At 61.6% G+C, this 454296-nt stretch carries 433 protein-coding genes, 3 tRNA genes, 6 pseudogenes and 2 riboswitches (2 of these 444 only partly in view); of the genes and pseudogenes, 226 read left to right on the top strand and 216 right to left on the bottom strand.

Features of this window, described 5'->3' with window-relative positions:
* The 4 genes from lipA to NE851_RS20250 form a co-directional block, all read left to right on the top strand.
* Positions 1-403 carry the 3' portion of a lipoyl synthase gene (lipA, locus tag NE851_RS20235; RefSeq protein WP_063475516.1) on the top strand. The gene continues 569 nt to the left of window position 1, outside the view, so 403 of the gene's 972 nt are visible here — the last part of the coding sequence; its start codon lies off the left edge, out of view; its stop codon occupies positions 401-403.
* Positions 404-471: 68 nt separating this feature from the next.
* A complete protein-coding gene (locus NE851_RS20240; RefSeq protein WP_097623120.1) occupies positions 472-1038 on the top strand; it encodes an AAA family ATPase in 567 nt (188 codons plus the stop codon).
* Complete coding sequence (locus tag NE851_RS20245; RefSeq protein WP_097544397.1) at positions 1035-1631, top strand: P-loop NTPase family protein; 597 nt, start codon at positions 1035-1037, stop codon at positions 1629-1631. The genes NE851_RS20240 and NE851_RS20245 overlap by 4 nt, the downstream gene beginning before the upstream one ends.
* 9 nt (positions 1632-1640) lie before the next feature.
* Entirely contained in the window at positions 1641-2093 is a 453-nt protein-coding gene (locus tag NE851_RS20250; protein WP_047614994.1) for a type II toxin-antitoxin system RatA family toxin, read from the top strand.
* 16 nt (positions 2094-2109) lie between these two features.
* Here NE851_RS20250 and NE851_RS20255 read toward each other — a convergent pair whose 3' ends face one another.
* Positions 2110-2610 (bottom strand): CinA family protein, encoded by a 501-nt coding sequence (locus NE851_RS20255; protein ID WP_097623121.1) that lies wholly within the window; start codon positions 2608-2610, stop codon positions 2110-2112.
* Positions 2610-3827 carry a bifunctional 2-C-methyl-D-erythritol 4-phosphate cytidylyltransferase/2-C-methyl-D-erythritol 2,4-cyclodiphosphate synthase gene (locus NE851_RS20260; RefSeq protein WP_047614998.1) on the bottom strand — a complete coding sequence of 406 codons (1218 nt, stop codon included), beginning with the start codon at positions 3825-3827 and terminating at the stop codon, positions 2610-2612. The genes NE851_RS20255 and NE851_RS20260 overlap by 1 nt, the downstream gene beginning before the upstream one ends.
* A 144-nt stretch (positions 3828-3971) precedes the next feature.
* Here NE851_RS20260 and dusB point away from each other — a divergent pair, with 144 nt between their 5' ends.
* The 3 genes from dusB to ntrC are packed head-to-tail and all read left to right on the top strand — an operon-like array spanning position 3972 to position 7590.
* Complete coding sequence (gene dusB, locus NE851_RS20265) at positions 3972-4988, top strand: tRNA dihydrouridine synthase DusB (protein ID WP_176707382.1); 1017 nt, start codon at positions 3972-3974, stop codon at positions 4986-4988.
* Positions 4985-6142: a two-component system sensor histidine kinase NtrB gene (locus NE851_RS20270; protein WP_047615002.1), complete on the top strand. Its 1158-nt coding sequence runs from the start codon at positions 4985-4987 to the stop codon at positions 6140-6142. Before dusB ends, NE851_RS20270 begins: the two co-directional genes overlap by 4 nt.
* Positions 6139-7590 carry a nitrogen regulation protein NR(I) gene (gene ntrC / locus NE851_RS20275; protein WP_047615004.1) on the top strand — a complete coding sequence of 484 codons (1452 nt, stop codon included), beginning with the start codon at positions 6139-6141 and terminating at the stop codon, positions 7588-7590. The genes NE851_RS20270 and ntrC overlap by 4 nt, the downstream gene beginning before the upstream one ends.
* Before the next feature lie 124 nt (positions 7591-7714).
* On the opposite strand, the gene NE851_RS20280 is transcribed toward ntrC, so the two are convergent.
* The gene (locus NE851_RS20280; protein ID WP_097544400.1) at positions 7715-8065 is read right to left on the bottom strand and encodes a TraR/DksA family transcriptional regulator; all 351 of its coding nucleotides are present in this window, start codon (positions 8063-8065) and stop codon (positions 7715-7717) included.
* On the opposite strand from NE851_RS20280, the gene NE851_RS20285 reads away from it, so the two are divergent.
* Entirely contained in the window at positions 8054-8338 is a 285-nt protein-coding gene (locus NE851_RS20285) for a hypothetical protein (protein WP_254962420.1), read from the top strand. The two genes, NE851_RS20280 and NE851_RS20285, sit on opposite strands and share 12 nt — an antisense overlap.
* Here the strand turns inward: NE851_RS20285 and NE851_RS20290 are convergent.
* Positions 8325-9209 carry a universal stress protein gene (locus NE851_RS20290; protein ID WP_097544401.1) on the bottom strand — a complete coding sequence of 295 codons (885 nt, stop codon included), beginning with the start codon at positions 9207-9209 and terminating at the stop codon, positions 8325-8327. The two genes, NE851_RS20285 and NE851_RS20290, sit on opposite strands and share 14 nt — an antisense overlap.
* 167 nt (positions 9210-9376) lie before the next feature.
* Here NE851_RS20290 and NE851_RS20295 point away from each other — a divergent pair, with 167 nt between their 5' ends.
* Complete coding sequence (locus NE851_RS20295; protein ID WP_097544402.1) at positions 9377-10072, top strand: VIT1/CCC1 transporter family protein; 696 nt, start codon at positions 9377-9379, stop codon at positions 10070-10072.
* 110 nt (positions 10073-10182) lie between these two features.
* Here the strand turns inward: NE851_RS20295 and NE851_RS20300 are convergent, their stop codons facing one another.
* The 6 genes from NE851_RS20300 to NE851_RS20325 all read right to left on the bottom strand — a co-directional run bounded on the left by NE851_RS20300 (position 10183) and on the right by NE851_RS20325 (position 15134).
* Positions 10183-10572 (bottom strand): DUF302 domain-containing protein, encoded by a 390-nt coding sequence (locus tag NE851_RS20300; RefSeq protein ID WP_174824519.1) that lies wholly within the window; start codon positions 10570-10572, stop codon positions 10183-10185.
* Positions 10573-10631: 59 nt separating this feature from the next.
* Positions 10632-11012 carry a membrane protein gene (locus NE851_RS20305; RefSeq protein WP_047615014.1) on the bottom strand — a complete coding sequence of 127 codons (381 nt, stop codon included), beginning with the start codon at positions 11010-11012 and terminating at the stop codon, positions 10632-10634.
* Positions 11013-11170: 158 nt separating this feature from the next.
* Positions 11171-12091: an FAD:protein FMN transferase gene (locus NE851_RS20310; RefSeq protein ID WP_097623123.1), complete on the bottom strand. Its 921-nt coding sequence runs from the start codon at positions 12089-12091 to the stop codon at positions 11171-11173.
* A 1-nt stretch (position 12092) separates the two neighbouring features.
* Entirely contained in the window at positions 12093-14291 is a 2199-nt protein-coding gene (locus NE851_RS20315) for a PepSY domain-containing protein (protein WP_097623124.1), read from the bottom strand.
* A gap of 17 nt (positions 14292-14308) precedes the next feature.
* Positions 14309-14779, bottom strand: coding sequence for a DUF2271 domain-containing protein (locus NE851_RS20320; protein WP_047615764.1), 471 nt, complete (start codon positions 14777-14779; stop codon positions 14309-14311).
* Positions 14780-14813: 34 nt separating this feature from the next.
* Positions 14814-15134 (bottom strand): hypothetical protein, encoded by a 321-nt coding sequence (locus tag NE851_RS20325; RefSeq protein WP_063475526.1) that lies wholly within the window; start codon positions 15132-15134, stop codon positions 14814-14816.
* 199 nt (positions 15135-15333) lie between these two features.
* On the opposite strand from NE851_RS20325, the gene NE851_RS20330 reads away from it, so the two are divergent.
* Both NE851_RS20330 and NE851_RS20335 read left to right on the top strand, forming a co-directional pair.
* The gene (locus tag NE851_RS20330; RefSeq protein WP_097623125.1) at positions 15334-15993 is read left to right on the top strand and encodes a response regulator transcription factor; all 660 of its coding nucleotides are present in this window, start codon (positions 15334-15336) and stop codon (positions 15991-15993) included.
* 14 nt (positions 15994-16007) lie between these two features.
* Positions 16008-17360, top strand: coding sequence for a sensor histidine kinase (locus NE851_RS20335; protein ID WP_254962422.1), 1353 nt, complete (start codon positions 16008-16010; stop codon positions 17358-17360).
* A gap of 89 nt (positions 17361-17449) precedes the next feature.
* On the opposite strand, the gene NE851_RS20340 is transcribed toward NE851_RS20335, so the two are convergent.
* The gene (locus NE851_RS20340) at positions 17450-18268 is read right to left on the bottom strand and encodes a DUF1206 domain-containing protein (RefSeq protein ID WP_254962423.1); all 819 of its coding nucleotides are present in this window, start codon (positions 18266-18268) and stop codon (positions 17450-17452) included.
* A gap of 350 nt (positions 18269-18618) precedes the next feature.
* Here NE851_RS20340 and NE851_RS20345 point away from each other — a divergent pair, with 350 nt between their 5' ends.
* From NE851_RS20345 to hflX, 5 genes are all read left to right on the top strand, one after another.
* Positions 18619-20889: a sensor histidine kinase NtrY-like gene (locus NE851_RS20345; protein ID WP_097623127.1), complete on the top strand. Its 2271-nt coding sequence runs from the start codon at positions 18619-18621 to the stop codon at positions 20887-20889.
* On the top strand, positions 20879-22243 hold the full coding sequence (ntrX, locus tag NE851_RS20350) for a nitrogen assimilation response regulator NtrX (RefSeq protein ID WP_047615027.1): 1365 nt from the start codon (positions 20879-20881) through the stop codon (positions 22241-22243). Before NE851_RS20345 ends, ntrX begins: the two co-directional genes overlap by 11 nt.
* A 69-nt stretch (positions 22244-22312) precedes the next feature.
* Entirely contained in the window at positions 22313-23176 is an 864-nt protein-coding gene (locus tag NE851_RS20355; protein WP_097623128.1) for a D-amino-acid transaminase, read from the top strand.
* Between the two features lie 111 nt (positions 23177-23287).
* Complete coding sequence (hfq, locus tag NE851_RS20360; RefSeq protein WP_003539403.1) at positions 23288-23530, top strand: RNA chaperone Hfq; 243 nt, start codon at positions 23288-23290, stop codon at positions 23528-23530.
* Positions 23531-23607: 77 nt separating this feature from the next.
* Entirely contained in the window at positions 23608-24933 is a 1326-nt protein-coding gene (gene hflX / locus NE851_RS20365; protein WP_097623129.1) for a GTPase HflX, read from the top strand.
* A 120-nt stretch (positions 24934-25053) separates the two neighbouring features.
* Here the strand turns inward: hflX and mazG are convergent, their stop codons facing one another.
* Together mazG and NE851_RS20375 are read right to left on the bottom strand one after the other, a co-directional pair.
* Positions 25054-25893, bottom strand: a complete 840-nt coding sequence (gene mazG / locus NE851_RS20370) for a nucleoside triphosphate pyrophosphohydrolase (protein WP_047615033.1) — start codon at positions 25891-25893, stop codon at positions 25054-25056.
* Between the two features lie 6 nt (positions 25894-25899).
* Positions 25900-26487 carry a deaminase gene (locus NE851_RS20375; protein ID WP_097623130.1) on the bottom strand — a complete coding sequence of 196 codons (588 nt, stop codon included), beginning with the start codon at positions 26485-26487 and terminating at the stop codon, positions 25900-25902.
* Positions 26488-26755: 268 nt separating this feature from the next.
* Here NE851_RS20375 and cysG point away from each other — a divergent pair, with 268 nt between their 5' ends.
* Genes cysG through NE851_RS20400 form a run of 5 tightly spaced genes read left to right on the top strand, consistent with a single transcriptional unit; the run spans position 26756 to position 31961 of the window.
* Entirely contained in the window at positions 26756-28192 is a 1437-nt protein-coding gene (cysG, locus tag NE851_RS20380; RefSeq protein WP_097623179.1) for a siroheme synthase CysG, read from the top strand.
* A 2-nt stretch (positions 28193-28194) separates the two neighbouring features.
* Positions 28195-28509, top strand: a complete 315-nt coding sequence (locus NE851_RS20385; RefSeq protein ID WP_011651871.1) for a DUF2849 domain-containing protein — start codon at positions 28195-28197, stop codon at positions 28507-28509.
* 8 nt (positions 28510-28517) lie between these two features.
* Positions 28518-30188, top strand: a complete 1671-nt coding sequence (locus NE851_RS20390; RefSeq protein WP_047615036.1) for a nitrite/sulfite reductase — start codon at positions 28518-28520, stop codon at positions 30186-30188.
* 10 nt (positions 30189-30198) lie between these two features.
* Positions 30199-30711: a DUF934 domain-containing protein gene (locus NE851_RS20395; RefSeq protein WP_047615398.1), complete on the top strand. Its 513-nt coding sequence runs from the start codon at positions 30199-30201 to the stop codon at positions 30709-30711.
* A 38-nt stretch (positions 30712-30749) separates the two neighbouring features.
* Positions 30750-31961 (top strand): UbiH/UbiF family hydroxylase, encoded by a 1212-nt coding sequence (locus NE851_RS20400; protein WP_063475533.1) that lies wholly within the window; start codon positions 30750-30752, stop codon positions 31959-31961.
* On the opposite strand, the gene NE851_RS20405 is transcribed toward NE851_RS20400, so the two are convergent.
* From NE851_RS20405 to NE851_RS20425, 5 genes are all read right to left on the bottom strand, one after another.
* Positions 31929-32891, bottom strand: coding sequence for an AEC family transporter (locus NE851_RS20405; RefSeq protein ID WP_097623131.1), 963 nt, complete (start codon positions 32889-32891; stop codon positions 31929-31931). The two genes, NE851_RS20400 and NE851_RS20405, sit on opposite strands and share 33 nt — an antisense overlap.
* 212 nt (positions 32892-33103) lie before the next feature.
* Positions 33104-34039 carry an MBL fold metallo-hydrolase gene (locus NE851_RS20410; protein WP_097623132.1) on the bottom strand — a complete coding sequence of 312 codons (936 nt, stop codon included), beginning with the start codon at positions 34037-34039 and terminating at the stop codon, positions 33104-33106.
* 262 nt (positions 34040-34301) lie between these two features.
* The gene (locus tag NE851_RS20415; protein ID WP_097623133.1) at positions 34302-35096 is read right to left on the bottom strand and encodes a potassium channel family protein; all 795 of its coding nucleotides are present in this window, start codon (positions 35094-35096) and stop codon (positions 34302-34304) included.
* Positions 35097-35207: 111 nt separating this feature from the next.
* Complete coding sequence (locus NE851_RS20420; protein WP_097623180.1) at positions 35208-35978, bottom strand: SDR family NAD(P)-dependent oxidoreductase; 771 nt, start codon at positions 35976-35978, stop codon at positions 35208-35210.
* Between the two features lie 266 nt (positions 35979-36244).
* The gene (locus tag NE851_RS20425; protein WP_097623134.1) at positions 36245-36994 is read right to left on the bottom strand and encodes a cytochrome c biogenesis CcdA family protein; all 750 of its coding nucleotides are present in this window, start codon (positions 36992-36994) and stop codon (positions 36245-36247) included.
* 230 nt (positions 36995-37224) lie between these two features.
* Between NE851_RS20425 and NE851_RS20430 the strand changes: the two genes are divergently transcribed.
* The 5 genes from NE851_RS20430 to NE851_RS20455 all read left to right on the top strand — a co-directional run bounded on the left by NE851_RS20430 (position 37225) and on the right by NE851_RS20455 (position 39915).
* Positions 37225-37300, top strand: a tRNA-Lys gene (locus tag NE851_RS20430).
* 735 nt (positions 37301-38035) lie between these two features.
* Positions 38036-38581 (top strand): hypothetical protein, encoded by a 546-nt coding sequence (locus NE851_RS20435; protein WP_097544420.1) that lies wholly within the window; start codon positions 38036-38038, stop codon positions 38579-38581.
* A 120-nt stretch (positions 38582-38701) separates the two neighbouring features.
* Entirely contained in the window at positions 38702-38977 is a 276-nt protein-coding gene (locus NE851_RS20445) for a hypothetical protein (RefSeq protein ID WP_165932245.1), read from the top strand.
* 82 nt (positions 38978-39059) lie between these two features.
* Positions 39060-39548, top strand: a complete 489-nt coding sequence (locus NE851_RS20450) for a hypothetical protein (RefSeq protein WP_254962425.1) — start codon at positions 39060-39062, stop codon at positions 39546-39548.
* Between the two features lie 163 nt (positions 39549-39711).
* Entirely contained in the window at positions 39712-39915 is a 204-nt protein-coding gene (locus NE851_RS20455) for a CsbD family protein (RefSeq protein ID WP_003559213.1), read from the top strand.
* 71 nt (positions 39916-39986) lie between these two features.
* On the opposite strand, the gene NE851_RS20460 is transcribed toward NE851_RS20455, so the two are convergent.
* Positions 39987-40214, bottom strand: coding sequence for a hypothetical protein (locus NE851_RS20460; protein ID WP_063475538.1), 228 nt, complete (start codon positions 40212-40214; stop codon positions 39987-39989).
* Between the two features lie 166 nt (positions 40215-40380).
* On the opposite strand from NE851_RS20460, the gene NE851_RS20465 reads away from it, so the two are divergent.
* Complete coding sequence (locus NE851_RS20465; protein WP_165932244.1) at positions 40381-40551, top strand: hypothetical protein; 171 nt, start codon at positions 40381-40383, stop codon at positions 40549-40551.
* A 329-nt stretch (positions 40552-40880) separates the two neighbouring features.
* On the top strand, positions 40881-42374 hold the full coding sequence (locus NE851_RS20470; RefSeq protein ID WP_097623135.1) for an FAD-dependent monooxygenase: 1494 nt from the start codon (positions 40881-40883) through the stop codon (positions 42372-42374).
* Between the two features lie 26 nt (positions 42375-42400).
* Here NE851_RS20470 and NE851_RS20475 read toward each other — a convergent pair whose 3' ends face one another.
* Complete coding sequence (locus tag NE851_RS20475) at positions 42401-43138, bottom strand: hypothetical protein (RefSeq protein WP_097623136.1); 738 nt, start codon at positions 43136-43138, stop codon at positions 42401-42403.
* A gap of 529 nt (positions 43139-43667) precedes the next feature.
* Complete coding sequence (locus NE851_RS20480; protein ID WP_080759892.1) at positions 43668-43850, bottom strand: hypothetical protein; 183 nt, start codon at positions 43848-43850, stop codon at positions 43668-43670.
* 317 nt (positions 43851-44167) lie between these two features.
* Here NE851_RS20480 and NE851_RS20485 point away from each other — a divergent pair, with 317 nt between their 5' ends.
* A complete protein-coding gene (locus tag NE851_RS20485; RefSeq protein WP_047615776.1) occupies positions 44168-44461 on the top strand; it encodes a DUF982 domain-containing protein in 294 nt (97 codons plus the stop codon).
* A 172-nt stretch (positions 44462-44633) separates the two neighbouring features.
* Here the strand turns inward: NE851_RS20485 and NE851_RS20490 are convergent, their stop codons facing one another.
* Positions 44634-45461 carry a nickel-binding protein gene (locus NE851_RS20490; RefSeq protein ID WP_028758097.1) on the bottom strand — a complete coding sequence of 276 codons (828 nt, stop codon included), beginning with the start codon at positions 45459-45461 and terminating at the stop codon, positions 44634-44636.
* Between the two features lie 462 nt (positions 45462-45923).
* Between NE851_RS20490 and NE851_RS20495 the strand changes: the two genes are divergently transcribed.
* The 3 genes from NE851_RS20495 to NE851_RS20505 all read left to right on the top strand — a co-directional run bounded on the left by NE851_RS20495 (position 45924) and on the right by NE851_RS20505 (position 46754).
* Positions 45924-46181: a DUF982 domain-containing protein gene (locus NE851_RS20495; RefSeq protein ID WP_028758098.1), complete on the top strand. Its 258-nt coding sequence runs from the start codon at positions 45924-45926 to the stop codon at positions 46179-46181.
* Between the two features lie 121 nt (positions 46182-46302).
* Positions 46303-46473: a hypothetical protein gene (locus NE851_RS20500; protein WP_164735986.1), complete on the top strand. Its 171-nt coding sequence runs from the start codon at positions 46303-46305 to the stop codon at positions 46471-46473.
* Positions 46473-46754: a hypothetical protein gene (locus NE851_RS20505; protein ID WP_028758099.1), complete on the top strand. Its 282-nt coding sequence runs from the start codon at positions 46473-46475 to the stop codon at positions 46752-46754. The genes NE851_RS20500 and NE851_RS20505 overlap by 1 nt, the downstream gene beginning before the upstream one ends.
* 173 nt (positions 46755-46927) lie before the next feature.
* Here the strand turns inward: NE851_RS20505 and NE851_RS20510 are convergent, their stop codons facing one another.
* Positions 46928-48421, bottom strand: coding sequence for an FAD-dependent oxidoreductase (locus NE851_RS20510; protein WP_097623137.1), 1494 nt, complete (start codon positions 48419-48421; stop codon positions 46928-46930).
* A gap of 44 nt (positions 48422-48465) precedes the next feature.
* Between NE851_RS20510 and NE851_RS20515 the strand changes: the two genes are divergently transcribed.
* Positions 48466-48990 (top strand): MarR family winged helix-turn-helix transcriptional regulator, encoded by a 525-nt coding sequence (locus tag NE851_RS20515; protein WP_097544424.1) that lies wholly within the window; start codon positions 48466-48468, stop codon positions 48988-48990.
* A gap of 110 nt (positions 48991-49100) precedes the next feature.
* Positions 49101-49577: a DUF2938 domain-containing protein gene (locus tag NE851_RS20520; RefSeq protein ID WP_063475544.1), complete on the top strand. Its 477-nt coding sequence runs from the start codon at positions 49101-49103 to the stop codon at positions 49575-49577.
* Positions 49578-49806: 229 nt separating this feature from the next.
* On the opposite strand, the gene NE851_RS20525 is transcribed toward NE851_RS20520, so the two are convergent.
* From NE851_RS20525 to NE851_RS20535, 3 genes are read right to left on the bottom strand one after another with little or no spacing between them, the layout of a single operon-like run.
* Entirely contained in the window at positions 49807-50448 is a 642-nt protein-coding gene (locus NE851_RS20525) for a ThuA domain-containing protein (protein WP_028758103.1), read from the bottom strand.
* An 18-nt stretch (positions 50449-50466) separates the two neighbouring features.
* Positions 50467-51567: a Gfo/Idh/MocA family protein gene (locus NE851_RS20530; protein WP_097623138.1), complete on the bottom strand. Its 1101-nt coding sequence runs from the start codon at positions 51565-51567 to the stop codon at positions 50467-50469.
* Between the two features lie 34 nt (positions 51568-51601).
* On the bottom strand, positions 51602-52801 hold the full coding sequence (locus tag NE851_RS20535; RefSeq protein WP_028758105.1) for an ROK family transcriptional regulator: 1200 nt from the start codon (positions 52799-52801) through the stop codon (positions 51602-51604).
* 202 nt (positions 52802-53003) lie between these two features.
* Between NE851_RS20535 and NE851_RS20540 the strand changes: the two genes are divergently transcribed.
* The 4 genes from NE851_RS20540 to NE851_RS20555 all read left to right on the top strand — a co-directional run bounded on the left by NE851_RS20540 (position 53004) and on the right by NE851_RS20555 (position 57271).
* A complete protein-coding gene (locus tag NE851_RS20540; protein WP_028758106.1) occupies positions 53004-54308 on the top strand; it encodes an ABC transporter substrate-binding protein in 1305 nt (434 codons plus the stop codon).
* Between the two features lie 83 nt (positions 54309-54391).
* Entirely contained in the window at positions 54392-55330 is a 939-nt protein-coding gene (locus NE851_RS20545; RefSeq protein ID WP_047615059.1) for a carbohydrate ABC transporter permease, read from the top strand.
* A complete protein-coding gene (locus NE851_RS20550) occupies positions 55323-56171 on the top strand; it encodes a carbohydrate ABC transporter permease (protein ID WP_003539503.1) in 849 nt (282 codons plus the stop codon). The genes NE851_RS20545 and NE851_RS20550 overlap by 8 nt, the downstream gene beginning before the upstream one ends.
* A gap of 26 nt (positions 56172-56197) precedes the next feature.
* Positions 56198-57271, top strand: coding sequence for an ABC transporter ATP-binding protein (locus NE851_RS20555; RefSeq protein WP_097623139.1), 1074 nt, complete (start codon positions 56198-56200; stop codon positions 57269-57271).
* Between the two features lie 149 nt (positions 57272-57420).
* On the opposite strand, the gene kdgD is transcribed toward NE851_RS20555, so the two are convergent.
* The 3 genes from kdgD to NE851_RS20570 all read right to left on the bottom strand — a co-directional run bounded on the left by kdgD (position 57421) and on the right by NE851_RS20570 (position 60128).
* The gene (kdgD, locus tag NE851_RS20560) at positions 57421-58347 is read right to left on the bottom strand and encodes a 5-dehydro-4-deoxyglucarate dehydratase (RefSeq protein WP_028758110.1); all 927 of its coding nucleotides are present in this window, start codon (positions 58345-58347) and stop codon (positions 57421-57423) included.
* A 30-nt stretch (positions 58348-58377) separates the two neighbouring features.
* A complete protein-coding gene (locus NE851_RS20565; protein WP_028758111.1) occupies positions 58378-59352 on the bottom strand; it encodes a mannonate dehydratase in 975 nt (324 codons plus the stop codon).
* A gap of 65 nt (positions 59353-59417) precedes the next feature.
* Positions 59418-60128 carry a FadR/GntR family transcriptional regulator gene (locus tag NE851_RS20570; protein ID WP_097623140.1) on the bottom strand — a complete coding sequence of 237 codons (711 nt, stop codon included), beginning with the start codon at positions 60126-60128 and terminating at the stop codon, positions 59418-59420.
* Between the two features lie 132 nt (positions 60129-60260).
* On the opposite strand from NE851_RS20570, the gene NE851_RS20575 reads away from it, so the two are divergent.
* The 5 genes from NE851_RS20575 to NE851_RS20595 are packed head-to-tail and all read left to right on the top strand — an operon-like array spanning position 60261 to position 65376.
* Entirely contained in the window at positions 60261-61856 is a 1596-nt protein-coding gene (locus NE851_RS20575; RefSeq protein WP_028758113.1) for an ABC transporter substrate-binding protein, read from the top strand.
* A 20-nt stretch (positions 61857-61876) separates the two neighbouring features.
* Positions 61877-62905 carry an ABC transporter permease gene (locus NE851_RS20580; RefSeq protein ID WP_028758114.1) on the top strand — a complete coding sequence of 343 codons (1029 nt, stop codon included), beginning with the start codon at positions 61877-61879 and terminating at the stop codon, positions 62903-62905.
* Positions 62902-63804: an ABC transporter permease gene (locus NE851_RS20585; RefSeq protein WP_028758115.1), complete on the top strand. Its 903-nt coding sequence runs from the start codon at positions 62902-62904 to the stop codon at positions 63802-63804. Before NE851_RS20580 ends, NE851_RS20585 begins: the two co-directional genes overlap by 4 nt.
* Positions 63791-64636, top strand: coding sequence for an ABC transporter ATP-binding protein (locus NE851_RS20590; protein ID WP_028758116.1), 846 nt, complete (start codon positions 63791-63793; stop codon positions 64634-64636). Before NE851_RS20585 ends, NE851_RS20590 begins: the two co-directional genes overlap by 14 nt.
* Positions 64633-65376: an ABC transporter ATP-binding protein gene (locus NE851_RS20595; RefSeq protein ID WP_047615069.1), complete on the top strand. Its 744-nt coding sequence runs from the start codon at positions 64633-64635 to the stop codon at positions 65374-65376. Before NE851_RS20590 ends, NE851_RS20595 begins: the two co-directional genes overlap by 4 nt.
* Positions 65377-65398: 22 nt before the next feature.
* Here the strand turns inward: NE851_RS20595 and NE851_RS20600 are convergent, their stop codons facing one another.
* Positions 65399-66454 carry a LacI family DNA-binding transcriptional regulator gene (locus NE851_RS20600; protein WP_097623141.1) on the bottom strand — a complete coding sequence of 352 codons (1056 nt, stop codon included), beginning with the start codon at positions 66452-66454 and terminating at the stop codon, positions 65399-65401.
* Positions 66455-66642: 188 nt separating this feature from the next.
* Here NE851_RS20600 and NE851_RS20605 point away from each other — a divergent pair, with 188 nt between their 5' ends.
* The 5 genes from NE851_RS20605 (at position 66643) to NE851_RS20625 (ending at position 73687) form a co-directional block, all read left to right on the top strand.
* The gene (locus NE851_RS20605) at positions 66643-69165 is read left to right on the top strand and encodes a hypothetical protein (protein WP_097623142.1); all 2523 of its coding nucleotides are present in this window, start codon (positions 66643-66645) and stop codon (positions 69163-69165) included.
* A gap of 64 nt (positions 69166-69229) precedes the next feature.
* Entirely contained in the window at positions 69230-70489 is a 1260-nt protein-coding gene (locus NE851_RS20610) for an ABC transporter substrate-binding protein (RefSeq protein WP_254957205.1), read from the top strand.
* 11 nt (positions 70490-70500) lie between these two features.
* On the top strand, positions 70501-71541 hold the full coding sequence (locus tag NE851_RS20615) for a carbohydrate ABC transporter permease (RefSeq protein WP_097623143.1): 1041 nt from the start codon (positions 70501-70503) through the stop codon (positions 71539-71541).
* Positions 71538-72587 (top strand): carbohydrate ABC transporter permease, encoded by a 1050-nt coding sequence (locus tag NE851_RS20620; protein ID WP_254957206.1) that lies wholly within the window; start codon positions 71538-71540, stop codon positions 72585-72587. Before NE851_RS20615 ends, NE851_RS20620 begins: the two co-directional genes overlap by 4 nt.
* Before the next feature lie 17 nt (positions 72588-72604).
* A complete protein-coding gene (locus NE851_RS20625; protein ID WP_254957208.1) occupies positions 72605-73687 on the top strand; it encodes an ABC transporter ATP-binding protein in 1083 nt (360 codons plus the stop codon).
* Between the two features lie 19 nt (positions 73688-73706).
* Here the strand turns inward: NE851_RS20625 and NE851_RS20630 are convergent, their stop codons facing one another.
* From NE851_RS20630 to NE851_RS20655, 6 genes are all read right to left on the bottom strand, one after another.
* Positions 73707-74798 carry an amidohydrolase family protein gene (locus NE851_RS20630; RefSeq protein ID WP_254957210.1) on the bottom strand — a complete coding sequence of 364 codons (1092 nt, stop codon included), beginning with the start codon at positions 74796-74798 and terminating at the stop codon, positions 73707-73709.
* Positions 74771-75187, bottom strand: a complete 417-nt coding sequence (locus tag NE851_RS20635; protein ID WP_097623147.1) for a lipocalin-like domain-containing protein — start codon at positions 75185-75187, stop codon at positions 74771-74773. Before NE851_RS20635 ends, NE851_RS20630 begins: the two co-directional genes overlap by 28 nt.
* A gap of 106 nt (positions 75188-75293) precedes the next feature.
* Positions 75294-75983 carry a type 1 glutamine amidotransferase domain-containing protein gene (locus NE851_RS20640; protein WP_097594537.1) on the bottom strand — a complete coding sequence of 230 codons (690 nt, stop codon included), beginning with the start codon at positions 75981-75983 and terminating at the stop codon, positions 75294-75296.
* 12 nt (positions 75984-75995) lie between these two features.
* On the bottom strand, positions 75996-77045 hold the full coding sequence (locus tag NE851_RS20645) for an NAD(P)-dependent alcohol dehydrogenase (protein ID WP_063475666.1): 1050 nt from the start codon (positions 77043-77045) through the stop codon (positions 75996-75998).
* Between the two features lie 109 nt (positions 77046-77154).
* Complete coding sequence (locus NE851_RS20650; protein ID WP_028757621.1) at positions 77155-77454, bottom strand: hypothetical protein; 300 nt, start codon at positions 77452-77454, stop codon at positions 77155-77157.
* Positions 77455-77482: 28 nt separating this feature from the next.
* The gene (locus tag NE851_RS20655) at positions 77483-78052 is read right to left on the bottom strand and encodes a flavodoxin family protein (RefSeq protein WP_097594678.1); all 570 of its coding nucleotides are present in this window, start codon (positions 78050-78052) and stop codon (positions 77483-77485) included.
* A gap of 212 nt (positions 78053-78264) precedes the next feature.
* On the opposite strand from NE851_RS20655, the gene NE851_RS20660 reads away from it, so the two are divergent.
* Positions 78265-79170 (top strand): LysR family transcriptional regulator, encoded by a 906-nt coding sequence (locus NE851_RS20660; RefSeq protein ID WP_028757619.1) that lies wholly within the window; start codon positions 78265-78267, stop codon positions 79168-79170.
* A 109-nt stretch (positions 79171-79279) separates the two neighbouring features.
* Here NE851_RS20660 and NE851_RS20665 read toward each other — a convergent pair whose 3' ends face one another.
* The 4 genes from NE851_RS20665 to NE851_RS20680 form a co-directional block, all read right to left on the bottom strand.
* Entirely contained in the window at positions 79280-80173 is an 894-nt protein-coding gene (locus tag NE851_RS20665) for a LysR family transcriptional regulator (RefSeq protein ID WP_097623148.1), read from the bottom strand.
* Positions 80174-80304: 131 nt separating this feature from the next.
* The gene (locus NE851_RS20670) at positions 80305-81099 is read right to left on the bottom strand and encodes a carboxymuconolactone decarboxylase family protein (RefSeq protein WP_028757301.1); all 795 of its coding nucleotides are present in this window, start codon (positions 81097-81099) and stop codon (positions 80305-80307) included.
* Between the two features lie 73 nt (positions 81100-81172).
* Complete coding sequence (locus NE851_RS20675; protein WP_028757300.1) at positions 81173-82156, bottom strand: aldo/keto reductase; 984 nt, start codon at positions 82154-82156, stop codon at positions 81173-81175.
* 87 nt (positions 82157-82243) lie between these two features.
* Positions 82244-82624, bottom strand: coding sequence for a DUF2255 family protein (locus NE851_RS20680; RefSeq protein ID WP_028757299.1), 381 nt, complete (start codon positions 82622-82624; stop codon positions 82244-82246).
* 314 nt (positions 82625-82938) lie between these two features.
* Here NE851_RS20680 and NE851_RS20685 point away from each other — a divergent pair, with 314 nt between their 5' ends.
* From NE851_RS20685 to NE851_RS20730, 10 genes are all read left to right on the top strand, one after another.
* Positions 82939-83307, top strand: a complete 369-nt coding sequence (locus NE851_RS20685; protein WP_028757298.1) for an antibiotic biosynthesis monooxygenase family protein — start codon at positions 82939-82941, stop codon at positions 83305-83307.
* 20 nt (positions 83308-83327) lie between these two features.
* On the top strand, positions 83328-84260 hold the full coding sequence (locus NE851_RS20690; RefSeq protein ID WP_254957216.1) for an NAD(P)-dependent alcohol dehydrogenase: 933 nt from the start codon (positions 83328-83330) through the stop codon (positions 84258-84260).
* Positions 84261-84292: 32 nt separating this feature from the next.
* Positions 84293-84973: a helix-turn-helix transcriptional regulator gene (locus tag NE851_RS20695; protein ID WP_049813456.1), complete on the top strand. Its 681-nt coding sequence runs from the start codon at positions 84293-84295 to the stop codon at positions 84971-84973.
* Between the two features lie 73 nt (positions 84974-85046).
* On the top strand, positions 85047-85673 hold the full coding sequence (locus NE851_RS20700) for a methyltransferase family protein (RefSeq protein ID WP_028757295.1): 627 nt from the start codon (positions 85047-85049) through the stop codon (positions 85671-85673).
* Between the two features lie 356 nt (positions 85674-86029).
* Complete coding sequence (locus NE851_RS20705; RefSeq protein ID WP_003539563.1) at positions 86030-86239, top strand: hypothetical protein; 210 nt, start codon at positions 86030-86032, stop codon at positions 86237-86239.
* Between the two features lie 9 nt (positions 86240-86248).
* A complete protein-coding gene (locus NE851_RS20710; protein ID WP_028757294.1) occupies positions 86249-86623 on the top strand; it encodes a GFA family protein in 375 nt (124 codons plus the stop codon).
* A 255-nt stretch (positions 86624-86878) separates the two neighbouring features.
* Positions 86879-88171 (top strand): efflux RND transporter periplasmic adaptor subunit, encoded by a 1293-nt coding sequence (locus NE851_RS20715; protein WP_028757293.1) that lies wholly within the window; start codon positions 86879-86881, stop codon positions 88169-88171.
* Between the two features lie 12 nt (positions 88172-88183).
* Complete coding sequence (locus NE851_RS20720; protein ID WP_028757292.1) at positions 88184-88900, top strand: ABC transporter ATP-binding protein; 717 nt, start codon at positions 88184-88186, stop codon at positions 88898-88900.
* Positions 88890-90092, top strand: coding sequence for an ABC transporter permease (locus NE851_RS20725; protein ID WP_028757291.1), 1203 nt, complete (start codon positions 88890-88892; stop codon positions 90090-90092). The genes NE851_RS20720 and NE851_RS20725 overlap by 11 nt, the downstream gene beginning before the upstream one ends.
* Positions 90093-90283: 191 nt before the next feature.
* Complete coding sequence (locus tag NE851_RS20730) at positions 90284-90898, top strand: GntR family transcriptional regulator (protein WP_028757290.1); 615 nt, start codon at positions 90284-90286, stop codon at positions 90896-90898.
* A gap of 51 nt (positions 90899-90949) precedes the next feature.
* On the opposite strand, the gene NE851_RS20735 is transcribed toward NE851_RS20730, so the two are convergent.
* Complete coding sequence (locus NE851_RS20735) at positions 90950-91762, bottom strand: ferredoxin--NADP reductase (protein ID WP_028757433.1); 813 nt, start codon at positions 91760-91762, stop codon at positions 90950-90952.
* A gap of 366 nt (positions 91763-92128) precedes the next feature.
* On the opposite strand from NE851_RS20735, the gene pcsA reads away from it, so the two are divergent.
* The 14 genes from pcsA to NE851_RS20805 all read left to right on the top strand — a co-directional run bounded on the left by pcsA (position 92129) and on the right by NE851_RS20805 (position 108462).
* Positions 92129-92857, top strand: coding sequence for a phosphatidylcholine synthase (gene pcsA, locus NE851_RS20740; protein WP_028757434.1), 729 nt, complete (start codon positions 92129-92131; stop codon positions 92855-92857).
* Between the two features lie 9 nt (positions 92858-92866).
* Positions 92867-93847, top strand: coding sequence for a quinone oxidoreductase family protein (locus tag NE851_RS20745; RefSeq protein ID WP_097623150.1), 981 nt, complete (start codon positions 92867-92869; stop codon positions 93845-93847).
* Between the two features lie 39 nt (positions 93848-93886).
* Positions 93887-95455 carry an ABC transporter ATP-binding protein gene (locus NE851_RS20750; protein WP_254957225.1) on the top strand — a complete coding sequence of 523 codons (1569 nt, stop codon included), beginning with the start codon at positions 93887-93889 and terminating at the stop codon, positions 95453-95455.
* Positions 95445-96530 carry an ABC transporter permease gene (locus tag NE851_RS20755; RefSeq protein WP_028757437.1) on the top strand — a complete coding sequence of 362 codons (1086 nt, stop codon included), beginning with the start codon at positions 95445-95447 and terminating at the stop codon, positions 96528-96530. The genes NE851_RS20750 and NE851_RS20755 overlap by 11 nt, the downstream gene beginning before the upstream one ends.
* Positions 96527-97447, top strand: a complete 921-nt coding sequence (locus NE851_RS20760) for an ABC transporter permease (RefSeq protein ID WP_028757438.1) — start codon at positions 96527-96529, stop codon at positions 97445-97447. Before NE851_RS20755 ends, NE851_RS20760 begins: the two co-directional genes overlap by 4 nt.
* A gap of 53 nt (positions 97448-97500) precedes the next feature.
* On the top strand, positions 97501-98577 hold the full coding sequence (locus NE851_RS20765; RefSeq protein ID WP_047615813.1) for a BMP family ABC transporter substrate-binding protein: 1077 nt from the start codon (positions 97501-97503) through the stop codon (positions 98575-98577).
* A 144-nt stretch (positions 98578-98721) separates the two neighbouring features.
* Positions 98722-99684, top strand: a complete 963-nt coding sequence (gene ytfQ, locus NE851_RS20770; protein WP_063475569.1) for a galactofuranose ABC transporter, galactofuranose-binding protein YtfQ — start codon at positions 98722-98724, stop codon at positions 99682-99684.
* 118 nt (positions 99685-99802) lie between these two features.
* Complete coding sequence (gene ytfR, locus NE851_RS20775) at positions 99803-101326, top strand: galactofuranose ABC transporter, ATP-binding protein YtfR (RefSeq protein WP_097544443.1); 1524 nt, start codon at positions 99803-99805, stop codon at positions 101324-101326.
* Positions 101323-102336, top strand: coding sequence for an ABC transporter permease (locus tag NE851_RS20780; protein WP_047615108.1), 1014 nt, complete (start codon positions 101323-101325; stop codon positions 102334-102336). The genes ytfR and NE851_RS20780 overlap by 4 nt, the downstream gene beginning before the upstream one ends.
* A complete protein-coding gene (gene yjfF / locus NE851_RS20785) occupies positions 102333-103301 on the top strand; it encodes a galactofuranose ABC transporter, permease protein YjfF (RefSeq protein WP_047615110.1) in 969 nt (322 codons plus the stop codon). Before NE851_RS20780 ends, yjfF begins: the two co-directional genes overlap by 4 nt.
* A 16-nt stretch (positions 103302-103317) precedes the next feature.
* Positions 103318-104103, top strand: a complete 786-nt coding sequence (locus NE851_RS20790) for a FadR/GntR family transcriptional regulator (RefSeq protein WP_047615420.1) — start codon at positions 103318-103320, stop codon at positions 104101-104103.
* Positions 104104-104267: 164 nt separating this feature from the next.
* Positions 104268-105629 carry a bifunctional UDP-N-acetylglucosamine diphosphorylase/glucosamine-1-phosphate N-acetyltransferase GlmU gene (glmU, locus tag NE851_RS20795; RefSeq protein WP_097630824.1) on the top strand — a complete coding sequence of 454 codons (1362 nt, stop codon included), beginning with the start codon at positions 104268-104270 and terminating at the stop codon, positions 105627-105629.
* Positions 105630-105792: 163 nt separating this feature from the next.
* Positions 105793-107619: a glutamine--fructose-6-phosphate transaminase (isomerizing) gene (glmS, locus tag NE851_RS20800; protein WP_047615111.1), complete on the top strand. Its 1827-nt coding sequence runs from the start codon at positions 105793-105795 to the stop codon at positions 107617-107619.
* Between the two features lie 135 nt (positions 107620-107754).
* Positions 107755-108462 carry a DUF502 domain-containing protein gene (locus NE851_RS20805; RefSeq protein WP_047615113.1) on the top strand — a complete coding sequence of 236 codons (708 nt, stop codon included), beginning with the start codon at positions 107755-107757 and terminating at the stop codon, positions 108460-108462.
* A gap of 31 nt (positions 108463-108493) precedes the next feature.
* On the opposite strand, the gene recG is transcribed toward NE851_RS20805, so the two are convergent.
* Positions 108494-110599, bottom strand: coding sequence for an ATP-dependent DNA helicase RecG (recG, locus tag NE851_RS20810; protein WP_254957237.1), 2106 nt, complete (start codon positions 110597-110599; stop codon positions 108494-108496).
* Positions 110600-110691: 92 nt separating this feature from the next.
* On the opposite strand from recG, the gene NE851_RS20815 reads away from it, so the two are divergent.
* The 3 genes from NE851_RS20815 to NE851_RS20825 are packed head-to-tail and all read left to right on the top strand — an operon-like array spanning position 110692 to position 114981.
* Positions 110692-110997, top strand: a complete 306-nt coding sequence (locus NE851_RS20815) for an FAD assembly factor SdhE (RefSeq protein ID WP_017960426.1) — start codon at positions 110692-110694, stop codon at positions 110995-110997.
* The gene (gene mfd, locus NE851_RS20820; RefSeq protein WP_047615823.1) at positions 110994-114497 is read left to right on the top strand and encodes a transcription-repair coupling factor; all 3504 of its coding nucleotides are present in this window, start codon (positions 110994-110996) and stop codon (positions 114495-114497) included. Before NE851_RS20815 ends, mfd begins: the two co-directional genes overlap by 4 nt.
* A 16-nt stretch (positions 114498-114513) precedes the next feature.
* The gene (locus NE851_RS20825; protein ID WP_254957242.1) at positions 114514-114981 is read left to right on the top strand and encodes an OsmC family protein; all 468 of its coding nucleotides are present in this window, start codon (positions 114514-114516) and stop codon (positions 114979-114981) included.
* A gap of 15 nt (positions 114982-114996) precedes the next feature.
* Here NE851_RS20825 and NE851_RS20830 read toward each other — a convergent pair.
* The 3 genes and pseudogenes from NE851_RS20830 to NE851_RS20840 form a co-directional block, all read right to left on the bottom strand.
* A pseudogene (locus tag NE851_RS20830) lies at positions 114997-115551 on the bottom strand (GrpB family protein).
* Positions 115552-115559: 8 nt separating this feature from the next.
* Positions 115560-116231, bottom strand: coding sequence for a DsbA family oxidoreductase (locus NE851_RS20835; RefSeq protein WP_254957243.1), 672 nt, complete (start codon positions 116229-116231; stop codon positions 115560-115562).
* 64 nt (positions 116232-116295) lie between these two features.
* Complete coding sequence (locus tag NE851_RS20840) at positions 116296-118098, bottom strand: extracellular solute-binding protein (protein ID WP_254957245.1); 1803 nt, start codon at positions 118096-118098, stop codon at positions 116296-116298.
* 288 nt (positions 118099-118386) lie between these two features.
* On the opposite strand from NE851_RS20840, the gene NE851_RS20845 reads away from it, so the two are divergent.
* Positions 118387-119046, top strand: coding sequence for an invasion associated locus B family protein (locus NE851_RS20845; RefSeq protein ID WP_047615121.1), 660 nt, complete (start codon positions 118387-118389; stop codon positions 119044-119046).
* A gap of 116 nt (positions 119047-119162) precedes the next feature.
* On the opposite strand, the gene hspQ is transcribed toward NE851_RS20845, so the two are convergent.
* The 3 genes from hspQ to NE851_RS20860 form a co-directional block, all read right to left on the bottom strand.
* Positions 119163-119492, bottom strand: coding sequence for a heat shock protein HspQ (gene hspQ / locus NE851_RS20850; RefSeq protein WP_063475575.1), 330 nt, complete (start codon positions 119490-119492; stop codon positions 119163-119165).
* A 259-nt stretch (positions 119493-119751) separates the two neighbouring features.
* Complete coding sequence (gene glnA / locus NE851_RS20855; RefSeq protein ID WP_028756888.1) at positions 119752-121161, bottom strand: type I glutamate--ammonia ligase; 1410 nt, start codon at positions 121159-121161, stop codon at positions 119752-119754.
* Between the two features lie 78 nt (positions 121162-121239).
* Complete coding sequence (locus tag NE851_RS20860) at positions 121240-121578, bottom strand: P-II family nitrogen regulator (protein ID WP_003539626.1); 339 nt, start codon at positions 121576-121578, stop codon at positions 121240-121242.
* 343 nt (positions 121579-121921) lie between these two features.
* Here NE851_RS20860 and NE851_RS20865 point away from each other — a divergent pair, with 343 nt between their 5' ends.
* On the top strand, positions 121922-123394 hold the full coding sequence (locus NE851_RS20865; RefSeq protein ID WP_063475576.1) for a bifunctional ADP-dependent NAD(P)H-hydrate dehydratase/NAD(P)H-hydrate epimerase: 1473 nt from the start codon (positions 121922-121924) through the stop codon (positions 123392-123394).
* Positions 123395-123457: 63 nt separating this feature from the next.
* On the opposite strand, the gene NE851_RS20870 is transcribed toward NE851_RS20865, so the two are convergent.
* Genes NE851_RS20870 through uvrA form a run of 3 tightly spaced genes read right to left on the bottom strand, consistent with a single transcriptional unit; the run spans position 123458 to position 127668 of the window.
* Positions 123458-124264, bottom strand: coding sequence for a DUF72 domain-containing protein (locus tag NE851_RS20870; RefSeq protein ID WP_028756886.1), 807 nt, complete (start codon positions 124262-124264; stop codon positions 123458-123460).
* Between the two features lie 24 nt (positions 124265-124288).
* The gene (locus tag NE851_RS20875) at positions 124289-124750 is read right to left on the bottom strand and encodes a GNAT family N-acetyltransferase (RefSeq protein WP_028756885.1); all 462 of its coding nucleotides are present in this window, start codon (positions 124748-124750) and stop codon (positions 124289-124291) included.
* Positions 124747-127668, bottom strand: coding sequence for an excinuclease ABC subunit UvrA (gene uvrA, locus NE851_RS20880; protein WP_063475577.1), 2922 nt, complete (start codon positions 127666-127668; stop codon positions 124747-124749). The genes NE851_RS20875 and uvrA overlap by 4 nt, the downstream gene beginning before the upstream one ends.
* 283 nt (positions 127669-127951) lie before the next feature.
* Between uvrA and NE851_RS20885 the strand changes: the two genes are divergently transcribed.
* The gene (locus tag NE851_RS20885; protein ID WP_047615135.1) at positions 127952-128470 is read left to right on the top strand and encodes a single-stranded DNA-binding protein; all 519 of its coding nucleotides are present in this window, start codon (positions 127952-127954) and stop codon (positions 128468-128470) included.
* An 87-nt stretch (positions 128471-128557) separates the two neighbouring features.
* Here the strand turns inward: NE851_RS20885 and NE851_RS20890 are convergent, their stop codons facing one another.
* Positions 128558-129205, bottom strand: a complete 648-nt coding sequence (locus NE851_RS20890; protein ID WP_018242015.1) for a MarC family protein — start codon at positions 129203-129205, stop codon at positions 128558-128560.
* Positions 129206-129442: 237 nt separating this feature from the next.
* On the opposite strand from NE851_RS20890, the gene gyrA reads away from it, so the two are divergent.
* Positions 129443-132265 (top strand): DNA gyrase subunit A, encoded by a 2823-nt coding sequence (gene gyrA / locus NE851_RS20895; RefSeq protein ID WP_028756877.1) that lies wholly within the window; start codon positions 129443-129445, stop codon positions 132263-132265.
* A gap of 185 nt (positions 132266-132450) precedes the next feature.
* On the opposite strand, the gene NE851_RS20900 is transcribed toward gyrA, so the two are convergent.
* From NE851_RS20900 to NE851_RS20910, 3 genes are all read right to left on the bottom strand, one after another.
* Positions 132451-132585 carry a hypothetical protein gene (locus tag NE851_RS20900; protein ID WP_018445350.1) on the bottom strand — a complete coding sequence of 45 codons (135 nt, stop codon included), beginning with the start codon at positions 132583-132585 and terminating at the stop codon, positions 132451-132453.
* A 36-nt stretch (positions 132586-132621) separates the two neighbouring features.
* The gene (locus tag NE851_RS20905) at positions 132622-132777 is read right to left on the bottom strand and encodes a hypothetical protein (protein ID WP_164735989.1); all 156 of its coding nucleotides are present in this window, start codon (positions 132775-132777) and stop codon (positions 132622-132624) included.
* 142 nt (positions 132778-132919) lie between these two features.
* The gene (locus NE851_RS20910; protein ID WP_244604870.1) at positions 132920-133090 is read right to left on the bottom strand and encodes a hypothetical protein; all 171 of its coding nucleotides are present in this window, start codon (positions 133088-133090) and stop codon (positions 132920-132922) included.
* Positions 133091-133343: 253 nt separating this feature from the next.
* Between NE851_RS20910 and coaD the strand changes: the two genes are divergently transcribed.
* From coaD to tgt, 5 genes are all read left to right on the top strand, one after another.
* Positions 133344-133838, top strand: a complete 495-nt coding sequence (coaD, locus tag NE851_RS20915; RefSeq protein WP_003539657.1) for a pantetheine-phosphate adenylyltransferase — start codon at positions 133344-133346, stop codon at positions 133836-133838.
* Between the two features lie 58 nt (positions 133839-133896).
* Positions 133897-134469: a peptidylprolyl isomerase gene (locus NE851_RS20920; protein WP_097544255.1), complete on the top strand. Its 573-nt coding sequence runs from the start codon at positions 133897-133899 to the stop codon at positions 134467-134469.
* Between the two features lie 28 nt (positions 134470-134497).
* Complete coding sequence (locus NE851_RS20925) at positions 134498-135007, top strand: peptidylprolyl isomerase (protein ID WP_028756879.1); 510 nt, start codon at positions 134498-134500, stop codon at positions 135005-135007.
* 72 nt (positions 135008-135079) lie between these two features.
* Positions 135080-136159: a tRNA preQ1(34) S-adenosylmethionine ribosyltransferase-isomerase QueA gene (gene queA, locus NE851_RS20930; RefSeq protein WP_097544256.1), complete on the top strand. Its 1080-nt coding sequence runs from the start codon at positions 135080-135082 to the stop codon at positions 136157-136159.
* On the top strand, positions 136160-137290 hold the full coding sequence (gene tgt, locus NE851_RS20935; protein ID WP_097544257.1) for a tRNA guanosine(34) transglycosylase Tgt: 1131 nt from the start codon (positions 136160-136162) through the stop codon (positions 137288-137290).
* 70 nt (positions 137291-137360) lie between these two features.
* Here tgt and NE851_RS20940 read toward each other — a convergent pair whose 3' ends face one another.
* The 5 genes from NE851_RS20940 to NE851_RS20960 form a co-directional block, all read right to left on the bottom strand.
* Positions 137361-137789 (bottom strand): DUF4864 domain-containing protein, encoded by a 429-nt coding sequence (locus NE851_RS20940; RefSeq protein ID WP_047615141.1) that lies wholly within the window; start codon positions 137787-137789, stop codon positions 137361-137363.
* A 179-nt stretch (positions 137790-137968) separates the two neighbouring features.
* Entirely contained in the window at positions 137969-139234 is a 1266-nt protein-coding gene (gene fabF, locus NE851_RS20945; protein WP_047615144.1) for a beta-ketoacyl-ACP synthase II, read from the bottom strand.
* A gap of 12 nt (positions 139235-139246) precedes the next feature.
* Positions 139247-139753, bottom strand: coding sequence for a winged helix-turn-helix transcriptional regulator (locus NE851_RS20950; protein ID WP_047615147.1), 507 nt, complete (start codon positions 139751-139753; stop codon positions 139247-139249).
* Positions 139754-139793: 40 nt separating this feature from the next.
* Positions 139794-140087: a hypothetical protein gene (locus tag NE851_RS20955; RefSeq protein ID WP_097544259.1), complete on the bottom strand. Its 294-nt coding sequence runs from the start codon at positions 140085-140087 to the stop codon at positions 139794-139796.
* A gap of 231 nt (positions 140088-140318) precedes the next feature.
* On the bottom strand, positions 140319-142442 hold the full coding sequence (locus NE851_RS20960) for a calcium-binding protein (RefSeq protein ID WP_047615148.1): 2124 nt from the start codon (positions 142440-142442) through the stop codon (positions 140319-140321).
* A gap of 261 nt (positions 142443-142703) precedes the next feature.
* Between NE851_RS20960 and NE851_RS20965 the strand changes: the two genes are divergently transcribed.
* On the top strand, positions 142704-145076 hold the full coding sequence (locus NE851_RS20965; RefSeq protein ID WP_097544318.1) for an alpha-amylase family glycosyl hydrolase: 2373 nt from the start codon (positions 142704-142706) through the stop codon (positions 145074-145076).
* A gap of 20 nt (positions 145077-145096) precedes the next feature.
* On the opposite strand, the gene NE851_RS20970 is transcribed toward NE851_RS20965, so the two are convergent.
* The gene (locus tag NE851_RS20970; RefSeq protein ID WP_047615152.1) at positions 145097-145285 is read right to left on the bottom strand and encodes a hypothetical protein; all 189 of its coding nucleotides are present in this window, start codon (positions 145283-145285) and stop codon (positions 145097-145099) included.
* Between the two features lie 199 nt (positions 145286-145484).
* Between NE851_RS20970 and NE851_RS20975 the strand changes: the two genes are divergently transcribed.
* From NE851_RS20975 to NE851_RS21000, 6 genes are all read left to right on the top strand, one after another.
* On the top strand, positions 145485-145880 hold the full coding sequence (locus NE851_RS20975; protein WP_097544261.1) for a hypothetical protein: 396 nt from the start codon (positions 145485-145487) through the stop codon (positions 145878-145880).
* Between the two features lie 215 nt (positions 145881-146095).
* Positions 146096-146926, top strand: a complete 831-nt coding sequence (locus NE851_RS20980) for a metallophosphoesterase family protein (RefSeq protein ID WP_097544262.1) — start codon at positions 146096-146098, stop codon at positions 146924-146926.
* Positions 146923-148170: an ABC transporter ATP-binding protein gene (locus tag NE851_RS20985; RefSeq protein ID WP_097544263.1), complete on the top strand. Its 1248-nt coding sequence runs from the start codon at positions 146923-146925 to the stop codon at positions 148168-148170. Before NE851_RS20980 ends, NE851_RS20985 begins: the two co-directional genes overlap by 4 nt.
* Before the next feature lie 10 nt (positions 148171-148180).
* Positions 148181-149086 (top strand): carbohydrate ABC transporter permease, encoded by a 906-nt coding sequence (locus tag NE851_RS20990; RefSeq protein WP_373289175.1) that lies wholly within the window; start codon positions 148181-148183, stop codon positions 149084-149086.
* Positions 149083-149919, top strand: coding sequence for a carbohydrate ABC transporter permease (locus NE851_RS20995; RefSeq protein WP_063475586.1), 837 nt, complete (start codon positions 149083-149085; stop codon positions 149917-149919). Before NE851_RS20990 ends, NE851_RS20995 begins: the two co-directional genes overlap by 4 nt.
* Before the next feature lie 26 nt (positions 149920-149945).
* Entirely contained in the window at positions 149946-151211 is a 1266-nt protein-coding gene (locus tag NE851_RS21000; RefSeq protein WP_063475587.1) for an ABC transporter substrate-binding protein, read from the top strand.
* Between the two features lie 74 nt (positions 151212-151285).
* On the opposite strand, the gene NE851_RS21005 is transcribed toward NE851_RS21000, so the two are convergent.
* Positions 151286-152254, bottom strand: a complete 969-nt coding sequence (locus tag NE851_RS21005) for a substrate-binding domain-containing protein (RefSeq protein ID WP_127431589.1) — start codon at positions 152252-152254, stop codon at positions 151286-151288.
* A gap of 116 nt (positions 152255-152370) precedes the next feature.
* Between NE851_RS21005 and NE851_RS21010 the strand changes: the two genes are divergently transcribed.
* Entirely contained in the window at positions 152371-155289 is a 2919-nt protein-coding gene (locus NE851_RS21010; RefSeq protein WP_254957352.1) for a M16 family metallopeptidase, read from the top strand.
* Between the two features lie 14 nt (positions 155290-155303).
* Here the strand turns inward: NE851_RS21010 and NE851_RS21015 are convergent, their stop codons facing one another.
* The 3 genes from NE851_RS21015 to NE851_RS21025 form a co-directional block, all read right to left on the bottom strand.
* Entirely contained in the window at positions 155304-155984 is a 681-nt protein-coding gene (locus NE851_RS21015; protein ID WP_063475589.1) for a GNAT family N-acetyltransferase, read from the bottom strand.
* Complete coding sequence (locus NE851_RS21020; protein ID WP_063475590.1) at positions 155981-156472, bottom strand: MarR family winged helix-turn-helix transcriptional regulator; 492 nt, start codon at positions 156470-156472, stop codon at positions 155981-155983. The genes NE851_RS21015 and NE851_RS21020 overlap by 4 nt, the downstream gene beginning before the upstream one ends.
* Positions 156473-156614: 142 nt before the next feature.
* Complete coding sequence (locus tag NE851_RS21025; RefSeq protein WP_063475591.1) at positions 156615-157781, bottom strand: MFS transporter; 1167 nt, start codon at positions 157779-157781, stop codon at positions 156615-156617.
* Between the two features lie 218 nt (positions 157782-157999).
* Here NE851_RS21025 and NE851_RS21030 point away from each other — a divergent pair, with 218 nt between their 5' ends.
* Positions 158000-158911 (top strand): agmatinase, encoded by a 912-nt coding sequence (locus NE851_RS21030; protein ID WP_097544268.1) that lies wholly within the window; start codon positions 158000-158002, stop codon positions 158909-158911.
* 49 nt (positions 158912-158960) lie between these two features.
* Here the strand turns inward: NE851_RS21030 and plsY are convergent, their stop codons facing one another.
* On the bottom strand, positions 158961-159620 hold the full coding sequence (plsY, locus tag NE851_RS21035) for a glycerol-3-phosphate 1-O-acyltransferase PlsY (protein ID WP_097544269.1): 660 nt from the start codon (positions 159618-159620) through the stop codon (positions 158961-158963).
* A 142-nt stretch (positions 159621-159762) separates the two neighbouring features.
* Between plsY and NE851_RS21040 the strand changes: the two genes are divergently transcribed.
* Both NE851_RS21040 and NE851_RS21045 read left to right on the top strand, forming a co-directional pair.
* Complete coding sequence (locus tag NE851_RS21040; RefSeq protein WP_097544270.1) at positions 159763-161274, top strand: winged helix-turn-helix domain-containing tetratricopeptide repeat protein; 1512 nt, start codon at positions 159763-159765, stop codon at positions 161272-161274.
* A gap of 98 nt (positions 161275-161372) precedes the next feature.
* Positions 161373-161741: a hypothetical protein gene (locus NE851_RS21045; protein WP_097544271.1), complete on the top strand. Its 369-nt coding sequence runs from the start codon at positions 161373-161375 to the stop codon at positions 161739-161741.
* 35 nt (positions 161742-161776) lie between these two features.
* Here NE851_RS21045 and NE851_RS21050 read toward each other — a convergent pair whose 3' ends face one another.
* The 9 genes from NE851_RS21050 to NE851_RS21090 form a co-directional block, all read right to left on the bottom strand.
* Positions 161777-162238: a DUF411 domain-containing protein gene (locus NE851_RS21050; protein WP_097544272.1), complete on the bottom strand. Its 462-nt coding sequence runs from the start codon at positions 162236-162238 to the stop codon at positions 161777-161779.
* 56 nt (positions 162239-162294) lie between these two features.
* A complete protein-coding gene (locus tag NE851_RS21055) occupies positions 162295-162582 on the bottom strand; it encodes a copper-binding protein (protein ID WP_062940207.1) in 288 nt (95 codons plus the stop codon).
* A gap of 21 nt (positions 162583-162603) precedes the next feature.
* Entirely contained in the window at positions 162604-163083 is a 480-nt protein-coding gene (locus tag NE851_RS21060) for a cupredoxin domain-containing protein (protein WP_097544273.1), read from the bottom strand.
* 34 nt (positions 163084-163117) lie between these two features.
* On the bottom strand, positions 163118-164464 hold the full coding sequence (locus tag NE851_RS21065) for a multicopper oxidase family protein (RefSeq protein ID WP_097544274.1): 1347 nt from the start codon (positions 164462-164464) through the stop codon (positions 163118-163120).
* Between the two features lie 14 nt (positions 164465-164478).
* Complete coding sequence (locus NE851_RS21070) at positions 164479-165945, bottom strand: TolC family protein (protein ID WP_127431591.1); 1467 nt, start codon at positions 165943-165945, stop codon at positions 164479-164481.
* Complete coding sequence (locus NE851_RS21075) at positions 165942-166169, bottom strand: hypothetical protein (protein ID WP_047615196.1); 228 nt, start codon at positions 166167-166169, stop codon at positions 165942-165944. The genes NE851_RS21070 and NE851_RS21075 overlap by 4 nt, the downstream gene beginning before the upstream one ends.
* Positions 166170-166258: 89 nt before the next feature.
* Complete coding sequence (locus NE851_RS21080) at positions 166259-166657, bottom strand: hypothetical protein (protein ID WP_097544319.1); 399 nt, start codon at positions 166655-166657, stop codon at positions 166259-166261.
* 197 nt (positions 166658-166854) lie between these two features.
* Positions 166855-167358, bottom strand: a complete 504-nt coding sequence (locus NE851_RS21085) for a cytochrome b (RefSeq protein ID WP_097544277.1) — start codon at positions 167356-167358, stop codon at positions 166855-166857.
* Positions 167359-167385: 27 nt separating this feature from the next.
* A complete protein-coding gene (locus tag NE851_RS21090) occupies positions 167386-167598 on the bottom strand; it encodes a hypothetical protein (RefSeq protein WP_164735987.1) in 213 nt (70 codons plus the stop codon).
* Here NE851_RS21090 and NE851_RS21095 point away from each other — a divergent pair.
* A complete protein-coding gene (locus NE851_RS21095; protein ID WP_373289173.1) occupies positions 167588-168088 on the top strand; it encodes a c-type cytochrome in 501 nt (166 codons plus the stop codon). The genes NE851_RS21090 and NE851_RS21095 overlap by 11 nt on opposite strands.
* Before the next feature lie 72 nt (positions 168089-168160).
* Here NE851_RS21095 and NE851_RS21100 read toward each other — a convergent pair whose 3' ends face one another.
* The 6 genes from NE851_RS21100 to NE851_RS21125 form a co-directional block, all read right to left on the bottom strand.
* A complete protein-coding gene (locus tag NE851_RS21100) occupies positions 168161-168841 on the bottom strand; it encodes a peroxiredoxin-like family protein (RefSeq protein WP_097544279.1) in 681 nt (226 codons plus the stop codon).
* A gap of 74 nt (positions 168842-168915) precedes the next feature.
* Positions 168916-172176 carry an adenylate/guanylate cyclase domain-containing protein gene (locus NE851_RS21105; RefSeq protein WP_097544280.1) on the bottom strand — a complete coding sequence of 1087 codons (3261 nt, stop codon included), beginning with the start codon at positions 172174-172176 and terminating at the stop codon, positions 168916-168918.
* A gap of 165 nt (positions 172177-172341) precedes the next feature.
* Positions 172342-172875, bottom strand: coding sequence for a YidB family protein (locus NE851_RS21110; RefSeq protein ID WP_047615838.1), 534 nt, complete (start codon positions 172873-172875; stop codon positions 172342-172344).
* Between the two features lie 172 nt (positions 172876-173047).
* The gene (locus NE851_RS21115; protein ID WP_097544281.1) at positions 173048-173386 is read right to left on the bottom strand and encodes a hypothetical protein; all 339 of its coding nucleotides are present in this window, start codon (positions 173384-173386) and stop codon (positions 173048-173050) included.
* Between the two features lie 544 nt (positions 173387-173930).
* Positions 173931-176081: a mechanosensitive ion channel family protein gene (locus NE851_RS21120; protein WP_097544282.1), complete on the bottom strand. Its 2151-nt coding sequence runs from the start codon at positions 176079-176081 to the stop codon at positions 173931-173933.
* 240 nt (positions 176082-176321) lie between these two features.
* A complete protein-coding gene (locus NE851_RS21125; RefSeq protein ID WP_097544283.1) occupies positions 176322-177632 on the bottom strand; it encodes an epoxide hydrolase family protein in 1311 nt (436 codons plus the stop codon).
* Between the two features lie 413 nt (positions 177633-178045).
* On the opposite strand from NE851_RS21125, the gene NE851_RS21130 reads away from it, so the two are divergent.
* Complete coding sequence (locus NE851_RS21130) at positions 178046-178996, top strand: alpha/beta fold hydrolase (protein WP_097544284.1); 951 nt, start codon at positions 178046-178048, stop codon at positions 178994-178996.
* Here the strand turns inward: NE851_RS21130 and NE851_RS21135 are convergent.
* On the bottom strand, positions 178985-179899 hold the full coding sequence (locus NE851_RS21135) for a LysR family transcriptional regulator (RefSeq protein WP_097544285.1): 915 nt from the start codon (positions 179897-179899) through the stop codon (positions 178985-178987). The two genes, NE851_RS21130 and NE851_RS21135, sit on opposite strands and share 12 nt — an antisense overlap.
* A gap of 112 nt (positions 179900-180011) precedes the next feature.
* Complete coding sequence (locus NE851_RS21140; RefSeq protein WP_127431798.1) at positions 180012-180701, bottom strand: DUF599 domain-containing protein; 690 nt, start codon at positions 180699-180701, stop codon at positions 180012-180014.
* 350 nt (positions 180702-181051) lie between these two features.
* Between NE851_RS21140 and NE851_RS21145 the strand changes: the two genes are divergently transcribed.
* Entirely contained in the window at positions 181052-181588 is a 537-nt protein-coding gene (locus tag NE851_RS21145; RefSeq protein WP_063475610.1) for a PAS domain-containing protein, read from the top strand.
* 143 nt (positions 181589-181731) lie between these two features.
* Here NE851_RS21145 and NE851_RS21150 read toward each other — a convergent pair.
* The 6 genes and pseudogenes from NE851_RS21150 to NE851_RS21175 all read right to left on the bottom strand — a co-directional run.
* A pseudogene (locus NE851_RS21150) lies at positions 181732-182150 on the bottom strand (universal stress protein); the annotation flags it as partial.
* A 55-nt stretch (positions 182151-182205) separates the two neighbouring features.
* Positions 182206-183054, bottom strand: a complete 849-nt coding sequence (locus tag NE851_RS21155) for a fumarylacetoacetate hydrolase family protein (protein WP_097544286.1) — start codon at positions 183052-183054, stop codon at positions 182206-182208.
* Positions 183055-183096: 42 nt separating this feature from the next.
* Positions 183097-184407, bottom strand: coding sequence for an MFS transporter (locus tag NE851_RS21160; protein ID WP_127431762.1), 1311 nt, complete (start codon positions 184405-184407; stop codon positions 183097-183099).
* Positions 184408-184458: 51 nt separating this feature from the next.
* Entirely contained in the window at positions 184459-186036 is a 1578-nt protein-coding gene (locus NE851_RS21165) for a bifunctional 3-(3-hydroxy-phenyl)propionate/3-hydroxycinnamic acid hydroxylase (RefSeq protein ID WP_127431763.1), read from the bottom strand.
* 30 nt (positions 186037-186066) lie between these two features.
* Positions 186067-186960 (bottom strand): VOC family protein, encoded by an 894-nt coding sequence (locus NE851_RS21170; protein ID WP_127431764.1) that lies wholly within the window; start codon positions 186958-186960, stop codon positions 186067-186069.
* A 4-nt stretch (positions 186961-186964) separates the two neighbouring features.
* Entirely contained in the window at positions 186965-188014 is a 1050-nt protein-coding gene (locus NE851_RS21175) for an amidohydrolase family protein (RefSeq protein WP_254957397.1), read from the bottom strand.
* Positions 188015-188137: 123 nt separating this feature from the next.
* Between NE851_RS21175 and NE851_RS21180 the strand changes: the two genes are divergently transcribed.
* From NE851_RS21180 to NE851_RS21205, 6 genes are all read left to right on the top strand, one after another.
* Positions 188138-188854, top strand: coding sequence for a GntR family transcriptional regulator (locus tag NE851_RS21180; RefSeq protein ID WP_127431799.1), 717 nt, complete (start codon positions 188138-188140; stop codon positions 188852-188854).
* A gap of 143 nt (positions 188855-188997) precedes the next feature.
* Complete coding sequence (locus NE851_RS21185) at positions 188998-190233, top strand: ABC transporter substrate-binding protein (RefSeq protein WP_127431766.1); 1236 nt, start codon at positions 188998-189000, stop codon at positions 190231-190233.
* A 70-nt stretch (positions 190234-190303) separates the two neighbouring features.
* The gene (locus NE851_RS21190) at positions 190304-191191 is read left to right on the top strand and encodes a carbohydrate ABC transporter permease (RefSeq protein ID WP_063475617.1); all 888 of its coding nucleotides are present in this window, start codon (positions 190304-190306) and stop codon (positions 191189-191191) included.
* Positions 191188-192081: a carbohydrate ABC transporter permease gene (locus NE851_RS21195; RefSeq protein WP_127431767.1), complete on the top strand. Its 894-nt coding sequence runs from the start codon at positions 191188-191190 to the stop codon at positions 192079-192081. Before NE851_RS21190 ends, NE851_RS21195 begins: the two co-directional genes overlap by 4 nt.
* 2 nt (positions 192082-192083) lie before the next feature.
* The gene (locus NE851_RS21200; protein ID WP_063475619.1) at positions 192084-193151 is read left to right on the top strand and encodes an ABC transporter ATP-binding protein; all 1068 of its coding nucleotides are present in this window, start codon (positions 192084-192086) and stop codon (positions 193149-193151) included.
* The gene (locus tag NE851_RS21205; RefSeq protein WP_097623429.1) at positions 193151-194836 is read left to right on the top strand and encodes a glycoside hydrolase family 3 protein; all 1686 of its coding nucleotides are present in this window, start codon (positions 193151-193153) and stop codon (positions 194834-194836) included. The genes NE851_RS21200 and NE851_RS21205 overlap by 1 nt, the downstream gene beginning before the upstream one ends.
* 25 nt (positions 194837-194861) lie before the next feature.
* Here the strand turns inward: NE851_RS21205 and NE851_RS21210 are convergent, their stop codons facing one another.
* Genes NE851_RS21210 through NE851_RS21235 form a run of 6 tightly spaced genes read right to left on the bottom strand, consistent with a single transcriptional unit; the run spans position 194862 to position 200387 of the window.
* Complete coding sequence (locus NE851_RS21210; protein WP_049813423.1) at positions 194862-195296, bottom strand: GlcG/HbpS family heme-binding protein; 435 nt, start codon at positions 195294-195296, stop codon at positions 194862-194864.
* A gap of 30 nt (positions 195297-195326) precedes the next feature.
* A complete protein-coding gene (locus NE851_RS21215) occupies positions 195327-196094 on the bottom strand; it encodes an ABC transporter permease (RefSeq protein ID WP_049813421.1) in 768 nt (255 codons plus the stop codon).
* The gene (locus tag NE851_RS21220; RefSeq protein WP_127431768.1) at positions 196091-196867 is read right to left on the bottom strand and encodes an ABC transporter permease; all 777 of its coding nucleotides are present in this window, start codon (positions 196865-196867) and stop codon (positions 196091-196093) included. Before NE851_RS21220 ends, NE851_RS21215 begins: the two co-directional genes overlap by 4 nt.
* Positions 196864-197685 carry an ABC transporter ATP-binding protein gene (locus NE851_RS21225; protein WP_127431769.1) on the bottom strand — a complete coding sequence of 274 codons (822 nt, stop codon included), beginning with the start codon at positions 197683-197685 and terminating at the stop codon, positions 196864-196866. Before NE851_RS21225 ends, NE851_RS21220 begins: the two co-directional genes overlap by 4 nt.
* 1 nt (position 197686) lies before the next feature.
* Positions 197687-199429 (bottom strand): thiamine pyrophosphate-binding protein, encoded by a 1743-nt coding sequence (locus NE851_RS21230; protein ID WP_028756749.1) that lies wholly within the window; start codon positions 199427-199429, stop codon positions 197687-197689.
* A 31-nt stretch (positions 199430-199460) separates the two neighbouring features.
* Positions 199461-200387, bottom strand: a complete 927-nt coding sequence (locus tag NE851_RS21235) for an ABC transporter substrate-binding protein (protein WP_127431770.1) — start codon at positions 200385-200387, stop codon at positions 199461-199463.
* Positions 200388-200518: 131 nt separating this feature from the next.
* On the opposite strand from NE851_RS21235, the gene NE851_RS21240 reads away from it, so the two are divergent.
* Positions 200519-201445, top strand: a complete 927-nt coding sequence (locus NE851_RS21240) for a LysR family transcriptional regulator (protein WP_063475623.1) — start codon at positions 200519-200521, stop codon at positions 201443-201445.
* 123 nt (positions 201446-201568) lie between these two features.
* Here the strand turns inward: NE851_RS21240 and NE851_RS21245 are convergent, their stop codons facing one another.
* From NE851_RS21245 to NE851_RS21260, 4 genes are all read right to left on the bottom strand, one after another.
* Positions 201569-203815, bottom strand: a complete 2247-nt coding sequence (locus tag NE851_RS21245) for a methyl-accepting chemotaxis protein (RefSeq protein WP_127431771.1) — start codon at positions 203813-203815, stop codon at positions 201569-201571.
* A gap of 242 nt (positions 203816-204057) precedes the next feature.
* The gene (locus NE851_RS21250; protein ID WP_244604881.1) at positions 204058-205056 is read right to left on the bottom strand and encodes an AraC family transcriptional regulator; all 999 of its coding nucleotides are present in this window, start codon (positions 205054-205056) and stop codon (positions 204058-204060) included.
* 202 nt (positions 205057-205258) lie between these two features.
* The gene (locus NE851_RS21255; protein ID WP_025554542.1) at positions 205259-205621 is read right to left on the bottom strand and encodes an antibiotic biosynthesis monooxygenase family protein; all 363 of its coding nucleotides are present in this window, start codon (positions 205619-205621) and stop codon (positions 205259-205261) included.
* Positions 205622-205633: 12 nt separating this feature from the next.
* A complete protein-coding gene (locus NE851_RS21260; RefSeq protein WP_244604883.1) occupies positions 205634-206635 on the bottom strand; it encodes a nuclear transport factor 2 family protein in 1002 nt (333 codons plus the stop codon).
* Positions 206636-206699: 64 nt separating this feature from the next.
* Between NE851_RS21260 and NE851_RS21265 the strand changes: the two genes are divergently transcribed.
* Together NE851_RS21265 and NE851_RS21270 are read left to right on the top strand one after the other, a co-directional pair.
* On the top strand, positions 206700-207581 hold the full coding sequence (locus tag NE851_RS21265; protein WP_025554537.1) for a LysR family transcriptional regulator: 882 nt from the start codon (positions 206700-206702) through the stop codon (positions 207579-207581).
* Positions 207582-207707: 126 nt separating this feature from the next.
* A complete protein-coding gene (locus NE851_RS21270; RefSeq protein WP_025554536.1) occupies positions 207708-208670 on the top strand; it encodes a LysR family transcriptional regulator in 963 nt (320 codons plus the stop codon).
* Positions 208671-208746: 76 nt separating this feature from the next.
* Here the strand turns inward: NE851_RS21270 and NE851_RS21275 are convergent, their stop codons facing one another.
* Both NE851_RS21275 and NE851_RS21280 read right to left on the bottom strand, forming a co-directional pair.
* Positions 208747-209160: a hypothetical protein gene (locus tag NE851_RS21275; RefSeq protein ID WP_052213385.1), complete on the bottom strand. Its 414-nt coding sequence runs from the start codon at positions 209158-209160 to the stop codon at positions 208747-208749.
* Between the two features lie 79 nt (positions 209161-209239).
* Positions 209240-209923, bottom strand: a complete 684-nt coding sequence (locus NE851_RS21280) for a hypothetical protein (RefSeq protein WP_063475627.1) — start codon at positions 209921-209923, stop codon at positions 209240-209242.
* A 244-nt stretch (positions 209924-210167) separates the two neighbouring features.
* Between NE851_RS21280 and NE851_RS21285 the strand changes: the two genes are divergently transcribed.
* Positions 210168-210794 (top strand): TerC family protein, encoded by a 627-nt coding sequence (locus tag NE851_RS21285; protein WP_028758505.1) that lies wholly within the window; start codon positions 210168-210170, stop codon positions 210792-210794.
* 1 nt (position 210795) lies between these two features.
* Here NE851_RS21285 and NE851_RS21290 read toward each other — a convergent pair whose 3' ends face one another.
* The 3 genes from NE851_RS21290 to metG are packed head-to-tail and all read right to left on the bottom strand — an operon-like array spanning position 210796 to position 213956.
* Positions 210796-211614 (bottom strand): MBL fold metallo-hydrolase, encoded by an 819-nt coding sequence (locus NE851_RS21290; protein WP_028757355.1) that lies wholly within the window; start codon positions 211612-211614, stop codon positions 210796-210798.
* Positions 211615-211618: 4 nt separating this feature from the next.
* On the bottom strand, positions 211619-212401 hold the full coding sequence (locus NE851_RS21295) for a TatD family hydrolase (protein WP_097544300.1): 783 nt from the start codon (positions 212399-212401) through the stop codon (positions 211619-211621).
* Positions 212402-212405: 4 nt separating this feature from the next.
* The gene (gene metG / locus NE851_RS21300) at positions 212406-213956 is read right to left on the bottom strand and encodes a methionine--tRNA ligase (RefSeq protein WP_028757353.1); all 1551 of its coding nucleotides are present in this window, start codon (positions 213954-213956) and stop codon (positions 212406-212408) included.
* Positions 213957-214189: 233 nt separating this feature from the next.
* Here metG and NE851_RS21305 point away from each other — a divergent pair, with 233 nt between their 5' ends.
* Positions 214190-214975 carry a sulfite exporter TauE/SafE family protein gene (locus NE851_RS21305; protein ID WP_028758508.1) on the top strand — a complete coding sequence of 262 codons (786 nt, stop codon included), beginning with the start codon at positions 214190-214192 and terminating at the stop codon, positions 214973-214975.
* 121 nt (positions 214976-215096) lie between these two features.
* On the opposite strand, the gene NE851_RS21310 is transcribed toward NE851_RS21305, so the two are convergent.
* From NE851_RS21310 to NE851_RS21325, 4 genes are all read right to left on the bottom strand, one after another.
* On the bottom strand, positions 215097-216122 hold the full coding sequence (locus tag NE851_RS21310) for a DNA polymerase III subunit delta' (RefSeq protein ID WP_127431773.1): 1026 nt from the start codon (positions 216120-216122) through the stop codon (positions 215097-215099).
* Between the two features lie 8 nt (positions 216123-216130).
* Positions 216131-216811, bottom strand: coding sequence for a dTMP kinase (gene tmk, locus NE851_RS21315; RefSeq protein ID WP_028757350.1), 681 nt, complete (start codon positions 216809-216811; stop codon positions 216131-216133).
* A 132-nt stretch (positions 216812-216943) separates the two neighbouring features.
* Positions 216944-218137, bottom strand: coding sequence for a D-alanyl-D-alanine carboxypeptidase family protein (locus NE851_RS21320; protein WP_127431774.1), 1194 nt, complete (start codon positions 218135-218137; stop codon positions 216944-216946).
* 73 nt (positions 218138-218210) lie between these two features.
* Positions 218211-219317 (bottom strand): septal ring lytic transglycosylase RlpA family protein, encoded by a 1107-nt coding sequence (locus tag NE851_RS21325; RefSeq protein ID WP_127431775.1) that lies wholly within the window; start codon positions 219315-219317, stop codon positions 218211-218213.
* A 428-nt stretch (positions 219318-219745) separates the two neighbouring features.
* Here NE851_RS21325 and NE851_RS21330 point away from each other — a divergent pair, with 428 nt between their 5' ends.
* Complete coding sequence (locus NE851_RS21330; RefSeq protein ID WP_244604882.1) at positions 219746-220219, top strand: hypothetical protein; 474 nt, start codon at positions 219746-219748, stop codon at positions 220217-220219.
* 76 nt (positions 220220-220295) lie between these two features.
* Positions 220296-220499, top strand: a complete 204-nt coding sequence (locus tag NE851_RS21335) for a hypothetical protein (protein ID WP_127431776.1) — start codon at positions 220296-220298, stop codon at positions 220497-220499.
* 86 nt (positions 220500-220585) lie between these two features.
* Here NE851_RS21335 and NE851_RS21340 read toward each other — a convergent pair whose 3' ends face one another.
* Positions 220586-221509, bottom strand: a complete 924-nt coding sequence (locus NE851_RS21340; protein ID WP_254957427.1) for a LysR substrate-binding domain-containing protein — start codon at positions 221507-221509, stop codon at positions 220586-220588.
* A gap of 299 nt (positions 221510-221808) precedes the next feature.
* Here NE851_RS21340 and NE851_RS21345 point away from each other — a divergent pair, with 299 nt between their 5' ends.
* Together NE851_RS21345 and NE851_RS21350 are read left to right on the top strand one after the other, a co-directional pair.
* The gene (locus NE851_RS21345) at positions 221809-223848 is read left to right on the top strand and encodes an NADH:flavin oxidoreductase (RefSeq protein WP_168333042.1); all 2040 of its coding nucleotides are present in this window, start codon (positions 221809-221811) and stop codon (positions 223846-223848) included.
* 275 nt (positions 223849-224123) lie between these two features.
* Positions 224124-224975, top strand: a complete 852-nt coding sequence (locus NE851_RS21350) for a glycine betaine ABC transporter substrate-binding protein (protein ID WP_254957431.1) — start codon at positions 224124-224126, stop codon at positions 224973-224975.
* 93 nt (positions 224976-225068) lie between these two features.
* Here the strand turns inward: NE851_RS21350 and NE851_RS21355 are convergent, their stop codons facing one another.
* Positions 225069-225395 carry a GYD domain-containing protein gene (locus NE851_RS21355; RefSeq protein WP_028758516.1) on the bottom strand — a complete coding sequence of 109 codons (327 nt, stop codon included), beginning with the start codon at positions 225393-225395 and terminating at the stop codon, positions 225069-225071.
* A gap of 215 nt (positions 225396-225610) precedes the next feature.
* On the opposite strand from NE851_RS21355, the gene NE851_RS21360 reads away from it, so the two are divergent.
* The 3 genes from NE851_RS21360 to NE851_RS21370 all read left to right on the top strand — a co-directional run bounded on the left by NE851_RS21360 (position 225611) and on the right by NE851_RS21370 (position 227537).
* The gene (locus NE851_RS21360) at positions 225611-226786 is read left to right on the top strand and encodes a GGDEF domain-containing protein (RefSeq protein ID WP_047615229.1); all 1176 of its coding nucleotides are present in this window, start codon (positions 225611-225613) and stop codon (positions 226784-226786) included.
* A gap of 198 nt (positions 226787-226984) precedes the next feature.
* A tRNA-Ser gene (locus NE851_RS21365) sits at positions 226985-227074 on the top strand.
* Between the two features lie 274 nt (positions 227075-227348).
* Positions 227349-227537 carry a hypothetical protein gene (locus tag NE851_RS21370; protein ID WP_028758518.1) on the top strand — a complete coding sequence of 63 codons (189 nt, stop codon included), beginning with the start codon at positions 227349-227351 and terminating at the stop codon, positions 227535-227537.
* A 569-nt stretch (positions 227538-228106) separates the two neighbouring features.
* Here the strand turns inward: NE851_RS21370 and NE851_RS21375 are convergent.
* Complete coding sequence (locus NE851_RS21375) at positions 228107-229534, bottom strand: MFS transporter (protein WP_254957436.1); 1428 nt, start codon at positions 229532-229534, stop codon at positions 228107-228109.
* 138 nt (positions 229535-229672) lie between these two features.
* Here NE851_RS21375 and NE851_RS21380 point away from each other — a divergent pair, with 138 nt between their 5' ends.
* Together NE851_RS21380 and NE851_RS21385 are read left to right on the top strand one after the other, a co-directional pair.
* Positions 229673-230566, top strand: coding sequence for a LysR family transcriptional regulator (locus tag NE851_RS21380; RefSeq protein WP_254957438.1), 894 nt, complete (start codon positions 229673-229675; stop codon positions 230564-230566).
* A 72-nt stretch (positions 230567-230638) separates the two neighbouring features.
* Positions 230639-230863 carry an alkylphosphonate utilization protein gene (locus tag NE851_RS21385; RefSeq protein WP_003559525.1) on the top strand — a complete coding sequence of 75 codons (225 nt, stop codon included), beginning with the start codon at positions 230639-230641 and terminating at the stop codon, positions 230861-230863.
* 18 nt (positions 230864-230881) lie between these two features.
* On the opposite strand, the gene NE851_RS21390 is transcribed toward NE851_RS21385, so the two are convergent.
* The 3 genes from NE851_RS21390 to NE851_RS21400 form a co-directional block, all read right to left on the bottom strand.
* On the bottom strand, positions 230882-231709 hold the full coding sequence (locus NE851_RS21390) for a transglutaminase-like domain-containing protein (RefSeq protein ID WP_028759138.1): 828 nt from the start codon (positions 231707-231709) through the stop codon (positions 230882-230884).
* Between the two features lie 172 nt (positions 231710-231881).
* Entirely contained in the window at positions 231882-232754 is an 873-nt protein-coding gene (locus tag NE851_RS21395; RefSeq protein WP_028759137.1) for a transglutaminase family protein, read from the bottom strand.
* A gap of 475 nt (positions 232755-233229) precedes the next feature.
* Positions 233230-233385: a hypothetical protein gene (locus NE851_RS21400; protein ID WP_018495827.1), complete on the bottom strand. Its 156-nt coding sequence runs from the start codon at positions 233383-233385 to the stop codon at positions 233230-233232.
* A 713-nt stretch (positions 233386-234098) separates the two neighbouring features.
* On the opposite strand from NE851_RS21400, the gene NE851_RS21405 reads away from it, so the two are divergent.
* Positions 234099-234353, top strand: a complete 255-nt coding sequence (locus NE851_RS21405; protein WP_047615234.1) for a GlsB/YeaQ/YmgE family stress response membrane protein — start codon at positions 234099-234101, stop codon at positions 234351-234353.
* A gap of 90 nt (positions 234354-234443) precedes the next feature.
* Here the strand turns inward: NE851_RS21405 and NE851_RS21410 are convergent, their stop codons facing one another.
* Entirely contained in the window at positions 234444-234725 is a 282-nt protein-coding gene (locus NE851_RS21410) for a hypothetical protein (RefSeq protein WP_047615451.1), read from the bottom strand.
* Positions 234726-234944: 219 nt separating this feature from the next.
* Here NE851_RS21410 and NE851_RS21415 point away from each other — a divergent pair, with 219 nt between their 5' ends.
* Genes NE851_RS21415 through NE851_RS21435 form a run of 5 tightly spaced genes read left to right on the top strand, consistent with a single transcriptional unit; the run spans position 234945 to position 240409 of the window.
* Entirely contained in the window at positions 234945-236837 is a 1893-nt protein-coding gene (locus tag NE851_RS21415; RefSeq protein ID WP_063473960.1) for a peptidylprolyl isomerase, read from the top strand.
* An 8-nt stretch (positions 236838-236845) separates the two neighbouring features.
* Positions 236846-237862, top strand: a complete 1017-nt coding sequence (gene trpD / locus NE851_RS21420) for an anthranilate phosphoribosyltransferase (RefSeq protein ID WP_047615237.1) — start codon at positions 236846-236848, stop codon at positions 237860-237862.
* Between the two features lie 9 nt (positions 237863-237871).
* On the top strand, positions 237872-238684 hold the full coding sequence (trpC, locus tag NE851_RS21425; RefSeq protein ID WP_254957463.1) for an indole-3-glycerol phosphate synthase TrpC: 813 nt from the start codon (positions 237872-237874) through the stop codon (positions 238682-238684).
* 1 nt (position 238685) lies between these two features.
* Positions 238686-239186 (top strand): cyclic pyranopterin monophosphate synthase MoaC, encoded by a 501-nt coding sequence (gene moaC / locus NE851_RS21430; protein ID WP_047615240.1) that lies wholly within the window; start codon positions 238686-238688, stop codon positions 239184-239186.
* The gene (locus NE851_RS21435) at positions 239183-240409 is read left to right on the top strand and encodes a molybdopterin molybdotransferase MoeA (RefSeq protein ID WP_097544306.1); all 1227 of its coding nucleotides are present in this window, start codon (positions 239183-239185) and stop codon (positions 240407-240409) included. The genes moaC and NE851_RS21435 overlap by 4 nt, the downstream gene beginning before the upstream one ends.
* On the opposite strand, the gene NE851_RS21440 is transcribed toward NE851_RS21435, so the two are convergent.
* The 6 genes and pseudogenes from NE851_RS21440 to NE851_RS21465 all read right to left on the bottom strand — a co-directional run bounded on the left by NE851_RS21440 (position 240378) and on the right by NE851_RS21465 (position 247341).
* A complete protein-coding gene (locus tag NE851_RS21440; protein ID WP_097544307.1) occupies positions 240378-241082 on the bottom strand; it encodes a class I SAM-dependent methyltransferase in 705 nt (234 codons plus the stop codon). The two genes, NE851_RS21435 and NE851_RS21440, sit on opposite strands and share 32 nt — an antisense overlap.
* Before the next feature lie 30 nt (positions 241083-241112).
* A pseudogene (locus tag NE851_RS21445) lies at positions 241113-241522 on the bottom strand (GNAT family N-acetyltransferase).
* Positions 241523-241622: 100 nt separating this feature from the next.
* On the bottom strand, positions 241623-243590 hold the full coding sequence (locus NE851_RS21450) for a DEAD/DEAH box helicase (RefSeq protein ID WP_254957469.1): 1968 nt from the start codon (positions 243588-243590) through the stop codon (positions 241623-241625).
* Positions 243591-243689: 99 nt separating this feature from the next.
* Entirely contained in the window at positions 243690-245546 is a 1857-nt protein-coding gene (locus tag NE851_RS21455; protein ID WP_254957471.1) for a CHASE2 domain-containing protein, read from the bottom strand.
* A gap of 5 nt (positions 245547-245551) precedes the next feature.
* Positions 245552-246070 carry a FecR domain-containing protein gene (locus NE851_RS21460; RefSeq protein WP_254957473.1) on the bottom strand — a complete coding sequence of 173 codons (519 nt, stop codon included), beginning with the start codon at positions 246068-246070 and terminating at the stop codon, positions 245552-245554.
* A 125-nt stretch (positions 246071-246195) separates the two neighbouring features.
* A complete protein-coding gene (locus tag NE851_RS21465; RefSeq protein WP_254957474.1) occupies positions 246196-247341 on the bottom strand; it encodes a citrate synthase in 1146 nt (381 codons plus the stop codon).
* 84 nt (positions 247342-247425) lie between these two features.
* Here NE851_RS21465 and NE851_RS21470 point away from each other — a divergent pair, with 84 nt between their 5' ends.
* The gene (locus NE851_RS21470; protein ID WP_254957475.1) at positions 247426-248514 is read left to right on the top strand and encodes a citrate synthase/methylcitrate synthase; all 1089 of its coding nucleotides are present in this window, start codon (positions 247426-247428) and stop codon (positions 248512-248514) included.
* 70 nt (positions 248515-248584) lie between these two features.
* On the opposite strand, the gene pyrG is transcribed toward NE851_RS21470, so the two are convergent.
* The 4 genes from pyrG to NE851_RS21490 all read right to left on the bottom strand — a co-directional run bounded on the left by pyrG (position 248585) and on the right by NE851_RS21490 (position 252793).
* A complete protein-coding gene (pyrG, locus tag NE851_RS21475) occupies positions 248585-250213 on the bottom strand; it encodes a CTP synthase (protein ID WP_047615254.1) in 1629 nt (542 codons plus the stop codon).
* 143 nt (positions 250214-250356) lie between these two features.
* Positions 250357-250860 carry a preprotein translocase subunit SecG gene (gene secG, locus NE851_RS21480; RefSeq protein ID WP_097594461.1) on the bottom strand — a complete coding sequence of 168 codons (504 nt, stop codon included), beginning with the start codon at positions 250858-250860 and terminating at the stop codon, positions 250357-250359.
* 139 nt (positions 250861-250999) lie between these two features.
* The gene (gene tpiA, locus NE851_RS21485) at positions 251000-251770 is read right to left on the bottom strand and encodes a triose-phosphate isomerase (RefSeq protein ID WP_097544314.1); all 771 of its coding nucleotides are present in this window, start codon (positions 251768-251770) and stop codon (positions 251000-251002) included.
* Between the two features lie 126 nt (positions 251771-251896).
* Entirely contained in the window at positions 251897-252793 is an 897-nt protein-coding gene (locus NE851_RS21490) for an alpha/beta hydrolase (RefSeq protein WP_254957476.1), read from the bottom strand.
* Between the two features lie 208 nt (positions 252794-253001).
* Between NE851_RS21490 and parE the strand changes: the two genes are divergently transcribed.
* Positions 253002-255104 (top strand): DNA topoisomerase IV subunit B, encoded by a 2103-nt coding sequence (gene parE, locus NE851_RS21495; protein WP_097544316.1) that lies wholly within the window; start codon positions 253002-253004, stop codon positions 255102-255104.
* A 96-nt stretch (positions 255105-255200) separates the two neighbouring features.
* On the opposite strand, the gene NE851_RS21500 is transcribed toward parE, so the two are convergent.
* Positions 255201-256367 (bottom strand): acyltransferase family protein, encoded by a 1167-nt coding sequence (locus NE851_RS21500; RefSeq protein ID WP_254957478.1) that lies wholly within the window; start codon positions 256365-256367, stop codon positions 255201-255203.
* 563 nt (positions 256368-256930) lie between these two features.
* Here NE851_RS21500 and NE851_RS21505 point away from each other — a divergent pair.
* The 4 genes and pseudogenes from NE851_RS21505 to NE851_RS21520 all read left to right on the top strand — a co-directional run.
* Positions 256931-258067 carry an esterase-like activity of phytase family protein gene (locus NE851_RS21505; protein ID WP_254957480.1) on the top strand — a complete coding sequence of 379 codons (1137 nt, stop codon included), beginning with the start codon at positions 256931-256933 and terminating at the stop codon, positions 258065-258067.
* Between the two features lie 119 nt (positions 258068-258186).
* Positions 258187-259404, top strand: a complete 1218-nt coding sequence (locus tag NE851_RS21510) for an AI-2E family transporter (protein WP_047615262.1) — start codon at positions 258187-258189, stop codon at positions 259402-259404.
* Positions 259405-259482: 78 nt separating this feature from the next.
* A pseudogene (locus tag NE851_RS21515) lies at positions 259483-260178 on the top strand (IS5 family transposase); the annotation flags it as partial.
* Positions 260179-260396: pseudogene (locus tag NE851_RS21520) on the top strand (ATP-binding protein); the annotation flags it as partial.
* A gap of 189 nt (positions 260397-260585) precedes the next feature.
* Here the strand turns inward: NE851_RS21520 and NE851_RS21525 are convergent.
* Both NE851_RS21525 and NE851_RS21535 read right to left on the bottom strand, forming a co-directional pair.
* On the bottom strand, positions 260586-262835 hold the full coding sequence (locus NE851_RS21525; RefSeq protein WP_097623420.1) for a M10 family metallopeptidase C-terminal domain-containing protein: 2250 nt from the start codon (positions 262833-262835) through the stop codon (positions 260586-260588).
* A 702-nt stretch (positions 262836-263537) separates the two neighbouring features.
* Positions 263538-263996, bottom strand: a complete 459-nt coding sequence (locus tag NE851_RS21535) for a GNAT family N-acetyltransferase (RefSeq protein ID WP_254957483.1) — start codon at positions 263994-263996, stop codon at positions 263538-263540.
* Positions 263997-264124: 128 nt separating this feature from the next.
* Between NE851_RS21535 and NE851_RS21540 the strand changes: the two genes are divergently transcribed.
* Positions 264125-264535 carry a hypothetical protein gene (locus tag NE851_RS21540; protein WP_047615269.1) on the top strand — a complete coding sequence of 137 codons (411 nt, stop codon included), beginning with the start codon at positions 264125-264127 and terminating at the stop codon, positions 264533-264535.
* Positions 264536-264633: 98 nt separating this feature from the next.
* On the opposite strand, the gene NE851_RS21545 is transcribed toward NE851_RS21540, so the two are convergent.
* The 3 genes from NE851_RS21545 to NE851_RS21555 form a co-directional block, all read right to left on the bottom strand.
* On the bottom strand, positions 264634-265776 hold the full coding sequence (locus tag NE851_RS21545; RefSeq protein WP_254957487.1) for a DUF2336 domain-containing protein: 1143 nt from the start codon (positions 265774-265776) through the stop codon (positions 264634-264636).
* Positions 265777-265875: 99 nt separating this feature from the next.
* The gene (locus NE851_RS21550; protein WP_097544326.1) at positions 265876-266493 is read right to left on the bottom strand and encodes a flavin reductase family protein; all 618 of its coding nucleotides are present in this window, start codon (positions 266491-266493) and stop codon (positions 265876-265878) included.
* Positions 266493-267077 (bottom strand): nitroreductase family protein, encoded by a 585-nt coding sequence (locus tag NE851_RS21555; RefSeq protein WP_063473941.1) that lies wholly within the window; start codon positions 267075-267077, stop codon positions 266493-266495. The genes NE851_RS21550 and NE851_RS21555 overlap by 1 nt, the downstream gene beginning before the upstream one ends.
* 113 nt (positions 267078-267190) lie before the next feature.
* Between NE851_RS21555 and NE851_RS21560 the strand changes: the two genes are divergently transcribed.
* A complete protein-coding gene (locus NE851_RS21560; RefSeq protein WP_097544327.1) occupies positions 267191-268288 on the top strand; it encodes an RgsD C-terminal domain-containing protein in 1098 nt (365 codons plus the stop codon).
* A 142-nt stretch (positions 268289-268430) separates the two neighbouring features.
* Here NE851_RS21560 and thrS read toward each other — a convergent pair whose 3' ends face one another.
* From thrS to NE851_RS21585, 5 genes are all read right to left on the bottom strand, one after another.
* Positions 268431-270437: a threonine--tRNA ligase gene (thrS, locus tag NE851_RS21565; protein WP_254957493.1), complete on the bottom strand. Its 2007-nt coding sequence runs from the start codon at positions 270435-270437 to the stop codon at positions 268431-268433.
* Between the two features lie 121 nt (positions 270438-270558).
* Entirely contained in the window at positions 270559-271086 is a 528-nt protein-coding gene (locus NE851_RS21570; RefSeq protein WP_047615277.1) for a DUF1697 domain-containing protein, read from the bottom strand.
* Positions 271083-271502 carry a DUF2267 domain-containing protein gene (locus NE851_RS21575; protein WP_097544342.1) on the bottom strand — a complete coding sequence of 140 codons (420 nt, stop codon included), beginning with the start codon at positions 271500-271502 and terminating at the stop codon, positions 271083-271085. Before NE851_RS21575 ends, NE851_RS21570 begins: the two co-directional genes overlap by 4 nt.
* A 5-nt stretch (positions 271503-271507) precedes the next feature.
* On the bottom strand, positions 271508-271912 hold the full coding sequence (gene yidD, locus NE851_RS21580; protein ID WP_097544330.1) for a membrane protein insertion efficiency factor YidD: 405 nt from the start codon (positions 271910-271912) through the stop codon (positions 271508-271510).
* Positions 271913-271917: 5 nt separating this feature from the next.
* Positions 271918-272364, bottom strand: a complete 447-nt coding sequence (locus NE851_RS21585) for an iron-sulfur cluster assembly scaffold protein (RefSeq protein ID WP_097544331.1) — start codon at positions 272362-272364, stop codon at positions 271918-271920.
* A gap of 309 nt (positions 272365-272673) precedes the next feature.
* Between NE851_RS21585 and folE the strand changes: the two genes are divergently transcribed.
* From folE to NE851_RS21600, 3 genes are all read left to right on the top strand, one after another.
* Positions 272674-273288: a GTP cyclohydrolase I FolE gene (folE, locus tag NE851_RS21590; protein ID WP_047615284.1), complete on the top strand. Its 615-nt coding sequence runs from the start codon at positions 272674-272676 to the stop codon at positions 273286-273288.
* Between the two features lie 25 nt (positions 273289-273313).
* The gene (hisI, locus tag NE851_RS21595) at positions 273314-273766 is read left to right on the top strand and encodes a phosphoribosyl-AMP cyclohydrolase (RefSeq protein WP_063473934.1); all 453 of its coding nucleotides are present in this window, start codon (positions 273314-273316) and stop codon (positions 273764-273766) included.
* A gap of 117 nt (positions 273767-273883) precedes the next feature.
* Positions 273884-274846 (top strand): patatin-like phospholipase family protein, encoded by a 963-nt coding sequence (locus NE851_RS21600; protein ID WP_047615287.1) that lies wholly within the window; start codon positions 273884-273886, stop codon positions 274844-274846.
* Between the two features lie 67 nt (positions 274847-274913).
* Here the strand turns inward: NE851_RS21600 and NE851_RS21605 are convergent, their stop codons facing one another.
* Both NE851_RS21605 and NE851_RS21610 read right to left on the bottom strand, forming a co-directional pair.
* A complete protein-coding gene (locus NE851_RS21605) occupies positions 274914-275348 on the bottom strand; it encodes a CBS domain-containing protein (RefSeq protein ID WP_011652090.1) in 435 nt (144 codons plus the stop codon).
* A 91-nt stretch (positions 275349-275439) separates the two neighbouring features.
* A complete protein-coding gene (locus NE851_RS21610; protein ID WP_097623416.1) occupies positions 275440-276231 on the bottom strand; it encodes a rhomboid family intramembrane serine protease in 792 nt (263 codons plus the stop codon).
* A 263-nt stretch (positions 276232-276494) separates the two neighbouring features.
* Between NE851_RS21610 and NE851_RS21615 the strand changes: the two genes are divergently transcribed.
* The 7 genes from NE851_RS21615 (at position 276495) to NE851_RS21645 (ending at position 283324) form a co-directional block, all read left to right on the top strand.
* On the top strand, positions 276495-277142 hold the full coding sequence (locus tag NE851_RS21615; RefSeq protein WP_174824517.1) for a PAS domain-containing protein: 648 nt from the start codon (positions 276495-276497) through the stop codon (positions 277140-277142).
* A 123-nt stretch (positions 277143-277265) separates the two neighbouring features.
* Positions 277266-277877: a PilZ domain-containing protein gene (locus NE851_RS21620; protein WP_047615292.1), complete on the top strand. Its 612-nt coding sequence runs from the start codon at positions 277266-277268 to the stop codon at positions 277875-277877.
* Positions 277878-278251: 374 nt separating this feature from the next.
* On the top strand, positions 278252-279226 hold the full coding sequence (gene pip, locus NE851_RS21625) for a prolyl aminopeptidase (protein ID WP_127431648.1): 975 nt from the start codon (positions 278252-278254) through the stop codon (positions 279224-279226).
* A gap of 375 nt (positions 279227-279601) precedes the next feature.
* Positions 279602-280207 carry a transglutaminase-like cysteine peptidase gene (locus NE851_RS21630; RefSeq protein WP_047615296.1) on the top strand — a complete coding sequence of 202 codons (606 nt, stop codon included), beginning with the start codon at positions 279602-279604 and terminating at the stop codon, positions 280205-280207.
* A 203-nt stretch (positions 280208-280410) separates the two neighbouring features.
* Positions 280411-281196, top strand: coding sequence for a hypothetical protein (locus tag NE851_RS21635; protein ID WP_097623414.1), 786 nt, complete (start codon positions 280411-280413; stop codon positions 281194-281196).
* A gap of 137 nt (positions 281197-281333) precedes the next feature.
* Complete coding sequence (locus tag NE851_RS21640) at positions 281334-282935, top strand: D-alanyl-D-alanine carboxypeptidase (protein WP_127431649.1); 1602 nt, start codon at positions 281334-281336, stop codon at positions 282933-282935.
* Positions 282936-283048: 113 nt separating this feature from the next.
* On the top strand, positions 283049-283324 hold the full coding sequence (locus tag NE851_RS21645; protein ID WP_047615302.1) for a hypothetical protein: 276 nt from the start codon (positions 283049-283051) through the stop codon (positions 283322-283324).
* Between the two features lie 80 nt (positions 283325-283404).
* On the opposite strand, the gene NE851_RS21650 is transcribed toward NE851_RS21645, so the two are convergent.
* Together NE851_RS21650 and NE851_RS21655 are read right to left on the bottom strand one after the other, a co-directional pair.
* Entirely contained in the window at positions 283405-283842 is a 438-nt protein-coding gene (locus tag NE851_RS21650) for a DUF1489 family protein (protein ID WP_047615304.1), read from the bottom strand.
* A gap of 60 nt (positions 283843-283902) precedes the next feature.
* Entirely contained in the window at positions 283903-285306 is a 1404-nt protein-coding gene (locus NE851_RS21655; protein ID WP_127431650.1) for an L-serine ammonia-lyase, read from the bottom strand.
* A gap of 299 nt (positions 285307-285605) precedes the next feature.
* Between NE851_RS21655 and NE851_RS21660 the strand changes: the two genes are divergently transcribed.
* A complete protein-coding gene (locus NE851_RS21660; protein ID WP_254957537.1) occupies positions 285606-286043 on the top strand; it encodes a VOC family protein in 438 nt (145 codons plus the stop codon).
* Positions 286044-286046: 3 nt separating this feature from the next.
* On the opposite strand, the gene NE851_RS21665 is transcribed toward NE851_RS21660, so the two are convergent.
* Positions 286047-287210 carry an acyltransferase family protein gene (locus tag NE851_RS21665; protein ID WP_254957539.1) on the bottom strand — a complete coding sequence of 388 codons (1164 nt, stop codon included), beginning with the start codon at positions 287208-287210 and terminating at the stop codon, positions 286047-286049.
* Positions 287211-287516: 306 nt separating this feature from the next.
* Here NE851_RS21665 and NE851_RS21670 point away from each other — a divergent pair, with 306 nt between their 5' ends.
* Positions 287517-288281 carry a DUF599 domain-containing protein gene (locus NE851_RS21670; protein ID WP_097623437.1) on the top strand — a complete coding sequence of 255 codons (765 nt, stop codon included), beginning with the start codon at positions 287517-287519 and terminating at the stop codon, positions 288279-288281.
* The gene (locus NE851_RS21675; protein ID WP_097623410.1) at positions 288281-289270 is read left to right on the top strand and encodes a heparan-alpha-glucosaminide N-acetyltransferase; all 990 of its coding nucleotides are present in this window, start codon (positions 288281-288283) and stop codon (positions 289268-289270) included. The genes NE851_RS21670 and NE851_RS21675 overlap by 1 nt, the downstream gene beginning before the upstream one ends.
* Before the next feature lie 24 nt (positions 289271-289294).
* On the opposite strand, the gene NE851_RS21680 is transcribed toward NE851_RS21675, so the two are convergent.
* Positions 289295-289687 (bottom strand): MerR family transcriptional regulator, encoded by a 393-nt coding sequence (locus NE851_RS21680; protein WP_018242133.1) that lies wholly within the window; start codon positions 289685-289687, stop codon positions 289295-289297.
* Between the two features lie 63 nt (positions 289688-289750).
* Entirely contained in the window at positions 289751-291166 is a 1416-nt protein-coding gene (gene mgtE / locus NE851_RS21685) for a magnesium transporter (protein WP_047615313.1), read from the bottom strand.
* Between the two features lie 254 nt (positions 291167-291420).
* Here mgtE and NE851_RS21690 point away from each other — a divergent pair, with 254 nt between their 5' ends.
* The 3 genes from NE851_RS21690 to NE851_RS21700 all read left to right on the top strand — a co-directional run bounded on the left by NE851_RS21690 (position 291421) and on the right by NE851_RS21700 (position 293182).
* Entirely contained in the window at positions 291421-291915 is a 495-nt protein-coding gene (locus NE851_RS21690) for a peptide deformylase (protein ID WP_097623409.1), read from the top strand.
* Positions 291916-291996: 81 nt separating this feature from the next.
* Complete coding sequence (locus NE851_RS21695; RefSeq protein ID WP_097623408.1) at positions 291997-292506, top strand: BON domain-containing protein; 510 nt, start codon at positions 291997-291999, stop codon at positions 292504-292506.
* A gap of 310 nt (positions 292507-292816) precedes the next feature.
* The gene (locus NE851_RS21700; protein WP_047615317.1) at positions 292817-293182 is read left to right on the top strand and encodes a hypothetical protein; all 366 of its coding nucleotides are present in this window, start codon (positions 292817-292819) and stop codon (positions 293180-293182) included.
* A 60-nt stretch (positions 293183-293242) separates the two neighbouring features.
* Here NE851_RS21700 and NE851_RS21705 read toward each other — a convergent pair whose 3' ends face one another.
* Together NE851_RS21705 and lipB are read right to left on the bottom strand one after the other, a co-directional pair.
* Complete coding sequence (locus tag NE851_RS21705; RefSeq protein ID WP_047615318.1) at positions 293243-293887, bottom strand: methyltransferase family protein; 645 nt, start codon at positions 293885-293887, stop codon at positions 293243-293245.
* 250 nt (positions 293888-294137) lie between these two features.
* On the bottom strand, positions 294138-294857 hold the full coding sequence (lipB, locus tag NE851_RS21710; protein WP_047615320.1) for a lipoyl(octanoyl) transferase LipB: 720 nt from the start codon (positions 294855-294857) through the stop codon (positions 294138-294140).
* 182 nt (positions 294858-295039) lie between these two features.
* On the opposite strand from lipB, the gene NE851_RS21715 reads away from it, so the two are divergent.
* From NE851_RS21715 to NE851_RS21750, 8 genes are all read left to right on the top strand, one after another.
* Positions 295040-295124: transfer RNA gene (locus NE851_RS21715), tRNA-Leu, on the top strand.
* A 97-nt stretch (positions 295125-295221) separates the two neighbouring features.
* Positions 295222-296172 carry a DMT family transporter gene (locus tag NE851_RS21720; RefSeq protein WP_254957578.1) on the top strand — a complete coding sequence of 317 codons (951 nt, stop codon included), beginning with the start codon at positions 295222-295224 and terminating at the stop codon, positions 296170-296172.
* Between the two features lie 97 nt (positions 296173-296269).
* A complete protein-coding gene (locus NE851_RS21725) occupies positions 296270-296974 on the top strand; it encodes a hypothetical protein (RefSeq protein ID WP_097623406.1) in 705 nt (234 codons plus the stop codon).
* Between the two features lie 75 nt (positions 296975-297049).
* Entirely contained in the window at positions 297050-299059 is a 2010-nt protein-coding gene (locus NE851_RS21730; protein WP_097623405.1) for an acetyl-CoA carboxylase biotin carboxylase subunit, read from the top strand.
* Between the two features lie 114 nt (positions 299060-299173).
* Positions 299174-300301 carry an S-(hydroxymethyl)glutathione dehydrogenase/class III alcohol dehydrogenase gene (locus NE851_RS21735; RefSeq protein WP_254957579.1) on the top strand — a complete coding sequence of 376 codons (1128 nt, stop codon included), beginning with the start codon at positions 299174-299176 and terminating at the stop codon, positions 300299-300301.
* Positions 300301-300774, top strand: coding sequence for a GNAT family N-acetyltransferase (locus tag NE851_RS21740; RefSeq protein ID WP_127430887.1), 474 nt, complete (start codon positions 300301-300303; stop codon positions 300772-300774). The genes NE851_RS21735 and NE851_RS21740 overlap by 1 nt, the downstream gene beginning before the upstream one ends.
* 10 nt (positions 300775-300784) lie before the next feature.
* On the top strand, positions 300785-301252 hold the full coding sequence (locus tag NE851_RS21745) for a YaiI/YqxD family protein (protein ID WP_047609910.1): 468 nt from the start codon (positions 300785-300787) through the stop codon (positions 301250-301252).
* 178 nt (positions 301253-301430) lie between these two features.
* Entirely contained in the window at positions 301431-301745 is a 315-nt protein-coding gene (locus tag NE851_RS21750; protein WP_127430888.1) for a DMT family transporter, read from the top strand.
* Positions 301746-301787: 42 nt separating this feature from the next.
* On the opposite strand, the gene NE851_RS21755 is transcribed toward NE851_RS21750, so the two are convergent.
* From NE851_RS21755 to crcB, 7 genes are all read right to left on the bottom strand, one after another.
* Positions 301788-302180: a DoxX family protein gene (locus NE851_RS21755; protein WP_047609914.1), complete on the bottom strand. Its 393-nt coding sequence runs from the start codon at positions 302178-302180 to the stop codon at positions 301788-301790.
* Positions 302181-302318: 138 nt separating this feature from the next.
* Positions 302319-303851: an acyl-CoA carboxylase subunit beta gene (locus NE851_RS21760; RefSeq protein ID WP_047609916.1), complete on the bottom strand. Its 1533-nt coding sequence runs from the start codon at positions 303849-303851 to the stop codon at positions 302319-302321.
* A gap of 47 nt (positions 303852-303898) precedes the next feature.
* Positions 303899-304357, bottom strand: a complete 459-nt coding sequence (locus NE851_RS21765) for a calponin homology domain-containing protein (protein ID WP_047613903.1) — start codon at positions 304355-304357, stop codon at positions 303899-303901.
* 67 nt (positions 304358-304424) lie between these two features.
* Positions 304425-305210: an ATP12 family chaperone protein gene (locus NE851_RS21770; protein WP_047609920.1), complete on the bottom strand. Its 786-nt coding sequence runs from the start codon at positions 305208-305210 to the stop codon at positions 304425-304427.
* Positions 305211-305219: 9 nt separating this feature from the next.
* The gene (locus NE851_RS21775; protein ID WP_097543629.1) at positions 305220-305873 is read right to left on the bottom strand and encodes an HAD-IA family hydrolase; all 654 of its coding nucleotides are present in this window, start codon (positions 305871-305873) and stop codon (positions 305220-305222) included.
* Positions 305870-306862: an RluA family pseudouridine synthase gene (locus NE851_RS21780; RefSeq protein WP_127430889.1), complete on the bottom strand. Its 993-nt coding sequence runs from the start codon at positions 306860-306862 to the stop codon at positions 305870-305872. The genes NE851_RS21775 and NE851_RS21780 overlap by 4 nt, the downstream gene beginning before the upstream one ends.
* Before the next feature lie 94 nt (positions 306863-306956).
* Positions 306957-307334, bottom strand: a complete 378-nt coding sequence (gene crcB / locus NE851_RS21785; RefSeq protein ID WP_127430890.1) for a fluoride efflux transporter CrcB — start codon at positions 307332-307334, stop codon at positions 306957-306959.
* A 121-nt stretch (positions 307335-307455) separates the two neighbouring features.
* On the opposite strand from crcB, the gene NE851_RS21790 reads away from it, so the two are divergent.
* Entirely contained in the window at positions 307456-307722 is a 267-nt protein-coding gene (locus NE851_RS21790; RefSeq protein WP_127430891.1) for a hypothetical protein, read from the top strand.
* A gap of 78 nt (positions 307723-307800) precedes the next feature.
* Here the strand turns inward: NE851_RS21790 and NE851_RS21795 are convergent, their stop codons facing one another.
* Both NE851_RS21795 and NE851_RS21800 read right to left on the bottom strand, forming a co-directional pair.
* Entirely contained in the window at positions 307801-308850 is a 1050-nt protein-coding gene (locus tag NE851_RS21795) for a DUF1775 domain-containing protein (protein ID WP_254957592.1), read from the bottom strand.
* 72 nt (positions 308851-308922) lie between these two features.
* Positions 308923-309303, bottom strand: coding sequence for a hypothetical protein (locus tag NE851_RS21800; RefSeq protein WP_063475246.1), 381 nt, complete (start codon positions 309301-309303; stop codon positions 308923-308925).
* A 158-nt stretch (positions 309304-309461) separates the two neighbouring features.
* Positions 309462-309554: riboswitch (glycine riboswitch) on the top strand.
* A gap of 157 nt (positions 309555-309711) precedes the next feature.
* Between NE851_RS21800 and gcvT the strand changes: the two genes are divergently transcribed.
* From gcvT to NE851_RS21820, 4 genes are all read left to right on the top strand, one after another.
* Complete coding sequence (gcvT, locus tag NE851_RS21805; protein WP_097622396.1) at positions 309712-310848, top strand: glycine cleavage system aminomethyltransferase GcvT; 1137 nt, start codon at positions 309712-309714, stop codon at positions 310846-310848.
* 22 nt (positions 310849-310870) lie between these two features.
* Positions 310871-311233 carry a glycine cleavage system protein GcvH gene (gcvH, locus tag NE851_RS21810; protein WP_047609939.1) on the top strand — a complete coding sequence of 121 codons (363 nt, stop codon included), beginning with the start codon at positions 310871-310873 and terminating at the stop codon, positions 311231-311233.
* Positions 311233-314097 carry an aminomethyl-transferring glycine dehydrogenase gene (gcvP, locus tag NE851_RS21815; protein WP_127430893.1) on the top strand — a complete coding sequence of 955 codons (2865 nt, stop codon included), beginning with the start codon at positions 311233-311235 and terminating at the stop codon, positions 314095-314097. The genes gcvH and gcvP overlap by 1 nt, the downstream gene beginning before the upstream one ends.
* A 131-nt stretch (positions 314098-314228) precedes the next feature.
* Positions 314229-314474, top strand: coding sequence for a DUF982 domain-containing protein (locus NE851_RS21820; protein WP_047609943.1), 246 nt, complete (start codon positions 314229-314231; stop codon positions 314472-314474).
* Between the two features lie 143 nt (positions 314475-314617).
* On the opposite strand, the gene NE851_RS21825 is transcribed toward NE851_RS21820, so the two are convergent.
* Positions 314618-315586, bottom strand: coding sequence for an SDR family NAD(P)-dependent oxidoreductase (locus tag NE851_RS21825; RefSeq protein WP_254957599.1), 969 nt, complete (start codon positions 315584-315586; stop codon positions 314618-314620).
* Positions 315587-315680: 94 nt separating this feature from the next.
* Here NE851_RS21825 and NE851_RS21830 point away from each other — a divergent pair, with 94 nt between their 5' ends.
* The 3 genes from NE851_RS21830 to NE851_RS21840 all read left to right on the top strand — a co-directional run bounded on the left by NE851_RS21830 (position 315681) and on the right by NE851_RS21840 (position 318000).
* On the top strand, positions 315681-316304 hold the full coding sequence (locus NE851_RS21830) for a TetR/AcrR family transcriptional regulator (protein ID WP_254962441.1): 624 nt from the start codon (positions 315681-315683) through the stop codon (positions 316302-316304).
* 176 nt (positions 316305-316480) lie between these two features.
* Entirely contained in the window at positions 316481-317527 is a 1047-nt protein-coding gene (locus NE851_RS21835) for a glycoside hydrolase family 25 protein (RefSeq protein WP_047609950.1), read from the top strand.
* A gap of 167 nt (positions 317528-317694) precedes the next feature.
* Positions 317695-318000: a flagellar basal body protein gene (locus tag NE851_RS21840; protein WP_254957603.1), complete on the top strand. Its 306-nt coding sequence runs from the start codon at positions 317695-317697 to the stop codon at positions 317998-318000.
* Between the two features lie 56 nt (positions 318001-318056).
* Here the strand turns inward: NE851_RS21840 and sufA are convergent, their stop codons facing one another.
* From sufA to NE851_RS21875, 7 genes are all read right to left on the bottom strand, one after another.
* Entirely contained in the window at positions 318057-318449 is a 393-nt protein-coding gene (sufA, locus tag NE851_RS21845) for a Fe-S cluster assembly scaffold SufA (protein WP_047609955.1), read from the bottom strand.
* A gap of 96 nt (positions 318450-318545) precedes the next feature.
* Complete coding sequence (locus NE851_RS21850; RefSeq protein ID WP_016554095.1) at positions 318546-318926, bottom strand: SUF system Fe-S cluster assembly protein; 381 nt, start codon at positions 318924-318926, stop codon at positions 318546-318548.
* A gap of 12 nt (positions 318927-318938) precedes the next feature.
* Positions 318939-320180 carry a cysteine desulfurase gene (locus tag NE851_RS21855; RefSeq protein ID WP_097594396.1) on the bottom strand — a complete coding sequence of 414 codons (1242 nt, stop codon included), beginning with the start codon at positions 320178-320180 and terminating at the stop codon, positions 318939-318941.
* Positions 320181-320192: 12 nt separating this feature from the next.
* Positions 320193-321467 carry a Fe-S cluster assembly protein SufD gene (sufD, locus tag NE851_RS21860; RefSeq protein WP_254957609.1) on the bottom strand — a complete coding sequence of 425 codons (1275 nt, stop codon included), beginning with the start codon at positions 321465-321467 and terminating at the stop codon, positions 320193-320195.
* Positions 321468-321491: 24 nt separating this feature from the next.
* Positions 321492-322247 (bottom strand): Fe-S cluster assembly ATPase SufC, encoded by a 756-nt coding sequence (gene sufC, locus NE851_RS21865; RefSeq protein WP_018445225.1) that lies wholly within the window; start codon positions 322245-322247, stop codon positions 321492-321494.
* Between the two features lie 189 nt (positions 322248-322436).
* Positions 322437-323906 carry a Fe-S cluster assembly protein SufB gene (gene sufB / locus NE851_RS21870; RefSeq protein WP_047609963.1) on the bottom strand — a complete coding sequence of 490 codons (1470 nt, stop codon included), beginning with the start codon at positions 323904-323906 and terminating at the stop codon, positions 322437-322439.
* A gap of 168 nt (positions 323907-324074) precedes the next feature.
* A complete protein-coding gene (locus tag NE851_RS21875) occupies positions 324075-325241 on the bottom strand; it encodes a cysteine desulfurase family protein (protein WP_254957631.1) in 1167 nt (388 codons plus the stop codon).
* Between the two features lie 218 nt (positions 325242-325459).
* On the opposite strand from NE851_RS21875, the gene NE851_RS21880 reads away from it, so the two are divergent.
* Entirely contained in the window at positions 325460-326137 is a 678-nt protein-coding gene (locus NE851_RS21880) for an alpha/beta hydrolase (protein ID WP_003559715.1), read from the top strand.
* A 144-nt stretch (positions 326138-326281) separates the two neighbouring features.
* On the top strand, positions 326282-327460 hold the full coding sequence (locus NE851_RS21885) for an acyltransferase family protein (RefSeq protein ID WP_063475239.1): 1179 nt from the start codon (positions 326282-326284) through the stop codon (positions 327458-327460).
* A 1-nt stretch (position 327461) separates the two neighbouring features.
* Here NE851_RS21885 and NE851_RS21890 read toward each other — a convergent pair whose 3' ends face one another.
* On the bottom strand, positions 327462-327989 hold the full coding sequence (locus tag NE851_RS21890; RefSeq protein WP_254957653.1) for a GNAT family N-acetyltransferase: 528 nt from the start codon (positions 327987-327989) through the stop codon (positions 327462-327464).
* Complete coding sequence (locus tag NE851_RS21895; RefSeq protein WP_254957655.1) at positions 327986-329104, bottom strand: anhydro-N-acetylmuramic acid kinase; 1119 nt, start codon at positions 329102-329104, stop codon at positions 327986-327988. The genes NE851_RS21890 and NE851_RS21895 overlap by 4 nt, the downstream gene beginning before the upstream one ends.
* A gap of 131 nt (positions 329105-329235) precedes the next feature.
* Between NE851_RS21895 and tyrS the strand changes: the two genes are divergently transcribed.
* Positions 329236-330513: a tyrosine--tRNA ligase gene (tyrS, locus tag NE851_RS21900; protein ID WP_254957657.1), complete on the top strand. Its 1278-nt coding sequence runs from the start codon at positions 329236-329238 to the stop codon at positions 330511-330513.
* A gap of 113 nt (positions 330514-330626) precedes the next feature.
* Here the strand turns inward: tyrS and NE851_RS21905 are convergent, their stop codons facing one another.
* Positions 330627-330911 carry a hypothetical protein gene (locus NE851_RS21905; RefSeq protein ID WP_028758365.1) on the bottom strand — a complete coding sequence of 95 codons (285 nt, stop codon included), beginning with the start codon at positions 330909-330911 and terminating at the stop codon, positions 330627-330629.
* A 218-nt stretch (positions 330912-331129) separates the two neighbouring features.
* Positions 331130-334528 carry a YhdP family protein gene (locus tag NE851_RS21910; protein WP_127430895.1) on the bottom strand — a complete coding sequence of 1133 codons (3399 nt, stop codon included), beginning with the start codon at positions 334526-334528 and terminating at the stop codon, positions 331130-331132.
* A gap of 124 nt (positions 334529-334652) precedes the next feature.
* On the opposite strand from NE851_RS21910, the gene NE851_RS21915 reads away from it, so the two are divergent.
* The 5 genes from NE851_RS21915 to NE851_RS21935 all read left to right on the top strand — a co-directional run bounded on the left by NE851_RS21915 (position 334653) and on the right by NE851_RS21935 (position 339482).
* Positions 334653-335126 carry a peroxiredoxin gene (locus NE851_RS21915; protein WP_063475236.1) on the top strand — a complete coding sequence of 158 codons (474 nt, stop codon included), beginning with the start codon at positions 334653-334655 and terminating at the stop codon, positions 335124-335126.
* A complete protein-coding gene (locus NE851_RS21920; protein ID WP_063475235.1) occupies positions 335123-335950 on the top strand; it encodes a ferritin-like domain-containing protein in 828 nt (275 codons plus the stop codon). The genes NE851_RS21915 and NE851_RS21920 overlap by 4 nt, the downstream gene beginning before the upstream one ends.
* 106 nt (positions 335951-336056) lie before the next feature.
* Positions 336057-337376, top strand: coding sequence for a peptidoglycan DD-metalloendopeptidase family protein (locus NE851_RS21925; RefSeq protein ID WP_097543637.1), 1320 nt, complete (start codon positions 336057-336059; stop codon positions 337374-337376).
* A 157-nt stretch (positions 337377-337533) separates the two neighbouring features.
* On the top strand, positions 337534-339051 hold the full coding sequence (locus tag NE851_RS21930) for a DEAD/DEAH box helicase (RefSeq protein WP_047609983.1): 1518 nt from the start codon (positions 337534-337536) through the stop codon (positions 339049-339051).
* 8 nt (positions 339052-339059) lie between these two features.
* Entirely contained in the window at positions 339060-339482 is a 423-nt protein-coding gene (locus NE851_RS21935; RefSeq protein ID WP_047609985.1) for an NUDIX domain-containing protein, read from the top strand.
* On the opposite strand, the gene NE851_RS21940 is transcribed toward NE851_RS21935, so the two are convergent.
* Positions 339483-339800 (bottom strand): TfoX/Sxy family protein, encoded by a 318-nt coding sequence (locus NE851_RS21940; RefSeq protein ID WP_047609986.1) that lies wholly within the window; start codon positions 339798-339800, stop codon positions 339483-339485.
* Between the two features lie 37 nt (positions 339801-339837).
* The gene (locus NE851_RS21945; protein ID WP_028758357.1) at positions 339838-340332 is read right to left on the bottom strand and encodes a flavin reductase; all 495 of its coding nucleotides are present in this window, start codon (positions 340330-340332) and stop codon (positions 339838-339840) included.
* A gap of 180 nt (positions 340333-340512) precedes the next feature.
* Here NE851_RS21945 and NE851_RS21950 point away from each other — a divergent pair, with 180 nt between their 5' ends.
* The 5 genes from NE851_RS21950 to purB all read left to right on the top strand — a co-directional run bounded on the left by NE851_RS21950 (position 340513) and on the right by purB (position 344956).
* A complete protein-coding gene (locus NE851_RS21950) occupies positions 340513-341595 on the top strand; it encodes an ABC transporter substrate-binding protein (protein WP_047609987.1) in 1083 nt (360 codons plus the stop codon).
* A gap of 66 nt (positions 341596-341661) precedes the next feature.
* On the top strand, positions 341662-342339 hold the full coding sequence (gene rpe / locus NE851_RS21955; protein ID WP_047609989.1) for a ribulose-phosphate 3-epimerase: 678 nt from the start codon (positions 341662-341664) through the stop codon (positions 342337-342339).
* Positions 342336-343061: a DUF2259 domain-containing protein gene (locus NE851_RS21960; RefSeq protein ID WP_254957675.1), complete on the top strand. Its 726-nt coding sequence runs from the start codon at positions 342336-342338 to the stop codon at positions 343059-343061. The genes rpe and NE851_RS21960 overlap by 4 nt, the downstream gene beginning before the upstream one ends.
* Positions 343062-343093: 32 nt before the next feature.
* Entirely contained in the window at positions 343094-343579 is a 486-nt protein-coding gene (locus tag NE851_RS21965) for a hypothetical protein (protein ID WP_088930350.1), read from the top strand.
* Positions 343580-343648: 69 nt separating this feature from the next.
* On the top strand, positions 343649-344956 hold the full coding sequence (purB, locus tag NE851_RS21970) for an adenylosuccinate lyase (RefSeq protein WP_028758352.1): 1308 nt from the start codon (positions 343649-343651) through the stop codon (positions 344954-344956).
* Positions 344957-345046: 90 nt separating this feature from the next.
* Here purB and NE851_RS21975 read toward each other — a convergent pair whose 3' ends face one another.
* Positions 345047-345526 (bottom strand): low affinity iron permease family protein, encoded by a 480-nt coding sequence (locus tag NE851_RS21975; protein ID WP_063475255.1) that lies wholly within the window; start codon positions 345524-345526, stop codon positions 345047-345049.
* A 129-nt stretch (positions 345527-345655) separates the two neighbouring features.
* Positions 345656-346462: a DUF2189 domain-containing protein gene (locus tag NE851_RS21980; protein WP_254957679.1), complete on the bottom strand. Its 807-nt coding sequence runs from the start codon at positions 346460-346462 to the stop codon at positions 345656-345658.
* 175 nt (positions 346463-346637) lie between these two features.
* On the opposite strand from NE851_RS21980, the gene NE851_RS21985 reads away from it, so the two are divergent.
* From NE851_RS21985 to NE851_RS22015, 7 genes are all read left to right on the top strand, one after another.
* Positions 346638-347195, top strand: a complete 558-nt coding sequence (locus NE851_RS21985) for an RBBP9/YdeN family alpha/beta hydrolase (RefSeq protein WP_254957681.1) — start codon at positions 346638-346640, stop codon at positions 347193-347195.
* A 92-nt stretch (positions 347196-347287) separates the two neighbouring features.
* Positions 347288-349585: a putative bifunctional diguanylate cyclase/phosphodiesterase gene (locus NE851_RS21990; RefSeq protein ID WP_254957683.1), complete on the top strand. Its 2298-nt coding sequence runs from the start codon at positions 347288-347290 to the stop codon at positions 349583-349585.
* Positions 349586-349835: 250 nt separating this feature from the next.
* A complete protein-coding gene (gene purC, locus NE851_RS21995) occupies positions 349836-350600 on the top strand; it encodes a phosphoribosylaminoimidazolesuccinocarboxamide synthase (protein ID WP_003568927.1) in 765 nt (254 codons plus the stop codon).
* 15 nt (positions 350601-350615) lie between these two features.
* Positions 350616-350858, top strand: coding sequence for a phosphoribosylformylglycinamidine synthase subunit PurS (purS, locus tag NE851_RS22000; RefSeq protein WP_012757626.1), 243 nt, complete (start codon positions 350616-350618; stop codon positions 350856-350858).
* A gap of 44 nt (positions 350859-350902) precedes the next feature.
* Positions 350903-351457 carry an RNA 2'-phosphotransferase gene (locus NE851_RS22005; RefSeq protein ID WP_254957695.1) on the top strand — a complete coding sequence of 185 codons (555 nt, stop codon included), beginning with the start codon at positions 350903-350905 and terminating at the stop codon, positions 351455-351457.
* On the top strand, positions 351454-352125 hold the full coding sequence (gene purQ / locus NE851_RS22010; protein ID WP_028758346.1) for a phosphoribosylformylglycinamidine synthase subunit PurQ: 672 nt from the start codon (positions 351454-351456) through the stop codon (positions 352123-352125). Before NE851_RS22005 ends, purQ begins: the two co-directional genes overlap by 4 nt.
* A gap of 84 nt (positions 352126-352209) precedes the next feature.
* Entirely contained in the window at positions 352210-352602 is a 393-nt protein-coding gene (locus NE851_RS22015) for a hypothetical protein (protein WP_028758057.1), read from the top strand.
* A gap of 315 nt (positions 352603-352917) precedes the next feature.
* On the opposite strand, the gene NE851_RS22020 is transcribed toward NE851_RS22015, so the two are convergent.
* Positions 352918-353175 (bottom strand): DUF1127 domain-containing protein, encoded by a 258-nt coding sequence (locus NE851_RS22020; RefSeq protein ID WP_028758058.1) that lies wholly within the window; start codon positions 353173-353175, stop codon positions 352918-352920.
* A gap of 81 nt (positions 353176-353256) precedes the next feature.
* On the opposite strand from NE851_RS22020, the gene NE851_RS22025 reads away from it, so the two are divergent.
* From NE851_RS22025 to NE851_RS22040, 4 genes are all read left to right on the top strand, one after another.
* Positions 353257-354675, top strand: coding sequence for an aminotransferase-like domain-containing protein (locus tag NE851_RS22025; RefSeq protein WP_047609998.1), 1419 nt, complete (start codon positions 353257-353259; stop codon positions 354673-354675).
* A gap of 122 nt (positions 354676-354797) precedes the next feature.
* On the top strand, positions 354798-355361 hold the full coding sequence (locus tag NE851_RS22030; RefSeq protein ID WP_097543645.1) for an acyloxyacyl hydrolase: 564 nt from the start codon (positions 354798-354800) through the stop codon (positions 355359-355361).
* 122 nt (positions 355362-355483) lie between these two features.
* The gene (gene purL / locus NE851_RS22035; protein WP_254957701.1) at positions 355484-357715 is read left to right on the top strand and encodes a phosphoribosylformylglycinamidine synthase subunit PurL; all 2232 of its coding nucleotides are present in this window, start codon (positions 355484-355486) and stop codon (positions 357713-357715) included.
* Between the two features lie 19 nt (positions 357716-357734).
* Positions 357735-357968, top strand: a complete 234-nt coding sequence (locus NE851_RS22040; protein WP_003579540.1) for a BolA/IbaG family iron-sulfur metabolism protein — start codon at positions 357735-357737, stop codon at positions 357966-357968.
* A 35-nt stretch (positions 357969-358003) separates the two neighbouring features.
* Here NE851_RS22040 and NE851_RS22045 read toward each other — a convergent pair whose 3' ends face one another.
* Entirely contained in the window at positions 358004-359194 is a 1191-nt protein-coding gene (locus NE851_RS22045) for a hypothetical protein (protein ID WP_028758062.1), read from the bottom strand.
* 164 nt (positions 359195-359358) lie between these two features.
* Here NE851_RS22045 and NE851_RS22050 point away from each other — a divergent pair, with 164 nt between their 5' ends.
* From NE851_RS22050 to NE851_RS22080, 7 genes are all read left to right on the top strand, one after another.
* Entirely contained in the window at positions 359359-359589 is a 231-nt protein-coding gene (locus NE851_RS22050) for a hypothetical protein (protein ID WP_028758063.1), read from the top strand.
* Positions 359590-359648: 59 nt separating this feature from the next.
* On the top strand, positions 359649-360470 hold the full coding sequence (locus NE851_RS22055) for a c-type cytochrome (protein WP_097543647.1): 822 nt from the start codon (positions 359649-359651) through the stop codon (positions 360468-360470).
* A 144-nt stretch (positions 360471-360614) separates the two neighbouring features.
* Positions 360615-360950, top strand: coding sequence for a Grx4 family monothiol glutaredoxin (gene grxD / locus NE851_RS22060; RefSeq protein WP_003586231.1), 336 nt, complete (start codon positions 360615-360617; stop codon positions 360948-360950).
* Between the two features lie 137 nt (positions 360951-361087).
* Positions 361088-362293 (top strand): multidrug effflux MFS transporter, encoded by a 1206-nt coding sequence (locus NE851_RS22065; RefSeq protein WP_047611586.1) that lies wholly within the window; start codon positions 361088-361090, stop codon positions 362291-362293.
* A gap of 35 nt (positions 362294-362328) precedes the next feature.
* Positions 362329-363609, top strand: coding sequence for a multidrug effflux MFS transporter (locus NE851_RS22070; RefSeq protein ID WP_028758066.1), 1281 nt, complete (start codon positions 362329-362331; stop codon positions 363607-363609).
* Between the two features lie 101 nt (positions 363610-363710).
* Positions 363711-364550, top strand: coding sequence for an acyl-CoA thioester hydrolase/BAAT C-terminal domain-containing protein (locus NE851_RS22075; RefSeq protein WP_097543648.1), 840 nt, complete (start codon positions 363711-363713; stop codon positions 364548-364550).
* Between the two features lie 73 nt (positions 364551-364623).
* Positions 364624-365097 (top strand): GNAT family N-acetyltransferase, encoded by a 474-nt coding sequence (locus tag NE851_RS22080; RefSeq protein WP_063475254.1) that lies wholly within the window; start codon positions 364624-364626, stop codon positions 365095-365097.
* Positions 365098-365119: 22 nt separating this feature from the next.
* Here NE851_RS22080 and NE851_RS22085 read toward each other — a convergent pair whose 3' ends face one another.
* The 10 genes from NE851_RS22085 to NE851_RS22130 all read right to left on the bottom strand — a co-directional run bounded on the left by NE851_RS22085 (position 365120) and on the right by NE851_RS22130 (position 375660).
* Positions 365120-365944, bottom strand: coding sequence for an inositol monophosphatase family protein (locus NE851_RS22085; RefSeq protein WP_063475223.1), 825 nt, complete (start codon positions 365942-365944; stop codon positions 365120-365122).
* Between the two features lie 41 nt (positions 365945-365985).
* Positions 365986-366813 (bottom strand): inositol monophosphatase family protein, encoded by an 828-nt coding sequence (locus tag NE851_RS22090; protein WP_028756384.1) that lies wholly within the window; start codon positions 366811-366813, stop codon positions 365986-365988.
* 46 nt (positions 366814-366859) lie between these two features.
* Positions 366860-367729: a tRNA 2-thiocytidine(32) synthetase TtcA gene (gene ttcA / locus NE851_RS22095; protein WP_254957720.1), complete on the bottom strand. Its 870-nt coding sequence runs from the start codon at positions 367727-367729 to the stop codon at positions 366860-366862.
* A 60-nt stretch (positions 367730-367789) separates the two neighbouring features.
* Positions 367790-368719: a glutaminase gene (locus tag NE851_RS22100; protein WP_028758072.1), complete on the bottom strand. Its 930-nt coding sequence runs from the start codon at positions 368717-368719 to the stop codon at positions 367790-367792.
* 102 nt (positions 368720-368821) lie between these two features.
* The gene (gene rpsD, locus NE851_RS22105; protein WP_004676212.1) at positions 368822-369439 is read right to left on the bottom strand and encodes a 30S ribosomal protein S4; all 618 of its coding nucleotides are present in this window, start codon (positions 369437-369439) and stop codon (positions 368822-368824) included.
* A gap of 224 nt (positions 369440-369663) precedes the next feature.
* On the bottom strand, positions 369664-371178 hold the full coding sequence (locus tag NE851_RS22110; protein ID WP_254957743.1) for a helicase HerA domain-containing protein: 1515 nt from the start codon (positions 371176-371178) through the stop codon (positions 369664-369666).
* Positions 371179-371357: 179 nt separating this feature from the next.
* Positions 371358-372158 carry a glutamate racemase gene (murI, locus tag NE851_RS22115; RefSeq protein ID WP_028756201.1) on the bottom strand — a complete coding sequence of 267 codons (801 nt, stop codon included), beginning with the start codon at positions 372156-372158 and terminating at the stop codon, positions 371358-371360.
* Positions 372139-372969 carry an RNA methyltransferase gene (locus NE851_RS22120; protein ID WP_028756200.1) on the bottom strand — a complete coding sequence of 277 codons (831 nt, stop codon included), beginning with the start codon at positions 372967-372969 and terminating at the stop codon, positions 372139-372141. Before NE851_RS22120 ends, murI begins: the two co-directional genes overlap by 20 nt.
* A gap of 4 nt (positions 372970-372973) precedes the next feature.
* Positions 372974-375013, bottom strand: a complete 2040-nt coding sequence (locus NE851_RS22125; protein WP_254957746.1) for an FUSC family protein — start codon at positions 375011-375013, stop codon at positions 372974-372976.
* A gap of 119 nt (positions 375014-375132) precedes the next feature.
* The gene (locus tag NE851_RS22130) at positions 375133-375660 is read right to left on the bottom strand and encodes a hypothetical protein (protein ID WP_254957748.1); all 528 of its coding nucleotides are present in this window, start codon (positions 375658-375660) and stop codon (positions 375133-375135) included.
* A 187-nt stretch (positions 375661-375847) separates the two neighbouring features.
* Between NE851_RS22130 and NE851_RS22135 the strand changes: the two genes are divergently transcribed.
* From NE851_RS22135 to NE851_RS22145, 3 genes are all read left to right on the top strand, one after another.
* Positions 375848-377059 (top strand): NADP-dependent isocitrate dehydrogenase, encoded by a 1212-nt coding sequence (locus NE851_RS22135; protein ID WP_028756198.1) that lies wholly within the window; start codon positions 375848-375850, stop codon positions 377057-377059.
* A 69-nt stretch (positions 377060-377128) separates the two neighbouring features.
* Positions 377129-377575 carry a GNAT family N-acetyltransferase gene (locus NE851_RS22140; protein ID WP_028758075.1) on the top strand — a complete coding sequence of 149 codons (447 nt, stop codon included), beginning with the start codon at positions 377129-377131 and terminating at the stop codon, positions 377573-377575.
* A gap of 88 nt (positions 377576-377663) precedes the next feature.
* Positions 377664-378290: a glutathione S-transferase family protein gene (locus NE851_RS22145; protein ID WP_028756196.1), complete on the top strand. Its 627-nt coding sequence runs from the start codon at positions 377664-377666 to the stop codon at positions 378288-378290.
* A gap of 51 nt (positions 378291-378341) precedes the next feature.
* Here the strand turns inward: NE851_RS22145 and NE851_RS22150 are convergent, their stop codons facing one another.
* The gene (locus NE851_RS22150) at positions 378342-379193 is read right to left on the bottom strand and encodes an AraC family transcriptional regulator (RefSeq protein WP_028758076.1); all 852 of its coding nucleotides are present in this window, start codon (positions 379191-379193) and stop codon (positions 378342-378344) included.
* A gap of 127 nt (positions 379194-379320) precedes the next feature.
* On the opposite strand from NE851_RS22150, the gene NE851_RS22155 reads away from it, so the two are divergent.
* Positions 379321-379953 (top strand): LysE family translocator, encoded by a 633-nt coding sequence (locus NE851_RS22155; RefSeq protein WP_254957749.1) that lies wholly within the window; start codon positions 379321-379323, stop codon positions 379951-379953.
* Between the two features lie 88 nt (positions 379954-380041).
* Here the strand turns inward: NE851_RS22155 and alaS are convergent, their stop codons facing one another.
* Positions 380042-382696, bottom strand: a complete 2655-nt coding sequence (gene alaS, locus NE851_RS22160; RefSeq protein WP_254957750.1) for an alanine--tRNA ligase — start codon at positions 382694-382696, stop codon at positions 380042-380044.
* 154 nt (positions 382697-382850) lie between these two features.
* Entirely contained in the window at positions 382851-383945 is a 1095-nt protein-coding gene (gene recA, locus NE851_RS22165; protein ID WP_003540131.1) for a recombinase RecA, read from the bottom strand.
* A 229-nt stretch (positions 383946-384174) separates the two neighbouring features.
* Here recA and NE851_RS22170 point away from each other — a divergent pair, with 229 nt between their 5' ends.
* Positions 384175-385119 (top strand): carbohydrate kinase family protein, encoded by a 945-nt coding sequence (locus NE851_RS22170; protein ID WP_254957785.1) that lies wholly within the window; start codon positions 384175-384177, stop codon positions 385117-385119.
* A gap of 88 nt (positions 385120-385207) precedes the next feature.
* Complete coding sequence (locus NE851_RS22175) at positions 385208-386140, top strand: pseudouridine-5'-phosphate glycosidase (RefSeq protein ID WP_063475220.1); 933 nt, start codon at positions 385208-385210, stop codon at positions 386138-386140.
* 132 nt (positions 386141-386272) lie between these two features.
* On the opposite strand, the gene cckA is transcribed toward NE851_RS22175, so the two are convergent.
* Entirely contained in the window at positions 386273-388876 is a 2604-nt protein-coding gene (cckA, locus tag NE851_RS22180) for a cell cycle histidine kinase CckA (RefSeq protein WP_047610036.1), read from the bottom strand.
* A gap of 301 nt (positions 388877-389177) precedes the next feature.
* Here cckA and NE851_RS22185 point away from each other — a divergent pair, with 301 nt between their 5' ends.
* Positions 389178-390251 (top strand): flagellar biosynthetic protein FliO, encoded by a 1074-nt coding sequence (locus NE851_RS22185; protein WP_097622381.1) that lies wholly within the window; start codon positions 389178-389180, stop codon positions 390249-390251.
* Between the two features lie 388 nt (positions 390252-390639).
* Positions 390640-391275, top strand: a complete 636-nt coding sequence (locus tag NE851_RS22190) for a DUF1062 domain-containing protein (protein WP_047611592.1) — start codon at positions 390640-390642, stop codon at positions 391273-391275.
* Between the two features lie 110 nt (positions 391276-391385).
* Here the strand turns inward: NE851_RS22190 and dksA are convergent, their stop codons facing one another.
* Positions 391386-391805, bottom strand: a complete 420-nt coding sequence (gene dksA, locus NE851_RS22195) for an RNA polymerase-binding protein DksA (RefSeq protein ID WP_017964517.1) — start codon at positions 391803-391805, stop codon at positions 391386-391388.
* 277 nt (positions 391806-392082) lie between these two features.
* Here dksA and NE851_RS22200 point away from each other — a divergent pair, with 277 nt between their 5' ends.
* From NE851_RS22200 to NE851_RS22215, 4 genes are all read left to right on the top strand, one after another.
* Positions 392083-392577, top strand: a complete 495-nt coding sequence (locus NE851_RS22200; protein WP_047610040.1) for a SixA phosphatase family protein — start codon at positions 392083-392085, stop codon at positions 392575-392577.
* A 78-nt stretch (positions 392578-392655) separates the two neighbouring features.
* Positions 392656-394131: a YcjX family GTP-binding protein gene (locus tag NE851_RS22205; protein ID WP_047610042.1), complete on the top strand. Its 1476-nt coding sequence runs from the start codon at positions 392656-392658 to the stop codon at positions 394129-394131.
* Positions 394128-395207 (top strand): YcjF family protein, encoded by a 1080-nt coding sequence (locus tag NE851_RS22210; protein WP_047613949.1) that lies wholly within the window; start codon positions 394128-394130, stop codon positions 395205-395207. Before NE851_RS22205 ends, NE851_RS22210 begins: the two co-directional genes overlap by 4 nt.
* Positions 395208-395417: 210 nt before the next feature.
* Positions 395418-395969 carry a hypothetical protein gene (locus tag NE851_RS22215; RefSeq protein WP_027667695.1) on the top strand — a complete coding sequence of 184 codons (552 nt, stop codon included), beginning with the start codon at positions 395418-395420 and terminating at the stop codon, positions 395967-395969.
* Positions 395970-396037: 68 nt separating this feature from the next.
* Here NE851_RS22215 and folK read toward each other — a convergent pair whose 3' ends face one another.
* From folK to folP, 3 genes are read right to left on the bottom strand one after another with little or no spacing between them, the layout of a single operon-like run.
* Positions 396038-396556: a 2-amino-4-hydroxy-6-hydroxymethyldihydropteridine diphosphokinase gene (folK, locus tag NE851_RS22220; RefSeq protein ID WP_047610048.1), complete on the bottom strand. Its 519-nt coding sequence runs from the start codon at positions 396554-396556 to the stop codon at positions 396038-396040.
* A complete protein-coding gene (folB, locus tag NE851_RS22225; RefSeq protein ID WP_027667693.1) occupies positions 396549-396914 on the bottom strand; it encodes a dihydroneopterin aldolase in 366 nt (121 codons plus the stop codon). Before folB ends, folK begins: the two co-directional genes overlap by 8 nt.
* Positions 396911-397780: a dihydropteroate synthase gene (gene folP, locus NE851_RS22230; protein WP_063473357.1), complete on the bottom strand. Its 870-nt coding sequence runs from the start codon at positions 397778-397780 to the stop codon at positions 396911-396913. Before folP ends, folB begins: the two co-directional genes overlap by 4 nt.
* A 101-nt stretch (positions 397781-397881) precedes the next feature.
* Between folP and NE851_RS22235 the strand changes: the two genes are divergently transcribed.
* The gene (locus NE851_RS22235; RefSeq protein ID WP_047610052.1) at positions 397882-398508 is read left to right on the top strand and encodes a DUF922 domain-containing Zn-dependent protease; all 627 of its coding nucleotides are present in this window, start codon (positions 397882-397884) and stop codon (positions 398506-398508) included.
* Between the two features lie 327 nt (positions 398509-398835).
* Here the strand turns inward: NE851_RS22235 and NE851_RS22240 are convergent, their stop codons facing one another.
* Both NE851_RS22240 and NE851_RS22245 read right to left on the bottom strand, forming a co-directional pair.
* Complete coding sequence (locus tag NE851_RS22240; RefSeq protein WP_047610054.1) at positions 398836-399156, bottom strand: 2Fe-2S iron-sulfur cluster-binding protein; 321 nt, start codon at positions 399154-399156, stop codon at positions 398836-398838.
* A 264-nt stretch (positions 399157-399420) separates the two neighbouring features.
* A complete protein-coding gene (locus NE851_RS22245) occupies positions 399421-399804 on the bottom strand; it encodes an Hpt domain-containing protein (protein WP_080759826.1) in 384 nt (127 codons plus the stop codon).
* 462 nt (positions 399805-400266) lie between these two features.
* On the opposite strand from NE851_RS22245, the gene NE851_RS22250 reads away from it, so the two are divergent.
* Positions 400267-407142, top strand: a complete 6876-nt coding sequence (locus NE851_RS22250; protein WP_254957809.1) for an apolipoprotein A-IV repeat region-like domain-containing protein — start codon at positions 400267-400269, stop codon at positions 407140-407142.
* A 72-nt stretch (positions 407143-407214) separates the two neighbouring features.
* Here NE851_RS22250 and NE851_RS22255 read toward each other — a convergent pair whose 3' ends face one another.
* Positions 407215-407964 (bottom strand): aminoacyl--tRNA ligase-related protein, encoded by a 750-nt coding sequence (locus NE851_RS22255; protein ID WP_097594353.1) that lies wholly within the window; start codon positions 407962-407964, stop codon positions 407215-407217.
* A 370-nt stretch (positions 407965-408334) separates the two neighbouring features.
* Between NE851_RS22255 and NE851_RS22260 the strand changes: the two genes are divergently transcribed.
* Positions 408335-409210, top strand: coding sequence for a D-alanyl-D-alanine carboxypeptidase family protein (locus tag NE851_RS22260; RefSeq protein ID WP_254957810.1), 876 nt, complete (start codon positions 408335-408337; stop codon positions 409208-409210).
* A gap of 24 nt (positions 409211-409234) precedes the next feature.
* Here the strand turns inward: NE851_RS22260 and NE851_RS22265 are convergent, their stop codons facing one another.
* From NE851_RS22265 to NE851_RS22285, 5 genes are all read right to left on the bottom strand, one after another.
* Complete coding sequence (locus NE851_RS22265; protein ID WP_063475197.1) at positions 409235-410488, bottom strand: sensor domain-containing diguanylate cyclase; 1254 nt, start codon at positions 410486-410488, stop codon at positions 409235-409237.
* A 147-nt stretch (positions 410489-410635) separates the two neighbouring features.
* A complete protein-coding gene (locus tag NE851_RS22270) occupies positions 410636-411247 on the bottom strand; it encodes an ABC-type transport auxiliary lipoprotein family protein (protein ID WP_047610060.1) in 612 nt (203 codons plus the stop codon).
* A 24-nt stretch (positions 411248-411271) separates the two neighbouring features.
* The gene (locus NE851_RS22275) at positions 411272-412642 is read right to left on the bottom strand and encodes an MlaD family protein (protein WP_047613957.1); all 1371 of its coding nucleotides are present in this window, start codon (positions 412640-412642) and stop codon (positions 411272-411274) included.
* Between the two features lie 9 nt (positions 412643-412651).
* Entirely contained in the window at positions 412652-413491 is an 840-nt protein-coding gene (locus NE851_RS22280) for an ABC transporter ATP-binding protein (RefSeq protein ID WP_132571933.1), read from the bottom strand.
* Between the two features lies 1 nt (position 413492).
* Positions 413493-414662, bottom strand: a complete 1170-nt coding sequence (locus tag NE851_RS22285; RefSeq protein WP_174824470.1) for an ABC transporter permease — start codon at positions 414660-414662, stop codon at positions 413493-413495.
* 102 nt (positions 414663-414764) lie between these two features.
* On the opposite strand from NE851_RS22285, the gene dgcA reads away from it, so the two are divergent.
* On the top strand, positions 414765-415748 hold the full coding sequence (gene dgcA, locus NE851_RS22290) for an N-acetyl-D-Glu racemase DgcA (protein ID WP_047610067.1): 984 nt from the start codon (positions 414765-414767) through the stop codon (positions 415746-415748).
* Here dgcA and NE851_RS22295 read toward each other — a convergent pair.
* Both NE851_RS22295 and NE851_RS22300 read right to left on the bottom strand, forming a co-directional pair.
* A complete protein-coding gene (locus NE851_RS22295; RefSeq protein ID WP_063474987.1) occupies positions 415700-416920 on the bottom strand; it encodes an MFS transporter in 1221 nt (406 codons plus the stop codon). The two genes, dgcA and NE851_RS22295, sit on opposite strands and share 49 nt — an antisense overlap.
* A gap of 179 nt (positions 416921-417099) precedes the next feature.
* A complete protein-coding gene (locus NE851_RS22300; RefSeq protein WP_063474988.1) occupies positions 417100-417912 on the bottom strand; it encodes a UDP-2,3-diacylglucosamine diphosphatase in 813 nt (270 codons plus the stop codon).
* A gap of 218 nt (positions 417913-418130) precedes the next feature.
* Between NE851_RS22300 and NE851_RS22305 the strand changes: the two genes are divergently transcribed.
* Complete coding sequence (locus tag NE851_RS22305; protein WP_047610072.1) at positions 418131-418880, top strand: histidine phosphatase family protein; 750 nt, start codon at positions 418131-418133, stop codon at positions 418878-418880.
* 95 nt (positions 418881-418975) lie between these two features.
* Here NE851_RS22305 and NE851_RS22310 read toward each other — a convergent pair whose 3' ends face one another.
* Both NE851_RS22310 and NE851_RS22315 read right to left on the bottom strand, forming a co-directional pair.
* The gene (locus NE851_RS22310; protein WP_063474991.1) at positions 418976-422128 is read right to left on the bottom strand and encodes a multidrug efflux RND transporter permease subunit; all 3153 of its coding nucleotides are present in this window, start codon (positions 422126-422128) and stop codon (positions 418976-418978) included.
* A gap of 5 nt (positions 422129-422133) precedes the next feature.
* Positions 422134-423313 (bottom strand): annotated as a pseudogene (locus NE851_RS22315) (efflux RND transporter periplasmic adaptor subunit).
* A gap of 232 nt (positions 423314-423545) precedes the next feature.
* Here NE851_RS22315 and NE851_RS22320 point away from each other — a divergent pair.
* Positions 423546-424106 carry a TetR/AcrR family transcriptional regulator gene (locus NE851_RS22320; protein ID WP_184389147.1) on the top strand — a complete coding sequence of 187 codons (561 nt, stop codon included), beginning with the start codon at positions 423546-423548 and terminating at the stop codon, positions 424104-424106.
* 119 nt (positions 424107-424225) lie between these two features.
* On the opposite strand, the gene NE851_RS22325 is transcribed toward NE851_RS22320, so the two are convergent.
* Positions 424226-425665, bottom strand: a complete 1440-nt coding sequence (locus NE851_RS22325; RefSeq protein ID WP_254957824.1) for an FAD-binding oxidoreductase — start codon at positions 425663-425665, stop codon at positions 424226-424228.
* Positions 425666-425888: 223 nt separating this feature from the next.
* Here NE851_RS22325 and NE851_RS22330 point away from each other — a divergent pair, with 223 nt between their 5' ends.
* On the top strand, positions 425889-428201 hold the full coding sequence (locus NE851_RS22330; protein ID WP_063474992.1) for an NADP-dependent malic enzyme: 2313 nt from the start codon (positions 425889-425891) through the stop codon (positions 428199-428201).
* 66 nt (positions 428202-428267) lie between these two features.
* Here the strand turns inward: NE851_RS22330 and NE851_RS22335 are convergent, their stop codons facing one another.
* Positions 428268-428804: a ribonuclease H family protein gene (locus NE851_RS22335; RefSeq protein ID WP_097543657.1), complete on the bottom strand. Its 537-nt coding sequence runs from the start codon at positions 428802-428804 to the stop codon at positions 428268-428270.
* A 339-nt stretch (positions 428805-429143) separates the two neighbouring features.
* On the opposite strand from NE851_RS22335, the gene NE851_RS22340 reads away from it, so the two are divergent.
* On the top strand, positions 429144-430235 hold the full coding sequence (locus tag NE851_RS22340; protein ID WP_097631000.1) for a DUF2865 domain-containing protein: 1092 nt from the start codon (positions 429144-429146) through the stop codon (positions 430233-430235).
* Between the two features lie 3 nt (positions 430236-430238).
* Here the strand turns inward: NE851_RS22340 and bluB are convergent, their stop codons facing one another.
* Positions 430239-430928, bottom strand: a complete 690-nt coding sequence (gene bluB / locus NE851_RS22345; RefSeq protein ID WP_028758681.1) for a 5,6-dimethylbenzimidazole synthase — start codon at positions 430926-430928, stop codon at positions 430239-430241.
* Between the two features lie 41 nt (positions 430929-430969).
* Positions 430970-431157: riboswitch (cobalamin riboswitch) on the bottom strand.
* Between the two features lie 197 nt (positions 431158-431354).
* Here bluB and NE851_RS22350 point away from each other — a divergent pair.
* The 4 genes from NE851_RS22350 to NE851_RS22365 all read left to right on the top strand — a co-directional run bounded on the left by NE851_RS22350 (position 431355) and on the right by NE851_RS22365 (position 436897).
* Positions 431355-432758, top strand: a complete 1404-nt coding sequence (locus NE851_RS22350) for an MFS transporter (protein WP_097630980.1) — start codon at positions 431355-431357, stop codon at positions 432756-432758.
* Between the two features lie 231 nt (positions 432759-432989).
* Positions 432990-434864, top strand: a complete 1875-nt coding sequence (locus NE851_RS22355) for a methyl-accepting chemotaxis protein (protein WP_097543659.1) — start codon at positions 432990-432992, stop codon at positions 434862-434864.
* Positions 434865-434924: 60 nt separating this feature from the next.
* A complete protein-coding gene (locus NE851_RS22360) occupies positions 434925-435506 on the top strand; it encodes a hypothetical protein (protein WP_028758678.1) in 582 nt (193 codons plus the stop codon).
* A gap of 326 nt (positions 435507-435832) precedes the next feature.
* Entirely contained in the window at positions 435833-436897 is a 1065-nt protein-coding gene (locus tag NE851_RS22365; RefSeq protein WP_047610087.1) for a 3-deoxy-7-phosphoheptulonate synthase, read from the top strand.
* Here the strand turns inward: NE851_RS22365 and NE851_RS22370 are convergent.
* Both NE851_RS22370 and NE851_RS22375 read right to left on the bottom strand, forming a co-directional pair.
* The gene (locus NE851_RS22370; RefSeq protein WP_097543660.1) at positions 436894-437721 is read right to left on the bottom strand and encodes a TolB family protein; all 828 of its coding nucleotides are present in this window, start codon (positions 437719-437721) and stop codon (positions 436894-436896) included. The genes NE851_RS22365 and NE851_RS22370 overlap by 4 nt on opposite strands.
* 98 nt (positions 437722-437819) lie before the next feature.
* Positions 437820-439499: an NAD+ synthase gene (locus tag NE851_RS22375; RefSeq protein ID WP_097543661.1), complete on the bottom strand. Its 1680-nt coding sequence runs from the start codon at positions 439497-439499 to the stop codon at positions 437820-437822.
* Between the two features lie 192 nt (positions 439500-439691).
* On the opposite strand from NE851_RS22375, the gene NE851_RS22380 reads away from it, so the two are divergent.
* Positions 439692-440222, top strand: a complete 531-nt coding sequence (locus NE851_RS22380; RefSeq protein WP_028758558.1) for a DUF1003 domain-containing protein — start codon at positions 439692-439694, stop codon at positions 440220-440222.
* 22 nt (positions 440223-440244) lie between these two features.
* On the opposite strand, the gene NE851_RS22385 is transcribed toward NE851_RS22380, so the two are convergent.
* Together NE851_RS22385 and NE851_RS22390 are read right to left on the bottom strand one after the other, a co-directional pair.
* Positions 440245-440892: a VOC family protein gene (locus NE851_RS22385; protein ID WP_047610092.1), complete on the bottom strand. Its 648-nt coding sequence runs from the start codon at positions 440890-440892 to the stop codon at positions 440245-440247.
* A 101-nt stretch (positions 440893-440993) separates the two neighbouring features.
* Positions 440994-441416 (bottom strand): GFA family protein, encoded by a 423-nt coding sequence (locus tag NE851_RS22390; RefSeq protein ID WP_132571950.1) that lies wholly within the window; start codon positions 441414-441416, stop codon positions 440994-440996.
* 295 nt (positions 441417-441711) lie between these two features.
* On the opposite strand from NE851_RS22390, the gene NE851_RS22395 reads away from it, so the two are divergent.
* Positions 441712-443550 carry an ABC transporter ATP-binding protein gene (locus NE851_RS22395; RefSeq protein ID WP_254957835.1) on the top strand — a complete coding sequence of 613 codons (1839 nt, stop codon included), beginning with the start codon at positions 441712-441714 and terminating at the stop codon, positions 443548-443550.
* A gap of 74 nt (positions 443551-443624) precedes the next feature.
* Here the strand turns inward: NE851_RS22395 and NE851_RS22400 are convergent, their stop codons facing one another.
* The gene (locus NE851_RS22400; RefSeq protein WP_097543663.1) at positions 443625-444998 is read right to left on the bottom strand and encodes a class II 3-deoxy-7-phosphoheptulonate synthase; all 1374 of its coding nucleotides are present in this window, start codon (positions 444996-444998) and stop codon (positions 443625-443627) included.
* A 218-nt stretch (positions 444999-445216) separates the two neighbouring features.
* Between NE851_RS22400 and NE851_RS22405 the strand changes: the two genes are divergently transcribed.
* A complete protein-coding gene (locus tag NE851_RS22405; protein ID WP_063475001.1) occupies positions 445217-446500 on the top strand; it encodes a pilus assembly protein TadG-related protein in 1284 nt (427 codons plus the stop codon).
* A 67-nt stretch (positions 446501-446567) separates the two neighbouring features.
* On the opposite strand, the gene gor is transcribed toward NE851_RS22405, so the two are convergent.
* Positions 446568-447956, bottom strand: a complete 1389-nt coding sequence (gene gor, locus NE851_RS22410; protein ID WP_132571955.1) for a glutathione-disulfide reductase — start codon at positions 447954-447956, stop codon at positions 446568-446570.
* Between the two features lie 270 nt (positions 447957-448226).
* On the opposite strand from gor, the gene NE851_RS22415 reads away from it, so the two are divergent.
* Entirely contained in the window at positions 448227-448445 is a 219-nt protein-coding gene (locus tag NE851_RS22415; protein ID WP_047611608.1) for a hypothetical protein, read from the top strand.
* Between the two features lie 34 nt (positions 448446-448479).
* On the opposite strand, the gene NE851_RS22420 is transcribed toward NE851_RS22415, so the two are convergent.
* From NE851_RS22420 to rpiA, 3 genes are all read right to left on the bottom strand, one after another.
* A complete protein-coding gene (locus NE851_RS22420) occupies positions 448480-448764 on the bottom strand; it encodes an acylphosphatase (RefSeq protein ID WP_028758549.1) in 285 nt (94 codons plus the stop codon).
* 95 nt (positions 448765-448859) lie between these two features.
* Positions 448860-449423, bottom strand: a complete 564-nt coding sequence (locus NE851_RS22425) for a DUF2059 domain-containing protein (protein ID WP_028758548.1) — start codon at positions 449421-449423, stop codon at positions 448860-448862.
* Positions 449424-449438: 15 nt separating this feature from the next.
* A complete protein-coding gene (gene rpiA / locus NE851_RS22430; protein ID WP_028758547.1) occupies positions 449439-450137 on the bottom strand; it encodes a ribose-5-phosphate isomerase RpiA in 699 nt (232 codons plus the stop codon).
* A gap of 246 nt (positions 450138-450383) precedes the next feature.
* On the opposite strand from rpiA, the gene NE851_RS22435 reads away from it, so the two are divergent.
* Positions 450384-451100 carry an HAD family hydrolase gene (locus tag NE851_RS22435; protein WP_254957841.1) on the top strand — a complete coding sequence of 239 codons (717 nt, stop codon included), beginning with the start codon at positions 450384-450386 and terminating at the stop codon, positions 451098-451100.
* A 143-nt stretch (positions 451101-451243) separates the two neighbouring features.
* Here NE851_RS22435 and NE851_RS22440 read toward each other — a convergent pair whose 3' ends face one another.
* Both NE851_RS22440 and NE851_RS22445 read right to left on the bottom strand, forming a co-directional pair.
* Positions 451244-453154 carry a L,D-transpeptidase family protein gene (locus NE851_RS22440; RefSeq protein ID WP_254957843.1) on the bottom strand — a complete coding sequence of 637 codons (1911 nt, stop codon included), beginning with the start codon at positions 453152-453154 and terminating at the stop codon, positions 451244-451246.
* Positions 453155-453226: 72 nt separating this feature from the next.
* Positions 453227-453463 carry a hypothetical protein gene (locus NE851_RS22445; RefSeq protein ID WP_179867829.1) on the bottom strand — a complete coding sequence of 79 codons (237 nt, stop codon included), beginning with the start codon at positions 453461-453463 and terminating at the stop codon, positions 453227-453229.
* A gap of 91 nt (positions 453464-453554) precedes the next feature.
* Between NE851_RS22445 and fumC the strand changes: the two genes are divergently transcribed.
* Positions 453555-454296: the 5' portion of a class II fumarate hydratase gene (gene fumC / locus NE851_RS22450; RefSeq protein WP_254957846.1), read on the top strand. Its footprint extends 650 nt past the window's final position; the window shows 742 of its 1392 coding nt (coding positions 1-742); it begins with the start codon at positions 453555-453557; the stop codon falls past the right edge of the window.

A 454296-nucleotide genomic window follows, 5' to 3' on the forward strand; every position in this document is an offset into this window, starting at 1 on the left:
GCCCGGCAATTATCTGACGGTTCGCCCCGGCGCCCGCTACTTCCATTCCATTCGCCTGCTGCAGCGGGTGAAGGAACTCGATCCCACCATGTTCACCAAATCAGGCATCATGGTCGGCCTCGGCGAAGAACGAAACGAAGTCCTCCAGCTGATGGACGATCTGCGCACCGCCGACGTCGATTTCCTGACGATCGGCCAGTACCTGCAGCCGACCCGCAAGCACCACAAGGTCATGAGCTTCGTCACGCCCGACGAGTTCAAGTCCTACGAGACCGTCGCCTACAGCAAGGGTTTCCTGATGGTCGCCTCGAGCCCCCTGACCCGCTCCTCGCACCATGCCGGCGACGACTTCGCGCGATTGCGGGCGGCACGGGAGAAGAAGCTGCTGATGGCCGCCGAGTAAGATCCGGTACTTGCTTTTTGAATGAACCGCGGCGATTTTTGCCGCGGTTTTTCTTTGAGCAATCGACGATGAACGGCACATCCGGATTGAAATCGACGCTGGTCGAAGCCGACCGTATCCTGGTGATCGGCTGTCCCGGCAGCGGTAAGAGCACGCTGGCAAAGCGGCTGTCGCAAGCGCTCGGCCTTGATTACATCTCGATGGATCGCGACTTCTACTGGCTACCTGGCTGGCGAAAGAGGCAGCGCGACGAGATCGACAGTCTGATCGCCAAGGCGGTGGCGGAAGAACGCTGGATCATGGATGGCACCGGGCTCAGCTCCTTCCATTTGCGCCTTCCGCGTGCCGAAACCGTCATTTGGCTTCGGTTGCCCAGATCTGCCTGCCTGTACGGAGCAATATCGAGAGGCTTGCGCTATTTCGGGCGCAACCGTCCCGAGCTGCCTGCCGGCTGTCCCGAACACCTCTCGCTGGGCTTGCTTGCCTATATCTGGAATTTCGAGCGGGATGCCGCCCCCTTGATCGAAGCAGCACTTCGGGATTATCGGCTTCTCAATTCCACTGTCATCATAAGATCGCGAAAGGCAGCTCGCCGCTTCGCCGTTCTCGCGTATGGGCTCAAGGGAGTTGCATGATGGACCTGAGGGCAGAGCTGCCACCGCGACAGCAGATCGCCGATCTCAGACTGGCTGCGCAGCATATCGGTACAGCACGCCGCATCCTCGTCATGGGCTGCTCGGGCGGCGGTAAATCCACTCTGTCGTTGAAGATCGCCACACGCTTCCGGCTTTCCTATATTTCGCTCGACCGCGACGTCTTTTGGCTTCCCGGCTGGGTGACGCGCGACAGGGGCGAGCAGAGAAATATCATCGCCAGCCGGATACTCGAAGAACGTTGGATAATGGACGGCACGAACCCATCCTCCTTAGACATTCGGCTACCGCGCACCGATTTCGTCATCTGGGTGCGCATGCCGCGGCTTCTCTGCATCTGGGGCGTGGTCAGTCGGTGGGTGAGATGGATCGGCCGCACCCGGCCGGAAATGGCGGCGGGTTGCATTGAGAAGATCGATTGGGAGTTTGTCCGCTTCATCTGGACCTTCGAAGACAAGTTCGTGCCTCGCATTATCTCCGGCATCGCCGAGCACGGTCCTGATGTGCCCGTTCTCCAGCTAAAATCCCGCCGTGAGGTGCGCGAGCTTCTTGATCTTCTCCACGCGCCCGCTTAATTGCCGCCTATGCCGCAATTCGAAACGCACCGTCCCGTCCCGCACACGCCCGAACAGATGTTCGATCTCGTCGCCGATGTCGAGCGCTATCCGGAATTCCTGCCGCTCTGCGAAGCGCTGACCATTCGAAGCCGCAAGGAGCGCGACGGCAAGATCCTGCTCGTCGCCGATATGACGGTCGGCTACAAGGCGATCCGCGAGACCTTCACCACACAGGTGCTTCTGAACCGGGCCGAGCAGGTCATCGAGGTCAAATATATCGATGGCCCCTTCAAATATCTCGACAATCGCTGGCACTTCTCGGAGATGCCGACTGGCGGCTGCACCGTCGATTTCTTCATCGATTACGAGTTCAAGAGCCGCATTCTCGGCGCGTTGATGGGTTCGATGTTCGACCGCGCCTTCCGCATGTTCACCGAAGCCTTCGAGACCAGGGCAAACAGGATCTACGCTGCGGCCTGACGGGACGATTACCCTTTCAGCCGGCGAAGAGCGAATGCACCATCTCCAGCGCCGTCCTGACGGTTGCCAGCCGAACCTCGCCGCGGCCGATTTCGCCATAGAGCATCTTTCGGTGGATGAGCGCGCCGGCGCGCGATTTGGCGGCGAGATGCACGAGGCCGACCGGTTTTTCCGCCGATCCACCGCCGGGGCCGGCAATACCGGTGACGGCAACGGCGATCTCGGCGCGCGAGCGGAAGAGGGCGCCATGCACCATCTGCCACGCCGTTTCCTCGGAGACCGCCCCGAAGCGCTGCAGCGTTTCCGCCTGCACGCCGAGCATGTCCACCTTGGCGCTATTCGTATAGGTGACGAAGCCGCGATCGACGACGGCGGAGGAGCCCGATATCTCAGTCAGCGCCCCGGCGATCAGCCCGCCGGTGCAGGATTCGGCTGTGGACAGCATCAGCCCGGCGGCCGTGAACTCACGGATGATCGTCTCCGCCGTCGAAATGATATCCGGAGGAAACAGGCTCATCACTTTCTCCCGCGATAGACGACGGTTGCCGTCGCAATCGCCGCAATGCCTTCGCGCCGGCCGACGAAGCCGATCGTCTCGTTGGTCGTCGCCTTGACCGAGCAGCGCTCGATATCGATGCCGAGATAATCCGACAGTTTCGCCCGCATGGCGTCGCGATGCGGGCCGACTCGCGGCGCTTCGGCGATCAGCGAGACATCGGCATTCATGATCGTGCCGCCGCGCTCGCGCACAATCCGGGCAGCGTGTTCGATGAAGATCTTTGAGGGCGCGCCCTTCCATTGCGGATCGGACGGTGGGAAATGATCGCCGATATCGCCGGCACCGCAGGTGGCAAGCAGCGCATCCGTCAGCGCATGCAGCGCGACGTCGGCATCGGAGTGGCCTTTGAGCTTCTGGTCATGCGGAATGAACACGCCGCAGAGTGTGACACCATCGCCGGCTTCGAGCTGGTGCACGTCGTAGCCGTTGCCGGTGCGCACGTCCGGAAGCAGCGAAGCCGACAGCTTACCGTCGGCCATGGCGATATCGTCCTTGACCGTCAGCTTGACGTTATCGGCCGTGCCCTCGACGATCGTCACCGGAATGCCCAGCCATTCGGCGATCGAAGCATCGTCGGTGAAATCGCTTCGTCCGCTGGCGGCCGCCTTCTCATGCGCATCGAGGATCGTTTCGAAGGCGAAGGATTGCGGCGTCTGCGCCGCATAGAGGTGCTCGCGCGAAACCGTCGCCAGCACGGTGCCGGTGCTGTCGGCGCGTTTCAGCGTATCGGTGACCGGGATCGCCGGCAACACCGCCTGCGCGCCGTTGCCAAGGCTGTCGGCAATACGATCCAGAAGCTCATGGTCGAAGAACGGCCGCACGGCATCATGGATCAGCACGTGGCTGATCTGCTTGTCCTTGAGGTATCTGAGGCCGGCCAGCACGGATTGCTGCCGGGTCGCGCCGCCATGCACCGTTTCGATCGGCGTTGCCGAGATGATGTGGCGGAAAGCTCTTGCAAACAGCGCCTCGTCATCGGGATGAATGACGACGACGATCTGCTTTGCCGCTTCCCATGTCATGAAGTTTTCAAGCGTATGGACGATAACCGGCTTGCCGCCGATCATGCGATACTGCTTGGGGCCTTCCTTGGAGGATCCTGCGCGCTCGCCGCGGCCGGCGGCGACGATGACAATTCCAGCCGATATCGGTTGCTTAGAAGGCATTTGCAGCATAAATCCCCTAATTATGCGGAATTGACCCGAGTGCTCTAACGTCTTGCTTTGGCGTTTTCCAGCATCTGCCCGAAAAATATCAATTCCCATCCCAGCCCCCTTGGCAAGCTAGGGAATAGTGGCTAAAAATAATGCAGTTCTATTGTGTGCCCGAAAGATAATCATTTGATTTCCAAGGACCTCGCAGCGCCTTTCCGAATCGGACCTGTGTCCGTGCGGAACCGCGTTGTGCTGGCGCCGATGTCCGGCGTCACGGATATGCCCTTCCGCGAGCTTGCCTGGCGCTTCGGCGCCGGCCTCGTCGTCACCGAAATGGTGGCGAGCCGCGAATTGGTCAATGACACGGCCGAATCATGGTCGCGGCTGCGGGCTGCGGGCTTCCGGCCGCATATGGTGCAGCTTGCCGGACGCGAGGCGCACTGGATGGCGGAAGCCGCCAAGATCGCCGCCGATCATGGTGCCGATATCATCGACATCAATATGGGCTGCCCGGCCAAGAAAGTGATCGGCGGTTATTCCGGTTCGGCGCTGATGCGCGATCCCGATCACGCGCTCGGCCTCATCGAGGCGACGGTCAAGGCCGTCGACATTCCGGTGACGCTGAAGATGCGCCTCGGCTGGGATGAGAATTCGATCAATGCGCCCGACATCGCGCGCCGCGCCGAGGCGGCCGGTATCCAGCTTGTGACCATTCACGGGCGTACCCGCATGCAATTCTACGAAGGCCGTGCCGATTGGGACGCGATCCGCGCTGTCCGCGAGGTGATCTCCATACCGCTGATCGCCAATGGCGATGTCGAAACCGCAGGCGACGCGCAGGAAATATTGCGCCGCTCCGGCGCCGATGCCGTCATGATCGGCAGGGGCTGCCAGGGCAGACCGTGGCATGCCGGCGTCATATCAGGTGCGGCCGAGCCGCTGTCGCTTGAAATCGCCGATATCGCCGTCGAGCACTATCGGATGATGCTGGATTTTTACGGCGAAGCGGTGGCGATCCGCCATGCCCGCAAACACCTGGGCTGGTATCTCCAGCGTTTCGCCCCGGATCTCGCCGGCGGCGAAAAGGCTGCGATCATGACCTCGCGCAATCCCAGCGAGGTGGCTGCACGGCTTTACGATGCATTGGCGGCAGGTGTTGTCGACAGCCGGGAGGCGGCATGACGAAGGATATGACATCTCCGACCGATCAGGCCGGCGGAACCACCGTCGCCATGGCCGTGCTGAACGCCATCCAGAACCCCGTTATCATGGTCGACGAATCCGGCTTCGTCGTTTTCGCCAATTGGGAAGCGGAGGCCTTCTTCGGCGCCAGCGCCTCGCATCTGGCGCGGTACCGGATTTCGACCTTCATTCCCTTCGGCAGCCCGTTGCTGGCCTTGATCGATCAGGTGCGCGAGCGCAAGGCGCCGGTCAACGAATATCGCGTCGACCTGAGTTCGCCGCGCCTTGGCCAGGACAAGCTCGTCGATCTCTACGTCGCCCCGGTGCTCAGCGAACCCGGCGCCGTCGTCATCGTCTTTCAGGAACGCTCGATGGCCGATAAGATCGACCGGCAACTGACGCATCGCGCTGCTGCCCGCTCGGTGACCGGCCTCGCCTCGATGCTGGCGCACGAGATCAAGAACCCGCTTTCCGGCATACGCGGCGCTGCCCAGCTGCTCGAGCAGTCTGCGATCGACGACGACCGGGCGCTGACCCGGCTGATCTGCGACGAGACCGATCGCATCGTCTCGCTGGTCGATCGCATGGAAGTCTTTTCCGACGAACGTCCCGTCGACCGAATGCCGGTCAATATCCATTCCGTGCTCGATCATGTGAAGGCGGTCGCCAAGGCGGGTTTTGCCCGCAACATCCGCGTCACCGAGAGCTATGACCCGTCGCTGCCGGCCGTTTATGCCAATCGCGACCAGCTCGTGCAGGTCTTCCTCAATCTGGTGAAGAACGCCGCCGAAGCGGTCGGCGATCGGCCGGACGGCGAGATCATGCTGACGACGGCCTATCGCCCCGGCATCCGTCTGTCGGTCGCCGGCACCCGCGAAAAGATCTCGCTGCCGCTGGAATTCTGCGTCCACGACAATGGTCCCGGCGTTCCCTCCGATCTGTTGCCGCATCTCTTCGACCCGTTCATTACCACCAAGCCGAACGGCAGCGGCCTCGGCCTGGCGCTGGTCGCCAAGATCATCGGCGATCATGGCGGCATTATCGAATGCGACAGCCAGAACAGCCGCACGACATTCCGCGTTCTCATGCCGGCGTCGAAGGACGCCTCGCTCGAAGACGCCACTACCGCAAGCTCGACAGGACCTTCTCGATGACAGCCACGATCCTTGTTGCAGATGATGATGCGGCCATCCGGACCGTGCTCAACCAGGCTTTGAGCCGCGCCGGCTATGACGTCCGCATCACCTCCAACGCCGCTACCCTCTGGCGCTGGATTTCCGCCGGCGAGGGCGATCTTGTTGTCACCGACGTGGTGATGCCCGACGAGAACGCCTTCGACCTGCTGCCGCGTATCAAGAAGGCGCGTCCCGACCTGCCGGTTCTCGTCATGAGCGCGCAAAACACCTTCATGACCGCCATCAAGGCCTCCGAGAAGGGCGCCTACGACTATCTGCCGAAGCCCTTCGACCTGACCGAGTTGATCGGCATTATCGGCCGTGCGCTCGCCGAGCCGAAGCGCAAGCCCGCCAAGCTCGAAGAGGACATGCAGGACGGCATGCCGCTCGTCGGCCGGTCGGCGGCGATGCAGGAAATCTACCGCGTGCTCGCCCGCCTGATGCAGACGGACCTGACGCTGATGATCACCGGCGAATCCGGCACCGGCAAGGAGCTCGTCGCCCGCGCGCTGCATGACTATGGCAAGCGCCGCAACGGTCCCTTCGTCGCCATCAACATGGCGGCGATCCCGCGCGACCTGATCGAATCGGAACTCTTCGGCCACGAGAAGGGCGCCTTTACCGGCGCGCAGACCCGCTCGACCGGCCGCTTCGAGCAGGCCGAAGGCGGCACGCTCTTCCTCGACGAAATCGGCGACATGCCGATGGACGCCCAGACGCGGCTCTTACGCGTCCTGCAGCAGGGCGAATACACCACTGTCGGCGGCCGCACGCCGATCCGCACCGATGTGCGCATCGTCGCCGCCACCAACAAGGACCTGAAGCAGGCGATCAACCAGGGCCTGTTCCGCGAGGATCTCTATTACCGGCTCAATGTCGTGCCGCTGCGCCTGCCGCCGCTGCGCGACCGCGCCGAGGATATTCCCGATCTCGTGCGCCATTTCATCCAGCAGGCCGAAAAGGAAGGCCTCGGCTCCAAGCGCTTCGATCAGGAAGCCCTGGAACTGATGAAGGCCTATGCCTGGCCTGGCAACGTCCGCGAGCTGGAAAACCTCATCCGCCGTCTGATGGCGCTCTATCCGCAGGATGTCATCACCCGCGAGATCATCGACGCCGAGCTGCGCTCCGACGTGCCCGACAGCCCGATCGACAAGGGGCCGATCCGCAGCGGCTCGATGACGATCGCGCAAGCCGTCGAGGAGAATATGCGCACCTACTTCGCCAGCTTCGGCGAAAACCTGCCGCCGCCCGGCCTCTACGACCGCGTGCTGACCGAACTGGAATATCCGCTGATCCTCGCCGCCCTGACGGCGACGCGCGGCAACCAGATCAAGGCCGCCGATCTCCTTGGTCTCAATCGAAATACCTTGCGCAAGAAGATCAGGGAACTTGGCGTGTCGGTCTATAGGAGCTCCCGCACCGCCTGAGCGGGCTCTGGCCGGGCTCCGGGTCGCGAGGACGTTTATGAATGGCTCATCGGCGCACGCTCCGACTGAGTTGGCCTGATGTCGGACATCGCTTCACCAGCATGGTGACCCTGCAACTCAGGCTTCAGATCGACTGCGCGCAAGACTGGCAGAAAGGTGTGTGAGGAACGGCGTCAAGCCTCCTCTCGCTGATCGGCCTGCCGCACTTTACACAAGTGCCAAAGGTTCCGGCTTGTATCCGGTCCAGTGCCGCCTGTACGGCCAGGAGTTCCTTCTGTCCAGCCTCGCCGAGCTCTTCCAGGACTTCATCGTTATTGCGCTCTGTGGCGCGATCATCGTCATCAGGATTGCGAGGCTGCACGAAATCATGTTCGATCGCTTGCAGGCGGGTTTGTAGCTCGCGCCGGCGTTGGTCAAGGATCGCCTTGTGCTTTTCGAGATGCTGCCTCGTTTGCGAGGAGGAATGCTTCTGCATGGACGTTCTCCGGCCGGCCTCATATTCGCGACCGACACCTTGGTTTACTGGGAAGTCTTGCCCTTGACGGGAGCCGCAAACCTAGGCGTGTTGGGCGTGCGTCGCATTGATCCGCATCAAGCTGGCTTGCGGTTGGCCAGTGTCGAGATTTCCTCGGGCGAAGGCCAGCTTGCAGGTGCTGTTTCAGTTTGGCTTTTCGCCGACGGCGTTGAATCGGAAACGGCAGAAGCAGGTCATGGATCCATCCGGACAGTTTCCGTCAATGCGACATGAGCACTGGCAGCAAAGGCTTTTCCAGGACGCCATCGGTTGCCCCGCCCAGGACGAAATCTCGCAACCTCGAGTGTCCAAATCCTCCCATGACCAGCATATCGGCGCTCAGTTCCAGTGCCGTTTGCTGAATGCTCTGACCGATCGACGGCGAAGTAACGCGAGCGGCCGTTGCGCTTGCATTGACGCCGCTCGAAACCAGGATCTCAACAAGGTGCGCTCCGCTTGTCTCCGGCAGCGGCTTTTCGCCCGTCAGCGATAGGACCGTAACCCGCTTGGCCTTGCGAATGAATGGGTTTGCATCGCTGACGGCCCGAGCGGCGGTTCGGCTTCCGTCCCAGGCGATGACCAGATGGTCGATCGGACCCGCCAGGGTCTTGTTGGGGATGATGACGGCCGGCCGGCCGGAGCCGAATATGACCGCTTCGGCGACAATACGAGTGTCCGGAACATCCGCGACACATTCGAGAATGGCCAGATCGAAAAAACGTGCTTCGGTGGCTGAGGTCTCGTGCAGCAGCGGCACGGTGGTTTTGACCGTTCGGCAAGATAGTTCGACCTTGGCGTTCGCTGCGAGGTTGGTCGCTGCTGCAATAAGCGTTTCGGCGCGCTCACGGCTCAGGGTCTCGGCATGCTCGATCATCTTTGGAGTATCGAGCAGTAGCGATGACCAGGCGTTTGGAATGTGCGGAATCCCGACCCTCAGCGCGCAGGCATGAAGACTGGCACCGTAGTGCCCGGCAAACGCTACAGCGTTTGAAATGATCAGTCCCGAACTTGAATCGGGATATGTTGATAGCGGGAGAAAATATTGTGCCGTCATGTCCTGCTCCATCTCTCGCGAACCGCCACGATTGCAATCATCTATCTCCATTCGTCGCCATTCGGCATTGATGTAACGCAATTGCACCGGCCAAGTTGATCGTTGTCAAATCCTTGTTGGCCGAGGACCGATATGAAATTGGCTGTGTGATCGCGCGTGCGGCGTTGCTCATGTTCGATGTTGCTGCCCTTCGTTAATGTCGCATCCTGGAGACCGTCATGAGCAGATTGCATTCGGAAAATCACCTCGTCTCCCGCATCGGCTGGCTCCGGGCCGCCGTCCTCGGCGCAAACGATGGGATCGTCTCGACGGCGAGCTTGATCATGGGCGTCGCCACCGCATCCGCCGGAACCTCGCAGATACTTGTCGCGGGCGCGGCTGGTCTGGTTGCGGGCGCGATGTCCATGGCAGCCGGTGAATACGTGTCGGTGAGCTCGCAGGCCGATACCGAGGAAGCCGATCTCGCGCGGGAACGGACGGAGTTGGAGACGCAGCCCGATGCTGAACTCGATGAGTTGACGCAAATCTACGTCAAACGCGGCCTCAGCCACGATCTGGCCAGGCAGGTCGCGGTCCAACTGACGGCCAATAACGTTCTCGACGCGCATTCGCGTGACGAACTCGGTATCGTTGATCACATGGCAGCCCGGCCCATTGAGGCCGCCTTGACGTCGGCCGTCACCTTCGCGGTGGGAGCTGCATTACCCCTGATGATGGTTGTCCTTTCACCCGCCTCGATGCTGGTCTATGGCGTTGCAGGCGCGTCTTTGGCTTTCCTCGCGCTGCTGGGCGCGATCGGTGCGCAAGCGGGTGGCGCAAATGTCCTGAGAGCCACGACTCGCGTCACCTTCTGGGGCGCCTTCGCGATGGCGCTGACGGCCGGAATCGGAGCGCTGGTTGGCACCGCAGTCTGACCGGACGGGTCAGATGCGAGGATTGGTCGATTTCTCTGCCGCGGCCGTCACCGTGTTCTCCGATCCACATGCAAAACGGATTCTGTAGCCGGCTCTCCGTTGGGTGGGTTTCAAACGTCCGTCACAACATCCGCAAGCATCGAGCGGACCTTGCCTGCCAAAGTGGTCAGCATTTCGTTGTCGATTGCCTGCATCGACGCGACCGGATCGATGGCGCTGACCATGACATTGCCGCCGTCGACGGCGCGCAGGATGACATTGCACGGCAGCATCGCCCCCACCTTCGGTTCCAGTTTCAGCGCCTCGAACGCCATGCGAGGATTGCAGGCTCCGAGGATGAGGTAATCGTCGATGTCGGCATCGATCCTTTTCTTCATGGTCGCCTTGACATCGATCTCCGTCAGAACCCCGAAACCGTGCTTGATGAGAGCGGATCTCGTTCTGCCGACCGCATCGTCGAAACTGATCGCCCAGAGGGTTCTATCGAGCGTATAGGTCATGAGAAGTCTCCTTTCGGCGGTTGCTTCCCTGCAACGGCCGGCAAATGCCGAGTCTCCGATCACATGTCCTGCATAAAGGCCTGCATTTCCTCAGGCGTAACCTTACCGTCATTGTTCGCGTCGACCGCGTCGAAGACGCGCTTGTGGATGGCGGTCAACTCTTCGAAAGAAACCCCGCCGTCCCCGTCGCTATCTGTGATGGCGAACATGATCTTCATCATATGACCGCGCATTGGTCCCATCATGCGCATTCTTTCGTACATGCCCGGTGTCATGTTGCGGCCCATCATGCCTGGCATCATTTCCGTTTCATCGGCCCCAGGCTTATCCTCCGACGAGGCCGGGTCTGGACTTTTCGTCTGGGCGGATGCGGTGCCGAAAGCGCCGACCACACCGAGCAAGGCCAGCAGAGTGATCGTTGGCAGTCTGACCATGGACATACTTCGTCTCCTCTTTGAGCATTATCCTCCACGAACTGGAGAGGCGATTGAGAGTAGGATGCATCCCGGCTTCACACATTGCGCTGGATCAAACCACTTGGATGGTTGGTCTAAAGCCGCGTGGCAGATGACCTTTGATCTGGCCGTTCGGAAGGTGATCACCGCGCAAACAGGCCGCATCCGATTCCTGTCGGCTGGTCATGCTTGAGGAAGAGAACGGAGAGACCAAGCTTTTCGGCGAGGGCAAGACCGCACGCTTCGCCGAGAACCATCATTGCCGTCGCCCAGGCGTCGGCGCTCATGCAATCGCAGGCGAGCACGGTCGCTGAGGCAGGCGGATCTCTAAGCGGCATGCCGAGCTGCGGGTCCATAGTGTGCGACAGACGATAGCCGGCGACGTCGATCCAGTGTCGATAGTCGCCGGACGTTGCCACGGCGCAATCCTGTAGCTCGAGCATGGAATGCGCGGCGCGCACTTCCGGGTTTGGCATCTCGACGGCGACGCTCCAGCCGCGACCGTTGGGCTGAGCGCCGAGCGCTCGCACTTCGCCGTCGATGGCGAAGAGGCCGGCTTCGATACCGTGCTGACGCGCAGCCTTCGACAGCTGATCGGCGCCATAGCCCTTGGCGATGCCATTGAGATCGAAGCACATCTCGGAGTGCTTGCGGGCGCGGCCGGCGGCCCTGTCCAGCTCCAGAACATCATGAGCCGGGCTGCGTTTCGCAAGGCGGGCGGTCCTGATCCGGTCCTCGCTTGCCTCCGCCGGACCGAAACCCCATGCGGCGGTGGCATCACCCATGCCGATATCGAAGGCGCCGCCTGAAATGTGGCCGATGGCAAGACCAGTTCCCAGCACGGTGAGCAGCCCGTCGGGGAGGGCAACCCATCCACCGGGCCGGGCGGCGTTCAAGCGGTTCAGGTCGCTTTCAGGCCTCCAATTGGACATTTGTTTGTCGACTTCCGTCACGGCGTCGATCATCGCCCTGCGGGCGGAAGAGACATCGAAATCCGATGGCATGTGAAAGACGGCGGACCAGCGCGCACCCATGGTCGGACCGTTGATCGCGTAGCGCTTCATCTTAGTAGACGTCCTCGGCATAGCGGCCGTCGGCTTTCAGGCGTGTGAGGTTGAAGCCCTGCGCCGCCAATATGTCGGCGAGCACGGCGGCGACGGCCGCCGCCATATCCCGACTGCCGCAGATGAGAACCTGACCGCCTGCGGCGATCAGTTTGCCGATGCGCTCGGCGTCCTTGCGCAGAATATCCTGCACGTAGGCCGGGCTCGCAGTTCGCGAAAAGGCGGTCGATACCGAGGTCAGCCGGCCATCCTTTTTCCAGTGGGAAAGCTCCTCGGCGTAAAACGCGTCGCTGGTTGGATGGCGAGTTCCGAAATAGAGGTGCATGGCGCGGCCCGCCCGGTTTCGGCGGGCGAAGCCGGCAAGAGGACCGATTCCGGCGCCGGCGCCGATGAGAATGACGGGTTTGCCTCCCCGGGCCGGGCGGAACGAGGGGTTTGGCCTCACGAAGGCCGCAATGGTATCACCGGGTTTCAATGCGATGAGTTGGCTCGAGCAAAGCCCTCCCACTTGCTCGCGGACGCAGATTTCGAGAAAGCCATCCTTGAGACCGGAAGCAAGCGAGTAGAAGCGCGGCAGATCCGAGCCCTGCGGCACGATGCCGACCAGATCTCCCGCCTCGAACCGCGGGAATGCCTTGCCCGCCAGACGCTGCCAGAGCGAAGTCTTCGGCAGGGCAAAGCGGAGGATGGCGGTGGTGGCCTGTATGCTTGCGCCATAGTCGCGGCGGGATATGAGCGGCAATCTCCAGGTCTTCGGAACAGTCGGTTGGTGGTTCAGTTCGAAATCGAGACCAAGCGTCTCGGCCAGGCGCCGTCCCCAGCGGGCGAAATCCTGTGGCGATTGGCGATCTACCGTGTCGAAAGGTATAAGGGAGGCCCAGCCCTTGTCCTTGGCAATTCTCGCAACCTCGGCGGCGAACCCGCAGAAGGCCGGGAAGCTGCGATCGCCGAAACCGAGTACCGCGAGCGGCAGGCCGGCGCTTGCATGCGCTCCCCCGAAGCGCTCGATGAAGCCTTTGGCGGAGGCGGGTGCTGTACCATCGCCATAGGTCGCGGCTAACAGAATCACACGCCGAGCCTTCAACCAGCGGCCCGGCTCGAATTTGGACATCGGGCCGACGTAGACGCGAACGCCCTGTGCGGAAAGAGCGGTCTGCAGCGTATTGGCGAAACCCCAGGTCGTGCCGCTCTCGCTACCGACAAGCAGGATTGTATCGGCCTCGCCAGCGGCAGCCGAGGCGAGCTTCGGGTCGCGGCGTCCCCTGAGCCAGACCCATAGGCCTGTCCAGCCGAGGACGGGTACCGCAAGCGCGGAGAACCCGAGGATGAGCCCGAGCCAAGCCAGCCCGTGCCCCGTGTGCAGCATCGTGATGAGGCGCGTGACCGTGTCGACCCAACCGGCGTCCGACCAGGCCAGCAGCGCACCGCTGCCTTGGTCGATATAAGCTTCTCCCCTTGCAGTCTTGAGTGTGAAAACATCGGTCGCGTCGCCCGTAGCGGGGAAATTCAACGAGAGCAGATCATCGACCGGCGTCTCTCGAAACAGAGGGACAGAGGTGAGCGCCACGCCGGTATTGCCGCTGACGTCGGCAGGGAAGGCCGGTGCACCGGCGCCTTCCGGCAATACCCCGAAAACAGCAGCCGTCATCCAGAGCGCAGTGAGCGCGGAGAGGAAGAGGCCAGGCAGGGCAAGGCGCGAGACCACGGCATGTAATCGTCCATCACCTGTGCCGCGAACGGATTTCAGAACGAAGCGCCAGCCGCCGGCGCGCCTTGCCGTCAGGAACAGTCCGGAAATTGCAAGGGCAAGCATTGTGGCCGCACCGCCAGCCGCTATGAGCCTTCCGGTATCGTCAAGGAAAAGCGATCGATGGAGATTGATCAACCAGCGCTCCAGCGCCGAGGTTTCGCCACTACCGACCGGCATGCCGGTGGCAGAGTCGATGACGGCGGAGGCGGGTTGGTCGCCTTCGTAGTAATAGGCGGTGATCTGCCCGGACGGCGCCCGTCTGATCTGTTCCACCGTAGGCTCTGCCGCCCGGACTCGCGCGGCGAGTTCCGCGACGCTGACGCGTTGCGCGGCAGGCATGGTGAGCGCCTCTGCGGCAGGGAAGATAGAGAGTAGGGCGCCGCTCAGCGCGAGGACGGTGAGAAGCGCCGCGGCGATCAGCCCGAACCAGCGGTGGAGCGAGCGGTTCATAACCGGCGGCCTCCTGCTCAACGCGCATAGGTGAAGGCGGCGATGTAGCGCGTACCCTTCACCTTTTGGCCTGAGCCTGCCGATGTCAGCGGCACCACGATCTCGTTCGGGCTGTCGCGCATGTCTTCCACGGCGGAATCGATATGAAGCTGATAGCCGGCATCGAACAGTGTATCGGCAAGATCGACCGTGACCTTGAGTGAGCGGCCTGCACCAACGCTGGCGCCGGTGATACCGTTGATCTGGGTGGTATCGCCGCCGGTGGCGCGGTACCAGCCGCTGAGATGCTCGTAATACCTGGTCTTGCCCCCTGCCATCCAGAGGCTGCCGACATATTTGTTCTGCGCATCGGTCACGTAATATGCGAGATAGGCGCCATCCCCGCCATAGTTGCGCATGCTGGTGGTGAGGGTCACTTCACGCGCCATGGCAAGGCCGGGAACGGTAAGGGCCGTGGTGACTGCAAGCATGGCAAGAAAGGATTTCATTCTCATCGATATTCTCCTTGGCAGGACTGGCGCTTCAGTTCGTCTGGGCTTGCGGCCTGGAACCAGGTGTGAATAGGCCGTTGTTTGGCGGAGTGGCGTTCAGTTGCTGCGCCGCGCTGCCCCGACCGCAGGCCTCGACATCCTCGTCTTCGCAGTCATCGGCGGCATAACGGCCGTCGTCGTCATGCCGGCGCTGCAGTTCCTTCTGGTGATCATCGTCGTCGCTTTCTTGGTAACCGGCCAATACCGTGCCGGCGCTCGTCGTCAGTGGGGGGAAGGGCATGGCTTGACTGCCAAAGGCGGCGAAGAAGCCGATGCTGGCGTATGCGGCCAGAAGAATTTTGCGGTACATCATATGTGATCTCCGGTTGGGCATCTTGCTCGGGAGAGGGGCAGCGATCCGCGCAGCGTTCATCGAGCGGGACGACCTTCCTCTCGTTTCGAGCGGATCAATCGCGTCCTAAACTGACCGGTACCTGACAAGCGGCGCGACATTGCTTCAGCTTCCCGTAAGCTGGCCGGTGGACTAGGAGATGAGAGAAACGGAAAAAGCGATGCGGGTTCTGCTAATCGAGGACGATACGGCGCTGGGCGCGGCTATTCGCGACCAGATCGCCGCCGACGGACATTCCGTCGATTGGGTTAACCGGCTCGACCAGGCAAACGATGCGATCGTTGCCGCTGCCTACGATCTGGTGCTGCTCGATCTGATGCTGCCCGATGGGCTTGGCATTCCCTTCCTGAAGGCGTTGCGCGGGCGGGGTGACGTCACACCTGTCATGATCCTGACCGCGCTCGATCAGGTCTCCGACCGTATTGCCGGATTGAACGCCGGCGCCGACGATTACATGGTGAAGCCCTTCGATCTCGCGGAGCTTTCGGCGCGGATCGGGTCGGTGGCGCGCCGTTATGCCGGCAATCCCAATCCCAACATCACGCTCGGCCCGCTTGCCATCGACCTCGCCGCCAGAAGCATCACGGTGAATGGCAAGGCTGTGGTTCTGACGGCGCGAGAATGGGTCTTGTTTGAGGCCTTCCTGCAACGTCCCGCCCAGCTTCTTTCGAAGGCGCAACTCGAAGAGCGGCTCTATTCCTTCGATAGGGAAATCGACAGCAACGCCATCGAGGTCCACGTCAGCCGGTTGCGCAAGAAGCTCGGCACGCATGTGATCGAGACCGAGCGCGGGCTCGGCTATCGTCTGGGGCGGCCATGAGAATCGGCGCTTCGTTGCAGACGCGCCTGGCGCTCGCCCTCGGCCTTTCGGTGACGCTGCTGTGGCTTGCGGCGGCAGCCGTGACGGCGCACCGCCTAGGCGGGCAGATGGAAGAGGTGTTCGACGATGGGCTGAAGGCCACAGCGCAGCGCATTTTGCCGATTGCCCGGCACGACCTGCGCGAAGGCCATCAAAACCGCGATGCGACTGACCACGACGACAATGTTGAGGACGACGACGGTGATGCACGCCTCGGCCGAGAGGCACGCTACGGCGAAGACGTAAGCTTCATCGTGCGTGATCAAAACGGGCAGGTGCTGCTCGGTTCGAAGGGTGCTGATGCCTCAAGCTTCCCGCCGTTCACGAAGCGAGGCTTTCTTCGAACCGAAACGCACCAGCTCTATTACGATGCGAGCTTCGACGGCAACCTGACAATTGCCGTTGCCGAACCGCTCGACCATCGCACGGAATTGTCACGCAAGATGCTGCTGGGTCTCGTCCTGCCGCTGATCGTCGTGATCCCTCTCAGCCTGCTCGCAATCTATTTCGCGGTGCGCCGCTCCTTGCGCCCGGTGCGCGCACTCAGGCAGGAACTGGCCAATCGCGGCGCGCAGGATTTGTCGCCCGTCACCGACAGTGGCCTGCCAACCGAGCTTCTTCCGATTTCGGCAGGTGTCAACCAGCTTCTCGACCGCCTGACAGCGGCGTTCCACGCCGAGCGCGCATTTGCTGCGAATGCCGCGCACGAGCTTCGTACGCCGGTGGCCGGCGCAATCGCGCAGGCGCAACGCATTCGCTCTGAAACCAAGGAAAAGCTGACGAGCCAGCGGGCGACGGAGATCGAGACTACGCTGAAGCGGTTGATGCGCATATCGGAAAAACTGATGCAGCTTGCTCGTGCCGAGGGTGGACGTCTGCAAAGTGACGAGCCTTCCGATCTCAGAACCGTCCTGCAGATGGTCCTTCAGGATTTTGCCCGGGCCGGAGAGGGACGAGTCTCGTTGACAGTGCCGATGGTGCCGGTGCTTTCGATGCTGGATCCGGACGCAGTCGGCATTCTCTGCCGCAATCTGGTTGAGAACGCGCTGAAACACGGAGCGCAAGATGGAAAGGTCGAGGTTTCACTTCAGCGGGGCGGCCTGCTGATCGTTGCCAATGACGGCCCGACGCTGTCCCCCGATGCCATAAACAGACTGATGCAGCGCTTTGAGCGGGGGAATGTCAAAATCGGGGGAAGCGGTGTAGGGCTTGCCATTGTCACGGCCATCGCCGATCGCATCGGAGCCGATGTGAAGATGGTGTCTCCGCGAGTCGCGCGGAGCGAAGGTGTTCAGGTTGAAATAAACCTGCCTGTGGCTCACCCCTGACGCCGGTATGTCCCGCCCTCGCCATTGCGGACGCAGTATCTGCCGGCTCAACCTCGGTATATCGGCACCTTGCCGCTGGCAAAGCGACGTTAACCCGCCACCGAGATCGAACGCTTCGCCTCGGCTATCGATGGACTCCGGACGATGCGGTACCGTGCCTCTACAAGATTGTAGATTCCGAAAGCCGCCAAGCCAACGGCGACGGCGATGTACAGAAATGACCCGAGCGGAAGCTGGTGGAGCCATTCCAGAGCATCGCCCATACTGCCGGCCTGTCTGGGATCCACCCGGAAACCTGCATAGGCGAAAAGTATTCCTGTAACCGCGAAGACTACGCCGCGGGCGACCAGGCCGTAAATGCATACGAACGTCACGATACCCTTGTTGTCAGGGACCCGAAGGTAGCGCTCGAACTTCCTGGTGATGCCCTTCACAGCTGTCACGACGCCGCCGATGACAAAACCTACGCCTACGGCGATCGCAAGGTAGGAACCGAACGGCTGCGACATGATCCATCCCGCCAGGCCCTTCTCACCCGAACCCTCGCTGGCGCCCCCCGGGAAAAGAGCATTTCCAAGGGCATAGCCGGCAACTCCGAGGTAAGTGATGGCACTGCCGAAGAGGGCGGCCCGAATCGCCAATGCTTTTGCGTCCCTCCCGTGGCCGTCTGTATCCGCCAGCGATTGGGCAGGCCTCCAGGCAACAAATCCGAGAAGGCCGAGGCCGATCACTCCGACCCAGACGCGGCCGAGCGGCTGCCCAAGGAGCGTCGAAAGCGCCGATTTCGTCTCGGGCCGGCCGCCTGTCACGCCGGAGAAGAGGGCAAGCCCCGCTACAAGCAGAAAGACGATGCCGCGCGCCGCGTAGCCGCCTTTGGCAAGCATATCAAATCGAGATCCTTTGATCATCTGCGGTCCCTGTCTGTCGAAATGCGCGATGTTAACGCGCCAATCTCCCGAAAGTTTGCTGGGGCTGGCAAAGCTTTGCTGGATTGCAGACAACGGCACATCACTGGAATGGACCGGGCGCTCGCGGCCGGGCGTCAGACTGGACGTGGATACCGTCGCAGAACGAGGTGGCGCGGCTTGACAATGTGACGGGGTGCGTTGCATTTTCGCCACAATGCGTTGCTTAAAGGTCACGCAAGGGTTTAGGTATTTCGCTCCCGATCGAGTCGTTGCGCGCTGGCTTTCTGAGCCGGCGTTGCTTGGTTTCGATCGATGGCGAGGGCGGCAGGTGCCGCCTGAAGAGAGGCCGAATGACGCAGGATGGGGTATCGCCGGCGGCGGCGAGCGAGACGGTGACGACGGTGACCGATCGCCGCGCCCTTTTCGCCGTGCCCGGCCTGGTGCTTGCCGGCGGCGCGCTGCTCTGCGCGACGGCGACACTTTTCGTGCTGCTCGGCTTCACGCCGATCGCGCCGACTTCGCATGTCGTTATCACCTCGGTGATCGTCAATTCCTTCTTCGTCCTGACGCTGCTCGCCCTGATCGGCCGCGAGGTGGCACGGTTGCTCAAGGCGCGTACCCGCGGCCGGGCTGCCGCGCGCCTGCATATCCGCATCGTCGTGCTTTTTTCGATCGTCGCCATCACGCCGGCGATCCTCGTCGCCATCTTCGCCAGTATCACGCTGAATGCCGGCCTCGACCGCTGGTTCGCGCTGCGCACCCAGTCGATCGTCAGCTCGTCGCGCAATATCGGCCAGGCCTACATGATGGAGAACGCCAGCTACCTGCAGGGGCAGACGGTTTCCATGGCCAACGACCTGGAGCGCAACCGCGCGCTCTACAGCCTCGACAGGACGGGTTTCGCCGAATTGATGACGCGCCAGGCGAGGGGACGCGGCCTGCTCGGCGCCTTCCTCGTCGAGCGCGACGGTTCCGTGAACGTCCAGGCCGACATCGCCACCGAAAAGCCGCTGCCGGCCATTCCGCAGGATGCGCTGGAAAAGGCCGCTGCCGGCCAGCCGACGCTGATTCCGCCCGGCGTCACCAATCTCGTCGGCGCCATCATCAAGCTCGATGCCATCCAGGGCACCTTTCTCTATACCGTGCGCGCCGTCGATCCCAAGGTCATGGGCGCCATGCGCATGATGGAGGAGAACGCCACCGAATACCGCTCGATGGAGGCCAACCGCTTCTCGCTGCAGGTCGCCTTTGCCGTGCTTTACATCGGCTTTGCGCTGATCGTGCTTCTGGCGGCGATCTGGACTGCGATCGCCGTCGCCGACCGCATCGTCCGGCCGATCCGCCTGCTGATCACGGCGGCCGACAGCGTTGCATCGGGCAATATGGATATCGTCGTGCCGGTGCACGCGGTCGATGGCGATGTCGCCAATCTCTCGCGCACCTTCAACAAGATGATTTCGGAAATCCGCACCCAGCGCGATGAGATCCTCGAAGCCAAGGACGAGGTCGACGACCGCCGCCGCTTCATCGAAGCGGTGCTGTCGGGCGTCACCGCCGCCGTCATCGGCGTCGAGCAGGACCGCCGCATCGCCATCGTCAACAGTTCGGCCGAGACGCTGATGTCGCTGTCGGCCGACGAGATGCTCGGAAAGCAGCTGGCCGACATCGCGCCCGAGGTCGATCAGGTGCTGAGCGAGGCGGCGGCGCGCCATCGCGGCGATTTCCGCAAGCAGATCGCACTCGTGCGCGGCGGCACCGTGCGGACGTTGAGCGTGCAGGTCACCCGCGAGGAAGTGCGCGATATGAGCGAATCCTACGTGATCACGCTCGACGACATCACCGATCTCGTCATCGCCCAGCGCTCCACCGCCTGGGGCGACGTGGCAAGGCGCATCGCCCATGAGATCAAGAACCCGCTGACGCCGATCCAGCTGTCGGCCGAGCGCATCCAGCGCCGCTACGGCAAGCAGATCGACCAGGGCGACCGGGCCGTCTTCGACCAGTGCACCGATACGATCATCCGCCAGGTCGGCGACATCGGCCGCATGGTCGACGAATTCTCCGCCTTCGCCCGCATGCCGAAGCCGACCAAGGAGCCGGGCGACCTGCGCGATATTCTGCGCGACGCGATCTTCCTGCGCGAGATGGGCAATCATCACGTCACCTTTGCGCAGGATTTCGGCGACCAGCCGCTGGAGGGCCTGTTCGACAGCCGTATGCTCGGCCAGGCTTTCGGCAATCTCATCAAGAATGCCGTCGAAGCAATCGAGGCCGTGCCGAGCGACGAACGGGACGAACGCAAGATTCTCGTCCGCGCCGCACTCGATACCAGCCGCGACCGCTTTACCGTCGACGTGATCGACAATGGTCGCGGCCTGCCGGTGGAGAACCGTCACAGCATTCTGGAGCCCTATATGACGATGCGCGAGAAGGGCACTGGCCTCGGCCTCGCCATCGTCAAGAAGATCATCGAGGAACATGGCGGGCAGCTCGAGCTGCATGATGCGCCCGCCGATTTTGACCGGGGAAGAGGGGCCATGATCCGCGTGCATCTGCCACGCCTGGATCCGTCGCCTGCTGCTCCCGCAGCCAATGACAAGGAAAGCGTTTATGGCCTCTGATATTCTCGTCGTCGATGACGAGCACGATATTCGCGAGATCGTTTCCGGCATTCTCTCGGACGAGGGGCACGAGACGCGCACCGCCCACGACAGCGACAGTGCGCTGGCGGCGATATCAGATCGCGTGCCGCGGCTGATCTTCCTTGATATCTGGATGCAGGGCAGCAAGCTCGACGGCCTGTCGCTGCTCGACGAGATTAAGACCCGCCATCCGGAACTGCCGGTCGTGATGATCTCGGGCCATGGCAACATCGAGACCGCCGTCTCGGCGATCAAGCGCGGCGCCTTCGATTTCATCGAGAAGCCCTTCAAGGCCGACCGGCTGATCCTGATCGCCGAACGCGCGCTGGAGAATTCCAAGCTGAAGCGCGAGGTCTCCGAGCTGAAGCGCCGCACCGGCGATGCGCTGGAGCTGATCGGCACCTCGGTCGCCGTTTCGCAGCTTCGCCAGACGATCGAGAAGGTGTCGCCGACCAACAGCCGCATCATGATCCTCGGCGCCTCGGGCTCCGGCAAGGAGTTGGTGGCGCGGATGATCCACAAGAAGTCGACCCGCGCTAACGGCCCCTTCGTTGCGCTGAACGCTGCCAACATCACGCCCGAACGCATGGAGGTGGCGCTGTTCGGCACCGAGGGCACGCCTGGCCAGGCGCGCAAGATCGGCGCGCTCGAGGAAGCCCATCGCGGCATCCTCTATCTCGACGAAGTCGGCGAAATGCCGCGCGAGACGCAGAACAAGATCCTGCGCGTGCTGGTCGATCAGCAGTTCGAGCGCGTCGGCGGCTCCAAGCGCGTCAAGGTCGATGTCCGCATCATCTCTTCGACCGCCTACAACCTCGAAAGCCGCATCGCCGAAGGCTGGTTCCGCGAGGATCTCTATCATCGCCTCGCCGTCGTGCCGGTGCGGGTGCCGGCGCTTGCCGAGCGGCGCGAGGACATTCCCTTCCTTGTCGACCAGCTGATGCGCCAGATCTCAGAGCAGGCCGGCATTCGTCCGCGCCGCATCGGCGACGACGCCATGGCGGTGCTGCAGGCGCATGATTGGCCGGGCAACATCCGTCAGCTGCGCAACAATATCGAGCGGCTGATGATCCTTGCCCGCACCGACGGGCCGGATGCGCCGATCACCGCCGACATGCTGCCGACCGATCTCGGCGACATGCTGCCGAAGGTTTCCGCCAAGAACGACTATCACATCATGACGCTGCCGTTGCGCGAAGCCCGCGAGATGTTCGAGAAGGATTATCTGATCGCCCAGATCAACCGTTTCGGCGGCAATATCTCGCGCACCGCGGAATTCGTCGGCATGGAGCGTTCGGCGCTGCATCGCAAGCTGAAGTCGCTCGGCGTCTAATCATGCTAAGGCGCGGCGTATGCCGCGCCGCATCCTTCCCATCCTGATTCTTAGAAGACCAGGTTTCCCATGCCGAGAATTGCCTATGTGAATGGCCGCTACGTCAAGCATTCCGATGCCAGCGTCCATATCGAGGACCGCGGTTATCAGTTCTCCGACGGCGTCTACGAGGTCTGCGAGGTCCGACACGGCTACATCGTCGACCTGACGCGCCATCTGAACCGTCTCGACCGGTCGCTCGGCGAATTGCGCATCGCCTGGCCGATGGGCCGGGCGGCGCTGACCCAGGTCATTCGTCAGACGCTGCGCCGCAACCATGTCCGCAACGGGCTTTTCTACATGCAGGTGACGCGCGGTGTCGCCCGCCGCGATCATGTCTTCCCGGCCGAGGGCACGCCGCCGTCGCTTGTCATCACTGCCAAGAGCACAGATCCCAAAATCATTGCTGCCAAGAACGCCAACGGCATCAAGGCGATCACCCTTGCCGACAATCGCTGGGACCGCGTCGACATCAAATCCGTCGGCCTGTTGCCGAATGCCATGGCCCGTCAGCAAGCCAAGGAAGCCGGCGCCCAGGAGGCGATCTATGTCGATGGCGACGGCATGGTGAAGGAAGGGGCGGCGACCAATGTCTGGATCGTCGACCGGGACGGGACGCTGGTGACGCGGCCTGCCGAACACGGAATTCTGCGCGGCATTACCCGCACCACATTGATGGATGTTGCAGCCAAGCTCGGGTTGAAGATCACGGAGCGGAATTTCTCCGTTTCCGAGATGCTCGCAGCCCGCGAGGTCTTCCTGACTGCAGCCACAAGCATTTGTTTTCCGGTCGTTTCCGTCGATGGCCAGCCTATCGCCAACGGTCATCCGGGCAGTGTTTCGCAGAAAGTCCGCGAAGCCTTTTTCGACGTTGCGGAAAAGATTGCGATTTGATACCAAGATTTGCTGGACGGGTGGAATGAGGGTGCTGCCGGTCTTGCATGGTGAGGTTGATTGATATTCTACCGACCAGATCAGGTCGGCAATAAAGAAAGAAGCGGCGCGATGGCGGAACGTTCTCAGAATCTGCAGGACTTATTTCTCAATACTGTTCGCAAGCAAAAGATTTCCCTGACAATCTTTTTGATCAACGGCGTGAAACTCACGGGCGTTGTTACGTCTTTTGACAATTTCTGTGTTCTTCTTCGCCGTGACGGCCATTCGCAGCTCGTGTATAAACATGCGATCTCGACGATCATGCCGGGCCAGCCCATGCAGATGTTCGAGAGCGAAGAAGCAGCGTCCTAACAGGATCAGCCGTCATTTCGACACGCGATACCAAGAACGATTCGATCATCCCTGAAGCCGCCAAGCACAGGGACGACATGCGCGCGACTGTCGTCGTGCCGGTTCTGAAATCGCGCAGTCGCGGCGGCCAGTCCGAATCGGCCTCGACCCGCACGCCGGAAAGCCGGCTCGAAGAGGCGACGGGTCTTGCCCAGGCGATCGACCTCGATGTCGTCAACGGCTCGATCGTCCCGGTCAACGACCCGAGACCGGCCACATTGCTCGGCACCGGCAAGATCGAGGAGATCAAGGCGCTGCTCGACGAGCGCGATTCCGGTCTCGTCATCGTCGATCATCCGCTGACGCCGGTGCAGCAGCGCAATCTCGAGAAGGAATGGAACGCCAAGGTCATCGACCGGACGGGCCTCATCCTCGAAATCTTCGGCCGCCGCGCCTCCACCAAGGAAGGCACGCTGCAGGTCGACCTCGCCCATCTGAACTATCAAAAAGGCCGTCTGGTCCGAAGCTGGACCCACCTTGAACGCCAGCGCGGCGGCGGCGGCTTCATGGGCGGCCCCGGCGAAACCCAGATCGAAGCCGACCGGCGGCTGCTGCAGGATCGCATCATCAAGCTCGAACGCGAGCTGGAACAGGTCGTGCGCACCCGCCAGCTCCACCGCGCCAAGCGCCGCAAGGTGCCGCACCCGATCGTAGCGCTCGTCGGTTATACCAATGCCGGCAAGTCGACGCTGTTCAACCGCATCACCGGCGCTGGCGTGCTGGCCGAAGACATGCTCTTTGCCACGCTCGACCCGACGCTGCGCCGCATGAAGCTGCCGCACGGCCGCACCGTCATCCTGTCCGACACCGTCGGCTTCATCTCCGACCTGCCGACCCATCTCGTCGCCGCCTTCCGGGCGACCTTGGAAGAGGTGCTGGAAGCCGATCTCATCCTGCATGTTCGCGACATGTCCGATGCCGACAACCAGGCGCAGAGCTCCGATGTGATGCGCATCCTGAACGACCTCGGCATCGACGAGGCCGAATCGGCCAAGCGGCTGATCGAGGTCTGGAACAAGATCGACCGGCTGGAGCCCGAGGTCCACGATACCATGGTGCAGAAAGCCGCCGGCGCCAGCAACGTCGTCGCGGTTTCGGCCGTCAGCGGCGAGGGCGTCGATACGCTGATGGAAGAAATCAGCCGCAGACTGTCAGGCGTGATGACCGAGGCAACGATCCGCCTTCCGGTCGACAAGCTGGCGTTGCTGCCCTGGCTTTACGATCATGCCATCGTCGACGGTCGTGAGGACAATGAGGACGGCTCGATCACCCTCGACCTGCGCCTCTCCGAAACCGAGGCAACCGAACTCGAGCGCCGCATCGGCAACGGACCGAAGCCTGATAAGGAAGATTGGGAGCGGTGAGCGAAATCAAGACTTCCTTCGGCCCCACTGCGGAGAAGGAAGATTTGGCAATGTTTCGCCTCCGCAGGCCGGCTGGTCGGCGACAAGGCCAGCCGCACCCTCCGTCATGCTCGATCCAACCTACCCAATCAAAACAGCCCGTTCGATTGCCTTCGCCGCCTGCCAGATCTCCTCCATCCGCTCCAGCGTCGCGTCTTCCAACGTTTCGCCTTCTGCTTCAAGAACATGCTCTATATGACTGAAACGACGACGGAATTTCGTATTGGTTCCGCGCACAGCCTGTTCCGGATCCGCCTTCACGTGCCGGCCGATATTGACGACGGCGAAGATCAGATCGCCGAGTTCGTCGCTGACCTTGGCCTGGTCGCCTTCCCGAAGTGCCGCCCGCAATTCGCCGATCTCCTCCTCGATCTTGTCGAGGATCGGTTCGGGCGCCGACCAGTCGAAACCGACCTTGGCGGCGCGTTCCTGCAGCTTCAGCGCTTCCGTCAAAGCCGGGAAGCTGCGCTGCACCGAACCGAGGAAGCCGCTCTTGAAGTCCTCGGTGATACCGCGCCGTGACCGGCGCTCGGCGCGCTCGCGTTTCTCCGCCTGCTTGATCTCGTCCCACTGCTTCTTCACTGCATCAGGCGTATCTGCCGCCGAGCGGGCAAAGACGTGCGGGTGGCGGCGGATCATCTTGGCGGTGATGGCGTTGACGACGTCGCCGAAGGAAAATTCGCCCGCCTCTTCGGCCATCCGCGCGTGGAAGACCACCTGAAGCAGCAGGTCGCCCAACTCGTCGCAGAGATCGTCCATATCACCGCGCTCGATCGCATCGGAGACCTCATAGGCCTCTTCGATCGTATAGGGCTTGATGGTCTCGAAGTTCTGCTCGATGTCCCAGGGGCAGCCGGTTTCGGGATGGCGCAGCGCCGCCATGATCTCGATCAGCCGCGAAATATCTTTGGAAGGTTCCATGTTGCCTCAGTTGAGCGGAATGTCGTTGGCGCTCTTCGACGACTGGTAGGAGTTGGACAGCGCGTCATAGCGCGCCTTGATGCGGGCGGTCTGCGCCTTCAGCGCGTTTCTCAGCTGAGCCTCTTCGGTTTCGACGAGATCGGCGATGGCAAAGCTGTTCCAGAAGGCGTTTTGCCTGCGGTAACCGCCGGGTTCAAGCCCGAAGACCTCCTTCAGGATCTTCAGGTCGTGCGGAATCGCGAAGGCATCGCGGGAATCCTCATGGCTGAAGAAATAGTAGAAATTGTCGAAGCCCGCCCAGGTGATCGCCGACATGCACATGGTGCAAGGTTCGTGTGTCGACAGGAAGATCAAATCCTTGGTTGGTGGCTTGTCGCCAAGCTCGTAGAAGCGCTTCAGCGTGTGCACCTCGCCATGCCAGAGCGGGTTCTCCAGCTCGTTGTTGGTCTCGGCGACGACAAGCGAAAGATCGGATTTCCTTAAGATCGCCGCACCGAACACCTTATTGCCAAGCGAAACGCCACGCTCCGTCAGCGGCAGGATATCGTCTTCCATGACCGAAAGCAGGCGGGAGGCAATGGTCGTATCAGGCATGAGGGCCCTCCAGTTTTCCTCAGTCTATCGCCTTGGCGGCGCGAGTGAAATGCGTCAAGCACCGGTGGACGTCTTTTGTCACAGGCTTTATACTGCACTGCAGCAAGCGGGCTTGAGATATGCGGCTTTTTGGCAGCACGGGTGACTTTTCTCAAATCATTGACGGCACGAGCAAAAGAATACCTGCTTGCTTGGGCTTTCGAATTTCTGTTCCTTCAATCCCTTGTCGATCAAGGGCATATTCCGGCAACTTCGAAGTGGATTGATGATGCCTCCCAAGACTGAACAGCTTTCGGTATTTCCCGCCTTCTTTCGCGTGGAAGGCCAGAAGACGGCTGTCTTCGGCAATGGCGACGAAGCTTTCGCCAAGGTGCGGCTGCTGCTCAACACACGGGCGCGGATTGTCGCCTATGCCGAGCGGCCGGAAGCCGATTACCACGCCTTCCTGATCGCCAACCGTATCGAAACCGTGCGCGCTGCCTTTTCCGCCGACCAGGTCGAGGGTTCGGCACTCGTCTTCGCCGCAACCGGCAATGACGCTGACGACCGCGATATCGTCGATGCTGCGCGTGCCGCCAGAATTCCGGCCAATGCCGTCGATCAGCCCGATTACTGCGATTTCTTCACGCCGGCGCTGGTCAATCGCGCCCCCGTTGCCGTCGCGATCGGCACCGAAGGGGCAGGGCCGGTTCTGGCGCAGATGATCCGTGCGCAGATCGATCAGCTTCTGTCGCCCTCGCTCGGCCGCCTCGCAGCATTGGCGACCAGCTATCGCAAGGCCGTTGAACAGCGGGTGCCCCGCGGCGTCTCCCGCCGTGTCTTCTGGCGCCGCTTCTTTTCAGGCCCCGTTGCCGATGCTGTCGCCAATGGCAACCTGCCGCAGGCGCATCACGCGGCCGATGGGCTGTTGGGCGCGGTGGACAAGGTCGCAGGCCACGTCTGGCTGGTCGGCGCCGGTCCGGGTGCCGAGGATCTGCTGACGCTGCGTGCCCAGCGCGTGATGATGGAAGCCGATGTCATCGTTTATGACGCCCTCGTGCCGCAAGCGATCGTCGATATGGGGCGCCGCGATGCCGAGCGGCTTTCCGTCGGCAAACGCAAGGGCTGCCACTCGAAATCGCAAGAAGAAATCAACGACTTGCTGGTCGATCTCGGCAGCCAGGGCAAGCGCGTCGTCCGCCTGAAATCCGGCGATCCCCTGGTCTATGGCCGGGCAGGGGAAGAGATGGCCGCGCTGCGCGCTGCCGGCATCACCTATGAGGTCGTGCCCGGCATCACCTCGGCTTTCGCCGCCGCTGCCGATTTCGAGCTGCCGCTGACGCTGCGCGGCGTCGCCTCCTCGCTGGTCTTCACGACCGGCCATGATTTGACCGGCGACGTGCTGCCCGATTGGGCAAGCCTTGCCGTGTCAGGCGCGACGATTGCCGTCTATATGGGCCGCACGGTTGCAGCCTCCGTTGCTGAGCGGCTGATGCAGGCGGGCATTCCCGCTGAGACCACCGTTGCCGTCATCGAAAATGCCAGCCGCGCCGATCGCCGCCTGCTGCATGGCACGCTCGCTGATCTGCCCGATCTGCAGCACCGCGACGAATTGACAGGACCTGTCATGGTCATTATCGGCGATGCGGTCGCCGGCGCCAATTTCGAACTGTCCGAGCCCCTGGTGCGCGCAAACGCCCGGCTCGAGGAACTTGCAAGGAGCTGAATATGGGTGACAAGGTTCTGACCGCCAACCGGCTGACGGACGGCATTGCCGTCTGGCTGGATGCGAACGGGAAGTGGTCCACCTCGCTGCAGGAGGCGCTCGTTGCCCGTCACGCCGAAGCCGTTGCGGCGCTGGAGGCGATCGGCAAGAAATCCTATGCCGACAACGAGGTCGTTGACGTCGCCGTCGTCGACGTCCAGGAAACCAACGGCATTTTATGGCCGCTTCGCCTTCGCGAGCGCATCCGTGCTCAAGGGCCGACCATGGAATATGCCCCGGGCTACGCTCCGGCCGATCCCGAATTCATTGCAGTCTGAGGAAGACGATGTACCGTTACGACGAATTTGACCATGCCTTTGTCAGCGAGCGCGTCGAGCAGTTTCGCGATCAGGTCCAGCGCCGCCTGTCCGGCGAGCTCGCCGAGGACGCGTTCAAGCCGCTGCGTCTGATGAACGGCGTCTACCTGCAGCTCCACGCCTATATGCTGCGCATCGCCATTCCCTATGGCACGCTGAGCGCGCGCCAGCTGCGCATGCTCGCCCATATCGCCCGCACCTATGACCGCGGTTATGGCCACTTCACCACGCGCCAGAACCTGCAGTTCAACTGGCCGAAGCTGTCCGACATTCCCGATGCGCTCGCCGATCTTGCCAGCGTCGAGATGCATGCGCTGCAGACCTCGGGCAATTGCATCAGAAACGTCACGGCCGATCATTTCGCCGGTGCCGCCGCCGATGAGATCGCCGATCCGCGCCCCTACGCCGAGATCCTGCGCCAGTGGTCGTCGGTCCACCCGGAATTCTCCTTCCTGCCGCGCAAGTTCAAGATCGCCGTCACCGGCGCCGAGCGCGACCGCGCCGCGATCCAGGTCCATGATATCGGCCTGCACGTGAAGAAGAACGACAAGGGCGAGATCGGCTTTGCCGTCTATGTCGGCGGCGGCCAGGGCCGTACGCCGATGATCGCCAAGCTGATCCGCGACTTCCTGCCCGAGGAAGACCTGCTCTCCTACACCACGGCTATCGTGCGCGTGTACAATCTGCACGGCCGCCGCGACAACAAGTACAAGGCCCGTATCAAGATCCTCGTGCACGAGACCGGCGCCGAGGAACTGACGCGTCAGGTTGAGGCCGAATTCGCCGCGCTGAAAGATAGCGAGCTCAAGCTGCCGGAAAAGGATGTCCAGGCAATCGCTGCCTATTTCGCGCCACCTACACTGCCGGTGCGCGCCGAAGGCTGGGAAAACCTTGCTCGCTGGAAGAAGGCCGATGCCGGCTTCGCCCGTTGGGTGCAGCAGAACGTGCAGCCGCACAAGAACCCCGATTACGGCATGGTGACGATCTCGCTGAAGCCGATCGGCGGCATTCCGGGCGACGCCTCCGATGCGCAGATGGATGCGATCGCCGATCTCGCCGAGGAATATGGCTTCGACGAAATCCGCGTCAGCCATGAGCAGAACCTGATCCTGCCGCATGTGGCGCTGGCCGATCTCGAAGCCGTCTATCGCGGCCTCGTCGCCATCAATCTGGCGGAAGCCAATGCCGGTCTGATCACCGATATCATTGCCTGTCCCGGGCTGGACTACTGCGCGCTCGCCAATGCGCGCTCCATTCCGCTCGCGCAGGAAATCTCCCGCCGCTTCGGCAATGCCGAGCGCCAGGCGGAGATCGGCGAGCTGAAGATCAAGATCTCCGGCTGCATCAATGCCTGCGGCCATCACCATGTCGGCCATATCGGCCTGCTCGGTGTCGAGAAGAAGGGCGCCGAACTCTACCAGATCACGCTCGGCGGCTCCGGCGACGAACATACCTCGATCGGCGAGATCATCGGCCGCGGCTTCGAGCCGGACCGGGTGACCGACGCGATCGAGACGATCGTCGACACCTATCTCGGCCTGCGCCTCGATCATTCCGAGAACTTCCTCGCCGCCTATCGCCGCGTCGGACCGCAGCCTTTCAAGACCGCGCTCTACGGCTCGGCCGCCGAAGCGGCATAAGGAGGGGATGATGACGAAGATCTGGAGAGAAACCGGTTTTGTCGAAAACGATCCCTGGGTGATCGAAACCGATGAGGTGAAGGCGACCGAGGAGCAGAAGCCGCTGCTCGGTCTCGACGAATTGATCGCCAAGGCCGACGAAAGCAACGATGTCGGCCTCGGCGTGCTGATCAAGCCGGCCGACGATGTGCGCAGGCTCGAGCCCTATCTCGATCGCCTCGAAATCGTCGCCGTCGCCTTTCCGGCGTTCAACGACGGCCGCGCCTTCAGCCATGCCTCGCTGCTGCGCCAGCGCTTGGGTTATACCAACGAGCTGCGTGCCGTCGGCGACGTGCTGATCGATCAGGTGCCGCTGATGCTGCGCGTCGGCATCGACAGCTTTGCCGTCACCAACGCCACGGCGCTGAAGCGGCTTTCCGAAAACCGTCTTCCCGCCATTCCCCATCATTATCAGCCAGCGGTGCGTGACGCCGACGCCGGCAAGGGCTATAGTTGGCGCCGTCAGGCGAAGCCGGCCGCATAAGCGGACGGTCCGCCTTTTTACGATGGCGGAACAGTAGCATGAAGACATTCGAAGTGGCGGTGATCGGTGGCGGGCTCGCCGGCATGATCGCCGCAATCGCGCTCGCGCGCGGCGGTCGCGATGTGGCGCTTGTCGCTCCTCTCGCTCCGAAGGAAGACCGGCGCACCACGGCGCTGATGGACCAGTCGATCCGCTTCCTCGACCGGCTGACGCTCTGGGAAAAGCTTCGGCCGGCAACCGCTCCTCTCACCAGCATGCGCATCGTCGACGGCACCGACCGGCTGCTGCGCGCGCCGACGACCACCTTCCGCGCCGCCGACGTCGGCCTGAATGCCTTCGGCTACAATTTCCCCAACAAGGCCCTGACCGACATCCTCGAGGCGGCTATATCAGGCGAGGGCAATATCACTCGCTTCTCCGACATGGCCGAATCGATCGAAATATCAAGCGATACAGTCTCGATCACACTTGCCGGCGGCGAGACCTTGTCGGCCGACTTTGCCGTCGGCGCCGATGGCCGCGGCTCGAAGCTGCGCGAAACCGCTGGCATCGGCGTGCGCAACTGGTCCTATCCGCAATCGGCCATGGTGCTGAATTTCGCCCATTCGCTGCCGCACCAGAACATCTCGACCGAATTCCACACCAAGCACGGCCCCTTCACCCAGGTGCCGCTGCCAGGAGGCCGCTCCAGCCTCGTCTGGGTGCAGGATCCCGCAGAAGCGGCAAGCCGCGCGGAATTGCCGCTTGCCGAACTCGGGGCTATTGTCGAGGCGCGCATGCAATCCATGCTCGGCAAGATTGATGTCGAGGAGGGCGTCCAGGTCTGGCCTCTCTCCGGCATGATGGCGCATCGTTTCGGCAAGGGACGTATCGCGCTGATCGGCGAGGCCGCCCATGTCTTCCCGCCGATCGGGGCGCAGGGGCTGAATCTCAGCCTGCGTGATATCATGGCGCTCGCCGATATCCTCTGCGACAGGGCGGAACTGCCGGTGCCGGCCGATGCCGGTGACAGCTTCGACCGCAGGCGCCGCGCCGACATCATGACGCGCACGGCCAGCGTCGATCTCCTCAACCGCTCGCTGCTCTCGGATTTCCTGCCCGTCCAGATGCTGCGCGCCGCCGGCCTGCATATTCTCTCGGCCATTCCGCCGCTGCGCAACATCGTCATGCGCGAAGGCATCGAGCCCGGCCGCGGCTTCCGGGATATTCCGGATGCTCTACGGGAAAAGCTGAAGCGGAAGAAGGCCTGAGCGGATCACGATCAGCCAGAGCGAAACAGTCACCACCGATAGCACTGTCGTGATCAGGATCGTCGCCGAGGCGCGCTCCTGCCAGACGCCGTACTGCTGGCCGATGACGAAGACATTGGTCGCCGTCGGCAGGCAGGCAAGCAGCACGGCCGCCTGGATCCACACCGGCTCGAAACCGCCAACCGCCGTCAGCGCGACGAAAACCGCGATCGGATGCAGGATCAGCTTCGCCGGCACGATATAGGAGATCTCTGCTGGGATCCGCTTCAGCGGCCGGAGCGCCAGAGTCACGCCCATGGCAAAGAGCGCGCAGGGCGCGGCCGCCTGGGCGAGGTAATCGACGAGGCGCTGAAAGGCCAGCGGCTGGTCGATATCAAGGGCGGCCACGGCAAAGCCTGCCGCCGTCGACAGGATGAAGGGATGCAGCGCCACCTTGCGCAGGATATCGGCGGCGAGTTGGCTGGTTGAACGCTTGTCGTCGCCGGCCGCCGCCATCAGCGCCGGCGCCACGATGAAATGCAGCGCGTTCTCGAAGCAGATGATCAGCGCCACCGGCACGGCGGCACCTTCGCCGAGCGCCAGGAGCGCCAGGCCCGGCCCCATATAGCCGATATTGCCGTAAGCGCCGGCAAAGGACTGGATGGTGCAATCGGCGAGCGAATTGCCACGCAGAATGCGGCCGATGGCGAACAGCAGGATGAAGACCGCATAGGTCGCCGCGATATCGGTGACGATGAAATCGACGCGCGTCAGCTCCTCGATCGGCGTGCGTGAGACCAGCTTGAAGAACAGAGCGGGCAGGGCGGCGTAGATGATGAAGGTGTTCAGCCATCCCAACGTTTCGGCTGGCTGTTTGGTCGCCTTGGCTGCGATGTAGCCGATCAGGATCAGGCCGAAGAACGGCAATAGCAGGCTGACGATATCGGCCAAGAGGTCTTCCAGTGCAGGGGACGATCGGCGGGTCAGGTTCTGACTTAAGCAATTCCAGCAAAAGTGTGTAGCGGTTTTGCGTCCGGAATTGCGCAGAAACAAGAGCAATTCCAGCAAAAGTGTGTAGCGGTTTTGCGTCCGGAATTGCGTAAACTAAATCGATAGAGCGTGTACTCATTGAGTACACGCTCTACGACCAACCGAACAACCGATCAGTAGTCCCAGAAGGCCGCTACCCAGCGAAAGGCGTCGCCGTCGACCGCCACCCGGCCGACGGAGGGGAACGGCAGGTGAGTGGCCACCAGTTGCTCGCCGGTCTCCGCCAGTTCCCGCAGAAGGCGGACCCGAACGCGCACCGCTTCCTCGGGGTCGTGTTCGAAGCCGTTGAACCAGTCCGGATGTTCAAACCCGACCGCGAACACGGCGTCGCCGGCAAACATCAGCCGGTCGCCGCTGGACGCCAGGCGGATCACGCTGTGCCCGGGCGTGTGGCCGCCGGTGCGATGGACGACCACGCCCGGCGCCACCTCGTACTCATCATCGAACAGCCTGAGATGGCTACGATACTCCTTCGCGAACCGCTTGGCGGTCGCCCGAAGCGCGTCCGGGAACCCCGGCGGCATGGAGACCCGGGAGAAATCGGGCGCCTCCCAGAACTTGACCTCGGCGGCCGCCACGTGGATCCGCAGGTCCGGACGCAGTTGCTCCTTCACCCCGTCGACGAGCAGTCCGCCAATGTGGTCCATGTGCATGTGGGTCAGGACCACGTCGGTCACCGACGCAAGATCGATGCCGGCGGCCTCCAGTCGCTTGATCAGTTGCCCGGCCCGCGGCAGGTGCAAGTCCGGGTCGAGCCCCAGCCCGGCGTCGAGGAGTATGGTCTGGTCGCCGCTGCGCACCACGACCACGTTCAGCGCCCAATCCAAAGCGTCCGGCGGCAGGAACATGTCTTTCAGCCAGGCCGCTCGGACGGCGGGATCGATGTTGTGTCCTAGCATCGCGGTTGGGAGCGGTAGCACGCCATCGCTGATCACCAGCACCTCAATCTCGCCGACCTGCACCGCGTAGCGCGACGGAACCAATTCGTCGAGCGGAGGTCTGCCGGTGTGTGCGGTGTTTTCCAGGCTCATCTTTGTCTCAAGGTTCATGTTCGTCTCCTTCTGACCGCCGCCTCAAACACGGCATCGACGACGCTACATGGAGGCGTGTTTGCGATCGATTGGGTCGAGGGATAAGGGCGGGTGGGGCCGAGGGACAGGGCAAGCCATACCACCGAATAGGTGCGGGCCTCGCTTCTGACTGCCGGCGGCGTGCTGGACGAGCGCGGAGTCGATCAGATCAGCGAACGCGGCAAGCCTGGGAATGGGCTCGCCACAAATGCCTGCCGTATCGTCTCGCCAGGGGCGACGGTCACGATCCCTCGTCCGGGATGTTCAAGACGTCTCCGCACGCCTTGCAATGAACGGCGTCGGCGTCATGGCGCTGGAGGCCACATCGGTGACAGGCAAAGGTCACCTTGTGAGGCCGCACGACTGCCTGAGCAAGCCTGACGAATAGGGAGATGCCGACGATCATCGTCACCACGGAAGTGAGCTTGCCCAGCGTTCCCGGAAGCGTGATGTCTCCAAATCCCGTCGTCGTCACCGTCGCGACCGTGAAATATAGCGCATCGACGAATCCTTCGCCTCCCTCCCTGTTGTAGAAGAAGGACGTATAGACGAACCCGGTTGCCATGAAGAGGAACACAAGGAAATTGATCACCGCCCGGACGACGTCGAGAAGGTGTAAATAGCCGGCCTTGCGCAGCAAATCCTTGAGCAGCGGACTCGTGCCGATCGCCCAGAACCGCATGATCCGCAGGAATGCGAAATTGAAGAGCAGGTCCGGCAGCAACAGCGTGGCCAGCACCACGAAGTCGATCCAGGTCATTGGCCGCCGAATCCACTCGCGCACGGAGGCTGCGGCGATCGCCCGGCCGACCATCTCGGCGGCGATCCACACTGCTATCGCATAGTCGATAATCAGATAGGACGGACCGGATCGCAGGTACGGGCCGAGCAGGAAGAAGGCGAGAATGGCAACGTCAATGGCAGCAAATACCACCCGAAAGGCGACCGCCTGTCTGCCGTCGGCCCTATCGAGCCTTCGCAGCACCTGGCGGAGCGAATTCTGCTGAGAGCCGTCGCCGGATTCGAAGATTTTCATCCAGGGAATGTAGATCCCTCATCGGCGTCCGCAAGTCGCCGAAGAGATCCTTGTCGGGGGAAATCATTGTTCTCGTCTGGACAAGGTTTGCGCTGCAGGTTCCGCCTCGCCTCAGGTGACGGACCATCCGCCGTCCACCAGCAGGTTCGCGCCGGTGATCAGGCTCGCAGCCGGTGATGCCAGGAAGACGACGGCACCCACCACATCATCGGTTTCGCCGATTCGGCCGAGCGGAATGTGATCGAGCGTCGCCTTGCGATTGTCGGCATCGGACAGAAAAGGTGCTGTGCCATCCGTGTGGATGAACGTTGGCGATACGGTGTTTACGGTGACATTATAGGCTGCCCATTCGGCGGCAAGGCAGCGGGTGAGGTGATTGATTGCCGCCTTGCTCATGCAATAGATTGCCTCGCCGCGCAGTGCCACGGTACCGGCCTGGGAGCTGATGTTGATGATCCGGCCCCCATTGCGCTTGATCATCTGGCGGCCCACAGCCTGCGTCATCAGAAAGGTGCCCTTGATGTTGACATCGAGTATCTCGTCAAGGTCCTTCTCCTCGACGAGTTCTGCGAGATTGCCCGGAGCCACCCCGACATTGTTGACGAGGACGTCGATCCGACCGAACGTAGCAAGCGCCGCGTCGACGGCCTGCGCGATATGGGCCTTGTTGGGAATGTCCAGTTCAACAGGGAGAACTCTTCGTCCCGTGCCTTCGAGTTCGGCAACCAGGCCCGCCGAAGCTGCGACATCGCGGACCCCTAAAACAATATCGGAACCTGCTGCGGCACAGGCAAGTGCGCAAGCTCGACCGATGCCACGGCTCGCTCCCGTCACCAAAGTCACCTTGCCCTCAAGGCTGAAGTCCGGCGCGTTCTTCTGCATCATCATGCCTCCCTCGATGAAATCAATTTATGACAGCGTCGGCGTGCGGATGCCAGATATTCTCAACATGCTGAGGAGCGTCCCCTTGACCAATGGGCGATCCCGCAACGTGGGACACTTTCCCCGATAGGCCCCGGCAAAAATCCGCATTGCCCGTCGGATCCTGCACACGACGACCGACGGCGCGGGAGGAAGCGACGAGGCTGATCTCGCGGCGGCTTCCGATACCGCCACCCACACGACCTGGAAAATCGGTATCCGGTGGCCTAGCCGATCTGCATCAGGATCGGAAAGGTCTGCTGGAACCAGATCGCCACATTGCTGACCCATCCGAACAGGAAGGCGAGGCCGGTAAGCACCAGGAAGAGACCCATCACCTTTTCCACCGTGCCGAGATGGCGGCGGAAGCGCGACAGGAAGCGCATGAAGGCGCCGGAAAAGCCGGCGGCGATCCAGAAGGGGATGGCAAGGCCGAGCGAATAGATGGCGAGCAGCCCGGCGCCGGAGCCGACCGTCTCGCGCGAGGCGGCAACGCCGAGGATGGCGCCGAGCACCGGCCCGATGCAGGGCGTCCAGCCGAAGGCGAAGGCAAGGCCCATGATATAGGCGCCCGTCAGCGTCGCCGGCTTGCCGCCGCCTTGGAAGCGCGCCTCGCGGGTCAGCAGCCCGATTCGGAAGAGGCCGAGAAAGTTCAGCCCCATGACAATGATGATCAGCCCGCCGATCTTCGACAGGAGGTCGAGATGCTGGCGAAGCGCCATGCCGATGCTGGAAGCGCCGGCGCCGAGCGCCACGAAGACGGTGGCAAAGCCGAGCGTGAAGAAGAGTGCGGAGAAGAAAACGCCGCGCCTGACACCGGGCGCGACCACAACCGCACCGCCGCCGCGGAACTGCTCGACGGAGATGCCGGCCATATAGCAGAGATAGGGCGGGACGAGGGGAAGCACGCAGGGCGACAGAAAGGAAAGCGCCCCGGCAATCAGCGCGCTCCACAGGGAAATATCGGCAATCGACACGCATTCTCTCCGGCTGCAATCTGCGTGATGTTCCTAGCTTTGCAGGCCCGGGATTGCCAATCACCTTTTTGCGCGCGCAAGAAATCTGTCTTTGCACGCGAGACATCCGTCTTGCGCCGGCAAGAAATGTGCCGACCGTCGAAAAAAGGCAAATTTTTCGGTTGACCGCAATGGGTCACCTGCCTATGTTCCGCCCACTTCCAGCCGGGGTGGTCACACCCGCGGAGAGGGAGAGCGTAGCTCAGCCGGTAGAGCAACTGACTTTTAATCAGTAGGTCTCGGGTTCGAACCCCGACGCTCTCACCAAAGTCTCCAACAAAGACAAGCACATAAAGTTTCGCATGAGGAACGATCGCTCTGGTAGATCGGCCTGGGGGAAAATTGGCTTCCGGTTTTCCCCGCCTCTGTGGCATCCTCCCGGCATGCCCGGGCCATCCAAGAAATTAAAGCTCACCCTGTCCTCGAGGAGAACCCCTTTCATTCGCGCGCCCATCCGGCCGATGCGACGAACCCTCGCGACGTCGTCGCAATGATAAACGTCCGGGAAAGCGCCATCACGACAATGGCGGCACGGGGCGTTCTCGATCCTGCTCAGGTGGCCGCCGCGACGCGGTTCCGTGCATTATGGGAGGCCATGGGCGGCAAGGGAGCCGGCGCCTTGCCACCGTCGACATGTTCCCGGCCGTAATCAATGGCGCGCGAGCAAAGAGCTGGCCCGGTCGGGCTCTCCTCGGCACCCGGATGTATGGTCTTGTGTCCGCCGTTTGCGGTGAGGGCTACGCGCTTCATGAGGTGGTCGGCGACGGCAAGCGGGAACGGCTCACAGCGGCGGATATGCTCAGGATGGGTCTGGACGATCTCGCTGAACTGTGGCGGCTAGCAATGCGGCCCTGATGCCCCGCTTTGCCGCCTGTGGAGCCCAACAGCGCGCGTCGCGGGTATAACCGGGGAAGGAATAGCGCCTTCGTTTCCAGAGCCTGAGAAGTGACGTTACGTTTACGGTTCCCATGCGAAAGTTGAGCATTTAATGGGGGAACTGCGATGGCAACTCAATTCCAGTCAGCTGCTCGGCGCAGCTATTGGTTCAGCGTTCTTTTCAGCAGCCTTGTCGATTTCGTAGTCGCATTCATCATCGCGCTGTTCTTCGATAACACGGCAGGCCAAGCTTTTATCGTGGCACTTATCGCAATCGCGGCGTTGTACATTTTCCAGTTGCTCTACGCGCTTCTCGGCGTAATCAAGGTTGCGATCTTGTTCTACTGGTTCGACAAGAAGAAGCGCGTCCAGGCAACGGTGGATGAGATGATCGCGCGGAGGATGCCGAAGCCGGTGCGCTTCTATGCCGACGCCAGCGAGTATCTTCTGAGTGTTGTTAAATCGGACACAGCTAACAACGACGCGAAGCTATATGCCGGCGCAGCGCTTGGTAGCATCGATACCTTACGGGCCACCAACCATAGCTATCAGCTGATCAATCTGGGTTTGGTGTTAGAGGAGGCGATCAAGGAATATGGACGCCTTGTTGGTTTCGTCTGGGATGATGGTTTGGATATCGCGCCTGAAGACTTGGCTGAAATCGAACGTTAAACGCAAGTACTGTCAGCCGCATGGCGGTGGGGCGTATTCGCTCCAACCGAAGCGCGCCTTCAAAATAAACTTGATCGCCCGCAGTGCCACATCGTCACTACCGCCGGCGAGGCGGAGCAGATGACCGACAAGAGCGGCTTCAAGCTTGGCGGCGCCGATGTCCAGCTCGTGGCGAAAGTGTTGCCTCAGCGTTTTCGGGTCGATCTCCAGCGCACGGCTGATTTCGCGTTGGGGAATGCCCTCGGCGGCAAGCATCTGGACGAGACGCCGACGCAGTTCCGTGGGCTGATGTGGAGGTCTGCCAGCGTGTTTTTCGGGTTCTTCATTCATAGAGGGGAAAAATCGAAGTCCAACCCACCTGATGTTTCGTCGGCGTCAAAAAAATTCTCCAGATGAGCGGGCACGCGGGTCCATGGAGCCGTGGCCTTGCAACCTTTCACCCGCTCCCTACGGCTATTGGGTGGAAACCCTACGCCAGATGGCGGGATGGAAAATGAACAACCTCTGCGCCAATTTAGATGCCATGAGTATCATTCATTTGCCTGTACGCGCCGTGCTGATCGTCGTCTGCGGTTTCCTTTCAGGCTGCTGGCAATGGGAGTGCGATCCTCCCGTGCCTGCGCTGCTGCGCAATTTACATGCCACGGGAGGCTGGTGGAGCCAAGGATGTCCTCCTCCCGAAGATTTCCTCCGGCACTCCTTGAAGGAACGCGTTTCGCCGGAGCTAACACGACGTTTGCGCGCGCGATTTCCGCCAGAGAGTGACGGGGCGGCTATGGAGCGATATCTGCTGGCGGAGGGGTTCCAGATTTCCTCACCCTGCGGCGAGCGTGCTCCAAGCGTCCGTCAAGCTCAGTTTCACCAAGACGGTTGCCCATACCCGATGAATGTCAAAATAGCCTGGGAAAGAGCGGAGGACGGAAAATTGGCCTGGATCAAAGGTAGCGTCTCTTACAAATATCCCTGACTGCGAATGACCGAGAACACGATTGTTCATTCCTGCTGCCGGCTTTCTCTGGGCATTCCCGTCTTTGCCGCAGGATGGAGCTTCGCGGAAATCTGCTGAGGCACAGGAACCAACTTCCGCTGCGGTCCGTTTTCTTCTCATCAGCAAAGAGGAGAAATCGACCATGGATTGGAATCGGATCGAAGGAAACTGGAAGCAGGCGAAAGGCAAGATCAAGGAGCAGTGGGGCAAACTCACCGACGATGATCTCGACCAGATCGCCGGCAAGCGCGACCAGCTGGAAGGCAAGATCCAGGAGCGGTATGGCATCGAAAAGGACCGTATCAAACGCGACATCGATGACTGGAGCGGCCGCCAGACTTGGTAGTGCCTGAACAAAAACCCGGTGAAAGCCGGGTTTTTGCCGAAGGAGCTACAGCGATCAAGGGCTCTCGGATGTCACGAACCACCGAAAGCCAAGAGAAGTACGCCGATTGCGATAACCGCTAGCGCTGGCCAGTTTTGGGATATCCCGAGGAATCTGAGGCCTTGGCGTCGTGGTTCCAGCGTGGTGCTGCCTTGCGGCAGCATTTGATGCGGATTACTCGGTTTTCGACGAAGCGCCGACGTAAAGAGAAAAAGAAGTCCGCCGATGATGAGAGCGGCTCCGATCAGGATTGCCCACATGGTGACCTCCATAGAAACCAGGGTCTTGGGGTAAACCAGATCCGGACCTGATCGTTCCGTGAGTAGCTCCTCGCGTGAACAACCTCCACGGAAAGATTGAAGCAAGCTCGCCGGAACCAAAAGCGCTCGCAGTGAATTTGACCGCTGAGCAATCTTGGAGATCCTGATGGACCAGACACCGATGACGGCCATCCGCGGAATGATGCTGTACGTCATCGCTCTTCTCGTCTTGGGCATTCTGGCCGGCGCCGCCTACACGATCTATGGCCATCCCGCCGATCCGTCTGAGCGACCGGCAGCCGATACGATTCCGGAAAAAGCCACGGCTCCGCAGTGAGATGCGCCGTACCAGCTCATGGATTGATCGCCGTGGGAATGATGACCGGGAAAGGTGCTTGCCAGATCCGGCGCGCACCCGGTCAGGTCGTGTTGAAAGGCCCGCGCTCCCCGGCAAAAGATCCGCAAGTGGCGACCAACATGGCTTTGGAAAGCAAGCCGGAAATCCTGTCGCAAGTCGTTCCAACCAGTCAGAAGATAACATTATAGGGAGAACAACCTGCGACAGAGAAAATCGGCACCTGGGTGGGATCATTCAGATTGCGAAGAAGCCGCTGTCCGAGGCTTTGAGATATTGCATTGGGACACCAGGCCAAGGGGAGTTTGCGGATGAAAGAACATGTCGTCGTGATATCGGGAGCAGGTCCGACAGGCCTGATGCTGGCAGGCGAGTTGGCCTTGGCAGGCGTCGACGTGGCGATCGTCGAACGCCGTCCCAACCAGGAGCTTGCCGGTATGCGGGCCGGCGGTTTGAGTGCGCGCACGCTCGAGGTTCTCGATCAGCGTGGGATCGTCGACCGCTTCCTCGCCGAAGGCCAGATTGCCCAGGTTACCGGATTTGCGGTCACGCGTCTGGATATCAGCGATTTTCCGACCCGGCACAATTACGGGCTGGCGCTGCGGCAGAAGCATATCGAGCGCATTCTGACCGGCTGGGTCGAGGAGCTGGCGGTGCCGATCTATCGCGGCCGTGACGTGACGGGTTTTGCGGAGGACGATATCGGCGTCACCATCGAACTCTCCGGCGGCGCCTCGCTCAGGGCAGGTTATCTCGTCGGCTGCGATGGTGGCCGCAGTCTGATCCGCAAGATTGCCGGCATAGAATTTCCAGGATGGGATGCGACGACCAGCAACATTCTCGCCGAAGCCGAGATGGAGGAGGAGCCGCCATTGGGTGTCCATCGCACGGCCCTTGGCATGCATGCCTTCGGCCGGGAGGAATATGAAATTCGCGACGGCAAGGTCGTCTTTGCCAGTGAAGGCCCGATCAATGTCATGGTAACGGAAAAGACGGTCGGCGGCACGGGCGAGCCGACGCTCAGCGATCTCAAGGAAGCCCTGATTGCCGCATGCGGGACAGATTATGGCATCCATAGTCTCAAGTGGATTTCCAGATTCACCGACATGTCACGCCAGGCGGCGGCATACCGCAAGGGCAGGGTGTTCCTGGCCGGCGATGCCGCCCATGTGCATTCTCCGGTGGGCGGACAAGGCCTCAATACCGGTGTGCAGGATGCCGTCAATCTCGGTTGGAAGCTGGCCCAGGTGGTGAAAGGAATGTCGCCTGAAGCCCTGCTCGATACTTACCACGCCGAACGGCATCCGGTGGCCGCCCGGGTGTTGCGGGCGACGATGGCGCAGGTCGCGTTGCAACGGACGGACGATCGAACGGAAGCCTTGCGTGAGATGATAACGGAGCTCCTCGGCATGGAGGAGCCTCGCAAAAGGATCGCGGCCGAGATGTCCGGACTGGCGATTCATTACGATCTCGGCAAAGGCCATCCGCTGCTCGGCCGCCGCATGCCTGACCTTGAGCTCACCACGCCGGATGGTCCTTTGCGTCTCTTTACGCTCCTCCATAATGCACGGCCAGCGCTCGTGAATTTCGGCGCACCCGGCAGCGTCGACATCACGCCGTGGTCGGACCGCGTCACGTTGGTCGATGCCCGATGTGATGGTGCATGGGAACTGCCCGCGCTGGGCATTGTTTCCGCGCCGGCCGCGGTGTTGATCCGGCCCGATGGCTACGTGGCGTGGGTGGGTGACGGGACGCAGGATGGTCTGCAAGATGCGATGAATAGCTGGTTCGGACCAGCCGGCTAAGGACCGAGAATTCGTGAGCTGTTGGCCTATGCGGCGAGCGAAATCGAACCGCAATCCAAAATCGTCTCGGGCTCGGGCATCGGTTTGCCGCGGCGTTCCCAGGTGCGACGGCTGATGCCGAAAGCCTCCCAGGGGCGCGCTTGGCTAAGGGCGTTGGCAAGATAGTCAGCTCTGGGCAGCGCGCCTGCCGCACGCCGTCGCTCTTCTTTTCGGGCTCGGTCCCGCTGCCGCCGCCTTTCGTTTTGAAGTTTTGTTCTTTTCCGCTTCGGCACATCGAATGCACCAATGGTGCGAATGTCGAGCGCGCTCCGCTCTGAGTAACTCAGATGCAGGGCATGACCGAGAGCGTCGGCGGACAACGAGGAAAAACGCACCTTTGTCCGCTCGTAGATGATGTCCTCTATATCGGCTTTTCCAGCCCATGGAAGCCAGCGCGCCGACCAGCCAAGCACCACGTCGACGAACTCTTGCCTGAATTCGACGAACGCGAGGCTGGCGATCACCTCGACGTAGATCAATGCGTCATCCGCCTCCGGCACGATGTCGCCGTGACGATGCCTGATCAGTTTTTCGATCTCGCGCACCCGGCCCCGGAAATGGTTCCAGCGGCTGACCCGCATGCGTCGCTGTACGACCTTGTATCCCAGCAGGCAGTCGCCGAGCTTGATGGTCGTAACATCCCGAGCAAGGCCATCCCGTTGATCCGCCCTTGCAGCCCGTTTCTCCGATTGAGCCGCTTCATCTGCGCCAATAAGACGATCCATCGAGTTCCCCTTGCGATCTGCCTCGGAGGCCGAAACGACGGATTGTAAAGGAAGTCGAAGGGGGTGATATGCACTCTTTACTCGGCATTCTGTGGATTGTTGAAGAAACGGCGGCCGTTCGATGACCTCGACGCTTCCTAATTAAATGCAAAAGACATTGCAGTTGCACTCGGCGGAATCGCCGGGCGGAGAAAGCGCGGTCGAGCCGCCATGTTTACATCAGCGACGATCAGCGAAAGCCGAAGAAACTCAAAATCGCGAGTACGATAACGACAGCGCCGACAAGCCAGATCAAATTGTTCATGGGGAACCGTTCTCCTGTTAAATCGAGCCAACCGTGACCCGATGACGTAATGCGGGGCGGGGCTTGCGGTTCCCTAACCATTCCGATTGCTGCAGCGCGCCTTCTCTCGCGACGCAGTCGTTCAACGGCTGTTTTCTTGCAAAGCGGGGTTCAGCAGCTGCTTGCGCCTCGGCGGTTAGACAATCTCAGCAGCGAAGCGTTGAACGAATGTCGGCCGTCTGTGCTTCAATAGCTGCACGAGCGCGCATTGCCGGGTCTGAATCCACCCGCGCAGGCAGGGTTTATCGAGCTATCGCGTTGATATTGAAAATCCTGGTTGTCGGGCCTTGCCGTCGACGTGCAGGCAGAAGTAATCGTGGATGTACCGAGCAGCGCTGCGGCGGCCACAAATGAAAGAAATCGGTTCATTTGAACTTCTCCTTGCGAGATTGTCATGGTCGCAACCTATTATGCCAACACGAGCCTATACGAAAACTTCCGGCCGGCTTGATCACGCTCACTTGATCTGAAGCATTCGTTACATTGATCAATCGATCTCACTTCGTGATGCGTCGAGGCTCGATTGATGTTCAAATCTATTCTTCTTTAATCTAATCGGGCTATTCTGCCATTATGGAAGTAGTTTCAATGGCGTTTTGAGCGTGACGTAACCAATTTTGACTTGAATTAAACACGTTTTTTCAGTAAATTTATAGCATAAAAAGTATTATAAATGGGAGGATACTATGTCTTCAACTCGGTTTGACCCGGTTTTGCTTCATCGCAAGCATTTCATCGATGAAATCACGTGCCTCGATGAAATCCTGGATTTCCTGGACGAATGGCCGGAGGACAAACGAGGTTTGGCATATGACACGCTGTTGAAGGCGTGCAGGGATACGGCCAGCGGCCGTTTCCCGCTGAGCGCCACGCGCGAGAATTTTCGGCGTTTTCTGAAAATGTCGGGCGTGCTGGCAAACGTCGAGGCTGCCCCCAAATTCGAGCGGCTGATGAACGAGCGAACTGTCGGCAATGCTTAGCAAGATATAGGCTCGTCAACGGGCCTATCCCGCAGGCGAGGGCGCGCCGTAACATCAGTTGCGGCGCGTTCTGGTCTCGGTATTTACGGATCTGACCATCGCCTATTTCTTGGCCACAAAGCACCGCGACAAGCACCTGTAAGAGGCAGGCGGTTGTCGGTTCTCAGCAGACTTAGGCCGCGCCCGCACTGGCCCAGTCGCATCGGAAGGCCAGCACAGGCTTCGAAAACCCTTTGAGCCGTCGGCGCGTTGCGTGACCGAAAAGATCGGCGGCGCCGTATTCCCGAAAAATATTCTCCGAGACGAGGATCTGGTCGCTGGAGGCTGCTGCGCAGAGACGCGCGGCAAGTTGCACGGTCGAGCCGAAAAGGTCATTGCTGTCCTCCACTGGTTCGCCGCAATCCAGTCCGATGCGGATATGAATCGGCTCGGCGTTTCCGCCGTTGTAACGATCGAATTCGCGCTGAATCGCCATGGCGCATTCCACCGCTGCAGCCGTCGTGGCAAAGGCCGCCATGATGCCGTCGCCGGTGTGCTTCACTTCCCGGCCTGAATTCTGGCTGAGGCACCGGCGCACGATCGCGTCATGAGCCCGGACCATTTCGGTCGCCATGCGGTCGCCGAGGCGTGATGTCATCGCGGTCGAGCCGACGATATCGGTAAACAGGATTGCCCGGTGGCCGGGATCCACGTCGACAGAGGATTGGCCGGGCGCCGGCTCAGGATCGTGAATGCGGCCGAGGAAAGCCTCGACGGCTGACAAGGCGACCTCGACGATCTCGTTGGCGACGAAGCCGTGCGCCTCGCGATGCACACATTGCGCGGTTTCCGCGTCCGGCGCATCCACCAGGCAAAAGGCGGTTCCGCGCCGCTGATCGAACCAGTAGGTGAGGAACTTGACGCCGTACCGATCCTGAATGTCGAGATCCATGCGATGCGCCCGGGCGACGTCGGCGGCTGACGTTCCCTCAAGATAGTGCCGGTCCATGAAGATAGGCATCGCGCGCTCCTCCCAGATCCGCCGCGTGAGAGATGGACGGCATTGTACGACCTGGAGGCAACTCCGTCCATCTATGGCACAGTCAAGGAATGATCATAAATGCTCTTTCTTCCAGAAAAACATGGCGTTGCTGTAAACCATTTGGAGTATAGAAAGGAGATGTTTGAGTTTTAATCAGTCAACCCTGGATGTGAACCCGATTTTTACCATAATTGATCGATTAGTGGCTGATCGCAGGACTCTGGCGGCCGTTCAGCAGGCTTCAGGCGTTTCATCTTCAAGGACGCCGGGAGATCTGGCGGGCCGGGACACCGCAGGGCCGGGAGACTGAAGGGATGGAGAGACACGTCTGTTCCAACATCAAATCCGTGCAACACGCTTCGGCTGTACCTAGCCTGGCAACGGCACGCAAATTGCATCGCACTCATAAGCTCCACCGAAATTGGGAAAAGCTGTAGCAAAGTGAGACAGACGGCACATTTTCGACCGGTCGGCTTGGCCTCGATGGGGCTCGGTCATTATGCCGTTATCAACTCTGTGTGGGACGCCGCGCGTACGCTTTTGCACGACTGGCCCGTCGATGACGGCGAAGATTATCTCGAGGCCGTCAAGTCATGCCTGGATGCGATCATCGGCGATCTCCCGCCCGACGAAGTGCGGGCGGCATTCATCCGGGCGGCGCAGGAGGCGGGCATCGCCGTTATAGAGGCTGCGGACTGAATGTCTGCCGCGCCCAAGCCGCCAGCTTGATACGCCCGTCCCGAACCCGAAATCACCCCAGCGCTTGACTTCTTCGGCCAAAGTTCTATTTTAGAACAAAACAGGAACATTGGAGATGATCATGACGCATACGGAACAGGTGATCGCCAACGCCCTTGCGCTTGTCGAAGCGTCCCGCGCAGCGCGCGAGCGGGATCAGCTGCGGCGTGCCGCCTGGCAGAAGAAGGTCGAACTCAGCCGGCCGCTGCCGCCTTTGCCGCGTCCGGTTCAATTGCCGCTGGCGCTGAACTGATGCAGCCGGCAACGATCTTGGAACCCAATCGCGCAAGCACGAAACAGGCATTGTCCGACCGAGCTGGGCCTGATCAAGCCTCGTCGGATCAAGCTTGGCCCGATCAGGCTTGGGAAGTCGAAGCCGTGCTTGCCTGGCATGACGACAATGCCAAGGCGGCGATACGCTCGCTGCTCGACGACTGCAAACATCTCCGCCAGCAACTGGCGCTGGCGGAAAGCATGATGAGCCGCGGAATGGCCCGCGGTTGGACGCCGCGATACGAGCGCGACGCCCTCTGAAACGGAGGCGATCCGGAGCGCCAATCGGCCGCGTGACATGCGCCCGTTCCGAAAAACCCGCATAGGCGCACACATCCGGCTCGTCCGCGATCGCGGCGGTTTTCCCGCAGCCGGGGCTCCGCGCCGCCTGTTATCGGATCCGGCGATGACCCCGTGACTCTTTGAATTGGCGCCTATCCCGTCAGGCCGACATTCGCGAGATAGGCCTCCAGCGCCCACACATCCGCGGAGGCGACGATGGCGCCGACATAGCCGTCCGGACGCACGAGCACCCAGTCGCCCGCTGTGGGGGCATAGGCGTCACGGAAGTGCCCGCCGTCGTCCATGAGGTCGCCGCGTCGGCCGATCCGGTGGATGTGCAGGCCTGTACGCGGCGGCAAGGCGACTTGCACTTCATAACCGAGCAGCGTCCAGTGCGCGCCCTTGAACAGCTCGAACAGACGCACCGGCTGGCCGGCGGCGCCACGCATCGGCGCATCCGGCGCACGGTCGCCCGCAAGCAGGCCGCCATGTCGCTCCGGCTTTTCCAGCGCGAAGGAGGATTCGGGGTAGCCGATGTCGAGTTGATGGACCTCGCGGCCGCGCCGCATCTCGCCGCGTTTGAGAGCGTCGAGAAGACTGGTGGCGAGACCGAGCATCGTCGCTGCGACGGGGCGGCGCTCTTCCTCGTAGCTGTCGAGCAGCGCGTCGGGGGCGCCCGCTTCGACCGCCGCCAGTTTCCATCCGAGATTATAGGCGTCCTGAACGCTGGTATTGAGACCCTGTCCGCCGGTCGGCGGATGCGTATGGGCGGCATCGCCGACCAGGAAGACGCGGCCGAGCCGGTAGCGATCGGCAAGCCTTGCATTCATGTTGAAGGCCGAAGCCCATGAGACCGACTGGACCTCGATGTCGTCGCGGCCGCTGCGCTCCTTGACCAGAGCGGACAAGCCTGCCGCGGAAAGATCGACCTCGCCTTCGAGCGGGACGGGTGCCTGGATCTGGAACAGATCCGTTCCGGCGAGCGGGCAAATCGCAATCTGCCGCTGCATGTCACCTTGGCCGAAGCGATGCCATGCGTCGCGATCCAGTCCGGTCAGAAGGACATCGGCGACGATGGCGCGCACGCCGAGCGTCTTGCCGGGAAAGCCGATATCGAGCGCATGGCGCACGAAGCTGCGGCCGCCGTCGGCGCCGACCAGCCAGCGCACGCGGACGGTCTCTTCGCCGGATTGACCGCTGAGCCGCGCAGTCACGCCGGCCTCATCCTGTTCGAAGCCGATGAGTTCGCTGGCGAATTCGGGCCGGCGGCCAAGCTCGAGCAGGCGCCCGCGCATCACGCCTTCGGTGAGGAACTGCGGCACCATCAGCGGAAGATGATAGGGCTCGGCAGGCGTCGGCTCCTCACCCACCACGGCGTCGGATTCGCTGAAGCTGCCGTCATCTCGATATTCCCGCTGCCGGGGATAGGCGCCGCCGAGTGCGACGATCCGGTCGAGAATGCCGAGATCCTCGAAGACTTCCTGGGTTCGAGGCTGGATGCCCTTGCCGCGGGAACCGCGGAACGGGTCGTTCAATTTCTCGATCAGGCGGAAGGATACGCCGCGCCGCGCGAGCTCGATCGCCAGCGTCAGGCCGGCCGCACCGGCGCCCGATATCAGCACGTCGACTGTCGAATTCTCTGTCATTGTTTTCTCCATATGTGTATTATGCACATAATAGGAGAATCGGCATGGCGTCAATAAAGAATGTGCAAAATACACATATAAGCGAGAAGCTGCGCGAGTTGCATGGAGCATTGATCGAGATCGTCAGCGTCATGAACCGCCCGCAGCGCGACGAGCAGATGGTCCGCGAGGCGGGCATTTCGCTCGATCGCGCCCTGTTTCCGCTGCTGGTCACGATAGAGCGGCTCGGTCCCATCGGGGTGGTCGAGCTCGCCGACCGCGCCGGACGCGACTACACCACCGTTAGCCGCCAGGTCGCCAAGCTCGAAAGCCTCGATCTGGTGGAGCGCCGCGGCAGTGCCGCCGACCGGCGCGTGCGCGAGGCGGTCATCAGCCCCAAGGGCAAGGCAATGACCGATCGCATCGATGTCGCCCGCGAGAGGATCGGCCGCGCCATCTTCGAGACCTGGGACGAGCAGGACTTCAATGAACTCGTGCGGCTCATGCGGAAGTTTGCAAAGGATATCAGCGGCGATATCGGCAGCAGCGCGGGGGAAACGCAGGGCGAGGGCGGACCGCAACCGGGTTAACCTCGGAATCCTTGCTTGATCTGGCGGTGAATTCACCGGAGCCATTGCGCCGATGCGTCTGCAATGGTTTTGTAGCCTCCTGCAATCGCAACGCTTTCCGGTGATTCCCAATGTTCGATATTCTGTGGCGCGGCCTGTTGATCGGCGCCGGCGCAACCATCCTCATGGACCTCTGGGCGATCCTGCTCACCCAGTTCGGCCAGGCGGCGCCCAACTGGGCACCGGTCGGCCGATGGTTCTGGCACCTTCGCCGCGGCAAAGTCTTTCACGACAGCATCGCCGATGCCGAGCCCTATGCCAATGAACTGGCGCTCGGCTGGATCAGCCATTACGCCGTCGGCATTCTCTATGGGATGATCTTTGCCATCATCATGGGCTCGGCCTGGTTGGCGGCCCCGACATTTCTTCCCGCCTGGATCTTCGGCATCGTCACCGTCGGGGCAGGGTGGTTCTTGCTGCAACCGGGCCTCGGCATCGGCTGGGCCGCCTCCAAACACCCGACCCCGAACAAGGTCCGCTGCTTCAACCTGCTGGCTCATACGGTGTTTGCATTGGGGCTCTATGGGACTGCGCTGATTATTGGGTGAGCGCGGGGTCGGTTTGGTCCGGCCTAAGGGCTGCCCCTCACCCTAACCCTCTCCCCCTAAAGACGGGGAGAGGGGACGTGCCCTGCGAGAGCGAGGTGGGACGGATAGGTTTCGGCATGTCCCTTCGCCCCGCGAGCGGGGAGAAGGTGCCGGCAGGCGGATAAAGGGCAGGCGGCGATCATGGGGCGACGCAGAGCCCTTGCCAAAGGTCTCCCCAGACAGCCTCGCCTTACCGCGCCGCCCAGTTGGCGCCGCGGCGGAAGATGGTCTTCATCTGGGGCACGTCGAACTCCTTGGCCTGATGGCCGAGCGAGGAATAGAAGACGCGACCCTTGCCGTATTTCCGTTTCCAGACGACCGGCATGACGACGCCGTCGATCCAGTAGGCGTGCTCGCCGGTGAATTTCGTCGTCGCCAGAACCTCGTTCGAGGGGTCGACATGCATATAATATTGCTCTGACGTATAAGGGAAATCGGCGATCCCTTCGACGAGAGGGTCGTCGGGTCGGGTGATGTTGACGGTATAGTCGATGATGTTGCCGGGGTGAGCCACCCACTGGCCGCCGATGATGAACTGATAGTCGACGGAATCGCGGAAGGCATCGCCTGCACCGCCGTGATAGCCGGCAATGCCGACGCCGCTTTCGATTGCCGCGGCGAGGTTCTTCACCTCCTCCTTCTCGATCTTCGACATCGTCATGATCGGCACGACGAGGCTGAGATCATGGACGGAAGGATCGGCAAGCGCCTCGGTGCCGTGTTCGAGATAGACCTTGAAACCGTCTTCCTCGAGCATGGTCTTGATGATTTCGGCGCATTCCTGCGGCTCATGCCCGCTCCAGCCGCCCCAGACGATCAGTGCTTCACGCATAGTCTTTCCTCCTGAAACTTATTTCGCCAGTCGTCCGTCGACGATGGAATCGGACAAGGGGGCAGGGCGCTCCGTTGCCGTGGTGATCGCCACTGTCTGGCCGGTCACGGCTGCGGTATGGAACGCTTCCATGACTTCGAGCACGTGCAGCGCCAGATCGCCATTGGCCCGATGCGGCCGGTTGGAGCGGATCGCATGCGCCATGTCGGCGACGCCGAGCGAGCGATAATTGCCGTCGGCATAAGGTGCTGTGACCGGCTGGTCCTCGAACGAACCACCCTTCTTCAGATATTCCACCGGGCCGGCGAACTTGTTCGGATCGGGCACAAGAAGCGTGCCCTCCGTTCCGTAGATTTCGAGCGGCACATGCTTGTGGCCGGCGACATCGAAGCTCATGGCGATCTGGACGACGGCGCCGTTGGCAAAAGCCATCATGCCGGCAACATGGGTCGGCACATGCACGGGAATGCGCTCGCCATTGCGCGGTTCGCTTGATATCAGCCGTTCCGATCGCGGCGTCGTCGCAAAGCCTGCAACCTGCGCAACAGGTCCGAGAAGATTGACGAGATCGGTGATGTAATAGGGGCCCATGTCGAGCATCGGCCCGCCGCCGACTTCGTAAAAGAAGGCCGGGTTCGGATGCCAGCGCTCATGGCCCGGGCACATGAAGGTGGCCGAGCCGCCGACCGGCTGGCCGATGACGCCCTGGTCGATCAAGGCGCGGGCCGTCTGGTGGCCGCCGCCGAGGAAGGTGTCGGGAGCAGCGCCGATGCGCAGATTCCTGGCCTTGGCGGCCTCCGCCAATTTTTTCCCTTCCGCGAAATTAATCCCGAGCGGCTTTTCCGAATAGGTGTGCTTGCCGGCCTCGAGCGCCTGCAACGCCACCGCAACATGGGCCTTCGGGATCGTCAGGTTGACGATGATCTCGACCTTGGGGTCGGCGAAAAGCTCCTCGACCGATTTGACGGGAATGTTGAATTCCGCAGCTTTTGCTTCCGCCAGCTCCCGGTTGAGATCGGCGACGCCGCGGATATCCAGGATAGGGAAGGATGCCATCGCCGTGAGATAGGCACCCGAAATATTGCCGCATCCGATGATGCCGATACCGACTTTGTCCATGAATTCCTCCATTCAATCTTGATTGTGCTGCCCGTCAGAGCGCCGGCCCTGTCGTGTTCCAGGGCGATTCGTAGAGTTCGTAGAGCGCCACCGCAGCCGCACCTTGCGCCCAGAAATCATCGCTCGAATCGTCGAAGACGAGTTCGCTCACCCCTCGCAGCGACGGTGGAATGGCGAGCGCATAGGCATCGCGCAGGCTGTTGAGGAAGGGTTCGCCGAGCGCCAGGCTCGAGCCCACAAGAATGACCCGCGGCGGCGCAAACAGCGTGACGATATTGGCAATCGTCAATCCGACCGCCTCGCCGGCGCGGATGGCGGCGCTGATCAGCCGGTCGTCATCGGCCTTGATCAGGGCCTGGGCATGGTTCATGCCGCGACCGAGGCGGATCGCTTCGGCAAAACGCCCGTCGGCCTGCTGTTCGCCGAGGATGGCACTTTCGCCGGCCTGGCTGAAAAGCCGCACGACGCCATTCGGCCCCATGCCGAGCACGAGGTCGCCGAGATTGTGGCTGAGACCGCCGGCGCCGCGAAACAGGCTGTTGCCGTGCAACACGCCGAGCCCCAGCGTCTGTTCCAGCGAAATCAGCACCATATCCTCGAGATCGCGTGCCTTGCCGAACCAGTGATGGCCAAGCGTGATGGCATGGGCGTCACTTTCGACAATGGTCGGCGTCGAAAGCCGCGCCGACATCTCGGCGGCGAAATCGACATTGGTGTCGCGAAAGATCGGGCTGCTTCTGATGTAGCCGGTGCGGTGCTCGATGACGCCGGGAAAGCCGAGGCAGACGCTGTCAACATCCTCCAGCGACAGCCCGGCATCGACGACGCAGCGCCTCACTCCATCCTCGACCAGATCGGCGATGACGCCGATCGGCTGCCGGTCGATGCGGATCGGCAGAGCGAGCTTCGACAGCACGTCGCCGCGGAAATTGGTGACGACGAAGACCATCCGGTTGGCGGCGATCTTGGCGCCCACCACGCGGGCTGCATCGGGATTGAGTTCCAGCATCACCCGCGGGCGCCCACGCACCGCCTCGTTGCGGATATCGCCTTCATGACGCGGCAGGATCAGCCCGTCGTCGAGCAGCGAGGCAGTGATGGCGGAAACGGTCGTGGTGGAGAGTTCGGTGCGCTCGCTGATCTCGATACGCGAGATCGGACCATGGCGCCGGACGGTATCGAGCACGTTCAAGCGATTGATCGCGCGCATTAATTCTGGATCTGCGGTCTTCATTGGGTCTAGCCAGGCGATCGTTTCGTTGGGTCGGGACCCAAATATTTGTAACGGGTTACGAAATAAATAGCGGGCAATTCGGCGGCTCTGTCAAGCGCATTTGATAAAAATACAGGCATTGGGTTGACATTGCGTCAAAGCTCCGTTGAATTAATCCGCATAGGGGAAAAATTGTGAGGACAAGCCCCTGGGAGGAAAAATCATGAATTTTATGTTGAAGAGCGCCGGTCTCGGCGGCAGACGCATCGCATCCATGGCCGCGGCCGCCGGCATGTTGCTGGCCGGGGCAGGTGCGGCCTCGGCGACGACGGTGGTCAAGTGGCTGCATCTCGAGCTCGACCCCAAATACGTCGCGGCCTGGGAAGACATCGTCAAGAAATACGAAGCCCAGCATCCCGACGTCGACATCCAGATGCAGTTTCTCGAAAACGAGGCCTTTAAGGCCAAGCTGCCGACCTTGCTGCAGTCCGACGACGTGCCGGATTTCTTCTTCAGCTGGGGCGGCGGCGTCTTGAAGCAGCAATCCGAGACCGGCGCGCTCCAGGATGTGACAGCGGCACTCGATGCCGATGGCGGCAAGCTGCGCAGCGCTTATAGCCCGGCTTCGGTCAGCGGCCTGACATTCGACGGCAAGACCTGGGCCATTCCCTACAAGGTCGGTCTGGTCAGCTTTTTCTACAACAAGGAACTGTTCGCCAAGGCCGGGGTGAAGGCCGAGGACATCAAGAACTGGGCTGATTTTCTGGACACGGTGAAGAAGATCAAGGCGGCGGGCATCGTGCCGATCGCCGGCGGCGGCGGTGAGAAGTGGCCGATCCACTTCTACTGGAGCTATCTCGTCATGCGCGAAGGCGGCCAGAAGGTCTTCGAAGCGGCCAAGACGGGACAGGGAGAAGGTTTCCTCGATCCGGCGATCATCAAGGCTGGTGACGATCTTGCCGAACTCGGAAAGCTCGAACCTTTCCAGCCCGGCTATCTCGGTTCGACCTGGCCGCAGGCGCTCGGCGTTTTCGGTGACGGCAAGGCTGCGATCATCCTCGGCTTTGAAAATACCGAGGCCAATCAGCGCAAGAATGCCGGCGACGGCAAGGGCCTCGCACCCGACAATATCGGCCGTTTCGCCTTCCCGGCGGTCGATGGCGGCGCCGGTAAGCCGACGGATACGCTCGGCGGTCTGAACGGCTGGGCCGTCACCAAGAAGGCCTCCAAGGAAGCGATCGATTTCCTCGCTTTCCTGACGAGTGCGGACAACGAGCGGGCGATGGCCAAGGCCGGCATGTTGCTGCCCGTTGCCGTCGGCGCCGGTGACGGCGTCACCAACCCGCTGCTTGCCGAATCGGCCAAACAGCTTGCCGGCTCGACCTGGCATCAGAACTATTTCGACCAGGATCTCGGCGCGGCCGTTGGCCGTGTCGTCAACGACGTGTCGGTGGAAATCGTCTCCGGTCAGATGAATTCCAAGGACGGCGCCCAGATGATCCAGGACGCTTTCGAACTGGAGCAATAACCAGCGCCTGCAGACCCTTCCTGGCGCTCCGCTAAAATTCGGAGCGCCAGCATTGCTGCCGACGAGATGCGAAAGCAGGAACCATGGCCAATATCTCAGTCCCATCGATAACGACGGCCGCAAGGCCGGCAAGAAAAGCCGCAAACAGCAGGAGCTCGGTCGCCCATGACCGGCTGACGGTGCTTTTGATCTTCCTGCCGCCGGCGCTGCTGCTTTTCACCCTCTTCGTCATCATGCCGATGGGCGAGGCGGCCTGGTACAGCCTCTACAAGTGGAATGGTTACGGCACGCCGACGGAGTTCATCGCGCTCCGCAATTTCCAGGTTCTGTTTCGAAATGCGGCTTTCACCCAGGCGCTGGTCAATAACGGCCTGATCATCGTCATCTCGATCTGCATCCAGGTGCCGCTCGCCATTTGGCTGGCGACCATGCTGGCGCATCGCATTCCGGGCGTCGTCGGCTACCGCCTGATCTTCTTCCTGCCCTACGTGCTGGCAGACGTTGCCGCGGGTCTTATCTGGCGCTTCGTCTATGATGGCGATTACGGCCTGTTTGCCGCCGTTTCCAACTTCTTCGGCTTCGCCAACCCCTATGTGCTCGCCGACAAGGATGTGGCGATCTATGCCGTGCTTGGGGTCATCGTCTGGAAATATTTCGGCTTCCACATGATGCTGTTCATCGCCGGCCTGCAATCGGTCGACAAAAGCGTGCTGGAGGCCGCCGAAATCGACGGCGCCACCGGCTGGCAGAAGTTCCGTTACGTCACGCTGCCGCTGCTCGGCTCGACCTTGCGTCTTTCGATCTTCTTTGCCGTCGTCGGCTCGCTGCAGCTCTTCGACATGATCATGCCGCTGACCGGCGGCGGGCCGTCCAACTCCACCCAGACGATGGTCACCTTCCTCTACACCTATGGCGTCATGCGCATGCAGGTCGGCCTCGGCAGCGCCGTCGGTGTCGTGCTCTTCGTCATCTGCGTGACGCTCGCCTTCGGTTACAAAAGGATTTTCATGCGCCATGACTGATATGAGCTCTTCCATCCGCATGAGCACGTCCACGCGCGTCTATCTCTACGTGTCGCTGAGCCTGATTGCCGCAATCGTGCTGGTGCCGCTGCTGACGACCGCACTCGGCGGCTTCAAGACGCTGGGTGACCTGCGCACCAATCCCTTCGGCCTGCCGACGGAGTGGCAATGGGCGAACTATACCGATATTCTTTTCGGTGAGCGCTACTGGCTGCAGATCGGCAATTCGCTGGTGATCGCGTCGCTCACCGTCCTCCTGACGCTGATCGTCTCGTCGATGGCGGCTTTCGCCTTTGCCCATGTCCGGTTTTTCGGATCGTCGTTCCTGCTCAATTATTTCCTGCTCGGCCTGATGTTTCCCGCGGCGACCGCGATCCTGCCGCTCTTCATCCGCATCCGCGATCTCGGCCTGCTCGATACCTATTGGGGCGTGGTGCTGCCGCAGGTGGCCTTCGGCCTTGGCATGAGCATCCTGCTGTTTCGAAACTATTTCCGCAACCTTCCGGAAGAATTGTTTCAGGCGGCCTTCGTCGACGGTTGCGGCTATCTCCGCTTCTTCTGGCATATCTCGCTGCCGCTTTCCCGGCCGATCGTCGCCACCGTCAGCATCATTTCCTTCGTCGGCAGCTGGAACAGCTACATCCTGCCGCTGATCATGCTGAACTCGGAATCGAAATATCCCTGGCCGCTCGGCATCATGGTCTATCGCGGCGAATACGGCACGGAATGGCAGCTGGTGCTGGCCTTCATCACGCTGACCATCCTTCCCACCATCATCGTCTTTTTCGTCGCCCAGAGACACATCATCGCCGGTCTGACAGCCGGCGCCGTCAAGTCCTGAGCCGAACCACCATTGGAGCTGCAATCATGGCATCCGTTGAACTCACCGATATCAGCAAGACCTATGGCGCCGTCGACGTCATCCACGGCATTTCGCTTCATATCGAGGATGGGGAATTCGTCGCCCTCGTCGGGCCGTCCGGTTGCGGGAAATCGACACTGCTGCGGATGATCGCCGGCCTCGAGGAGATCACCGATGGCGAGATCGCGATCGGCGGCAAGGTCGTCAACGCCATGACGCCGCGCGAACGCAACATCGCCATGGTCTTCCAGTCCTATGCGCTCTATCCGCACATGACCGTGGCTGAAAACATGGGCTTCAATCTGAAGCTCGCCGGCGTTGCCAAACCCCAGATCGAGGCCCGGGTGGCCGAGGCCGCCCGCATGCTGGATCTCGCCGAGCTCCTCGACCGCAAGCCGGCCCAGCTTTCCGGCGGCCAGCGCCAGCGTGTCGCCATGGGCCGCGCCGTCGTGCGTAATCCCGCCGTCTTCCTGTTCGACGAGCCGCTCTCCAACCTCGATGCCAAGCTGCGCGTGCAGATGCGCTCGGAAATCAAGACGCTGCACCAGAAGGTCAGGACGACCTCTATCTACGTCACCCACGACCAGATCGAAGCGATGACGCTGGCCGACCGCATCGTCGTGCTCAATCAGGGCAGGGTGGAGCAACAGGGCACGCCGCTCGAACTTTACAGGAAGCCCGCCAATCTCTTCGTCGCCGCCTTCATCGGATCGCCGGCGATGAACATGCTGGACGGCACGGTCGACGGCGAAAACGGTGAACCCGCCGCCCGTCTCGAGGACGGCACGGCAATCCGCATCGCCCCCGACCGCAAGGTCAGACCCGGCCAGGCCATCACCATCGGCCTGCGCCCCGAGCATCTCGTTCCCGGCATATCAGCCGGCACGCCGCTCGCCGGCCGCACGATGCTGGTGGAACCCACCGGCGCCCAGACCCATGTCGTCTTCGACCTCGCCGGCCAGCAGGTGACCGCCATCGTCGACGGCGAATATCCCGCCCGTTACGGCGCCGTCTTCGAGGCGAGTATTACAAGCGATCAGGTGCATGTCTTCGATCGCGGCACGGGTGTGGCGCTGTAGCGAATCCTCGGCCCAGGAGATCGCCGATAGCAGCCCCTTGCACGTTCAATTTGCGCTGATTGTTGGATGATCGGTGCGCACTCCGGCGGATGGCGATCCACCGGAGTGCGGACGGCCGGGACGTCCCGGCCGCCTGCTGCCGCGATATATTATTCCGCCGCAATCCGTTCGACGCCGTTGGCCTGCACGATCTTCTCCAGCAGCGCGAGCTCGTCCGGGGTGAGATCCGTCAGAGGCGGGCGCACAGGCCCCGGATTCTGCCCGAGCACCCGGAGGCCGGCCTTGATGATCGAGACGGCGTATCCCTTCTTGCGGTTGCGCAAGGCGACGAAGGGGAAGAAGAAGCTCTTCAGGATCTCGTCGACGGTCGCCTGATCGCCGGTGCGCAAGGCGCCGTAAAAGCGTTGGGCCAGTGCAGGCACGAAGTTGAAGACCGCGGACGAATAGGTCGTCACGCCGGCGGCAAAATAGGCTTGGGCATAGACCTCGTGGGTCGGCATGCCGCCGACATAAACGAGACGGTCGCCGAGCAGGGTGGTGATCTCGATCACCTTGTCGACATCGCCGACGCCGTCCTTGAAGCCGATCAGGTTCGGGCATTCCTCCGCCAGGCGCGAAATGCTTTCGGCCGAAAGAATGGCGTTGTCGCGGTTATAGACGATGACGCCGATGCCGACCGACTGGCAGACCGCCTTGACGTGGGCAATCAACCCGGCCTGTTCGGCAAACATCAGATAGGGCGGCAACAGCAGCAATCCGTCCGCGCCGGCCTTCTCGGCCGCCTTTGCGATCTCGATCGCCAGCGACGTGCCGTAGCCGGTTCCCGAGATGATCGGCGTCTTGCCCGCCGACGCCTTGGCGGCCCGGACGACCTGTGGAATCTCGGCGGGATTGAGGGAGAAGAACTCACCGGTGCCGCCGGCGGCAAACAGCGCGGCCGCGTCATATCCAGCAAGCCACTCGACATGACGGCGGTACTTGGCTTCGTCGAACTTGAGTTGATCGTCGAAATGCGTCACCGGAAACGAGAGGAGACCACTGCCGACGGCCTTCTTCAATTCAATCGGGTTCATCATGAATTCCTATTCTTGACCTGTTGAAAATAGTCAGGCGCTTTCGAGCGCTTGCAGAAGTGCCGCGATATAGCCGTAGCAGAAGGCAAAGGCGGTGGCGGAAGGGTCCTTGCCGCTGACGGTCGGCACATGGTCCGGCATCAGCATGTATTTGAAGCCGACTTCCTTGTAGATCCTGACCGAGCGAACCATGTCCATGTCGCCCTCATCCGGGAAGGTCTCCATGAAGGAAAGCTTACCGCCGCGAATGTTGCGGAAGTGAACATTGAAGATCTTGCCGCGCTGGCCGAACCATCGAATGATGTCGTCGATCTCTTCGCCCGGATTTTCGAGCATCTCGCCGACTGAGCCCTGGCAGAAATTGAGACCGTGATATGGGTTTTCCCGCATCAGCACGAATTTCTTCAGGCCTTCCACCGTACCCAGCACCCGCGTGACGCCGCGATAGCCCGGCGGCGTATAGGGATCGTGCGGATGGCAGGCGAGCCTGACGCGATTGCTTTCGGCCACCGGAACGACGCGTTCGAGGAAGTAGTCGATCCGCTCCCAGTTTTCGTCTTCGGAGAGAACGCCGGCAAGGCCGGGCGCGGCCTGCTGGTCCGTCTTCTCCCAGCGGAAGCTGGCGTTCAGCGAGCCGCCGCGTCCCGGTTCGTCCGGCGTGCGCGGAATGCCGATCAGATTGAGATTATATTTGACGGCGGGAATGCCGGCCGCCGCGACATTCTCGATCATCTTGCAGACGGCGTCGATCTGTCGGTCGCGATCAGGTCCGGCGAGCAGGATATCGGGATAGGACGCCTTCTCGATCGGCTGCGAGGGCAGGGGCAACTGGATCATGTCAAGGATCAGGCCGAAGCTCTCGACCTTGTCGCGATGCCGCTCGATGTCGGAAAGTGTCCAGCTGCTCGGCTTTCCCGGCGGGTCGGCACTGATATGCTTCACGCCCAGTTGCGCGAAGATGCGATAATCGTCGTCATCCCGCGCGGCCACCTGTGTTCCCAGATACATTTGAGTCTCTCTCGAAATTGCACAATGTCATATGACATAATATGAATTTCGGAGAGTGTCGAGCCCTATTGCTGTTCGGCGAGCATGCGGTAGCGGCGTTGGCTGGCCATCAGATGCGCGCGCATCGCCTGGCGGGCGCGTTCCGGATCCTGATCGGCGATGGCCGACAGGATTTCGACATGTTCGGCATAAACCTTTTGGAGATAGTCGCGGTCATTGGCCTCGGGCAGCGTCGGAAACTGGCCGCGGGGGATGGCTCGGGGGCCGAAATGGCGCAGCACGTCGACATAGAATCGGTTGTTGGTGGCAGCCGCAATCGCCATGTGGAAGGCGTAATCCGCCTCCACGGTCTGCTGTCCGGTTTCGATGAGTTGCGCCATTTTGCGGTTGGCATCGCGGATCGCTGCCTCCTGCTCGGCCGTGCGGCGATAGGCGGCGATTGCGGCCGCTTCACCCTCAGCCGCCATGCGAAACTCCAGCAATTCCAAGGTTTCCGGGATGCTTTTGATTTCCACCGGCGTCAGTGACAGGACCGAATGCGCCTTCGGATCCGCGACAAAGACGCCTTTGCCCTGGATCGGCTTGACGAAGCCCGCGGCCCTCAGATCGGCAATCGCCTCGCGCACTACGGTGCGGCTGACGCCGAATGTCGATTCGAGCTGCGGCTCGGTCGGCAGCTGGTCGCCGACCCGCAGCTTCCCCGTCTCGATTTGTGCCCGCAGTTGATCGATGACCTGCTGCGCCAGTCTTTGCCGACCACGGCCGAGTGTTGTCATAGTCCGTTCCCCAATCCCTCTGCATCAAGTCTCCCGCTCGGGTCTTGCAAATCATATCAGACTTCGATAAATCATAATACGACATACGGGCGACATAATATGTCTCTTATAGTAGTCTAGGGAGGACTGACAATGAAGCATTTTTCTAAGGGCTTGTTCGTCGGCGCCGTGATCGGCGCCCTGACGATATCAGCACCGCAGCTATACGCCGCCACGCCGAAGGACCAGCTGGTGATCGGGACATCGCTGGCGCAGGTTCTGTCCCTCGACCCGCATCAGGCGACCGAGGGAAAAGCGGTCGAGATCATGTCGAATCTCTACGACCGGCTGGTCAACAGCACGCCGGATGGCAAGATCGTGCCGCAGCTGGCCGAAAGCTGGAAAGTTGACGACAAGGGCATCACCTTCACGTTGCGCCAAGCCAATTTCGCCACCGGCAATCCGGTAACGTCAAAAGATGTCGTCTATTCGCTGGGACGGCTCTTGAAGCTCGACCAGGCAGCCGCCGCCAACCTCAAGCGCATCGGCTATGACAAGGACAATATCGACAAGCTCGTCACGGCAGTCGACGACAAGACGGTCCGCGTCGATTTTTCCGGCCAGGTGACGGCCGAGATGCTGCTCTACCGGCTCACGACCTCGACCACCAGCGTCGTCGATAGCGTCGAAGTGCAGAAGCATGTCGCCGACAATGACTGGGGAAATGCCTGGATGCGCACGCATTCGGCCGGCTCCGGTCCGTTCACGCTCAATCGCTGGTCTCCGAACGAACTTGTTATTCTCGACGCCAACAAGGATTATGTGGCCGGCGCGCCGAAGATGAAGCGCGTCATCGTTCGGCATGTTCCGGAAAGCCAGGTCGAACGGCTGATGCTCGAACGCGGCGATATCGATATCGCCAGCGCGCTGACCGCATCCGATCTCGCGACCTTCAAGGACAAGCAGGGCTTTACGATCCAGCGGATTCCGACAGGCGGATTCTACGTGCTGTCGATGAATGCCGGCAACCAATACCTTTCCAACCCCAAGGTCCGCGAGGCCATTGCCTACGGCATCGACTATAAGGGCATCGAGAAGACGATCATGGGTCCTTACGGGCGGGCGAGAAACGTTCCCGTTCCGGAGAATTTCGAATATGCGATCGCCAATCCCGATTGGCATCTCGACGTCGAAAAGTCCAAGCAACTGTTGGCCGAAGCGGGGTTCAAGGACGGATTCTCGCTGACGCTGAAGACGATCGCGCAGACGCCGCGCATCGATCTTGCCACGGCCATCCAGGCATCGCTTGCCCAGGTCGGCATCAAGATCGATATCCAGCAGGGCAACGGCTCGGAAATCATCGCCGCCCACCGCGCCCGGGATTTCGATCTGCTGATCCCGCAGACGAGCGCCTATATGCCGAACGTGCTCGGCTCGATGGAGCAGTTCTCGTCCAATCCCGACAACTCGAAGGAAGCCAACAATGCCGGCAACTTCGTCTGGCGTTCGGCCTGGGACATTCCCGAACTGACGGCCCTGACCGCCAAGGCATCGATGGAGCCGGACCCGAAGAAGCGCGGCGAACTCTACGTGCAGATGCAGAAGATGTTCGTCGAACAGAAGCCGGCCGTGCTGCCGATGTTCGAGCGCTTCGAGCCGATCGTCCTGTCGAGCAAGGTCCAGGGATATATCGGGCATCCGACCCAGCTGACGCGTCTCGAGAACGTCACGAAGTCTGAAACCCAGTAATACTCCCGAGGCAGCCGATCATGAAGGAACTCTCCGTAGCCGAATTTGGCCGACGCCTGGCGCATTTGCTGGTCAGCCTGTTCATCCTCTTATGTGTGACCTTCGTGATCGGCCGCATCCTGCCCACCGATCCGGTCGGCGCGATCGTCGGCGAGCTCGCCGATCCCGCCGCTTATGCGGCGATGCGGGCGCGTCTCGGTCTCGATCTGCCGATCTACCAGCAGTTTTTCCTCTATCTGAACGGGTTGGCGCATGGTGATTTCGGCACCGCCGTCCTCACCGGCAATCCCGTCTCTTCGGACCTGGCCCAGGCGTTTCCGGCGACATTCGAACTGGCGACGCTGGCGGTAATCATCTCCACTTTCGTCGGCGTCCCGCTCGGACTGGTCGCCGCACTGTTTCGCGACAGCTTCATCGACAAGACGGCCCGCGTGCTTGCGCTCGTCGGTCATTCGATCCCGGTCTTCTGGTTCGGCATCGTCGGGCTCGTCATCTTCTATGCGGGCCTCAATTGGGTCGGCGGGCCGGGCAGGATCGATGTCTTCTACGAAGGCCTCGTGACGCCACAAACCGGGCTGTTGCTGGTCGACAGCCTGCTGCAGGGCGAGACGGAAATCTTCTGGAATGCACTCGGCCATATCATTCTTCCCGCCATCATCCTTGCCTATGCGGCCATGGCCTACATCACCCGCATGACACGCAGCTTCACCCTGGAACAGTTGAGCCAGGATTATGTCATCGCCGCCCGTGCCAAGGGTGTGAGCCCCTTGGGCACGATCTGGCATCACGTCCTGCCGAACATTGCCGTGCAGCTGATCACCATCCTGGCCATTTCCTATGGTGGGCTGCTCGAAGGCGCTGTTGTCACCGAGATCGTCTTCTCCTGGCCCGGCATTGGCCAGTACATGACGAACGCGCTGATGATCGGCGACATGAACGCCGTCGTCGCCGGCACCATTATCGTTGGATTCATTTTCATGCTGTTGAACTTCTTCGCCGACGTCGCTTATGCCGTGTTTGATCCCCGTATGAGGGAGGCGGCCCGATGAGCGACGTTATCCGCAGCGAGATTCAGATCCGCCCTCCCAGTGTGTCGAGCCGCATGGCGGCGTCGCTGGCGCGCGCCGGCCGCAAACTGGCCCACGAGCCGCTTGGCCTTGCGGGGTTCGTCATCCTCGGTCTTCTCTGCTTCATCGCGATCTTCGCGCCGCTTCTGGCGCCTTATGATCCGGCCATACAGGCGCTGGGCGATGCCCTGCAGCCGCCGAGCCTTGCGCATCTCGCAGGCACCGACGAATTCGGTCGCGATATTCTGAGCCGCCTCATCTTCGGCACGCGCATCACCATCCAGACCGTGCTTTCCATCTCCTTGATCGTCGGGCCGATCGGCCTGTTGATCGGCGTCGTTGCCGGTTTCTTCGGCGGACGCGTCGATGCGCTGCTGATGCGCGCCACCGATATCGTTCTCTCTTTCCCGTCGCTGATCCTGGCTCTGGCTTTTGCCGCGGCACTTGGCGCCGGCTTGACCACGGCCATCATCGCGATCTCGCTGACCGCATGGCCGCCGATTGCCAGGCTTGCGCGCGCCGAGGCCCTTGTCGTCAGAAACGCCGACTATGTGGTTGCCGCCCGCCTTTATGGCGCCTCGCCGATCCGCATTCTTTTCCTCTATATCGCGCCGATGTGCGTGCCCTCCGTCATCGTTCGCCTGACGCTCAACATGGCGGGCATCATCCTGACGGCGGCGTCACTCGGCTTCCTCGGTCTTGGCGCCCAGCCGCCGGCCCCGGAATGGGGTGCGATGATCTCCAGCGGCCGCAAGTTCATGCTCGATTATTGGTGGGTCGCCGTCATGCCGGGTATCGCCATCCTGCTCACCAGCCTTGCCTTCAACATCGCCGGAGATGCTCTGCGCGACATTCTGGATCCCCGCCATGCAAGATCGTGATCAAAAGCCCGTTCTTTCCGTCAAGGGGCTGAATGTCCGTTTCGGGCGAGGCGCCGTGCCCGCCGTTTCCAATGTCAGTTTCGACGTCGGCCGTGAGCGTGTCGGCATCGTCGGCGAATCCGGTTCCGGCAAATCGACGACGGGTCGCGCCATCATGCGTCTTCTGCCGCCGGCCGCGGTGGTCTCTGCCGAACGCCTGGATCTTGCCGGCAGTCCTTTGCTGTCAAAGACCGAGCGTCAGATGGGCGCGCTTCGCGGCAAGGATATCGCACTGATCATGCAGGATCCGCGCTATTCGCTGAACCCGGTGCTCTCGATCGGCAAGCAGATCGCCGAAGCCGCACGCCTTCACCTCGGCCTTCACAAGAAACAGGCGTTTGAGGCCGCCCGCGCCATGCTCGAACGCGTGCGCATCAGCGATCCCGATCGGGTGATGGCGCTTTATCCCCACCAGATATCGGGCGGCATGGGCCAGCGGGTGATGATCGCCATGATGTTGCTGGCGCGGCCGAAGCTCGTCATCGCCGACGAACCGACCTCGGCTCTCGATGTCAGCGTCCGCAAGGACGTGCTGCTGCTGCTCGACGAACTGGTGCGCGAGAACAATTCCGGACTGCTGCTGATCAGCCACGACATTCGCATGGTGGCCGCCTTTTGCGAGCGCATCATCGTCATGTATGCCGGCCGGATCGTCGAAACCCTGACCAGCCTTGAGGACGCCCGCCACCCCTATACCCGCGGGCTGATAGCAGCGCTGCCCGACCCGAAGAACCCGGTTCGCCGGCTTGCTGTTCTCGACAGGGCGAAACTCGATCTGGAGACGGCGCAATGATCAATGTGCGTGACCTCGATGTCGTCTTTACTTCCGGCAAATCAAGCAACCATGTCGTCAGGGGCATCAGTTTTCAGGTCGGCCAGGGGGAGACGCTCGGCATTGTCGGTGAATCCGGATGCGGCAAATCGACGGTGCTGCGCTGCCTCGCCGGGATGGAGTCCGGTTGGACCGGTCACATCGAGCTTGGCGGAAAACCGATCGGAAGAAAGCGCTCCCGCGAGGAGCTGAAATTCGCCCAGATGGTCTTTCAGGACCCTTACGGATCCCTACATCCGCGCCATCGCATCGGCACCGCGCTCGCCGAGCCGCTACGCGCCATGGGGCATTCCGATATCTGGTCGAAGGTCGAAAAAGCACTGGTCCAGGTCGGCCTGCCGGCGAGCTTCGCCAATCGTTTTCCGCACGAACTTTCCGGCGGCCAGAGGCAACGCGTGGCGATCGCCCGGGCGCTGATCCTGTCGCCGCCCATCCTGCTGCTCGACGAGCCGACATCGGCGCTCGACGTCTCGATCCAGGCCGAAATCCTCAACCTGCTTGCCGATCAGCGCGAGGAAAAGGAGCTGACTTATCTGCTTGTCAGCCACGACCTCGCGGTCATCGCTCATATGTGCGATCGGGTGCTGATCATGAAGAACGGCTGTTTCGTCGACGAGCTCACCAAAGCCGATCTGCAGGCCGGCGTCACCCATGATGCTTATGCACGGGAACTGTTCGAGGCGAGCTTCATCGAGGCTTGATATCCTTAAACGTGGTGTGAGTTCAGCGATCCTCCGTTGCGACATGGGCGCGGTTGACCGCCGCAACACTGCCCCTTTCCACGAGATGGCAGGCGAGCTCGACGCGGCGGCGTGGCGTCGCAAGGCCGAGCATCATGTCGCGCAGCAGATCGAGCGCGGTGGCGCCGAGTTCACGCATCGGAATATGCACCGTCGAGAGCGGTGGATTGAGAAAGGCTGACTGCGGCAGGTCGTCGATGCCCATGACGGAGATGTCCTTCGGCACGGCATAACCCATCGCCTGCAAGCCGCGCACGGCGCCGTTGGCGAGACTGTCGCCCGCCGTCAGGACGGCGGTGAAGGAGAGACCTTTCTCGCGGACAAGACGGGTAATCGCCTCGGCGCCGAGGTCCGGCAGCCAGTCGTCGACTTCGAGCACCATATCCGCGTCGGCCTTCAGCCCATGAAGCTGCAGGGCATCGCGCCATCCCTCCAGGCGCCGCTCGATCGTCCGCCGTCCCGGCCGCAGCATGAAGAGAATACGTTCATGCCCGGCCTCGATCAGCCGTTCGGCGGCGATGAAGGCGGCCGAGCGGTTGCAGGGCGTAACACTCGAAAGCCGCATATAGGGATCGTCGCTGTTGACGAGCACGACGGGCTTTCCGAGATCGGCGGCTGCCGCCAGCATGTCCTCTTCGTCGACGGTCAGGATCAGCATGCCGCCGAAACTCGGATCATCGCGCATCTCGGCGACGACGCGCGCTTCATCCCCCTTGTCGGCGATCGGGCGCATCGAAAGCTCGATGCCGAGGGCGGCCGCACGCACATTCAACCCTTCGAGCACGTAGAGCGTAAACTGGTTGCGGACATAGTCGATCATTGCCGCACCGGAGGCGACGAGCATGACCTTCTTGCCGGCCACGCTGGCCGGCAAGGCGTAGCTGACCGCACTTGCCGTTTCCAGCACCAGCTTGCGAATGTCAGGCCTGACGCCCTTCTCACCGGCCAGCGCCCGCGACACCGTGCTGATCGACACGCCGCATTTGGCGGCGATGTCGTCGAGGCGCGTACGCCTGGCTTTTTTCGGTTCCCCTGTCATCTCATCTCCTCGCTCCTTCGCCATCATGCAAAAATCTTTCAGATTGCGCAAATGGAATGCCTATGCACAATTACCTGCGAGGAGTCCGCGGCAAGCGGCAGAGCAGGGAGGCTTTGAAGATGCGGCTTGACGGCCAGTCCATGCGTCGGCGGTTTGCCCGGCGTGGCAATGCTCGAGCGGACTGAAGCATGGCCGCCGAGCAGCAATCTTATCTCCGCCGATCAACTGCCAAGTACAGTCCGATCGTCTACTGGCAACTCGCCCAGCTGTGGCAGGAGCGCTACGATGTCGCCGACCGTCCGATGGACGGCAGGATGGATCCGTTCTTCTTCGTCACCAAGACAAAGAACTTCATCCCGCATGAATATCCCTGCCGCACCGAATTCAAGACATCCTTCTCCGGCCGGCGGCCGCAGCCGGCTGGCGAATTCGAGGCCGTCCGCTGGTGGCTTCCCTTTGCCTCTCCGCGAGTCGATCTCTCCGGCTTCTGGTTTCGCCCGACGCGCATCGGCTGCTGGGCACGCACGTTTCTCGATGCACAGTCGGCGGGGCCCGCCACGCTTCGCCTGTCGACCTGTGGCGGCGCGATCCTCTTCGTCAAGGGCCGCGAGCAGGGCTTCATGGCGCCTTACCAGCGCAATCTGGAAGCCCAGCAGCTCTTCGAGATCGAGCTCACGGCCGGCCTCAACGAGATCCGCATCTATTTCGACGATCTCGCCGAGCGCGACGCCCGCTTCTATTTTCAGCTGGATTATCTCGAAGGGCCTGAGGTCGAAACATCGGTCCCTGTTCCCGTCGCCGCCGGTGATGCGGATGCGCTGGAGGAGATCCTCGAAGGCATGCGTTTCGACCGCACCGCCTATCTCGGCGAGGATGTGACGATCCTCTTTCCCTTGCCGCTGCCGGTGGCGCTGACCTGCCATGTCGAGATCGAAGGCGACTTCATGTCGACCGAGCGCTTCGACTATGATTTCGAGCTGAAAGCAGGAGCGACCAAGCTGGAGCTCGGCGCCTCGGCTGATATGCCGGCCGATTTCCGCCATTTCCGCATCACCTTCACAACAGGCGAGCTTTCGCTCGGCCGCACGCTCGGCGTCGAAATCTGTCATCCCGAGCGGCAGGGCGAGGCACCCGCCGCCCTCAATGACCGCGTCGCCGAGGCGCTGGCCGAGGTCGCCGCCCATTCCGAGCCCGACACGGTCTGTGCTTTTGCGCGTCTGGCGCTGGGGCAGGGCGGCCAGGAAACCGAGGCGATGATCGCGGCCATGCTGCCGGTCATCGAGGATTGCCACGACTGCGCCGATTTCGTGCTGGTGCCGCTGCTCTTTGCCTATACCCGCTGGAGCGATCTGCTCTCATCCGAACTGCGCGACAGGATCAAGCAGGCGGTCCTCAATTACCGATACTGGATGGATGAGCCCGGCAACGACGTCCAGTGGTATTTCTCGGAAAACCACGCGCTTCTCTTCCATACCGCCGCCTATCTCGGCGGCAGGCTGTTCCCCGATGCCGTCTTCGCCCGTTCCGGCCGCACCGGCGCCGAGCAGATGCAGATCGGCGAAGAACGTGTCCGCGCCTGGCTCGATCATTTCGAGCGCTGGGAAATGGCCGAGTGGAACTCCGTTCCCTATTTCCCGATCGACCTCAAGGGCCTGACGGCGCTCGCCGCCTGCGCGCCGGATGAGACGATCCGCAGCCGGGCGAGCGCCAGCATGATCCGCCTGATGGAGATCGTCGCCCGTTCGGCCCATCACGGCATGCTGACCGGCAGCCAGGGCCGCTCCTACGAACATACGCTGCGCCCCGGCCGCTCGGTCGAGCTGTCCGCCATCGCCCGCCTGCTCTGGGGCCGTGGCTGGTACGGCCGCCGTGTCCACGCTTTGCCGCAGCTTGCCGTCTGCATCCGCGACCACGGCCTGGACTTTCCGGAACGGCTTGCGGCGATCGCTTTGCATCAGGCCGACGCCGCGCAGGAATGGACCTTTTCCCAGGGCGAGAATCGTTTTGCCGCCCTCTACCACTACAAGACGCGCGACACCGCACTCGGCACCATCGCCCATTATCGCCCCGGCGCCTGGGGTTATCAGGAGACGGTGCTGCACCTACGCTTGGGCCACCGGCCGGAAGCGCAGATCTGGATCAACCATCCCGGCGAAACCATCCAGTTCGGCTATGGCCGGCCGAGCTTCTGGGGTGGTTGTGGAACGCTGCCGCGCGTGCACCAGTATCGCGATCTGGCGATCCTCGATTTCGACATCCACGAGGGTCAGCCGGATTTCACTCACGCCTGGTTCCCGCTCGAGGCCTTCGACGACGCGAGGGTCGACGGCAATCTGGCGGTCGCTCGCTCCGGCAACGGGATTGCGATGCTGATCGGCAACGCGGCGCTGGTGCCGGTGAAACAAGGGCCGACGACGGATATCGAGCTGCGTCTGCCCGGCCGCAAGGGCCGCTGGATCGTCCGTCTCTCCGATATCGAGCGCGAGGCTGGCCTTGACGGCATGCAGGCGCGTTTCGTCGCGCTCTCGGCTCGCCGCGACGACGAGGGCGCATTGGTCGTTATCGATCCGGATTATGGCCGGGTCGTCTTCGAAGAGGACGGCACCGTGCGTGCTGAAGGCCGTATTCTTCGCCCTGCGGACTGGTCGGTACGAGGAGAAGCGGTACATCTCAAGATACCGGGCAGGCAGCCTCGGCGCGCGGCCTCGTAGACGACGTGTCCGGCAGGTGGAGGACCGGCCGGACGCAGCAATTCATCGGTCAGAGGAGGAGAAAATGACCAGAATGAAATCGATCGGCGCGGCCTTTGCTGCGGTTCTCTTGAGTTCCGTTGCCGCACACGCCGGAGACGTGCGCATCATGTGGTATTCCGACGGCGGCGAAGGCGAGGTGATCAAGGACCTGCTCTCCCGCTTCTCGAAAGCCAACCCCGACGTCAACGTCGTCCTCGACGAGGTCTCCTACGACGTTGTCAAGGAACAGCTGCCGGTGCAGCTCGAAGCCGGGCAGGGGCCCGATATTGCCCGGGTCACCAATCTGAAGGCGCCGGCGCAGCACTGGCTCGACCTCCGACCCTACCTCACCGACGCGAAATACTGGGAGGACAATTTCGGCGCCCAGGCCGACTGGATGCGTCCGGACGGTTCGAACGCCATCACCGGCTTCATGACGCAGCTGACACTGACCGGTGGCTTCGCCAACAAGACGCTGTTCGAGCAGGCCGGCGTCGAGATCCCCGGCCCGAAGGCCACCTGGGACGATTGGGCGGCGGCGGCCAAGAAGGTCGCAGACAGCCAGAAGGTCTTCGCCATGGCGATCGACCGCTCCGGCCACCGCGTCTCCGGTCCGAACATTTCCTACGGCGCCAACTATATCGCCGCCGACGGCAAGCCGGCGCCGATCGATCAGGGCGCCAAGGACTTCCTCAGCCGCTTCGTCAAGTGGAATGAGGATGGCACCGTCAACAAGGATGTCTGGGTGAGTGCTGCCGGCACCACCTACCGTTCCGCCGCCGGGGACTTCATCAATGGTGGCCTCGCCTATCTTTATTCCGGCAGCTGGCAGGTGCCGGGCTTCGCTCAGAAGATCGGCGACAGTTTCGACTGGGTGATGGCCGGCAGCCCCTGCGGCACGGTCGCCTGCACCGGTATGCAGGGCGGTGCGGGTCTCGTCGCCGTCAAATACACCAAGAACCCGAAGGACGTCGCCAAGGTGATGGATTACCTGGCAAGTGCCGACGTGCAGAAGGAATTCGCCGAGCGCAGCCTGTTCATCCCGGCGCATAAGGGTGTTGCCGCCGGCCAGATCGACTTCAAGACCGACAATCCGCATGTGCAGGCGGCACTGAAAGCCTTCGTCGAAGCGGCCGGCCAGACTGCCGCACCCGCCATGAAACTGCCGGGCTGGAAGTGGTCGGACGCCTATTACAGCGCCATCGTCGCCCGCATCAGCCAGGTGATCGCCGGCGAATTGAAGCTCGACGACGCCTATGCCCGCATCGACGAGGACATCAAGGCCAAGGTCGCCGGCAACTGACGGAAGAACAGATGACGGCGAAGACGGTTTCTTCAGCACCACCTGTCAAAAAAACCAGTCTGCGGCAGGCGCTCCTTGCGCCTGTCCGGCTGGCGATGGGGCTCATCGATATTCCCATGCGCGCCTGGCAGAAACTGACGGGGCTGAATGGCATGGCGGGCGTCTTCCTGGCGCCCAATATGCTGATTTTCACCGTCTTCGTGCTTCTGCCGCTGGTCATCAATTTCATCTATTCGACGACGAGCGGCAGCGCCATCTTCCTGCAGAACAGGACCTATGTCGGCGCTGACCAGTACCGCATCCTCTTCGATTGCGGCAGCTATCTCGACCCCTCGACATGCGCGGCCGACACCTTCTGGGCGGCCGTGCGCAATACCGCCGTCTTCGTCGTTTTCCAGGTGACGGCCATGTTGATCGCGGCGCTCGCAACGGCACTGATCCTCAACCGCGAACTTTCCAATCGCGGCTTCTGGCGCGCCGTCTTCTTCTTCCCGGTGCTGCTGTCGCCGGTCGTCGTCGGCCTGATCTGGAAATGGATCCTGCAGCGTGAAGGCCTGTTGAATTTTGCGCTGAGCCCCTTCGGCTTCGAACCCTCCTCCTGGCTCAGCGATCGTTTCTGGGCCTTCTTCTTCGCCGTCTTCGTCTCGGTCTGGGCGCATATGGGCTTTTATGCGCTGATCCTCCTCGCCGGCCTGCAGGCGATCCCGCGGGATCTCTACGAGGCGGCGGCGATGGATAGCGCCGGCCCGACCCGCATCTTCCGGCGCATCACCCTGCCGCTGCTGATGCCGAACCTTATTGTCGTCCTGGTCTTGGCGCTGATCCGCGCCGTGCAGATCTTCGACGAGGTCTTCGTGCTGACCGGCGGCGGGCCGGGCACCAGCACCATGTACATCACCCAATATATTTACGAGACCGGCTTTGCGAGTTCGCTGCGCAACCCGGGGCTTGCATCGGCCGCCTCGATCCTGATGGGTATCGTGCTCGTCATCCTGACGCTGATCCAGCTCGGCGTCAGCAGCCGCAACGAGAAGAAGGGAGCACGCCAATGAGCGCTGTCGGCGCCTTTCTGCTCCGCCGCCGCGGCCGAGGCTGGCACTGGACGGATGTGGTGACCTGGATCTGGCTGATATCGGGCGTCTTCCTGATGTTCGGCCCGGCCGTCTGGCTCGTCTTCTCCTCCTTCAAGACGCCGGCGGCGCTTGCCGAATTCCCGCCATCGGTCCTGCCCTATGTCACTGAACAGGCAGTGGTGCCGGGCTACGACAAGCCGTTGCCGCTCTATCAGGTGGCGATGCCGGATGGCAGCACGCGTGTGCTCGCCGAGGTCCGCCGCATCGGCATCATCGCCCAGATGGTCGATCCGAAACAGCCGGGCGAAATCGTCAAGGTGAACATCAAGGACCGCACGCCGGTGCGCAAGGTCGAATTCGCCGGCGGCAATTATACCGAACCTTTCCAGCGCTTCGATTTCTTCCTGTTCCTGCGCAACTCCGTCTTCGTCACCGTGGTCGCGACGGCGATTACGCTGCTCGTCAATTCCATGGCTGCCTTCGCCCTGTCGAAATACCAGTTCCCCGGCCGCACCGCCGTCATGTTGATGATCCTGGCGACGCTGATGGTGCCGCTCTCGGTCATCGTCGTGCCGCTCTATTCCGTCATCGGCACGTTGAACCTCTTCGACAGCCTCTGGGGCGTCATCCTGCCGACGGTCGCCACCCCGACCGGCGTGTTCCTGCTCCGGCAATACATGCTGACCATCCCGGACGAATTGATCGATGCCGCGCGCATGGACAAGGCCAGCGAATGGCAAATCTACTGGCGCATCATCCTGCCGCTGTCGGCGCCCGCACTGGCGGTGCTGGCGATCTTCTCGGTCGTCTGGCGCTGGAACGACTTCCTCTGGCCGCTGATCGTGCTCTCGCGCAAGGAACTCTATACGCTGCAGGTCGGCCTCAACGTCTATGCCGGCGAGCTCAATGTGCAATGGCATTACATCCTCGCCATGACCGTGGTTTCGATGATCCCGGTTGTGCTGATCTTCGTCGTCCTGCAGCGGTTCATCACCACAGGCATCGCCGGCTCGGGGCTGAAATAAATGAAACAGGAGAGTGCATGAGCGGACTCGAGCTCAGGAACATCGTCAAGAATTTCGGCGCCGTCGAGGTCATTCGCGATGTCTCCCTTGCCGTTAACGACGGCGAGTTCGTCGCTTTCGTTGGCCCTTCCGGTTACGGGAAATCGACGCTGCTGCGCCTGATCGCCGGCCTCGATAAGCCCACAGGCGGCAGCATCGCCATCGACGGCAAGGATGTTACCGGCATCAGCGCCGCCGATCGCGGCCTTGCCATGGTCTTCCAGTCCTATGCGCTCTATCCGCATATGAGCGTCAGGGAAAACCTTGCCTTCGGTCTTGAAAATACCAAGGTGGCGAAGGCCGAGATCGAAGCGCGCATCACTGAGGCCGCGCGCATGCTGGAGATCGAGCCTTTCCTGCAGCGCCGTCCGGGCCAGCTCTCCGGCGGCCAGCGCCAGCGCGTCGCGATCGGCCGAGCCATCGTCCGCCGGCCGGATGCCTTCCTGCTCGACGAGCCGCTCTCCAATCTCGATGCCGAACTCAGAGTCACCATGCGTGCCGAACTCGCGGCCCTTCACGCGCGATTGAGGGCGACGATGATCTACGTCACCCATGACCAGGTCGAGGCGATGACGCTTGCCGACCGCATCGTCGTGTTGAGAGGCGGCAGGATCGAGCAGGTGGGAACACCGCTGGAACTGTACAACAAACCGGCCAACCGCTTCGTCGCCGGCTTCATCGGTGCGCCGCACATGAATTTTCTCGAAGGCGCCATTGTCGGTCACGAGGGCAGTTTCGCTGAGGTCGAAACCGTCGGCGGCCATCGTCTTTCCGTGATTGCCAAGGAGGCGCGCCCGACGGGCGAAAGGGTCAGCATCGGCATCCGACCGCAGCATATCACCTTTGCCGACGCAACTGCTGAGAGGAGGCTGGACACCCGCATCATCCTTGTCGAGGAACTCGGCTCGGAGACCGTCGTCCACGCCGACGCGGGGGGTAAGAAGCTGATTGCAGTCTTTGCCGGCCAGCAGCGAATGAAATCCGGCGACAGCCTGCCGCTGCATCTTGATCCCGAAGTTCTGCACCTCTTCGGCGAGGATGGACGGCGTCTGTCCCAATAGGCTGCTGCGAAACGTCTCGTCAGCTTCCAGTCAAGCGCTCCCAATTTCGATGGGCGAACTTCGGTTTGTCGGCATCGTCGAGTTCGAGGCCTTCGACAAATCGGCGCGCTTCGCCTCCGGACCGGTACTGGTACGGGTAGTCTGTGGAGAACAGGATGCGATCCGTCCCGACCGCGTCGATCGCCTGCCGCAGATATGCCGGGCTGAACATGCCGCTAGCGGTCAGATAGAGATTGTTGCGGACGTAGTCTAGGAAGGGGCGCTGCAGTCCGGACACCCGGTCGAGCATGGCCAAACGCTCCAGATAGAAGATCACCAGTTCGCCCCAGTGGCCGAGGATAACCTGAAGGCCTGGATAACGGTCGAACACGCCGGCGAGAACGATGCGGACGAATTGAATGCCGGCCTCAAAATGCCATCCCAGACCGAAGGTCGACAAGGCAAGATCGATCGGCGCTGCGAAGCCCGCATAATAGGCTTCGCGAACGCTCACCTGAGGAATCTGAGGGTGGATGAGCAGCGGAACGCCAAGCTCTGCTGCGTAGGCGAATGTCTGTTCGAAGATCGCGTGGTCGAGGTTTTTCTCGCCGACCCGGCCATAGAGAATGGCGCCCTTGCACCCCAGTTCCCGAACAGCACGCCGAAGTTCTTGGGCGGCGGCATCAGCGTCTACGGACGGCAGGACCGCGAGCGCCTGGAAGCGGGACGGATTGGCAGCCACGGTGTCGGCGAGGAGATCATTGACGCGGCGGGCCAGATCGACGCCGTGACGTCCCAGATTGTTGAGGCCCGGTGTTGTTAGCGACAGGACCTGCACATCGACTCCGGTCTCATCCATCAGCGCCAGCCGCTGTCGCCCCATATCGGCGAGCCGTTTTCCCAGCACACCTGGATTGAGCCCCAGCGTTCCGTCGTCGGCGCCGGGTATTGTGCTCCATGCGTGCTTCACCTGATCGGGAAGGACATGCTCTTCGATTGCAATGATCTTCATCTTTGAAACCCTGGAATCTACGCTTTCTAAAGCGAGTGGCGATCTTTCAGATTCGTTCGTAATGCCGTTATCGAGCGTTCTTGCCGCTTGTGTTAACCGCGACGCCAGATGACACGCCACTTTTCATCATCCCGCGTGGATGTAAGGATGAGCTGATCATTCACGAAGCTGTATGCTCGCGGGAAATCCTGGCCTACCAGCTCGTGAACCAAAGCTCCCTCGACACGATAGAGGAAGATGCTGTTTGCGGAATCCAGCGTGATTTTACCGAAGCTCGCCTCGTATCCACCCCTGCTGTACGCACTGTCGACATGTCCGGGTTCGAGGTTGCGGACCTGGACCGCCATGTGGCCATCGCGCGTAAAGACGAGGAGACCATTCACGCGCGCAGTCTTCACCGCGCCCTTCGCATCGGGCTGCTCGATCTTCACGAGGCGCCAGCCCCCATCCAATTGCGCAATGATCTCGGAATCGGCAGCGGATTGTCCACTCGTACCGGCGGTCGTCATTGGCTGTTCTCCTCTATCTCGATCCTGTCGGGCTCCGGGTCCGACCGGAGACAGCCTCTCACGAGGAGTTGCCTCATCAGGCTGCGGCCGGAGCGCCGGATGTCGTTCAGGACTTCGCGGTAAGCTGATTGGCCACAGCCTTGCCGACGCCATGCGCCGAAGCCGGGTTCTGCCCTGTGATCAGGCGGCCATCGACCACCACGTTCTCCGTCCAGTTCGGTGCCGGCTGGTGCAGCGCGCCACGGTCCTTGAGGGTCGCCGCCAGCAGATAGGGCACGACCTTGGTATACTTGACCTCGGCCTCTTCCTCGTCCGTAAATGAGGCGACCTTCCTGCCAGCGACAAGATGACTGCCGTCCGACAGCGTCGCGTTTACCAGCGCTGCGGGGCCGTGGCAGACCGCCGAGACGATGCCGCCGGCCTCGTAGATTTCGCGGGCGACGTGCTGCACGGCTGGATTGTCGGCGAAATCCCACATGGTGCCATGGCCGCCAGCGAAGAACACCGCCGAATAGCGGGAGGGATCGAGCTCACTCAAAACCAGGGAGTTGGCCAGAGCACCGCGGAACTCGCGGTCCTTCCAGAAGCGGTCATTGACCGGATCGCTAAGATCGAAGAAGTCGATCGGCGGATGGCCTCCCCGAATCGAGGCGATCTCGGTCGGAATCCCGGCCGCGCGGAACACCGCGAGGGGGTGGGTGAGTTCAACCATAGCAAAGCCGGTGGGCTCACCGGTGTCGCCTCTGATCGGGTGGCTGGTGACCACGCAAAGGATGGGCTTGATGTTATCTGCCATTGTCTTGGCTCCTCATGACTTGAGCGAAGCCATGTCGATGACGAAACGATATTTGACATCGCTCTTCAACATGCGCTCATAGGCCTGGTTGATCTGATTGATGGAGATGATTTCAACGTCCGATACGATGCCGTGCTGCCCGCAGAAATCGAGCATTTGCTGTGTCTCTGCGAGACCGCCGATGAACGAACCTGTGATCGCCCTGCGGCCGCGCACGACCCCGCCGGCGTTAACCGCCGTGCCAAGTGGCCCCATATAGCCGACGAGCACGAGCACGCCTTCCAGCGTCAGCGTCGGCATGTACGGATTGACGTCATGGTCATAGGGAACCGTGTCGATGATCACGTCGAAGCGGCCCGCGACCGACGCCATCTGCGCCGGATCGCTCGAGAGCACGACATGATCGGCTCCGAGACGGAATGCGTCTTCCTCCTTGCCGGGGGAGCGCGTGAACAGGGTGACGTCGGCGCCGAGCGCCTTGGCGAGCTTTAGCGCCATATGGCCGAGACCGCCGAGACCGATCACTGCGACCTTGCTTCCTTCGCCGACATTCCAGCGATGAAGCGGCGACCAGGTGGTGATGCCGGCGCATAAGAGCGGTGCGGCCCCAGCCGGATCGAGCCTGTCGGGAAGCGCGAGAACGAACTTCTCCGTCACCACGATCGCGTCGGAATATCCGCCTTGGGTCGGCATGCCGTCGTGCCTGTCGAGGCTGGCATAGGTGAAGGTGGGACCTTCGGCGCAGTCCTGTTCCCATCCAATCAGGCAGGGTTTGCAGTGCTGGCAAGAGTCGACCATGCAGCCGACGCCGACCATGTCTCCGGCCTTGAAGCGGCTGACCTTCTCTCCGACCTGACTAACCCTTCCGATGATCTCGTGGCCCGGAACGATCGGATAGGTCGTGAAGCCGCCGTGGTTGCGAGCCAGATGCAGATCCGTATGACAGACCCCGCAATAGAGGATGTCGATCAAGACATCATCGGGCCGCATCGCGCGCCGTTCAAAGGTGAAAGGCTCGAGAGCGCCGGCGGGCGACGGAGCGGCATAACCGAGTACGTTCATATTCATATTCCTTTCGACCCTGACGCGATCGAAGCGCGTGGCAAACTCACTGCGCCCGTCGAGCCGAGGTCGGGCGCAAAGTCTTCCGTGGTTTCCCGGACGGGAAATCTCAGGCGTTCGCTGGCGCGAACAGCGTTTCCCAGTTCAGGAAGGGGCCAAGCGGGATGACCTCCCAGTCGATAAGCCCGGCCTTGGCCAACGGAAACTCGCGCAGGGCCTGCTTGGCGGCATCGACTGACTCGCATTCGGCGATGATGGCCACACCGGGGCGGTCCTGGCGGAAATAGATGTCGCGGATAACGCCGCCCTTATACATTTGCCAGGCGTGCCGGGCTTCATCCGACATATGCGGCTGGTATTTTTCCAGGTTGGCGCCGGGCTGGGGAATATCGAGGCAAAGCAGTTTCATCGTGAGTTTCCTTGATTGAAAATACGGTTCAAGCGGCCTGAAGCCGGCGCGCAGTCTCGGTAACGCGTCGCCCCAGATAGGCAGCGGTCGCCAGATCGCTCTTGATGGGAGCGATATCCGCCGCCTGATCCGTGTTCGACTGGGTCATGACGCCCAGCCAGCTTCCGAGCCGGTTGAGGTCGTAGACACTGCCGGTGCTGCTGCTGTTTCCCGGCATCAAATCGAGGCCGACCCAGATCATGCCATGCTGGGCTGCAAACAGTGCCATCGACACGAGCGAGTTCAGCTTGTCGCCGTGCTGGGCTCCGGAGTTGGTGAAGCCGGCAGCGATCTTGTTGCGCCACTTCAGCTCTGACCAGGCTGCTTTGGTGGAGTTTTCGAAGAACTGCTTGAGCTTGGCGCTGATCAGGCCGTTGTAGGTCGGCGACCCGAAGATGATGGCGTCGCTTCGCTCAAGGGCTTCCCAGTCCATCGCGCCATCCGCGACGGCGATAAGTCTCGCCTCCGCCCCTTGAACCTCGTGGATGCCGGCGGCAACCGCTTCCGCGACGCGTGCCGTATGGCCATAGCCGCTGTCATATACAATGGATATTAGCAATTGCCGTCCTTTCATTGACGAGTCGCCCGCGAACCGAGCGCCATGGTTGCCCGCTGTTTCGACGACCGCATTGGTCGTCGGCGGCACGAATATCGTTTGCTTGGCCGGCGTTATATCGTAGAATGGACCTAACAATTAGAAATCGTTTTTATCTTCTTTGGTTCCTCGAATTCTCCAATCGCGGAATCGGCCATCCCGGGAGGATTCGCACGGTGCGCGACAGGTTTGATGGTGTACAGGCGTTCGTCGAGGCGGTTGAGACGGGCGGCTTTGCCAAGGCGGCCGATCGACTTTCGTTGACACGTTCCGCGGTCGGCAAGGCGATCGCGCGTCTTGAAGAGCGCCTGGGTGTCCGGTTGTTTCACAGGACCACACGAACGCAGAGCCTGACCGAGGATGGTCAGCAATATTATGAGCGCTGTATCCGTGCCATCGAGGAATTGCGCGCAGGCGAGTCTCTTCTGGAATCCGGCAGGCGTGAGGTCGTCGGCAGGTTGCGCGTGTCTTTGCCTGTTCTGTTCGGCCGCTACTGCGCCGCGCCCATCCTGCGTGCCTACGCGCGCCAGCATGAGAAGCTCGAACTCGAACTCAGCTTCAGTGACCGTCAGATCGATCTGATCGCCGATGGCTTCGACCTGGCGGTGCGCAACGGCGCCCTCGGCAATGGAACCGCACTCCACGCCCGGCGACTGGCCAGCCCCCGCAAGGCGCTATGCGCCTCTCCAGGCTATCTCTCCGCACGAGGGGAACCGCACTCTCTGGCGGATCTGTCCGAACATGAAACGCTCGTATACTGGCGCAATGATCATGGCCTGACCTGGCAGCTTCCTGATGCGACCGGCGCGCTCATCGACCTGTTGGTGACATCCAGACTGCGCTTTGATGATCTCGAAGTGATCGCCGATGCTGCCGTCGACGGCATGGGCCTGGCCTGGCTTCCCTACTGGTTGATCCATGAGCGCGTGCAAGCCGGCGAACTGATTGAACTCTGGGCCGATCGGCCGCGCGCCGCGATGGAATGCTATGCCGTGTGGCCAACCAACCAATATCTGCCGTTGCGGTCGCGACTGGCCATCGATGCGCTCGCCACCGAATTGCCGAAGCGTTTCGAATTCTGAAGCGGGCCGCTACACTTTTTGTCGACCACTTCGCGCTTCCTCTCCTGGCGTTGGCGCCGGTCCCGCGCACCGTTCACAAAGCGGCTTGCCGCTGTCGCCTCGCAGCCGCTCACGTTGAATAACGCAACGCATTCACGAGAAGAGAAAAAGCGGGCGAAGATTGGCGCCGGCTTGGATAGTAGAGATGAAAGCCCTCCCAATAGGGCGAATAATCTTCCAGAAACCGGTGGAGGCGACCGGTCTCGAGATAGCGCTTGGCGATATCCTCCGGGACATAGGCGAAACCGAAGCCGTCGAGAGCCGCTTCGAGAACATTATAAATCGTGTTGAAAACGAGTTGTCCGTCCACCCGAACCTTGATCTCGCGGCCGTTCTCTTCAAATTCCCAGGCATAAAGACCTCCATAGGTTGGCAAGCGCAGATTGATGCACCTGTGCTGCATGAGGTCCTTCGGATGCTTCGGAATATCGCGTGACGCAAAATATGATTCTGCGGCAACGACCGCGAAGCGAACATCGGGCCCGATCCTCGCAGAAATCATGTCCTTGGCGATCTGCTCACCGAAGCGCACGCCAGCGTCATAGCCTTCGCTGACGATGTCCTGCAGACCGTAGTTCACGTCCAATTCGAGCCTGATGTCGGGATACTGGTGGAGAAAGGTTCGAAGCCTCGGCCATATGTAGCACTGGATCTGGTAGTCGCCGGCGGTCAACCGGACGGTGCCCGCCGGCTGGTCTCGAAGTGTGTTGAGCCCATCAAGCGCAGATCCGATCTCGTCGAAAAGCGGACCGATGCTCTGTAGCATCCGTTCGCCGGCCTCGGTCGGCGAGACGCTGCGTGTCGTCCTCGTCAGAAGTCGCACGCCCAGCCGCTCTTCAAGCTGACGGATCGTGTGGCTTAGCGCCGACTGTGAGACGCCGAACTTGGCGGCGGCTTTCGTGAAACTGCGCTCTCTCGCGACGACCAGGAACACCATCAGGTCGTTGATATTCTGGCGCTCCACTGATGATTCCTTTTCATAGACAGGCGCTCATTATAAACGCGTGTCCATGAAATGGTAGCAATGAAGCCTGGAGCAACAAGGAGGCTGGATCACCTTTGCGGACCGGCATGCTTCCGCTGCAGGTTGGAGCCTCACATCGCCCGGCTGCGCAGTACCTCTCCGACAACCGACGACGCAGAGAAGGCGTTCGGCCAGCCGGCGTAGAAGGCCGTATGGGCAACGACCTCGCCGGCTTCTTCGGCGGTAAGGCCGTTATCCATGGCGCGGTTGAGGTGATAGGTAATCTGGGTGCTCTGGCCAGATGCGATCAGCGAACTGACCGTCACAAGGCTACGGTCGCGCGGTGCAAGGCCCGGCCGCTGCCAGAGATCGAGGAACAGTGGATCGGTGGTAAACTGCACCAGCCCCGGAGAGATCGGGCCCACATTCTTCTCAACGCCGGTCGCGCGTTGGCACTCGGTCTCTTCGTTGAGCGGCAGCAGTTGTGGAGAGGCCGCAGGCATCTGATCGGCCGTGATGCCCCGATCTTTGAATACGTCCTTCGTCGCGACGATTGCGAACATCGCGTTCGACCAGCCTGAGTAGAAAGCCAGATGCGTGATGATCTCGGAAACCTCCGTCGGGGTCACCCCGTTATCGAGAGCGACGCCAAGATGGTGCTTCAGATCGACTGCTTGACTTCGGGCGATCAAAACGGCCACCGTGACGATGCTGCGATCGCGGCGTGACAGTTGCGGCCTTTGCCACAGGTTTCCGATCACGTCTTCTTCTGCGTAGCGGCCAAGGGCCGGCGATACGGACTGAATGTCGCTGAGCGACAGTGATGAAGCACTTCTCGGCATGGCTCCGCCGCCAATACTTTCCTGGGCCATGACAGGCTCGCCCATAGTGACCGAGATTGCCGTGGCGGCCAAAAGTCGTTTCATGATGATATCCTTCCAGCTTGGTGGTTCCGGCATCGCCTTGGGCTAACCCTGCAATAGATGCCACAGTGTGCCGCTAGAGACCGGATCGGCGCAGCATTGCGTCGGGGTAACGAGCTCCCTGAATGATGATGTTGGCTTGCGCGATCTCATCCAGATCGACCTTGTCCAAGGTGACGTTCAGCGCCCCGATATTCTCCTCGAACCGCTCGAGCTTGCGTGTGCCGAACAGTGGAACTATCCAGGGCTTCTGGGCCAGCAGCCAGGCTAGCGCGACCTGCGCAGGCGTTGCGCGATGCTTCTCGCCGATTTGGCGGATCAGATCGACCAGCTTCTGGTTGGCGATACGTGCTTCCTCGGAGAAGCGGGGGATTCCCGCTCGGATATCGGAATTGTCGAACGTGGTGTTGACGTCGATCTTGCCGGTCAGAAATCCCTTGCCGAGCGGGCTAAACGGCACAAGCCCGATACCGAGTTCCTCGATCGTCGGGATGACTTCGGCTTCGGGCTCGCGGGTCCACAAGGAATATTCGCTCTGCAACGCTGCCACCGGCTGCACTGCATGCGCTCGCCGTATGGATTGGGCACCCGCCTCAGACATGCCGAACCACCGCACTTTGCCCTCGGCAATCAGTTCCCCGACCGTCCCGGCTACATCTTCCATAGGCACTCCCGGATCGACCCGGTGCTGATAATAGAGGTCGATGTGGTCGATGCGCAGGCGCTTTAGGCTGCCCTCAATGGCGCGGCGGATCTGTGCCGGCTTGCTGTTGACGCCACCACGGTGCTCGCCAGTCTCCTGATCGATATCCCAGCCGAACTTCGTCGCGATCTTCACCTTGTCGCGAACCGGAGCAAGCGCCTGGCCGACCATCTCCTCGTTCGTCCAGGGGCCATAGACTTCGGCGGTGTCGAAGAAGTCCATGCCGTGTTCGACAGCAGTTCGAATCAGGTCGATCATGTCAGCCCGGTCCGGGAGCTCGCGGGCCTTGCCATAGCCCATGGCGCCTAGCGATAAAGCGGATACTTCAAGGCCCTGGCCCAGCGTGCGCTTGATCATTTGCTTCTCCTTCTTTGAAGTTGATTTGAAGAGCTATCGACGACGCGCGCCTCGACGCGATGCCGACCGCATTCGATCCGGCCGCCGTTAGGTATTTTCCTCTCGTGGCGTGATCCTAACGGTTGCCGCGCGTGCTCGGGTGCTGACCATCGGTGGTAGATACTGGCTCTTGCCGTATTTCGCGCGGTAGGCGTCATCGATGCGATCATTGATCGGACCGTCGACCGGCTCGAAGGCGACCATGCGCGTCATGCCGGCCGCAATGATCCGTCCGGCCTTCTGGTGGACCGCGGCCTGATACCAGCGGGACTTCTGACCATGGTAGCCGCGTACGTAGAGCGCGCCATCGACCACGACCTCCCAGATCCAGGTCGGGGTCCCATAGGTGACGCCATCTTCCCGAAACGGTGCGATTTTCAAATCGTCGGCTCGATCGATTTTGCTAAGCTCGTCATTCGACCAGTTCATTGTCGCTCTCCGCTCGTCTCGGCCACAGTCGTCGACCGCTTCCCGATCTCATGCTCTGAATATAAAGCGCGCGCCTAGCTATGATTAGGCGTGGCAAATCGCATGAACTTATGAGCGAGAATCATCAATACGGATGAAGAGTGCCGGTCGTGTATTTTCGGGCAAAGGTGCGTCTTGATTTCGCAAATGAAGTTGAAGGCAAGTCGAGTTCTGAGAAAGCGTGGTGCCGGAAACTGTCACCATGCGGGTGTATACCGCGTCTCAACAGAGCGAGACCTCAGTTTCCTTCATGCGTTGAAAAGGCATTTGAAAACATGTCCAGATTTGAACCACTCGATCCTGCCTATCCCGTCGCGCGTCAGAAAGACCTTGAAGGCGGCCCAATAGTGATGATCAATCTCTTAACTATGGTCCCGGAGGAGGAAGATGCCTTCCTTGCTGCCTGGACCGCTGACTCGCTGTTCATGAAACGCCAACCCGGCTTCATCTCGACGCAGCTACACCGTGCCATCGGCGAGAACCCAACATATCTCAATTACGCTGTCTTCGACAGCGTGAGCGCATGGCGCGAGGCTTTCCAAACTCCCGAATTCCAGGAGAAGCTCAAGGCCCATCCGCCATCAGTCGTCGCGCGGCCTCACCTATTCGCCAAGGTGGCGGTTGCCGATCTGTGCACGGCTTGAGATGGAACTGTGACACGCAGATGAAACGCATTCAATATCACCAGTATGGCGGTCCGCATCTGATGCGGCTCGAAGACTTTAAACTGGCCATGCCTAACAAAGGCGAAGTGGCTGTTAGGGTCAAGTTTGCAGCTATCAATCCCATTGACTGGAAGCTGCGGGCCGGCAGCATGAAGATTGTTACCGGCAAGACCTTCCCCCGTGCGATGGGTATGGACATCTCCGGGACGGTTATTGCCATCGGCCCGGGTGTTGCGCGTTTCAAGATCGGCGACCCGGTGTTCGGCCTTGCCCGCTTCAAGGAAAGTGGTGCGCTAGGGCAGGCCGTTGTCACCAAAGAAATCTTCTTGGCAAAGAAGCCTGAAACAGTTTCGTTTGAGGATGCCGCCTGCCTCGGAACTCCGGGAGCCACCGCTTGGAACGGCCTGGTCGACAAGGCGGAGCTGAAGGCCGGCGAGCGTGTCTTTATCAATGGCTGTACCGGCGGGGTGGGGGAAGCGGCGGTGCAAATCGCGCTCATGCGAGGCGCGACGGTTTCGGGCAGTTGCAGCGCAGGCGCCATGGAGCGGGCACGGTCTCTCGGAGTTCAAACCGTCTTCGACTATCGCACGACTGATTTGTCGACTATTCGCGAGCGCTTCGATGTAGTCTATGACACCGCTGCCACGATGCCGATAGCGGTGGGTACTGGTCTTTTGCGTGAGAAAGGTCGATTTTTGGATATCAATCCCACACCAGCAAAATTCGTTCGTGCGATGTTTAATCGGCGTCTGAAGGTTGTCGTGTGCACGCCGAGAGCCGATATTCTGGATAACCTTGCGCGCGCAGCCAAAGACGGAAAAATTCGCCTTCCAATCGCCGAAATTGTGCCCCTTACCGAGGCGATCCAACTCATCACAGCTCTTGAGGCTGGGCGCCGGCTTGGTGGGAAAGCCCTTGTTGGGATGGATTAATCGTGTCGCGAAGCCACCGATTATTTGACCTCATGCAGGTTCTTCGCCGTCACCGTGGGACGGTGTCCGGCGAGGTATTGGCACGAGAGCTCGGCGTTTCGCTTCGAACGATTCGTCGTGACATGGTTACGCTACAAGCGATGGGTGCAGATATCGATGGGGAGCCAGGCGTCGGCTATCTACTGCGCCCAGGATTTCTTTTACCGCCGCTTTCTCTGACCGAAGAGGAAATTCAGGCGCTTGTAGCCGGGGCGCAATGGGTTAGCCGGCATACTGACGACGCTTTGGCGTGCGCTGTTCAAAACGCGCTCGCAAAAATTGGCGGTGTCCTTCCTCCTGACATGCGGCAAGGCTTGGACGACAATACATTCTTTGTTGGCGGTGCTGAGAAGGGCTCAACGTTGCTTGACCTGGCGCAGGTCAGACGAGCGATGCGCGACCAGCGGAAGATCCACATCACGCACACAGATCAAATAGGCACTGTGTCGGACCGGACCATATGGCCCATCATGCTGGGATTTATCGACTCAAAACGGTCTGTCGCTGGCTGGTGCGAATTGCATAACGAATTTCGCGTTTTTCAGGCCGACCACATTTTGGCGGTCGATTTCTTGGACGATCGCTATCCGCGCAACCGCCGCCAGCTGGTGAGGGAATGGCGCGCGCAAGAGGAGCATCCTTGCAAGAAAAAGAAGGTGGAAGACGGCGGATAACTGCCTTCCTCGCTAAGGAGCGGGCAACCAGAGCCTAAACCATTTCATTGTTTTATAAAGATAGGAACCAGTTATGGTCTATCCAACGTCTGCCAGTCTTCCGTTCAAGCAGAAGCGGCGAATCTTTGTGCTTTGGGCACTCACGGTGGCTTTTGTAACCGTCCAGCTTATTGTGCATCCGATATTCCCTTCGGAAAGCATTATTCCGACGTTACTCGCTCAAGTCGGAACATTGCTGATCGCCTTTGGTGTAATCGGACGAATCTGGTCGACCGTCTATATTGGAGGTCGAAAGAATTCCGAGCTCGTGACTAAGGGACCCTATTCGATCACTCGCAACCCTCTGTACGTCTTTTCGCTGTGCATGATCATCGGCGTCTGCCTGGTGTTTGGAAGCCTGCTCTCTACCGCAATTTTCACATTGCTCGCCTATCTCGTCTTCAGATATACGGCGGAGCGAGAGGCCGTATATTTATCTCACCTGTTCGGCGAGCAATATGCAGAATACTCTCGGCGTACCCCGTTGTTCTGGCCCCATTTCTCGAATTTCGAATGGGGGCAGGTTCCCGTGATTTCCAGCCGGGCTCTGCTGGTTACGTCCAGAGATTCTCTCTTCACTATCGCCACCATCCCCTTTTCTGAACTGGTCGAATACCTTCGAGAAAGCGGCTTTCTAGCCATGGCTATTATTGTCCCTTGATAGTGACCGTGTGAACAGCACGTCGAGGCGAGTCAATAAGCGTGTTAGGCTATCGCGGAACTCTCCGGCTTCATGGTGAAGGGATGGCGTCAACGAGGCGGACCGGGCGGGTAGGGAACTCGTCTGCCATTTCGTTGGCCATCGGGAGAAAGCGGAAAAATCCCGATGTTCTCCGGCACCGCCGCGTCCGCTTGGCGCGGCCCGCAACCTCGGTCCGATAACCCACATATTGGCGAAAAGGTTCCAGGAAAACAACCGCATTCCCCCATGCCGGAAGCCTCGATGCGGCGCGCCGGCTCTTTCCAAATCGACGGGTCGCACTAGCTTAAAGGGGACGTGACGAAAAGGAGAAAACCATGACCGACGCACCGAATACGGCGACCCCGGCGCGGAGAGTGTTGCGTGGCCGCCCCTACAGCATCGGCGAGTTTGCCAGGAAATACCGGTTGGATGACAAGGAGGCAAAGCGCCTCTACGACAAGTTCGGCCCGTCGGCGACCGAACTCGACCTGTTGATGGCGGCGAAGCGGCGCCCGCCGGGCCTGCCGACCAATCTCGACGCCTGACGGCGCTTTATGAGGATCCGAACCGGAGGCTGCCTTTGCGGAGCGGTCGCCTACAGGGTGGAAGGCGAGCCGCTTCGCGTCGGCCTCTGCCACTGCGCCGATTGCCGCAAATCGAGCGGCTCCGCCTTTGTGTTCTTCGCGGTCTGGCCACGTCAGGCTTTTTTCCACAGCGGTGAGATCGCCACGTTCGCCGGCCGCAGCTTCTGCCCTGCTTGCGGCAGCCGGCTTTTCTGCCTCAGAGACGATGAGGCGGAGCTCCGCCTGGGCTCGCTCGACACGCCGCCGACCGACCTTGCGCCCGGCCATGAAGTCTGGATCAAGCGGCGTGAACCCTGGCTGCATCCTTTGCCCGGCGCCGGCCAATTTGTCGAGGATGCGAACTGACGGGCGCTAAAGCGCGTCGCGATCGACATCGCTTGCCGGGCTTTAGGTCTTGGGTCGGCCGCATGTCGGGATCGCAAAACCGCGGCACACATTGCGCGACATGCTCGGCGCACCCAAAACTTGATTTTCCTTACCAATATTTCATTTCACCCATCCGCAATTCCGTGCCACTTCCGCGGCAACGCTAATCGCCGGTTCATCTGCGTTGTGATTATTTCACCGCAGAGGCCGCAAGCGGCACTGATCGAGGACAGCATGAATAAAATCGTAAGCGGCAGCGAAACCGGAGCAAAGGCAGGTGAAGCGTCCGACCTCGCAGCGATCCTTGCCGCGTCGGGACGTCAGGGCAAGCGCAGCCGCTGGCGTGGGCGCCTGCTCATTCTTCTCCTCGTCATCGCCGCCGCCGCAGGCGCCGCTTATGTCTATATGGGCAGAGGGCAGAGCGAAGTGAGCTACGCCACCCAGCCGGCAAAACGCGGCGACCTGACCGTGCTCGTCACCGCCACCGGCTCGGTGCAACCGACCGAGCAGGTGGATATATCGAGCGAGCTTTCCGGCACGGTTCGCGACGTCAATGTCGATTACAACAGCACGGTCAAGTCAGGCGAAGTACTCGCCCTTCTCGACACCAACAAGCTCGAGGCGGATGTGAAAAGCTCGCGGGCCAAGCTCAATTCGGCCAAGGCGAACGTCGTCAAGGCCAATGCCGACATGCAATCGGCAGGCACCTCGCTCGAGCGGTTGAAGAGCCTGGTCAGGAGCAATGTCTCCACCCAGCAGAGCCTGGACGACGCCACCTACAAATATGATTCCGCCGTTGCCGCCAAACAGATCAACGAAGCCGAAGTCCTCGCCGCGGAAGCCGACCTGCAGCTTGCCGAAGTCAATCTCGCCAAGGCGAAGATCATCTCGCCGATCGACGGCGTCATCCTCACCCGCTCGGTCAATCCGGGCGCGACGGTCGCAGCCTCGCTTTCGGCTCCGATCCTTTTCACCATTGCCGGCGACCTGAAGAAGATGGAGCTGCAGGTCGATGTCGACGAAGCCGATGTCGGCCAGATCGCCGTCGGCCAGAAGGCGAAGTTCACGGTCGACGCCTATCCCGACCGGACTTTTCCCGCCGAAATCGAGCAGATCCGCTTCGCCTCCGAGGTGGTCAACAATGTCGTCACCTACAAGGCGGTGCTGTCGGTCGACAATGCCGATCTGCTGCTGCGCCCCGGCATGACGGCGACGGCCGATGTCACCGTCGAGGCCGTCAAGGACACGCTGATGGTGCCGAACGCCGCGCTGCGCTACGCTCCGGCGCAGGCGGAACGGCGCGGCCGCGGCATTTTTGGTATCTTCGGCCCGCCACGCCAGCGCAACAACAATGCCGGTTCGGCGTTGACGGGCACGCAGCGCCGTGTCTGGGTGCTGCGCAACGGCCGCCCGGTACCCGTCATCATCCAGGTCGGCTCATCCGACGGCCAGTTCACCCAGGTCGTCTCCGGCGACATCAAGCAAGACGACGCACTGGTGACCGACGCCACGACGCGTGCGAACTAGGCGGAGAGACGGATGGCAAGCCCGCCGCTCATCGAATTCAGGCAGGTCTCGAAAATCTACGGCGAGGGCGAGGCGGCGATCCGCGCGCTCGACCACGTCGACCTGGCGATCAACGCCCATGAATTCGTCGCGATCATGGGTCCGTCAGGCTCCGGCAAGTCGACGGCGATGAACATTCTCGGCTGCCTCGACGTGCCGACATCAGGCGACTACATCTTCCAAGGCATTCCGACCAGCGGCTTCGACCGCAGCCAGCTGACGCTGCTGCGCCGCCATATGCTCGGTTTCGTCTTCCAGGGCTTCAACCTCCTGTCGCGCACCTCGGCCGTCGAAAATGTCGAATTGCCGCTGATCTATCGCGGCATGGCGGTGCGCGAGCGGCGCGAACGGGCCCGCGAAGCCCTGGCGCTGGTCGGCCTCACCGGCCGCGAACATCACAAGACACAGGAACTGTCAGGCGGCCAGCAGCAGCGCGTCGCCATCGCCCGCGCCATCGTCACCGAGCCGGCACTGCTTCTGGCCGACGAGCCCACCGGCAATCTCGATACGAAGACCAGCGTCGAGATCATGGATTTGATGACGCGGCTGAACCGCGAGCAGGGCATCACCATCGTCATGGTCACCCACGAACCTGATATTGCCGCCTATGCGCAGCGGCTGCTGCGTTTCGTCGATGGAAAGCTGGAGACCGAAGTCGAGCACCGGAGGAGGGCGGATCATGTTCTTTGAGACGCTGAAGCTGGCGCTGCGGGCCATCAGCCGCAACATGCTGCGCTCCTTCCTGACCGTGCTCGGCGTCGTCATCGGCGTTGCCGCCGTCATCGCGCTGGTGACGATCGGCAACGGCACCACCGCGCAGGTCTCGACCGAACTGTCGCGGCTCGGCACCAACATGCTGTTCGTCCGTCCCGGCCAGTTCGGTCCCGGCCGGGCGAGCTCCGAGGCCAAGCGCTTCAGCGTCAAGGACGTCGCGGCGATCCGCGACCAGATTGGCGGCCTGAGGGCTGTCGCGCCGCTCAACCAGTCGACGGCGACGGTGATTTTCGGCGGCCAGAACCATTCGACCAGCGTGTCGGGCACCACCAACGATTATTTCGTCGCCCAGGACTGGAATCTGGCGCTCGGCCGCACTTTCACTCCCGCCGAGGAACGCGGCCAGTCTCGCTGCATCATCGGCGAGACGGTGCGATCGCAGCTCTTCGGCAGCGCCGACCCCACAGGCCAGCAGATCCGCGTCGGCAAGGTCTCATGCCCGGTCATCGGCGTGCTCGCCAAACGCGGCCAGTCCGGCATGGGCAACGACCAGGACGATGTCGTGATCATGCCGGTCAAGGTATTCCAGCGGCGTATCAGCGGCAGCTCCAACGTGCCGCAGATCATCATCTCGGCGCGCGATGGCGTCTCCACGGCCAAGGTGCAGTCCGATGTCGAAAATCTCCTGCGCGAGCGCCGCAAGATCGTGCCCGGCCGCCAGGACGATTTCAACGTCAACGACATGACGCAGATCGCCGAGGCGATGACCGGCACGACGACGCTGCTGACCGGCCTGCTCGGCGCCGTCGCCGCCATCAGCCTGCTCGTCGGCGGCATCGGCATCATGAACATCATGCTGGTCTCCGTCACCGAACGCACCCGCGAGATCGGCATTCGTCTCGCAATCGGCGCCCTGGAAAACCAGGTGCTCACCCAGTTCCTGGTCGAAGCCGTGGCGCTGTCGCTGTTCGGCGGCATCACCGGCATCGTGCTGGGGCTCAGCCTCGGCTTCGGCGCGGTGACGTTGCTGAAAGTGCCCTTCGTCTTCAGCCCGATGATGATCGCCGTCGCCTTCCTGTTCTCCGCGGCAATCGGCATGATCTTCGGCTATTTCCCGGCGAGAAGGGCAGCGCAGCTCAACCCCATCGAGGCGTTGCGGCACGAATAAATGCGTTGTGGGATGATGTGTCTCCACGCTAACGGAGGGTGGGGGAGGCGCTGGTATCGCAACACCATTCACCGAACTTCGCAGGCTCGCTATGTTATCTATCTGTCTCTATTCTGATATATCAGTCTGACTTGCCATCGGTTTTCGAGCGTGCGACTATGTGATATATCAGTAGGGCAACGGAACCAGGCATGCAGACTTCACAAAGCCATCTTGCCTATCTCGCGCTGGAGCATCTGATCGTGACGCTGGCGTTGAAGCCCGGCGCGCTTGTCACCGAAAAGCAGCTGATCGATATGGCGGGCCACGGGCGCACGCCGGTGCGTGAGGCCATCCAGAAGCTCGCCTGGCAGGGGCTGATCCTGGTGAAGCCGCGCGTCGGGCTGCAGGTCGCCAAGATCGCGGCTGGGGATCATCGCAATGTCATGCAGGTGCGCCGCGAGCTGGAGCCGATCGCAGCAGGCTTGGCCGCCGAACATGCGAGCGACGAACAGCGCGCGCGTCTCGTCGACTGTGCCCGCGCCATGGACGAATGCACTGTGACGGGTGATCTCGCCGGATTTTTTGCCGCTGACAAGGCCTTCGACGAAATTCTCGAGGATGCCTGCCCGAACGGTTTCATCATGGCCGCGCTCGGCCCGGTACAGACGCATTCGCGCCGCCTCTGGTATTCCACCGCAAGCCCGGAGCGCATGGATCGCGCCATCGCGCTGCATGTCGCCGTCATCCAGGCCATCCATCAGGGCAGGCCGGACGAGGCGCGCGCCACCATGGCGACGCTGATCAATTATCTCAGCCAGGAATAGAAACGGCCCCGTTTCCGGAGCCGCTGTCTGATCGGATTGTCGGGAAAAATTTCAGCCGACGAAAGCGCGCTCGATGACGAACTCGGCGGGCTTGCTGTTGGCGCCTTCATCGAGGCCGGCCTTTTCGAGCAGTTCCTTGGTGTCCTTCAGCATCGCCGAGGAGCCGCAGATCATGCCGCGGTCGATTGCCGGGTCGAGCGGCGGTACGCCGAGATCGGTAAACAGCTTGCCGGAGGAGATCAGGTCGGTGATGCGGCCGCGATATTCGAAATCCTCGCGTGTGACGGTCGCATAGTGGCGCAGCTTGTCGCCGACGACTTCCTTCAGCAATTCGTCGTTCTGGATTTCGTGCACGAGGTCGAAGCCGTATTTCAGCTCGGCGACATCGCGGGTCGTATGGGTGAGGATGACTTCCTCGAACTTCTCATAGGTCTCGGGATCGCGGATCAGGCTGGCGAAAGGCGCAATGCCCGTTCCCGTCGAGAACATGTAGAGACGACGGCCGGGCGTCAGCGCGTCGAGCACCAGCGTGCCGGTCGGCTTCTTGCGCATCAGCACCTGGTCGCCCGGCTTGATCGCCTGCAGATGCGAGGTCAGCGGGCCGTCCGGCACCTTGATCGAGAAGAATTCAAGCTCTTCGGCCCAAGCTGGGCTGGCGATCGAATAGGCGCGGAAGACCGGCTTGCCCTCGACCATCAGGCCGATCATCGCGAATTCGCCGGAACGGAAACGGAAGCCCTGCGGCCGGGTCATCGTGAAGCGGAAGAGCCGGTCGGTGTAGTGCGTCACAGCGAGCACCGTCTCGGCGTAAACGCCGGCGGGGATGGACGGGGCGAAGTCTTCGGTCTTTGCAGGCGCGTTCATTGCGGTAGAGGATCCCGTTTCGTCGGATGAACTGTCGGATGCGAGGCTGATATTACATATCGGGCCGGAATTAAAGGCATTCCATTCCATGCAGCGCCCATCAGAGGAAATATGCATGTCATTGTCAGGATTCAATGGCCACTAGGGGGCAAGCAGGGGCGGGCGGGGAAAGTCGTATTTCCTGCTGGCGAAGCCCGGCAAAGGATGCATATTAGAGCGGCGCGCCGAAATGGATGCCGGTTTTCGGCAAAAACGGTGCGACAACAAAGACCTACGGCGTCGGAACCCTCAGCAACAGGTCCGGCAATGGTGGCGAAATAAAAAAGATGCTTGCCGGGGCGAGCGCGATAGGGCGGTCGGGGGAATATGAAGATTTTCAACTACAAGCGTGTTCCTTACGCGGAGATGCGCGCCTTTTCCGTCCATATCCTGACGGCATCCGGCTCCTTCCTTGCCTTTCTCGGCGTCGTTGCCGCCGCTGAGCATCGCTTCATCGACATGTTCTGGTGGCTGGGTCTCGCCCTTCTCGTCGACGGCATAGACGGGCCGATCGCCCGCAAGGTGCGCGTCAAGGAAGTGCTGCCCAACTGGTCGGGCGATACGCTCGACAATATCATCGATTACGTCACCTATGTGCTTCTGCCGGCCTTCGCGCTCTATCAGAGCGGCATGATCGGCGAGCCCTGGTCCTTCGTCGCCGCCGGCATGATCGTCGTCTCCAGCGCCATCTACTATGCCGATATGGGCATGAAGACGGATGAGTATTTCTTCTCCGGCTTCCCGGTCGTCTGGAACATGATCGTTTTCACGCTGTTCGTCATCGATGCCAGCGCGACGACCGCGCTTGCCGTCGTCGTTATCTCGGTGGTGCTGACCTTCCTGCCGATCAATTTTCTGCATCCGGTCCGCGTCAAGAGACTGCGCCCGCTCAACCTCGGCGTCTTTTTCCTGTGGTCGGCACTCGGCATTTTTTCGCTGCTGATGCATTTCGACACGCCCGAATGGGCACTCATTCTCTTTATCGTGACCGGGCTCTATCTTTACGTCATCGGCGCGGTGCTGCAATTCTTCCCCGCCCTTGGACGCGAAGCTTAGGATAGGCAGATGACCAAAACGCAGGCTGTTTCATTTTCGAGGACGGGCGGGCCGGAGGTTTTCGACTATGTCGAGATCGATCTCCCGCCGCCCTCGGCGGGCGAAGTGCAGATCAAGCAGGCGGCGGTCGGCCTCAATTTCATCGACGTCTATTTCCGCAACGGCAGCTACAAGGTGCCGCATCTGCCCTTCGTCACCGGCAAGGAGGGCGCCGGCACCGTGACATCGGTCGGCCCCGGCGTCGAGGATTTCAAGGTTGGCGACCGCGTCGCCTATGCCAGCGCCGATGGCGCCTACAGCGCTGAGCGCAATATCGAAACGCGCCATCTGGTGCATGTGCCTGACGGCATTGCGCTCGAAACGGCAGCGGCGATGATGCTGAAGGGCATGACCGCCGAATATCTGTTGAACCGCACCTTCAAGGTCGGGCCCGAGACGGTCCTGCTGTTCCACGCTGCCGCCGGCGGCGTCGGCCTGATCGCCGGCCAATGGGCAAAGGCGCTCGGCGCCACCGTCATCGGCACGGCGGGCTCCGAAGACAAGATCGAGCTGGCGCTTGCCCATGGCTACGACCATGTGATCAACTATAAGAGCGACAATTTCGTCGACCGTGTCCGCGAAATCACCAGCGGCAAGGGCGTCGATGTCGTCTACGATTCGATCGGCCGTGATACTTTTCCACAGTCGCTTGACTGCCTGAAGCCGCGCGGTCTCTTTGCCTCCTTCGGCCAATCCTCGGGTCCGATCGAGAGTTTCACCCTGGCGATGCTGGCGCAGAGGGGTTCGCTCTTTGCGACGCGGCCGACGCTCTTCACCTATATCGCCGCGCGCCGGGAACTGATCGACAGCGCCAAAGCGCTATTTGATATTGTGCAAAGCAACAAAGTGCGTATCAATATCAATCAAACTTATCCGCTGCGTGAGGTTGGGCGGGCTCACGCGGATCTGGAAACAAGAAAAACAACAGGAACGACGCTGCTGATTCCATGAGATCCGAACGGACCGGTTGGCAGAAGAAATGAGGGGAACGTGTCGCCATTGAATGTGCCGGATTCCGGTGCGTTATTATCGGTCCAGAAGCTGACGAAGTTCTTCGGAAGCTTTGCCGCCTGCAATGAAATCGATCTCGATATCGCGCCGGGCGAAATTCACGCGCTTCTCGGCGAAAATGGTGCAGGCAAATCCACTCTGGTGAAGATGCTGTTCGGCGTTCTCGAGCCGACGGGCGGGCATATCCTGTGGCAGGGCCAGCCGGTTGCGATCACCTCGCCGGGCGAAGCCCGCCAGCTCGGCATCGGCATGGTCTTCCAGCATTTTTCGCTGTTCGAGGCGCTGACGGTTGCCGAAAACATCGCGCTGTCGCTCGATGACGCCATCCCGATCGACCGGATCGCCGAGGAGGCGAGGGCGCTGTCGGTCGCCTACGGCCTGCCGCTCGATCCGCATGCCCATGTCGCCGATCTCTCGGTCGGCGAGCGCCAGCGCATCGAGATCGTCCGCGCGCTGCTGCAGAACCCGAAGCTGATCATCCTCGACGAGCCGACCTCGGTGCTGACGCCGCAGGAGGCCGACAAGCTGTTCGAGACGCTGTTCAAGCTGCGTGCCGAAGGGCGTTCTGTTCTTTATATCAGCCATCGCCTGGAAGAGGTGCAGCGCATCTGCGATCGCGCCACTGTGCTGCGCCATGGCCGCGTGACCGGCGCCTGCGATCCCAGGCAGGAAACGCCTGCATCGCTCGCCCGCATGATGGTCGGCAGCGAAGTCGCGACGGTGACCCACCCGGAACGCAGCGACAAAGGCGAGGTACAGCTTGCCGTCGCCAATCTTTCCGTCTCTGCCCGCACCCCCTTCGCCATGCCGCTGCGCGATGTGTCTATGGCGGTGCGCTCGGGTGAAATTCTCGCCATTGCCGGTGTCGCCGGCAACGGCCAGAGCGAACTCTTCGATGCATTGTCCGGTGAATATCCGGTCGCCTCGGCAGAGGCGATCGTCATCCGCAAAAAGCACGTGGGCAATCAGGGCATTACCGCCCGCCGTATTCTCGGCGCCGGCTTCGTACCGGAGGAGCGTCACGGCCATGCCGCCGTCTCCGCCATGAAACTCTCGGATAATCTCGTCCTCGCCCGCAGCCAGTCTGACCGCAAGGCGTTTCTGGGCCTGCTCGGCATCATCCGCCACGCTGCGGTGAAATCTGCCGCACGGCGCATTTCCGAGGCCATGGATGTCCGCAAGAGCGGCGATGATCCTGCCGCCGGCTCCTTATCAGGCGGCAATCTGCAGAAATTCATCGTCGGCCGCGAGCTCGACCGCCAGCCGGCGGTTCTCGTCGTCAACCAGCCGACCTGGGGCGTCGATGCCGGGGCGGCAAGCCGCATCCGCCAGGCCCTGGTCGATCTCGCAAGAAACGGCTCGGCCGTCGTCGTCATCAGCCAGGATCTCGACGAGATTTTCGAAGTGGCGACCGATATCGCTGTCATCTCCGAGGGCCGTCTTTCCCGCCCGTTCCCGGCGGGCGAACTGACGCGTGAAAAGATCGGCCTGCTGATGGGCGGCCTGCACGAGAGCAGCTCTGTACCCGAGGCGCCCCATGCGCATTGAACTTGAAAAACGCCCCGACGTCTCGAAGCTCTACGCTTTCGTCTCGCCGCTTCTGGCCCTTGTCCTGACGCTGGCCTTTGGCGCCATCATGTTCGCCATGCTCGGCAAGGACCCGGTCGAGGCCCTCGACGCCTTCTTCATCGAGCCGCTGCTCGAGGTCTGGTCGCTGCACGAATTGGCGATCAAGGCCGCTCCGCTGATACTGATCGCCGTCGGCCTTGCCGTCTGTTACCGCTCGAACAATTGGAATATCGGCGCCGAAGGCCAGTTCACCATCGGCGCCATCACCGGTTCCTATCTGCCGATCGTCTTCTACGACTGGCATTCGCCGCTGGTGCTGCCGCTGATGCTGATCCTTGGCGCACTCGGCGGTGCGCTCTTCGCTGCCATTCCGGCGCTGCTGAAGGCGCATTTCAACACCAATGAGATCCTGACATCGCTGATGCTGGTCTATATCGCCCAGCTCTTCCTCGACTGGCTGATCCGCGGCGCCTGGCGCGATCCGAAGGGCTTCAATTTTCCGGTCTCGCGTGATTTCGCACCGGAAGCGGTGCTGCCGGCGATCTGGGAAGAATCTGGCCGCGCCCATTGGGCCTTCATCTTCGCCATCATTGCGGCGATCGGCGTCTGGTTCATGCTGCGCTATACGCTGAAAGGTTTCGAAATCGTCGTGCTCGGCCAATCCGAGCGGGCAGGGCGCTTTGCCGGCTTTTCGTCGAAGAAGATGATCTGGTTCAGCTTTCTCTTTTCGGGCGCGCTGGCCGGCCTTGCCGGCATCAGTGAGGTCTCAGGCTCGATCGGCCATCTGCAGCCGGCGATCTCGCCGGGCTACGGCTTCACCGCCATCATCGTCGCCTTCCTCGGCCGCCTCAATCCGCTCGGCATCATCGCATCCGGCCTGGTGCTGGCGCTGACCTATCTCGGCGGCGAGGCAGCACAGCTTTCGCTCGGCGTTTCCGACAAGGTCACCCGCGTCTTCCAGGGTCTGCTGCTCTTCTTCGTGCTCTCCTGCGATACGCTGATCTATTACAAAATCCGCATTGTCTGGTCGCGGTTAAGGGGTGGGGCGGCATGAGCATCTTCGAAGCCATTCTGCTGACCGTCATCACCGCCTCGACGCCGCTCGTCATCGCGGCACTCGGCGAACTCGTGACCGAGCGCTCCGGCGTTCTCAATCTCGGTGTCGAGGGCATGATGATCATGGGCGCGGTCGCCGCATTTGCCGGTGCGCAGAACTCGGGCTCGCCCTATATCGGCATTGTCTGCGGCATTGCGGCGGGTGCGCTGTTTTCTCTCCTGTTCGCCTTCCTGACGCTGACGCTGGTGGCAAACCAGGTGGCGACCGGGCTGGCGCTCACCCTACTCGGCCTCGGCGCATCCGGCATGCTCGGCGAAGCCTATGTCAGCGTGCCCGGCATCCGGCTTGGAGAGATCGTCATTCCCGTCGTGTCGGATATTCCGGTCGTCGGCCACGTTCTCTTCAGCCAGGATCTGATCTTCTACCTGTCGATCGCGCTTGTGGTCGGCGTCAGCTGGTTCCTGTTTCGCAGCCGGACCGGGCTGAAGCTCAGGGCGATCGGCGACAATCATGGTTCGGCCCATGCGCTCGGCATTCACGTCATCCGCACGCGCTACCTGGCGGTGATGTTCGGCGGCGCCTGCGCCGGTCTCGCCGGCGCGCAGCTTTCGCTGGTCTACACACCGCAATGGGCGGAGAACATGTCGGCCGGCCGCGGCTGGATCACTCTGGCGCTGGTGGTCTTCGCCTCTTGGCGGCCATGGCGGGTCTTTGCCGGCGGCTATCTCTTCGGCGCGGTCACCATCCTGCAGCTTCACGCGCAGGCCTTCGGTCTCGGCATTCCCTCGCAATTCCTCTCGATGCTGCCCTATGCCGCGACTATTGTGGTTCTCATCATCATTTCCCATAATCGGCGTACGACGTTGATCAACACGCCCGCGTCGCTCGGAAAAGCCTTCGTACCGGAGCGATAAAGCAACAACACAAGACGGGTTTCCGGAATAACTTCAAACCAACAGGGGTCACCATGAAGAAGTTCGCATTCGCCCTTGCCGCCTCGGCTGCCGCCGTGATTGGCATCTCTTCCGCCGCTCAGGCCGCTGACAAGACGAAGATCTGCTTCGTCTATGTCGGTTCGCATACCGACGGCGGTTATTCGCAGGCCCACGATCTCGGCCGTCAGCAGGTCCAGGCCGAGTTCGGCGACAAGATCGAAACGCCTTACCTCGAAAACGTGCCGGAAGGCCCGGATGCCGAGCGCGCCATCGAGCGCCTTGCCCGTTCCGGCTGCAAGCTGATCTTCACGACGTCCTTCGGCTTCATGGATGCGACGGTTAAGGTCGCCGCCAAGTTCCCTGACGTCAAGTTCGAGCACGGCACCGGCTACAAGTCCGGCCCGAATCTGGCGACCTACAACTCGCGTTTCTATGAGGGCCGCTACATTCTCGGCCAGATCGCCGCGAAGACCTCAAAGAATCACGGGGCGGCCTACATCGCCTCCTTCCCGATTCCTGAAGTCGTGATGGGCATCAACTCCTTCGAGCAAGGCGCCAAGTCGATCGATCCGAGCTTCAAGCTGAAGGTCATCTGGGTCAACACCTGGTTCGACCCCGGCAAGGAAGCCGATGCCGCCAAGGCGATGATCGACCAGGGCGTCGACGTTCTGACCCAGCACACTGATACGACTGCGCCGATGCAGGTTGCCGAAGAACGCGGCATCCACGCCTTCGGTCAGGCGTCGGACATGATCGCAGCCGGCCCGAAGGCACAGCTGACGGCGATCGTCGATACCTGGGGTACCTACTACTCCAAGCGCGTTCACGCGCTTCTGGACGGCACCTGGAAGTCCGAGCAGAGCTGGGATGGCCTGAAGGACGGCATCCTGAAGATGGCGCCGTACACGAACATGCCTGACGACGTGAAGAAGATGGCCGAGGAGACCGAAGCCAAGATCAAGTCGGGCGAACTGCATCCCTTTACCGGCCCGATCAACAAGCAGGACGGCACACCTTGGCTGAAGGCCGGCGAAAAGGCCGACGACGGTACGCTGCTCGGCATGAACTTCTACGTCGAAGGCGTCGACGACAAGCTGCCCGCGCAATAAGCCGCACTCAATTCGCAGTTGCGAAGGGCGCCCCCTGTGGGCGCTCTTTTTTTGCTGCAGCGCATCCCAAGATTCCGATTTACAAAAGTAATACTATATGATTTTTTGACCCTGCGCCGCGAGATGCGGCATTGGGAGGAAATCATGAAATTGAAGACTGCACTTTTGAGTGCCACGATTCTGGCTGCCTGCATGTTCGGTTCGGCTTCGGCCGCCGGCCTCACTGTCGGCTTCTCGCAGATCGGCTCGGAATCGGGCTGGCGTGCGGCTGAAACGACCGTGACCAAGGAGCAGGCCAAGAAGCGCGGCATCGATCTGAAATTTGCCGATGCGCAGCAGAAGCAGGAAAACCAGATCAAGGCTCTGCGTTCCTTCATTGCTCAGGGCGTCGATGCCATTCTCATTGCTCCGGTCGTCGAAACCGGCTGGGACGACGTTCTCAAGGAAGCCAAGGAAGCCAAGATTCCGGTCATCCTTCTCGACCGTACCATCAAGGCTCCCGACGATCTGTACCTGACGGCGGTCACCTCCGACCTGGTCCATGAAGGCAAGGTTGCAGGCGACTTCCTGGTCAAGACCGTCGGCGACAAGAAGTGCAACGTCGTCGAGCTGCAGGGCACCACCGGTTCGTCGCCGGCCATCGCCCGCAAGAAGGGCTTCGAAGAGGCTCTTGCCGGCCACGACAACCTGAAGATCGTTCGTAGCCAGACCGGTGACTTCACCCGCACCAAGGGCAAGGAAGTCATGGAAAGCTTCCTGAAGGCCGAGAACGGCGGCAAGGATATCTGCGCTCTCTACGCCCATAACGACGATATGGCGGTCGGCGCCATCCAGGCGATCAAGGAAGCCGGCCTGAAGCCCGGCAAGGATATCCTCGTCGTCTCCATCGACGCCGTGCCTGACATTTTCAAGGCCATGTCGGAAGGTGAGGCCAATGCCACGGTCGAGCTGACGCCGAATATGGCAGGTCCGGCCTTCGATGCGCTCGATGCCTACCTGAAGGACAAGAAGGCTCCGGCGAAATGGATCCAGACCGAGTCCAAGCTCTACACGCCTGCCGACGACCCGATGAAGGTCTATGAGGAGAAGAAGGGTCAGGGCTACTGATTGAACCTGGAACCGCACCGGCCCATCATGGACCGGTGCGGAACTGCCGGTGCCGGCCGGGCATCATGCCCGGTTTTGGCACAGGCGTAAGGCGCAATATCAGGAAACAGCAGCCCTCATGGTTCACAATTTCGAGAATATTCTCGCAGCCTCCGGCATATCGAAATTCTTCCCCGGCGCCGTCGCACTGGATAAGGTGGATTTCACGCTGCGCCGTGGCGAGGTTCATGCATTGCTCGGCGAAAACGGCGCCGGCAAATCGACGCTGATCAAGTGCATCACCGGCGCCTACCATCGTGACGAAGGCAGCCTGATGCTGGACGGCCAGGAAATCAATCCGGCCAATACGCTCGCCGCCCAGAAGCTCGGCATCGGCACGGTCTACCAGGAGGTCAATCTCCTTTCCAATCTGAGCGTCGCCGAAAATCTCTTTCTCGGACGCCAGCCGAGGCGTTTCGGCATGACCGACGTCAGGGCGATGAACCGCAAGGCGCGCGATCTGCTTGCCGGCTATGGCATCGATATCGACGTCACCGCCGAACTCAGCCGTTTCTCCGTCGCCGTCCAGCAAGTGGTTGCCATCGCCCGTGCCGTTGATCTCTCAGGCAAGGTACTGATCCTCGATGAGCCGACGGCAAGCCTCGACAATCAGGAGGTGGCGCTGCTCTTCCGCATCATCGAGGACCTGAAGCAGCGTGGGCTGGGCATCGTCTTTATCACCCATTTTCTCGAGCAGGTCTATGCGATCAGCGACCGGATCACCGTGCTGCGCAACGGCAAGCTCGTCGGCACCCGTGACGCTGCCGATCTGCCGCGCCAGGGCCTGATCGCCATGATGCTCGGCCGCGAACTGGCGCATGTCGAGGAGGCGGTGAAGGAACGCAGCCACGCGGCAGGCGAAGTCCGATACCGTTTTTCAGGCTACGGCAAACGCGGCAAAGTCAAACCCTTCGACCTTGAGGTGCGGGCCGGAGAGGTGGTCGGCATTGCCGGGCTGCTCGGCTCCGGCCGGACCGAAACCGCCGAACTCCTGTTCGGCATCGAACACGCCGACAGCGGCAGCGCCACGATCGACGGCCAGCCTGTGACGCTTTCGAGCCCGCGCGCCGCAATCGAAAAGGACTTTGGCTTCTGCCCCGAGGACCGCAAGACCGATGGCATCATCGGCGACCTGTCGATCAGGGAAAACATCGCGCTTGCGCTGCAGGCCCGCCGCGGCTGGACCCGGCCGCTCTCGCGCGCCGAACAGAACGCGCTCGCCGACCGCTACATCAAGGCGCTCGATATCCGCACCACCGATCGCGAAAAGCCGATTCGCCTGCTTTCCGGCGGCAATCAGCAGAAGGCGATCCTCGCCCGCTGGTTGGCGACCAATCCGAAGTTTCTGATCCTCGACGAGCCGACCCGCGGCATCGATGTCGGCGCCCATGCCGAGATCATCAAGCTGATCGAAGAGCTCTGTGCCGGCGGCATGTCGCTGATCGTGATTTCCTCGGAACTTGAAGAGCTTGTCGCCTATAGTTCACGTGTCATCGTCCTTCGCGACCGGCAGCATATCGCCGAATTGACAGGCGAACGTATCACGGCCGCCGGCATCGTCGAAGCCATTGCCGCCGCCGAACATAAGATGGAGGAGGCATGAGGTCCTCGCTGAAGGCGCTGGCCTATCGCCTGGCGCCGCAATTGATTGCGCTTGTTGTCATTCTTTTGTTGAATTTCATCACGTCGCCGCAGTTTTTTAATGTCGTGGTTCAAAATGACCGGCTGTATGGCAGCCTGATCGATGTGCTCAACCGCGGCGCGCCGGTGGCGCTGCTGGCGATCGGCATGACGCTGGTGATTGCCACCAAGGGCATCGACCTTTCCGTCGGTGCGGTCATCGCGATCTGCGGCGCTGTCGCCGCATCGTCGATTGTGTCTGGAAATTCAGTTGCTTATACCGTTATCCTAACGCTTTCTATTGGGCTTGCCTGCGGCGTCTGGAACGGTTTTCTGGTGGCTGTCCTGAACATCCAGCCGATCATTGCGACGCTGGTGCTGATGGTGGCCGGCCGCGGCATCGCCCAGCTCATCACCGAAGGCGCCATCCTGACCTTCAACGATGACGGGCTGACCTTCTTCGGCAGCGGTTCGCTGCTGCTTCTGCCGATGCCTGTCGTCACCTGGATTCTCGTCGGCCTGCTCGTCATTTTGCTTGTCCGCCGCACGGCGCTCGGCATGCTGATCGAGGCCGTCGGAATCAATCGCCGCGCCAGCACGCTCTCCGGCATTCAGACGCCGGTACTGCTGATGGCTGTCTATATGCTGAGCGGCCTCTGCGCCTCGATTGCAGGCGTCATCGTCGCCGCCGACATCAAGGGCGCCGATGCCAATAATGCCGGCCTCTGGCTGGAACTCGACGCCATCCTCGCCGTCGTCGTCGGCGGCAATTCTCTGCTCGGCGGCCGTTTCAGCATTCTCGGATCGCTGATCGGCGCGATGATCATCCAGGCGGTGAATACAGGCATCCTGTCTTCCGGCTTCCCGCCCGAATTCAACCTGATCATCAAGGCCGTCATCATTATCGTCATCCTCGTCATCCAGTCGCCGGCGGTGCAATCGCTCGCTATCTTTGCCAGCCGCCGGCAGGGCGGAAGGGAGCAGTCGAAATGAACTCCAAATACCTGCCGCTGCTTGCGACCATCGTCATCTTCGTGCTCGCCTATGCCGGCTGCACGCTGCAATATCCGAACATGCTGTCGACGCGCGTCATCGGCAATCTCCTGACCGACAATGCCTTTCTCGGCATCGCCGCCGTCGGCATGACCTTTGTCATCATCTCCGGCGGCATCGATCTGTCGATCGGTTCGGTCATCGCCTTCACCGGCGTCTTCCTTGCGGTGATCCTGCAGAACACCTCGATCCATCCGCTGCTCGCCTTCGCCCTCGTGCTCGTCATCACCACTGCCTTTGGCGGTATCATGGGCGCGATCATCCACTATCTCGACATGCCGGCCTTCATCGTTACGCTCGCCGGCATGTTCCTGGCGCGCGGCATGGCTTTCGTGCTGTCGATCGACAGCATCCCGATCGATAACGAATATTATTCGACGCTGACGAGCCTCTATTACCGTCTGCCCGGCGGCGGCCGGCTGACGCTGATCGGCGGCATCATGCTTCTGGTCTTTGCCGTCGGCATCTTCATCGCCCAGCGCACCCGCTTCGGCACCAATGTCTATGCCCTCGGCGGCGGTCCGCAGACGGCGCGGCTGATGGGCGTGCCGGTCGGCCGTACGACGATCCAGATCTACGCGCTGTCGGGTTTTCTTGCGGGTCTATCCGGAATCGTTTTTTCGCTATACACCTCTGCTGGATATTCCCTTGCAGCAGTCGGCGTCGAGCTCGATGCGATCGCGGCAGTCGTCATTGGAGGGACGCTGCTGACCGGGGGAGCGGGATTCGTGGCGGGAACCTTGATCGGTATCCTGATCCAGGGGCTCATTCAGACCTACATCACCTTCGACGGCACGCTGTCGAGCTGGTGGACCAAGATCCTGATCGGCCTCCTGCTGTTTGCATTCATTCTGATGCAGAAGGCTATCCTGTTCCTTTCCAGTCTGAACAAGAGGTATGCCTGAGGGGGAGACGGATCGCTTGCGCAACAAATTGGACGAGACACGGAAGACCGGACGCAGAACCCGGACGAGCCATGCGCAGGTGGTCGATGAGCTCGGCAAGGCGATCGTTGCCGGCACCTATCCTGTCGGCTCGATCCTGCCGGGCGATACGGAACTGGCGCAACGCTTCAAAGTGTCCCGCACCGTGTTGCGCGAGACGATGAAGACGCTCGCCGCCAAGGGCATGGTCGTCGCCAAGGCGCGGGTCGGCACACGTGTGACCGAAAAGAACCTCTGGAACATGTTCGACAGCGAGATCATCGCCTGGCACTTCGACAACGGCGTGACGGAAGAATTCCTGCTGCAGCTTTATGATATCCGCCTCGCTGTCGAACCCTTCGCCGCCAGTCTCGTCGCCGAACGGGCGAATGCCGAGGATATCGAGACGCTGCGGGGGCTGGCGCTCGATATGGCGGCAAGCGGCCATACGGCCGACAGCCTGGCGCTCGCCGACCTTCGTTTCCACCTGGCGATCGCCGAAGCCTCGCACAATCCCTTCATGCGCACCTTGGGCAGCCTCATCGAAGCGGCCCTCGTCGGCATGTTCCGGATGAGCACACCGCCAACCGAAAACGGCTTCGCCAATATCGCCGACACCCATATGCGCATCGTCGATGCCATCGTTTCCGGCGATAGCGCTGCCGCGCGCCGCGCAATGGAGGACGTCATCCTGGACGGCCGCCATCATGTGCACGAGGCCTTCGCGGCTCGCGGTTCGGAGGCTGTGACAGGGCCGATTTCGGCGGCAATTTCACCTTTGTGAAGGTTCTGCCTATCGACAGCGCCAGGCCTTTCTTCAGACGCGCAAGGCACGCTGCGGCACTCTGAACTGCTGTGCAATTTTATCCTCAAATCGATTCCGATTTCAGGAATTATGCAGTAAGAGGCAACAAAGCCGCCTCATGGCGCGGATTCGCGGAGCACATCATGGAACGCACTTGTCTTGCCGTCATCCTTGCCGCCGGTGACAGCACGCGGATGAAATCCTCGAAATCGAAGGTGCTGCATCCCGTCGCCGGACGGCCGATGATCGCCCATGTGGTCGATGCGGTCGCCTCCGCCGGCATCTCATCCGTGGCGCTTGTCGTCGGCCGCGATGCCGAGGAGGTGGCAAAGGCTGGAAGCGTTGCCGGCGTCGGCATCCAATCCTATCTGCAGAAGGAACGCCTCGGCACGGGCCACGCGGTGCTGGCGGCGCGCGAAGCGATCGCCAAGGGTTATGACGATATCCTCGTCACCTATGGCGACGTGCCGCTCCAGACCGACGGGCCGCTAAAGGCCGCCCGCCAGGGCCTGGCCGACGGCAGCGACGTCGTCGTCATCGGCTTCCACACCGACCGCCCGACCGGCTATGGCCGCCTGCTCGTCAAGGATGGCGAACTCATCGCCATCCGCGAGGAAAAGGATGCGACCGATGCCGAGCGCACCGTCACCTGGTGCAACAGCGGGCTGATGGCGATCAACGGCCGCAAGGCGCTCGACCTTCTCTCGCGCATCGGCAATGCCAATGCCAAGGGCGAATTCTACCTGACCGATCTCGTCGAGATCGCCAGATCACTCGGCGGACGCGTCACCGCGGTCGATGCCCCCGAGATCGAGATGACCGGCTGCAACACCCGTGCCGAACTCGCCGTTATCGAGCGCTTCTGGCAGGAGCGCCGCCGCCACGAGATGATGCTTTCAGGCGTCACCATGATCGCCCCGGAAACCGTCTTTCTCGCCTACGATACCGTCATCGGCCAGGATGCGCTGATCGAGCCGAATGTTGTCTTCGGTCCCGGCGCGGTGATCGACAGCGGCGCCGTCATTCATGCCTTCTCGCATATCGAAGGCGCCCATGTCAGCCAAGGCGCGACGGTCGGCCCCTTCGCCCGGCTGCGGCCGGGTGCCGACCTCGCCCGCGGCGCCAAGGTCGGCAATTTCTGCGAGGTCAAGAACGGCCGGCTCGGTGAGGGCGCCAAGGTCAATCATCTCACCTATATCGGCGATGCCGTCATCGGCGCCGGCAGCAATATCGGCGCCGGCACGATCACCTGCAACTATGACGGCGTCAACAAGAGCGAGACGGTGATCGGCGAAAACGCTTTCATCGGGTCCAACTCGTCGCTGGTCGCGCCGGTGACGATCGGCGAGGGCGCCTATGTCGGCTCCGGCAGCGTCATCACCGTCGATGTGCCGGCCGATGCGCTGGCGCTAGGACGTGCCCGGCAGGAGATCAAACCCGGCCGCGCGACCCTGTTGCGCGAACGGGCGCTCGCCATCAAGGCGGCGAAGAAAGCGAAGGGCTGACCGGCCTTGCGTAACCGGCGGAAATTGAAAGTGACCGCCGAGGTGATTGAGAAATAAGCAGGAATCGCTAGGACTGGCCTCATTGTCGAAGCCTGAAGCAATTCCAGCAAAAGTGCGCTAGCGGTTTTGCGTCCGGAATTGCGCAGACGAATGAGGATACTATATGTGCGGCATTGTGGGGATCGTCGGAAATCAGCCTGTTGCCGGGCGCCTGGTCGATGCGCTGAAGCGTCTCGAATATCGCGGCTATGATTCCGCCGGCGTCGCCACCATTCATGACGGCGTGATGGATCGCCGCCGCGCCGAGGGTAAGCTGTTCAATCTGGAAAAGCGCCTCGACACCGAACCACTGCCCGGCACCGTCGGAATCGCCCATACACGCTGGGCGACCCACGGCGTTCCCAATGAGACCAATGCCCATCCGCATTTCGTCGAGGGAGTGGCCGTTGTCCATAACGGCATCATCGAGAATTTTTCCGAGCTTCGCGACGAGTTGACGGAAGAGGGTTCGGTCTTCGAAACCCAGACCGACACGGAGGTTGTCGCTCATCTGATGGCGAAATATCTGCGCGAAGGCCTGGAGCCGCGCGCCGCCATGCTGAAGATGCTGAACCGGGTGACCGGCGCCTATGCGCTGGCCGTCATGCTGAAGGCCGATCCCGGCACGATCATGGCCGCCCGTTCCGGCCCGCCGCTTGCCGTCGGCTACGGCCGCGGCGAGATGTTCCTCGGCTCGGATGCGATCGCGCTGTCGCCCTTCACCAACGAGATCAGCTATCTCGTCGACGGCGATTGCGCCGTCCTCACCCGCGACGGCGTGTCGGTGCTCGATTTCGCCGGCAAGCCGGTCAAGCGCGCCCGCCAGATCTCGCAGGCGACCGCCTATGTCGTCGACAAGGGCAACCATCGCCATTTCATGGAAAAGGAAATCTACGAGCAGCCGGAGGTGATTTCCCACGCGCTCAGCCACTATGTCGATTTCGCCGCAAACACCATCGGCGCCAATGCCGCGGCGATCGACTTCAAGGCGACGACCGGCCTGGCGATCTCGGCTTGCGGCACTGCCTATCTCGCCGGTCTCGTCGGCAAATACTGGTTCGAGCGTTATGCCCGCCTGCCTGTTGAAATCGACGTCGCCTCCGAATTCCGCTACCGCGAAATGCCGCTGTCGCCGTCGCAGGCGGCACTCTTCATCTCGCAATCAGGCGAGACCGCCGACACACTGGCATCGCTGCGCTATTGCCGGGACAACGGGCTGAAGATCGGCGCCGTCGTCAATGTCCGCGAATCGACGATCGCGCGCGAATCCGACGCCGTCTTCCCGATCATGGCCGGCCCCGAAATCGGTGTCGCCTCCACCAAGGCCTTCACTTGCCAGCTTGCCGTGCTGGCGTCGCTGGCGATCGGCGCCGGCAAGGCGCGCGGCACGGTGACTGCGGAGGAGGAGAGGGCGCTGGTGCGCCATCTCGCCGAAATGCCGCGCATCATGAGCCGGGTGCTGAACCTGATCCAGCCGCAGATGGAAAGCCTGTCGCGCGAGCTGTCGAAGTGCAAGGACGTACTTTATCTCGGCCGCGGGACCAGCTTCCCGCTCGCCATGGAAGGCGCGCTGAAGCTCAAGGAAATCTCCTATATCCATGCCGAAGGTTATGCCGCCGGTGAGTTGAAGCATGGACCGATCGCGTTGATCGATGAGAACATGCCTGTCATCGTCATCGCCCCCTATGACCGTTTCTTCGAAAAGACCGTCTCGAACATGCAGGAGGTCGCAGCCCGCGGCGGCCGCATTATCTTCATCACGGACGAGGCCGGTGCTAGCGCCTCGAAACTGCCGACCATGGCAACGATCACCCTGCCTGTGGTCGATGAAATCATCGCGCCGATGATCTTCTCGTTGCCGATCCAGCTGCTCGCCTATCACACCGCCGTCTTCATGGGCACCGATGTCGACCAGCCGCGCAACCTGGCGAAATCCGTGACCGTGGAATAAGCCTGCAACGCCGGGATCGTCGCGCCGAAACATATTGTGCGACGTCCCGAATTCTGGCAATTTTGGTGTGCGGACAAGGGGGAAGGGCCGGCGTTCCGGCCTGTCCACGACTGAGATGGAGTTCATCAGGAAACGATGACCGACAACACCCCCAGAATGCCGGTCGCGACCCGGCTGAGGAATAATTTTCTCGCAGGGCTGATCATCTGCGCCCCGATCGCGATCACTATCTGGCTGACCTGGACATTCATCCACTGGTCGGACAGCTGGGTCAGGCCCTATATTCCGGCGCGCTGGAATCCGGAAAGTTATCTCAATTTCGCCATTCCCGGTTTCGGCCTGCTGATCGCCGTCGTGCTGATCACCGTCGTCGGCTTTCTCGGCAAGAACCTGATTGGCCAGAGTATCGTCCGCTTCGGCGAATCGATCGTCCAGCGCATGCCGCTGGTGCGCACAATCTACAGAAGCGTGAAGCAGATTTTCGAAACCGTGCTGAAGGAGCAGGCGAACTCTTTCAAGAAGGTCGGCCTCATCGAATATCCGGGTCCAGGCCTCTGGGCGCTGATCTTCATCGCCACAGACGCCAAGGGCGAAATCGCTTCGAAGTTCGATGCCATGGGCCAGGATATGGTCGCCGTCTTCCTGCCGCCGACGCCGGTGCCGACGGCGGGCTTCCTCATCTTCGTGCCGCGCGAGAAGATCGTCATGCTCGATATGTCGCCGGAAGACGCCGCCAAGTTCCTGATTTCAGGCGGGCTTGTGGCGCCCGAACACAAGCCGGCCGATCCGAAGCAGAAGCATTTGCCGCGGCCAAAGCCGGTGGCGGTTTCCAAGGCGGATTGATGCCTGTCGCCCAACGCTGCGGCGTCGCGTTTCAACCCGCTCTCAAAAACCGGATCGCCTCGTCACGGCGGAAAAGATAGAGCAGGGTGCGGATCGCCTGTCCTCTTTCACCGGTCAGCTCCGGATCGCGCTCGATCAGATAGGCGGCATCCTTGCGGGCGATCTCCAGCAGGTCGGCATGCGCCTCGAGGCTGGCGATGCGGAAACCCGGCGTGCCGGATTGTCTTGTGCCGAGCAATTCGCCTTCGCCGCGCAGCTTCAGGTCCTCCTCGGCGATGCGGAAACCGTCTTCCGTCTCGCGCATGATCGAGAGCCTGGCATGACCGGTCTCGCCGAGCGGCCCCTTATAGAGCAGAATGCAGGTCGAGGCCTCGTCGCCGCGCCCGACCCGGCCGCGCAGCTGGTGCAATTGCGCCAAGCCGAAGCGTTCGGCATGTTCGATCACCATGATCGTTGCATCCGGCACGTCGACGCCGACCTCAACGACTGTCGTGGCGACGAGCAGCCGGGTCTCGCCGTTCTTGAACGCCAACATCGCCGCATCCTTCTCCGGTCCGCTCATCCGGCCATGGATGAGGCCGATATCGGGGCCGAGCGCGGCGGTGAGCGTCGCATGCCGCTCCTCGGCCGACATCAGGTCGAGCTCTTCGGACTCCTCGACCAGCGGGCAGATCCAATAGGCCTTCTTGCCTTCGGCGATCGCGCTTTGCAGCCGCCCGACGATTTCGCCGGTTCGTTCCATCGGCACGGTGATCGTCTGGATCGGCTTGCGGCCGGCCGGTTTCTCTGTGAGCTTGGAGACGTCCATATCGCCGAAGGCGGCGAGCACCAGCGTGCGCGGGATCGGTGTCGCCGTCATGACAAGCATATGCGGCGAGATGCCCTTGGCCGTCAGCCGCAGGCGCTGATGCACGCCGAAACGGTGTTGTTCGTCGACGACGGCAAGCATCAGATTGGCGTAGGTGACGCTGTCCTGGAACAGCGCATGTGTGCCGATGACGATCTGTGCAGCACCCGAGGCGATGCGTTCCTGGATCTCCTCCCGTTCGCGTCCCTTGGTGCGCCCGGTCAGCACCTCGATGCCAAGCCCGGCGGAGGCGGCGAATTTCGAGATCGTCGCATGATGCTGCCGCGCCAGGATTTCGGTCGGCGCCATCAGCACGGCCTGGCCGCCGCTCTCGATCACCGCCGCCATAGCCATCAGCGCCACCAGCGTCTTGCCGGAGCCGACATCGCCCTGCAGCAGTCGCAGCATGCGCTCGTTGCCGGCCATGTCCTTCAAAACCTCGGCGATCGCCTCGTTCTGGCTTGTCGTGAGCGAGAAGGGCAGGGTTTTCAGGATCTTGCCGCTGACGGCACCTGTCGCATGCACCGGCTGGCCCGCCACCTTGCGAAGCCTCTGCCGCACCAGGCTCAGCGACAGCTGGCCGGCGAGGAACTCGTCATAGGCAAGTCGCCGCCGGGCAGGGGCCTGCGGGTCGATATCGGTGGGGTCGCGCGGCTCGTGCAGCATGTGGAAGCTGTCGCGGATCGACGGCAGGCCCTGCTTCTGTGTCAGCGAGAGATCGATCCATTCCGGCAGCTCGGGAAAGCGCGGCAGGCCGGCGTCGATGATCTTGCGCAGCGTCTTCGGCGAGAGCCCCGCCGTCAGCGGATAGATCGGCTCGACCAGCGGCAGGCTCTCCGCCTCGTCGGCCCTGACGATATAATCGGGATGCACCATCGAGGCGCGGCCGTTGAACCAGTCGATCTTGCCGCTGACCGTCACCTCGGCATCGATCGGCAGCTGCTTTTCCAGCCATGCCGCCTGTCCGCGGAAGAAGACCAGCGTCAGCTCGCCGGTTTCGTCATGCAGGAAGACGCGGTAGGGGATATTGCTTTTGCCGCGCGGCGGTACCTGATGCCGGTCGACGCGCGCCGTGATCGTCACGATCGCCCTCTGCGGCGCGCGCGCGATTCCCGGCTGGTTGCGCCGGTCGATCAGCGAAAAGGGTGCGTGGAAGAGGAGGTCGATGACCCGGCAATCCTCCAGCGTCTCGCGCCCGAGCAGCTTCACCAGCAGGTCGGCGATCTTCGGACCGACGCCCGGAAGGCCCGAAATGGGGGAAAACAGAGGATCGAGAATGGCGGGGCGCATGCGGCCAAAATGCGATGAACAATGCGGCCTTGGCAAGGCTGACAAGCCGCTTTCCAGGGTCTATAGAGGCGCATCAACAGGAAGGTAATGCCATGACAGGTGTCACGCTCACGAGTGCCGGTCTCGACCCGCGCCGCCGCAGGATCCTTTTCCGCTGCTGGCATCGCGGCATCCGCGAGATGGATCTGGTCTTCGGCCAGTTCGCCGAAGCCGAGGTCGCGACGCTGTCGGAAGCCGAACTCGATGAGTTCGAGACGATCATGGCGGAAGAGGACAATGATCTCGTCCGCTGGATCATGGGAACATGGCCGGTGCCTGAGCGTTTCCAGACACCGATGTTTGCCCGCATCGCCGCCTATAAGCCCGATTTCGACAAGCCCCTCAGGACGCCGGAATGATCCCTGGTTTCGATGCGAAGAAGCTTGCGGCCATTGCCGAGCCGCTGACGATCGGCAATGTGCCGGCAGGTCTGGAGACGCTGCTGCTCGCCGAGCTCGCCCGAACGGGAGAGCCGGTCGCCTATGTCATGTCGGACGGCCACCGCATGGCCGATCTCGAACAGATGCTGGGCTTCGTCGCCCCCGACATTCCGGTTCTCACCCTGCCGGCCTGGGACTGTCTGCCCTATGACCGCGTCTCGCCGAGCGCCGACACGTCGGCCCGCCGGCTAGCCGCACTTGGCGGCCTGATTGCCCATCGCAAGAAGCCGCATGCCGCAATCGTGCTCGTCACCGCCAATGCCATGCTGCAGAAGGTGGCGCCGCAGGATGTCATCGAGAGCCTCAGCTTTTCGGCCCGTCCCGGCAACCAGCTGCGCATGGACGATCTCGCCGGCCGCCTGGAGCGCAACGGCTTTGAACGCGTCGCGACCGTTCGCGAGGTCGGCGAATATGCCGTGCGGGGCGGCATTCTCGATGTCTTCGTGCCGGGTTCGGAAGAGCCGGTCCGCCTGGATTTCTTCGGCGACACGCTGGAATCGATCCGCAGCTTCGATCCGGCCAGCCAGCGCACGATCGGGCAGGTGCGCTCCCTCGATCTCAATCCGATGAGCGAGGTGACGCTGACGCCGGATACGATCAGTCGCTTCCGCAAGAATTACCTTTCGGCTTTCGGCGCCACCACCCGCGACGACGCGCTCTATCTCGCCGTGTCCGAAGGCCGCCGTTACCCCGGCATGGAGCATTGGCTGCCGCTCTTCTACGAGAAGCTCGATACCGTCTTCGATTATCTCAGCGGCTTCCGTATCGTCATCGACCACACGGTGCGCGAGGCGGCGGAGGAGCGCTCCAAGCTCGTTTTCGACTATTACGATGCCCGCCTGAATTCCGGCCAGCCGGCCAAGGGCCAGGTGAACCAGGGCACGCCCTACAAGCCGGTGACGCCGGGCCAGCTCTATCTCGACAGCAAGCTTTTCGTCAAAACCCTCGACGCGCTCGGCGCAATCCGCATCAGCCCCTTCAACGAGCATGAGGGCGAGGCGAGGCGGGTCGTCAATGTCGATGCCCGCCAGGGCCAGCGTTGGGCCCGTTCGAACGCCGAGGGCGGCGGCGATGCCGAACGCATCAACATCTTCGACGTCGTCGTCAAGCATATTGCCGATCGGCGTGCCGCCGGCGCGAAAGTGCTGGTCACCGCCTGGACCGAAGGTTCGCTGGAACGCCTGCTGCAGGTGCTGAACGAACATGGCCTGGAAAAGGTCAAGCCGGTCGAGGCGCTGAAGGATGTCGGTTCGCTGGCGAGAGGCGAGGCGGCCGCGGCCGTGCTCAGCCTCGAATCCGGCTTCGAGGCCGGCGACCTCGTCGTCATCGGCGAGCAGGATATATTGGGCGACCGCATGGTGCGCCGCTCCAAACGCCGCAAACGCGCCGCCGATTTCATCTCCGAGGTTGCGGGCCTCGATGAGGGCTCGATCGTCGTCCATGCCGAACACGGCATCGGCCGCTTCGTCGGGCTGCGGACCATCGAGGCGGCCGGTGCGCCGCATGCCTGCCTCGAGTTGCAATATGCCGACGAGGCCAAGCTCTTCCTGCCGGTCGAAAACATCGACCTGCTCTCGCGCTACGGCGGCGAGGGCACCGACGCCCAGCTCGACAAGCTCGGCGGCGGCGCTTGGCAGATGCGCAAGGCCAAGCTGAAGAAGCGCCTGCTCGACATGGCCGATGCACTGATCCGCATCGCCGCCGAGCGCCTGACGCGCCACGCGCCGATGCTGACGACGCCGGACGGCCTCTACGACGAATTCGCCGCGCGCTTCCCCTATGACGAGACCGAGGACCAGGATAACGCCATCGAGGCGGTGCGCTCCGATCTCGGTGCCGGCCGGCCGATGGACCGCCTCGTCTGCGGCGACGTCGGCTTCGGCAAGACCGAAGTGGCGCTGCGCGCCGCCTTCGTCGCAGCGATGAATGGCGTCCAGGTCGCCGTCGTCGTGCCGACGACATTGCTCGCCCGCCAGCACTTCAAGACCTTTTCCGAACGTTTCCGTGGCCTGCCGGTGCGTGTCCAGCAGGCCTCGCGCCTCGTCGGGGCCAAGGAGCTGGCGCTGACCAAGAAGGAAGTCGCGGACGGCAAGACCGATATCGTCGTCGGCACCCATGCGCTGCTTGGCGCCGGCATCAAATTCGCCAATCTCGGCCTGCTCGTCATCGACGAAGAGCAGCATTTCGGCGTCAAGCACAAGGAGCGGCTGAAGGAGCTGAAGAGCGACGTGCACGTGCTGACGCTGTCTGCAACCCCGATCCCGCGCACGCTGCAGCTTGCCATGACCGGCGTGCGCGAATTGTCGCTGATCACCACGCCCCCGGTCGACCGCATGGCGGTGCGCACCTTCATCTCGCCGTTCGACAGTCTTGTCATCCGCGAGACGCTGATGCGCGAGCATTATCGCGGCGGCCAGAGCTTCTATGTCTGCCCCAGGCTTGCCGACCTCGAGGATATCAGTGCCTTCCTGCAGTCGGATGTGCCGGAGCTGAAGGTGGCGATCGCCCATGGCCAGATGCCGGCCGGCGAACTCGAAGATATCATGAACGCCTTCTATGAAGGCCGCTACGACGTGCTGTTGTCGACCACCATCGTCGAATCCGGCCTCGACGTGCCCACAGCCAACACGCTGATCGTTCACCGCGCCGATATGTTCGGCTTAGCCCAGCTCTATCAGCTACGGGGCCGCGTCGGCCGCTCGAAGGTGCGCGCCTTTGCGCTCTTCACCCTGCCGGTCAATAAGGTGCTGACGGCAACCGCCGAGCGCCGCCTCAAGGTGCTGCAATCGCTGGATACGCTCGGCGCCGGCTTTCAGCTGGCGAGCCACGACCTAGACATCCGCGGCGCCGGCAACCTGCTTGGCGAGGAGCAGTCCGGTCATATCAAGGAGGTCGGTTTCGAGCTCTATCAGCAGATGCTGGAAGAGGCGGTCGCCGAGGTCAAGGGCGTCGACGAGATCCACGACACCGGTTGGTCGCCGCAGATCTCCGTCGGCACGACGGTGATGATCCCGGAAAATTACGTGCCGGACCTGCATCTGCGTATGGCGCTCTACCGGCGTCTCGGCGAAGTCACCGAGCTCAAGGAGATCGATGGCTTCGGCGCCGAGATGATCGACCGCTTCGGCCCGATGCCGATCGAAGTCCAGCATCTCTTGAAGATCGTCTATATCAAGTCGCTCTGCCGTACCGCCAATGTCGAAAAGCTCGATGCCGGCCCGAAAGGCGTCGTCGTGCAGTTCCGCAACAAGGAATTCCCCAATCCGGCAAACCTCGTCGGTTATATCGGCAAGCAGGGCACGATGGCGAAGATCCGCCCCGATCACAGCCTGTTCCTGACCCGCGACCTGCCGACCCCGGAAAAACGCCTGCAAGGCGCCGCGGTGATCATGACGCAACTGGCCGAGATGGCGAAGTAGGCAGAGGGAGACGAAGATGGCGACATATGGCGCGACGATCCTGTGGCAGCGGAACGGCGAGACTTTCACCGACAACCGCTACAGCCGCGCCCACTGCTGGACCTTCGACGGCGGCATTGAGGTGAGGGCGTCTTCTTCCTCGCATGTCGTCCCATTGCCCTATTCGGCCGAGGACGCGGTGGATCCGGAGGAGGCTTTCGTCGCTTCGCTCTCCAGCTGCCACATGCTCTGGTTCCTGTCGATCGCCGCCAAACAGCGCTTTTGCGTCGACAGCTACACCGATGCCGCCGAGGGCATCATGGAGAAGAATGCCGAAGGCCGTCTTGCCATGACCGTGGTGACGTTGAAACCGCATGTCGTCTTTAGCGGCGAAAAGCAGCCTTCCCTAAGTGAACTCGAAGCCCTGCATCATCGCGCCCACGACGAATGTTTCATCGCCAATTCGGTGAAAACAGAGGTGCGCTGCGTTCCTGTTCTGGGTTGAGTTAAAGCCGAGGCTTCAGTCGCCCGGTGGTTCCGACCAGCCGATCAGCTTTGCCCATTCATTGGCGCCGTCCATGATGATGTCGAACACCGGGTCCTTGATGTCGTAGTAGAAATCTACATCCTCGGGAAAACGGTGGGCGAGCCGCTGCTTGATCAGCGCGTAAGCGTTCGCTGCTACCCGATGGGCGCGCAGGAAGTCTCGGCAGAGCAGGGACTAGCGCTGATTGAAACGGCCTCTTTGCCGGACATGCAGATTGGCGGCGCGTCCTCTGCTGCGATAGAAGGCCTTGCGCAATTCGCCTTCCGCCAGTTCAAGTCCCGGAGGGCAGTGATCGATGGTGATTGGCCGACGCTCGAAACCGGCCTGTTCGAATGCGTCGGCATCGACATCGGCCAGATCGTTCACGGTCAGTTGGAGATCGATGATATCCTTGGCGGGAAGGCCGGCAACGGCTGTCGAGCCGATGTGATGCAGATAGGCTCCGGCCGGTGCTGCGCCCATGATGGCGTTCAGCGCTGCGAAATCCTCGACCCAGCTTTGCCGCGGCTCTTCGATCTCGATTCGCATCGATAGCCTCAGTTCAGCCCCGATCGCGCCTCGGCCTTCGCCTTGGCGATGTCGCGCAGCGCGTTCGCCAGCACGTCGGGCGTCTGCGCGCCGCTGACGGCATATTGCTGGTCGAAAATGAAGAACGGCACGCCGTTGACGCCCATTTCCTGCGCCGCTTTGATCTCGGCGACGATCAGGTCGCGATCGGCGTCGGAGGCGAGCAACGAGGCGATGACCGAGCGGTCGAGGCCGGCCTTTTCGGCGATATCGAGCAACACGGCGTGGTCGCCGACATCGCGGCCTTCCTCGAAATTCGCCTTGAACAGCGCGCCAACGACCTTGTCCTGTTTCTCGCGGCCTTCGATCATCGCCCAATGGATCAGTCGATGCGCATCGAGCGTGTTGGGGCCGATCTTGATCGCCTCGAAATCGAAGGCGATGCCGACGTCGCGGCCGTAATCGGTGAGCATTTTGTGCGCTTGCGCCACGCGCTCCTCGCCGCCGAGCTTCTCAGCCAGCGCCTTCTTCTGGTCGACACCTTCCTTGGGATAGTCGGGGTTGAGCCGGTACGGCCGCCAGTTGATATCGACGCCGATCTCGTCCTGCACCTCGGCGATGGCGAGCTCCAGCCGCGCCTTGCCGAGATAGCACCAAGGGCAGACGACATCCGAGACGACGTCGATGGTGATACGCTCCATGATGATTTTCCTTATTCTCATGCGTCTCCCAAGGGAGACATTTGGCTGGCGGTTCGGCTGATTCTTACTGCACGCTCGTATCCCACCATACCGGCAGCTGATAGCCGTAGAGCGGCACGCTGTCGGGACGGCCGATGCGCTTGCTGCGCGCCACCCATTGCTGGTCGATGTGGTAGAGCGGCAGCACATAGTGGCCTGAAAGCAGCAGCCGGTCGTAGGAGCGCACCGCCGCGGTGAAATCCTCGGCCGAGCGCGCCCGAAGCAGATGGTCGATCAGCGTGTCGATATCGGGGTCGGCGACACCGGCGAAACTGTCGGTGCCTTCGCGGGTTTTGGCGGCTGAAGACCAGCGGCCGAGCTGCTCATTTCCGGGTGACAACGAAGACGTATAGGACTTGAGGATCATATCGTAGTCGAAGCTGTTCGTCCGGCTCTGATACTGCGAATCGTCGACGGTGCGGATTGAAGCGGCGATGCCGATCGTCTGCAGCGAACGCTGATAGGCGACGGCAAGCTTCTCCTGGTCGGCATTCTGCGTCATGATCTCGAAAGCGAGCTGGCGGCCGGAGGCATCGAGCATCTTGCCGCCCTGGATCGTATATCCGCCCTGTTTCAGCAGTTCGACGGCCTGCTTCAGCACATTGCGGTCGCGACCGGAGCCGTCGGTCACCGGCAGCTTGTAGGCGCCGTCGAGAATCTCCGGCGCGATTTTGTCCTTGATCGGCCCGAGCAGGGCAAGCTCGGCTGCATTGGCGGGAACCCCGAAACTCGACAGTTCGGAATTCTGCCAGAAGCTCTGCGTGCGCTTGTAGGCGCCGGAATAGAGGTTTTTGTTCGCCCATTCGAAATCGAACACCAGCGACAGGCCTTCGCGCACCTTGAGATCGGCAAAGATCGGCCGGCGCGTGTTGAACACGAAGCCGAGCATGCCGCTCGGCAGTTTCGGCGTGAATGTGTCCTTGACCACGGCCCCCGAGGTGACGGCGGGGAAATTATAGGCATTGGCCCAATGGCCGGGATTGCCGTCGGGATAGATGTCGACATCGCCCTTCTTGAAGGCCTCGAACAGCGTCGTGTCCTGCAGGAAATACTGGACGGTGATCTGGTCGTAATTGTCGGTGCCGACCTTGGCGGGAATGTCCTTGCCCCAATAATTCGGATCGCGCTCATAGGTGATGCTCTCGCCGGGCTTCACCGTCTTTACCTTGTAGGGACCGGAGCCGACCGGCGGCGTCAAGGACGAACGGTCGAAGGTTTCAGGATCGATCGCATGTTTCGGCAGCACCGGGAAAAGACCGAAGATCAGCGGCGTTTCGCGATCGGCCTTGTCGTTGAAGGTGAAGCGCACGCTGTGTTCGCTGACCTTCTCCATCTTGGCGACGACGTTGAGGCGGTTGGCGAAGGGCACGCGGCCCTTGTCGCGCATCAGTTCGAAGGTGAACATCACGTCTTCGGGCGTTACCGGCTGGCCATCGGCCCATTTCGCCTTCGGATTGAGGTTGAACTGAATGAAGCTTCTGTCGTCGTCCCATTCGACTGTCTCGGCAAGCAGCCCATAGAGCGTGAACGGCTCGTCCCTGGAGCGCTGCATCAGCGATTCGTAGACGAGATTGCCATATTCCGGATCCCACATGCCGCGCGCCGTCGTGCGCATGCTCTTCAGGATGAAGGGGTTGAGGCTGTCGAAGGTGCCGACGACGCCATAGGTGATCTTGCCGCCTTTTTTTACGTCGGGATTGACGTAAGGGAAGTGTTTGTAGTCCGCCGGCAAAGCCGGCTCACCGTGCATCGCGATGCCGTGCAGCGGCTCGGCGGCGACAGCGCCGCACAGCAGCGAGAGGACGAGGGGGACGATAATCCGGAGCATTCGGCAATCCTTGATCCGTGAAAAACGGGGCATGATTCACGCGGGAGATTATCATGGGGTCGAGTGATTCCAACACGCAGCGGCGTTTTCTTTGACGTGGCTGCGAAATTGCCTCTCAAATTGCCAAAGAAATGCTGGATATCTTGAACGCTGCGATGTAACAGGTGAACCCGAAGTTTCGGGGTCATGCATTTGCCTTATTTTTTTAAGAGGTGGAGTGCCGAACGACCCGATGGTTGGGGCGGCAAAGACGCTGCCCCGAACGGATATCAGGAGACGGAATTCGTTATGATGTTCAAGTCTGAAAAGAAAATGCGGGCAGCACTGTCCGTTCTGGCAGTGATGTTCGGCGCCGCTTCGGCTCCGGTCTCCTCCTTTGCCCAGGATGCGGCCGCACCGGCGCCTGCCGATGCGCAGGCCTCCGGTGCGCCGAAGCTCGGCTGGTACAAGACCTGCAGCAAGCAGGAAGACAACGACATCTGTGTTGTCCAGAACCTGATCCTCGCCAATGGCGGCCAGCTCGTCACGGCCGTCGGCCTGATCTCGGTTTCCGGCAAGATCAACCGCAAGCTCCTGCAGGTTTCGGTTCCCACCGCACGCCTGATTCCTCCGGGCATCATCATGCAGATCGACGGCGGCAAGGGCCAGAAGCTCGACTACGCTGTCTGCCTGCCGGATAAGTGCACCGCCGAAATCCCGCTGACCGACGCGATGATCGCCAGCCTCAAGAAGGGCAGCGACGTGATCTTCACCTCGATCAACTTCCGCCGCGCCCCGAACCCGATCAAGATTTCGCTTGAAGGCTTCACCGGCGCTTATGACGGCGAACCCGTTTCGGAATCCAAGCTCGCTGAAAGTCAGCGCAGCCTGCAGGACAGCATGCAGAAGAAGGCCGAGGAAGCTCGCAAGAAGCTGGAAGACGCCCAGAAGGCAGCCAAGGCGCAGTAATCCTGCCATCATCTTTGAACAGAAACCCGGCTTCGCGCCGGGTTTTTTGTTGCGCCACGAAAAAGGCCTCGCCGGGAGTGTGCGAGGCCTTGTTTCCTGCGGTCGGTCAGCCTGATTTAGTGGGCGAAGCTCATCTTGGGTTTGAACTGCCCTGACGGGGCCTGATCGAAAATCTGGTAGATCTGTGGGTTGCGAAGCGGCGCGCCGCTTTCGTCATTCATCAGGTTCTGCTCGGAGACATAAGCGACATATTCGCTTTCATCATTTTCGGCGAGCAGGTGATAAAAGGGTTGGTCCCTGCTCGGGCGCACCTCGGCCGGAATGGAATTCCACCATTCCTCCGTATTCGCGAACTCCGGATCAACGTCGAAGATGACGCCGCGAAACGGAAAAACCTTGTGCCGAACCACTTCGCCAATGCTGAACTTTGCTACTCTTTCTTTCATGGTACGACTTCCTTTCATCACCGAATTTGGTGATTGGTGTCGCGCAAATCAAGATTTGTGCGCGAGTTCGTCACATGAACGTCATATCCTCCTACTGCATAATTCCTTAAATCGGAAAGGATTTAGGGACAAAATTATGCAGCACTCCAAGTGCTACAGCGTCTTTTGCGCGTCTCAAAGCCGCGCGGCGCTGTGGTGGCGTCCATGACCTGGGAGGTGAAAGCCCCGGCGAACCGGGACTTTCGGTCTTCGCAGCCGATCAGGCTGAATAGTACATGTCGTATTCGACCGGATGCGGCGTCATTTCGAAACGCATCACCTCGGCCATCTTCAGCTCGATGAAGGCATCGATCTGGTCGTCGTCGAAAACGCCGCCGGCTGTCAGGAACTTGCGGTCCTTGTCGAGGCTTTCGAGCGCTTCGCGCAGTGAGCCGCAGACAGTCGGAATCTTCTTCAATTCCTTCGGCGGCAGGTCGTAGAGATCCTTGTCCATGGCCTTGCCGGGATGGATCTTGTTCTTGATGCCGTCGAGGCCGGCCATCAGCATAGCGGCGAAGGCGAGATAGGGGTTGGCGGTCGGATCGGGGAAACGGACTTCGACGCGCTTGGCCTTCGGGTTGGAGCCGAACGGAATGCGGCAGGAGGCCGAGCGGTTGCGGGCCGAATAGGCGAGCAGCACCGGTGCTTCGTAACCCGGGACGAGACGCTTGTAGGAGTTCGTCGACGGGTTGGTGAAAGCGTTGATCGCCTTGGCATGCTTGATGATGCCACCGATGTAGAACAGGCAGCTCTCGGAGAGGCCTGCATATTCGTCGCCGGCAAAGGTCGGCTTGCCACCCTTCCAGATCGACTGGTGCACGTGCATGCCCGAGCCGTTGTCGCCGAAGATCGGCTTCGGCATGAAGGTCGCCGTCTTGCCGTAGGCATTGGCCACCTGATGCACGACATATTTGTAGATCTGCATCTTGTCGGCGTTGCGCACCAGCGTATCGAACTTGATGCCGAGTTCGTGCTGGGCGGCAGCGACTTCATGGTGATGCTTTTCGACGACGACGCCCATCTCGGAGAGCACCGTCAGCATTTCCGAACGCATGTCCTGGGCGCTGTCGACCGGAGGAACCGGGAAATAGCCGCCCTTGACGCGCGGGCGATGGCCGAGGTTGCCGGTTTCGTAATCGGTGTCGTCGTTCGACGGCAGTTCGGTCGAATCGAGCTTGAAGCCGGTATTGTAGGGATCGGCCTTGTACTTGACGTCGTCGAAGACGAAGAACTCGGCTTCCGGGCCGACGAAGATCGTGTCGCCGATGCCGGATGCCTTGAGGTAGGCTTCGGCCTTCTTGGCGGTGCCGCGCGGATCGCGGTTATAGGCCTCGCCGGAAACCGGATCGAGGATATCGCACATGATGACCATGGTCGACTGAGCGAAGAACGGGTCCATATGCACCGTCTCGGTATCGGGCATCAGCACCATGTCGGACTCGTTGATGGCCTTCCAGCCGCCGATCGAGGAGCCGTCGAACATCACGCCGTCGGCGAACATGTCCTCATCGACGCAGACGACGTCCATCGTCACATGCTGCAGCTTGCCCTTCGGGTCGGTGAAACGCAGATCGACGAACTTGACGTCGTTTTCCTTGATCTGCTTCAGAATTTCGCTTGCGGTCGCCATTAATTAGTTTCCTCCGATTTGCGATGACGGTGTAGGTCGGCGGTGACGGTAACGGACTTTGCGCAATTGGCAAAGTGGTCAGATGGCATCGATGCCGGTCTCGCCGGTACGGATGCGGATAACCTCTTCGACGTTGGAGACGAAGATCTTTCCGTCGCCGATGCGGCCGGTCTGCGCCGCCTTGCGGATCGCGTCGATGACGGCCTCCGCGTTCTCGTCGGCCAGCACGACCTCGACTTTTACCTTCGGCAGGAAATCGACGACGTATTCGGCTCCGCGGTAGAGTTCCGTGTGGCCCTTCTGACGGCCGAAACCCTTGGCTTCCGTGACTGTGATACCCTGCAGGCCGACTTCCTGAAGGGCTTCCTTCACTTCGTCCAGCTTGAAAGGCTTAATGATCGCTTCGATCTTTTTCATGAGAAAATGTCTCTCCGCTTCTCCCGTTATGGCAGGAATTTTCCCGCTCGCCGGATATGATGCAGATATCGTGCCAGTTTGAAATCCATCTTATCGAAAAAAGGCGTCGATTTTGTCGAAACAGCCGCGTTTGCGGGGAATTTCATGTCGTTTTGGTGACGGAACAGGTGGAAAAACATTGTCTCTGATCAAAAACACATCCGAAACCGAAAAAGTCAGGTATTTTCGCAACTGCGAATACACGGATCTGAAAGATTAAAATATATGCAAATGCCTAAAATGAGTCCTTCACTTTGATGTTTCAGGCGGTTGTTTTTTAGGCGTTTTTCGATTGAATAGGATGATGAGTAAAGATCTGTCCCAGCTCCTCCTGACGCCTGCCGAAATGGCTGCCGTCGATGCCGCTGCTGCCGCATCCGGCATCGATTCCTTCGGCCTGATGGAGAAGGCGGGTGCCGCGGTTGCAGCTGCCGCGCTGCGACGTCATCCCGACGCTTTTCGTTTCGTCGTGCTTTGCGGTCCCGGCAACAATGGCGGCGACGCCTATGTCGCGGCACGACATCTGCAGCAAAGCGGAGCGGCGGTGGCGCTGTTCCATCTGGGTGATCCCGCGAAGCTGAAGGGCGATGCCGCCCGTGCCCGAGCCGGCTGCGCGCTTAAGGGACTGGAACTCGGCATCTACCAACCCGAAACCGGCGATGTCGTTATCGACGGTCTGTTTGGGGCGGGGCTCGGCCGCGAGGTCCCGGTCGAAGTGCGCGCGCTGATCGGACGCGTCACCGCGGCCGGTCGTCCGGTGCTCGCCATCGATCTGCCCTCCGGCCTCGATGGCCGCACCGGCAAGGTGCTGGGGGCTGCCTTCCAGGCCTGCAGCACCGTCACCTTCATGACGCGTAAGCCCGGCCATCTGCTGATGCCGGGCCGGGAGCTTTGTAATGAATTGGAGGTTTTCGATATCGGCATTCCCGCCCGCATCATCCGCGCTGAGGCTGCCGGTCTTATCGCCGAGAACACGCCCGATGCCTGGAAGGGTCTGCTGCCGGCCGAGCAGCTGGAAACCCACAAATACAAGCGCGGTCATCTGGTCGTGTTCTCGGGCGAGGCGGACAAGACGGGTGCTGCGCGCATGTCGGCGACCGCGGGCCTGAAGGCCGGCGCCGGCCTGGTCACGATCGCCGCTCCCCGCGCGGCGATCTCCGCCAATGCGGCGCATCTCACCGCCGTCATGCTGCATGCCATCGACGACGAGGTCGACCTCGGCGGCTGGCTCACCGACAAGCGGCTGCAGACTTTCGTTCTCGGCCCCGGGTTTGGCATCGGCGCCAGGGCGCGCGGCTTCGTCTCCGCTCTTGCCGATCGCCATCTGGTGCTCGATGCCGACGGCATCTCCTCGTTCAAGGACGATCCGCAACAATTGTTTGATCTTTTCCGCGGTGAGCCGCGTCTGGTGCTGACGCCGCACGAGGGTGAATTCGCGCGGCTCTTTCCCGATATCGGCAGCGATGATGCGCTCGGCAAGGTGGACAAGGCTGTCGCTGCTGCCCGCCGCGCCAATGCAGCGATCGTTTACAAGGGGGCCGATACTGTCATCGCCGCGCCGGATGGACGTGCGCTCATCAATACCAATGCCCCGGTCTGGCTTGCCACCGCCGGTTCCGGCGATGTGCTCGCCGGCATCATCGGCGGATTGCTCGCCCAGGGCTTGCCGACCTTCGAGGCCGCGGCGGCCGGCGTCTGGCTGCATGGCGAGGCCGGCCAACGCGCCGGCAAGGGGTTGACGGCGGAGGAGCTTGCCACCCACGTCTTGCCGCTTTAGCCCGCCCGATGCTTCAGCTTCGGGCCGCCGGTGCTTTGAGCCCCGGGCCAAGTCTCACCAAGCTTATTTCGCCAGCGCTTGCTGCAGGGCGATCGCTCCGTGTGGCGCATTGACCTTACCCTCATGGATCATGAAGGCGAAGACGTCGCGCGGCTCGGTCTTCACTTTGCGATCGGCATCGATCAGCGGCAGGTCATCGGGGATCTTGCCTTCGGCCCAGGTCTCCAGTCGCTTTGCCCAGGCCTTCAGCTCCTTGTCCGGATAGCAGGTGGCAATATCGTCCGATCCCTTCTGCAGCCTGGCATAGACGAAATCCGCCGTGACGTCGGCGATCATCGGATATTCGAAATGTTCGGCACAAACAGGCGCCACCCCATATTTCGCCAGCAGGCCCACGAATTCCGGCACCTTGAAGGAATCGTGCCGCACCTCGACCACGTGGCGCAGCGCCAGCCCGTCCTGTTTTGCCGGCAGCAGCTTCAGGAAGGCCTCGAAATCTTCCGGATCGAACTTCTTCGTCGGCGCAAATTGCCAGAGCAGCGGCCCAAGATGATCGCCGAGTTCGCTGATACCCGATGTCAGGAACCGCTCCATCGATTCACCGGCTTCGGCAAGCACCCGCCGATTGGTGACGAAACGCGTCGCCTTCAGCGAAAAGATGAAGCCATCGGGCACGTCTGCCGCCCATTTGGCGAAGACTGCAGGCTTCTGGGTGCTGTAATAGGTGCCGTTGACCTCGATGACCTTCAGCTGGCGGCTGGCATAATTCAACTCGTCTTTCTGTTTCAGGTCATCAGGAAAGAAATGCCCGCGCCAGGGCTCGAAGGTCCAGCCGCCGATGCCGGTGCGGATAGTGCCGGATTTCGTCATGTCGTCCTCCCCGTTGGCAGCCGCTCAGGCCGCATCGATTTCTTTCGTCATGTCGACGAGCGTCCATCCTGGCCGATAAGGGCTCGGCCGACGACCCGTTTCCTGAAAACCGAAGGCGCGATAGAGCGCGATGTTCCGCTCCATCCGCGCATTCGTGTAGAGCCGGATTTCCGGCACTGCCCATTCCCGCGCCTTGCCCTCCAGCCAGCGCAGCATCGCCAACCCGTGCCCGCCGCCCTGAAAGGCCGGCGAGACCGCGATGCTGAACAGCATGAGGTGATCGGAATGCTGCTCGACCACCACCAGGCCGGCCGTTTCGTCGCCGACCTCGCGCAGCCAGACCTCGCCGCGTTCGATGCGCGGCGCGTAATCCTCCGTCACCGGGATCGGCGCAGCGCCGAAGAGTTCGGTATAGGGCCGATAGGCGGCAGCTGTCAGCGTCGCGATCATTTCCAGATCATCGGGCGACGCTGGCCTCATCGTCATTCCGCCGCAACCGCCTTCTTCGCCGGCCGCCGTTCCAGCAATTCCTTCAGGAAGTGTCCGGTATAGGAGCGCTTTTCCTTGACGATCGCTTCCGGCGTGCCGGTCGCGACGATCTCGCCGCCGCCATCGCCGCCTTCGGGGCCGAAATCGAGCACCCAGTCGGCGGTCTTGATGACTTCGAGATTGTGCTCGATCACCACCACCGAATTGCCCTGGTTGACCAGTTCGTGCAGCATTTCGAGCAGCTTGGCCACGTCGTGGAAATGCAGGCCGGTCGTCGGCTCGTCGAGAATGTAGAGCGTGCGTCCCGTCGAGCGTTTCGACAGTTCCTTGGCAAGCTTGACGCGCTGCGCTTCGCCGCCCGAGAGCGTATTGGCCTGCTGGCCGACCTTGATGTAACCGAGGCCGACATCCTTCAGCGATTGCAGCTTGTCGCGCACGGCGGGCACCGCCGCGAAGAAATCGACGCCTTCCTCCACCGTCATGTCGAGCACGTCGGCGATCGACTTGTGCTTGAAGGTGACGTCGAGCGTCTCTCTGTTGTAACGCTTGCCATGGCAGACATCGCAGGTGACGTAGACATCGGGCAGGAAGTGCATCTCGATCTTGATGACGCCGTCGCCCTGGCAGGCCTCGCAGCGTCCGCCCTTGACGTTGAAGGAGAAGCGGCCCGGCTGGTAGCCGCGGGCCTTTGCCTCCGGCAGGCCGGCGAACCAGTCGCGGATCGGCGTGAAGGCGCCGGTATAGGTCGCCGGGTTCGAGCGCGGCGTGCGGCCGATCGGCGACTGGTCGATGTCGATCACCTTGTCGATATGCTCGAAACCGTCGATGCGGTCGTGATCGGCCGGGTTTTCACGTGCGCCCATGACGCGGCGCGCTGCCGACTTATAGAGCGTTTCGATCAGGAAGGTGGACTTGCCGCCGCCGGAAACACCGGTCACCGCCGTGAACACCCCGAGCGGGATCGATGCCGTGACGTTCTTCAGATTGTTGCCGCGCGCGCCGACCACCTTGATCTCGCGGCCCTTTTTCGGCTTGCGGCGTTCATCGGGAACGGGAACGCCGAGTTCGCCCGAGAGATATTTGCCGGTCAGCGAGTTCGGACTGTCCATGATGTCCTGCGGTGTGCCATGGGCGATGACCTGGCCGCCGTGAATGCCGGCAGCCGGGCCGATGTCGACCACGTCGTCGGCCGTCAGGATCGCATCCTCGTCATGTTCGACGACGATGACGGTGTTGCCGATGTCGCGCAGGTGCTTCAGCGTGTCGAGCAGCCGGGCATTGTCTCGCTGATGCAGGCCGATCGACGGCTCGTCGAGCACGTAGAGCACGCCTGTCAGCCCTGAGCCGATCTGCGAGGCAAGCCGGATGCGTTGGCTCTCGCCGCCCGACAGCGTGCCGGAATTGCGCGACAGGCTCAGATATTCCAGGCCGACATCGTTGAGGAAGCGCAGCCGGTCGCGGATTTCCTTGAGGATGCGCACGGCGATCTCGTTCTGCTTGGCATTGAAGCTTGCCGGCAGCGCCTCGAACCAGTCGCGGGCGACGCGGATCGACATCCCGGTCACTTCGCCGATATGCAGCGTGTCGATCTTCACCGCCAAGGCCTCAGGCTTCAGGCGGAATCCGTTGCAGGAAGGGCATGGGGCGGCCGACATGAAGCGCTCGATATCCTCGCGCGCCCAGGCGGAATCGGTCTCCTTCCAGCGGCGCTCGAGATTGGTGATGATGCCCTCGAAATTCTTCTGCGTCGTGTAGGAACGGGCGCCATCGGCATAATGGAATTCGATCTTGTCGTTGGTGCCGTTGAGGATAACGTCCTTGGCCTCGTCGGAAAGCTCGTTCCAGCGGGTGCCGAGCTTGAAGCCGTAATGTTTGCCGAGCGCTTCCAGCGTCTGATTGTAATAGGGCGAGGTCGACTTCGCCCAGGGCGCGATCGCCCCGTCGCGCAGCGTCCGTTCGGGTTCGGGCACGATCAGGTCCGGATCGATTTTCTGCTGGGCGCCGAGGCCGTCGCAGGTCGGGCAGGCGCCGAAGGGATTGTTGAAGGAAAACAGCCGCGGCTCGATCTCGGGAATGGTGAAGCCCGAGACAGGGCAGGCGAACTTCTCCGAAAACAGCACGCGTTCATGCGTCTCGTTCAGCGACTTGTTGGCCGAGCCGCCGGCCGACGTCTCTTCCGGCGGCAGCGGCTTGTCGGCGAATTCGGCGACCGCCAGCCCGTCGGCAAGCTTCAGGCAGGTCTCCAGGCTGTCCGCCAGACGCGCCGAGACATCCGAGCGCACGACGATGCGGTCGACCACCACGTCGATGTCATGCTTGTATTTCTTGTCGAGCACCGGCGCCTCGGCGATCTCGTAGAACTGGCCGTCGACCTTGACGCGCTGGAAGCCCTTCTTCATCAGCTCGGCCAGTTCCTTCTTGTATTCGCCCTTGCGTCCGCGCACGAGCGGCGCAAGAATATAAAGACGGGTGCCCTCGCCGAAATCGAGGATGCGGTCGACCATCTGGCTGACGGTCTGGCTCTCGATCGGCAGACCGGTCGCCGGCGAATAGGGAACGCCGACGCGGGCAAAGAGCAGGCGCATATAGTCGTAGATCTCGGTGACGGTGCCGACCGTCGAGCGCGGATTGCGCGAGGTGGTCTTCTGCTCGATCGAGATCGCCGGCGACAGCCCGTCGATCTGGTCGACGTCGGGCTTCTGCATCATTTCGAGGAACTGCCGGGCATAGGCCGACAGGCTCTCGACATAACGCCGCTGGCCTTCGGCGTAGATCGTGTCGAAGGCGAGCGAGGATTTGCCGGACCCTGAAAGCCCGGTCATGACGATTAGCTTGTTACGCGGCAGATCGAGATCGATGCTCTTGAGATTATGCTCGCGCGCGCCGCGGATGGAGATCGTCTTCAGTTCGCTCATCGTCTCTGCTTTGGTTTTCTGGATAACAGCCCTTATTTAGTGATGCCGACGGGCGAGTCGAGGCTGAATATCCGGGAAGGCTCAAGGTTTTCGATTCTGTTGACAGGATCATACGGATAAACTAGAACAAATAAAGAACAAAATTCCTGATGAATGCATGCGGCTTTCTGATGGATAAACATGTGGATTAAATGCCGCCCATGCGCATCGGCGGTCCGTGATGGTTTAAGGTGCGCCGATCGATTAAACGCCGCCGGGCAGGGCGGCAGGCAGGGTGAGAAGTATGGCTGGTAGCGTGAATAAGGTAATTCTGGTTGGAAACGTGGGTGCAGACCCCGAAATCCGCCGCACTCAGGATGGCCGGCCGATCGCCAATCTTCGTATCGCGACCTCGGAGACCTGGCGCGACCGCAATTCCGGCGAGCGCCGTGAAAAGACCGAATGGCACACTGTCGTCGTCTTCAACGAAGGCCTCTGCAAGGTTGTCGAACAATATGTGAAGAAGGGCGCCAAGCTCTATATCGAAGGCCAGCTGCAGACCCGCAAGTGGCAGGACCAGCAGGGCCAGGACCGCTACAGCACCGAAGTGGTGCTACAGGGCTTCAGTTCGACGCTGACGATGCTCGACGGCCGCGGCGATGGCGGCGGTGCCAGCTCCGGCTTCGGCGGCGGCCGCGGCGGCAGCGGCGGCAACGATTATGGCGACGACTACGGCGCGCCGGCTCCCTCTTCATCCCCGAGCCGCGGCGGCGCTGGCGGCGGCAATTTCTCGCGGGATCTCGACGACGACATCCCGTTCTGATCGCGAGCCTTCCTGGGCTAGTGAAAGACCTGAGAGCATGATGCCTTTGACGGCGTCATGCTCTTTTTCTTTGATTTCTAGCCCTTCTCAGTGCGGCGTCGCGCTGATCAGATTGAGCGCCGATTTCGCGCCATCGACGACGAATTGGGCGGCGAGGGCGGCGAGGATGACGCCGAGAAGCCGTGTCAGGATCGCCCGGCCGGTGACGCCGAGGAAACGGTCCAGCCGTTCGGCGACGAGCAGCATGAGGAAGGTCAGCAGCAGATTGGCAGCAAGAACGCCGATCAGTTGCGCTTTTCCGACGGAGGTGGCGAGCGTTCCAGCAAGCAGGATCGTCGCCGAGATCGCGCCCGGGCCGGCAATCAGCGGCAAGGCGAGGGGAAAGACGGCGATATTTTCGATGTGATCCTTGGTGATTGCCACCTCGGTGGCCTTCTCCTTGCGGTCCTGGCGCTTCTCGAACACCATCTCGAAGGCGATCCAGAACAAGAGCAGCCCGCCGGCGATGCGGAAGGCGCCGATCGAAATCCCCAGCACGCTGAGCACGCCGGCGCCAAACAGCGCGAAGACGGCGAGAATGATGAAGGCGATGGTCGAGCCACGCAGCGCTACCTGTGTGCGCTCACTGCGGCTCATGCCTGTCGTCAGGCCCAGAAAGATCGGTGCGAGACCGGGCGGATCGATGGTGACGAGCAGCGTCGTGAAGGCGTTGATCAATTGGTCGGCGCTTGCCATCGTCTCTCCGGAACCCCATATAGTCACTTGGTTTTTATGATTGTGAAGCGGGGATTCCGATTTGGCAAATTTCCCGCGGCGGCCGGGGGCGGATTTGTCCGGTCCGGCCGCGCAACTTATATGTTTTACCCTCTTTAAGCCGCAAAAGCCTGTTCAAAACGCGCTGTGAAAATTGGCGTGGGAACAGGCTTTCCGCTATAAATCTTCAAGTGATTCTAGAAGAGATCGTGATCTGTTTTGACTGAGCAAACACCCCCCGGCGGCGGGAAGCTCCCGCCAGGCATCGAGCCCATCTCCATCATGGAGGAAATGCAGCGGTCGTATCTCGATTACGCCATGAGCGTCATCGTCAGCCGCGCGCTGCCCGACGTGCGCGACGGCCTGAAGCCCGTGCACCGGCGCATCCTCTACGGCATGTCCGAGCTCGGCATCGACTGGAACAAGAAATACGTCAAATGCGCCCGCGTCACCGGTGACGTGATGGGTAAATACCATCCGCACGGCAATACTGCGATCTATGATGCGCTCGCCCGCATGGCGCAGCCCTGGTCGCTGCGTCTGCCGCTGATCGACGGCCAGGGCAATTTCGGCTCGGTCGATGGCGATCCGCCGGCGGCTGAACGTTACACCGAATGCCGCCTCGAAAAGGCTGCCCATTCGCTGCTCGACGATCTCGACAAGGAAACCGTCGACTTCCGCGACAACTACGACGGCACGCTCTCCGAGCCGGTCGTGGTGCCCGCCAAGTTTCCGAACCTGCTCGTTAACGGCGCCGGTGGCATCGCTGTCGGCATGGCGACGAACATCCCGCCGCACAATCTCTCTGAAGTCATCGACGGCTGCATTGCGTTGATCGACGACCCGGCAATCGAGCTGCCGGAACTGATGCAGATCATCCCTGGCCCCGACTTCCCGACGGGTGCGAAGATCCTCGGCCGTGCCGGCATCCGCTCGGCTTACGAGACCGGCCGCGGCTCCGTCATCATGCGCGGCGTCGCCGCCATCGAGCCGATGCGCGGCGACCGCGAGCAGATCATCATCACCGAGATTCCCTATCAGGTGAACAAGGCGACGATGATCGAGAAGATGGCCGAATTGGTGCGCGACAAGCGCATCGAAGGCATCTCCGATCTGCGCGACGAATCCGACCGCCAGGGTTATCGCGTCGTCGTCGAGCTGAAGCGCGACGCCAATGCCGAGGTCATCCTCAACCAGCTCTATCGTTACACGCCGCTGCAGACGTCCTTCGGCTGCAACATGGTGGCGCTGAACGGCGGCAAGCCCGAGCAGCTGACGCTGCTCGATATGCTGCGCGCTTTCGTCTCCTTCCGCGAAGAAGTCGTTAGCCGGAGAACGAAATTTCTGCTGCGCAAGGCGCGCGACCGCGCCCATGTGTTGGTCGGTCTCGCCATTGCCGTCGCCAATATCGACGAGGTCATCCGCGTCATCCGCCAGGCGCCCGATCCGCAGTCGGCCCGCGAAGAGCTGATGACCCGCCGCTGGCCGGCGGCAGATGTCGAAAGCCTGATCCGTCTGATCGACGATCCACGCCATCGCATCAACGACGACCTGACCTACAATCTCTCCGAGGAACAGGCCCGCGCCATCCTCGAACTGCGCCTTGCCCGCCTGACGGCCCTCGGCCGCGACGAAATCGGCGACGAACTCAACAAGATCGGCGACGAAATCAAGGATTACCTCGATATTCTTTCTTCGCGCGTCCGCATTCAGACCATCGTCAAGGATGAACTCACCGCCGTCCGCGACGAGTTCGGCACGCCGCGCCGCACCGAGATCGTAGATGGCGGCCTCGAAATGGACGACGAGGATCTGATCGCCCGCGAAGACATGGTCGTCACCGTCTCGCATCTCGGTTACATCAAGCGCGTGCCCCTGACCACCTACCGCGCCCAGCGCCGCGGCGGCAAGGGCCGCTCCGGCATGACCACCCGCGACGAGGATTTCGTTAGCCGGCTATTCGTAGTCAATACCCATACGCCGGTCCTGTTCTTCTCTTCGCGGGGCATCGTCTACAAGGAAAAGGTCTGGCGCCTGCCGATCGGCACGCCGACCTCGCGCGGCAAGGCGCTGATCAACATGCTGCCGCTCGCACCCGGCGAGCGCATCACCACCATCCTGCCCTTGCCCGAGGACGAGACGAGCTGGGACAATCTCGACGTCATGTTCTCGACGACGCGCGGCACGGTTCGCCGCAACAAGCTGTCGGACTTCGTCCAGGTCAACCGCAACGGCAAGATCGCCATGAAGCTCGAGGAGGAGGGCGACGAAATCCTCTCCGTCGAGACCTGCACGGATCAGGATGACGTGCTGCTGACGACGGCGCTCGGTCAGTGCATCCGCTTCTCCGTCGACGACGTCCGCGTCTTTGCCGGCCGCAACTCGATCGGTGTGCGCGGCATCAATCTCGGCGATGGCGACCGCATCATCTCGATGACCATCGTCGGTCATGTCGATGCCGAGCCGTGGGAGCGTGCTGCCTATCTCAAGCGTTCCGCCACCGAGCGTCGGGCGACGGGCGTGGATGAAGAGGATATTGCGCTGGTTGGCGAAGAAGTCACCGAAGAGGGGCAGCTTTCCGACGAGCGTTATGAAGAGCTGAAGGCACGCGAGCAGTTCGTGTTGACGGTCTCGGAAAAAGGCTTCGGCAAGCGTTCGTCCTCCTACGATTTCCGCATCTCCGGCCGCGGCGGCAAGGGCATCCGCGCCACCGACACGTCGAAAACCGGCGAGATCGGCGAACAGGTCGCGGCCTTCCCTGTTGATGACGGCGACCAGATCATGCTGGTCTCCGATCGTGGCCAACTGATCCGCGTGCCGGTCGGCGGCATCCGCATCGCCAGCCGCGCCACCAAGGGCGTCACCATCTTCTCCACCGCCAAGGACGAGAAGGTTGTTTCGGTCGAGCGCATCAGCGAGCCGGAGGAAGACGAGACGGAAGAGGCTGTCGAGGTCGCCGAAGGCGCCCCTGCGACCGATGAAGGCGCCACCGATCAAGGCCCGGTTGCCGATGGCGATCCGGCCGCGCCTGCCGGGGAATGATCACATGAAGGGGGCGGCTTCGAGCCGCCCTTTTCTTTTCAAGCCGCCCATTTTTTCTCAAGCCCGGGGATGGCTCAGATCACACCCAAAGAAAAAGCCGGATGCTGGGTGCATCCGGCTTTGAATGGCCCCGGCGACGGAAGGGTGCCGCTCGAGGGTGGGAAGTGGGTGGTCAGAGAGGAAGGTCAGAATGCTCTATGTTTTTCGTTCAGAGCTTTCACCTCTTCGCCTTCACGCCGAAGCGCTGAGATCGTCGAGGCCACGGACACGATGAACATCACGCTGATGAGGGCGGTGAGCACTGTCAAGATCGTGAACATAGGCATTCCTTTCCTGGGGAGTTGCGTTCTCGCCCCTCAGTACTGGCCCAGCACGGCCGTCCGGGCCGAAGCATAGGGACCATAAACCTTGGACGTATCGACCTTCTGATCATAGAGAGCGACAGTTGCGGTCAGCATGCCCGTGACCATTACCATCCAGAGCAGGTTAATCATCGTAATCTTACCGGGCATCTTTAGTCCTTCCTGCCGCGCTGATCGCATCTATGGGGTCGGTTGAATGAACGCATCCGTTTGAAAATGGTTCCGCGGATGTTGAGGGGGTGTTTACCAATGGCGATCTGAAGCCTCCTTGAATGTCTCGTTCATCTGGCGTTCAGATTCGAAGCCCGTTTTCGCGCAGCCGGCCTTGGGCGCGCACGATCGCCGCATGTTCGGCAAGCTCCGGCCGTACCCAGCTCACCTCATATCGATCGGCGAAATAGCCATAGGCCATCTCGGCGGCGAGGGAGGAAACGACGGCAAGTGCAACAAGCACGATCAGCATGGACTTGGTCTTTCAGGAAGCGCCGGATGCCGGAATGGCATCGGCTGAATTTGATGATCCGAGTAAAGCAGATCCTGTCTGAAACGGCCTTGAACGGACCATTCATCCGCCGTTCAACCGCCTGCCAATTCAAAATGATAGAACGTCCTTGGCGTGTCCGGATGGACGCGCGGCACTCTCGCCGGACCTGCCCAAATCACTTGCGGCAGAGCGGCATCCGTGACAAAAGGCGTCAAATCAACGGTCTGGTCACATGACGACAGCTTTCTATCCGGGGTCTTTCGACCCGATCACCAATGGGCATGTGGATGTTCTGGTCCAGGCGCTGAACGTCGCCGAAAAGGTGATCGTCGCGATCGGCATCCATCCCGGCAAGGCGCCGCTCTTCTCCTTCGAAGAGAGAGCCGAGCTGATCCGCCGTTCGCTGGCTGAAGCGCTGCCCGGCAAGACCGGTGACATCACCGTCGTCGCCTTCGACAATCTGGTCGTCGATGCCGCCCGCACCCATGGCGCAACACTGTTGATCCGCGGTCTTCGCGACGGCACCGACCTTGATTACGAAATGCAGATGGCCGGAATGAACCGGACGATGGCGCCCGATATCCAGACCATCTTTTTGCCGGCGGGCACGGCCTCGCGGCCCATAACCGCCACATTGGTCCGCCAGATCGCCGCCATGGGCGGCGATGTCAGCGCTTTCGTGCCGGCCGCCGTCTTGCAAGCCCTCACATCCAAGCGCCCAAACTAGTAAGAACAAAGACTAGCAAGCGCAAAGACCAGGCGGAACCCGCCGCAATGGAGCTCATATGAAACTCTTTTATCTCGCATTTGCCGGCGTGCTTTATCTCGCCTCCTTCGCCGGCGATGCCTTCGCCCAGTCGGCCGATCACTATCTCACCATCCAGCTGACGAACGGCCCCGTCGTCATTCAGTTGATGCCTGAGGTGGCGCCGAAGCATGTCGCCCAGATCGAAGCACTGACAAAGAAGGGCGAATACGACAACGTCGCTTTCCACCGCGTCATCGACGGTTTCATGGCTCAGACCGGCGACGTCAAATACGGCAATATGGAAAAGGGCTTCGATGCGAGCCTCGCCGGCACCGGCTCTTCCGATCTGCCTGACATTCCGGCCGAATTCTCCAAGACCCCGTTCGTGCGCGGCACGGTCGGCATGGCCCGTTCGCAGGATCCGAATTCCGCCAATTCGCAGTTCTTCATTATGTTCGCCGACGGCTCCTTCCTGAACGGCCAGTACACCGTCGTCGGCAAGGTCGTTTCCGGCATGGAGAACGTCGATAAGATCAAGCGCGGTGAAGGCCAGAACGGCGAAGTCAAAAGTCCCGACCGGATGATCAAGGTCACCCTGGGCAAGAAGTAAGTTACGAGAGAAACAAGAGGAGAAGGCAATGGCCGAGATCAAGGATCCCGAAAACACCATCATTCTGGAAACCACCAAGGGCAAGGTTGTCATTCAGCTTTTGCCGCAGGTCGCCCCGGAACATGTCGCCCGCATTAAGGAACTCGCCCGCGAGAAGGCCTATGACGGCGTCGTCTTTCACCGCGTCATCCAGGATTTCATGGCCCAGACGGGCGATGTCGAATTCGGCAAGAAGGGCTCGGAAACCTTCAATCCCAGCCGCGCCGGCATGGGCGGCTCCTCCAAGCCGGATCTGAAGGCAGAATTCTCGGCAACCACCCATACGCGCGGCACCTGCTCGATGGCCCGTTCGCAGAACCCGAACTCGGCCAACTCTCAGTTCTTCATCTGCTTTACCGACGCGCCGTGGCTGAACAAGCAGTATTCCGTCTGGGGCCAGGTCATCGAGGGCATGGACAACGTCGACAAGATCAAGCGCGGCGAGCCGGTTTCCGATCCGGACTCGATCGTCTCCATGCGGGTTGCCGCCGACGTCTGATTGTGATTTCTGCTGAAACCCGCCCTTGCGCGAAAGCGTGGGGCGGGTTTCGCTTTGCCTGAAAGTGCCCTGATGCGCGTAGACCTTTTCGACTTCGACCTGCCCGATGAACGCATCGCGTTGCGGCCCGCCGAGCCGCGCGACAGCGCGCGGCTGCTCGTCGTCGATCCGAATGCGGAAAATATCCGGGATTATCGCGTCGGCGATCTGCCGTCCTTCCTGCAGGCAGGCGATGCGCTCGTCTTTAACGACACCAAGGTCATTCCGGCCCAGCTTGAAGGCATTCGCCATCGCGAGGGTGCGGGCGGCCAGCAGGTATCGGCGACGCTGCACATGCGTATCGGCGCCAACAAATGGAAGGCCTTCGCCAAGCCCGGCAAGCGCATCAAGGAGGGCGACCGCATCGCCTTCGGCCATAGCGGCGAAAGCTGCATGATCGGCTCGCTCGACGCCACCGTCGAGGAAAAGGGCGAGGCAGGCGAAGTGACACTGGCCTTCGATCTCTCCGGCCCCGCACTGGACGAAGCGATTGCCAGCGTCGGTCACATTCCTCTGCCGCCCTATATCGCCGCCAAGCGGCCGGAGGATGAACGCGACCGCGCCGACTATCAGACCATCTATGCGCGGGAGGAGGGCGCTGTCGCAGCCCCCACGGCCGGCCTGCATTTTACACCCGCTTTGTTCGAGGCGCTCGACAAGGCCGGTATCGAACGCCATTTCGTGACGCTGCATGTCGGCGCCGGCACTTTTCTGCCCGTCAAGGCCGATGATACCGCCGATCACAAAATGCATCTCGAAAGCGGCTATGTCGGCGCCGAAACCGCCGCCCGGCTGAACGCCGTCAAGCAAAGAGGGGGACGCATCATTTGCGTCGGCACCACCTCACTGCGGCTGATCGAGAGCGCGACGCAAGATAGTGGCGAAATCCGCGCCTGGAGCGGCGCCACCGGCATTTTCATCACGCCGGGTTACCGCTTCAAGGCCGTCGATATGCTGATGACCAATTTCCACCTGCCGCGCTCGACACTCTTCATGCTGGTCTCGGCCTTTTCAGGCCTCGACACCATGCGCGCCGCCTATGACCACGCCATCCAGACGGGCTACCGCTTCTATTCCTATGGCGATGCCAGCCTTCTCTTCCGGAAAGATTAGATGACCGACCACTTCCAATTCACGCTTGACAAAACCGATGCCGGCGCCCGCCTCGGCAAGATCTCCATGCCGCGCGGCGAAATCCGCACGCCGGCCTTCATGCCGGTCGGCACCGTCGGCACGGTTAAAGCCATGTATCTCGATCAGGTGCGCGAGACCGGCGCCGACATCATCCTCGGCAATACCTATCACCTGATGCTGCGCCCGACGGCCGAGCGTGTCGCCCGCCTTGGCGGCCTGCATAAGCTCATTCGCTGGGAACATCCGATCCTGACGGACTCCGGCGGTTTCCAGGTCATGTCGCTGTCCGGCCTGCGCAAGCTCGACGAACAGGGCGTCACCTTCAAGTCGCATGTAGACGGCAGCCTGCACCATATGTCGCCGGAGCGCTCCATCGAAATCCAGGGGCTGCTCGGCTCCGACATCCAGATGCAGCTTGACGAATGTGTGGCGCTGCCGGCCGAGCCGAAGGAGATCGAGCGCGCCATGGAGATGTCGCTGCGCTGGGCCGAACGCTGCAGGGTGGCCTTCGGCGAGCAACCTGGCAAGGCGATGTTCGGCATCGTTCAAGGCGGCGACATCCCGGCGCTGCGTATCCGTTCGGCCGAGGCATTGAGCCAACTCGACCTCAAGGGCTATGCCATCGGCGGCCTCGCTGTCGGCGAGCCGCAGGATGTCATGCTGCAGATGCTGGAAACGACGCTGCCGGTCCTTCCTCTGGAAAAGCCGCGTTACCTCATGGGTGTCGGCACGCCGGATGATATTCTGAAATCGGTTGCGCGCGGCATCGACATGTTCGACTGCGTCATGCCCACTCGCTCCGGCCGCCATGGCCTGGCCTTTACCCGCCGCGGCAAGGTCAACATCCGCAATGCCCGCCATGCCGAGGATATGCGCCCGCTCGACGAACAGTCGAATTGTCCGGCCTCACGCGATTATTCGCGTGCCTATCTGCACCATCTCGTCCGCTCCAACGAGGCGCTCGGCGGCATGCTGCTCTCCTGGAACAATCTCGCCTATTACCAGGAACTGATGCAGGGCATCCGCAAGGCGATCGCCGAAGGCCGCTTCGCCGATTTCATGGCGGAAACGCAGGAGGAATGGGCAAGAGGCGATCTCCAGCCCGTGTGATCCCGATCAAACCTGTTTGATCCCGATCGAACCTGTTTGATCCAATCCAACGAGGTTGGATCGATCGGGATCAAATACCCTTGCTGTCCGCATCTGGGATGATCTGCACGCCGTTGATCCGGTAGCTGCCATCCGGCTGGCGGGTGATCTGGTAGATCGCCGTCCAGTCTTTGCCATCGCGGCCTGAAATCAGCACTTCGTGATAGATCAGCGCGCCGTTGTCGATCGAGCGGCTGCGGCCGAAGGCGTAGTTGCCGGGATGATAGACCGGCTCGTAGCTCTTCTTCACCATGGCGAAGAACAGATTCTTGTCGGGATACATCGCCCGGATGCCGGGAGCGGCGAAGGAATAGGCGGTCTCGGCATCGTCCTTGAGGAAGGCCTTGATCTGTTCCTCGATCATCGTCCGCGTCGTGTCGATCGGGTCTTCGGCGCGGGCCGAGACGATGGAGAGGAGGGACGCGGCACACAGAATAAGAACTGCGAAGAAGGCGCGCATGGGTTATCTCCAGCTCTATCGGAGAATAATCCCCGATAGAGCAGAAGTGTAGGCGATTTCCAAAGCAATGCCAGCAAAAGTGCGCAGCGGTTTGCGTCCGGAATTGCGTAAAACAAAAAATGAGAGCGGTTCTGTGCTTCCATGAAAACTGAACCGGCCTACCGCAAGCAAAACAGACTTTACGACCAGCGCCGGAAGAGGGCGCTGGCGTTCACTCCACCGAAGCCGAAACCATTGGTGATCGCATAGTCCATGGTGAGCGGCCGCGCCGTCTTGCCGACGATATCGATGCCGTCGGCGGCCGGATCAGCCTCATCCAGGTTGCGGGTCGGCGGCGCGATCTGGTCGCGCAGCGCCAGGATGGTGAAGATCGCCTCCAGCCCGCCGGCAGCCCCGAGCAGGTGGCCGGTCGCCGATTTCGTCGCGCTGACGGCAATGCCGCCATTGCGGCCGAAGACCGTGCCGATCGCGGCGATCTCGCCCCTGTCACCGACGGGTGTCGAGGTCGCATGCGCGTTCAGGTGTTTGACGTCGGAAGCGGAAATCTTCGCTTGGCAGAGCGCCGCCTCCATCGCCCGCCGCGCACCGTCGCCGTCTTCAGGGCCTGAGGTCATATGGTAGGCGTCCGCCGCCGTGCCGTAGCCGACGAGTTCGGCGAGCGGTGTGGCGCCGCGGGCAAGTGCGTGCTCCAACGTTTCGATGACCAGAATGCCGGCGCCTTCGCCCATGATGAAACCGTCGCGCGCCGTGTCGAAGGGCCGCGACGCCAGCTCCGGCGTTTCGTTGAAGCCGGTGGAAAGGGCGCGTGCGGCGGCAAAGCCGCCGAGGCTCACCTTGTCGATACAGGCCTCGGCGCCACCGCAAATCGCCACATCCGCCTCGCCGGAGCGGATCAGCCGCGCCGCATCGCCGATTGCCTGGACGCTGGCGGCGCACGCCGTCACCGGAGCGCCGAGCGGCCCCTTGAAGCCGTAGCGGATGCTGACCTGGCCGGCGGCGAGGTTGACGAGGAAGGAGGGCACGGTGAAGGGCGACAGGCGTCGGACGCCGCGCGTCTCGCCGATCCGTACTGCTTCGGCGATCGCCGGAAAGCCGCCGACGCCCGACGCGATGATGGTCGCGGTGCGTTCACGCTCGCCTTCGTCGGTCGGCATCCAGCCGGCCTGCTTGACCGCTTCCTCCGTCGCCGCCATGGCGAAATGGATGAAGCGGTCCATCTTCTTCTGGTCCTTGGGCGGGATGTATCGGTCGGGATCGAAGCCGGCTTGCGCATCCTCGGTTATGCCGGGAACGATACCGCCGACCTTGGCCGCGAGCTCGCCGACGATGTCTTCCGCCAATACCCGCAGCCCCGAACTGCCGTCGAGAAGGCGTTTCCAGGCGGGCTCGACGCCGGTGCCGAGTGGCGAGACAAGCCCCATGCCGGTGACAACGATGCGGTCCATTCTGTTCTCCTTCTATGCGTCGATGCCGAGATACCAGGCGCGCATGCGGGCGATCCGCGCGTGCACCTCGTCATCGGCGGCGGGGCCTGCAAGCAGGCTGGTATTTTCGGGTGTCACCTGTTCGCCGGTGCGCGCATCGACCAGCACGGTCTCGCGCTCTTTGCCGGAAGCGGCATCGCCCAAGAGAAAGGCGAGGTCCTCCTCCGGAATGTGCCGGCTTCCCCAGGAAAACAGCGTCATCAGGACGGGAAAGAAATCACGGCCCTTTTCCGTCAGCCGATATTCGTAGCGGGCAGGGCGCTGCTGGTAGAGCCGCCGTTCAAACAGGTCCTGATCCGTCAGGTGTTTCAGCCGCCGTGCCAGGATGTTCGGCGCCACGCCGAGGCTCTTCTGGAATTCGTCGAAGCGCGACAGTCCTTGGAAGGCGTCGCGCAGGATCAAGATGCTCCACCAGTCACCGACGCTGTCGAGCGCGCGTGCCGCCGGGCATTTGAAATCGCTGAAGCTTGTTCGCTGCATGGCGATGTCACTACATTAGTGACTATCATAATGCAAGTTACTATCGGGACTCGCGCTCGAAAATCCGGGCGAGCACGATGCCGGTGACGAGCATGCCGACTGCCACGAAGATCGTGTCGCCTAGCGAGCCGATATAAAGCGGCCCGATATTGGCAAAGAGCAGGAAGGCGATGAGGAAATTGACCCAGCCCCAGACGACATTGGCTGTCGGCGAACCGAGCTTTGCGAATGGAGTGCGGAAGGGCCGGCCGCTGACGCCGTTGACGAAATGCGGGATGCCATTGGTCAGAAAGGCCGCGGCGATGAAATGGGCGATATAGGCGATCCAGGGCAAAGGCTTCTCCGGTGCTGCGAGTGGCATTGACGGAGGAATGTGGCCGGGAATGTTATGCCGGCAAGAGGAGGCTAAGCATGTCGCACAAAAGCGTGCAGCGGTTTTTGCGGCAACGACATGCGTAAAAACCAAGAGCTAAAGCGCGAGGCGCGACGTTGAAAGATCGCGACGCGCTTTAGAAACATAAGTGGTGCCGCAGCCCGCCGCCGAATAGCGACGGACCTGGCCGGGTCAGATCAGCATGAAATCCTTGAATTGAAGCGCCGGGGAATTGTCGAGATCGGCCACATGGATTGCCGCACCCGCGGCACTTCCATCCGCATCAAAGGATAGAATGCCGCTGGTCTGGTCGTAGATCAGTCTATCGTCAGCTTCGAGTGCTTTGGTGCCGACGACGAAATTCTCATCCGAAAATCTCGATAGGCTGAGTGCGGCGAAAATCGAATGGTCGAGTAGCAGCTTGTCGCCGGCCGCCGAGGAGAAATCCCGGATCTTGTCGATGCTCACATTGTCGGGCTTAACGTCGAAAACGAAGGAATCGGCCCCTCCGCCGCCGGTCAGAATGTCTGCGCCGGCTTTGCCGATCAGCTTGTCGTTGCCGAGTCCGCCGCTCATCTGGTCGGCCCCCTTGCCGCCGTTGAGACTGTTGCTGCCGTCGTTGCCGGTCAGCACGTTGGACGTGTTGTTGCCCGTCGCGCTGAGATTGGCCGTTCCGGTCAAGGCAAGGTTTTCGATCGTTCCCGATGTATGCGCCTGATCGACCAGGCTGAAGGAGATTGCCGACCGGACGCTGTCCTTGCCGGATCCACTGGCTTCATCGGCAAAGTCGCCTTTATTGTCGATCACATAGGTGTCGTTGCCGCCGTGCCCCGACATGCGGTCGGCACCAGTGCTTCCGTCAAGAATATTGTTGCCGGAATTGCCGGTGAGAACATTCGCCAGGCCATTCCCGGTGCCGTTCAGATTGGCGGTGCCGGTCAGTGTCAGATTCTCGATGTTTCCGATCGTATGCGCCGTATCCTTGAGGCTGAAGCTGATCGACGACATGACGGTATCCGTCCCGCCGCCCCGGCTTTCGTCGACGATTTGAGCAGAGTTGCTGACGGTGAATATGTCGTTGCCGGTGCCGCCATAGATATGGTTGGGTGCCGGCGGCGTGCTGGTGGTGCCGCCTTCGATGTCGATGATTACGGGATGATCGACGACATTAACCGTCAGGGACGAGACGTTGCTGAGGCTTTTGATCGCCGTCGTCCCGGTCAGCGGGTCGAAGACCTTCACGGAGCCGAAGGCGGCGCCGAGATTGACTTTGACGGCTGTATTTGCAGCCTGAATGGCCGTATCGGTGGACTGGTTCCAGATATCGGGCTCGTTCCAGAGGATGATCTGATAGCTTCCGTCCGATTTTTCCGTGAGCAGGCTGCGGGCCGAGGACGGCAGGCCGTCGATCGAATAGTTGAGCGCTCCGGCGCTGAAGCTCGCCTTCTGAGCGCCGTCATCCGCAAGGATTTCGGTCAGATTGTGGATCGCCGTCGCAGCCGGCTTGGCCGAATAGTCGAGATGAAAGAGGCCGAAATGCTTTTCCTGATTGGTGCCCTGCGGATCGGTATAGGCGTCCAGCAATTCGTAGATGAACGTGTTTTTCGATCCGAGTGCCGCGCCGTCCATCAGCGTATTGAGCAGGAGCTTTGCCTGCGTCGCTTCGTTGACGCCTTCCCAGCCGCCATTGGTGTCGGCGGTCAGCGACGTATGGTAACCGGTCTCGGTGATCGCAAGCGGCTTGCCCGGATCGGCAGCGCGCTGAACGCCGGATTCTCGGGAAAGCCATGAATATGGCTGGTCGCCATCCTTCGCATAGGTGTGGATCGTCGTGTAGTCGGACGCGGAAGCGACCGTATATCCGGTAAAGCTGAGGACCGGGATGTCCTTCAGCAACGGATCGGCGTTGACGGCGGCAGACAGGTCCCTCTGATAGGCGACCGCTGCGGCCTGGCCGCTCAGGCCGTGATAGCTGACCGGCCAGTTATTGACTTCGTTCGGGCCTTCGATGCCGACGACCGATCCGGGATGGGCCTGCACGAAATCATGCAGCCGCTGGACCACGGTGGCGGGGTCGACTTCCCGCTGCGCGCTGAAGACGAATTGCACGCCGGCCTTGGCCGCGTCGCCGAGATGCGTTTGGCCGTTGGGATCGGAAGCGGAGTTGGGGGCGTGATCGCGGACTGTATCAAGGCCAAGATAGTCGAGTGCTTTAACAACTTCTCCGACATTGGAATATTTTCCGTCGGTGTAGTCGATATGCGTATCAATTCCAAAGGAGCGAATAATATCGTTTATTCTAACGGCTTGAGCCATAAGTTATTCTCCCGGTTTACGAGGGAATTGGCGATGGGAATGAATCCCCATTTGTTGAAACCAATTCGATTTAATACACGAGGAGGGTCGTGCGGCGATGACTCGTTATCCATGATATATTGTCCCGAATGTGGCTCGCTTCGGATTGTATTTATTATGAAATCTGCGCTTGCATTTTTTCGTCCGGCCGGTTGATCATGCCCGAGTGGGACGGCCCATAGGCAGAGTCCGGTGAAATCCGACATGGTTTTGGAGGATCCGATGACCGTCGATGTTCAATTCCGGTTTCGCAGCGGCTTGCCATCGATGGCGTTCGGCGATGTCCGTCTCTGCGGCAGTTGGGACGAGCAAGGCCGCGTCTCGCATGAGTGGACATCTGTTTCGATGCGGCCTTCCCGTGATGAGGATGGTTATGATGTCTTCGTCGCCGATGTATCGTTTCCCGACGCCGGGATCGGCACGCATTTCCGCTGGGGGGTCGAGCTGGATCGGCCTGATGCTTCCGGCCTATGGGCGATCGCCGCCGAATTGGACGACGAGGTCTCGACGCGTCGCGAACGCTCCTTCGACCTCCACCCGGACCTGGCGCCGCAGACCTATTATCTGACGTGGATCGGCCGTCTGGGGGCGAATCGAACTGAGCGGCGCAACAGTGCCGACGGCATTCGCTTCGCGGTCTGGGCGCCGAACGCCAGGGCGGTTTCGCTTGTCCTGGCCGATCCGGCCATCGGCTACATCGCCGACGACGGCACCGGTGCAGTCGCAACCATCGCGATGCGCAAGACCGTCGACGGCTTCTGGACCGTCGAAACCGGCGATGATGACGGCCTTGCCGATTTCGACGGCATGGTCGCCACCCCCTATATGTACCGCATCACGAAGGATGACGGATCGCTCGTCTACCGCACGGATATCTGGTCGCTCATGCAGATCGGCGCGGGGGACTTCGATCCGGATGGGGCGGTCTATCACGGATCGCCGGCGTCATTGGACGGACCGCAGAGCTGTTCGGTCGTCTGCGACCCGAAGCGGGTGGTACTGCCATCGGGAGAGGAGCTTACCGCCGAGGCCTTCTGGGCCGACGAATTCGCCGGCGGCCAAAAGATTCCCGATCGGCTCGAGGATCTGGTGATCTATGAACTGCATGTCGGCGCCCTCGGTTTCGGCAAGCCCGCGCCCGGTACGCTCGATGATGCCGTCGCCTTCGTCGAACATCTCGCAGCGCTCGGCGTCAACGCGGTGGAACTGCTGCCGATTGCGGAATTCGAGACCCGGGCCAACTGGGGCTACGGCACCTCGCATTTCTTTGCCGCCGATCAAGGGGCCGGCGGCACCGACCGGCTGAAGATGTTCATCAAGACCTGCCACCAGCGCGGCATCGCCGTCATCCTCGATGTCTGTTACAACCACTTCGATCCGGATGGCGAGCGGGCGCAATGGGCCTATGATTCCAACGATCACACCCGCAATATCTACTATTGGTACGAGGGACGGCCCGGCGATTACGCCGATCCCACGGGCGGCTACATCGACAACATCTCGACGGGATGGGCGCCGCGCTTCCATGAGGAAGCCGTGCGCCAGCTTTTCATCTCCAGCGCCGCCTTTTTCGTCTCCGTCTGCCATATCGATGGTTTCCGGCTCGATCAGACGAGTTCGATCCATCAATATCCGGTTCTGCATGCCGATGGCCGGCGCGCCGATCGGGCCGCCGCCTTCGGCGCCAAATTCCTGAAGCAATGGACCCGCACGATGCGGCTCATCAAGCCGCAGCTTTTCCTGACGGCCGAGGATTATTCGGACTGGTCGGCGATGACCGAGCCAAGCCTGACCGGCGACGGGCTCGGCTTCGATGCGACCTGGTATGGTGACTTTCATCACAATCTCGTCGAATATCACGGCGGTGCGCAGGCGCAGCTGTTGAAGAATGCCGGCTTCGGGGACCAGCGGGCGCTGACCATGTCGTCTCTTGCCGGCGCTTTGCAGACAAGCGCGCACTCCAAGGTAGTCTATAACCAGTCGCACGACGATTGCGGCAATCGTGAAGGATCGGCGCGAACCGCTGTGATCGCGGTCAATTTCGCGCCTGTTGTCGGTGAGACCAGGACGTGGGCGGAGGCGAGATCGAGGTTCGCGGCGGCGATGACGCTGCTATCGCCGGGGACGCCGATGTTTTTCATGGGCGAGGAAATCGGTGCCCTGAAGCCCTATCGCTACAATGATTTCCTCGCCAACCGGGAGAATATTCTCGGCGCAGCCGATGGCCACGGGGCAGGGATGATCAGCTGCTATCGCGATCTGATAGCGCTCAGTGTCGGAGAGGCAGCCATTCGCTCGCGCAACATCGCCATTCCCCTGGTTCACGACGAAAATCGGGTGATCGCCTTTCATCGCTGGAACGACGGCGAGGATTTCCTCGTCGTGGGCTCGCTGAACGATGCTCCCTTCGAACACGGCTACCGGTTGCACAGCGACCGCTTGGGAGATGACCTCTGGGAGGAGGTCTTCAACAGCGATTCTCGCAGATATGGCGGCTGGAACGTCGGCAACGGCGGCGGAAGGCTCCGAGCCACGGCGGGAGTGCTCGATCCCGTGCTGCCGGCGTCAGGCGTTCTGGTCTTTCGCAGGCTGTGACAAGTGCACGCCGGCAACGGTCAAGCAAAGCCGAGCGGCAGATTTTCCAGTTTCCTGTCATTGCCGTAGTCGCGCTCATGCGGCGAGCGACGACGGCCGTCGCGGCGAACGGAAAGATCGATCCGGTTTTCGGCGAAGATCCCATCGGGCCAGGTGCCGGTGTCATGGCAATCGGCGTCGATTTTGGGGGCAAGGATTTTCAGGATCATTGGGGTTCCTCCACGGCGCGGCATCAACACTCGGAAAGGCCGCTTCGTTCCATTTATAAAACCCGAATTATTAATAAATTAACCATAATCGCCAGGCGAGAACCAGTCATCGCCTGACGTTGACCTGACGTTGAAATGATTGGCCCATGGAACTCCGGATGTTGATCGCCGTTGATGTCAATGAACACAGGAGGTTCCGATGCAGTTGATCGATACGCGAGTGACACAGGCCGGCGACATCTTCACCGTCGAATTCTTGGGCGAAGGCGGAGAATCGATTTCCGTCAAAATCGACAACTCCCATGGCGAGCTTGATGATGCGACGGCGGTCGACCACGCCAAGGTCATGATGGTTCAGCTGACCAGCTTTGCCGGCAGCGAGCCGGACGGCAGCATCAACCGTTACGATGCCTTGAGCAACGGCAATTTTGACGAAGGCAGCAAGGGTCTGATCGGCCAGCCGAGCGCGCGTTCGGCTGGGGACAGCGAGACGCTGGAGGAGGAGTTGAACGAGGGCCTTGAAGACAGCTTCCCTGCAAGCGACCCTGTCTCGGCAACGGTATCGTCCATCCCAGCCAACGCACCACGGCATTGATTTCACCGCAATCTCAATCCCAAATGCTGGCCAAGGCTGCCCCGGTTCCTGCGGGCAGCTTTTTCTTGCATGACAAATTGATGTCAAAACTGAAAAACAGCTGAAAACAGCAGATGTCTGATTGACATGGGAGCCTTCTAGAGAGGGCCCGAGAAGGAAGCGCGGGTGACGCGCTTCCGACGTCTCGGAGATGCGCCCATGAAGATGATTCAGACATGAAAATCATTCAGATCACCGACACCCATTTCAGTCCCGACAAGCCGCATTTCAACGGCAACTGGGCGCCGCTTCTGAGCTGGATCGAAGAGACCGGCGCCGACCTGATCGTCCATACCGGCGATCTCACCGTCGACGGCGCCGACAAGGACGCCGACATCACCTTCTCGATGGACCTGATGCGCCAGGTGTCGATCCCGATGCTGATCGTCCCCGGTAATCACGATGTCGGCCATCTCCAAGGATCGGACCAGCCGGTCAATGCCGAGCGGCTCGCCCGCTGGCGCAGCCTTGCTGGCCCCGACCGCTGGCTGGAGGATGCGGCCGGCTGGCGTTTCATCGGCTTGAACGCGCTGCTTCTCGGCCATGAGGATGACGAGGAGGAGGCCCAGTTCGAATGGCTCGATCAGGCGCTTTCCGACAGGGCAGGGCGGCGCGTGGCGCTGTTTGCGCACAAGCCGCTGTTCGTCGATGCGCCCGACGAGGGCGATACCGGCTATTGGAGCGTTCGCCCGGTCCAGCGTCGGCGGCTCTATGATCTCATCGCTTCCCATGACGTGGCACTGTTTGCGAGCGGCCATCTCCACTGGGCTTGGCAGGGGCGCTTTAACAACACCCAGCTGACATGGGGTCCGTCGGCCGCCTTCATCATCGACAAGATGGAGCGGGAGATGCCGGGTGAACGTCTGATCGGCGCCGTCATCCATGAGTTCGATACTTCAGTCGAAAGCACGATTGTCGCCGTTCCCGGCATGACCGCCCATGTGCTCGACGACGTCGTGCATGAGGTGTATCCCCAGGCGGTCAAGCAGCGGGAACCGGTCGAATGAGCGCGCTCTCGCTTCGCGGCATCACCAAGGCTTTCGCCGGCAACCAGATCCTCGATGGCGTCAGCCTGGATATTGCGGCCGGCGAATTCATCGCGCTAGTCGGCCCCTCCGGCTGCGGCAAGAGCACGCTGCTGCGCGTTCTGGCCGGCCTCGACCATGCCGACCGCGGCGAGATCCTGATCGGCGGGCGCGACATGTCCGGCGTCGCAGCCGCCGACCGCAACATCGCCATGGTCTTTCAGTCCTACGCGCTCTATCCACATCTGACGGCGTCTGAGAATATCGCCGTGCCTCTGGCGATGCGCCGGCTGTCGAGGATGCAGCGGCTGCCCTTCATCGGCTCGCTGATGCCCGGCCAGCGCGCCACCCGCGTGAAGATCGCCCGCGACGTCAGGGAGATGGCGACGTCGCTGAAGATCGACCACCTTCTCGACCGCAAGCCCGGCCAGATGTCCGGCGGCCAGCGTCAGCGCGTGGCGCTTGCCCGCGCCATGGTGCGCCAGCCGAACATCTTCCTGATGGACGAGCCGCTGTCCAACCTCGACGCCAATCTGCGCGTCCACGCCCGCGGCGAGATCGTCGACCTGCATCGCCGAGCCGGCGTGCCGACGCTCTATGTCACCCACGATCAGGCGGAAGCGCTGTCGATGGCCGACCGTGTCGCTGTGATGATGGGCGGAAAATTGCTGCAGATAGCAAGCCCCGAAGTCATCTACGACGATCCCGCCCATATCGAAGTCGCCCGCTTCATCGGCCAGCCGCGCATCAATCTGCTGCCGGCCTTTGCCGAAGGCGGCGTCATTCTCTGCGGCGGCCTGCGGCTTATGCTCGACAATGCGCCGGACAGGAAGATGCCGGTCACGATCGCCATTCGCCCCGAATTCGTCTTTCTGTCCAGGAGCCGGCATGATGGACTTGCCGCCCGGATCGAACGCGTCGAATTCCTGGGCTCCGAAGTCATCCTCCATTGCCGGCTCGAAGCGATCAGCGAGACCATCATCGCCAAGGTTCAACCGTCCGAAGCCGCAGGCCTTGCCGCCGGTGATGCCGTCGGGCTGCGGCTCTCGCCCGGCCGGACGCTGATCTTTGCCGAGGATGGCAGCCGGCTGGCCGGCAGCGTTGCCACGGGTGATGCCGGGCTCACCGCAGGTGATGCCGGGCTCGGCTCTGCCGATGCCGGGCTCGGCTCCGCCGATGCCGGGCTGATGGCGGGCCACTCTCAATGGGAGAGGGCGCATGGCTAGCGTCGTCTCGATGGCTGCGCCGCATGATTCCGCCGCTGCGCATCGGCGCAGCGAGGCCCAGATCGCCTGGATGCTGGTGCTGCCGGCGATGATCCTGCTGTTCCTCTTCGTGCTCTTGCCGGTTGCATCTGTGATCGTGCTCGGCTTCACCGATTTCGAACTCGGCTTCGGCAAGTTCCGTTTCGTCGGCTTCGAGAATTATGCGCACCTGATCACCGACCGCACCTTTCGCAAGTCGCTGTGGAATACGACGGTCTATACGGCGATCGTCGCCCCCGTCTCGATCCTTCTCGGCCTCGGCATTGCCATGCTGATCGAGAGCGAAACCGCGGCGCGCAGCTTCTTCCGCACCGCCTATTTCCTGCCGGTCGCCTCGCTGATCGTCGCCATGGCGACCGTCTGGCAATATATGTTCCACCCCACAATCGGCCCGATCAATGCGCTGCTGGCCCTTGTCGGGCTTCCCGGTCCGAACTGGTTGGGCAGCTCCGGCACCGTGCTTTACAGCCTCTCGATCATCGGCGTCTGGCAATCGGCCGGCTTCAACATGGTGCTGTTCCTGGCCGGACTGACGGCGATCCCGCGTGAGCTTTACGCCGCCGCCGAAGTGGATGGCGCCAGATCCTCCTTCGACCGCTTCCTGCTGGTGACCTGGCCGATGCTCGGGCCGACGACGCTCTTCGTCATCACCATCAGCATCACCAATGCGGTCAAGGTCTTTGAGACGGTCAAGACCCTGACCGACGGCGGCCCCAATAAGGCGTCGGAAGTGCTGCTCTTTACCATCTACCAGGAAGGCTTCGTCTATCTGCGCGTTGGGTATGCCTCGGCGATGACGGTGGTCTTCCTGCTGATCCTGGTGGTGCTGATGTTCCTGCAGTATCGCGTCCTCGATCGCCGGGTGCATTACACATGATGACCAGCGCTTTTTCCCTCGGCAGGATCATCCGCCTGACCCTGCTCTCACTGGGCGCGATCGTCTTTCTGTCGCCCTACGCCTTCATGATCTCGACGGCTGGCAAGGCACAGAGCGATATCTTCACCTCGTCGCTATCGCTCATCCCGGCGCATCTCACCTATGTCGAGAATTTTGCCAAGGCTTTGAGCCGGGTGCCGATGGCGCGGCTCTTGTGGAACGGCGTCGTCGTCTGCGGGCTGATCTTCTTCTTCCAGGTGCTGGTGGCGATCCCCTGCGCCTACGCCATGGCGAAGCTGCGCTTTGGTGCCGCCCGCGCCATGATGGTGCTGGTCATGCTCGGCCTGCTGGTGCCGATCCATGCGACCGCGCTGCCGCTCTATGTCGCCTTCGACCGCGCTTCGCTGCTCAACAGCTATGCCGCCCTGGTCGCGCCCTTCACCATTTCGGTCTTCGCGATCTTCATGTTCCTGCAGTTCTTCCGCGCCATGCCGGATGATCTCATCCATGCCGCCCGTCTCGACGGCATGTCGGAAATCGGGATCGTTGCCCGCGTCATCGTGCCGAATGCCTGGCCGGCGGTCACCGCCTTTGCCATCTTCTCGGTCGTTGCCCATTGGAACGATCTCTACTGGCCGCTGATCGTCATCAGCAAGCAGGACTACGCCACGCCGCCGCTGGGCCTGATGTATTTCCGCGCCGCAGAGGCCGGCGACGACTACGGCGCACTGATGGCGGCGACCCTCATGATTACCCTTCCCCTCGTCGCCGCCTTCCTGCTTGCGCAGAAGCGTTTCGTCGAGGGCATCACCATGACCGGACTCAAAGGCTGACCGGTTTCAACCCAGGAGAACGAGCGATGAAACATATCACCCAGATTCTCGCCGCAGCGGCCGTATCCTTGGCAATCGCGCTTCCCGCGCATGCCGAGACGACGCTGACGGTTCACTACCCGATGCCGGGCTTCTTCAAGGACGTGATGGACACGATCTCGAAGAAATTCATGGTAGAAAACCCCGATATCAAGATCCAGTTCGCCAGCCCCTCGGCCACCTATGAAGAAGGCATCCAGACGATCCTTCGTCAGGTCGGCACCAGCGAAATGCCCGATATCACCTTCATCGGCCTCAACCGCCTGCGCATGCTTGACGAACGCGACGTCGCCGTCGACCTCGGTCCGCTCGTCAAGAAGGACGGCAACATGGCCGAGCAAGGCTTCTCCGACACGATCCTCAAGCTCGCCCAAGTCAAGGGCAAGCAGGTGGGGCTGGCTTTCGCGACCTCCAACCCGATCATGTATTACAACGCCGATCTCGTGAAGGCGGCTGGCGGTAACCCCGACAATCCGCCGAAGACCTGGGATGAGGTCATCGCGCTCGGCGGCAAGATCAAGGCGCTCGGCAACGGTGTCGACGGCATCGATTTCCGCTGGCAGGGCGACGACTGGATGTTTTCGGCTCTCCTCTTCGGCGCCGGCGGCAAGATGCTGAGCGATGACGAAAGCAAGGTTGCCTTCAACGGTCCGGAAGGTCAGAAGGCCGTCGAAGTCCTGCATCGCTTGGTCACCGAGGGCGGCATGCCTGTCTTCACCAAGCCCGCAGGCGAACAGGCTTTCGCAGCCGGCAAGGTCGGTTTCGAATTCCAGACGACGGGCGCGCTGCGCAACACGATCAAGAATGTCGGCAACAAGTTCGATCTGCGCACTGCCAGGATCCCGCTGATCGATTCGGTGAACGGCCGCCTGCCGACGGGCGGCAACGCCGTCGTCATCCTGACGCATGACGCCGCCAAGCAGGATGCTGCCTGGAAGTTCGCTAAATTCGCCGCCGGCCCCTACGGTGCTTCCGTCGTCGTGCCTGGCACCGGTTATGTTCCGAACAATGAGCTTGCCGCGAAGTCACCCGAATATCTCGGCGATTTCTACAAGCAGAACCCGCTGTTCCAGGCCGGCCTCAGCCAGATGCCGGTGATGATCCCCTGGTATGCCTTCCCCGGCTCGAACGGCGTCAAGGTCACGCAGACGATCGTCGACAACCTGTCGCGCATCGTCGACCAGTCGGCCGAGCCGAAGGAAGCGCTCGACGACGCGGCCGCTGACGTCGAGGACATGCTGCCGCGCAGCTGATCTCCTATCTCACCAGGCATAGGGCAGGGGTCGCCATGCCGAGCGCGTGGCGGCCTCTTCTTTTCCCTAGCTTCTCAGATGGCGCGCACCGTGCCGCCGCGGCGTAGCGTATAGGCGACGTCGAGATGACGGGCAGGGGCGGCATTCTCCGCCATGTCGAGGAGCAGCGAGGCGGCCGTCGCCCCCATGCTGGCATCCGGCATTTCGATCGTCGTCAGCGGCGGATCGATCAGCCGGCCGATGGCGATGCCGTCGAAGCCGGCGACCGAAACATCGCCCGGCACCGAGAGCCCTTCGCGCTTCAGCGCGCCGATGACGCCGAGCGCCAGAAGATCGTTCGAGGCGATGATCGCCGTCGGCGCAAGCGAGTTCATCGACATGCCGAGATCGAGCTGGTCAAAACCGTTGACGAAGGGGATCTGCATCACATCGAGCGCTGTCAGCCCGCTCTCGGCCATGGCGTCGAGATAACCCCGGTAGCGAAGATGTGCGCGGTCGGAGGCAGCGAAATTGCCGGAAAGAAACAGAATGCGGCGATGACCCATGCCGATCAGGAACGCCGTGATCTCGCGGCCGGCGCCGCGATTGTCGGCGGTGACAGCCGCCGGAAATTGCGCCGTCGGCAGGTTGTTGAGCAGCACGGTCGGCGGCAGCCTGGCAAGCAGCGCCTGGCTGGTCGAGGGATCGCAGACGGTGAGGATCAGCCCGGTCGGCCGGTCGTTCAGGAGGGCTGCCACGGCATCGGCCTCGCGCGCCGGATCGTAATTCGACTGGGCGATCAAGACGCCGTGGCCGGCCACCAGCATGCGGTTCTGGATGCTCGACAACGACGAGGCAAAGACCGGATTGGTGATGCTCGGGATCAGCACGCCGACCACGGGCCTGCGGCCAAGCCTGCCGGCGGAGTGATAACCGAGTTCGGCGGCCGCACGGCGCACTTTGCGCACCATCAGGTCGCTCGCCGGTCCGTTGCGGTTGAGAACACGGCTTGCGGTCGCCAGCGAGCAGCCTGCCCGGAATGCGACCTGCTCCAACGTCGCCATGAAAGCGCCTCCTGGTAACCTCATCAAGGCGCAATCCTTTAAGTGGGTTCAATGACATTGGTCTGACGCTCGGCCGGAATTGTCTCCTTCTTATCCATTCGCGCACATGGACGTTGATGCGAAATGCAACCTGTGGAATAGTCGAATCGACGCCATCTACGCTTTTCCTGCTCATCACCTGGACAAGAATGTCTCACAAACAAATGGAATGCTCCACGGCGCGGTGGTTTCTCGCGGCGGTCTGCCTTGCTGCAAACTTCGCGTTGCCAGCCTATGCGGACACCCCATCCGAGCCTTGGCCGCAAACGCAAAGCGACCTGCAAGCCGAGACTGGCGTGCATTTCGGCACGCTCGCCAACGGCATGCGGTTTGCGATCATGCGCAACGTCACGCCGCCCGGACAGGCCGCGATCCGCTTTCGCATCGGCGCCGGCTCGCTCGAGGAAAACGACAACCAGCAGGGTCTGGCGCATTTTCTCGAGCACATGGCCTTCAAGGGTTCGACGCATGTCGCCGAAGGGGAGATGATCCGTATCTTGCCGCGCAAGGGCCTGGCCTTTGGACCGGACACCAACGCCCATACCTCTTATGACGAGACTGTCTATGCGCTCGATCTGCCCGAGGTCGATGCGGACACAGTTTCGACGGGCCTGATGCTGATGCGGGAAACGGCGAGCGAGCTGACCCTCGATGCCGGAGCTTTCGATCGCGAACGCGGCGTCATCCTGTCGGAAGAGCGGCTGCGCGATACACCGCAGTCTCGCGCAGCGCTCGGAATCATGAATTCGTTGCTCGCCGGCCAGCGCGCGACCATGCGCGTGCCGATCGGCAAAGCCGACATCATCAGCAATGCGCCGGTAGACCTCGTCCGTGATTATTACCGGGCCAACTACCGACCCGATCGGGCAACGTTGATCGTAGTGGGCGATATCGACCCGGCCGCCATGGAAACCGAAATCCGGCAGCGCTTCGGCGACTGGAAGGCCGTGGGGCCGGCGCCGGCAAAACCGGATCTTGGCACACTGGCGGCGAAAGGCGAAAGTGCCGAGGTGATCACTGTTCCCGGCGGCATGACGAGCATACAGGTCGCCTGGACGCGTCCCTATGACGCCGCGCCTGATACCTCTGCCAGGCGCCGCGCCGAGCTTATTGAGGATCTCGGGCTGCTGGTGCTCAAACGGCGGGTGAGCGCTATCGCCAGCAAGGCGGATGCCCCTTTCATCAGCGCGGGCGTCGGCTCGCAGGATCTCCTCGATTCCGCGCATGTCGTCCTGGTCTCGGCAAATTCCGAGGCGGACAAATGGCAGGCGGCGCTCACGGCCATCGACCAGGAACAGCGTCGTATCCAAAAATTCGGCGTTGAAAAGGCGGAGATCGATCGCGAAATCCGCGAATATCGCTTGGCTCTGCAAGCTGCCGCAGACGGAGCCGCGACGCGCGCGACCATCGACATCGCCTCGGCGCTGGCTGGCAGCGTCGACGACGATCAAGTCTTCACCTCGCCTGCCGAAGACCTCTCGCTGTTCGAGACGATAACGAAGGGCGTCACGATGGCCGAGGTCAATCAAGCCCTTCAGCGTGCTTTCTCCGGCAACGGTCCGCAGGTCGTGCTGCAGACGCCCCAATCACCGCAGGGCGGAGCCGACACGGTTCGGCAAGTCTATGACGCTTCGAATGCCATTGACGTCTCGGCGCCATCCGGTGCTGCTGACGTCGCCTGGCCCTACACCCATTTCGGCGAGCCGGGCGCAGTGGTCGAACGCCGCGCCGTCGAAGATCTTGGCTTGACCATGGTGCGCTTTTCCAATGGCGTGCGGCTGACCGTCAAGCCAACCAAGCTGCGTGCCAACGAAGTGCTGGTGCGCGAAGATATCGGCCGCGGTCGGCTGGATTTGCCGCGCGACCGTTCCCTCGCGACCTGGGCATCTCCGGCCGTCGTGCTGTCCGGCGTGAAGGCCATGGATTACGAGGATATACAGAAAGCGCTGACCGCCAACATCGTCGGCGTCGACTTCTCGGTCGGCGACAGCTCCTTCAGGTTCGACGGTCGGACACGGACGGAAGATCTTGCGACGCAGCTGCAGCTGATGACCGCCTACACCTCCGATCCAGCCTACCGTCCCGAGGCGTTCAAGCGTGTGCAGCAGGCCTATTTGAGTGGCCTCGATCAGTATGACGCGTCGCCCGGCGGCGTTGTCAGCCGCGCTTTCGCAGGTCTCGTGCATTCCGGCGATCCGCGCTGGACCTTCCCCGACCGCGCGCAATTGTCCGCCGCCAAGCCGGACGATTTCGAGGCGCTGTTCCGGCCGATGGTTTCCAATGGCCCGATCGACATCACCATCGTCGGCGACGTAACGGTGGACGACGCAATCGGGCTGACGGCTGAAACGTTTGGCGCTTTGCCGCCGCGCCCGGAGACGGCGTCGAGCACCGATCGGGACGAGGTGCGTTTTCCGGCGACGACCGTAAAGCCCGTTTTGCAGGCCCATAGCGGCAGGGCAGACAATGCCGCCGCCGTCGTTGGAGCTCCCATCGGCGATCTGCTCTCCGATCTGCCGCGCTCCTTCACCGCCAATGTCGCCGTGCAGATTTTCCAGAACAGGCTGATCGACCAGTTTCGCATTGCAGAAGGCGCAAGCTATGCCGTGCAGGGCGACGTCGACCTGTCAAGGGAAGTCCCTGGCTATGGCTACGCCTATTTCTACGTCGAGACAGGCCCGGAAAAGGTCGCGCGCTTTTACGCCCTTGTCGACGAGATCGCCAATGATCTCAGATCGCAGGAGGTCTCCCCGGACGAGCTTGCGCGCGCCCGGGAACCCATCATTGAGACATTGAAGCATCAGCAGCAGAGCAATGAATATTGGCTCTCATATCTGCACCATGCTCAGACGGATTCGCGTCGTTTAGACCGGATACGCGATAGTCTCGGCGGCTACGACAAGGTCACCGCCGGCGATATCCGCGCGTTTTCCACGGCCTATTTCGGCCCGGAAAAGTTCTGGAAATTCGAAGTGCTGCCGGCGGCGGTACGATAGGAAGGGAACACCGCTCAGGAACGGCGTTTGACCACGCGCATGTTCATCTCCGAGCGAAGAGTAAAACCCTGCGTTTTGTAGAGGGAAATGGCCGAGATATTCGCCGCATAGGCATGCAGATAGGCCGTGTCGCCGCTGGATGCGATTTCGCCGGCAACGAAACGGAAAAGCAGGGTGCCGAAACCGCGCCCCTGGAAATCGGGATGGGTGCAAAGCCCGCTGAGCTCGATGAAGCCGGTCTGCCGCATTCGCTGACCGGCCATCGCCACCAGGCGGCCTTCGCTTCTGATCCCCCAGAAGCTGCCGAGGCTCTGGGCCCGCAGCGTGAACGGCCCGGGTTTGGTCAATGTCGCCAAGGCCAGCATGTCGGCGGCGTCCGCCTCCGTCAGCGGCTCGATGCGAGAATCCGAAATTCGCCCTTGAGGCCGCTCGGCAACCATCTGCACCACCGATGCCTCGGCGACGACGGCTAGCCCCGCTGGGATGACGATCGGTCCGGCTTCAACGAGGATCATGCTCTCCTCCGACGCCGGCAGCGCCTCCAGCGCGTCGAGGCTCTCCGGCCTGTCGTCGGCAGACGCCGCGAAGGGGACGATCGACGGCGGGTATCGCCGCGCATTTTCATTGCCTTCCGCAAGATGGGAGTGCGCGCTCTCCAGCGCGCTCCAGATTGGACGGTCGAGAACATGTTTCATCGTGTTTTCTCCTTGGCGGGGCTCCGCTGTGCCAGCGGCGCCTCTGCAAGCCCGTCCTCGATGGCGGCGAGCTGTTCGAGAATCGGCCCGTCGAGATCGCCGCAGAGATCGGCGACGGCTGCCGCGACACGCGGCCAGACCGATATCTTCGAATAGTCGATGAGTTCCTGGCCCTTGTCGGTCAGCGAGACCAATCGGCGGCGCTGATCATCCGGCGCCGGCTGCATGTCGACGAAACCGAGTTCGAGAAGCTGGCCGGTGGTCCTCGTGGCGCCCGGCTGGGTAATGCCCACTGCCTGCGCCAGCTCGCCGACCGTCAGCGGGCCGGCCCGGTCGATCGCCGCCAGGAATGGGTATTGGCCCGCCTGGATGCCAAGGCCGATCTCGTCGATGATCTGCTGCGTATCTGCCTGCAACCTCTCGCCGATGCGCCTCAGACGGCTGCCCATGCACAGAAACCCGAGCGTTCGGACCACATCCTCGACCATGCCATTCCCCCATTTGTATCGATGGTTATATAACGTGTTATATATTTGCTCAACCTGCTAAATTGAGTGCAGGTGATCCATCGCAAAACCGGGCTGCTTGTGAGACGCCAAGCCCGCATTTGTGTCAAACCCAGTGGCTCGCTCAGCCCCGTCGCCTTTCCGCGATCAGAAGCACCGCCAATATGCAGCTGAGCAGGGCGAGCGACGATGGCAGCCCCTGATGGCCAATCCGTTGCATCGCCAGTCCTGTCGCGGGCGAGCCCACGATGCCGCCGATGCCCCATACCAAGGCGAAGGCGGCGTTACCGGCGATCAAGGCCTGGCCGGTGAAACGCTCGCCGAGCTGGATCAGCGACAGGGTATAGATCCCGAACGAGACGCCGCCCCAGGTGAAAACCAGCGGCCAGATGAGCCACGCATCGAAGACGAGCGGCAGCAAGAGGCAACTGGCCAGGCAAGTCAGGACGCAAAGCAACATGGTCCGTGTCGACCCGAACCGCTCGGCCACGCGCCCGAGCAGGATCTGCAGCGCGGCATTGCCTGCGATGAAGCAGGTGATCAGCGAAGCGATACGCTCCTCGCCGCTGCCCAGGGCGGCGCCATAGACCGCAAACAGCGAAAGCAGGATCTGCTCAAAGGCGGCCGCCGCGAAAACCGCAAACAACAGCAGCGGCGCCAGTGCGAAGAAGCCGCCGACGGATGTTGCCTTGCCTTCCTCAGGCGTGGCGGGCAGGCGCGGGGCGACCGCAAGCACGATCAGGCCGCAGAGGAGGAAGGCGGCGATGCCGATCATGAAGGGCGGCCAACCCTCAGTGCCGGCGAGGCCGAGCGACAGCGGGCCAATGGCGAAGCCACCCGAAACGATCGATGAATAGAGGCCCATGATGCGGCCTCGGCGTGGTGCTGGCGTGATGGAGATCAGCCAGGTTTCGCTGATCACGTAGAGCGGATTGGCGAAGAAGCCGAGCAGGAAGCGCAGCGGTATCCAGGCCCAGACGTCCTGTTTCCAGGCGATCGCGATCAGCGTGAGGGCGGCGAGGATCGAACACAGGATCGCCAGCCGCGCTCCGCCCACGCGCCGCGAAAGCGCCGGAATGAAGGGGGCCGACACAATGAAACCCAGCGGCGTCATCGCCGCCGACAGGCCAATCAGCCCGGATGTCGTTCCCTGTCGCTCCAGGATAAAACTGAGCAGCGGATAGGTCAGTCCCTGGGCCACGGCGAACACCGTGACGGTGGCGATAATGCCCGTCATCGCCGCCCATGGAATGCGGTCCGCGTGCGGTGATGTGATGCTTTCGGCAGTCATGCAGATTATCCTCGTCAGACCATAGGCTTTGAGGCTCCGGGAGCCTCGACGTCAAAGAGGATGAATTCTGCAGGACAGAGGGGAGCGTCGTACTTAAGTTTTTCCAAAAAGTTCTCAAAAACGTCCAAAGGGATTAAACAGGTCAGCCCCCAATTTCATCCCAACCGTAAACCCTCGGCACGACAGTTTCAGCCAGACATCATCAGGACCATCAGGAAATGACAGCTCCGCTTTCCTTTCTCGGCCTTCCCGATCGCCTCCCCAATGGACGTTTGCCCCGTGCGGTGATCTTTGCAGCCGCCCATGGCAGCACCTATCCCGGCAAGAACAGCAGCGGCTACGCCCTGGCCGCTGGTGCCATCCGCGCGGCGAGCCAGGACGATGCACCACTCCTTGAGCACTGGGATTTCGATCTCGGCGGCCCGCTGTTCGACGGCGGGCCGGTCTCATGCATCGATGCCGGCGACATCCAGACCATCCTGCATGACAATCCCGGCAACCGGGGCCGTATCGAGGCGAAGACGCGCGAGGTGCTGGCTTTGCAGGCGGTACCGATCCTGCTCGGTGGCGACTGTTCCGTGACCATTCCCTTCCTTGCCGGCTTTGCCGATCAAGGGCCTGTCTGGGTCCTGCAGATCGATGCCCATATCGACTGGCGCGACGAAGTGCATGGTGAACGCTACGGCTATTCAAGTCCGATGCGTCGGGCAAGCGAGATGCCGCATGTCGCCGGTATGGTGCAGGTCGGCCTGCGCAGCGTCGGCAGTGCGCGCCTCGCCGACATCGAGGCGGCGCAGCGCTATGGCAGCCGCTTCGTGACCGCCCGCGAGATCCAAGCTCGAGGCGTCGAGGCCGCTCTTCAGTATATTCCGGAAGGAGCCCGGGTCGTCGTCACCCTCGATTGTGACAGCATCGATCCCAGTATCATGCCGGGCGTGGCGGCGCGTACCGCTGGCGGCCTCACTTATACGGAGGTGATCGATCTGATTGCCGGCCTCGGCAAGCGGGCTGAGATTGCGGGATTCGACCTTGTCGAACTCTATCCTCCCGCAGACGTTGATGGTCTGTCAGCCCTGACCGCCGCGCGCCTTCTGGTCAATGTCATCGGCGCCATCGTCCGGCAGGATTGAAATCCTGCTTCCTCTAGCAGCAGGCCGTGCATTCGTTGCGTTTTGGATTCTAGGCAACCTTGCCCAGACGCGGTTCCGTCCCCGCCAGCAGTCGCCGAATGTTGGCGCGATGGCGCACAATCACGTAAATGCCGCCTGTGATCACCAGTAGCCGATAAGGCAGCGGCTGCTCCAAGCCGCAGACGAGAGCGATGGCCGTTAATGCCGCCAGCATCGAACTCAGGGAAACAATCCGGAACGCCGTCAACGCAACTCCAAAAACCATCGCAGCACCTAAACCTATGGGCCATGACATCGCCAGCAACACGCCGAGTCCCGTTGCAGCCGACTTGCCCCCTGTTAAATTCAGCCAAACCGAACGGCCATGCCCTAACAACACGGCAAGTCCCGCCAGGCAAACAGCCCAAGGCATCGAGTTTTGCAGATCAAGCGCCGTCGGTGGCGTGTCCGAAGAGACTGTCGAGAACCAAGGATAAAACCAGCGGGCAAAGATAACTGCTCCGACACCTTTCAGCACATCGATCAGGAGCACCGCCAATGCAGGCCATTTGCCGAGCGTTCGCAATACGTTCGTTGCTCCTGTGGATTTGGAGCCATGCTCTCGAATGTCGATGCCCTTGAGCATTTTGCCCGCCAGATAGCCCGTGGGTGTGGAACCAAGGAGATAAGCGATCGCCAATCCAACCGCAGCCGCTATCCAAAAAACCATGGAAGTCACCTCGACGCTCTATTTTTCAGCGAGTTATTGATGGTCGTTATCGTCGTCAGCCCCGGAATACACCGCTCGCGTCCTTGATGCCATGGTGGCTTAAGCGGACGAATAGTTCCATCCAAGCTTTAAAGTCTCTAGGATGCGCCCCATGGGATCGCGCTTTGCCTTTGGTCCGTTCGTGCTTGATCCGGGGGCGGGAACGCTCCTTCGGAGCGACGATCCCGTTGCCGTTGGCCATCGCGGGGTAAAGCTGCTTGCAGCACTTGTCAGGCGGTCCGGCGAAATCTTGGGGAAGGCCGAGTTGATGGACGCGGCTTGGCCGGGCAGGGCGGTCGAGGAAGGCAATCTCACCGTCCAGATCGCGCAGTTGCGCAAGCTGCTCGGCCCGGCCGCCGATGGCGGTGAATGGATCGCCACGGTGCCGCGCGTCGGCTACCGCTTTACAGGCGCCATCAATCATCTCGGCGGCGTGAACCGAACACCTCTGCCGCTGCCCGACAAGCCATCGATCGCCGTGCTGCCCTTCGCCAATATCAGCAACGATCCCGAGCAGGAATCCTTTGCGGATGGGCTGACCGAGGACCTGATCACTGATCTCTCCAGGATGCCAGGCCTGTTCGTCATCGCCCGCAACTCGGCCTTTTCCTATAAGGGAAGGGCGATGGACGTGCGCGCCATCGCCGAGGAACTCGGGGTGCGCTACCTGCTGGAGGGGAGCGCAAGACGCGCCGCAGGGCAGGTGCGGATCAACGCCCAGTTGGTCGACGCGGTCAGTGGCGATCATCTATGGGCGGAACGCTTCGACCGCAGCCTGGACGATATCTTTGCCGTTCAGGACGAGGTCACCGGCAAGATCGTCGAGGCGCTGCTCGGCCGTCTGCGCGCGCCGCCGCGCAACCGACCGAAGAACCTCGAGGCTTACGATCTCTGTGTGCGGGCGCGCAGGCTGATGGATGATTCACCGCAGACGGCGCGGGAAGCGCATCTGATGCTGACGCGTGCGATCTCGCTCGATCCGGACTATGCCGAGGCCTATCGCTGGCTCGCCATCAACCACTGGATGGGAGAGGTCCACAGCGGCGGACCAACGCAACCGACCCGCAGCCTTGCCTTGGAACTGGCGCGCAAGGCTGTCGCAATCGACCCCAACGATGCCGGCTGTCGTTGGATCCTGGCCTATCTGTTGGCCTATGAGCGCAGCTTCGACGAGGCGGATGCGGAGTTCGCCAAGGCGATCGAGCTCGATCCCAACGAGGCCGACACCTTTGCGGCGCTGTCCGATATCGCGGTTCTCGCCGGGCGGATCGGGGAGGGGCGTGAGCACATCGCCAAGGCCTTTCGGCTGAACCCGTTTCCGGCAAGCTGGTATTATCTGACGCTCGGCCAGGCGCAATATGCCGCCGGTGAGTACGAATCTGCCGTCGAGACGCTGCGCCGGGACGAGACCTATCGGACGAGCTCACGCCGTTTCCTGGCGGCAAGCCTTGCCCAGCTCGGCCGGCTCGACGAGGCGCGCGCCGAGGTCGAACTGTTCCTCGTCGCCAACCCGCATTTTTCAACCCGCCACTGGGCGGCGACCGAGCCCTTCCGCGACGCCCGGACGCTTGCACATTTCATCGACGGCTACCGCAAGGCCGGTCTTCCGGAGTGACGCCGCGTGACGCAAACACGGCCGGCCAGCCATGCGAATATTCGCGTGGTCTCCTCGGATATGATAGGATCGAGATGCATTGACCACGGGAGGGGTAAATGCACCGGATGCTTCTGCTTTTGATCCTTTGCACGCAGTCCGCATCGATATCGGCGGCGTCCGAACTTGCGATCTTCCATACTGCTTCGTTCGGCAGCAGCCGGTCGATCAGCCTCAGTCTGGCAGAGGGCAGGCCCGCCCGCGATCCCACCTTCGATTTCGACGTCGTCATTGCGCTTTTGGAGTTCGACGGCGGCGGGACGGTGCTCTATCGGGACGGAGGAAGACACCAGGCGAGCGTGCGCTGCGTTTCGCCCGCCATGGTCCGGATCAATTCCGCCGACTATGCGGTCGACGTGTCGGCGCGGCCGGGGGCCGACTGGAAGCACGATCTCTGGGCGGCGCTCTGCAACAGTCCGGTTTCCTGAGCGGTCGTACGACATGGCTTGGCCGATCGAGTGCGTCAGCCCTTCCGGGGGCGGACCTCCATGAACACGTATGGCGTGGCGGTCCCCGAGGGGATCGCATAGACGTCGAAGGACGCCTGCTGGTCGTCGCCCATTCCCAACGAACCAGGAGGCATGCCGGGCACGGCCAGCCCACGGACCGGCGGCCGTTCCCGCAGCAGACGCTGGACGGCTTCGAGCGGAACGTGTCCTTCGAGGTAGTATTCCTCGACGACGGCAGTGTGGCATCCCTCCAGGTCGACAGGTACGCCCAGCCGCGCCTTGACCGCGGCAAGATCGTCGGTGTCGCGGGCGTCGACCGAAAATCCTGCGGCCGCCATCGCCTTCGACCATTCATGACAGCAGCCGCAGTTCGGATCCTTGTAGACGGTCATCTTCGCCGGCGCGACGGCGAAGGCCCTTCCGCCAGGGAACGCCAGGGCTGATGCCGCCCATGCGATGAAGCTTCTCCTGTGCATCGTTTCCACTCCTCGATGTCCTGCCGCCCGGATCGAGGCCGGGCGGCAGGAGTCCCCTACTTTACTTCGGTGACGGTCAGCTTGCCATTCACGCGTTCGGCAACGAACTCGATGTTCGAACCTTCCTTCAGCTTTTCGAGCAGCGCCGGGTCCTCGACCCGGAAGACCATCGTCATCGCCGGCATGTCGAGGCCCTTCAGGTCCTCATGCTTGATGGTGACTTTCTTCGCCTTGGTGTCGACCTTGTTGACGACGCCCTTGGTGAATTCCTGGGCGAACGCACCGAAGGCTGCGCTGGCCGAAAGCAGGGCGGCAACGCCGATTTTGATCATAACAGTTTTCATGTTTATGGCTCCTTTTGCAGATTACTTGCCAGCGACGGTGACGTCGCCGTGCATCCCGGCTTCGTAGTGGCCGGGGATCAGGCAGGCGAACTTGAACTCGCCGTCGGTGGTGAACTTCCAGACGATCTCGCCGGACTGGCCGGCTGGAAGACGAATCGAGTTCGGATCGTCATGCTCCATCTCCGGGAACTTCTCCATGACGGCCTTGTGCTCGAGAATCTTGTCTTCCTGATCGAGCACAAACTCGTGGTCGACGGTTCCGGCATTCTTGATCGCGATCTTGACCGTCTGTCCCTTGCGGACATTGAAGACGGCCGGAGTAAACAGCATCTTGCCGTCCTCGGTTTCCTTCATCGTGACGCGGATCGTCTGCGTCGCCTTCGCCTTGTCGCCAGGCTCGCCGATGGCCATCTTGTCGCCATGGCCGCCGGCGTGATTGCCGGACGCGAGCGCCGGGGTTGCGAGGGCGACGAGCGCCAGTGCCAATACGCAGTTCTTCATGCATAGATCCTTTCTTGACGTGGGAGATTGGGCCTCAGCCTTTTGTCGGCTTCGGCGTGATTTGCGTCTTTGCGTCTTTGGCCTTGGTCGCGTCCGGCAGCTCGCCGGTCCACTCCCAGGCCTGCGTTCCCGGCGGGTTTTCGTACCAGCCCGGATCGGAGTAGTCGTCCGCCGAGATGCCCTCGCGAACCTTCACGACCGAGAACATGCCGCCCATCTCGATGGGGCCGTGTGGCCCCCAGCCGGTCATCATCGGAACGGTGTTCTCGGGAATTGGCATTTCCATTTCGCCCATATCGGCCATGCCCTTGGTACCCATGGGCATGTAGTCCGGTTGCAGCTTCCTGATCTTCTCGGCGACCTTCGACTTGTCTGCACCGATGAAAGTCGGGATGTCATGACCCATGGCGTTCATCGTGTGATGGGACTTGTGGCAGTGGATCGCCCAGTCGCCGAGGTACTTGGCATCGAACTCGTAGGCGCGCATCGCGCCGACCGGAATGTCGATGCTGACCTCCGGCCACCGCGCCTCCGGCCGGACCCAGCCGCCGTCGGTGCATGTCACCTCGAAATCGTAGCCATGCATATGGATTGGATGGTTCGTCATCGTCAGGTTGCCGACACGCACCCGCACCCTGTCGTTCTTGGAAACGACGAGGGGGCTGATGTCCGGAAACACGCGGCTGTTCCAGCACCACATGTTGAAGTCGGTCATCTCCATGATCCGCGGCACGTAGGAGCCGGGATCGATGTCGTAGGCGTTGAGCAGGAAGACGAAGTCGCGATCGACGCGCATGAACTTCGGATCCTTCGGATGGATGACGAAGAAGCCCATCATGCCCATGGCCATCTGGACCATCTCGTCGGAATGCGGGTGGTACATGAAGGTGCCGGACTTCACGAGATCGAACTCGTAGACGTAGGTTTTGCCGACCGGGATGTGCGGTTGCGTCAGGCCGCCGACGCCGTCCATGCCCGACGGCAGGATCATGCCGTGCCAGTGGATCGTCGTGTGCTCCGGCAGCTTGTTGGTGACGAAGATACGGACGCGGTCGCCTTCCACCGCCTCGATCGTCGGCCCCGGAGACTGGCCGTTATAGCCCCAGAGATAGGCTGTCATGCCGTCGGCCATCTCGCGCTCGACCGGCTCGGCGACGAGGTGGAACTCCTTGACGCCGTTATTCATCCGGTGGGGCAGGGTCCAGCCGTTGAGGGTGACGACCGGCTGGTAGTCTGGACCCGAGGTCGGGTGGAGCGGCGGCTGCATGTCCGCCGATTCCATTGTCGGAGCGTCGGGCAGACCCATCGCCGATGTCTTCGTCCAGGCTCCCGCCGCCAGTATGGCCGCGCTTGCACCGAACAGTTGTCGTCTGTTGAACATGGTAATTTCCTTTCTCAATGGCCGCCGCCACCGCCGCTCCCGGAAGCAGCGGCGACCTCGGTCTCTGCCGAGGCGTTCGTCGCGCCGCCGCCGTAGATGGCAGGCGCGAGATTGGCTTCGGCCAGCCAGAAGTCTCGCTTCGCGTTGACGGAGAGCAGGATGGAGTTGATCTTGTCGCGGGTGTCGGTCAGCAGCTCGAACGTGTTGGTGATCATGCCGTTGTAGGTCAGCAGGGATTCCTCCTCGACCTTGGCGCGCAGCGGAACGACGTTGTTGCGGTAGTGCCGGGCGATGTCGTAGTTCGAGCGGTAGGCCTCGTAGGCGGAGCGCGCTTCCGAGCGCACGTTGACGGCTTTCTCCGCCAGTAAGTTCGCCGCCCGCATGTATGCCACCTCGGCCTTGCGCATCCGGGCCTTGCCGGTGTCGAAGATCGGGATTGCGAACTCCAGTTCGACCTGGGGAGTCGTCCTTGTCTTCTTCTCGTCGTCCTCGATTTCCCGTTCCGTTTCGAAGCCGGTCAGGATCTCGAGGTCGGTGACGTAGCGCGTCGCTTCGGTCAGGCCATAGGACCTGGCTGTGGCTTCGAGTTCGAGCTTCGCGACCTGGAGGTCTATCCGGTTTCGGAGTGCTTCGGCTTCGATGGTGTCGCGTTTTGCGACGGACTTGGGCAGCGGCGGCAGGCTGTTCGGAACCTGATAGTCCAGCTCGGAGCCCCAGAGGCCCATCAGTCGCGTCAGCTCCTCTTTGGCGAGGCGGGCCGCCAGGCGGGCCTTCGCCGTTTCTCCGGCGATTTCGGCGACGAACACATGTTCACGTGCCTGGGCGCCCTTGGTCATCGCACCGGTCTCGCCCAGCTTCGCCGCGAGCTCCGAAGCGGCATCGGCCGTCGCCTGGGCGCGCTGGAGCTGCCCGACGTTCTCCCAGGCCGCGACTGCGCCGATCCAGGCACGCCGCGTGTCGGCGGCAACCTGGAGCGTTCTCACGGCCGCGGTCAACTGCGCCTGCCGGAAGCGTGTGTCGGCGATCGCCACGTCCCTGCTCTTCGTCGCGAGCGCCAGGATGTTCGTTGTGATCATCCCCTCGATCGTCTTGAACGCTTGAAGTTCCGGAGTTCCGATCCCTGTGGTGCCGAAGGAGACTGTCGGGTTGATGAACATCGTCGACTGCCAGGCGTCAGCCGCACGGTAGCCAAGATCGGCATAGGCGGCCTGGAGGCCTTTGTTGTTGAGCAGGGCGATCTGGACGGCCGTCTCGACGTCGAGAGGTTTCGTTCGAGCAAGCAGGCTTTTGACCTGCGCCCCCGCAGAACGGGCCTGGTTCTGGTTCTGGATCCAGACGGTCTCTTTCGCCTCGACACTGGCGGTCTTGTTGGCGACGGAAATGAAGCCCGCCTCATTGCGGGAATAGTCGTCGCCCGTGACGCAACCGCTTAGCGCCAGCGGGAATGCCAGCGCCATGATTATTCTTCTAGGCCCGATCATGAGGCATCTCCATTTGCTGGAGACTGCAGATCGTTCTGTCTGCGCCAAGGCTTGGGGTCGACGGGCTGCCTGGCTTCATAGCCCGAGATCGGCGACCGGTATGTGATGGGGCGCGCGGACGGCTGTTCGACGGCGGCGGAGGATGCCACCACGTCGGGAGGAAGCGTGGATGCGCAGCCGCCGACAAGAAGCGGCAGCCCCACCACGAAAAGCGAGGGTTTCATTATGAAGTTTCCGAACAAGAGATAACCGGTGGGCGCTCGCCTAAAAGGCACGCGACCGACGGGACCCGATCAAGCGGGTGTGTCTCTATTCAGATATTTGGGGGACGGTGGAGGGGCGGCAGTTCGCCAATGGTCGTCCGGTCGTCGACGAACTGCCGGATCGAGGTCACGACGGGTCCGCCGACGTCGGGGCCATCACAAATGATGCCAAGCCCGCCACAGAAGTCCTTGCAGCATTCCTGCTTGACGAGCTTCGACGGGCCATCGCCATCATGAGATACGTCGCCATGCGCGTGGCCATGATGGGCGGCCTCCGTCATGTCGTGGCCTTCATGGGGCGACGTCACGTCGGACACAACGGCTTTGAGATCGGGGAAGGAGGAGCCGTGCATCGCTGCGTTAGCGTTCGACAACGAGTACCCCGCCAGTGATACGACGATCACCAGCCGTATCATCACGAGCAGCTTGCTCATTGCGATTCGGTACATCTTGCCCATTCCCAACGGCCTACATGCAATGCAGCCGGATTTCAATTAAGACCTCTGTATCACGGATGTTCGAGTCCTTTATGTGGCGCGAACATCACGTTGTGCACAAGCTAGAGCTTCCTTTGGCGCTATAATGCTACACGATCCCGGTTTTCGTCGCCAAGGCGGGCCGCTATGTCCTGCTGACGCTCGCCACGTTACAGATTTTTGGCTGACCGCTTCCGGCGCGGCAGCAGTATCCGGTCGACCGTATCGTCACGGACGACGAGCGTATGCCAGATCGCCGCGGCGAGATGCAGCGCGACCATCGCCAGGATGATCCTCGACCCGATAACGTGGTACGGCGCGATCCCGAACCAGACGTAGCTCGCGACCAATCCCATGCAGGCCTGTCCAATGATTGCGGCGTAGAAGGCGTGATGAAGCGCCGTGGCGGCTCGTCCGCTCCATGTGCCGGGCGCGCCGATCTCTGGCGGCTGAAGGATACGAAGAACCAGCCGTGCGCCCATCAGCAGTCCGATCGCCATTCCTGCATAGTTATGGAGCTGGTGCTGAACGACGTCCCAATAAGCCGGCGCCATCCCCATGTGGACGGCATGGTGGGTTCTCTCGATGCTGCCACCCGTCAGATACTGCACCGGCACCATGAGGGCGACCAGCCAGTGAAGCCCTATCTGGGCCAGTGAATAGCCACCTTTCATCGATCCTCTCCTGCCGAGGGGCGCAGACTAATCGGCGGCGGTTAACGCTTCCTGATCGGCTTGGAGCATCGCGAGATGCGGCGTATCGGGGAGGGCGCCCGCCCTTTTATTGCCCCGATGAGAACGGATATCGGTAGTCGCAAGCGGCACGATCTCGAATTCGGAAAGCAGCCTTATGAGACGGACCATATTTGCGAACATCTTCGGATTGCTCTTCGTCGCGGGAGTGATGCCGATCACGGCAGTCTCGTCGCCGGCGACCGAGGATGTCGTAGCGCTTCGGCAGGCCGACATGAAGGCCATGGCCGCGGCGGTTAAGACCATCTCCGGCATGTTCAAGGATCCGGCGAGCTACAAGGCTACCGAGTTCAGCTGGGCTGCCGACACAATCCGCGAAAGGTCGGGTGTCGTTCTCTCCGGACACTTCATGTCCGAGGCCGTGAGTCCACAGTCGAAGGCCAGGCCGAACATCCCCGCGGAGCGCGAGCGGTTCGACCGGATCGCGAACGACCTGCGCGACTACGCGGTCGCGCTGGACGCCGCCGCCCGGAGTAACCCGGGATCGATGTCCGCCAGCATGCGCATGAAGCCCGGCGAGGCCATGGGCGGCGGACCGCTCGGCACTCACGTCCGCAACGAGCAGGATCTCCTGGCAATGCCGGCGGAACACGCGTTCCACCTCATGCTCCAGACCTGCACGACCTGCCACGCCAAATTCAGGGCGGAATGACGGCGAGCACGCGGGTTTGGAATGGCCCGCCTTGCTCCGGCGTTCAACCGGTCAAGAACGGCCTCTTTTGCTTCAAACAGCCATGTTCGACGCTGCCGACATCACTTCGCGAGGGGCAGGGCCGCCGAACATATGACGACCATCCTCCTCGACTTCGGTGAAGCACCAGCGCACGACGCCATCCCGATCGAGCAGGAATTCACCGACAAGCTGGCCGTGGCCGGTGGCGATCATCTGCTTGTCATCTTCGGTGAATTCGTAACCATCGGCCCTGTCGAGAAATTCCACGGCTGCCATCAGGTCCATGGGCGCTGGAAGCTCGTCCGGCATGTCGATGCGCATCGACGTCACCGCATTCATGCTGATTTTATGCGGCCAGTCATTCTCGTCTTCGGTAAATTGAAGGTTCGGCAGGCCGAAGGCCTTGTGCGATACCCGCTCCGGGTCCGAGGCCGCCAGCAGATTGGGAAGCGGATGGTAGCGAAAATAGAGGCGGGCGCGGTCGATCGGTGTGTTGACGACGGTCAGGCTGTCGATGCCCTTCTCCTGCAAGGCATCGGTGAGTTCGGCCATGGCGGCGATCTGGCGGCGGCAGAAGGGGCAATGCAATCCGCGGAACAACCCGACGAGCACCGGCTTCTGGCCGCGAAAATCGTCGATGGCAACTTTCCCCTGGCGGGTGATGGCATCCAGCACCACGTTCGGCGCGCGATCTCCCGGCTGCAATGGCCTTGCGGCGTGGTTCTCCTGCATGTTTCGTTCCTCCCTTTATATTTTTGAATCGACTTGCCAAATCGATCTCCGGCGATCACTGCAACGAGGACGGGTCAGTCGAGAAACGGCAAGACGACGAGCGTGCCTGGATCGAGGTTGTGGCGGATGCACACATCCTGTGCCAGCGTGAAATACCGTTCTGCCGCGTCCATGTCGTCATGCTCGAGGCTGAGTGTCGCCAAGCCATCATAGCACGGAAAGAGCAGTTGCGGTTCATCAATTTCCTTCGCAACCTCAAGGGCTTCCTCGTAATACTTACGAGCTAGCTTCGGCTGCCCGTGGCATTGATGAATCTGGCCGAGCACGATCAGCGGCACGGAGAGATGGTCGCGCTGATCGAGCGCCCGGTCGATTTCGACTGATTTCTCCGCCGCCGGTACGCCCTCGGCGGCGCACCGATCGGTAAAGGTGCAGCAGGCAACGGCGAGATTGGCGAGAAGACGCGCCTGGAAGCCGAGATCGCCAATACGGGTCGCGACCTCCAGTCCTCGCCGGCAGATCTTGATGGCGCTGGCCGGATCGACGATCGTGTAGAGAACGCCAAGATTGGAATAGGCGCGGCAGGCGGCACTTTGCAGATCGGCCTTTTCGGCGACGGAGAGACTGCGCTCCACTTCCTGCACGGCCTCGCGGCTACGTCCGAGTCGCGCAAGGGCTGCACCCTTGGTATTCAGCGCCTCTGCCATCGCCCGCGCCGTCTCCCGTCCGGCCTCGGTCGTGCCGTCGATCGGCAGCGTTTGCAGGCATTGCAGCGCCTGCGTCGCCCACTCGGCAGCGGCAGCCTGATCGCCCATGCGGAAGGCGAGATGGCCGCGCTCTTGCAGGACATGCGCACGTTCGACCGGCGCATCCACGGTTGCGATCGTCGCTTCAGCTTCGGCGCAATGGATCTCCGCCTGATCGCGGCGGCCGGCATCGAGATGCAAACGGCCGATCTTGCGCAATATCCTCGCCGCGGCAATCGGATTGTCTTTGGCGCGGTGGATCGCAAGCGCTCGCTGATAATGGGCCAAGGCGGCGTCGCGCAGGCCGGCAGGACCGCAGAGATCGGCAAGACGCTCCAGCAGTGCCAGTTGCTCCGGTGTCACTTCCGCCTCGTTGGCAAAGGCCGCAAGCGCCTGCCGATAGAGACGCATGGCGTCATCATTGGCGTAGGTCTTGCGCGCCAGATCGCCTGCCGCCATCAGATAGCTGGCGCCCTTGGACTTTTCGGTGGTCAGGCTGAAATGATGGCCAAGTTGCGCCAGATGCTCGGGCCGGTCGGGCGCTGCGCCATACTGACGTTCCAGAGCCCGGCCGATCCGTTGATGAAGCTCCACCCGCCGCTGCAGCAGGAGATTATGGTAGATGACATCGTGCATCAGCGTCTGGCTGAAGCGATAGCCCGGCGATACCACGGCATCGGACCCGCGCAATTCCTCGATGATATTGGCATCGCAGAGGTAATCCAAGGCAGCGTCGATGCCGCTCGGGTCGGTGGCGACGGTGCGGAGCAGGGCGGTATCGAACTTCGGGCCGACCACCGCCGCCTCCTGCGCCAGCCGCCTGATCTCCTGCGGCAGCCGATCGACGCGGGCAAGCAGCAGGGCCTGCAGATTGACCGGGATATCGACATCGGTGTCTTCGGCGGCGACATGCCAGTGCTGGCCGTCGCCATGCTGACCATCATCGTGCAACGTGCCCATGTCGATCAGTCCGCGCAGGATTTCTTCGATGAAAAGCGGATTGCCGCCGGCGCGATCGAGGATGCGCTTGCGCACCGTCACCGGCAACTTGCTATGGCCCTCGCCAAAAAAGGCAGCAAGCAGCTTCTGCCCGTCGGCTGCAAAGAGTGGCTCAAGACGTTGCACGGTGACGCTGACACGATTGGAGTTCAGCGGGTCGGTCTGCGATGTCGGCCGGTAGATCACAAGCAGCATCAGCCGGCTGCGCTCCAGCCGATCCATCATGAAGCGCAGCACCTCAAGCGAGGCGGCGTCCGCCCAATGCAGATCCTCGATGACGAGCAGCAGGGGGCCTTGTCCCAACCGCCGCTCGAAGACGGTGCGGACGGCATAGAAAATCTGCCGCCGCAACTGCTCCGGCTCAATGTGGCGCAACGCGCCATCGGGATCTCCGAGACCAAGGACATGCAAAAAGAGCGGCAAAAGTGCCTCCACGTCCTCCGGCGTCAGATCGAGCGCGGCGAACCCCGTTGCCAGCAATTGCCGCGTCCTGGCAAGATCATCCCGCTCGCCGATGCCGTAGGCGCTGCGCACCACGGCGGCGAGCGTCCCATAGGATTGTTCGCCGAGGGGAGAGCAGGTCGCTTTGCGGATGGCAAGGCCCTGAAAACGGGCAGTATTGCTAGCGATTGCGACGAACTCGTTGACCAGCCGCGACTTGCCGATACCCGCTTCGCCAATCAGGCGGACAAGCTGTGCCGCGCCGCCGCAGGCGAGGTCGAGGCATGTCAGCAAGCCCGACAACTCCCTGTCCCGTCCGATCATTGGCGCCCGCAGGCCGAAACTTTCAAGTCCACGCGCCGTATGCGGCGCTTCCGACAGCCCGGTCAGCCGATGGACCTGCACGTTTCCGCTTTTGCCTCGCAAGGTCTGAGCCCCGAGACTGTCGAAGGCGAAGGCATGGCGGGTGAGGCGGTAGGTCAGCGGCCCAACGAGGATCTCGTTTTCGCCGGCCATGGATTGCAGGCGTTGCGCGGTATTCACCGTATCGCCGGTCACCGAATAGGATTTCGTACTGACTGCACCGAAGCCGCCGGTGACAACAGGGCCGCTATTGATGCCGATATGCAGACGCAACGGCACGCCGGCGCGTGCGTGCCAGCGCTCGCCGACCTCCGTGGCGCGCTTGATCATATTGAGTGCGGCGTTAAGCGCCCGAACCGGATCGTCTTCATGGGCGACCGGCGCGCCGAACAGCGCCAGGAGCGCATCACCGACGAACTTGTCGACAAAGCCGCCATAAGCCTCGACCGCCTGTGCCATCTCTTCGAACAATTCGTTCTGCAGCACCCGCATGACTTCGGGATCGATCTGCTCGCTCAGCGTCGTGAAGCCGCAGAGATCGGCAAAGAGCACGGTCACCGGCCGCCGGTCGGCATCGCTGTCCGGCTTAGGCGCTGTCGCTTCGATGTTGGGCTTCGATGCAGGTTGGACTTTGCCTGATATCGATGCGCCGCATTGCGGGCAGAAGGCAAAATCGGGTTGACAGGGATAGCCGCAGGCGGCGCAGGTGACAGGCTGCCTTGCGCCGCATCGCGGACAGAAAGCAAAACCGCTCTGAATATCGAAACCGCAGCCCGCGCACTCCATCGGACGCATCTCGCGAAAACCCGATGCGTTGCAGCTCATTCAGCCGCAACCAGCGGACGGGACAAGCATGAACCTGCTTCCCCAGGCCTGCAAGTGAAGACTTTGGCAGGCGTTCGTTGACCGAGCACCTGCCCAGTGGTGATAGGCGAGGGCGACGTCCCGATATCAGATGGTGCCGGGCCGCCCGGAGGTGGTTGATTGACTCGCGGATGACAAAAACGCCTCTTCGGCACTGGGCACTTTCCCCTCTGGTGTCAGATCGTCGACAGCCTTGGGAAGGTCGCGGCTCAGCCGGCCCAGAATCTCCTCATGAGAAAGGCCGGTATTGGCGGCGATCTCGTTGAGAACGTCAGGCCCGAGTGCTTCCGCCAGCTGCCCATCATTGATGTCGGCATTCTGACCGGGCTGTACCCAAGACTCGATCTTGTCGCCGTGACCGTTCTGCTGAAATGTCTTCAGTAGATCGCCCAGCCCGCCGCTGACGATGCCGCCGGATGTTAGCCCGCCGAGGAGGCCGCCGAGACCGCCGGAACCGCCCAGTCCGCCGAGGATGCCCCCGAGACCGCCCGGCTGCTGGTTCCCCGCGCCAGCCTGCTGAGGGTTCTGGATGCCCCGCAGGAGTTCCCCGATCTTGTCTCTGTTCTGGTAGCCGGCAACGGCAAGAACGGCGAGAAGCGCCTTCAATTGACCGCTCATCATGATGAATCCTCCTATGGTGCTCCAACGTGCAGACGGCCCAATGCAGGTCGCCGCATGGGCAGCAATGTCCGGAGCGCCCAAAGGTTCCGCGCCGGTGCGCAAACAAGGCTGCACCGGGCGGATTCGTTCCGCAATCGCAAAGGCCGACCGACTTTACAGCTCACGCCGCTACTCAGATTTCCGGGCAGCCTCGCTGGTTTGCAAAGACCATTCGCTCCGGTCCGCGGCGCGTCATGCCCTGGACGACGATGCTGCGGGCAGATATGCGGACGATCTGCGCCCTGCGAAGTCCTTCGCTACGGGCGATGTCGAGAGCATCGTCCGGATCACAACCGCGCCGTCCGCGGTCGCGGCGGTCATAACGGTCATAATCACGATCACGGTCATAAACGCCGACGCCACCAGGGCCGAGCCGCAACTCCAAGTCCTGCGCGGCAACGATCGTCGGCGAGATAGTCAGCCCAGTTATGGCGGCCAAGCCAACCAGGACGAATTGAAGAGATTTCCGCATGAGTTCCTCCCATGGTCTTGTGCTTATCGCAATGACAACCTCGCCATACGAATTTTGTTCCTCATGACAAGCGGAGACGGCGCGGCGCCTGTCTGCCGGAGCCGCATTCGATGGACGTTTTGCGGAGCGCAACATCCAAGAGAACCTCATCCTGGTGCCCCGAAGGGCCTCGAAGGAGGGGGCGGGTGCTCAGGCCAATCGATTATTGTCTTCGTTGCATTTGAAAATGGAATCTGCCCGGCTACAACAATCAATCGCATAAGATAGATTATGGAACATAAGGATGCCGTTTGATTACAAAGGCATACCCTCTTCATCCATCTCATAGGCCCACGCTTTTAAAATCGGCCTGCTCGAATTTGCGTCTTGACGATCCAGCGCATCGACGAGTTCACCGCGAACGTGACTCATAGAACAGCTGATCCGAGCCAATAGACTCTTTTGAAACCCATGTCTCGGACGGACGCGCACTTGGCGGCAACGTGCGGGTCAGAGTGTTGCTCGACGGGATTCGGCGGAAGCTCACCTGATCCGCTCGCCGTTGCTATTCCTCAAGTGTCGAGATGACTTTCGATGGTCTTTGCAGCTCCGAGGCGGCAGCGGTTGCTGCTGCATCGGCGGGGCCGCCGGAAACATGAACGGTCGGCGTTGCAAATTGAATGCCCTTTTCCGCGAATGTCTTCTTGAGCATGGCGAGCGCCTTTCGGCGAACGCCGAACTGTTCGCCGGGCTTCGTCATGAACTTCAGCCGAATCTGCACACCGTAATCCGCCATCTGCTCAATCCCCTGCATTTTTAGGGGTTCGATGATGTTGGGCCCGAGTTCGGCATCTTCGAGAAGCTCAACGCCGATGCGCTTGATGGTCTTGCGGACCTCCTCAAGGTCGCTGTCATAGTTCAGGGTGAGCGTAATGATATCGATGACCCAGTCGCGGCTTAGGTTTTGCACCGCGCCGAGTTCCCCGAAGGGAACGATGGTGACCGGACCGCGATGGTGTCGCAAGCGGATCGATCGCAACGAGAAACCTTCGACAGTCCCTTTATATTTCGCCGCCTGGATATATTCGCCGATGCGAAAGGCATCGTCGAACAGATAGAAGACGCCGGAGATGATGTCCTTGACGAGTGTTTGGGCACCGAAGCCGACGGCTATGCCGACGACACCGGCGCCCGCCAGCAGCGGTCCGATCTGAATGCCTACGGCATCCAGGATCATCAGGAAGCCGACAGCGCCGATCGCCAGGAAGAGTACATTGCGAAGAATGGGAAGGAGGGTATTCAACCGCTGACGCCGGCGCGCGTCGGGTCCCTCCTGATGTCCCGCCTGCACGCTTCGCGACGCCATCGCCATCTGACTGTCGATCAACGTGCTTGCGAGCTTCCAGATAACGTCGGTCACTAGCAGCACGATAACGATGCGAATTCCGGCGCGGATCAAACGCGTGGTCACCGTTTCGGCAGCGGCAAGGTCACTGAGATTGACATTCCATGCGCGGGCAATGAGCAGCGCAGCGACCACGATGAGAGCGTTCCGCAGCGTTTGCATGATAACGACGGACCATCCGACGATGGCCGGATCCTCGACCGCCTGCCCCTCCCCAGATTGAATAATGCGACGAATGATATCATGAGCCACCGAAACGGTCAGCGGCAGAAGCGCGATGACGACCACTGTCCAGAATGCACCGCGGAGACCGGAAACCCATAACAGCCACGAGAGCAGGATGCTCGCGCTGAAGCCAACACAGACCAGCCGGCTCACGGGTGGCCCGTCAGAACGATAGTGCCGCAGCCAGATCATAACGATCAAAGCGATTGAAACGACACCAAGCCATGCTGCGGTAAAGAGGTCGACCAAGATGGGTGAAGCTCGGATCGTCCCGATCACTTCAATGGTGGCCCAGCCAGCCGCCAGCACTGCGACGATTGCGAGGAGCCAGTAGTACCAGAACCAGGCAAGTGAGGTGACAAGCGTCAGAAGCCGCATATGCGGCAGGCGGGCGCCTGGCGCGATGACAATACGGCCCACGAGCACGCCAAGGCGCACCATGAGCGCGGCCGATAGCAGGATGAGCGCAATATCGCGAAACACGGCGGGCCATGGAAAGAGGATAAACGCGCCGAGGCTTCCGATCAGGTAACCGGCCAACGCGAGAAGACCCATTGAAAGCCGGGCTGCGTGGAGCTTGATCCGTTGCCGGACGGTGCCGGCGGGCGCGTTCAGCACAAAATGGAGCAGCCCTCGCCCTGACCACCAGGCCAGGCGCTGCGCAACGAACCCGCCGGCGACGAAGAGTATGACCGCCAAGATCAGGCCGACAGGTTCGATACGATCATCCGTTTGGAAGACCCGGATCGCCGACTGGATCTGCCCGGGAAGAGTTGGAACGGCATCGACGAGTGTGAGCAACCTCTGGCGCAAATCCTGTAGTGACGTCGCAATCGACGTCGGTGCCGCCTCTTGCGAGACTGCTACCGGCTGCGCCGCTTCCTGATTGCCCGGAACGATCCGATTGACCAGCGCTCGTCCGGAATCATCATTCGGCAATTCGATAATAACCCGGATCGGGGCCGAGGAATTGGTCGGCTCAGCCGCCGATGCGAGGTTTGCGCTCGCGAGCAGAAGCGTTGAAAATACCAGCGTCAGGAATGCGCACATTCTGTGGCGGGAATGACGGTCGTCGTTGATGCGCATGTGGCCGTGGTCCCTGCGACGTTGTCGTCACTTTTGCTGGGTTGGTCGAAACTTCGGACTTTGTGAAGCGTTGCACGACCAACGTCAATCGACGAACCGGTCTCGGGGCGCAGACTGCGAACCAACGGCCAGAAGGCGCTAGAGCATTTACGTTTTTCTCCCAATCACGGAAATGCTCTATCTCTTTGTTTTCACGCAATTCCGGAGGCAAAGCCACTACGCACTTTTGCTGGAATTGCTCTAAGATCGCAAGCTTCTGAACCCTGCCCTGATCTCCTGGCTGAAGAGTTCCGGCTCCTCCCAGGCGGCGAAGTGACCGCCCTTGGAGGAGCGGTTGTAGTAGATGAGCGTCGGATAGGCCTTGGACAGCCACTGCCTTGGCGGCTTGTAAACCTCTCCGGGAAACACCGTGACCGCCACCGGCACTTTGACGGGCGTGAGCTTCGCGCCCGACATGGCGTTTTCCCAATAGATGCGGCCGCTGGAGGGGCCGGTGTTCGTCAGCCAGTACAGGGTTATGTTGTCGAGAATGGCATCCTTGCCAAGCGCCTGTTCGGGGTCGCCGGGGGTAAACACCCAGTCGGCGATCTTGTCGTAAAGCCAGGCGGCAAGGCCGACCGGAGAATCCGCAATGCCGTAACCGATCGTCTCCGGCCGTGTACTCATGATCGCTGCGTAGCCAAAACCGTTGTTGAGGAAATCTCGAGCCTCGTCGAAGACGACTTTCTCATCCGCAGACAGGCTATCGGGCGCCGGCCCTCCATTTTTAAGCGCCTGGGCTGCGTCTGATGGGAGGGTCGTGGCACGTTCGACCCTGTTGACGTGGATCGCCAGCAGCCCATCGGGTGCCAGGCGACCCAAAGCGTCGCTGATGATTGCCCCCCAGTCGCCGCCCTGCGAGACATAGCGGTCATAGTTCAGTCGCTTCATCAGTACGTCCCAGGCAGCCGCGATCCGCTGAGGGTTCCAACCGGTTGCAGCAGGCTTTCCGGAGAAGCCGAATCCCGGGATCGACGGGATCACCAGGTGGAAGGCATCTTCCGCCATGCCGCCATGCGCCGTCGGATCCGTGAGCGGCCCGATGACGTCAAGCAGCTCGAAGACCGACCCCGGCCAACCGTGGGTCATGATCATCGGCAGCGCGTTTTCGTGACGGGAACGGACATGGACGAAATGGATATCGAGTCCATCGATATTGGTGAGAAACTGCGGGAAACTGTTCAGCCTGCTCTCCGCCTTCCGCCAGTCGTAGGACGACTGCCAGTAGCGCACCAGTTCCTTCAGCCTGTGGGGTTGGACGCCCTGCGAACGATCCATGACGGTTTCGACGTCGGGCCAGCGCGTCGCGGCAAGACGCCGCCTGAGGTCTGCGAGCGCCGCCTCGGCGACTTCGGCCTTGAACGGTTGGATCTCCCCGGGTGTGGCGGCGACGACATCGGCAGCATCCGATGTGGGTGGAAGGAGAGCGGCAGACATGCCGGCCGCGGCAACCGCTAACAGCAGTGAGCGTCGTGACATATGTCCATGTTTCAAGGCGTGGCTATGCTTCATAGAGGTCAGTGCCATGACACGTGTCCTTTCATGACATCGAGAGCCAACGGAGAGATTTTCGACAAGGACAAGCCCCAGGTGACCACATAGGTCGCCACCTCGGACGCCCTGCCCTCGCCGATCTTTCTTGCTGACGGGCGTTGAACCTTATCGGTTCGCGCTCCTCGTGCTCGTATTCGAGGAGTATCAGTTCTTCCTTATATTGTCGCGGTCGGCTGCCGGCCGGAACCTCGGAAAAGTGAGAGGCACCCTCTCGTTCGAATGTCAGCCTTGGGCAGCCGTTACGGCGCTGCCGCCGTCGAGAGGGTGCCTCTCACTTTCTCCGGCTGCCGCGCGCTGACGCCGTGCTCAATTGTGTCAGGAGACAGCCGGCTCTGGGCTTTGGCTGACCGCCGTTCAGGAAAGGACCTCCTATGTCTAGGGACAAAACCGCAAATACGGCTGCATCGGTCGCAGCAACTCCCACTTCCCGCACGTCTGAAACCGTCGCTTCCCGGGAGGCCGCGCACGACGCCGTCGACTTCATCGAGATCGATGAGATCCTGACGCTGAGAAGGATGATTGTCCGAGCCCCGGCGCCGAAAGGCACCGTGCTTTTCCTGCATGGGTTTCCGGAAACGCTGACGGTCTGGAAGGACATCGCGACGATGCTTGCTCGCGACTACGACGTCCATGCCTTCGATTGGCCGGGCTACGGGCAGTCGTCGCGCCCGGTTCCTGAATTCTTTTCCTACGCGCCGAAGGCGTATGCCCAGGTGTTGAAAGCCTATCTCGAGCGGGCAGGCATCGACCGGTCGAACCTCGTGATCTATGCGACTGACATCGCCGCCCTCCCCGTTCTGTTGCTCGCTCTCGATGAGCCGACGATCGCCAGGCGGATCATCGTCGGAGACTTCGCGCCGTTCGACCGGCCGCAATACATGTGGGAGAACCTGCAGAACCTCAAAGCCGAGCCGACCGCCTCGCCGACGCGCGCCTACATGAACAAGACGAGCGACGAGATCCTTCAGAACGTGCACAGGCGCGGCCTCTCCCCCGCTGAGCAATTCGATCTACCTGTCGACGTCCAGCAAGACATGGCTCGCTCCTGGAGCCTCGACGGCGCGACGGCGGCAGATGCCTTCGCCCACTACTACGCGAATTTCACACGTGACCAGAACTTTCTCGAGGCCAACCTCGACCGGCTGAAGACGCCCGTGAGGGTGATCTGGGGCGAGAAGGACATCTACATCAGAAGCGAAATGGGCATCGAGTTCGCCGCCAAGATCGGTGCAAAAGTCGATACCCTGCCGGGCATCGGTCATTTCCCGCACCTTCAGAATCCGAAACAAACGGTTGAGGAAATCCACGCATCATTCAGATAATATTTGATTATCTTTATGGTTTGTCTGCACCCGCAACCGCGGCAGCGCCCAGTCGACGAAAGCCCGTACCTTCAAGGCGAGAAGCCCCTGGCGCGCGTAGACGATATGGATGGGCTGCGGTGCGCCGTCAAAGTCGCGCAAGATGGGAATGAGCGCGTCGGACGCCAGTTCGTCCGAAACCTGATAGTCGAACAGCCGCGCGATCCCTGCCCCGCCGACAGCCGCCGCAACACAATTCGCCGCGGTATTCACTTCCAGCCGGTTGCGGGGCACGGCCTCCATCGGCGTGCCGTCGACGTCGAATGTCCAGAAGAATGTCCGCTTGTTGAAGATGATCCCGTCGCGATGGATGAGATCGCCGGGACGCTCAGGCATGCCATGCCGCTTGATATAAGTGGGGCTCGCGCAGGTCAGCAGCCGGAACTCCCCGACCTTGGCGGCATGGAGGGAGCTGTCGGCGAGGTCGCCGAGACGGATCGCGATATCCACCTGCTCGGAGACGAGATCCACTGTGCGGTCGAGCGACAGAAGGTTCAGTGACACCTCCGGGTACTTCTCCATGAAGCTCAGCGCGACCGGCAGGACGTATCGGCTACCGTATTCGACCGGCGTCGTGATCGTCAGCACGCCTCGGGGCGTCTGGTATTCCCCGGACGCCCTTCGCTCGGCCTCCTCCAGATCCGCCATGATCTTTCGAGCCGCATCGACATAATCGCGTCCGGCGTCCGTGAGCTGAAGATTGCGGCTGGTGCGGACGATGAGGTTCGCCCCAAGATGTCGTTCGAGCTCGGCCACCTTGCGGCTGACGCTCGGCAGTGGCGCGTTCAGCTTCCTGCTGCCGGCTGAGATGCTCCCGGCGTCGACGACCGCCAGCAATATGCGCATTGCTTCAAGACGATCCATCAGCCGCCGCCCATGAGATACCGCTTCTGTTTATTGTCGTACGAGTGTCGGACGTTCGCAACGTCCTCAACCGCACGCCCGCCAGATTACCACCTTGCGCCGAGCCGCAGGCCTAGTCGAGCAGCTTGCGTATGGCCATGATCCCCTTTGCCGCATCCGACCAGGACTGACGCCAGATCAACACGCCGACACTGAGGATGGTGGCAACAATGAACGGGATTGGCCCGATGAACCAGAACGCGGCTGCGACGGTGAAGTAGTAGGATCGGACGCCGACGCTGAACGATCGAAGCGCAGGGTTCAACACCAAAGTCAGAGCATTCGTCCAGCCGACAATGTCCCTGTCTTCATCGCGAGAGGGGCTCGCCCCGATCGCCGCCAGGCAGTAGTTGATCTGCCGGACCGCCCATATGAAATCGGATAGGCCCCGCAGCAGCGTCGCCATGATCAGGAGGACCTTGCACTGGAAAAACCAGGTGGGGTCCTGAGCCGCAAACATCGCAATCAGGCCACCCGATCCATAGTTCGGTTCCATGAAAAGCGCGCCGCTCAGCCCAACGATGACGATGAGATTGGCCGAGCCGAAGAAGGATGCCGAATTGATCGTGTGCCCGAGGATCGCGGCGTCGCCGATAAAGTTGTTGTCTCGCGTCAGCACCTCCCGCATCCAGGCCGCGCGAATGCGCACCATATCGACGGAAAGACTATCATTCTTCCTCGGCCACCCCACGGCCATCAAAGGCTCGACCGCCACCCAGACAAGTAGGAAGAAAACGATCGCCGCGACGTTCAGAAAATCCATGGTGCCCCCGAACTTTACGTGGATTTTCTGAAACACTACTTCGCGGCAGCGGCAGCTCCAAGCACGTATCGCCGCTCCCGGAGTTCTTTCCGCCGGTTCCGCTGCCCGCCGGACGTGGGCTGCGGGCGATGTGCGTTCAAGCCTGCCATTCATCCGCCACAGATTGACCCCATCAAACATGGATCGCTGCCAAGCAAGGAAACGATGGTCGGCGCTTGGAACCTCCCTGCTGTTGCGTTCGATGGAAACGCGGCTAAGATCTAAGATCGAGGTTGAAGTGGTCGACCGCCCTGTCATTGATCGAGCGTGTCGTGAACTGGCAGCATTGGCGAGCAGACCGGGGATGGCGAATGAACCTTGTCGACGGAGCTTTTGGAACCTCCGAATTTCCTCTCTCTGAAGAGGCTGGCATCTTCACCTGGGTGTTGGCGACCGACACGGTTTATGCGGATACGGCGCTGGCAAATCTCTTTGGCCTTGATCCGGAAGAGACCATCGCGGGGCTGCCGGTCATGCGATATCTCGACCGGATTCACCCGGACGACAAGCCATCCGTGGCCAAGGCGATTTCAGAATCGGTGATCACAGGAAATCCGTACCGCCATGACTATCGGGTGTTTGACCGAAGCGGGCAGATGGTCACCGTGGCCGCCTTCGGCCGGTGCTTCAGGGATGAAGCCGGAAACCCGTCGCAATATGCGGGCATCGTATTCCCGACGAACGACCACATCCACCAAGACCACCAGAAGGACCAATTGTCTGTTCACTGCCGTGAGGCGCTGAAAATTGCGCAGTCATCCGGCCTGCAGGCGACGGCCAATGCGCTTGAAGCAATTCTCAAAGAGCTTGCCAAGCCGATGCCTTCGGACTTCGCGCAGATTCATTGAATCCTCCCCAAGCGTTCGTTGTCGCATCCGACTCTCGGTGATCGCTATGGTTTGTGCGAGCCTTGCTTACCTCCCGTGCAAGGCGCTCTTCTCCAGGAGTGATCGATGTTGCAGTCATCGGCAATGCCTTGCGCGCATTGTAATCAGTGGCAAAGAAGGGCGGGCATTTCGAGGCGGCTCAACAGCGACCGTGTGACCCCTCCGAGATGAATTCGCGCAGTCTCGAATGACCGAATGCGCCCGCGACGAGTAAATCGGCCTTGCGTTCTGGGGCCATCGATTGAATGACGCTGGCTGGCGAGTCTCCCTTCGCTTGCATGGCCACGACGTCGACGGCAAAACCAGCTTTGCCGAATGCCGACGCAAGGTGGTCTCGACTGCGCTCGTCAATCTGCTTGTCGTCGGTGACGGATATCAGGACAACGCGCGAGGCCTGTTCCAGAAGCAATCTGGCGCCTGTCAATGCCCTTGCGGCAGTGGCTCCTCCGTCCCAGACGACGGCGACAGCATCGATGCGGCCGCAGCAATTGTCCGTTGGCTGTAACGCAGCCAACGGGACGCCGACGGACGAGTCAGATGTTCTTCACTGCCGAGGTGTCGCGGCACGCCGACTTTCGTCAGCACGTCTCGTCGACGATTGGATTGCGCAGGCTGCCAAGCCGATCGACCTCGACTTCGACCACGTCTCCCGGCTTCATCCAGAGCGGCGGATTGCGCTTTGCACCGACCCCACCCGGCGTACCGCTGACGATGACGTCGCCGGCTTCGAGCCGGGTGAAGGCGGAGCAATATTCGATCTGGCGCGCAATATCGAAGATCATCTGGCTGAAGGTCGCCTCCTGCACCACCTCGCCGTTCAAGCGCGTCTGCAGCCGCAGCTCGCCAAGCGGGCCGAGTTCATCCGGTGTCATCATCCATGGCCCGAAGGCGCCGGTATCTGGAAAATTCTTGCCCGGGGTGAACTGGTGGGTATGTCGCTGGAAGTCGCGGATGCTGCCGTCATTGTAGCATGCATAACCGGCGACATGGTTCATGGCTTCGGCGTACGGAATGTAGCGGCCGGGTTTGCCGATGATGACGGCCAGTTCGCCTTCAAAATCGAGTTCGGTCGAGACCTTCGGGCGTATGATCGGAGCGAGGTGTCCTGTCTGGCTATTGGCATAGCGGGCGAAGATGGTGGGGTTCTCCACCTCCGAACGGCCGGTCTCCTTGCGATGCATTTCGTAGTTCAGGCCGACGCAGAGGATTTTGTCGGGATTGGGAATGACCGGCAACCATTCGACCGCGTCGACAGGCGTGGCGGCCGCGGCAGCAGCGGCCTCGGCAACGCCGTCAAAGCCAGCAGCGACAGCCGATTTGAGGTCGGCATAGCGGGCCGAGAGCGTGGCGCCGACATCGAGGAAGCGTTCGCCTTCCACGACGCCCCAGGTCGTTCGGCCGGCGATCTTGACGGTGGACAATCTCATGACTTCTTCTCCTGTCTGTGATCAGAATTTCCTGCGCGCCGTTCAGACCCGCTGCATTTGTTCGGTGAAGCGCGTCATCCTGCCGAAGCGCTCGATGGTGCGGTCCGGGAAGATCAGCGCGAAGGCGGAAATTGCACCAATGATGAGGATGCCGGCGGTGAACAGCATGGCGTTCGCATAACCGGCAGCCACATGGTCGGGTCCTGCGGCCTGCACGATCATGCCGGTGACGGCGTTTGACGCGAGTGCGGAGATGGCGTTCGCCGAATAGATCACGACGATCAGCCGGCCGCGTTGGGCGGCGGGCGCCACGCTGCCGAGCGTGATCGGGCCGTAGATCGTCGTCAGGCTCGGCGCGGCAAAGGCGATCGCGATCAGTACCAGTTGCAGCGGGCCGCTCACATGAACGGAGGCGATGAGCGCCACGCCGCTGACAAGCAGCGCATAACCCGAGGCGCTGCCGAGCGTGGCGCGCTTGCTGACGCCCTTCTGCAGCATCCGCTGCGCGATCCATGAACCGACGAGCAGCAACGGAGACTGGAAGATGTAGACGGCCGAGATGACTGAACCGGTCTCAGTCTGCGAATAGCCGAGGCCTTGCTGCAGGAAAGGTGGCAGCCAGGTGGCCGACATGCCGACGATCCAGTAGGACATGGTGGACATGATGATGACGCCGATCACGGTCGGATCGAGCCAGAGCTTGCGGGCCGGAACCGGCGAATCTCCGACAGTGGCGCGAACTTTTTCATTCTCCGTGCCCGCATGCGGCCCCTCGCCGCCGATGAACAGCCAGGCCACGATCCAGACAATGCCGATCAGGCCGCAGAACAGAAAGCCCGAACGCCAGCCGTGGCTGACGATGATATAAGTGAGGATCGGACCGCCGGCGAGCAGGCCGACGCTGATGCCCTGCAGCACGACGGCGCTCGGCACACTGCGCTTTTCCGGACTGAACCAGTTATGGCAGGCATGCAATGCCGTCGGCAGGCCGGGTCCCTCGCCAAGGCCGAGCAGGATGCGGCAGGCGATCAGGACCGTCACCGAACTGGTGAAATAGATCGGGATCTGGGCGATCGACCAGATCGCCGCCAGAATGACGAGGATCCACTTGACCGGCATGCGGCCGATCACGAAAAGGCCGACGAGGACGCCGGAGATCGAAAACAGCAAAAAGAAGCTGCTGCCGATCAGCCCGAACTGCTGTGGCGAAATCCCAAGCTCCTTCATCATCGGCACCGCCGACAGCCCGAAGACGAGCTTGTCGAAAAAGTTCAGCGTCTGGAACAGAAAGAGAAGGGCAAGAACGGCAAAGGGGCGCCATTTGCCTGAGGTAACAGTGGTTGGTTCGGTCATATCTTCCTCCCAGAAACCGATTGAACTTCAATGTGTGACAGGCCCTGCTCTTCAGGCGAGGCGAGCATGCAAATCCGCGATCTGCTGGCGAAGCGCCTGAACGTTCTGGGCAGCGCCGAAAACATAGTGGTCAGGACGCACCAGTGCGGCGATTGCGCCATGCCGGTCGAACCAGGCGGAAAGCACGCCATCCTTCTCGCGAAGGGCCGAGGGATCGACTGTCTCCGCACCTTCAGGGACGACGGTCTTGATCACGATCCCATCGATCTCCCCGGCAAATGCTTCTCCCTCCCCGGCCCCGATCCGGCGGCCGTCGAGAATGAGCCGCCACTCCGGGCCGGTGAAACGATCCAGCAGGCGCGTCGAAGCGCCTTCGACGATGGCAGGCTGCGGAAAGAGCAGCCCCCGCGCCGGCGTTCCCGCCGCGGCAAGCAGACCTTCTTCGATCGGCGGAACGATTTCCTGGCGGGTGATGGTCGGCGGCTTGCCGCCGCCCTCGGCGAGAATGCGGGCATCGCGCGCGGCCGCTGCCGCCGGATCGCGTTCGCAGATCATCTGGCCAATCGCCTTGATCTTGCCGGTCAGGGTCTGCACGTGGCGCTTGCGCTCGACCGTATAGGTATCGAGCAGCGCCTCCGAGGATTGTCCCTTCAGCACGCGATCGAGCCGCCAGACGAGATTGGAAACGTCGCGCAAGCCCTGGCACATGCCCTGGCCGATGAACGGCGGCTGCTGGTGGGCGGCATCGCCGGCGATCAACACCCTGCCGCGGCGCCATTCATCGGCAACCAGCGCATGGAAGCGATAGGCGGCGGCGCGCCAGAGCTCGCCCTCTTCCGACGTGAGCCAGGGCGACAGCAACCGCCAGACGTTTTCGGATCTTTCCATTTCGCGCGGATTTTCGCCGGGCAGCAGCATGATTTCCCAACGGCGATGGTTCTTCGGCCCCATGATATAGCTGGTCGGCCGCGAGGGATCGCAGAATTGCGCCGAGGTCTGCGGCAGCTTGGTGAGTGCGGCATCATGCACTTGCACGTCCACCACCAGCCAGGGCTCGTCGAAGGTAAGATCCTCGAGCGTCATGCCGGACAGTTCGCGAACCCGGCTCGAAGCGCCGTCGCAACCGACCAGGTATTTTGCCGCGACCGTCCGGGACTTGCCGGAGGCGTCCCTCAGCGTTGCAACGACCTGATCGGCCTGCGGATCGAGATCGGTCATCTCGGTTCCGAGTTCGACCGTGACGCAATCGAAGCTTTCGGCATGCCGCCTGAGCACGGCCTCGACCGGAGGCTGGGTGAACACCATGCTTGGCGTGTAGCCGAGCGGATAGGGCGCGGGCACCATGTCGATGCGGCGAATGAGTTGCCCCTGTGCGCCGAAGTGCTGGGAAGCGGTGAAGGGCGCGATATGGGGCAGTACGTCGTCGGCGATGCCCATATTGTCGAAATGGCGCAGGATCTCGTGGTCGATGGCAATGGCGCGGGGCTTGTCATAGATGTCAGTCAGCCGGTCGACGATAAGAGTGGAATGACCGCGCGCGCCCAGCATGCCGGCAGCCACGGCGCCGGCCGGGCCGAAGCCGACCACCAGCACGTCATAACGATGGGAAATGTTGTTCTCGCTATTCAACGGAATGCCTCTGCTATGATGATGGCCGCGTCAGGCGCCGGAAAATCCGATGGAAATCTGTGCCTTCTTGCAGGCGTCGCTCTTGGGGGCGGCGATGCCCCAATGATCGGTGCGGCCCGGCGGCCAGACCCATTCGTCCGGACCCCGCACGCGATAATCATCGTCCACCTCCAGAACCTCAGCGGTGTATTCGACCACGACGCCCTGCGGATCGACGAAGTAAGCAAAGACATTGTCGCCTGGCCCGTGGCGGCCGACGCCCCAGCCGATCGGGTAACCGTGATCGACCACCCGGCCGGAGCCGCGCATGACCGATTCTAGATCGGGCATCAGAAAGGCGATATGGTTCAGGCCGTTCCCCGGCGCTTCCGCCAGCACGACGGCGTGGTGATCGTCATTGCAGCGCAGGAAGGCCATCAGCTTCGACCGGTCGGTCAGGCGGAAGCCCAGGACATCGCGGTAGAAATCCGAAAGGGCCTCGATGTCAACGCTGTTGATATTGACGTGCGCGAGGCGTTCCGGCCGGTTGGCGACGACTGTGCCCGACTTCCTGTCGTCGCCATAGACGAATTCCAGCACCGAACCCTGCGGCTCCCGAACGACGAAGCGCTCCCCGCCGGACGGTGCGTCGGCAGGTCCCGGCTCACGCATCGTGACGCATCCCGCCGCAACGGCCTTTGCAAAAAGCGACTTCAGATCTTCGGCGGAATGGGCGCGGAATGTGATCTTGCGCAGTTCCGAGCGGTCGCTCGGCTTCAGTTCCAGCACATGGAAATCGTCGCCGGTCGCGGCGAGGAAAACCTTGCCGCCGGCTTCGGCGACCACGTCCAGTCCCCAGACCCGGCTATAAAAATCGACGGATGCAGCCAGGTCGGGCGTGCCGAGTTCGACGCTGCGCAGGGCGGTGACGGGAAAGTCGGACATCTGATCAAACCTCATCCAGGGCAAGGAAGGCCTGCGCGTTCCTGAAGGACAGCCGTTCGCGCAGTCCTGTATCGGCGAAAGCGGCCTCGATGCGCGCAACGGGCTGCTGGTCGCGAAAATTGAAGGGGTAGTCCGTGCCGAGCAACACGCGTTCCTCTCCGAAAACTGAAACCAGGCGGCGCAGCGTGTCCGTATCGAAGACGAGAGAGTCGACGTAGAGCCGGCGGGCCTGTGCCGAGGGCGGTTCAGCCATCGTTTCCTTCAGAGCCGGGAAAGCCGCATAGCCCTGCTCCAGCCTCGGCAGAAGCGAGGCGAGCGTGCCACCGCCGTGGCTGAAGGCGATCCGCAGCTTCGGGAATTTCAACAGCAGCCCGCCGGTGATCACCGAGGCCGCTGCCAGCCCCACATCCGTGGGATAGCCGAGCACCTGCTGAAGCGGCGCCGGCCCGACGAGCCGGTCCATGCCGGCCGGTCGCACCGCATGGACGAAGACGGCCGCTCCAAGCTTCTCTGCTTCCGCAAAGAACGGATGGAACCTGGGATCGCCGACCGGAACGCCATTTATATTGCTGCCGATCTCGACGCCGCGAAAGCCGAGGGTGCCGACCGTGCGGCGAAGCTCGGCGATCGCAAGGTCGATATCCTGCAGAGGAACGCCGGCCAGCCCGACGAAACGCTCCTCTCCTTCCGCAACGAGTGCTGCAATCGCGTCGTTGACGTGACGGACGAGGTCGTTCGCCGCGTTGGTTTCGATCCAATAGCCGAAAAGTTCCGGCATTGGCGAAAATGCCTGAAGCCTTATGCCGCAATGGTCCATGTCTTCGAGACGCCGCTCGGCGACCCAGCAGGCGTCGCTGACCGTGCGATAGGGCTTCTCGTCGATGACGACGGTGGCATGGCAATCGTCCGAGGCGACCATAGAAGGAAAGCCGCGCACCGGCGCGCCACTAGCCGGCAGCGGAAAACGTGCCGGCACGACATGGCAGTGAATGTCGATGCCACAGCAGCCGCAACCGCTGTCGAACCGCCCTGCGCTTTGCTTGCCTACGCTCACGCTGTCCTCCTGTGCTGGCTTTCGAATAATATCCATAAACGCTCGTGTAAAGTAAAAATTTATAAATTTTACGAATTGCATGTGGTCGTGTATATGAAAACAGATTTGAACAATGGACTCGATATGGACGCAGATGCGCTGAATAGGGGGGCGGAGAGCCCCGCAACACTGGCAACCAGCATTTACGAACGGCTGAAGGCCGACATCCTGTCCGCGCGCTTGGAACCCGGACGCAAGCTGCAACTGCGTTTCCTGATGGAGCAATACGAAGCGGGGCAAACGCCTTTGCGGGAGGCATTGAACCGCCTGACCACCGAGGATCTGGTCATCGGTAAGGAGCAGCGTGGCTTCTTCGTGAAACCGATCAGCTTGGGGGAATTGGGGGAGCTGACCAAAACCCGCTGCTGGGTGGAAAGTCTGGCTTTGCGGGAGTCGCTCGCAAACAGCACACCGGCATGGGAGGAAGCCCTTCTCGTTGCGCACCACAGGCTGGAGCGCGCACCTCGCTCATTGAACCCGGAGCGGTTCGAGAGCAATCCGGAATGGGAGCGGCTGCATCGCGCCTTCCACGCGCAGCTCATCGGCGGCTGCGGCTCGCGACCGTTGATCGGCTTCTGCGAACAGCTTGCCGACCGGCTTCACCGTTATCGCTCACTTTCCAGCCGCAAGGCGTTTCGCGTGCGCAACGTAGCGCAGGAGCATGCGGATATTCTGAAAGCCGTGCTCGATCGCAATAGCGACGAGGCTGTACGCTTGCTGCAGCAGCACTACGAACAGACCGCCGATTTCATCAGGGCCGACCTCGAAAGCGAACCCCCGGACGCTGCGGCGTCCACCTGACGGTTGAGTTTGAGAAACTATGAACGCTGTCTGAGTGTCGAAAAGATCTATAATTTCTGATTATGGTATTTGCTAAATCCATTATTGGACGAATGATAATGCGCTCCTGAATAATCCGCCGCGGAATTCAGGAGGAGAAGACAGTGATTTCCAAATTGCTTTTTACTGCGACCACTGCAGTCGCGCTTTGCTTCGCAGCCTCTGCGAATGCAGATGAAATCAAGGCTGAGGTAATTCATCAGTGGACCTCCGCCGCCGAGTCGGCCGGCGTCAAGATTCTGGCCCAGAAGTTCACCGAGCTTGGGGGAAGCTGGGTCGACAATGCCATATCAGGCGGACCGAACGCCCGCGCGACGGCCGTCAACCGGGTGGTCGGCGGCAACCCACCCGCCGCCATGCTGTTCAATACCGGTGCCCAGTTTATCGAACTCCAGGAAAACGAACTGCTTCGTGATCTGACGGAGACCGCCACGGCCGACAACTGGCAGGAAAAAATGCCGCAAGCCCTGCTGAATTCGGGCACGGTCGACGGCAAGATCTGGGCGCTTCCGATCTCCGGCAACGGCGCCAACTGGTTCTGGTTCAACAAGCCGATCCTCGACAAAATAGGCGTGTCGACGCCCAAGACCTGGGACGAGGTATTTGCTGCGCTCGACAAGGCCAAGGCGGCTGGCCTCATTCCTTTCGCGCCCTCCGGGGAGCCGCGCTGGGAGCGGCTGATGTTCAATGCCGTCGTGCTCGGCGTTGCAGGGCGCGAAACCTATGATGCGGTTATCTACAAGAGGGATGCGGCAGCGGTGCGGGGCGACAAGTTCAAGGCCGCCGTCAAAGTGTTCGAAAAGCTCAAGGACTATGCCGATGCCGGCTCGCCGGGGCGCTCCTGGCCGGATTCGACCAACCTCGTCATCTCAGGCAAGGCGCTTATGACCCAGGGCGGCACATGGTTGAACGGAGCCTTTGCTGCTGCCGGGAAATCGGCCGGCAGCGACTATGAATGTGCAATCATCGGCGCCGATCAGGGCATGATCATCTCGGGTGACGTGTTCCTGTTCCCCGAACCCGCGGATGATGCGATGGGCAAGGCGCAGGATCTGCTCCTCAAGACCTTCACGGATATTCCGACACAGACCGCCTTTGCGGTTGCCAACGGTACGATCCCTATCCTGAAGGGCGCCGATACGTCCAAGCTCAACAGCTGTATTGCGCAAGCGTCGCATTATTTCAGCGACGCCAAGCTCGCAACGGCGGGCGACCAGATGATGTTCCCGCCGGCCGTTGTCGGTGCCGTTGAGGATGCGATCACCCGCTTCTGGAGCAAGGGCGGCCTGACTGCCGACCAGTTCATCGAGGCCTATGCGAACGGGCTCTCCGCGAGCTGACGCAACCGCTTCGGGGGGAGCGTATTCCGTCGCCTCCCCCGAACGACTGAGATATTCGGAGTCCCCAGCCGTGTTCGCAACGTCGCCTTCAAACAGTCGCCTTCAAGCGACCCTGACACTTGTTCCCGTCGCATTCGTCGTTTTGTCGGTCTATGTCGGAGGCGTTCTATGGGCGGCGGGCATATCCTTCACCCGGTCCTCCATGCTGCCCAATTACAGGTTTGCCGGTTTCACCCAGTACATAAACCTGTTCTCCAACGCCCGGTGGCATGTCTCGCTTACCAATATGGCCCTGTTCGCTGTGATTTTCATCCCGGTCACGCTGTTCATCGGCTATTCGCTCGCCGCCATGATCAACCGCGGCGTCCGCGGTGAGAACGCGCTGCGGACGATCTACCTCTATCCCTTCGCCATGTCCTTCATCGTCACCGGCTTGGTATGGCGCTGGCTATTCGATCCGAATTACGGCATTGCCGACGTTGCTCGCAAGCTCGGCTTCGAGAATGCCTCCTTCGACTGGATCGTCAATGCGGATACGGCGATCTTTACGATCATCTTCGCAGCCGTCTGGCACTCGTCCGGCCTGGTCATGGTCGTTCTCCTCGCCGGGCTACGCGGCGTCGACGACGATCTGTGGAAGGCGATCCGCATCGAGGGCATCCCCGCCTGGAAGGCGCATCTCTATATCATCGTCCCGAGTATCGGCGCGAGCATCACGACTGCGCTGGTCCTGATGTGTCTGACGGTCGTGCGCCTCTTCGACGTCGTGGTTGCCATGACCGGCGGCGGACCGGGCATTGCAACCGATGTGCCGGCCAAGTTCATCATCGATCACATGTTCGAACGCCAGCAGGTGGGCCTTGCATCCGCCGCGGCCACCACGCTGCTGCTTCTCGTCCTGCTGGTCTCCGTGCCGCTTCTCTATCTCAAGAACCGTCGCAAGGGAGCTGTCGAATGACCACTGAAAACGGCCGCGCTCCCGTACACCGCAATGCCTATGCCGCCCCGCTGTCGCGCGCGTTGACCTACGTTTTGCTGATCGCAATCGCGATCGTGGTGCTGATCCCGCTCTACGTGATGATCGTGACGGCCTTCAAGTCGATGGAGGAGATCCGGACGGGTACGCTGCTGTCCCTGCCCCATGCGCTGACCTTCGAATATTGGTCCAAGGCCTGGAATTCTGCCTGTACGGGACTGCGTTGCGAGGGTCTCAAAGTCGGCTTCGTGAATTCCGTGCTGATCACCATTCCGAGCGTCGCCCTTGCCATCGCAGCCGGCGCGGTCACCGGTTATGCGCTGAGCTTCTGGCGGGTGCGCTTTGCCAACGTGCTTTTCACCGTGCTGCTGATCGGCGGCTTCTTTCCCTATCAGGTGCTGATCTATCCGCTCGTGCGCATCACTTCCACCATCGGCCTGTTCAATTCACTGGCCGGCGTGATCGCGGTGCATGTCGTATTCGCTCTGCCCGTCGTGACGCTGCTGTTCCGCAATTATTTCGCAACGATCCCGATCGATCTCTTTAAGGCCGCTCGTGTCGACGGTGCCGGCTACTGGCGCTTCTTCTTCTCCATCCTGTTGCCGATGTCGGTTCCGATGATCGCCGTCGCCGGCATCCTGCAGGTCACCTTCATCTGGAACGACTACATCGTCGGCCTCGTCTTCGGCGGCATCAACTATGCGCCGATGACCGTCCAGCTCAACAATATCGTGCACTCCACCTATGGCGAGCGGGAATACAATGTGGAGATGGCGGCAACGCTGCTCACCTCGATCATCCCGCTTCTCGTTTACTTCACCTCGGGCCGTTGGTTTGTCCGCGGCGTGGCCTCCGGTGCCGTGAAAGGCTAATCATGACAGGCGTTCAACTGCGAAATCTCGGCATCCGCTACGGGCAGGTCGAGGTCCTCAAAGGCATAGATCTCGACATTCCGCCGTCGGAATTCATCGTCCTGCTCGGGCCTTCCGGCTGCGGCAAGTCCACGCTTCTGAATGCGATCGCCGGGCTCCAGGACGTTGCCGAAGGGCAGATCCTGATCGGCAGTCACGACATGACCAATGTCGAGCCGAAGAACCGCGGGATCGCGATGGTTTTCCAGTCTTACGCGCTCTATCCTCGGATGAGCGTGCGGGGAAATCTGAGTTTCGGCCTGAAAGTCGCCGGGACCGCCAAGCCGGAAATCGAAAAGCGCGTCGCCAATGCGGCAAGGATGCTGCAGATCGAACCCTTGCTGGACCGCAAACCGTCGGAACTTTCCGGCGGCCAGCGGCAGCGCGTGGCGATCGGCCGCGCCGTCGTGCGCGACGCGGGCGTGTTTCTCTTCGACGAACCGCTCTCCAACCTCGACGCCCAATTGCGCTCAGACCTACGCGTCGAGATCAAGCGTCTTCATCAGCGGCTCAAGTCGACGATGATCTATGTGACCCACGACCAGATCGAGGCGATGACGCTTGCCGACCGCATCGTCGTCATGAAGGACCGGATCATCCAGCAGCAGGGCACGCCAGACGAGATCTACAACAAGCCGGCGAACACCTTCGTCGCCCGTTTCGTCGGCTCGCCCGCCATGAATTTCCTCGACGCCGCCGTTGAAGGCGGCGATGTGATCATCGACGGCAAGGCGGTGCGCATCACGTCCGCGCTGCAAGCGCCGCTGGCCAACGGCCGAAAGGTGATCGTCGGCATCCGCCCCGAAGACGTCGTGCTCCATGCAGAAGAGGCCGCATCGGGCGTGGCGGTCGAGGTCGACGTCGTCGAGCCGATGGGAGCCGAAAAGCTCGTCTGGTGCAAACGCGGCAGCATTGGCATCTGCGCCAAGACATCAGCCTCCGTCAGCATAAAACCCGGCGACAAGGCGTGGCTCGGCCTGTCCGAGGATCGCCTTCACATATTTGACGCAGACAGCGGAAAGCGGGTTTGATGACCGAGACCATCCTTGAAAAGCTTGCAGGACATCCCTTCCATCTCGATGACACGGCTCTTGCGTGGGTGAGATCCACTTTCGACAGCCTGTCGCTGGACCAAAAGCTCGGGCAGATCATGCTGCCTCTTTGCCGCGACCTCTCGCCGGAAAATCTCTCGGCCCCGCTGCAGCGCCATGTCGGCGGCATTCATCGCATGCCCTCCCGTTCCGAGCAGGAATTGCGCGACAGCGCGCAATTCCTTCAGTCGCAGACGGCGATACCGCTCCTGATGAGCTGCGACATCGAGTTCTCGGAGAAGAGCAGCGTTGCGGCCGGAACGCCCTACCTCAACCAGATGGCCATCGCTGCGACGGGAGACGCCGAGCATGCGCGGCGCATGGGTGTCGTTGCGGCGCGCGAGGGCGGTTTTCTCGGCTTCAATATCTCCTGGACGCCGGTTGCCGATCTTGCGGTCAATTTCCGTTCGAACGTGGTCAACACCCGGTCATTCGGCGCGGATGTCTCGACAGTCATGGCAATGACGACGGCCTATCAGCAAGGCGCCCGCTCGGCGGGTTTCGCAAGCTCGATCAAGCATTGGCCGGGTGACGGCATCGACGACAGGGACCAGCATTTCGCCACCACCCACAATACGATGCCGATGGAAGAGTGGCGCCGGACGTTTGGCAAAATCTATGCCGACGCCTTTGCGAAGGGGGTGCAGGTCGTCATGGCAGGCCACATCACCCTTCCCGCCTACACGGCCGAGCTGGGATCGTCGGCCCTGAGCCCCGCCCATATGCCTGCGTCGCTCAACTTCGACCTCACCACCACCCTTCTCAGAGAAGAGCTGGGCTTCAATGGCCTGGTCGTTTCCGATGCCTCCGGCATGGTCGGCTTCAATGCGCGCGGCGCGCGGCGGGAACTCGTGCCGCTCTGCATCGCCTCGGGCTGCGATATCCTGCTGTTCCCGGCTGATCTCGACAAGGATCTCGGCTATATCAGGGAAGGCCTTCAGAACGGTCTTCTCAAGCAGGAGCGTGTCGATGAAGCGGTCTTGCGTGTGCTTGCGCTCAAAGCATCGATGAAGCTCCACGAGACCGGCGGCCATCCCCCGGAGGCGGAAGATCGCCCGCGGCTGCTCGGCGGCGCCGAGCATGCCGCATGGTCGAAATCGGCCGCGGAGGCCGGGATCACGCTGGTCAAGGACCAGCAGGCTCTGCTGCCGCTTGATCCGAGCCGGCACAAACGTATCCTGCTGGCGCAACTGGAAAGCCGGATGAGCCCTTCCGGCCCACTGCCGCAACTGCGCGTGGCCGATATGCTGCGCGAACGGGGTTTTGACGTCACGCTCTATCGCCGGGGCGATGCTATCGATCCGGCCGCCCACGATATCGGCATGTATCTGATGGCCGAGGAAGGTGTGTCCGCCAAGGAAAACCTGGGGCCGCGCTGGGAGGACCTGCACGGCTTGTTCCCGCTTTCGATGCAAAGACTGTGGGACTATCTTCCCACAGTCTACATCTCGCTCGGCACGCCGTTCCTGCTGTATCACATGCCGGAATGCAGAACCTTCGTGAACGGCTATGCCGCCGTGCCGCCGGTGCAGCAGGCGCTGGTGAAGGCTCTAATCGGTGAAATTCCGTTCGCAGGACAAAGCCCCGTCGATGCAGCTTGCGGTCTGCAGGAGGCTTCCCTTTAAATGAACAGGCGAATTCTTCCAGAAATCAATCTGCAAGTTTTGCGATAGGCCGGAACCCGGCCTTCTCGATGCCGGCAATGGCGCAAAGCTCGTCATTGTCTCCGAGATCGCCGGAAATTCCGACCGCGCCGATGATGTGCCCTTGTCCATTGGCGATCAAGACACCGCCCGGAGAAGGCACCATGCGCCCACCACTGACGGCCGATAGAACCGTGACGAATGTTGGGTTCTTGCCGGCGCGTTCCGTCAATTCGCGCGACCCGAATCCCATGCCGAGCGAGCCCCAGGCTTTTCCGAAGGCGATGTCGAAACGAACGATGCCGGCCCCGTCCTCGCGTTTATACGCGACCAGATGGCCACCGGCGTCGAGGACGGCGACAGCCAGAGGCGCGAGACCACGGGTCCGTCCTTCCGCAAGGGCGGTGTCGATGATGGTTGAGGCATCGGAAAGTTTGAACATGACAAGATCCATCTATTCAAAAGACAAAAATCAGCGGCTGGCGGCCTGCCAGCGCAGGAGGCGTTTTTCCGCAACCGATAGCAACCGGCTTCCGGCGAGGCCAATTGCCCCCAGAATGACGATGCCGGCGAAAAGATCGGGGGAACGGAAACTTCGGCTGGCCGCCAGAATGCTCTGGCCGAGCCCTTCGCGGCTTGCAAGCATTTCGCCGACGACGGCCAGAATGAGTGAGATGGTCAGGCCGAGCCGCAGGCTTGCGAGGATCATCGGCATGGCGCTCGGCAGTGCCAACTTCCAGATCACCTCTGAACGACTGAGGCCAAGCACCTGACTGACCTCATAGAGCCGCGGCTCCATGGCGGCGAAGCCGTGCATCGTGGCGAGCAGCATCGGCCAGAGAGCACCGAAGGCGATGACGACGAGGACCATGTGATCGGAGAAACCGAGAAAGGCGATTGCGATCGGAATCATGGCCGAAGCGGGAAGCGGCCGAAGCAGTTCGAGCGTCGGAGCGATGAATGCGCGAGCCTGTTTCGACACGCCGATAAGCGCGCCGAGAAAGACGCCGACGAACGAAGCAAGCAGCCAGCCGAGTAGCATGCGCTGGATCGTCTCCAGCGTCTGCGTGAGAAGGGCGCCGCCGAAGAGCCCCTTCACCAGCGCGGCATAGGTTCGCTCCGGGCCGGGGAAGAAGATCGGCGAGACAATTTTGGCATCGGTCACCAGCTTCCACGCAAGAACGAAGAGTACCAGCGCCCCAGTGCCGAGCAAAAGCCGTCGCAGGGAAAAATGCCTCATCGCCCCTCTCCCTTGACGAAGGCCGGAAAGAAGGCCCGTTGCGCCGCGTTGAGAAGCAGGCTGATGAGCCAGCCGATCGCGCCGATCCAGATCAGATAGGCAAACATTTCAGCCGGCCTCAGGGCCTGCTGCGCCATCATGATACCATAGCCGAGGCCGAGCGGATTGGCCGTGATCTCCACCGTCACTGCGACCACAAGCGCATAGCCGGCGGCAAGTTTCAGCGACATGAAGAGCTGTGGCAGGATGGCCGGCAGAACGATCTTGCCGAGCCGGGCGGCAAAGCCGAGTTGAAGTACGCTGGATACCTCTATCAGGCGCGGCTCCACCTCCTTGACGGCGGCGCGTGCCAGCAGGACCGAGGGCCACAGCATGCCGAGCGCGATGATGACGATCTCCATTTCCGCCCCGAAGCCGAGCAACATCATCACGACCGGGATGAGCGCCACCACGGGGATCGGCCGCAGCAGCTCGATCGTCAGATCGAGTGCATCGTCTGCAATGCGGGAAAGGCCGAGCACGATGCCGAGAAGCGATCCTGCCCCGACACCGAGAAGGCACCCGGCGGCAGCCGCTTTCAGCGTATCCGCCGTCGCCCGCAGCAGCGAACCGTCTGCGACGACGGAGAAGAAGGCCTTGGCAATATCGAACGGGCTCGCCAGGCTGTCGCTTTCCAGCGCAGTCGCGGTCGCGGCAAGCTGCGCCAGGCCGATGAGGGCGACCGGCAGCAGAGCCGCGCGCCAGCCAGTGCTCAGCAGGCGCTGCGCGGTCATTGGTGATCATCCTTGATGAGATCGTAGAGCTCACGGCGCAGACGCAGAAATTCCGGATCCTCGCGGGTCAGAAGCTGGTCGCGTGGCCGCGACAGCGACACGTCGACGATCCGCCCGACGCGGCCGGGATTCGGCTGCAGGCAGACGATCCGGTCGCCAAGATAGATCGCTTCCTCGAGATCATGCGTGACGAAAACCATGGTGGCCCCGGTTGCGGCAACCAGTCCGAGAACCTCGTCCTGAAGCGCCTGCCGCGTCATGGCATCAAGGGCGCCGAAGGGCTCGTCCATCAGGAGCACCTTCGGCTCCTGCGCCAGACAGCGGGCGATCTGCAGGCGCTGCTGCATGCCCCCGGACATTTCACCCGGATATTTGTCGGCGTGAGCGCCGAGGCCGATCTTCTCGAGGAGATCTCGGATGATCCCAGGCCGGTCGGCGGGGCGGCAGCCGCGTGCTTCCAGCGCCAGCGATACGTTGCCTGCTGCCGTCCGCCAGGGCAGCAGAGCCTTTCCGTAGTCCTGAAAGACGATCGCCACGGAGCGGTTCGGTCCGCCAAGCCCCGCGCCATCGAGTTCGACGCTGCCGGAGGTCGGTTTTGCCAGACCGGCCAGCATGCGCAGCAGCGTGGTCTTGCCGCAGCCGGATGGGCCGATGACGCAGACGGTCTCACCGGCCGCGACATCGAGGCTGATGCCGCCGATGATCTGGAGCGGGCCATAGGAGAGCGTCACGTCGCGGATGCGAATCCGCGTCTCGCCGGAGGCCGGCGCATTGCTTTCACCATGGGGTCGGCGGGTGGAAAATTGCGTCACAACCACATCAAACTCCCTTCACAAGAGCGGCATGCGGGCCGCCTGCCCCCTGCGGGAATCCATAGGCATTCATCTTCGCGAAGTAAGGCATGCTGGGATGCGCCTCGAAACGGACGTGGCAATCTATCACCGCCGGGAGGCCGGAGGCGATAGCCCGCTCGAGAGCCGGCCCGATCTCTTCCACCGTTGTCACCCGCTCTCCATGGCAACCGAAACCGCGTGCGACGTCGGCATAGTCCACACCGTCAAGATCCGTACCGAACGAGAAGTCGTAGGTCTTTCTCTGGCCCATCTTGATGACGCCCCAGGAGGCATTGTTGTGGATGATGTTGATGATCGGCAGACCGTAGCGCCGGGCGGTGTCGAGCTCGGAAAGCGTGAAGCCGAAGGCGCCGTCGCCGCAGATGTTGAAGACCGGCCTGTCTGGATGAAGTAGCTTGAGCGCCACCGCATAGGGCGTGCCGAAGCCGAGCTGGCACATGCCGGGCTCGTGGAAACGGGTGCGTTCGATGGTTGCCGGGGTGAGATCATTGCTCCAGAAGGAGGTGTGGCCACCGTCGTAGGCGATCAGCGCATCGGCGGGTAGAAGCTTGCCGAGCGCGGTGCCGAGACGGGCGGGATGCATGACCGGGCCATTGTCCTCGTTCATGCGTTCGAGCTTGCCGCGATAGCTGGCGTAGATATCGCGCATGCGCGCCAGCCACCGCGACCGATCCGGTATCTGCCGGCTCCTCAGGGCATCAAGCAGATCGGCAAGCGCGCTGGCGGCATCCGCCCATATGCCGAGGGCATGGCGGGCATTCGCGCCAAGGCTCATCGGATCGATGTTGATATTGATGAGGTCGGCACCGCCGCCTGCAAGGGCACCGGTTTCGTTCCAGAGCCAGGAGGAAAACCGGCATCCGACGGCCAGTATGACATCAGCTTCGGCAAGGGCCGAAGAAACCGCGTCGCCGCCAATGATGCCGCCATGGCCGATGAAGAACGGCGAATCCGAAGGAACCGTGCCGATGCCCATCTGCGTGGCGAGCGCCGGGGCCTTCAGAACCTCCAGAAGATTGCGGAACAGCGCGCCCCCTTCCGCGGACACGACGCCGCCGCCGGCAACCAGCACCGGGCGCTCCGCCTGCGCCAGCATGTCGGCGGCGCGGGCGATCTGGGCAGCGGAGGCTCTCGGGCCTTCGACGGTGCGATAGGCCGATGGCGGCAGCGAAAGCGCCGCGTCGTCGAAATCGAACTTGGTCGTAAATACGTCCTGCGGCACATCGAGATGAACCGGGCCGCGCCGCCCGGTCAGCGCTTGGCGGAAGGCGTCGCGGACGAGATCGGGCAGCCGTCGCCCGTCATGCACCACCGCGCTCCATTTGGTCAGCGGCTTCAGGAGCGCATGCGTGTCGAGATCCATGAACATGCCGCGGTGGGGATAGGCGCACGCATGGTGATTGTTTGAGGTGACGAGCACGAGTGGCAAGTTGTTGTTGAAGGCGGTGCCGAGGCCGCCGACCAGATTGGACGAGCCCGGTCCCATTTCACCGAGCGCCACGCAGATCCGTCCGCTCGCTGCGGCAATCGCCGCCCCCATCAGGGGGCCAGATGCCTCATGGCGCACACCGAGATAACGGATCGACGGTTCGCGCGAAATTGCATGCAACAGCGGGTTCAGCTTGCCGCCGGCGACGCCGAAGACAAAGGGAACCGCTTCCCGAACAAGCAAAAGGGTCAGCGCTTCCGCGCCGGTCATCTGGGCCATGATGTCACCTGTGGATATTGACGAAGGGGGCTCAGGGAGCGATCAGGCCAGCGGTATCGATCTCGCCGGTCAGCATGCCGCCTTCCCGCATCGCCTTGTCGAAATAGTCGAGCGCGGCCGTGGTCGGCACGGTCTTGCATTCCGGCAGTTCGATCTTGTTCAGAACCTCAATGGGCAGCTTGGTGTATTTCGAGACGATCTCGCGGGTTCTGGTCTGATTGGCGGCCACCAGGTCTGTCGCCTGAGCGAAGGCGGCGCGGAACGACTTGATGGTCTCGGCATTGTCCTTGGCCCAATCGCGGGTCGCCACGAAGGTCGTATAAGGCAGGCTTTCGGGAAGGTCCGCCATGAAATTGAACGCCACCTTGCCATTCGACTGGCTGACGGCGCGACCGAGTGAAGGCTGTCCGGCGATGATTGCATCGATGGTGCCGCCCTTGAGGACGTCAGCGGTGTTCGGGATCGGCACCTCGATGAAGGTGATGTTCTTCTCCGACACGTTCTTCTGCTTGAGCCATTGGCGGAACAGGATATCCAGGGTGCCGCCGATGCTTGGCGTACCGATCTTCTTGCCCACCAGGTCCTCCGGCTTGGCGATCTCGACACCCTCGCGCACCGCAAGACCGACATTCCTGGCCGTGCGCGCTGCGGTCACGCCGCAATTGGCAACGACCACGAGGTCGATCCCGCTGTCGACCGCCTGCAACAGCACGGTGGGCGAAACGGCGACGATCTGGTGCGAGCCGGCGACCAGCGATGCCACCAGCGTCTGGTTGGAGCCGGTCGGCAGGAACTCGACGTTGAGGCCATTCTTTTCAAACAGGCCCTCATCCTTGGCCACGAAGGCGGCTTCCACTTCGGCGATGGGGGGCGTGCCGATGGCGATCCGGGTTTCGGCCCAGGACTGGGTCCCGCCGGCGATGACGACAGTTGCGATCAGAATTGCGCGCTTGAACATAAAGATCTCCTCGAACACGGGCTCCTCAACCCATTGCGACTATTCCAAGTGCGGCGCCTTTCATCAATAGACAGAACGGCAGTTCAGCTATAACCTTAAATGCATATCGCGGCACGAACGGAGGCGAGGCTGTGAACCTTCGAAAATGGGAATATTTTCTGAAGGCCGCCGAGTTCGGCAATCTGTCGCGCGTGGCCGAAAAGCTCGACATCTCGCAGCCGGCGCTCAGCCGGCAGATCACAGCCTTGGAACAGGAGATCGGCGCGCCACTGTTTCATCGCACGGGTCGAGGCTTGACACTGACGCCGGCCGGCGAAGTGTTCCGGACGCGCGCGGAAGCGGTTCTGGAAGAGATCGCCAGGATTCCGGAGGAAGTCATGCACGCCGCCAACACGCCATCAGGCCGGCTTGCCTTCGGCGCGCCGCCCTTCATGGGACGCGTATTGACCGGCGAACTTGTGGCAAGCTTCGTGGAGACCTACCCGCATGTGCGCCTTCGCGTCCGCGGTGCACATTCGGTCCAGCTTCGCGAGGCGATCTTTTTCCGGGACATCGACATCGGCATTCTGGCTGCACCGTTGACGGAGCCCGATCTGCACACCGTGCCATTGCTTCAGGAGCAGCTTTACCTGGTCGGGCCTGTCGACAGCGGTCTGTCGCCCGATCGGCCGGTCAGCCTCGATGCGGTGGCGGACCGACCGCTGATCCTGACGCCGCGTCCCGACGGCCTGAGAACACTGGTCGAAGCAGAATTCGCCCGTATCGGCCGCCGGGCAAAAGTTGCCGTAGAAACCGAATATGCGCCTATGGACGACCTCATTCGGCGCAAGGTCGGCTTTGCCATCATGCCCTATTGCGGGATGGTCAACTCACCGCTGACCCAGTTCGCCTGGTCGCCGATCGACAACCTCAACGTCACTTGGCTGATCGCCTCGCTTCAAAATACGGAGCGCACGCTTGCAGCGATACGCTTCACTGAAATGCTGCACAAATCAACCGAGGAAAACGTCAGGACGGGCAAGTGGCAGGCACGTTATCTTGGCAAGCAAGGGGCGTGAGGATGGATCAGACAAATCCTGAACTCAAGCAGTTCCGCGCGGTGAAACAGCGTCGAGGAAACGGCCGGGAACGACCCTGCCGTTGTCTTCATGGTTGATATATTCGATGCCAGTTTGCCGGAGTCAGAACTCTTGCCAATCTTCATTTGAGGATTCGAGTGCTAGATTGCCACGGCTCGTTTGAGGCAAGGGGCGTCGAACGCTTCTGAGTTCTGTGGCAGCTCTTTGTATGCGAATGTCCTTCCGCCCGGTCTCGAAGCGGAAATGCTTCAACAGCGTCGCCAAACTCCGGCTCTCCTGTGCAAGACTCGCACCGGCTGCACTCATCTCCGCGACCATGCTGGCATTTTGCTGCGTTGTCTGATCCATGTGATTGACGGCTGTATTGATCTCGTGAAGTCCGGAGGACTGCTCTTGGGACGCCATCGCTATCGCGTCCATGTGAACGTTGACATCAAGCACGAGTTCCTCGATCGTCCTCAGCCCCGAACCGGTTTCACTGACAAGTTTTACCCCCTCCCCGACAGCCGAAGCCGAAGTGTCGATGAGCTTCTTGATTTCCTTCGCCGCGTTGGCAGAGCGTTGAGCGAGTTCACGGACTTCCTGGGCGACGACCGCAAAACCCTTCCCGGCTTCGCCCGCTCGCGCCGCCTCGACACCTGCATTGAGCGCCAAGAGGTTGGTTTGGAAGGCAATCTCGTCGATGACCCCGATGATCTGGCTGATCTGTTGGGAAGAGCCCTGGATACGGTTCATGGCGCCGATCGCGTCACGCACCACACGACCGGATATCTCGGCATGATCTCGCATGCGTTGAACGGCGCCACGGGCTTCCGAAGTCCTTTTGGTGGTGGACATCACATTGGCGGTGATTTCCTCCAACGCTGCCGCAGTCTCTTCAAGCGAGGCGGCCTGCTGCTCCGTGCGTTTCGAGAGATCTTCGGAGGCGGCGGACACGTCGGCGCTGCCGCTGGTCACGCTTTCAACAGAGCGCCCGACCGTCTGGAGCGCGTCCCGCAGTTGCCGTATAGAGGCGTTGAAATCCTCGCGCAGGCTTTCGAATTGCGGAGCGAACGGCTCCTCTAGCTCACAGACCAGGTCGCCATGCGCCAATCGCTTCAAACCTGTCGCGAGCGCCGTGGTCGCCCGCGTAAGCCGGTCTTCCGCCTCGCGCTCGGCGCTTTCCTGGATGTCGAGTTTTTCTTTTTCCGAGCGATCCCGCTCGGATTCTGCCGACGCTTCGAGGTTCTTCTTCTGAATCGCTGCCTCACGGAAGAATTCCAGGCTTCGCGCCATCTCACCGATTTCATCGCGTCGGCTCGTCAACGGCACTTCCGTTGCGGTATCGCCCTCCGCCAGTCCCGTCATGCGTCCGGTCAGCGACCGAATGTAGCGGGAAATCCTGCGAATGACTGTTACGCAGAGCAAAAGGACAATCGTCATGATCGCGAGTGTCAAGCCGGAATAGCCCAGGAAGGATTTCCGAAGTTCGGAGTAGCGTTTGGCGGCCGTCTGGTCGAGCCGTGCGCTGGCGCGTGTGACAAGCTGGCCCAGCAGTTCGGCTCTCCGCCCAGTTGCGGCATTCCAGCGATCAGCTGTATCGGCGGGAAAGGAGACGTTTGGCAGGTTCGCGTAAACCCGATCGCGCACGCTCGCTATGAACCTGCCCTCGGCGCCAGCCTCGAAATCGTCGTAGGGTTTTACCAGGTCCGCTGGCAGAAACTCATGCATCGGCGCGAAATAAAGCTGTCGCAGGCTCTTGGAATACAGAAGCGACGAAAAGAGATCGACCGCCATTGTCGAATTCTTGATATAAGCCCTGCCCGGCCTGATTTCCATGAACCCCGCCTCCCTGAATTGCATTAGGGCGTGGAAGCCGTTGATGAAACGCGCCAGTTCGAGATCGTCGATCGTCGCGCCGGTGCGGCGGATCAGATCCAGACCGGCCGCCGCAGCGGGACGCAGGGCAACACCTCCTTCAGTCTCGCCGGCGGTTCCGGCATCGACACGGCTGCGGAAATTCGCAAGATTGTCGCGCTTCTCGCCAATGATCTGTACGGCATGCTCGATCGCGGGATCGGCAAGACCGGACGCTTTCCAGGCGTCGTAGGCAGACTGAACTTCCGCAAGAGCAGCATCCGATGCGGCCCGGCGCGCCTGACGGTCGTCAGCAGAAGAAAACGCTTCTGCCGGGATGACCTGTGCCAGAACGCCGCCAGCCCTTCCAAGGCGTTGCGTGACGTCCGCCTGCTCGAAAGAAGAATACCCATGGTAGTATTCCAATGCGGTCGACGCACCCATAAGCGCGAAGGCCAGCAGTGGAAATATAGTCAATAACATAAGTAGCAACGTTAGCGGCAATCTCGACATTCCAACCTCATCAGCTCAAATACGCTGCTTGCCGACACAAGATGGATTTCACCGCAGCGAAATTGGTCTGCGAATATCGGCAAAGCATGCACTTCCGAGCGATAAGTGAATGGCGCGCGCTTACCAGAAACTTAAACCGCGAGAGGCCGTACGATTCCGTCTCGGATATCGGACCTTTCCCGCGATATGTGGCTCACGCCGGCATCCTCGATACCCCCGGCGCTGACGAGGGACGCGGCTATTCAGTCGGCCGAACTCGACCCCGAGCTCCGCAATGTTTCTGACGGAAGCACGCCGTAGCGCTTTCTGTAGTCGGCGGAAAATCGACCGCGGTGGACGAAACCCCACTTGAGCGCGACTTGCTTCACCGACAGGTCCGATCCACCTGTCATCAATTCGCGATGAGCCGCCTCCAGCCGCAGGCGCTGGAGAAAGGCAAAGGGAGTCGTATCACGAAAGTCGCGAAATCCCTGCTGCAACGTCCGCGGGCTGACGCCGCTTGCGGCTGCGATGTCGTTCACGGTTATCGGCTCCGAGATATGCGCGCGCATATAGTCGATCGCCCGCTTGACGCTCCTCGGCAGGGGCGGCTCGGCAGTGCGGTACAGCAGGTCGCTCGAATAGCGATGCCGAGCGGCTTCCATCAAGAGTTCGATCGTTGTCTCGGTGAGGTTGCTCAGCGCTATCGGCGATTGAACCAGGCTTCCATCTGCCAAACCGGTGTACATAAGGGCCGACAGCCGCACCAACAGGGATCCTGAGGCCGTCGACAAGTCGATGTCCGGCGCGAAATCGAGATGGCCGCGTATTGACATGTTGAGGCGCAGCGCCAGGCGCCGTATCAGTTCGTCGCGAGGGATCCTGAGGCCGAGGTGTCTTCTTGATCCGATGAAACGCGTCGCGCTTGCGGCCAAACTGTTCACGAAGACGCCACGAGTTCCCTCCGATAACATCTCTTGACCGTTCATGGTAACGACGGAGCGTCCGGAGAGAGGAAGGATAATCACATCGGTCTCCGTCGGACTCCGATGCCGGACCGTCAGATCACCTTCATAAACGCCGGCGATGAGAGAGATTGGTCCGGCCGTGATGGAATGGATATTGTAAGAGACGGCTTCTCTGCTCTCCAGAACGGCTTCGGTTCGCAGGCAGAGGCTGGAAAGAGCGGCCGCAAGCTCATCAACGTTAGAGCCTTTGAGCGACAATTGACGGATTGGGATCGTTGCATGCCGGCGGTTCAATTTCAGCCCCACATTTCGAGAAACGGAACGTCTTAATCCGAGCGGCGCCCTTCATACAGCCCCCATCAGCGTGATGTACACGCGAGATAGCGCATACGATGGCCCAACGATACGACCCGCGTCGGCGACCAAAACATCCATCCGCCGGCAATATCGATGTGTGGGCTCACCCAACAGCATGAGCCCACACGGGTGCAGCCGCTCAGCGGATAACGAGGTCGTAACGCGTCATCGTCATCGTTGAGGCGTCGATCATGCTCATGAACTCTGATGCTGCCGGTGCATCGGCAAAACTGTCCATCGAAGCCTGCGCGGCGGCAGCCGATTTCCAATGCACGATAACAAGCCATTGGCGGCCGTTTATGGCAGTCTCACGCGAAACGAAACCGGGCTGCTTGCTGACGTGCTGATCTTCGAGGGCCTTGTCGACCTTCGCGAAGGCTTCGGCTGATACGCCATCCTTCAAGTTCATCGTCACGATTTCGACGACATGCTTCTCTTGGCCCATCGCTGTACCGGACATGGAAACGAGAAACGCCAGAATGACTGACAGGACGAATTTCATTTCGCGCCTTCCTCAGAACTTTCCGTTGTCGTGGGCCATTTGAGCCGGGATGGTGGAAATCGTATCCCAATGCTCGACAATCTTGCCGCTCTCCACGCGGAAGAGGTCGAAGAAGGCAGTTGGTGTTTCGCCGAACTTCCCTTCCGAGGCCGTGAAGACGAAGTTGCCCTCGGCAACGATCAAATGTGTCTTGGTGTAGGCCATCGGCTGGCCGGCTTCGGCCATCGCCTTCAGCGCGGCGCCCAGGCCGTCCAATCCGTTGCCCACCATCGGGTTGTGCTGGATATAGGTTTCCGTCGAAATATAGTCGGTGATCTTCTGCGGTGCCGTGCCGAGCAATACGTCATGCACGAAGTTCTCGACCAGCGTACGGTTTTCGGCGGTTTTGGCGAGATCTTTGATTTCGGTCGCGCCGTCCGTCATCGAATTGCCACTGGCTGTTTTCGACGCGGGGACGGCAGCCTGTAGATTGTCCCAATGTTCGGCAACCTTGCCGTCTTCGACACGGAACACGTCGAATGCGACCATCGTCTGGCCGCCAAAGGCCTGGGCATTTTCATAGGTCGAATGCAGGACCACCAGATCCCCCTCTGCCAGGACGCGATGAGTTGTCGCCGTCAGGCCGCTTTGCTTGAGCGCAGGCAGAAAGCCGAGGATAGGAGCGGCGCCCGTGGGTACGGCGGGATTGTGCTGAATGTAGTTTTCCTTCAGGAGCTGGCTTGCCGCTTCCGGATCAAAATTGGTGAACAGCGCGACGACAGCGCTCAGCACGATTTCCTTTGGGCTCATTTTTAAAATCCCTTTTACCTGGTTTGCATGAGGCAGCGCGGAACTGCGCTGCAGAACTTGTGAATTTCGCGCCCGACGACCGGTCGGGACCGGGTTGACGGTATCTTCGTCGAACGCGATACGGCACGCCGATTGCTCACCGCCGGAACGCCGCGTGCGATCGAGAGCGGCAGTTCGGAAGCAACCATCTATGTTTCCTGGATCTGCCGGGTTCCGATTTAGCACTGGCAATTAATCGCCAAAATGGCGATTATAGCGTCTCAGTTTCGCCAAAATGGAGACAATCGGTATGGATAAGATTGACGGCATGCGAACCTTTGTCGCCGCGGTCGAGGCGGGATCGTTTGCCGCCGCAAGCGAGCGGCTGGGCATTTCCGGTAAGCTCGTCAGCAAATACATCGCAACACTTGAAGCTGACTTGAGAATGAATCTGCTTCATCGCACCACTCGATCCATGTCGTTGACGCATGACGGTCGGATCTATCTCGAGGGATGCCGACGTGTTCTGAACGAACTCGATCTGCTGGACATGTCCCTCGAGGCATCAAGTGGCTTGAAAGGCACGCTGCGTGTGGCAGCACCTCTGACCTTTGGCGAAACGGTCGTCGCAACCGCAATTCTCGAGTTCATGGATCTCCATCCGGAGGTTACGGTTGAGCTGGAATTGTCCGATGAATACGTCGATCTCGCTGAAGACGGTTTCGATCTGGCCGTGCGCATCGGCACTTTGAAGGACTCGAGCCTCGTGGCACGAAAGCTCGGAGAGGCAAGGCTTCTGGTCGTCGCCGCCCCATCCTACATCGAACGCCATGGCGCACCGGCCCATCCGGACGAATTGTCCAGCCACATTTGCATTCGCGACGCCAACAATCCTGACCCGAACCGTTGGCCCTTCCTGATTGAAGGGAAGCAGATCCAAGTGTCGGTCACCGGCCCCTTCCTCTCCAATAGCCCCCCCGCCTGCCTGATACCTGCGCGCGCGGGAAAAGGTATCTTCATCTGCCCCGACGTTTTTCTGGCTGACGACCTTGCCCAAGGCCGGCTCGTTCAGCTGCTGGCCGGTTTTCCATCGAGAATGATCGCGATCCAGACAGTCCAGTTGCCATCGGCCTTCCGCAAACCCAAGGTCGCAGCATTCATCAACGTTTTAAGAAAGCACATGAAGACATGAATTCGGCAGCCTCATGAAAAGTTGCCGATGGAAATGCGTGGCGTTGGGCGGCGCTGTAGGGCCTCCATTGCGGACGTGCTATTCGACGGAATTCTGAACACACCCACGCCGAAGGTCTGGTGACAAATGGACTTGGATCCCCGACTGCTTCGCTACCTTCTCGCCATCGACCGCGCCGGCTCCTTCCTCAAGGCGGCGGAAGCGCTTCATATTTCCCAGCCGGCACTTTCTGTCAGCGTCGCGCGTCTGGAGGACGTAACGCAGATGCAGCTTGTCGACCGCGGTCGACATGGTGCGATCATGACGGAGGCTGGCAAGATACTGGTGCGCCATGCCGAAAGCATTGAAGCCATTCTGGAGATAGCCGGACGGGAATTGGAAGCGCGTGGCCGCGGTGTTGAAGGCCCGCTCCACATCGGCGGAACGCCGCTCGCGACCGGCAGTTTCGTGCCGCTGGTCGTCGGCCGCATTCTCGAGGAAAATGGCAATGCTGCCATCGAGGTAGTTGAGGGCACGGACGAGCAGTTGATGGAGCGGCTCCTGACCCACAAGCTCGATCTCGTCATTTCCAATGTCGGACAGAGACCGGCACCGGAGAGAGTGGAAGTCATTCCGCTCTTCACGGCCCGATCGGTGATCGTGGTTCGGGCGGGGCATCCATTGGAGGGGCGGCAAGACGTCTCTCTCGCGGAACTCGCCTGCTCGACATGGGTGATGCCCCCGCGCGGCGGCGCTTTCCGCAAACAGATTGAAGCCCTGTTCACGACAAATGGCGTCCCCTTCCCGGTACACCTTGTCGAGGCAGCTCCCTTCAGCGTGCTGAAGGCAATCGTGGAACGCTCGGATGGCGTTAGCATACTGTCCGATGAGTTCCTGCGCGAGGAGATCCGCCGGGGCGTGCTGACAGCGATTCCGCTGCAGGAACACATCGCCTCACGCCAGTTCGCTCTGCAGAAAATTGCAGGCCGGCAACTCAATTCGCTCGGTCAGCGCTTTGTCGACATCGCCATGGAACTGGCATCGGCATCGCAGACGGAAGCGGAACATTCGGTGCGCAGCGGCCAGAGCAATTCCAGGAAAAGTGTGTGAAACGGTTTTCCGTCCGGGATTGCGTATAAACAAAAGGATAGAGCGGTGCTGCGCTTCCGTGAAAAGCTGAACCGCTCTAGACCGATCGTAGCGCGCTCATGCGGCTTCGGATGCCAGGTGTTCTCGCGTCCGTGAGATGACCGGCAAATCCGGCAAGCATGACCCCGAGTGGAAGGCGCCGAACCAGTCTGGCTGCAATGAAGGTTGCGCAGATAGCCGCGGCGAGCTTCAGCCAGGGATAGTCGCCGAGCTGGACATGGGCGCTTGCATCGACCGATGTGGCCTTGGCTTTCAGCGCCGCCTCGGCGTCCTCGCGCAGCGCGCCGATATGGGCCTTCAGCAGCCTTAGCTCCTGCTGCAGGGCGTTGAGATCCTGGTCGGCTTTTTCACGCGCAGTCTCCACGGCGGCATCGGCAAAGGGCGGCTCACCTTCTGCGATCAGTTCGTCGGGGTCTGGAAGGCGGCCGTCGCGATTGATGGATGATTGCATGGACATATCCTCGAATAAACAAGCGGGATGAGATCAAGGCCCGGCATCGCCGCCGGGCCGTGATCCACGTCAGGCGCTATCAGTGATCGCGTCGGAAGCCCTGGCTCTGGTGAGATCCGCCCTGGGATTGCGACTGGGTCTGAGATTGGCCTTGGGATTTCCCATCGGCATCGTCCGATGGTTCGGAACTGCTGCCGGGCAAGGTATAGGCGCGCACCTTGGCGCTTCCATGCGTGGTGTCCCGCATTGCCAGCGGGCGCGCATCGTCGAATGCGCTTTCGGACACGGCGAGGTCTTCCGACGCCTTGCCGCCAGAGGATTGGCCGGCAAAGCCGGTATTTGATGCGCCTTGTTGCCTGTCCTCCAATGACCAGAGGTCCGCCCGTTCATCCATGTCGATGCTGCCCTCGTCGTCCAGAATATCGTGGACGGTCTCGTAGAGCGCGTCATCGATATCATTGACCTGGACGAGGAAGCCGCCTCGCCGCAACCCTTCTGCGTAGACCGCCCGATCTTCGTCAGGGAAGAAGAAGTCCGCCAGCGCGTCGAAGAAGCCGCTGCGGTCGTCGCTCATGGCGCCGGGATTTTTTCCATCCGCCTCATATCCGGGCATCAACCTTATTCTTGAAACCGGCACGCCTGCGTCCTCAAGACGGGAGACGGCGGATTCGGCTTCTGACCGGCTGTCGAAAAATGCGGCAAGGCTGCTGCCGCCTGTCGGGCCTGAGAAAGCCGGGTTGGTATCGTTGTAAATGCTGCTCACGGGGTTCTCCTCTCGATGTCTCGATCCTGCCATCGATCGACGGCAGCTTTCCTGACTTGAAGAACCGGTGGCTGACGTGAATGTTCCAAGGCAATGGCGATGGGAATAGCGATGCCCCGCCGTGTTTCCGCCTTGCATGTCTGATGCACAGAGTCGCGAATTGTGCCGCCTGCGAAATCCGTCAGCGGTTGACGTTAAACCTTCGAGACGCTAGCACGGTTTTGACGCATTGGGGATAATTCATATGGACATCTTTACGGCAGCCGGTCTGACGGCTTTGCTGCAGGTCATTGCTATCGACCTCGTTCTCGCCGGCGACAACGCCGTAGTTATCGGTCTTGCTGCTGCCGGCCTCGAGGCGACGCAACGCCGTAAGGCGATCATCGTCGGCATCGTCGCCGCAACTGTTCTGCGTATTCTCTTTGCCAGCGTCGCGGTCTATCTGTTGGCGATCGTCGGCTTGCTACTGGCCGGCGGCCTGCTGCTCCTGTGGGTCTGCTGGAAGATGTGGCGCGAGCTTCGCGCCGGCCATGGCGAGAACCACGAAGCTACGGGCGCCGAACGCGCGCCGAAGAAGACCTTCTTCCAGGCGGCGACCCAGATCGTCATCGCCGACGTCTCGATGTCGCTCGACAACGTGCTCGCTGTTGCCGGTGCGGCGCGCGAACATCCGAGCGTGTTGGTGATCGGTCTTGCCCTGTCGATTGCGCTGATGGGCATCGCCGCTAACCTGATCGCCCGGTTGCTCAACAACCATCGCTGGATCGCCTATGTCGGTCTGCTGATCATTCTCTACGTCTCGCTCGACATGATCCATCGCGGCGGCGTCGAAGTGTGGCCCTACGTGCAGGCGAGCGGGCTCAAGCTTTAGACTAAATCCTGACCTCGGTCTCGAAGCTCATCTGGTCATACGCCGGCACCACATGGTCCGGCGTCTCTGCCATGACAGCGTCGTAATCAAGCGGCGTGTGCATATGCGTGAGGATCGCCTGTTTCGGCTTCAACCGGCCGATCCAGTCAAGCGACTGTTCCAGCGACAGATGGCTCGGGTGATAGGTATATTGTAGCGCGTCGATGATCAGCACGTCGAGGTTCTGAAGCTTTTCGACGGTCTGCGGCGGGAAATCGCTGATATCGCTGCAATAAGCTACATCGCCGATCCGGAAGCCGAGCGAGTGGATATCCCCGTGCTGCTGGAGATGCGGATGGAAGGCGATCGTGCCGCCCGGGCCGCGAATTTCGACGGGTTCATCCAGGTTTTCGATCACAACGGGCAGTACGATCGGTGGATAATTGCTGCCCGGCGGCGTTTCCAGACAATAGCCGAAGGCTTCCCGCAGCCTGTCCATCGTGAATTGGTCGGCAAAAATCGGCACCCGTCGGCGGGTATTGTGAAAATAGCCGCGCAGATCGTCGATGCCATGAATATGATCTGCGTGCGGATGGCTGTAGAGCACGGCATCGACATGGTCGGCCCCTGCCCTGATCATTTGCTCGCGAAAATCCGGCCCGGTGTCGATAACGACCGTGGTGACACCGCCATCCGGCGCGAATTGCTGCACCATGAAGGCGGCGCGCGTGCGCCGGTTTTTCGGATTGTCGGGATTGCAGGCGCCCCAATCGCCGGTAATGCGCGGCACGCCCGGTGACGACGAACAGCCGAGAATGGTGAAACGCCGCCGGTAGAGCACGCCGCTAGACCCTCGGCATCTTCGAGAACAGACGGAAAGCGTTCTCGGTCGTGATCCGCGCCACCTCTTCGTAGGAAAGGCCGATCGTATCGGCGAGCACCTCGGCCGTGTTGACGACATAGGACGGCTCGTTGCGCTTGCCGCGCCAGCGCTTCGGCGCCAGATACGGCGCGTCCGTTTCAACAAGCAGTCTGTCATGCGGGATCGTCTTAGCGATCTCGCGCAGCTCCTCCGACTTCGGAAAGGTCAGGATGCCCGAGAAGGAGATATAGCCGCCGAGCGCGACGCCGGTCGTGGCAAGCTCCGGGCCTGCGGAGAAGCAGTGGAGGATGAAGGGGAAGGCCCCCTTCCCGGTTTCCTCGGTCAGGATCGCCGCCATGTCCTCGTCGGCGCTGCGGCTGTGGATGACGAGCGGCAGCCGGGTCTCGCGCGCCGCCGCGATATGGCGGCGAAAACCGGTCTGCTGGTCCTCCGGCTTCTGCGTGTCGTAGAAATAGTCGAGACCGGCTTCGCCGATCGCCACCACCTTCTCATGGGCATTGGCGAGACGCACCAGCTCTTCCGTCTGGATATCAAGCTCTTCGTCGGCATTGTTCGGATGGGTGCCGACCGAGCAGAACACCGAGGGATACTTCTCCGTGATGGCAAGCAGCGCGCCGAGTTTGCGCACCCGTGTCGAGATCGTCACCATCTGCGAAACACCGGCCGAATGGGCGCGCGCGACGATCTCGTCCCGCTCCGCCTCGAAGTCGGCGAAATCAAGATGGCAATGCGTGTCGATCAGCACGGCTTCAAGCCTCCGGAGCCACGTAGCGCGGGAAGACCGGGGTCGGCGCTTCGAGAGCCGTTCCGGCAACGAGACGGCCTGCCTCGCCGAGGGCGGCGAAGTCGCGCTTGTCAGCGGGTGCGGCAACCAGGTCGAGCAGCTTGCCCGATGATTCCGGCATGAAGGGCTGCAGCAGGATGGCGATCTGGCGAACGACTTCGGCCGTCACATAGAGCACCGTGCCCATACGCTCCGGATCGGTCTTCTTCAGCGCCCAGGGCGCCTGGCCGGCGAAATAACGGTCGGTCTCGGAGACGACTGCTATGATCGAGGCGAGCGCCCGGTGTATCTGCTGCTTGCCCATGTCCTCGCGCGTCGATGCATGCAGCGCGTCCACTTGGGCCAGCATCGCCTTGTCCTCGTCGCTGAGCGTCCCGCATTCCGGGATCTTGCCGTCGCAGTTCTTGACGATCATCGACAGCGAGCGGCTGGCGAGATTACCGATGCCGTTGGCGAGGTCGGAGTTGATGCGCGTGCCGATCGCCTCTTCGCTGTAGCTGCCGTCTTGGCCGAAGGAGACTTCACGCAGGAAGAAGTAACGCACCTGGTCGAGGCCGAAATGGTTCACCAGATTGACGGGATCGACGACGTTGCCGAGCGACTTCGACATCTTCTCGCCCTTGTTGAGCAAGAAGCCGTGGGCGAAGACGCGCTTCGGCAGCGGCAGCTTCGCCGACATCAGGAAGGCCGGCCAGTAGACGGCGTGGAAGCGGATAATGTCCTTGCCGATGATGTGCACGTCGGCCGGCCAGTATTTCGCCCGCGGGCCGTTCCTGTCTTCTATATAGCCGGTCGCTGTAATGTAGTTGGTCAGCGCGTCGACCCAGACATACATGACGTGGGCAGGATCGTTCGGCACCTTGATGCCCCAGTCGAAGGTCGTGCGCGAGACCGAGAGGTCCTTGAGCCCCGACTTGACGAACGAGATCACCTCGTTGCGGCGTTCGGCCGGACCGATGAAGTCGGGATTCGCCTCGTAATGAGCAAGCAGCTTCTCCTGGTATTCGGAGAGCTTGAAGAAATAGCTTGCCTCTTCCACCCATTCGACGGGCGTGCCCTGCGGCCCGTAGCGCACACCGTCGGCGCGCAGCTCCGTCTCGTTTTCCTGGTAATAGGCCTCGTCGCGCACCGAATACCAGCCGGCATAGCTGTCCTTGTAGATGTCGCCATTGTCGGCCATCAGGTTCCAGATGTTGCGCGACGTCTCGTGATGACGCTCCTGCGTAGTGCGGATGAAATCATCGTTCGAGGCGTTGAGCAGCGTTGCCATCGCCTGGAATTCGCCGGAGTTGCGGTCGGCAAGCGCCTGCGCGGTAATCCCCTCGCCGCGCGCCGTCTGCTGCATCTTCTGGCCATGTTCGTCGGTGCCGGTCAGGAAGAACACATCCTTGCCGTCTAGACGCTGGTAGCGCGCCATCGCATCCGTCGCGATCAGCTCATAGGCATGGCCGATATGCGGCTTGCCGTTGGGATAGGAAATCGCGGTGGTGATGTAGAAGGGTGTCTTGTCTGTCATGGAGGCCAATGTCCGGCTAACTCTATAAAAATGGTCAGCCGCTCTTAGCGCATGTCACCGTCGAGCGAAACCTCAACTTTCCAGCTGTCGATGATTTCCCGGACGCTGGCGTGGTGAACTTGACTCCGCTTCTGCCGCCATCTACCCGTCATGGAAAAGAGGGCGGGACAAAACGAAGTGGCAGTTTTCATCTATCGGAATTGTCGTGGCTGCGCGCTGACAGGGGCGCCTGTTTGACATTCGAGCCGCTCTATTCGCTTTCCGGCCTGTGTGTGGGCGCCCTCGTCGGCATCACCGGCGTTGGCGGCGGTTCGCTGATGACGCCGCTGCTGGTGTTGCTCTTCGGCGTCCATCCGGCCACCGCCGTCGGCACAGATCTTCTCTATGCGGCGATCACCAAGACGGCGGGGACTGCCGTTCACGGCATGCATGGGCGGGTCAACTGGAAGATCGTCGGCAGTCTGGCCGTCGGCAGCGTGCCGGCCGCCCTGCTGATGCTCTGGCTGTTGGCGGGCGTCGACCGCAAAAGCATCGGCGTCACCAATACGATCACCACCGCGCTGGGCTGGCTTCTCGTCATGACCGCCATCATGCTGGTCTTCCGAGGTCCGATACTCCAGCTTGCGCGCCGCGCCATCGGCGACCGCACGCCGCCGCGGCCGGCAACCATCCTCGCCCTTACCGTCATTCTCGGATTCCTGCTCGGCGTCCTCGTCACCCTGACCTCGGTCGGCGCCGGTGCGCTGGGGGTGACGATCCTGCTGATCCTCTATCCCAGGCTCGATGTGCGCGAGATCGTCGGTTCCGATATCGTCCATGCGGTGCCGCTGACCTTGATCGGCGGCACCGGCTATTGGCTGATCGGCGAGATCGACTGGCCAATGCTGTCTGCCCTGCTCATCGGCTCTATCCCCGGCATCATTATCGGCAGCCTTCTGGCGCCGAAGCTGCACGAGCGCACCATCCGCATCGTGCTCGCCGCCACGCTAGCAGTGGTCGCAGGCAAGCTGCTGACCTAGAGCAATTCCAGGAAAAGTGCGAAGCGGTTTTCCCAGGCAAAGCGCGAAGCGGTTTTGCCGGGAATTGCGTCAAAACAAAAGGATAGAGCGGTTCTGCGCTTCCGTTAAACGCTGAACCGCTCTAGAGGCCCGGCTGTTTGATATCGGCGAGAATGCTGATGATCGTCTGCTTGCGGTCGAGATTATAGGCGTCGGAAACGGTCAGCCGCTCGGTAATGTCCGAATAGAGCCGAGCCAGCCGCTCCGCAGCTGTGATCTGCCCCTCGCTTGCTGCCGCCCGCGCGCGGTTCATGATATCGTCGCCGACATGGCTGACGAAGAAATCGAAGATCGTGTCGCTTTCCCTGCCCGAAAGCGCGTCGGCCAGCCGATGCATCGCCTTGCGCGCCGTCGGTCCTTGGGCGGAAAGCATCTCATCATAGGCGGCAATGATCTCGCCGCCACCGTAGTTCAGGAGTTTCAACGCCTCGCCGACGCTGCCCTTGGCGGCCGAAAGTACCGCCCCGCCCTCGCCTGATATGCCGAGATGGTCAAGGGCCGCGACCAGCGCGGCGTCGGCAAGCGGCGCCAGTTTCAGCGGCAGGCAACGAGAGCGGATCGTCGGCAGCAGCCGTCCCGGCGCATGCGAAAGCACCAGGAACAGCGCCCGCTTCGGCGGCTCTTCCAGGATCTTCAGGATGGCGTTGGCGGCATTGCGATTCATGTCGTCGGCCGGATCGATGATGACGATCCGCCAGTTGCCGGTGCCCGAGGTCTGCGAGAAGAACTTGCCGGCGCGGCGCACCTCGTCGACGGTGATCGCCGATTTCACCTTGCCGGTCTTTTCGTCCACCGGCCGGGCAAGATGCAGCAGATTGTGCGAGGCGCCGGAGGCGATCTGCCGGCTGACGGGAGAGGCAGGGTCCGGATCGCCGATCATTTCAGGCGCTCGCTCGGGATCGGGATGCGATAGCACGTGATTGGCAAAGCGGAAAGCGAGCGTCGCCTTGCCGATGCCCTCCGGGCCCTCGATCAGGATGGCGTGGTGGCCCTTGCCGGAGCGGTAAGATTGCGCAAGGAAGGCTTCCGCCTCCTCATGGCCGAACAGCCTGGTATTTTCTCCCGGCCAGATGGCGCCGTCGAGCAGTCCGGGCCTTTCCTCACTCATGATGGGCTTCACTCATGATGGGCGGCTTCCGGCATTCGCAAACGGTCGGCGGGCGACTTGAGTTGTTGGACGATCGCCAGGATCTCGGCAGCGATCGCCTCTTCGCTCTGCATGGCGTTGACCACGTGGCAGCGCTCCGGCTCGCGGGCGGCGATGTCGAGAAAGGCCTCGCGCCGTTTCTCATGCGTTTCGAGCCGCTCCTTCTCGAAGCGGTCGGGACCGTCGGCTGGAGCGCGCTTCTGCGCCCGCTCCAGCCCGATCTTGGCGGGGATGTCGAGGATCACGGTGCAATCCGGCATGACGCCGTTGATGGCGATGCGCTGCAGCGTCTCGATGAAATCCGGCTCGAGATTGCCGGTTATGCCCTGATAGACGCGGGATGAATCCATGAAACGGTCGCAGAGCACGATCTTGCCGGCGGCCAGCGCCGGCCGGATCACCTCTTCGACATGGTCGTTGCGCGCCGCGGCAAAGAGGATCGCCTCCATCCGCGTGCCGAAGGCTTCGGCAGCCCCTGACAAAAGCACGTGGCGCACGGCCTCCGCGCCCGGCGATCCGCCTGGTTCGCGCGTCATCAGCACGTCGTGACCTTCGCCCTTCAACGCTTCGGCGAGGCGGCGGATCTGCGTGGATTTCCCCGCGCCTTCCCCGCCTTCAAACGTAACGAACAATCCCGTACCGGATGACAATGACAACTTCCCGCATTCCAGGCGCCGCACGCGCCGTGCTCCATCTATCTATCCGAAGATGTCAGGGAGGAAAACCTTTCGTCGCGGCGACATATTCACCTTTCCCGGCAAATTGCACCAGAAAGTGGCCGCTCAGCCGGGTGCCGACTTGTCCCAGAGCCAGGAGAAGAACAGCGATTCGCCGAGTTCCAGCATGGCGTCGACCGCCCGGCTGCTGAGCGAGCCCTCGCCGACCGCCTGCATCGTATAAAGCGGCACTTCTCGGAGCAGCCGGCTGCCTGCGAAAATCCTCAGCACCCCTGCCTGGGTATCCGGCTCGACCGGCGCCGTCAGCGGCCAGTGATAGATGATGCGCGCCGACAGCCGATCGGGATTGCTGATCGGAATATAGACGCTGACCGGCGCCTTGGCGACGAGATCGACGGTACGCGCCGTACCGCCATAGACGCTGGCGGCGCCGATCACTTCCTTCTCACCGAAGATCTGCCGGTCCTCAAAGGCCGTCAGTCCCCATTCGAGCACTCGCTTGGCCTCCTCCGTCCGCTCCTTGTCGGAAGCGATGCCGGCAAGCGCCAGAAACAGCCGCCTGCCATCGCGCTGGACTGAGGCGACGATCGAATAACCCTCGCCCTCGGTAAAGCCGGTGGCAAGCCCGTCGGCGCCGAGATCGAGCCCGAGCAGCGGATTGCGGTTGCGCTGGAAAATCTTGTTCCACTCGAAATCCGGCTGGGCGAAATAGGGATAGAGATTGGGATAAGACTGCTGCAGGGCGGCCGCAAGCGTCACCATCTCGCGCGCCGTCACCTTGCTCTTGCCGTCGGGGAGCCCGGTGGAATTGCCGAACTCAGCCTTCTCCATGCCGAGTTCACGGGCGCGGCGTGTCATCGACACGGCAAATTGCTGCTCGCTGCCGGCCATGCCTTCGGCCAGGATGATGCAGCTGTCGTTGGCGCCCTGGATGGCGACGCCCTTGATCAGGTCCTCGACGCGCACGCGCGATTTCAGGCTGGCAAACATCGTTGCCGTCCTCGATGGCGCGCCGCCGGTTCGCCAGGCATATTCGGAAACGGGATATTCGGTATCGAGCGTGATCTGCCCCTTCGTCACCGCCTCGAAGGCGAGATCCATCGTCATCAGCTTGGCGAGCGAAGCCGGCGAAAAGCCCTGGTCCTCGTTCTTGGCGAGAAGCACCGTGCCGGTGGCGGCCTCGATCATATAGGCCTGCGCCGCCTTGGTGGCGAAACCGGCGGTACCGCTATCGGCTGCAAATGCGCCGGTGGAGAGCGGCATGATGCATACAAGCAGACGAAGCAAAGGCTTCAGCATCAAGAATTCCCATCGATCAGGGGGCGTATTTCAGGAGGTTAGAGCGAGAGGAAATTCGATGCAATTGCCGCGCTCAGCGCGCGGCGGATTTTGCCTGATGACGCTTCGTCGCAGCAAGGATCGACTCCTGCGTCAGCCCGTCATTGCGCACCATCACAGCGTCGAAGGCGAGATCGACCGTCACGGTCTTCACATCCTCGTTCTGGTAGCCGAGCGCGAGAGACCCCAGCGGCCGTTCGTAGGGCATGGGGCCGATCTCCGGCAACACGACCATCTGGTCGAAGGACGGAGCGGCATTGGTGGCGGATGGTGCTGATGGCGCTACCAGAACATGGGCGGGCGCTGCCAAAGCGGGTGCTGCGACGGGGGCCGCATTGTAGCGTGCGCTCGGCGTCGACCCGGCATAGGAAGTGGCCGACATCGGTACCGGCACGTTGGCCGGCGTCTCATAATCTTCCGAACTCTGCAACTGATCGCGGGTGATCTTGCGGCTGTTGGAGGCGACCATCACGCCGGTTGCGATCTGGCCTTCCGGATTGACGCCGGGAATGCGGCTGCCCTTCGGCACGTAGGACGCCATCAGATAGGGCATGTCGTGGCCGTCCATGCGGGCGCGGCCGACATATTGCACTCGCACCTTGCCGGTGCCGCTGTGCTGCAGATCCAGCATGTCGGCCGTCTTGTTGGAAAGGTCGATGATGCGGCCTTCGTGATACGGGCCGCGATCGTTGACGCGCACGATGACGGAGGAACCGCTTTCGAGATTGGTGACGCGCGCATAGCTCGGCAGCGGGAAGGTCGGATGCGCGGCGGAAAGATGCATCTGATCGTAGACTTCACCGTTCGCCGTCAGGCGCCCATGAAAGGCCGAGCCATACCAGGAGGCGACGCCGACCTTGTTATAGGCGAAGTCTTCCTTCGGATAATACCACTTGCCCTTCACCTCGTAAGGATTGCCGACGATGTAGCGGCCGCCGCCCTTGGGGATGTTGTTGCCGGTGGCGACGCGCGGACTTGCCTTCACGCCATATTCGGATTCGGAGAAATATTCTTTGCCGTGGAATTTCTTCTTCGGCACCGCCTGTGTCGTGCCGCATGCCGCAACCGTTGCACACATCGCCGAGATCGCCAGCCACCGTGCTGTCGTTGCGAAAGACGCCGCCCCGTATTCCAGTTTCATATGTCCCACGCCGCTCAAAGATCGTTATGGTTAAGGAACCTTGCCCCATCCTGGGCCAATAACGCCTTATCCCCACCCGCCTAACGAGACTTTAATCATGCGAAGTTCGTGGCAAATTTACGAACGATTTCGCAGCGATAGCGACAATTCTAATGATTATGGTTTATAAATCACTAACGCGGACCTCTCCGCCCTGCCCTTCCGCCGCCGCAACAAGGTCCGAAATCCTCGTGTCGATGCGGGGCATATGGTAAACGCAAGCCCGCTTCCGATGCCCGAAAAGCCTGGATTGGCACAGGCGGCGCAAGCTTCCCAAACTACGCGGCGTCACCTTGCCTCATCAGGCGAAAGGACGCTATGCATTCTGTGCGCAGGGTTGGGGGATTGCCGTGGGCGGAATTGTCAAAAGCTTGATTGTGTTGGTCATAATGACCGCCTCATCGGCCGTCGGCGCCGCCGCGGAGGATTTCCCCGGCTATTGGCGCAAGACGATGACCAATGATCCATCGACGAATTTCTATCTTGCCCAGGCCCTGAAGCCCTTACCGAACAAGGATGCCGAAACCATCAGAGTGCTCAGGCTGTCGCTGATCGCCGGCAATTTGTGCCTCGGCGCCAGCATCAATACGAGGACAGGCGAGGCCTTTCTGCAGCAGGCCGGATATGATCGTCTCCGCGGAAAGGCCTGGGACGAAGCCGCCTTCCTCGCGAACGACTGGTTTAAACACTTCAACTACCGCTCTCTCGCCCATCTCTGCGCCGGCATTGACTATATTTTCGGGCCGGAGGGAAAACTGGCGCCCAATCTGGTCAAGCCCGGCAAGGGTGAACCGAAGGGATCCTACGACCCCCTGGACTCCTACTACATGCGGCTTCCGCCCTTGCGCAAACCAAACGGCTAAGTCACGTCACCAATTGCCATAATGGAACGAAATGCCCGCCGGGAGCTTTGAAGGTTTAGACCTTTGGAGGATCACCATGAATAATGAAACCATTCTGCAGCTCGACACGGTCAGCCAACAGTTGCACGCTCGATCTCGCGCGCTTTCCCAGCCAGATAAAGACAACGACATCTCGATCCTGATGTCGGCACTCGCCGTGACGATGGAGGCGGTTCGTTCTCTTTGCGAGGATATGAACCAGCTCAACGGTCCGAAGGGCCTTGGATCCGACGGGCGCTAGCTGCCACTTCCCAAAGCCGTTGGAATTGCGTCTATGCGCAGCATCCCCTCCGGAATCACGCCAAGGGCGGGAACGACACGCGCGCCTCAAAGACCTTCAAAACGGTTCGCCAGCCAGTCCCTGAAAATCAGGGCGACCTTTCTGCGGTTCGGGGCACTTGGCGTTACCGCATAGAAACGCCTCCCTGTCTTCAGGGTGCGGTCAAGAGCAATGACGAGGCGGTTTTCTCGAAGGGGACGATCAATGAGAGGTCGCCAACCGAGCGCGATGCCTTCGCCATTTTCAGCAGCCTTCATCGCGACAAGGGAATCGTTAACCTGCAGCGATGTCGGCAAGGTCGGCGGAGCGCCGACGCCTGTAGCCCGCAACCAGTCGGCCCAACCGATCCTGAAGCGATACGGGTCAACGTAGTGTATAAGCCGATGGCACAGTATATCGCTGGCAAGTGACAGAGGCTTGCTCTTCGCCTGATAAACCGGGCTGCAAACAGGCAATATTTCCTCGTTCCACAGCGGAATGGCATCACAATCCGGCCAGTTTCCATCGCCGAGCCGAATGTGAACATCGATGTTGCTCGTCGTCATCGCTGGATCGCGGTCCAGGCATCGCAGGTCAATCATCAAGTCGGGATGGACTTGGCGAAATTCCGGCAGCAGCGGCATCAGCCATTCTGTTGCCATCACCGTCGAGGCGCTGATGACGAGGGTGTCTCGGCGAGGCATGCCGGCGATATCGTCAAGCATTTCGGCGATCGACGCAAATCCCCCCGATACCGCCGAATAGAGGCGTTGGCCTTGCGTTGTCAGGCTTAACGCCCGCCTTTCCCGGACGAAAAGCGCGTGGCCGAGAGACGACTCGAGTTGTCGGATCCCGTGGCTGACCGCAGGCTGAGTGATGGACAATTCCGCGGCGGCTTTCGAAAAATTCAGATATCTCGCCGCAGCCTCGAACAGGATCAGGCTGTGGAGGGAGGGAATTGTCCGTCGTAACGACTGACTATCATGACTCATGGTTTCGAGTTCTTCGCCGTTCGAAAATTGCAGCGCACGGAATCTCCGTCACACGGTGCAAGACTGCGCACCGGCAAGAAGCGAAACACCTTATCGTTCGCGTGGTCAACAAGCCTGGAGGACGATCACCCACTCACCTGCCGGCCGATCCGGTCTTTATCCATCCTGCCTCATACTTCCATGAATTTATTTGCCCTTTACGGCCTCACGCCCTCGCCGGACATTGTCGTTCACCCGCCAGAACCCGACGTCGGGAGAACAGGCGACTACGACAATAGGCCGTCACGGGAACAATTGAGATGTCAAACGATCCATTGCTCCAGCCTTTCCAACTCAAGCATTTGACACTCCGAAACAGGATGATGTCGACGGCGCACGAGCCGGGATATACTGAGGACGGACTCCCGAAGGAGCGCTATCGTCTCTACCATTCGGAAAAAGCCAAAGGCGGGATAGCAATGACGATGATCGGCGGTTCGTCCGTCGTCGACATCGACAGTCCCCAGGCGTTCGGCAATATCCAGCTCCACAAAGACGAGTCCGTGAAGTGGCTTCGAGAGCTTGCCGACGACGTTCACGACCACGGCGCTGCCGTGATGATTCAGATCACTCACCTGGGAAGCCGAACCAACTGGAACAAAGGCGATTGGCTCCCGATAATCGATGCGTCCCACATCCAGGAGCCCGCGCATCGCGCCTATCCCAAGGCGATGGAGGATTGGGACTTCGAGCGCGTGATCACAGCCTATGCCGACAGTGCGGAGCGGGTCAAAGCGGCAGGGCTTGACGGGATCGAGCTCGAATGCGCCTCGCATCTCATCGCGCATTTTTGGTCTCCGGCAACAAATAAGCGGGAGGATGAATACGGCGGCTCGCTCGAGAACCGGATGCGCCTGGTGAACGATATTCTCACCGCCATCCGTAAGCGCATCGGTCACGAATTCATTGTCGGCGTCCGCATGGTTTGCGATGAGGTTTGGGATAAAGGGCTCTCGCGAGACGAAGGGGTGGAGATTGCCCGTCGATTGAAGGCCGGCGGATTGATCGATTTCGTCAACGTCATTCGCGGCCACGTCTCAGAAGACGAGGCCTTGAGTCATGTGATTCCGAACATGGGAACCGCATCTGCTCCCCATCTCGATTTCGCCGGAGAGGTTCGTCAGAATGTGAAGATACCGACCTTTCATGCGGCAAGAATTCAGGATGTGGCTACCGCGCGACACGCGATTGCGAGCGGCAAGCTTGATATGGTCGCCATGACACGCGCGCACCTTGCCGATCCTCACATCATCCGCAAGGTGATCGAAGGGAAGGAGGATCAAATTCGCCCCTGTGTCGGCATGGGGTTCTGCATCGATTCCATTTACCCCGCTGGCAACGCCACCTGCGTGCACAATGCGGCGACTGGTCGGGAGGGCAGCCTCGCGCATGTGATCAGGAAGACCAACGGGCCAATGCATAAGATTGTGGTCGTCGGAGCGGGACCGGGCGGTCTTGAGGCAGCACGGGTCGCGGCCGAGCGGGGCCACAAGGTCACGGTTTTTGAGGCTGGATCCAAAGCAGGCGGACAAATTCTAATAACCGCGGCACTGAAACGCCGTCGCGAAATCCTTGGGATCGTGGACTGGCGCTTGTCTGAATGCGAGCGCCTCGGCGTCGAATTCCACTACAATCGCTTCGTCGATGAGAGTGACGTTGTGGCGGAAGAACCCGACGTCGTCGTCGTTGCCACGGGCGGACTGCCTAATGTTGACTGTCTTGAGGAAGGACAGGAGCTTGCGACGACCAGTTGGGACATCCTCGGCGGAAGCGTTCAGCCCGCGAAAAATGTGCTGGTCTACGACGACAACGGTTCGCACCCCGCCATGACGATCGCTGAGTTTCTGGCCGACGCGGGCTCGAATCTTGAAGTTGTCACGCCTGCACGAACCCTTGCGCCGGACATCGGGGCAACGAGCTACCCCGCCTATTTCCGTGCCCTCAACAAAGCCGGCGCAAAGATCACCCTGAACCTGCGCATTGAGCGCCTCGAACGTCGCGGCAACCGGATCGCAGTCATACTTTTCGACGAGTATTCCAAGGTCTGCGTCGAAAAAGAGGTGGACCAGGTTGTCGTCGAAAGCGGGACGAAGCCGATGGACGAACTCTATTTCTCGCTCAAGCCGCTCTCCCGGAACCAAGGTGAAATCGATTACCGGGCGTTCATAGCGGGCAAGCCGCAAGTTGTTGCCAATAATCCCGGTGGCAAGTTTCAGCTGTTTCGGATTGGCGATGCGGTCGCAAGCAGGAACATCCACGCGGCCATATACGACGCGCATCGATTCATGGCCGCGGTTTGATCAAGGCCGTAGGGTTGAATTCCCGCCAATCAGTTCGATTTCGGCCAGTCCTCCAGGGATCGATCTTAAAGGCATACGCAAGTCAAGGCATGCCTGAAGTCCCGAAAGATGTGGGCCTCGCCGTCTACAAGGTCGTGGCCATGATGGCTACGAGCGGGACTCGGTGATCTGATTGCAGGAATTGCGCGCAGGGATGACCCCTCGCCGCGCAATCATGAAGGCCAGGCCGACCGCTGGTGTTTCATGAAAAGGGGAACGAAAACTAGGAGCAAAAAATGATGAAGTTGCGGAAAATGCTTTGTGCCGCGGCCATGTTCGGAATGACCATGCTGCCCGCGCACGCGGAAGAAAAGACCATCACCATTGGCACGATGCAGTGGGAAGATCTGGGAGCGATCAGCGGTGTCACCAAGAAGGCGCTGGAAGATTCCGGCTACACCGTCAAGGTCGTGTCGTTCTCCGAATGGGGCATCGCCTATGCCGCTCTCAGCAAGGGCGATATCCAGATTCTCGCCTCGCTGACCGACTACGTCGCACAGGACTATTGGGACAAGAACAAGAAGAAGCTGGAGAAGATATCGCCGGTTTCGTTTGGCCTGTACCAGGCTATTGCGGTTCCGAATTATGTGCCGATCGACTCCATGGAGCAGTTGAACGCTAACGCCGACAAGTTCAGCGGCAAGATCGTCGGTATCGAACCGGGTTCAGGCCTGATGCGCGATGCCGCCAACTCGGTCAAAGCCTACGACCTCAAGCTACAGCTTGTCGAAGGCAGCACGGCTGCGATGACGGCTGAATTGAAGTCGGCCATCGACCGAAAGGAATGGATTGCTGTGACGCTCTGGGAGCCGTCGTGGATGATACAGAAGTACCCGGTCAAGTTTCTGAAGGATCCGAAGGCGATATTCCCGCTGGCGCAGACCTACAACTGGATAGCCAAGAGCGGCTTCTCCACCGAGAACCCGCATGCGCGCGAAGTCATCGCCAGCGTATATCTCCCGCTCGCAGATATCACCGCGATCGCCGGCGCGGTCGCCGACGGCAAGACAATGGACGAGGCGGTTAAGGGCTGGACCGACACCCATGCCGACCTCTTGAAGCGCTGGGAAAACATCAAGTCGAAGTAACGCTTAACGGCCGGGCCACCGAGCAATCGGCGGCCCGGCTCAGACTTTACGCGGAGAGCCGCGGAGGGCTCGCTGGCATTAAGCTCCTGCTTATTACGCGGCCGGTGGACGATATCGAACCGACTTCGCCTTTTCCAACGCTTCGATCGTATCCTCGACGCTGAGGAGGACAGTGGTCTCCATCGCGCTGAGCGCGCCGCCTGCGCCGATAGCCAGTGCGACCGCCGCCATCGCGACGTTATCAGGCGCCTCCCAAAGATTCCAACCATCATGCTCGCCGAAGGCGTACCAGAACCCGTGGAGCTTTCCGCCTACGGATTCAATATAGCTGCGTGCCGCCTCCCGGCGATCCTCGGGGTTTTCGATCATGCGCGCCCATGTCTCGGGCGTGTAGCTGAAGCGCGTGAGATACATGGCCATGGTGTGTGTCCTCCGCCAGAATAGCACAGTAAACGCTCAAGCCGGGGCGAAGGCGAGTCATTTCCAGCGGGAGGAACAGGCCGCTCAACGCTTCCTATCGCCAGTCTGCGGAAGCACCGCGAATACTGACGTCTAAAGGTCACTCCGCGTTCATTGAAAAGTAGATTTTAGCCGTTATTCGGAGCCCGCTTCTCATCTCATATCGGGTTCCGGCAATGGATCTTGCGACTGTCCTTCTTCTACATAAGTCTTCCTTCATCGTCGGAGCAATCTGCTTCTTTTACGTGAGATGGCGCTCCGGAGCGACGCCAGGGCTTGGCGTACTTGCCGGCAGTTTCTCTTTGCTTGCGATCGCATCAACGCTCGCAGGTTTGGATGAGAGCCTTCATATGTCCGACGATGCCAGGACGTTCTGGAGTTTTTCACTCGGCGCCAATGGTTATGGGCTCATGGCGGTTGGGCTTTTCGGCCTCAGCCGGCGTCAAAACTCTCTACGAGACTGGTGGCCGTTACTCCTGCCCGTCGTCCTGACGCTGAGTGCGGTGATAACGCCATGGTATTTGAACAACGGATTGAGAGCATCGGTGTTCAACGGCAGCGCCGCCGTCCTGCTTGCCTTGTCAGGTTTCGTGATCGCCCGCGACTTCTTCCACGAGCGCCTTACCGCGCGGCTCGGTCTTTCCGCATCCATATGGGTGGCGACGTCTCTCTCCGTTTTGGTGGTCGTCGGCTTCGTCTTTCCGAACGATGCGCCCCTTCCTCCGCGCTACGCATTCTTTTTGCTGATCATCTGTCATTTCGCGGTGGCGCTGTTTGTGCTCGTGCTCGTGCAGGAGAGAGCCGAAGAGAAGCTTACCAGACTTGCAAATACCGATATGCTGACCGGCATTCCCAATCGGCAGCATTTCTTCAATTCGCTTCCGAAAAGCCTCGGCCCCGGAGACGCCTTCGTCCTCATCGATATCGACTTTTTCAAGCGTGTGAACGATATGTACGGGCACGACAAAGGCGATGTCGTTCTCATAAATGTTGCTCGGACAATTGCACAGAATGTCCCCCCTTCCTGCGTGTTCGGCCGGCTGGGCGGCGAGGAGTTCAGCCTCTTTCTTCGCGGCCAAACGCAATCTTCCGCTTTTGCGCTCGCTGAGCAGATACGCGAGGCGGTAAACGCCGTCAGCCTTGTCTTCGAAGGAAATCAGGTCACCCCTTCCGTCAGCGCAGGCGTGGCACTTTGGGAAGCGGGTCTGACCGACCAAGACGTCCAGAAACGTGCAGATCAGGCGCTCTACATTGCCAAAAACAACGGTCGTAACAGAGTTGAATTGTTTAGCAGTACCGGGTTGCCCAGCAGCTTCCTTGCGCCGGAACTGGCACAGGCTCGCGCAGGCTGAAGAACGGTTGAAGGTCGGTTCTCTCCCGAGCTATTTGCCCATCATAGCGGAGATGCCGGCAAATGCTGCAGAGCACGTTGACGCTGCGATCAAAGCTGCTAAAAAGCCAGCCATCGAATGATTGGGTCGCAAATCGGCAGCAATGACCGGTTGCTGGAAATCAACGAAATGTCGATTTCTTAACCTTTTCAATCAGATGGAAGAGTGTCCGAGTGGTTTAAGGAACCGGTCTTGAAAACCGGCGTGCGGGAAACCGTACCGTGGGTTCGAATCCCACCTCTTCCGCCATTTCATATTGATTTTGTTATATAATTTCCGATTTCCGCTCGGGAATTGCGCCCTTACCTTAACGGTAGGATGCCGTCTCAGTAGCATCGGCGCGGTATCGCAGGCTTCCGTTTTGCTGTTGCCCCAATGATTCTGCTCGCCCTGACGCTCGCGGGCAATCTCCCAAAAAATCACGATTGTCTTTTGGCGCGATTTCAATCATCTCGACGTTGCTGGGATATTCACTTGCGAACAAGTCAGCGAAACTGCCCAAAGTCATTTGGAGATAATTCGCTTGAAGCTTTTTGCATGGCTTTCCTGGATGAGTTGCTCGACTGAATGGGCGCCTTTCCCTTCCGAAGAAAAAGGAAACCTTGGCGGCATAGTCATGCGACGGCGCGGCGCGAAATTTCCATTGGTTGAAACCCGTATGCCGACGCCGGATGAACAATATGAAGCGCAGCTTTACTTCGCCATACGTTAGGCGGGCAGCTGCGCGTTGCCGTGGTCGCACTGATCCTTTGCGTTGACGATGAGATGATATACAGGCTGCAGCAGGACGCGACTGCCATTAACTTAAGAATGGGGTCGGGCGGCAGATTGACGTCACGTCGCTGCCACGAGATCACGTGGCCGTCCTCTGAGCCGGCGTCGCAAAGACGTTCTCGCTGCAGCCTTGAAGCGAGTTTGGCTTGGTTCAACCTTCCAGCTGAGCGGCATTCTCCGCCAAAATTTTCATCAGACATTCCTTCACGATCAGGCCCCTCGGCGTCCGAGCAGCCCGATCCTCTACGAGGAGCCACAGATCCTGGAATTGCTCTGGTGAGTGCCCTCACGAGAGGTGCGAGTATATCAGGACGCCAACAGAACCCCAGAAGATTACTGGCATAAGTATCATCCCCGCAACAATGATCTTGGTCACAGCAATAGCTCCGCAAACTCCACCAAAGTCCGCAAAACCTATTGCAGCGACCGAAGCTTTGGTATCGGCATGAAGTCCGGGACAGATCGGACCTTGGTCTGAGTTTCGCTCGGCGGCCGATGAGGGTCGGGCTAACTCTCCCCGAGCGCTCGGCGGCTCCGGCAAGTCCCGGTCGCAATGGCGAGCGCAACGACAATCAGCGCTGCCGCGACGGCGAAGGTGATCCGCATGCCTGAGTGAACCGCGTCGGGATGCGCCGCCGCAATATCGTGCGCTCCCGAAGAGAAAGTGAAGACGGCGCCCATGACGGAAGCGCCGGTGATCAGTCCGAGATTGCGCGACAGATTGAGCACGCCGGAGATGACGCCGCGCTGGTCGGGGCTGATGTCGGCCATGACGGTGGTGTTGTTGGCCGCCTGGAACAGTTGATAGCCTGGCGTCAGCATGGCGATGGCAGCGATATAGCCTGTAATGCCGGGAAGCACGGCCACGGCGACGGAGCCCGCCGCCATGGCGACGAGCCCGGCGATAACCACGAATGATGCGTCCAGACGATCGACCAGGCGGCCGGCCGGGATTCCGCTCAAGATGGAGATGACAGGGCCTATCGACATGACGAGCCCAACGAGAGTTTGATCGAGCCCGAGCGCGTGGGAGAGGTAGAACGGCGCGACCACCAGCGTCGCCATCATCACCGTTGCAACGAGCAGGTTCATCGCCAAGCTGGCGCTGAACACCGGGTTGCGGAACACCGCCAAGCGGACCAGCGGCGATGCCGTTCTCGCCTCGGTGAACACGAACAGACCGGCGCCGAAGACGGCCGTGAGCAGCAGGGCAATGTTCAGCGGACCAAAACTGCCGCGCCCGATCGTCATCGCTAACGCATAGGCTGACAGCGTCAGGGCAAGCACCAGCGTGCCCATCGTATCGAAGCTGGTCCGATTCGCCTTCCCCTTGCTGAGATCGGCGGGCAGATAGCGATGGACGAGAACGAAGGTCAGCACGCCGAGCGGCACGTTGACGAGGAAGATTGCCGGCCAGCCGAGCCCGGCGATCAGGAACCCGCCAAGCGAAGGCCCAAGAGCGGTGCCGATCGCCGACATGGTTCCGAGCAACCCCATGGCGCTCCCGGTCTTCGCCTTCGGCACCGTTTCGCTGACGAAGGCCATGGTCAGCGCCATCATGATGGCGGCGCCCAGGCCCTGCACCGCACGCGCGGCAATCATCAGCCAGAGTGTCGGCGCCAGGCCGCAGAGGATTGAGGCCAGCGTGAAGAGCAGTATGCCGATGAGCAGCAGCCGGCGGCGGCCGGTGATGTCGCCGAGCCGTCCGACGCTGACGATCAGGGTGGTGATGGCGAGCAGATAAGCGAGCACGATCCACTGGACATCCTGGAAAGTGGCGTCGAATGCCTGCGCCAAAGTCGGCAGACCGACATTGGCGATGCTGGTGCCGAGCGATGGCAGCAGCATGGATAGGGAAAGGCTGGCAAGCGCCCAGCGGACGGAGGGTATCTGTTCGGCGACCGCCTCGCCTCGCTCTGCAATGACTGGTTTCACAATGGCCTCCTTTTCCGCGGGCTCGAAAGGAGCCGATGAAAAGCTAGTCCGCTGCGTGGCGTGGCGGAAGGCGCACGATATGCATTTCATTCATGCGTCTGACGCCACATCATGATGAAACCATGTTATATCGGATGCATGTCGACACCCGATCTCAACCTGCTCGTCACCCTGAACGTCCTGCTTGCAGAAGGCAGCGTTGCGCGCGCCGCCCGCAGGCTGCGGCTGAGCCCGTCGGCGATGAGTCGGGCGCTGGCCCGATTGCGGGAGACGACGGGTGATCCGCTGCTGGTGCGCGCCGGCCGCGGCCTCGTTCCCACGCCACGGGCGCTCGAACTGCGCGAGCGGGTCGGTCGGGTCGTCGAGGAGGCGCAGGCGGTGCTGCGGCCCTTGGAGGCGCTCGACCTCCAAAGCTTGGTCCGGACGTTTACACTGCGCAGCAGCGAAGGCTTCGCCGAGAATTTCGGTCCCGATCTCATCGCCCGCCTCAGCCGGGAAGCGCCAGGCGTCCGGCTGCGCTTCATGCAGAAGCCGGATAAGGACAGCAGTCCGCTGCGCGACGGTACCGTCGATCTCGAAACCGGCGTCGTCGGCGATACGACCAGTCCGGAGGTGCGGGCGCAGGCCTTGTTCCGGGACCGTTTCATCGGCGTGGTGCGCAGGGGCCATCCGCTCAGCGAAGGCGAGATCACGCCTCCCCGTTACGCGGCCGGCCGGCACATCATTGTCTCCAGGCGCGGGCTCGACAAGGGGCCGATCGATGAAGCCCTGAATGCGCTCGGGTTGGACAGGCAGGTCGCCACGATCGTCGGCGGCTTTTCCACGGCGCTGGCGCTCGCCCGAACCTCCGATCTGATCGCCAGCGTGCCCGAGCGTCACACGGAATCGCTGCGCGCGGGGATGCATAGTTTTCCCCTGCCCGTTCCGACGCCTGAGATCACGATTTCCTTGCTTTGGCACCCCAGGATGGATGCCGATCCCGCCCATCTCTGGCTGCGCGAGTGTGTCCGGGATGTCTGCGCGGCTATGTGATTGAAGGCCGCCTAAGGTTGACTATGCCATGTCGCCGTGATTTCCCGTCTCGCATCAACAAGCGAGGACATCATGGCTGACGACATTATCGTAAAAGACAGCAACGGAAGCCAGCTTCACGACGGCGATTCCGTAACGCTGATCAAGGACCTCAAGGTCAAAGGAACTTCGGAGACGCTGAAGCGCGGAACGCTGGTCAAGGGCATTCGCCTCACCGACAATCCCGGTGAGATCGAATGCAGCACCAAGCAGGTCAAAGGTCTCGTGCTGAAAACCGAGTTTTTGAAGAAGGCATAGGATCTCCGTCGCCCACCATCAATCGTTCCTGGGTGCCTCCTGCGGCACTTCCTCGGTGATCACCTCGAAACGGGAAAGCGTTGCCGGCCCGAAGGCCGTCGACATCGCGACATCCGTGGCGTCGCGGCCGGTTCCCATCAATATTCTGCCGATGCGCGGCGTATTGTGGCGGGCGTCGACCGTATGCCAGTGGCCGCCGAGAAAGACTTCGAACCAGGCGCTGAAATCCATCGGGTTGGGATCGATCGGCACGCCGATATCGCCGAGATAGCCGGTGCAATATCGGGCCGGGATATTCATGCACCGGCACAGCGCGATGGCGAGATGGGCAAAGTCACGGCACACGCCCGCCTTATCGGTGAAGCCGCCATGGGCGGTGCGCAGGAGGTCGGCCTTCTGGTAATCGAAGGTGATATGGTCGTGGACGAAATCGCAGATTGCCTGGACGCGCGTCCAGCCGAGCGACGTCGACGAGAAGGTTGCCCAGGCAAAATCTGCCAGCCTGTCGGTGTCGCAATAGCGGCTGCCGAGCAGGAAAACCAGCACATCGTCCGGCAGGTCATTGATCGCGTGCTGGACCGCATCATCGGGAACAATATCGGGTTGCCCGCTGTCGTAGATCTCGAATTCGGTGGAAATGGTCGTCAGTCCCGGCGGGGCGACGATCCGGCTGCAGGCATTGCCGAACCCGTCGGTATATTCCCAGGCCTCGATCGGCCGGTCGAATGTCAGGACCTGCTCACTCAGCAGATCGGCGCGCCGAGAGGGATGGATGTTGAGGACGAGCAGCATCGGCGTTGGTTGCGTGCATTCGTAGCCCAGATGAAACCCGGCGCGTATCTTCATTGTGGCTTCCCTATCGCGGCTCCGCATGTGCGGAGGTGAGTATGGAACGTTGATCGCGCTACCCGGTTCCCGCAAGGGACAACTGTCACCATACAGAGACTTGGTGGTGATCCGAGATTGCCCCGGAAGATTATCTCGGAGGTAATCCGGATTACCTCGGAGAGAATCGAGATTATCTCGTGGTGACGTTGACCTGCACCGTCATGCTGTCGAAATCCGCCCCGTCGCCATCATAGCTGCCGCTCAACGGGACTGCCTGGCGCGGATCGCGGGCAACCGCGACACGAATGAGATCGCGGTTGCCGACGATCCCGTTGGTCGGATCGAACTCCGCCCAGCCGGCGCCGGGGAGATAGATCTGGCACCATGCATGGGTGGAACCGCCGCCGAGCACCGTGGAGCCGTCCCGGTCGGGAACATAGACATAGCCCGTGACGAAGCGCGCCGCGAGCCCAAGGACGCGGGCGGCCTCCATCATCAAAAGCGCGAAATCCCGGCAGGTGCCGGAGCGAAGCTGCAAGGTCTGCACCGGGGTCTGTGTTCCATGTTCCATCCGGCGCTGATAGACGAAGCTTTCCCGAATGGCGTAACAGAGCGTCATCAGCAGATGCCCGGTTTCCGTCGGACGCCCCTGGCGCACGAACTGCCGTGCCCAGCGTCCGACCTCGTCGTTCGGATCGGGATAATGGCGCTGCATTGCCGGCGTCAGATCGGCAATCTCCTCCTTGTCGTAGGAGAATGGATAAATCAGGGCCGCCTCGTCGACCTTGAGATCCAGGGCGACCTGGGGCGTATGATCGAGGGTGATCCAGGTTTCGAAGCGAAGCTCGGACGCTGGCCTCGAAATATCGATGAGCGCCACGCAATTGCCGAAAACATCGTGGATCCAGCGGACATGACTTTCCTCGGGATAGGTCGTCAACGACGCTTCGATCAGCCGCTGGTCGAAACTGTCGCGCGGCCGGAACATCAGGCGATGCTCGCCGAAATCGACCGCCCTGACGTAACGATAGGACGTTATGTGGCGGACGGAAAAAATCGTCATCGGCCGCCGTCCGGTAATCTGTTCACCTTGCTGCTCCAAGGCGGTGACGCCGCCTCTCCTCTGCGGGAGCGCCCTGCCCGCTTTTCCGCTTATCCCGATTTCTTGTCATATAAGCACATTCGAAAGATTGCTATTGTAGCTTCACCGATCGACGGCAGAGCCGTCCAACCTAAGAGGATAACATGCATATCATCTGGGACGTTCTGACACTTCTGCTGACAATCGGCTCGCTCTATGGCGGTCGCGAATACCGGATTATTCGCGCCCGTGCCCGCGCCCAGAACTGGGGCAACTTCTGATTCGATTCCGAGACATGGTCGCATCGGATCGTTGCCGGTCGCGGCTACGTCGAATGACGTAAAGCCATACGCTTAAGGAAATGCTTTATTAGACGAGACGGCTTCCATCCGTCCATTCTCCCTGTTATTTGAAGCCCGCCTCACCCCAGGCGGGCTTTTTTAGCGATTAATACGCATCACTTCTTGGCGCCGGCCGAAAGCACCCGATGGGTCGCGTTGTCCATTGCGTGGCTCGCTTCCTGTCCATCCTTCTTCAGCCCGTATGCGGTATTGCCGCAGCCGGAAAGGGTGAGCAGGCAGATGCAGGCGATGGCGATTGCAGCTTTTGACATCGAGTGTTTCCCCCGGATCGAATGGCTTCTGGATAAAATGATGCGCTTCGTGGCAAAATCAATCCGTCGGGGCTGGCATGACGGCGAAGTTATTCTGAACTCCGTCCATCACCGGAATTGCTTCATTTGCGCCTGGAAACAAATTTCGCCCCGCCACGGAATTAATCCTGCGTATTTCCAACGGAGCGAACGGCCGACGGGTTGGGTTAATCCCAAAACGCCGTAAAATATTGAAGTGTACTCCCCCGGAGGCATTGCTTGTCATCGCGAGTTTGACCGCAGTCTTTTCAAAGCAAGAATAACATTCACTAGTCATCTATCGCACGACTCGTCGCCAGCTATTCGAGTATTTATTAATCCGTGTCGCAAAAGAACAGGTTGTGTCATTTTGATATCTTAAGTTTTACTCAAATGCAGCGCTTAACTATTTATTAGTAATAATCTTGCGCGTCGTCCGCTTCAGCTTATGCTTTAAGCATAGGGGAGAGGAAAGATGTTTACGAAAAGTCTGATCATGCCTTTGGGATTCGCAATTCTCGCCATATCAGGCCTGCTGTTTCAGATAGCCGCCTACGTGCTGAACTCCCCGGTCACCGTGCTGCAGCCCTGAGTCACATAAGTTGCTGAACCCGCAAGCAATCTCGGTAACTGGGAGTGGAACTTCCTCTCGTTTCGTGCATTCTGTGACTCGTTTTGCCAGGAGGGAGATAACCATGGAAAACGCAGGCGTGGGTTGGATTGCAGCCATCATCATCGGCGGTATCGCCGGATGGCTGGCGGAAAAGGTCATGAGCAGCAACATGGGCTTGCTCATGAACATATTGCTCGGCATCGTCGGCGCCATTGTCGCCAACTGGATCCTGGGTCTGTTACACATCCAGCCGCTTGCCGGTTGGCTGGGCTATCTGATCACCGGTTTTATCGGTGCCTGCATCCTGATTTTCATCGGCCGTCTCATCCGCCGCTGACCCCGGCCGCTGGCCTCAATCTGCGCGTTAGACATATCGAAAGCCGGGCGTTGATGACGTCCGGCTTTTTCTTGAGCTCTGAATTCCCGTTCAGCGGCGGCTGAGCAGGCCGAACACATAGGCAATGCCTGCCGTCACCGCGAGTGCCATGAGCGGTTCTTCGCGCACCTTGTCGCGCAGCCGTTCGGTCATTACCGAAGCCTCGTCCGTCACCGCCGATTTTGCGCCCTGCCCCAGCGCGACCACGCTTTCCGTCAGCCGGGAGAGATCGTTGCGAAGGGCTGCGACCTGCGCCGACAGATCGTCTGCTGCGATATCAGCCTTGACACGCGCGGCGGTGGATTCGGCGGAAGCGGTTTTCAATTCTGCCATGGTCTGCTCCTGTTTCATGGGATGCCGCTTCAACGAAATGGCGGCCCGAAAAGTTCCGCCGCAACCGATCTTTTGTTCGCCGCAAAGCCGCCGCGGCCGGGCAGCCGCCTTGTGCAGCTTTTCGCGCGACAAACCCTTCATTTCCTGTCGGGTTTGTTTTAAGGAACGTCGAATGTCCGCCGGCGCGCGGCTCAATGATACTGCGAGGTTTGCGTTTCCATGTTCCATATCCTGAGAAGAGCTGCTCAGACCTGGGTTGCCAAGCTCCTGCTGCTTTTGCTCGTCGTCTCCTTCGGTGTCTGGGGCGTGTCGCATGAGCTGTTAACGGGCGGCAACAGCACCACGGTCGTGACCGTCGGCGATCAGCATGTGGACGTCAACGAATTCCACCTCGCCTATCAGCGCCAGGTGGCAAGCCTCAGCCAGCAGTTCGGCATGCGCCTCACCCCCGAGCAGGCCCGCGCCTTCGGCATCGAGCAGCAAGTGCTTGCCCAGCTCGTGGCCGGCGCCTCGCTCGATCAGCTCGCCGAAGACATGAACCTCGGCCTGTCGGAGGATCGCCTCGCCCAGCTGATCGCCGACGATCCGGCTTTCAAGGCCGTCAACGGCCAGTTCGACCGTGAGCTCTTTGTCTCGCGCCTGCGCAATGCCAACATCCGCCAGGACGACTACATCAAGGAGCGCAGCAAGGTCGCCGTCCGCAGCCAGGTCGTCGATGCCATCTCGAACGGATTCACCGCGCCGAAGACGCTGGTCGACGCCTTGAAGCTTTATGGCAATGAAAGCCGCAGCGTCGATTACCTGCTGCTCACCAACGCCAATATCGAGCCGATCAAGGCGCCCGCCGACGACGTGCTGGCGACGTGGTTCGAAGGTGTCAAGCAGCGTTATCGGGCGCCAGAATACCGCAAGCTCATTTATCTCAAGCTGCAGCCCGCCGATATTGCCGACGCTGCAACCGTCACCGACGATCAGATCCACGAAACGTTCGACAAGAGCAAGGATATCTACCGCACACCGGAAAGCCGCACCATCGAACAGTTGACCTTCGCCAGCAAGGATCTTGCCGCCGCCGCCGAAACGGCGCTGAAGAGCGGCACCAGCTTCGATCAGTTGGTCTCCGACCAGGGCAAGACGGCAAGCGACGTGCTGCTCGGCGAATTCACCAAGGACAAGGTTCCCGACCAGGCCGTTGCCAATGCAGCCTTCGCGGTTTCGCGCGATGGCGGCACGACGCCTGTGGTCGACGGCTCCTTCGGGGCCGTCATCCTGCGCATCACCAACATCAAGCCGGAAACGGTGAAGAATTTCGACGAGGTGAAGGAGGATATCCGCAAGCAGCTGGCGCTTTCCAACGCCTCTCAGGAGGTGATCAACGTTCATGACCGCATCGAAGACCTGCGCGCCGGAGGTTCCACGCTCGAGGATATCGCCGGTCAGCTGAAGCTCCAGGCCGTCACCGTCGATGCCGTCGACATGACCGGCGCCGACAAGGAAGGCAAAGAGGTCAAGGATCTCCCGGCCAAGCAGCAGTTGCTCGGCGAAGCCTTCAAGACCGAGGTCGGCGTCGATGCGCCGCCGCTGCCGATCGGCAATGACGGCTATGTCTGGTTCAACGTCCTTGAAATCACGCCGGACCGCGATCGCCCGATCGCCGAGGTGCGCGAAAAGGCCGTCGAGGACTGGACCGCCGAACAGCAGAAGGCCGAGCTCGCCAAGAAGGCCGACGCATTGAAGGCCGAGGCGGCGAAGGGCACGGCACTTGCCGATATCGCAACGCCGCTCGGCATCGCCGTCGAAAGCAAGAGCGGTGTCACCCGCTCCACCGACGATCCGGTGCTCGGCCGCGCCGGCGTCACCGCCGCCTTCTCCGGCCCGGTCGATACGGTCGCGAGCGCCGTCGGCGCCGATCCCTCGACGCAGATCCTGATGAAGGTCACCGAGGTCAACAGTGAGCCGACCGGCGACGTCCTGAACAACCGCGATGCCCAGATCACCGCCATGGCCAATGCCGCCGGCGACGACATCCTCGATCAGATGGTCAACCTGCTGCAGACGCAATACGGCGCGCAGATCAACCAGAAGCTCGCCGAACAGGCGACAGTCCGCTAGGAGGCCTTATGACCGATCTGAAGCCGTTCCTGGCCAAGGCCGCAAGCCGCGAGCCGCTGACGCGTGACGAGGCTCGTGCCGCCTTCGACATCCTGATGTCGGGCCAGGCGACGCCCTCGCAGATCGGTGGCTTCCTGATGGCGTTGCGCGTGCGCGGCGAAACCGTCGACGAGATCGTCGGCGCCGTCACCGCGATGCGCGCGAAAATGCTGGCCGTCGAGGCGCCGGCCGATGCGATCGACATCGTCGGCACCGGCGGCGATGCCAGCGGCACCTACAATATCTCGACGCTGGCGGCGCTGATCGTCGCCGGCGCCGGTGTCCCCGTCGCCAAGCACGGCAACCGGGCGCTGAGTTCGAAATCGGGCGCGGCCGACAATCTGGCCGCACTCGGCGTCAAGCTCGATGTCAGCCCCGAGATCATCTCCCGCTGCATCGCGGAGGCCGGCGTCGGCTTCATGTTCGCGCAGATGCATCATTCCGCCATGCGCCATGTCGGCCCCTCCCGGGTCGAACTCGGCACGCGCACGATCTTCAACCTGCTCGGCCCGCTCTCCAATCCGGCCGGCGTCCGACGCCAGCTGCTCGGCGTCTTCTCGCCGCAATGGCTGGTGCCGCTCGCCGAAGTCATGCGCGATCTCGGCTCCGAATGCGTCTGGGTGGTCCATGGCGACGGCCTCGACGAGATCACCACCACCGGCGTCACACAAGTCGCGGCGCTCGAGGACGGCAAGATCCGCACCTTCGAGCTGTCGCCCGCCGATTTCGGCGTCAGCCCTTGCGTGCTCGCCGACATCAAGGGCGGTGACGGTGTTGCCAACGCCGCAGCGCTTCGCGAGGTGCTCGGCGGCGCCAAGAATGCCTATCGCGATGTCTCGCTCGCCAATGCCGCCGCCTCACTGGTCATCGCGGGCAAGGCCGGGACGATCCGCGACGGCATGACGCTTGCCGCGCAGTCGCTGGATAGCGGCGCCACCGCGCTCGCCCTCGACAAACTCATCGCCGTTTCCAACGATATCGACTAGGATTGCCCGATGACCGATATCCTGAAGAAGATCGAACTCTACAAGCGTGAAGAGATTGCCGCCGCAAAGGCGACGGTGTCGCTCGCCGACTTGAAGGCGATGCAGGCCGGTCAATCCGCCCCGCGCGGTTTTCACAAGGCGCTCGTGGCCAAGCGTGATGCCGGCAATTTCGGCCTCATCGCCGAGATCAAGAAGGCGAGCCCCTCGAAGGGTCTCATCCGTCCGGATTTCGATCCGCCGTCGCTGGCGAGCGCCTATGAGGCCGGCGGTGCCGCCTGCCTGTCCGTCCTGACCGACAGGCCGAGCTTCCAGGGCGCGCCGGAATTTCTAACGGCCGCCCGCGCGGCCTGCGCGCTGCCGGCACTGCGCAAGGATTTCATGTTCGAGACCTATCAGGTGCACGAGGCCCGCGCCTGGGGCGCCGACTGCATCTTGCTGATCATGGCTTCGCTGTCGGATGATGAAGTCGAGCGCCTGCAGGACGAAGCCTTCGACCTCGGCATGGACGTTCTGGTCGAGGTCCACGACGCCGAGGAGATGGAGCGGGCGCTGAAGCTCTCTTCGCCGCTCGTCGGCATCAACAATCGCAATCTCCGCACCTTCGAGGTCAGCCTCACCGTCAGCGAAGCGCTTGCATCAATGGTGCCGGACGACCGGCTGCTGGTCGGCGAAAGCGGTGTCTTCACCCATGCCGATTGCAAAAGGCTGGCCGCCAGCGGCATCAACACCTTCCTGGTCGGCGAAAGCCTGATGCGCAAGGACGACGTGGCGGCCGCCACCCGCGCGCTGCTCTTTGGCGAAGCCGTGCTGGCGGCCGAGTGAGATGGGCAGCGAGAAGCCCCGTCTGACCCATATCGGCGCTGCCGGCGAAGCCCATATGGTCGATGTCGGCGACAAGGCGGAAACGGTCCGCATCGCCACCGCCGAGGGCCACGTGCGCATGGCCGAGCAAACCCTGAAGCTGATCCGTGACGGCAACGCCAAGAAGGGCGACGTCATCGCCACCGCCCGCCTTGCCGGCATCATGGCCGCCAAGCAGACCGCCAATCTGATCCCGCTCTGCCATCCGCTGATGCTAACCAAGGTGACGGTCGATATATCAGAGGACGCCGCTCTTCCCGGCCTGCGCGTTACGGCCATGGCCAAGCTGACCGGCAGGACCGGTGTCGAGATGGAAGCGCTGACGGCCGTATCAGTCGCTTGTCTCACCATTTACGACATGGCCAAGGCTGCCGACCGGACGATGGAAATCGGTGGCATCCGGCTGCTGGAAAAATCCGGCGGCAAGTCAGGCGATTTCCGTCATCCGGAGGCCGGTCGATGAGCCTGCTGCCCGTCGCCGAGGCGCAGAACCGCTTGCTGTCGCGCGCCAAACCTGTCGAAACCTCCGAGACGCTCGACCTTGCCGAGGCCGAGGGCCGTGTGCTCGCCCGCGATCTCACGTCAAAGCTCACGCAGCCGCCGTTCAATTCCTCCGCTATGGATGGTTATGCCCTGCGCCGCGACGATGCACCGGAGCCCGGCGCCGTGCTGAGGTTGATCGGCATCTCGGCTGCCGGCCGTGCCTTCGAAGGCGAGGTCGGCAAGGGCGAGACTGTTCGCATCTTCACCGGCGCCCCGGTTCCCTCGGGCGCCGATAGCGTGCTGTTGCAGGAGGATGCCGAACGGCTGGACGACGGCACCATCCGCACGACATTCCCCGTGCGTCAGAACCAGCATGTGCGCCCGCGCGGACAGGATTTCGTCGAGGGCGAAGCCGTGCTGCCGGCAGGCACGATGCTCGATTTCACCCGGCTGACGGTTGCCGCCGGCATGAACAATGCAACGGTGGAGGTACGACGCAAGCCGCTGGTCGCCATCCTTGCGACCGGCGACGAGCTGTTGCCGCCAGGCAGCCAACCCGGCCCGGCGCAGATCATCGCCTCGAACGGTTTCGGCATTGCCGCCCTCGCCCGCAAGGCCGGCGCCGAGGTGCTCGATCTTGGCATTGCGCCTGACGACCAGGCAGCCATCACCGCCGCGATCGGCAAGGCTGAGGCGGCCGGCGCCGATGTGATCGTGACGATCGGCGGCGCCTCCGTCGGTGACCACGATCTGGTGCGGGCGACGCTGACGGCTGCCGGCATGGAACTCGATTTCTGGCAGATCGCCATGCGGCCGGGCAAGCCTCTGATGGTCGGCAGTCTCGGGCCGATCCACGTGCTCGGCCTGCCCGGAAATCCGGTCTCCAGCCTGGTCTGCAGCCTGCTGTTCCTGGAGCCGCTGATCCGCCGGCTCGCATCGCTGCCGCCGGTGCGGCGCGAGGCGACAGCCGAGACAGCCATATCGCTGCGAGCCAACGATCATCGCCAGGATTATCTCCGCGCCAGACTGGCGAAATCGGCCACGGGCGGCTGGATCGCCGAACCATTCGGCAAGCAGGATTCCTCGATGATGAAGGTCTTCGCTGCAGCCGACTGCCTCGTCATCCGCCCCCCGCATGCGGGTGAGTTGCCGGCCGGCGCACCCTGCCCGGTCATGCTGTTGCGGCCTGACCTCCTGGCATAATCCCCGCCTTCAACTGGTGCCGGAGCGTGAAGACCCCTGCCGGCACCGCCCCGCCGCCTGTGCCGGCGCCGAAATCGGCAACGGCATGGGTCGCGATTCGACTCAATTCTCGCTGTGGCAGATAGGGCCGCTCGGGATCGCCAATCAGCACCTCGATGCCGCTTGTCTGACAGCGCCACAGGAAGGCCATGACCCGCAAGGCAAGGGTGGGTTCGTAGAACAGGTCGCCAACCACGAGAAGGTCTGTCTCCGGCGGCGGTTCATCGATGATATCGGCGGCGACGGCCACGATGTTCACATCATTGATCGCCGCGTTGAGGCCGGTTGCGGCAATGGCATTGGCATCGATATCGACCGCCGTCACCGCCACTGCGCCGGCTTTGGCCGCCGCGATGGCGACGAGCCCGGAGCCGGCGCCGAGATCGAGGACACGGCGGCCCCCGACCGTCTCCGGCTGGTCGAGCAGATGGCGGGCAAGCACAGCGCCGCCGGCCCAGGGATAGGCCCAATAAGGCGCCGGATCGGCTTCTCCGCGGCCTGCAAGCCGCCAGAGCCCGCTCGCGGGGCCTGCGGTATGGAGCCGGATCTCGGGAATGCAGGGAACGGCTGATATCGGCAGATTGGCCTTGATGAAGGCGACTGGATCGGGTTGCGAGATGACCGGGCGTTTCATTGTCTCTCCTGCCTGGCTGAGCCCGATGGTTCAGTAGTTCTTCATGGCGAGATGCGGCATGCCACCATCGAGAAATTCCGTGCCATAGGCGACGAAACCAAAACGTTCATAGAGCGGTAGCTTGCCGGCCTGCGCTGTGAGATAGAAGCGGTTGTCGCGCGCGCTGCGATGCAGGTCCATCGCCCGCCCGATCATATCAGCCGCGATGCCGCGACACGGCCGATCTTCACATGTTCCTCGGCGTAAATGACCCGCAGCGTGCCGGAGACTTCGCCCGCCGTGAGGGCGACGAGATGGTGGGCGCTGAGATCGTCGGCATCGAATTCTTCGGCTTCGGGAACCTTTTGCTCATGCACGAAAACGGCACGCCGCAGCCGGAAGGCCTCATTGCAGAGCATACTGAAAACCGGAACGCTGAGGATCGTTGTTTCCACCATCACAGGAGCTCCCCGAGGAATACGACCCAAGGCCCTTCGCCCGAACTGGCGAAGGGGTCCCGCGATTCAAACTGCTGCAGCATCCAGCGCTGTAGCAGCAAGATCAGCCGGGCTTCTTTTTTGAAAATTTGGCCTTCGGTCCGCCGCCCTTGCCCTCATGTCTGGGGGCCTCAGACCTCACGCCTTCGAATTTCGGTTTGTCGAATTTCGGCTTGTCGGATTTCGGGCCATCGAAAGCAGGCTTGCCCGGCTTTTTGCTCCAGGGCTTGCTATCCCGTCTTTCCCCGCCGGCATTGTCAGCCGCAGCATATCCGCCGCCCGGACCCTTGCCGAACTTGTTCTTCGGCCGCTCGTTGCGGAATGAGTCGTCCGGACGCTCGTCACGGGATGGCTTGCCGGCATAGGGTTTCGGCGACGGCGCCCGGCTGAAATCCGGTGTGCCCGAAAGCCGAGTCACGCGGATGCCGCGTTCGAGTGCCTTGTTCGGTCCGATCGCCGCCTGGAAGCTTTCGGCGCTCGCCGCGGCGATCTCCACGAAAGTTTCCTCGGGCTGCATCTTGATCGCGCCGATCTCGCGCTTCGTCACATTGCCGTTGCGGCAGAGCATCGGGATCAGCCAGCGCGGCTCGGCATTCTGCTTGCGCCCGACCGAGATAGAGAACCAGACGCTGGCGCCGAAATCCTCACGCGGTCCCTTCTGCGCAGGCTCGTACGGCTCGGCATTGTCGCGGCGCTTGCGGTTGCGCTCGTCCTGCACGGTAACCTCAATGAGATCCTCCGGCGCCGAATGATTGGTGCGGTATAGACGCAGGAAGGCGGCGGCAAGCTTTTCGGCGCCGTGGCTGGCGAGAAGCTGCTGCACCAGCCCCTGTTCTTCTTCCTGCGGTGTTTCGTTGAAGATCGGGTCGGCAAGCAGACGTTCATCGTCGCGCTCGCTCACCTCCTCGGCCGAAGGCGGCCGCGCCCAGGCAGCCGAAATTCCGGCATTTTCGAGCAGGCGCTCGGCCTTGCGACGTGCGTTCAGCGGCACGATCATGGCGCTGATGCCTTTGCGCCCGGCCCGGCCGGTGCGGCCACTGCGGTGCAGCAGCGTTTCCGGATTGGTCGGCAGGTCGGCATGGATGACGAGATCGAGACCCGGAAGGTCGATGCCGCGGGCGGCGACGTCGGTCGCGATGCAGACGCGGGCACGTCCGTCGCGCATCGCCTGCAGCGCATGGCTGCGCTCGTTCTGCGTCAGCTCACCGGAAAGCGCCACCACGGCGAAATTGCGGTTGTTGAACCGCGCAGTCAGATGGTTGACGGCAGCGCGCGTCGAGCAGAAGACGATGGCGTTGGTCGCCTCATGATAGCGCAGCACGTTGATGATCGCGTTCTCGCGGTCGCTGGGCGCCACCATGAGCGCGCGATATTCGATGTCGACATGCTGCTTTTCCTCGGCCGCGGTGCTGATGCGCACGGCATCGCGCTGGTAGCTCTTGGCAAGCTTGGCGATCGCCGCCGGCACCGTTGCCGAAAACATCAAGGTGCGGCGTTCGTCCGGCGCCGAATCGAGAATGAATTCCAGGTCCTCGCGGAAGCCGAGATCGAGCATCTCGTCGGCCTCGTCGAGCACGGCAGCCTTCAGCTCAGACATATCGAGCGCCCTGCGGCGGATATGGTCGCAGAGCCGGCCGGGCGTGCCGACGACGATATGGGCGCCGCGCTCGAGCGAGCGACGCTCGCTGCGGATGTCCATGCCGCCGACGCAGCTTGATATCACCGCGCCGGTCATTTCGTAGAGCCATTCGAGCTCACGCTTCACCTGCAGGGCAAGCTCGCGCGTCGGGGCGATGACGAGGGCGAGCGGCGCGCCGGCATTGCCGAAGCGCTCTCGGCCTTCGAGCAGCGTCGGCGCCAGCGCCAGGCCGAAGGCGACAGTCTTGCCGGAACCGGTCTGGGCCGAGACCAGCGCATCGGAAGCGGCGAGCGCCGGATCGAGCATCGCCTTTTGCACCGGGGTGAGTTCGGCGTAACCGCGCTTCTGCAACGCCTTGGCGATCGCCGGGACGACGCCGTTGAATTCTGTCATGGGTTCGATCTTTCGGAGCTGTCAGGCGCGTGACTGCGCCATGGCCGGAGCCAGCCGGCGGGGTATTTGCGCCGTTCCTAACCGCTCCCGCGGCGATTGTCAAAGCGTGCGGCTACGCCACAGCCACGCGTCGATGTGGCTCGCCCGACCGCGCAGCGTCGTTTCCAACGGTCCCTCCATCCGGCCGGACTGCGCAAGCACGCTGTCGGGGCCTGCCGCGCGGACGATTTCGGCGCTCAGCGCCAGCTCGACGCCATGGCGGGCGGCCACTTCCATCAGGCGGCTGCCGACATTGATGGTGTCGCCTGCCGCGGTGATCTGCTGCCGGTCGCCGGTACCGAGACGCGAGGCGACGATCGGCCCGCAATGGGCGCCGACCTTGAAGCCGATCTTCTTTTGGGCGAAGCCCGCATGCGCTTGAAGCCAGGCCCGCGTGCGCTCACACAGGCTCACTGCGCAGGCAGCAGCCCGGGCGGCATCGTCATCGGAGGGTTCCGGCAGGCCGAACAGGATCATCGCCCCGTCGCCCATGAAGCTGGTGATGGCGCCGCCATGGGCGCGCGCCTCCTCGTCGATCAGTTCGAAGAAGCCGCTCAGCACCTTGCTCACCGCCACCGGTCCGACGGTTTCGCTGAGGCCGGTAAAGCCCGAGAGATCGATGAAGATGACGGCGGCGTTCTGGCGCACCGGCGTGGCGAGGAAATTCGGATCGCGCGCCAGCCACTCGCCGAGGCCGGGCGCCTCGATGCGCTGCAGGAGCGCGCTCTGTTCGGCATAATGGCGGGCGCGGCCACGGTCGCGCCAGAGTTCGGCCGCGCCGAAGATCAGCGCCGGCGGCAGCGCTGCGGCGATCGGCAGCGCCGCACTCAGCCAGTAGCCATGCGCATAGGCCGACAGATTGAGCATCGCCCAGACGATGAGCGTCAGCACGATGATGACATAGCCTGCCGCACTGCGGCGCCAGGCGACCAGCGAAACGAGCACGACCGTCAGACCGATGGCGGTGGCGGCATCGATCAGCCTTATCCTGTGGTCGCGCACCATGCCGTCGCCGGTGACGAGATGGGTAATCGCCGTCGACATTACCTCGACACCTGGCATGACGGGATCGAACGGCGTCGGAAAGACGTCGCCGCCACCAGTGACCGTCGAACCGATGACGACGATGCGGCCGGCGATCGCATCCGCCGAAAGCTTGCCATCCAATGCATCGGCGGCGCTGAAGGTGGCGATTCTGCCGTGCCCGCCGTAGAAAGTCACCGGCAACCGCTGGCCGATATCGGTGGGAATGCGCAGCTTTCCGAGCATGATGGCGTCGGGTTCGATGGTGGGATTGACGCCGAGCGCCACTGAAGCGACACGCAGCGGAAAAGCCGGATCCAGCCGCTCTGCGGTACGCGAGATCAGCGGAATGAAGCGCGGCGTGCCGGTCTGGTCGGTTGCGACATTGACGATGCCGACCGCGGCTGCCTCGGCGAAACGGGGAAGCGGCAGGAGAAGCTGGTTTGCCTCAGGGATGGCGGCAAGCGGATCGTCGGCGGTATCGCTCACGCGCTGCCGGCTCTGTGCAAAGGTGGCCGCAGCCGCAATCACGCTCGGTCCCTGGCGAAGGGCTGAGGTCAGTGCCGCGTCGCCCTCCTCCGGCCCCGGATCGACCAGCAGAATATCGATGGCCACGGCTTTCGGCTTCAGCGCGGTGATCGCCTCGATGAGGCGCGCAAGCGTCGCCCGATTTAGGGGATAACCATGCGCCCCGGCGGTGCGGTCGTCGATCGCAACGATCGAGACAACAGGAGGCGGTGTCTTCGCCCCGACGATGACGCTGCGGATATCGGCAAGCGAGGCCTCCATCCGGTCGAGAATGCCGCTTCCGGCATTGAGATTGGTATAGCCGAGTGCTGCCGCCCAAAGACCGGCGAGCAGCAGCGCGATCACAGTCTGCAGGCGGTGGTTCATAGGATTTATTGGCCAAGGCGGGCAAGAAGGGCGGCGGCGCGCGGCGCCGGCCAGCGACGCACGACGAGTGGTTCGGTTCCGCCGCTGACATCGACGCCCTCACCCGGCGACAGCACCACCGGCTCGCCGGCCGGCCGGCGGACCGCGACGCTGCCTCTGACGACCAGCACCGAGGTCTTGCCACCCGCGACATCGACAGCCCATTGAGTGCCGCGCACGGCGGCGATCGCCTGCGGCGTCACGACCTGGAACCCGCCGGCATGCTGCGTGCTGTCGACATCGACGAGGATCGCCTTGCGGCGCAACGCCGCCGAATCAGGGCTGCCGTCGCGGTTGCGGTCGACGAGGCTGTAGACCGCGCCGGCCTCCGCCGTTACCGTGACACCACCTGGACAACTGAGCACCTGGCGGGCGCCGGCATCACGCGAGACCGTGCAGCCGGCAGACTGCGCAACGGCCACCACATACGGAATGAGGCCGACAGCGAGTGCGGCGGCAAGCAGGCTACGAAGCGTCCTATTCATGGAAAGTCCCCTTGACCGCGCGGGACAGCTTTTCGAAAGCGCCCCGCCAACCGTCTTCTTCCATGTGCGGCATGATAGCCGAATTCGGATATTTCCCTAGGCAAAAAAGCGAAGCGGCGGAATTCTTAAGTTCTGCGGTCCGTTTCAGGTGCCGGTCCGACATAACGCGCCCGCGGCCGGATCAATTCGCCGCTGTCGATCTGCTCCATCGCATGCGCAAGCCAGCCGGCGGAACGGGCAAGCGAGAAAATGATGATCGGCGCCTCCCTCGGGAGATCGAAAGCGGCTGCCATCGCAGCAAGCGCGAAATCGACATTGACCCTCTCGCCGACCATCTCCTCGCCGGTTTCCCGAACCGCGGCAAACTGCGGCGGCAGGGGAAAGTGCGGCAGCAGCGCCAGAGCCCTGATGTCGCCATCGGGATAGAGCGGATGGCCGAAGGCCGACAGGCGATTGCCCTGGGCAAGCGTGCGGCGGATCGCCTGCTCCGCCCCAAGGGCGGCTGCTGCCTCGATCAAGGCGTCGACGCCCTGCCAGGCGGCCCCATGCAGCGGTCCTGTCAGCGTCGCCAGTCCCGAAAGCACGGCGGCGGAAAGGGCCGCACCCGCCGATGCCGTGACCCGCGCCGCGAAGGTGGAGGCGTTGAGTTCATGATCGGCCATCAGCACCAGCGCGCGGCGCAGGCAATCGGCAGCATCCGGCCGCCGCCAGCTGGCAGCAAGCCGCAGATGCAACGGCTGCTCCGGCGGCCCCGGGGCCAGCGCATCGGCGAGGGTGCAGAGAACCCCGCCTGCTTCACGGCGAAGTGCGGCCTGTGAGCGGCCGAGCGACGGTAGATCGGATGTCACCCGCCCTGCCAACGCCCGGAAGGCCGCCTGAAGCGACGGAGAGGTATTTCCGGTTCTGCTCCCGGAGAGGAAGGCTTCCGCGCCGTTCCAGAGCAGTGCTGCCGTCTGCTCCAGCGTCGCGACGTCAGCGAAATCGGCCGCATCCCGGCCGCGATAGAAAAGCCGTCCGCCTGTGATGGTCGAGATTGCCGAGGGGAGAACCGGATCGCCCCACCTTATCGTCTCGGCCGCAACCGTTTCGGCCTTGCGGCGGCCGGCATGGCGTTCGGCAAGCCTCTGCACGTCGCTGGCCTGGTAAAGGCTGCGGCGCGGATCGGAGGGATCGGGCTTGGCGTGGATGCGCCCGCGGCTGACATTGGCGTAGAGCGTCTGCGGCTTGGTCTTCAGCGCCTGTAGCGCCTCCTCGGCGGTCAGCCACGACATCGGAACCTCATATTGATCATTTACATCAAGATTGACGTCAATGAGACTAGGTCGGATCATCCGTGGCGTAAAGGAGAAAACAACATGACGAATGGCTTGGAAGATGTCATCGCCGCCGAAACGCAGCTCTCGGATGTCGATGGCGAAGCGGGACGGCTGATCATCCGTGGCGTATCGCTGGATCATCTGGTCGCAGACGGTACCTATGAAGGCGTCGCCGCCCTGTTGCTCGACGGGCTGATGGAACGAAGCTTCGATGAAGCCGAATTGCGCGGCTGGCTCGCCAAAGCGCGAACCGGGGTGTTCGACCATATCAAGGCTGCCGATGCCGCACTGCTCGCCCTGCCTCCGGTCGATGCGATGCGAGCGTTGATCGCCCGGCTGCCCGACGGCGAGGATTTCGATACCGCGCTCAGCCTTCTGGCGGCGCCCGCAGTCTTCCTTCCGGCGGTTCTGCGCATGCAGCGCGGCAAAAAACCGATCGCGCCCGACGCTTCACTGCCGCAGGCGGCCGATATCCTGCGCATGCTGACCGGAAAATTGTCGAGCAGAGAGCAGACGGCGGCACTCGACGCCTATCTGGTGACGATATCAGACCATGGCCTCAACGCCTCGACCTTCGCATCGCGCGTCATCGCCTCGACACAGGCCGGCCTCACCTCGTCCGTGCTCGCAGCACTGAGCGCACTGAAAGGACCACTGCATGGCGGCGCGCCCGGTCCCGTGCTCGACATGCTGGATGCAATCGGAACGGCGGAAAACGCTTACCCGTGGCTCGGCGAAGCGCTCGACCGCGGCGAACGGCTGATGGGCTTCGGCCACCGTATCTATCGTGTCCGCGATCCGCGTGCCGATGCGCTGAAGGGCGCACTGAAGCCGCTGATATCAACCGGACAGGTCAACAGGGCTCGCAGCGCGCTGGCGGAAGCGGTGGAGGCTGCTGCATTGTCGATCCTCAAGGCGCGCAAGCCGAACCGGCCGCTCGACGTTAATGTCGAGTTCTATACCGCGCTGCTGCTCGAAGCCCTCGGCTTTCCGCGTCAAGCCTTCACCGGGGTCTTTGCGATCGGCCGCACCGTCGGCTGGCTGGCGCATGCGCGCGAACAAGCGCTCGACGGCCGGTTGATTCGCCCGCGTTCTGTCTATATCGGGCCGTTGCCGGCCGCGGCTTGAAGGTTGATCCGGCAGAGCATCCGGACCTAATCCAGATCGCGCCTAACCGCGCGATCTGGTGCGACTTTCATCAGACGAGACGGCTCTGTTCCGTCGCCGCTTCGATGAAGCTGGCAAACAGCGGATGCGGGTCGAGCGGCCGGCTCTTCAGTTCCGGGTGATACTGCACGCCGATGAACCAGGGATGATCGGGATATTCGATCGTCTCCGGCAGCACGCCGTCCGGCGACATGCCGGAGAAGACGAGGCCGCAGTTCTCCAGCCGGTCCTTGTAGTCGATATTGACCTCATAGCGATGGCGATGACGCTCGGAAATATCGGTCGAGCCATAAATCTCCGAGATCTTCGTGCCCTTCTTCAGCGCCGCCTTGTAGGCGCCAAGGCGCATCGTGCCGCCGAGATCGCCGGCCGCTGTCCGCTTCTGCAGCTCGTTGCCCTTGATCCATTCGGTCATCAGGCCGACCACCGGCTCTTTCGTCGGGCCGAATTCCGTCGAGGATGCGGCCGGCACATCGGCAAGATTGCGCGCCGCCTCGATCACCGCCATCTGCATGCCGAAGCAGATGCCGAAATACGGCACCTTGCGCTCGCGGGCAAAGCGGGCCGCATGGATCTTGCCTTCCGAACCGCGCTCACCGAAGCCGCCCGGCACGAGGATGCCGTGCACCTTTTCGAGATAAGGCGCCGGATCTTCCTTTTCGAAGACCTCGGATTCGATCCATTCGAGCTTGACCTTGACGCGATTGGCGATGCCACCGTGATGCAGCGCCTCGATCAGCGACTTATAGGCATCCTTGAGGCCGGTGTATTTGCCGACGATCGCGATCGTTACCTCGCCTTCCGGCGTGCGGATCCGGTTGCAGACCTCTTCCCACTGGTCGAGGCGCGGCTTCGGCGCCGGCTCGATGCCGAATGCGGCGAGCACTTCGTCGTCGAGACCTTCCCGGTGGTAGGCCATCGGCACGTCATAGATGTTGGCGACGTCGAGCGCCTGGATGACGGCGGACGGACGCACGTTGCAGAACAGCGACAGCTTGCGGCGCTCTGCCTCCGGAATTTCGCGGTCGGCGCGCACCAGCAGGATATCGGGATGAATGCCGAGCGCCTGCAGTTCCTTCACCGAATGCTGGGTCGGCTTGGTCTTGAGCTCGCCGGCCGCCGGAATATAGGGCATGAGCGTCAGGTGGACATAGACAGCGGTGCCGCGCGGCAGGTCGTTGCCGAGCTGGCGGATCGCCTCCATGAACGGCATCGCCTCGATGTCGCCGACCGTACCGCCGATCTCGCAGATGACGAAGTCGTAGTCGTCATTGCCCTCGACAACGAAATCCTTGATCTCGTTGGTGACGTGCGGGATGACTTGCACCGTCGCGCCGAGATAGTCGCCGCGCCGTTCCTTGTCGATGATGTTCTTGTAGATGCGGCCGGTGGTGATGTTGTCGGTCTTGGTCGCCGAACGCCCCGTGAAGCGTTCGTAGTGACCGAGATCGAGATCGGTTTCCGCGCCGTCGTCGGTGACGAAGACCTCGCCGTGCTGGGTCGGGCTCATCGTGCCCGGGTCCACGTTCAGATAGGGATCGAGCTTGCGAAGCCGGACCCGATATCCACGGGCCTGCAGCAACGCTCCGAGAGCCGCGGCCGCGATTCCTTTTCCGAGAGAGGAAACCACGCCGCCAGTGATGAATACGTATCGCGCCATGGGATTCACCGGATACCTTTTCAAAAACGATTCCACCAGCCCAAAAATTCTTTTCCAGAACTTTCGGAGCGTGACGCGGGAATCTGAACAAAAGAAAACCGGCAGACCCGAGGGCCTGCCGGCGGTTTATGTCGAAGACCGGTTTATTGTCCCGTCGGGACACCGGAGGGCTGAGCCGGCGCGGCCGGAACTGCCGGGGTAGTCGTTGCAGGTGCGGTAGCTGCCGGGGCCTGAGTCGCCGGAGCGCCAGTTACAGGAGCTTGAGCGGCGGGAGCCTGCGGTGCGGGCGTCGCAGCCCCGCTGCTCGGAACGCCGTTGCCGGCCGGCTGACTTGCCGGAGCCTGTGCGCCGCCACCGAGCGAATCGAGAATACCGTTGCCCTGGCCGCTTGTTGCCGGAATGCGGTCGAGAATATCGCTCGGGCGGCCTTCGTAACGCGTCAGAATGCCGAGGCCGAGCGAAGTCAGGAAGAACAGGGTCGCAAGGATCGCGGTCGTGCGCGTCAGCGCATTAGCCGTGCCGCGGGCCGACATGAAGCCCGAACCGCCGCCGATGCCGAGGCCGCCGCCTTCCGAGCGCTGGATGAGCACGACGCCGACGAGGGCGAGCACGATCATGAGATGGATGACAATCAATACTGTCTGCATGGGTCCAGTCCTGCCCGCCTGGAGACGGACAAAGTTAAGAATTCTGGCGGCTCTTTACATGAGGCTTTGATCTATTCCAAGCCCTTCGGCCCGGAATACGCCCTGGAATAAACGAATAAACCCAGGAATAAACAATGCCTCAGGCGAGCAGCGCCTCATAGGCCCGGTAGATGGCGAGGAAGTCTGCCGCTTTCAAGCTCGCCCCGCCGATCAGCGCGCCGTCGACATTGGCGATGCCCATCAGCTCCCCGGCATTGGCCGGCTTGACCGAGCCGCCGTAGAGCAGACGCATCTTGCGACCTTCATCGCCGAAGCGGGCCACAAGCTCTGCCCGCATGAAGGCGTGCGCCTTTTCGACATCGCCCGATGTCGGCGTCACACCGGTGCCGATCGCCCAGATCGGCTCGTAGGCGATGACGGTGTTCTCGGCGGTGGCAGCGTCCGGAACCGAGGCGGAAAGCTGGCGTTTGATGACATCGAGCGCCTGGCCGGTCCGGCGTTCATCCGCCGTCTCGCCGATGCAGATGATCGCCGTCAGATCCGCGGCGAAGGCGGCTTCCGCCTTGGCGCGGACCAGATGATCCGTTTCGGCATGGTCGGTGCGCCGCTCGGAATGGCCGACGATGACATAGGTGCCGAAACAATCGGCAATCATCTCGGCCGAAATGTCGCCGGTATGGGCGCCGGATGGCTTCTGATGGCAGTCCTGAGCGCCGATCGCCAGCGGGCTGTCGGTGCAGAGCGCCGTTGCCACATAGAGCAGCGTCGTCGGCGGGCAGATCAGCGCTTCCACCTTGTCGGCCAGCGGCGAACGAACGCCCTCGGCGATCGCCTTGATCTGATCCAGGGAGGCACGCATGCCGTTCATTTTCCAGTTTCCCGCCACAAGCGGGCGCACGTCAGGGGTCATGCCAGCCTTCCAAAATCTGCTTATGCCTTGGGCAATATCAAAAGCGCGCGGCAAAGAAAAGCATCATGCCCTTGACGTAAGGGGAATCTCGGCGATCCCGCGTATATTTCTGCCGAAAACCAGCCGCTAACTGGCAAGAATCCAATTCAACACGATACGCCAGTCGATCATCCGGATCGGCGTCCCGTGATTGCCGGTCTGAAACAGTGTGAAGCGTGTCGGATATTTCGCCTTGTGCAGGTTTTCGAACAGCGCCTGCTGGTTAGCGGCGGCGTAGACCGGGTCGCGGCTGCCATGGGCAAACCACAGCGGCAGCTTCGCCTTGTAAAAGGCGCTCTTTGTGAAATCAGGGTCAGTGACCCCGCTCATGACAAGCATGCCCTTCAGCCGCTTGACGCTGTCAGCGTCGCGCGCAATGCCCCAGCAGACCTGGCTGCCCATCGAGGCGCAGGAAAGGATGATCGGCCGGCCGGGCGATTGCGCGCCGGCATAACGGATCAGGCCGGCAATTGCGGCAACGCCGCTGCTGTCGAAACTCCTGACCGTCGGCGAATAATAAACGCCGCCATTGCCGGCGACGAGGTTCTTCAGCCGGTTGAAATTGCCGCCGAAACTGTAGTCGTTGGCCCCCAGCCGCCGGTCGCCGTCGCGGCCATGGATGAAGATCACCGTGAAGGCGGCATTCCCGGCCGGTCCCACCCTGGTGACATCGAGCTTGGCGCCATCGAGAGACAGCGTCTCGTCCGCTTGGACCTTGCGGATGCCGAGCGCCACATATTTCTGCTGCACCCGTTTTTGTGGGATCTGGTCGCGGCCGTTGATATCGCGCATCTCGTCATAGTCGATGACCTCGAAGGCGCCGTCATCGCCGGTCTGCAGCACGGTCTGCTTCGAAAACAGATCGTCCTTGAAGGGCGGCAGCGCATCGGCTGCCTGCGCAGCACCGGCGGACAGGATGGCTGCGGACAAGAAAAACGCCGCAATTGCGGTGATGATGGTGCAATGACTTGTGGACATTCGCATTCGGATGGTTCCTGAAGCCTGCCGCCGCTTGCCATTCCGCGCCCGGCAACGCAAATCATTTGGGAAAAACCCGCCAAGTCAGGCGGTGTCGCGTATAGAGGTGCTTTCTGGCAAAATCTGCCTGATTCGCAAACGTGGCATGAAATGCGGTGATTTTGGGTCGACGGGAATGCCAGACCTAAGACAGGATGAAGATCTGAACGGCTCCATGGACGATAGCAACGACCTTTTTTCCGGAATGCCCCTCTCTGAAAAACGCGAGGAGGCGCAGAAGCCTGCCGCTCTGGCCGAGCGGCCGTCGGTAACGGCTGCGCCCGCCGTCGCTGCAGCGCCCTCTGCTGGCGGGGCGTCAGCGCGTCCGGCGCCCGCCGCCTCCAACTCGGATGAATACGGTGCCTCGTCGATCCGCGTCCTCGAAGGCCTCGAGCCGGTGCGCATGCGCCCGGGCATGTATATCGGCGGCACCGATGAAAAGGCGCTGCACCACCTGTTTGCCGAAGTCATCGACAATGCGATGGACGAGGCGGTCGCCGGCCACGCCAATTTCATCGAGGTCTATCTTGATCTCGAGGGTTATCTCACCGTCTCCGACAACGGCCGCGGCATCCCGGTCGAGAACCATCCGCAGGTGCCGGGCAAGTCGACTCTCGAAGTCATCATGACCAAGCTGCATGCCGGTGGCAAATTCGACGGCAAGGCCTACGAGACCTCGGGCGGCCTGCACGGCGTCGGCGTCTCCGTCGTCAACGCGCTTTCCGACGACCTCGAGGTCGAAGTGGCGCGCAACCGCAAGCTCTACCGCCAGCGTTTCTCCCGCGGCCTGCCGCAGGGTGGGCTCGAAGAGCTGGGCGACGTCCACAATCGCCGCGGCACCCGCGTGCGCTTCCATCCCGATCCCCAGATCTTTGGGGATCACATGAAGTTCGATGCCGCCCGCGTCTTTCGCATGGCGCGCTCGAAGGCCTATCTGTTCGGCGGCGTCGAAATCCGCTGGAGCTGCGAGCCGGGCGTGCTGCCCGAAGGCTCCGAAGTGCCCGACAAGGCCGTCTTCCACTTCCCCGGCGGCCTGAAGGATTACCTGCAGGCGACGATGGGCAAGGAGTTCACCGTCACCCGCGAGATCTTCGCCGGCAAGACCGAGAAGGTGAGCGGCCACGGCTCGATGGAATGGGCGATCACTTGGTATGGCGGCGATCCGCAGGTGCATTCCTACTGCAACACCATCCCGACCCCCGAAGGCGGCACGCATGAGGCCGGCCTGCGCATCGCGCTGACCAAGGGCCTGAAAGCCTATGCCGAGCTGACGCAGAACAAGCGCGCCGCCCAGATCACCACCGATGACGTCATGATCTCGGCCGTCGGCATGCTGTCGGTGTTCATCCGCGAGCCGGAATTCGTCGGCCAGACCAAGGACAAGCTTGCCACCGTCGAGGCCCAGCGCATCGTCGAGAATGCGCTGCGCGATCCCTTCGACCATTACCTTGCCGACAATCCGAACGAGTCAGCCAAGCTGCTCGACTGGGTGATCGAGCGCGCCGAGGAGCGTCTGCGCCGCCGCAAGGAAAAGGAAGTCAACCGCAAGACGGCGGTGCGTAAATTGCGCCTGCCCGGCAAGCTCGCCGACTGCTCGCAGAACACCGCCGAGGGTGCCGAACTCTTCATCGTCGAGGGCGATTCGGCAGGCGGTTCGGCCAAGCAGGCGCGCAACCGCGCCAACCAGGCCATTCTGCCGCTGCGCGGCAAGATCCTCAACGTGGCCAGCGCCGGCCGCGAAAAACTCGGCGCCAACCAGCAGCTCGCCGATCTCATCCAGGCGCTCGGCTGCGGCACACGCTCGAAATACCGCGACGAAGACCTGCGCTACGAGCGCATCATCGTCATGACCGATGCCGACGTCGACGGCGCCCATATCGCCTCGCTGCTCATCACCTTCTTCTATCAGGAGATGCCGGAACTGGTGCGCGGCGGCCACCTCTTCCTCGCCGTGCCGCCCCTTTACAAGATCACCCAAGGCTCGAAATCCGCCTATGCCCGCGACGACAACCATCGTGCCGAGCTGATGCAGACGGAATTCAAGGGCAAGGCCAAGGTCGAGATCAGCCGCTTCAAAGGTCTCGGCGAGATGATGCCCGCCCAGCTCAAGGAAACCACCATGGACCCGTCCAAGCGCACCCTGCTCAAGGTGCTGATCGACGAGGTGGATTTCGAAGGCACCCGCAGCGCCGTCGACGATCTGATGGGCACAAAACCGGAAGCCCGCTTCCGCTTCATCCAGGAGCGCGCGGCCTTCGCGGAGAACCTCGATATCTAGAGCAGGGCGATACCTGCCAGCTAGTTTGCTTCAATAATCGCGCTCATGGGACCGAGCCGTGTCCAAAAAGCAATGACCGGCTTGAGAGCAATTAAACTAGTTCAAGAGAAACTTGCGGCCCAAGTACGCGCGAAGGGGCGCATCGAAGCAACCGTGCAGAAAATGTGCCACCCCGACAGCGACCAGGAGCGTCCCGCTCACCGTGACCGGCAATGGAATGAAGCCATCGGTGAGGTATTGGAAATGATCGCCGAACTGAATAACAGGCAGATGGACGACATACAGGGGATAAGACAACTGCCCGAGATAGACAGCGAACGGCCGCTCCGCGCCCTGCGGTACTGCTGAAGCTAGCGTGACCACGATCGGAATTAAGACCGCGATGCAAGTGAAATCGTAGACGTCACTCGGGACGGCAAAGGGGAAAAATAGCACGGCGATCAGGACGAAAAGCGGGATCTGAGGTGGAACAGCCCCGACGCGACGATGGATATTCCAGCGGAAGATCAAGACGCCGGCAAGAAACGAAAAGCCGACCCTGACAAATCCTTCGAAGAATGCTCGCCAGTTCGCAAAACCAACCGGCCCGATAGCACCCTCGAACATGACAACTTGGAAAAGCGCTGCGGCCAACAACGCGAAGACCGCTATCTCATGCCAAAAATGTATCCGACGGTGAGCGACTGAGCCGTAAACCACGCTAGCGACCATTTCAAAGCAGATGGACCAGAGTGGGTTGTTGATCGCGAAGGCCTCCTGCCCTACCAAGAGCCCCAGGGGCAATAGGAATAATGCGCCCACAGCAAGAATCGAGACCTCGGCGAGAGCAATATTGGGCGTCAAAGCAAATTGCGACGCGAGGACGCCCAAGGCGACGCCAACCACCATCATGGGATAAAGCCGTACCACGCGCTTCAGCAAGAATGCCCTGCTCCCCAGAGCACCCGCCTTTAGCTTTTGGTCGTATCCATTTGCGAGAACGAAGCCACTCAGGCAAAAGAAGAAATCCACGGCCAAGGAGGGGTGGGAGTTGAGCCGAAAGCTGAAAAGCTGGCTGGCATGCAAGAGAACCACTGATAGCGCAGCCAGTCCTCGAAGCTCATCCAGAAAGATAAAGCGGTCTTTCGCTTGACCTGCACCGTGACCTAGATCCTGCGTATCGCTCGGACCGGGACGCGCAGCCGCAGGGAATACGGAACGGGCTAATGCGTCGGCAGTGGTCAGGAGCCTGTCTTCCCCTGGTCTTTGATCAAAGCGCCGCATCTTTCTTATTCTTCCTTGAGCGCCCGTGCGACCTGATCCATGAACGGCTTCGTCAGATAGGCCAGCAGTCCGCGCCTTGGTCTGTATGAAAGCTTCGACCGGCATGCCGGGTACAGCCGTGACCTCGCCAAGCCTCTGCCATCTACGTCGGAAATCTCGGCTCGGACGTCAGAGTTGCTGAGACCCGAGCGTTGATCTGCCGCCTCGCTGGTCTCTCACGTTGATCACAGATACCATCTGCGAAGTTGCAATTCAGCGCCGATGACCTCAAAAAGAAGACTACAAATTGAATTTGCAATTGCAAGGTAATTTCTGTTTTTCCCGCATTAGGAGAAACAATGTGATAAAAATGCACTCTAGATCGAAAGGGCTGAATGCGCTTGTGGTACGGGTGAAAACGGTTCGGCGCATCGCATTTTAGCATCGACGATTTCACGGAACTGACGAAGAACCGTAACAACTCCTTCAAACAACCGGCGCATGAAGCGGTCGGCGCGCGTTCCCCTTGAGGGAGCGGCGGCGCCGTTTCGAACCGTTTTCAAACCCCTTGCCGGATATTTGTCATGACCAAGCGTTTTCTCGCGGCTGCCGCTTTCGTTTTCCTGTCCAGCACCGTCACCGTCAGCGCCACCGAGATCGGCGCCACCGTCGAGACTGCCTGCCCCTTCGGCGATTGCGCCGCCGGCATTTCGCTCTCCTATCTCGGCGAATTTGTCATCCCCACGGGCCATATGGAAAACGGCGTCGAATTCGGCGGCATATCAGGTCTCGATTTCGATGCCGCCACCGGTCACTACATCGCCATCAGCGACGACCGCTCGGAAAGAGGCCCTGCCCGCTTCTATGAACTCGACGTCGATGTCGACGCATCGGGTCTCAAGAGCGTTTTGGTGGTCAAGCAAGTCACTTTGAAAGATAAGAACGGCGAGCCCTTCGCTGCCAGGACCGTCGATCCGGAATCGATCCGCCTCGGCAAGGACGGCATCTATTGGGGCAGCGAAGGCGACGGCAAGGCGTTGCTTGCACCCTTCGTCCGCGTCGCTTCGCCGGACGGTTCCTTCGTCCGCGAATTCAAGCTGCCGGAGGGCTTTGCGCCGACCGCCGACAAGTCGACCGGCATCCGCGACAACCTCGCCTTCGAGGATCTCGCAGTCGCGCCCTCGGGCGATGTTTTCGTCGGCGTCGAAGCTGCCCTCTACCAGGACGGCCCGAACCCCTCACTGACGTCGGGCAGCCTGTCGCGCATCATCCGTTACGACGGCGCCACCGGTGAGCCGAAGGCTCAGTACGTCTACCCCGTCTCGCCGATCCCGCAGGCCGCCACCAAGGCCGAAGGCGGCAATGACAACGGCATGTCCGAGATGCTTGCCCTCGACGATCATCGGCTGCTCGCCGTCGAGCGCAGCTATGCCCAGGGCTTCGGTAACACCATCAAGATCATGATGATGGATCTGGCCGATGCCACCGACGTATCAGCCATCCCGTCACTCGCCAAAAACGACCAGCGCGTCGTCCCTGCCCACAAGAGCCAGGTCCTTGATCTGAGGGCCATCGGCCTTGTTCCCGACAATATCGAGGCCATGTCGCTGGGCAAGGCCAAGGACGGCGCCGATGTCCTCATTCTCGGCTCTGACAATAATTTCTCGCCCAGCCAAAAGACGCAATTCTACGCCTTCAAGGTCTTGCGCCGTCCGCAGTAGTAAGACGTTCGATTCTGAGAGTCGAATAGCGACGCTTTGTATACGCTTTCACGTTGCGGACCTTGAAACCGTCGGGATCATGGCCCATAACCAGAGTACAAGAATAAGAAGAGGCGCGCGTGGGTGTATTCGACCGTCAGAAAAACAATCATGAACCGCGATGGCTCGGATCGTCGGCGCAAACACGCACGCCGCTGATTCCCTCCATCTCGGCGGCGCGCTGGCTGCTGGTTCTGATCGTCGCCGCCGGCGTTTATTTCTTCTACGGCTTCCTCGTGCCGGTGCTCGCAGCCCTCGTCATCGGCTTTGCCAGCTGGCCACTCTACCGTAAGCTTCTTGCCCGCGTCGGCGGCAACACGACGATCGCCGCCACCATCGCCATCATCATGATCATCACCTTCCTGGTCATCCCGATCGGGCTTGCGGTCACTTATACAACGGGCGAAGTGCGCACCTGGGTCACCTGGGCGATCCACGCCAACCGCGCCGGCGCCCCGACACCGGACTGGATCGTCGCGCTGCCTTTGGCCGGCGCCTATCTCGATGAAGCCTGGACCAAATATATCGGCAGTCCCGGCGCCCTGGGTGAGGTCATTCAGGCGGTCAGCGGCGCCAATATCGGCAATATCTATCGTGCCGTGCTTGCGGCCGGCGGCGGCGCCTTCCATCTGCTGCTGACGCTGCTCTTCATGCTGATCGCGCTGTTCTTCGTCTATCGCGACGGTTTCTCCTTTTCCAAGCAGATCGACATGCTCGGCGAGCGCATCCTGCCGAACCGCTGGGAACGCATTTCCCGGGTCGTGCCGGCGACGATCAGCTCCACCGTCATGGGCATGACGCTGATCGCGATCGGCGAAGGCATCGTGCTCGGGCTCGCCTATTGGATCGCCGGCGTGCCGTCGCCGGTCACCCTCGGCGTGCTGACGGGCGTGATGGCGCTGATACCGGGCGGCGCGCCGCTCTCCTTCACGCTGGTCTCCGTCTATCTGCTGGCCAGCGGCTCGCATGTCGCCGGCATCGGTCTTTTCGTCTGGGGTACGGTCGAACTTTTCATCGTCGACAAGACGCTGCGGCCGAAGCTCGTCGGCGGTCCGATCAAGCTGCCCTTCCTGCCGACCTTCTTCGGCCTCGTCGGCGGCGTCAAGACAATGGGTTTCCTCGGCCTCTTCATCGGCCCGGTGCTGATGGCGCTGATCGTCGCCATCTGGCGCGAATGGATCCACGAGGCCCGCAATGCCGACAAGAGCGAGACGGGGCCGCAGCTCCTCATCGACGAACAGGCCCCGCCGGCAATCCCCGGCTCGTCGAAACCGATCCCGCGCGTTGCCGAAGGCTGAACCTGCCGTAGGTCCAATCGACATTCAGGATTCACGTCAGGCTTCATGTGTGATGCATAGGTCTCCGGATTGATTGATTTGGAGACTTCAGATGGCCAAGCGCCGGCATCTCACTGGCGTCGTATCTGCGATCTTTTGCCGGGCAAGCCCAGAGATCCTAGCCGATTCGGGGCCGATAACCTTTTGTTTGTCAACGCGGTTTTGTGAGTGTTGCGGTCTGGAGCCCATTGGCATGACCTGCCTGAGCGCTACGGCAAGTACAAGACAGTCCACAAGCGCTTCACCGGTGGGCCAAGGCGGGCGTCTGGGAGACGGCGTTCGATCATCTCGTCCAGGATCCCGACAACGACTATGTCGCCCTCGATTCTTCGCTGGTGCGCGCCCACCAGCAGGCGGCCACCGGAAAGGATGGCAGCCAAAAAGGGGACCAGGCTTTGGGACGCTCCCGAGGAGGACTGACCACCAAGTCCACATGGCCACCGATGGCAGAGGGCTGCCCCTCAGGATCATCCTCACTCCCGGCCAGCGCGCCGATGTCACCCAGGCCTCAGCCTTGCTCGAAGGACTCCAAGCTGGCCGCGTTCTCGCCGATAAAGCCTATGATTCTAATGCATTGCGCCAAGTCATCAGCAATCTGGATGCCGAAGCTGTCATCCCATGCAATCCGACGCGTAAGCATTCCATCCCATACGACTTCGACGCGTCGCAACCCGATACGACAAGCTGCTCGTCAACTTCATGAGGTTCGTCAAGCTCGCCGCAATCGCAATATGGCCCGGTGCGGAATTATTGTTCGAACTGATCTCGCAACACCGCGCACGGCTGCCACGTTGATCACCAGCAACCTTCCGTTCGACGAATGGACCGAGACCTTGGGATCTGAGCGCCTGATCGACGCTCTGCTGGACCGCATCACCCACCAAGTCAACATCCGCGAGATGAACGGCGACAGCTATCGCCTCGCGCAAAGCCGCGCCCGAAAGGCCGGCTGACACCCGTCGAAAAATCGCAGCGCGCGGATGGGAACCCCGCTCGGGCTACGCCCTCCCGGTGGACTCATCCGCGCGCCGAGTAACCGATTTTTGCGCGTCGCGTGGCTGGTTATTACTCTGCCATTGACATATTTTCAGATCGCTAGCGCGATTGTTGTGGCGATCGAACGACCGCCACAACGGATATCGTTACAGGAGAAAATCGCCTGCCCCCAGCTGGACGTGGCCATGCAGCTGAACCTGGAAGTCCTGAACACCGTCGCCGTTCAGGTCGCCCTGGACAACGGTAGCATCAGCTTTGTCTTCATAGTGCCAAGTGAGCGCGCCGGCCTTGTGGTCGAAAGAGGCACCCTCCTGCGCCAGGAAATGGAAGGCTCCATTGCCCTGTGCAGAGCCATTCGCATCGATCGCCAGGAGATCGATCTTATCGACGCCGTGCTGGAAGTCGGTGATGACGTCGCGGGTCGAGCCGGACCCGGCTTCCGCCGCTGTTTTGAAGACAAACGTATCCGAGCTGATACCGCCGGTCATGATGTCCTTTCCGGCACCACCGATGAGGACGTCCGTGCCGGCGCCGCCGCTGAGCTTGTCCGCGCCGGCCCCGCCATCGAGAACGTTGCTGCCGCTATTGCCGGTCAGCACGTCGTTGTAGCTGGAGCCAGTCAAGTTTTCGATGCTGACGAACTTGTCACCGGTGGCATACCCACCCGATGCGGCCCCAGTCGCCAAATTGACGTTGACCCCGCCAGAACCCGCATAGCCGGCCGTGTCGTTGTCGGCACCACCATTGAGGACGTCCCCGCCGGCGCCGCCGCTGAGCTTGTCCGCGCCAGCCCCGCCATTGAGAATGTTGCTGCCGCCATTGCCGCCAGTCAGCACGTCGTTGTAGCTGGAGCCAGTCAAGTTTTCGATGCTGGCGATCTTGTCACCGGTGGCTTGCCCGCCCGATGCGGCCTTAGTCGCCAGGTTGACGTTGACCGCGCCGGAGCCTGCATAGCTGGCCGTGTCGGTGCCACTACCACCGTCGAGCACGTCCGCGCCGGCGCCGCCCTTCAACACGTCACTACCGCCGAGACCCTTGAAGGTTTCGTTGCCGCCGTTGGACTGACCGGTGTGTGGCAGGATGTCGTTGCCGTTGGTGCCGACGAATTCCTTTGTCGTCGGCGTAGTTGGCGTGGTTGGCGTGGTCGGGTTCGTCGGTGTAGTTGGCGTCGTCGGATTCGTCGGCGTGGTTGGCGTTCCCGGTGCCGCGCTGGAGCCCGATTCGTAGGCACCCATATCGACAGTTCCAACGACGCGAGCGTGGCCGTCCAGATCGACCGAGCCGACGCCGTACTTGTTGGTTCCGCCGTCGATCGCCGACGAGCCGGAGCCGAGGTGGAAGTCGCCGCTCGCTGCCCCCAGGAATTTCGGGTCGACGCCGAGCTTATTGCCGTTCGCCGTGCTCGGCATCGCGTTGCCGCCGTCAGTCCTGACCGAGGACTGGCCGGCCGTCCCATTGTAGGTGATGTTGTTGGCCCAGACGGTGTTGGCGTTGGTGTAGCCGCCGTACGACGTGTTATCGACCGCAGTGTTGTTCTTGTTCACCGATGGGTCCGCTACGGCGATGTTGTTGACCCAGGTGTTATTGCTCGACTGCGCGTTGCTGAGTTCGCCGCGCCAGGTGCCGTCGTTCAGCGGGTCCTGATTGTTGTGGTATGCGGTGTTGTTTTGCACCGTGACGGAGTCGCTCCAGGCAACCTGGATGCCTTTGCCGCCGTTCTCGTAGACCAGGTTGTTGTCGACCAGGGTCTTAAACGTGTAGTTCGGATGACCGCTCGCCTGCGTGCTCTGGAAATCGTCGATGATGATGCCGTTGCCATCGGTGTGTGCACCCGACTTCGTGACGTTGTCGTGCGAGATGTTGTTCTGCACGATATTCCGGTAGCCGGTCGTCGAGGTATCGCCGGTGATGTTCCGGTTCTCGTAGATCGAGATGCCCGAGTACCAGCCCGACGACGCGTTATTGTAGGTCTCGTTCCCTACGATCTTGACGAAGTCAGAATAGTTGAACTGAATGCCCGACTCCCCGCTGTCGTGGACCTTGTTGTTGAGAATTGAGACGTGATGGACGTTGTTCGCTTCGATGCCGTCGCCGTTGCCGCCCTTGATGTCGAAGCCGTCGATTGTCACGTAGTTGGCGTTGACGCTGATCCCGGTGTACGAGCCCGAGGGCGGACGGATCAGTGCTGCGCCAGGCACTTCCGAGCGCAGCGTGATGTCGCCAGCCGCCGAGCCGTCCTTGTCGATGTTGATGCTCTCGTTGTAGGTCCCCGGCTTCACCACGACCTCGTCGCCGGGTTTAAGGTTTGCAGCCATTGCCTCGCTGATCGTGCGAAAAGGAGACGAGGCACTGCCGTTACCGCCGCTGCCGGTCGTCGCTACGTAGTATGTCGTCATGTTCTTGTTCCTCAACCTTAGCGTTGTCTTTGCCGGTTACTATTTTTAGTTAATCAGGCGTTACGGCGGGAGGTTATAGGGCGACGTTTTGGAGGGCGCAACAGCAACGCGACAGTAAGTGCTTGAGAAGTATAGCCATATTGCTGCCACATTATCTAAATCGATCCGAAGTTACGGTTTGAAATATTTGGTGAATTTCGAGTCGCCCAAAATGTGGCAAAATATATGTCTCGCGTACCGCGAATTATTCTTTCTGCAACTATAGCGAAATGCGTCCATTGAAAACATTAGAAAAAGCTAGTGGGCGTGACTGGATTCCTGCCGTCGAAGGCGGAATCGAAATTTTTTTCTGAATTTAGCTATTTTGGGCAGCTTTTCCCCAAAGATTGGTACTAATCGAGATGATAATGGGGGCTGCCGTGGCAGATTCGACCAAACCGATTGCGCAAGTGAGGACCAGATTCGGCCGCGAATTTGCTCCCGCACACATCGCTCATACCCCCTCCAAAAATGCTCGATTGTCCGTGCGGGAACCGCGCTTGCCTTTGGTTCGACCCGGCACAAAGCCGCTGATACGCTCCCATCGATCATCTCGAAGTGCGTCGCAATCCATCACCGACCTGCAAAAGTCGGTGTGGAATCTGATTTGCTCCAGCCTGGGAATCCCTGACTGTTAAATCGTCACCCCGCCCTAGCGGGTGATCATCCCAGCCGCTTTTCCGTGAACAGGCTGAGCGGATCCGGCAGGTAAGCGCCGAAAGGCTCGATTTCCCGATATCCGTATTTGCGGTAGAGGCTGATCGCCTCGGGCTGGTAGATGCCGGTTTCGAGCCGGATCGCCGTCAGCTGCTTTTCCCCGGCGATCGCTTCCAGCGCATTCACCAGTCCGCTGGCGATCCTCAGCCCCCTCGCCTCTGGATCGACGAACATGCGCTTGATCTCAGCCGTGCCGTCGCCGGCCTCGACCAGCGCGCAGCAGCCGACGATCACATTGTCGCTGCGTGCGACGAGGAAGCTCACCGAAGGTTTCTCCAGCAAGGAGAGGTCGACCAGATGGTTGCTCTGAGGGGGATAGAGCGATTGCGCATAGGCATCGGAAAGATCGAGAAGCCGGATGACACCCGCCTGACGCGGCGGCTCCAGGGCGATGGTGACGGACATGCTGACTCCCTGCTGGCACTGGGACACAATTTTTGCCGACATGACAAAGAGTTAATCCCGTTGCCTTCATTCGGTTGGAATTGCGCCGTCTAAGACGATGACATGCTCAATAGTCAAGGAAGCAGAATATGCAAGCGGTGCTGATCGCGATGACCATTCTCGGCTGCGATGATTCCATCAGCCAGTGCAATTATCTCGCGACGGTCGATAAACGCTGGGAAACCGTTGCCGCCTGCGATGCCGAAGCCGAGCGCCGGCTGAAGACCTATGTGAATGTCAATTATCCCTCGGTAATCGCGGTGTGCGAGGCCCCGAAGACCGTTGCCGCCGCCGAGCCGCCGAAACCGGCGCCCGCTCCGCCGGCTGTTGTTGAAGCGACAGAACAGCGTCCGCAGGGACTGCTTGGTTTTGCCGATAATATTGCCCAGCAGGTGCGCGACCATCTGCCTTCCGGCAAGAGCGTCAAGGACACGCTCACCAAGCCGGTGCATTTTGTCTCCACCAGCTATTCCTGGGTGGTGACACGGCTCGCCGATTAGAGCATGTCGCGCAAAACTGTGCAGCGGTTTTGCGCCAAAAGACGGGCGGAAACAAAGACCTGAAGTCCGGCAAGCGAATTTGAAGATCGCGACGCGCTTTAGGCCGCAGCGAGCGCCGCATAAACACGGGCGGATTGTCGCTGTTCGGTGACGTGGAGTTTTTCCACCATGTCCAGCAGTTCACCGATCGCGCCATGCGCGTCGTGATGGCGGAACTTTTCCAGAAGACGGCCGCAGACATTGCCGAGCACGCTGCCCGGCGCTTTTCTGGCGGCGTCGCGCCACAGCATCGTCGCCTCGACGAAGATGACACTAATATCTCTCGGCAGGCCGGCGGACTCGTAGAGCGCGCGCACCGCATGCATGCGCCCGGTTGCCAGGATCGAGCGCACCCGGCGCTCGCTGCAGCCTGTGAGATCGACGATCGCGCCGGCGAAGAAGTCGACCTTTCCGGCACAGAGCGCATGCATCAGGAAGGATGGCGTCAGCCGGCCGTTGAGTCGCAGATGCTGGACGAGATCGGGTATTTCGCGCGGCGCGATATCGCCGGCGATCGAAACGATGGCAGCCTCGGTCGCCTCGCGGCTGATGCGCTGGAGCCGCTGCAGGCCGATAGCCGCCTGCGCCAGCGGTAGCCCGACCAGCGCATTGCTGACATGTTGGGTCAGCAGCTGGCGGGCATCGGCCGGAAGATCGCTGCGGTCGAGAAGCAGGTTGCGGATATCGCAGCAGTCGCCGAGCCGTTCGGCGATGCGTTTCAACGAAAGGCTGGAGATCACCGCGCCGTCATTCTCGAGCAGGCACAGCAGTTCTTCCTCGTCACCAACCTCGGCAAGCGCGGCGGAAACCGGGCGCGTCACATGCGCTCTGGCGGCGATCAGCATGCGGGTGGCGCCATTGCCGCGGGCGGCGAGATCGACGAGATCGGCATCGCTCAAAAGCGGCGAACAGGTCACTGCGTGGCAGGCGACTTCCGGCTGGTCCTCGGCAAGCGAAAGGATCAGGCTGCGCGGCGCATCGGGCGACCAGGCGATCGCCTCGGCCAGCGCCAGCCGCACGCGCGGCGACGGATCGTCGAGAAGAAAGGTCATCGCCATCTCAGCCGCCGCTCGCTCATCCGCAGACATCTCGGACTGCAGATAGGCTCGCCCGAGCGCGTTTGCGGCCCGGGCCCGGTCACCCGTCTTGGCCGTTTCGATCCAACGAAGGAAAGCTTCTACGATCACGCGACGCCCCAGCACTTGAACGCGATTCCCTCGCGCTCCATTCAATGCTGCGACGGTAGCGGCAAAAGGTTTAAGATTGGTTCACCATGTTTCTTAAGCCTTTGCATGCCTTGATTAGCCATCAATCGGCGGCAATTGCGGCCGGACCATCTCGAAAACATCGCTGCCCTCGCTGTAATCCATATAGCCCATGCGGGCGACAGGGCGGGCGATCGACATGTCGAGGCGGCCGTCCCTGACGATCGCCTCGTCGATGCGGATGCCGACCACTTCGCCGAAGACAAGGACGTTTTCGGACGGTTCACCCGACAGCGTCTTCGGCTCGATGATCTCGGTAACCCTGCATTCGAGCACTGCGAAGGCCTCGCCGACATAGGGCGCATCGATCAGTTCGGCCTGCTTCGGCGTCAGACCGGCGAAGTCGAATTCACTGTTGCCGTAGGGCAGTGCCGCCGAGGAGAGGTTCATCTTCTCGGCAAGATCGCGGCTGACGAAATTGCAGGTGAAGACGCCGGTCTCGGCGGCATTGCGCTGGCTGTGTTTACGCCCGGCGGAAGAAAACATCACCAGCTTCGGCCGGTCGGCAACGGCATTGAAGAAGGAATAGGGCGCGAGATTGATCGAACCGTCCCTGCCCTTGCTGCCGATCCAGCCGATCGGACGCGGCGACACGATCGCCTTGAACGGATCATGCGCGAGCCCGTGCCGGTTCCCGTCGGTGGCGTAGAACATCAGTCTTCTCCACCGACCCAGGTTACGGTATCGGCAAGCTCCGGCCGCGGCCGCTCGATGGCTGGAAATGTGGTCGAGCCGATATGGATGAAGCCCGCCACCTTTTCATCCGGACCGACGCCGAGCAGCGGATAAGCGCGCTGGTCATAGGCGAACCACTCCGTCAGCCAATTGGCGACATAACCACTGGCATTGGCGGCGAGGATGACGTTGAGGCAAAGCGCACCGGCCGACATCAACTGCTCCCATTCCGGGATCTTGATATGCGGCCCCGCCTTGCTGACGACGGCGACGACCACGGGCGCGCGGGTGAAACGGGTGCGCTCGACCTGGATCATCTCTTCGGAAAGGTCGGGCTTTGCCTTGAGCGCCAAGGTCAGAAGCTCCTCACCGAGACGGGCGCGCTGCTCTCCACGATAGACGATGAAGCGCCAGGGCGCGATCTTGCCATGATCGGGAACCCGCGAGGCAAGCCGCAGGATCTCCTCGATTTCGGCCTTCTCAGGGCCTGGTTCACACATCTGGAAAGCGGGGATGGAGCGGCGCACGGCGAGGTAATCAATCAGCTTGATATCGGATTTCATGCGGGAGAAACTCTCATTTTAATGCTGCTGCGAAGGGTGGGTCTTGAATTTGCCATCGCGTTGGTCTTGAAGTGGCCTTTGCGATTTCAGAAGTCAATCGGTTCACGAAACAGATGTTTGGCATTTCGCCTTTTGCACGCATCGGCCTTGCCATTGCCCTGATGATACTGACGCCCTTGGGCGCCGGCGCTCAGGATGCCTTCAAGGAATTCAAACAGCTTGAATCGACGCCGAAGATGCCGAAGCTCGATGCTTTCATCGCGCCTGGCAATGCGCCTGAAGGGGTCAAACTGCGTGACGTCCCGATGGAGGCCAAGCTGACGGCGGACGGCACGCCGGTGGAGGAAGGCCTCTCCTGGTACGTCTTCAGCCCGATCGCCGGAACCGACGGCAAACTGCCGCTGATCGCCAGCGCCAAGGGCGGACCCGCCGCCTTTCAGCTCGCCCCCGGCGATTATTTCGTCAACGTTTCCTTTGGCCGCGCCGGCGTCACCAAGAAGCTGACCGTGCCGGCTGAAGGCGATGTCGACAAGCAGGTGATGGTGCTCGATGCCGGCGGCCTGCTGCTCAATGCCGTCTCCGGCACCGATGCCCGCATCCGCCCCGACCAGTTGAGCTTCTCGATCTATTCCTCGGAAGTGCGCGACGATGGCGAGCGTGGCCTCGTCGTTGCCGATGTCTCGCCGAATACCATCGTCCGCCTCAATGCCGGCACTTATCACATCGTTTCCGAGTACGGCAACGTCAACGCCGTGATCCGCGCCGACATCCAGGTGGAGGCCGGCAAGCTGACCGAGGCGACGATCCAGCATCGCGCCGCGCAGGTCACCTTCAAGCTTGTCTCCGATGCCGGCGGTGAGGCAATCGCCGATACGGCCTGGTCGATCCTGACGGCCGCCGGCGACAGCGTCGGCGAAAGCGTCAGCGCCTTCCCGACCATGGTTCTCGCCGAAGGTGGCTATTCCGCCGTCGCCCGCAACAAGGACAAGATCTACCAGCGCGATTTCACCGTCGTCGCCGGCAGGAATACCGATGTCGAGGTTCTGATGAAGGACCAGCAGCCGCAGCCGCCGGCGAGCGCGGCTCGCACAGTGCAACAGGTGCCGGTTGGCACACCGCCACCGCCGGGCGTCCAGCCGGCTCCGGTCGCTCCGCTGCCCTCCTACGAGCAACTCGCGCCACAAGGCGGCGACGACACCAGCCTCGATTGATTTAACCTCGATCGGCTTGGCCCAGCCGAGACCTTTGGGCAAGGCCGCGCTTCGGCGGGCAGCGTCATCGACAGAGTGCGGCTTTATATCAGATTTCCGACAGCGCCGGGCCAGGGCCCGGCGCTGTCGTAACTCGCTATTTTCAGGCCGCCTTGGCTTTCCGTGCTTCGGCCTTGCGACGAATGTCGGGCGGCGTTGCCTCAAGAGTAAGGCTCTCGACGGCGGCATCGAGCCCCATCGAAACCTGGTCCTGGCTGCCGAGGCGGCGGATGTTGACCGTGCGCTCCTCGGCCTCCTTCCTGCCGCAGACGATGATGACAGGAACCTTGGTGACCGAATGCTCGCGGATCTTGTAGTTGATCTTCTCGTTGCGGAAATCGGTTTCGACGTTGAGACCGGCATCGCGCAACGCCTCGGCCACTTCGAGGCCATAGGCATCGGCTTCCGAAGTGATCGTTGCCACCACCACCTGCAGCGGCGATACCCAGAGCGGCAGATGGCCGGCGAAGTTCTCGATCAGGATGCCGAGGAAGCGTTCCATCGAGCCGCAGATGGCGCGATGGATCATCACCGGCTGCGTCTTTTCGGAATTGCTGTCGATGTAGAAGGCCCCGAAGCGTTCCGGCAGGTTGAAATCGACCTGTGTCGTGCCGCACTGCCATTCACGGCCAATCGCGTCCTTCAGCGTATATTCGAACTTCGGCCCGTAGAAAGCGCCCTCGCCCGGCAGGATGCCGGTCTTGATGCGACCTTCGGACTGAGCCTCGATCGTCTTCAGCACATCGGTCATGACGGCTTCCGCACGATCCCAGAGCGAGTCGGAGCCGACACGCTTTTCCGGACGGGTAGAAAGCTTGACGACGATTTCCTTGAAACCGAAGTCTTCATAGACCGACAGGATCAGGTCGTTGATCTTAAGGCATTCGGCAGCCATCTGCTCGTCGGTGCAGAAGATGTGCGCGTCGTCCTGCGTAAAGCCACGCACGCGCATCAGCCCATGCAGCGCGCCCGAAGGCTCGTAGCGGTGCACCAGGCCGAATTCGGCGAGACGGATCGGCAATTCGCGATAGGACTTCAAGCCATGCTTGAAGATCTGCACATGGCCGGGGCAGTTCATCGGCTTTAGCGCAAAGACGCGGTTATCCGCCTCCTTGTCTTCGGGATGCGTCATTGCATGCGCCGATTTCACGGCGAACATGTTTTCCTGATACCAGCCCCAGTGCCCCGAGGTTTCCCAGAGCGCTGTGTCGAGCACCTGTGGTGCGTTGACCTCTTCATAATCAACGGCGAGCCGGCGACGCATATAGGAGACCAGCGACTGGAAAATGCGCCAGCCCTTGCCGTGCCAGAATACGACACCCGGGCCTTCCTCCTGGAAATGGAACAGGTCCATTTCCCGGCCGAGCTTGCGGTGGTCGCGCTTTTCGGCTTCGGCAAGCATGTGGAGGTAGTTGTCGAGTTCCGACTGCTCGGCGAAAGCCGTGCCATAGATGCGGCTCAGCATCGGATTGTTGCTGTCGCCGCGCCAATAGGCGCCGGCCACCTTCAAGAGCTTGAAGGCGTTGCCGATCTGGCCGGTCGAGGCCATATGCGGGCCGCGGCAGAGGTCGAACCAGTCGCCCTGGTAATAGATCTTGAGATCCTGTCCTGCCGGGATCGCGTCGACGAGCTCGACCTTGTACTGCTCGCCCTTGTCGGCGAATACCTGTTTGGCCTTCTCGCGCGACCAGACCTGCTTGGTGAAGGCGGCGTTGCGGGCGATGATCTCCTTCATCTTGTTTTCGATCTTCGGCAGATCGTCGGGCGTGAAGGGCTCGTTCTTGGCGAAGTCGTAATAGAAGCCGTTTTCGATGACCGGGCCGATCGTCACCTGGGTGCCGGGCCAGAGCTCCTGCACCGCTTCGGCCATGACGTGCGCCGCGTCGTGGCGGATGAGCTCCAGCGCGCGGTCGTCGTTGCGGGTGATGATCTCGATCCTGCCCGTCGTGACGGAATCGGAAAGGTCGCGCACGGTGCCGTCGATTGCGACGGCGACCGCCTTCTTGGCGAGCGATTTGGAAATGGATTCAGCGACATCCCGGCCGGTTGCGCCAGCATCGAAGCTGCGCACGGAACCATCGGGAAATGTCAGGGAAATAGCTTGGGACATCGAAATTCTCCTTGTCCAGTCCCGCCAACGAATGCGGGTGGTTGCAACGGCAGCGCCTCCGTCCTCGGAAACGCTGCCGCCTGATACTCAGATTTCCTACGTGAGTAAAGAAGAAGCCGGCCTAGATGATCATTTCAGTCAGACCGCACACCGTGTTCCAGTTGCGCATCGTACCGACGCCGAGCCGCTTGGTCGTCAGCGCCGAAAGCAGCTTGGATTGGCTCGGCTTGCCGGCGAAATCGATCCAGAGATCGCCGCCGACGACGGCGATGCGTTGTCCCTCGGTCAGCAGCGGTTTCAGCGCCTCCACCTTCTTCGGGTCGACCGGCAGGCGCATTACCCGAACGATGACCTGGTCACCATTACCGTCCTTGAAAGGATTGGTGCTGCAAAGCGCCATCCAGGTGCAGTCGCTGCGCACGATGATATCAACATGTTTGCCGAACTTTTCTTCAAAACCCTCTTCGAGGGCGACTTCAAGTTCGTGCGGCCGCATATCGTCGGCCTCGAAGACGAGATTGCCAGTGGAAACCAGCGTGCGCGGCTCGCGATAGCCGAGCTCTTCGGCAAGTGCGCGCAAATCCTGCATGATAACGCGGCGATCGGGCGTCAGGACAATGCTGTGCAGGAGGGCGATGAAGGTGCTCATGGCCGCCAGAACTCCTCTGCGCCGTCGGGCAATGTCTTCAGCACTCTGTCGAATGCGGCGACGTTGACATGTTTTCGCACAGCCCTTGCCACGTCTCGGATGGCAGTGTCGGGGGCAAAATTATGGTCACCGCGCAGTGACTGCGCCTCCCGCGTCATCGCGGCACGATCCTCAAAGGACCGTTTGGCGTCATGCGGGTTCCAGTCGGAGACGAAGATTGCGCGCAGCACCGGCGGCAGCACATCGGCGAACCGGAGTGCGTCTGCGACATCGAGGCGGCAGCGGAATGTCTGAAAGACCCCTTGGGTCATCGTGTAGACCACATTGCGGCTGTCGATCAGCGCATCGGCTCTCACATCATCGAGATAGCTGTCGAAATCCTCCGATGCACGCCTGTATTCACCGGGCATCGTCATGGCGCTCACCCTCTCTTGCGTCCGAGAGCGAGATAACGCCAAGGGGTCCACCAGCGGAAGCGGTCGCCGAGCCTCTCCGGCACCTGGTCGAGGCCGCTGGTGCCGCCCGGGCCGCAGCGGCCGACGCGAAACAGCGTCATCCAGCCGCCAGCCCACAGGCCATGGCGGGCGATCGACTCGTAGCCATATTCGGAGCAGGTCGGGATGTGCCGACAGGAATTGCCGACAAAGCCGGAAAGCGTAAGCTGATAGAGGCGGATAAGCCCCATGCCGAGCAAGCGGTCGGGGGTCTTGCGGAACGGGCCGTTATAGTTGCGGGAGATACGTGCGGCTTTTTCACGCGGCTTGTCGGAACCGGCGGCACCGCCGTCGTCCTCATCATCAACCTGCCGGACGCACAACTCGCACATGTCAGCTACGCCTCGACAACTTCCGCCCGTTTCGCCTCGATCTGCCCGATCGCATCGACAACGGCATCGAAGGTCAGCATCGTCGAAGCATGGCGAGCCTTGTAGTCACGCACCGGCAGAAGATAACGCATATCTTCGAACCGTCCCTGCGGCCCCGCTCCATCGGCCTTCAGCATGGCAAGCATGTCCAGGCGTGCCTGGCGCAGTTCGCCCGATGTGGCGCCGACCACGTGGCGGGCCATGATCGAGGACGAGGCCTGGCCGAGTGCGCAGGCCTTTACGTCATGGGCAAAACCGCTCACGGTATCGCCATCCATCTTCAGCCAGATCCGCACCTTCGAGCCGCAGAGCTTGGAATGGGCCTGGGCGGTCGCATCGGCATCCGCCAACGTGCCGATCAACGGAATATTGCCTGCGAATTCGAGAATCTTGCTGTTGTAGATGTCATCCATGCTGGATTTCCGCTCCAAAATCGCTGCGGATCGGCCTCTTTGCGGGTGTTATTGTTATTGAAACAAAAAACACACCGTGTCGTCCGAGGATACTTACATATAATGGCCGTCTTCCTATATGTATGTCGTTCGAAGGCCATGAAAATGCAATGGCCTCTTGTAAGTTTGATTGGGAAACCGTGCCGGACGGGCGTTGAATCTGCCCCGAAAGCCCCGGAGCCTGCCAAAGGTGCATGAATTCCCGCATGGGATTGACCAGTGGCGATTCCGACAGATGGGCCCGCGGTGCGGGCCAGGAGACCATTGTTCATGGACGCCATCGTAAAGAACTTTCCGCAGACGAACCGGGACTCCGATCGCCCTTCCCAGCAGGAGGCCGAGGAAGCCGTTCGCGTTCTGCTGCGCTGGGCCGGTGACGACCCGACGCGCGAAGGCCTGCTCGAAACGCCGGCCCGCGTCGTCAAGTCGTATCGCGAGCTTTTTTCCGGTTACGACATGGCGGCGGAAGACGTGCTCGGCCGCACCTTCGAGGAGGTCGCCGGTTACGATGACATGGTCCTCGTCAAGGACATTCCCTTCTTCTCGCACTGCGAACACCACATGGTGCCGATCATCGGCAAGGCCCATGTCGCCTATATGCCGGACGGGCGTGTGCTCGGTCTGTCGAAGATTGCCCGTGTCGTCGAGATCTATGGTCGCCGCCTGCAGACGCAGGAAACGATGACCGCGCAGATCGCCAGGGCCATCGACGATACGCTGAATCCGCGCGGTGTTGCCGTGATGATCGAGGCCGAACATATGTGCATGGCGATGCGCGGCGTTCAGAAGCAGGGCTCGACCACGTTGACGACCACGTTTACGGGAACGTTCAAGACCGAGCCGGCCGATCAGGCCCGTTTCATGACCATGGTGCGGAGCCGCTGATACCGGCTCCCTCAGGAGGGCCGCGATGAGTCAACTGATCTTCAATCAACCATCCGGGGACAAGTCGGCGTTGGAAGACGCCGGCGATTTCACGCCGCGTTTCGACGACCGCGGCCTGATCACCGCGATCGTCACCGACGCCAGGGACGGCGAACTGCTGATGGTGGCGCATATGAATGCTCAGGCGCTGGCGCTGACCATCCAGAGCGGTACGGCCCATTATTTCAGCCGTTCGCGCGGCAAGATCTGGAAGAAGGGCGAGACCTCCGGCAATCTCCAGACGGTGAAGGAAATCCGCACCGATTGCGATCAGGACGCCATCTGGTTGAAGGTCGAGGTCGCCGGCCACGACGCCACCTGTCACACCGGCCGCCGCTCCTGCTTCTACCGCACGATCACGCTTCGAGACGGAAAGCCGATGCTGGATATCGTCGACGACGAGATTCATTTCGATCCACACGATGTCTACGGAAAATAGCCCGAATTTCTCCGGCATTTGCTCCTTATTGCGCCAGAAACCGCTTCTATATACCATTTGGAAACTGATCGGGCACACTATCGGAAACCAAGTGTTCTGCTGGGAGGGGAGAGCGCCATGCTGAGCTGGAGTCTGCATCGTCAAAGCTCTGAAGGCGAAGGTCCTGGTTCCGGAATGTCCACGACGCTGGAGACGATCCCGCCTCCCGCGCCTGTCAAGAAAATCAAGATCGCCTTGGCGCTCGGCGGCGGCGCGGCCCGCGGCTGGGCTCATATCGGCGTGCTGCGCGCGCTCGACGAGGCAAAGGTCGAAATCGGTATGATTGCCGGCACCTCGATCGGCGCGCTGGTCGGCGGCTGCTATCTCGCCGGCAAACTCGATGAACTCGAAAGTTTCGCGCGCTCGCTGACCATGCGCCGGATTGCAAGTCTCCTCGATCTCACCATCGGCGGCAGCGGCCTTTTCGGCGGCATGCGGCTGACCAAGCGCATGCAGGAACATCTCGAAGGCCTGAATGTCGAGGATCTCGATCGGCCCTTCGTCGCGGTCGCGGCCGAGGTCAATACCGGCCATGAGGTCTGGATTGCCAATGGGTCGCTGATTACAGCGCTGCGCGCCTCCTATGCCCTGCCCGGCATCTTCGAGCCGGTGCGCAGCAATCACCGCACGCTGGTCGACGGGGCGCTGGTCAATCCCGTCCCCGTCTCCGTCTGCCGTGCCTACGAGCAGCCGCTCGTCGTCGCCGTCAATCTCAACTACGACCTGTACGGCCGCTCGGCCGTCGTCCGGCACAATGCCAGCCTCTCGCCGCAGGAAGTGCAGAAGCAGGAAGAGGCGCCCTATGCGCGCCTCGGCATGACCGGCGTCATGGTGCAGGCCTTCAACATCATCCAGGATAGGATCGCCCGCGCCCGTCTTGCCGGCGACCCGCCGGATATTTCGCTGCAGCCGCGCCTCAGCTATATCGGCCTTTCCGAATTCCACCGGGCGGGCGAAGCGATCGAACGCGGCTACGAGGAAGCCAGAGCCCGGCTCCCCGAGATCAAGCGCATGCAGGAAGTCTACGCTAGCCAGCCCTGATGCATGCCGTCCGAAAGCGTGTGGCGTTTGGAACGGCGACATCAATCAGGCACGGCCGGCAAAAACCTCAGCCGGCGATATAGGCCTTGATTTCCTCGGCCTCACGCTCGACTTCGGCGATGCGCGATTTCACCACGTCGCCGATAGAGATGATGCCGGCAAGCTTGCCGTTGCTTTCCACCGGCACGTGACGGAAACGGCGGCTGGTCATCAGCTCCATCAGCTCGTTGACGGTCGTCTCCTCATGGCAGCGGTAGACCTTTGCGGTCATGACCTGAGCGAGCGAGTGATCGAGGCCTTCCTTGCCGTGCTTGGCGATCGCATGCACGAGATCGCGCTCGGTGAACATGCCCGAAATCCGGTTTTCCATGCCGACGACGACGATCGCGCCGATCTTCTTCTTGCTGAGGATGGCCGCCGCCTCGGCGACGGTGGTGTTCGGCCCGGCAGTGACGACGTCCCTGCCCTTCAGGTCGAGGATTGCTTTGACTGAACTGGTCATTCGAACCTCCTATGTCCGTGAAACACTTGTCACAGGCATCCGCGGCGGTTTCTCCCCCCAGCGCGGATAAGGCAATCGTGCACTGCCCGGCTCAGGATTGCAACACATCCTTCTCGGTGCCCGCAGGTTCCATCACAGGCGGGCGCGGCGCCCGGTCGAACAGCGAAAACAGGAAGAAGCCGAAGACGAAGCCGCCAATATGCGCGTCCCAGGCAATCGCCTGATCGCTGTCGCCGACGAGCGGGATTCCGACGGCGATCAGGGCGTTACCGACCAGCCAGAGCAGCATGAAGATGATGACGGTGCGGCTCTTCAGCGCCTCGAAGATGGAAAGCCGGGCATTGAGATGCGCCGGCAGCATCGGCCGTCGTTCGGCTGGAAAGGCGAATCGGCAGGCAGCGCCCATCAGCCCGGAGATTACCCCTGACGCGCCGATCAAAAGCGACACGTCCCCCCAGTTCAGGACCGCGTGCAGGGCAGCGGATGCGACGGAGGAAAAGAGCCAGAAGAGTACGAAACGCAGCGTCCCGATACGGCGCACCACGGGCGCGCCGAAGGCCATCAGCCAGAACGCATTAAAGACGATATGCTGAACGCTGCCGTGCAGCAGCGAATAGGTGACTGGCGTCCAGAACAGCTCCGGCCCCTGCTGCGACAGCGGAATCACATAGCGGGCGGGAACGAAGCCGAAGGTGAAGAACAGCCAGTTCAGCGCATCGTCGGAGAGCAAGAGCTCCTGCACCGCGTAGATGGCGGCCAGCAGGCAAAGGCTGAAGAACAGTGCCGGCGGAAGGTTGAAGACCGGTTCGCGCGCTGGCCGTGCCGGCGGCTGGACCTTGGAAGGTTCGGGCGCCTCGTTCGGCTCGGCCGTCTGCTCATTCATCTGCGTATCGCCTCGTTGAGGCCACAGCCATACAGGAGCGACTGTCAAAAAAAAAGCCGTCCGAAGTGCCGGACGGCGTGTCGGGAGTTCGAGGAAAAGACCTCGGCCCGGGCAGGTTGTGCTGAACTTCGAAAGTCGAAGCGATGCGGGACAGTGGCACGACTGGCGCAGCACCTCAACCGAAACCCTTTCTTAACCTTAACCGCCGCGGTTTGGCATGAAATCCGCAAGGTAGAGCCTGTAGGGGCAATGAGTGCCCGAAAATGATCCGGAATGGGACAGGTTGGTGTGAAATGCGTGTGCAAACGACCATCGAAATTTTTGACTACTGGAACCGTATCCGCGGCGCTGCCGATGCGCCGCTGAAATCAGAGGTCGAACCCTCCGCCGTCCCGCATCTGCTGCAAAGTCTCTTCATTCTGGAGGCGCGCGAGGGCGGAGATATTGGTTTCCGGCTCGCCGGCACCCGCATCTGCGATCTCTTTGGCCATGATCTGCGCGGCGAACGTTTTTCATCGCTCTGGGCCCATGGCCAGCACGCCGATATCGAACGCACGGCGATGGGCGTCATGGACCATGCCATGCCCGCCCTGTTCAATGCCACCGGCTACAGCACCGTCGGCCATCAGGCCTCCTTCGAGATTATCATGATGCCGCTGCGCTCACCGAACGGCGCCTGTGATCGGTTGCTCGGCGCCATTGCCCCGACTGCGGCTGCGAGCTGGCTGGAGATCGTACCGCTCGAATTCCTGGCGCTCGACCGCAGCCGTCTGCTGCCCGGAAAGTTCGGCAAGGCAGCACCCGTCGAACTGCGCCCCATCAACGAGATTGTCGCCGGCAGAAGCGCCCGTTTCGGACAGGTCATGCGCCGCATGGTGTCGCAGCTGCTGATGAGTGCGGAGGCGCGCTGAGGGTTTCGTTTCGGGACATCGGGCATACTCGTTTTCGGCTATGTCGGGACGAGACGGAACAACCTTCTGTTAATGGATTGCGGGTAATGATCGGACTCTCAGATTTGATGAAGAAGCCCTTTGATGCACTCGTTCCAGCCAGCTCAGACGCAACGACCTGCGCCGCGCCCTGAACAGGGCGTTTTTCAGCGTGTGCCCATCAACATGCAGGGCCGGCTGATGCTTGCGAACTACGAGGAGTTCGAATGCATGGTGATCGACATGTCGCCCGGCGACATGTACGTCACGTGCTCCGGGCGGCCGCGCGCCAACGAACGCGTCGTCGCCTATATCGATCATCTCGGACGCGTCGAAGGTTATGTCCAGACGCTCGATGGCCGCGGCTTCACCATGTCGATCAACGCCACCGACCGGAAGCGCGAGAAGCTCGCGGCCCAGCTCACCTGGCTCGCCAACAAACATGAACTCGGCCTGCCGGAAGATCGCCGCCACGACCGCCTGACGCCGCGCGACACGAAGACCGAGCTGACGCTCGAAGACGGCACGCGTTATTCCTGCCGCATCATGGACCTTTCGCTGTCTGGTGCTGCCGTCGACGTCGAGATGCGTCCCTCGATCGGGACGGCGGTGCGCCTCGGCAACATGCGCGGCCGCGTTGTGCGCCATTTCGTCGAAGGCGTGGCGATCGAATTCCTGTCGATCCAGTCCCGCGAGACGCTGCGCGAATTCCTGTAACAATGGCTGAAAATGAGGCTGCCCTGCCGAGGGTTCTGTGGCGGGGGCAATTCTTGACGGGCTTCCATCGAACGCGATTGCCGGATCCGGCGCGCACCCGGTCAGGTCGTGTTGAAAAGCCTGCACTTCATGGCAAGAGCTTTGCAAGTGGCAACAAATCCGGCTTTGGAAGGCAAGCGTCTATTCCTGTCGCAAGTCGTTCCATCCAGTCGGTAGATAATATTATGAGTGGAACAAGCTGCGACACCGATCGGCGCCCGATGAGGTCGCCCAGGATTGTGCAGTAATTTGCGTCCGGGAATGCCCCGCCCTCGCCCATCTTCCCTTTGTCAGCGATATGATGGATAAGGTCGGCTTCGACCGCAGGGGCACCGATGTCAGCTCTCTATTCGGAAATCGAACCCTATGATCATGGTCTGCTCGATACGGGTGACGGCAATCTGATCTACTGGGAGGCCTGCGGCAATCCGGCGGGCCAGCCGGCGCTGGTGCTGCATGGCGGACCGGGCTCCGGCTGCTCGACCACGGCGCGGCGCTATTTCGATCCCGGTGCCTACCGAATCATTCTGTTCGATCAGCGCAATTGCGGCCGCAGCCTGCCGAGTGCTGCCGATCCCGAAACCGATCTCTCCCTTAACACCACCTGGCATCTCGTGGCCGACATCGAGCGGCTGCGCACCTGTCTCGGCATCGACACCTGGCTGCTTTTCGGCAATTCCTGGGGTTCGACGCTGGCGCTCGCCTATGCCGAAACCCATCCGGAGCGGGTCGCGGCGATCGTCCTGTCAGGCGTGACCACCACCCGCCGCTCGGAAATCGACTGGCTCTCTCGCGGCATGGCGCCGCTCTTCCCGGAAGAATGGCACCGTTTCCGTCAGGCCATTCCCCCAGGGGTGCCGGGTCGAGAGGAAGACATGGTTGCCGCCTATCATCGTCTCCTCAACGATCCGGACCCGGAGACCCGCCTCAAGGCGGCGCGCGACTGGCATGATTGGGAAGCGGCCTCGATCCTGCTTGCTGATCCCCAAGGCCTGCCGCGCCGCTGGGCTGATCCCGCCTATCTGCTGACGCGCGCCCGCATCATCACTCATTACTTCAGCTATGGCGCATGGCTGGAGGATGGCGAACTGCTGAAGAACGCCACGCGGCTTGCCGGCATTCCCGGTATCCTGCTGCAGGGAAGGTTCGACATCGAGGCGCCGCTCGTCACTGCCTGGGAACTCGCCCGCGCCTGGCCGCAAAGCGAGCTCAGCGTCCTTCCGCGTGCTGCCCATTCCATCGCAAATCCGGACATGAGCGCGGCGATCGTCGCAGCGACCGATCGATTTCGCGATATCCAGCAAAAATAATTTTCCCGCCGGCATCAGGGGTCTGAGCGATATTCCGCTTTTGAACCGACCGAATCGGTCCATTCCGGCGACCTTTCCGGCCGGTCGCACCCCGCCTGAGATCGCCAGCCGGCCACCGAAAATTATCCGGCTCAACGAAAACCCTTAACATGAGGACGGCAACGCAACCTCTTGGCGGGTGAAAGCCTTGTTGCGTGAATTACAATTTTAATCGATTTCGCGACAAATCCGCTTCGAATTTTATGCGCATTCGAATCTGTTTTTAGCCAAGTTTTATCGGCATTTGAATCAACTAAGCCTTTAATTCTATTGCGTAATTTTGCGTGAGGTAAAAACGTCTGTGCCATTGTCACCCTAACTTACGGGGAGACGGCAATGACAACTGCAAATATCCTGAAAGGCGGCCTTCTGGCCGGTGCCATCACCATGGCAATGGCGGGTTCGGGACAGGCGATGCCCGCCAGCATGGCCCTGGCGGGCAATGCCAGCCCGCCGATCGGACACTATGAATTCTGCAAGGCGAATCCAAAGGAATGTGTCGAAGTCGGCGGCGATGCCGGACCGGCCATCCTCACCGAGGATCGCTGGAAGGAAATTCTCAAGGTCAACTACGCCGTCAATTCGACGATCCAGCCGATGACGGATGAGCAGATCTACGGTGTCGAAGAGCGTTGGGCCTATCCAACCACCGTCGGCGACTGCGAGGACTATGCGCTGCTGAAGCGCAAGATGCTGATCGACGACGGCTTCTCGCCGTCCGATACGCTGATAACAGTCGTGCTCCAGCCGAATGGCGAAGGCCATGCCGTGCTGACGGTCCGCACCGATCACGGCGACTTCATCCTCGACAACATGCGCAACAAGGTGCTGCTGTGGTCGGATACCGAATACACCTATCTGAAGCGCCAGTCCGCCGACGATCCGGCCCGCTGGTCGAAGCTTCAGGACGGCCGCGCTGTCGCGGTCGGTAGCGTCAAGTAGGAACAAGCCTGCCGGCCATGTCGGCTGCAGTCTGCGGCCCGGTCAGTCCCCGCATCCCGTCCCCGACCGGCGCCCAAGAGCCGTTCCCGCTGTCCCGGGAACGGCTCGCCCCTTTTTTAAGGCTTGCCTTCAGCCCCTTAGCAAATTGTTAACCATACCGATCCGATCATACCGATGAGATTCATCATCGGTACCGGCGGCTCATGTTCTTCCTGGGGCGGACCGAAACGCGAAGAACCACCATGAGCCATGCCGCGCACAGCGCAACCGACGAGCAACCGCTTCTTTCCATGGGGTTTCTCTTCCGCACGATGGCGGTGATCGCCATTCTGGCGGCCCTGACTATTGCCATCAGCATCGGCGGCCGTTGGTTCGGCAGGCATATCTCGCTCGCCGGCAACACCGACAGCACGGCTGAAATCATGCTGGCCATCGGCCGCGACACCGTCAAATTCCCGGAAAATGCCATCCGCTTCCCCAGTCAAAGGCATGAGGGCGCTGCCGAGCGCGTCGATCTCTACCTCGCCTGGCCCGAAATGCAGGGTTACGGCAAGGAAAATCACCTTCGATTCGACGATGTCGCTCAATCCTCCGGCCTGATCTTCCTGCAGATCACACAGAGCACCATGTCGCGCGACATGTCGGGGCGGCTGGAGCCGATCTATTCGCATCTGCTCGAAGGACCGGCCGAGCCTTTCCGCGACGGACTGACGCTGCATCGTCTTCGCGCCGATGCCGGTTACGGTGACGAAGTGTTGCTGACGGCGCCCCTCAAGGGCAGGCCGGACTACGTCGTGCGCTGCATTTTACCTTCAGCCCCGGACAAGGCGGCGAGCGGAGATTGTCAGCGCGATATCAAGGTCGGCAGGGATCTCAGCGTTCTCTACCGTTTCTCGAGCAGCCATCTCGACGAGTGGGAACATATTGATGCCGCTATCCGCACCTTTGTGGACGCGCGTCTTGTGAACCGTTCTGCGACAGGTCCCTAAAATGCCCCCCGGACAGCGAAATAAACGATTCATCATAAACGGATTGGTAACGCCCAACCGGTAATTTTGAAAGACGAGCTGTGCGGCGGGAGGTGTGCGGTTCCTGCCCCAATATCCGAAATGCCAAATATCTGAAAATGCAAGCGAAGAGTGGAATAGTGTCAAGGTCAGTCTCCTCCGTATCATCGTCCCGATCCGGCAGCTTTTTCGCAAAGCTGCTGGCGATCCTTTCGGTGGCTGTCACGATCGTCCTGGTCGATTCGGTGAATGCCGACGCGGAAGCGGCGAACCCGAAATATGCGGGCATCGTCGTCGACGCCAAGACCGGCAACGTTCTCTACAGCGAGAATGCCGACCGGCTGCAATACCCCGCCTCCCTGACCAAGATGATGACCCTCTACATGACCTTCGAGGCGCTGGAGCAGGGTCGCATCCGTCTCGATACACCGGTTCCCTTCTCCGCCCATGCGGCAGCCCAGGCGCCGACCAAGCTCGGCGTGCGCGCCGGCGGCACGATCACCGTCGAGCAGGGCATTCTCGGCCTCGTCACCCTGTCGGCCAATGATGCAGCAACCGCACTCGGCGAAATGCTAGGCGGCGGCAGTGAGGATCGCTTCGCCCAACTGATGACCGCCAAGGCACATGCGCTCGGCATGACCCGCACCACCTATCGCAACGCCAACGGCCTGCCGAATACGGCGCAGATGACGACAGCCCGCGATCAGGCCCGCCTCGGCATCGCCCTTCGTCAGCATTTCCCGCAATATTACGGCTATTTCTCCACACGCGCCTTCAAGTTCGGCAGCCGCACGATTCGCAGCCACAACCGCCTCGTCGGTTCGGTGCGCGGTGTCGACGGCATCAAGACCGGTTACACCCGCGCTGCCGGCTTCAACCTGGTGAGCTCGGTGCAGGTCGACGGCAAATCGATCGTCGGTGTTGTGCTCGGCGGCGCCTCGACGCCTGCCCGCGATGCCCAGATGCGCAATCTGATCGCCACCTACCTGCCGAAGGCATCGAGCCGCGGTGGATCGTCGGCGCTGATCGCCCAGGCAGCCCCTGCCCCGGCGATGATCGAAACACCTGCTCCGGTCCAGCCGCAGAAGGCCCAGCAGAAAGCTCAGCCGCAAATGGCCCAACAGCAGGTCGCAAAGACGATCACCGCAGCGCAGCCGCCGGTCTCTGCCACCGCTGCCGATCTCAGCCTGCCGCATAAGGGGCCGATGCCGGATGCCCGCTATCAGGTCGCCGAGACCGAAGTCGCTTATGCCGAGACCGCTCAGTCGAAATCCGACAATCCGCTGGTAGCACAGCCGATGCCGGCGCCGACCAAGGTCAAGACCATGACCTTCAAGCAGCAGGCCTCGGTCACGGTACCGACGCCGGCGTCCGCCTCCATGGCGCCGGAACAGGGCGATACCGCTGTCGATAACGTCACGACCGCTTCGACCACTCCCTCCCCGACTCGTGCTGCTTCAATCAGCAACGGCCCGACCGGCTGGGTCGTGCAGGTCGGCGTCTCGCCGAGCCGGCAGATGGCCATGGACCTTCTGGAAAGCGCCAAGAGCAAGGGCGGCAAGGCACTGGCCTCGGCAAAGCCTTTCGCAGTCGCCTACGCCGCTGGAGGTGACCAGCTTTACCGTGCCCGCTTTGGTGGCTTCGACGACCAGCGCGATGCGGTCAACGCCTGCAAGGCCTTGAAGAAGGCCGGCATCAAGTGCTGGGCGGCTGCCCAATGAGCTATTCGATGCTGCCTGCAAGATGGCCGGCGGCATCGGTAACGGCCGGAATCGGTGTTTGCGTTTCCGGCCACAATTCTTGAACTCGATCAGTATTGCGTACGAGGAAAACAATGGCGATCAATGAGAATTTTCCGGGAGTGCCTTCAGACCGCCGCACGGCGACCAAAGGGCGCTCATCTCTGCATCCGCTGCACGAGGCGGCTTTGCGCCTGGCCGAGATCGGCCTGCAGCGGCCGAAGGCGAAATCTCCGAAGACCCGGGATCTCATTAATCTGCTGCTTTGCCATGGCGCGCGCGCCTGGCGCTATTCCCAGCCCGAAGCCCGGATCCACCTGCATGTGACCTCGCCGGACGGCAGCGCGCCGGTGCAGTTGCGCCTGCGCTGAACTGCGGAGAGTGGCAGCGTCTCCGATCGGACGGCTGCCACACGCATAAATCGTTCGGAAATTGTTTCTGATTTACGGGCTTACAGCAGGCCAAGTTCCGTAAGCTCGCGGCGAAGATCCGCGGGCATTTCGGCAATGCCGGCGCCAAGGCTTGTCAGGTCGCGCGGCACGTCGTCCTCAGTGTAATAACGCCAGCCCTGGAAGGGACGCTTCGGCTGCACCGCCGTCTCGATGACCTCCGGGCCGAGCACCAGGCGGCAGCGCGAAATCCCCTCGCCGTCCGTGAAGGTCTCGATGCCGAGCAGCTTCTGCCGTGCCTGCACCTGCCCCTTGATCACCCAATAGAGCGAACCGCCGTCAAGCAGCTCCTCCATGCGTTTCGGCACCATGCGCGTCGTATGCACCGAATGCGGCTCGAGGCCGGCGGCAATGGCGCGCAGCGCGCGTTCCGCCACCCATTCGCGCAGATCGTCTATCGAGTCGGCGCCGACACAGAGTTTGATGAGATGCAATGCCATGCTGCCGTTGAAATCCTTTTGGCAGCGAGCGTCAAGAGCAAGCTTCCAGCGTCCACAAACTCAGCATTCGACGACATTGACGGCGAGTCCCCCGGTCGATGTTTCCTTGTATTTCTCGCTCATGTCGTGGCCGGTCTGGCGCATCGTCTCGATACAGGCATCGAGCGGCACGAAATGCTGGCCGTCGCCCTTGACGGCAAGTGATGCCGCGGTGACCGCCTTGACCGCGCCGAGCGCGTTGCGCTCGATACAGGGAACCTGCACCAGGCCCGCGATCGGATCGCAGGTCATGCCGAGATGGTGTTCGAGCGCGATCTCGGCGGCATTCTCGATCTGCTCCGGCGTACCGCCCATGACCGCGGCAAGGCCCGCGGCCGCCATCGCCGCCGCCGACCCGACCTCGCCCTGACAGCCGACCTCGGCGCCAGAAATCGACGCATTGTGCTTGATGATGCCGCCGATGGCAGCCGCCGTCAGCAGGTAGTCGCGAATACCGTCCTGATCCCAGTCCTCGTGGAAATGTTCGTAATAGCGGATCGTCGCCGGAATGACACCGGCAGCCCCGTTGGTCGGCGCCGTGACGACGCGCCCGCCGGCTGCATTCTCCTCGTTGACGGCCATCGCATAGACGCTGAGCCAGTCGTTAGCGAGCAGCGGGTTGACGCGGTTGCTGCGCCACTCCTCCTCGAGCTTGACGTGAATCCGGCGGGCGCGACGCTTGACGTTGAGGCCGCCGGGCATGATGCCCTCGACCTTGAGGCCGCGCTCGATGCAGGAGCGCATCGCTTCCCAGATGCGGTCGAGGCCCTGATCGAGCTCCTCGCGGCTACGCTGGCTTTCTTCGTTCGCCCGCTTCATCTGCGCGATCGACAGTCCGGAGCGCTCCGCCATCTCAAGCATCTGCTTGGCGGTGGCGAAGGGATAGGGGACGCGCGTTCCGCCGGCCGCGTTCTTCTTCGCCCGCATCTGTTCGAGCTCGGTGTCGGTGACGACGAAGCCGCCGCCGACCGAATAATAGATGCGCTTGAGGAGCAGCCGGCTATCCCTGTCATAGGCCGAGAAGATCATGCCGTTGGCGTGGCCGGGCAACGGCTGTTTCTTGTCGAAGATCAGGTCGGTCTTCGGCTGGAACTGATAGGCGGGATGGCCCGCCGGCGTGATGCGGCCGGTGCGCTCCACAGTATCGATGATGCCGTCCATTTTGTCAGGATCGACGCTGTCGGGCGCCTCGCCCATCAGCCCGAGAATGACCGCCCTGCCCGTGCCGTGGCCGATACCGGTATGGGCGAGCGAGCCGTGCAGGCTGACCTTGATGGCTGCGACCTGTGCGCCCGACGACGGGCGCGGCCATTCACTCGACAGGATCAGGTCGAGAAACCGGTTGGCCGCCGACATCGGACCCATCGTGTGCGAACTCGACGGCCCGACACCGATCTTGAAGACATCGAATACCGAGAGAAACATGGGTGCGCCTTCTGAATACAAGGATGCAAGCATAAGCGGGGCCGGTTTAAAATCCGCGCGGCACACCGACATCGCATGGAGCCGGTGCGACATTCGGTGCACACGAGAGCGTCCCGCGTCCAATGGGACGCTCCAGCACTTTGAGTTTGCGCATAATCCTTTCCGAAAATCGAATCCGATTTTCGGGGTTATGCGCCAAACCAAGCGGTCCGCCTTGTCAGTCACTATAGCATTTCAAATGGGAAGGTTTGCACAACTTGTCCGTTGTTAGACGAGACGACACATTGTAAATTGAACGCATGGCGCTCAAACGGATGGACAACGTAGGAATCGTCGTCGACGACCTCGGAGAGGCGATTGATTTCTTTGGCGAGCTCGGTCTCGAGCTCGAAGGGCGGACCACGATCGAAGGAGAATGGGCCGGACGTGTCACTGGACTGGGCGATCAGCGCGTCGAGATTGCCATGATGCGCACGCCGGACGGTCACAGCCGGCTCGAACTCTCCCGCTTCCTCACGCCACCCACTGTCGCGGATCACCGCAATGCCCCGGTGAACGCTCTGGGCTACCTTCGCGTCATGTTCACGGTCGATGATATCGACGAGACGCTTGAAAGGCTCCGCAGGCGCGGCGCGCAACTCGTGGGCGAAGTCGTGCAGTACAAGGACGCGTATCGGCTCTGCTACATCCGCGGGCTTGGAGGGCTTCTCATCGGACTCGCCCAAGAGCTCAACTGAGCACTATGCGCGAAGCTTCTCGTCGCGACTATCCTGAATGACCGTGCCGTCGGCCCCATCCTGGGTTTCGGGCATAGCGCCGTGCAGCAGGCGCTTTTCGATCTCTTGCAGGTTGACGATCGCGCGATCCATTTGATCGGCCGGAGTTTCGTGCGGAACCATGCGCGTGCGATTATTCTGCCATAGCCTGACCAGCAGCCGACGACCGGGAGCCTCGATCGTCTCGTGGATGAACCATGCCCCGGCTACCGCTACGAAAAGCGTCGCCACGATGAGCGCCGGTTCGGGCATCAAGCCATCAAAAGTCAGACGCGCCAGGAACATTATGGGGACATGGAAAAGGTAAAGTGAAAAGCTGATCTTCCCGAGAAACCGTACTGGTGCAGCTGCCAGGACATCTGCAGCGATCGGGGGTTGTCGAGCGACGAGCCCGACGATGACGGCTGCGGCCACCGCGCTTTGCAGGCTCCAGAATTCAGGGGAAAAGCCCGGGAAGATATGCCTGTAAGTGAAAAACACCGCCAGAAGGAAAAGCGTTGAAATTCCCGTGAGGGTCGATGGAATCCAGCTGCTCCAGTAGGAATGCATCATCCCGGCAAGTGCGCCGAAAAGAAAATAAGGGAGCTTGGAGACGAGCAATATTCCCGGGCCTGGCAATTCAACCAGTCCGTCCACGACGACGACCACGGTCAGGCCCACAATCATGCCGCTATAGCGTTGCGGCTGGGCCAAGCAAAGCCACAGGACGGGAAAGAGCAGATAGAATTGGATCTCAGGTGGTATCGACCAGAAAACACCACTGGAGCCGAGAAGAAAGACATGGCGCACAAAATCCGCGCCGCCCGCGATCGGCTGAACAAAATCCAGATTTTGCACGCTCGACAGCATCGCTACCAGAACGACGGCCGCCAGATAGACCGGGTAGATGCGGGCAAAGCGGCTCACAAGAAAATCCAACACGTTTTCTCTCGTGACCGGCCGTGAGCCGTAGAGATGAGCCATCAGGAAGCCGCTAAGAGCAAAAAACAAACCGACAGCTTCGTCGCCCATCGACACGAGATGCGGAGCTGTGATTGGAAAGATAAAGCCAATATGGGCTCCAACGACCAGAAGCGCAGCGACACCGCGCAGGCCATCGAGACTCGGGATGTAATCCGGCCGGCTCATGGGTCACTTTTGAATCAGCTGTTCAGGTTCAGTCCTGAACAATTGGCCATCACAACTTTACAAGCGGTTAACACGGTGCGCTCTCGTCTGCCGGTTGCCACGCAAGCTCGTTGATAACAGGGATTTCAGCGCGCTCCCTCCGGAAGATGCCGGTCGGTTGTCCACTAAGCCTTGTCGTTTCCCGACGGCTCTATTATGCCGAAGTGCCGCATGGCCAAAAGCCCGCGTATAGCCGCCGAACTCGGCCATACGGCACAATCCGACTTGCGGCATAGTGGCCGCGTTCATGCGGAGACTGAATCACTGATGACGACGGCGGATTATATCGCTCTGGCCTTCTTTGCCTGCGTCTGGATGGGCTATTCCTGGCTGCTGCACGGCCGCACCTTCTTCGGACGCACCAGCCTGACCCATGCGATGACCGAACGGCGCCGGGAATGGATCTACAATTCGCTGCGCCGCGACCTGAAGATGATCGACACGCAGATCATGGCCGGCTTGCAGAACGGCACCGCCTTCTTCGCATCCACCTCGATCTTCGCGATCGGCAGTTGCTTTGCCTTGCTCGGCGCGACCGAGAAGGTCGACGCCGTCTTCGCCGACCTGCCTTTCGTCTTTCATGGCGGCCACGCCGTTTTCGAGATGAAGGTCGGCGGGCTGGCTGCGCTTTTCGGCTACGCCTTCTTCAAATTCGGCTGGTCCTACCGGCTGTTCAACTACTGCACCATCCTATTCGGCTCGATCCCAATGATGCGCGACACCGAGCGCGACGTCATCGCCGCCGAGCGGGCCGCCGAACGCGTCATCCGCATGAACGTCATTGCCGGCAGTAATTTCAACGAGGGCCTCCGGGCGATCTTCCTGTCGATCGGCTATCTCGGCTGGTTCATCAACCCTTATGTCTTCATGCTGACCACGGCGATCGTCATCTTCGTGCTGGCGCGGCGGCAGTTCTTCTCGGAGGCGCGACTGGCGATCATGGATGCCGGCCCGCCATCAAATCTCAACCTTTCTGCTATTCGCCGCGACAGGCCGTCAAGCGGCGGACGTGATTTGCCCGAGGGACTTTGATGACATTGCCGGCAACGGAAACCGATGTGGTGACAAAACCGCCGCGCATCGGTCTATTGGATACGGCGCGCGGCGTCGCGCTGATCGCCATGGCGAGCTACCATTTCAGCTGGGATATGGAGTTCATGGGCTATCTCGCGCCGGGCACGGCCGAGACCGGCTGGCTGAAGATCTATGCCCGGGCGATCGCCACGACCTTTCTCTTCATCGTCGGCATCAGCCTGGTGCTCTCGAGCAAGCCCGAGATTCGCTGGCCCTCCTTTTGGAAGCGCTTCGGCATGATCGCCGCGGCAGCCGCGGCAATCTCGATCGCCACGCGCATCGCGATGCCGGACGAGTGGATCTATTTCGGCATCCTGCATTGTATCGCGGTGCTCACCCTTATCGGCGTTGTTTTTTTGAGACTGCCGCTTGCCTTCACCCTTATCGCCACGCTCGCGCTCTTTGCCGCCTGGATCACCGATAATTTCGGTCCACCCGGCCTGCTTCGCTCGTCCTTCTTCGATCCCCGATATCTCGCCTGGATCGGCCTTGCGGTGATGCCGGAACGATCCAACGACTACGTGCCGCTGTTTCCCTGGGCAACGCCCTTCTTCGCTGGTTTAAGTATTGCCTCGATCGCCATCAGAACCAGACTGCTGCACCGGCTTGCCGCCATCGGCACCGGTTCCTGGTGGCCGGCAAGGCTTGGCCGCCACAGCCTTGCCTTTTACCTCATCCACCAGCCGGTATTGATCGGTATCACCTATGGGCTTTCCCTCGTGGTCCCACCGCAGGCGCCTGATCCGGTTGCGACTTACCTAAGGCAATGCAACGCCTCCTGCGTCATGCAGCAGGGCGAAGCTCTCTGCCGCAGCTTCTGCGAGTGCACGCTGGAGAAATTGCAGGCGCAGGCCCTGTTCACGCCACTTCAGGCGGGCGCGATCGATATACAGAACGACGAGCGGGTCCAGACAATTGCCGCAGAATGCAGCGCCGAGGCTGAATGAATTCGCCGACAATACCGCGCGTGATCAGGTGGTGACGCCGATTTCGGCCAGGCGGCCGAGGCAGGTCTCTTCGATAGCGTCGAGTTCCGCCAGCGTGTCGTCGATATCCTTGCGTTTCTGGCGCAGGTCGTCACGCTTCTCATCGACGCGCTTCATCAGGAGCTTCAGCTGGCCGAGTTCGCCCGGCGGCTCCTTGTAAACCTGGATGATCTCGCGGATTTCGGCGATGGTGAAACCGATGCGCCGGCCGCGGAGAATTTCTGCGATGAGCCGCCGGTCGGCTTGTCGAAACAGGCGGGTGCGCCCACGCCGCTCCGGATGGATCAGTCCCTCGTCCTCGTAGAAGCGGAGCGTGCGCGTCGAGACCCCGAATTCGCGCGTCAGTTCCGTTATGCTATAAAACTTGTTCACCGGCATGTGTTCCCCGTCGTCGGACAGACGATAATATTGACTTTTACGTAATAGTCAATTTTTGGCGGCTCAGATACCGAACCACCAGGTGGCGATACCGAGAAAGGCGAAGAAGCCGGTACAGTCCGTCACCGTCGTGACGAAGACGGAAGAGGCGATCGCCGGGTCGGCCCCCACCTTGTCGAGCAGCAGCGGCAGCAGGATGCCGGCAAGGGCTGCCGCTATCAGATTGATGATCATCGCCGCCGCAATCACGCCGCCAAGCTGGTAGTCGTGGAACCAGGTGCCTGCGATCGCGCCCATGATCGTTGCGAAGACGATTCCGTTCAGGATGCCGACGCCCGCCTCTCTGCGGATGATGCGGCCGGCATTGTAGATGTCGAGATCGCGAGTGGCGAGCGCGCGCACCGTCACCGTCATCGTCTGCGTGCCGGCATTGCCTCCCATCGAGGCGACGATCGGCATCAGCACGGCGAGCGCGATCATCTTCTCGATCGAGGCGTCGAACAGACCGATGACGCTTGCCGACAGCATCGCCGTACCGAGGTTGATTAAAAGCCACAGGAAGCGCGAACGCGCCGTCGAGAGCACATTGTCGGATAGCTCTTCGTCGCCGACGCCGCCGAGGCGCTTGATGTCCTCGTCGGCCTCCTCGTGGATGACGTCGACGACGTCATCGATGGTCAGCACGCCGACCAGTCGGCCGTTCTCGTCGACGACAGCAGCCGAGAGAAGGTCGTACTGCTCGAAAAGCTGAGCAGCCTCCTCCTGGTCCATCTCGGCAGGGACCGGATGGTTGGTCTCGCGCATGATCTGCTCGATCTTCGTCTGCCGCTTGGTGCGCAGGATCTGATCGAGATCGACGGCGCCGAGCAACTTGAAGGTCGGATCGATGACGAAGATCTGCGAGAAGGAATAGGGCAGATCCTCCTCGTCGCGCATGTAATCGATCGTCTGTCCCACCGTCCAGAACGGCGGCACCGCGACGAATTCCGTCTGCATGCGGCGCCCGGCCGAGCTTTCGGGATAGTCGAGCGCCCGGCGCAACCGCACCCGCTCGGTGAACGGCAGCTGGGCAAGGATTTCTTCCCGGTCTTCCTTGTCGAGATCTTCGAGAATGTAGACGGCATCGTCCGAATCGAGCTCGCCGATCGCCGCGGCGATCTGCTCGTTCGGCATCTGGTCGACGATCTCGCGGCGGATCACCTCGTCGACCTCGGTCAGCGCCGTCATGTCGAAATCGTCGCCGAGCAGGCGCACCAGCGCCAGGCGCTGATCCGGCTGGATCGCTTCCAGCAGGTCGCCTATTTCGGATTCATGCAGGCGGGCGACGTTCTGGCGCAGGAACAGCGTGTCGCGGTCGGCGATTGCGGCGCCGACGAGCGCCAGAAAATCGCTGCGGACATTGCCGTCCTCGTCGTAGATATCGGCTTCCTCGCCGTCAGGACGCCTGCGAATGCGGTCTTCCCCGTCGGTGGTCGTCATCTGCCGCCCTCGCACCTGGTTCGAATTTCAACGACTGCCGTGCCGCATTCGCAAATGTCGGCCGAAAACACATTGTCAACAAGCGGATAAGCGAATCCCGCGCGAGGCTCCCGCAGCCGGAATTCTTGGCCCCTGCTAGCCCAAAGCATTCGCGTCGTAAAGCGGCAAACCGTGCTTCGTGATGACAATGCCTGCGGCCGGCGATAGTTTCCTCACCCGTCCAAGCAGAGCCCGTCTAAGAGGAAGCCAGCCCCATGCCCATCCGTCCGATTCTGCGTTATCCGCATCCGGGTCTGAAGACAGTCTGCGCGCCGGTGACGGCATTCGATTCCTCACTCACGGCACTTGCCGACGACCTGCTGGCGACCATGCGGGCCGCGCCCGGCGTCGGCATCACCGCCGCCCATATCGGCGTCTTCAGCCGCGTGACCGTGCTGGAGCTCAACAGGGCCGACGGCGTACGTCTCTACGTCAATCCGGAAATCACCTGGTTTTCGAAGGAGACGATGAGCCATGCCGAAGGCAGCGTCTCCATGCCCGGCGCGACCGACGAGGTCACGCGCCCGCGAGCGATCCGATTCCGCTATCAGGATGCAGAAGGCGCCATGCACGAGGACGCCGCCGAAGATTTCCTCGCCATCTGCATCCAGCACGAGGTCGACCAGCTCGACGGCATTTTCTGGCTGCAGCGCCTCTCGCGGCTGAAACGCGAGCGTCTCGTGAAGAAATGGGAAAAAACGTCGGCCTGACAAATCCCCTCCACACCGAACCATTCGCTGATGCCGGCGTTTCCAGCAAAGGAACCCGGCAAAAAACAAGGAGCGACTGCAATGGCAAGGATCGGTGACAAGACCCAGTTCTCCCGGGAAAAGCCTGAGCTTTCCCGCGAAGAAGATTATCGCGACCTCGAGGAACGCAATCTCGACGCCGGCTGGCCCTATGCCGACGGCACCGGCGCCGACCCCGCCAACCGCCCCTATGGCGAGACCGCAGCCAATTTTGACAGCGATCCCAACAAGGGCTTCCGGGTCGATGGCACGGACGAGGACGGTAACGAGAATCGCCTGAAGGATTCGCTGCGCGCCGATACCATCGACCGCGATGAAAGCGACGACCTCGAAGCGCGGGTCAACGACAATCTCGAAAACATTCCTGAAGTCGACATCGACAGCATCGAGGTTCACGCCGACGGCCACGTCGTCACCCTGGAAGGCTCGGTAGAGACGATCGGCATCGCCCGCAAGGTCGAACTCGCCGCGCTTTCGGTCGATGGCGTCCATCATGTCCGCAATAAACTGCAGCTGACCGGCGTCGACGCGCATATTCCGAACGAGGACTGACACCCAACATACCGATCATAAGCGGGAGGCGCCAAGGCCTCCCCACCCCTCCGCCTACATTACCAAAAGTTAACAATTTAAGATTGCAGGCCGATCCATTTTTGTGAGTGCCGTATTTTGTTATTTTGCTTAGGCGGCTTGCGTAACGAGAACGTCAATTTCGTTGACAACACTGTGATTTCATTTGGACAAAAGGTCGCGGCTACGTCGCCATCTTTTCACAAAATTGCCTGAATTGGGGCGCGAACTCGTGCGTGCCGAGGGTTAGTTTATGTTGTGGAATTCAACAGCAGATTGAGGAGATAGACCCATGCGCATCAAATTTGCCCTTGCCGCGTCCCTGTTCGCCGTCAGCCTTGCAGGCGCTGCCTTCGCCCAGCCGACCTATTCCGACGACTACACCAATGACAGCGACGGTTTTGCACCGAGCCCGGTGTCGAAGCCGGCCCCGGTCCATTACAGCAGCCGCAAGGCCCCGGCCTATTCCAGCGACTACACCAATGACAGCGACGGTTTCGCCCCGAGCGCCATGGCGACCCCTGCCGTCGACAAAACCGCAACGGCGAGCATCGCCCCCCTGCCTCCGTGCCACAGCATGATTGGCCCCAAGGGCTCCCACACCAAGGGTGCCGACAGCGGCGCATCCCGCACCGAAGCATGCCGGGCAACGCATTGATCCGATAAAAGAAAGGGCCGGAAATCGGCCCTTTCTTTTTCGATCTATTTGTCTGTCGTTTCAGAATAGGAATGGAACGAGCCGGTAACGGGTTCTGCCCATGAAGGCCTCGTAAGCAGGATCCTGTTTGAGCAGGCGCTCTTCCGCCAGAAGGCGGAAACACTGCGCGGCAAGGGCGGTCGCATAGATGGCAAAATTCCAAAAGCTCGGATGGGCCAGGAAGAAGCCGATATGCGTCATCAGATAGCCCGCATACATCGGATGGCGGATAATCTTGTAGGGTCCACCGATCTTGACGCCACGATTGGCCGGCACCAAGCCAAAGCTTCGCCGCAATGTCAGCTTTGCCGATATCTGCAGGATGAAACCGAGTGCCATCACCGTCCCGCAGAGTGCGAGCGGCGCGAGAGGCGTGGTCGCGGAGGGTGAGACGAGCAGCGGGAAGAGCGTGCCGATGGCGGTGACCGTCCAGTCAAAAAGGCGCAGCGACGCATTTCTCGTCGGTCGGCGTGTCAGGATCAGGAAGGCCGCAGCGCCCTCCGAAACGATCAGCAGGAAATCGATGATCGCCCGGTTATCCTGCATCTGCGGCAGGACACGCATGACGATCGCGACGAAAAAATACCCGATGAGGACCTTCTCGACAATATCGAGAACGAAATACACATCGAAGATCGACCAGCTTGCCGCTGAGTTTTTTTTCATTGTCCGCAAGACTTCCACATCCACAGCGTTGTGATGTCCTATATATTTGACACCGCTAATTATAGGTTAAGACCTTCACCCACATCTCGCAGTGCAGCGATTTGATTTGCTGATCCTGACCCTAAAATGCGCCAGGGGACGTCGTCCGAAGGGAAATGGGCGCTCAAGAACTGCGCGTCTACCATGTCGCGCGACGCATTGATCCGCGGAAAAATGCAAATTGCCCCGGACAAGTCGCCGTCATGCTGAGTCAGTTCTCGCCCGTCGTTTCGCCGAAAACCGACTCGAAGGCGGTGCGCAGCCGGATATCGACATCGGCCATCATCACGGGCAAGCCAAGATCGACGAGACTGGTCACGCCATAGGCTGATATCCCGCAGGGCACGATCCCGCCGAAATGATCGAGATCCGGATCGACGTTAAGCGACAGTCCGTGGAAGGTCACCCATTTGCGCAGCCTTATGCCGAGGGCGGCGATCTTGTCCTCGGCCATCGTCCCGTCCGCCAGCAATGGCTTTTCCGGCCGACGCACCCAGACGCCGACGCGATCTTCACGTCTCTCGCCACGAACATTCATCATGTCGAGCGTGCGGATGACGACATCCTCAAGGGCGGCGACGAAGGCGCGCACGTCCTGGCGCCGCCTTTTCAGGTCGAGCATGACATAGGCGACGCGCTGGCCGGGTCCATGATAGGTATATTCACCGCCACGCCCCGTCGCAAAGACCGGAAAACGGTCCGGCTGGACGAGATCGCTCGCATTGGCGCTGGTGCCGGCAGTATAGAGCGGCGGATGTTCGACGAGCCAGACGAGCTCGTCTCCGCCATCTGATATCACCGCCACCTCGCGCTCCATCGTCGCCACCGCCTCCTCATAGGCAACGAGGCCATCGGCGATGCGCCAGCGTACCGGGCGGGTGCCGGGTTGGGGAAGCATGGAGAATTCGAGATCGGTGCGAAGCATGGCCATTCCTTGCCGCTCTCCCCGAAATGCCTGCAAAAAAGGGGCGGCAGGACCGCTATATGGACCCGTTTCGGGGCCAATTCAAATGCTGTGAGCGGTTTTCAAAAAAACTGTCATATCGCCCTTGTGCACCCCAGATGCTTTTGCTACATGCTGCCCCGCCGACGCAAATCGGCACCTACCACGATGCGGTCGTGGCGGAATTGGTAGACGCGCAGCGTTGAGGTCGCTGTGGGGCAACCCGTGGAAGTTCGAGTCTTCTCGACCGCACCATTTCCCTTCAGGGGAGCGCTTTCTAAGCGACGATTTCGACATCACCTCGAAGCTATTTGCGGCTGCCTGGCTTGATCGCCCGGCTTTGCCGTGATTGATGGCGTCATCCTCGCAAGAATCAGCAGCCATGTCAGAGCCCCATCAAAATTCCCTGCAGGGCATGGCCATCATGTCCGGCGCCATGCTCATCCTGCCGACCATGGATGCGATCGCCAAATACATGGCGACCTTCGAGGCGATGTCGCCGGGTCAGGTGACCTTCTATCGATTCTTCTTCCAGATCGCCTGCACCCTGCCGATTCTTTTCGCCCTTTTCGGGCTCAAGGCGCTTTCGGCCCGGCGGCCGTGGATGAACCTGCTGCGCGGTGCGCTGCATGGGGGCGCGAGCCTGCTGTTCTTCGTCGCCGTCAAATACATGCCGCTTGCCGATGTCTTCGCCATCTATTTCGTCGAGCCTTTCATGCTGGCCGCCCTGTCGGCGCTGTTTCTCGGAGAGAAGGTCGGCTGGCGGCGCTGGATAGGGATCGTCGTCGGATTCGGTGGCGCGATGATCGTCATTCAGCCAAGCTACGAGATTTTCGGCCTGAAGGCGCTGCTGCCGGTCGCCTGCGCCTTTCTGTTCTCGCTCTATCTCTTCCTCAACCGCGCCATCGGCGAGGCCGATTCGCCGCTGACCATGCAGACGATGGCAGGAATCGGCGGAACGGTGTTCATGGCCGCCGCCCTTCTCGTCGGCAACAGTTCCGGCAATGCCGATTTTGCCGTCTCTCTGCCCTCCTCCGGTCTCGGCCTTGTCCTGTTGCTCGCCCTCGGCACGATCTCCGGATATGCGCATATGCTGGTGGTCCGGGCTTTCCGCCTCGCGCCGCTGTCGCTGCTTGCGCCGTTCCAATACTTCGAGATCATCTCGGCGACCGTTCTCGGCTATGCGCTGTTCAACGATTTCCCGAGCTTTTCCAAATGGATCGGCATCTTCATCATCGTTGCATCAGGCCTCTTCATCATCTGGCGCGAGCGGTTGCAGGCGCAATCGTTAAAATCCTCCTGACCCCGGGAATATCGGGTTAACTCCGCTTCTTGAGGGATCGTCAATTCGCAGACGATAAAACAGTCTCCGGTTTCATGATGAAGCCTGGAGTTAAAACATGAGCGAATTTCGTCTCGCTTTTCCGGCCTGTGTCGTGGCCGGCAAGCATCGGCTGACGGCCGAAGATATTATACTGTTGCGCAAACATGCTTTTCCGCATGGCATTCGGACATCCGACGATGTCGTGGCGATGTTGGCGCTCAATAATTCCTGCCCTGAAAAATGTGCCGCGTGGAACGCTTTCTTCGTCGAACAGCTCGCCGGTTTCATCGTCCATTATACCTATCCGCAAGGCTCGCTTGATGAAATCAACGTCGCCTGGATCATGCGCATGTTCACGACCGATGGTGTCGTCAACTCGGCGCTGGAACTCGAGCTCATTCTCCATGTCATGGAGGTCTCGGCCGATGTCCCGGGTGAATTGAGAGCGCTCGCCCTCGATCAGCTCCGCCTGGCGATCACCGACAATATCGGTGGCTACAAGCTGTCGCGTGCCGTCGATCGCCGGGGCATTACCCGCCAGGACGTCGATTTCGCGATGCGCATCTTCAGAAGCGTCGCCGAAGGCGGCATCATCCCGGTCTCGCCGGTCGAATACGGCGTGCTCCAGCAGATCGAGCAGGCAACACTGGCCGGCGCCAATCATCCGCATTGGGCGGGGATCATGGCCGCCGTCAAGCTGCGCGAATATGCCGAGCCGCGGCGCAGCCGCTGGCTGCGCATCGTCGACGAAGAACCCGTCTCGGAAGCAGCCGTCGCCTGACCCTCCGCAAGCCTGATTGTGCGTTCCGGTGTTTTGTGCGTAAAACTCCGGGATGCATTTCTGGGTGGAGTCTCGATGTTCAAGAAAATCCTGATCGCGAATCGCGGCGAAATCGCCTGCCGCGTGATCAAGACTGCGCGCCGCATGGGCATTCAAACCGTCGCGGTCTATTCGGATGCGGATCGGGACGCGCTGCATGTCGAGATGGCCGACGAGGCCGTGCATATCGGCCCGGCCGCCGCGTCGGAAAGTTATCTGGTTGCCGAAAAGATCATCGCTGCCTGCAAGGCGACTGGCGCCGAGGCGGTGCATCCGGGCTACGGCTTCCTCTCCGAACGCGCCTCCTTCTGCGCCGAGTTGGAAAAGCAGGGAATCGTCTTCATCGGCCCGAAGCCGAAGGCGATCATGGCGATGGGCGACAAGATCGAATCGAAGAAATTCGCCAACGCCGCCGGAGTCTCCACCGTGCCCGGCCATCTCGGCATCATCGAGGATGCCGTCCATGCGGAAGTGATATCAGCCGGGATCGGCTATCCCGTCATGATCAAGGCTTCGGCTGGCGGCGGCGGCAAGGGCATGCGTATTGCCTGGAACGAGGCGGAGGTGCGCGACGGCTTCGAGCGCGCCCGCTCGGAGGCGAAGAGCTCATTCGGCGACGACCGTGTCTTCATCGAGAAATTCGTCGTTGAGCCGCGCCATATCGAGATCCAGGTCCTGGCCGATGCACATGGCAACGTCGTCTACCTCGGCGAACGCGAATGCTCGATCCAGCGGCGGAACCAGAAGGTCGCGGAAGAGGCGCCCTCGCCTTTCCTCGACGAAAAAACCCGCAAGGCGATGGGTGAACAATCGGTCGCCTTGGCGAAAGCCGTCGACTACCAGAGCGCCGGCACCGTCGAGTTCATCGTCGACCGCGACCGCAATTTCTATTTCCTGGAAATGAACACCCGTCTGCAGGTCGAGCACCCGGTGACCGAACTCGTCACCGGCATCGATCTCGTCGAGCAGATGATCCGTGTCGCAGCGGGCGAGCCCCTTCCCTTTGCTCAAGGAGATGTCAGGCTCGACGGCTGGGCGATCGAGAGCCGGCTCTATGCCGAAGATCCCTACCGCAATTTCCTGCCCTCGATCGGCCGCCTGACGCGCTACCGCCCGCCGGCGGAAGGCAGGACCGGCAATGTCGTCATCCGCAACGATACCGGCGTCTTCGAGGGTGCGGAGATCTCGATGTATTACGATCCGATGATCGCCAAGCTCTGCACCTGGGCGCCGACGCGGCTCGAGGCGATCGAGGCCATGGCCCGGGCGCTCGACGGCTTCGTCGTCGACGGCATCGAACATAATGTTCCTTTCCTGGCGGCGCTGATGAAACATCCCCGCTGGCGCGAGGGCCGGCTTTCCACGGGCTTCATCGCCGAGGAATATCCCGATGGTTTCGCGCCGATGAAACCGGAGCCGCAAGAGGAGGCCGTGCTTGCCGCCATCGCGCTTTCCGCATCGCTGATCGAGGCGAACCGCCGCGAACGTTTCGCCGATCGCCTGCGTGCTGCATCGGGCGCGCTGCGCGAGCACTGGGTGGTCAAAATCGGCGACAACCACGTCGCCGCAAGATTGCTCGACGGTCTCGTCACCATCCCTTTCGATATGGACATGGCGATCGAGGGCGAGAACCGGAGTGTTGTCACCGACTGGAGACCGGGAGACCCTGTGTGGAGCGGCAAGGTCGGCGGTCGCGACATCATCGCGCAGGTCCGTCCCGTTCTCAACGGGTTGCGCATCGACTGGCAGGGGCTTTCGGTGAGGGCCAAGGTGTTTTCGCCACGTCATGCCGAACTCGACAGGCTGATGCCGGTGAAGCTGCCGCCCGATACCTCCAAGCTCCTGCTCTGCCCGATGCCCGGCCTCGTCATCGCCATCGCCGTTGCCGAGGGTCAGGAGGTCAAGGCCGGTGAGACGCTTGCGATCGTCGAGGCGATGAAGATGGAAAACGTGCTGCGCGCCGACCGCGATCTCGTCGTCTCCAAGATCAATGCTGCAGCCGGCGAAAGCCTGGCCGTCGATGCCGTGATCATGGAATTCGCCTGAAAGGGAAAGACCGGGCGGCCGGGTGTTTTTGCTTGAGCCGAGTTCGTCGACCATGCCAAGCTCGAGCCCGATAAATCAGCTGGGAAGCAACAAAATCAGCAGGGAGATATGAAGATGGACGTTCGCGCCGCCGTTGCCGTTCAGGCCGGAAAACCGCTCGAAGTGATGACCGTGCAGCTGGAAGGGCCGAAGGCCGGCGAAGTGCTGGTCGAGGTCAAGGCGACGGGCATCTGCCACACCGATGATTTCACTTTGTCGGGCGCCGATCCGGAAGGCCTGTTTCCGGCCATCCTCGGCCATGAGGGCGCCGGCATCGTCGTCGATGTCGGTCCGGGGGTCACCTCGGTGACGAAGGGCGATCACGTCATTCCGCTCTACACGCCTGAATGCCGCGAGTGCTATTCCTGCCTGTCCCGCAAGACCAATCTCTGCACCTCGATCCGCGCGACCCAGGGCCAGGGGCTGATGCCGGATGGCACCAGCCGCTTCTCGATCGGCAAGGACAAGATCCACCACTATATGGGCTGCTCGACCTTTTCGAACTTCACCGTGTTGCCGGAGATCGCCCTTGCCAAGGTCAATCCCGACGCCCCCTTCGACAAGATCTGCTACATCGGCTGCGGCGTCACCACCGGCATCGGCGCGGTCATCAACACCGCCAAGGTCGAGATCGGTTCGACGGCGATCGTCTTCGGTCTCGGCGGCATCGGTCTCAACGTGCTGCAGGGCCTGAAGCTTGCCGGCGCCGACATGATCATCGGTGTCGATATCAACAGTGATCGCAAGGAATGGGGCGAAAAGTTCGGCATGACCCACTTCGTCAATCCGAAGGAGGTCGGTGACGACATCGTGCCCTATCTCGTCAACCTGACCAAACGCAACGGCGACCTGATCGGCGGCGCCGACTACACTTTCGACTGCACCGGCAACACCAAGGTGATGCGCCAGGCGCTGGAAGCCAGCCATCGCGGCTGGGGCAAGTCCATCATCATCGGCGTGGCCGGCGCCGGCCAGGAGATCTCCACCCGTCCGTTCCAGCTGGTCACCGGCCGCAACTGGATGGGCACCGCCTTCGGCGGCGCGCGCGGGCGCACCGACGTGCCGAAGATCGTCGACTGGTACATGCAGGGCAAGATCCAGATCGATCCGATGATCACCCACACCATGCCGCTTGATGACATCAACAAGGGCTTCGAGCTGATGCATGCGGGCAAGTCCATCCGCGGCGTGGTCGTGTACTGATGACTGCAGCCAACTACAGGGTCGATCTCAAGAAGCTCGAAGAGCTCCCCGCGCGGGAGCTCTTCGACCTCATGAGAATGCGCGTCGATGTTTTTATCGTCGAGCAGAACTGCCCGTATCCGGAACTCGACGGCAAGGATATCGATGCTCTGCATTTGCGCCTTCTGGAGGACGCTGAGCTCCTGGGCGCGGCGCGAATCCTGAAACCGTATGAGCCGCGGGATCCATCAAAGATCGGCCGCGTCGTCGTCTCGCCTGCCCATCGCGGCAAGCGGCTGGGCGATGCATTGATGCGCGAAGCGATCACCGCCTGTGAGCGGCTTTACCCGGCAAATCCGATCGCCTTGTCGGCGCAGGCCCATCTGCGCCGTTTCTACGAATCCTTCGGCTTTGTCGGGATATCGCAGGAATATCTGGAAGACGGCATTCCCCATATCGATATGATCAGACAGCCGGCCATTCAGCCGGCATGAGGATATAGCCATGATCTATGTCGACGCCGATGCGTGCCCGGTAAAACCGGAAATCCTCAAGGTGGCCGAACGTCACGGCCTCGAAGTGACCTTCGTCGCCAATTCCGGCCTGCGCCCTTCGCGCGATCCGATGATCCACAACGTCATCGTCTCCAATGCCTTCGACGCCGCCGACAACTGGATCGCCGAACGCGCCGGTGCGGGCGATGTCGTCGTCACCGCCGATGTACCGCTAGCCGTGCGCTGTGTCGCGACCGGCGCCTTCGTCAGCGGCCCGACCGGGCGCGTCTTCGACGAAACCAATATCGGTATGGCAAGCGCCATGCGCGATCTCGGCGCGCATTTGCGTGAAACCGGCGAGAGCAAGGGCTATAACGCCGCCTTCAGCCCGAAAGACCGGTCACGCTTCCTCGAAACCTTCGACCGCCTCTGCCGCCGCGCCAAGAGCCTTTCCGCGCAAGCCGGCGGCCAAGGCTGATCGCATCCCCAACCAGCAAAACAAGTCAGCAACAAACGGGTGGCATGGCAGCCATGCCGATTCCTACCTTGAAGTAAGCCGTCTCCTCACGCATATACGCCCCATCGCAGACGACTGCGGCATCCCTCAGGATGCAACCGTCGCGGGGACGGCCTCGCTCTTGAACAAGGAGAGTCGTATGGCTTGGTTTCTGCTTTTTCTCGCCGGCCTTTTCGAATGTGGCTGGGCGATCGGTCTTAAATATACCGAGGGTTTCACGCGGCCGCTGCCGACCACGCTGACCGTCATATCCATGGTGATCAGCATCGTGCTGCTCGGCCTGGCGGTAAAGCACCTGCCGATCGGCACCGCCTACGCGGTCTGGACCGGCATCGGCACGGTTGGCACCGTACTGCTTGGCATCTGGCTGCTTGGCGATGAGGCAAGTGTCTCCCGTCTTGCCTGCACCATGCTGATCGTCGGCGGTATCGCCGGCCTCAAACTCACTGCCTGAGATTGAGGCTGAGGGGCGTCGGCGACGTCCCTCAGCTACGGTTCAGACTGTCTTGCGGTTGTCGACGGCGAGAGCGCCGGGACCGGAGAAGAACAGGTAGAGGAAGACGAAGCAGAACAGGATCGCGGCGTCGCCCTGGTTGACCGCCGGGAAGAAGCTGCTCGGCGCATGCGCCATGAAATAGGCGACCGCCATTTCGCCGGCGAGCAGGAAAGCGACAGGGCGCGTCAGCAGGCCAATGAGAATGAGGATACCGCCGATGAGCTCGAGAAGAGCCGCGAAAAGCATCAGCGGCGGCAGCGAGCCGGACATCTGCGAAGCCGGGAAGCCGAAAAGCTTCATCGTGCCGTGTTCGATGAACAGCAGTGCGGTGATGATTCTGAGAGCGGCCAGCCCGTAGGGGCGATAGGCAGAAAGACGCTCGAAACTTGACATTAAACCTCTCCATTAAAACAATTACAGCCGAGCGTTAGCCCGTCCTCGTCAGCGATTGAACACACGGATCACTGACGGCCGTTCACATTTTCGACAGCGGGTAAACACCCGATCGCGCAGCTTTATTCGGCGGAAACGTTAAAGCGGAATGTTGTCGTGTTTCTTCCACGGATTGGCGAGATCCTTGTTGCGCAGCATCTTCAGGCCGCGCGCCAGCCGCCTGCGGGTCGAATGCGGCATGATCACCTCGTCGACATAACCGCGCTCGGCGGCGACGAAGGGCGAGAGGAACCGATCCTCGTACATTTTCGTATGTGCGGCGATCTTCTCGGGATCGGCGATATCCTTGCGGAAAATGATCTCGACCGCGCCCTTGGCGCCCATCACGGCGATCTGCGCCGTTGGCCAGGCATAGTTCAGGTCGCCGCGCAGATGCTTCGACGCCATCACGTCATAGGCACCCCCGAAGGCTTTGCGGGTGATGACGGTGAGCTTCGGCACCGTTGCCTCGGCGTAAGCGAAGAGCAGCTTGGCGCCGTGCTTGATGAGGCCGCCATATTCCTGCGCCGTGCCCGGCAGGAAGCCCGGCACGTCGACAAACGTGACGATCGGAATATTGAAGCAGTCGCAAAAGCGCACGAAACGGGCCGCCTTGCGCGAGGCGTCGCTGTCGAGAACCCCGGCCAGCACCATCGGCTGGTTGGCTACGAAGCCGACGGTGGAGCCTTCGACGCGGCCGAAACCGCAGACGATGTTGCCGGCAAAACTCGCCTGGATCTCGAAGAAATCGCCCTCGTCCGCCACCTTCCGGATCAGTTCCTTGATATCGTAAGGCTTGTTGGCGCTCGCCGGCACCAGCGTGTCGAGAGAGGCGTCGATTTCTGTCACCGACTGGTAACATTCGATCTCCGGCAGCGGCGCGGTATTCGACAGCGGCAGGAAATCGATCAGCCGGCGCACCTGCAACAGCGTTTCGACATCATTGTCATAGGCGCCGTCGGCAATCGACGAGCGCACCGTATGGACGACGGCGCCGCCGAGTTCTTCGGCCGTCACTGTCTCGTTGGTCACCGTTTTCACCACATCCGGACCGGTGACGAACATGTAGGAGGTATCGCGCACCATGAAGATGAAATCGGTCATCGCAGGCGAATAGACGTCACCGCCGGCGCAAGGCCCCATGATGACGGAGATTTGCGGGATGACGCCGGAGGCCAGTACATTGCGCTGGAACACCTCGGCATAACCGCCGAGGGCCGCGACACCCTCCTGGATACGGGCGCCGCCGGCATCATAGATGCCGACGATCGGCGCGCGGTTCTTCAGCGCCATGTCCTGTACCTTCATGATCTTCTCGGCATGCGCTTCCGACAGCGAACCGCCGAAGACGGTGAAGTCCTTGGCGAAGACGAACACCGTGCGGCCGTTGACCGTCCCCCAGCCGGTGACGACGCCGTCGCCGGCAACACGGCTCTTGTCCATGCCGAAATCGGTGGAGCGATGTTCGACGAACATGTCGAACTCCTCGAAGGAGCCCTCGTCGAGGAAAAGGTCGATGCGCTCGCGCGCCGTCAGTTTGCCACGCTTGTGCTGGGCGTCGATGCGGGCTTTGCCACCGCCGAGACGGGCGATGTCGCGGCGCCGTTCCAGCTCTTCGAGAATTTCCTTCATGCGATCTCCCTCGCCGCTGCGGGCGGCAATCCGGCGGTAGATTTGTCCTAGCGGCTGCGGCCGCTGAGCGAGAAAACCGAGCGTATCCTTGCTGCAACGTCCTCGGCCAGGATCTCGTCGGCAAGCTTGGGATCGGCAGCGATGCTGGTCACGTCGAAGGCGCTGACGGCGATGACCGAGCCGTCCTCGACCGAGGCGGCGTCGATGCTGATCTTGGCGACGTTGCGGTCCTTCTGAAAGCCGAGGCCCTTTTCGACGGACACCACCCGGATCGTCAGCACCACCCGCGGCAGCACCGTGTTGCGCACCGTGGCGTTGATCGCGGCGTTGACGCGGTCGTTGATGCCGGAAAGCAGCTCGGCCGGCATGTTCGGGCCGGAGAGAACGACGGCGCTGCGCACATCATAGACCGGCGTCTCCGGCTTCGTGCCCGAGAGACTGACGCAGGCCGTGAGCGCGATACAGACGAGTGCGGCCCGGCAAAAACACGACCTCAGCCAATTCATTGCAAAATCCCGCACCACCCCGTTGGAGTCGCAGATTTCGCCATAATGCCTGGGAAGGCAATATGTTTCAGGCGCTTAGGGCGAAAAAAACATCCGTCGCCGCCTTGAACTCGGCAAAGCGCTTGGCCCGCCGCTCCTCAGCTTCCTCGTCGCTGCCCCAATGCTCGATCGTCCAGTCCTCGTCGAGATGGGCAAGCGACCAGGCCTCCTCCATCGTCACCCGGCCCTCGGCGAAGGCGAGCGCCAGGATCGCCGAACCTGTGAGCGTGGTGACCGTGTGGAGTGCTGCAAGCGCCATCGCGCTGTCATATCTGGCGAGCGTGACGGCGAAGGCGGCGGTCGCCTCGCGCGGCTGCTCCTGCGGCATCACCCCTTCGACAAGGATGAAGCGAGCGCCGAGATCGTTTGCCGCCCAGTCGATGACGGGGTCCCAGCGCTCCGCCTGCCGTTCGACCAGCAATTCCGGCCCATCGGCGCGATAGCAGAGCAGGTCGCTGGAGGAAAAACGCAGGATATCCTCGAAAATCGCCTGCGCATTGGCGGTAACGCCGTCGAGCGCGGTGTTGACGAGCCGTGTTACCGGCATGCTCACCGGATTGATTTCCTCGCCCTGCGCCTGCCATTCGGCCGCGACAAGCCGCGCCAGCACCTCTGTCGGAACGGCCAGAACCTGCCGCGCCGGCGTGCGCACCATCTTGCCGTCGAGCGTGATCGCAAAACCGCCCTCGTGCTCGGCAACGGAGACGTCGGTATAGAAACGCTTCGGCAGCGGCTTCTTCATCTGGATCTGCGCGCGGCGGATGGGATCGGGATGGCTCAGGCCTTCGGAAAGGTCGTTCAGCAGATCGCGCATGGGCTCACCTCAGGAAAAATGACGCAATATCTCGTTCGGATGGTAGGCGATGGCATCAGCGCCGTTGGCGATCAGCTCATCCACGCTGGCATAGCCCCAGGCAACACCGATCGCCTTGGCGCCGGCAGCCTTTGCCATCTGCATATCGTAAACGGCATCGCCGATGACAATGGTGTCGGCAGCATTCATGCCGGTTTCATCGCAGCATTCCGTCACCATGGCCGGATGCGGCTTGGAGGGGCAATCGTCAGCGGTCCGTGCGACGATGAAATGCTCGTCGAAGCCATGCGTCTCCATCACCAACTTCAGCCCACGCCTGGATTTGCCGGTCACCGCGCCGATCAGCAGGTCCTCGCGGCCGCTGATCGCATCGATCATCTCGCGAATGCCGGGAAACAGCGGCTCCTTGTAATCAAGATCCTGACGCACGATCGAAAACAGCGATTTGTAATGCGCCGTCATGTCGATGTCTTCCTGTTCCACATGCGGCCTGCCCTGCATACGGGCGATCGCAATATCGAGGGACAGGCCGATGATCGCCTTGGTGTCGTCAAATCGCGGTTCCGGTTTGCCGAACTTATCGAAGGTCCGGCGCATGGTTTCGTGGATCAGACCGGCGCTATCGACCAGCGTGCCATCACAATCGAAAAGCGCCAGTTTCATTCGTCGTCCCTTTCGGCACTGGAGAGATCGAAGCCGAGAAGGTTCCAGGTCTGGACCATGTGCGGCGGCAGCGGCGCGCTGACGCGCAGCCGCCCGCCGGACGGGTGCGGAATGTCGATGTGACGCGCGTGCAGATGCAGCTTCTTCTGGACGCCGCCCGGAAAATCCCAATTCGGATCGTCGTCGAAATATTTCGGATCGCCGATGATCGGGTGGCCGATATGCAGGGCATGGACGCGCAGCTGATGGGTCCGGCCGGTATAGGGCTCCATCTCCAGCCAGGCGAGGTTCTGGGCGGCGGTTTCGAGCACACGGTAGAAGGAGACGGCATGGTCCGCCCCGTCTTCGCCGTGTTTGGCGATCCGCATGCGGTCGCCGTCGGCAGTCGGCTCCTTGACCAGCCAGGTCGAGATCTTGTCCTCATGCTTACGCGGCACGCCCTTGACCAGCGACCAATAGGTCTTCTTGGTGTCGCGCTCGCGGAAGGCCGCCGTCAGCTTCTGCGCGGCGCCACGCGTACGGGCGATCACGAGAACCCCTGACGTGTCGCGGTCGAGGCGATGAACGAGCCGCGGCTTCTCGCCTTTCGGGCTGGTCCAGGCTTCGAGCATCTGGTCGATGTGCCTGGCGACGCCGGAGCCGCCCTGCACCGCAAGACCGGAGGGCTTGTTGAGCACGATCACCTTGTCGTCCTCATGCAGCACCATGCGCGACAGCAGTTCGAAATCGGTCGAATGCTTGAGATCCTTGCCGGCGATCGGTCCGGATTTCAGCTTGGCATCGACATCGAGCGGCGGCACGCGCACCGTCTGGCCGGGCTGCACGCGTGCATCCGATTTGACACGTCCACCGTCGACGCGCACCTGGCCGGAGCGCAGCAGTTTCTGCAGCGGGCCGAAACCGAGCCCCGGAAAGTGCACCTTGAACCAGCGATCGAGCCGCATGCCGGCTTCGTCGGGTTCAACCTTGATATGTTCTATGCCAGCCATGAAAAATCTTTCGGAAATTGCTGCGCGGGCCGAGCCGGCGTTCTTGCCGCTGCCTTTAGAGCATTTTCACGCAAAACGGAAACCGGAAAAGAAATCAGGCCAAAGCGCGCATGACGGCAAGGCCCGCGATGACAGCCGCCATCGAAAGCCCGACGCTCGCAACGATGTAGACGCCGCCGGCAACAGCCTCACCACGCTCGAACAATGAGATGGCATCGAGCGAGAAAGCCGAGAAGGTGGTGAAGCCGCCAAGGAAGCCGGTGATCAGCAGCAGGCGCAGTTCCACCGAGGCGTTGAACTTCCGCGCGATCAGCTCGGCGAAGACGCCGATGACGAAGCAGCCGACGACATTGACGGCGAGCGTGCCCCAGGGAAAGCCTGGCCCCATGAGCCTCAGCGCCCACTGGCCGACATAATATCTGAGGAGGGAACCGATGGCGCCGCCGACGGCGACGAGAAGAGCCTGGATCATGAGCCGGATTTACCGCGTTGCGAAAGTGATTCTAACCGAACCCCTATGAATTCTTACCATTTTGTAAAATGCCAATGATTTTCTTATGATGGCGCCAAGATCATGCCGATACGGTGATGGCATGACCCAGTTGCTGTCGATATCGGCCAACACCGCCGCCGTTGCCTTCGAATCGCTGCGCATCCCGCAGCGTGTCGCGACGAGCACGGCGGCGCGCGACGCACGACGCCTTGCCGACCGGCAAGTGAAGGCTGAGAGCACCGACGAGATCGACGAGCCCTCCAGCATCATCCAGTCGACGGAGGTGGCGCTCGACCTGATGGCCAAAGGCAATCGCCAACCGCAGGCGGGCCTGAAACAGGCGCTGCGATCCTACGAAGATTTCTGAGGCATCCGCCTTCCCCGAACGAAAAGCCCGCGGCTGCAATCGCAACCGCGGGCTTGTCTGTCCTAACTGCCGCTGCTCTTATTTGCCCTGGGCCGACAATACCTGCAGCACCAGATCGACCTTACCGGCCTTTTCGAAGGTCAGCGTCACCGGCACCGTGTCGCCCTGCTTGAACGGCGTCTTCACCTTCTGGAACATCAGATGCAGGTTGCCGGGCTCGAGCTTGACCGTCTCGCCGGCAGCGATGGCGATGCCGTCCTTCAGCTGGCGCATCCGCATGACATTGTCCTTGGTCTCCATCTCGTGGATCTGAACCTCGCCTGATGCAGGCGAGCTCACCGACACCAGCCGATCATCCGTCTGGCCGTTGTTCTTCACCGTGAAGAAACCGCCGCCGACCGGCTGGCCGGGCAGCATCGCCTTGGCGAAGCCGCCGGAGATTTCGAGATCGCCGGCCTTGACCGTTTCGCCGGCGGGCGCCGCAGCACCCAAGCCCGCCATACCGGACATGTCCATGCTGGTTTTACCGGTCATGTCCATGCCGGTTTTACCGGTCATGTCCATGCCGGCCATGTCGTCATGATCGTGGCCGTGACCTTCGCCGGCGACGACCTTCAGGAGCGGCGCCGGGCTTTTCAGCCCATGCGCGTCGTCGCCCTCCTTCGCCACCTGATCCCAGGCCGCGACGGTATCGCCACACATCTGCGTCACCGGAAAGGCGAGCGAGGTGCCGGCTTCGACGCCCGAAACCTTACCCTGGATCACGAAGGTGTCATAGAAATCGTCGGAGAGATTGCCGTTCTTCCAGCGGATCTCGATCGCGCCTGATTTCACCTTGTCGCCGTGATTGTCGTAGGTCTTCTGGTAATCGCCCTTGATCACCTCGAGCTCCCAGCCGGCCTTCGGCTGCGGCTTGGCGAAGACGAAACCTTCCGGCAGCTTGACCCGCACTTCCGTGGTCGCCTTGCCGTCGCAGCCGTGCGGCAGCTGCAATGTGGCGAGAATGGTGCTGTCCTGCTTTGCCTGCTTGTCGAGGAAGGTCACATGCGCCTCGGCGCCGGCAAAAGCGGTGGCGGAAAGAATGGCGGCAAGCCCGAATGTCTTGCCAATTTTTTCGAAAGTTTTCATCGGATATCTCCTCGCCGGCCGCGGACTTCTCTCAAGTGGACCGGCATTACTGATCATGGTTGCGATAACAGATCAGGCGAGGATGGGGGGCGCGCGGGAATTCGCCCGGCTGACGGCGCCTGCGCCGACAACGACAGAGATTTCGACCGGCGCGTTGATCAGCGAGCCGAGCTTGCGCTCGAGCCAGGAGCCCGCATCCGGCGTCGGCAGGATGACCGAGGCCGACAGCCGGCAAGCTTCACAATTCGGTTTGAAGGTAAGGGTCTTGCCGTCGGCGTCCTTTATGGTGACGCAGAGCGAGGCGAAGGTGCCGTCGGGCAGCACATAGGCCGCGGCATCGTAGCCCTCGGCGGCGGCAGCCTGCGGCGCCTGATGGGCAAGGCCGAGCAAAACCAAGCTCAATGCGCAAAGCATGCGCAGGAAGAGCGTCGCTTTCAGTCCGGTCTGCCGCATGAGATCCCCTTCAACAGCATGTCGCGATAGCCGGTTTCCCCGCCGAATGCAAAAGCAGATTTGCCGCAGATTAGGGCTTGGTTGGAATAAGACGACAAAAATTTGCCCGGTCACGACATTTGCCCCTTGCCAAGCGCTGCACCCGCCGGATAATTGCGCCAACCTTGTTGGGAGAATCCGGTGCTTTCGCCACCGGTGCCGAAGGAGCAACCGCCCCGGAAACTCTCAGGCAAAAGGACCAGCAAGGGGCAGACGGAACTCTGGAGAGAAGCGTTCTCGAAACGCTCGCCGAAGGGATAACAATCTCAGGCACTCAGGACAGAGGGGGCTCAGGAGAGAAGTGCGCAACCGCGCCTTCAGATTTGAGCCCGCGCCTTCCTGAGAAGGCGCAAACCCCGGAGGCGTCTTTTGGACGATACTGCTGCCCTGAAGAAAACCCCGCTGCATGCCCTGCATCTTTCGCTCGGCGCCCGCATGGTGCCGTTCGCTGGCTATGACATGCCGGTGCAATATCCTGCAGGTGTCATGAAGGAACATCTTCATACCCGCACCGAAGCCGGCCTCTTCGACGTCTCCCATATGGGCCAGGTGATCGTGAAGGCGAAATCGGGCAGCTACGAAGATGCCGCGCTGGCGCTCGAAAGCCTGGTGCCGGTTGACATACTGGGCCTTGCCGAGGGCCGTCAGCGCTATGGCTTCTTCACCGACGACACCGGCTGCATTCTCGACGACCTGATGATCACCCATCTCGACGATCATCTTTTCGTCGTCGTCAACGCGTCGTGCAAGGAAGCCGACCTCGCCCATCTGCAGACCCATATCGGCGACCAATGCGATATCACCCTTCTCAATCGTGCTCTGATCGCGCTGCAGGGACCGCGTGCCGTCGAGGTTCTCGCCGAGCTCTGGGCCGACGTCGCGGCGATGAAATTCATGGATGTGCGCCACTGCCGCCTGCACGACGTTTCCTGTCTTGTCTCGCGCTCCGGCTATAGCGGCGAGGACGGCTTTGAAATCTCGATTCCATCAGACAAGGCCGAGGATGTCACCATGCGGTTGCTCGAACATCCCGACGTCCAGGCAATCGGGCTTGGTGCCCGCGATTCGCTGCGGCTGGAAGCCGGCCTCTGCCTCTACGGCAATGATATCGACACGACCACCTCACCGGTCGAGGCGGCGCTGGAATGGGCCATGCAGAAGGCAAGGCGCGGCGGTGGTGCACGCGCCGGCGGCTTCCCCGGCTCCGGCCGCATCCTTTCCGAACTCGAAAACGGCGCCGCGCGCCGCCGCGTCGGCCTGAAGCCGGAAGGCAAGGCCCCGGTACGCGGCCATGCCAAGCTCTATGCCGATGCCGAGGGCAAGGTCGAAATCGGCGAAGTCACCTCGGGCGGCTTCGGTCCCAGCGTCGAAGGCCCCGTCGCCATGGGTTACGTGCCAATCTCTTATGCTGCGGCGGGCACACTCGTCTACGCCGAGGTGCGCGGCAAATATCTGCCGATCACCGTCAGCGCCCTGCCCTTCGTCACACCGACCTACAAACGCTAACCTTTTCCAGAGAGGACGAACAATGCTGAAATTTACCGAAGAACACGAATGGCTGAAGATCGAAGGCGGCGTTGCGACGGTCGGCATCACCAACTATGCCGTCGATCAGCTCGGCGACCTGGTTTTCGTCGAACTGCCGGAAGTCGGCGCGACCTTCTCCAAGAACGGCAATGCCGCGACCGTTGAATCCGTCAAGGCTGCTTCCGACGTCTATTGTCCGCTTGATGGCGAGATCACCGAGGTCAATCCGGCCATCGTTGCCGATCCGTCGCTGGTCAATTCCGATCCTCAGGGAGCCGGCTGGTTCTTCAAGCTGAAGCTTGCAAATCCTGCGGACGCCGATGGCCTGCTCGATGAGGCGGCCTACAAGGAGCTCACTGCGTAATGACGACGCCGACGGAATTCCAGTTTACCGACTATCAGCCCTACGATTTCGCCAATCGCCGCCATATCGGCCCCTCGCCGGCTGAGATGACCGACATGCTGAAGGTGATCGGCTATAACAGCCTCGACGGCCTGATCGACGCGACACTGCCGCCCTCGATCCGCCAGAAGGCGCCGCTCGTCTGGGGCGCGCCGATGACCGAGCGTGAGGCGCTCGACAAGTTGCGCGAGACCGCCAACAAGAACAAGGTGCTGGTCTCGCTGATCGGCCAGGGTTACTACGGCACCATCACGCCGCCTGTCATCCAGCGCAACATCCTGGAGAACCCGGCCTGGTATACGGCCTATACGCCTTACCAGCCGGAGATCAGCCAGGGCCGCCTGGAAGCGCTGCTCAACTACCAGACGATGATCTGCGACTTGACCGGCCTCGACGTCGCCAACGCCTCGCTGCTCGACGAGGCGACCGCCGCCGCCGAAGGCATGGCCATCGCCGAGCGCGTCGCCAAGTCGAAGGCAAAAGCCTTCTTCGTCGATGCAGACTGTCATCCGCAGACCATCGCCCTCATCCGCACCCGCGCCGAGCCACTCGGCTGGAGCGTCATCGTCGGCAATCCCTTCACCGATCTCGACCCCGTCGATGTCTTCGGGGCGATCTTCCAGTATCCGGGCACGCATGGTCACGTGCATGATTTTACCGGCCTGATCGCGCGCCTGCACCAGACCGGCGCCATCGCTATCGTCGCCGCCGATATCCTGGCGCTGACGCTGCTGAAATCGCCCGGCGAAATGGGCGCCGATATCGCAATCGGTTCCTCGCAGCGCTTCGGCGTCCCGGTCGGCTATGGCGGCCCGCATGCAGCCTATATGTCGGTCAAGGATGCCATCAAGCGCTCCATGCCCGGCCGTCTCGTCGGCGTTTCCGTCGATGCCCGTGGCAACCGTGCCTATCGCCTGTCGCTGCAGACCCGCGAGCAGCATATCCGCCGCGAGAAGGCGACGTCGAATATCTGCACCGCCCAGGTGCTGCTCGCCGTCATGGCCTCGATGTATGCCGTCTTCCACGGTCCGAAGGGCATCAAGGCGATCGCCCAGCAGGTGCACCAGAAAGCCGTGCTGATGGCCAAGGGCCTGGAAAAGCTCGGCTATAAGGTGGAACCCGACACCTTCTTCGACACGATCACCGTCGATGTCGGCCACATGCAGGGCCTGATCCTGCGCGCCGCCGTTGCCGAAGGCGTCAATCTGCGCAAGGTCGGCGAAACCCGGATCGGCATGAGCCTCGACGAGCGCACCCGCCCTGCGACGCTGGAAGCCGTGTGGCGCGCCTTCGGCGGCAATTTCACCATTGCCGATTTCGAGCCTTCCTATCGCCTGCCGAAGGGCCTGCTTCGGACCAGCGACTACCTCACCCATCCGATCTTCCACATGAACCGCGCCGAAAGCGAGATGACGCGTTACATCCGCCGGCTCTCAGACCGGGATCTGGCGCTCGACCGCTCGATGATCCCGCTCGGCTCCTGCACGATGAAGCTCAATGCGACGGCGGAAATGCTGCCGATCACCTGGCCGGAATTTTCCGACATCCATCCCTTCGTGCCATCAGACCAGGCGCTCGGCTACCGCGAGATGATCGACGACCTGATCGAAAAGCTCTGCGCCGTTACCGGCTACGACGCCTTCTCGATGCAGCCGAATTCCGGCGCGCAGGGCGAATATGCCGGCCTGCTGACGATCCGCAACTATCATATCGCCAACGGCGACGGCCATCGTGACGTCTGCCTGATCCCGACCTCGGCGCATGGCACCAACCCGGCCTCGGCCCAGATGGTCGGCATGAAGGTGGTCGTCGTCAAGGTCCGCGAGAATGGCGATATCGATCTCGACGATTTCCGCGCTAAGGCTGAGCAGCATGCGGCAAATCTCTCCTGCTGCATGATCACCTATCCCTCGACTCACGGCGTCTTCGAGGAAACGGTGAAGGAAATCTGTGATCTGGTGCATGAGCATGGCGGCCAGGTCTATCTCGACGGCGCCAACATGAACGCCATGGTCGGCCTGTCCCGCCCCGGTGACATCGGCTCCGACGTCAGCCATCTGAACCTGCACAAGACTTTCTGCATTCCGCATGGCGGCGGCGGCCCCGGCATGGGCCCGATTGGCGTCAAGGCGCATCTGGCGCCTCACCTGCCGGGCCATCCCGAAACCGACGGCCGTTCGGGTGCGGTCTCGGCCGCCGCCTTCGGCTCCGCCTCGATCCTGCCGATCTCCTGGAGCTATTGCCTGATGATGGGCGGCGAAGGCCTGACGCAGGCGACCAAGGTGGCGATCCTCAACGCCAACTATATCGCCACCCGGCTGAAGGGCGCCTATGACGTGCTCTACAAGTCGAAGACTGGCCGGGTCGCGCATGAATGCATCATCGACACCCGCCCGCTGGTCGACAGCTCGGGCGTCACCGTCGACGACGTCGCCAAGCGTCTGATCGACTGCGGCTTCCATGCGCCGACCATGAGCTGGCCGGTCGCCGGCACGCTGATGATCGAGCCGACGGAAAGCGAGACCAAAGCCGAGCTCGACCGTTTCTGCGAGGCGATGCTGGCGATCCGCGAGGAAGCCCGCGCCATCGAGGATGGCCGCATGGACAAGACCAACAACCCGCTGAAGAACGCCCCGCACACGGTCGAAGACCTCGTCGGCGAATGGGACCGTCCCTACAGCCGGGAACAGGCCTGCTTCCCGCCCGGCGCCTTCCGCGTCGACAAATATTGGTCCCCAGTCAACCGCGTCGACAACGTCTATGGCGACCGCAACCTGATCTGCACCTGCCCGCCGGTGGAAAGCTACGCAGAGGCAGCCGAATAACGGTCACACCTGACGCCGTAGCGAAAGCCGAGCAATCCAAGCCCCTTCCATCATGGGAGGGGCTTTCCTCATTCTGATAGAAATGTGCGAAGGAAGGTCATTCCATGCCCCAGGATCAAAGCGAAGCAAGAATGCAGGCGCCATGGTCGAAACCTGTGCTCGTCGCCCTCGAAGAGTCCGGCAAATACACGAGCATCGATACCACCCAGGCCGCCTCCTGGGCGATGATCGAGGATTGGCCGACCGAGGACGGTGCCGCACTCGACCAGGCGCTGCTGATCTGCGCCGACGTCATCAAGGGTAAGCGCACCGGCGAGGATGCACGCAAAGCATTCATCGCCGCCGCGGTCGAAGCTGGCCTCGATATCAAGACCTGAACGGCGGAGACACGACGCCCCGCGTAGGTTCAACGTAAGAGAAGCGGACCGGTTTGCAGCCGATCCAGCTTCAATACCTCGGCAGGGGCACCCGTTCCCGGTTCCCCTGCTCTCCGTCAGTACCAAAATGTGCGGTTTGCCGCTTAGAAGCGCTCGCCGACCATGTCCTCGCTCTTGGCCCACAATGCCTTGGCCGTCGCGGGATCGAGCGCGTAGCTGCGCACGCCTTCGGAAATCGGGCTGATTTCCGCATCCGTTACTTCGGAGACGTGGCAATTTTCGCAATATCTGCCGCCGACCGCGTCTGCCGGAGCGACGAAACCTGCCCAGACTGAGGTCGCGGCACCTTGCGGGATCGTCTTCCGCTGGAAGGGCGGTTTGCCCTCGGCGGCAAGTGCTGCGTTGATCTCAGCCATCATGCCTTCGATCGCGCCGGCGCCGACATGACGGTCGAGCTCGGTCTGGATGCCGCCGGGATGCAGTGCCGTCGCACGGATACCACGCTTCTCGAGGCGCCGGTCGAGCTCCACCGCGAACAGGATATTTGCGGTTTTCGACTGGGCATAGGCCGCCCAGGGCTCATAGGTCTTGCTCTCGAAATTGAGGTCGTCGAGGCTGAAAGGAGCCATGCGATGGGCCGAGGACGCGACGATCACCACACGGCCGCCCGATTTGACGAGCGATGCGATGCGATTGACCAGCACAAAATGACCGAGATGATTGGTGCCGAACTGCGTTTCGAAACCATCGGCGGTGCGGCCGAAGGGAGCAGCCATCACGCCGGCATTGGCAATGACGACGTCGAAGGGGCGGCCATCCGCGATGAGCGCATCGGCACAGGCCCGCACGCTTGCCAGAGAAGCAAGATCGAGCTCGACGATGTCAAGACTGCCGCCATTGGCTTCACCGGCGCGCACGACTTCCGTTGCCGCTCTTGCCTTTGCAAGGCCACGGGCCGTACCCACCACCTGCGCTCCACGGGCTGCCAGGACACGTGCGGTTTCCACGCCGAGACCGGCCGAAACACCCGTCACCAGAACACGCTTGCCCTTGAGATCGACGCCGGCGAGCACCTCATCGGTGGTCGATGTCGCGCCAAAAAGTCCACTCATGATTATCTCCTTGATCATGGCGCACCGCTCCGGGCTGGAGGACCATTGTCCGCCGGCCTCAAATGAAATAAAAGGAGGATGCCTCCAGATAAATATGGAGGGCGCCTCCGTTTATCAAGAGGACTTCTTGGAAATGGCTGAAAAAAGTGACGGACCCACCGTCCGAAAGCCGCGTGCGGATGCCGAACGCAACCGCCTTCTGCTGATGGAAACGGCAAAGACCGTCTTTGCCGACAAGGGTTCCAGCGCCAGCCTGGAAGAAATTGCCCGCATCGCCGGCGTCGGCATCGGCACACTTTATCGCCATTTCCCGACGCGCGATGCATTGGTTGCCGCCATCTACCGCAACGAGACGACGCAGCTTGCCGCCGCCGCCAAAAGCCTTGCCGAGACACATCCGCCTGTCGAAGCGCTTCGTCTGTGGCTGGTGCAGTTCGTCGATTATGTCGTAACGAAACACGGCATGTCGGAGGTGCTGGATTCTTTGGTCGGCGGCACCTCCGAGCTCTATGCCGATTCGGCCGACTTGATCATAGGCGCCGTCAATCTGCTGGTGGATCGCGCAGTCGCCACCGGCGAAATCCGCCTGGCGATGGACCCGCTCGATATCCTGCGCGCGCTGGCGGGCGGCGCAAGCATCAGCTGCGGCCCCGCCTGGCGGGAGGCGGCAAGACAACTCATCGATATTCTGATTGCGGGGATGAGAGCCAGTCGCTGAGAGGGAGCCAAGTCGCAGTGGCTAAAGGCCCCTCCCATAGGTTGGGAGCGGCTGGATGCTTCTGATGCACAAGGATCAAATTTAACCTTTCTTAGCAAGTCTCTGTTAGCAATTCATAAAGGCGGCTTCCATCAACATGGATCATCGTCGATCCCTTGTTTTGCGTGCAGGTTCTTATGCGTCCATCGGCTGTGCCAGCAATCCTCCTCGCCGCCCTGATTCTCTCGGGATGCTCCGCAAGTTCTGGCGCCGAAGATGTGCTCACCCCTGTACCGTCGCGCGAAACGACCAATGCCATTACCCAGCCGAGCGGCCCGATACCGGCTGCAGCCGTGGGCGATCCTGCTCCGCAGGCAAGCCCGCCGCAGGAGGCATTGAGCTGGACGGGGCAGGTTCCGGAGCCGCAGGCGCTCGTCCCCGCAGACAGGCCGGTCGGCATGCCGATGCCGACGGAAAAACCGGTCGCCATGCTGATGCCGAGCAATCCCGCGGGCAATGCGATGCCCGATCTCGGCGCGAGGCCGCCCTCACGCGGCCAAATTTACGGCCACCGGTTCCGCGATGCCAAGCCGATCAACTTCGGTTCCACCTCGCCGAGAAAGCTTGCCGTGCACGGCGTCGACGTGTCGCGCTGGCAGGGCGAGATCGATTGGGAGACGCTGCGCAGGCAAGGCGCGAACTTCGTCTACATCAAGGCGACAGACGGTGGCGATCACCTCGATCCGATGTTCAAGAAGAACTGGCGCCGGGCCAAGGAAGCCGGGCTGAAACACGGCGCCTATCACTTCTTCTATTGGTGCCGGACAGCCGGCGAGCAGGCCGACTGGTTCATCCGCAACGTACCGAAGGAAGCCAACGCTCTTCCGCCTGTGATCGACGTCGAATGGAACGGCGAATCGAGCTGCAAGAGGCGCATCTCGCCTGAACGTGTCCGGGAAAAGATGCAGGTCTTCATGGACAAGCTGGAGCGCCATTACGGCCAGCGTCCAATCATCTACACCGCGCCGGACTTCTACCGGGATAACCTGAAGGGCCAAATGCTCGACTATCCCTTCTGGCTGCGCTCGGTGGCCGCTCACCCCTCCAAGGTCTATCCGGGCCGCAAGTGGCTCTTCTGGCAGTATTCCGGCTCCGGCCTTTCGGATGGCGTCGACGGCAAGATCGACCTGAACGTCTTCAACGGCAATGAAAGCGACTGGCACGACTGGGTGGCGTCGCGATAGCCAAGCTGTCCATGATTTCCGCGCCTTTCCAACATCGTTCCGTGTCAATCCGGAACAGATGAATGGCAAGACGCACTCAGCTGTAGGTCTTTGCTAACGCAACGCCTTCAGCATTCTCTAAATCCTCGCGTGTACAAGAATTTCATCCAGTTCTGGGGAAACGGCTGATGAGCATATCGGGCATGACGAGCACTGCTCTTTCGGGAATGCGGGCGCAGACGACGCGTGTCAGCGCGATTGCCGACAACATCGCAAACAGCAGCACGCCGGACTATGCCAGGCTGAACACCAGCCTCGCCTCCGTTGAAGCAGGCGGTGTCCAGGCCGTCGTCAGCCCGACGGCGTCGGATGTCGATCCCGCCACCGAATTGACCGGCCTTGTTGAAGCCGAGCAGAGCTACAAGGCAAACGCCGTGGTCTTCGAGACCGGCGCCGATATGTGGGAAATGCTGATGAGCATCAAGCGCGACTGAGCACGCCCGATTTCATGGAGTTGCTGGCGGAGAATTTTCCGTCGGCCTGAAGGCCATCAGGAATGCGCCGGCTCGGCCTGGCGCTGGGCGGCAAGGGCCGCGAGATCGGCAGGCTTCAGCTCGACGGATTCGCCGCAGCCGCAGGCCGACGTCTGGTTCGGATTGGTGAAGGTGAAGCCCGAGCGCAGCGTCGTCGTTTCGAAGCCCATTTCGGTGCCGAGCAGGTAAAGAGCCGCCGACGGCTCGACCCAGACTTTTGCACCATCGCGCTCGATCAGGTCGTCCTTGGCATTGGGCTCGGTCACCAGGTCGATGGTATATTCCATCCCGGCGCAGCCGCCCTTCTTGATGCCGACGCGAATGCCTTTGGCGTCCGGTCCCGAGTTCTCGACGATCGCCTTGACGCGGGCCGCAGCCCCATCCGTCATGCTCATGATTGCAAAGCCCATCGGCTTATTCTCCTTCCGCAACCGGGGTCAAGATCCGGCGCATCGTGACTCGAATGTAGTCGTCCGAGGTAAACGGATCAATACCACGGCACCGTATCAGTACCAGCCGACGGCGACCTGCGCCTCTTCGGACATGCGGTCCGGCGTCCACGGCGGATCGAAGGTCATTTCGACCTCGACGCCCGATACGCCCTCGACGGCGCCGACGGCGTTCTCGACCCAGCCTGGCATCTCGCCGGCCACCGGGCAGCCGGGCGCTGTCAGCGTCATCATGATCTTCACCATCCGGTCGTCTTCGATATCGATCTTGTAGATCAGACCGAGTTCGAAGATGTCGGCCGGAATTTCGGGATCGTAGACGGTCTTCAGGGCGCTGATGACGTCGTCACTCAGCCGCGCCAGTTCATCGGCCGGAATGCTGGAATGCACGATGCCTTCGCGCACGTCGATCTTCTGTTCGCTTTCGTCCAGGCTCATCACGGACACTCCTCAAGCAAAGAACTTGCGCGCATATTCCAGCGCATCGGCCAGGGTATCGACCTCGGCGCGGGTATTATACATGCCGAAGGATGCACGGCATGTGGATGTAACGCCGAAGCGTTTCAAGAGCGGCATGGCGCAATGCGTGCCGGCCCTGACCGCAACACCCTGCCGGTCGATCACCATCGAGACGTCATGGGCATGGATTCCGGCAAGCTCGAAAGAAAAGATACTCCCCTTATCGGGCGCCGTCCCGAAGACCCGCAGCGAATTGACCGATTTCAGCCGCTCGACAGCATAGGCCGCAAGATCGGCCTCATGCCGGGCGATCGCCTCGCGGCCGATCTTCTCCATATAGTCGAGCGCGTAACCGAGCCCGATCGCCTGCACGATCGGCGGTGTGCCGGCCTCGAAGCGATGCGGCGGGTCATTATAGGTGACGACGTCCTCGGCGACTTCAAAGATCATCTCGCCGCCACCCTGGAACGGACGCATCTCCTGCAGCCGTTCCTTCTTGCCGTAAAGCACGCCGATGCCGGATGGGCCGTAGAGCTTGTGGCCGGTCATGACGTACCAGTCGCAATCGATATCCTGCACGTCGACCGGCAGATGCACGGCGCCCTGGCTGCCATCGATCAGCACCGGGATGCCGCGCTCATGCGCGATCCGGCAGACTTCCTTGACAGGAACGATCGTGCCGAGCGCATTCGACATGTGGGTGATGGCGACGAGCTTGGTGCGCTCCGTCAGGCTCTTTTCGAAATCCTCGATATGGAAGGCGCCCTCGTCGTCGACGGGCACCCAGACGAGTTTGGCGCCCTGCCGCTCGCGGATGAAGTGCCAGGGCACGATGTTGGAATGGTGCTCCATGATCGTGAGGACGATCTCGTCGCCTTCGCCAATCTTGGGCATGCCCCAGCCATAGGCGACGGTGTTGATCGCTTCCGTCGAATTCTTGGTGAAGACGATGTCATCAACCGAAGGCGCATTGAGGAAGCGGCGGACTTTTTCGCGCGCGGCCTCATAGGCGTCCGTCGCGGCATTCGAGAGATAGTGCAGGCCGCGATGCACATTGGCATATTCATGCGAATAGGCATGCGAGATGGCGTCGATCACCACCTGCGGCTTCTGTGCCGACGCGCCGTTATCGAGATAGACCAGCGGCTTGCCGTGCACCTTCTCCGCCAGGATCGGAAAATCCCGGCGGATGGCTTCGACGTCGTACTCAGTGGCCGGCACTATCTTGTCCATCGATATATCCGATCAGGCGTGCTTTTCGAGCCAGGCCGAAATCACGCTTTCCAGCGCCTCGACCAGGGCCTCGTCTTCCAGTTCCTCGACGATTTCGGCGACGAAGGCGTTGACCAGCATCGCCCGCGCCATCTTCTCCGGAATACCACGCGCCATCAGGTAATAGAGGTGATTGGCGTCGATATCGGTCACCGTCGCGCCATGGCCGCACTGCACGTCGTCGGCAAAGATCTCAAGCTCGGGCTTGACCGAGAATTCGGCATCGTCGGACATCAGCAGCGTGTTGCAGGCCATCTTGGCATCGGTCTTCTGCGCATCGGGCGCCACCCGGATCATGCCCTGGAACACGCCCTTGGCGCGGTCGAAGACGACGTTGCGGATCACCTCGGTCGAACCGGTGTTCGGCACATCGTGGCCGAGCACCATCGTCACGTCGGTATGGCTGTCAGCGCCCAGCAGGTTGATGCCGCGTAGCGTCAGATCGGCGCCCTCGCCCGTCACCTTGATATGCAGTTCCTGGCGCACCAGCTTGCCGCCGGCATTGATGACGAACAGCCGAAGCTTGGCGTCAGCGCCGAGATCGATGCGGATCTGCCCAAGATGCGTATCGTCGGCTCCCTGCTGCTGCAGGATGATCCAAGTCAGCTCCGTTCCCTCGCCGACCGTAATGTCGCTGACATGGGAGACCAGCGCCGCATCATTTGTCGCCGCAAGGTGACGCTCGATGACGGTCGCCTTGACGCCGGCGCCGAAGGCCACGGGAAGGCGCGTATGCGCTTGCCCGCCGGCATGGATGAACTGGATTTCGAGCGGAGCTTCAAGCTCGGTGCCGGCAGGCACGTCGACGACATAGCCGTCGCGCACGAAGCTGCCATTGATGCGGCCGACGGCGTCGTCGTTGCCGAGCGCATCGAGCCCGTTTGCGGCGGAGCCATCGAGCAGATGGCCGGAATAGGTCGAAATGCCAAGACCGTCGGCGGCAGCCTTCTGGTTGGAATGGCCCTGGATCACCGCCAGCACCGTGGCATCGGCAACGAGCGGCTCCAAAGCTTCGGAGCCCGCATCACCCGCCTGTGGCGGAACGGTGCGCAGAAGATTCTTGAGGTCGGTATAATGCCAGGCCTCGATGCGGCGCGTCGGCAGGCCGGCCTTCTTCAGGTCGTCGAGAAGCCGGTCGCGCAGCGCCGTCACCGCGCCATTGCCGGACAGCTCACCGATCTGCTGGTTGAAGGCCTCGATCAGTGCCGCTTCGGCCGCTGTCAGGCGGCTCGTCGTCTGCATGTTCATGGACGTCGTCCTTTCCACCCGAACTCAGGCCGCCGTGCCGATGATGTCGGCATAGCCATTGGCTTCCAGCTCATGCGCCAGCGTCTTGTCGCCCGACTTGATCACCTGGCCCTTATAGAGCACGTGGACGGTATCGGGCACGATATAGTCGAGCAGGCGTTGGTAATGGGTGATGACCACCACGGCGCGATCCGGCGAACGCAGCGCGTTGACGCCGTCGGCGACGATCTTCAGCGCGTCGATATCGAGGCCGGAATCGGTTTCGTCGAGCACGCAGAGCTTCGGTTCGAGCAGCGCCATCTGCAGGATCTCGGCGCGCTTCTTCTCGCCGCCGGAAAAGCCGACATTCAGCGGCCGCTTCAGCATCTCGGTATTGATCTGCAGCTTGCCGGCGGCATCCTTGACGCGGCGCATGAAATCCGGCGTCGTAAGCTCGTCCTCGCCGCGCGCCTTGCGCTGCTCGTTCATCGCCACCTTCAAGAACTGCATGGTGGCGACACCGGGGATTTCGACCGGATACTGAAAGGCAAGGAAGATGCCCTTGGCGGCGCGCTCGGCCGGATCGAGCTCGAGGATGCTCTCGCCATTATAAAGAATGTCGCCCTCAGTCACTTCGTAGTCGCTGCGGCCGGACAGCACATAGGAGAGTGTCGACTTGCCGGAGCCGTTCGGCCCCATGATCGCGGCAACTTCGCCGGCCTTCACCGTCAGGTTCAGGCCACGGATGATCTCGGTGCCGTCTTCGGCGATACGGGCATGGAGGTTTCTGATTTCAAGCATTTCGTTTTTCCTGTCCATAAAGCGGGTTCAAGTGCCGCCCAATTGACCGTTCTCATCGGCCTCAATCGTCATCCTAGGGCTTGTCCCGAGGATCTAAGCTTTAAATTGTAATCGTCCTAATGTTCCGGCGCGACCTTCCGCATAGGTGCGCAGATCCTCGGGACAAGCCCGAGGATGACGGAGACCTGTTTAGCCCACCGAGCCCTCGAGCGAGATGCTGATCAGCTTCTGCGCCTCGACGGCGAATTCCATCGGCAGTTCCTGCAGGACTTCCTTGACGAAGCCGTTGACGATCAGTGCGATCGCCGCTTCTGTCGGGATACCGCGCTGCAGGCAGTAGAACAGCTGGTCCTCGGAGATCTTCGAGGTCGTGGCTTCATGTTCGAACTGCGCCGTCGAATTCTTCGCCTCGATGTAGGGCACGGTATGAGCGCCGCACTTGTCGCCGATCAGCAGCGAATCGCACTGGGTGAAGTTGCGTGCGTTCGACGCCTTGCGGTGAGCCGAGACCTGGCCGCGATAGGTGTTGTTGGATACGCCGGCGGCGATGCCCTTGGAGACGATGCGGCTCGACGTGTTTTTGCCGAGATGGATCATCTTGGTGCCGCTGTCGATCTGCTGATGGCCGTTGGACACGGCGATCGAGTAGAACTCGCCGCGGCTGTCGTCGCCGCGCAGGATGCAGGACGGATATTTCCAGGTGATCGCCGAGCCGGTTTCGACCTGCGTCCAGGAAATCTTCGAGCGGTCGCCACGGCAATCGCCGCGCTTGGTGACGAAGTTGTAGATGCCGCCCTTGCCTTCCTTGTCACCGGGATACCAGTTCTGGACGGTGGAATACTTGATCTCGGCATCGTCGAGCGCAACCAGCTCGACCACGGCAGCATGCAACTGATTTTCGTCGCGCTGCGGCGCCGTGCAGCCTTCGAGATAGGAGACGTAGGCGCCTTCTTCCGCGATGATCAGGGTGCGCTCGAACTGGCCGGTGCCCTTCTCGTTGATGCGGAAATAGGTGGAAAGCTCCATCGGGCAGCGAACGCCCTTCGGAATGAACACGAAGGAGCCGTCGGTGAAAACAGCCGAATTCAGCGTCGCATAATAGTTATCGCTCGTCGGCACCACGGAGCCGAGGTATTTCTGCACCAGTTCCGGATGCTCGCGGATGGCTTCCGAGATCGACATGAAGATCACGCCGGCCTTCTTCAGCTCTGCCTTGAAGGTGGTGACGACCGAAACGCTGTCGAAAACGGCGTCGACGGCGATCTTCGGCTTCTCGACACCGGCAAGGATCTCCTGCTCGCGCAGCGGGATGCCGAGCTTCTCGTAGACCTTCAACAGCTCCGGATCGACCTCGTCGAGCGACTTCGGACCCGGCGTGCTCTTCGGCGCGGCGTAGTAATAGATGTCGTTGAAATCGATCTTCGGATAATTGACGCGCGCCCAGGTCGGCTCTTCCAGCGTCAGCCAGCGCCGATAGGCTTCAAGGCGCCATTCCAGCATCCACTCCGGCTCCTGCTTCTTGGCCGAAATGAAGCGAATGATGTCCTCGGACAGGCCTTTCGGCGCTTTGTCCATCTCGATGACGGTCTCGAAACCGTATTTGTACTGGTCCACATCGATCAGGCGGACCTGGTCGATTGTTTCCTGCACCGCAGCCATTTCATTCTCCAATCTCGCCGGATACAAGGTCCGGCAGCTTGTAGCGTTCGGGCAATTGTCCTGCCCTGATGTCGGGCAAATGCCTTACCCTGATGTAAGAGGCCAAAAGGGACTTTTCAGCCCGATTGGCAAGCGGAAATTTGCGTTTCCGCAAGTTTATGATGCGGCTTATGCCGCCTCACCCGCCGACCTTCGCCGGCAGGCAATCTTCGCGAAAGCCGCAATCGCCCTGTCGACATCGTCTTCCGTTGTCGAAAAGCCGAGCGAGATGCGCAATGCCCCGAGCTTGGCGTCACGTCCCATCGCCGTCAGCACATGGCTTTCGCCAAGCCGACCGGATGAGCAGGCCGAGCCTGCGGAAAGGGCAACGCCTTCGAGATCGAAGGCGATCTGCCCGGTCTCGGCCTTCAGCCCTGGCAGGGTGAAGAAGATCGTGTTGGCGACACGTTCGCCGCCCTCGCCGTGGATCATTACATCGGCTGCCGCCCGACGCATGCCGGCTTCCAGCCGCTCGCGCAACGCGCCGATCGCCGCATTGCGCCCATCGAGTTCCTCGGCCGCAGCTTCCGCCGCCGCGCCGAAGCCGATCAGCGCCAGTGAATTCTGTGTCCCCGAGCGGTGACCCCGCTCCTGCCCGCCGCCCTGGATCAGCGGCCGCGGCATCAGCGCCTCACCGCGCGCAATGAGCGCGCCGGCACCCTTCGGTCCGCCGATCTTATGCGAGGAGACGATCATGAAATCGGCGCCGATCCGATTGATGTCGAGCGCGAGGCGACCGGCGGCCTGAACGGCGTCGACGACCAGGAGCCCACCATGGGCATGCACGATCTTTGCCGCTGCCTCCACAGGCTGGACGATGCCCGTCTCGTTGTTGACGAGCATGATGGCGACCATCGGCAGGCCGGCAGCCTTGTCGTGAGCATCGAGCAGGGTGCCGAGCGCATCGAGATCGACGATGCCGGCTTCCGTCACCGGGATCTCCATCATCTTCTCTCTGGCGAAGCGGCCGCCTTCGCGCACTGCCGGATGCTCGATCGCCGAAAAATAAAGCTGGCCGAGCCGGAGCGGCGTGCGGCCCATGCGGAAATCCGGTGTCAGCACCAGGTTGGCGGCCTCGGTCGCACCGCTGGTAAAAACCACATTGCCGGCATCGGTGCCGGCAAGTGCCGCCACTTTGCGCCGTGCGCCTTCGATTGCAGCGCGGGCGGCGCGGCCTTCGCCGTGCACGGAATTTGGATTGCCGAAAATGTCGATGGCGCGCATGATCGCCTCGCGTGCTGCGGGGTGCAGCGGCGCTGTGGCATTCCAGTCGAGATAAAGGCGTGGCGGCGCCATGATCTTCAGTCCTGCGCTTGACGAGCTTGCTTCAGCGGCCGCGGTTCATTTTTCTTGAAATTTCCGCCGGGCTTGCCTTATGACACATTCCACGATGCGTGGATCGCCATGCAAGTTTCGAATTGTTCTAAACTGCGTTTTAGAAAAGCTGACAACACTAGTCAAGTCAATGTTGTCGTCCAACGCAGCGCGAACGCGAAATAAAACCCGGAGTACCAATGCCCGAAGTAATTTTCAACGGCCCAGCCGGCCGTCTTGAAGGCCGCTACCAGCCCTCCAAGGAAAAAAGCGCGCCCATCGCCCTGATTCTGCATCCGCATCCGCAGTTCGGCGGCACGATGAACAATCAGATCGTCTATCAGCTCTTCTACATGTTCCAGAAGCGCGGGTTCACGACGCTGCGCTTCAATTTCCGGGGCATCGGCCGCAGCCAGGGCGAATTCGACCACGGCGCCGGCGAACTTTCGGATGCCGCCTCGGCGCTCGACTGGGTGCAGAGCCTGCATCCCGATTCCAAGACCTGTTGGGTCGCCGGTTATTCCTTCGGCTCCTGGATCGGCATGCAGCTGCTGATGCGCCGGCCGGAGATCGAAGGCTTCATGTCGATCGCGCCGCAGCCGAACACCTACGACTTCTCCTTCCTGGCGCCCTGCCCCTCTTCCGGCCTGATCATCAATGGCGAGGCCGACAAGGTAGCGCCGGAAAAGGATGTCAATGGCCTTGTGGAGAAGCTGAAGACCCAGAAGGGCATCCTCATCACCCACCGCACCGTTGCCAACGCCAACCACTTCTTCAACGGCCAGGTGGAAACCCTGATGGGCGAATGCGAAGACTATCTCGACCGCCGCCTCAACGGCGAACTGGTGCCGGAACCGGCCGCCAAGCGGATTCGCTGACACCACAAAATCTCGGCCCCATCGATGCCGTGACGGTCCGGAACCTCACCGGACCGAACGTGTCAGAACAGATCACCTATCGTGTTGCAATGTATGTTGCAGTGCGGTAGGGTCCTCGCGATCCTAACAAAAGCGAGGTCCGCAATGACCAAGTCGTTCGGGGAAGTCCTGGATAAGTATAGGGGAATCGGTCCGGGGTTCGATTTTCTTCGAATAGGGCTCGCCTTTTCCATCGTATTGACCCATTCCTTTTTGTTAACCAGGAACAATGACTTCATCAGGGGGTCGGTATTCTGGTTCACGGAATACGCTCTTGTTCCGATGTTCTTCGCGCTGAGCGGATTTCTGATCGCCGGCAGCGCCCAACGCCTGAGCCTCAGAAATTTCCTGATCAACCGAAGCTTGCGTATCGTCCCGGCGCTTGCCGTCGATATCGTCGTTTGTTCGCTGATCATCGGGCCGCTCGTCACGATCGTCTATCACGCCGAATATTTTACCGATCCGCGGTTTTTCAAATACTTTCTGAATATCGTCGGTTGGATCCATTACGAGCTGCCGGGCGTTTTCCAGGACAATCCGAGCCAACGTGTCAACGGCGCGCTCTGGACGGTTCCCTGGGAGATCTTCTGCTACATCATCATGTCGTTCCTGATGATCACTGCCATCGTCAAGACGCGCTACAAGCTGCTTGCGGTGACGATCGCCTATATCGTCATCGGCCTTGTCGTGCAGAAGATGCCCTATCTGCTGCCAGGCTCGGTCAAGCCGATCGCTCGCTTCCTGTTCATGAGCCGAGGCTCCCAGCTGATAACGGCCTTCATGATGGGCATCGTCGTCTTTCAGTTCAAAGCGGTCATTCCGCATTCCCGCTGGCTGTTCGCCGCCGCCGGCCTGGTTTGCCTCGTCGCCATTCTCACCCTGGACAGCCAAGCGACGGAGTCGGTGATGAACCGGCCCCTGGTCATCACCTCTCTCGTTTATATCACCGTCTTTATCGGCCTGTCGGAGGTACCCATTCCGGCCTTTTTCAGGAAGGGCGACTATTCCTACGGCGTCTATCTCTATCATGACCCGTTTTTGCAGATCTGGATCAGCTCGTTTCCGTCCGTATTTCTCTATCCGAAATATGGTGCGCTGGCGCTCTATCTCGTCGGCCTGCCCTCGGCCCTCGCCGTGGCGGTGCTGTCCTGGCATTTCATCGAGAAGCCGATCCTTGGCCTTCGCAAGAAGTTCTCGTTCATCGCCCAGGTCAGGGGCGTCGAGGATGGCAATCAGGCTGGGCGCGAATCCCACGTCCGGCCGCCGGTTGCCGTAAAGAGTTAAATTAGCACTTTGCCGGCCGCATATCGGCGGTGAGTTCAAAAGCTGGGTCAAGCACTCCATCGATCAGGATCGGCACGCGTTCACGCATGCCGATTTTCCTCAGCACACGCTGCGAGGCGATGTTATCGGGATGCGTGAAGGCGATGAGGCGCTGCGCAAGCTGCCTTTCGAAGAACCAGTCGACCACCGCACCTGCCGCCTCGGTCGCCAGGCCCTTGCCCCACACCTCCTCGCGCAGGGAACAGCCAAGTTCGAATTGCTCGTTCCTGACCTTCGAAATCCCCGCGCGACCGATAAACCGGCCGTCCTCGTCGAGGATCTTGTATTTCGTCGTGCCGTGGCGCGCCTGCTCCTCGAACCAGCCCCGCAGCCGCTCCTCAGCCTTTTCGAGACTCCATGGCCCGTTGCCGGACAGATATCGGGTCGTCGCCATCGTCGAATGCAGTTGCTGCACGAGGGCCGCATCGCCTTCGTCCCACATGACGAAGTTGAGCCGCGGCGTGCTCAATATGACGCTCTGCTCTCTCATGGCGTCGCCAGCACCCCGCCGCTGACGGGGGCGCCGACGCCCGTCGTGCCGGGAAACGTCAACGGCAGCCCGTCCAGCGAGCGGACGGCGAGATAGGCCCAGGCCTCAGCTTCCATCGCATCACCGTCGAAGCCTGCCTCCTCGGCGCTCAACACCCTCGCGCCCAGCCTTCCGGCCATGGCGGAAAACTCCGCCATCACGGTGGCGTTCAGCCGCCCGCCGCCGCAGACGATATAGATCGATGGGCTCTCGGGCAGAAAACCGGCAGATTTGATGATCGAGGCGGCGGCGACATGGGCGAGCGTCCGGGCGCCGTCTTCAAGGCTCGCGTCCTCGGGCCGAAGCGGCGCGAAATCGCCGCGGTCGAGCGAACGGCGAAGATTGCCGCGGAAGAACGGGCTTTGCAGATAACGTTCCGCGAGAGCGGCCACGACCTTGCCGCGCCCACCGATTTCGCCGCCGGGATCATAGGTTCTGCCGGTCTGCATCTCCACCCACTGGTCGATCAGCGTATTGCCCGGCCCACTGTCGAAGGCCGATATCCGGCCATCCGTGCCGATAAAGGTCAAATTGGAGATGCCGCCGATATTGACGAAGCACACCGCCTGTCCAGCCTGCTGGAATTTTCCCGCAAGTGCGGCGTGATAGGCAGGCACCAGCGGCGCGCCCTGCCCGCCATGAACCATGTCGTTGGCGCGCATGTCGTACACCACCGGAATGCCGGTTCGGCGCACCAGTTCCGGACCGTCACCGATCTGGATCGTCAATCCTTCGTCAGGGCGATGCAGTACTGTCTGGCCATGAAAGCCGAGAACATCGACGGCATCGGCAGAAAGCCCGAAACGCTCCAGGAATGCCGTAACGGCAATTGCATGCCGTAAGGTCAGTTCCAGCTCGATGTCGCGAAGCTCAGCGGGCCGTTCGCTCCTGTCGCTGAGCGGACGCGCCAATTCCAGCGCCCGTTTCAGCCGGCCGCGAAAATCGGCGTCATAGGGCACGCCCATGAACGGCCCGTGCTCGATGAAGCCGCGGCCGTCGGTCCTGAGCAGCGCGACATCGATTCCGTCCATCGACGTGCCGCTCATCAGACCGATCGCAGTCCTGATGACATCCATGAGGCTTGCCTCCCATGCGATTCCCGGATGCACTTTGATAAAAACAGTGCTAAACGCGCCGCGACAGATCAACAACAACGAACTTGCGCGAGACCCGCATGGGCGAGCGCAGATATCAAGAGACGAAGGCCATGTCCGAGTTCAAGTCCGATTTCCTCCGCACGCTGAAAGAGCGCGGCTTCATTCATCAGATCTCTGATGAGCGCGGCCTCGACGACATGTTCGCCAAGGAAACCGTGACGGCTTATATCGGCTTCGATCCGACGGCGCCCAGCCTGCACGCCGGCTCGTTGATCCAGATCATGATGCTGCACTGGATGCAGAAGACCGGTCATCGCGCCATCTCGCTGATGGGCGGCGGCACAGGCATGGTCGGCGATCCCTCCTTCAAGGAAGAGGCGCGCCAGCTCATGACCGTGGACACGATCGAAGGCAACATCGCCTCGATCAAGCGCGTCTTCTCCAACTATCTGAACTACGGCGACGGTCCGAAGGACGCGCTGATGATCAACAATGCCGAATGGCTGCGCTCGCTGAACTACCTCGAATTCCTGCGTGATGTCGGCAAGCACTTCTCGGTCAACCGCATGCTGTCCTTCGACAGCGTGAAGACGCGTCTCGACCGCGAACAGTCCCTGTCCTTCCTGGAATTCAACTACATGATCCTCCAGGCCTACGACTTCGTCGAACTCGCCAAGCGCTACGATTGCCGCCTGCAAATGGGTGGTTCCGACCAATGGGGCAATATCGTCAACGGCATCGACCTCGGTCACCGTATGGGGACACCGCAGCTCTATGCGCTGACCTCGCCGCTGCTGACGACATCGTCGGGCGCCAAGATGGGCAAGTCGGCGACGGGCGCTGTCTGGCTGAACGCCGACATGCTCTCGGCCTATGATTTCTGGCAGTACTGGCGCAACACCGAGGACGCCGACGTCTCGCGCTTCCTGAAGCTCTACACGACGCTGCCGATGGATGAAATCGCCCGCCTCTCGGCACTCGGCGGTTCGGAGATCAACGAGGTCAAGAAGATCCTTGCGACCGAGGTCACGGCGATCCTGCACGGCCGCGAAGCCGCCGAACAGGCAGCCGAAACGGCGCGCAAGACCTTCGAGGAAGGCGGTCTTTCGGAAAACCTGCCTTCGGTCGATATCCCGGCCGGCGAACTCGATAGCGGCATCGGCCTGCTGTCGCTGATGGTCCGCGCCGGCCTCGCCGGCTCGAACGGCGAAGCCCGCCGCCACGTCCAGGGCGGCGCTGTCCGCATCAACGACGAGGCGGTCAGCGACGAACGCCGTCTGATCGACAGCAGCGAAATCACCACCGACGGCGTCATCAAGCTCTCGCTCGGCAAGAAGAAGCACATCCTGATCCGCCGCGTAAGCGGCCTCAATTCCGAACAGATATGAAAGCCGGCCTCCGCGCCGGCTTTTTCGATTTCGCTGACGGCGGTGTCGAGGCATTTGCGAAGTTGACGATACAGCCGCGCGTACCGAGAGTTTCGCGGCACTACCGCATACGGTCACTCGACTCCCGGCCGGGATGGCGCATCCGTCCGTTCAGCCTCTCGAAACACATAGCTTGGCGGATTGACGTCTGAAGCAGGTTTGACGCGCGACCACCAGCTGATCGAGAAGACAGGCGGCGTCATCATCGCGTCGAGAGGAACCGTCAGCACATGGGCCGACCGGATGAGCTCCGGCGGCTTCAGTCGCTCGCTCTTTTCGGCGGGATATGCAGCATGGCCGCCGACCGCAGCGGCGATCACCGCGACCGATACGAAAGAGACTGTCCGAGCGCACTGCATGGCATCCTCCGACATCGCAACGGCCGTTGCCAAGGCCGGAGACGCAGCTTACATCAAATTTCCCTAAAATAGCAGGCCAAGCGTCGTTCGCTCGTTTCGACACCGGGCTTCGGATCGATTCTGATCGGGTCGATGCTTGCGCGTTTTGCTGATCCTACTCAGGCGGAAAGGAATTTAGGCGTTCTCGCCACGACCTCTGCCGTCCGGCCTTCACAGCCTCACTGGAACTCGAAGATCTGCCGGAAGACGCCAGGCGCGATAATCGACAGCGGATTGATCTGCAGGTTCGGTTGGTCGAACTTGCCCGTCAGTTTGAAGGTGATGCCGATCAGGCCGCGGTCGCTGCCATTTCCGAGGATGACGCCGATCAGCGGCAGCTCGGCAAAGAGGCGGTTGAGGCCGTAGGCCGGCATGAAGGTGCCGGTCATGTCCATATTGCCCTTGCGGTCGCGCACGACGCCCTGGAAGGTCGCGCCGATCTGGTCGCCGCGCAGCACGCCGTTCTCGATGCCGACCATGCCATTGCGTGAAACGACGCGGGCAAAGCCACGCTGGAAGCGCTGCGACGAGGTATCGATGTCGCGCTTGACCGCCTCGTTGAGGCTGCGCTGTTCACTTCCGACAGGCGTCGAGACGATCGAGCGCAAGCGTTGTTCGTTGACGATCGAGAAGCGGCGCACATCGAGCGAGCCGTCCCAGCCGCCCTCTGCCCCCAGCCGGATCGCCAGATTGAGCAACCCTCCCTGCATGTGCTGGTAGAGATCGGCGAAACGCGATACCGCGCCGGCATCGCCGCTGGTGATGTTGATGACGCCGCCGTCCTTCATCTGGCTGACCACGGCCTCGCCGCTGTCCGTGACGGCGGAAAAGTTGAGCGTCTGCAGCTTGTCGCCGCGCAGTGATATCTGCGCCTGGAAATTGCCGACCTTCTCGTCGTTGAAACCGATGACGTTTTTCAGCCGGGCGCGCACCGATACGCTGGTGTCGCCGCCATCCCCGTCGCCATCGCCGTCCGAGCCCGATTTCAACCGCGCGATAACAGGCCGCGCATCGGCGCTGTCGCCGGAGACCGAGACGTCGAAATTGCCTTTGCTGCGCTTCACCGAGAGAGCGAAATCGTCGAGCGAGGAAAGCTTGACACTGTCGAAATCGGCCGAGGTCAGCCCACCCTTGCCGATATTGAGCGATCCGTTGGCGCCGAAACCGTCGCCTTTCAGCCGGAAGTTCTTGATCTGAGTGTTGTCGGCCGGGCCGGAGGTTTCAAATTCGGCTGTTGCGGCAATGCCGCTGCCCTTCGACCAGCCGATCCAAGGCAATTCGAGCAGCGATTTGGTGAGGTCGAGCTGGACGTCCTGCCGGTCGTTGTCGATCCGCGTCAGCACCATCTTCACGCTGCCGCCGATGATGCCCGAAAGGCCGGGTATCAGCTTGTTGCGCTGGTCCTCGGAAAGCGTCGCGGTGATCACCCGCTGCCGCAACGCACTGTCGGATGCCTCAACCGGTTCGGTAAGATCGATATCGGCCGGAACGCCGTCGATCTGGGCCTTGGCATCGAGCGTGATCTGTTTCGGATTGCCGTTCAGCGTGCCGTCGAGATTGGTGATGGTACGGCCGGAAAATGGCTTGGCGAGATCAATATCGCTGAGCTTCATGGCCGCCGCCCATTCGGCCGGCGGCGGGTTCTGCGAGGAGAGCAGGCCGAAATGCGCCTTCACATTCGCCTCGATCCGGCCCTTGAAATCGTCGGGCGTAAAGCCGGCGCGCTGCAGCACCCGGATCGGCCTGTAGGTTAGAAGCTCGCCGACCGCGTCCGCCGCGCCGGACACCGCGAGATCGATATCGGCCATCAGCGGCTTGTCATAGGCGGATGGTATGACGAATGTCCCCTGCCCGAGACCGACGGACCGGCCGGAGGGGAAATAGGACGTGCCGCTTTTGATCGCGATCGTCGCAACGGGGCCGGTCAGGTCGAAATGTGCCGACGTGTCGCGGATGGGCGGAATGTCGCCGGCGACGTTCATCCGAGCCCCCGCGATGTCGAAACCGATGCGGATCTGGTTGGCGTCGAGCTTCAATCCCTTGCCGCCGGCTGCCTCGTCCAGCCGGCCGAAGGGAATGAAAACGGAAATGGAAGCGTCGGTGACGGTGCCGCCGAAGAGATTGCCGTGCACCCAGTTGCGCACCTTGGGCGCCATCCAGAACGGCCAGAGCTGCTTGATCGCCGTCGTCTGCAGCTGCGACGACTGGCCGGCGAAGCTGATCTCCGGCGATTTGTCGCCGAGCTTGATATCAAGCGATCCGTAGAGCGCGCCGAGCGGGCTGGAAACGGTCATGTTGGGAAACCGGAATTCCCGGCCGGCGACCATGTAGCGCCCGGTCGCCTGGATATCGAAGGCAACAGGCGGCTCGCCGGAACCGCCGGGGGCCGCCGTGCCGCCGCTGACCAGCAGGTCGATGCCGAAGCCCTTGCCGGCCTGCGGGTCGAGCTTGTCGAGATCGATCAGCGCGCCGTTGATCGGCAGCGTGGTCGCGCCGAACCGGGCGTTGGACCGGGCAATCTCGATCGTCTGCTTGGCGAAATCATAAACGAGGTTGATTTGCCCGCCCGACAGCTCCTGCGGATCACCGTCCGCATAGATCAGGCCGGGATCGATATCGACCGTTGCCGCAAGCGCCGGCTGCGCGCCATCGCGCGCCCTGGTGGCCGACACCGTCATGTCGACAAAGGCGCTAAGCCCCTGCCGTATCACACCCTGATCGTTGCGTTTCAGCGCGAACGGCGTGAGGTCGGCATGCTTCAGCGCCGCCACCACCTTCGAGACGTGGCCGTCTTCCTTCTCGGCCAGCACGTCGAGTTCCGCCACCTCGCCGTTGAGCGCCACCTCGCCGGTCAATTGCAGCGAGGACGGGCCGGCATGGGCAAAGACCAGATTGTCGATAACAAGCGACAGCGGGCCATTGGCGGTATCGGCAAGCTTGATGTCGATGCCGGAGATGCGCACCGAATTCGTCGAGCCGCGTGTGGCGATACTGTCGAACATGTCGAACTGCGAGAAGATCCTCTCCATCGCCGCCGGCATGGCGTCGATGCGCAGATCGTCGAGCTTGACGGGATTGCCGGAAGGCAGAAGCGCGGTATCGAGCGCGATATCGTCAGCCTCGATGTCCGTGACGGCGATGCGGCCGCGGAAGAGCTGCAGCGGATCGAGCCCCAGGCGCACCGAACCCGTCGTCGACAGATGCTGGCCGCTCTCCTGATCGATCATGTTGACGTTGCGCGCTTCCAGCGCCAGACGTAAGCCCGAGGTGAAGCGGATGACGGTGGAGCCGACCTCGGCGCGGTAGCGCGGTCCGGCCACGCCGTTCAGCGCCGCCTGCGCCTGCTGCGACAGCGGTTTGTCGAACATGCCGCTCTCGACGGTGAAAACAATGCCGGCCAGAATAACAAGGATCAGTCCCAGAAATCCGCAGGTCAGCTTCGCCGTGCGGCGCATCGGCGAACGCGGCGGCGGGCAATGGACGATGATCGGATCCTCGGCCTGGGCGGACGGCAAGCGGTCCAGCGCAACGATATCCTTCTTGCGAAACGTGACCTTTTCGCCGCGGATGGCTGACATGCGCCCTCGGGCTCTCCCTTTAGTGAAGAATTGAACCCGGCCATGCTGGACGGGTTTCCATCCACTATATAATTCGGGGAGAGAAAGTGTCATCCACAAACCCGGCAAAAGAAAGGTTTTCCCAATGGCGGTTCCCGGCATCGGCGCCACGGCCCCTGATTTCAACCTTCCCCGCGACGGCGGCGGCCGCGTCTCGCTGGCCGAATTCCACGGCAGGCCGCTCGTGCTGTTCTTCTATCCCAAGGACGATACGACCGGCTGCACTGCCGAATCATTGGCTTTCACGGCCTTAGCAGCCGAGTTTGATGCGGCGGGCGCCGCCGTCATCGGCATGTCTCCCGATTCGGCCGCCTGCCATGACAAATTCGTCAAGAAGCACCGTCTTTCGGTGGCGCTCGCCTCGGACGAGGAAAAGACGACGCTGCAGGCCTATGGCGTCTGGAAAGAAAAGAGCATGTATGGCCGCAATTTCATGGGCGTCGAACGCACCACCTTCCTCATCCGCAAGGACGGCATCATCGCCACCATCTGGCAGAAGGTAAAGGTGCAGGGCCATGCCGAAACCGTGCTCGAGGCCGTGCGGAATCTCGCCGCGTGACCGGGCATCTGGCGATAACCTCGCTGCGCGGTGGCGCCATCGATGCGATCTCTTCCGCCGATCTCGACCGCAAGACGGCTCTTGCGCAGGAAAGCGCCACCCGCTGGTTCGCCCGCCGGGTGTCGCTGCGCTCGCCGCTCGATGCCGCCCTGCCGGACAGGCCCGGCCGTCCCGACAAGCCGGAGCTGACGCCGCCGACCCAGGTGAAGAAGCGCTCGCTGCATACGCTCAAGGGGCGAATCGCCCTGCTGCATGCCATTGCCCATATCGAACTCAACGCCGTCGATCTGGCGCTCGATATCGTCGCGCGATTTGCGACAGAGCAGGTGCCGAATTCCTTCTTCGACGGCTGGATGCAAGTCGCTTTCGAGGAGGCGAAGCATTTTCGCATGGTGCGTGCCAGACTCAACGATCTCGGCGCCGATTACGGCGATCTCCCCGCCCATGACGGGCTCTGGCAGGCCGCCCATTCGACGCGCAACGACCTGACGGCAAGGCTCGCCGTCGTGCCGCTGATTCTCGAAGCCCGCGGCCTCGACGTCACGCCGTCGCTGCAGGCGAAGATGCGCGAAACCGGCGATCTCGAAAGTGCAGCGGTCCTCGATGTCATCTACAACGACGAGAAAGGCCATGTCGCCGTCGGCGCCAAATGGTTCCGCTTCCTCTGTGCACGAGAGAAGCGCGACCCGGCAAAGGCCTTCCAGGAACTGGTCCGCGCCAATTTTCGCGGACCGCTGAAGCCACCCTTCAATGATCTCGCCCGCGCCGAGGCGGGGCTGACGCCGTCCTTCTATCGCGCACTGGCATCGATCAGCCACGCTTGAAATGCCTGGTATTTCTGCCGCGGACGGCGGCAATGAAAGCATTCATTAACCATAAGCGTGTCTAATTTTCCGAAAGAGGCGTAGAGCATCAATCGGGAGAGCCTGCGTGAACAGCGGACATCAGCACCGGGTATTCGGCAGGCGGGCACAGGAACATATCCTCATCCTGGCAAGCGGCGACAAGGTCCGCCACATGACGGTCCGGCCGTGGATGGCAGCCCTTGCCTTCTGCTTCATCGGCGTGTTCTCGATCGGCTATCTCCTGGCCACGTCCTATCTCGTGCTGCGCGACGACCTGATCGGCGCTACCATGGCGCGCCAGGCCCGCATGCAGCACGATTATGAAGACCGCATCGCCGCCCTTCGCGCTCAGGTCGACCGCATCACCTCCCGCCAGCTTCTCGACCAGCAGGTGGTCGAGGACAAGGTCGACAAGCTGATGGAGCAGCAGATGGCGCTGACCTCGCGCCATGGCAAGCTCGACAATCTGCTCGATCGGGCCGAAAGTTCCGGCCTGACAGAGAAGGATGGCGCCCCGCCCGCGCCGTCTTCCCCCGTTCAGTCTTATGCCCCCGAGATCAAAGACAAGCGCGCTTCGCTTGACGGCGGCGGTATCCAGGCGATCGAGAAACAGCTGGCAAGCGGCGCCCCCGCCGATGCGACGCCCGACAATTCGACGCTTGCCTATGTGCCGACCGCGGAGACCGTCGGCGACCGCGCCGACCGGATCTTCTCCAAGGTGACGCTGTCGCTGAAGGATGTCGAACAGGACCAGCGCAGCCGGGTCGAACAGCTGACGAGCGATGCCGGCAGTGCCGCCAACGCTATCGAGACCGTGCTGACCCGCTTCAAGATCCCGATGCCCGAGACCGCGGCCAGGAAAGACGATGACGATGCCGTCGGCGGCCCCTATGTCGAGCCTGAAAGCAACGACGACTTCAACAATTCGCTGGTCGCCCTCGACGGCGCGCTGACCCGGCTCGAGGCCGTGCGCAGCACCGCCGAATCCCTGCCCTTCCGCAATCCCGCCGTCGGCAAGGAAGTGACCAGCCCCTTCGGCAATCGCCGCGACCCCTTCCTTGGCCGCCTCGCGCTTCATTCCGGCATCGACTTTCGCTTTTCGCCGGGCGAAAGGATCCGCCCGACGGCGCCTGGCAGGGTGATTTCGGCCGGCTGGACCGGCGGCTACGGCAACATGGTCGAGGTCGATCACGGCAACGGCATTTCGACGCGCTACGGGCATATGTCGGAGGTGCTGGTCAAGGTCGGCGACACGGTCGACCGCAACGACGTCATCGGCCTTGCCGGCAGCACCGGCCGCTCGACAGGCACGCACCTGCATTATGAAGTGCGCCAGGACGGTCACGCGGTCGATCCAGTATATTTCATGAATGCCGGCCTTAAACTCGCCACCTATATCAAGTAATACCCGGCCGGTAACCATCGCTTCACTCTGCACGGGGTGCGGCCTCTCTAATTCTTGACTTGCCGGCCATTCGGGGCTATGTCGCGCTGCATTGCGGCATGCAATCCCGCCGACTCGTTCAGAGCTCGGCCGAACCGGAACGGAAACAGTTTTCCCTTTGACGACATTTGCTGACCTTGGCTTGAGCCAAAAAGTGCTATCCGCTGTTGCCGACGCGGGCTACACGATCCCCACGCCCATTCAGGCGGGAGCTATTCCCTTTGCGCTCGAGCGCCGCGATATTTGCGGCATCGCGCAGACAGGCACCGGCAAGACGGCGTCCTTCGTTCTGCCGATGCTGTCGCTTCTGGAGAAGGGCCGCGCCCGCGCCCGCATGCCCCGCACGCTGATCCTCGAGCCGACGCGCGAACTCGCCGCCCAGGTCGCCGAGAATTTCGAGAAATACGGCAAAAACCACCGCCTCAACGTCGCCCTGCTGATCGGCGGCGTTTCTTTCGAGGACCAGGACCGCAAGCTCGAGCGCGGCGCCGACGTGCTGATCTGCACGCCCGGCCGCCTGCTCGACCATTTCGAGCGCGGCAAGCTCCTGATGAGCGGCGTCGAGATCCTCGTCATCGACGAGGCCGACCGCATGCTCGACATGGGTTTCATCCCGGATATCGAGCGCATCGCCAAGATGATCCCGTTCACCCGTCAGACGCTGTTCTTCTCGGCGACCATGCCGCCGGAAATCCAGAAGCTCGCCGACCGGTTCCTGCAGAATCCCGAGCGCATCGAGGTCGCAAAGCCGGCTTCCGCCGCAAAGACCGTGACGCAGCGCTTCGTCGCCTCGCACAGCAAGGACTACGAAAAGCGTGCGGTTCTGCGCGAACTCGTCCGTGCCCAGACCGAGCTGAAGAACGCCATCATCTTCTGCAACCGCAAGAAGGATGTCGCCGATCTCTTCCGGTCGCTCGAGCGCCACGGTTTCTCCGTCGGCGCCCTGCATGGCGATATGGACCAGCGCTCCCGCACGATGATGCTGCAGAGCTTCCGTGACGGCAATCTCCAGCTGCTGGTCGCCTCCGACGTTGCAGCCCGCGGCCTCGACATTCCCGATGTCAGCCACGTCTTCAATTTCGATGTCCCGATTCACTCCGAGGATTACGTCCACCGCATCGGCCGCACCGGCCGTGCCGGCCGCTCGGGTGCCGCCTTCACCCTGGTCACCAAGCGCGACACCAAATTCGTCGACGCCATCGAGAAGCTGATCGGCGAAAAGGTCGAATGGCAGAACGGTGACCTGAATTCCCTACCGCCGGCAGAAGAAGGCAAGGACAGCGAACGCCCGCGCCGCAACAGCCGCGAGCGTGGCGGTCGGGACGATCGAGGCGAGAAGGATCGCGGCCGCGGCCGCGGCAGTCGTGGCGCCGCGAGTCATAAATCTGACAACGACATACAGGATAATGACGTCCAAGTGATCCAGGCAGCACCAGTAAAGGCCGACATCGTGAAGAACGAGCGCAAAGCAGAGCAGAAGCCGCAGAACAACGCGCGCAACAATCGGCCTTATCCGGCAAATGATGACAGCCGCGACCGCCGCCGCCATCGCGACCACGACGACGGCCCGACCCCGATCGGTTTCGGCGATGATATCCCCGCTTTCATGCTGATCGCCGGCAGCGCCAAGGTCTGAGCATTGCCATGGCCAGACCCGGTATCGATTTTCCGGGTCTCGGCGTCGGGCTGGTGATTCTGCGCGACGCCAGGATCCTTCTCTACAAACGTATGCGCCCACCTGAAGCCGGCTATTGGAACATTGTCGGCGGCAAGGTCGATCACATGGAGCCGGCCGAGGAAGCCGCGCGCCGCGAGGCCGAAGAAGAAACCGGCCTGACGATCGGGCGCATCGAACGAATCGGCATGACCGAGCAGATCATCGATGCCGATCGCCAGCACTGGATTTCAGTTCTCTATCTCGCCCGTGACATCGAAGGCGAACCACAATTGACCGAACCGGACAAGCTTTCGGATTTCGGCTGGTTTCCGCTGACGGACTTGCCCGAGCCGCTGTCGGCCTTCACCAAGGCGGCGATAGCGGCTTTGCCGACTGCCGAACGCAGCTAGTCATTCGGCGCGAAGCGACGCCTCATAGGCTAGCCGCACCCATTTCGCCATCAGATCGGGATCGTCATAGGCCTCGTCGGGGATCGACCAGTAGGGCATCTTCACCGGCTTGCCCTTCTTGCCTTCATAGCTCCACTGCGTGGCGCCGGCAGCCGCAAATTCCGGGGCACTCTTCTCATCGGCCTTCAGCAGCATCTCGTCCCGCACTTCGAGCGCGATGATGCGCCCAAGATGATAGATGCCCTTGCCGCCGAACATGCGCTTGACCGTGACCGGGCCGAGCCCCTGAAACATTTCCTCGATCCCGGCATTGTCCATTCTCTATTCCCTCGAAATCTCGGCCACGGCGCTCTCATCACAGCGCGTGATAATCCCGGTCCATATAGATGAGCGCTGGGTGTTTTTCGCTGAAGCGGACGGCCGCAACTTCGCCGAAGATGACATTGTGCGTCGGCATTTCCTTGATGTCGGTCACCCGGCAATCGAAGGCGGCAAGCGCGTCGGCCAGGACGGGCGCGCCGGTGACGAGCATCTCAAAACGGGCGCTGGCGAAACGGTCGTCATCGGCAAGCGCCGTGCGTCCGGAAAAGGCATCGGCGACGCCCTGATGATGGGCGCCGAGCGTATTCAGGGCGAAGATGCCGCTCCTGAAAAAGATGTCGTTCTTCGGGTTGGTGTTGTTGAGGCAGATCAGCACCGAGGCCGGATTATCCGAGACCGAGCAGGCGGCGGTGATGGTGACGCCGCGGCGCAACTCGCCCATCGCCGTCGTCACGAGCTGCACATGGCCGGCATAACGGCTCATGGCATCGCGATAAAGGCCAGGGTCGATATGCTGCCTGTTCAACACCTGCTTCTCCCGTGCGCGCTTTTGCATTGATCGACTTGTTATCGCGCCAATATGGCGAGCATCGGTTACCTTTTCTACAATAGGACCGGTGAAAAGCGCTGCGTTGCGCTTGTTTTTCTTTGACGATCGCGGCCTTGCGGATAAAAGGGCATGGACGACGGCTAGGGATCTTCGCCTTTCATGATCAACCTGCGTGGCATAGCAGCCTTTCTGACGCTGCTGGGAGCGGCCGTGCCGAGCCATGCGGCAGGCGTGACGATCGGCGTCGTCGCCCCTCAGAACGGCACGCTCGCCCTCCTCGGCGCCCAGATTGCCGCCGGCGCCGGTTTCGAGATTCAACAATCAGGCAATACTCTGGTCGCCATCAACGAGACCTGCGAAGAGAATAGCGGCGCAGCAATTGCCGACGCGCTGATCAATGCCAAGGTGCAGGTCGCGATCGGCTTTCTCTGCAGCGAGACGCTGGAAGGCGCACTGCCGAAGCTGAAGGACGCCAACATTCCCGCGATCACCGTCTCCGTGCGCTCCCGCATCCTGATGGAGGATGCGCTGAAGAACGGCTGGCCGCTCTTCCGGGCAGCGCCCGCCGACGGCGCCGAGGCGGCAAAGATCATCGAAATCATCCTGAAGGACTGGGCCGCCGATCCGATCGCCCTGATCGAAGACGGCACCATCCATGGCCGAGAACTGACGGAAGCAGTGCGCAACGCGCTGGAGCAGAACGGCCTGAAGCCGGTCTTTACCGACACCTATCGGCCGGGACAGGAACAGCAGATTGCCCTCGTGCGCCGCCTGAAACGGGCCGGCGCCACCAGGGTCTTCATCGGCGGCGACCGCAACGACGTTGCCGTCATCGCCCGCGACGCCAAGGCGGAGAACATCCCGCTGTCCATCCTCGGCGGCGATGCCATGCGCGCCGCCGACCAGCCGCTGCCGCTGATTACAGGCGTGCGCGCCGTTGCCCTGCCCGAATATACCGTTCGGCCGGAAAGCGCAGCTGCAGCCGACGCTTTGCGCGCCAAAGGCATCGAGCCGGAAGGTTATGTCCTGCCGTCGCTGGCCGCGGCACTCATTGCCGGCCAGGCGGCGGAAGCCGCCGCTGCAGCGAGCAAACCCCTCCAGGAGATGCTTCTCGGCACGACATTCCAGACGCCGATCGGCACTATGGCCTTCACCGGCGCGCATGAGCTTTCGCAAAACCCCTACCGCCTGCTCGAATGGCGGGGCAACGGCTTTTTTCCACCCGCCGCGCCAACGCAATGAGCGGCGCGCGCCAGCCTTGAATCAGGGCGCCGCAGTCAAATGGCGACCCATATGGAGTAAGATTTGATGACGCTGCCCATTCGCATCGCCCCCTCGATCCTCGCGGCGGATTTCGCCAGGCTCGGCGAGGAGGTGCGCGACGTAACGGCCGCCGGCGCCGACTGGATCCATCTTGACGTGATGGACGGGCATTTCGTGCCGAACATCTCCTTCGGCCCTGATGTCATCAAGTCGCTGCGCTCCTACACATCAGCCACCTTCGACTGCCACCTGATGATCTCGCCGGTCGACGATTATCTCGAAGCCTTCGCCAAGGCCGGCTGCGATCGGATCACTGTCCATGCCGAAGCCGGACCGCATCTGCACCGCTCGCTGCAGACCATCCGCAATCTCGGCAAGAAGGTCGGCGTGACGATCAATCCGGCGACACCGCTCAGCGCCATCGAGAACGTGCTCGACGATGTCGACCTCATCCTGATCATGTCGGTCAATCCCGGCTTCGGCGGACAGAAGTTCATTCCGGCGATGGCGGCCAAGATCGCGGCGGCGAAGTCACTGATCGGTGATCGGCCGATCGAACTCGAGGTCGACGGCGGCGTGACTGTGGAAACGGCGCCGGCAATTGCCCGGGCGGGCGGCAACGTCCTCGTCGCCGGCTCGGCAATTTTCAAGGGCGATACGGTCGAGGCTTACCGTCGGACCATCGCCGATCTGCGTCAGGCAGCCGAAGGGGCACGAACATGAAGAAGCGTCTCATCATTGGCGGCGTGCTTGCCGCCGCACTTGCCGGCCTGCCCGGCATGTCACTTGCCGGAGACATTGCCAATATCCAGCCGATCGGCTTTTCCGCCGACGGCAAGGTCTTCGGATTTCAGGAATTCGGCATCAAGGAGGAGGGCCGCATCCCCTACTCCAACACCTATTTCGTCAATACCGGCAGCGGCCAGTATCTCGAGGGCACGCCGTTTCGCACCGAACTGACCGATAAGGACGCCAATCTTTCCAAGGCGCGGCGGCAGAACCTGACGGCGGCACGCGGCGAGATGGACAAATACGATCTCCTGACCAATCCCGGCCTGATCGCCGCCTTCAATCCGCCGACCGAACTCGGTTCTCCTTCGAAGACGATCCGTTACACGACGCTTGCGACCGACGGTCCGCCAAAATCACCCTATACGCTCTCGCTCGGCGAGATGCCGGTGCCGACGCCGAAGGAGTGCGCTTCGATCGACAAGCGGGTGCTTGGCTTCAGCCTGCAGATGATCGAGAAGGAGGGCGCTCCGAACCGCCAGGCGGCACGCCAGGCCACCGCCGTTCCGGCCGAACGGGTATGTTCGGTCGAATACCGGATCGGCGGCGCGATGGTCTATCAGCCGGAAACCGGAAATCAGGTTCACATCGCCCTCATCCTCGCCTTCGATGCCGAGAGGAACGGACGCTGGATCGCCGTTCCGGTTCATCCCTGAGCATGGATCGCCCCAGGACGGATCGCCCGAGGATGGATCGTCTAAGAGCTGCGCGGCCGCCCTACCCTGATCTGATTGCCGGCGCGCTGCTTTGGGGCATGCAGATGCTCGCCGCCGCCATGCTCGGCCTTTACCTGCGCAACGGCCTGGAGACGAGCCGTCTAGCCGAGGTCGCCACACTCTATTTCCTCGGCGGCCTGCTCGCCTGGCCCTTCGCCCTGCCGGTCGCCCGCTTCCTTGCCTATGACAGGCCGCCGGAAGCACGTTTTGCCGCTTTTTTCGTGACGCTGACAGCAGCGACGATTGCGATGACCGCCTTCCTCTTCGCCATGGAATACCGGATCTTCTATTCGCGCTGGCACGCCCCCTTCGGCAGCATCATCTGGGCTTTCCAGTTCGTCTTCACCAGTATCAGCGCTGTCTACCAGTTCCTGGTGATCGGCCTGCGTCTTTTCCTGCCGCTTGGTCTCGTCTGCCTTGTCGTAAGCAGCTATCATCTTGCCAAACGCATGCGTTGAGATTGCCGCCCGTCTTTGCTACAGGGGCTCCAACTTTGAACAAATCTCTTGAAGTGAAGGCAGCAGCCCATGATCCCGCGTTATTCCCGGCCCGAAATGGTCGCCATCTGGTCTCCCGAAACCAAGTTCCGCATCTGGTTCGAGATCGAGGCGCATGCTTGCGACGCGCTGGCCGAACTGGGCGTCATCCCGAAATCCGCGGCTAAGACAATCTGGGAAAAAGGTGGCGCCGCCACCTTCGACGTTGCCCGCATCGACGAGATCGAGGCCGTCACCAAGCATGACGTCATCGCCTTCCTCACCCATCTTGCCGAAATCGTCGGCCCGGATGCGCGTTTCGTCCACCAGGGTATGACCTCGTCCGACGTGCTCGATACCTGCTTCAACGTCCAGCTGGTCCGCGCCACCGACATCCTCATCGCCGATCTCGATCGCCTGCTCGAAGCGCTAAAAACCCGCGCCTTCGAACACAAGGACACCGTCACCATCGGCCGTTCTCACGGCATTCATGCCGAGCCCACCACCTTCGGCGTCAAGCTGGCGCTCGCCTATGCCGAATTCGAGCGCTGCCGCCAGCGCCTAGTCGCCGCCCGCGAGGAAGTCGCGACCTGCGCCATCTCGGGCGCCGTCGGCACCTTCGCCAATATCGATCCGCGCGTCGAGGAACATGTCGCCGAGGCGCTCGGCCTGAAGGCCGAACCGGTCTCGACGCAGGTCATCCCGCGTGACCGCCACGCCATGTATTTCGCCACCCTCGGCGTCGTCGCCTCGTCGATCGAGCGGCTGGCGACCGAGATCCGCCACCTGCAGCGCACCGAAGTGCTGGAGGCGGAGGAATATTTCTCGCCCGGCCAGAAGGGCTCTTCGGCCATGCCGCACAAGCGCAATCCGGTGCTGACCGAAAACCTGACCGGCCTTGCCCGCATGGTCCGCTCCTATGCCATGCCGGCGATGGAAAACGTCGCCCTCTGGCACGAGCGCGACATCTCCCATTCCTCGGTCGAACGCATGATTGGTCCGGATGCGACCGTGACGCTCGATTTCGCCCTCTCACGCCTCGCCGGCGTCATCGAAAAGCTGCTGGTCTACCCCGAGAATATGGAAAAGAACCTCAACAAGTTCCGAGGTCTCGTCCATTCCCAGCGTGTCCTGCTGGCGCTGACCCAGGCCGGCACCTCCCGCGAGGACGCCTACCGCCTGGTCCAGCGCAACGCCATGAAGGTCTGGGAACAGGGCAAGGATTTTCTGGAAGAACTGCTGGCCGACGCTGAAGTGCGGGCTGCGCTGTCCGAGGAAGACATCCGGGAAAAATTCGACCTCGGCTATCACACCAAACACGTCGACACGATCTTCCGTCGCGTCTTCGGCAACGCCTGAGCGATCTGCAATCAACGATATGGCGGCGCCCTTGCAGGCGCCGCTTTATTTCTGCCTTTGTCTTTCTGCGATGGCAGATCGGATGATGGTTTAGCTTTTCTCAAGCGGCCGTTGTTTCTGCTTGTTTCCTTTGGCGGCAACAGGGCGCTTGCGTGCCGCGGCCTTTTTCAAAGGCGCCGCTTTCGCCGCCTCCTCTGTCCTGCAAGCCTCCGTCTCACCCCTGCCCTTGGCGGCCTTGGCGACCAACTCGTCGAGGCGCTTCAGCTCCTCCTCGTCGAGGTTCTCGATACCGATGAAACGGTTCTCGGCGTGGCTCGTCAGGATGATTTCGTTGAGTTTGGCCTGGATCGCCCGCGTGTCGCGCGTCTGGGCGTTCTGCAATACGAAGACCATCAGGAAGGTGATGATTGTCGTGCCGGTATTGATCACCAGCTGCCAGGTTTCCGAATAATCGAAGAACGGGCCTAGGCAGGCCCAGATGATAACGGCGATGAGCGCCAGGATGAAGATAACGGGCTTGCCCGCCCATTCTGATGTCTTGGTTGCGAAGCGGGCAAACAGATGCTTTATCGCCACCTCTGAAATCCTCCCTCGACGTCTCCAGAGCATGGTCTCGACGACATCATGCTCTGGCAAAAAACTCCGAGGCAGGTTTGAGGTTCCCCAGGGATTCGAGAATTCCCTGGGGGCGAGGCTTGGTTACGCGGCGGCTTCCCGCGCAATCAGCTTGCGATAGAGATGCCAGGTCGCATGGCCGAGGATCGGGATAACCAGCGCAAGCCCGGCAAAGACCGGGATCGTGCCGATCACGAGCAGTGCGGCGACGATCAGGCCCCAGAGCAGCACCGGCACCGGATTGAGAACCATCGCGCGGATCGACGCCGTGACGGCGGCCACCGCCCCGACATCGCGGTCGAGCAGCAACGGAAAAGTGATGACGGTCATCGCCAGCACGACGAGCGCGAAGACGAAGCCGATGAGATTGCCCCAGATGATCAGCTGCATGCCCTGGGACGTGCCGAAGACCTGGCTGAAGAAATCCGCCATGCTGCGCGGGAACACTTCGCCGAGCAGATTGCTGTAGAGCGTCTGCGCCGTCACCAGCCAGACGACAAAGAAAGCGCAGAGCATCAGTCCGACCGCCACGATCGATGGCAGAGCCGGCGAATGGCGCACTTCGAGCGCGTGCGTCCAGGACGTGTCAAGGCCGGCCTCGCGCCGGCGGCTGATTTCGTAGAGGCCGATCGCCGCGATCGGGCCGATCAGCGCGAAACCCGCCATCAGAGGGAAGACCATCGGCAAAAGGTTGGCGCCCGAGGTCCACAGCGTCAGGAAGACGCCGGCGATCGGGTACATCAGGCATAGGAACACATAGTGGGACGGTTTCTCCATGAAATCATCGTACCCGCGCTTCAGCGCGTCGAAGACGTCGGCGATACTGATGCGATTGACGACGGGGCGCACAAAGTTTTCACTTGAACCCGTCATGACATGAAATGCCGCCATGGCTTTCTCCTCCTCAGCCGAGACCTGATCGGCGGCGGACAGCATCGGCGGGCAAGCCGACACGAAATCCGCAACCGGCACTCGAGCAATATAACAAGTTTCAGCCGCCCTGTCGCTCTCTCCCTTGGCATCCCCTCTTGACATCTCGGCCAAGCTTTCTCACATCGGCGGCACTATGAAAGCCTCAGACGCAGATATCCTCATCATCCCCGGCTACACCAACTCGGGCCCGAGCCACTGGCAGAGCCGCTGGGAGGCAAAGCTCAGCACGGCGCGCCGTGTCGAACAGGCCGAATGGACGAAGCCGGTTCGCGAGGACTGGATCGCCCGCATCGCCGAGGAGGTGAACGCCTCGACCCGCCCGGTCATTCTCGTCGCCCATTCGTTGGGCGTGCCCTCGGTGATCCACGCCATCCCGCATTTCCGCAACCGGGTGGCCGGCGCGTTCCTCGTTGCTCCGCCCGATGTCGCCAATCCCGACATCCGCCCGAAGCATTTGATGACCTTCGGCCCCTATCCACGCGATCCGCTGCCCTTCCCGTCGATCACGGTCGCCAGCCGCAACGACCCGTTCGGCAGTTACGACCATGCCGACGATATCGCCAGCAGCTGGGGCTCCTTCCTCGTCGATGCCGGCGAGTCCGGTCACATCAATGCCGATTCCGGTCACGGTCCCTGGCCCGAAGGCACCATGGTCTTTGCCCAGTTCCTCAGCCGGCTCTCCGCTGAGTGAGGAAAACCCGCCTTCTCGCTTGTTGAGCAAGTGCTTTCTAAGTCTTTCTTAATGGAATGACAGCAGACTGCACCGAGGTGAAATAAGCGAGAATGCCCGTGAAGAAAGCCCTTCCAGAGGCTGATGATCCGCATGGCGAAGCCGCAGCGGCTGAGGCAGGCATAGGCAATGGGGCGGCCGACGATTCCGACCTGGCGGAGCGGGAAAGCCGCTGGAACCACGCACTCGTCGGCTCGGGCCTTGGCGTATGGGATCATAACTACCGTCTCGATCGGAAATATTACTCGCAGACGTGGAAAACCATGCGCGGCATGGCGCCCGACGAGGAAGCCGCCGGCGATTACGACGCCTGGCTGCAGCTCGTTCATCCCGACGATCGCGATTTCGTCGTCCATGCCATCGACCGGCAGAACGCCGGCGATCCCAACTACCAGATCTTCGAATATCGCGAGCGCCACAGGGACGGCCACTGGATCTGGATCGAGTGCCGCGGTGCCTGCGTGGAATGGGACGAGAGCGGCGTGCCGACGCGCATCGTCGGCACGGATACCGATATCACCGCCCGCAAGCAGGCCGAGGAGACGCTGGCGCGTTTGTCGCGCCGGCTCGATCTGGCGCTGGAGGTTTCCCGCATCGGCGTCTTCGAAGCCGATATCGAACATGATACCGTCGAATGGGACGAGCGCCTCATTGCCATTTACGGTCTGCAGGGCGCCCCGCGTCAGATCGGCGGCGACGCCTGGGCGAAAAGCCTGCATCCCGACGACCGGGAACGCGTGCTTGGCTTGTCCGACCGCAGCGTCGAAAGCGGAAGTGATTTCCAGCAGGAATACCGCATCATCCGCGGCGACGGCGCCGAACGCGTCATCCGCGCCCGCTCGGCCTTCTTCATCGACGGCAATGGCAACCGCAAACTGATCGGCGCCAACTGGGATGTTACCGAAGAGGCCGCGCTCCGCAACGAGCTGCAGCGCGCCAAGGATCTGGCGGAAGCGCGCAACCGCGAGCTCGAAGCCGCCAAGGAGAGCATCGAGCATCTGGCGCTGCACGATTACCTTACAGGCCTGCCGAACCGCCGCTACCTCGACAAGATGCTGGGCGAGCGCTCGGCCGAATGCCGGGCCAAGGACCTTGCACTGGCGATCCTGCATATCGATCTCGACCGCTTCAAGCAGATCAACGACACGCTCGGCCACCGGGCCGGCGACGCCATGCTGCAGCATGCCGCAAACGTGCTGAGGAATTCCGTCCGAACCGCCGATTTCGTCGCCCGCATCGGCGGCGACGAGTTTGTCATCCTCTGCGCCGTCGATCCAGCATCGAAGAAGATCGCCGGCCTTGCCGAACGTGTCATCCGCGAATTGCGCAAACCCGTCAGATATGAAGGGCACGACTGCCGTTTCGGCGCCAGCATCGGCATCACCGTCGACAGCGGGCCGACGCTCGACGCCAAGCAGATGCTGCTCGACGCCGATATCGCGCTCTATCGGGCCAAGGGCCTGGGCCGCAACCGTTTCGAATTCTTCTCGGCGTCTGACCGCCGCGACACCATCTCCGCCAAGCACCTCGCCGACGAGATACTGATCGGCCTCGAACGCAATGAATTCGTGCCCTTCTATCAGCTGCAGTTCGATGCCCGCACGCTCGATGTCACCGGCGTCGAAACACTAGCGCGCTGGCAGCACCCGGTGCACGGGCTGCTGACGCCCGACCGCTTCCTCGATATCGCCGAGGATCTCGACGTCGTCTCGACCATCGACGCGCTGATCCTGGAACGCGCGCTGGCCGATCGCAGCGCCTGGATCAAGGACGGGTTGTCGATTCCGAAGATATCGGTCAACGTCTCCGCAAGGCGGCTCGCCGATCCCGATCTCGGCAAAAAGCTCCGCGCTCTGAAGATCGAGCCCGGCACCATCTCCTTCGAACTGCTGGAATCGATCTCGCTCGACGATTGCGACGAGGGGGTAGCCGCCAACCTGAAAAAGCTGCGCAAGCTCGGCATCGACATCCAGATCGACGATTTCGGCACCGGCCATGCCTCGATCGTCAGCCTGTTGCGCCTAAGCCCCAAGACGCTGAAGATCGACCGCGAACTGATCCGCATGCTGCCGCAATCGGCCGAGCAGCGCAAACTCGTCGGCTCGATCATCGATATCGGCCGCTCGCTTGATATCCTGGTCATCGCCGAGGGCGTCGAGACGGCGGATCACATCCGCATCCTCGAGGAACTCGACTGCGACACGCTGCAGGGCTACGCGCTCGCCCGGCCGATGCCGGCCATGCAGATCCCCTCCTTCATCCGCGCCGGAAGCTGGCGCCACGGGCAAATCGCCGCTCGCGCCTTGCAGACTGAGCTTCGCCGCGCGCTGCGCAGCAGAGCCGCCAAATAAACACCTGCATAAGCGGCCCGCCATTTCGCCTTCATTCCACCGTAGAGGAAAAGGCGCTAGACTCGTCTTGCGAATTCATTCGATTCTCTTGGCGGTATTCCGTAAAATCGGAAACCGGGGCTAGGAAATTCGGAAACCATGGAAGGAGCGACAGGCGGATTGTGAAACCCTCTCTTTTCCTTTAAGGGGACGCCACGAGATCGATCCACTCGCGCTATCCCAAGAGCGCCAACAACAGAGAATGACCACGATGAACCGTCGCCGCCGTATCTACGAGGGCAAGGCAAAGATTCTGTATGAAGGCCCGGAACCGGGCACTTTGATCCAGTTCTTCAAAGACGATGCCACTGCCTTCAACAAGAAGAAACACGAAGTCATCGATGGCAAAGGCGTCCTCAACAACCGCATTTCGGAATATATCTTCAGCCATCTGAACAAGATCGGCATCCCCACCCATTTCATCCGCCGGCTCAACATGCGCGAGCAGCTGATCAAGGAAGTGGAGATGATCCCGCTGGAGATCGTCGTGCGCAACGTCGCCGCCGGTTCTCTCGCCAAGCGCCTCGGCATCGACGAAGGCGTCGTGCTGCCGCGCTCGATCATCGAGTTCTATTACAAGTCCGACGCGCTCGACGATCCGATGGTCTCCGAAGAGCACATCACTGCCTTCGGCTGGGCCAATCCTGCCGAGCTCGACGACATCATGGCGCTTGCCATCCGGGTCAACGACTTCATGACCGGCCTGTTCCTCGGCGTCGGCATCCAGCTCGTCGACTTCAAGATCGAATGCGGCCGCCTCTTCGAAGGCGATCTGATGCGCATCATTCTCGCCGACGAGATCTCGCCGGACAGCTGCCGGCTCTGGGATATCGAGACCCACGAGAAGATGGACAAGGATCGTTTCCGCCGCGACCTCGGCGGATTGCTCGAAGCCTATTCCGAAGTTGCGCGCCGTCTCGGCATCATCAATGAAAACGAGCCTGTGCGCGGCACCGGCCCGGTTCTCGTCAAGTAAGGCAGGAAAGACAAAGTGATCAAGGCTCGTGTCACCGTCACGCTGAAAAACGGCGTTCTCGATCCGCAGGGCAAGGCTATCGAGGGTGCGCTTGGCGCCCTCGGCTTCTCGGGCGTCGGCCATGTAAGACAGGGCAAGGTCTTCGACCTGGAACTGGAAGGCGCCGACAAGGGCAAGGCCGAGGCCGACCTCAAGGCAATGTGCGAAAAGCTGCTCGCCAATACGGTGATCGAGAACTACGCAATCGCGATCGACTGACGATCGCAGACCCGTCTTCCGGCGGACCTTGAGGATTTGGCGTCATGATGAAAGCAAAGCTGGAGACGGAAGTCTCGAAATATATGAGCTACGTTTTGCGTCATGCGCCTGATGCCGCGGGTTTGACGCTTGATGGCGAGGGTTGGGCGTCGTTCGATGCGCTCGAAAAAGCGTTGGCGTCGAAATTCGACGTTTCCCGCGCCGATATTATCGAGATTGTCGAAAACAATCCGAAGAAGCGCTTCGCCCTCGCCGATAATAGAATTCGCGCAAACCAAGGTCATAGCGTCGACGTCGATCTCGCATTGAACCCGGTTGAACCGCCTGCCGCTCTATTTCACGGCACATCTCTGACGAACTGGCAGTCGATCGAGCGCGAAGGCTTGAAGAAGATGCAGCGACACCACGTTCATCTCTCAGCAGATGTCGACACGGCTAAAATCGTCGCAATGCGTCGCAAGGGTGAATACATCATCCTGCGTGTCGACGCGGCCCGCATGTTTTCAGAGGGTCATTCTTTCATTGTCTCCGACAATGGAGTATGGCTCGCCGAAAGCGTTCCAGTTCAATATCTTTCGCCAGACGCAGGGACCCCATGAAATCAGCCGTCGTTCAACTTCCGGGCCTCAACCGCGACCGCGACATGATCGCAGCCTTGGCCAAAATCTCCGGCCAACAGCCGGTGACGATCTGGCAGACGGAAACCGAGATCCCCGATGTCGACCTGATCGTCATCCCCGGCGGCTTTTCTTATGGCGATTACCTGCGCTGCGGCGCGATCGCTGCCCGCATGCCGGTCATGCAGGCAATCATCGACAAGGCTGCGAAGGGCGTGAAGGTGCTCGGCGTCTGCAACGGCTTCCAGATCCTCGTCGAGGCCGGCCTGCTGCCCGGCGCGCTGATGCGCAATTCCTCGCTGAAATTCGTCTGCCGCGAAATCAAGCTCGAAGTCGTCAATGCCGAGACGGATTTCACCCGCGCTTATGCGCAGGGCCAAGTCATCCGCTGCCCGGTCGCCCATCATGACGGCAATTATTTCGCCGACGAAGCGACGCTGGCTGCGATCGAAGGCAATGGCCAGGTGGTATTCCGTTATGCCGAGGGCACCAATCCGAACGGCTCGATCAACGATATCGCCGCAGTGATGAACGAAAAGGGCAACGTGCTCGGCATGATGCCGCATCCAGAGAACCTGATCGAAGCCGCCCATGGCGGTTCGGACGGCCGCGGCCTCTTTGCTTCGGCGCTCGACGTCATCGCCGCCTGAGACCTGCACGTTGCCCCGCGCGTAGCGGTTTTGGGCAACGGCATGCACCCGAAAATCCTTCCGTCCGGATCTGGAGCAAGATTGATGCGCCCTCGCCTCGCAAACGCCGCCCTGTTGACCGCTCTCGCAGCCATGGTCGCAGCCTGCCAGACGCCGGCACCGACGACAGGCCCGAACCGTGGCGCGCTGCCGACGATGGAACGCGTGGCGCTCGGCGCCAATGCCTGCTGGTTCAAGTCGGGCGATCCGGCTTTTGCCGCCTATAAGCTCGCACCGGAACTCAATTCCTTTTCCGGCCGGCCGCGCATCCTGGTCGTCCACAAGGGCAGCCCGGAAAGCCGGCCGCTGCTCGTCGTGCAGGCTGAGGGAAGCCCCTCGCGTCTCCAGGCCTTCGGGCCGATGATGCAGGAGCCGGTCGCAGGCCGCATCGCCGCCGACGTCAATCGCTGGTCGGCAGGCAACAAGGCCTGCAGCTAGAGCCTTTCCGGGTTAGCTTGCAGCATTCTGTTGGCTCAAACGGAGTCGGATGGTCGACCGGCCGGCGCGCGTCGTAGCCCGGCTCTACGGCCAAGCCGGCCGGTCGATCAGCCGGCCCGTTTCAGCCAACCCGAAGGGCCAGGCATCTTTCCGCCAGGGCAAAGGCGATCGGCTCGGACGTACCAAGAGGTATGCCCTTCGCCAATCGCCTTTGCCCTGACGAAAACCTGCTCCGGCAGAATGCTGCAATCTAACCCGGAAAGGCTCTAATCGCCCCGTTCAGTTCCGAAAGCATGATCCGTTCGGAAAGCATCTTCAGTCCCAGAAGAACGACTTGCTGACTTCGCGCGCCGCATCGGACTGCGACACGCCGATATCCTTGAGCTCGTTCGCCGTCAGGTTTCTCAGCGCACGCCGGCCTTCCCGCTTCTGATGCCAGAGAAGAGTGGCCGCCCAGATCCGGCCGAGCCGCGTCGTCGCCTCAGCGGGCACGTCGGGGAGAATGATCTGTCTCCTGTCTTCATAGGAGACAATCGGTACAATCGGCATTTTGATCTCGGGTAAGGCAGACATTCCAGGAATCCTCACGGCTTGTCGTTGGAATTGACTCATACGCTTGACCGATACAATGTGCCAATATATACAATTGTCACCATGACAAATTGGCTACCCGATATTTCCCGCGGTTCCGGGCCGGTCTATCTCCGGCTCGCCGACAGCATTGAATCCGCAATATCAAGCGGCGCCCTGCCCGCCGGCAGCAAGCTGCCGCCGCAGCGCAATCTTGCCTATGATATCGGCGTGACAATCGGCACGATCGGCCGCGCCTATGCGCTGGTGCATGAGCGGGGCCTGGTCGCCGGCGAAGTGGGGCGCGGCACCTATGTACTGAACCGCTCCGAAACGCCGCCCGGCGAGCAGATCGATCCGCTGACCGTCTCGCTCGGCGGCACCCGCGTCCAGGATGCGCCTGCCAACAAGATCCGTTTTGACACGACGGCCGCGCCCGATCTCGGTCAGGGCAAGGTCATAGCGGGCATCCTCGCCGAGATCGGCGAACAGCATCTGTCCGAAATTTCCTCCTATTCCCGGAGTTTCCCGCGCAACTGGTTCGAGGCCGGCCGCCTCTGGCTTGCCCGCAGCGGCTGGACGCCGGAGGTCGAGAACGTCGTGCCGACGCTCGGCGCCCATGCGGCGGCGATATCAGTGATCTCGGCCGTCTCGGCGCCGGGCGACAAGATCGTCTTCGAGGACCTCACCTACACGCAGGTCAGCCGCAGTGCTCGCCTGCTCGGCAGGCGCACGCTGACGGTCGATTCCGATGAGCTCGGCGTGATTCCCGAGGATTTCGAGCGGCTCTGTCAGCAGCAGCATCCGAAGATCGCCTTCCTGATGCCGACCGTCCACAATCCGACGCTGGCGATCATGCCCTATGAGCGACGGGTGGCAATCGCTGCAATCGCTCGGAAGCACGGCGTCTGGCTAATCGAGGACGATCTCTACGGCGGCATGGCCGATGACGACACGCCGCTGCTCGCCTCGATTGCGCCCGATCGCACCTTTCTTGTCAACGGCCTGTCGAAATCGGTCGCCGCCGGTGTGCGCGGCGGCTGGGTCGCCTGCCCGCCGCATTTTGCCCAGCGCATCAAGGTGACGCACAGGATGATCACCGGCGGCCTGCCCTTCATCCTGGCAGAGACCTGCGCACGTCTCGTCGAAAGCGGCACGGCGCACGAAATCCGCAAGGCAAGCGTCGAGGAACTCTCCCGGCGTGTCCGGCTCGTCCGCGAGCAGTTGCAGGGCTTCGATTTCGAATCGCACCCGCATGCGCCGTTCCTCTGGCTGAAACTGCCCGAACCCTGGATGTCCGGCACCTTCAAGAACGCCGCCTATCGCGACGGCGTGCTCGTCGACGACGAGGATGAGTTCAAGGCAGCCCGCGGCGAGAAAACCTATCACCGCGTCCGCATCGGTTTTTCCTCGCCGAAGACAGGGCAGGAACTCATTTCGGGCCTGATGATCCTGCGCCGCCTGCTGGAAAATGGCGGCTCCGCCTATGACGGTGAAATATGACGTGTTGCAAATCGACGCCATAAATCGGAAAAAACGCCGAAGCTTCTTCGAGGTGCTTTAGCGACTCGACGTCCATGTTACGCCTTTGTTGTTCCCGTCTGACGCGAATCAAAGGACAGCAAATGAGGCTCGATTACGGAAGGATCGCGTTGCGTTTTTTGGGCATGGCATCCGTGGCAGCGACAGCCGCGGGTTCGGCAACGGCCGGCGAGCAGATATTCGATGAATTGCGCTTCGGCGTCTCGACCTCGGTACAATCGGGCCATTCCAGGGAAGACGGCGTCTTTCCCGAGATTACCGCTCTCTTCGATCCCTTCGGCTACGACGCGGCGGTCGGCTGGCAGCAGCTGCTGCATCCCCGTATCCATCTCGGCACGTCGATCGGCACGTCAGGCGAGGCCACCCAATTCTTCACCGGCTTCACCTGGACGGTCGATTTCAACGAAAAGCTCTTTACCGAAGCCGGATTCGGCGGCGTCATCCATACCGGCGATCTCGAGGGCGACAGTGACGGTCCGGAACTCGGCTGTCGCGTCCTCTTCCACGAATATCTGGGCGCCGGCTACCGTTTCACCCGCAATTGGAACGTGATGGCCCAGATTGCCCACTCCTCGCATGCCAATCTCTGCGACGGCCCGAACGACGGCATGACCCGCGCCGGCCTGCAGATCGGCTATAAGTTCTGAGTGGTTGCCGCCTTTGTGAAGAAAGCCTGCCCGCCCTCTGTTGACGGCGGGCTTTTTTTCTGTCGCGCGCCGCCGCTACATAAGCTAAAGACAGCGCAAAACGCGCCAGGGACTTTCCGCTCATGACCATTCCAAACACCATCCCGATCACGCCGGAACTCATTGCAGGCCATGGCCTGAAGCCGGACGAGTACCAGCGTATTCTAGATCTGATCGGCCGCGAACCGACCTTCACCGAGCTCGGCATCTTCTCGGCCATGTGGAACGAGCACTGCTCCTACAAATCCTCGAAGAAATGGCTGCGCACGCTGCCGACCAAGGGGCCGCGCGTCATCCAGGGTCCGGGCGAAAACGCCGGCGTCGTCGACATCGATGACGGCGATTGCGTCGTCTTCAAGATGGAGAGCCACAACCACCCCTCCTATATCGAGCCTTATCAAGGTGCGGCGACCGGCGTCGGCGGCATCCTGCGTGATGTCTTCACCATGGGGGCACGCCCGATCGCCGCGATGAACGCGCTGCGCTTCGGCGAGCCGGATCATCCCAAGACCCGTCATCTCGTCTCCGGCGTCGTCTCCGGCGTCGGCGGCTACGGCAATTCCTTCGGCGTGCCGACGGTTGGCGGTGAAGTTGAGTTCGACGCCCGCTACAACGGCAACATCCTCGTCAACGCCTTTGCCGCCGGCATTGCGAAATCCAACGCCATCTTCCTGTCTGAAGCCAAGGGCGTCGGCTTGCCTGTCGTCTATCTCGGCGCCAAGACCGGCCGCGACGGCGTAGGCGGCGCGACGATGGCCTCGGCCGAATTCGACGAATCGATCGAGGAGAAGCGCCCGACCGTTCAGGTCGGCGACCCCTTCACCGAAAAGTGCCTGCTGGAAGCCTGCCTGGAATTGATGAAGACCGGCGCCGTCATCGCCATCCAGGACATGGGTGCGGCCGGCCTCACCTGCTCGGCCGTCGAAATGGGCGCCAAGGGCGATCTCGGCATCCTGCTCGAGCTCGACAAGGTGCCGGTTCGCGAAGAGAGGATGACGGCCTACGAAATGATGCTGTCGGAAAGCCAGGAGCGCATGCTCATGGTGCTGCAGCCGGAGAAGGAAGACGAAGCCAAGGCGATCTTCGTCAAGTGGGGCCTCGATTTCGCCATCGTCGGCAAGACAACCGACGACCTGCGCTTCCGCGTCATGCACCAGGGTGAGGAAGTCGCCAACCTGCCGATCAAGGATCTCGGCGACCAGGCGCCGGAATATGATCGCCCCTGGCGCGAATCCGGCAAGCAGGCTCCCCTGCCCGCCAATCTCGTCGCGGCACCTCAGGATTACGGCCAGGCGCTGCTGCAGCTCGTCGGTTCCGCCAACCAGTCGAGCCGCCGCTGGGTGTATGAACAATATGACACGCTCATCCAGGGCAATTCGCTGCAGCTTCCGGGCGGCGATGCCGGCGTCGTGCGCGTCGACGGCCATCCGAGCAAGGCGCTCGCCTTCTCCTCCGACGTCACCCCGCGTTATGTCGAAGCCGATCCCTTCGAAGGAGGCAAGCAGGCGGTCGCCGAATGCTGGCGCAACATCACCGCGACAGGCGCCGAGCCGCTCGCCGCCACCGACAATCTCAATTTCGGCAACCCCGAAAAGCCCGAAATCATGGGCCAGTTCGTCGAGGCAGTGAAGGGCATCGGCGAAGCCTGCCGCGCACTCGATTTCCCAATCGTCTCCGGCAACGTCTCGCTCTACAACGAGACCAACGGCGTCGCCATCCTGCCCACCCCGACGATCGCAGGCGTCGGCCTGTTGCCGGATTGGAGCCAGATGGCCCGCATCGGCACCGCCAACGACGGCGACAAGGTGATCATGATCGGCGTCGACGGCAGCCATCTCGGCCAGTCCGTCTATGTCAGAGACGTGCTTGCCAGCCGCGAAGGTCCGGCGCCGGAGGTGGATCTGTTCGCCGAGCGCCGCAATGGCGATTTCGTCCGCTCCGTCATCCGCAACGGCCAGGCGACCGCCTGCCACGACATTTCTTCCGGCGGTCTTGCCGTGGCGCTCGCCGAAATGACGATGGCCTCAGGCAAGGGTCTCGTCATCGATCTCGGTGAAGCCAAGGGCGCGCCGCATGCGCTGCTCTTCGGCGAGGATCAGGCGCGCTACGTGCTGACGGTGCCTGCGGACGTCGCAAATTTCGTTTGCGCCAATGCCGAAGGCGCCGGCGTCCCCTTCCGCCGTCTCGGCACGGTCCGAGGAACGGCGCTCATCGTCGGCGATCTCATCTCGCTGCCGATTCAGCAATTGCGCGATGCCCATGAATCGTGGTTCCCTGATTTCATGGAAGGCCGCGGCGAACTGGCTGCGGAATGATGCGCAAGGAGTAACGATCATGGCCATGAAACCCGGCGATATCGAAGACATGATCAAGGCTGGGATTCCCGGTGCCAAGGTGACGATCCGCGATCTGGCGGGCGACGGCGATCATTACGCCGCCGAAGTCGTCGCCGAAGCCTTTCGCGGCAAGAGCCGCGTGCAGCAGCACCAGATGGTCTACGAGGCGCTGAAGGGCAATATGGGCGGCATACTGCACGCGTTGGCGCTGCAGACCTCCGCACCGGAATAGAGCCCGACGCGATCCGGATAAACGGTGCCCGGCCCTCAGCCGGGCATTCTCTTTTCGTCGGGATCGGCAAAGACCGAGGCCGGCATTGGCCCCGATGTCAAAAGCGTGAAATCGAAGGATGCCTGCAGATCAGGCCCCAGCACATATTGCCGGTGGACGCGCAGCTGGTCCTTGCGGATCTTGCGATAGTGCTCGGGCGTCAGCATCTGCTTGACACGGATCAGGATCATCTTCGCCGGAGGTGCATCCGCATGGCCGGAAATGGCGACGACCGGCACCTTGTAGAAATTGATCGAATCCGTCAGGCACTGCACGTCGAGCCAGGAAATCTCGGGACAGCGCGCGATCAACCCGACGCGGGCGCGCAGCTGCGTCGCCGACGATAGCAGCGCGCATTGCAGGATGGCGCTGCCGAGCGTGGCAAACACCACCCGCTTGCCCCTGAATATCTCCGGCTCCCGTTCCAGCAATATGCCGATGACATGGGCGGCAACACTCGATCCCATGCTGTGCGAGGAGATCACATATTCGTCCGCCTCTTCGTCAAGCGCGTTACGCACGGCAGCGGCCCGGTCTTCCAGCCAGTCGTTGAAATCTGTCCGGTCCATGCGGCCGAGCGCCACGGCCATTACCCAATCGGCGAAGAGATGCAGCGTATGGAAACGTTCGGAAAACGGCAGGAAGGCGAAGATGAAGAAACAAAGCGCCAGCGGTCCGCTCCAGAGCATGTGCCACGGCGAAAAGCCGAGACCATAGGGCATGATGGCGATCTGTGCCGTCAGCGCGATCGCCAGCGCGGTCAGCAGGAACGGGAAGAGGAAGAACAGACCGAAGCGCCAGGCGTGGCGAAAATATCCCCGCATCCCGCCTTCGAGCATGATCTCGGCGCAGCTTCGGAAACCTGCCATAATCTGGCTCAGCGTGTTGCCCCCGCGCAGCCTGGTTACCAGCGTATCGTGATCGACCATGTGGATCCGGCTCTTCGTCTGCCAGCTGGGGAAACCGGTCCCTTCCCCGGCCGCCGCTTTGTCGGCATCCCGTCCGCCCGTCGTGACCACGAAACTGAGGGGATCACTTCCCGCCTCCGGCGCACCCGTTTCAAGCGAATAGCCCCAAACGGCGGCACTCTGCCTGGCCGAACGCTCGTAGCGTGCCCTATGGGCAACGCCGTCGAGCGGCTCGAAGCCCGTGAAATGCAGGACGACCCGCTTCTCGATCAGTTTCATTCCACTCTTCCGGCCGGCGAATGGCCGGCATGTTGCTGCGATCCGGCTGCTGCGCCGCTGATAGGGACAAAAAAGCAGCTATGGTCTCGAAGCCGTCTTGCTAACCGAACTCTTCCGGAATTCAATAGCGTCCATGTCGTTTCCATCACGAACGGAGGGGTTTTGTGGCCGACCTAGTCAAAGAATTGATATCAGGCGTCGTCGACAGCGTGCTGAAGGAGATCCTGAAAAAGACCACCGGCCGCGTCGCGACGAAGCGCAGGAGGCGTAAGACACGACCCGCCGCGACGACGAAGGTTGCGCGCAAGACGACCTCGGCCAAGGCTAAGCCCGCCCGCAAACAGGTCAGCAAGCGCCGCACCGCCGCTGGCCGCAGCCGCCAGCGACGCAGCTAAGGCACGATCAAATGTGAGCGGCTTCGGACGAATAGCGGCGCTCTTGAGGGCATAAACCGATGATGCGCATGTTGAAAATCATTCTTGCGGCCGTCGTCGCGATCTGTCTCATCGCGGCTGCCGGCGTCTACGCCCTGTCGGAGATGCGCCTTTCCAGGACCTACGACGTCGCGGTTGCCGATTTCACCGTCAAGACGACGCTGCCTGCCGAGGAAGCCGAACGCCGCGCGCGCACGCTGATGTGTGGCGGCTGTCATCACGATGCCGGCAACGTGCTCATCGACGAACCGGGCCTCGGCCGCATCGTCGCGCCGAACCTGACCCGCTTCGTGCCCATGTACAGCGATGCTGAACTCGTGCGCCTCATCCGCCATGGCGTCAAGAAGGACGGTACCGGCGCCTTCATCATGCCGGCAAGCAACTTCGCCAATATCACCGATGACGATATGGCGGCGATCATTGCGTGGATGCGCAGTTTGAAGCACCTTCCCGATGCGGTGGCCGGAACGACTCAATGGGGACCGCTCGGGCGAATCGGCCTGGCGCTCGACAAGATCCCCTTCGAGGCCGATCTGGTGCCTGCCGTGGGCACCCCTGCCGCGACGCGTCCGGCCGATATCGGCGAATACGCCTTCAGGACCGATTGCAGCCACTGTCATAATCTCGATACGGCAAAGCAGTCGGAAGCCTTCCTGGCGCCGGCGCTTAAGCCCCTGGCGCAATCCTATTCGGCTGCCGATTTCAGGACGCTGCTGCGCACCGGCGAGGGTGTCGGCAACCGCGATCTCGGCGTGATGACACAGGTTTCCCAATGGGATTTCAGCCATTTCACCGATGTCGAAATCGAACAGATTCAGACCTATCTCGCCAATCGACCGTAACGCGACGGCAACAACCCGGCAACGGCCTGCGCGAATTGGTCTTTTTTTGGTTCGGGCGGCTGGAATTCCTGCCGTCGCATGCTATCTAAAGGCAACGATTGAAACGGCGGGCCTTTAACCCGCCTGTTGAAAGGATCAGGTCCTATGAGCGGCATTCACGAATTCATCGACAACGAAATCAAGAGCAACGACGTCGTCCTCTTCATGAAGGGCACGCCGCAGTTTCCGCAGTGCGGTTTCTCCGGGCAGGTCGTGCAGATTCTCGATTACATCGGCGTCGACTACAAGGGCGTCAACGTGCTTGCCGATTCGGAAATCCGCCAGGGCATCAAGGAATACTCCAACTGGCCGACAATCCCGCAGCTTTACATAAAGGGCGAATTCGTCGGCGGCTGTGACATCGTCCGGGAAATGTTCCAGGCTGGTGAGCTGCAGCAGCACCTCCAGGAAAACGGCATCACCGTGCGCGGCGCCGCCTGACCGGTCACCGGACGTCCGCCCGGTTTCCAAATCTGTTTCTTGAGTTCGAGGCGCTGCGGCTAGCAGCGCCTTGACCTGTTTATGGGAATTTCATTGTGACAGATTCATCACAAGCCGTGTCCGCGGGCCACCTGCCCATGGGCAAGCGAGAATTCATCGCGCTTGCTGCCTTCCTGATGGCCGTCAATTCGCTGGCGATCGATATCATGCTGCCGGCCTTGCAGCAGATCGGCGCGAGCCTCGGCGTCGAGAGCGAAAATCATCGTCAGTTCGTCGTCTCCACCTACCTGCTCGGCTTCGGCTGCGCCCAGTTGTTTTACGGTCCGCTCTCCGACCGTTTCGGCCGCCGCACGCCGCTTCTAATCGGCCTCGTCATCTATATCCTGTCCGCCATCAGTATCGTCTTCGTTCCGTCCTTTGCTGGCTTGCTCGCCCTGCGCTTCATCCAGGGCGTCGGCTCCGCCGCAACCCGCGTCATCACCGTCTCCATCGTTCGCGATATCTATGGCGGCCGGCAGATGGCCGAAGTCATGTCGCTGATCATGATGGTTTTCATGATCGTGCCAGTGATTGCGCCCGGCACCGGTCAGATCGTCATGTTCTTCGGTAACTGGCACCTGATCTTCCTGTTCATCGCCGCGATGGCGATTGCTATCGCCGTCTGGGCCTATCTCCGTCTGCCGGAAACCCTGCATCCCGGCAATGTCCGCCCCTTTACCGCCCGCTCGGTCTTCGGAGCCTTCAAGCTGGTGCTGACCAATCGCGTGGCGCTCTGCTACACCATCGCCAGCACCTTCATCTTCGGCGCGCTGTTCGGCTTCATCAATTCCGCCCAGCAGGTCTATGTCGGCATCTACGATCTCGGCGTCTATTTCCCCTTCGCCTTCGCCGGCGTGGCGATCTTCATGTCTTTGTCGTCCTTCTTCAATTCCCGCTTCGTCGGCAAGCTCGGCATGCGCCGCCTGTCGCACGGCTCGCTGCTCGGCTTCATTGCCATCAACACCATCTGGCTGATCGTCCAGATGGCCAGCACCGAGCCGATGCCGTTTGCCCTGTTCATCTCCTTCTTCGGCCTTGCCATGTTCCAGTTTGGCTGGATCGGCTCGAACTTCAATTCGCTCGCCATGGAACCGCTCGGCCACGTCGCCGGCACCGCCTCCTCCGTCCTCGGCTTCATGAGCACGGTCGGCGGCGCCATCATCGGCGCCGGCATCGGCCAGGCCTTCGACGGCACGGCACTGCCGATGGTCGCCGGTTATTTCGCCGTGTCGATCGTCGGCCTGGTCTTCGTGCTGATCGCCGAGAAGGGCCGCCTCTTCCAATCGCAGAACCCAGCCGTCTGAACGGCCGGCCTCATTCGCATCCGGGATTTCACCACATGACGCCGCCGCATAAACCGCACCAGGAAAACCAAGGCTCTCGCCGCATCGGCATGGGCTTTGGCGAATTCGTCGTCACCATCGCCATCATGACCGCCAGCGTCGCCATGGCGATCGACAGCATGCTGCCGGCATTGCCCAATATCGGCCATTCCCTCGGCGTCACCAATACCAACGACGCGCAGCTGATCATCGGCGTGTTCTTCTTAGGCTTCGGCGTCTCACAGATATTCTTCGGCAGCCTTTCGGATACGTTCGGCCGCCGCAACATCCTGCTCGGCGGCCTGGCCTGCTATATTGTCGGAATGTTTGCCGCCGCAGCGACCGGCAGTTTCGAAATGCTGCTCGTCATGCGTTTCGTCCAGGGCATCGGCGGTGCGGCCGTGCGCATCACCACCATGGCCATCGTCCGCGACTGCTTCGGCGGCCGCGAAATGGCGCGCGTCATGTCTTATGTCATGATCGTCTTCATGATCGTGCCGATCGTTGCGCCTTCCGTCGGCCAGCTCATCATCCTCTATGCCAACTGGCACTGGATCTTCATCCTGCTCGGCATCATCGCCGCCATCCTGTTCGTCTGGGCTCTTCTGCGGTTGAAGGAATCGCTGCCGCCGGAAGAGCGGCTGCCGCTGTCGGTTGCCTCTGTCGGGGATGGCTTCAAGACCGTGCTCACGAACCGTATCACCTGCGGCTACATGATCGGCCTCACCATGTTCACCGGCGTCATCAGCGCCTATGTGATCTCGGTGCAGCAGGTCTTCGGTGAAGTCTATGGCCTTGGCGACTGGTTGCCGATCGCCTTTGCGGCCACCGCAGGCGGCATCGCCGTCGCCAATTTCGCCAACGGCTTCTTCGTGCGCAAATTCGGCATGCGCCGCATCTCGCACGCCGCCCTGCTGATTTTCACGGCACTGTCGGCTGTCGGCTTCTTCTATTCGCTGGCCGGCAAGCCGGATTTCGCCATCGCCTACGGCATCTTCACCATCGTGCTGATGATGTTTGCCCTGATCGCCACTAATTTCACCGCCATCAGCCTCGAGCCGATGGGCAATCTCGCGGGCACGGCCACCGCCATCACCGGTTTCGTCTCGACGACCTTCGGCGCCATCCTCGGCGGCCTGGTCGGTCAGATGTTCAACGGCACGGTGCAGCCGCTCTTCGGCGGCTTCGCGCTCTTCGGCGCGGTGACGATCGCAGCCACCCTTTGGGCGGAGAACGGCAAGCTCTTCACCCACCCCGGCGACAGCCCGCAGCTCGATCCGGGTGCGGCCCACTTTTGAAGTGCGAGCTGCTGGGTGGTTCGGTCCCGGCGGCATTGCATTTAAATAACAAACTCGGCACGTTCCTAAATCTGGATGCCCTTGGAACAAGGAGCTCAGTTTTGGATGTAGAATATCAACATCTCCCCCCGCCATTGCAGGGTGGGATATTTCAAGCCAAAACAAATACCGCCACTGGCGTTGTGGTACTCGGCGGCTCCAGTGGTCGGGTCGATGTGGCCCGTGCCAGGTTGTTTGCCAGCCAAGGGGCAACGGTAATCGCGCTTCGGTGGTTCGGCGGCGAAGGCCAGGTGCCAGGTATTTGCGAGGTGCCGCTGGAAATCTTCTTCGCCGCCACCGATTATTTGATGGAGCTCGGCTGCAGACGTATCGTCTTGGTGGGGACATCGAAAGGCGCCGAAGCCGCGCTGCTCACGGCGGTATATGATCCACGCATCAGCGCCGTCATCGCAATGAGCCCTTCTTCGGTCGTATGGGGAAATATTGGTCCGGGGCTTGACGGCATCAGCTGGCCGGAACGCTCATCCTGGACGTTGCGAGGGACACCGCTTCCCTTTGTATCGTCCGACCCTGAATGGGTGCAGGAATACCGAGACGGGCTCGTTGCCTACCGGGGCCTGTTCGAACGATGTCTTCAAGTGCACGAGTCTGAGATCGAGCCAGCAACTATCCCTTTGGAGAAAACAACTGCCGAAATTCTGCTTGTGGCAGGAGGCGATGATGCGCTTTGGCCGTCAGACGAATTTGCCGCAGCAATTGTTCGCCGGCGCGCAGCTTCGGGCCTATTCACCCAGCTTGTGTTGGGAGAAGATGCGGGCCATCGCATTTTGCTGCCGGGGGAAACGACTCCCCGATCATCGCTGCGTGCTCACGGTGGAAGTGAGACAGCCGATGCCAAATTGGGACGACTGGCGTGGGAGTACATTCTCGCTGCCCTATAACAGGATAGCAGTAGTCATTTGATCGATGGTTCAAGCCATCGGATTGGTGCGGCAGTGCGCGAAGGCATCCTCTATGGACGACCGAATTCTGATCAGGTCTTACGCGCCCGGCGACGTGGACGCGACGATTGAAATTTTTCTGCGTGCGATTCGAGAGGTCTCGTCGAAAGACTACTCACCCGCTCAGATCCAGGCTTGGGCGAAGGTGGAAGATCGCGGACTATGGGCAGAGCGAAGGAAAAGCAGGCCTGCCTGGATCGCAGAATTTGACGGACAGCCTGTTGGGTTTTCCGACCTGACCGGCGACGGGTGCCTGGACATGATGTTTGTGCATCCCGAATTTCAAGGGCTTGGAATAGCAAGCCGGCTGTTGAGCAGGATCGAGGACGAAGCTCTGAAACTGGGGTTCAGCCGAATTTATACCGAAGCCAGCCGAACTGCCCGGCCGTTTTTTGCGCGAAAAGGCTTCCGCGTCATAACGAAGCAAATCGTCGAGAAACGTGGGCAAAGCCTGGAAAACTTTCTCATGGAAAAGTTCTACGGATAACAGGCGGCAGTCGGACCGCTTTTCAGACCGTGAAAACCTCACGCCGTAGCACGTTCCACGAGGCCTTGTCGGGCGCAATCAGCAGACCGCCGTCGAGGTGATGCGGCTGGTAGGGCGAGCCGTCGAAGCGCGCCGCATAGGCACCGGCCTCCTGCGAGATCAGCGTGCCGGCAAGATGATCCCAGGGCATCAGCTTGTTGTACATCAGGTAATGCACATGGCCGCCGGCAAAGGTGCGGTATTCTTGGGCCGCACAGCGGTAATTGGTGAGGAAACGCACCTTGGCCAGATTGCCGAGAATCTCCGCCCGCTTCTCCTGCGGCAGGTAGCCGGTCGAGGCCATGCCGACCATCTGGTCGAGCGCAACCGGGTCTGCAACCGCGAGCCGCTGCGCTTCGCCATCCGGCCGGCGCAGCCAGGCGCCGCCGCCTTTTTCCGCCATCACCCAGTCGTCGCCCATCGGATCGTAGATGATACCGGCAACCGTCTCGCCGGCCGAGACGACAGAGGCCATGACGCCGAAAGCCGGAATACCGGAGGCGAAGTTGAACGTACCGTCGACCGGATCGACGACGATGGCGAGATCGGCATCTTCGAGCCCGTAGAGCAAATCAGGCTCGGCCGCGACCGATTCCTCGCCGAGGAACAGCGCACTCGGCCAGAGCCGCTGAGCTTCCGCCTTGATCATCCGCTCGGCCTGTTCATCCGCCTCGGTGACGAGATCGGTCGCCTCGCTCTTCGCGCGCACGTCGCCCTGGCCGAGCCGGCGGAAGCGCGGCAGGATCTCCGCCTTCGCCGCGCGGCGCAGCAGATCGGCAAGAACGGTCACGTCAACGGTCGAAGTCATGTCAAATCCTTTCGGTCCGGCCTTTCGGGAAGGGCCTCACATCAAATGCCGACGATCTCACGTCGGATCAGCTGCCAGCTTTCCCGATCGGGTGCGGAGATGATGCCGCCCGTCGTCTCGCCGGGGCGATAGGGCGTGCCGTCGAATTTCGCCGTATGGCCGCCGGCCTCCTGATGCGCGAGCACGCCGGCCAGGTGGTCCCAGGGCATCAGCTTCGCATGGCCGATGAAGTGCATCTTGCCGGAAGCGACCATCCAATATTCGTAGGCCGAGCAATTGAAGGAGAAGGTCATCCGGATCTTCGCCATGTTGGCGCAGATGCGCGCGCGATCCGGGTCGTCCATGTGGCCCCATGAGAGGCCGCCGACCATCTGGCTCAGGCTAGCAGGCTCGGCCACCTTCAGCTTTGTCGACTGCCCGTCCCGGCGTGTCAGCAACGTGCCGGCACCCTTGATCGCCGTCACGGTATCGCCGAGAACGGGATCGTGAATGATGCCGGCGACCGTTTCGCCCCTGGCAGTCACCGCCAGCATCGTCCCGAAGACGGGAAGCCCGGCGGCGAAATTGAACGTCCCGTCGACAGGGTCGATGACGAAGGCAAGCTCGGCATCGGCAAGGGCCGGCACGACGGACCGATCGGCATCATAAGCCTCTTCGCCAACGATGAGTGCTTGAGGAAAGCGCTCCCTTAGCGCCGCGGTGATCCTGTGTTCGGCATGCAGATCCGCCTGTGTCACCAGATCGATTGCCGAAGTCTTTTCCGAAACATCGGCATCGGCGAGATTGCGGAAACGCGGCATGATCTCGGCACGCGCCGCCTCCCGGATGCAATCACCGAGAAAGAGAATGTCCTTGTCAGAAATAGTCATGCGAAATCCTGTCCGTCATACATGAGCCGCCTGCTTAGCCGGCCATTCATGACGGGTCGGTGACAGCAAGGGTGGAAAAGTCGAAGAGTTTCGGATCGAGCAGATGTGAAGGGTTCACATGCGAAAGCGCCCGCAGCATCGTGTCCTTGCGTCCCGGCATGCGCTGTTCGATATCGGCGAGCATATCCTTCATCGCATTGCGCTGCAGCCCGTCCTGCGAGCCGCACAGATCGCAGGGGATGATCGGAAACTGCATCGCGACAGCGAATTTCGCGAGGTCTTCCTCGGCAGCATAGGCAAGCGGCCGGAGCACCATCAGGTCGCCCTCGTCGTTCAGAAGCTTGGCCGGCATCGAGGCGAGCCGCCCGCCATGGAAGAAATTCATGAAGAAGGTTTCGAGAATGTCTTCGCGGTGGTGACCGAGCACCAGCGCATCGCAGCCCTCTTCCCGCGCGACGCGGTAGAGATTGCCGCGCCGCAGCCGCGAACAGAGTGAGCAGTAGGTGGCGCCTTCCGGCACCTTCTCCTTCACGATCGAATAGGTATCGCGATACTCGATCCGGTGCTGGACGCCGATCTTTTTCAGATAATCCGGCAGCACGTGCTTCGGGAAATTCGGCTGTCCCTGGTCGAGATTGCAGGCGATGAGTTCCACCGGCAGCAGGCCGCGCCATTTGAGATCGAGCAGCAAGGCCAGCAGCCCGTAGGAATCCTTGCCGCCGGAAAGACCGACCAGCCAGCGCTTCTGGCCCTTCAACATGTCGAAATCGTCGAAGGCCTGGCGCACCTGCCGCAGCAGCCGCTTGCGCAGCTTGTTGAAGGAGACGGAACGCGGCGCATCGGCAAACAGCGCATGGCCGCTGGTGTCGGCCTCGCCGGTTTCCAAATCATCAGCGAAATTGGCTGCGATATTCATTGCTTCGTCCCACAAAAATTCCACACTTGCTCTAGCAGAAAGCCGCCTGGCAACACAGCATCAATCGCCGAAAACCGACCAGCCGGTGCGGGCTGCAAGCATTTCCAACGCCGCGGCGCCGAGCTGCGAATTACCGACCTTGTTCAGCCCCGGCGACCACACCGCGATCGAGGCGATACCGGGCGCCACCGCGAAGATGCCGCCGCCGACGCCGCTCTTGCCGGGCAGGCCGACATGATAGGCGAAATCACCAGAGCCGTCGTAATGTCCGCAGGTCAGCATCAGCGCATTGATGCGCCGCGCCCGCTTCGGCGAGACCACCGAATGGCCGGTCGTCGGATTGCTGCCGCGCGCCGCCAGGAACAGCCCGGCGCGGGCGAGCTGCTCACAAGTCATCGACAGCGCGCATTGATGGAAATAAACGCCGAGCACGTGGTCGACGGGATGGTCGAGATTGCGATAGGCGCGCATGAAGTTGGCGAGCGCGAAATTGCGGTAGCCCGTCTGCGTCTCCGAACGAGCCACCTTGTCGTCGATGGTGATCGACTCGTCATCGGCGAGATAACGCACGAAGCGCAGCAGCTCGCCGATTGCCTCGCGCGGCGCATGACCGGCCATGACGACGTCGCTGACGGCAATCGCGCCGGCATTGATGAAGGGATTGCGCGGGATGCCGCTCTCGTGCTCGAGCTGGACGATCGAGTTGAAAGCCGATCCGGAGGGTTCGCGCCCAACCCGCTTCCACAGCCCCTCGCCGACCTTGCCGAGCGCCAGCGTCAGCATGAACACCTTCGATATGCTCTGGATCGAAAAGGCAGTATCGGCATCGCCGACACGGTAAACCTTACCGTCGACAGTGACGATCGCCATGCCGAACTGCTTCGGATCGACCTTGGCGAGCTCGGGAATATAGTCCGCGACCTTGCCCTCGCCGATCCGCGGCTGGATATCGGCGTAGATGCTATCGAGGGTCGCCTGCAAATCTGCCATCGCTTCTCTCCAGATCGCAAAAAAGCCGCTCGAAAGAGCGGCTTTCCATATATCGGCGCATGCTGTTGTCCCGCAATCGGTTTCGACTGCGAGACGAAGGCATTAACGCGAATAGAATTCGACGACCAGGTGCGGTTCCATGACGACCGGGAACGGAACGTCGCTGAGCGTCGGAACGCGGCCGAAGGTTGCGACCATCTTGTTGTGATCGACTTCGATATAGTCAGGAACGTCGCGCTCTGCGAGGCTGACGGCTTCCAGAACGGTCACCAGCTGCTTCGATTTTTCGCGAACTTCGATGACGTCGCCGGCCTTGCAACGGTAGGAACCGATGTTGACGCGAACGCCGTTGACGGTGACGTGGCCATGGTTGACGAACTGACGGGCAGCAAAGACCGTCGGAACGAACTTGGCGCGATAGACGATGGCGTCCAGACGCGATTCCAACAGGCCGATCAGGTTTTCAGAGGTGTCGCCCTTGCGGCGGTCAGCTTCGGCGAAGATCGCGCGGAACTGCTTTTCGCGCAGGTCGCCGTAGTAGCCCTTGAGCTTCTGCTTGGCGCGCAGCTGCACACCGAAGTCCGAAAGCTTGCCCTTGCGGCGCTGGCCGTGCTGGCCCGGGCCGTATTCGCGGCGGTTCACCGGGGACTTCGGACGGCCCCAGATATTTTCGCCCATACGGCGGTCAATTTTGTACTTGGACGATTCGCGCTTGCTCATCGTATTTCCTTTCAAAGGTTTATGACGATTTGTTACCAAACCGCACGAAGGAAACACGCCCTCCTCTGATCTCTGCCGAGATCTGACAGGATGTTTCGGTTAGCGAACAGAAACGATCCACGGGACATGTCAAATGAAACACCGGGCATTGCTGCCCGGTGCTTGCGGCGGTCTTTAGAGGGCCGTCATGAAAATGTCAACAGCGGCACAGCCTGAACGCGCCACTATTCTGCCGCCAACGGCTGGTCGCCGCCTGTATCAAGCGCGTTGGCGTCGCCAGGTGCGGTCTGGCAGTTCATATCCGGAAAAGCGACGATGCGCTTGCCAGAGAAATCCGTGTGCACGACGACGATGCCCTGCTCCTCGAAATAGCCAAGCAGGCGGCGGGCGCGGCGGGCGGAATGGGTGCCGTAGGCGCGGGCGATCCGGGCGTCCGACGGGCACGGTTCGCCGCAGACGGCCGCCTTGGCGAGCATCAGGAAGACACCCTGCAAATCGTCGGTGACGCCTGACGACAGCGACAGCGCCGTTGCCCAGGCATCGCTCGCGGCCGTTTCCGCATCAACGCCCGAGCGCGAGATCGCCACGCGCCGACGGAAATCCGGCAGGGCGATCGGTGGTCCCGGCACACGGCGCATGCGCAGCCGCACGAGAAAATCCTGGTAAAGCACCGAATCGGTGCGGAAACCGGAGGTGGGATCGTCGAGGATTTCGGCAAGCACGCCAGCAAGGCGCTCCTCCCGCTCCTCGGCAGAGACCTCCACCTGGCTCGCCCTCGCCTCGGCAGGTGCGGCCGAGGCTGCCGGCGTCGAGCGCGAGAGTTCGGCGAGAATGTCGGTCGTCGGCCGCGGCGCCGGCGCAGCGCGGCGCATGGGCGGGCGCTGGAATTCTTCCGGATCGGGCGTGAAGATCAGGTCCTCGACATCCTGAGGCGCATCCGGCAGCGGCATCAGCTTCGGGCTGGACGAGCGCGCCGAAGTCTCCACCGCGCCGATCTGGATCGGCAGCGGCCGGCGCGACAGCGCCGGTCCGAGAGCGACGAAATTGCCACGCTTCAGGTCGCGGAACATCTCGGCCTGGCGCCGATCCATACCAAGCAGGTCGGCGGCGCGCGCCATGTCGATATCGAGGAAGGTGCGGCCCATCAGGAAGTTCGAGGCCTCGGCGGCGACGTTCTTGGCGAGCTTGGCCAGCCGCTGCGTCGCGATCACGCCGGCAAGACCACGCTTGCGTCCGCGGCACATCAGGTTGGTCATCGCGCCAAGTGACATCTTGCGCGCATCTTCCGAGACATCGCCGCCGACCGACGGCGCAAACATCTGCGCCTCATCGACGACGACGAGAACCGGATACCAATATTCGCGATCGGCATCGAACATGCCATTGAGGAAGGCGGCGGCAGCGCGCATCTGCTGCTCGATATCGAGGCCTTCGAGCGTCAGCACACAGGAAACGCGATGCTGACGGATACGGTTGGCAATGCCCGCCAATTCCGCCTCGGTCCGTTCACCGTCGACGACGACATGGCCGAACCTGTTGCTGAGCGTGACGAAATCACCCTCGGGATCGATGATGACCTGCTGCACCCATTGCGCCGATTGCTCGAGCAGGCGGCGCAACAGATGCGACTTGCCCGATCCGGAATTGCCCTGCACGAGCAGACGGGTCGCCAGCAGCTCCTCGATATCGAGCGTCGCCGGGCTGCCGGACGCCAATCCCATATCGATGCCAACCTGCAATGCTGATCCTCGCGGCGAAGAGACTCACATGAACGAAGCGCCATTCTTCCGAAACGGCATCGCCCCGTCTATCAAAGAATGCGCTATCTTTCAGGACCGGATTTCGCCAACCCACAGGACAATTCCGGGCTCACCCGAGAAGAGGATCCATCGCCGCGATCCTACATCCCGTCGCCGCGCTACGCCCGCAAGCCGAAGCCCTGCATCAGCCGCCGCGTGGCGAAATCCTGTTGGCCGGAGGTGAAGACCGCGAAGTCGAAATTGTCCGGGTGTACGGCATCGGCGACCAGCGGCACCAGCGTGCGGGCGCGGCGCGCGATCGCCTCGGCGGGGTCGAGCCAGTCGACCGGCCAGGGCGCAAGCCGGCGGAAGAGATTGGCCATGAAAGGATAATGTGTGCAGGCGAGCACGACGATATCGGTTTTCCGACCGTCCTTCTCGACGAAGCATTGGTCGATTTCGCCAAGCACGGCCTCGTCGGAGACGGCGTCACCACGAATATAAGCCTCCGCCATGCGCGCAAGGTTCTCCGAGCCGACGAGGCGGACGTGGCATTGCTGGGCGAAGGACTGGATGAGGTCGCGCGTATAGGCTCGCTTCACCGTGCCGGGAGTGGCGAGCACCGAGACCAGGCCGGACCGCGTGCGCTCCGCCGCCGGCTTGATTGCCGGCACGGTGCCGACGAAGGTCATCTGCGGAAAGGCGGCGCGCAGATCGGCACCAACAAGCGTGAAGGCTGTGTTGCAGGCGATGATGCAGACTTCGGGATCGTGATCCGCCAACAGTTTGCCGAAAAGTCCGATGATCCGCTCCTTCAGGGCCTGCTCCTCCCAGCCGCCATAGGGAAAGCCGGCATCGTCGGCGACATAGATGAAGCCGCGTTCCGGCATCAGCACGCGCGCCTCGCGCAAGACGGTCAGCCCGCCGATGCCGGAATCGAAGAGAAGAATAGGTTTCAGCTCACGCGTCGTCGCTGTCATCGGGCGGTGTTTCCTTGGCCGCTGGCGGGAACCGGCCTCCGCGCGGGCTCTTGCGCGAGAAGCGGTCGAGGGAGGAGATGACGCCGCGCAACACGCTGATTTCCTGCTCCGTGAAAGCCCGGCGGGATAAGACAGCGCGCAGATTGTCGACCATTTTCGGCTTTTTCCCGGCAGGATGGAAATAACCGCGGGCATCGAGCGCCTCTTCCAGCTGGTCGAACAGGCCGAAAAGCTGTTCCTTGGTCGAAGGCGTCTGCCCCATCGCCTGGAACGGAACGGCGCCGAGATCCTCCATGCCGGATTTCATCCATTCATAGGACATCAGCAGCACGGCCTGGGCAATGTTCAGCGAGGCAAAGGCGGGATTGACGGGAAAGGTGACGATTTCGTCGGCAAGCGCCACCTCCTCGTTGGTCAGCCCCCAGCGCTCGCGCCCGAAGAGGATGCCGGTGCCCTCGCCGGCGCGGAACCTCGCCCGAAGTGTCTCGGCGGCGATGACGGGCGAGCGCACCGGCTTGTAGCCGTCGCGCTCGCGCGCCGTCGTCGCATAGACAAAATTAAGATCGGCAACCGCCTGCTCCAGCGTGTCGTAGACCTTGGTCGCCTCGATCACGTGATCGGCTTTGGAAGCGGTCGCCAGCGCCTTTTCGTTCGGCCAGCCATCGCGCGGATTGACCAGGCGCAGTTCGGCAAGGCCGAAATTCGCCATGGCGCGCGCCACCATGCCGATATTCTCGCCCATCTGCGGCTCGACCAGAATGATGGCCGGGCCTTCGGCCAGAAGTTGACGCTCGCTGTTCGTACCTGCCATGGTCCTATCCCTGTTTCGAGCGCGCAATAGCCTCGCCCGCTGCAAACGGCAAGACGTCTGCAGGGGGATAGAGTCTTTCCAGCGCCGAACCGATCATTTCGAGCCCAAGTTTCGCGCCCTCGCGCGATAGCGGCAGGTGCCGGCCAGTTGTCCGCGACGCCTTGCGCTTGATGAGGAAACAGCTCGAGCCGCGCCGGGCCGCATTGTCGATCAGCGCCAGATCCGCCGCGATCAGCGTCTTCAGATTGTCGTCAGCGGCCGGCGCGTCATAACTCTTCGCCAGGATACGCGCCCAATAGGTGCAGGAGAGGAAGATCGCCAGCGTCTGGCGGATCTGGCCCGGGCGCGTCACCACCGACCAGGACGAGCCGAGGGGCCGCGCCGCCACCGTCACGTCGCGGTAGCAGCCATCGATCTTCTGCGACAACCGGATCAGGTCGAAACCGCTCTTGCCCTCGCCGATCGCGCCAAGCAGCTCGCGCAACGCCTGGAACCAACGGGCAAGTGCGGCATCGAGCGCCCCGCGCGTGCGCGTGGGGAAGACGATGAAGGCGACCGCCGTTCCCGCCGCCGCCCCGATCATGGTCTCGCCGATGCGCAGCTTCAACAGATCGAGCGTCAGCACGCCGGTCATGCCGTAGACCAGGCAGAGCACGATCGAGATGAAGAAGGTCATCGTCGCATAGGAAACCTGCAGGAAATAGAAGGCCAGAAAGATGCAGACGGCGGCGATCGGAATGGCGATATCAGGCTCGCCCGAAATCAGCGTCGCCAGCACAAGCCCGATGGCGATCCCGAACACGGTGCCGAGCGAACGCGACAGCGCTTTCATCGCCGTATCGCCGCGCGAATTGGTGTTGGTGAAAACGAGGAAGGCGGCAAGCACCGCCCAGAACCAGCGCTCGCGCGAGAGAGCCAGGCCAAAAGCCATGGCAAGCGCTGAGGCGAGCGTGATCTGCAGCGCCGAGCGAAGCAGGGGATTGGCAAAGGAAAAGTCGATCTTCTCAGGCAGCACAGTATCCTTGACGGCGTCGATGCCGGAGAATCCCGAGGTCTGCCCCTCGCCGATCGCCTGTGTCAACTGCTGCCGCGCCTCGCCGAGCCAGAGCAGCGCCCGCACGGTTTCGCCTTGCGGCTGGTCCTTGATGGCTTCGGCCATCTCCGCAAATCTTGCAAGTTCCGTGCTATCGGCCTCGATTACGGCATGGATGAGCGCAAAAGGCGGCGGGCTCTGGAAACTCCGCACGATTGCGCTCTCGGCGGCCAGATGCGCATCGAAGAGCCGGATCGCCAATTCTGCGGCCGGATCGGCGGTGGCATCGAAAACGCCGCCGGACGGGCGCGGGATGAAGGTTTCGGCCATCAGCACCACTTCCTTCAGCCGGTCTTCCAACTGGCGCAGTTCCTGCCGGTCGGCTTCACCGATCTCGGCGCCGACGGCGAGGGCGGCGAGCTTGAAGAGGATCTGGTTGATCCGGCCGCGCACACTTTCGAGCGAGCGGAGCAGGTCGCGCCGCCAGTCGTCCGGCAACAATACGGCTCTCACCAGATGGCCGACGAGCACGGAGACGACGGGGCCGATCGCCACATCAGGCAGCTCGGCCAGCGGAGGCCGGAAATAGGCGCCCATGAAATAGGAGGTGAAGGCGAACATGCCGATCGCAAAACCGCGCGGCCCGAACACCCGCCCGGCCGATGCGAGCGCGATCACCACCAGGAAGACGAGGTCGGAGAATAAACGGCGATCCTCGAGGCCCGCCGCGATGGCGACGACGCCAAGGCTTGCGACGCAACCGAAGAGCCGCGTCACCAGCTGGCGCGTATTGCCCTTGTCGCGAACGGCCACCCCACCCTCGATCGACAGCACGATGCCGAGGCCGAAAGCCGCCGTCGGCAACGGCAGGATGAACATATGGATGGCGAGAAGGATTAAAAATGAGAAGATGATCGTCAGCGTTACCCGCGAGGCCATGCGCAGGCGCGAAAGCGCCGGATCATTGGCAAGCAGCCAGTCGCGGAACTGAAAACCGGAAAACAAATGCAAAGCCCCTCATGCCGCAGAAGGATCGACAGATACCGCCGCAAGAGCGGAAATCAAACCACGGCAACGATCGGAACATTCGCCGGGCTCGAATCCTTCGGCATCGATCGAATGTGGCGCGTCTATTGGCCCTTGGCAATCAGCGCCATCGTCGCCTTCAGGGAATCACGGGCCTGCGTTTCGATATTCTCGGTGACGATATCGTCGATCACTGGCTTGCCGTCTTCTTCGACCACTTCGAAACGAACGGTCGTATAGTCCTTGGCATCGGGCGCATCGGAGCAGGCGGATTTCTGGAAGCGCACAGTCACCTCGGCCGTCCCGTTGACCACAGGTGTTGCCGCCATCGTCAGATCCTGCAGCGGGCAGGCATCCTGGCCGTTGACGATGACGTCGTAGTCGAACGGCGATATGCCGTCGTCGTCGACCGCGGGAAATTGCGCCGCCGCCTGGTATCTCGCGACGAAATCGCGGCTGTAAAGATGGTCGAGCCGGCTTGCGTCGAAGATGTCGGTCCAGTCGCTGTTATTGTCCGCCCAGTTGCTCTTGGTCGCGTCCATGATCTCCTTCACGGGGGCGGTGACATCGGCGGCATGGCCGATGCCGGAAAAGGCGATAAGGCTTGCGATAACAACGGCGATTGTCTTCATGGTCGAATATCCGAGGGGCGGCAAATCAAGGCGGACACTAGCCGAATTCCGGCACTTGGCAATGCAGCAAAAACGCATTGCAGAACCCGTTGCAGCTTTGCGTTCCCGGTTCACAATGCTATAGCGCTCCTCATCACGTCACCCACCCGGGACCCCGTCCCCCTTCAAGCTCGAACGAGGCAGATACATGAACAAGATCAAGGTCGCCAATCCCGTCGCCGATCTCGACGGCGATGAAATGACGCGCATCATCTGGCAGCTCATCAAGGACAAGCTGATCCATCCGTATCTCGATCTCGACATCGACTATTTCGACCTGTCCGTCGAAAACCGCGACGCCACCAATGACCAGGTGACCGTCGATGCCGCCAATGCCATCAAGAAGTACGGCGTCGGCATCAAGTGCGCGACGATCACGCCGGATGAAGCCCGCGTCAAGGAATTCAACCTCAAGGAAATGTGGAAGAGCCCGAACGGCACGATCCGCAACATCCTCGGCGGCGTCATCTTCCGCGAGCCGATCATTTGCCGCAACGTGCCGCGCCTGGTTCCCGGCTGGACGCAGCCGATCGTCGTCGGCCGCCACGCTTTCGGCGACCAGTACCGCGCCACCGACTTCAAATTCCCCGGCAAGGGCAAGCTGACGATCAAGTTCGTCGGCGAGGACGGCACCGTCATCGAGAAGGAAGTGTTCAACGCACCGGGCGCCGGCGTCGCCATGGCCATGTACAATCTCGACGAATCGATCCGCGAATTCGCCCGCGCCTCGATGATGTACGGGCTGATGCGCAAGTGGCCGGTCTATCTCTCCACCAAGAACACCATTCTCAAGGCCTATGACGGCCGCTTCAAGGACATCTTCGAGGAAGTCTTCGAGACCGAGTTCAAGGATCAGTTCAAGGAAGCCGGCATCACCTACGAACACCGCCTGATCGACGACATGGTCGCCTCGGCGCTGAAGTGGTCCGGTGGCTACGTCTGGGCCTGCAAGAACTATGACGGCGACGTCCAGTCCGACACCGTCGCCCAGGGCTTCGGTTCGCTCGGCCTGATGACCTCGGTGCTGCTGACCCCCGATGGCAAGACGGTCGAAGCCGAAGCCGCTCACGGCACCGTCACCCGCCACTATCGCCAGCACCAGAAGGGCCAGGAAACCTCGACGAACTCGATCGCCTCGATCTTTGCCTGGACCCGTGGTCTGGCGCATCGCGCCAAGCTCGACGACAATGCGGAGCTTGCCCGCTTTGCCGCAACGCTCGAAAAGGTCTGCGTCGATACCGTCGAATCCGGTTTCATGACCAAGGATCTGGCGCTCTTGATCGGCCCCGACCAGCCGTGGCTGTCCACCACCGCCTTCCTCGACAAGATCGACCAGAACCTCCAGAAGGCCATGGCGTAAGCCGGCCTTTCCGAGATAAGATCGAAACGGCGGGGATTTCCCCGCCGTTTTCAATTGGCGAATGAACCGATGACGGCCATCCTGCGACCGCTTGAACCCGCCGACCGCGCCGCATGGGAACCCTTATGGGAAGCCTATCAGCGCTTCTATGAGGTGGTCATTCCGCCCGAAACCACCGATCTCACCTGGGCTCGCTTCCACGATCCTGACGAACCGATGCACGCGCTCGGCGCCTTTGATGAAGATGGCCGTCTCGTCGGCATCGTCCATGCCATCTTTCACCGCTCCTGCTGGCTGCCGCAATGGACCTGCTATCTGCAGGATCTCTATGTCGAAAACACCCAACGCGGGCTCGGCACCGGCGCCGCACTGATCGACGCCGTCGCCGACCTCGCCCGCAAAAACGGCGCAGGCCGGCTCTATTGGATGACGCATGAAACCAATGCAACGGCGCGGCGGCTCTATGACAGGATCGCCGAGCGCTCGGGTTTCATCCAGTACCGAAAGGCGCTTTAAGCGGCTGGGGTTGCACAAAGGCCTCGCCGCACTATTGATTCCGGGGAACGGCAAGACCGCAGAATTACGGCAGCACGAGGAGGATCTCATGACGGAAGAACTGGTATTCTACACGAACCCGATGTCGCGCGGCCGCATCGCGCGCTGGATGCTGGAGGAGATCGGCCAGCCCTATCGCACCGAACTGCTGACCTTCGGCGAAACCATGAAGGCGCCCGAATATCTCGCGGTCAATCCGATGGGCAAGGTGCCGGCGATCCGTCACGGCGATACCATCGTCACCGAATGCGCGGCGATCTGCGCCTATCTCGCCGACACCTTCCCCGAAAAGGCGCTGGCGCCGACGCCGGAGGAGCGCGCCCGCTATTACCGCTGGATGTTCTTTGCCGCCGGTCCGCTCGAATCGGCGGTAACGATGAAGGGGCTCGGCTTCGAAATTCCGAAGGATCGCCTACGTATGGCCGGCTGCGGCGGTTTCGGCGACGTCATGAATACGCTCGAAATGGCGGTCTCCGGCTCGACCTACGTCGCCGGCGAACGCTTCACCGCCGCCGACGTCTATGTCGGCTCGCATATCGGCTGGGGCCTCGGTTTCGGCAGTATCGAGAAGCGCCAGGCCTTCGTCGATTATTTCGGCCGCATCAGCGGGCGTGAGGCCTACAAGCGCGCGAATGCGCTGGACGACGAAGCCGGCAAGACGATGCAGGCGGCTTAATCTGTAAAACCTGGAGCGGCGGCCCGACCGCCGCTCCGGAGATATCCGCCGTCAGACAAGCGGCATGTGAATGTCCGTCAGAAGCTCGGTCGGCGGCACCTCGCGCGGATTGTTGAGATATTCCTCGAACATGAGCCTGTCCTTCAGTTGCCGGCCGGACTTCGGCAGCCATTCGGCAAAGAGCCATTGATAGGACTTGGGCATATTGGCATAGGGGCCCTTGTGGCGCAGCACGGCATAATCGCCGCCGTCGATCGTGCGCCGCTCGAACGGCGCATCGGCCGGCACGTCGGCAGCGCCGGTGACGCAGGCGATCGAACGCAGCTTTTCCAACGGCACGATATCGGGATCATCGAGATAGACGCCGATCATCCGCATCTCGGGCTTGGCGAGGCCGCGAGCATAAAGCGTGCCGAACAGCGTCTCGAAGGCCTTGTCGATCTGCATGTAGGAACCGGTATGGGCAACGCCGATCAGCTCGATCGGCCCGATCTCGCGTATGGTAACGTCTAACATCGCTTTGGTCTTTCCGTTGGGTGAGGGCTCATAGGCTGTGTGGCTTCCCTCTTTCCGGTAGCGGGCCGGCGGCATGCCGTAGACCGACTTGAAGATGCGATTGAAGGATTGGAGATTGGGATAGCCTGATCGCTTCGCTATTTCACTGACGGCAAGTTCCGTGCGGACGATCTCGCCTGCCGCATGATGCAGCCTGAGCCGCTTGACGGTTGCCGCCAGCGTCTCGCCGTAAATCGCCCGGTAGATCCTGTGCCAGTGATAGCTCGACATGCAGGCGATTTCGGCAAGGCGCTCCATATCCAGCTCCTCGTCCAAATGGTCGTGAATATAGGCCGAAACCCGTCGCAGACGGTTTTCATAAAGTGCCCATGCCGTTTCGCCGTTCATGTCAAACCTCGTGCAAATCGATCGGCCAAAGAAGAACATAACCCGATTTGACAAATCCTGCTGACTTGCGCTTTCGACGAATCCGGCATAGGGCGGAAGTCCGGCTCGAACCCAAAAGGAATGACTGATGCCGGATTTTTCAACATTGATGATTTTTGCCGCCGCAGCGCTGGTGCTGACAGCCACGCCCGGTCCCGACATGCTGCTGATCGCCTCGCGCAGTGTCAGCCAGGGACGCGCCGCCGGATTTCTGACCTATGCCGGCATCGCGCTCGGCACCTATTGCCACGCCCTTGCCGCCGCTTTCGGGCTCTCTCAGCTCTTCGTGACGGTGCCCGCTATCTATGAAGCAGTGCGCTGGGCCGGCTGCTGCTATCTTCTCTATTTGGCCTATAAGACAATCCTCTCGGAAGTCACCGCCTTTGCGCCAGCATCGACATTGAGACGGCTTTCGGGCAGACGCATCTTCTTTGCAGGTCTCGCCACCAATCTGCTCAATCCGAAAATGGCCCTCTTCGTCATGGCCCTCTTTCCGCAATTCGTGACTGCGCAAAGCGGCTCGATCACGATGCAGATGCTGGTGCTTGCGACCGTGCTGAACGGCATCGGCCTCGTCGTCAATGGAGCCGTCATTATTCTCGGAAGCCAAATTCGCACGCGGCTGGCCTCGCTCAGCCGCTTTCCGAAGATGCCGCAATATATGCTGGCGACTGTTTTTGCCGGGCTCGCCTGCCGCCTCGCTTTGCAAGCGCGAAACTGACCGCCGCAGGCTTCTGCGCAAAATAAAACCGGCTGCGAAATCCAGATCTCGCAGCCGGTCCACATGTCAAACGCCGTCAGGCTGATGGTCAGCCTGCAAGTGCCGACGCAACTGCCTCAAGGGCTTCGTCGGCCTTGGCGCCATCAGGGCCGCCAGCTTGCGCCATGTCCGGACGGCCGCCGCCGCCCTTGCCGCCAAGCGCGGCAGAAGCGACGCGCACCAGATCAACGGCGCTGAAGCGATCAACGAGGTCGGGCGTCACGGCAACGACCGCGCTTGCCTTGCCATCCTCGGAAACGCCGATGAGCGTCACGACGCCCGAGCCGATGCTGGTCTTCCCGTCATCGGCGAGCCCCTTCAGATCTTTGGGATCGACGCCCGATATCGACTTGCCGAGGAACTTGACGCCGGCGACTTCGCGCACGGAATCGGCCGAGCCGCCCTGCCCGCCGCCCATGGCGAGCTTGCGCTTGGCGTCGGCCAGTTCCTTTTCGAGCTTGCGGCGCTCGTCGATCAGCGCTTCGACGCGCGAGAGAACGTCTGACGGTTGAACCTTCAGCGAGGCGGCAAGCGTCTTCACGCGCTCGTCCTGTTCGGCCAGATATTCGCGCGCCGATTCGCCGGTGACGGCCTCGATGCGGCGAACGCCGGCGCCGACGGCGCTTTCGCCGAGAACGCGGATCAGGCCGATCTGGCCGGTGGCTCCGACATGCGTGCCGCCGCAGAGTTCGATCGAATAGGGCTTGCCGGCCTTGGCGCCGCGCACACCCTCGCCCATCGCCACGACGCGGACTTCATCGCCGTATTTCTCACCGAACAGCGCCATCGCACCTTCGGCGATCGCATCGTCGACGCTCATCAGCCTCGTGGTGACCGGCGAATTCTGCAGCACGATCTCATTTGCCATATCCTCGACGATTTTCAGCTCTTCGGCCGACATCGGCTTCGGATGCGAAACGTCGAAACGCAGGCGCTCGGGTGCTACCAGCGAACCCTTCTGTGCCACATGAGTGCCCAGCACTTCGCGCAGCGCCTCATGCAACAGGTGGGTTGCCGAGTGATTGGCGCGCAGGCGCGAACGGCGGGCATGATCGACCGTCAACGCGACAGCATCGCCATCCTTGACCACGCCTTCGATGACGGTACCCAGATGCACGAACAGGCCTTCGCCCCTCTTCTGCGTATCTGAAATCTCGATCTTGCCGTGGTCGGACGAGATCACCCCGGTATCGCCCATCTGGCCGCCGGATTCGCCGTAGAACGGCGTCTGGCTGACGACGATCTGTACCTTGTCGCCGGCCCCGGCCTCGGTGGAAACCGCGCCGTCCTTGACGATCGCCTGCACGACGCCTTCAGCCGTTTCGGTGTCGTAGCCCAGGAATTCGGTCGCGCCGTGTTTTTCCTTGAGCTCGAACCACACGGTTTCGGTCGCCTTTTCGCCGGAACCGGCCCAGTGCGAGCGGGCTTCGGCCTTCTGGCGCTGCATCGCATCGGTGAAGCCGGAGATGTCGACGCCGATCTCACGGGCACGCAATGCATCCTGCGTCAGATCGAGCGGGAAGCCGTAGGTGTCGTAGAGCTTGAAGGCGGTCTCGCCATCCAGCATATCGCCCTTGGAAAGATCCGTCGTCGCGTCCGAAAGAAGCGACAGGCCACGTTCGAGCGTCTTGCGGAAGCGGTTTTCCTCGAGCTTCAGCGTTTCCGAGATCAGCGCCTCGGCGCGCACCAGCTCCGGATAGGCGCGGCCCATCTGCTGCACCAGCGTCGGCAGCAGCTTGTACATCAGCGGCTCCTTGGCGCCGAGCAGCTGCGCATGGCGCATGGCGCGGCGCATGATGCGGCGCAGGACATAACCGCGGCCCTCATTCGACGGCAACACACCGTCGGCGATCAGGAAGGCCGAGGAGCGCAGGTGGTCGGCGATGACGCGGTGGCTGGCGCTGCCTTCCGCCTTGACGCCCATCGTATCCTCGATGGCGCCGATCAGTGTCCGGAAGAGATCGGTGTCGAACACGCTCTGAACGCCCTGCAGAATGCAGGCCATCCGCTCCAGACCCATGCCGGTGTCGATCGACGGACGCGGCAGCGGGTTGCGAACGCCGGGCTCCGTCTGTTCGAACTGCATGAAGACGAGGTTCCAGAATTCCAAGAACCGGTCGCCATCTTCCTCCGGCGAGCCCGGAGGGCCGCCCCAGACGTTCTCGCCCTGGTCGATGAAGATTTCCGAGCACGGACCGCAGGGGCCGGTATCGCCCATCTGCCAGAAATTGTCGGAGGTCGGAATGCGGATGATCTTGTCGTCGGAGAAACCGGCGATCTTCTTCCACAGCGTCGCTGCCTCTTCGTCTTCGGAATAGACGGTTACCAGCAGGCGATGCTTCGGCAGATCAAAACCTTCGGTCACGAGCTTCCAGGCAAGCTCGATCGCATTCTCCTTGAAATAGTCGCCGAAGGAGAAGTTGCCGAGCATTTCGAAGAAGGTCAGGTGACGCGCGGTATAGCCGACATTGTCGAGGTCGTTGTGCTTGCCGCCGGCGCGCACGCACTTCTGCGAGGTCGTCGCCGTCGAATAAGGACGCTTTTCCAGGCCGGTGAAGACATTCTTGAACTGCACCATGCCGGCATTGGTGAACATCAGCGTCGGGTCGTTGCGCGGGACGAGCGGGCTCGACGGAACAATCTCATGGCCGTTCTTCTTGAAATAGTCGAGGAAGGTCGACCGGATATCGTTCACGCCGCTCATGCTATGCCCTTCAATGCTGCCGGAGGCAGGTAAATACAAATCCATCGGCTTTTAACGTTCGCCTCCGCCACTGTCCAGCAGACAAACAAAACCGGCCGCATTCTCATCAGGAATGCGGCCGGCTGGAACTGACTGATGAGTTCAAGCGCGAAAATTACATTTCCGCAGTGGCATCGCCATCGCCGTCATCGGGATCCGGTCCGCCGTTCTGCAGGAAGCGGTCGGCGATCAGGCCGGCATTCTGGCGCAGCGACAGCTCGATCTCGCGGGCGAGATCCGGATTGTCGCGCAGGAAGGTCTTGGCGTTTTCACGACCCTGGCCGAGACGCTGGCTGTTATAGGAGAACCAGGCGCCCGATTTCTCGACGATGCCGGCCTTGACGCCGAGATCGACCAACTCGCCGGTCTTGGAAACGCCCTCGCCATACATGATGTCGAACTCGACCTGCTTGAAGGGTGGCGCCATCTTGTTCTTGACGACCTTGACGCGGGTCTGGTTGCCGATCACCTCTTCGCGCTCCTTGACCGCGCCGATGCGGCGGATGTCGAGGCGTACGGAGGCATAAAATTTCAGCGCATTGCCGCCCGTCGTCGTTTCCGGCGAACCGAACATGACGCCGATCTTCATGCGGATCTGGTTGATGAAGATCACCATGGTGTTCGACTTCGAGATCGAAGCGGTGAGCTTGCGCAGCGCCTGGCTCATCAGGCGCGCCTGCAGGCCGGGAAGGCTGTCGCCCATCTCGCCTTCGATTTCGGCGCGTGGCGTCAGTGCGGCGACCGAGTCGACGACCAGGACGTCGACGGCGCCGGAGCGCACCAGCGTATCGGTGATTTCAAGCGCCTGCTCGCCGGTATCGGGCTGCGAGATCAGAAGGTTCTGCAGATCGACGCCAAGCTTGCGGGCATAGACAGGATCGAGCGCATGTTCGGCATCGACGAAGGCGCAGATACCGCCCTTTTTCTGCGCTTCGGCAATGGTCTGCAGCGCAAGCGTCGTTTTACCGGAGCTTTCCGGTCCGTAAATTTCGATGATGCGGCCCCTCGGCAGGCCGCCGACGCCAAGTGCGATATCGAGGCCAAGCGAGCCGGTCGAGATCGTCTCGATCTCGACAACATTCTCGTTGGAGCCGAGTTTCATAATCGAGCCCTTGCCGAACGACCGCTCTATCTGTGAGAGTGCCGCTTCAAGCGCCTTGCTTTTGTCCACCGATTTGTCCTCTACCAGCCGCAATGAATTCTGAGACATCCGATCCACCTTTAGGTTATTGAAGCCGCCCAAGCAATGTCGAGTTTGTACCCTATTTGTTCCATTCTCGCAATAGGCGATCAAACAATTGAAAGAAAAAGGTAAAACGGCCCGTGTTCTGTATTTGTTTTATCGATGAAAAGCAACGACTTAGATGTAAAGTGCCGGCACGCGCGCACAAAAACCCATCCCATCGATTCGCACGTCGGGCATCAGGAGAGTGCCTGAAATGAAAAGAAAGATTCTCGTTCTCGGCGGTGCCCATATCGATCGGCGCGGCCGCATCTCCGGCGAGACGGCGCCTGGCGCCAGCAATCCCGGCACCTGGTTCGAGGAACCGGGCGGCGGCGGCTTCAATGCGGCGCGCAATCTCGCAAGGCTCGGTTTTCAGGTGACGATGATCTCGCCGCGCGGCGGCGATCCCAACGGCGAACTGGTCGGCGAAGCCGCCGATTTCGCCGGCATCGACGACCGGCCTTTCGTCTTCCTCGACCGCAAGACGCCGAGCTACACGGCGATCATCGAGAAGGACGGCAATCTGGTGATCGCCCTGGCCGACATGGATCTCTACCGCTTCTTCGTGCCGCGGCGTCTATCCATCCGCTGGGTGCGGGAAGCTTTCGACGCCCATGATTTCATCCTCTTCGATGCCAACCTGCCGGAAGAGACGCTCGCCGCGATCGTCGCCAAGGCGCATTCCCTGGCCAAGCCCGTCGCGGCGATCGCCATCTCGCCGGCCAAGGTCGTCAGGCTGAAACCCTGCATCGGAGATATCGACTACCTGTTCCTGAACGAGGCCGAGGCCGCCGCCCTGACCGGTGAGCAGCCGGAAGACGCCGCCGGCTGGCCACCATTGCTGAACGAGATCGGCATCAGGAATGCCGTCGTCACTCGCGGCCGGCGCGAACTCGTCGCGCTTTGCGGGCACCGCGCCGTGACGCTGCAGCCGCCGATCGCCGACACCGTCGCCGATGTCACGGGTGCCGGCGATTCTCTTGCGGCCGGCACGCTCGCCGCCTTGATGCTCGGCCTGCCGCTCGAGGAAGCCGTCCGCCACGGCACCGCGGCCGCCACGCTGACCGTGCAGTCGCGGCACGCCGTCAACGAAAATCTGACGCCGGATCTTTTGAATGAGGCGCTTGCCCTTGTTCCCAAGATCAGAATTCTGCATTGAAGCGACTAATTAAAGAGTTGAGCATGATGCCGTCCGAAAACCGCCCACACTTTTCGGCATTATGTTCTGTCGATCATAGGACAAGACCATGACCAAGCCCATCTCCCCTCTTCTGCCGATCGCCTATTCGAAGGAGGTTGCCAGCGCCAAGCAGCGCGGCGCGCCGCTGGTGGCGCTGGAATCGACGATCATCACCCACGGCATGCCCTATCCCGGCAATATTGAGATGGCCCGCAGCGTCGAGACGATCATCCGTGAACAGGGAGCGGTGCCGGCAACGATCGCCGTCATTCATGGCACGTTGCATATCGGTCTTGAAGCCGCGGAATTGGAACAGCTCGCCAAGGCGACCGAGGTGATGAAGGTGTCGCGCGCCGATCTCGCCTTCGCGATCGCCGAGCGCCGCACCGGCGCCACCACGGTCGCGGCGACGATGATTGCGGCAGCGCGCGCCGGCATCCGCGTCTTTGCCACAGGCGGCATCGGCGGCGTACATCGCGGCGCCGAGGAAAGCTTCGATATATCAGCCGACCTCGAGGAGCTCGCCCGAACCGGCGTCATCGTCGTCTGCGCCGGCGCCAAGGCGATTCTCGACATTCCGAAGACGCTGGAAGTGCTGGAAACCCGCGGCGTGCCTGTCGTCACCTATGAGAGCGAGGAATTCCCCGCCTTCTGGTCACGCTCCTCGGGCATATCAAGCCCGCTGTCGCTGAACAGCCCGGCCGCCATCGCCAATTTCCAGACGGTGCGCGAACAGCTCGGTGTCGACGGCGGCATGCTCGTCGCCAACCCAGTGCCGGAAGTCGACGAAATCCCACGCGAGGAGATGGAAATCTATATCGAGCGGGCGCTGGATAGCGCCGAGCGCGACGAAATCACCGGCAAGGCTGTGACGCCCTATCTGCTCTCGACCATCTTCGACCTGACGGACGGCCAGAGCCTGAAAACCAATATTGCGTTGGTGGAGAACAATGCGCGGCTTGCCGCCGAGATTGCGGTGGCGCTGCGGAATGAGGATTGACGGGTAGGTCGGTATGGCCGTGACAGATAGATGGTGCCGAAAAAGCCCCTCTGCCTGCCGGGCAGAGGGGCTGGCACGGCACAACCGTGCCAGAGGCGATGTGTGGCACGCCCTCTCTCGGGCGCACCCCACTCACCCGTCCAACGTTTCCTTCACCACAACAGCGAGCTGCTTGAGCGAGAAGGGCTTCGGCAGGAAGCCGAATTTCGCATCCGGCGGCAGGTTGCGGGCAAAGGCATCTTCGGCATAGCCGGAGACGAAGATGAATTTCATGTCGGGATAGGTCTTGCGCAGCTCACGCAGCAGCGTCGGCCCATCCATTTCGGGCATGACGACGTCGGAGACGACGATATCGACCTTGCCGTCGAGTTCTTCCATGATGCTGAGCGCCTCGACGCCCGAGCCCGCCTCGTGCACGGTGTAGCCGCGCGTTTCCAGCATGCGCTTGCCGCCGCGGCGCACCGCCTCCTCGTCCTCGACGAGCAGGATGACCGCCGATCCCGTCAGATCCTCCGGCTGCTGTGTCGCCGGCGCCTCGGGCCGCACGCCGATCTCGGCGATGGCGCTGTCGATCGAACCTGCTTCGGCGGCGACCGCCGGCTCAGGGATGTGGCGCGGCAGGAACACCCGGAAGGTCGTGCCCTTGCCGACTTCGGATTCCGGCTGGATATAACCGCCCGACTGCTTGACGATGCCGTAGACCATGGCGAGGCCAAGGCCGGTGCCTTTGCCGACATCCTTGGTGGTGAAGAAGGGCTCGAAGATCTTGTCCATGATCTCAGGCGCGATACCGGTGCCGTTATCGGCCACCTCGATCAGCACCATGTCCTCGGCCGGCATGTAGGAATAGTTGAAGGCGGAGACCTCGGCGGCGGTCAGGTTTTTGGTGCGCAGCGTCAGCGTGCCGCCCTCGGGCATCGCATCGCGTGCATTGACGCAGAGATTGATCAGCACCTGCTCGAACTGCGAAAGGTCTGTTTTGACAGGCCAGAGGTCGCGGCCATATTGCACGTCGAGCTTGACGTTGGTGCCGGAGAGCAGCCGGTCGACCAGCATGCGCAGGTCGCCGACGACATCGGTGAGGTTCAGTACCGAGGGCCGCATCGTCTGCTTGCGCGAGAAGGCGAGCAGCTGGCGCACCAGCACGGCGGCGCGGTTGGCGTTGCGCTTGATCTCCATCAGGTCGGCGAAGCTGGCATCGGCCGGCCGCGCCTGCAGCAGCAGATGGTCGGAGGACAGCAGGATCGCCGTCAGCACGTTGTTGAAATCATGCGCGATGCCGCCGGCGAGTGTGCCCACAGCATTCATCTTCTGCGTCTGCGCCATCTGCGCTTCCAGCGCCTTCTGCTCGGTCACCTCGACGGCATAGACGATCGCCGCCTCCTCGGGCGCCTCGTCGCTCTGGTCGATGACCGCGTTGACATAGAAGCGGAAATAGCGCGCCTCGTCGGTCGGCGTCCGGGTATCGATGGGCGCGATATCGCCCTGCCGATCCTTGGCCGCCGCCAGCGCCTCGGCAAGCTGCGGCCGGTCGCTCTCCTGCACGATGGTTTCGAGATGCGGCGCCTTTTCGAGATCGTCGCGCGAGACGACGCCGGAGAACAGTTTCAGGAACGGTGCGTTGGTCCGCAGAATGCGCCCGTCGCCGTCGACCGAGGCGATCGCCATCGGCGTGTTGTTGAAGAAACGGGTGAAGCGCATGGCGGCGGCAGAAGCCGACTGGCCGCCGGCCTCGCTCTTTTCACGCGCCAGCACAATCGTCCGGCTTTCGCCGGGTGCGCCATCGCGCATCGAGGTGACGCTGTGGATGATCTGCACCGGCAGGCTCTGGCCGTTGGTCTTGCGCAGGTCGAGGTCGAGCGTCACGGTCTTCTTCAGACCCGGTTCGGCCTGCACCGACTGGATCAGCGCCAGCCCCTCGCCCGCCACGACGTCGCCGATCGTCATCGAGCCCGGCACGAACTTGGTGAGGTCGAGGCTCAGCCACTCGGCAAGCGTCGCATTCAGATAGAAGATCTCGCCCTTCCTGCCGGCGGAAAAGAAGCCGGCCGGCGCATGGTCGAGATAATCGATCGCGTTCTGCAATTCCTTGAAGAAGCGCTCCTGGTCGTCGCGCTCAGTGGTGATGTCGGTGATCTGCCAGATCTGCAGCGGCCTGCCGCTATTCTCCTCCGGCTGCAGCAGCCGTGCCTTCAGCCGGTACCAATGCGCGCCGGAGCTGTTGCTGCCTGGCCCGACGGCGCGCAGCAGCCGAAATTCCTCCCGGCCTTCCTTGCCCTCGCGCAGCCCGTTGACCAGCCTGTAGAGCGCTTCATTGGATTCGCGGTGACGCGACAGCAGCGTTTCCAGCGTCTGCACCTCGGTCGCCTTGCGCGCGCCGGTCAGCGCGCCATAGGCGGCATTGGCATAGATGATCCGGCCCTTTTCGTCGGTGATCAGCGTCCCGTCGGGATGGCTGTTGAGGAAGGCGCGCGCCAGGCTGTCGGACTGGCGCTGCGGCATCACCTCGATGAAGCCGATGACCGAAGACACCAGGAAGAAGATGCCGACCATGGCGAGCACGCCGAGACCGCCGAGCACGATCTCGTTGTCGAGCGACTTTTTGAAGAAGACGAAGCCCCCGGCGGCAGCAATCAGCACGAGCGCCAGCAGCAGAATGCGCAAAACCGTGCCAGAACGCCCCCCACGATCCACAAGCGGTGCGTTATAATCGTCGGCCTGACGCGGTTTCGTCATGTATTCCTCACATAAGCCCCTCCCGCTTCGTAGCACGAACACAAAGCGGGAATCAGGCACTCTTTCCTTCTTAGCAATTTGCCGCGTCGGCAAAAACACCGGCAACCGGCAAGACTGCTTGAATTCACAGGCAACAGCGCCATCTGCCCCTGAAGCCCAAAGCGGCCGCCCCTGCGCAAGGTCGCTGGGCGCCAGGCAGCTGAACACGAAATCGCGTTCTCCCGTGACTGGACAGCATGGGCGGCCCTTGCCTAAGGAACGGAAAAGTCGTCAATATGTGCCGAAATGCGAAATGGAGTAAGTGACTATGTTGGATGATGTTGTCGGAGCTTATGGCAGTCGTTTCCTGCTTGCAGCCGGTGGCGTCGGTCTGGCGCTTCTCCTGCTCATCCTCGTGCTCTGGGTGATCCGCAGCCGGGCGCCCTCGCCTTTCGTGCGCGGCGGCCGCAACCGCCAACCCCGCCTGCAGGTGCTGGATGCCGCTGCCGTCGATGCCCGCCGCCGGCTGGTGCTGGTGCGCCGCGACGACGTCGAGCACCTGATCATGATCGGCGGCCCGAGCGATATCGTCATCGAAAGCCGCATCCTGCCCGCCGCGGCAACAGCACAACCGGAAAGCGTCAACCGCCCGCAGCCCGTCGAGCAGCGCCCGATACCCGTCGCGCGGCCGGAAACGCCGCCGGTCGTTCCGCCGCGCCCGCCGGTCGCTGCCCGTGTCGAGCCGGCCGCCGAGCCCTCTTTCTCCTCGCCGGTCCCGCCAGAGCCGCGCTCGCGCCCGGAATCATCGGCCCAATCATCGGCTCAAACATCGGCCCCGCCGGCCGTTGCGCCGCCGGTGGTCACGAGCCCGCTTCCGGCAGAGCCGGTGACAGCTCCACTGTCGGCCGAACGCGACAATCCTCTGCGTGCCGCTCCGCCCCAGCCGCGCCCGCCGGAGCGTCCCGCCGTTCCCCCAGCCTCGCAGCCCGCACAGTTCCATGATACCGCGAGTGCAGCCGAGATTCTCGATGCGGCCCGCCAGCGCGTGCTGCCGCAGCAGCGCATCGAACCCGAGGTCTCCGCCCCGCCTGTCCAGCACTTGCCGGCGGCAGTACGCGCCGCGCCTGTTACGGCCGAGGACGATGCGGCTGCGCAGTCGGCAGCGGCGATCCGTCATGATTTCCAGCGCGTGCTGGAAGAGGAGATGTCGAGCAATCTGACGGCCGAGCGCATCGTGCCGGCGCCGGCAAACCAGGAACCCCGCCAAGCCGCGCCGCAGCCGGGCAACCTGCCGCGCCGCGATCCCGAGCTAGCTCCCATCACCGGAGCCGACACGGAACTGCAGAAGGAAGTCGCCCGCATCTTCGGCGAGATGAGCGTCAATCGCGACAAATGAGGGCAGACACGCCGGCCTTCATCACCAAGTTGCATAAAAGCCGCAATGCTGCGGCTTTCAGTTCGCGAACGGCTCGGGGGCTCACCTTGATGCCGATCATTTGTTATCTCTGAAGTCGAAGAGCTTTGGTGCATTCGAGGTAACACTTTGCCTAAGTAAATACCGGTCTCACTCCAGTTTCACCCGTACTGCCGCAAAGCGACACGCTGGCGGCATACGAACATGTTCATCGGGTGGTGGCGAGAGACCGGTTTGGCATTGTTACAATGTGCCATGTGCAGCTCCGCTGTCTCAGCTCTTCAGCCGCCCACAACATCGCCACACCGCGCCCGCAAGGGTTTTCTCATGCACCATCTTGGTGGACTTCCGAACGGAAGACCAAGACGGTATGTGCAATACGCTTCGGGTCCGATGGACCATTATTCCCAAGACAGCTCCCCAGCCCTGGTTGGCCTGCGGCGGATGCGGGGGCCTCAGAGCTTTCCAACCCAGCGGCAAGATCCGGCTCAACGCCAACGGTCGCAAGCTCGACGCCTGGCTTATCTACAAATGCCTGACCTGTGAAAGAACATGGAACCGGCCAATCCTCGAGCGCCGCAATGTTCGCGACATCGATCCTCAAGTCCTTGACGCGTTACAATCCAACGATCCCGGCTGGATCCGGGCAGAAACCTTCAACCTCGATGCTCTCCGGCAGAAGTCACGGCGTGTGGACGAGTTTGCCGAATTTGACATCAAAAAAGAGATGCAGAGCGACACGGCGAATTGGACGAGATTGGCAATCGAACTGATGGTCCCGTTTCCAACGAGCACACGCCTCGACCGTCTGCTGGGCTCCGAACTGAAAGTGTCACGCTCGCGGCTGCAGGCTCTGCATGATCAAGGCATGGTTCGGACAGATCCTGACCGAGCAGGCGTCATGCGGCGGCGGATCAGGAATGGCACCCTTGTCGTGATTGACCTCGCCATGGAGGCCGACCGAGAGCAATCTTGGAAAGCTCTGGCAGCAGGAGATCCGCTATAATAGTGGAACTCCGTCGCGGAGGCTCGATCTCGGGCCTTCGTGACTATCGAAAAAGGCGCCGCGATCGGGATCGCGGCGCCTGTTCTGCTCTCATGCCTGCATGAAAACTCTTATTCGTCGCGATAGACTTTTTCGCGACGTTCGTGACGCTCCTGCGCCTCGATCGACAGTGTCGCGATCGGGCGGGCGTCGAGACGTTTCAGGCCGATCGGTTCGCCGGTTTCCTCGCAATAGCCGTAGGTACCGTCTTCGATGCGCTGCAGTGCCGCGTCGATCTTCGAAATCAGCTTTCTCTGTCTGTCACGGGCGCGAAGTTCGATCGCCCGGTCCGTTTCCGACGACGCCCGGTCGGCGAGGTCGGGATGGTTTGCGCTTTCCTCGGCCAGATGGTCGAGCGTCTCGCGCGCTTCTCTAAGGATATCGTTTCTCCATGCAACCAGCTTGGCCCTGAAGTAGGCACGCTGGTTTACGTTCATGAACTCTTCCTCTTCCGAGGGAACGTAATTGCTAAGATCGATCTTCTCACTCAACGCGATTCTCCTGAAGAACATCTCATCTGGCCGGGTGTATATCCCAAGCGCTAGTCGCGATTCAAGCCAAATACGACAGGTAAACAGATTTTTAAATCTGTTACAATTTTCGGCTAACGATCTATTTTGTCATGGTTATTCCGATTGCCGTTTTTTGCTTCGCCTTCAAAACGCCGTGTTATCGGCCACGTTTCGGGCAGTTGCGACATGGCTGGCGATTGACGGCGGCCAATCGCAACCGCTACTGAAAAGACCCCGCCCGATCCTGGATTTGCCCATGACCGTACCGCTGCCTCCGCCCAACCGCATCTATCTCCTGCGTCATGCCGAGGCCAGCTGGGCCGAACCCGGACAGCGCGATTTCGACCGGCCGCTGAGCGAAAAGGGCTTTGGCGATGCCGAGATCATCGCCGACAAGGCCGCCGACAAGGGTTATCGTCCCGATCTCCTGATCAGTTCGACAGCGCTGCGTTGCCGTGACACGTCAGGCGCCGTCCACCGGGCGATGGGCGTCGCGCTCGAGGTGCGTTATGTCGATGCGCTCTACAACGCCACGGTCGATACCTATCTCGAGATCGTCGATGCACAGGATGAGGCGGCCGTCATGCTGGTCGGCCACAATCCGACCATGGAGCAGGCGCTGGAGACGTTGATCGGCCATGACGCGATGGTAAGCGCCCTTCCCGGCGGCTTCCCAACCGCAGGCCTTGCCGTCGTCGATTTTGACGCTTCGGCCTCTGTCTGGCGCCTCACCGATTTCGTGGTCGTCTGAAGTCTTTCACGCCGCTCTTCTTTTGCGGGCGGCGCGCCCTCCCTATATTGCGGGGCAGTCACCAACCGGAATCGCGCCTTGCCGCCACGCCTGACATCCTTTGCCGATGACGCCCGCATCGCCTTCGACAATCTCGCCGACCGGGCGAGCGGCCTCGTCAATCCGACCGTGCGGCTCGGCGTCACCGGCCTCTCCCGCTCCGGTAAGACGGTCTTCATCTCCTCGCTGGTCCACAATCTCCTGCATGGCGGCCGCCTGCCGCTGTTCGAGCCGGTGCAATCCGGCCGGGTCTCGGCGGTGCGGCTGGAGCCGCAGCCCGACGATGCCGTGCCGCGCTTCCAGTACGAGGACCATATCCGTGCGCTGGTGAAGGACCGCATCTGGCCGGATTCGACCCGCGCCATATCGGAACTGCGCATCACGCTGGATTACCAGAGCGCCAGCGGCTGGAACCGGCTGTTTTCCCCCGGCCGCCTGTCGATCGATATCGTCGATTATCCCGGCGAATGGCTGCTCGACCTGCCGCTGCTCGGCAAGGATTACCGCACCTTCAGCGAGGAAACCATCGCGCTCGCCGAAACCGGCGTCCGCTCGGAGCTGTCGCGTGAGTGGCTGGCTCTGACGCGCGCCGCCGATATCCACGCCGGCGCCGACGAGATGATCGCCCGCGACCTCGCGACCGCCTTCGCCGATTATCTCAAGGCCTGCAAGGCCGATGAACGCTCGCTCTCCACCCTGCCGCCCGGCCGCCTGCTCTTGCCCGGCGATCTGGATGGGTCACCAGCATTGACCTTCGCGCCGTTGGCGCTGCCGTCGGACGGACGTCCTGGGCGCGGCTCGCTGTGGACGATGATGGAGCGGCGCTACGAGGCCTACAAATCGGTCGTCGTCAAACCCTTCTTCCGTGAGCATTTCGCCCGCCTCGACCGCCAGATCGTGCTGGTCGATGCGCTGCAGGCGATGAACCGCGGCCCCGAAGCCGTACAGGATCTGGAACGCGCGCTGACCGATGTGCTCGCCTGTTTCCGCCCCGGCACCAATTCGCTGCTCTCCTCCCTGCTTGGACGCCGCATCGACCGCGTGCTGGTCGCCGCCACCAAGGCCGATCATCTCCACCATGAAAGCCATGACCGGCTTGATGCGCTGACCCGCCGCCTGGTGGATCGCGCCATCGACCGCATCGGCATGGCGGGGGCCGGCATCGACGTCATGGCGCTTGCCTCCGTCCGCGCCACTCGCGAGGCGACCGTCAGGCGCGATGGCCACGAGCTGCCTGTCATCGTCGGCACGCCGATGGACGGCGAAACCCTAGCCGGCGAACGCTTCGACGGCCAGAGAAAGACCGCGATCTTCCCCGGCGACCTGCCGGAGGATCCGGAAAGCCTGTTCGACCGCATTGCCTCGGGTGTAACAGGCCTGCAGCTGCCCGATGTCAACGTCGTCAGGTTCCGCCCGCCGCAGCTTGAGGAAACCGGCGGCGGCATCAAGCTGTCGGTGCCGCATATCCGCCTCGACCGCGCCATGCAGTTCCTGTTCGGAGACCGTCTCGCATGAGCAAGCCCCCGTCCGATCCGCCGCGCCGCGCACCCGCCGCCTTCACCTATGAGGACGAGGTCACCCAGCCGCGAGACAACGGCAGGCAGGCAGAGCAACGGCGCAAGCCGGAAAGTTTCTCCGAACATATCATCGTGACGCCCGATGAGGACGATCCCTTCCTCAATCCCGACAAGGATCTGAGCGCAGTTCCGGTTGCCACGCCGCGGAAACGTCGAACCTCCTTCGGCAAGATTGCCGCCGGCGCCTTCGGCATCCTGCTGTCTCTCGCCATTGGCCTCTGGACCGACAGCCTGATCCGCGATCTCTTCACTCGCGCCGACTGGCTGGGTTATGCAGCCCTTGCCGTGCTCGCCGTCGGCATCCTCGCCGTGCTTGCCCTGGTCGTCCGCGAAACTGTGGGCATGATGCGTCTTGCTGCCGTCCAGGCGATCAAGGCCGAAGCAGACGCCGCGATTCTCGAAACCCGGCCGGCGAAGGCGCGCGCCGTCGTGGCGCGCCTCACCACCCTGCTTTCCGCCAATCCCGAGACATCGAAGGGCCGCGCAACGCTGAAAGCGACCGAGGGCGAGGTCATCGACCCCCCGCATCTGATTGCGCTCGCCGAACGCGAACTGCTTGCTCCCCTCGACCGCAAGGCCCGCGCGCTGATCGTCAATGCCTCCAAGCGCGTCTCGATCGTCACCGCCGTCAGCCCGCGTGCTGTGGTCGACCTGCTCTACGTGCTCTATGAGGCCGTGCGCCTCATTCGCGCCATGGCCGAACTTTACGGCGGCCGGCCCGGCACGCTGGGCATGTTCCGCCTGCTGCGCGACGTGCTGGCGCATCTGGCCGTCACCGGCTCGATCGCCGTCGGCGACAGCCTCGTCCAGCAGGTGCTCGGTCACGGGCTGGCCTCCAGGCTCTCGGCCCGACTGGGAGAGGGTGTGATCAACGGCCTGATGACCGCCCGCATCGGAATCGCGGCCATGGATCTCTGCCGTCCGCTTGCCTTCCGGGCCCTGAAGCGGCCGGGAATCGGTGATTTCATCGGCGATCTCACCCCGTCCATGTCGCCGCGCGGCAACAATCCTTGAGCGACACAGCGATTCCGCGTCTTTCGCCTCCCCTTGCGTAACGTTGAAGAAATTTCAGTGAATTCAGAGCTCTAGCGACAGTATTTTAAAATCTCCGGCGCCTGAAACTCCTGTCTTTCCGCGCATTTCGGCACAATTGAAAGGAAGGATTAACCATTCTTCGGCAAAACTTGCACCCAGTTCGTGAGTGGTGTTTGCCAAGGAAAATCCATGTATTCGCGCAAGTTTCTCATCGTATGCGGCCTGGCCGCCGCGGCATTGTCTCCCGTCGCAGATGTCGCTCCGGCAGCCACTGCTGCAACCCGTGACAAGGCCTTCTTCGATTCGGTCGCCGGCTCCTGGAAAGGCCCCGGCGAAATCGTCGCCGGCAAGTACAAGGGCACGAAATTCACCTGCAACCTGATCGGCGAACCCACAGGCGACAGCAGCGCCGGCATCAAGCTCGACGGCACCTGCCGCGTTGGCGTCTTCAAACAGCCGATGACTGCCGTCATCTCGCAGTCGGGCTCGACCTACAAGGGCAAGTTCCTGGACGGCGCCGCCGGCAAGGGCCTTGACGTCGTCTCCGGCGCCGTCTCCGAGGATACCGTCGTCGTCGGCATCAACCGCGCCAAGCTGAACGGTGCGATGATCGCCCGCGTGCGTGACGACAAGACGATGAACGTCACCGTTTCGGTCAAGGTCGAAAGCCAGATGATCCCGGTGATCGGCCTGACGCTGACCCGCCAGGTCGACGAGATGGCCGTCGGCTCGATCCAGTAGAGAAACCGCACAGCGGATTTTCCTGAAGCGGCGGGTTTCCCGCCGTTTTCCGTTTCAGCGTCTCTGATTCAGGCGCTCCGCCACCAGTCGCGGCTCTCGTCGGCGACCTCGATGCCGGTCACCTCGGCATCATCAAGCCAGTCACTGACCGCCCTACCCCTGACGAGAAGGCCCGGCGCGATATCGGCGAGCGGCATCAGCACGAAACCGCGATCGGTCATGCGCGGATGCGGCAGTTCCAGCCGCGGTGCGTCCTGGATGACGTCGCCATAGGTCAGCACGTCGATATCGAGCGTGCGCGGCCCCCAGCGCTCGATGCGCTCGCGTTTCATCTCCCGTTCGATCGACAGGCAGACATCGAGCAAAGCCTCGGGCTCCAGCCTGGTCTTGACGGCGGCGCAGGCATTGAAGAAGAAGGATTGATCCGTCTTGCCCCAGGGCGGCGTGCGATAGAGCCGCGAGACCGCCGTCACCCGGCAGTCGTCGCGTCCGTCCAGCCTTTGCAGCGCGCCCGCCATCGCCTTCACCGGATCGCCGATATTGCCGCCGAGACCGAGTGTGGCGGATTGCAATGCGGCCTCAGGCAAAATGCTCAACGCTCACCTGCACGAAATCGAGTACGCCCGGCACCGGCGCGTTCGGCTTGCGCACCGTAATCTTCGCCCGCCGGATCTGAGGGAATGTCTCGCAGAGCCCCTTGGCGATATCGAGCGCCAGCGCCTCGATGAGGTAGCGCCGCTTGCCGGTGACGATCTGCTCGATCACGGTGAAGGCAATGCCGTAATTGACGGTATCGTTGATCGAATCGCTTTCCAGCGCCTCGCCGGCGACGACATCGAGCTCGGCATCGACGAAGAAACGTTGGCCGAGGAATTCCTCCTCGTCATGCACGCCGTGGCGCGCAAAGAAGGCGCAGTTCTGCAGCGTGATCGTGTAGGTGGTCATGTCGGCCGCTTCCTCTCGAATTCCTGGCGTGCATTCAGCATAGCATCGGCGATATCAAGCGCATCCCTGTTGATTGCGACATTGTGCACGCGGAAAACCGCAGCCCCTTGAAGCCTGAGCAGCGCGCTCGATGCAGCCGTCGCCACATCCCTGTCTGCCGCCTCACGCCCCGTCACCGCACCAAGGAAGCGTTTGCGCGACGTGCCGGCGAGCAGCGGCAGACCGAAGCGGGAAAGCTCGGAAAACCGCGCCATCAGCTCCAGGTTTTCCTCCGCCGTCTCCTTGGCGAAGCCGAAGCCCGGATCGAGCACGATCCGGTCGCTGTTGACGCCGGATGCAGCGGCGATCGCAAGCGAGCGTTCGAGGAAATGCACCTGATCGGCAATCACGTCGGTCAGTTTTACCCTGTCGCGGCCGGTATGCATGATGCACAGCCCGGCTCCGGTCACTGCGGCAATATTGGCGATATCGGGCTCCTTCTGCAGCCCGAAGACGTCATTGACGATATGGGCGCCGGCGCTGATGGCAAGCCGCGCCGTCTCGGCGCGATAGGTGTCGATGGAGATCAGCGCCTGGGTGCGCCCGCGCAATGCCTCGATGACGGGCAATACGCGCGCCTGCTCCTCGGAAGGACTGACGGCTGCTGCGTTCGGCCGGGTCGATTCGCCGCCGATGTCGACAATGCCGGCACCCTCGCTCACCGCCCGCAGCGCCTGTTCGACCGCGGCATCGACGGTTTCAAAACGTCCGCCGTCGGAAAAGGAGTCCGGCGTCACGTTGATGATCGCCATGATCGTCGAACGACGGCCAAGTTCGATCTCCCGGCCATGGCCGACACGCCATATGCTGCCTTCCAGCCCTGTCACCAGACTTATCCCATTGATGACGAAAAAAGCGCCATCCGATATTGCGCTTGTGGTGGCTATGCCCCAAGCTCCGGTCGATTTCAACACGGGTTGCGTTCAGAATGCCGCTTGCAGTGCGTTATATGGTCTTCCCTATCGCCTTTTCCATTGCTCTTTCCCTCTGCAGCCCCGTGGCAGCCGAAGTGATCGCATCGAAAAGCTATTCCTATTTCGACATTCGCGGCAAAACCGCGGATGAACTCGACCGCGAACTCAGCCGGCGCGGCCCGACGGCGAGCGGCTCCTCGGCGCGCCATCCCGGCGCCACGAAGATCCGCTTCGGCGGCGAGGCAACCTATATCCAGGATAACGGGCGCTGCCGCGTCGGCAACGTCAAGGTCACGGTCCACACCCAGATCATCCTGCCGCGCTGGAGCAGCCGCAAGGGTGCCAGCAAGGAGCTGTCGATGATCTGGGACGCCCTGTCGAGCGATATCAAACGCCATGAGGAGCGCCATGCCGAGATCGCCCGCGATCAGGCCCGCGCCATGGAGCGCGCCATTCGCGCGCTGCCGCAGCAGCGCAGCTGCGAAGCCATGCAGGAACTCGTCTCCGACGAATCAGCACGCGGTATAGAGGAGCACGATCGGCAGCAGGCGCGATTCGACAGGGTCGAAGCGGTCAACTTCCAGAAGCGCATGCTGAGATTGCTGAATAATCGAATCAACGGTCGAACCGGCGCAAAATAGGGCTTTTTCAATCAGCTTGCGAGCAGGAAACCTTAGCTGCACAACGAAACTTGTGCGAAACTTGCGCTCTCCCCAGCGATTGAATGGTCATTTTTCATCCTGGCAGACTCAACCGGAACGCGTTAATATGAACACATTCGAAAGTCCAGGTACGACACCAAGTACGGCACCTGCACTTTCATCGCTGGGTTCTCCTGGCGCGTTCCGAAGCCTCGGATGTTCCTCCCTCATCCGAAGGTAATGCGCCCGCCTCGCCTCGCTCGCTCCAGCGCGCGAGGCGTCTTTTTTGATATCGGATGTTTCGGCGACGTTTGAAGCGGATGTGCTTCAGGCCTGGCGTTCCGGCACGTGCACCACGAGCCCGTCATAGATGGCCTTCATTCGGATCTGACAGGACAGCCGCGAAGTCGGGCGCACGTCGAAGGCGAAGTCGAGCATATCCTCTTCCATCGCTTCCGGCTGACCGACCTTCTCCGTCCACTCCTCATCGACATAGACATGACAAGTCGCGCAGGCGCAGGCGCCGCCGCATTCGGCCTCGATGCCGGGCACCGAATTGCGCACGGCGTTCTCCATCACGGTGGAGCCTTGGTCGACGTCGAGGTCGAAGCGCGTGCCGTCGAAGGCGACGATGGTAAGTTTTGGCATCGGGACTATTTCCGGTCTTCAGGTGGGTGGGCGGATTTTTCTTCCGACAATTCGACGCGACAGTCAACATTGGGGACATCCGCCATAGCCTCGCAGATCGTGCCTTCTCCCGCCGTCTTCAAAGCGTCATTCGGGACGTCGCAAAAAGACCCGCGGTTCCGCAATGGAACAACGGGGCTTCGTTCGGAGGGGATTCAATGCATGTCGCCCAAAACTGTGCGGCGGTTTTGGGACAATGATATGCATCAACTAACGACTTGGAGATCAGCCGCGGCAGAGCTTCAGGATGAAATTCTCCGCATCGATGACGGCGGCCCCGAGCGCTGCGGTCGCGCCGGCATCGCCGCCGGTTTCCTCGACGGCTTCGGCCGTCTGCGACACCCGGAATGCGCCGACCGAGCTTGCCGCGCCCTTCAGCCGGTGCGCGGCTGCGCCGATACGGATGGTTTCGCCGCTCGCAATATCCTGGAGGCATGCGCGGGCCTGGCGCGCAAACATTTGAAGGACTTCGATTTCCAGCGCCTTGTCGCCCATCGTCTGCTTTGCGAGATGGACGAGATCGATCGGCCGGACCTTCGAGGGACAGGGTCCCTTTGCATTATCCGGCGCCTCGAATACGATGTTCAATGCCGCCATCTGGGCTGCCATTGCCAATTCTCCCGTCTCTGTCGTCCGCAGTTGCAACAGTTCTGCGTCAGGAGGGTGGCCATCCCGTTAAATTCCGGCACATTCAGGGCGGAAATCTCGCCATATGGTTAACGTCCGTTAAATATCCCTAAATTATTGGTTTTTAAGCGCTGCCCAGGATTCAAAGATGTTAACAACGGGTTAACGAACCGCAAATCTCAAGCCTTCATTAATTGTGTGAAGAGCCCAGATGTGTCACTACGATACTGGTGGAGCGGGTTTATGGTACGCGCCTTTGCCGAGCGAGTGGATAATGGTAGTGTTTTGATACCTTCCGTTTGAAAAAGCGGCTATCTACTCTGAAATGACATGCTTATCCGTCCGTCGTTGGGATGGAAGGCTGGAACGGCAAAGTTGTCCCCGGGTGAGGCGGAAGCCCGGGATGCGCGGTTGGGCCGGCTGACAGTAACGAGGCATACCCGAATGGCGAACAACAAATATAACGAGTCGATTGAGGACAAGGCGTTCAAGGCATTGGACGAGGCCCTCCAGATCGACTTCAGCAAGGATAACGTACCGTCTCGCCGCGGCGACGCGCCCCAGGCCCCGGAGGCTAATGTGTCTGATCCAGTAAATGCGCGTAACCAGCAGGCCCAGGAAGAGGCGCAGCGGCGCAGCCGCCGCGGTGCCGCCGGCGAGCAGGCTTCCAGGGGGCCGGCCTTCGCGCCCGCCAACGATGCCAGCCGCAACACGCCTGCCTCGATCCTGAAATCCTTCGACGGCGCCTCCAGCCGCTCGGCGGTGCGCACCGCCACGCTGTTCTCCGTGCTTTGGGTCATGGCCGGCCTCGGCCTGATGTCGCTGCTTTATGCTCCGCAGATCTGGCAGATCCGTTCTATCGCCGATCTCGTCGCCCTGCCCGGCGTCATCGCCGGCCTCGTCGGCATCATCATTCCCGTAATGATGTTCTATGCCTTCGCCATCATGATCGCGCGCGCCCAGGACATGCGCAACGCCGCCCGCTCCATGGCGGAGGTGGCATTGCGCCTGGCCGAGCCGGAAACCATTGCCTCCGAGCGCATCATGACCGTCGGCCAGGCCGTGCGCCGTGAAGTCTCGGCCATGAATGAAGGCATCGAGCGCACGATCGCGCGTGCGTCCGAACTGGAAACGCTCGTCCATTCCGAAGTCAATGCCCTTGAACGCTCCTATGCCGACAACGAGTTGCGCGTCCGTGGCCTCGTCCACGAACTCGGCTCCGAGCGCGAGGCGATCGTCAACCATGCCGACCGCATCCGCACCTCGATCGGCAGTGTCCACGACCAGTTGAAGGAAGAACTGTCGCTTGCGACCGAAGAGATCGCGGTGCGGCTTGCCACATCGGGCGAAGCCTTCGCTTCGCTGATCGATACGCGCGCCGCGACGATCCTGGAAAAGTCGGACAGCGCCCTGCAGTCGATGGGCAGCCTGCTTGCCGCCAAGACCGATACCCTGCTGCAGACACTGAACGCATCGGGTTTTGCGCTCGCCACCGAATTCGACAATCGCCTCGAAGCGCTCTCCGTCAATCTCAATGACCATGGCGAAAGGCTGCTCAGCCAGTTCGAGACGCGCGCCTCGACCATGGACAGCAGCACCGAGAAGCTGAATGCGGCGCTGAACGAACGCACGCACCAGCTCAACGAGATCCTGATCGCCCGCACCCGCGAGATCAACGAGAGCCTGACATCGGGCGAACGCACCATTGGCGGCACGCTCGATGACGTTCTGTCGAAGCTGAACAGCGCCCTCGACGAAAAGGGCGCAAGCTTCCGCCAGAGCCTGCAGACCACCGCCGACGACGCCGTCATGGATCTCGACGTACGCTCCGGTTTCTTCGAGGAACGGCTGCAGACGACCGTTGCCCAGTTGTCCACCGCCTTCGACGAGCGCGTCGCAGAATTCACCAGCGCCTTCGACAAACGCACCGGCTCGCTCGACACCAAGCTGATGGAAAGCCTCGCCCGTATCAACGAGACGCTGACCGGCGGCTCGGATTCAATCGACGGCATCCTGAGTTCCGGTATCGACCGGCTTGGTTCGTCGATAACAGACCAGTCGCTGGCGCTCGCCACCGCGCTCGCCACCGGCCATGAGATGCTGGAAAGCACGCTCGGCAGCCGGGCGGAGGAAATCACCACCGCACTCAGCAGCCGCACCGGCGAACTGACCTCGTCTCTGCAGAACGCGACTTCGGAAATCGCGCTGGCGCTTGCATCCGGCACCTCCGAACTGCAGAACAATCTTCAGACACGCTCGGCCGAACTGCGCGACACGCTGCGCACCACCACCACTGAGCTGACGAGCGCCGTTGCCGCCGGCACCGAACAGGTGACGGCTGCCTTCGGCGGTCGCGCCGAGGAGCTGAGCGGCGTGCTTGCGGCGCGTGCGGCTGAGATCACCGAGGCGCTCGGCACGGCCCATGGCCGCATCGACAGCGTCATGGCAGAGCGCGGCGACGCACTTGTGGAGGCGCTGACCACCCATCACGGCCGCTTCGAGGAAGCGCTGGCAACCCGTTCCGACGCCATCCTCAATGCCGTCTCCGGCACCCATGACCGTCTTGCCGAGACGCTCGACGAAAAGGCGATGGCACTCGCCATCTCCCTGAATGAGAGCCAGGCCCGCATCGAAGATACGCTCGAAACCCGCTCCGAAGCGTTGGTGAAAGCGGTATCAGGCACGCATGACCGCCTCTCCGAGACGCTCGACGAAAAGGCGATGGCGCTCGCCATTTCGCTCAATGAAAACCAGGCCCGCATCGAGGATACGCTCGAAACCCGTTCGGCGGCCCTGCTGAACGCCGTCTCCGGCACCCATGACCGGCTTTCTGAAACGCTGGACAGCAAGGCTGCCGCCCTGACGACCTCGCTCGATGAGCGCCATGCCCGCATCGAGGATGCGCTTGGAACGCGCGCCGAAGCGCTGCTGAACACCGTATCCGGCACCCGCGACCGTCTTGCCGAGACGCTCGACGAAAAGGCGATGGCGCTCGCCAGATCCTTGAGCGAGAGCCAGGCCCGTATCGAAAATACGCTCGAAACCCGCTCCGCAGCTTTGCTGAACGCCGTCTCCGGCACCCATGACCGCCTGTCCGAAACGCTGGATGAGAAGGCGATGACGCTCGCCATCTCGCTCAATGAGAGCCAGTCGCGGATCGAAGACACGCTGGAAGCGCGCTCCGAAGCCTTCCTCCAGGCTGTGTCCGGCACGCACGACCGTCTCTCGGAAACGCTCGACGAAAAGTCTGCGGCGCTCGCTGCCTCCCTGAACGAAGGTCAGAGCCGTCTGCAGGACACGCTGGAGAGCCGTTCGGAATCCTTCCTCAATTCGGTCTCCGCCACCCATGATCGTCTGTCGGAAACACTCGACGATCGGGCGATGGCGCTTGCCATCTCGCTGAACGAGAGCCAGAGCCGTCTCGAGGAGACGCTGACAACTGGCGCCGATGCGATCACCAATGCGGTCTCCGGCACGCATCAAGGCCTGAACGGCGTGCTCGACCAAAAGGCCGCCGCCATCGCCGCCTCGCTCACCGAAGGCCAGGCCCGCCTCGAGGAAGCCTTGGGGCATCGCACCGCCGCAATCATCGGCGCTGTAACCGCAACCCACGACCGGCTCACCGATACGCTCGACGAAAAGACCATGGCGCTCGCCATTTCGCTCGACGATAACCAGAGCCGCTTCGACAGTGCGCTCGAAGCCCGCAGCAATGCCATCATGGAAGCGGTCTCCGGTGCCGAGGCTCGCGTCGCCGGCGCCTTCGCCGACAAGACCGATGCGATCCGCACCGCCTATACCGACAATCAGCAGCGGCTCGAAAATGCGCTTTCCGAACATAGCGCCGCCCTCTCCGGCGCTCTCGATGCCGGCGGCGCCCGCTTCGAGGATCTCGTCGGCGGCTTGACCGGCCGCATCGAAAGTCGCCTGACCGATGCTCATACACGGCTCGGAGGCCTCGCCGACGAGGCCGCAGCGCGCATCGAGGGCGGGCTCGCCTCCGCCCATGAACGCATCCGCACGACGCTCGAAGACCGCGCCAATGCCATCGACCTGTCGCTGAGCCAGGCCCATGCGCTGATCAGCGATACGCTGACCGAACAGGCGACCAGCATCGGCACCTCGGTGGCGACGAGCGTCAGCATGCTCGAAATGTCGCTGGAGGACCGTGAAGCCGCGATCCGCCAGGCGATCGATGCCGGCGCCCAGACATTGGAAGATCGCATGCATGCCGGCGCCGGCCAGATCGCCGGCCGCTTCCAGGAGGCGGCGAACGCGATTTCGAGCTCCACCCAGGATTTCTCCGCCCATCTCGATCGGTCGGTCGAAAGCCTGACCGGCCGTTTTGAAGAAACCGGATCGCGCGTGGAAGCCGGTCTTGCGGCGATCGAGACCCGGATCCGCGACGGCGTCGGCGGCGTTGCCGAAAAGGTCGAAGCCGCCAGCGGCCAGCTGTCCGGCGTGCTCGCCGACGGCGTCTCCCGTCTCGGTGCGCTCAGCGACGACGCCACTCGGCGCATTTCCGCGACGCTCGAAGGCAGTGCCGCAAACCTCACCCAGGCGATCGACAGCCGCACCGCCAATCTGGCCGAGACGCTGGACAGCCGCACCACGAGCCTGACGGGCGCTATCGACGGCCGCACCGCAAGCCTTGGCGAAACCCTCGACCGCGGCAATGAACGCATCGAGGAACGCCTCTCCACCATGGACCGCGCGCTGACCGTCGGCCTCGAAGCCGTCAATCGCACCATCGAAGGCAAGGCCGCCGGTCTCGCCTCGACACTGCGCAGCGCGGTTGCCGACGCGGCTCAGGGAATGGAAGGCGAAGCGACGAGAACCACCGAACTGCTCGGCAAGACCGGCCAGCAATTCGCCGAGGATCTCAATGCGAAAAGCGACGAATTCACCCGCACCATGGATGAGCGTTCGTCGCAAATCGTCACCCGGGTCGCCGAAGCTCAGAACCGGCTGGCGAGCCAGGCCGCTGCCGTCGCCCAGACCTTCTCGGAAGCCGGCAACGCCATCGTCAACAAGGTCTCCGAGGCCGAGACCATCGTCGGCACGCAGGTCAATGCCATCTCCAAGGTGTTGTCGGATGCCGGCCAGTCTCTGGAGACGCGCGGCAATGCCATCCGCTCGACGCTGTCGGGGGCCGGCAGCGAGATTTCCGCCACCATGGCGGATGTCGACCGGGCGCTCGAAGCCCGCAGCAATGCCATCCGCACCAATCTCGAGGAACGTGCCCGCGAGATCGATACGACCTTCTCCGACATTGACAAGGCGCTCGAAGCGCGCGGCAACTCGATCCGCTCGACGCTCGACGAGCGCACCCGCGACCTCAACTCGATGCTGGCGGGCCGCTCTGTCGAATTGACGCGCATCCTCGACGAAACGGCTCGCCCGATCATCGACCGCTACACCGATGCCGGCGAGCAGGCTGCCGCCCGCATCACCGCTGCGGCCAACCTCAGCGCCGAGCGTCTGCGCGCCGAAAACGAAGCGCTCGCCAGCGCCGTTGCCGCCCGCACCGAGAATGTCGCCAACGCCGTCAGCGCCATCGAGAACAGCCTGGTCGGCAACGTCAACGGCCTCGTCCAGCGCATGTCGGAAAGCAGTGCGGCAATGGCGATGATGATGAACCGCGCCGCCGAGCAACTGGCCAACGTCGACGGCCGTCTCGGTGACACCACCGCGCGCTTTGCCGACTCCGCCACCAAGGCCGCTGAAATGGTCTCCGCCTCGACCAGGCTTCTTGAAGGCAAGGTCGACCGCCTCTCCGACATTTCGGGCCAGACGCTGTCACAGGTCGGCGGCATCATCGGCCGCTTCGACGAACACTCCAAGGTCCTGACCCAGGCCTCGCAGCTGCTCGGCGCTGCCCAGTCCAATCTCGCCTCGACGCTCGAGGAGCGCGAGAGCGCTCTGCAGACCCTCTCGGTCGGCCTCGTCCAGCGCTCCGCCGAGATCGAAAAGACGATGCAGGGCCTCGGCAGCATGATCGAGACCGTGTTTGAGCGGGCAGAGCAACGCTCCAACCAGGTCACCGGCAATCTGCGCCAGGGCGTGCAGTCTTCCTTCGCCGATATCGGCCGCATTCTTAGCGAAACCGAGAAGCGCGCCCAGGAAGCGGCGGAGACGATGCGCGAGGCGATCACCCGCGCCGGCGACGAGGCCAATACGACGATCGACGGCACCTTCGCCAATGTCGAACGGCGTTCCGGCGATCTCTCCAATCGCATTCGCGGCGGTCTCACCGCCTCGCTGTCGGAAGTCGAGCGCATGCTCGGCGAAGCCGGCCGCGCCTCAGACGGCGCCGCCCAGCACATGCGGGAAGCACTGCGCGAGGCGATCGATGATGCCGTCGGCCGTTTCTCCGGCGCCACCGACGATATCCGCCGCTCCGCCGCCGACATCCGTAACGAGCTCGACGCCACCCGCGCCGAACTGAAGCGCGGCGCCTTCGATCTTCCCGAGGAAGCCAAGGAAAGCGCCTCGGCCATGCGCCGGGCCGTGGCTGAGCAGATCAAGGCTCTGCAGGATATCTCCCAGCTCGTCGGCCGGTCCAGCCAGCAGCTCGAGATCTCCCAGCCCGTCGCCCGCACGCTAGCCCAGACGCAGCCGGCTCCGCGTCCTGCCCAGCCGGTCGCAGCCCAGCCGCCGCAGCCGGCAGCGCCCCCGTCGATCGAAGCGACGGGCCTGCGTGGAACGATCGCGCCGTCTGCGCCGGCGGCCGCGCCTCAGCGCGCCGCCCCGCAGCCTGCCCCCAGTCGCCCCGAATCAGGGCGCCAGGAAACAGGACGCCAGGAACCGGGGCGCCAGGAACCGGCCCGTCCGGAAAGTGGCGGCTGGATCAGCGATCTCCTGCGCGGTGCATCGCGTGAGGAGGCCGCCGACGAAGCGTCCGCCCGCGCCCCTGCCCGCCCGGCGGAAACCGTCGCGCCGGCCGCGCGCAGCAACGACAGCCGCAATCCGCGCCACGTCGTCGAATCCTTGAACTCGCTCTCGGTCGATATCGCCCGCGCCATCGATCACGACGCCTCGGTCGATCTCTGGCGCCGTTATCAGCGCGGCGAGCGCGATGTCTTCACTCGTCGCCTCTACACGCTGAAGGGCCAGCAGACCTTCGACGAGATCAAGCGCAAATACGACCGCGAACCGGAATTCCGCACTGCCGTCGACCGCTACATCGGCGATTTCGAAAAGTTGCTCGCCGACGTCGCCCGCACCGACCCGAACCGCACGGTGACGCAGTCCTACCTCACCTCGGACACCGGCAAGGTCTACACCATGCTCGCCCACGCTGCAGGCAGGCTCACCTGAACTTGCTGATCTGAATCGGATACAGGAAAGCCGCTTGAACATGTGTCAGGCGGCTTTCGTTTTACAATGCCCTCACCGATCGGCCGCTATGTCCCAGTTATGGATACAGCGGTCGAGGCCGATGGCGATCTCGAGCACGAGAACGTCATGGTCGACCGCCGCTCCCTTCTTGGGCTCAGATCGGTAGCGCTGCGGAAAATCCGTGCGCCGCGAGATCGAGCAGACCTCCATCCACTTGTCGCCATTGTCGACCTCGATATCCATCGTCACCTCGGAATAGGCCGGCAGCCGGTCGGAGGGCACCATCCGCGTCGGCAGATGGATCAGCGATGCGATCATGCGGCGGACCGGTTCTAGGCAGGCGGCGTGATAGTCGTTGCCACTGTCGGCCGTGAAGGCGCATTGGAATTCGAGCTGCCAGAATTCCTTCAGTCGCATGTGTTTCGTCGGCTGTTCCTGCTCGCGGCGATAGGATCTGCCGGCCTGCCAAACGCAGAGCGGCAGTCGCGTCTTCGAATGATTGCCGAGAATGTGCTGCATGTAGATGTAGGTCGATGGCGTGGTTTCCGGTCGCAGGACCAGCGCGGCATCGCTGGCGGAGAGCTGTTCCTGAACCCAGATATCGGCGTTGGAATAGGCGCTCGACACCAGCGCCTGCGGCATCAGCGCCGGCGCCTCGACCCTCCTGACATCCCAGGCCGGATTGACCGACCTGAGAAAACTGCGGACCTCTTGCGAGAAGAAGGCGATCATATGATCGCGCAGATGGATCTCACGCTCCTCCCAATGGACGAGCGAATTGACATGATAAAGATTGAGCACGGTGCCTGTCTCCCTGGCAGCCTTGATTGGCGTGGTGAGGGGCTTTACGTCCAGCAGCGCGCCGGACGCCCGCAGCGCTCCGACGTCACAGCAGGACGCGAAGACCTCGTCCGCCAAAAGCGCGCACCGTCACGACCTGCAGGCAGGTGCTGATATGACGGGAGAAAAGCGCGGGCTTCATGCTCATGGCGAGTTTTCTACGTGCCGGGCGCATCCTTGTCAAAACCGAAAACGGTGAGACAAAAGGAACCAGCTGTGGATGACCCTTTTTTATTGCCCCTCGTCCTTCATTCCGTCACAAACTTTTATAATCCGCTGCATTCGGGCCAACGGCCCACTCGACCATCGAAACGACAGAGACAGCACATTGATGACCAAGACGACATCCCGGCTCCTTGCCACCGCGCTCTCTTCCCTTTTCCTGATGGGCGCTTTCACTCTGGCTGAGGCGGGCCAGGCAAGCTTCGTCGTCGATGCGCAGTCCGGTCAGGTCCTCGAAAGCTCCAATCAGGACGACCTGAACTATCCGGCGTCGCTGACCAAGATGATGACGCTCTATCTTGCCTTCGAGGCCCTGCATGACGGGCGCCTCAACTGGGACCAGAAGCTCACCATGTCGGAAAATGCCGAGAGCAAGGAGCCTTTCAAGCTCGCCGTCGGCGCCGGCCGCAAGGTGACGCTGCGCGAAGCGGTCGAGGGAATCGTCGTGCTGTCGGCCAATGATGCGGCGGTGGCGATCGCCGAGCAGCTTGGCGGTTCCGAACAGGCTTTCGCCGAGGCGATGACCGGCAAGGCACGCCAGCTTGGCATGCAGGACACGGTCTTCAAGAATCCGTCGGGTCTTCCCGATCCGGAGCAGGTCACCACGGCGCGTGACATGGCCACACTCGGAATTTCGCTGATGCGGGACTTCCCCGAGGAGTTCAAGCTCTTCTCCATGCGCGGCTTCCAGTTCCGCGGCATGAAGCTGCGCGGCCATAACAACCTCATGTATCGCTATGACGGCGTCGACGGCATCAAGACCGGCTATACCGACGCTTCGGGCTATAACGTCGTGACGTCGGCGCAGAAGGATGGCCGCCGCGTGGTCGGCGTCGTCATGGGCGAAAAGACCGCGAGCCTGCGCGACGACAAGATGGCAAGCCTGCTGGACAGCACCCTGCCGGCGTCATCGACCACCACAGCTTCCACGACACCCGGCAGCCAGCCGGGAGCGACGATGACGGATTCGCAACCGACGAAGTAGCTCCGGCAGGTTTTTGCTGACGGCTTATCTGAAAGCCACCTCCAGGTGTTGCCGGTCTTGGGCGATCACCCTGCAATTCGTTTCGAAGCCTTCGCCTTTGATGGCAAGGATGAATTCCGGCGGAATGCCTGACGTATTGGAGACCGAAATGCCGGCGCTCTCCGAACCGATGGACTTGACGGTGCAGTCGATGGTCGAGCGTCGATCGTTGAACAGGATCGAACCCGCCTTCAGCACCCGCCGTCGCGCGCCGATGGCGTGATCGGCGTGGATGGAACTCCACGACACGCAACGATTCCGTCCGCTGTGCTTGGCTTGATACATCGCGGCATCGGCTTGGGCCAGCAGGGTCTCGATTTCCTTGCTGACGATCGAGAGCGCCGACGTTCCGAAGCTGGCCGTAACGGTCAGGGCGCCGTGATCGCCGCGAATGATCTCAGAGGCGATGGCGGCTCTGAGTTTCTCGGCGACGGCGAGTGCACCTTCCCGGTCGACATGCGGCAGGATAACGCCAAACTCCTCGCCTCCAAGACGGCCGAAAAGATCACCGGCTCGGAGTGCCGTCCTGCAGACCGCTGCCACCGCCTTGAGAACCTCGTCGCCTGCGGCATGCCCATGCGTATCGTTCACCTGCTTGAAATGATCGATATCGAAGACGATGCACGAGAGGTCATGCTTATGCCGCAGAGCGAGCGAAATCAGCTGATCGGCCTCCTGCTTGAAGGCACGCCGTGTCATCGTCTCAGTGAGGCTGTCGGTGGCGGCCGATTGCATGAGCTCGATGCGGTCCATAGCCGCCCCCGCCAGCTCCTGGAGGATGCTAAGGTCTGTGTTGCCGAACGATCTTGGCCGACGGTCGATGGCGCATACCGTCCCGATCATGTGCCCGGCTTTTGTTCTCAGCGGCACGCCGGCATAAAAGCGGATATGGTCTTCGCCTGTCACTGCAGGATGCTTCGAAAAGCGGGCATCCTTCGTGGCATCCTGCACGATAACAGGCTCGTCACAGTCCACAACGCAGCGGCAAAACGTGTCTTCGAGCGATACCTCGTCGGCCGAAAGGCCGGAGCATGCCTTGTACCACTGCCGATGCGCATCGATCAGGGATACGATGCCGATCTCGATGGAAAATATCTGCTTTATCAGGCGTACGATCCGCTCGAAGCCTTCGTCCCTCGGCGTATCGAGAAGGTCGAGCTGCTGCAGCGCAGCCAACCGAGCATTTTCGCGCTGAATCGCTTCCGACGACGACTTTCCGAATACGCGTGCGACCACCATGCAGCATGCCTCCTGATAGCGATAACATGATGCGTTCCACAAATTCATGAAGAAATTGAATACGATGGCGGCCCCAAACTCATGAGGCCAAATATTCTTCAGAATCAGCAACCCTTGATGTCGACGCAGCGGTCGCGACACGCCATCTCAGATTGAGCGCAGCGTCCAGCTGACGATCTCGGAGACAACCGTGGAGAAGGCGCGGTCGAGACCCTTGACGAAGCCGACATTGTCGCCGCCGGCCGGTGCCGTGGCGCGGAACACCTTCTGGGCGCGCACCGAGCCGTTGCGGTCGTTGAGGATCTTGGCCGAGATTTCGACCACAGCCTGATTGCCGCTCGACGCATCGATCTCGAAGGAGCGGATATCGGTGACGACCTGGTAGTCGATCGCCAGCCCCTGCCCCGGCATGCCAACGCCGCCGAGCTTGCCGGAGTTCTCGAAAGCTTCCACCAGCTTCGACTGTACAATGCGCGGCAGCTTGTCGCCCCACTGCGCCCGCGAGAGATACTGAATTTCCGAAGACGAAACACGGATGACGATCTGCTCGCTGTCGAGCGCCCGCAGCGCCGTCGGGCTGGCGATCAGGACCTGGCGGGATTTGGCCGCAGGCCCGTCGCCGTCGACGGCGGCGGACAGGTCATAGGTATCGTTCTTGGCCGCGGTGCCGCACCCCGAAAGGATCAGCGCCGTCAGCGGCAGCGCGATCACCGTTCCCTTGATCCACGAACGGCGCGACAACAGATGCGATGCGACCATATTAGGCTACCCCTGACTTCCCAGTTAACGCCGCGTCCGGCCGTCATATTGCTTGACCGTGTCCCCGCCGAAGATCAGGCGCTGCGGATTGCGGTCGAAGTTGGTGATCGTATCGTTCAGATTGTTCACGGTTCCGCGCATGTCGTTGACGAGAGTCTGCACGTCGCGCAAGCCGCCACTCGAAAATTTCTGCAGATTGTCGGCGATCGGGCCGATGCGCGAATTCAGGTTGTCGGCCACCTTCTTGAAGGATTCCAGCGTATCGCGCGCTTCAGTGAACAGCGATTGCGTATTGTCGGTTCCAAGCAGGGCATCGACTTTGATGAGAATGCCGTCGATGCGGGTCGAGGCCGAATTCAGCTTATTGGCGAGCTGCGAGACGTCCTGGATCGTCTGGTCGATATCCTTCTGCCGCGATGAAACCGTGTTGGCGACATCGCGAATCGAGGCGACGGCGGTGCGCGCATCCTTGGTCGCTTGCGCGATGTCGTCGACGGAACCCTTCACCTTTGCCGGGTCGATCTGGGCGACGAGCGTATCGACGCGGTCGAGTGTGGCCTGCGCCTGCTTGCCGAAATCGTTGAAGGTGGTGGCAGTCTGGTCGAACTTCTGGATCGCACCCTTGAGGTCGCCCGAGGCATCGGCAACATTGGCGGTGAGCTTCTCGGCATTGGAAACGATGTTGTCGATCTTCTGCGCATCGACCGCCTTGACCAGCTCTTCGACGGCCTTGAGCGTCGAGTCGACGCGGCCGGAAACCGCCTTCACCGTCTCCGAAAGCTGGCCGACGCTCTGCAGGAAGGAGTCGATATTGCCGGAATTCTTGGCAAGCGCGTCCGAGAAAGTCTCGGCATTCTTAAAAGTCTCGGTCAGCGGCCCGCGCGAATCCTCGATGAAACCCTGAAGTTCGCCGACCGCGTCGTTGGCGCGATCGAGGATCTTGTCTGCGGTCGCCAGAAGATTGGTGACGCTTGACTGGTCGGCGACGATGACGGCGCGTTTGTTATTGTCGATCGCATGCTGGAGGATGCTTTCCTCGCCCTTGCGGCCGCCTGAGAGTTCGATATAGGCGGCCCCCGTCAAGCCCTGGATTTCAAGGGCGGCCTTGGTGGACGGGTAGATCGGCGCATCGGTGCGCACCTGGGTGAAGGCCAGCGAATATTGCGGATCGTCGGCATCGATCGACAGTGTCTGCACCGAGCCGATCTGGATGCCGTTGAAGCGCACCGGCGAGCCGACACTAAGGCCGTTCGCCGATCCTGGAATCCGAACGATCAGTTCCGTCATCGGGCCGCCACGGCCATACTCCGCCATCCAGTAGACGAAGCCGAAGGCAGCCGCGATCACCAGCACCGTGAAAAAACCGACAATCGTGTAATTGGCTTTGGTTTCCATCTTATCCGGTCACTTCCCGCTGCTGCCGTGCCGCACGCCATTGTCCCGCGGCACGATCGACCGCGCCCGCTTACCCTTGAAATAGGCCTGCACCCACGGATCGTCATAGGCCAGCATGTCGTCGATCGTGCCTTCCACCATTACCCGCTTCTTTCCGAGCACGGCAATACGGTCGCAGACCGAAAACAGGCTGTCGAGGTCATGCGTTACCATATATACGGTCAGTCCCAGACTATCGCGCAGGTTGGCGATCAGTTCATCGAATTCGGCAGCGCCGATCGGGTCGAGACCCGAGGTCGGTTCGTCCAGGAAGACGAGTTCCGGATCGAGCGCCAGCGCGCGGGCAAGGGCGGCGCGCTTAATCATGCCGCCGGAGAGTTCGGACGGGTATTTGTCGGCGGCGTCAGCGGCAAGCCCGACCATACGGATCTTCAGATGCGCCAATTCGTCCATCAGCGAGCGCGGCAGATCGAGATATTCGCGCATCGGCACCTGGATATTTTCCTTGACCGTCAGCGACGAAAACAGCGCACCCTGCTGGAATAGTACGCCAAGCCGCATATCGAGCGCGTTGCGCTGGGGTTCGTCGAGTTCGTCGAAATCCTGGCCAAGGATCTTGATTGTGCCGGAGCGGCGCGGCAGCAGCCGGAGCACGGTGCGCATCAGCACGGATTTGCCGGTGCCCGACGCGCCAACGAATCCGAGAATCTCGCCGCGATAGATATCGAGGTTCAGATTGTCGAGCACCACTTTGGAGCCGAAGCCGACGGTGACGTCGCGCGCCGAGAGCACGACATCCCTGCCCTGTCCTTCGCTTTCGATCGGTTGCTCGTTCACGGGGCTCGCCATGCTAGAAGTTGATCGCTGCATAGAACATCGCAAATAACCCGTCCATCAGGATGACGACGAAAATCGCCTTCACCACCGCGGCCGTTACGTGCTGGCCGAGCGATTCCGCGCTGCCGCCGACCTTCAGCCCTTCGACGGCGGCGACAATGCCGATGACGAGTGCCATGAACGGCGCCTTGATCATGCCTGAGAGCACCGTCGACAGCGTCACCGCCTCGTGCAGACGCGCCAGGAAATTGGCGAAGGTGATGCCGGAATAACCCCAGGCGACCGCAGCCGCACCGGCGAGCGACGCGAAATTCGCCAGCACCGTCAGAAGCGGCAGCGCGATGGTCAGCGCCACCAGACGCGGGAAGATCAGCACACCGATCGGGTTCAGCCCCATCACCTTCAGCGCGTCGATCTCTTCGCGCATCTTCATCGAGCCGATTTCGGCGGTGATCGCGCTGCCCGAACGGCCGGCGATCATGATCGAGGTGAGAAGCACGCCGATTTCGCGCAATTGCAGAATGCCGACGAGATCGACGACGAAAACCTCGGCGCCGAAGTAGCGCAGCTGGAAGGCGCCCTGCTGGGCGATGATCGCCCCGATCAGAAACGACATCAGGAGGATGATCGGAACGGCGCGAACGCCCATATGGTCGATCTGGTTGACGATCGAGGCCGGCGAAACGCCGCTGCCGCGCCCGAATTTCATCTGCGCACCACGCACCGCCGAGCCGAGGATATACATGGCGGCGGCGAAATTGTCCCAGACCTCGTAGGTCATCTTGCCCACGGGCGCGAAGATGCGCGCGACGAGCGAGACCTTCTCCTGCTGCTCCGGCTCGGGTTTGGCCGGCTCCTCGGAAAACATCGCCAGCATTTCGTCGATATGCTGATTGGTGCCTTCGAAGCGAACCGTCCGTCCAGCCGCCTCCTCTTCCTTCTTCAGCCGGCACAGCAGCCAGATTCCGGCGGTATCGATATCCGAAATATGCGAGAGGTCGACAGTCAGGTCGCCGGCCTTCTGATGAAGGAGCTTTTCGAAGTCGCGCAGCACGAAATGAATATAGGCGCTGCGCCAATTGCCTCTGAGACGCACATGCTGCCCCGAACCATCGGCCTGGTCGTCCACGTCAAGCGAGGCAGCGTTGCGATTCTCGGCGTTCAAGATACTTATGTCTTTCAAGGCTTACAGCAACTTGCCGCGAATCGCGAACGGACCGTTCGACGACCGGCGCGTCAATATACAGAAGCAACGTGCAATTTCCATGCTCGCAGGACAGCAATAATGCCGCGCACCCTCGATATCCAGATGAATTCCTTTCCGATTGCCGGGACTTTCACCATCTCGCGCGGCGCCAAGACCGAGGCCGATGTCATCACCTGTACACTCGCCGAAGACGGTGCCCGGGGGCTTGGCGAATGCGTGCCCTATCGCCGCTATGGCGAGACCATGGAGAGCGTTTTCGCCCAGATCGAGGCCGCGCGTCCGCTGGTCGAGGCAGGCATTTCGCGCAGCGACCTGCTGTCGGCGATGCCGCCGGGCGCTGCGCGCAACGCCGTCGATTGCGCCCTCTGGGACCTGGAAGCGAAACGAACGGGTGAAAGCGTCGCCGTCCGTCTCGGCCTTGCCGATCTGAAGCCGCTCACCACCGCCTACACCATCTCGCTCGGTGAGCCGGAGGTGATGGCCGCCCAGGCGCGCGAACATGCCGGCCGCGCACTGCTCAAGGTCAAGGTCGGAACCGGCGATGATGAAAGCCGCATCCGCGCCGTCCGCGCGGCCGCACCCGATTCCAAAATCATCCTTGACGCCAATGAGGGCTGGCCGGAAGCGGTGCTCGAACGCCACCTCAATATCGCGGCGCAAGCGGGGGTGGCGCTCGTCGAACAGCCGCTGCCGGCTGGCCGCGATGGGATGCTTGCCGAAATCCGCCGCCCGCTCCTCGTCTGCGCCGACGAGAGCGTCCACCACACCGGCGATCTCGCAAGCCTCGCCGACCGCTATGACGCGATCAACATCAAGCTCGACAAGACCGGCGGCCTGACGGAGGCCCTGGCAATGAAGGCCGAGGCCGAACGGCTTGGATTCGGCATCATGATCGGCTGCATGGTCGGCACCTCGCTTGCCATGGCGCCGGCCGTGCTGCTCGCCCAGACTGCCGATTTCGTCGATCTCGATGGTCCGTTGCTGCTTGCACGCGACCGCGAGCCCGGCCTGCGCTACGCCGCTTCCCTGGTCTTTCCGCCGGAAAGCACCCTCTGGGGCTGAAGATAATAGGCTGAGATGACGAGGCCGAGGCCGGAGAGCGCGACCAGCGCCATGACGTAATAGCTGACGACACCGAGCCAGGAATAGAGATAACCCGACGTCAACGTCATCAGCGCCATCGCCATGCCGACATAGAAGAAATAGGCGCCCTGCGCCGATGATTCCTGTGTTTCCTGCACCGTCGCCATGATCCGCCGCTGCACACCGGTATGCACGAAGGCATAGGTGAAGCCGTGGAAACACTGCAGCAGAAAGAAACCGACAAAGCCCGTATTCATCGGAAACAGGATCCAGCGGCAGACGCTGACGGCGCAGCCGAAGCGGATCAGCGTCCAGGCGTTGAAGCGCCGGTTGAGACGTTTCGACAGGAAAAACACCGTTACCTCCGAAGCGACGCCGGCGCTCCAGAGTAGGCCGACTTGCGTGCCGGAGAAGCCGAGTTGATGCCAGTAGATCGAGGAAAAAGCGTTGAGCACAGCGTGGCTCGACTGCTGGATGGCGACGCCGATCAGAAGCAGCAGCAGATGCGGCTCGCGCAACCCGCTGCCGGTGGCGGCCGGAATGTTGATCGGCTGGCCGCGCCGCCGCGTCGGCCCGATGCGCGGACAGAAGATCGCCATGACGACGGTCATGATGAAGCCGAACACCATGATATCAAGCACCATCTCGCCGCCCCACCGGCTGATCAACTGGCCACCGACCAACGTCGAGACGATGAAGGCGATAGAGCCCCACACGCGCATCGATCCGTAATCGAGCCCCCAACGGCGCACGCCCGAGATGACGATCGATTCGACGACGGGTACATAGGGCGCGAAAGTGGCGCCCTGCAGCGCATAGACGATCGTCACAGGCCAGAAGGTCGTCGTCCAGAAGAGCGCAATCGCCGTCAGCAGCGACAGGCAGCCAGACCAGAGCAAGACGTCGGCGCGTTCCTTCAAGCGATCGGCGATCATGGCGACGACAGGCGCCACCAACACGCGAACCACCATCGGTATGGCAAGGATGATGCCGATCTCGTGATCGCTGAAGCTGTGGGTTGCGAGCCAGACGGGAAAGAACGGCAGAACGATGCCGTTGACGAGCAGCGGCGCACAATAGGAAAGCGCGCTGAGCAGCCGGAAGCGCGGCGGCGCTCCCTCACCCGTCGGGGAATGTTGAGCGGGAATCATGGGCGGACCTGAAGGAAACTGGACGTTGTCCTAACACGCCACCCTGGAGGCGACTATTGCGAGAAATAGCCGTTCTGAAACGTTTTAGAAAATAAATAGGGCCTGTCACCTGACGGTAACGGCTAAATTCTTGGGAGCGCGGGCACGGATGTGCCAGCACAAAAATCAAGCCGCCAAAATCAGGCAGCTTGGGGGGCGAGTTCGCCCTCGTCATGCATTTCGATGGCGGCAAGCGCCGGCACGCTGCTGGCGAGCGCCCGCCAGGTGATCAGTTCGAACGTACCGTCCTCGTGCTCGGCGACCGCCGTGCAGCTTTCCACCCAATCGCCGGTGTTGATGTAGCGGATGCCGTCCATGTCCTGAATGATGGCATGATGGATATGTCCGCAGATCACGCCGTCGGCGCCGTTTTTGCGGGCTTCTTCAGCCACGACGCGCTCGAATTCACCGATGAAGTTGACGGCATGCTTGACCTGCAGCTTGGCCCAGGCCGAGAACGACCAGTAGGGCATGCCGAGCCGGCGGCGCACCGCCGCCAGGAGAATGTTGATGCGGATCGCCGTATCGTAAGCCCAGTCGCCGAGATAGGCGAGCAGCCGGGCGTTGCGGACGACGACGTCGAATTCGTCGCCGTGCAGGATCAGGTATTTCTTGCCGTCGGCGCCGTCATGCATCATGCGCTCGACGACCTCGATGCCACCGAAATGCATGCCCGGGAAGTCTCGCAGGAATTCGTCGTGATTGCCGGGAATATAGACGACGCGGGTGCCCTTGCGCGCCTTGCGCAGCAGTTTCTGAACGACGTCATTGCAGACCTGTGGCCAATACCAGCTGCGCTTCAGACGCCAGCCGTCGACGATGTCGCCGACGAGCACGATCGTATCGGCTTCGTGGTGGCGCAGGAAATCCAAGAGGAAGTCGGCCTTCGCGGCCTTCGAGCCGAGGTGGACATCGGAAATGAAGAGCGTGCGGAAATGTCTGGGTTCCATCATGTCTTTCACGAGCTGCCGCTCATGTCCCCATCTTTCATCTAACCTTCCAAAACCAGACTCGTGTTTCAGGATGATGACAAGATGTGGAAAAGCGCTGCAAACCGCTCATCCCCCGCGGGCAGAATGCCCGTCGCCGCGCGGCCCGCCAGCCATGTTGCCCTGCGCATTCAGGGCGTTCATGATGACAGCGATTCATATCCGACAATGCGGGATGGCTGATGCGTATCTTTCTCGTTCGCCACGGCGAATCCCTCGGCAACATCAATGAACAGGCCTATCGCCAATTCGGCGATCATAACGTGCCGCTGACGCAGTGGGGCTATCGGCAGGCGCTGGAGGCAGGCAGCGTGATCGCCTCCTATGTCACGGCGTTGCCGAGCGCCGGTTTCGGCAAGCTGCACATCTGGTACTCGCCCTTTCTCAGGACGCGGCAGAGCAAGGATGCGCTGCTTGCAGCCCTGCCGGAAAGCGTCGTCGGTGACATCAGGGAGGATTATCTGCTGCGCGAGCAAGATTTCGGTCTCTTCACCGAGATCTATGATCATGCCGAACAGAAGCAGAAGTTTCCCGATGAGTTCGAAAAATGGGCAAGGCTGCGCAGCAACAGCGGCAAATTCTACGCGCGGCCGCCGGATGGCGAGAGCCGGGCGGATGTGGCCCAGCGGGTGCGCCTGTTCCTGCAGACCGTCATGCACGACGCCGAAAATAGCGACCACAACGTCGTGATCGTCGGCCATGGCGTCACCAACCGGGCGGTGGAAATGAACTTCCTGCACCGCCCCGTCGAGTGGTTCGAGCGCTCCGACAATCCCGGAAATGCCGATATCACCTTGATCGAGGGGACGCGCTCGCAAGGATACGAGTCGATCCTGCTGCATCAGGCGGTCGATCGGCAGCCGGGACAGGAAGGCGAACTGCGCGATGCCTATGGCGCCGACGTGACGATCACGCCGAAGCTCGGCGGCTAGCAACACAGCCAAGAAATGAACGGCCCGGTGCGAAGGTGTGTGGCGGTTTGCGCAAGGCAACCCGCCAACTCGTCGGTTCAGGCGGTGACGTCGCGTCAGCTCGGTGACGTCATGGTTGCCGGCTCCTGCGCGGTCGAGGCTTCCTCGTTCATCGCCTCCGGCCGTTTCGTCCTCAGGAGACGCAGCACGAAGACGAAGAAGACGGGAACGAAGAAGATCGCCAGCACCGTCGCCGAGATCATGCCGCCAAGCACGCCGGTGCCGATGGCATTCTGGCTGGCCGCGCTTGGCCCGGTGGCGATCGCCAGCGGCACCACGCCCAAGGTGAAGGCGAGCGAAGTCATGATGATCGGCCGGAAGCGCAGACGAGCGCCTTCGATCGCAGCCTCCATCAGCGATTTCCCTTCGGCAAAGCCGTCCTTGGCGAATTCGACGATCAAGATGGCGTTCTTCGCCGACAATCCGATGATCGCGATCAGGCCGACCTTGAAGTAGATGTCGTTGGACATGTCGCGGCTCATCACCGCGAGCACGCAGCCGATGACGCCGAGCGGCACGACCAGCATCACCGACAGCGGGATCGACCAGCTTTCGTAAAGCCCCGACAGCAGCAGGAAGACGAAAAGAATGCTGAGGCCGAACAGGAACGGCGCCTGCGATCCAGATCTGAGCTCCTCCAGCGACTGGCCGGTCCATTCGAAGCCGAAGCCGTCGGGAAGTTCGGCTGCCAGCCGCTCCATTTCGGCAATCGCCGCGCCCGATGAATATCCCGGCGCCGGAGCGCCGGAAATGCGCACGGCGGGGTAGCCGTTATAGCCGACGATCTGCGCCGGTCCCTTCTGCCATTCGGCGATGGCGAAGGACGACAGCGGCACCATGCCGCCGCTCGCATTGCGGACATTGAGCTTCATCAGGTCTTCGGCCTGAAGTCTGCTCTTGTCCTGCGCCTGCACGATGACGCGCTGCATGCGGCCCGAATTCGGGAAGTCGTTGACATAGCTCGAACCGAGATTGGCGGTGATCGTGCTGTTGATGTCGGCGAAGGCGACGCCGAAGGTATTTGCCTTTTCGCGGTCGATGACCAGCACGAGTTGGGCCGAGTCGGGCATGCCTTCCGGGCGGATACCGGCGATGATGGGATTCTCAGATGCCTTGCCGATCAGAATGCCCGCCGCCTCGGTCAGTGTCGCCTGGCCCTTCGCCCCACGATCCTGAAGGCGGAAGGTGAAGCCATTGGTCGTGCCGAAACCTTCGATCGGCGGCGGCGACAGCGCGAAGGACGTGGCATCCTTCAGCCCAAACAGCTGCATATTGGCGCGGTTGGAGATCTCCTGCACCGAATTGCCGGCGCCGCGTTCGGCCCAGTCCTTGAGCGTGACAAACACCAGGGCGGCGTTCGGTCCCTGCCCGGAGAAGCTGAAGCCCTGGATCGCGACGACGTTGGCAACGGCCGGTTCCTTCCTGAAGATCGCCTCGATGCTTTCGAGCGAAGCCACGGTGCGGTTGCGGCTCGCCTCCGGCGGTCCCTGCACGTCAACGATCAGGAATCCCTGGTCCTCATCCGGCACGAAGCTGCTCGGCAGGTTGACGAAGAGATAGCCGAGGCCCACGACCAGCGCGAGATAGACGGCCATGGCCCGCCAGGAGCGCTTGGCCAATCCCCCGACGGTGCGGGCGTAGCGGCCGGTCAGCCGGTCGAAATTGCGGTTGAACCAGCCGGCGATGCCCTTCTTTTCATGATGGCCCTTGATCGGTTTCAGGAAGGTGGCGCAGAGCGCCGGTGTCAGCGACAGCGCCAGGAAGGCCGAAAACAGGATGGAGACAACCATGGTCAGGCTGAACTGGCGGTAGATGATGCCGGTCGAGCCCGGGAAGAACGCCATAGGCACGAAGACGCAGGAAAGAACCAGCGTGATGCCGAGGATCGCGCCGGTGATCTGTCGCATCGCCTTCTTGGTCGCCTCCTTTGGCGACAGCCCTTCCACCGCCATCAGCCGCTCGACGTTTTCCACCACCACGATGGCGTCGTCGACGAGAATGCCGATGGCCAGCACCATCGCAAACATCGTCAGCACGTTGATCGAGAAGCCGGCGGCATACATGACAGCAAGCGTCCCAAGCAGCGCGACCGGCACGACGAGCGTTGGAATGATGGTGTAGCGGAAGCTCTGCAGGAAGATGAGCATGACGACGAAGACGAGTGCGACGGCTTCTGCGAGCGTATGCGCCACCTTCTCGATCGATGCCGAGACGAACGGGCTGGTGTCGTAGGGAACCGCATATTCGACGCCCGCCGGGAAGAAGCGCGATAGCTCCTCCATCTTCGCCTTGACCAGATTGGAGGTATTGACGGCATTGCCTGTCGACGACAGCTGGATGGCGATCGCCGCACTCGGCTGTCCGTTCAAGCGGGTGGAAAAGCTGTAGCTCTCGCTGCCCTCTTCGATGCGCGCGACATCGCGCAGCCTGACGTTCGATCCGTCGGCATTGGCGCGCAGCACGATGTCTCCGAACTCCTTGGTGTCGGTCAACTGTCCCTTGACCAGCACCGTCGCCGTCAGGTCCTGCGAGATCGGATTGGGTGCGGCGCCGATCTGGCCCGCCGCCACCTGGGCATTCTGCGCCGAAATCGCCGCGCTGATGTCGGAGGCGGTGAGGTTGAGGCCGACCATCTTGTCGGGATCGATCCAGATACGCATCGCCCGCTGCGAGGCAAACAACTGCGCGCGACCGACGCCTTCGAGACGGCGCAGCTCGCCGATGACGTTCCGGTTGAGATAGTCGCCGAGCGCCACCTCATCGGTCTTGCCGTCTGTCGAGGTCAGCGAGATGAACATCAGGAAGCCGGACGACGCCTCCTCGACCGTGATGCCCTGATCCTTGACCGACTGCGGCAACCGCGGCTCGACACGGCGGATGGCGTTCTGAACGTCAACTGAGGCCTGATCGATATCGGTGCCTGCCGCAAAAGTCGCAGTGATCGTCATCGCGCCCGATGTATCGGAGGTCGACTCGAAATAGGAAAGGTGCTCGACCCCGTTCAGCTCTTCCTCGATCTGGCGGGTGACGCCCTGATAGATATCTTGCGGCGACGCGCCGGGATAGCTGGTGGTGATGCTGAGTTGCGGCGGCGCGACCTTCGGATATTGGGCGACCGGCAGGAAGGGCAGCGCGATCAGGCCGGCGATGGAGATGAAGATCGCAAAGACCCAGGCAAGGATCGGGCGATCGATAAAGAAACGTGCCATCGAGCTTACTCCGGCTTCCTGGCGTCACCGGACGCGAGCTGGCCATCCCGCCATTCTTCCGGCGCGACCTTTGCGCCCGGCTGCAGCTTCTGGACACCGTCGACGACGAGGCGTTCGCCCGACGACAGGCCGCTTTCGACGACCCATTCATTGCCGGAGGATTGACCGAGCTCGATATCGCGCGGTTGCGCCACGTCTCCCTCCTGGACGACATAGACCTGCGCCTTGCCATCGGCCGTGCGGATGACGGCGCGCTGCGGAATGAGGATTGCCTTCACACGGACGGCCTGCTCGATGCGAACACGGACATAAAGCCCCGGCAGCAGGTCGCCCTTCGGATTGGGGAATTCACCGCGGAGCGTGACCTGACCCGTCGTCGCATCGACGCTGGCGCTGCTGAAGAGCAGCTTTCCGGCTTCGCCATAGACCGTGCCGTCGTCGAAGACGAGCTTGATATCGGCCTTCCCGGCTTCCGTCGATGCCAGGCTGCCGTTCTCGACCGCCCGCTTCAGCGCCAGCAGGTCTCCGGAGGATTGCGTGAAGTCGGCATAGACCGGGTCGATCTGCTGGATCATCGCCAGTGCATCCCCGGCGTCGGCCGTCACCAGCGCGCCTTCCGTCACCAGCGCGCCGCCGATGATGCCAGTGATCGGCGCCCGGACTTCGGTATAGCCGAGATTGATCTTCGCCTCGTCGAGCGCTGCCTGCGCCAGCGCGACATCGGCATCGGCCTGGGCAAGGGCGACGGCGGCCGCATCATATTCGATACCGCTTGCGACATCGCGGTCGCGCAGCGACTTCTGGCGCTCCAACTGCTGGCGGGCATTCAACTGCGTCGCCTTGGCGCGCTCGAGGCTTGCCTCGGCACTCGCCACGCGGACCCGGAAGAGCGCCGGATCGATGCGGTAGAGCACGTCACCCTGGTGAACGAGACTGCCCTGTTCGAACACCCGTTCCTGCAGGATGCCGGAAAACCCTAGCCCGCACTTCCGAAACGCGCGTTGCGGCAATGCGGCCGGGCAATTCGCTGACAACGGGAACCGGACGCGCCTTGAGCGTTAGGACGCTGACGGCTGCAGGCGGCATCGCGCCGCCTTCCTGTGCGTGAGCCGGCAGGCCGGCGCCGAGCAACAGCGCCAACGTCAGCGCGTAACCTAATGATTTCGGACGAAAAAGCATATTCATAAGCCTTCCTGATGGTCCGCTGGGGTCCAAAAAAGCACAGCCCGCCGACATGACGTTCGGCGGGCCTCGTGAACCGACAGATAGTCGATCTTTTTTCGCATTGCAAGATACCTACCGGTCGGTATGATAGTATTCTCATACTTGAAGTTCCCATGGTCCGGCGATCCCGGGAGTGATACTGATCCTCTCGAACCATCTCGACGCGAAGCTTATCCCGAACACAGGTCATGCATTGGTAGATAGCCCCCGCAACAGAAAGAAACAGCCGGATGTCGTGCGGCAGGCTCTTCTCGATTGCGCCACGAAGCTGGCGCTCGAACATGGTCTCGCCGCCGTCAGCCTGCAGGCAGTCGCCAGCGCAGCCGGCGTGACCAAGGGAGGTCTGTTTCACCACTTCCCCAATAAGCAGGCGCTCATAGAAGCCGTATTCGACGGCATGATGGAAAATCTCGACCGCGAGATCGATCAGGAACTGGAAAGGGATAAGGGCGGCCACGGCACATTCACCCGCGCCTATGTCCGCACGCTATTTGCCGACCGCGCCCTTAACCAAAGCCCTTGGTCGGCGCAGACCATGACCGTGCTTGCCGACCCCTACTCCAAGTCGCTCTGGCATAAATGGATGAATGACCGGCTCATCAAACACGCCGAAACCGACGCTGGAATGCGGCTCGAAATCGTTCGCCTGGCGGCGGACGGAGCATGGCTTGCCCATGTTCTGAGGCCTGACAACCAGGCGGCTCCCGACGACACGGCGCTGTTGCAGGAATTGATCGAACTCACCAAAGGCTGACAAAGAACAGATTGTCACCGGCCGAGGACATCAGTCGTCGAGCATTCGGATCATTTTGCCGCCGCGCGTAAAGCGAACGCGCGGCGCAGGCTCAATGCCTTGATGTCGCGCCATTCCCGTCAGGCAGCCCGTACGGCCGCCGTGGGTTTGACGTTCTGGTTCATCCGGAACAGATTGTTCGGATCGTAACGCCGCTTGATTTCGGCAAGGCGGCTGTAATTGGCACCGTAAGCGCTTTCGACCCGATCGGTCTCGTCCTCCGGCATAAAGTTGACATAGGCGGTGCCAACCGAATGCGGCTTGGTTGCCTCGAAGAGTTCCCGCGCCCAACCGACGCAATTTCCGTCCATTCCCGTTTCCCGCCAGCGGGCATGCACATTCATGACGAAATGCGAGCTGCGCTGCGGAAATGCGGTGGCCTCTGTGGGCACGCGGCCGGCAGCACCGCCGACATGGCCGATGAAGATCTCGCATTCCGGTCCGGGCAGCTTGCGCACGGCCTTGAGCAGCACGTCGATTGCCGCATCCGATAGGGCGGCGAAATCCTGGCTCTTCCAGTAATTGCGCGCACCGGGCGTCAGCAGCGGGTCGAATGCCTGCTGCCAGCCGGTGAACGGCACCGGGCCGACGACGTCGGCAATCGGCTTTCCGATCGCGCGCAATCTCGCCGCAGCCTTCTCTCCCGCCGCAATGTCTCCGCAATAGCACATGGCGAGCACCACGATCTCCTTGCCGTGCCATTCGGTGGGAATGAACGGCAGCGGCGGCGCCTGGCGCATCACCACCCAGCAGGTCAGTTCGTCGGGTGCTTCTTCCAGTGCCTGCCGGTACTCCTTAAGCACCTTTTCCGCATCGGCGAAGGGATGCACGACGAGGCCGGCCAGCACCTCTGTGTTGAGCGGGTTGAGCTTGAACTCGAAGGAGGTGACGACGCCGAAATTGCCGCCGCCGCCGCGCAGCGCCCAGAACAGGTCAGGTTTCTCAGTCTCGCTCGCCTTGACCAGCTCACCGTCGGCCGTCACCACATCGACCGAAAGCAGATTGTCGAGCGTTAGCCCGAATTTGCGGGTCAGCCAGCCGAAGCCGCCGCCGAGCGTCAGGCCGGCGATGCCGGTGGTGGAATTGATCCCGGTCGGCAGTACCAGCCCGAAGGCCAGCGTTTCCTTGTCGACATCGGCAAGCGTCGCCCCCGGCTCGATCCTGGCGCGCTTGGTCTCAGGATCGACCCGCACCGACTTCATCGCCGACAGGTCGATGACGATACCACCCTCGCAGACGGCGTTGCCGGCAATGCCGTGCCCGCCGCCACGCACTGAAACGAGCAGATTATTGTCGCGTGCAAACCGCACAGCCCGCACGACATCGGCTGCACCGGCGCAACGCGCGATAAGCCCGGGCCGGCGATCGATCATCGCATTCCAGATCGCCCGCGCATCGTTGTAATCCATATCCTTGCTGGTCAGCAGACTGCCGCGAAATCCGGCGGCAAAGGCATCGATGGCTACGTCATTGACCATCGTCTGACCCCTTTGCAGAGTCGTCAGGTTCAAATTGTCCATGATTTCCTCCATGCGACCGGCGCCCCGCACCGTCGCGGCCGGCATCCTGCGCCTGTTGAGGTCGTCAAACAAGTTTTCCAAAAGGATTAGCTAACCAGGGCCGCCGCTTGGCCCCACGGCACGCTCATCACGAAAACTTTTCCCATCCCCCATTTCCATACTGTCGCCCGTATCCGATTGATGTATGGAGGGAACTCCCAAAAAGACGTGCACGGAGGCGGCAATGGATCACCCGGATAAATCCAAGACGGAAAAGAACCTGACGAGCGGCGATCTCGACGAACAGGCGCTTTTCTTCCACCGCTATCCCCGTCCGGGCAAGTTGGAGATCCAGGCGACCAAGCCACTCGGCAACCAGCGCGACCTGGCGCTCGCCTATTCGCCGGGTGTTGCCGCGCCCTGCCTCGCCATCCGCGACAATCCCGAAATGGCGGCCGAATACACCTCGCGCGCCAATCTCGTCGCCGTCATCTCCAACGGCACCGCCGTGCTCGGCCTCGGCAATATCGGCCCGCTCGCCTCCAAGCCGGTTATGGAGGGCAAGGCCGTACTCTTCAAGAAATTCGCCGGCATCGACGTCTTCGATATCGAGATCGATGCCGCAAGCGTCGAGCAGATGGTCTCGACCGTCTCCTCGCTGGAACCGACCTTCGGCGGCATCAACCTCGAAGATATCAAGGCGCCGGAATGTTTCGAGGTCGAGCGGCGCCTGCGCGAGAAGATGAAGATCCCCGTCTTCCACGACGATCAGCACGGCACGGCGATCATCGTCGCCGCCGCGATTCTGAACGGGCTGGAACTCGCCGGCAAGAACATCGCCGACATCAAAATCGTCGCCTCCGGCGCGGGTGCTGCCGCCCTTGCCTGCCTCAACCTGCTTGTCATTCTCGGGGCGAAGCGCGAAAACATCTGGGTCCACGATCTCGAAGGCCTCGTCTACGAGGGCCGCACCGAGCTGATGGACGAATGGAAATCCGTCTATGCCCAGAAGAGCGACACGCGCACGCTGGCCGAAAATATCGGCGGCGCCGACGTCTTCCTCGGCCTGTCCGCCGCCGGCGTCCTGAAGCCGGAGCTGCTGGCGCAGATGGCCGACAAGCCGCTGATCATGGCGCTCGCCAACCCGACGCCGGAGATCATGCCGGATCTCGCCCGCGCCGCCCGCCCCGATGCGATGATCTGCACCGGCCGCTCGGATTTCGCCAACCAGGTCAACAACGTCCTCTGCTTCCCCTATATCTTCCGCGGCGCGCTCGATTGCGGCGCCGAGACGATCAATGAGGAAATGAAGATGGCGGCGGTGCGCGCCATCGCCGCGCTTGCCCGGGAAGAGCCGTCCGACGTCGCCGCCCGTGCTTATTCCGGTGAGACCCCGGTCTTCGGTCCGGATTACCTCATCCCCTCGCCCTTCGATCCGCGCCTCATCCTGCGCATCGCGCCGGCGGTCGCCAAGGCAGCAGAACAGAGCGGCGTGGCGCGTCGCCCGATCCAGGATTTCGACGCCTATCTCGACCAGCTGAACCGCTTCGTCTTCCGCTCCGGCTTCGTCATGAAGCCGATCTTCACCGCCGCCAAGGCTGCAGAGCGCAAGCGCGTCATCTTCTCCGAAGGCGAGGACGAACGCGTGCTGCGCGCCGCCCAGGTGCTGCTCGAGGAAGGCCTCGCCGAACCGATCCTGATCGGCCGCCCGCAGGTCATCGAGACGCGCCTCAAACGCTATGGCCTGCGCATCCGCCCGCTGCAGGATTTCGAGGTGATCAATCCGGAAGACGATCCGCGCTTCCGTGAATATGTCGATCTCTATTTCTCGCTCGTCGGCCGTCGCGGCGTCATTCCCGAAGCCGCCCGCACCATCGTGCGCACCAACACCACCGTCATCGGCGCGCTGGCGCTGCGGCGCGGTGAAGCCGATGCGCTGATCTGCGGCCTCGAAGGCCGTTACGAGAAGCATCTGCGCGACGTCCGCCTGATCATCGGCAAGCGCAAGGATGTCCGTGATTTCTCCGCACTCAGCCTGATGATCTCGCAGCGCGGCGCCACCTTCTTCACCGACACCTACGTCACCTTCAATCCGACCGCCGAGGAGGTTGCCGAGGCGACGGTGCTGGCGGCCGAGGAAATCCGCCGTTTCGGCATCACCCCGCGCGCCGCCCTCGTCTCGCACTCCAACTTCGGCTCGCGCGAATCCGAAAGCGCCACGAAAATGCGCAGCGCTCTGCAGCTCGTGCGCGACGCCGCTCCCGATCTCGAAGTCGACGGCGAGATGCACGGCGAAAGCGCCATCACCGAAGCGCTGCGCAAGCGCGTCATGCCGGACACGACCTTGCACGACGAAGCGAACCTCCTGGTCTTCCCGAACCTCGATGCCGCCAACATCACGCTTGGTGTCGTCAAGTCGATGACCGACGGCCTGCATGTCGGACCGATCCTGCTCGGCACGGCCCTGCCCGCCCACATCCTTGCCCCTTCGGTCACCTCCCGCGGCGTCGTCAACATGGCGGCACTTGCCGTCGTCGAAGCATCGCAGCCGGCCTAAGCCGGCTCCTCATTTCGTCATGCTTAGGCTGGTCTTGGGCATCTGCAACCGGTTGATATAAAACAGCTATCGGGCGCCTTGTAACGAAAGGCGCCCTTTATCCGCAAGCGCATCCGCGCGTTCGTTGCCGGCGATGCCGAAATGGCCTTTGCACCAGGCAATTGCCACCAGACCGTTTTGGGACAGCTGAAGGTCAACCGCTTTCCAGAGTTCCGCATTGGCGATCGTTCGGCTTCGGCCATTGCCATTCGGGCTGCTTTTCTTCCAGCCATTATTCTTCCAGATATGCCGCCGGCTGTTGCAGCCTTTGACGACGTAGACGGAATCCGACCAGATGGTCGCAGGTTCGCCTGTTGTTTGGTTATTGATCCATATTGCCGCCTCGAGGACGGCGGCCAATTCCATCGAATTATTGGCGGAATCTTCGACGCCGCCGAAGCCCGAGGCGATCTCCACGGCATCGCGATAGGCGACAAAAGCCCAGCCCCCATGCCCGGAACCGGGTTCGTAGCAACCGTCGACGAAGAGGTGGAGGCGATGTTGGCCTTCCGATATTCCGACTGTTGTTGCAGGGAAGTGAAGCTTGTTGGAAATGCTCGTCATTTTCTCCGCTATTTGCCTTCGCTGCGCCAGCGCAATTTTGCGACTGCCTGCTCGCCCCGAAGCGGACATTCGAACTGTATCTCTGCGTTGTGTCAACCATTGACGATGGTGGCGGCAACAGTGCCCGCTCCGACCGAGAACTGTAGGGCAATGTGGATCATGGACAATGAATCTGCCCCGACCTCCCCTTACGGAAGATTACCCGCGTCTGCTGGATAAGATCGCGAAAATGCGCTAGGATTTTCTCCAAGCTCATTAAGAGAAACGCCTTAAGAGACAATGCGCGGCGATCGAGGCCGCAATCGACCGATCGACTTTTTGCTCACCCCGGACGACGCCGTGAAACGCCGAAACCTGTCTCTTGCCCTCCTCCTTGCCTTCGCAGCGCCCGCCGCCGCGCAGACGAGCGCGGTCTGCGAGGACCTGCGCGGCCGTCTCGCCGATCTGCCGCGATCGATCGGCAATAGCAACGGCCGGGAGGCGCGCCAATATGCCAGCGCCATGGCCGAGCAGAACCTCGAGCTGCGCAAGGTTCGCAACGAGCTGCGCAACAATGGCTGCACCTCGGGCAGCATGGTCGTGATCGGCGGCGAGAATGCCGATTATTGCGGTGAACTCTCGCAGTCCGAAGCCCGCATGATCGACAATATCCAATATCTCCAGGACCGCCGTAACGAGCTGGCCGGCCAGAGCGGCGATGATGGGACGCGCCGTGAACTGATCGCCGCGCTCGATCTCAATGGCTGCAACAGCGAAAACTTCTATGCCCCGAGCGATCGCAGCGCCGCCGACCCCGCCCCGAGCATCGAGGAGCAGGCGATGCGCACCGATACCTTCATTCCGCTCGGCGGCGGTGAAGAGGTCGATCCGCGCTACGGCCTGCCGCGGGCCGAAATGCTCTCGCCGGTCAGCACCATGTGCGTGCGCACCTGCGACGGCGGCTTCTTCCCGATCAGCTCGAACGCCACTTCGGTCGATTTCGGCCGCGACGCCCAGACGTGCGCCAAGATGTGCCCGGGTATCGAGACAGAGCTGTTCTATCGTGACGTGACGAGCACCGAAGCCTCGAACATGATCTCGGTCGCAACGGGCACGCCCTACAGCGCCATGAAAAACGCCTTTGCCTACAAGAACCGCACGCCGGGGGAAAAGTCCTCCTGCGCCTGCAATCTCACCGCCTACTACGATGAGATGCGCGGCAAGCAGCCGTCAAGCGAACCGCCGCAACAAGGTTCGATCACCACCATCCGCACCAATCCCACGGCGAAGGATGCTGCCGCAGCCCCACCGCAACCATCCGTCCCGGAGCGCCCCTACGATCCCGTGCAGAACAAGGTCCGCCAGGTCGGCCCGCAATTTCTTGCCGGTGATCAAGGCTCGATCGACCTCGCCAATCCGGCAACGCCGGGGCCGCAGCCTCAACAGCAGTGATTGCTACGGGTCGTTGCGTCCCCACCCGTCATGGAAGACGAGCTCTTGGAGCGGCAGGCGCTGCCGCCAGCCTTTGACGGAGAGTTCCGGCTCGTCATAAAGCCGATCGACGAAACCGGCACAGAGCCAGGCGACCACCTCGATATGCTCGGGTATGCCGAGAATGCTTTTCAGATCGCCTTCGCGAAAAATGCTGACCCAGCCGATGCCGACCCCTTCCGCCCGCGCCGCAAGCCAGAGATTCTGGATGGCGCAGACTGTGGAATAGCTATCCATCCTGGGATTGTGGGTGCGCCCCAGCACCACGCTGCCGCTGCGGGTGGGGTCGCAGGTCACGCATATGCCGAGCGGTGCCTCGGTGATGCCTTCGAGCTTGAGGGAGCGGTATGCCTGTCGCCGCTCGCCGGTAAACATCAGCGCCGCCTCCTCATTGGCCTTCACAAAGGCGTCCTGGACGCGCGCCCGGACCGCGGCACTTTTCACCAGAATGAAATTCCACGGCTGCATGAAGCCGACGGAGGGCGCATGATGGGCGGCCGTCAGCAGCCGCTCCACAACATCGTCAGGCAAGGGATCGGGCAGGAACTGGCTGCGAACGTCGCGCCGCGTCTTGATCGCGTGATAGACGGCCTCGCGCTCGGCCAAGGAAAAACCGGACGCCGCCGAAAGGGCATCCTCATCAAAGGGTCGCATCGTCAAATCCCCAACAACGCAACCGCCCGCCGTCCGCGCGGATCGGTCAATCTTGCCAGGCCGGTCTTCTGACTCGGCGTCATCCGTCTGCCGCAGCCTTCCCGGCGAGAAGCCAGTGGCGAGATGAAGCGGCAAGCGTCGGCCTTACAGCGTTGGGCACGTTCCGGCCTTGCACCGGATTCCCGATTCTCCCGCGTTGATGGCGGGCACCTGACGGCGCATCTATTTCAGGAAAGCGCGGCGACGGCAAGCCGGCCCGAGGACGCAGTCGGGAACCACGTTGAGCCACGCACCCTCCCGCGTCGGTTTGAAGCGGCTCGACAAAGCTCCTTCATCCATAGTTTCTATGGCCTTATCACCACCGAAGGCGTATGGACGATACAGTCCCTCGCAGCATCCCGGTTGCCCGTGCCCCGCCTCACGCCCATGATCCTTGCGGTCGCCCTGTTCATGGAACAGATGGATTCGACCGTGATCGCCACCAGCCTGCCGGCGATCGCAGCCGATATCGGCACCTCGCCGATCGCGCTGAAGCTCGCCGTTACCAGCTATCTCGTGGCACTGGCGATCTTCATCCCGATCAGCGGCTGGATGTCCGATCGGTTCGGTGCGCGCAACATCTTCCGCATGGCGATCTTCGTCTTCATGATCGGCTCGGTCGCCTGCGCTTTCTCCAACTCGATCACGGCCTTTGTCATCTCGCGGCTGATCCAGGGCGCCGGCGGCTCGATGATGACGCCTGTCAGCCGCTTGCTTTTGGTCCGGGGAACGCCGCGCCACGAACTCGTCGACGCCATGGCCTGGCTCACCATTCCCGCCTTGATCGGCCCGATCATGGGGCCGCCGATCGGCGGTTTCCTCACCACCTATCTCACCTGGCACTGGATCTTCTGGATCAACGTCCCGATCGGCGTGCTCGGCATCATCCTCGTCACCCGTTTCCTGCCGGCGGTCGAGCCGCGCAGCCCGCGGCCGATGGATTTCCCGGGCTTCTTCCTCTGCGGCCTCGGCTTCTCCGGATTCGTCTTCGGCGTCTCGGTGATCAGCCTGCCGGCCGTGCCCGTCATCTACGGTTATGTCACGGTTGCGATCGGCATCCTTGCCGGTCTCATCTACCTCCTGCATGCCCGCCGCGCACCCTATCCGCTTCTCGATCCGAAGATGTTCCGCTACCCGATGTTCCGGGCGGCGATCCTTGGCGCCTCGAATTTCCGCATGGGGCTCGGCGCGCTGCCCTTCCTGATGCCGCTGATGCTGCAGCTCGGCTTCGGCCTGACGCCGCTGCAATCGGGCTCGGTCACCTTCGTCAGCGCACTCGGCTCCATGGGCTCGAAATTCGCCGCCTCGCGCACCTTCAATGCCTTCGGCTTCCGCACCGTCATATCAATCACCACCTTGCTGGCGGCGATCTTCCTCGGCATCAACGGCCTGTTCACCGCCGAAACCCCGCTTTTCCTGATCATGGCCTGCCTGCTGATCGGCGGCCTGTTCCGCTCCATGGCTTTCTCGGGCGTCAACGCCATGGCCTTCGGCGATGTCGACGCCGCCGACAGCAGCCAGGCAACCGCGATCAATGCCGTTGCCCAGCGTATCTCCATGGCAATGGGTGTGGCGATCGCCGGCGGCATCCTCGAAATTTCGAGCAGCTTCCAGGGCGGCCGGCTGCTGGTCTCGGATTTCCACGTCGCCTTCTTCAGCGTCTCGGCGATTTCGGCGCTCGCCTGCATCACCTTCCTGCGGCTGCCGCGCGATGCCGGCGCGGAACTGACGACGCGCCGCCGCAAACACCGGCAGACGGAGCCCGAAGAGGCGATCGCGGAAAACAGCTGATCGCGGCAGATCACCAGCGGGCGTGATAGCGAAATCACACGCGTGTGCTCCGGCATCCCTTTCTACTTTATGATTTATTCACACATCAAATACACACTGCGTTTGCGCGTTTTGGGTCGCTATCAGGACATGGGCATGAGCGCTCGTGATGTGACCGTCAGCGTGGATGCCCGTATTGATACGCCGGTCGGGAACATGTCCGACTGAGCCGCAATTCTAGGCCCCCGCGGAATGTTCCAATTTTTGAAAACGATGCCTCTGACAGCCAAGCTGGCGGCGATTATCGTGGCCGTCAATCTGTGCGGCATTTCCGCCTTTGCTACCTACACATGGATGTACGAAACCCGAGCGCTGATCGACGGCGCCAAGGCGAACTGGTCCAAGGATGCGGAGCAGTTTGCCTCTCTGGCGGCGGGCGGCGTGAAATGGGGCAAGGCGAATGCCGTTCGAGAGGCTTATTCGCTCTACCGCGACGATCCCTCGCTCGATCTCGTGCAGTTTGCCGCATTCAATGCGGAGGCTGTCGCCGTCGACACCTGGACACGTGACGGCATCAACGGTCTGCCCGCAGCGGCCGATCTGGCGAAGGGCCTGAGTGCAAAGCCGGAAAAGACGACCATCAATGACGGCGGGTTATCTGCCGGCGTGGTGACGATCACCGCACCCCTCCCGCTGGATAAGTCAGGCAAGGTCACCGGTTATATCGTCACCAACTGGTCCGTCGAAAAAATCGCTTCTGAAGTCAAGCAGAAGGTTCTCGTTTCGCTGCTCACGCAGTCCGCGATCACCGCCTTGGCCGTCATCGCCTTCCTTCTTGCCATGCGCAGCCTCGTTGGCCGGCCCATCCGGATCATCAGCGAACGGATCAGCGCCTTGCAGAAAGGCGACCTGGCCTCTCCCGTCACCTACAAGGAAAATGGCGACGAGATCGGCTTCCTGGCGCGTGCGTTGGAAGTTTTCCGCCACGAGGCGATTGCGAAGGTCGAAAGGGAGCAGGCCGCTGCCGAGCAGAGCGCTTCGCTCGATGCCGAACGGGCGCGCAACGCATTGTTCACGGAAGAGGCCAGCAACACGCAGCGGCTGGTCATGACCGCTCTCGCAAATGCATTGGAAAAGCTCGCCGCAGGCGACTTCTCCGTACACCTGGCCGATCTCGGTCCGGAATTCGATAAGTTGCGGCAGGATTTCAACAACATGGTCGAGGCCGTCGCCGCCGCACTGACGGAGATCAAGGCCGCCTCCGTGGCGGTTGAAGGCGGCTCGAGCGAGCTTGCCTCCTCCGCAGATCAACTCGCCAAGCGGACCGAGCAACAGGCGGCATCATTGGAACAGACCGCTGCCGCATTGGATGAGATGACCACCACCGTCCGAACATCGTCGCAGCGCGCCGAAAATACCGGGAAGCTGGTCGAGGAGACGAAGCGCAGCGCTCACGTCTCGGCGACGGTGGTGCGTGATGCCATCGGCGCGATGGACCGTATTCAGACCTCGTCGAGCCAGATCGGCCGCATTATCGGCGTCATCGACGAAATCGCCTTCCAGACGAACCTGCTGGCGCTGAACGCCGGCGTCGAGGCGGCGCGTGCGGGCGAAGCCGGCAAGGGTTTTGCGGTTGTCGCGCAGGAGGTGCGTGAACTCGCCCAGCGGTCGGCAAATGCCGCCAAAGAAATCAAGAACCTGATCAATGTGTCCGGCCAAGAGGTTGCCGCAGGCGTCGGGCTGGTGAACGAAACCGGCGACGCTCTCCTGAAGATCGAGGAGCAGATCAACCGCATCAGCGACAGTATCGCCTCCATCGTCCAGTCCTATCGCGAACAGGCGACCGGTCTGCAGGAAATCAATGGCGCGATCAACCAGATGGATCAGGCGACGCAACAGAATGCAGCAATGGTCGAGGAAACCAATGCGGCCTGCCAGGAACTGCTGTCGCAGGGACGCCAACTGCAGGACTCGGCCGGCAGATTCGTCGTCGGCGCGGCCGCGGCCAGCCAGACCAAACCCGTTCAACCCGCCCGCCAATCTCGTCCCGAACCCCGAGCCTACGTGCAGCGTCATGCAGGCAATGCCGCCGTTGCCGCCGCTCCCGGTGCCTGGGAAGAGTTCTGACGCCGCCTTCGTCCGATAAGCCTTAGTTCTCAGCAACCTATAATCAGGAAGGAAACAGTTATGAAGAAACTCGTGCCCGCATTTCTTTTGGCCTGCACCGCATTTGCCGTGCCCATGGACGTATCCATGGCTGAGGATGCGAAGCTTGCCCCGATCTTCGACTACGTGAAGAGCGACGTAACGCCCTGGCTGAACGACCCCGCGATCATCGAGGCTGTCAAGGCGCAGGACGCCGCCAACGCCAACCTGAGTGCAGCCGATATCGACGCCCTCGACAAGAAGTGGCGCGCCGAAGTCGATGGTTCCGACCACTCGATGATCGACGGCGTGCTCAACAATGCGCTGTCGAAATTCCTTCAGGCGAAGAAGGAGGCCTCCGGCGGCAAGATCACCGAGATCTTCGTCATGGATGCAAAGGGCCTGAATGTCGGCCAGAGCGACGTCACGTCAGATTACTGGCAGGGCGACGAAGGCAAGTTCCAGAAGTCCTTCGGCGCCGGCAAGGATGCCGTCTTCGTCGATGAGATCGAAAAGGATGAATCGACCCAGACGCTGCAGTCGCAGGCAAGCGTGACGATTTCAGACGACAAGGGAACACCGATCGGCGCCATCACCGTCGGCGTGAACGTCGACGCCCTCTAATCTCAAAGACCCAGCACGCCGCACGAGTGAGATCGAGTGCGGCGTGCTGCCTGCCTCCCGTGCGTGTCGCTCCCGCAAGACCAGTTACTCTCCCAAGGAACGCAGGTTTTAGGCAGAAAAATCTACGTGACAACGCGCGGCCTTGGCGCTAAACACGCCGCATGTCGATCACGTCAATCAACGCCTCGCGATTTTATTGGTACCGCTACTCACAGCGGATGCGGGTCTATGCGTAACTGAATTCGACGCGACGACAACCCGAACAGCCGCTAGTCTACCTGGCGGCTTTTTTGTTCCGCACGGTATGACCAAACAGGAGCCATACCGTGTCTGATGCCATTGATGATCTTCGTATCCTCGAGATCACGCCCCTCACCAAACCCGCCGATATCCTCGCGGAAATTCACCGCGATGCTGCCGTCACCGACACCGTGACCAGCAACCGTGATGCCATCCACAAGATTCTCCGGGGCGAGGATGATCGCCTGATCGCCGTCATCGGCCCCTGCTCCATCCATGACCCGGTTGCCGCCAGGGAGTACGCCGCGCGGCTGGAGGAACAGCGGCGGCGCTTTGCCGGTGATCTCGAGATCGTCATGCGCGTCTATTTCGAAAAGCCCCGTACGACCGTCGGCTGGAAGGGTCTGATAAACGACCCGCACCTCGACGGCAGCTACCGCATCGAGGAAGGGTTGAGGATTGCGCGACGCCTGCTGCTCGATATCAATGCCATGGGTCTTCCGGCCGGCGTCGAATTCCTCGACACGATTACGCCGCAATACATCGCCGACCTCGTCAGCTGGGGCGCGATCGGCGCGCGCACGACCGAAAGCCAGATCCACCGGCAGCTTGCCTCCGGCCTCTCCTGCCCGATCGGCTTCAAGAACGGCACCGACGGCGGAGCGCGCGTGGCGCTCGACGCGATCCTCGCCGCCTCGCAACCGCACCACTTCCCGGCCGTGACGAAGGACGGACAGGCAGCGATCGCTTCTACGACGGGCAATGAGGACTGCCACATCATCCTGCGCGGCGGCAAGCGGCCCAACTATGAGGCGGCCGACGTCGAAGCTGTCACCGCCGAAGCCGTCAAGCTCGGCGTGGCCCCGCGCATCCTCATCGATGCCAGCCATGCCAACAGCAGCAAGGATCCGATGAACCAGCCGCGCGTCGTCAAATCCGTCGCCGCACAGATCGCTGCCGGAAACCGCCACATCAAGGGCATGATGATCGAAAGCAACCTCGTCGCAGGCCGCCAGGATCTCGTGCCCGGCAAGCCGCTGGTCTACGGTCAGTCGATCACCGATGGCTGCATCGATTGGGATATGTCGGTCGCGGTGCTCGAAGACCTGGCGAAATCGGCACGCGATCGTCGCAAGGCAGCGGCCGCCTAACCCACCGGAAAGTACCGGACATAGGCGAATTCCTCGCCATCAGGAGACCAGCAGGGCACGTTGATCGTGCCCTGCCCGCCGAAAAGCTCGAACAACGTCTTCAGATTGCCGCCATCCATGTCCATCAGCCGCAGCCGTACATCGAGATCGCGCGGATGGTCGAACACCGAAGGGTCGTAGGACAGGATCAGCACCTTGTCGTTCTTAGGCGACGGATGGGCGAACCAGTTACCCTGATTGTCCGATGTCACCTGGTGGAGACCCGTGCCATCGGGATGGATGCGCCAGATCTGCATCAGCCCGGTACGGCTGGAATTGAAATAGATCCATTGCCCATCGGCCGAATAGTCCGGTCCGTCGTTGCGGCCCTCGCCATGCGTCAACCGCGTCTCGGCGCCACCGTCGACGGAAATCGTGTAGATATCGAAGACGTCGTCGCGGATGCCGCAATAGGCAAGCTGACGACCATCCGGCGACCAGCCGTGCCAGTAGGATGGCAGATTTTGCGTGACGAGCCGCGGCGTGCCGCCTTCGATCGGCAGGATGTAGATCGCCGACTTGCCGAATTCGGTCTTGTCGGAGATGACGATCTCGGTGCCGTCGGGCGAAATGCCATGATCATTGTTGCAGTTGACGGCAAAGCCGGTATCGACCTTAACCACCTCGCCGCCATCGAGCGGCAGCCGGTAGAGCAGTCCGTCGCCGTTCAGCAGCAGGTAGGAACCGTCGGGCGAGAAGTTCGGCGCCTCCACCAGTCTGTCCGTCTGCCAGACCTCACGGGCCCTGCCGGTCCTGACATTGTAGATCTCAACCGAGCTGCGCATGTTTCCTCCCGAAAAACGTGATGACGTCAGTAATCTCGATTGCGCCAGCGATCTCGATTGCGCCAGCAATCTCGATTGCGCCAGCGATCTCGATTGCGTCAGCGGTCCCTGAAACGATTGGTGATGGGATAGCGCCGGTCGCGGCCGAAATTCTTCTTGGTGATCTTGACGCCAGGCGCCGATTGCCGGCGCTTGTATTCGGCGAGATAGAGCAAGTGCTCGACCCGGTGGACGGTCGCCACGTCATGGCCGCGCGCGACGATCTCTTCGACCGCCATCTCCTTCTCCACCAGGCATTCGAGAATATCGTCGAGCACGGGATAGGGCGGCAGCGAATCCTGGTCTTTCTGATCAGGACGCAGTTCGGCCGACGGCGCCTTGTCGATGATATTCTGCGGAATCACCTCGCCCGACGGTCCCAGCGCACCCGGTGGCACGTTTTCGTTGCGCCAGCGGGAAATCGCATAGACCTGCATCTTGTAGAGGTCCTTGATCGGATTGAAGCCGCCGTTCATGTCGCCGTAGAGTGTGGCGTAGCCGACCGACATTTCCGACTTATTACCAGTCGTCACCACCATCGAGCCAAACTTGTTGGAGATCGCCATCAGGATGACGCCGCGCGCCCGGCTCTGCAGGTTCTCCTCGGTGATGCCGCTGTCCGTGCCTTCGAAAAGGCTGGCGAGAGCGCTGCTGAAGCCCGTCACCGGCTGCTCGATCGGCACGATATCGTAGCGGCAGCCGAGCGCCCTGGCGCAGTCGGCCGCATCCTTCAGCGAATCCTCGGAAGTATAGCGATAGGGCAGCATGACGGTGCGCACCCGTTCTTCGCCGAGCGCATCGACGGCAATCGCCGCGCAGATCGCAGAATCGATGCCGCCGGAAAGGCCGAGCACGACGGTCTTGAAGCCGTTCTTGTTGACGTAGTCGCGAAAACCGAGCAGGCAGGCGCGGTAATCGGCCTCCTCGCGCTCGGGAATGTGCGCCATCGGCCCTTCGGCGCAATGCCAACCACTTTCGCCGCGCTTCCACGTCGTCACCGCCAGTGCGGATTCAAACTGGCTCATCTGAAAGGCGAGCGACTTGTCGGCATTGAAGGCGAAGCTTGCTCCATCGAAAACCAGCTCGTCCTGGCCGCCGAGCTGGGCGGCATAGATCAGCGGCAGGCCGGTTTCGATCACCTGCTTCAGCACCACCTGGTGACGGATATCCACCTTGCCGCGATAATAGGGCGAACCGTTCGGCGACAGCAGGATCTCTGCCCCGCTTTCGGCCAGCGTCTCGCAGACGCCGAGATCGCCCCAGATATCCTCGCAGATCGGAATGCCGATTCGCACGCCGCGGAAATTCACCGGCCCCGGCATGGCGCCCTGGTCGAACACGCGTTTTTCGTCGAACTCGCCGTAATTCGGCAGGTCGATCTTGTCGCGCACCGCAATCACCTTGCCGCCGTCGAGCACGGCGACTGAATTGTAACGCCCGGTCTCGTCCTGCCGGGGAAAGCCGATGAGGACGCCCGGCCCGCCATCGGCGGTATCGGCCGCCAGGCTCTCGACCGCCTTCCAGCAGGCGCGGATGAAGGCGGGCTTCAGCACCAGATCCTCCGGCGGGTAGCCGGAGATGAAAAGCTCAGTCAGGACGAGCAGATGCGCACCCTCCCTGCCCGCATCGGCGCGCGCCTCACGCGCTTTGGCGAGATTGGCTGCGACGTCGCCGACCGTCGGATTGAGCTGGCCGATGGCGATGCGGAAGATATCAGAAAGAGCGTTTTCCTGTGTCATGTCATTTATTTAGCCTGCGCCTTTCGCGACCGCAACACGTTCGGGCCGAAAGCGGCACCTCGCGACGACGAAATTTTTATGAACGGATCACGCGTGGCTCCGCGCGGCACCGATACGCATTGCAATTTGCCTCCGGAGCGGAATACTGGCGCCGAAAGCGACCGCATCGATAACCGGCATCGGAAACAGGCAATGTCTAATCTTTCGAATTTCGTGCACCATCATTTCGACAAACCGGCCGATGAACTCGGCGATATCGAAAAGCGCGTGCTGGCGAAAACGCACGCGCGCAAGATCATCTCGACCGACGTCAATGCCGCTCTATCCGCCGAGTCATCCTTCGGCGAGCGTATCGCCGATGGCATTGCCCGCGTCGGCGGCTCGTGGTCCTTCATACTCGCCTTCCTCGCCTTTCTCGCCGTCTGGACACTGTTGAACACCATCGGTCTGGTGGCGAATCCCTTCGACCCATACCCCTTCATTTTTCTGAATCTGATCCTGTCGATGATCGCCGCCATCCAGGCGCCGATCATCATGATGTCGCAGAACCGGCAGGCCGAGCGCGACCGCTTCGAGGCCGCCAAGGATTATGAGGTCAATCTCAAGGCCGAGCTCGAAGTGCTCTCCCTGCACCAGAAGATCGATATGAGCGTGCTGACCGAGCTGACGGCGCTGCGCGAGGATGTGGCCCGCCTCAGCGCCGAACTTTCCGCCAGAAGCTGAGGCAGCGCTTATTGCGCAATGATCAGCCGCCCGGACCGGCAAACAGGATGAGATTTCCGTCCGGATCCAGCACGATGAAGTTTCTGGCGCCCCACGGCTCCTTCCTGAGGGGCTGATGGAAGGATACGCCTGCGGCCTGGAAATCCAGGAACAGGCGCTTGATCTCGTCTGATGTACCGACGGTGATCGAGGCTGAAAGCAGATGCTCCCGTTGCCTGATATCGCCGACGAACACGGGCTCGCATACCAGCCTCAGAGCGAGTTGAGCATTGTCGCGGATGACCTGTCCGTAAAACGGCGGGTCGCCATAGACGAAGTCGACCCTGAAGCCGAGTTTGCCGGTGAAGAATTCGCACGACGCTTTGATATCGGTGACGAACAACTGCGCGGATAGCGAACTCAGGATGGCTTGTGGTGCTGGCTGTTTTTTCGGATCTGTCATGGCTGCGGCTCCTGTCTTGAGCGCCTGCCATCCCTCGAAACCCATTTGACGTGCGATCAGGTCCTGCGCGTCGCTAAGCTTGAAGCGCGCCTCCAGCACCTGGCTGTCATCGAGATGACGGAAGCGCGGCAACGCAGCTCTGATCTCGGCTGCAACAGGATAGTATCTTTCGCTGTGCCATCGCAAATACTGCTTGGCCTGCTTTTTGAGGTTTTCGAGATTCGGCATGGGCGCAACTGTTGATACATTGTAGGCGGGCATTGCCCTTTCGACATTCGACGAAGCGCCCTACGCAGCACGGTAAACCTAGCCTCGGCGATCAACCTTTGTCAATCACGGGCCGGCGAGGATGACGATGGGGGATTCACGGCGTATTGCGGCAGGCCGTCCGATATCTCGTAGAAATCGCCCTTGCCGGCACAGTAGATATGATGGCCGAAGGTCAGGCCGCTCGGCGCGTCGAAGGCGCCGGCCATCACCGAAATCTCCGCCGATCCGTCCGCCTGCCAGAACAGCGCGGAGCCGCAATTCGAGCAGAAGCCGCGCTGCGCCTCGTCACTCGACCGGTACCAACGGACCGCCTCAGTGCCATCGACCGAAAGAGCCGCGCGGGCCACATTGACCGCGGCGTAATAAAATCCCGTCTGCCGGCGGCACTGCGAGCAATGGCAGCCAACGACTGGTCCTGGCGTCGCCATCGTTGAAAATCGCACGGCGCCGCAGAGGCAGCCGCCTGTATGCCGTCCGGTCATGATCGCTCTCCCGTTTATGACGGAACGTTGCCGCCGATCGCCCCCGGCGTCAAATCCATTCCGTTCAACGAAATCATCAGAAATCTTGAAAATCGCTGGCCTTATGCATGCTTGGTCGGCTCGAGCACCTGTTGCTCGACGACAACAGCCGCCAACCTCATCTCATCCCGGCATTGAATCGCCGGCTGTTGTCGGCGATACTTAAGGTCCAATTCACTCGACCCCCGGGAGACTGACATGAGAGCGACCCTGTCCAAACAGAAAGGAAAAATCCCCCACAAGGACATTCAGCTTCATGAATATTTCGTTCTCTCGCGCGAGGAAAAGCTCGCGACGCCATAACTCCTTCCTGAACCTTTTCCGTGACGATTCCAGTGCCGCCGACCGCGGCCGGCGTTGGTCGCGCATGCGCAAATTCCTCTCTTACTACCGTCCGCATCTGCCTTTGCTGCTCGCGGATCTGCTTTGCGCCATCCTCGTCGCCGGCACCGCTGTCGCCTTGCCGCTCTGCGCCAACATCGTCACCAGCAGGCTTCTGGCTCTGCCCGAGGCACCGCAGGCCTTCGCACAGATCCTGGCGATGGGCGGCATCATGCTGGCGGTTCTGGCGGTCCAGATCGCTGCGATCTTCTTCGTCGACTATCGCGGCCACGTCATGGGCGCCCGCATCGAGGCCACGGTGCGGCAGGAACTGTTCGAGCATTGCCAGAAGCTCTCGTTCAGCTTTTACGACCGCCAGCGCACCGGTCAGCTGATGAGCCGCATCACCAATGATAGCCTGTGGCTGGGCGAACTCTTTCACCATGGTCCTGAGGATCTTTCCATCGCCGTGCTCAAATATGGCGGGGCCATGCTGGTGTTGTTCTTCATCGATCCGCCATTGGCAGGCATCATCCTGCTGCTCACTCCGGTGGCGGTGGCCTATGCGCTCTATTTCAACCGGCGCATGAACCGCGCGCTCGAGGCCAGCAAACGGCAGATCGCCGCCGTCAACGAGCGCGTCGAGGATGCCCTCGCCGGCATCCGCGTTGTCCAGTCCTTCGCCAACGAGGCGCTGGAGCGCGAACGCTTCGCCGAGCAGAACCGGCGCTTCCTGCAAAGCCGCGCCGAAGGCTACCGCAGCGAGGCCTGGTTCTCGGTCGGCACCGAAACCTTCGCCCAGCTCATTACCATATTGGTGATCATCGTCGGCGGCCTGCGCATTTTGACGGCGGAGCTGACCGTTCCCGATATGCTGACCTTCCTGCTCTGCGTCGCTGTGCTGGTCGATCCGGTGCAGCGGCTCGCCAATTTCGTACGCCTCTGGCAGGAGGGTTACACCGGCTTCATCAGGGCCATGGAGATCCTGGAGATCGCCCCCGATATCACGGATCAGCCGGCCGCCCGTCCAATGGCGGCGCCAAAGGGCGAGATCAGCTTTTCCGATGTTGCCTTCGGCTACGAGTCCGATGGTCCGCGCGTCCTCGAACGGCTGTCGCTGACCATCGCGCCCGGAGAGTTCGTTGCCCTGGTCGGCCCCTCGGGGGTCGGCAAGAGCACGCTTTGTGCGCTCATACCACGCTTCTACGATGTCGAGGCCGGGGCGATCCGCATCGACGGCACCGATATCCGCGAGGTGACGCTGGCCTCGCTCCGCCGCCATGTCGGCGTGGTGCAGCAGGATGTCTACCTCTTTGCCGGTACCGTGGCGGAAAACCTGCGTTACGGCCGGCCCGACGCCACCGACGCCGAACTAGAGGCGGCGGCGCGCACCGCCAATGCGCACGACTTCATCATGGCCCTGCCCCAAGGCTACGACACCGATATCGGCCAACGCGGCGTCAAGCTCTCGGGCGGCCAGCGCCAGCGCATTACCATCGCCCGCGCCTTCCTCAAAGATCCGGAGATACTGATCTTCGACGAGGCGACCAGCGCGCTCGACAACGAGAGCGAACGGGCGGTGCAGCAGGCGCTGCTCAGCCTGGCAAATGGTCGAACCACCCTGGTCATCGCCCATCGTCTTTCGACCGTCCGCCATGCTGACCGCATCCTGGTCCTGACGGCTGACGGCATCGTCGAACAGGGCACCCATGACGACTTGATGGCGCAAGGCGGCGTCTATGCCGGCCTGCACAGTATCCAGGCCAGCATCTGAGCCGCCATCCCTAAGCACAGCAATAAAAAAGCCCGGCATCGGCCGGGCTTTTCTTCATCCGTTTCGGGCTGATATCAGCCGTTGGCAACCAGGCGCTTCTCGTCGCGGCCGCCCTTCATGCGCTCGGCAAGCAGGAAGGCGAGCTCGAGAGCCTGGTCGGAGTTGAGACGCGGGTCGCAATGGGTGTGGTAGCGATCCTGCAGATCATCGGCCGTGACGGCGCGGGCGCCGCCGGTGCACTCGGTCACGTCCTTCCCGGTCATCTCGACATGGATGCCGCCGGGATGCGAGCCTTCGGCGCGGTGGATCTGGAAGAAGCTTTCGACTTCCGACAGGATCCGCTCGAAGGGCCGGGTCTTGTAGTTGTTGAGCGTGATCGTATTGCCGTGCATCGGGTCGCAGGACCAGACGACCTTGCGGCCTTCGCGCTCGACGGCGCGGATAAGCTTCGGCAGGCTCTCGGCAACCTTTTCGTGGCCGAAGCGGCAAATCAGCGTCAGGCGCCCGGCTTCATTAGCCGGATTTAGAATATCGATCAGCTGCAACAGATCGTCGGCCTGCAGTGACGGACCGCATTTCAGACCGATCGGGTTCTTGATGCCGCGGCAATATTCGACATGCGCATGGTCGGCCTGGCGCGTGCGGTCACCGATCCAGATCATGTGGCCCGACGTTGCATACCAGTCGCCCGAGGTGGAATCGACGCGGGTCAGCGCCTCCTCGTAACCGAGCAGCAGCGCCTCGTGGCTGGTGAAGAAATCGGTTTCGCGCAGCGCCGGCTGGTTTTCCGAGGTGATGCCGATCGCCTTCATGAAATCCATGGTTTCGCTGATGCGGTCGGCAAGCTTGCGGTAGCGCTCGCCCTGCGGGCTGTCCTTGACGAAGCCGAGCATCCACTGATGCACGTTTTCGAGATTGGCGTAGCCGCCCATCGCGAAGGCGCGCAGAAGGTTCAGCGTCGCAGCCGACTGCCGGTAGGCCATGGCCTGGCGCTCCGGGTTCGGAATGCGCGACTCCTCGGTGAACTCGATGCCGTTGATGATGTCACCGCGATAGGCCGGCAAGGTTACGTCGCCCTGCTTCTCGACATTCGAGGAACGCGGCTTGGCGAACTGGCCGGCGATGCGGCCGACCTTGACCACCGGCAGCTGCGCGCCGAAGGTCAGCACGACAGCCATCTGCAGAAAGGCGCGGAAGAAGTCGCGGATATTGTCGGCGCCGTGTTCGGCGAAGCTCTCGGCACAGTCGCCACCCTGCAGCAGGAAGCCGTTGCCTTCGGCGACATTGGCGAGATGCTTCTTCAGGCGGCGCGCCTCGCCGGCAAAGACGAGCGGCGGATAGCTGGCGAGCTGGGCCTCCGTTGCCGCCAAAGCGGCTGCGTCGGGATATTCGGGAACCTGCAGGATCGGTTTCTGCCGCCAGCTGCTCGGGGTCCAATTCTCTGCCATCTCACTCACCTCACTCACATCCATACCTTAGGATGCCCTCAATATGCGGCGGCTTATAGACCTTTAGGTCAGTCTTGCAAAGACCATTCGCCGACAGTTGTCGCCTCGCCGTCGCCGCCCGCCATTCTCCAGTTAAACCAGCATATACCATGTCGATTTCCCCATATTTTAGACTTTCCATGTAGAACCGGTGAGAGTTTCAACATCGAGGAAATGGCATGGCGATCCTTCCGTCCGGTTTCATATCGGACCGCTCGGGCAATTTCGGCATCATGACGGCGCTGCTGGCGGTGCCGCTCTTCGGTGCTGCCGGCATGGCGGTTGATTTCGCCCACGCGCTCAGCCTGAGGACACAGCTTTTCGCCGCCGCCGACGCCGCCGCCGTCGGTTCGATCGCCGAAAAATCCGGCGCGGTCGCCGCCGCCATGACGATGAGCGGCAACGGCACGATCTCGCTCGGCAAGGACGATGCCCGCAACATCTTCATGTCCCAGATGTCCGGGGAGCTGACCGACGTTCACGTCGATCTCGGCATCGACGTCACCAAGACCGCCAACAAGCTGAATTCGAAGGTTTCCTTCAGCGCGACCGTGCCCACCACCTTCATGCGCATCCTCGGTCGGGACTCGATCACGATCTCGGGCGCCGCGACGGCGGAATATCAAACCGCCGCTTTCATGGATTTCTACATCCTGCTCGACAACACGCCGTCCATGGGCGTCGGCGCCACCGCGACCGATGTTTCCAAGCTGCAGGCTAAAACAGGCTGCGCCTTCGCCTGCCATCAGATGGACCAGAGCACCAACAACTACACCATCGCCAAGAGCCTCGGCGTCGCCATGCGCATCGACGTCGTGCGCCAGGCAACCCAGGCGCTGACCGATACGGCCAAGACCGAACGCGTCAGCAGCGACCAATTCCGCATGGGCGTCTATACATTCGGCACCAAGGCTGAGGACGCCAAGCTGACGACGATCTCCAGCCCAACCTCCGATCTGACGAAGGTGAAGAATTACACCGACGCCGTCGACCTGATGACCATTCCCTACCAGAACTACAACCAGGACCAGCTCACCAGCTTCGACAGCGCCCTGACGCAGATGAATACCATCATCGATCCGGCCGGTGACGGCACGTCGAATATCAGCCCTGAAAAGATCCTCTTCTTCGTTTCCGATGGCGTCGGCGACAGCTACAAGCCGTCGACATGCACCAAGAAGACCACCGGCGGCCGCTGTCAGGAACCGATCGACACCTCCTTCTGCAAACCGCTGAAGGATCGCGGCGTCAAGATCGCCGTGCTCTACACCACCTATTTGCCGCTGCCGACCAACGACTGGTACAACAAATGGATCAGTCCCTTCCAGAGCGAGATTCCGACGAAGATGCAGGCATGTGCCTCGCCCGGCCTCTATTTCGAGGTGACGCCGACCCAAGGTATCGCCGATGCGATGAAAGCGCTCTTCCTCAAGGTCATCCGCGCTCCCCGCATCACCAGCTAATCCATGCCGCCCGGAAGTGTGCCTTGGCTCCGGGTCGACGACATGCAGGGCTAAGGCCCCTCGCGGCCTAAAGCCGCTTGCCGTCGCGGATCCGATAGCTCGGCGCATACATGGTGACGAGCTCTTCGGCGGCCGTCGGATGCAGAGCCATCGTCCGGTCGAAATCGTCCTTGGTGCAGCCAGCCTTCAGCGTGATGCCGAGCAACTGTGCCATTTCGCCGGCATCGTGGCCGAGGATATGAGCGCCGACGACCTTGCGGCTCGCCGCATCGACGATCAGCTTCATGATCATCCGCTCGGCCCGGCCGGACAGTGTGGCCTTCAGCGGCCGGAACTGCGCGCGATAGACTTCGAGTTCGCCATAACGTTTGCCCGCCTCCTCTTCCGAAAGACCGACGGTGCCGATCTCCGGCTGTGAGAAGACGGCGGTCGGGATCAGCTCGTAGTCCGGCCGGGTCGGATTGTTCTTGTATTCGGTTTCGATGAAGCACATCGCCTCGTGGATCGCCACCGGCGTCAGCTGTACCCGATTGGTGACATCACCGAGCGCATAGATGTTTTCGACATTGGTGCGGGAATATTCATCGACGATAACGGCGCCGCGTTCGTCGACGGCGACACCGGCCGCCTCCAGACCGAGGCCTTCCGTATTCGGATCGCGCCCGAGCGCCAACATGACGACGCCGGCCTGCAGCGTGCCGCTGTTCAGTGTCTCCAGAATGAGGCCGCCGTCCTCACCCTTCGAAACCTTCTGCAGCATGTCGTGGCAGAGGATACGGATGCCCTTGGCGACCATTGCCTCGTGCAGCCCGCGTCTCAGATCCTCGTCGAAGCGCGACAGGATCTCGGCGCCGCGATAGATCAGCGTCGTCTCGACGCCAAGCCCATGGAAGATATTGGCGAATTCGACGGCGATATAGCCGCCGCCAGCGATCACGATCGATTTCGGCAGTTCTTCGAGATGAAAGGCCTCGTTGGAGGAGATGCAGAGCTCGTGACCGGGAAGGGCCGCATGCGGGTTCGGCCGTCCGCCGGTGGCAATCACGATCGTCTTTGCGGTCACCGTCTGTCCAGTCTTCAGCAGCCGCACCGTATGGGCATCGACGAGTTCGGCGCGCGTTTCCAGGATCTCGGCATTGGCGCCGGCGAGCCCCTTCTTGTAGAGACCTTCCAACCGGGCGATTTCGACATCCTTGGCCGCCACCAGCTTCTTCCAGTCGAAGCTGCTCTCGCCGACCGTCCAGCCGAAGCCCGCCGCATCCTCGAAATGCTCGTGGAACTGCGAGGCATAGACGAAAAGCTTCTTCGGCACGCAGCCGCGGATGACGCAGGTGCCGCCATAGCGGTATTCCTCGGCGATCGCCACTTTCTTGCCGAGCGAGGCAGCGACACGCGCGCCGCGCACGCCTCCGGAACCGCCGCCGATGACGAAAAGGTCGTAGTCGTAGGAAGACATGAGGAGCTCCGGGAGGGAATCGCAGGAAGGATGTTCCTGATATAGGGGCGATCGTCACGAAAACAAAAGCCCGCTCCTGCGTCATCCCGTTCCCATCGCCGAATCTTCGCGGCAAATGGTCAATCCGGTCACCGTTACGGTTGATCCCGTCACCGTTTGCGGTTGACCCCGTCACCGTTTGCGGTTGACCCGGCCACGGTTTACGGTTGACCCGGCCGCCTCGGGCTGGCAGGCAATCCACGGGATATAGAAAGCATGCCGGAGCAAAAGATGGATCAGACTCTCTTCGCCAACCTGTGCAAGGCCGGCAAATTCAAGGAAGCGCTCGGGCTCGCCACCCAGGGCCACGAGAATGAGAAATTTACGCCAAGCCGGTTCGCGATGGACAAGAAAACAGGGCTGCCGATCTTCTATCGCGGCAACAAGCGCGTGGAACCGGATGAGACGGGTGTGTGGCAACTGGCAAAGAACTCGGATGCTTGGGGCTGAGCGGCCAGGAAGTATTCTTCAGATATCGCCGTTGTCAGCGGGTGATCCGGAAATCCGCCAGCGTCGTCTCGAGTTTAGCTGCTTCCGTTTCGACGCCTGAAACCGACGCTCCCGCGGGTCCCCGCCTGAGACGTTCGATCATTGTCGCGATGGCGATATCCGGTCCCGCGATCAACGCGACGACGGTCCCGTCCTGTTCATTGCGTACCCAGCCGGTCAGACCGAGGAGCACCGCCTCATCGCGCGTCCACATGCGAAAACCGACACCCTGGACCTTGCCGGATATCCGCACTCGGACAGCCTTGTCATGATCGGACATCTGCAGTCACCTGAAACCTCGCCGGCGGCATTTGCCGCATCATAACAAAAAAGCCCGGACGATGCCGGGCTTTCGCAAGTTTGGTGGGACAGGCTTTACTGCTGGGCTGCCGGTGCGGGAGCCGGAGCGGCCGGGCTGTCGGTTGCCGGCGGCGGCGCCTTGATGACCTTGGAAAGCTCGGCGTTGCTCTGCTTTTCCAGATCGCGGGAAATGCCCTGCGCCCAGATGTCGGCAGCCTTCGCCGTCTCGCGCGAGGCGACAGGGCCGTCGCGCAGCAGCTTCTTGCCGACGTCGGAATTATAGAAATCGGCGATCGCCTTCAGCTCGTCGACGGTAAAGGTCTTGGCATAGGTGAGTGCTGCTTCCTTCTCCAGATCACCACGGCGCGGCGCCAGCTTCAGCGCCTGCGCGTCGACCGTCGAGGAAATAACGTCCTGGTAGTTCGGCGAATCCTGGATCAGCCCGGCCTTCAGGCGCTCGGCGAGACCAGGCAGGATGTTGTCGAACTGGGCAGTGGCGCCGATGGCGTCGATCGCGGCGCGAGACGCCTTCAGCTGCTCCTCGGAGACCTCCTGCGCCTTGACGGCAGAGCCGAAGGCAAGCCCGGAAAGAACGACGGTCGCAGCGGCGAAACGGCCAAGACCTGCAATGTTCATCATGAGTATATGCTCCTGTTATCTGTTTGCCTGCAGTGTGCGCACACCCGCAGGACCGGCAATGATCGCAAGTGCCGCCATATTGATAAAGAGCCCGTGTTCAACGACGCCGGGTATGGAATTCAGCTCGCTCGAAAGCGCCTCTGCATCAGGAATGCGGCCAAAAGATGCATCGATGATGTGATGGCCGCCATCGGTGGTAAACTCTCCGTCACCGGACTGGCGCAGATTAAGTTCACCAGAAAGGCCAAGCCGGGCCGCGACCTTCTCAATTGCGATCCGCGTCGAGACGAGCCCAAACGGATTGACCTCGATCGGCAGCGCGAAGGCGCCGAGCGTCTCGACCAGCTTGCTCTCGTCGGCAATGACGATCATTCGCTCGGAGGCGGCCGCGACGATCTTTTCACGCAGCAGCGCGCCGCCGCCGCCCTTGATCAGTCTCAGCCCCGCATCGACCTCGTCGGCGCCATCGATCGTCAGGTCGAGTGCCGGCAGTTCGTCAAGCGACTTCAGCGGTACGCCGAGTTCGACGCAAAGCCGCGCGGTCCTTTCCGACGTCGGAACGCCTTCGACTTTGAAGCCGCCAGCGACCTTCTCTGCCAGCAGCCGAACGAATTCCTCCGCCGTGCTGCCGGTGCCGATCCCGAGACGCATCCCGCTTTCGACATGAGCGAGTGCGGCCTCGGCGGCCTTGATCTTCATTTCGCGGGCATCCATGCGCCGCCAGCTCCGATTATTGCGTTGGATGTGCTGTTTACACGGCTCGCCTGGCAAACGAAAGTCAAAATCATCACGGAAAATGAAAAGCCGAAACAGATGCCTGCGGCCCTCCCGACCATTGCTGGACGTTGCTTTCCGCCGCGCGATCGCCTACCCCAGGTACGAGCTGTCGTTCCCGGGGCGACCCCGTCGCTCCCCGGGACGATCCTTTGTATTTCAGGACGATCCATCCCTCAAAGAGACATGCCCTTGACCCCTGCCCCCCCTCGCCCGGCGCTCGTCGTCTTCGATCTCGACGGCACGCTTCTCGACACCCACGTGGACCTGGTCGAGAGCCTGAACCATACGATCGCAGCCCTCGACCTCGAACCGGTCAGCTATGACGATCTCACCCACCTCGTCGGTCAGGGCGCGCGCGTGATGATCGAGCGCGCCTGCCGGCTGCGCGGCCATCCGCTTGAAAGCGAGGCCCTGCCGCCGCTGGTCGAGCGCTTCGTCGTCCATTATGCCGGCAACATGCCCGGCCGTACCCAGCCCTATCCCGGCCTGGTCGCCGCCATGGACCGGCTCAAATCACAGGGTTACCGACTCGCCGTCTGCACCAACAAGATGGAAAGCCTGGCGCTCGGTCTCCTCGACAAGCTTGAGCTCACCCGATATTTCGACGCCATCACCGGCGGCGACACCTTCGAATACCGCAAACCCGACGCCCGCCACCTCACCGGCACCATCGACCGCGCCGGCGGCGACATCGCCCGCGCCGTGATGATCGGCGATAGCGTCAACGACATCGCCGTCGCCGGAAACGCTGGCGTTCCGTCGATTGCCGTGCCGTTCGGTTATTCCGACGTGCCGGTGAACACGCTGGGACCGGACCACATCATCACCCATTTCGATGAGCTGACGACGGAACTGGTCGAGATGCTGATCCGCGATTTCGCGGCGAAGGTTGCGGTCTGAGGCGATCGCTCGCCTCCGCCATTCCTCCAGAGGGGAGTGCAACACGGCACGCCCTCTCTACTTTGACTTTGTTTCCGTGCTCACCGCCAAAACAAAACGGGCGGCCCGAAGACCGCCCGCCAAAATACCGATAGAAACCTAGGTCAAATCTGCGCCCCACGCGCCTTGGTCGTCGCGTCGAAGGCCTTGTCGACATAGGCGTCGCGGCCGTAGACGTCGTCAAAATATTCCACCACACCGTCCTTGTTCGGCCAGGCGGTGAAGTAGGAGACGTAGACCGGGATCCTCTGCGGCACGCGCACAGCATGGTTCTGCCCACTGGCGATCTGCTTGGCGACGTCGTCAACCGTCGTGCCGAGCACGGCGGCCGCCATCGCACGCGGATTGGCAAGGCGCACGCAACCGTGGCTGAGAGCCCGCATATCGCGCTTGAAGAAGCTCTTCGACGGCGTGTCGTGCATGTAGATCGCGTGGCTGTTCGGGAACAGGATCTTCAGTTCGCCGAGCGCATTGTCGCTGCTCGGCGGCTGGCGCACCGAGACGTTGTCGGTCGAGCCGTACCAGTCGACGCTGGATGAGGCGACGGCATGGCCGTTCACCTCGACCTCATAGCCGAGCTGGTCGAGATAGTTCGGATCCGAGCGCAGCTTCGGCAGCATCTCATTGATGATGATCGATTGCGGCACGCCCCAGAACGGGTTGAACTCCACCGTCTCGATCTCGTCATCGAAGAAATAGGTCTGGTTGTTCTTGCCGCCGACCACCACGCGCATCGACAGCTGTTCCTTGCCGTCATTGTGGTAGTAGGCCATGTAGGCCGGCTGGTTGATCATGACGTAGCGGGAACCGAGATCCTCCGGCAGCCAGCGCGCCTGCTCCATGGCGACGACCAGCTTGTCGATCTTCGAGGCATTGGTGTCGCCGCCGGTCATGGCGCGCACCGTCGCCTGGCCGATGACGCCATCGGCCTTCAAGCCGCGCTCCTTCTGGAAATCCTCGACCAGCGCAACGATGTCAGGCGAATAGTCGATGCCGCCTGCGTAAGCAGCAAGCGTTGCCGCGTGATCCGTCCTCAGCGTCTCGGAACCGTGCTTGCCGATCGCCTTGACGATATTGGCGATCTCGGGCGAGCTGTCGCCGGGTCTCAGCAGCTTGTCGAGCGAAACGACGATCTGTTCCTCGTTGCCGCCGTCAGCGGCGCGAAGCTTTGCAAGCTCCGTCTTCAACGCCTGGAACTGCGGACTGTCGGGAGAGCGGTTGGCGATATAGGCACCGACATCGGGGCTCATGCGGGCAAGCTTCAGCACCGGCGTCAGGTTAACGACCTTGCGCTGGAAGTCGTGATAGCCGGAGATCTTGTTTGGATCGATGCGGCCGCGCTCCGTGTCCTGCACGAAGGCAAGGACCTTGGCGGAGAGTTCTAGCTCGAACTGCGTCAGCGCCCGGTCGCGGAAGGCGGGATCGGGATTGGCCGGGTCGATCGCCGGCGTCTGGACGGCGTAGTCGGCAGGGTCGAGACCGACGGAAGCCGCATCGGCAAGTGCCGTCATCGCCGCCTTCGCGCGGTCGTTGATCTGGTTGCCTTCGACCCAGACGAGCGGATTGCGGCTGTCGCCATAATAGGCTTCGAGCGCCTTTGCGACGTCGGCATTGGCGCGCACCTTGGCCTGCGCCAGGAAACGCCGCTGCACCGCAGGTTCGGCGCCGGCATCGCCGCTTGCCGAAACATCGGCGACCGCGCCGGTGACGACGGGATCGGCGAACTTGCCGGTATCGACGAACTGCAGCGTCTCGGTTTTATAAGTATAATAACGCGGACCGCTCACCTTCGGCAGCGGCGCTTCCGGGTCGAGCCCGCCGAGCGAGCCCCCGACGGCGCCGCGCGGCACCGGTCGGCCGGGCGCCTGATCCATGAAGATGGTGCTCTGGCTCCGCTGCCTGTCGCCGCGCAGCATGTCCATCAGTGTGTAAGCATGCGCGGGTGCGGCACTCATCACTGCTATGCCGCAGGAAATTGCCAATGCGGATGCCGCGCTTTTCAAAACGAACGTCATATATCTTCCAGTCCCGGTCATGCTGTTCTCAGATCAAATCCCGCGAAACTCAAGCAGCGTAGGCCTCATTGATCAGAAACCGGCCTGCGCCGCCAGCGCCGGCGGACTCAATTTTGTGTGACGGAGGTCCTGCACGGCGCCGCGCAGCAGTTCACACAAAATTATGAAATTATTAGTTAATTTTTTACCGAATTTTCGGCCACAGACCAGTGGGGCAAAAACGCCCGGACGCATAAAATTTCCGAAGTGGCCTAAAAGGCACGCCGAAAAGCCCGCGCAAACATGACTGTCATCTTCAATATTTCGCACGGCATCCGGTTTTCTTGTCGGACTTTCCAACCTATAAGACCTCATCTTTCGAAGATGCCCGAAAACAGCATGTAAAGGGAAGGCAAGGCCGATGACCGCAACCCGCACCGAAACCGATACTTTTGGCCCGATCGAGGTCGCCGCCGACCGATATTGGGGCGCCCAGGCCGAGCGTTCGCTCGGCAATTTCAAGATCGGCTGGGAAAAGCAGCCGCTGTCGATCGTGCGGGCGCTCGGCATCGTCAAGCAGGCGGCCGCCCGCGCCAACATGGCGCTCGGCCAGCTCGATCCTGCTCTCGGCCAAGCCATTGTCGATGCTGCCCAGGAAGTGATCGACGGCAAGCTCGACGAGCATTTTCCGCTGGTGGTCTGGCAGACCGGTTCGGGCACGCAGTCCAATATGAATGCCAATGAAGTGATCTCCAATCGCGCAATAGAAATGCTTGGCGGCGTCATGGGTTCCAAGAAGCCGGTGCATCCGAACGATCACGTCAATATGAGCCAGTCGTCGAACGACACCTATCCGACGGCGATGCACATTGCCTGCGCCGAACGGATTGCGCACCAGCTGCTACCCTCCCTCAAGCACCTTCATGCCGCCCTCGACATGAAGGTCACCGAATTCAGCCACATCATCAAGATCGGACGCACCCACACCCAGGACGCGACGCCGCTGACGCTCGGCCAGGAGTTTTCGGGTTACGCCGCCCAGGTCGGCTCCGCCATCAAGCGCATCGAAATGACCCTGCCCGGCCTCTGCGAACTGGCCCAGGGCGGTACTGCCGTTGGTACCGGCCTCAATGCACCGATGGGTTTTGCCGAAAAGGTCGCCG

The organism is Rhizobium anhuiense bv. trifolii, assembly GCF_024346605.1.
Classification (GTDB): domain Bacteria; phylum Pseudomonadota; class Alphaproteobacteria; order Rhizobiales; family Rhizobiaceae; genus Rhizobium; species Rhizobium anhuiense.

Bases quoted from the DNA above. Each gene is read 5' to 3' on its own strand.
- NE851_RS20240 (WP_097623120.1), top strand. From the start codon at position 472: ATGAACGGCACATCCGGATTGAAATCGACGCTGGTCGAAGCCGACCGT.
- NE851_RS20245 (WP_097544397.1), top strand. From the start codon at position 1,035: ATGATGGACCTGAGGGCAGAGCTGCCACCGCGACAGCAGATCGCCGAT.
- NE851_RS20250 (WP_047614994.1), top strand. From the start codon at position 1,641: ATGCCGCAATTCGAAACGCACCGTCCCGTCCCGCACACGCCCGAACAG.
- NE851_RS20255 (WP_097623121.1), bottom strand. From the start codon at position 2,610: ATGAGCCTGTTTCCTCCGGATATCATTTCGACGGCGGAGACGATCATC.
- NE851_RS20260 (WP_047614998.1), bottom strand. From the start codon at position 3,827: ATGCTGCAAATGCCTTCTAAGCAACCGATATCGGCTGGAATTGTCATC.
- NE851_RS20270 (WP_047615002.1), top strand. From the start codon at position 4,985: ATGACGAAGGATATGACATCTCCGACCGATCAGGCCGGCGGAACCACC.
- ntrC (WP_047615004.1), top strand. From the start codon at position 6,139: ATGACAGCCACGATCCTTGTTGCAGATGATGATGCGGCCATCCGGACC.
- NE851_RS20285 (WP_254962420.1), top strand. From the start codon at position 8,054: ATGCTTCTGCATGGACGTTCTCCGGCCGGCCTCATATTCGCGACCGAC.
- NE851_RS20280 (WP_097544400.1), bottom strand. From the start codon at position 8,065: ATGCAGAAGCATTCCTCCTCGCAAACGAGGCAGCATCTCGAAAAGCAC.
- NE851_RS20290 (WP_097544401.1), bottom strand. From the start codon at position 9,209: ATGGAGATAGATGATTGCAATCGTGGCGGTTCGCGAGAGATGGAGCAG.
- NE851_RS20295 (WP_097544402.1), top strand. From the start codon at position 9,377: ATGAGCAGATTGCATTCGGAAAATCACCTCGTCTCCCGCATCGGCTGG.
- NE851_RS20300 (WP_174824519.1), bottom strand. From the start codon at position 10,572: ATGACCTATACGCTCGATAGAACCCTCTGGGCGATCAGTTTCGACGAT.
- NE851_RS20305 (WP_047615014.1), bottom strand. From the start codon at position 11,012: ATGTCCATGGTCAGACTGCCAACGATCACTCTGCTGGCCTTGCTCGGT.
- NE851_RS20310 (WP_097623123.1), bottom strand. From the start codon at position 12,091: ATGAAGCGCTACGCGATCAACGGTCCGACCATGGGTGCGCGCTGGTCC.
- NE851_RS20315 (WP_097623124.1), bottom strand. From the start codon at position 14,291: ATGAACCGCTCGCTCCACCGCTGGTTCGGGCTGATCGCCGCGGCGCTT.
- NE851_RS20320 (WP_047615764.1), bottom strand. From the start codon at position 14,779: ATGAAATCCTTTCTTGCCATGCTTGCAGTCACCACGGCCCTTACCGTT.
- NE851_RS20325 (WP_063475526.1), bottom strand. From the start codon at position 15,134: ATGATGTACCGCAAAATTCTTCTGGCCGCATACGCCAGCATCGGCTTC.
- NE851_RS20330 (WP_097623125.1), top strand. From the start codon at position 15,334: ATGCGGGTTCTGCTAATCGAGGACGATACGGCGCTGGGCGCGGCTATT.
- NE851_RS20340 (WP_254962423.1), bottom strand. From the start codon at position 18,268: ATGATCAAAGGATCTCGATTTGATATGCTTGCCAAAGGCGGCTACGCG.
- NE851_RS20345 (WP_097623127.1), top strand. From the start codon at position 18,619: ATGACGCAGGATGGGGTATCGCCGGCGGCGGCGAGCGAGACGGTGACG.
- ntrX (WP_047615027.1), top strand. From the start codon at position 20,879: ATGGCCTCTGATATTCTCGTCGTCGATGACGAGCACGATATTCGCGAG.
- NE851_RS20355 (WP_097623128.1), top strand. From the start codon at position 22,313: ATGCCGAGAATTGCCTATGTGAATGGCCGCTACGTCAAGCATTCCGAT.
- hfq (WP_003539403.1), top strand. From the start codon at position 23,288: ATGGCGGAACGTTCTCAGAATCTGCAGGACTTATTTCTCAATACTGTT.
- hflX (WP_097623129.1), top strand. From the start codon at position 23,608: ATGCGCGCGACTGTCGTCGTGCCGGTTCTGAAATCGCGCAGTCGCGGC.
- mazG (WP_047615033.1), bottom strand. From the start codon at position 25,893: ATGGAACCTTCCAAAGATATTTCGCGGCTGATCGAGATCATGGCGGCG.
- NE851_RS20375 (WP_097623130.1), bottom strand. From the start codon at position 26,487: ATGCCTGATACGACCATTGCCTCCCGCCTGCTTTCGGTCATGGAAGAC.
- cysG (WP_097623179.1), top strand. From the start codon at position 26,756: ATGCCTCCCAAGACTGAACAGCTTTCGGTATTTCCCGCCTTCTTTCGC.
- NE851_RS20385 (WP_011651871.1), top strand. From the start codon at position 28,195: ATGGGTGACAAGGTTCTGACCGCCAACCGGCTGACGGACGGCATTGCC.
- NE851_RS20390 (WP_047615036.1), top strand. From the start codon at position 28,518: ATGTACCGTTACGACGAATTTGACCATGCCTTTGTCAGCGAGCGCGTC.
- NE851_RS20395 (WP_047615398.1), top strand. From the start codon at position 30,199: ATGACGAAGATCTGGAGAGAAACCGGTTTTGTCGAAAACGATCCCTGG.
- NE851_RS20400 (WP_063475533.1), top strand. From the start codon at position 30,750: ATGAAGACATTCGAAGTGGCGGTGATCGGTGGCGGGCTCGCCGGCATG.
- NE851_RS20410 (WP_097623132.1), bottom strand. From the start codon at position 34,039: ATGAACCTTGAGACAAAGATGAGCCTGGAAAACACCGCACACACCGGC.
- NE851_RS20415 (WP_097623133.1), bottom strand. From the start codon at position 35,096: ATGAAAATCTTCGAATCCGGCGACGGCTCTCAGCAGAATTCGCTCCGC.
- NE851_RS20420 (WP_097623180.1), bottom strand. From the start codon at position 35,978: ATGCAGAAGAACGCGCCGGACTTCAGCCTTGAGGGCAAGGTGACTTTG.
- NE851_RS20435 (WP_097544420.1), top strand. From the start codon at position 38,036: ATGGCAACTCAATTCCAGTCAGCTGCTCGGCGCAGCTATTGGTTCAGC.
- NE851_RS20445 (WP_165932245.1), top strand. From the start codon at position 38,702: ATGACCGACAAGAGCGGCTTCAAGCTTGGCGGCGCCGATGTCCAGCTC.
- NE851_RS20450 (WP_254962425.1), top strand. From the start codon at position 39,060: ATGGCGGGATGGAAAATGAACAACCTCTGCGCCAATTTAGATGCCATG.
- NE851_RS20455 (WP_003559213.1), top strand. From the start codon at position 39,712: ATGGATTGGAATCGGATCGAAGGAAACTGGAAGCAGGCGAAAGGCAAG.
- NE851_RS20460 (WP_063475538.1), bottom strand. From the start codon at position 40,214: ATGTGGGCAATCCTGATCGGAGCCGCTCTCATCATCGGCGGACTTCTT.
- NE851_RS20465 (WP_165932244.1), top strand. From the start codon at position 40,381: ATGGACCAGACACCGATGACGGCCATCCGCGGAATGATGCTGTACGTC.
- NE851_RS20470 (WP_097623135.1), top strand. From the start codon at position 40,881: ATGAAAGAACATGTCGTCGTGATATCGGGAGCAGGTCCGACAGGCCTG.
- NE851_RS20475 (WP_097623136.1), bottom strand. From the start codon at position 43,138: ATGGATCGTCTTATTGGCGCAGATGAAGCGGCTCAATCGGAGAAACGG.
- NE851_RS20480 (WP_080759892.1), bottom strand. From the start codon at position 43,850: ATGAACCGATTTCTTTCATTTGTGGCCGCCGCAGCGCTGCTCGGTACA.
- NE851_RS20485 (WP_047615776.1), top strand. From the start codon at position 44,168: ATGTCTTCAACTCGGTTTGACCCGGTTTTGCTTCATCGCAAGCATTTC.
- NE851_RS20490 (WP_028758097.1), bottom strand. From the start codon at position 45,461: ATGCCTATCTTCATGGACCGGCACTATCTTGAGGGAACGTCAGCCGCC.
- NE851_RS20500 (WP_164735986.1), top strand. From the start codon at position 46,303: ATGACGCATACGGAACAGGTGATCGCCAACGCCCTTGCGCTTGTCGAA.
- NE851_RS20505 (WP_028758099.1), top strand. From the start codon at position 46,473: ATGCAGCCGGCAACGATCTTGGAACCCAATCGCGCAAGCACGAAACAG.
- NE851_RS20510 (WP_097623137.1), bottom strand. From the start codon at position 48,421: ATGACAGAGAATTCGACAGTCGACGTGCTGATATCGGGCGCCGGTGCG.
- NE851_RS20515 (WP_097544424.1), top strand. From the start codon at position 48,466: ATGGCGTCAATAAAGAATGTGCAAAATACACATATAAGCGAGAAGCTG.
- NE851_RS20520 (WP_063475544.1), top strand. From the start codon at position 49,101: ATGTTCGATATTCTGTGGCGCGGCCTGTTGATCGGCGCCGGCGCAACC.
- NE851_RS20525 (WP_028758103.1), bottom strand. From the start codon at position 50,448: ATGCGTGAAGCACTGATCGTCTGGGGCGGCTGGAGCGGGCATGAGCCG.
- NE851_RS20530 (WP_097623138.1), bottom strand. From the start codon at position 51,567: ATGGACAAAGTCGGTATCGGCATCATCGGATGCGGCAATATTTCGGGT.
- NE851_RS20535 (WP_028758105.1), bottom strand. From the start codon at position 52,801: ATGAAGACCGCAGATCCAGAATTAATGCGCGCGATCAATCGCTTGAAC.
- NE851_RS20540 (WP_028758106.1), top strand. From the start codon at position 53,004: ATGAATTTTATGTTGAAGAGCGCCGGTCTCGGCGGCAGACGCATCGCA.
- NE851_RS20545 (WP_047615059.1), top strand. From the start codon at position 54,392: ATGGCCAATATCTCAGTCCCATCGATAACGACGGCCGCAAGGCCGGCA.
- NE851_RS20550 (WP_003539503.1), top strand. From the start codon at position 55,323: ATGACTGATATGAGCTCTTCCATCCGCATGAGCACGTCCACGCGCGTC.
- NE851_RS20555 (WP_097623139.1), top strand. From the start codon at position 56,198: ATGGCATCCGTTGAACTCACCGATATCAGCAAGACCTATGGCGCCGTC.
- kdgD (WP_028758110.1), bottom strand. From the start codon at position 58,347: ATGATGAACCCGATTGAATTGAAGAAGGCCGTCGGCAGTGGTCTCCTC.
- NE851_RS20565 (WP_028758111.1), bottom strand. From the start codon at position 59,352: ATGTATCTGGGAACACAGGTGGCCGCGCGGGATGACGACGATTATCGC.
- NE851_RS20570 (WP_097623140.1), bottom strand. From the start codon at position 60,128: ATGACAACACTCGGCCGTGGTCGGCAAAGACTGGCGCAGCAGGTCATC.
- NE851_RS20575 (WP_028758113.1), top strand. From the start codon at position 60,261: ATGAAGCATTTTTCTAAGGGCTTGTTCGTCGGCGCCGTGATCGGCGCC.
- NE851_RS20580 (WP_028758114.1), top strand. From the start codon at position 61,877: ATGAAGGAACTCTCCGTAGCCGAATTTGGCCGACGCCTGGCGCATTTG.
- NE851_RS20585 (WP_028758115.1), top strand. From the start codon at position 62,902: ATGAGCGACGTTATCCGCAGCGAGATTCAGATCCGCCCTCCCAGTGTG.
- NE851_RS20590 (WP_028758116.1), top strand. From the start codon at position 63,791: ATGCAAGATCGTGATCAAAAGCCCGTTCTTTCCGTCAAGGGGCTGAAT.
- NE851_RS20595 (WP_047615069.1), top strand. From the start codon at position 64,633: ATGATCAATGTGCGTGACCTCGATGTCGTCTTTACTTCCGGCAAATCA.
- NE851_RS20600 (WP_097623141.1), bottom strand. From the start codon at position 66,454: ATGACAGGGGAACCGAAAAAAGCCAGGCGTACGCGCCTCGACGACATC.
- NE851_RS20605 (WP_097623142.1), top strand. From the start codon at position 66,643: ATGGCCGCCGAGCAGCAATCTTATCTCCGCCGATCAACTGCCAAGTAC.
- NE851_RS20610 (WP_254957205.1), top strand. From the start codon at position 69,230: ATGACCAGAATGAAATCGATCGGCGCGGCCTTTGCTGCGGTTCTCTTG.
- NE851_RS20615 (WP_097623143.1), top strand. From the start codon at position 70,501: ATGACGGCGAAGACGGTTTCTTCAGCACCACCTGTCAAAAAAACCAGT.
- NE851_RS20620 (WP_254957206.1), top strand. From the start codon at position 71,538: ATGAGCGCTGTCGGCGCCTTTCTGCTCCGCCGCCGCGGCCGAGGCTGG.
- NE851_RS20625 (WP_254957208.1), top strand. From the start codon at position 72,605: ATGAGCGGACTCGAGCTCAGGAACATCGTCAAGAATTTCGGCGCCGTC.
- NE851_RS20635 (WP_097623147.1), bottom strand. From the start codon at position 75,187: ATGACGACCGCCGGTACGAGTGGACAATCCGCTGCCGATTCCGAGATC.
- NE851_RS20640 (WP_097594537.1), bottom strand. From the start codon at position 75,983: ATGGCAGATAACATCAAGCCCATCCTTTGCGTGGTCACCAGCCACCCG.
- NE851_RS20645 (WP_063475666.1), bottom strand. From the start codon at position 77,045: ATGAACGTACTCGGTTATGCCGCTCCGTCGCCCGCCGGCGCTCTCGAG.
- NE851_RS20650 (WP_028757621.1), bottom strand. From the start codon at position 77,454: ATGAAACTGCTTTGCCTCGATATTCCCCAGCCCGGCGCCAACCTGGAA.
- NE851_RS20670 (WP_028757301.1), bottom strand. From the start codon at position 81,099: ATGAAACGACTTTTGGCCGCCACGGCAATCTCGGTCACTATGGGCGAG.
- NE851_RS20675 (WP_028757300.1), bottom strand. From the start codon at position 82,156: ATGATCAAGCGCACGCTGGGCCAGGGCCTTGAAGTATCCGCTTTATCG.
- NE851_RS20680 (WP_028757299.1), bottom strand. From the start codon at position 82,624: ATGAACTGGTCGAATGACGAGCTTAGCAAAATCGATCGAGCCGACGAT.
- NE851_RS20685 (WP_028757298.1), top strand. From the start codon at position 82,939: ATGTCCAGATTTGAACCACTCGATCCTGCCTATCCCGTCGCGCGTCAG.
- NE851_RS20690 (WP_254957216.1), top strand. From the start codon at position 83,328: ATGAAACGCATTCAATATCACCAGTATGGCGGTCCGCATCTGATGCGG.
- NE851_RS20695 (WP_049813456.1), top strand. From the start codon at position 84,293: ATGCAGGTTCTTCGCCGTCACCGTGGGACGGTGTCCGGCGAGGTATTG.
- NE851_RS20700 (WP_028757295.1), top strand. From the start codon at position 85,047: ATGGTCTATCCAACGTCTGCCAGTCTTCCGTTCAAGCAGAAGCGGCGA.
- NE851_RS20705 (WP_003539563.1), top strand. From the start codon at position 86,030: ATGACCGACGCACCGAATACGGCGACCCCGGCGCGGAGAGTGTTGCGT.
- NE851_RS20710 (WP_028757294.1), top strand. From the start codon at position 86,249: ATGAGGATCCGAACCGGAGGCTGCCTTTGCGGAGCGGTCGCCTACAGG.
- NE851_RS20715 (WP_028757293.1), top strand. From the start codon at position 86,879: ATGAATAAAATCGTAAGCGGCAGCGAAACCGGAGCAAAGGCAGGTGAA.
- NE851_RS20720 (WP_028757292.1), top strand. From the start codon at position 88,184: ATGGCAAGCCCGCCGCTCATCGAATTCAGGCAGGTCTCGAAAATCTAC.
- NE851_RS20725 (WP_028757291.1), top strand. From the start codon at position 88,890: ATGTTCTTTGAGACGCTGAAGCTGGCGCTGCGGGCCATCAGCCGCAAC.
- NE851_RS20730 (WP_028757290.1), top strand. From the start codon at position 90,284: ATGCAGACTTCACAAAGCCATCTTGCCTATCTCGCGCTGGAGCATCTG.
- NE851_RS20735 (WP_028757433.1), bottom strand. From the start codon at position 91,762: ATGAACGCGCCTGCAAAGACCGAAGACTTCGCCCCGTCCATCCCCGCC.
- pcsA (WP_028757434.1), top strand. From the start codon at position 92,129: ATGAAGATTTTCAACTACAAGCGTGTTCCTTACGCGGAGATGCGCGCC.
- NE851_RS20745 (WP_097623150.1), top strand. From the start codon at position 92,867: ATGACCAAAACGCAGGCTGTTTCATTTTCGAGGACGGGCGGGCCGGAG.
- NE851_RS20755 (WP_028757437.1), top strand. From the start codon at position 95,445: ATGCGCATTGAACTTGAAAAACGCCCCGACGTCTCGAAGCTCTACGCT.
- NE851_RS20760 (WP_028757438.1), top strand. From the start codon at position 96,527: ATGAGCATCTTCGAAGCCATTCTGCTGACCGTCATCACCGCCTCGACG.
- NE851_RS20765 (WP_047615813.1), top strand. From the start codon at position 97,501: ATGAAGAAGTTCGCATTCGCCCTTGCCGCCTCGGCTGCCGCCGTGATT.
- ytfQ (WP_063475569.1), top strand. From the start codon at position 98,722: ATGAAATTGAAGACTGCACTTTTGAGTGCCACGATTCTGGCTGCCTGC.
- ytfR (WP_097544443.1), top strand. From the start codon at position 99,803: ATGGTTCACAATTTCGAGAATATTCTCGCAGCCTCCGGCATATCGAAA.
- NE851_RS20780 (WP_047615108.1), top strand. From the start codon at position 101,323: ATGAGGTCCTCGCTGAAGGCGCTGGCCTATCGCCTGGCGCCGCAATTG.
- yjfF (WP_047615110.1), top strand. From the start codon at position 102,333: ATGAACTCCAAATACCTGCCGCTGCTTGCGACCATCGTCATCTTCGTG.
- glmU (WP_097630824.1), top strand. From the start codon at position 104,268: ATGGAACGCACTTGTCTTGCCGTCATCCTTGCCGCCGGTGACAGCACG.
- glmS (WP_047615111.1), top strand. From the start codon at position 105,793: ATGTGCGGCATTGTGGGGATCGTCGGAAATCAGCCTGTTGCCGGGCGC.
- NE851_RS20805 (WP_047615113.1), top strand. From the start codon at position 107,755: ATGACCGACAACACCCCCAGAATGCCGGTCGCGACCCGGCTGAGGAAT.
- recG (WP_254957237.1), bottom strand. From the start codon at position 110,599: ATGCGCCCCGCCATTCTCGATCCTCTGTTTTCCCCCATTTCGGGCCTT.
- NE851_RS20815 (WP_017960426.1), top strand. From the start codon at position 110,692: ATGACAGGTGTCACGCTCACGAGTGCCGGTCTCGACCCGCGCCGCCGC.
- mfd (WP_047615823.1), top strand. From the start codon at position 110,994: ATGATCCCTGGTTTCGATGCGAAGAAGCTTGCGGCCATTGCCGAGCCG.
- NE851_RS20825 (WP_254957242.1), top strand. From the start codon at position 114,514: ATGGCGACATATGGCGCGACGATCCTGTGGCAGCGGAACGGCGAGACT.
- NE851_RS20835 (WP_254957243.1), bottom strand. From the start codon at position 116,231: ATGGAGCGTATCACCATCGACGTCGTCTCGGATGTCGTCTGCCCTTGG.
- NE851_RS20840 (WP_254957245.1), bottom strand. From the start codon at position 118,098: ATGCTCCGGATTATCGTCCCCCTCGTCCTCTCGCTGCTGTGCGGCGCT.
- NE851_RS20845 (WP_047615121.1), top strand. From the start codon at position 118,387: ATGATGTTCAAGTCTGAAAAGAAAATGCGGGCAGCACTGTCCGTTCTG.
- hspQ (WP_063475575.1), bottom strand. From the start codon at position 119,492: ATGAAAGAAAGAGTAGCAAAGTTCAGCATTGGCGAAGTGGTTCGGCAC.
- glnA (WP_028756888.1), bottom strand. From the start codon at position 121,161: ATGGCGACCGCAAGCGAAATTCTGAAGCAGATCAAGGAAAACGACGTC.
- NE851_RS20860 (WP_003539626.1), bottom strand. From the start codon at position 121,578: ATGAAAAAGATCGAAGCGATCATTAAGCCTTTCAAGCTGGACGAAGTG.
- NE851_RS20865 (WP_063475576.1), top strand. From the start codon at position 121,922: ATGAGTAAAGATCTGTCCCAGCTCCTCCTGACGCCTGCCGAAATGGCT.
- NE851_RS20870 (WP_028756886.1), bottom strand. From the start codon at position 124,264: ATGACGAAATCCGGCACTATCCGCACCGGCATCGGCGGCTGGACCTTC.
- NE851_RS20875 (WP_028756885.1), bottom strand. From the start codon at position 124,750: ATGACGATGAGGCCAGCGTCGCCCGATGATCTGGAAATGATCGCGACG.
- uvrA (WP_063475577.1), bottom strand. From the start codon at position 127,668: ATGAGCGAACTGAAGACGATCTCCATCCGCGGCGCGCGCGAGCATAAT.
- NE851_RS20885 (WP_047615135.1), top strand. From the start codon at position 127,952: ATGGCTGGTAGCGTGAATAAGGTAATTCTGGTTGGAAACGTGGGTGCA.
- NE851_RS20890 (WP_018242015.1), bottom strand. From the start codon at position 129,205: ATGGCAAGCGCCGACCAATTGATCAACGCCTTCACGACGCTGCTCGTC.
- NE851_RS20900 (WP_018445350.1), bottom strand. From the start codon at position 132,585: ATGTTCACGATCTTGACAGTGCTCACCGCCCTCATCAGCGTGATGTTC.
- NE851_RS20905 (WP_164735989.1), bottom strand. From the start codon at position 132,777: ATGCCCGGTAAGATTACGATGATTAACCTGCTCTGGATGGTAATGGTC.
- NE851_RS20910 (WP_244604870.1), bottom strand. From the start codon at position 133,090: ATGCTGATCGTGCTTGTTGCACTTGCCGTCGTTTCCTCCCTCGCCGCC.
- coaD (WP_003539657.1), top strand. From the start codon at position 133,344: ATGACGACAGCTTTCTATCCGGGGTCTTTCGACCCGATCACCAATGGG.
- NE851_RS20920 (WP_097544255.1), top strand. From the start codon at position 133,897: ATGAAACTCTTTTATCTCGCATTTGCCGGCGTGCTTTATCTCGCCTCC.
- NE851_RS20925 (WP_028756879.1), top strand. From the start codon at position 134,498: ATGGCCGAGATCAAGGATCCCGAAAACACCATCATTCTGGAAACCACC.
- queA (WP_097544256.1), top strand. From the start codon at position 135,080: ATGCGCGTAGACCTTTTCGACTTCGACCTGCCCGATGAACGCATCGCG.
- tgt (WP_097544257.1), top strand. From the start codon at position 136,160: ATGACCGACCACTTCCAATTCACGCTTGACAAAACCGATGCCGGCGCC.
- NE851_RS20940 (WP_047615141.1), bottom strand. From the start codon at position 137,789: ATGCGCGCCTTCTTCGCAGTTCTTATTCTGTGTGCCGCGTCCCTCCTC.
- fabF (WP_047615144.1), bottom strand. From the start codon at position 139,234: ATGGACCGCATCGTTGTCACCGGCATGGGGCTTGTCTCGCCACTCGGC.
- NE851_RS20950 (WP_047615147.1), bottom strand. From the start codon at position 139,753: ATGCAGCGAACAAGCTTCAGCGATTTCAAATGCCCGGCGGCACGCGCG.
- NE851_RS20960 (WP_047615148.1), bottom strand. From the start codon at position 142,442: ATGGCTCAAGCCGTTAGAATAAACGATATTATTCGCTCCTTTGGAATT.
- NE851_RS20965 (WP_097544318.1), top strand. From the start codon at position 142,704: ATGACCGTCGATGTTCAATTCCGGTTTCGCAGCGGCTTGCCATCGATG.
- NE851_RS20970 (WP_047615152.1), bottom strand. From the start codon at position 145,285: ATGATCCTGAAAATCCTTGCCCCCAAAATCGACGCCGATTGCCATGAC.
- NE851_RS20975 (WP_097544261.1), top strand. From the start codon at position 145,485: ATGCAGTTGATCGATACGCGAGTGACACAGGCCGGCGACATCTTCACC.
- NE851_RS20980 (WP_097544262.1), top strand. From the start codon at position 146,096: ATGAAAATCATTCAGATCACCGACACCCATTTCAGTCCCGACAAGCCG.
- NE851_RS20985 (WP_097544263.1), top strand. From the start codon at position 146,923: ATGAGCGCGCTCTCGCTTCGCGGCATCACCAAGGCTTTCGCCGGCAAC.
- NE851_RS20990 (WP_373289175.1), top strand. From the start codon at position 148,181: ATGGCTGCGCCGCATGATTCCGCCGCTGCGCATCGGCGCAGCGAGGCC.
- NE851_RS20995 (WP_063475586.1), top strand. From the start codon at position 149,083: ATGATGACCAGCGCTTTTTCCCTCGGCAGGATCATCCGCCTGACCCTG.
- NE851_RS21000 (WP_063475587.1), top strand. From the start codon at position 149,946: ATGAAACATATCACCCAGATTCTCGCCGCAGCGGCCGTATCCTTGGCA.
- NE851_RS21005 (WP_127431589.1), bottom strand. From the start codon at position 152,254: ATGGCGACGTTGGAGCAGGTCGCATTCCGGGCAGGCTGCTCGCTGGCG.
- NE851_RS21010 (WP_254957352.1), top strand. From the start codon at position 152,371: ATGCGAAATGCAACCTGTGGAATAGTCGAATCGACGCCATCTACGCTT.
- NE851_RS21015 (WP_063475589.1), bottom strand. From the start codon at position 155,984: ATGAAACATGTTCTCGACCGTCCAATCTGGAGCGCGCTGGAGAGCGCG.
- NE851_RS21020 (WP_063475590.1), bottom strand. From the start codon at position 156,472: ATGGTCGAGGATGTGGTCCGAACGCTCGGGTTTCTGTGCATGGGCAGC.
- NE851_RS21025 (WP_063475591.1), bottom strand. From the start codon at position 157,781: ATGACTGCCGAAAGCATCACATCACCGCACGCGGACCGCATTCCATGG.
- NE851_RS21030 (WP_097544268.1), top strand. From the start codon at position 158,000: ATGACAGCTCCGCTTTCCTTTCTCGGCCTTCCCGATCGCCTCCCCAAT.
- plsY (WP_097544269.1), bottom strand. From the start codon at position 159,620: ATGGTTTTTTGGATAGCGGCTGCGGTTGGATTGGCGATCGCTTATCTC.
- NE851_RS21040 (WP_097544270.1), top strand. From the start codon at position 159,763: ATGCGCCCCATGGGATCGCGCTTTGCCTTTGGTCCGTTCGTGCTTGAT.
- NE851_RS21045 (WP_097544271.1), top strand. From the start codon at position 161,373: ATGCACCGGATGCTTCTGCTTTTGATCCTTTGCACGCAGTCCGCATCG.
- NE851_RS21050 (WP_097544272.1), bottom strand. From the start codon at position 162,238: ATGCACAGGAGAAGCTTCATCGCATGGGCGGCATCAGCCCTGGCGTTC.
- NE851_RS21055 (WP_062940207.1), bottom strand. From the start codon at position 162,582: ATGAAAACTGTTATGATCAAAATCGGCGTTGCCGCCCTGCTTTCGGCC.
- NE851_RS21060 (WP_097544273.1), bottom strand. From the start codon at position 163,083: ATGAAGAACTGCGTATTGGCACTGGCGCTCGTCGCCCTCGCAACCCCG.
- NE851_RS21065 (WP_097544274.1), bottom strand. From the start codon at position 164,464: ATGTTCAACAGACGACAACTGTTCGGTGCAAGCGCGGCCATACTGGCG.
- NE851_RS21070 (WP_127431591.1), bottom strand. From the start codon at position 165,945: ATGATCGGGCCTAGAAGAATAATCATGGCGCTGGCATTCCCGCTGGCG.
- NE851_RS21075 (WP_047615196.1), bottom strand. From the start codon at position 166,169: ATGAAACCCTCGCTTTTCGTGGTGGGGCTGCCGCTTCTTGTCGGCGGC.
- NE851_RS21080 (WP_097544319.1), bottom strand. From the start codon at position 166,657: ATGTACCGAATCGCAATGAGCAAGCTGCTCGTGATGATACGGCTGGTG.
- NE851_RS21085 (WP_097544277.1), bottom strand. From the start codon at position 167,358: ATGAAAGGTGGCTATTCACTGGCCCAGATAGGGCTTCACTGGCTGGTC.
- NE851_RS21095 (WP_373289173.1), top strand. From the start codon at position 167,588: ATGCCGATCACGGCAGTCTCGTCGCCGGCGACCGAGGATGTCGTAGCG.
- NE851_RS21100 (WP_097544279.1), bottom strand. From the start codon at position 168,841: ATGCAGGAGAACCACGCCGCAAGGCCATTGCAGCCGGGAGATCGCGCG.
- NE851_RS21105 (WP_097544280.1), bottom strand. From the start codon at position 172,176: ATGGAGTGCGCGGGCTGCGGTTTCGATATTCAGAGCGGTTTTGCTTTC.
- NE851_RS21110 (WP_047615838.1), bottom strand. From the start codon at position 172,875: ATGATGAGCGGTCAATTGAAGGCGCTTCTCGCCGTTCTTGCCGTTGCC.
- NE851_RS21115 (WP_097544281.1), bottom strand. From the start codon at position 173,386: ATGCGGAAATCTCTTCAATTCGTCCTGGTTGGCTTGGCCGCCATAACT.
- NE851_RS21120 (WP_097544282.1), bottom strand. From the start codon at position 176,081: ATGCGCATCAACGACGACCGTCATTCCCGCCACAGAATGTGCGCATTC.
- NE851_RS21125 (WP_097544283.1), bottom strand. From the start codon at position 177,632: ATGAAGCATAGCCACGCCTTGAAACATGGACATATGTCACGACGCTCA.
- NE851_RS21130 (WP_097544284.1), top strand. From the start codon at position 178,046: ATGTCTAGGGACAAAACCGCAAATACGGCTGCATCGGTCGCAGCAACT.
- NE851_RS21135 (WP_097544285.1), bottom strand. From the start codon at position 179,899: ATGGATCGTCTTGAAGCAATGCGCATATTGCTGGCGGTCGTCGACGCC.
- NE851_RS21140 (WP_127431798.1), bottom strand. From the start codon at position 180,701: ATGGATTTTCTGAACGTCGCGGCGATCGTTTTCTTCCTACTTGTCTGG.
- NE851_RS21145 (WP_063475610.1), top strand. From the start codon at position 181,052: ATGAACCTTGTCGACGGAGCTTTTGGAACCTCCGAATTTCCTCTCTCT.
- NE851_RS21155 (WP_097544286.1), bottom strand. From the start codon at position 183,054: ATGAGATTGTCCACCGTCAAGATCGCCGGCCGAACGACCTGGGGCGTC.
- NE851_RS21160 (WP_127431762.1), bottom strand. From the start codon at position 184,407: ATGACCGAACCAACCACTGTTACCTCAGGCAAATGGCGCCCCTTTGCC.
- NE851_RS21170 (WP_127431764.1), bottom strand. From the start codon at position 186,960: ATGTCCGACTTTCCCGTCACCGCCCTGCGCAGCGTCGAACTCGGCACG.
- NE851_RS21180 (WP_127431799.1), top strand. From the start codon at position 188,138: ATGGACGCAGATGCGCTGAATAGGGGGGCGGAGAGCCCCGCAACACTG.
- NE851_RS21195 (WP_127431767.1), top strand. From the start codon at position 191,188: ATGACCACTGAAAACGGCCGCGCTCCCGTACACCGCAATGCCTATGCC.
- NE851_RS21200 (WP_063475619.1), top strand. From the start codon at position 192,084: ATGACAGGCGTTCAACTGCGAAATCTCGGCATCCGCTACGGGCAGGTC.
- NE851_RS21205 (WP_097623429.1), top strand. From the start codon at position 193,151: ATGACCGAGACCATCCTTGAAAAGCTTGCAGGACATCCCTTCCATCTC.
- NE851_RS21210 (WP_049813423.1), bottom strand. From the start codon at position 195,296: ATGTTCAAACTTTCCGATGCCTCAACCATCATCGACACCGCCCTTGCG.
- NE851_RS21215 (WP_049813421.1), bottom strand. From the start codon at position 196,094: ATGAGGCATTTTTCCCTGCGACGGCTTTTGCTCGGCACTGGGGCGCTG.
- NE851_RS21220 (WP_127431768.1), bottom strand. From the start codon at position 196,867: ATGACCGCGCAGCGCCTGCTGAGCACTGGCTGGCGCGCGGCTCTGCTG.
- NE851_RS21230 (WP_028756749.1), bottom strand. From the start codon at position 199,429: ATGGCCCAGATGACCGGCGCGGAAGCGCTGACCCTTTTGCTTGTTCGG.
- NE851_RS21235 (WP_127431770.1), bottom strand. From the start codon at position 200,387: ATGTTCAAGCGCGCAATTCTGATCGCAACTGTCGTCATCGCCGGCGGG.
- NE851_RS21245 (WP_127431771.1), bottom strand. From the start codon at position 203,815: ATGTCGAGATTGCCGCTAACGTTGCTACTTATGTTATTGACTATATTT.
- NE851_RS21255 (WP_025554542.1), bottom strand. From the start codon at position 205,621: ATGAAATTCGTCCTGTCAGTCATTCTGGCGTTTCTCGTTTCCATGTCC.
- NE851_RS21265 (WP_025554537.1), top strand. From the start codon at position 206,700: ATGGATAAGATTGACGGCATGCGAACCTTTGTCGCCGCGGTCGAGGCG.
- NE851_RS21270 (WP_025554536.1), top strand. From the start codon at position 207,708: ATGGACTTGGATCCCCGACTGCTTCGCTACCTTCTCGCCATCGACCGC.
- NE851_RS21275 (WP_052213385.1), bottom strand. From the start codon at position 209,160: ATGCAATCATCCATCAATCGCGACGGCCGCCTTCCAGACCCCGACGAA.
- NE851_RS21285 (WP_028758505.1), top strand. From the start codon at position 210,168: ATGGACATCTTTACGGCAGCCGGTCTGACGGCTTTGCTGCAGGTCATT.
- metG (WP_028757353.1), bottom strand. From the start codon at position 213,956: ATGACAGACAAGACACCCTTCTACATCACCACCGCGATTTCCTATCCC.
- NE851_RS21310 (WP_127431773.1), bottom strand. From the start codon at position 216,122: ATGAGTGAGGAAAGGCCCGGACTGCTCGACGGCGCCATCTGGCCGGGA.
- NE851_RS21320 (WP_127431774.1), bottom strand. From the start codon at position 218,137: ATGCTGAAGCCTTTGCTTCGTCTGCTTGTATGCATCATGCCGCTCTCC.
- NE851_RS21325 (WP_127431775.1), bottom strand. From the start codon at position 219,317: ATGAAACTGGAATACGGGGCGGCGTCTTTCGCAACGACAGCACGGTGG.
- NE851_RS21330 (WP_244604882.1), top strand. From the start codon at position 219,746: ATGACCGCCTCATCGGCCGTCGGCGCCGCCGCGGAGGATTTCCCCGGC.
- NE851_RS21335 (WP_127431776.1), top strand. From the start codon at position 220,296: ATGAATAATGAAACCATTCTGCAGCTCGACACGGTCAGCCAACAGTTG.
- NE851_RS21340 (WP_254957427.1), bottom strand. From the start codon at position 221,509: ATGAGTCATGATAGTCAGTCGTTACGACGGACAATTCCCTCCCTCCAC.
- NE851_RS21345 (WP_168333042.1), top strand. From the start codon at position 221,809: ATGTCAAACGATCCATTGCTCCAGCCTTTCCAACTCAAGCATTTGACA.
- NE851_RS21350 (WP_254957431.1), top strand. From the start codon at position 224,124: ATGATGAAGTTGCGGAAAATGCTTTGTGCCGCGGCCATGTTCGGAATG.
- NE851_RS21355 (WP_028758516.1), bottom strand. From the start codon at position 225,395: ATGGCCATGTATCTCACGCGCTTCAGCTACACGCCCGAGACATGGGCG.
- NE851_RS21360 (WP_047615229.1), top strand. From the start codon at position 225,611: ATGGATCTTGCGACTGTCCTTCTTCTACATAAGTCTTCCTTCATCGTC.
- NE851_RS21380 (WP_254957438.1), top strand. From the start codon at position 229,673: ATGTCGACACCCGATCTCAACCTGCTCGTCACCCTGAACGTCCTGCTT.
- NE851_RS21385 (WP_003559525.1), top strand. From the start codon at position 230,639: ATGGCTGACGACATTATCGTAAAAGACAGCAACGGAAGCCAGCTTCAC.
- NE851_RS21390 (WP_028759138.1), bottom strand. From the start codon at position 231,709: ATGAAGATACGCGCCGGGTTTCATCTGGGCTACGAATGCACGCAACCA.
- NE851_RS21395 (WP_028759137.1), bottom strand. From the start codon at position 232,754: ATGACGATTTTTTCCGTCCGCCACATAACGTCCTATCGTTACGTCAGG.
- NE851_RS21400 (WP_018495827.1), bottom strand. From the start codon at position 233,385: ATGTCAAAAGCTGCAATCGCCATCGCCTGCATCTGCCTGCTCACCCTT.
- NE851_RS21405 (WP_047615234.1), top strand. From the start codon at position 234,099: ATGGAAAACGCAGGCGTGGGTTGGATTGCAGCCATCATCATCGGCGGT.
- NE851_RS21410 (WP_047615451.1), bottom strand. From the start codon at position 234,725: ATGGCAGAATTGAAAACCGCTTCCGCCGAATCCACCGCCGCGCGTGTC.
- NE851_RS21415 (WP_063473960.1), top strand. From the start codon at position 234,945: ATGTTCCATATCCTGAGAAGAGCTGCTCAGACCTGGGTTGCCAAGCTC.
- trpD (WP_047615237.1), top strand. From the start codon at position 236,846: ATGACCGATCTGAAGCCGTTCCTGGCCAAGGCCGCAAGCCGCGAGCCG.
- trpC (WP_254957463.1), top strand. From the start codon at position 237,872: ATGACCGATATCCTGAAGAAGATCGAACTCTACAAGCGTGAAGAGATT.
- moaC (WP_047615240.1), top strand. From the start codon at position 238,686: ATGGGCAGCGAGAAGCCCCGTCTGACCCATATCGGCGCTGCCGGCGAA.
- NE851_RS21435 (WP_097544306.1), top strand. From the start codon at position 239,183: ATGAGCCTGCTGCCCGTCGCCGAGGCGCAGAACCGCTTGCTGTCGCGC.
- NE851_RS21440 (WP_097544307.1), bottom strand. From the start codon at position 241,082: ATGAAACGCCCGGTCATCTCGCAACCCGATCCAGTCGCCTTCATCAAG.
- NE851_RS21450 (WP_254957469.1), bottom strand. From the start codon at position 243,590: ATGACAGAATTCAACGGCGTCGTCCCGGCGATCGCCAAGGCGTTGCAG.
- NE851_RS21455 (WP_254957471.1), bottom strand. From the start codon at position 245,546: ATGAACCACCGCCTGCAGACTGTGATCGCGCTGCTGCTCGCCGGTCTT.
- NE851_RS21460 (WP_254957473.1), bottom strand. From the start codon at position 246,070: ATGAATAGGACGCTTCGTAGCCTGCTTGCCGCCGCACTCGCTGTCGGC.
- NE851_RS21465 (WP_254957474.1), bottom strand. From the start codon at position 247,341: ATGTCGTGGCTGACCGCCGAGGAGGCGCTACAGGCGCTGAAGACCAAG.
- NE851_RS21470 (WP_254957475.1), top strand. From the start codon at position 247,426: ATGACGAATGGCTTGGAAGATGTCATCGCCGCCGAAACGCAGCTCTCG.
- pyrG (WP_047615254.1), bottom strand. From the start codon at position 250,213: ATGGCGCGATACGTATTCATCACTGGCGGCGTGGTTTCCTCTCTCGGA.
- secG (WP_097594461.1), bottom strand. From the start codon at position 250,860: ATGCAGACAGTATTGATTGTCATCCATCTCATGATCGTGCTCGCCCTC.
- tpiA (WP_097544314.1), bottom strand. From the start codon at position 251,770: ATGACCCCTGACGTGCGCCCGCTTGTGGCGGGAAACTGGAAAATGAAC.
- NE851_RS21490 (WP_254957476.1), bottom strand. From the start codon at position 252,793: ATGCGAATGTCCACAAGTCATTGCACCATCATCACCGCAATTGCGGCG.
- parE (WP_097544316.1), top strand. From the start codon at position 253,002: ATGGACGATAGCAACGACCTTTTTTCCGGAATGCCCCTCTCTGAAAAA.
- NE851_RS21500 (WP_254957478.1), bottom strand. From the start codon at position 256,367: ATGCGGCGCTTTGATCAAAGACCAGGGGAAGACAGGCTCCTGACCACT.
- NE851_RS21505 (WP_254957480.1), top strand. From the start codon at position 256,931: ATGACCAAGCGTTTTCTCGCGGCTGCCGCTTTCGTTTTCCTGTCCAGC.
- NE851_RS21525 (WP_097623420.1), bottom strand. From the start codon at position 262,835: ATGACGACATACTACGTAGCGACGACCGGCAGCGGCGGTAACGGCAGT.
- NE851_RS21535 (WP_254957483.1), bottom strand. From the start codon at position 263,996: ATGTCCGTCACCATCGCCCTGGAGCCGCCGCGTCAGGCGGGTGTCATC.
- NE851_RS21540 (WP_047615269.1), top strand. From the start codon at position 264,125: ATGCAAGCGGTGCTGATCGCGATGACCATTCTCGGCTGCGATGATTCC.
- NE851_RS21550 (WP_097544326.1), bottom strand. From the start codon at position 266,493: ATGTTCTACGCCACCGACGGGAACCGGCACGGGCTCGCGCATGATCCG.
- NE851_RS21555 (WP_063473941.1), bottom strand. From the start codon at position 267,077: ATGAAATCCGATATCAAGCTGATTGATTACCTCGCCGTGCGCCGCTCC.
- NE851_RS21560 (WP_097544327.1), top strand. From the start codon at position 267,191: ATGTTTGGCATTTCGCCTTTTGCACGCATCGGCCTTGCCATTGCCCTG.
- thrS (WP_254957493.1), bottom strand. From the start codon at position 270,437: ATGTCCCAAGCTATTTCCCTGACATTTCCCGATGGTTCCGTGCGCAGC.
- NE851_RS21570 (WP_047615277.1), bottom strand. From the start codon at position 271,086: ATGAGCACCTTCATCGCCCTCCTGCACAGCATTGTCCTGACGCCCGAT.
- NE851_RS21575 (WP_097544342.1), bottom strand. From the start codon at position 271,502: ATGACGATGCCCGGTGAATACAGGCGTGCATCGGAGGATTTCGACAGC.
- yidD (WP_097544330.1), bottom strand. From the start codon at position 271,912: ATGTGCGAGTTGTGCGTCCGGCAGGTTGATGATGAGGACGACGGCGGT.
- NE851_RS21585 (WP_097544331.1), bottom strand. From the start codon at position 272,364: ATGGATGACATCTACAACAGCAAGATTCTCGAATTCGCAGGCAATATT.
- folE (WP_047615284.1), top strand. From the start codon at position 272,674: ATGGACGCCATCGTAAAGAACTTTCCGCAGACGAACCGGGACTCCGAT.
- hisI (WP_063473934.1), top strand. From the start codon at position 273,314: ATGAGTCAACTGATCTTCAATCAACCATCCGGGGACAAGTCGGCGTTG.
- NE851_RS21600 (WP_047615287.1), top strand. From the start codon at position 273,884: ATGCTGAGCTGGAGTCTGCATCGTCAAAGCTCTGAAGGCGAAGGTCCT.
- NE851_RS21605 (WP_011652090.1), bottom strand. From the start codon at position 275,348: ATGACCAGTTCAGTCAAAGCAATCCTCGACCTGAAGGGCAGGGACGTC.
- NE851_RS21610 (WP_097623416.1), bottom strand. From the start codon at position 276,231: ATGAATGAGCAGACGGCCGAGCCGAACGAGGCGCCCGAACCTTCCAAG.
- NE851_RS21615 (WP_174824517.1), top strand. From the start codon at position 276,495: ATGATCCGGAATGGGACAGGTTGGTGTGAAATGCGTGTGCAAACGACC.
- NE851_RS21620 (WP_047615292.1), top strand. From the start codon at position 277,266: ATGCACTCGTTCCAGCCAGCTCAGACGCAACGACCTGCGCCGCGCCCT.
- pip (WP_127431648.1), top strand. From the start codon at position 278,252: ATGTCAGCTCTCTATTCGGAAATCGAACCCTATGATCATGGTCTGCTC.
- NE851_RS21630 (WP_047615296.1), top strand. From the start codon at position 279,602: ATGACAACTGCAAATATCCTGAAAGGCGGCCTTCTGGCCGGTGCCATC.
- NE851_RS21635 (WP_097623414.1), top strand. From the start codon at position 280,411: ATGTTCTTCCTGGGGCGGACCGAAACGCGAAGAACCACCATGAGCCAT.
- NE851_RS21640 (WP_127431649.1), top strand. From the start codon at position 281,334: ATGCAAGCGAAGAGTGGAATAGTGTCAAGGTCAGTCTCCTCCGTATCA.
- NE851_RS21645 (WP_047615302.1), top strand. From the start codon at position 283,049: ATGGCGATCAATGAGAATTTTCCGGGAGTGCCTTCAGACCGCCGCACG.
- NE851_RS21650 (WP_047615304.1), bottom strand. From the start codon at position 283,842: ATGGCATTGCATCTCATCAAACTCTGTGTCGGCGCCGACTCGATAGAC.
- NE851_RS21655 (WP_127431650.1), bottom strand. From the start codon at position 285,306: ATGTTTCTCTCGGTATTCGATGTCTTCAAGATCGGTGTCGGGCCGTCG.
- NE851_RS21660 (WP_254957537.1), top strand. From the start codon at position 285,606: ATGGCGCTCAAACGGATGGACAACGTAGGAATCGTCGTCGACGACCTC.
- NE851_RS21665 (WP_254957539.1), bottom strand. From the start codon at position 287,210: ATGAGCCGGCCGGATTACATCCCGAGTCTCGATGGCCTGCGCGGTGTC.
- NE851_RS21670 (WP_097623437.1), top strand. From the start codon at position 287,517: ATGACGACGGCGGATTATATCGCTCTGGCCTTCTTTGCCTGCGTCTGG.
- NE851_RS21675 (WP_097623410.1), top strand. From the start codon at position 288,281: ATGACATTGCCGGCAACGGAAACCGATGTGGTGACAAAACCGCCGCGC.
- NE851_RS21680 (WP_018242133.1), bottom strand. From the start codon at position 289,687: ATGCCGGTGAACAAGTTTTATAGCATAACGGAACTGACGCGCGAATTC.
- mgtE (WP_047615313.1), bottom strand. From the start codon at position 291,166: ATGACGACCACCGACGGGGAAGACCGCATTCGCAGGCGTCCTGACGGC.
- NE851_RS21690 (WP_097623409.1), top strand. From the start codon at position 291,421: ATGCCCATCCGTCCGATTCTGCGTTATCCGCATCCGGGTCTGAAGACA.
- NE851_RS21695 (WP_097623408.1), top strand. From the start codon at position 291,997: ATGGCAAGGATCGGTGACAAGACCCAGTTCTCCCGGGAAAAGCCTGAG.
- NE851_RS21700 (WP_047615317.1), top strand. From the start codon at position 292,817: ATGCGCATCAAATTTGCCCTTGCCGCGTCCCTGTTCGCCGTCAGCCTT.
- NE851_RS21705 (WP_047615318.1), bottom strand. From the start codon at position 293,887: ATGAAAAAAAACTCAGCGGCAAGCTGGTCGATCTTCGATGTGTATTTC.
- lipB (WP_047615320.1), bottom strand. From the start codon at position 294,857: ATGGCCATGCTTCGCACCGATCTCGAATTCTCCATGCTTCCCCAACCC.
- NE851_RS21720 (WP_254957578.1), top strand. From the start codon at position 295,222: ATGGCGTCATCCTCGCAAGAATCAGCAGCCATGTCAGAGCCCCATCAA.
- NE851_RS21725 (WP_097623406.1), top strand. From the start codon at position 296,270: ATGAGCGAATTTCGTCTCGCTTTTCCGGCCTGTGTCGTGGCCGGCAAG.
- NE851_RS21730 (WP_097623405.1), top strand. From the start codon at position 297,050: ATGTTCAAGAAAATCCTGATCGCGAATCGCGGCGAAATCGCCTGCCGC.
- NE851_RS21735 (WP_254957579.1), top strand. From the start codon at position 299,174: ATGGACGTTCGCGCCGCCGTTGCCGTTCAGGCCGGAAAACCGCTCGAA.
- NE851_RS21740 (WP_127430887.1), top strand. From the start codon at position 300,301: ATGACTGCAGCCAACTACAGGGTCGATCTCAAGAAGCTCGAAGAGCTC.
- NE851_RS21745 (WP_047609910.1), top strand. From the start codon at position 300,785: ATGATCTATGTCGACGCCGATGCGTGCCCGGTAAAACCGGAAATCCTC.
- NE851_RS21750 (WP_127430888.1), top strand. From the start codon at position 301,431: ATGGCTTGGTTTCTGCTTTTTCTCGCCGGCCTTTTCGAATGTGGCTGG.
- NE851_RS21755 (WP_047609914.1), bottom strand. From the start codon at position 302,180: ATGTCAAGTTTCGAGCGTCTTTCTGCCTATCGCCCCTACGGGCTGGCC.
- NE851_RS21760 (WP_047609916.1), bottom strand. From the start codon at position 303,851: ATGAAGGAAATTCTCGAAGAGCTGGAACGGCGCCGCGACATCGCCCGT.
- NE851_RS21765 (WP_047613903.1), bottom strand. From the start codon at position 304,357: ATGAATTGGCTGAGGTCGTGTTTTTGCCGGGCCGCACTCGTCTGTATC.
- NE851_RS21770 (WP_047609920.1), bottom strand. From the start codon at position 305,210: ATGCGCGATCTGCTGAACGACCTTTCCGAAGGCCTGAGCCATCCCGAT.
- NE851_RS21775 (WP_097543629.1), bottom strand. From the start codon at position 305,873: ATGAAACTGGCGCTTTTCGATTGTGATGGCACGCTGGTCGATAGCGCC.
- NE851_RS21780 (WP_127430889.1), bottom strand. From the start codon at position 306,862: ATGGCTGGCATAGAACATATCAAGGTTGAACCCGACGAAGCCGGCATG.
- crcB (WP_127430890.1), bottom strand. From the start codon at position 307,334: ATGATCCAGGCTCTTCTCGTCGCCGTCGGCGGCGCCATCGGTTCCCTC.
- NE851_RS21790 (WP_127430891.1), top strand. From the start codon at position 307,456: ATGACCCAGTTGCTGTCGATATCGGCCAACACCGCCGCCGTTGCCTTC.
- NE851_RS21795 (WP_254957592.1), bottom strand. From the start codon at position 308,850: ATGAAAACTTTCGAAAAAATTGGCAAGACATTCGGGCTTGCCGCCATT.
- NE851_RS21800 (WP_063475246.1), bottom strand. From the start codon at position 309,303: ATGCGGCAGACCGGACTGAAAGCGACGCTCTTCCTGCGCATGCTTTGC.
- gcvH (WP_047609939.1), top strand. From the start codon at position 310,871: ATGCTGAAATTTACCGAAGAACACGAATGGCTGAAGATCGAAGGCGGC.
- gcvP (WP_127430893.1), top strand. From the start codon at position 311,233: ATGACGACGCCGACGGAATTCCAGTTTACCGACTATCAGCCCTACGAT.
- NE851_RS21820 (WP_047609943.1), top strand. From the start codon at position 314,229: ATGCAGGCGCCATGGTCGAAACCTGTGCTCGTCGCCCTCGAAGAGTCC.
- NE851_RS21825 (WP_254957599.1), bottom strand. From the start codon at position 315,586: ATGAGTGGACTTTTTGGCGCGACATCGACCACCGATGAGGTGCTCGCC.
- NE851_RS21830 (WP_254962441.1), top strand. From the start codon at position 315,681: ATGGAGGGCGCCTCCGTTTATCAAGAGGACTTCTTGGAAATGGCTGAA.
- NE851_RS21835 (WP_047609950.1), top strand. From the start codon at position 316,481: ATGCGTCCATCGGCTGTGCCAGCAATCCTCCTCGCCGCCCTGATTCTC.
- NE851_RS21840 (WP_254957603.1), top strand. From the start codon at position 317,695: ATGAGCATATCGGGCATGACGAGCACTGCTCTTTCGGGAATGCGGGCG.
- sufA (WP_047609955.1), bottom strand. From the start codon at position 318,449: ATGGGCTTTGCAATCATGAGCATGACGGATGGGGCTGCGGCCCGCGTC.
- NE851_RS21850 (WP_016554095.1), bottom strand. From the start codon at position 318,926: ATGAGCCTGGACGAAAGCGAACAGAAGATCGACGTGCGCGAAGGCATC.
- NE851_RS21855 (WP_097594396.1), bottom strand. From the start codon at position 320,180: ATGGACAAGATAGTGCCGGCCACTGAGTACGACGTCGAAGCCATCCGC.
- sufD (WP_254957609.1), bottom strand. From the start codon at position 321,467: ATGAACATGCAGACGACGAGCCGCCTGACAGCGGCCGAAGCGGCACTG.
- sufC (WP_018445225.1), bottom strand. From the start codon at position 322,247: ATGCTTGAAATCAGAAACCTCCATGCCCGTATCGCCGAAGACGGCACC.
- sufB (WP_047609963.1), bottom strand. From the start codon at position 323,906: ATGGCTGCGGTGCAGGAAACAATCGACCAGGTCCGCCTGATCGATGTG.
- NE851_RS21875 (WP_254957631.1), bottom strand. From the start codon at position 325,241: ATGGCGCCGCCACGCCTTTATCTCGACTGGAATGCCACAGCGCCGCTG.
- NE851_RS21880 (WP_003559715.1), top strand. From the start codon at position 325,460: ATGCCCGAAGTAATTTTCAACGGCCCAGCCGGCCGTCTTGAAGGCCGC.
- NE851_RS21885 (WP_063475239.1), top strand. From the start codon at position 326,282: ATGACCAAGTCGTTCGGGGAAGTCCTGGATAAGTATAGGGGAATCGGT.
- NE851_RS21890 (WP_254957653.1), bottom strand. From the start codon at position 327,989: ATGAGAGAGCAGAGCGTCATATTGAGCACGCCGCGGCTCAACTTCGTC.
- NE851_RS21895 (WP_254957655.1), bottom strand. From the start codon at position 329,104: ATGGATGTCATCAGGACTGCGATCGGTCTGATGAGCGGCACGTCGATG.
- tyrS (WP_254957657.1), top strand. From the start codon at position 329,236: ATGTCCGAGTTCAAGTCCGATTTCCTCCGCACGCTGAAAGAGCGCGGC.
- NE851_RS21905 (WP_028758365.1), bottom strand. From the start codon at position 330,911: ATGCAGTGCGCTCGGACAGTCTCTTTCGTATCGGTCGCGGTGATCGCC.
- NE851_RS21910 (WP_127430895.1), bottom strand. From the start codon at position 334,528: ATGTCAGCCATCCGCGGCGAAAAGGTCACGTTTCGCAAGAAGGATATC.
- NE851_RS21915 (WP_063475236.1), top strand. From the start codon at position 334,653: ATGGCGGTTCCCGGCATCGGCGCCACGGCCCCTGATTTCAACCTTCCC.
- NE851_RS21935 (WP_047609985.1), top strand. From the start codon at position 339,060: ATGGCCAGACCCGGTATCGATTTTCCGGGTCTCGGCGTCGGGCTGGTG.
- NE851_RS21940 (WP_047609986.1), bottom strand. From the start codon at position 339,800: ATGGACAATGCCGGGATCGAGGAAATGTTTCAGGGGCTCGGCCCGGTC.
- NE851_RS21950 (WP_047609987.1), top strand. From the start codon at position 340,513: ATGATCAACCTGCGTGGCATAGCAGCCTTTCTGACGCTGCTGGGAGCG.
- rpe (WP_047609989.1), top strand. From the start codon at position 341,662: ATGACGCTGCCCATTCGCATCGCCCCCTCGATCCTCGCGGCGGATTTC.
- NE851_RS21960 (WP_254957675.1), top strand. From the start codon at position 342,336: ATGAAGAAGCGTCTCATCATTGGCGGCGTGCTTGCCGCCGCACTTGCC.
- NE851_RS21965 (WP_088930350.1), top strand. From the start codon at position 343,094: ATGGATCGTCTAAGAGCTGCGCGGCCGCCCTACCCTGATCTGATTGCC.
- purB (WP_028758352.1), top strand. From the start codon at position 343,649: ATGATCCCGCGTTATTCCCGGCCCGAAATGGTCGCCATCTGGTCTCCC.
- NE851_RS21980 (WP_254957679.1), bottom strand. From the start codon at position 346,462: ATGGCGGCATTTCATGTCATGACGGGTTCAAGTGAAAACTTTGTGCGC.
- NE851_RS21985 (WP_254957681.1), top strand. From the start codon at position 346,638: ATGAAAGCCTCAGACGCAGATATCCTCATCATCCCCGGCTACACCAAC.
- NE851_RS21990 (WP_254957683.1), top strand. From the start codon at position 347,288: ATGCCCGTGAAGAAAGCCCTTCCAGAGGCTGATGATCCGCATGGCGAA.
- purC (WP_003568927.1), top strand. From the start codon at position 349,836: ATGAACCGTCGCCGCCGTATCTACGAGGGCAAGGCAAAGATTCTGTAT.
- NE851_RS22005 (WP_254957695.1), top strand. From the start codon at position 350,903: ATGATGAAAGCAAAGCTGGAGACGGAAGTCTCGAAATATATGAGCTAC.
- purQ (WP_028758346.1), top strand. From the start codon at position 351,454: ATGAAATCAGCCGTCGTTCAACTTCCGGGCCTCAACCGCGACCGCGAC.
- NE851_RS22015 (WP_028758057.1), top strand. From the start codon at position 352,210: ATGCGCCCTCGCCTCGCAAACGCCGCCCTGTTGACCGCTCTCGCAGCC.
- NE851_RS22020 (WP_028758058.1), bottom strand. From the start codon at position 353,175: ATGTCTGCCTTACCCGAGATCAAAATGCCGATTGTACCGATTGTCTCC.
- NE851_RS22025 (WP_047609998.1), top strand. From the start codon at position 353,257: ATGACAAATTGGCTACCCGATATTTCCCGCGGTTCCGGGCCGGTCTAT.
- NE851_RS22030 (WP_097543645.1), top strand. From the start codon at position 354,798: ATGAGGCTCGATTACGGAAGGATCGCGTTGCGTTTTTTGGGCATGGCA.
- purL (WP_254957701.1), top strand. From the start codon at position 355,484: ATGACCATTCCAAACACCATCCCGATCACGCCGGAACTCATTGCAGGC.
- NE851_RS22040 (WP_003579540.1), top strand. From the start codon at position 357,735: ATGGCCATGAAACCCGGCGATATCGAAGACATGATCAAGGCTGGGATT.
- NE851_RS22045 (WP_028758062.1), bottom strand. From the start codon at position 359,194: ATGAAACTGATCGAGAAGCGGGTCGTCCTGCATTTCACGGGCTTCGAG.
- NE851_RS22055 (WP_097543647.1), top strand. From the start codon at position 359,649: ATGATGCGCATGTTGAAAATCATTCTTGCGGCCGTCGTCGCGATCTGT.
- grxD (WP_003586231.1), top strand. From the start codon at position 360,615: ATGAGCGGCATTCACGAATTCATCGACAACGAAATCAAGAGCAACGAC.
- NE851_RS22065 (WP_047611586.1), top strand. From the start codon at position 361,088: ATGGGCAAGCGAGAATTCATCGCGCTTGCTGCCTTCCTGATGGCCGTC.
- NE851_RS22070 (WP_028758066.1), top strand. From the start codon at position 362,329: ATGACGCCGCCGCATAAACCGCACCAGGAAAACCAAGGCTCTCGCCGC.
- NE851_RS22080 (WP_063475254.1), top strand. From the start codon at position 364,624: ATGGACGACCGAATTCTGATCAGGTCTTACGCGCCCGGCGACGTGGAC.
- NE851_RS22085 (WP_063475223.1), bottom strand. From the start codon at position 365,944: ATGACTTCGACCGTTGACGTGACCGTTCTTGCCGATCTGCTGCGCCGC.
- NE851_RS22090 (WP_028756384.1), bottom strand. From the start codon at position 366,813: ATGACTATTTCTGACAAGGACATTCTCTTTCTCGGTGATTGCATCCGG.
- ttcA (WP_254957720.1), bottom strand. From the start codon at position 367,729: ATGAATATCGCAGCCAATTTCGCTGATGATTTGGAAACCGGCGAGGCC.
- NE851_RS22100 (WP_028758072.1), bottom strand. From the start codon at position 368,719: ATGGCAGATTTGCAGGCGACCCTCGATAGCATCTACGCCGATATCCAG.
- rpsD (WP_004676212.1), bottom strand. From the start codon at position 369,439: ATGAGCAAGCGCGAATCGTCCAAGTACAAAATTGACCGCCGTATGGGC.
- murI (WP_028756201.1), bottom strand. From the start codon at position 372,158: ATGACAGCGACGACGCGTGAGCTGAAACCTATTCTTCTCTTCGATTCC.
- NE851_RS22120 (WP_028756200.1), bottom strand. From the start codon at position 372,969: ATGGCAGGTACGAACAGCGAGCGTCAACTTCTGGCCGAAGGCCCGGCC.
- NE851_RS22130 (WP_254957748.1), bottom strand. From the start codon at position 375,660: ATGAAGACAATCGCCGTTGTTATCGCAAGCCTTATCGCCTTTTCCGGC.
- NE851_RS22135 (WP_028756198.1), top strand. From the start codon at position 375,848: ATGAACAAGATCAAGGTCGCCAATCCCGTCGCCGATCTCGACGGCGAT.
- NE851_RS22140 (WP_028758075.1), top strand. From the start codon at position 377,129: ATGACGGCCATCCTGCGACCGCTTGAACCCGCCGACCGCGCCGCATGG.
- NE851_RS22145 (WP_028756196.1), top strand. From the start codon at position 377,664: ATGACGGAAGAACTGGTATTCTACACGAACCCGATGTCGCGCGGCCGC.
- NE851_RS22150 (WP_028758076.1), bottom strand. From the start codon at position 379,193: ATGAACGGCGAAACGGCATGGGCACTTTATGAAAACCGTCTGCGACGG.
- NE851_RS22155 (WP_254957749.1), top strand. From the start codon at position 379,321: ATGCCGGATTTTTCAACATTGATGATTTTTGCCGCCGCAGCGCTGGTG.
- alaS (WP_254957750.1), bottom strand. From the start codon at position 382,696: ATGAGCGGCGTGAACGATATCCGGTCGACCTTCCTCGACTATTTCAAG.
- recA (WP_003540131.1), bottom strand. From the start codon at position 383,945: ATGTCTCAGAATTCATTGCGGCTGGTAGAGGACAAATCGGTGGACAAA.
- NE851_RS22170 (WP_254957785.1), top strand. From the start codon at position 384,175: ATGAAAAGAAAGATTCTCGTTCTCGGCGGTGCCCATATCGATCGGCGC.
- NE851_RS22175 (WP_063475220.1), top strand. From the start codon at position 385,208: ATGACCAAGCCCATCTCCCCTCTTCTGCCGATCGCCTATTCGAAGGAG.
- cckA (WP_047610036.1), bottom strand. From the start codon at position 388,876: ATGACGAAACCGCGTCAGGCCGACGATTATAACGCACCGCTTGTGGAT.
- NE851_RS22190 (WP_047611592.1), top strand. From the start codon at position 390,640: ATGTGCAATACGCTTCGGGTCCGATGGACCATTATTCCCAAGACAGCT.
- NE851_RS22200 (WP_047610040.1), top strand. From the start codon at position 392,083: ATGACCGTACCGCTGCCTCCGCCCAACCGCATCTATCTCCTGCGTCAT.
- NE851_RS22210 (WP_047613949.1), top strand. From the start codon at position 394,128: ATGAGCAAGCCCCCGTCCGATCCGCCGCGCCGCGCACCCGCCGCCTTC.
- NE851_RS22215 (WP_027667695.1), top strand. From the start codon at position 395,418: ATGTATTCGCGCAAGTTTCTCATCGTATGCGGCCTGGCCGCCGCGGCA.
- folB (WP_027667693.1), bottom strand. From the start codon at position 396,914: ATGACCACCTACACGATCACGCTGCAGAACTGCGCCTTCTTTGCGCGC.
- NE851_RS22235 (WP_047610052.1), top strand. From the start codon at position 397,882: ATGCCGCTTGCAGTGCGTTATATGGTCTTCCCTATCGCCTTTTCCATT.
- NE851_RS22240 (WP_047610054.1), bottom strand. From the start codon at position 399,156: ATGCCAAAACTTACCATCGTCGCCTTCGACGGCACGCGCTTCGACCTC.
- NE851_RS22245 (WP_080759826.1), bottom strand. From the start codon at position 399,804: ATGGCAGCCCAGATGGCGGCATTGAACATCGTATTCGAGGCGCCGGAT.
- NE851_RS22250 (WP_254957809.1), top strand. From the start codon at position 400,267: ATGGCGAACAACAAATATAACGAGTCGATTGAGGACAAGGCGTTCAAG.
- NE851_RS22260 (WP_254957810.1), top strand. From the start codon at position 408,335: ATGACCAAGACGACATCCCGGCTCCTTGCCACCGCGCTCTCTTCCCTT.
- NE851_RS22265 (WP_063475197.1), bottom strand. From the start codon at position 410,488: ATGGTGGTCGCACGCGTATTCGGAAAGTCGTCGTCGGAAGCGATTCAG.
- NE851_RS22270 (WP_047610060.1), bottom strand. From the start codon at position 411,247: ATGGTCGCATCGCATCTGTTGTCGCGCCGTTCGTGGATCAAGGGAACG.
- NE851_RS22275 (WP_047613957.1), bottom strand. From the start codon at position 412,642: ATGGAAACCAAAGCCAATTACACGATTGTCGGTTTTTTCACGGTGCTG.
- NE851_RS22280 (WP_132571933.1), bottom strand. From the start codon at position 413,491: ATGGCGAGCCCCGTGAACGAGCAACCGATCGAAAGCGAAGGACAGGGC.
- dgcA (WP_047610067.1), top strand. From the start codon at position 414,765: ATGCCGCGCACCCTCGATATCCAGATGAATTCCTTTCCGATTGCCGGG.
- NE851_RS22295 (WP_063474987.1), bottom strand. From the start codon at position 416,920: ATGATTCCCGCTCAACATTCCCCGACGGGTGAGGGAGCGCCGCCGCGC.
- NE851_RS22300 (WP_063474988.1), bottom strand. From the start codon at position 417,912: ATGATGGAACCCAGACATTTCCGCACGCTCTTCATTTCCGATGTCCAC.
- NE851_RS22305 (WP_047610072.1), top strand. From the start codon at position 418,131: ATGCGTATCTTTCTCGTTCGCCACGGCGAATCCCTCGGCAACATCAAT.
- NE851_RS22310 (WP_063474991.1), bottom strand. From the start codon at position 422,128: ATGGCACGTTTCTTTATCGATCGCCCGATCCTTGCCTGGGTCTTTGCG.
- NE851_RS22325 (WP_254957824.1), bottom strand. From the start codon at position 425,665: ATGGACAATTTGAACCTGACGACTCTGCAAAGGGGTCAGACGATGGTC.
- NE851_RS22330 (WP_063474992.1), top strand. From the start codon at position 425,889: ATGGATCACCCGGATAAATCCAAGACGGAAAAGAACCTGACGAGCGGC.
- NE851_RS22335 (WP_097543657.1), bottom strand. From the start codon at position 428,804: ATGACGAGCATTTCCAACAAGCTTCACTTCCCTGCAACAACAGTCGGA.
- bluB (WP_028758681.1), bottom strand. From the start codon at position 430,928: ATGCGACCCTTTGATGAGGATGCCCTTTCGGCGGCGTCCGGTTTTTCC.
- NE851_RS22350 (WP_097630980.1), top strand. From the start codon at position 431,355: ATGATCCTTGCGGTCGCCCTGTTCATGGAACAGATGGATTCGACCGTG.
- NE851_RS22355 (WP_097543659.1), top strand. From the start codon at position 432,990: ATGTTCCAATTTTTGAAAACGATGCCTCTGACAGCCAAGCTGGCGGCG.
- NE851_RS22360 (WP_028758678.1), top strand. From the start codon at position 434,925: ATGAAGAAACTCGTGCCCGCATTTCTTTTGGCCTGCACCGCATTTGCC.
- NE851_RS22370 (WP_097543660.1), bottom strand. From the start codon at position 437,721: ATGCGCAGCTCGGTTGAGATCTACAATGTCAGGACCGGCAGGGCCCGT.
- NE851_RS22375 (WP_097543661.1), bottom strand. From the start codon at position 439,499: ATGACACAGGAAAACGCTCTTTCTGATATCTTCCGCATCGCCATCGGC.
- NE851_RS22380 (WP_028758558.1), top strand. From the start codon at position 439,692: ATGTCTAATCTTTCGAATTTCGTGCACCATCATTTCGACAAACCGGCC.
- NE851_RS22385 (WP_047610092.1), bottom strand. From the start codon at position 440,892: ATGCCGAATCTCGAAAACCTCAAAAAGCAGGCCAAGCAGTATTTGCGA.
- NE851_RS22390 (WP_132571950.1), bottom strand. From the start codon at position 441,416: ATGACCGGACGGCATACAGGCGGCTGCCTCTGCGGCGCCGTGCGATTT.
- NE851_RS22395 (WP_254957835.1), top strand. From the start codon at position 441,712: ATGAATATTTCGTTCTCTCGCGCGAGGAAAAGCTCGCGACGCCATAAC.
- NE851_RS22400 (WP_097543663.1), bottom strand. From the start codon at position 444,998: ATGGCAGAGAATTGGACCCCGAGCAGCTGGCGGCAGAAACCGATCCTG.
- NE851_RS22405 (WP_063475001.1), top strand. From the start codon at position 445,217: ATGGCGATCCTTCCGTCCGGTTTCATATCGGACCGCTCGGGCAATTTC.
- gor (WP_132571955.1), bottom strand. From the start codon at position 447,956: ATGTCTTCCTACGACTACGACCTTTTCGTCATCGGCGGCGGTTCCGGA.
- NE851_RS22415 (WP_047611608.1), top strand. From the start codon at position 448,227: ATGGATCAGACTCTCTTCGCCAACCTGTGCAAGGCCGGCAAATTCAAG.
- NE851_RS22420 (WP_028758549.1), bottom strand. From the start codon at position 448,764: ATGTCCGATCATGACAAGGCTGTCCGAGTGCGGATATCCGGCAAGGTC.
- NE851_RS22425 (WP_028758548.1), bottom strand. From the start codon at position 449,423: ATGATGAACATTGCAGGTCTTGGCCGTTTCGCCGCTGCGACCGTCGTT.
- rpiA (WP_028758547.1), bottom strand. From the start codon at position 450,137: ATGGATGCCCGCGAAATGAAGATCAAGGCCGCCGAGGCCGCACTCGCT.
- NE851_RS22435 (WP_254957841.1), top strand. From the start codon at position 450,384: ATGCCCTTGACCCCTGCCCCCCCTCGCCCGGCGCTCGTCGTCTTCGAT.
- NE851_RS22440 (WP_254957843.1), bottom strand. From the start codon at position 453,154: ATGACGTTCGTTTTGAAAAGCGCGGCATCCGCATTGGCAATTTCCTGC.